The organism is Streptomyces sp. V3I8 (assembly GCF_030817535.1).
In the GTDB taxonomy this organism is placed as follows: Bacteria; Actinomycetota; Actinomycetes; order Streptomycetales; family Streptomycetaceae; genus Streptomyces.
Genome location: NZ_JAUSZL010000002.1, coordinates 849,763 through 1,311,135, shown reverse-complemented (window position 1 = coordinate 1,311,135; position 461,373 = coordinate 849,763). Strand labels below are relative to the sequence as shown.

The 461,373-nt window shown below is 72.2% G+C and carries 348 protein-coding genes, 1 tRNA gene and 9 pseudogenes (2 of these 358 cut by a window edge); 212 read left to right on the top strand and 146 right to left on the bottom strand.

Annotated features, from left to right (window positions below):
- On the top strand, window positions 1-114 hold the final stretch of the coding sequence (locus tag QFZ75_RS05865; protein WP_373465812.1) for a family 43 glycosylhydrolase. It extends 1,332 nt beyond the left edge of the window; 114 of the gene's 1,446 nt are visible here — the last part of the coding sequence; the start codon falls outside the window, past its left edge; the stop codon is at window positions 112-114.
- A gap of 66 nt (window positions 115-180) precedes the next feature.
- Here the strand turns inward: QFZ75_RS05865 and QFZ75_RS05860 are convergent, their stop codons facing one another.
- A complete protein-coding gene (locus QFZ75_RS05860) occupies window positions 181-1,086 on the bottom strand; it encodes a DMT family transporter (protein ID WP_307534425.1) in 906 nt (301 codons plus the stop codon).
- 68 nt (window positions 1,087-1,154) lie between these two features.
- Here QFZ75_RS05860 and QFZ75_RS05855 point away from each other — a divergent pair, with 68 nt between their 5' ends.
- Both QFZ75_RS05855 and QFZ75_RS05850 read left to right on the top strand, forming a co-directional pair.
- Window positions 1,155-2,009, top strand: a complete 855-nt coding sequence (locus tag QFZ75_RS05855) for a LysR family transcriptional regulator (RefSeq protein WP_307534423.1) — start codon at window positions 1,155-1,157, stop codon at window positions 2,007-2,009.
- A 253-nt stretch (window positions 2,010-2,262) separates the two neighbouring features.
- Window positions 2,263-4,668: a ricin-type beta-trefoil lectin domain protein gene (locus tag QFZ75_RS05850; RefSeq protein ID WP_373465811.1), complete on the top strand. Its 2,406-nt coding sequence runs from the start codon at window positions 2,263-2,265 to the stop codon at window positions 4,666-4,668.
- Window positions 4,669-4,762: 94 nt separating this feature from the next.
- On the opposite strand, the pseudogene QFZ75_RS05845 reads toward QFZ75_RS05850, so the two are convergent.
- Window positions 4,763-6,206 (bottom strand): annotated as a pseudogene (locus tag QFZ75_RS05845) (sensor histidine kinase).
- 840 nt (window positions 6,207-7,046) lie between these two features.
- On the opposite strand from QFZ75_RS05845, the gene QFZ75_RS05840 reads away from it, so the two are divergent.
- Window positions 7,047-7,190: a hypothetical protein gene (locus QFZ75_RS05840; RefSeq protein ID WP_307534422.1), complete on the top strand. Its 144-nt coding sequence runs from the start codon at window positions 7,047-7,049 to the stop codon at window positions 7,188-7,190.
- A gap of 205 nt (window positions 7,191-7,395) precedes the next feature.
- Here the strand turns inward: QFZ75_RS05840 and QFZ75_RS05835 are convergent, their stop codons facing one another.
- On the bottom strand, window positions 7,396-7,863 hold the full coding sequence (locus tag QFZ75_RS05835) for a hypothetical protein (RefSeq protein ID WP_307534420.1): 468 nt from the start codon (window positions 7,861-7,863) through the stop codon (window positions 7,396-7,398).
- A 198-nt stretch (window positions 7,864-8,061) separates the two neighbouring features.
- On the opposite strand from QFZ75_RS05835, the gene QFZ75_RS05830 reads away from it, so the two are divergent.
- The 3 genes from QFZ75_RS05830 to QFZ75_RS05820 all read left to right on the top strand — a co-directional run bounded on the left by QFZ75_RS05830 (window position 8,062) and on the right by QFZ75_RS05820 (window position 14,622).
- Window positions 8,062-12,846 (top strand): caspase family protein, encoded by a 4,785-nt coding sequence (locus tag QFZ75_RS05830; protein ID WP_307534419.1) that lies wholly within the window; start codon window positions 8,062-8,064, stop codon window positions 12,844-12,846.
- A 334-nt stretch (window positions 12,847-13,180) separates the two neighbouring features.
- Window positions 13,181-13,998, top strand: a protein-coding gene (locus QFZ75_RS05825) for an IS5 family transposase (protein ID WP_307534034.1) whose coding sequence is annotated in 2 segments (ribosomal slippage) — window positions 13,181-13,525 and window positions 13,528-13,998 — 816 coding nt in all. Because the reading frame shifts where the segments join, the coding sequence is not laid out codon by codon here.
- Window positions 13,999-14,025: 27 nt separating this feature from the next.
- Window positions 14,026-14,622, top strand: a complete 597-nt coding sequence (locus tag QFZ75_RS05820) for a hypothetical protein (protein ID WP_307534417.1) — start codon at window positions 14,026-14,028, stop codon at window positions 14,620-14,622.
- A 57-nt stretch (window positions 14,623-14,679) separates the two neighbouring features.
- On the opposite strand, the gene QFZ75_RS05815 is transcribed toward QFZ75_RS05820, so the two are convergent.
- Window positions 14,680-15,390, bottom strand: a complete 711-nt coding sequence (locus QFZ75_RS05815; protein ID WP_307534415.1) for a response regulator transcription factor — start codon at window positions 15,388-15,390, stop codon at window positions 14,680-14,682.
- A gap of 151 nt (window positions 15,391-15,541) precedes the next feature.
- Between QFZ75_RS05815 and QFZ75_RS05810 the strand changes: the two genes are divergently transcribed.
- The 9 genes from QFZ75_RS05810 (at window position 15,542) to QFZ75_RS05770 (ending at window position 24,546) form a co-directional block, all read left to right on the top strand.
- On the top strand, window positions 15,542-16,882 hold the full coding sequence (locus tag QFZ75_RS05810) for a ferredoxin reductase family protein (protein ID WP_307534413.1): 1,341 nt from the start codon (window positions 15,542-15,544) through the stop codon (window positions 16,880-16,882).
- Between the two features lie 10 nt (window positions 16,883-16,892).
- Window positions 16,893-17,591: an FMN-binding protein gene (locus QFZ75_RS05805; RefSeq protein WP_307534411.1), complete on the top strand. Its 699-nt coding sequence runs from the start codon at window positions 16,893-16,895 to the stop codon at window positions 17,589-17,591.
- Window positions 17,592-17,644: 53 nt separating this feature from the next.
- Window positions 17,645-18,391 carry an FAD:protein FMN transferase gene (locus QFZ75_RS05800; protein WP_307544223.1) on the top strand — a complete coding sequence of 249 codons (747 nt, stop codon included), beginning with the start codon at window positions 17,645-17,647 and terminating at the stop codon, window positions 18,389-18,391.
- A 348-nt stretch (window positions 18,392-18,739) separates the two neighbouring features.
- A complete protein-coding gene (locus QFZ75_RS05795) occupies window positions 18,740-19,390 on the top strand; it encodes a GntR family transcriptional regulator (RefSeq protein WP_307534409.1) in 651 nt (216 codons plus the stop codon).
- Window positions 19,391-19,480: 90 nt separating this feature from the next.
- The gene (locus QFZ75_RS05790) at window positions 19,481-20,230 is read left to right on the top strand and encodes a PIG-L deacetylase family protein (RefSeq protein ID WP_307534407.1); all 750 of its coding nucleotides are present in this window, start codon (window positions 19,481-19,483) and stop codon (window positions 20,228-20,230) included.
- A complete protein-coding gene (locus QFZ75_RS05785) occupies window positions 20,227-20,943 on the top strand; it encodes a 4-carboxy-4-hydroxy-2-oxoadipate aldolase/oxaloacetate decarboxylase (RefSeq protein ID WP_307534406.1) in 717 nt (238 codons plus the stop codon). Before QFZ75_RS05790 ends, QFZ75_RS05785 begins: the two co-directional genes overlap by 4 nt.
- Before the next feature lie 38 nt (window positions 20,944-20,981).
- Window positions 20,982-22,109 (top strand): 4-oxalomesaconate tautomerase, encoded by a 1,128-nt coding sequence (locus tag QFZ75_RS05780; protein ID WP_307544222.1) that lies wholly within the window; start codon window positions 20,982-20,984, stop codon window positions 22,107-22,109.
- A gap of 9 nt (window positions 22,110-22,118) precedes the next feature.
- Window positions 22,119-23,117: a catechol 2,3-dioxygenase gene (locus QFZ75_RS05775; RefSeq protein WP_307534404.1), complete on the top strand. Its 999-nt coding sequence runs from the start codon at window positions 22,119-22,121 to the stop codon at window positions 23,115-23,117.
- A 94-nt stretch (window positions 23,118-23,211) separates the two neighbouring features.
- Window positions 23,212-24,546, top strand: a complete 1,335-nt coding sequence (locus tag QFZ75_RS05770; protein WP_307534403.1) for an aromatic acid/H+ symport family MFS transporter — start codon at window positions 23,212-23,214, stop codon at window positions 24,544-24,546.
- A 57-nt stretch (window positions 24,547-24,603) separates the two neighbouring features.
- Here the strand turns inward: QFZ75_RS05770 and QFZ75_RS05765 are convergent, their stop codons facing one another.
- Window positions 24,604-25,677, bottom strand: a complete 1,074-nt coding sequence (locus tag QFZ75_RS05765) for a mechanosensitive ion channel family protein (RefSeq protein ID WP_307534401.1) — start codon at window positions 25,675-25,677, stop codon at window positions 24,604-24,606.
- 429 nt (window positions 25,678-26,106) lie between these two features.
- Window positions 26,107-27,159 carry a YbhN family protein gene (locus QFZ75_RS05760; protein WP_373465810.1) on the bottom strand — a complete coding sequence of 351 codons (1,053 nt, stop codon included), beginning with the start codon at window positions 27,157-27,159 and terminating at the stop codon, window positions 26,107-26,109.
- Between the two features lie 54 nt (window positions 27,160-27,213).
- On the opposite strand from QFZ75_RS05760, the gene QFZ75_RS05755 reads away from it, so the two are divergent.
- From QFZ75_RS05755 to QFZ75_RS05650, 22 genes are all read left to right on the top strand, one after another.
- Window positions 27,214-29,100, top strand: a complete 1,887-nt coding sequence (locus QFZ75_RS05755; protein WP_307544221.1) for an ABC transporter ATP-binding protein — start codon at window positions 27,214-27,216, stop codon at window positions 29,098-29,100.
- A gap of 787 nt (window positions 29,101-29,887) precedes the next feature.
- Window positions 29,888-31,366 (top strand): sugar transferase, encoded by a 1,479-nt coding sequence (locus QFZ75_RS05750; RefSeq protein ID WP_307534397.1) that lies wholly within the window; start codon window positions 29,888-29,890, stop codon window positions 31,364-31,366.
- Between the two features lie 73 nt (window positions 31,367-31,439).
- A complete protein-coding gene (locus QFZ75_RS05745) occupies window positions 31,440-32,759 on the top strand; it encodes a nucleotide sugar dehydrogenase (protein WP_307534395.1) in 1,320 nt (439 codons plus the stop codon).
- Between the two features lie 16 nt (window positions 32,760-32,775).
- Window positions 32,776-34,044, top strand: a complete 1,269-nt coding sequence (locus QFZ75_RS05740) for a glycosyltransferase family 4 protein (RefSeq protein ID WP_307534393.1) — start codon at window positions 32,776-32,778, stop codon at window positions 34,042-34,044.
- Window positions 34,041-35,408 (top strand): Wzz/FepE/Etk N-terminal domain-containing protein, encoded by a 1,368-nt coding sequence (locus QFZ75_RS05735; RefSeq protein WP_307534391.1) that lies wholly within the window; start codon window positions 34,041-34,043, stop codon window positions 35,406-35,408. The genes QFZ75_RS05740 and QFZ75_RS05735 overlap by 4 nt, the downstream gene beginning before the upstream one ends.
- Window positions 35,405-36,964: a Wzz/FepE/Etk N-terminal domain-containing protein gene (locus QFZ75_RS05730; protein WP_307534389.1), complete on the top strand. Its 1,560-nt coding sequence runs from the start codon at window positions 35,405-35,407 to the stop codon at window positions 36,962-36,964. The genes QFZ75_RS05735 and QFZ75_RS05730 overlap by 4 nt, the downstream gene beginning before the upstream one ends.
- 3 nt (window positions 36,965-36,967) lie before the next feature.
- Window positions 36,968-38,902, top strand: coding sequence for an asparagine synthase (glutamine-hydrolyzing) (gene asnB, locus QFZ75_RS05725; RefSeq protein WP_307534387.1), 1,935 nt, complete (start codon window positions 36,968-36,970; stop codon window positions 38,900-38,902).
- 66 nt (window positions 38,903-38,968) lie between these two features.
- Window positions 38,969-41,158 (top strand): bi-domain-containing oxidoreductase, encoded by a 2,190-nt coding sequence (locus QFZ75_RS05720; protein WP_307534384.1) that lies wholly within the window; start codon window positions 38,969-38,971, stop codon window positions 41,156-41,158.
- Window positions 41,155-43,137: an alginate lyase family protein gene (locus QFZ75_RS05715; protein WP_307534382.1), complete on the top strand. Its 1,983-nt coding sequence runs from the start codon at window positions 41,155-41,157 to the stop codon at window positions 43,135-43,137. The genes QFZ75_RS05720 and QFZ75_RS05715 overlap by 4 nt, the downstream gene beginning before the upstream one ends.
- 13 nt (window positions 43,138-43,150) lie before the next feature.
- Window positions 43,151-44,680: a right-handed parallel beta-helix repeat-containing protein gene (locus tag QFZ75_RS05710; protein ID WP_307534381.1), complete on the top strand. Its 1,530-nt coding sequence runs from the start codon at window positions 43,151-43,153 to the stop codon at window positions 44,678-44,680.
- Between the two features lies 1 nt (window position 44,681).
- On the top strand, window positions 44,682-46,034 hold the full coding sequence (locus QFZ75_RS05705) for an O-antigen ligase domain-containing protein (RefSeq protein WP_307544220.1): 1,353 nt from the start codon (window positions 44,682-44,684) through the stop codon (window positions 46,032-46,034).
- A gap of 15 nt (window positions 46,035-46,049) precedes the next feature.
- A complete protein-coding gene (locus QFZ75_RS05700; protein ID WP_307544219.1) occupies window positions 46,050-47,324 on the top strand; it encodes a glycosyltransferase in 1,275 nt (424 codons plus the stop codon).
- A complete protein-coding gene (locus QFZ75_RS05695; RefSeq protein ID WP_307534379.1) occupies window positions 47,321-48,565 on the top strand; it encodes a class I SAM-dependent methyltransferase in 1,245 nt (414 codons plus the stop codon). The genes QFZ75_RS05700 and QFZ75_RS05695 overlap by 4 nt, the downstream gene beginning before the upstream one ends.
- A gap of 13 nt (window positions 48,566-48,578) precedes the next feature.
- Window positions 48,579-49,388 carry a glucose-1-phosphate cytidylyltransferase gene (locus QFZ75_RS05690; RefSeq protein WP_307534377.1) on the top strand — a complete coding sequence of 270 codons (810 nt, stop codon included), beginning with the start codon at window positions 48,579-48,581 and terminating at the stop codon, window positions 49,386-49,388.
- Window positions 49,385-50,062, top strand: coding sequence for a PIG-L deacetylase family protein (locus QFZ75_RS05685; RefSeq protein ID WP_307534375.1), 678 nt, complete (start codon window positions 49,385-49,387; stop codon window positions 50,060-50,062). Before QFZ75_RS05690 ends, QFZ75_RS05685 begins: the two co-directional genes overlap by 4 nt.
- A gap of 3 nt (window positions 50,063-50,065) precedes the next feature.
- Entirely contained in the window at window positions 50,066-51,091 is a 1,026-nt protein-coding gene (locus tag QFZ75_RS05680; protein ID WP_307534373.1) for an NAD(P)-dependent oxidoreductase, read from the top strand.
- On the top strand, window positions 51,079-52,377 hold the full coding sequence (locus QFZ75_RS05675) for a DUF4910 domain-containing protein (protein ID WP_307534371.1): 1,299 nt from the start codon (window positions 51,079-51,081) through the stop codon (window positions 52,375-52,377). The genes QFZ75_RS05680 and QFZ75_RS05675 overlap by 13 nt, the downstream gene beginning before the upstream one ends.
- A gap of 5 nt (window positions 52,378-52,382) precedes the next feature.
- Window positions 52,383-53,669 (top strand): hypothetical protein, encoded by a 1,287-nt coding sequence (locus QFZ75_RS05670; protein ID WP_307544218.1) that lies wholly within the window; start codon window positions 52,383-52,385, stop codon window positions 53,667-53,669.
- Window positions 53,666-54,613: a glycosyltransferase family 2 protein gene (locus QFZ75_RS05665; RefSeq protein ID WP_307534370.1), complete on the top strand. Its 948-nt coding sequence runs from the start codon at window positions 53,666-53,668 to the stop codon at window positions 54,611-54,613. The genes QFZ75_RS05670 and QFZ75_RS05665 overlap by 4 nt, the downstream gene beginning before the upstream one ends.
- Window positions 54,610-55,902 (top strand): polysaccharide pyruvyl transferase family protein, encoded by a 1,293-nt coding sequence (locus tag QFZ75_RS05660; protein WP_307534369.1) that lies wholly within the window; start codon window positions 54,610-54,612, stop codon window positions 55,900-55,902. The genes QFZ75_RS05665 and QFZ75_RS05660 overlap by 4 nt, the downstream gene beginning before the upstream one ends.
- Window positions 55,899-56,450 (top strand): dTDP-4-dehydrorhamnose 3,5-epimerase, encoded by a 552-nt coding sequence (gene rfbC, locus QFZ75_RS05655; RefSeq protein WP_307534368.1) that lies wholly within the window; start codon window positions 55,899-55,901, stop codon window positions 56,448-56,450. The genes QFZ75_RS05660 and rfbC overlap by 4 nt, the downstream gene beginning before the upstream one ends.
- Before the next feature lie 7 nt (window positions 56,451-56,457).
- Complete coding sequence (locus tag QFZ75_RS05650) at window positions 56,458-57,783, top strand: glutamate-1-semialdehyde 2,1-aminomutase (RefSeq protein ID WP_307534366.1); 1,326 nt, start codon at window positions 56,458-56,460, stop codon at window positions 57,781-57,783.
- A gap of 7 nt (window positions 57,784-57,790) precedes the next feature.
- On the opposite strand, the gene QFZ75_RS05645 is transcribed toward QFZ75_RS05650, so the two are convergent.
- Complete coding sequence (locus QFZ75_RS05645; RefSeq protein ID WP_307534365.1) at window positions 57,791-58,465, bottom strand: phosphatase PAP2 family protein; 675 nt, start codon at window positions 58,463-58,465, stop codon at window positions 57,791-57,793.
- Between the two features lie 201 nt (window positions 58,466-58,666).
- A complete protein-coding gene (locus tag QFZ75_RS05640) occupies window positions 58,667-59,143 on the bottom strand; it encodes an ATP-binding protein (protein ID WP_307534363.1) in 477 nt (158 codons plus the stop codon).
- 166 nt (window positions 59,144-59,309) lie between these two features.
- Between QFZ75_RS05640 and QFZ75_RS05635 the strand changes: the two genes are divergently transcribed.
- The 5 genes and pseudogenes from QFZ75_RS05635 to QFZ75_RS05615 form a co-directional block, all read left to right on the top strand.
- Window positions 59,310-60,161, top strand: a complete 852-nt coding sequence (locus tag QFZ75_RS05635) for a helix-turn-helix transcriptional regulator (RefSeq protein ID WP_307534361.1) — start codon at window positions 59,310-59,312, stop codon at window positions 60,159-60,161.
- Complete coding sequence (locus QFZ75_RS05630; RefSeq protein ID WP_307534359.1) at window positions 60,158-60,343, top strand: DUF397 domain-containing protein; 186 nt, start codon at window positions 60,158-60,160, stop codon at window positions 60,341-60,343. The genes QFZ75_RS05635 and QFZ75_RS05630 overlap by 4 nt, the downstream gene beginning before the upstream one ends.
- 186 nt (window positions 60,344-60,529) lie before the next feature.
- Window positions 60,530-60,616: transfer RNA gene (locus QFZ75_RS05625), tRNA-Pro, on the top strand.
- A gap of 87 nt (window positions 60,617-60,703) precedes the next feature.
- Window positions 60,704-62,101: a hypothetical protein gene (locus QFZ75_RS05620; RefSeq protein WP_307534357.1), complete on the top strand. Its 1,398-nt coding sequence runs from the start codon at window positions 60,704-60,706 to the stop codon at window positions 62,099-62,101.
- Window positions 62,102-62,184: 83 nt separating this feature from the next.
- Window positions 62,185-62,487: pseudogene (locus tag QFZ75_RS05615) on the top strand (hypothetical protein); the annotation flags it as partial.
- Window positions 62,488-62,530: 43 nt separating this feature from the next.
- Here QFZ75_RS05615 and QFZ75_RS05610 read toward each other — a convergent pair.
- Complete coding sequence (locus QFZ75_RS05610) at window positions 62,531-63,142, bottom strand: TetR/AcrR family transcriptional regulator (protein WP_307534356.1); 612 nt, start codon at window positions 63,140-63,142, stop codon at window positions 62,531-62,533.
- Between the two features lie 121 nt (window positions 63,143-63,263).
- Here QFZ75_RS05610 and QFZ75_RS05605 point away from each other — a divergent pair, with 121 nt between their 5' ends.
- Both QFZ75_RS05605 and QFZ75_RS05600 read left to right on the top strand, forming a co-directional pair.
- On the top strand, window positions 63,264-64,262 hold the full coding sequence (locus QFZ75_RS05605; RefSeq protein ID WP_307534354.1) for a carbon-nitrogen hydrolase family protein: 999 nt from the start codon (window positions 63,264-63,266) through the stop codon (window positions 64,260-64,262).
- A complete protein-coding gene (locus QFZ75_RS05600) occupies window positions 64,259-65,644 on the top strand; it encodes an APC family permease (protein ID WP_307534353.1) in 1,386 nt (461 codons plus the stop codon). Before QFZ75_RS05605 ends, QFZ75_RS05600 begins: the two co-directional genes overlap by 4 nt.
- A 337-nt stretch (window positions 65,645-65,981) precedes the next feature.
- Here the strand turns inward: QFZ75_RS05600 and QFZ75_RS05590 are convergent, their stop codons facing one another.
- The 3 genes from QFZ75_RS05590 to QFZ75_RS05580 form a co-directional block, all read right to left on the bottom strand.
- A complete protein-coding gene (locus QFZ75_RS05590) occupies window positions 65,982-66,785 on the bottom strand; it encodes an SDR family oxidoreductase (RefSeq protein ID WP_307534350.1) in 804 nt (267 codons plus the stop codon).
- A 7-nt stretch (window positions 66,786-66,792) separates the two neighbouring features.
- The gene (locus QFZ75_RS05585; protein WP_307534349.1) at window positions 66,793-67,101 is read right to left on the bottom strand and encodes a hypothetical protein; all 309 of its coding nucleotides are present in this window, start codon (window positions 67,099-67,101) and stop codon (window positions 66,793-66,795) included.
- A 328-nt stretch (window positions 67,102-67,429) separates the two neighbouring features.
- Entirely contained in the window at window positions 67,430-68,182 is a 753-nt protein-coding gene (locus QFZ75_RS05580) for a FadR/GntR family transcriptional regulator (RefSeq protein WP_307534347.1), read from the bottom strand.
- Window positions 68,183-68,326: 144 nt separating this feature from the next.
- Here QFZ75_RS05580 and QFZ75_RS05575 point away from each other — a divergent pair, with 144 nt between their 5' ends.
- Together QFZ75_RS05575 and QFZ75_RS05570 are read left to right on the top strand one after the other, a co-directional pair.
- Window positions 68,327-70,063, top strand: a complete 1,737-nt coding sequence (locus QFZ75_RS05575) for an IlvD/Edd family dehydratase (RefSeq protein WP_307534345.1) — start codon at window positions 68,327-68,329, stop codon at window positions 70,061-70,063.
- A gap of 48 nt (window positions 70,064-70,111) precedes the next feature.
- Window positions 70,112-71,299 carry a fumarylacetoacetate hydrolase family protein gene (locus QFZ75_RS05570; RefSeq protein WP_307534344.1) on the top strand — a complete coding sequence of 396 codons (1,188 nt, stop codon included), beginning with the start codon at window positions 70,112-70,114 and terminating at the stop codon, window positions 71,297-71,299.
- Window positions 71,300-71,416: 117 nt separating this feature from the next.
- Here QFZ75_RS05570 and QFZ75_RS05565 read toward each other — a convergent pair whose 3' ends face one another.
- The 4 genes from QFZ75_RS05565 to QFZ75_RS05550 all read right to left on the bottom strand — a co-directional run bounded on the left by QFZ75_RS05565 (window position 71,417) and on the right by QFZ75_RS05550 (window position 77,073).
- Complete coding sequence (locus tag QFZ75_RS05565) at window positions 71,417-73,798, bottom strand: glycoside hydrolase family 3 N-terminal domain-containing protein (protein ID WP_307534342.1); 2,382 nt, start codon at window positions 73,796-73,798, stop codon at window positions 71,417-71,419.
- A gap of 167 nt (window positions 73,799-73,965) precedes the next feature.
- Entirely contained in the window at window positions 73,966-74,862 is an 897-nt protein-coding gene (locus QFZ75_RS05560) for a carbohydrate ABC transporter permease (protein WP_307534340.1), read from the bottom strand.
- A gap of 1 nt (window position 74,863) precedes the next feature.
- Entirely contained in the window at window positions 74,864-75,766 is a 903-nt protein-coding gene (locus QFZ75_RS05555; protein ID WP_307534338.1) for a carbohydrate ABC transporter permease, read from the bottom strand.
- Window positions 75,763-77,073 carry an extracellular solute-binding protein gene (locus QFZ75_RS05550; protein WP_307534335.1) on the bottom strand — a complete coding sequence of 437 codons (1,311 nt, stop codon included), beginning with the start codon at window positions 77,071-77,073 and terminating at the stop codon, window positions 75,763-75,765. The genes QFZ75_RS05555 and QFZ75_RS05550 overlap by 4 nt, the downstream gene beginning before the upstream one ends.
- Window positions 77,074-77,719: 646 nt before the next feature.
- Between QFZ75_RS05550 and QFZ75_RS05545 the strand changes: the two genes are divergently transcribed.
- The 6 genes from QFZ75_RS05545 (at window position 77,720) to QFZ75_RS05520 (ending at window position 86,156) form a co-directional block, all read left to right on the top strand.
- Window positions 77,720-78,748 (top strand): LacI family DNA-binding transcriptional regulator, encoded by a 1,029-nt coding sequence (locus QFZ75_RS05545; RefSeq protein WP_307534333.1) that lies wholly within the window; start codon window positions 77,720-77,722, stop codon window positions 78,746-78,748.
- 591 nt (window positions 78,749-79,339) lie between these two features.
- Window positions 79,340-80,449 carry a sugar ABC transporter substrate-binding protein gene (locus QFZ75_RS05540; RefSeq protein WP_307534331.1) on the top strand — a complete coding sequence of 370 codons (1,110 nt, stop codon included), beginning with the start codon at window positions 79,340-79,342 and terminating at the stop codon, window positions 80,447-80,449.
- A gap of 89 nt (window positions 80,450-80,538) precedes the next feature.
- The gene (locus tag QFZ75_RS05535; protein ID WP_307534330.1) at window positions 80,539-81,315 is read left to right on the top strand and encodes an ATP-binding cassette domain-containing protein; all 777 of its coding nucleotides are present in this window, start codon (window positions 80,539-80,541) and stop codon (window positions 81,313-81,315) included.
- Window positions 81,312-82,595, top strand: a complete 1,284-nt coding sequence (locus tag QFZ75_RS05530) for a sugar ABC transporter permease (protein ID WP_307534329.1) — start codon at window positions 81,312-81,314, stop codon at window positions 82,593-82,595. Before QFZ75_RS05535 ends, QFZ75_RS05530 begins: the two co-directional genes overlap by 4 nt.
- Window positions 82,596-82,608: 13 nt before the next feature.
- Entirely contained in the window at window positions 82,609-83,814 is a 1,206-nt protein-coding gene (locus QFZ75_RS05525; protein WP_307534328.1) for an ROK family protein, read from the top strand.
- Window positions 83,815-84,062: 248 nt separating this feature from the next.
- Window positions 84,063-86,156 carry an AAA family ATPase gene (locus tag QFZ75_RS05520; RefSeq protein ID WP_307534326.1) on the top strand — a complete coding sequence of 698 codons (2,094 nt, stop codon included), beginning with the start codon at window positions 84,063-84,065 and terminating at the stop codon, window positions 86,154-86,156.
- Between the two features lie 55 nt (window positions 86,157-86,211).
- On the opposite strand, the gene QFZ75_RS05515 is transcribed toward QFZ75_RS05520, so the two are convergent.
- From QFZ75_RS05515 to QFZ75_RS05490, 6 genes are all read right to left on the bottom strand, one after another.
- Window positions 86,212-87,216: a zinc-binding dehydrogenase gene (locus QFZ75_RS05515; protein WP_307534325.1), complete on the bottom strand. Its 1,005-nt coding sequence runs from the start codon at window positions 87,214-87,216 to the stop codon at window positions 86,212-86,214.
- An 83-nt stretch (window positions 87,217-87,299) separates the two neighbouring features.
- Window positions 87,300-88,430: a glycosyltransferase gene (locus QFZ75_RS05510; protein WP_307534323.1), complete on the bottom strand. Its 1,131-nt coding sequence runs from the start codon at window positions 88,428-88,430 to the stop codon at window positions 87,300-87,302.
- A gap of 207 nt (window positions 88,431-88,637) precedes the next feature.
- Window positions 88,638-88,973: a hypothetical protein gene (locus QFZ75_RS05505; protein WP_307534321.1), complete on the bottom strand. Its 336-nt coding sequence runs from the start codon at window positions 88,971-88,973 to the stop codon at window positions 88,638-88,640.
- Window positions 88,974-89,668: 695 nt separating this feature from the next.
- Window positions 89,669-89,950, bottom strand: coding sequence for a hypothetical protein (locus QFZ75_RS05500; protein WP_307534320.1), 282 nt, complete (start codon window positions 89,948-89,950; stop codon window positions 89,669-89,671).
- Window positions 89,951-90,199: 249 nt separating this feature from the next.
- Entirely contained in the window at window positions 90,200-90,655 is a 456-nt protein-coding gene (locus tag QFZ75_RS05495) for an SRPBCC family protein (RefSeq protein WP_307534319.1), read from the bottom strand.
- Window positions 90,656-90,741: 86 nt separating this feature from the next.
- Window positions 90,742-91,542, bottom strand: a complete 801-nt coding sequence (locus QFZ75_RS05490; RefSeq protein ID WP_307534318.1) for an SDR family NAD(P)-dependent oxidoreductase — start codon at window positions 91,540-91,542, stop codon at window positions 90,742-90,744.
- A 172-nt stretch (window positions 91,543-91,714) separates the two neighbouring features.
- Here QFZ75_RS05490 and QFZ75_RS05485 point away from each other — a divergent pair, with 172 nt between their 5' ends.
- Window positions 91,715-92,413, top strand: a complete 699-nt coding sequence (locus QFZ75_RS05485) for a TetR/AcrR family transcriptional regulator (protein WP_307534316.1) — start codon at window positions 91,715-91,717, stop codon at window positions 92,411-92,413.
- A 14-nt stretch (window positions 92,414-92,427) separates the two neighbouring features.
- Here QFZ75_RS05485 and QFZ75_RS05480 read toward each other — a convergent pair whose 3' ends face one another.
- Together QFZ75_RS05480 and QFZ75_RS05475 are read right to left on the bottom strand one after the other, a co-directional pair.
- The gene (locus tag QFZ75_RS05480; protein WP_307534314.1) at window positions 92,428-93,393 is read right to left on the bottom strand and encodes an alpha/beta hydrolase; all 966 of its coding nucleotides are present in this window, start codon (window positions 93,391-93,393) and stop codon (window positions 92,428-92,430) included.
- 127 nt (window positions 93,394-93,520) lie between these two features.
- Window positions 93,521-94,159 (bottom strand): helix-turn-helix domain-containing protein, encoded by a 639-nt coding sequence (locus tag QFZ75_RS05475; RefSeq protein WP_307534313.1) that lies wholly within the window; start codon window positions 94,157-94,159, stop codon window positions 93,521-93,523.
- Between the two features lie 135 nt (window positions 94,160-94,294).
- On the opposite strand from QFZ75_RS05475, the gene QFZ75_RS05470 reads away from it, so the two are divergent.
- Window positions 94,295-95,302, top strand: coding sequence for an NAD(P)/FAD-dependent oxidoreductase (locus QFZ75_RS05470; RefSeq protein WP_307534311.1), 1,008 nt, complete (start codon window positions 94,295-94,297; stop codon window positions 95,300-95,302).
- A gap of 100 nt (window positions 95,303-95,402) precedes the next feature.
- Here QFZ75_RS05470 and QFZ75_RS05465 read toward each other — a convergent pair whose 3' ends face one another.
- Window positions 95,403-95,807 (bottom strand): nuclear transport factor 2 family protein, encoded by a 405-nt coding sequence (locus QFZ75_RS05465; protein ID WP_307534309.1) that lies wholly within the window; start codon window positions 95,805-95,807, stop codon window positions 95,403-95,405.
- A gap of 200 nt (window positions 95,808-96,007) precedes the next feature.
- Between QFZ75_RS05465 and QFZ75_RS05460 the strand changes: the two genes are divergently transcribed.
- Window positions 96,008-97,540: an HD domain-containing phosphohydrolase gene (locus QFZ75_RS05460; protein ID WP_307534308.1), complete on the top strand. Its 1,533-nt coding sequence runs from the start codon at window positions 96,008-96,010 to the stop codon at window positions 97,538-97,540.
- Window positions 97,541-97,603: 63 nt separating this feature from the next.
- Here the strand turns inward: QFZ75_RS05460 and QFZ75_RS05455 are convergent, their stop codons facing one another.
- A complete protein-coding gene (locus QFZ75_RS05455) occupies window positions 97,604-98,179 on the bottom strand; it encodes a TerD family protein (RefSeq protein WP_373465809.1) in 576 nt (191 codons plus the stop codon).
- 76 nt (window positions 98,180-98,255) lie between these two features.
- On the bottom strand, window positions 98,256-100,490 hold the full coding sequence (locus tag QFZ75_RS05450; protein WP_307534306.1) for an MMPL family transporter: 2,235 nt from the start codon (window positions 100,488-100,490) through the stop codon (window positions 98,256-98,258).
- A 353-nt stretch (window positions 100,491-100,843) separates the two neighbouring features.
- On the opposite strand from QFZ75_RS05450, the gene fabD reads away from it, so the two are divergent.
- Together fabD and QFZ75_RS05440 are read left to right on the top strand one after the other, a co-directional pair.
- Window positions 100,844-108,319, top strand: coding sequence for an ACP S-malonyltransferase (gene fabD, locus QFZ75_RS05445; protein WP_307534304.1), 7,476 nt, complete (start codon window positions 100,844-100,846; stop codon window positions 108,317-108,319).
- Complete coding sequence (locus tag QFZ75_RS05440) at window positions 108,316-113,094, top strand: beta-ketoacyl synthase N-terminal-like domain-containing protein (protein WP_307534302.1); 4,779 nt, start codon at window positions 108,316-108,318, stop codon at window positions 113,092-113,094. Before fabD ends, QFZ75_RS05440 begins: the two co-directional genes overlap by 4 nt.
- Window positions 113,095-113,114: 20 nt before the next feature.
- On the opposite strand, the gene QFZ75_RS05435 is transcribed toward QFZ75_RS05440, so the two are convergent.
- Complete coding sequence (locus tag QFZ75_RS05435) at window positions 113,115-114,155, bottom strand: amidohydrolase family protein (protein WP_307534301.1); 1,041 nt, start codon at window positions 114,153-114,155, stop codon at window positions 113,115-113,117.
- Window positions 114,156-114,256: 101 nt separating this feature from the next.
- On the opposite strand from QFZ75_RS05435, the gene QFZ75_RS05430 reads away from it, so the two are divergent.
- Both QFZ75_RS05430 and QFZ75_RS05425 read left to right on the top strand, forming a co-directional pair.
- The gene (locus tag QFZ75_RS05430) at window positions 114,257-115,825 is read left to right on the top strand and encodes a bifunctional 3-(3-hydroxy-phenyl)propionate/3-hydroxycinnamic acid hydroxylase (protein ID WP_307534299.1); all 1,569 of its coding nucleotides are present in this window, start codon (window positions 114,257-114,259) and stop codon (window positions 115,823-115,825) included.
- A 41-nt stretch (window positions 115,826-115,866) separates the two neighbouring features.
- A complete protein-coding gene (locus QFZ75_RS05425) occupies window positions 115,867-117,678 on the top strand; it encodes a fatty acyl-AMP ligase (protein ID WP_307534298.1) in 1,812 nt (603 codons plus the stop codon).
- 48 nt (window positions 117,679-117,726) lie between these two features.
- On the opposite strand, the gene QFZ75_RS05420 is transcribed toward QFZ75_RS05425, so the two are convergent.
- Genes QFZ75_RS05420 through QFZ75_RS05410 form a run of 3 tightly spaced genes read right to left on the bottom strand, consistent with a single transcriptional unit; the run spans window position 117,727 to window position 120,228 of the window.
- Window positions 117,727-118,947 (bottom strand): beta-ketoacyl synthase, encoded by a 1,221-nt coding sequence (locus QFZ75_RS05420; protein ID WP_307534296.1) that lies wholly within the window; start codon window positions 118,945-118,947, stop codon window positions 117,727-117,729.
- The gene (locus QFZ75_RS05415; protein WP_307534294.1) at window positions 118,937-119,947 is read right to left on the bottom strand and encodes an acyl-ACP desaturase; all 1,011 of its coding nucleotides are present in this window, start codon (window positions 119,945-119,947) and stop codon (window positions 118,937-118,939) included. Before QFZ75_RS05415 ends, QFZ75_RS05420 begins: the two co-directional genes overlap by 11 nt.
- Window positions 119,944-120,228, bottom strand: a complete 285-nt coding sequence (locus QFZ75_RS05410) for an acyl carrier protein (RefSeq protein WP_307534292.1) — start codon at window positions 120,226-120,228, stop codon at window positions 119,944-119,946. Before QFZ75_RS05410 ends, QFZ75_RS05415 begins: the two co-directional genes overlap by 4 nt.
- A gap of 404 nt (window positions 120,229-120,632) precedes the next feature.
- Here QFZ75_RS05410 and QFZ75_RS05405 point away from each other — a divergent pair, with 404 nt between their 5' ends.
- On the top strand, window positions 120,633-121,409 hold the full coding sequence (locus QFZ75_RS05405; RefSeq protein ID WP_307534289.1) for a class I SAM-dependent methyltransferase: 777 nt from the start codon (window positions 120,633-120,635) through the stop codon (window positions 121,407-121,409).
- Between the two features lie 51 nt (window positions 121,410-121,460).
- Here the strand turns inward: QFZ75_RS05405 and QFZ75_RS05400 are convergent, their stop codons facing one another.
- The 8 genes from QFZ75_RS05400 to QFZ75_RS05365 form a co-directional block, all read right to left on the bottom strand.
- Window positions 121,461-122,258 carry an oxidoreductase gene (locus QFZ75_RS05400; RefSeq protein ID WP_307534287.1) on the bottom strand — a complete coding sequence of 266 codons (798 nt, stop codon included), beginning with the start codon at window positions 122,256-122,258 and terminating at the stop codon, window positions 121,461-121,463.
- Between the two features lie 113 nt (window positions 122,259-122,371).
- Window positions 122,372-122,851 (bottom strand): nuclear transport factor 2 family protein, encoded by a 480-nt coding sequence (locus QFZ75_RS05395; RefSeq protein ID WP_307534284.1) that lies wholly within the window; start codon window positions 122,849-122,851, stop codon window positions 122,372-122,374.
- An 85-nt stretch (window positions 122,852-122,936) separates the two neighbouring features.
- Window positions 122,937-124,154: a cytochrome P450 gene (locus QFZ75_RS05390; protein ID WP_307534280.1), complete on the bottom strand. Its 1,218-nt coding sequence runs from the start codon at window positions 124,152-124,154 to the stop codon at window positions 122,937-122,939.
- Window positions 124,155-124,231: 77 nt separating this feature from the next.
- Window positions 124,232-130,405, bottom strand: a complete 6,174-nt coding sequence (locus QFZ75_RS05385) for a type I polyketide synthase (RefSeq protein ID WP_373466026.1) — start codon at window positions 130,403-130,405, stop codon at window positions 124,232-124,234.
- 78 nt (window positions 130,406-130,483) lie between these two features.
- Window positions 130,484-136,243, bottom strand: coding sequence for a type I polyketide synthase (locus QFZ75_RS05380; protein ID WP_307534274.1), 5,760 nt, complete (start codon window positions 136,241-136,243; stop codon window positions 130,484-130,486).
- Window positions 136,240-141,003, bottom strand: a complete 4,764-nt coding sequence (locus QFZ75_RS05375) for an SDR family NAD(P)-dependent oxidoreductase (RefSeq protein WP_373466025.1) — start codon at window positions 141,001-141,003, stop codon at window positions 136,240-136,242. Before QFZ75_RS05375 ends, QFZ75_RS05380 begins: the two co-directional genes overlap by 4 nt.
- A gap of 50 nt (window positions 141,004-141,053) precedes the next feature.
- A complete protein-coding gene (locus QFZ75_RS05370; RefSeq protein WP_307534272.1) occupies window positions 141,054-153,038 on the bottom strand; it encodes an SDR family NAD(P)-dependent oxidoreductase in 11,985 nt (3,994 codons plus the stop codon).
- Between the two features lie 64 nt (window positions 153,039-153,102).
- Entirely contained in the window at window positions 153,103-160,938 is a 7,836-nt protein-coding gene (locus QFZ75_RS05365) for a type I polyketide synthase (RefSeq protein WP_307534270.1), read from the bottom strand.
- A 360-nt stretch (window positions 160,939-161,298) separates the two neighbouring features.
- On the opposite strand from QFZ75_RS05365, the gene QFZ75_RS05360 reads away from it, so the two are divergent.
- On the top strand, window positions 161,299-162,126 hold the full coding sequence (locus QFZ75_RS05360; protein ID WP_307534268.1) for a methyltransferase domain-containing protein: 828 nt from the start codon (window positions 161,299-161,301) through the stop codon (window positions 162,124-162,126).
- A gap of 34 nt (window positions 162,127-162,160) precedes the next feature.
- Here the strand turns inward: QFZ75_RS05360 and QFZ75_RS05355 are convergent, their stop codons facing one another.
- The 3 genes from QFZ75_RS05355 to QFZ75_RS05345 form a co-directional block, all read right to left on the bottom strand.
- A complete protein-coding gene (locus QFZ75_RS05355) occupies window positions 162,161-163,171 on the bottom strand; it encodes a LysR family transcriptional regulator (protein ID WP_307534267.1) in 1,011 nt (336 codons plus the stop codon).
- 79 nt (window positions 163,172-163,250) lie between these two features.
- The gene (locus QFZ75_RS05350) at window positions 163,251-163,907 is read right to left on the bottom strand and encodes a hypothetical protein (RefSeq protein WP_307534265.1); all 657 of its coding nucleotides are present in this window, start codon (window positions 163,905-163,907) and stop codon (window positions 163,251-163,253) included.
- Entirely contained in the window at window positions 163,904-164,746 is an 843-nt protein-coding gene (locus tag QFZ75_RS05345) for a TauD/TfdA family dioxygenase (RefSeq protein WP_307534263.1), read from the bottom strand. Before QFZ75_RS05345 ends, QFZ75_RS05350 begins: the two co-directional genes overlap by 4 nt.
- Before the next feature lie 483 nt (window positions 164,747-165,229).
- Here QFZ75_RS05345 and QFZ75_RS05340 point away from each other — a divergent pair, with 483 nt between their 5' ends.
- From QFZ75_RS05340 to QFZ75_RS05300, 9 genes are all read left to right on the top strand, one after another.
- The gene (locus QFZ75_RS05340; protein ID WP_307534262.1) at window positions 165,230-166,543 is read left to right on the top strand and encodes a TrpB-like pyridoxal phosphate-dependent enzyme; all 1,314 of its coding nucleotides are present in this window, start codon (window positions 165,230-165,232) and stop codon (window positions 166,541-166,543) included.
- Complete coding sequence (locus QFZ75_RS05335; protein ID WP_307534261.1) at window positions 166,524-167,585, top strand: beta-ribofuranosylaminobenzene 5'-phosphate synthase family protein; 1,062 nt, start codon at window positions 166,524-166,526, stop codon at window positions 167,583-167,585. The genes QFZ75_RS05340 and QFZ75_RS05335 overlap by 20 nt, the downstream gene beginning before the upstream one ends.
- Window positions 167,586-167,596: 11 nt before the next feature.
- A complete protein-coding gene (gene hemW, locus QFZ75_RS05330; RefSeq protein WP_307534260.1) occupies window positions 167,597-168,904 on the top strand; it encodes a radical SAM family heme chaperone HemW in 1,308 nt (435 codons plus the stop codon).
- Entirely contained in the window at window positions 168,901-169,938 is a 1,038-nt protein-coding gene (locus QFZ75_RS05325; protein WP_307534258.1) for a carbohydrate kinase family protein, read from the top strand. The genes hemW and QFZ75_RS05325 overlap by 4 nt, the downstream gene beginning before the upstream one ends.
- Window positions 169,939-170,047: 109 nt before the next feature.
- On the top strand, window positions 170,048-171,127 hold the full coding sequence (locus QFZ75_RS05320; RefSeq protein ID WP_307534256.1) for a hypothetical protein: 1,080 nt from the start codon (window positions 170,048-170,050) through the stop codon (window positions 171,125-171,127).
- The gene (locus tag QFZ75_RS05315) at window positions 171,124-172,092 is read left to right on the top strand and encodes an ABC transporter ATP-binding protein (protein WP_307534255.1); all 969 of its coding nucleotides are present in this window, start codon (window positions 171,124-171,126) and stop codon (window positions 172,090-172,092) included. The genes QFZ75_RS05320 and QFZ75_RS05315 overlap by 4 nt, the downstream gene beginning before the upstream one ends.
- Window positions 172,089-172,901 (top strand): ABC transporter permease, encoded by an 813-nt coding sequence (locus QFZ75_RS05310; RefSeq protein ID WP_307534254.1) that lies wholly within the window; start codon window positions 172,089-172,091, stop codon window positions 172,899-172,901. The genes QFZ75_RS05315 and QFZ75_RS05310 overlap by 4 nt, the downstream gene beginning before the upstream one ends.
- Window positions 172,867-173,703: an ABC transporter permease gene (locus QFZ75_RS05305; RefSeq protein ID WP_307534252.1), complete on the top strand. Its 837-nt coding sequence runs from the start codon at window positions 172,867-172,869 to the stop codon at window positions 173,701-173,703. The genes QFZ75_RS05310 and QFZ75_RS05305 overlap by 35 nt, the downstream gene beginning before the upstream one ends.
- A gap of 145 nt (window positions 173,704-173,848) precedes the next feature.
- Window positions 173,849-174,868 (top strand): beta-ketoacyl-ACP synthase 3, encoded by a 1,020-nt coding sequence (locus tag QFZ75_RS05300; RefSeq protein WP_307534250.1) that lies wholly within the window; start codon window positions 173,849-173,851, stop codon window positions 174,866-174,868.
- Window positions 174,869-175,019: 151 nt separating this feature from the next.
- Here the strand turns inward: QFZ75_RS05300 and QFZ75_RS05295 are convergent, their stop codons facing one another.
- Window positions 175,020-175,559, bottom strand: coding sequence for a hypothetical protein (locus QFZ75_RS05295; RefSeq protein ID WP_307534249.1), 540 nt, complete (start codon window positions 175,557-175,559; stop codon window positions 175,020-175,022).
- 760 nt (window positions 175,560-176,319) lie between these two features.
- On the opposite strand from QFZ75_RS05295, the gene QFZ75_RS05290 reads away from it, so the two are divergent.
- From QFZ75_RS05290 to QFZ75_RS05245, 10 genes are all read left to right on the top strand, one after another.
- A complete protein-coding gene (locus tag QFZ75_RS05290; RefSeq protein WP_307534248.1) occupies window positions 176,320-176,775 on the top strand; it encodes a helix-turn-helix domain-containing protein in 456 nt (151 codons plus the stop codon).
- A 66-nt stretch (window positions 176,776-176,841) separates the two neighbouring features.
- On the top strand, window positions 176,842-177,804 hold the full coding sequence (locus QFZ75_RS05285) for a zinc-binding dehydrogenase (protein WP_307534246.1): 963 nt from the start codon (window positions 176,842-176,844) through the stop codon (window positions 177,802-177,804).
- Between the two features lie 126 nt (window positions 177,805-177,930).
- Window positions 177,931-179,145 (top strand): cytochrome P450, encoded by a 1,215-nt coding sequence (locus QFZ75_RS05280; RefSeq protein WP_307534244.1) that lies wholly within the window; start codon window positions 177,931-177,933, stop codon window positions 179,143-179,145.
- Between the two features lie 53 nt (window positions 179,146-179,198).
- Window positions 179,199-180,908, top strand: coding sequence for an AMP-binding protein (locus QFZ75_RS05275; RefSeq protein WP_307534243.1), 1,710 nt, complete (start codon window positions 179,199-179,201; stop codon window positions 180,906-180,908).
- Window positions 180,905-181,765 carry a ferritin-like domain-containing protein gene (locus QFZ75_RS05270; RefSeq protein WP_307534242.1) on the top strand — a complete coding sequence of 287 codons (861 nt, stop codon included), beginning with the start codon at window positions 180,905-180,907 and terminating at the stop codon, window positions 181,763-181,765. The genes QFZ75_RS05275 and QFZ75_RS05270 overlap by 4 nt, the downstream gene beginning before the upstream one ends.
- Complete coding sequence (locus QFZ75_RS05265) at window positions 181,762-182,274, top strand: PaaI family thioesterase (RefSeq protein ID WP_307534240.1); 513 nt, start codon at window positions 181,762-181,764, stop codon at window positions 182,272-182,274. The genes QFZ75_RS05270 and QFZ75_RS05265 overlap by 4 nt, the downstream gene beginning before the upstream one ends.
- Window positions 182,275-182,276: 2 nt before the next feature.
- Entirely contained in the window at window positions 182,277-182,561 is a 285-nt protein-coding gene (locus QFZ75_RS05260; RefSeq protein ID WP_307534238.1) for an acyl carrier protein, read from the top strand.
- Window position 182,562: 1 nt separating this feature from the next.
- The gene (locus tag QFZ75_RS05255; protein WP_307534236.1) at window positions 182,563-183,489 is read left to right on the top strand and encodes a cyclopropane-fatty-acyl-phospholipid synthase family protein; all 927 of its coding nucleotides are present in this window, start codon (window positions 182,563-182,565) and stop codon (window positions 183,487-183,489) included.
- Entirely contained in the window at window positions 183,486-184,337 is an 852-nt protein-coding gene (locus QFZ75_RS05250; protein ID WP_307534234.1) for an acyl-ACP desaturase, read from the top strand. Before QFZ75_RS05255 ends, QFZ75_RS05250 begins: the two co-directional genes overlap by 4 nt.
- Complete coding sequence (locus tag QFZ75_RS05245; RefSeq protein WP_307534232.1) at window positions 184,334-185,167, top strand: hypothetical protein; 834 nt, start codon at window positions 184,334-184,336, stop codon at window positions 185,165-185,167. The genes QFZ75_RS05250 and QFZ75_RS05245 overlap by 4 nt, the downstream gene beginning before the upstream one ends.
- On the opposite strand, the gene QFZ75_RS05240 is transcribed toward QFZ75_RS05245, so the two are convergent.
- From QFZ75_RS05240 to QFZ75_RS05230, 3 genes are all read right to left on the bottom strand, one after another.
- Complete coding sequence (locus QFZ75_RS05240; RefSeq protein ID WP_307534230.1) at window positions 185,107-185,520, bottom strand: hypothetical protein; 414 nt, start codon at window positions 185,518-185,520, stop codon at window positions 185,107-185,109. The two genes, QFZ75_RS05245 and QFZ75_RS05240, sit on opposite strands and share 61 nt — an antisense overlap.
- On the bottom strand, window positions 185,517-185,960 hold the full coding sequence (locus QFZ75_RS05235) for a PaaI family thioesterase (RefSeq protein ID WP_307534229.1): 444 nt from the start codon (window positions 185,958-185,960) through the stop codon (window positions 185,517-185,519). Before QFZ75_RS05235 ends, QFZ75_RS05240 begins: the two co-directional genes overlap by 4 nt.
- A 313-nt stretch (window positions 185,961-186,273) precedes the next feature.
- Complete coding sequence (locus tag QFZ75_RS05230; protein WP_307534226.1) at window positions 186,274-186,747, bottom strand: helix-turn-helix domain-containing protein; 474 nt, start codon at window positions 186,745-186,747, stop codon at window positions 186,274-186,276.
- A 385-nt stretch (window positions 186,748-187,132) separates the two neighbouring features.
- Here QFZ75_RS05230 and QFZ75_RS05225 point away from each other — a divergent pair, with 385 nt between their 5' ends.
- The 7 genes from QFZ75_RS05225 (at window position 187,133) to QFZ75_RS05195 (ending at window position 194,046) form a co-directional block, all read left to right on the top strand.
- A complete protein-coding gene (locus QFZ75_RS05225; protein WP_307534225.1) occupies window positions 187,133-187,567 on the top strand; it encodes a LuxR C-terminal-related transcriptional regulator in 435 nt (144 codons plus the stop codon).
- A 122-nt stretch (window positions 187,568-187,689) separates the two neighbouring features.
- On the top strand, window positions 187,690-188,238 hold the full coding sequence (locus QFZ75_RS05220; protein ID WP_307534223.1) for a hypothetical protein: 549 nt from the start codon (window positions 187,690-187,692) through the stop codon (window positions 188,236-188,238).
- Window positions 188,235-189,494, top strand: coding sequence for an MAB_1171c family putative transporter (locus QFZ75_RS05215; RefSeq protein ID WP_307534222.1), 1,260 nt, complete (start codon window positions 188,235-188,237; stop codon window positions 189,492-189,494). Before QFZ75_RS05220 ends, QFZ75_RS05215 begins: the two co-directional genes overlap by 4 nt.
- 346 nt (window positions 189,495-189,840) lie before the next feature.
- On the top strand, window positions 189,841-190,521 hold the full coding sequence (locus QFZ75_RS05210; protein WP_307534221.1) for an FMN-binding negative transcriptional regulator: 681 nt from the start codon (window positions 189,841-189,843) through the stop codon (window positions 190,519-190,521).
- Complete coding sequence (solA, locus tag QFZ75_RS05205) at window positions 190,518-191,675, top strand: N-methyl-L-tryptophan oxidase (RefSeq protein WP_307534219.1); 1,158 nt, start codon at window positions 190,518-190,520, stop codon at window positions 191,673-191,675. Before QFZ75_RS05210 ends, solA begins: the two co-directional genes overlap by 4 nt.
- Entirely contained in the window at window positions 191,672-192,613 is a 942-nt protein-coding gene (gene nadC, locus QFZ75_RS05200; protein ID WP_307534217.1) for a carboxylating nicotinate-nucleotide diphosphorylase, read from the top strand. Before solA ends, nadC begins: the two co-directional genes overlap by 4 nt.
- An 80-nt stretch (window positions 192,614-192,693) precedes the next feature.
- Window positions 192,694-194,046, top strand: a complete 1,353-nt coding sequence (locus QFZ75_RS05195) for a lysine N(6)-hydroxylase/L-ornithine N(5)-oxygenase family protein (protein WP_307534214.1) — start codon at window positions 192,694-192,696, stop codon at window positions 194,044-194,046.
- 309 nt (window positions 194,047-194,355) lie between these two features.
- Here QFZ75_RS05195 and QFZ75_RS05190 read toward each other — a convergent pair whose 3' ends face one another.
- The 4 genes from QFZ75_RS05190 to QFZ75_RS05175 all read right to left on the bottom strand — a co-directional run bounded on the left by QFZ75_RS05190 (window position 194,356) and on the right by QFZ75_RS05175 (window position 206,658).
- Window positions 194,356-195,813 (bottom strand): MFS transporter, encoded by a 1,458-nt coding sequence (locus tag QFZ75_RS05190; RefSeq protein ID WP_307534213.1) that lies wholly within the window; start codon window positions 195,811-195,813, stop codon window positions 194,356-194,358.
- 311 nt (window positions 195,814-196,124) lie between these two features.
- Window positions 196,125-197,084, bottom strand: coding sequence for a hypothetical protein (locus QFZ75_RS05185; RefSeq protein ID WP_307534211.1), 960 nt, complete (start codon window positions 197,082-197,084; stop codon window positions 196,125-196,127).
- Between the two features lie 195 nt (window positions 197,085-197,279).
- The gene (locus QFZ75_RS05180) at window positions 197,280-204,863 is read right to left on the bottom strand and encodes an SDR family NAD(P)-dependent oxidoreductase (RefSeq protein WP_307534209.1); all 7,584 of its coding nucleotides are present in this window, start codon (window positions 204,861-204,863) and stop codon (window positions 197,280-197,282) included.
- A gap of 376 nt (window positions 204,864-205,239) precedes the next feature.
- Window positions 205,240-206,658 carry a cytochrome P450 gene (locus tag QFZ75_RS05175; RefSeq protein WP_307534207.1) on the bottom strand — a complete coding sequence of 473 codons (1,419 nt, stop codon included), beginning with the start codon at window positions 206,656-206,658 and terminating at the stop codon, window positions 205,240-205,242.
- Between the two features lie 759 nt (window positions 206,659-207,417).
- Between QFZ75_RS05175 and QFZ75_RS05170 the strand changes: the two genes are divergently transcribed.
- Both QFZ75_RS05170 and QFZ75_RS05165 read left to right on the top strand, forming a co-directional pair.
- Window positions 207,418-209,214 carry a BTAD domain-containing putative transcriptional regulator gene (locus QFZ75_RS05170; protein ID WP_307534205.1) on the top strand — a complete coding sequence of 599 codons (1,797 nt, stop codon included), beginning with the start codon at window positions 207,418-207,420 and terminating at the stop codon, window positions 209,212-209,214.
- Window positions 209,215-209,391: 177 nt separating this feature from the next.
- Window positions 209,392-210,465, top strand: coding sequence for an aromatic ring-hydroxylating dioxygenase subunit alpha (locus QFZ75_RS05165; RefSeq protein ID WP_307534204.1), 1,074 nt, complete (start codon window positions 209,392-209,394; stop codon window positions 210,463-210,465).
- Between the two features lie 202 nt (window positions 210,466-210,667).
- On the opposite strand, the gene thpR is transcribed toward QFZ75_RS05165, so the two are convergent.
- The 3 genes from thpR to QFZ75_RS05150 form a co-directional block, all read right to left on the bottom strand.
- Complete coding sequence (gene thpR / locus QFZ75_RS05160) at window positions 210,668-211,291, bottom strand: RNA 2',3'-cyclic phosphodiesterase (RefSeq protein ID WP_307534202.1); 624 nt, start codon at window positions 211,289-211,291, stop codon at window positions 210,668-210,670.
- A 565-nt stretch (window positions 211,292-211,856) separates the two neighbouring features.
- On the bottom strand, window positions 211,857-212,612 hold the full coding sequence (locus QFZ75_RS05155) for an MBL fold metallo-hydrolase (protein WP_307534200.1): 756 nt from the start codon (window positions 212,610-212,612) through the stop codon (window positions 211,857-211,859).
- Between the two features lie 45 nt (window positions 212,613-212,657).
- Complete coding sequence (locus QFZ75_RS05150; RefSeq protein ID WP_307534198.1) at window positions 212,658-213,461, bottom strand: alpha/beta fold hydrolase; 804 nt, start codon at window positions 213,459-213,461, stop codon at window positions 212,658-212,660.
- Between the two features lie 98 nt (window positions 213,462-213,559).
- Here QFZ75_RS05150 and QFZ75_RS05145 point away from each other — a divergent pair, with 98 nt between their 5' ends.
- Window positions 213,560-213,979: a MarR family winged helix-turn-helix transcriptional regulator gene (locus QFZ75_RS05145; RefSeq protein ID WP_307534197.1), complete on the top strand. Its 420-nt coding sequence runs from the start codon at window positions 213,560-213,562 to the stop codon at window positions 213,977-213,979.
- Between the two features lie 630 nt (window positions 213,980-214,609).
- Here QFZ75_RS05145 and QFZ75_RS05140 read toward each other — a convergent pair.
- Complete coding sequence (locus QFZ75_RS05140; protein ID WP_307534195.1) at window positions 214,610-215,029, bottom strand: helix-turn-helix domain-containing protein; 420 nt, start codon at window positions 215,027-215,029, stop codon at window positions 214,610-214,612.
- Window positions 215,030-215,116: 87 nt separating this feature from the next.
- On the opposite strand from QFZ75_RS05140, the gene QFZ75_RS05135 reads away from it, so the two are divergent.
- Window positions 215,117-215,941: an NAD(P)H-binding protein gene (locus QFZ75_RS05135; protein WP_307534193.1), complete on the top strand. Its 825-nt coding sequence runs from the start codon at window positions 215,117-215,119 to the stop codon at window positions 215,939-215,941.
- 183 nt (window positions 215,942-216,124) lie between these two features.
- Here the strand turns inward: QFZ75_RS05135 and QFZ75_RS05130 are convergent, their stop codons facing one another.
- Together QFZ75_RS05130 and QFZ75_RS05125 are read right to left on the bottom strand one after the other, a co-directional pair.
- On the bottom strand, window positions 216,125-216,550 hold the full coding sequence (locus QFZ75_RS05130; RefSeq protein ID WP_307534192.1) for a hypothetical protein: 426 nt from the start codon (window positions 216,548-216,550) through the stop codon (window positions 216,125-216,127).
- 195 nt (window positions 216,551-216,745) lie between these two features.
- The gene (locus tag QFZ75_RS05125) at window positions 216,746-217,057 is read right to left on the bottom strand and encodes a hypothetical protein (protein ID WP_307534191.1); all 312 of its coding nucleotides are present in this window, start codon (window positions 217,055-217,057) and stop codon (window positions 216,746-216,748) included.
- A 236-nt stretch (window positions 217,058-217,293) separates the two neighbouring features.
- On the opposite strand from QFZ75_RS05125, the gene QFZ75_RS05120 reads away from it, so the two are divergent.
- The 5 genes and pseudogenes from QFZ75_RS05120 to QFZ75_RS05100 all read left to right on the top strand — a co-directional run bounded on the left by QFZ75_RS05120 (window position 217,294) and on the right by QFZ75_RS05100 (window position 220,508).
- A complete protein-coding gene (locus tag QFZ75_RS05120) occupies window positions 217,294-218,130 on the top strand; it encodes an alpha/beta fold hydrolase (RefSeq protein WP_307534189.1) in 837 nt (278 codons plus the stop codon).
- Window positions 218,123-218,707 carry a TetR/AcrR family transcriptional regulator gene (locus QFZ75_RS05115; RefSeq protein WP_307534187.1) on the top strand — a complete coding sequence of 195 codons (585 nt, stop codon included), beginning with the start codon at window positions 218,123-218,125 and terminating at the stop codon, window positions 218,705-218,707. Before QFZ75_RS05120 ends, QFZ75_RS05115 begins: the two co-directional genes overlap by 8 nt.
- Before the next feature lies 1 nt (window position 218,708).
- Window positions 218,709-219,164 carry a hypothetical protein gene (locus QFZ75_RS05110; protein ID WP_307534186.1) on the top strand — a complete coding sequence of 152 codons (456 nt, stop codon included), beginning with the start codon at window positions 218,709-218,711 and terminating at the stop codon, window positions 219,162-219,164.
- Between the two features lie 100 nt (window positions 219,165-219,264).
- Window positions 219,265-219,531, top strand: a pseudogene (locus QFZ75_RS05105) (IS5/IS1182 family transposase); the annotation flags it as partial.
- Window positions 219,532-220,109: 578 nt separating this feature from the next.
- Window positions 220,110-220,508, top strand: coding sequence for a hypothetical protein (locus tag QFZ75_RS05100; RefSeq protein WP_307534184.1), 399 nt, complete (start codon window positions 220,110-220,112; stop codon window positions 220,506-220,508).
- Window positions 220,509-220,632: 124 nt separating this feature from the next.
- On the opposite strand, the pseudogene QFZ75_RS05095 reads toward QFZ75_RS05100, so the two are convergent.
- Window positions 220,633-220,768, bottom strand: a pseudogene (locus tag QFZ75_RS05095) (IS5/IS1182 family transposase); the annotation flags it as partial.
- A 558-nt stretch (window positions 220,769-221,326) separates the two neighbouring features.
- On the opposite strand from QFZ75_RS05095, the gene panD reads away from it, so the two are divergent.
- Both panD and QFZ75_RS05085 read left to right on the top strand, forming a co-directional pair.
- Window positions 221,327-221,752 (top strand): aspartate 1-decarboxylase, encoded by a 426-nt coding sequence (panD, locus tag QFZ75_RS05090; protein WP_307534183.1) that lies wholly within the window; start codon window positions 221,327-221,329, stop codon window positions 221,750-221,752.
- Window positions 221,753-221,783: 31 nt separating this feature from the next.
- Window positions 221,784-222,128 (top strand): GNAT family N-acetyltransferase, encoded by a 345-nt coding sequence (locus tag QFZ75_RS05085; protein ID WP_307534182.1) that lies wholly within the window; start codon window positions 221,784-221,786, stop codon window positions 222,126-222,128.
- 477 nt (window positions 222,129-222,605) lie between these two features.
- On the opposite strand, the gene gndA is transcribed toward QFZ75_RS05085, so the two are convergent.
- Window positions 222,606-224,045: an NADP-dependent phosphogluconate dehydrogenase gene (gndA, locus tag QFZ75_RS05080; protein ID WP_307534181.1), complete on the bottom strand. Its 1,440-nt coding sequence runs from the start codon at window positions 224,043-224,045 to the stop codon at window positions 222,606-222,608.
- 316 nt (window positions 224,046-224,361) lie between these two features.
- On the opposite strand from gndA, the gene QFZ75_RS05075 reads away from it, so the two are divergent.
- Window positions 224,362-225,567: a transglycosylase family protein gene (locus tag QFZ75_RS05075; protein ID WP_307534180.1), complete on the top strand. Its 1,206-nt coding sequence runs from the start codon at window positions 224,362-224,364 to the stop codon at window positions 225,565-225,567.
- 56 nt (window positions 225,568-225,623) lie between these two features.
- Here the strand turns inward: QFZ75_RS05075 and QFZ75_RS05070 are convergent, their stop codons facing one another.
- Complete coding sequence (locus tag QFZ75_RS05070) at window positions 225,624-227,036, bottom strand: DMT family transporter (RefSeq protein WP_307534179.1); 1,413 nt, start codon at window positions 227,034-227,036, stop codon at window positions 225,624-225,626.
- 239 nt (window positions 227,037-227,275) lie between these two features.
- Between QFZ75_RS05070 and QFZ75_RS05065 the strand changes: the two genes are divergently transcribed.
- The 5 genes from QFZ75_RS05065 to QFZ75_RS05045 all read left to right on the top strand — a co-directional run bounded on the left by QFZ75_RS05065 (window position 227,276) and on the right by QFZ75_RS05045 (window position 233,739).
- The gene (locus QFZ75_RS05065; RefSeq protein ID WP_307534177.1) at window positions 227,276-228,046 is read left to right on the top strand and encodes a (2Fe-2S)-binding protein; all 771 of its coding nucleotides are present in this window, start codon (window positions 227,276-227,278) and stop codon (window positions 228,044-228,046) included.
- Window positions 228,047-228,084: 38 nt separating this feature from the next.
- Complete coding sequence (gene glgA / locus QFZ75_RS05060; protein ID WP_307534176.1) at window positions 228,085-229,236, top strand: glycogen synthase; 1,152 nt, start codon at window positions 228,085-228,087, stop codon at window positions 229,234-229,236.
- Between the two features lie 51 nt (window positions 229,237-229,287).
- A complete protein-coding gene (gene glgC, locus QFZ75_RS05055) occupies window positions 229,288-230,508 on the top strand; it encodes a glucose-1-phosphate adenylyltransferase (protein WP_307534175.1) in 1,221 nt (406 codons plus the stop codon).
- A 191-nt stretch (window positions 230,509-230,699) separates the two neighbouring features.
- Window positions 230,700-232,025: a wax ester/triacylglycerol synthase family O-acyltransferase gene (locus tag QFZ75_RS05050; protein WP_307534174.1), complete on the top strand. Its 1,326-nt coding sequence runs from the start codon at window positions 230,700-230,702 to the stop codon at window positions 232,023-232,025.
- Between the two features lie 157 nt (window positions 232,026-232,182).
- Window positions 232,183-233,739, top strand: a complete 1,557-nt coding sequence (locus QFZ75_RS05045; protein ID WP_307534173.1) for an SDR family oxidoreductase — start codon at window positions 232,183-232,185, stop codon at window positions 233,737-233,739.
- Between the two features lie 81 nt (window positions 233,740-233,820).
- Here the strand turns inward: QFZ75_RS05045 and QFZ75_RS05040 are convergent.
- The 4 genes and pseudogenes from QFZ75_RS05040 to QFZ75_RS05025 form a co-directional block, all read right to left on the bottom strand.
- Window positions 233,821-234,576 (bottom strand): annotated as a pseudogene (locus tag QFZ75_RS05040) (SDR family oxidoreductase).
- Between the two features lie 61 nt (window positions 234,577-234,637).
- A complete protein-coding gene (locus QFZ75_RS05035; protein ID WP_307544217.1) occupies window positions 234,638-235,159 on the bottom strand; it encodes a hypothetical protein in 522 nt (173 codons plus the stop codon).
- A 108-nt stretch (window positions 235,160-235,267) separates the two neighbouring features.
- The gene (locus tag QFZ75_RS05030; protein WP_307534172.1) at window positions 235,268-235,900 is read right to left on the bottom strand and encodes an MBL fold metallo-hydrolase; all 633 of its coding nucleotides are present in this window, start codon (window positions 235,898-235,900) and stop codon (window positions 235,268-235,270) included.
- Window positions 235,897-236,985 carry an S-(hydroxymethyl)mycothiol dehydrogenase gene (locus tag QFZ75_RS05025; RefSeq protein WP_307534170.1) on the bottom strand — a complete coding sequence of 363 codons (1,089 nt, stop codon included), beginning with the start codon at window positions 236,983-236,985 and terminating at the stop codon, window positions 235,897-235,899. Before QFZ75_RS05025 ends, QFZ75_RS05030 begins: the two co-directional genes overlap by 4 nt.
- Before the next feature lie 403 nt (window positions 236,986-237,388).
- Here QFZ75_RS05025 and QFZ75_RS05020 point away from each other — a divergent pair, with 403 nt between their 5' ends.
- Both QFZ75_RS05020 and QFZ75_RS05015 read left to right on the top strand, forming a co-directional pair.
- A complete protein-coding gene (locus QFZ75_RS05020) occupies window positions 237,389-237,559 on the top strand; it encodes a hypothetical protein (RefSeq protein WP_307534169.1) in 171 nt (56 codons plus the stop codon).
- A gap of 109 nt (window positions 237,560-237,668) precedes the next feature.
- Window positions 237,669-238,154 carry a GNAT family N-acetyltransferase gene (locus QFZ75_RS05015; RefSeq protein WP_307534167.1) on the top strand — a complete coding sequence of 162 codons (486 nt, stop codon included), beginning with the start codon at window positions 237,669-237,671 and terminating at the stop codon, window positions 238,152-238,154.
- A 121-nt stretch (window positions 238,155-238,275) separates the two neighbouring features.
- Here QFZ75_RS05015 and QFZ75_RS05010 read toward each other — a convergent pair whose 3' ends face one another.
- The gene (locus tag QFZ75_RS05010) at window positions 238,276-239,682 is read right to left on the bottom strand and encodes an amidase (RefSeq protein ID WP_307534166.1); all 1,407 of its coding nucleotides are present in this window, start codon (window positions 239,680-239,682) and stop codon (window positions 238,276-238,278) included.
- 457 nt (window positions 239,683-240,139) lie between these two features.
- Here QFZ75_RS05010 and QFZ75_RS05005 point away from each other — a divergent pair, with 457 nt between their 5' ends.
- Window positions 240,140-240,487, top strand: coding sequence for a VOC family protein (locus QFZ75_RS05005; RefSeq protein ID WP_307534165.1), 348 nt, complete (start codon window positions 240,140-240,142; stop codon window positions 240,485-240,487).
- A gap of 124 nt (window positions 240,488-240,611) precedes the next feature.
- Window positions 240,612-241,802, top strand: coding sequence for a hypothetical protein (locus QFZ75_RS05000; protein ID WP_307534163.1), 1,191 nt, complete (start codon window positions 240,612-240,614; stop codon window positions 241,800-241,802).
- Between the two features lie 323 nt (window positions 241,803-242,125).
- Here QFZ75_RS05000 and QFZ75_RS04995 read toward each other — a convergent pair whose 3' ends face one another.
- Window positions 242,126-243,184, bottom strand: coding sequence for a LacI family DNA-binding transcriptional regulator (locus QFZ75_RS04995; RefSeq protein ID WP_307534161.1), 1,059 nt, complete (start codon window positions 243,182-243,184; stop codon window positions 242,126-242,128).
- Between the two features lie 238 nt (window positions 243,185-243,422).
- Here QFZ75_RS04995 and QFZ75_RS04990 point away from each other — a divergent pair, with 238 nt between their 5' ends.
- From QFZ75_RS04990 to QFZ75_RS04960, 7 genes are all read left to right on the top strand, one after another.
- The gene (locus QFZ75_RS04990) at window positions 243,423-244,712 is read left to right on the top strand and encodes an ABC transporter substrate-binding protein (RefSeq protein ID WP_307534160.1); all 1,290 of its coding nucleotides are present in this window, start codon (window positions 243,423-243,425) and stop codon (window positions 244,710-244,712) included.
- A 5-nt stretch (window positions 244,713-244,717) separates the two neighbouring features.
- Complete coding sequence (locus tag QFZ75_RS04985) at window positions 244,718-245,677, top strand: carbohydrate ABC transporter permease (protein ID WP_307534159.1); 960 nt, start codon at window positions 244,718-244,720, stop codon at window positions 245,675-245,677.
- Window positions 245,674-246,585, top strand: coding sequence for a carbohydrate ABC transporter permease (locus QFZ75_RS04980; RefSeq protein WP_373465808.1), 912 nt, complete (start codon window positions 245,674-245,676; stop codon window positions 246,583-246,585). Before QFZ75_RS04985 ends, QFZ75_RS04980 begins: the two co-directional genes overlap by 4 nt.
- Window positions 246,586-246,821: 236 nt before the next feature.
- Window positions 246,822-248,060: a cellulase family glycosylhydrolase gene (locus QFZ75_RS04975; RefSeq protein ID WP_307534158.1), complete on the top strand. Its 1,239-nt coding sequence runs from the start codon at window positions 246,822-246,824 to the stop codon at window positions 248,058-248,060.
- Window positions 248,061-248,095: 35 nt separating this feature from the next.
- Entirely contained in the window at window positions 248,096-250,132 is a 2,037-nt protein-coding gene (locus QFZ75_RS04970) for an endo-beta-N-acetylglucosaminidase (RefSeq protein WP_307534156.1), read from the top strand.
- Between the two features lie 67 nt (window positions 250,133-250,199).
- A complete protein-coding gene (locus QFZ75_RS04965) occupies window positions 250,200-253,238 on the top strand; it encodes a glycoside hydrolase family 38 C-terminal domain-containing protein (RefSeq protein WP_307534154.1) in 3,039 nt (1,012 codons plus the stop codon).
- Window positions 253,239-253,278: 40 nt separating this feature from the next.
- Window positions 253,279-253,569, top strand: coding sequence for a protease inhibitor I42 family protein (locus tag QFZ75_RS04960; RefSeq protein ID WP_307534153.1), 291 nt, complete (start codon window positions 253,279-253,281; stop codon window positions 253,567-253,569).
- Window positions 253,570-254,128: 559 nt separating this feature from the next.
- Here QFZ75_RS04960 and QFZ75_RS04955 read toward each other — a convergent pair.
- Complete coding sequence (locus tag QFZ75_RS04955; protein ID WP_307534151.1) at window positions 254,129-254,863, bottom strand: FadR/GntR family transcriptional regulator; 735 nt, start codon at window positions 254,861-254,863, stop codon at window positions 254,129-254,131.
- Window positions 254,864-255,041: 178 nt separating this feature from the next.
- Between QFZ75_RS04955 and QFZ75_RS04950 the strand changes: the two genes are divergently transcribed.
- The 9 genes from QFZ75_RS04950 to QFZ75_RS04910 all read left to right on the top strand — a co-directional run bounded on the left by QFZ75_RS04950 (window position 255,042) and on the right by QFZ75_RS04910 (window position 265,287).
- The gene (locus QFZ75_RS04950; protein WP_307534149.1) at window positions 255,042-256,124 is read left to right on the top strand and encodes a sugar ABC transporter substrate-binding protein; all 1,083 of its coding nucleotides are present in this window, start codon (window positions 255,042-255,044) and stop codon (window positions 256,122-256,124) included.
- The gene (locus QFZ75_RS04945; protein ID WP_307534147.1) at window positions 256,121-257,623 is read left to right on the top strand and encodes a sugar ABC transporter ATP-binding protein; all 1,503 of its coding nucleotides are present in this window, start codon (window positions 256,121-256,123) and stop codon (window positions 257,621-257,623) included. The genes QFZ75_RS04950 and QFZ75_RS04945 overlap by 4 nt, the downstream gene beginning before the upstream one ends.
- Entirely contained in the window at window positions 257,616-258,653 is a 1,038-nt protein-coding gene (locus QFZ75_RS04940; RefSeq protein ID WP_307534145.1) for an ABC transporter permease, read from the top strand. The genes QFZ75_RS04945 and QFZ75_RS04940 overlap by 8 nt, the downstream gene beginning before the upstream one ends.
- Window positions 258,654-258,770: 117 nt before the next feature.
- The gene (locus QFZ75_RS04935) at window positions 258,771-260,138 is read left to right on the top strand and encodes an L-fuconate dehydratase (RefSeq protein WP_307534143.1); all 1,368 of its coding nucleotides are present in this window, start codon (window positions 258,771-258,773) and stop codon (window positions 260,136-260,138) included.
- Complete coding sequence (locus QFZ75_RS04930) at window positions 260,135-260,890, top strand: SDR family NAD(P)-dependent oxidoreductase (protein WP_307534141.1); 756 nt, start codon at window positions 260,135-260,137, stop codon at window positions 260,888-260,890. The genes QFZ75_RS04935 and QFZ75_RS04930 overlap by 4 nt, the downstream gene beginning before the upstream one ends.
- A gap of 5 nt (window positions 260,891-260,895) precedes the next feature.
- Entirely contained in the window at window positions 260,896-261,972 is a 1,077-nt protein-coding gene (locus QFZ75_RS04925) for an aldo/keto reductase (RefSeq protein ID WP_307534139.1), read from the top strand.
- Window positions 261,969-262,283 (top strand): L-rhamnose mutarotase, encoded by a 315-nt coding sequence (locus QFZ75_RS04920; RefSeq protein ID WP_307534137.1) that lies wholly within the window; start codon window positions 261,969-261,971, stop codon window positions 262,281-262,283. Before QFZ75_RS04925 ends, QFZ75_RS04920 begins: the two co-directional genes overlap by 4 nt.
- Complete coding sequence (locus QFZ75_RS04915) at window positions 262,280-263,140, top strand: amidohydrolase (protein ID WP_307534135.1); 861 nt, start codon at window positions 262,280-262,282, stop codon at window positions 263,138-263,140. The genes QFZ75_RS04920 and QFZ75_RS04915 overlap by 4 nt, the downstream gene beginning before the upstream one ends.
- Before the next feature lie 65 nt (window positions 263,141-263,205).
- Entirely contained in the window at window positions 263,206-265,287 is a 2,082-nt protein-coding gene (locus QFZ75_RS04910; protein WP_307534133.1) for a SpoIIE family protein phosphatase, read from the top strand.
- Between the two features lie 59 nt (window positions 265,288-265,346).
- On the opposite strand, the gene QFZ75_RS04905 is transcribed toward QFZ75_RS04910, so the two are convergent.
- From QFZ75_RS04905 to QFZ75_RS04890, 5 genes and pseudogenes are all read right to left on the bottom strand, one after another.
- Complete coding sequence (locus tag QFZ75_RS04905) at window positions 265,347-265,835, bottom strand: hypothetical protein (RefSeq protein WP_373466087.1); 489 nt, start codon at window positions 265,833-265,835, stop codon at window positions 265,347-265,349.
- A gap of 90 nt (window positions 265,836-265,925) precedes the next feature.
- Window positions 265,926-266,024 (bottom strand): annotated as a pseudogene (locus QFZ75_RS41055) (zf-HC2 domain-containing protein); the annotation flags it as partial.
- A 178-nt stretch (window positions 266,025-266,202) separates the two neighbouring features.
- Window positions 266,203-266,718, bottom strand: coding sequence for a hypothetical protein (locus tag QFZ75_RS04900; protein WP_307534129.1), 516 nt, complete (start codon window positions 266,716-266,718; stop codon window positions 266,203-266,205).
- A gap of 135 nt (window positions 266,719-266,853) precedes the next feature.
- The gene (locus QFZ75_RS04895) at window positions 266,854-267,399 is read right to left on the bottom strand and encodes a sigma-70 family RNA polymerase sigma factor (RefSeq protein ID WP_307544215.1); all 546 of its coding nucleotides are present in this window, start codon (window positions 267,397-267,399) and stop codon (window positions 266,854-266,856) included.
- A 194-nt stretch (window positions 267,400-267,593) separates the two neighbouring features.
- Window positions 267,594-268,055 carry a universal stress protein gene (locus QFZ75_RS04890; protein ID WP_307534127.1) on the bottom strand — a complete coding sequence of 154 codons (462 nt, stop codon included), beginning with the start codon at window positions 268,053-268,055 and terminating at the stop codon, window positions 267,594-267,596.
- 166 nt (window positions 268,056-268,221) lie between these two features.
- Here QFZ75_RS04890 and QFZ75_RS04885 point away from each other — a divergent pair, with 166 nt between their 5' ends.
- Entirely contained in the window at window positions 268,222-269,088 is an 867-nt protein-coding gene (locus QFZ75_RS04885) for a polysaccharide deacetylase family protein (protein ID WP_307534125.1), read from the top strand.
- Window positions 269,089-269,161: 73 nt separating this feature from the next.
- Here the strand turns inward: QFZ75_RS04885 and QFZ75_RS04880 are convergent, their stop codons facing one another.
- Entirely contained in the window at window positions 269,162-269,824 is a 663-nt protein-coding gene (locus QFZ75_RS04880) for a class F sortase (RefSeq protein WP_307544214.1), read from the bottom strand.
- Between the two features lie 332 nt (window positions 269,825-270,156).
- Here QFZ75_RS04880 and QFZ75_RS04875 point away from each other — a divergent pair, with 332 nt between their 5' ends.
- Window positions 270,157-270,645, top strand: a complete 489-nt coding sequence (locus tag QFZ75_RS04875) for a hypothetical protein (RefSeq protein WP_307534123.1) — start codon at window positions 270,157-270,159, stop codon at window positions 270,643-270,645.
- 109 nt (window positions 270,646-270,754) lie between these two features.
- On the opposite strand, the gene QFZ75_RS04870 is transcribed toward QFZ75_RS04875, so the two are convergent.
- From QFZ75_RS04870 to QFZ75_RS04860, 3 genes are all read right to left on the bottom strand, one after another.
- Entirely contained in the window at window positions 270,755-271,294 is a 540-nt protein-coding gene (locus QFZ75_RS04870; RefSeq protein ID WP_307534121.1) for a hypothetical protein, read from the bottom strand.
- 246 nt (window positions 271,295-271,540) lie between these two features.
- The gene (locus QFZ75_RS04865; RefSeq protein ID WP_307534120.1) at window positions 271,541-272,305 is read right to left on the bottom strand and encodes a hypothetical protein; all 765 of its coding nucleotides are present in this window, start codon (window positions 272,303-272,305) and stop codon (window positions 271,541-271,543) included.
- A gap of 16 nt (window positions 272,306-272,321) precedes the next feature.
- Window positions 272,322-272,927, bottom strand: a complete 606-nt coding sequence (locus tag QFZ75_RS04860; RefSeq protein ID WP_307534118.1) for a hypothetical protein — start codon at window positions 272,925-272,927, stop codon at window positions 272,322-272,324.
- Window positions 272,928-273,226: 299 nt separating this feature from the next.
- Between QFZ75_RS04860 and QFZ75_RS04855 the strand changes: the two genes are divergently transcribed.
- From QFZ75_RS04855 to QFZ75_RS04845, 3 genes are all read left to right on the top strand, one after another.
- A complete protein-coding gene (locus tag QFZ75_RS04855) occupies window positions 273,227-274,189 on the top strand; it encodes an SCO0930 family lipoprotein (RefSeq protein ID WP_307534116.1) in 963 nt (320 codons plus the stop codon).
- Between the two features lie 314 nt (window positions 274,190-274,503).
- The gene (locus QFZ75_RS04850; protein ID WP_307534114.1) at window positions 274,504-275,316 is read left to right on the top strand and encodes an SAM-dependent methyltransferase; all 813 of its coding nucleotides are present in this window, start codon (window positions 274,504-274,506) and stop codon (window positions 275,314-275,316) included.
- Window positions 275,313-277,448 (top strand): bifunctional diguanylate cyclase/phosphodiesterase, encoded by a 2,136-nt coding sequence (locus QFZ75_RS04845; protein WP_307534112.1) that lies wholly within the window; start codon window positions 275,313-275,315, stop codon window positions 277,446-277,448. Before QFZ75_RS04850 ends, QFZ75_RS04845 begins: the two co-directional genes overlap by 4 nt.
- A gap of 227 nt (window positions 277,449-277,675) precedes the next feature.
- Here the strand turns inward: QFZ75_RS04845 and QFZ75_RS04840 are convergent, their stop codons facing one another.
- The gene (locus QFZ75_RS04840; RefSeq protein WP_307534110.1) at window positions 277,676-278,560 is read right to left on the bottom strand and encodes a LysR family transcriptional regulator; all 885 of its coding nucleotides are present in this window, start codon (window positions 278,558-278,560) and stop codon (window positions 277,676-277,678) included.
- Window positions 278,561-278,690: 130 nt separating this feature from the next.
- Here QFZ75_RS04840 and QFZ75_RS04835 point away from each other — a divergent pair, with 130 nt between their 5' ends.
- The 4 genes from QFZ75_RS04835 to QFZ75_RS04815 all read left to right on the top strand — a co-directional run bounded on the left by QFZ75_RS04835 (window position 278,691) and on the right by QFZ75_RS04815 (window position 284,224).
- On the top strand, window positions 278,691-279,362 hold the full coding sequence (locus tag QFZ75_RS04835; protein ID WP_307534108.1) for a succinate dehydrogenase: 672 nt from the start codon (window positions 278,691-278,693) through the stop codon (window positions 279,360-279,362).
- 1 nt (window position 279,363) lies between these two features.
- Window positions 279,364-281,361, top strand: coding sequence for a fumarate reductase/succinate dehydrogenase flavoprotein subunit (locus QFZ75_RS04830; protein WP_307534106.1), 1,998 nt, complete (start codon window positions 279,364-279,366; stop codon window positions 281,359-281,361).
- A complete protein-coding gene (locus tag QFZ75_RS04825) occupies window positions 281,358-282,107 on the top strand; it encodes a succinate dehydrogenase/fumarate reductase iron-sulfur subunit (protein WP_307534105.1) in 750 nt (249 codons plus the stop codon). Before QFZ75_RS04830 ends, QFZ75_RS04825 begins: the two co-directional genes overlap by 4 nt.
- 596 nt (window positions 282,108-282,703) lie before the next feature.
- The gene (locus tag QFZ75_RS04815; RefSeq protein ID WP_307534104.1) at window positions 282,704-284,224 is read left to right on the top strand and encodes an acyl-CoA synthetase; all 1,521 of its coding nucleotides are present in this window, start codon (window positions 282,704-282,706) and stop codon (window positions 284,222-284,224) included.
- Here QFZ75_RS04815 and QFZ75_RS04810 read toward each other — a convergent pair.
- Complete coding sequence (locus QFZ75_RS04810; RefSeq protein ID WP_307534103.1) at window positions 284,212-285,249, bottom strand: LLM class flavin-dependent oxidoreductase; 1,038 nt, start codon at window positions 285,247-285,249, stop codon at window positions 284,212-284,214. The genes QFZ75_RS04815 and QFZ75_RS04810 overlap by 13 nt on opposite strands.
- 86 nt (window positions 285,250-285,335) lie before the next feature.
- On the opposite strand from QFZ75_RS04810, the gene QFZ75_RS04805 reads away from it, so the two are divergent.
- Together QFZ75_RS04805 and QFZ75_RS04800 are read left to right on the top strand one after the other, a co-directional pair.
- Window positions 285,336-286,292 carry a TerC family protein gene (locus QFZ75_RS04805; RefSeq protein ID WP_307534102.1) on the top strand — a complete coding sequence of 319 codons (957 nt, stop codon included), beginning with the start codon at window positions 285,336-285,338 and terminating at the stop codon, window positions 286,290-286,292.
- A 10-nt stretch (window positions 286,293-286,302) separates the two neighbouring features.
- Window positions 286,303-286,791, top strand: a complete 489-nt coding sequence (locus QFZ75_RS04800; protein ID WP_307534100.1) for a haloacid dehalogenase-like hydrolase — start codon at window positions 286,303-286,305, stop codon at window positions 286,789-286,791.
- Between the two features lie 69 nt (window positions 286,792-286,860).
- Here the strand turns inward: QFZ75_RS04800 and QFZ75_RS04795 are convergent, their stop codons facing one another.
- The 5 genes from QFZ75_RS04795 to egtA form a co-directional block, all read right to left on the bottom strand.
- Window positions 286,861-287,076: a dodecin gene (locus tag QFZ75_RS04795; protein WP_307534098.1), complete on the bottom strand. Its 216-nt coding sequence runs from the start codon at window positions 287,074-287,076 to the stop codon at window positions 286,861-286,863.
- A 125-nt stretch (window positions 287,077-287,201) separates the two neighbouring features.
- Window positions 287,202-288,164 carry an L-histidine N(alpha)-methyltransferase gene (gene egtD, locus QFZ75_RS04790; RefSeq protein WP_307534097.1) on the bottom strand — a complete coding sequence of 321 codons (963 nt, stop codon included), beginning with the start codon at window positions 288,162-288,164 and terminating at the stop codon, window positions 287,202-287,204.
- Complete coding sequence (gene egtC / locus QFZ75_RS04785; protein WP_307534095.1) at window positions 288,161-288,952, bottom strand: ergothioneine biosynthesis protein EgtC; 792 nt, start codon at window positions 288,950-288,952, stop codon at window positions 288,161-288,163. Before egtC ends, egtD begins: the two co-directional genes overlap by 4 nt.
- The gene (gene egtB / locus QFZ75_RS04780) at window positions 288,952-290,292 is read right to left on the bottom strand and encodes an ergothioneine biosynthesis protein EgtB (protein ID WP_307534093.1); all 1,341 of its coding nucleotides are present in this window, start codon (window positions 290,290-290,292) and stop codon (window positions 288,952-288,954) included. Before egtB ends, egtC begins: the two co-directional genes overlap by 1 nt.
- Window positions 290,289-291,578, bottom strand: a complete 1,290-nt coding sequence (egtA, locus tag QFZ75_RS04775) for an ergothioneine biosynthesis glutamate--cysteine ligase EgtA (protein WP_307534091.1) — start codon at window positions 291,576-291,578, stop codon at window positions 290,289-290,291. The genes egtB and egtA overlap by 4 nt, the downstream gene beginning before the upstream one ends.
- A 257-nt stretch (window positions 291,579-291,835) precedes the next feature.
- On the opposite strand from egtA, the gene QFZ75_RS04770 reads away from it, so the two are divergent.
- A complete protein-coding gene (locus QFZ75_RS04770; protein ID WP_307534090.1) occupies window positions 291,836-292,672 on the top strand; it encodes a TIGR02452 family protein in 837 nt (278 codons plus the stop codon).
- On the opposite strand, the gene QFZ75_RS04765 is transcribed toward QFZ75_RS04770, so the two are convergent.
- The 5 genes from QFZ75_RS04765 to QFZ75_RS04745 all read right to left on the bottom strand — a co-directional run bounded on the left by QFZ75_RS04765 (window position 292,657) and on the right by QFZ75_RS04745 (window position 296,153).
- The gene (locus QFZ75_RS04765) at window positions 292,657-293,103 is read right to left on the bottom strand and encodes a type II toxin-antitoxin system PemK/MazF family toxin (RefSeq protein ID WP_307534088.1); all 447 of its coding nucleotides are present in this window, start codon (window positions 293,101-293,103) and stop codon (window positions 292,657-292,659) included. The two genes, QFZ75_RS04770 and QFZ75_RS04765, sit on opposite strands and share 16 nt — an antisense overlap.
- A 177-nt stretch (window positions 293,104-293,280) precedes the next feature.
- Entirely contained in the window at window positions 293,281-294,774 is a 1,494-nt protein-coding gene (locus QFZ75_RS04760) for a flotillin family protein (protein WP_307534086.1), read from the bottom strand.
- 144 nt (window positions 294,775-294,918) lie between these two features.
- Window positions 294,919-295,137 (bottom strand): hypothetical protein, encoded by a 219-nt coding sequence (locus tag QFZ75_RS04755; protein ID WP_307534084.1) that lies wholly within the window; start codon window positions 295,135-295,137, stop codon window positions 294,919-294,921.
- Between the two features lie 10 nt (window positions 295,138-295,147).
- Entirely contained in the window at window positions 295,148-295,474 is a 327-nt protein-coding gene (locus tag QFZ75_RS04750; protein WP_307534083.1) for a hypothetical protein, read from the bottom strand.
- 115 nt (window positions 295,475-295,589) lie between these two features.
- Complete coding sequence (locus QFZ75_RS04745; RefSeq protein ID WP_307534082.1) at window positions 295,590-296,153, bottom strand: NADPH-dependent FMN reductase; 564 nt, start codon at window positions 296,151-296,153, stop codon at window positions 295,590-295,592.
- A gap of 133 nt (window positions 296,154-296,286) precedes the next feature.
- Here QFZ75_RS04745 and QFZ75_RS04740 point away from each other — a divergent pair, with 133 nt between their 5' ends.
- Together QFZ75_RS04740 and QFZ75_RS04735 are read left to right on the top strand one after the other, a co-directional pair.
- Window positions 296,287-296,949 carry a TetR/AcrR family transcriptional regulator gene (locus QFZ75_RS04740; protein WP_307534080.1) on the top strand — a complete coding sequence of 221 codons (663 nt, stop codon included), beginning with the start codon at window positions 296,287-296,289 and terminating at the stop codon, window positions 296,947-296,949.
- 99 nt (window positions 296,950-297,048) lie between these two features.
- Window positions 297,049-298,095 carry a LacI family DNA-binding transcriptional regulator gene (locus QFZ75_RS04735; protein ID WP_307534079.1) on the top strand — a complete coding sequence of 349 codons (1,047 nt, stop codon included), beginning with the start codon at window positions 297,049-297,051 and terminating at the stop codon, window positions 298,093-298,095.
- A 149-nt stretch (window positions 298,096-298,244) separates the two neighbouring features.
- Here QFZ75_RS04735 and trxA read toward each other — a convergent pair whose 3' ends face one another.
- On the bottom strand, window positions 298,245-298,667 hold the full coding sequence (trxA, locus tag QFZ75_RS04730) for a thioredoxin (RefSeq protein WP_307534078.1): 423 nt from the start codon (window positions 298,665-298,667) through the stop codon (window positions 298,245-298,247).
- Window positions 298,668-298,741: 74 nt separating this feature from the next.
- Here trxA and QFZ75_RS04725 point away from each other — a divergent pair, with 74 nt between their 5' ends.
- Window positions 298,742-300,178 carry an NAD(P)/FAD-dependent oxidoreductase gene (locus tag QFZ75_RS04725; RefSeq protein WP_307534076.1) on the top strand — a complete coding sequence of 479 codons (1,437 nt, stop codon included), beginning with the start codon at window positions 298,742-298,744 and terminating at the stop codon, window positions 300,176-300,178.
- A 47-nt stretch (window positions 300,179-300,225) separates the two neighbouring features.
- Here the strand turns inward: QFZ75_RS04725 and QFZ75_RS04720 are convergent, their stop codons facing one another.
- On the bottom strand, window positions 300,226-300,867 hold the full coding sequence (locus QFZ75_RS04720) for a peptide deformylase (protein ID WP_307534074.1): 642 nt from the start codon (window positions 300,865-300,867) through the stop codon (window positions 300,226-300,228).
- 213 nt (window positions 300,868-301,080) lie between these two features.
- On the opposite strand from QFZ75_RS04720, the gene QFZ75_RS04715 reads away from it, so the two are divergent.
- The gene (locus tag QFZ75_RS04715; RefSeq protein WP_307534072.1) at window positions 301,081-302,610 is read left to right on the top strand and encodes a PepSY domain-containing protein; all 1,530 of its coding nucleotides are present in this window, start codon (window positions 301,081-301,083) and stop codon (window positions 302,608-302,610) included.
- A 165-nt stretch (window positions 302,611-302,775) separates the two neighbouring features.
- Here the strand turns inward: QFZ75_RS04715 and QFZ75_RS04710 are convergent, their stop codons facing one another.
- The gene (locus QFZ75_RS04710) at window positions 302,776-303,123 is read right to left on the bottom strand and encodes a tetratricopeptide repeat protein (RefSeq protein WP_307534071.1); all 348 of its coding nucleotides are present in this window, start codon (window positions 303,121-303,123) and stop codon (window positions 302,776-302,778) included.
- Between the two features lie 114 nt (window positions 303,124-303,237).
- Here QFZ75_RS04710 and QFZ75_RS04705 point away from each other — a divergent pair, with 114 nt between their 5' ends.
- From QFZ75_RS04705 to QFZ75_RS04685, 5 genes are all read left to right on the top strand, one after another.
- The gene (locus QFZ75_RS04705; protein WP_307534069.1) at window positions 303,238-304,203 is read left to right on the top strand and encodes a pirin family protein; all 966 of its coding nucleotides are present in this window, start codon (window positions 303,238-303,240) and stop codon (window positions 304,201-304,203) included.
- A gap of 616 nt (window positions 304,204-304,819) precedes the next feature.
- A complete protein-coding gene (locus tag QFZ75_RS04700) occupies window positions 304,820-311,107 on the top strand; it encodes a non-ribosomal peptide synthetase (protein WP_307534068.1) in 6,288 nt (2,095 codons plus the stop codon).
- Between the two features lie 58 nt (window positions 311,108-311,165).
- The gene (locus QFZ75_RS04695; protein ID WP_307534066.1) at window positions 311,166-318,449 is read left to right on the top strand and encodes a non-ribosomal peptide synthetase; all 7,284 of its coding nucleotides are present in this window, start codon (window positions 311,166-311,168) and stop codon (window positions 318,447-318,449) included.
- Window positions 318,446-319,675 carry a cytochrome P450 gene (locus QFZ75_RS04690; protein WP_307534064.1) on the top strand — a complete coding sequence of 410 codons (1,230 nt, stop codon included), beginning with the start codon at window positions 318,446-318,448 and terminating at the stop codon, window positions 319,673-319,675. The genes QFZ75_RS04695 and QFZ75_RS04690 overlap by 4 nt, the downstream gene beginning before the upstream one ends.
- Window positions 319,676-319,714: 39 nt before the next feature.
- Complete coding sequence (locus QFZ75_RS04685; RefSeq protein ID WP_307534062.1) at window positions 319,715-320,962, top strand: MFS transporter; 1,248 nt, start codon at window positions 319,715-319,717, stop codon at window positions 320,960-320,962.
- Between the two features lie 207 nt (window positions 320,963-321,169).
- Here the strand turns inward: QFZ75_RS04685 and QFZ75_RS04680 are convergent, their stop codons facing one another.
- From QFZ75_RS04680 to QFZ75_RS04670, 3 genes are all read right to left on the bottom strand, one after another.
- Window positions 321,170-324,085 carry a LuxR family transcriptional regulator gene (locus tag QFZ75_RS04680; RefSeq protein WP_307534060.1) on the bottom strand — a complete coding sequence of 972 codons (2,916 nt, stop codon included), beginning with the start codon at window positions 324,083-324,085 and terminating at the stop codon, window positions 321,170-321,172.
- 155 nt (window positions 324,086-324,240) lie between these two features.
- A complete protein-coding gene (locus tag QFZ75_RS04675; RefSeq protein WP_307534058.1) occupies window positions 324,241-324,438 on the bottom strand; it encodes a hypothetical protein in 198 nt (65 codons plus the stop codon).
- Window positions 324,439-324,530: 92 nt separating this feature from the next.
- Window positions 324,531-327,833: a type 2 lanthipeptide synthetase LanM family protein gene (locus QFZ75_RS04670; RefSeq protein ID WP_307534056.1), complete on the bottom strand. Its 3,303-nt coding sequence runs from the start codon at window positions 327,831-327,833 to the stop codon at window positions 324,531-324,533.
- Window positions 327,834-328,411: 578 nt separating this feature from the next.
- Here QFZ75_RS04670 and QFZ75_RS04665 point away from each other — a divergent pair.
- Together QFZ75_RS04665 and QFZ75_RS04660 are read left to right on the top strand one after the other, a co-directional pair.
- Complete coding sequence (locus QFZ75_RS04665) at window positions 328,412-329,023, top strand: response regulator transcription factor (RefSeq protein WP_307534054.1); 612 nt, start codon at window positions 328,412-328,414, stop codon at window positions 329,021-329,023.
- Window positions 329,020-329,670: a response regulator transcription factor gene (locus tag QFZ75_RS04660; RefSeq protein ID WP_307534052.1), complete on the top strand. Its 651-nt coding sequence runs from the start codon at window positions 329,020-329,022 to the stop codon at window positions 329,668-329,670. The genes QFZ75_RS04665 and QFZ75_RS04660 overlap by 4 nt, the downstream gene beginning before the upstream one ends.
- A 175-nt stretch (window positions 329,671-329,845) precedes the next feature.
- Here QFZ75_RS04660 and QFZ75_RS04655 read toward each other — a convergent pair whose 3' ends face one another.
- The 3 genes from QFZ75_RS04655 to QFZ75_RS04645 form a co-directional block, all read right to left on the bottom strand.
- On the bottom strand, window positions 329,846-330,586 hold the full coding sequence (locus tag QFZ75_RS04655; RefSeq protein WP_307534050.1) for a peptidase E: 741 nt from the start codon (window positions 330,584-330,586) through the stop codon (window positions 329,846-329,848).
- Between the two features lie 134 nt (window positions 330,587-330,720).
- The gene (locus tag QFZ75_RS04650; protein WP_307534048.1) at window positions 330,721-331,503 is read right to left on the bottom strand and encodes a 4'-phosphopantetheinyl transferase superfamily protein; all 783 of its coding nucleotides are present in this window, start codon (window positions 331,501-331,503) and stop codon (window positions 330,721-330,723) included.
- On the bottom strand, window positions 331,496-331,684 hold the full coding sequence (locus QFZ75_RS04645) for an MbtH family NRPS accessory protein (RefSeq protein WP_355909802.1): 189 nt from the start codon (window positions 331,682-331,684) through the stop codon (window positions 331,496-331,498). The genes QFZ75_RS04650 and QFZ75_RS04645 overlap by 8 nt, the downstream gene beginning before the upstream one ends.
- Window positions 331,685-332,008: 324 nt before the next feature.
- Between QFZ75_RS04645 and QFZ75_RS04640 the strand changes: the two genes are divergently transcribed.
- From QFZ75_RS04640 to QFZ75_RS04620, 5 genes are all read left to right on the top strand, one after another.
- On the top strand, window positions 332,009-334,333 hold the full coding sequence (locus QFZ75_RS04640) for a lantibiotic dehydratase (RefSeq protein WP_307534044.1): 2,325 nt from the start codon (window positions 332,009-332,011) through the stop codon (window positions 334,331-334,333).
- Window positions 334,333-335,820: an amino acid adenylation domain-containing protein gene (locus QFZ75_RS04635; protein ID WP_307534042.1), complete on the top strand. Its 1,488-nt coding sequence runs from the start codon at window positions 334,333-334,335 to the stop codon at window positions 335,818-335,820. Before QFZ75_RS04640 ends, QFZ75_RS04635 begins: the two co-directional genes overlap by 1 nt.
- On the top strand, window positions 335,817-336,926 hold the full coding sequence (locus QFZ75_RS04630) for a threonine/serine dehydratase (protein ID WP_307534040.1): 1,110 nt from the start codon (window positions 335,817-335,819) through the stop codon (window positions 336,924-336,926). Before QFZ75_RS04635 ends, QFZ75_RS04630 begins: the two co-directional genes overlap by 4 nt.
- A complete protein-coding gene (locus QFZ75_RS04625) occupies window positions 336,923-337,198 on the top strand; it encodes an acyl carrier protein (protein ID WP_307534039.1) in 276 nt (91 codons plus the stop codon). The genes QFZ75_RS04630 and QFZ75_RS04625 overlap by 4 nt, the downstream gene beginning before the upstream one ends.
- Before the next feature lie 63 nt (window positions 337,199-337,261).
- Entirely contained in the window at window positions 337,262-339,550 is a 2,289-nt protein-coding gene (locus tag QFZ75_RS04620) for a lantibiotic dehydratase (RefSeq protein WP_307534037.1), read from the top strand.
- Between the two features lie 141 nt (window positions 339,551-339,691).
- Here QFZ75_RS04620 and QFZ75_RS04615 read toward each other — a convergent pair.
- Together QFZ75_RS04615 and QFZ75_RS04610 are read right to left on the bottom strand one after the other, a co-directional pair.
- A protein-coding gene (locus QFZ75_RS04615; RefSeq protein WP_307534034.1) for an IS5 family transposase occupies window positions 339,692-340,509 on the bottom strand; the annotation gives its coding sequence in 2 pieces (ribosomal slippage) (window positions 339,692-340,162 and window positions 340,165-340,509; 816 coding nt in all).
- A gap of 73 nt (window positions 340,510-340,582) precedes the next feature.
- Window positions 340,583-341,401, bottom strand: coding sequence for an IS5 family transposase (locus QFZ75_RS04610; RefSeq protein WP_307534033.1), 819 nt, complete (start codon window positions 341,399-341,401; stop codon window positions 340,583-340,585).
- Between the two features lie 217 nt (window positions 341,402-341,618).
- Between QFZ75_RS04610 and QFZ75_RS04605 the strand changes: the two genes are divergently transcribed.
- Together QFZ75_RS04605 and QFZ75_RS04600 are read left to right on the top strand one after the other, a co-directional pair.
- Window positions 341,619-342,146 carry a hypothetical protein gene (locus QFZ75_RS04605; RefSeq protein WP_307534031.1) on the top strand — a complete coding sequence of 176 codons (528 nt, stop codon included), beginning with the start codon at window positions 341,619-341,621 and terminating at the stop codon, window positions 342,144-342,146.
- A gap of 219 nt (window positions 342,147-342,365) precedes the next feature.
- The gene (locus QFZ75_RS04600; RefSeq protein WP_307534029.1) at window positions 342,366-342,701 is read left to right on the top strand and encodes a hypothetical protein; all 336 of its coding nucleotides are present in this window, start codon (window positions 342,366-342,368) and stop codon (window positions 342,699-342,701) included.
- Between the two features lie 61 nt (window positions 342,702-342,762).
- Here the strand turns inward: QFZ75_RS04600 and QFZ75_RS04595 are convergent, their stop codons facing one another.
- Together QFZ75_RS04595 and QFZ75_RS04590 are read right to left on the bottom strand one after the other, a co-directional pair.
- A complete protein-coding gene (locus QFZ75_RS04595) occupies window positions 342,763-343,062 on the bottom strand; it encodes a hypothetical protein (protein ID WP_307534027.1) in 300 nt (99 codons plus the stop codon).
- A 500-nt stretch (window positions 343,063-343,562) separates the two neighbouring features.
- Entirely contained in the window at window positions 343,563-344,711 is a 1,149-nt protein-coding gene (locus QFZ75_RS04590; protein WP_307534025.1) for an NAD(P)/FAD-dependent oxidoreductase, read from the bottom strand.
- 173 nt (window positions 344,712-344,884) lie between these two features.
- On the opposite strand from QFZ75_RS04590, the gene QFZ75_RS04585 reads away from it, so the two are divergent.
- Window positions 344,885-345,463, top strand: coding sequence for a TetR/AcrR family transcriptional regulator (locus QFZ75_RS04585; protein ID WP_307534023.1), 579 nt, complete (start codon window positions 344,885-344,887; stop codon window positions 345,461-345,463).
- Between the two features lie 251 nt (window positions 345,464-345,714).
- On the opposite strand, the gene QFZ75_RS04580 is transcribed toward QFZ75_RS04585, so the two are convergent.
- Window positions 345,715-346,638, bottom strand: a complete 924-nt coding sequence (locus tag QFZ75_RS04580; RefSeq protein ID WP_307534021.1) for a Tn3 family transposase — start codon at window positions 346,636-346,638, stop codon at window positions 345,715-345,717.
- 306 nt (window positions 346,639-346,944) lie between these two features.
- On the opposite strand from QFZ75_RS04580, the gene QFZ75_RS04575 reads away from it, so the two are divergent.
- On the top strand, window positions 346,945-347,391 hold the full coding sequence (locus QFZ75_RS04575) for an Rrf2 family transcriptional regulator (RefSeq protein ID WP_307534019.1): 447 nt from the start codon (window positions 346,945-346,947) through the stop codon (window positions 347,389-347,391).
- Window positions 347,392-347,629: 238 nt separating this feature from the next.
- On the opposite strand, the gene QFZ75_RS04570 is transcribed toward QFZ75_RS04575, so the two are convergent.
- Window positions 347,630-348,466 (bottom strand): alpha/beta fold hydrolase, encoded by an 837-nt coding sequence (locus QFZ75_RS04570; RefSeq protein WP_307534017.1) that lies wholly within the window; start codon window positions 348,464-348,466, stop codon window positions 347,630-347,632.
- 161 nt (window positions 348,467-348,627) lie between these two features.
- Window positions 348,628-349,470, bottom strand: coding sequence for an alpha/beta fold hydrolase (locus QFZ75_RS04565; RefSeq protein ID WP_373466024.1), 843 nt, complete (start codon window positions 349,468-349,470; stop codon window positions 348,628-348,630).
- 572 nt (window positions 349,471-350,042) lie between these two features.
- Between QFZ75_RS04565 and QFZ75_RS04560 the strand changes: the two are divergent.
- The 6 genes and pseudogenes from QFZ75_RS04560 to QFZ75_RS04535 form a co-directional block, all read left to right on the top strand.
- A pseudogene (locus QFZ75_RS04560) lies at window positions 350,043-350,357 on the top strand (hypothetical protein); the annotation flags it as partial.
- Between the two features lie 476 nt (window positions 350,358-350,833).
- Window positions 350,834-352,747 carry a GMC family oxidoreductase gene (locus QFZ75_RS04555; RefSeq protein WP_307534016.1) on the top strand — a complete coding sequence of 638 codons (1,914 nt, stop codon included), beginning with the start codon at window positions 350,834-350,836 and terminating at the stop codon, window positions 352,745-352,747.
- Window positions 352,748-352,835: 88 nt separating this feature from the next.
- Window positions 352,836-353,978, top strand: a complete 1,143-nt coding sequence (locus tag QFZ75_RS04550) for a ferritin-like protein (protein ID WP_307534014.1) — start codon at window positions 352,836-352,838, stop codon at window positions 353,976-353,978.
- A 21-nt stretch (window positions 353,979-353,999) separates the two neighbouring features.
- Window positions 354,000-354,563 carry a hypothetical protein gene (locus tag QFZ75_RS04545; RefSeq protein WP_307534012.1) on the top strand — a complete coding sequence of 188 codons (564 nt, stop codon included), beginning with the start codon at window positions 354,000-354,002 and terminating at the stop codon, window positions 354,561-354,563.
- Window positions 354,563-355,480 (top strand): myo-inosose-2 dehydratase, encoded by a 918-nt coding sequence (gene iolE / locus QFZ75_RS04540; RefSeq protein WP_307534010.1) that lies wholly within the window; start codon window positions 354,563-354,565, stop codon window positions 355,478-355,480. Before QFZ75_RS04545 ends, iolE begins: the two co-directional genes overlap by 1 nt.
- The gene (locus QFZ75_RS04535; protein WP_307534008.1) at window positions 355,474-356,475 is read left to right on the top strand and encodes a sugar phosphate isomerase/epimerase; all 1,002 of its coding nucleotides are present in this window, start codon (window positions 355,474-355,476) and stop codon (window positions 356,473-356,475) included. Before iolE ends, QFZ75_RS04535 begins: the two co-directional genes overlap by 7 nt.
- A 215-nt stretch (window positions 356,476-356,690) precedes the next feature.
- Here QFZ75_RS04535 and QFZ75_RS04530 read toward each other — a convergent pair whose 3' ends face one another.
- The 6 genes from QFZ75_RS04530 to QFZ75_RS04505 all read right to left on the bottom strand — a co-directional run bounded on the left by QFZ75_RS04530 (window position 356,691) and on the right by QFZ75_RS04505 (window position 361,358).
- The gene (locus QFZ75_RS04530) at window positions 356,691-357,899 is read right to left on the bottom strand and encodes a DUF3500 domain-containing protein (protein WP_307534006.1); all 1,209 of its coding nucleotides are present in this window, start codon (window positions 357,897-357,899) and stop codon (window positions 356,691-356,693) included.
- A gap of 10 nt (window positions 357,900-357,909) precedes the next feature.
- Window positions 357,910-358,296, bottom strand: a complete 387-nt coding sequence (locus tag QFZ75_RS04525) for a RidA family protein (protein ID WP_307534005.1) — start codon at window positions 358,294-358,296, stop codon at window positions 357,910-357,912.
- A gap of 6 nt (window positions 358,297-358,302) precedes the next feature.
- Window positions 358,303-359,154 (bottom strand): fumarylacetoacetate hydrolase family protein, encoded by an 852-nt coding sequence (locus QFZ75_RS04520; RefSeq protein ID WP_307534003.1) that lies wholly within the window; start codon window positions 359,152-359,154, stop codon window positions 358,303-358,305.
- A complete protein-coding gene (locus tag QFZ75_RS04515; RefSeq protein ID WP_307534001.1) occupies window positions 359,151-359,621 on the bottom strand; it encodes a nuclear transport factor 2 family protein in 471 nt (156 codons plus the stop codon). Before QFZ75_RS04515 ends, QFZ75_RS04520 begins: the two co-directional genes overlap by 4 nt.
- Window positions 359,618-360,916, bottom strand: a complete 1,299-nt coding sequence (locus QFZ75_RS04510) for an FAD-dependent monooxygenase (protein ID WP_307533999.1) — start codon at window positions 360,914-360,916, stop codon at window positions 359,618-359,620. Before QFZ75_RS04510 ends, QFZ75_RS04515 begins: the two co-directional genes overlap by 4 nt.
- Window positions 360,917-361,019: 103 nt before the next feature.
- On the bottom strand, window positions 361,020-361,358 hold the full coding sequence (locus tag QFZ75_RS04505; protein WP_307533997.1) for a hypothetical protein: 339 nt from the start codon (window positions 361,356-361,358) through the stop codon (window positions 361,020-361,022).
- 203 nt (window positions 361,359-361,561) lie between these two features.
- Here QFZ75_RS04505 and QFZ75_RS04500 point away from each other — a divergent pair, with 203 nt between their 5' ends.
- The 5 genes from QFZ75_RS04500 (at window position 361,562) to QFZ75_RS04480 (ending at window position 367,853) form a co-directional block, all read left to right on the top strand.
- Entirely contained in the window at window positions 361,562-362,608 is a 1,047-nt protein-coding gene (locus QFZ75_RS04500; RefSeq protein ID WP_307533996.1) for an ABC transporter permease, read from the top strand.
- A gap of 74 nt (window positions 362,609-362,682) precedes the next feature.
- Window positions 362,683-363,846, top strand: coding sequence for a substrate-binding domain-containing protein (locus tag QFZ75_RS04495; protein ID WP_307533994.1), 1,164 nt, complete (start codon window positions 362,683-362,685; stop codon window positions 363,844-363,846).
- Entirely contained in the window at window positions 363,843-365,459 is a 1,617-nt protein-coding gene (locus tag QFZ75_RS04490; protein WP_307533992.1) for a sugar ABC transporter ATP-binding protein, read from the top strand. Before QFZ75_RS04495 ends, QFZ75_RS04490 begins: the two co-directional genes overlap by 4 nt.
- A complete protein-coding gene (locus QFZ75_RS04485) occupies window positions 365,456-366,502 on the top strand; it encodes an amidohydrolase family protein (protein ID WP_307533990.1) in 1,047 nt (348 codons plus the stop codon). Before QFZ75_RS04490 ends, QFZ75_RS04485 begins: the two co-directional genes overlap by 4 nt.
- A gap of 25 nt (window positions 366,503-366,527) precedes the next feature.
- A complete protein-coding gene (locus QFZ75_RS04480) occupies window positions 366,528-367,853 on the top strand; it encodes a DUF3500 domain-containing protein (RefSeq protein ID WP_307533989.1) in 1,326 nt (441 codons plus the stop codon).
- A 12-nt stretch (window positions 367,854-367,865) separates the two neighbouring features.
- On the opposite strand, the gene QFZ75_RS04475 is transcribed toward QFZ75_RS04480, so the two are convergent.
- On the bottom strand, window positions 367,866-368,525 hold the full coding sequence (locus QFZ75_RS04475) for a GntR family transcriptional regulator (RefSeq protein ID WP_307533987.1): 660 nt from the start codon (window positions 368,523-368,525) through the stop codon (window positions 367,866-367,868).
- A 38-nt stretch (window positions 368,526-368,563) separates the two neighbouring features.
- Between QFZ75_RS04475 and QFZ75_RS04470 the strand changes: the two genes are divergently transcribed.
- The 5 genes from QFZ75_RS04470 (at window position 368,564) to QFZ75_RS04450 (ending at window position 372,669) form a co-directional block, all read left to right on the top strand.
- Entirely contained in the window at window positions 368,564-369,331 is a 768-nt protein-coding gene (locus QFZ75_RS04470; protein ID WP_307533985.1) for a ribonuclease activity regulator RraA, read from the top strand.
- Window positions 369,328-370,071, top strand: coding sequence for a GntR family transcriptional regulator (locus tag QFZ75_RS04465; RefSeq protein WP_307533984.1), 744 nt, complete (start codon window positions 369,328-369,330; stop codon window positions 370,069-370,071). The genes QFZ75_RS04470 and QFZ75_RS04465 overlap by 4 nt, the downstream gene beginning before the upstream one ends.
- A gap of 2 nt (window positions 370,072-370,073) precedes the next feature.
- Window positions 370,074-370,859, top strand: a complete 786-nt coding sequence (locus QFZ75_RS04460) for a 2-oxo-hepta-3-ene-1,7-dioate hydratase (RefSeq protein WP_307533982.1) — start codon at window positions 370,074-370,076, stop codon at window positions 370,857-370,859.
- A complete protein-coding gene (locus QFZ75_RS04455) occupies window positions 370,844-371,650 on the top strand; it encodes an HpcH/HpaI aldolase/citrate lyase family protein (RefSeq protein WP_307533980.1) in 807 nt (268 codons plus the stop codon). Before QFZ75_RS04460 ends, QFZ75_RS04455 begins: the two co-directional genes overlap by 16 nt.
- A gap of 143 nt (window positions 371,651-371,793) precedes the next feature.
- Window positions 371,794-372,669, top strand: coding sequence for a DUF3592 domain-containing protein (locus QFZ75_RS04450; protein ID WP_307533978.1), 876 nt, complete (start codon window positions 371,794-371,796; stop codon window positions 372,667-372,669).
- Here the strand turns inward: QFZ75_RS04450 and QFZ75_RS04445 are convergent.
- From QFZ75_RS04445 to QFZ75_RS04430, 4 genes are read right to left on the bottom strand one after another with little or no spacing between them, the layout of a single operon-like run.
- Window positions 372,662-373,912, bottom strand: a complete 1,251-nt coding sequence (locus tag QFZ75_RS04445) for a CHAT domain-containing protein (protein WP_307533976.1) — start codon at window positions 373,910-373,912, stop codon at window positions 372,662-372,664. The two genes, QFZ75_RS04450 and QFZ75_RS04445, sit on opposite strands and share 8 nt — an antisense overlap.
- A gap of 17 nt (window positions 373,913-373,929) precedes the next feature.
- On the bottom strand, window positions 373,930-375,573 hold the full coding sequence (locus QFZ75_RS04440) for a hypothetical protein (RefSeq protein WP_307533973.1): 1,644 nt from the start codon (window positions 375,571-375,573) through the stop codon (window positions 373,930-373,932).
- A gap of 3 nt (window positions 375,574-375,576) precedes the next feature.
- Entirely contained in the window at window positions 375,577-376,791 is a 1,215-nt protein-coding gene (locus QFZ75_RS04435) for a hypothetical protein (RefSeq protein ID WP_307533971.1), read from the bottom strand.
- Window positions 376,788-378,152, bottom strand: a complete 1,365-nt coding sequence (locus QFZ75_RS04430; RefSeq protein WP_307533969.1) for a hypothetical protein — start codon at window positions 378,150-378,152, stop codon at window positions 376,788-376,790. The genes QFZ75_RS04435 and QFZ75_RS04430 overlap by 4 nt, the downstream gene beginning before the upstream one ends.
- A gap of 112 nt (window positions 378,153-378,264) precedes the next feature.
- Here QFZ75_RS04430 and QFZ75_RS04425 point away from each other — a divergent pair, with 112 nt between their 5' ends.
- From QFZ75_RS04425 to QFZ75_RS04400, 6 genes are all read left to right on the top strand, one after another.
- Window positions 378,265-378,690 (top strand): hypothetical protein, encoded by a 426-nt coding sequence (locus QFZ75_RS04425; RefSeq protein ID WP_307533967.1) that lies wholly within the window; start codon window positions 378,265-378,267, stop codon window positions 378,688-378,690.
- A 560-nt stretch (window positions 378,691-379,250) separates the two neighbouring features.
- Entirely contained in the window at window positions 379,251-379,880 is a 630-nt protein-coding gene (locus QFZ75_RS04420) for a hypothetical protein (protein ID WP_307544212.1), read from the top strand.
- A gap of 149 nt (window positions 379,881-380,029) precedes the next feature.
- A complete protein-coding gene (locus QFZ75_RS04415; RefSeq protein WP_307533965.1) occupies window positions 380,030-380,935 on the top strand; it encodes a universal stress protein in 906 nt (301 codons plus the stop codon).
- 29 nt (window positions 380,936-380,964) lie between these two features.
- The gene (locus QFZ75_RS04410; RefSeq protein ID WP_307533963.1) at window positions 380,965-381,987 is read left to right on the top strand and encodes a zinc-dependent alcohol dehydrogenase; all 1,023 of its coding nucleotides are present in this window, start codon (window positions 380,965-380,967) and stop codon (window positions 381,985-381,987) included.
- A 5-nt stretch (window positions 381,988-381,992) separates the two neighbouring features.
- Entirely contained in the window at window positions 381,993-382,871 is an 879-nt protein-coding gene (locus tag QFZ75_RS04405; RefSeq protein ID WP_307533961.1) for a universal stress protein, read from the top strand.
- A gap of 147 nt (window positions 382,872-383,018) precedes the next feature.
- Complete coding sequence (locus tag QFZ75_RS04400; RefSeq protein WP_307533959.1) at window positions 383,019-385,793, top strand: bifunctional GNAT family N-acetyltransferase/acetate--CoA ligase family protein; 2,775 nt, start codon at window positions 383,019-383,021, stop codon at window positions 385,791-385,793.
- A 254-nt stretch (window positions 385,794-386,047) separates the two neighbouring features.
- Here the strand turns inward: QFZ75_RS04400 and QFZ75_RS04395 are convergent, their stop codons facing one another.
- Window positions 386,048-386,905, bottom strand: coding sequence for a universal stress protein (locus QFZ75_RS04395; RefSeq protein WP_307533957.1), 858 nt, complete (start codon window positions 386,903-386,905; stop codon window positions 386,048-386,050).
- 238 nt (window positions 386,906-387,143) lie between these two features.
- On the opposite strand from QFZ75_RS04395, the gene QFZ75_RS04390 reads away from it, so the two are divergent.
- Window positions 387,144-387,272 carry a hypothetical protein gene (locus tag QFZ75_RS04390; RefSeq protein ID WP_307533955.1) on the top strand — a complete coding sequence of 43 codons (129 nt, stop codon included), beginning with the start codon at window positions 387,144-387,146 and terminating at the stop codon, window positions 387,270-387,272.
- Here the strand turns inward: QFZ75_RS04390 and QFZ75_RS04385 are convergent.
- Window positions 387,248-387,712, bottom strand: coding sequence for a cyclic nucleotide-binding domain-containing protein (locus tag QFZ75_RS04385; RefSeq protein WP_307533954.1), 465 nt, complete (start codon window positions 387,710-387,712; stop codon window positions 387,248-387,250). The two genes, QFZ75_RS04390 and QFZ75_RS04385, sit on opposite strands and share 25 nt — an antisense overlap.
- A gap of 274 nt (window positions 387,713-387,986) precedes the next feature.
- Between QFZ75_RS04385 and QFZ75_RS04380 the strand changes: the two genes are divergently transcribed.
- Window positions 387,987-388,895: a universal stress protein gene (locus QFZ75_RS04380; protein ID WP_307533952.1), complete on the top strand. Its 909-nt coding sequence runs from the start codon at window positions 387,987-387,989 to the stop codon at window positions 388,893-388,895.
- Between the two features lie 94 nt (window positions 388,896-388,989).
- Here QFZ75_RS04380 and QFZ75_RS04375 read toward each other — a convergent pair whose 3' ends face one another.
- Window positions 388,990-389,487 carry a pyridoxamine 5'-phosphate oxidase family protein gene (locus QFZ75_RS04375; RefSeq protein WP_307533950.1) on the bottom strand — a complete coding sequence of 166 codons (498 nt, stop codon included), beginning with the start codon at window positions 389,485-389,487 and terminating at the stop codon, window positions 388,990-388,992.
- A gap of 207 nt (window positions 389,488-389,694) precedes the next feature.
- The gene (gene ppdK / locus QFZ75_RS04370; RefSeq protein ID WP_307533949.1) at window positions 389,695-392,391 is read right to left on the bottom strand and encodes a pyruvate, phosphate dikinase; all 2,697 of its coding nucleotides are present in this window, start codon (window positions 392,389-392,391) and stop codon (window positions 389,695-389,697) included.
- A 299-nt stretch (window positions 392,392-392,690) separates the two neighbouring features.
- Between ppdK and QFZ75_RS04365 the strand changes: the two genes are divergently transcribed.
- Complete coding sequence (locus QFZ75_RS04365) at window positions 392,691-393,383, top strand: response regulator transcription factor (RefSeq protein ID WP_307533947.1); 693 nt, start codon at window positions 392,691-392,693, stop codon at window positions 393,381-393,383.
- Between the two features lie 191 nt (window positions 393,384-393,574).
- Window positions 393,575-395,296, top strand: a complete 1,722-nt coding sequence (locus QFZ75_RS04360) for a GAF domain-containing protein (protein ID WP_307533945.1) — start codon at window positions 393,575-393,577, stop codon at window positions 395,294-395,296.
- A gap of 437 nt (window positions 395,297-395,733) precedes the next feature.
- Here the strand turns inward: QFZ75_RS04360 and QFZ75_RS04355 are convergent, their stop codons facing one another.
- Window positions 395,734-396,729 (bottom strand): nitroreductase family protein, encoded by a 996-nt coding sequence (locus QFZ75_RS04355; protein ID WP_307533944.1) that lies wholly within the window; start codon window positions 396,727-396,729, stop codon window positions 395,734-395,736.
- A 632-nt stretch (window positions 396,730-397,361) separates the two neighbouring features.
- Between QFZ75_RS04355 and QFZ75_RS04350 the strand changes: the two genes are divergently transcribed.
- Window positions 397,362-398,270 carry a universal stress protein gene (locus tag QFZ75_RS04350; protein WP_307533942.1) on the top strand — a complete coding sequence of 303 codons (909 nt, stop codon included), beginning with the start codon at window positions 397,362-397,364 and terminating at the stop codon, window positions 398,268-398,270.
- Window positions 398,271-398,353: 83 nt separating this feature from the next.
- The gene (locus QFZ75_RS04345) at window positions 398,354-399,199 is read left to right on the top strand and encodes a universal stress protein (RefSeq protein ID WP_307533940.1); all 846 of its coding nucleotides are present in this window, start codon (window positions 398,354-398,356) and stop codon (window positions 399,197-399,199) included.
- Between the two features lie 152 nt (window positions 399,200-399,351).
- Here QFZ75_RS04345 and QFZ75_RS04340 read toward each other — a convergent pair.
- Window positions 399,352-399,999, bottom strand: a pseudogene (locus QFZ75_RS04340) (CBS domain-containing protein); the annotation flags it as partial.
- Window positions 400,000-400,176: 177 nt separating this feature from the next.
- Between QFZ75_RS04340 and QFZ75_RS04335 the strand changes: the two are divergent.
- On the top strand, window positions 400,177-402,561 hold the full coding sequence (locus tag QFZ75_RS04335) for a phosphoketolase (RefSeq protein WP_307533938.1): 2,385 nt from the start codon (window positions 400,177-400,179) through the stop codon (window positions 402,559-402,561).
- A gap of 303 nt (window positions 402,562-402,864) precedes the next feature.
- Here QFZ75_RS04335 and QFZ75_RS41050 read toward each other — a convergent pair whose 3' ends face one another.
- Together QFZ75_RS41050 and gap are read right to left on the bottom strand one after the other, a co-directional pair.
- Window positions 402,865-403,209, bottom strand: a complete 345-nt coding sequence (locus tag QFZ75_RS41050) for a universal stress protein (RefSeq protein WP_373465807.1) — start codon at window positions 403,207-403,209, stop codon at window positions 402,865-402,867.
- 494 nt (window positions 403,210-403,703) lie between these two features.
- On the bottom strand, window positions 403,704-404,732 hold the full coding sequence (gene gap / locus QFZ75_RS04330) for a type I glyceraldehyde-3-phosphate dehydrogenase (RefSeq protein WP_307533936.1): 1,029 nt from the start codon (window positions 404,730-404,732) through the stop codon (window positions 403,704-403,706).
- Between the two features lie 327 nt (window positions 404,733-405,059).
- On the opposite strand from gap, the gene adhE reads away from it, so the two are divergent.
- On the top strand, window positions 405,060-407,747 hold the full coding sequence (adhE, locus tag QFZ75_RS04325; protein ID WP_307533935.1) for a bifunctional acetaldehyde-CoA/alcohol dehydrogenase: 2,688 nt from the start codon (window positions 405,060-405,062) through the stop codon (window positions 407,745-407,747).
- Window positions 407,748-407,976: 229 nt separating this feature from the next.
- Here the strand turns inward: adhE and QFZ75_RS04320 are convergent, their stop codons facing one another.
- Window positions 407,977-408,987 (bottom strand): ABC transporter permease, encoded by a 1,011-nt coding sequence (locus QFZ75_RS04320; RefSeq protein ID WP_307533934.1) that lies wholly within the window; start codon window positions 408,985-408,987, stop codon window positions 407,977-407,979.
- Between the two features lie 235 nt (window positions 408,988-409,222).
- Between QFZ75_RS04320 and pflB the strand changes: the two genes are divergently transcribed.
- From pflB to QFZ75_RS04280, 8 genes are all read left to right on the top strand, one after another.
- A complete protein-coding gene (pflB, locus tag QFZ75_RS04315) occupies window positions 409,223-411,493 on the top strand; it encodes a formate C-acetyltransferase (protein WP_307533932.1) in 2,271 nt (756 codons plus the stop codon).
- Entirely contained in the window at window positions 411,490-412,221 is a 732-nt protein-coding gene (pflA, locus tag QFZ75_RS04310) for a pyruvate formate-lyase-activating protein (protein ID WP_307533929.1), read from the top strand. Before pflB ends, pflA begins: the two co-directional genes overlap by 4 nt.
- A 142-nt stretch (window positions 412,222-412,363) precedes the next feature.
- Window positions 412,364-412,888 carry a universal stress protein gene (locus QFZ75_RS04305; RefSeq protein ID WP_307533928.1) on the top strand — a complete coding sequence of 175 codons (525 nt, stop codon included), beginning with the start codon at window positions 412,364-412,366 and terminating at the stop codon, window positions 412,886-412,888.
- Entirely contained in the window at window positions 412,873-413,280 is a 408-nt protein-coding gene (locus QFZ75_RS04300) for a universal stress protein (RefSeq protein ID WP_307533927.1), read from the top strand. Before QFZ75_RS04305 ends, QFZ75_RS04300 begins: the two co-directional genes overlap by 16 nt.
- Before the next feature lie 145 nt (window positions 413,281-413,425).
- On the top strand, window positions 413,426-414,202 hold the full coding sequence (locus QFZ75_RS04295) for an HAD family phosphatase (RefSeq protein WP_307533926.1): 777 nt from the start codon (window positions 413,426-413,428) through the stop codon (window positions 414,200-414,202).
- Window positions 414,199-416,580, top strand: coding sequence for a glycoside hydrolase family 65 protein (locus QFZ75_RS04290; RefSeq protein WP_307533925.1), 2,382 nt, complete (start codon window positions 414,199-414,201; stop codon window positions 416,578-416,580). Before QFZ75_RS04295 ends, QFZ75_RS04290 begins: the two co-directional genes overlap by 4 nt.
- 360 nt (window positions 416,581-416,940) lie before the next feature.
- Window positions 416,941-417,684 (top strand): hypothetical protein, encoded by a 744-nt coding sequence (locus QFZ75_RS04285; protein WP_307533924.1) that lies wholly within the window; start codon window positions 416,941-416,943, stop codon window positions 417,682-417,684.
- A 185-nt stretch (window positions 417,685-417,869) separates the two neighbouring features.
- Window positions 417,870-418,487 carry a sigma-70 family RNA polymerase sigma factor gene (locus QFZ75_RS04280; protein ID WP_307533923.1) on the top strand — a complete coding sequence of 206 codons (618 nt, stop codon included), beginning with the start codon at window positions 417,870-417,872 and terminating at the stop codon, window positions 418,485-418,487.
- Between the two features lie 311 nt (window positions 418,488-418,798).
- On the opposite strand, the gene QFZ75_RS04275 is transcribed toward QFZ75_RS04280, so the two are convergent.
- The 8 genes from QFZ75_RS04275 to rhaI all read right to left on the bottom strand — a co-directional run bounded on the left by QFZ75_RS04275 (window position 418,799) and on the right by rhaI (window position 429,188).
- Complete coding sequence (locus tag QFZ75_RS04275) at window positions 418,799-419,719, bottom strand: squalene/phytoene synthase family protein (RefSeq protein WP_307533922.1); 921 nt, start codon at window positions 419,717-419,719, stop codon at window positions 418,799-418,801.
- A gap of 115 nt (window positions 419,720-419,834) precedes the next feature.
- On the bottom strand, window positions 419,835-420,755 hold the full coding sequence (locus QFZ75_RS04270) for a lytic polysaccharide monooxygenase (protein ID WP_307533921.1): 921 nt from the start codon (window positions 420,753-420,755) through the stop codon (window positions 419,835-419,837).
- 514 nt (window positions 420,756-421,269) lie between these two features.
- Window positions 421,270-421,917 carry an LUD domain-containing protein gene (locus QFZ75_RS04265; RefSeq protein WP_307533920.1) on the bottom strand — a complete coding sequence of 216 codons (648 nt, stop codon included), beginning with the start codon at window positions 421,915-421,917 and terminating at the stop codon, window positions 421,270-421,272.
- On the bottom strand, window positions 421,914-423,395 hold the full coding sequence (locus QFZ75_RS04260; RefSeq protein ID WP_307533919.1) for a LutB/LldF family L-lactate oxidation iron-sulfur protein: 1,482 nt from the start codon (window positions 423,393-423,395) through the stop codon (window positions 421,914-421,916). The genes QFZ75_RS04265 and QFZ75_RS04260 overlap by 4 nt, the downstream gene beginning before the upstream one ends.
- Complete coding sequence (locus QFZ75_RS04255; RefSeq protein ID WP_307533917.1) at window positions 423,392-424,144, bottom strand: (Fe-S)-binding protein; 753 nt, start codon at window positions 424,142-424,144, stop codon at window positions 423,392-423,394. Before QFZ75_RS04255 ends, QFZ75_RS04260 begins: the two co-directional genes overlap by 4 nt.
- Before the next feature lie 177 nt (window positions 424,145-424,321).
- The gene (locus tag QFZ75_RS04250) at window positions 424,322-425,755 is read right to left on the bottom strand and encodes a rhamnulokinase family protein (RefSeq protein ID WP_307533916.1); all 1,434 of its coding nucleotides are present in this window, start codon (window positions 425,753-425,755) and stop codon (window positions 424,322-424,324) included.
- A 23-nt stretch (window positions 425,756-425,778) separates the two neighbouring features.
- The gene (locus QFZ75_RS04245) at window positions 425,779-427,818 is read right to left on the bottom strand and encodes a bifunctional aldolase/short-chain dehydrogenase (RefSeq protein WP_307533915.1); all 2,040 of its coding nucleotides are present in this window, start codon (window positions 427,816-427,818) and stop codon (window positions 425,779-425,781) included.
- Between the two features lie 209 nt (window positions 427,819-428,027).
- On the bottom strand, window positions 428,028-429,188 hold the full coding sequence (rhaI, locus tag QFZ75_RS04240; protein WP_307533914.1) for an L-rhamnose isomerase: 1,161 nt from the start codon (window positions 429,186-429,188) through the stop codon (window positions 428,028-428,030).
- Between the two features lie 283 nt (window positions 429,189-429,471).
- On the opposite strand from rhaI, the gene QFZ75_RS04235 reads away from it, so the two are divergent.
- From QFZ75_RS04235 to QFZ75_RS04185, 11 genes and pseudogenes are all read left to right on the top strand, one after another.
- Window positions 429,472-430,989, top strand: coding sequence for a sugar ABC transporter ATP-binding protein (locus tag QFZ75_RS04235; protein ID WP_307533913.1), 1,518 nt, complete (start codon window positions 429,472-429,474; stop codon window positions 430,987-430,989).
- Window positions 430,986-432,026: an ABC transporter permease gene (locus QFZ75_RS04230; RefSeq protein WP_307533912.1), complete on the top strand. Its 1,041-nt coding sequence runs from the start codon at window positions 430,986-430,988 to the stop codon at window positions 432,024-432,026. Before QFZ75_RS04235 ends, QFZ75_RS04230 begins: the two co-directional genes overlap by 4 nt.
- Window positions 432,019-433,008 carry an ABC transporter permease gene (locus QFZ75_RS04225; protein WP_307533911.1) on the top strand — a complete coding sequence of 330 codons (990 nt, stop codon included), beginning with the start codon at window positions 432,019-432,021 and terminating at the stop codon, window positions 433,006-433,008. The genes QFZ75_RS04230 and QFZ75_RS04225 overlap by 8 nt, the downstream gene beginning before the upstream one ends.
- 95 nt (window positions 433,009-433,103) lie before the next feature.
- Window positions 433,104-434,189: a rhamnose ABC transporter substrate-binding protein gene (rhaS, locus tag QFZ75_RS04220; protein WP_307533910.1), complete on the top strand. Its 1,086-nt coding sequence runs from the start codon at window positions 433,104-433,106 to the stop codon at window positions 434,187-434,189.
- Window positions 434,190-434,265: 76 nt separating this feature from the next.
- Complete coding sequence (locus QFZ75_RS04215; RefSeq protein ID WP_307533909.1) at window positions 434,266-434,586, top strand: L-rhamnose mutarotase; 321 nt, start codon at window positions 434,266-434,268, stop codon at window positions 434,584-434,586.
- 59 nt (window positions 434,587-434,645) lie between these two features.
- Complete coding sequence (locus tag QFZ75_RS04210) at window positions 434,646-436,067, top strand: BNR repeat-containing protein (RefSeq protein ID WP_307533908.1); 1,422 nt, start codon at window positions 434,646-434,648, stop codon at window positions 436,065-436,067.
- Between the two features lie 79 nt (window positions 436,068-436,146).
- The gene (locus tag QFZ75_RS04205; RefSeq protein WP_307533907.1) at window positions 436,147-437,172 is read left to right on the top strand and encodes a LacI family DNA-binding transcriptional regulator; all 1,026 of its coding nucleotides are present in this window, start codon (window positions 436,147-436,149) and stop codon (window positions 437,170-437,172) included.
- 176 nt (window positions 437,173-437,348) lie between these two features.
- Complete coding sequence (locus QFZ75_RS04200; RefSeq protein ID WP_307533906.1) at window positions 437,349-438,650, top strand: alpha/beta fold hydrolase; 1,302 nt, start codon at window positions 437,349-437,351, stop codon at window positions 438,648-438,650.
- Window positions 438,651-438,771: 121 nt separating this feature from the next.
- Window positions 438,772-439,244 (top strand): annotated as a pseudogene (locus tag QFZ75_RS04195) (SDR family NAD(P)-dependent oxidoreductase); the annotation flags it as partial.
- Window positions 439,245-439,312: 68 nt separating this feature from the next.
- A complete protein-coding gene (locus tag QFZ75_RS04190) occupies window positions 439,313-440,197 on the top strand; it encodes a pentapeptide repeat-containing protein (RefSeq protein WP_307533905.1) in 885 nt (294 codons plus the stop codon).
- Window positions 440,198-440,294: 97 nt separating this feature from the next.
- Window positions 440,295-441,020, top strand: a complete 726-nt coding sequence (locus QFZ75_RS04185; protein ID WP_307533904.1) for a DUF2470 domain-containing protein — start codon at window positions 440,295-440,297, stop codon at window positions 441,018-441,020.
- 15 nt (window positions 441,021-441,035) lie between these two features.
- Here the strand turns inward: QFZ75_RS04185 and QFZ75_RS04180 are convergent, their stop codons facing one another.
- The 6 genes from QFZ75_RS04180 to QFZ75_RS04155 form a co-directional block, all read right to left on the bottom strand.
- On the bottom strand, window positions 441,036-442,283 hold the full coding sequence (locus tag QFZ75_RS04180) for an aromatic acid exporter family protein (protein ID WP_307533903.1): 1,248 nt from the start codon (window positions 442,281-442,283) through the stop codon (window positions 441,036-441,038).
- A gap of 94 nt (window positions 442,284-442,377) precedes the next feature.
- Window positions 442,378-442,770, bottom strand: a complete 393-nt coding sequence (locus tag QFZ75_RS04175) for a hypothetical protein (RefSeq protein WP_307533902.1) — start codon at window positions 442,768-442,770, stop codon at window positions 442,378-442,380.
- A 333-nt stretch (window positions 442,771-443,103) separates the two neighbouring features.
- Window positions 443,104-444,462 (bottom strand): GH1 family beta-glucosidase, encoded by a 1,359-nt coding sequence (locus QFZ75_RS04170; RefSeq protein ID WP_307533901.1) that lies wholly within the window; start codon window positions 444,460-444,462, stop codon window positions 443,104-443,106.
- A 47-nt stretch (window positions 444,463-444,509) separates the two neighbouring features.
- Window positions 444,510-445,370, bottom strand: a complete 861-nt coding sequence (locus QFZ75_RS04165; RefSeq protein ID WP_307544211.1) for a carbohydrate ABC transporter permease — start codon at window positions 445,368-445,370, stop codon at window positions 444,510-444,512.
- A 22-nt stretch (window positions 445,371-445,392) separates the two neighbouring features.
- On the bottom strand, window positions 445,393-446,382 hold the full coding sequence (locus tag QFZ75_RS04160; RefSeq protein WP_307533900.1) for a carbohydrate ABC transporter permease: 990 nt from the start codon (window positions 446,380-446,382) through the stop codon (window positions 445,393-445,395).
- Between the two features lie 7 nt (window positions 446,383-446,389).
- A complete protein-coding gene (locus QFZ75_RS04155; RefSeq protein ID WP_307533899.1) occupies window positions 446,390-447,706 on the bottom strand; it encodes a sugar ABC transporter substrate-binding protein in 1,317 nt (438 codons plus the stop codon).
- A gap of 167 nt (window positions 447,707-447,873) precedes the next feature.
- Here QFZ75_RS04155 and QFZ75_RS04150 point away from each other — a divergent pair, with 167 nt between their 5' ends.
- Together QFZ75_RS04150 and QFZ75_RS04145 are read left to right on the top strand one after the other, a co-directional pair.
- Window positions 447,874-449,238 (top strand): ROK family transcriptional regulator, encoded by a 1,365-nt coding sequence (locus QFZ75_RS04150; RefSeq protein WP_307533898.1) that lies wholly within the window; start codon window positions 447,874-447,876, stop codon window positions 449,236-449,238.
- A 99-nt stretch (window positions 449,239-449,337) separates the two neighbouring features.
- A complete protein-coding gene (locus tag QFZ75_RS04145; RefSeq protein ID WP_307533897.1) occupies window positions 449,338-449,664 on the top strand; it encodes a hypothetical protein in 327 nt (108 codons plus the stop codon).
- A gap of 68 nt (window positions 449,665-449,732) precedes the next feature.
- On the opposite strand, the gene QFZ75_RS04140 is transcribed toward QFZ75_RS04145, so the two are convergent.
- From QFZ75_RS04140 to QFZ75_RS04110, 7 genes are all read right to left on the bottom strand, one after another.
- Entirely contained in the window at window positions 449,733-450,695 is a 963-nt protein-coding gene (locus QFZ75_RS04140; protein ID WP_307533896.1) for an SDR family NAD(P)-dependent oxidoreductase, read from the bottom strand.
- A gap of 293 nt (window positions 450,696-450,988) precedes the next feature.
- Window positions 450,989-451,684, bottom strand: a complete 696-nt coding sequence (locus QFZ75_RS04135) for an HAD family hydrolase (protein WP_307533895.1) — start codon at window positions 451,682-451,684, stop codon at window positions 450,989-450,991.
- Between the two features lie 281 nt (window positions 451,685-451,965).
- Window positions 451,966-453,252: an RICIN domain-containing protein gene (locus tag QFZ75_RS04130; protein ID WP_307533894.1), complete on the bottom strand. Its 1,287-nt coding sequence runs from the start codon at window positions 453,250-453,252 to the stop codon at window positions 451,966-451,968.
- Between the two features lie 166 nt (window positions 453,253-453,418).
- A complete protein-coding gene (locus QFZ75_RS04125; RefSeq protein ID WP_307533893.1) occupies window positions 453,419-454,000 on the bottom strand; it encodes a VanZ family protein in 582 nt (193 codons plus the stop codon).
- A gap of 294 nt (window positions 454,001-454,294) precedes the next feature.
- Entirely contained in the window at window positions 454,295-454,945 is a 651-nt protein-coding gene (locus QFZ75_RS04120) for a DUF4230 domain-containing protein (RefSeq protein ID WP_307533892.1), read from the bottom strand.
- A gap of 248 nt (window positions 454,946-455,193) precedes the next feature.
- Complete coding sequence (locus QFZ75_RS04115) at window positions 455,194-455,574, bottom strand: anti-sigma factor antagonist (RefSeq protein WP_307533891.1); 381 nt, start codon at window positions 455,572-455,574, stop codon at window positions 455,194-455,196.
- 255 nt (window positions 455,575-455,829) lie between these two features.
- Window positions 455,830-456,780 carry an NADP-dependent oxidoreductase gene (locus QFZ75_RS04110; protein ID WP_307533890.1) on the bottom strand — a complete coding sequence of 317 codons (951 nt, stop codon included), beginning with the start codon at window positions 456,778-456,780 and terminating at the stop codon, window positions 455,830-455,832.
- Window positions 456,781-456,850: 70 nt separating this feature from the next.
- Here QFZ75_RS04110 and QFZ75_RS04105 point away from each other — a divergent pair, with 70 nt between their 5' ends.
- On the top strand, window positions 456,851-457,927 hold the full coding sequence (locus tag QFZ75_RS04105) for a GlxA family transcriptional regulator (protein WP_307533889.1): 1,077 nt from the start codon (window positions 456,851-456,853) through the stop codon (window positions 457,925-457,927).
- Window positions 457,928-457,980: 53 nt separating this feature from the next.
- Here the strand turns inward: QFZ75_RS04105 and QFZ75_RS04100 are convergent, their stop codons facing one another.
- Window positions 457,981-458,547, bottom strand: coding sequence for a TetR/AcrR family transcriptional regulator (locus QFZ75_RS04100; protein WP_307533888.1), 567 nt, complete (start codon window positions 458,545-458,547; stop codon window positions 457,981-457,983).
- Window positions 458,544-458,906, bottom strand: coding sequence for a DUF1304 domain-containing protein (locus tag QFZ75_RS04095; protein ID WP_307533887.1), 363 nt, complete (start codon window positions 458,904-458,906; stop codon window positions 458,544-458,546). Before QFZ75_RS04095 ends, QFZ75_RS04100 begins: the two co-directional genes overlap by 4 nt.
- 431 nt (window positions 458,907-459,337) lie before the next feature.
- Here QFZ75_RS04095 and QFZ75_RS04090 point away from each other — a divergent pair, with 431 nt between their 5' ends.
- The 3 genes in view from QFZ75_RS04090 to QFZ75_RS04080 are tightly spaced (each overlapping or abutting the next) and all read left to right on the top strand, a layout consistent with a single transcriptional unit that may run on beyond the window.
- Window positions 459,338-460,954, top strand: coding sequence for a sensor histidine kinase KdpD (locus tag QFZ75_RS04090; RefSeq protein ID WP_307533886.1), 1,617 nt, complete (start codon window positions 459,338-459,340; stop codon window positions 460,952-460,954).
- Complete coding sequence (locus QFZ75_RS04085) at window positions 460,951-461,361, top strand: roadblock/LC7 domain-containing protein (RefSeq protein ID WP_307533885.1); 411 nt, start codon at window positions 460,951-460,953, stop codon at window positions 461,359-461,361. Before QFZ75_RS04090 ends, QFZ75_RS04085 begins: the two co-directional genes overlap by 4 nt.
- Window positions 461,358-461,373, top strand: partial view of a DUF742 domain-containing protein gene (locus QFZ75_RS04080; protein WP_307533884.1) — the 5' portion only. 356 nt of this gene lie beyond the right edge of the window; 16 of the gene's 372 nt are visible here — the first part of the coding sequence; the start codon lies at window positions 461,358-461,360; its stop codon lies off the right edge, out of view. The genes QFZ75_RS04085 and QFZ75_RS04080 overlap by 4 nt, the downstream gene beginning before the upstream one ends.

Below are 461,373 nucleotides of genomic sequence, written 5' to 3'. Positions count from 1 at the left end.
TTCGAGGCGTACAACGCCGCGGGCAGCTATGTCCGGCACTACGACTACCTGCTCGTCACCCAGCCGGCCGACACGGCGGCGGCCAGGGCGGACGCCACGTTCTACGCCGAGTAGGCGACTTCGCGGCCGCCTCGGGCGTCCGGGTGCGGGCGACCGCCCGCACCCGGACGCCCGGTCCTTTCACCGGCGGGACGTGAGGACGCCGATCGCGTTCGCGGCGACCACGGCGCCGACGGCGGCCCACTCCGGCGGCCCGAGGTCCTGGCCGAGGACCACCCAGCCGACCAGGCCGGCCAGCACCGGGTTGACGCTCATGAGGAGGCCGAAGGCCGGGGCGGGCACGCGGCGCAGGGTGAACATGTCGGCCAGGTACGGCACCGCGGAGGCCAGGACGCCGGCGACGACGGCGTACCCGACAGCCGCCGGGGCCGGTGGGTTCCGCAGCACCAGGACGACGCCGACCGGCAGGAACATCAGCGCGGAGACGGCCGCGGCCGCCGCGGAGCCCTGCGCTCCCGGGACGCGCCGGCCCACCGTGCGGTTGAGCAGGATGTACGCGGCCCAGCAGGCGGCGGCCAGCAGACCGAGCCCCATGCCGAGGTAGTCCGCCGACGGCCGGGGGCGCATCAGCGTGACCACGCCCGCCGCGGCGACCAGCGCGCAGCAGGCGTCCACCCGCCGGCGCGCGGCGGACAGCGCGATCGCGAGCGGCCCGAGGAACTCCAGGGTCACCGCGAGGCCCAGCCCGATGCGGTCGACGGCGGTGTACAGGGACAGGTTCATCGTGCCGAACACCAGGGCGAGCAGCAGGACGGGCCCCCACTGGCGCCGGGTGAACGAGCGCGGCCGGGGCCTGGCGACCGCGAGCAGGACGACCGCGGCCACGTACTGGCGGACCGCGACGACGCCGAGCGGGCCCAGGACGGGGAAGGCCAGCGAACCGATCGCGGCGCCGGTCTGGTTGGACAGACCGCTGCCGACCAGGACGAGCAGACCCGGCAGCCGGCGACCGTCCGGCCCGGGTTCCGCAGGGGCCGGGGAAGTGTGCCGCGCGGGCGCCGTCGTGGGTGCGGGGGTTGCGTCCATGATGCGATGCTGCGCCCGCCCCCCGCATGCGCAAAATGCATTCGGTGGTCCATCTATACGCTTGGGTCATGGATCTGGAACTGCGGCAGCTGCGCTGTCTTGTCGCGATCGTCGACGAGGGTGGTTTCACCGACGCGGCCATCGCCCTCGGTATCTCCCAGGCGGGGGTGTCCCGCTCCCTGGCGTCCCTCGAACGCGCCCTCGGTGTACGGCTGTTGCGGCGGACCTCCCGCCAGGTGACCCCGACATCGACCGGACTGCGCGTGGTGGCGCACGCCCGGCGGGTGCTCGGCGAGGTGGAGGGCCTGGTGCGGGAGGCCGCCTCGGGACAGGCCTCCCTGCGCATCGGGTACGCCTGGGCGGCGCTGGGCCGCCACACCCTGGCCTTCCAGCGCGGGTGGGCCGAGAAGCATCCCGGGACGGAACTGGAGCTCGTGCGCGCCAACTCCGCCACCGCGGGGCTCGCGGAGGGCGTCTGCGAACTGGGCGTCGTACGAGGGGCGCTGGACGAGCGCCGCTTCGACTCGGCCATCGTCGGCCTGGAACGGCGGCTGTGCGCCCTGGCCGCCGACGACCCGCTGGCCCGGCGCCGGTCCGTACGGCTCGCCGACCTCGCCGGACGCACGCTGCTCGTCGACCGGCGGACCGGGACCACCACGACGGAGCTGTGGCCGCCCGACGCCAGGCCGGCCACGCGCGAGACGCACGACATCGACGACTGGCTGACCGCGATCTCCACCGGGCGGTGCGTGGGGATGACCGCCGAGTCGACCGCCCACCAGTACCCGCGGCCGGGGGTGGTGTACCGGCCCGTGCGGGACGCGGAGCCGATCGCCGTGCGGCTCGCCTGGTGGCGGGACGACCCGCATCCCGCCGCACCGGCCGTGATCGAGTCGCTCGCGGCGCTCTACCGGTCGGCGTGAGCCTTCGCCGCCTTTCGGGGCATGAGTGCAACCGCCTTGTATTCCTTGGCAGTTGAAGGTCTTTCGCCACAACGAGGACAGAGTGTGGACGGCTGCGGTGAAAGTCCCTACTGTGTCCGTCGCGACGCACGAGACCTCATGCGTCCCGTTCGCCACTCTCCGTATCCGGTGCGACGGCGCGTACCGGCAGCGGTGGATCTCTCCACTCGTCCATCTGCGTTCCCCGCGCTGCGGGGAGCGAACAGGAGGCTACGTGTATCCACGGCTGTTGTCCGAGCGGCTCGGCAGACGCCTGGCCGCAACACTCGTCACCTCGCTCCTGGCACTCGCACTGTCCGCCCCCACCGGCACGGCCGCACCGGCCGACCGGTCCGCCGAGGATCTTCCCCCGCAGGAACCGGGCGTCACGCTGCGTGTCTTCGACATGCAGGTACCGCTCGACAAGCTGTGCGACCTCAAGCCCGGGCAGACCCCGAACATCGACAAACTGATGCCGGTGATCGACTGGTCCGCCGACGCGGACTTCGGCCTCGGCGCCAACTTCGTCTCGCGGACCACCGCCAACCTGAACGTCTCCGCCGCCGGGACCCACACCTTCCGGCTCACCAGCGACGACGGCTCCCGGCTGTACATCGACGACCAACTCGTCATCAGCCACGACGGCCTGCACGGAGCCGACCCCAAGGACGGCGACGTCGTCCTGGCGGCCGGGTACCACTCGATCCGCATCGACCACTTCGAGAGGGACGGCGGGCAGCAGGTCACCCTGGCGTGGAAGCCCCCTTCCGCCGCCGCCTTCGCCGTGGTGCCCAACTCGGTGCTCAGCACGGACGCCGGCGTCGTCCGGGTCACGGCCCCCGGACGCAAGGAGTGCGAACTGGCCGGTGACTCACCGGGCGACGGGCTGCCGCTGACCGGAGTGCACCCGAACTACACCCTGACCGATCTGCGGCCCGCCGGGTTCGAACCGCAGGTCTCCGCCATGGACTGGCTCCCCGACGGCAGGCTCGCCGTAGCCACCTGGGGCGGCTCGGAGAACACGACCGGCGAGGTCTACCTCCTGGGCAATGTCACCGGAAGCACCGGACCGGACAGGGTGACGTACAAGAAGGTGGCCTCGGGGCTCAAGGAACCCATGGGCATCAAGTACGTGGACGGCAAGCTGTACGTGTCGCAGAAGCACGAGCTGACCGAGCTCGGCGACACCAACGGCGACGAGGTCACCGACACCTACCGGCGGGTCGCCACCTGGCCCTACGGCGGCAACTTCCACGAATTCGCCTTCGGCCTGCTGTACAAGGACGGGTTCTTCTACCTGAACCTGTCCGTGTCCATCAACTACGGCGGAGCGACGACGAATCCGCAGCCCGCCCGGAACCGCGGCACCACGATAAAGGTCAACAGGGCGACGGGGGCGGTCAGTTACGTCGCCGGTGGTCTGCGCACCCCCAACGGCATCGGGTGGGGCCCGGAGGGCGACATCTTCGTCACCGACAACCAGGGCGGCTGGCTGCCCTCCTCGAAGCTGGTCCAGGTCAAGCAGGACCGCTTCTTCAACCACTACACCAACCCCGTGGGCCCCTTCGACTCCCAGCGGGTGACCAAGCCGGTCCTGTGGCTCCCGCAGAACGAGATCGCCAACTCGCCCAGCACACCGCTCCAGCTGAACGACGGGCCCTTCGCCGGCCAGATGCTGTTCGGTGACGTGACCTACGGCGGCATCCAGCGCGGATACCTCGAGAAGGTCAACGGCGAGTACCAGGGGGCCGTGTTCCGCCTCACCCAGGGCCTGGAGGCCGGTGTCAACCGGATCAGCGTCGGCCCCGACGGCGCGCTCTACGCCGGCGGCCTCGGCGCGGACGGGAACTGGGGCCAGGAGGGCAAGCTCAAGTTCGGCCTGCAGAAACTGACACCGAACGGCACCAGCGCCTTCGACATCCGCGAGATGCGCGCCGTCCCCGGCGGCTTCGCCCTCGAGTACACCCAGCCCGTGTCCACCGACACCGCCGCCGGCCTGGCCGCGCGCTACAAGGTCAAGCAGTGGCGCTACGTACCCCGCGTCGACTACGGCGGTCCCAAGGTCGACGAAGAGACGCTCACCGTCCAGTCGGCCACCGTCTCCGGCGACCGCAGGACGGTCACCCTGGCCGTTCCCGGCCTCAAGCCCAACCGGGTCGTCCACGTCCGCTCGGCCCGCCCCTTCAGCTCGGCCGACGGCAAGCAGCTCTGGAGCACCGAGGCCTGGTACACCATGAACCAGCTCCCCGGCACGCCCTCGCGCACCGGAGAGGTGAAGGGCGTCAACGGCAAGTGCCTGGACGTGGACAACGCCGGCACGGCCGACGGGAGCAAGGTCCAGCTGTGGACCTGCAACAGCACCCCGGCCCAGGAGTGGTCCCTGCTCGGTGCCGGCGCCGTGCGGGCCCTGGGCAAGTGCCTGGACATCGACAACTCCGGGACCGCCGACGGCACGAAGGTCCAGCTGTGGACCTGCAACGGCACCGCGGCCCAGATCTGGCAGCCGCAGTCCGACGGCACCCTGCGCAACCCGCAGTCCGGCAAGTGCCTCGACGTGGTCGGCGGATCGGGCAACGACGGCACCGCCGCCCATCTGTGGTCCTGCCTCAACCAGCAGAGCCAGAGGTGGGTTCTTCCCTAGGAGTCCCACCAGGAGGTGACCGTCCCACAGCGCCGGAGGCCGCGAGGACGCCTGGCCTTCGGCGCGCCGGGACACCGGGGCACCGGCGACGCCGTCACAGGGACGCGCCGTGGTGCAGCACGATGGTCAGCGTGAAGGTCGTCGATCCCGGCCGGCTCCGTACCTCGATCTCGCCGCCGTGGGCCCGCACCAGCGAGCGGGCCACCGCCAGGCCCAGGCCGCTGCCGCCGCGGTCCCGGCTGCGGGCCTTGTCGATGCGGTAGAAGCGGTCGAAGACGCGCTCCTGGTCCGCGGCCGGGATACCGGGACCGGAGTCGGTGACCCGCACGACGGCCGCGCCGGACACGACGGACACCTCCACGCCGACCTCGGTGCCGGCGGGGGTGTGCACGGCGGCGTTGGTGAGGAGGTTGTCGAGGACCTGTCGGATACGCAGCACGTCGAGCCGCAGCCGCACCGGGCCCGGGCCCGCCCGCGACGGACAGCGGGTGGCCGGGACGGCTCGCCCGGAACGCGTCCGCCGCCTGCCGCACCAGCTCGGTCAGGTCCGCGTCCTCCAGCCGCAGCGGTGTCTCCACCTCGGCGGCGTCCAGGCGGGCGAGCAGCAGCAGGTCGTCGAGGAGCACCCCCATCCGGGCCGCCTCGGCACGCAGCCGGGCCAGGTGCCGCTCCCGCTCCCCGGGCTCGTTGGCCGCCGCGTACTGGAAGAGGTCCGCGTATCCGCGTACCGACATCAGGGGCGTACGCAGTTCGTGCGAGGCGTCCGCGACGAAGCGGCGCAGCCGCTGCTCGGCCTCCGTGCGGACGGCCAGCGAGTCGTCGATGTGCTCCAGCATCGTGTTGAACGCGGTGCGCAGCTCCTCGACCTCGGGGCCGCCGTCGCCGCGGTCGGCGCGGACCGGCAGCCGGGCCGAGTCCGTGAAGTCGTGCGAGGTGATGCCGCGGGCCGTGTGCGCCATGTCGCTGAGCGGCCGCAGACCCCGCCGCAGCACCGCGCGCCCGAACACCACGAGCCCGAGCAGCGCCAGGGCGAACGCGACGACCTGGACCGTGACCAGCTGGTCCATGGTCTTCTCGATGTCCTCCAGGGGCGCCGCGGTGACCAGGACCACGCCGTCGCCGATCTTGCAGGCGCGCAGCCGGTACGCGCCCTCGTCCTCGATACGCGTGGTGTGGGACATCTCCGTCGACCCCGCCCGGGCCAGCGACTCGGCGAAGGCGGTGAACTGGACGGTGTCCTTGGGCACGTCACTGGGCCTGCGCAGGACGGCGGTGTCGCCCGAGACGTCGTACACGGCGGTGAACCAGCCGTAGTACGGCCTGCGCTCCACCGTGCCGTGCGCCTGGGCGTCCTTGGACTGGGTGACCTGGACCAGCTTCATCTGGTTGTTGAGCTGGTGCTCCAGGTAGTCCCGCATGTACGCCGACAGCGCGGTGCCGACCCCGGCGAAGACGACCAGCGCGAGGACGCCGATGCCCAGCGCGAGCCGGGTGCCGAGCCGCAGCCTGCGGTACGTGCCGCGGAGCCGGCCGGTCACGCGCCGGCCTGCCGGACCACGTATCCGACGCCTTGCGCTTGCACGGAGCGGTCGAGGCACGTTCCGTCCCTGCCGCTCATGGCGAGGGGCGGATCATCGCTCACGACGAGAAGTCGTACTTTTTCCACGTGCCCATAGTGCTTCACCTCGCCGATCACATCATGGCCGAGGCCCCGCCGAGCCCGGATCGATAGCCACTTGAAAGTTCATCGACAGGTGAACGACAGGATCGGGAGGCACGCCCGCGGTGGTGTGTGAGTCGACCGGTGCCACGCTCGGCGGCCCGCCGCCGACCGGCGTCGTCGAGCGGCGACGGCAGCGCATTTTTCGGAAGTTGTTTGTTGTGTGCCCTTCCTCGAAAGCGAATAACGGTGCTTCCGCTACTCCTTGAGGCGGACAGCCGGACCGGACTTCCGGTCGATTCCCGATCGATCCGTCGTAGGCATGACACAGGTACGCGAGGAAAGGACAGCCGTGCGCCACCGGAGGAACACGATCGCAGTAGTCGTCACCGCGGCTCTCCTGCTGACAGGACTCGTCACGCGGACGGCTGCTGCCGTACCCGGACCCACAGCCTCATGGACGGCGGTGGTTGCGGTCGTCCATGCAGTTCCCACTGATCAAGTTGGGATCCAAAGGGGTGGCGGTGACAGAGGCGCAACGCTGTCTCAACAGCGCCTGAGCAATACGCGCCTTGCTGTGGACGGCAATTCCAGCCCGCTCACCGATGCCGCGACCGGGCGCTTCCAGGCATGTGAGGTCTGTTCGCCTGTCTGGGGCTGGCCGTGCCCGCCGCTGTCGCTGCGTCCACGACCGCGTCCGCCCTACCGCTCCCCGCAAATGCCGCGTCATCCGCGTTCCCGCCTCACGACGGCGCCCACCACGCGGACCGACACCTGCAGCTTCGGTCGTGTCTGCATCTACAAGGGCGACATCTGGGACGGGAGCCCCAACCACCCGAAGCCGTGCGGCTTCTACTACTAACGGGACGTACAACGTGCAGAACCTCGTCGGCGGCTACACCTTGCGGAACGGGATTGTGGATAAGCCTTACGCCGACGTACTCCGTGAGGCTGTACGCCTGACCTGCACCCCTGGTGACGTTCCACCGCGGAAACGGTGGAATGTCACGGACGTCGCATGGAGATCAGTACGGCCCGCTTTCGGCAGGGTGGGCATGTGGAGTGGTTCAGGTGAAGGCGCTCTCCGTAAACGAGACCCCTCCGCGCTCGCTGTGCGGGAGGGCAAGCCGCTGCGCGTACTGGGGAGCCCGCCGCAGGTACTGATGGAATCCTGTGGCTCGGAACGTGAGGTCGAAGGAGTGGCCTTCGACGTGCCAGCGCGGGCCGCCACGACTGTCCTGCGGGAGCGAGCGTCGAAGATGGTCGATGTCGAGACTCAAGGCCATTCCCTTGAAGTCGAGGCTGCCCTCGATGTCCCAAACGTCGTCGAACACAAGAGTGGACGGCGCGGCCCAGAAGCTGAAGTGTGTCTGAGGTGCGACCGGATGCACCCAACGGACGATGTAGTCGATGTCCAGGAACAGGCGGGGCAGCGAGTTCTCGGAGGCTCCCGGCTGCACGCAGAGTCCGTGGATGGTTCCGTCGTGCCATCCCATCGAGTCGAAGTCGGCATCGCTCCAGATGCTCTTCGTCACTCATGACGGCATCCAACCAGAACGCAAGGACGAGGGCGCGGCTCGCCGTCCTCGAGAGCGGTCGTGGGCTGGAACAGCGCCGGGGCAGCCGAGCAGATCAGGGTGGATCACGGCTCGGAACCCTGATGGACGGCGGTAGTGGTAGTGGCTTGTGCCGATCGGCTGATGGCTGAGCGGCAGTTTCCGTACCATGGGTCGGTGACGCGACGTCAGGCGCTACTCATCGGTGTACCGCAATGTGATGACGTGACATTCTCCCCTATCGCACAGGTGGTGAGAAACGATCTGGAGAAGATGCGGTCGGCGTTGACACCATCTTCCTACTCGGTTGATTCGATCGGTGCGGACACGTTGGATCCGAGTGGGAGCCGAATCCGGGCTGCGATCAGGAAGGCCTGTGCGGAAGCCGCGGAGGGCAGTGTGCTGCTCCTCTATTTCTCCGGACACGGCGTCAGCGCCGACGGTGTCGACTACCTCGTTCCCAGCGACGCCTTCCGCGAGGGCGGGGAGCTCGTCCTGGACAGTCTTGTGCCTGTGGTTCCGGATTTGAGCAACTGTCGCGCGAGACTCGTGGTGTTCTTCGTCGATGCGTGCCGGGACTCTCCTGCCGGCCTTCCCACGGAGGGAGGTGGAGGAGGAGTGCTGCACTATCCGGCGGAGGGCTCGCAAGTGATGGTGGCTGCCTGTGCTCCCGGCCAGGTCTGTCACTACGGTGAGGACGGCAGTGTATTCACGAGAACACTCGCCCGAGTACTCGACCGTCGTCACCCCGCCCGCACGCTGTCCGCGGTACTCAACGAGGTCACCAAGGAGATGCGTAGGACCACGGGGCGAGGGCAGAACAGCTCCCAGATCCCGAACGCCTACCCGATGACGATGTTCCGGGATGCTGCGGATCAGGTGATCTGCGAGGGTGACGAACTCGTCTCCGCGTGGCGCCGCGTCGCGGCGGACAACCGTCTCTGGGATCTCGCCTCCGGAGTCACGGACGAGATACGCGGCCACGTGACGGGGGTGGCGGAGGACTGCGCGCGCACTCATCTGGAGGTCTCCAACGAACTCCGGGAGCGGACGGGGATGACTGACCACTGGTTCGACCCGAACTACCCGGCGAGAACGATCGGCTTCACTGCGGAGATCTTGACCGAGGGCACGCCGATCGCGGCCGAAGAGGCGGCAGTGATGATCGCGGCTCCCTTCATGCGCGAGGCGGTTCTCGCGGAAGGAGTGCGAAAGGCTGCTGTCATCAGGCCAGGTGACTTCAAGCGTTGCTACGAGCGGGGCCATCGAACCGACCTCGAGCTCACCCACGAGATGTATCCCCAGGTGACCCGTCGGGCCGAGGGACTGACCCGACGAGGCGAGGCCGAAGCTGCCGAGACCCTCGTCATGTGGCTGGTCCATCGCTGGCTCGATGGTTTCACCGGTTTGTGGAAACTCCGGCAATCACAGGTGTGTGCCGATCGTGGGGCGAGTCTGATCCGCAGGACCGCGACCGATCTGAGCCAGGGCGAGTGCTGCCACCTGATGGAGACGTTGATCCGCGCGGTGGCCGCGGGACCGGTCGATGTGCGACTGGAGGAAAGGCTTGCCGCGCTGCCGGACGAATGGCGGGGGAGAACAGGAACGCTATGGCTTGCAGGGACCCTGGCGGCCGACCCACGCCGTCTGCCTGCAGTGATAGCCGATCACATAGGCACCGGTCTCGAACTGTCCCTCGCCTCGGTCAAGGACGCCGCCGACCTGCTGCGTGCGAAGAGACGCAAAGGGGATCTCGATCTGGCGCTGATCTGTACACATCCCGCGCAACAGGATGCCTTTCAGGCCGTGGCCGACGCCGGACAGCATGTCCTGAGTCGTCTGCAAGGACTCGGACGCCTGGGCCCGGTCGACGACACCCTGCCCTTCCGGATCACTCATGACGGAGTACGGCCCGATCGTCCGGGCCCGAACGGCACTGCCGTGTACGAGGTGCCCTTGACCCGGTTCCGGCTCTCCGAGGACAAGATCCGCGAACTGCTGATGGGTCGGCAGCTCTACGACGACCCCGCACTCGCGATCCGTGAGCTCTACCAGAACTCCCTGGACGCCTGCCGATACCGGGACACTCGTCTTGAAGGGCTACGGAGGAAAGGCCGACGTCCCGCGCCGTGGACGGGAGAGATCATCTTCCGGCAAGGACTGGACGGCGACCGAGAGTACATCGAATGCGAAGACAACGGCGTCGGGATGACCCGGGACGTGCTGGAGCATGTTTTTTCGCAGGCCGGGGAGCGGTTCGTCTACTCACAGGACTACCGCGCCGAGCACGCCGTCTGGCAGGAGCTCGACCCGCCGCTGCGTATGGTCTCCAACAGCCAGTTCGGCGTTGGAGTCTTCAGCTACTTCATGATTGCGGATGAGGTCCTTCTGTACACGCGCCCTGTGGACCAGCAAGGCATCCCCTCACCGGATGGATTCGCTGTCCGGATCGCCAGCAGCGGCAGCCTGATGCAGGTGACTCCATCTGAAGAAATGCTGCAGGGCGGCACCAGGATCAGGCTCTACCTCACTGGAGAAGAAGAGGCTGACAAGAAGATCTCCGTTCTGCAGACCCTTCGCCGACTGTTGTGGATCGCCGAGTACAGGGTCATTGCGACCGAACACGCCTCGGCACCGGAGAAGTGGCAACCCCAGCAGCTTCGGTATCAGGATGATTCGGCTGAATCGCTTGAGTTCGATCGCGACCTTTGGTGGGTTTCGGGTGAAGGTGGCCTGGCGGCAGACGGTTTACGTACCAATGAAGAGATTTACGGGTTGATTGTCAATCTGAGAGACGAGCATCGCCCTCAGTTCACTGTCGACCGAAAGAAAATTCGTACCTGGCACGAAGACTGGGTTTACGGGAAAATCGACGAATCTCTGCCCGCCTTGGATGACTGGCCGGGGCTGACACTGTCCTGGCTGTGGGAAGTCACGAATTCATCGGCGGAGGTGGCTGAACGTGTCTTCAAGCATCTTGTGGAAGTCGAAGCAGAGATACCGATCGGTGGTGGCTGGGGGCAAAGTGCGACCATTTCGCTTGCGGGGACCGGCTGTGTTCCGCAGGACAAGGAACTTTTCGACCCGAAGAGCAGAGGCTACTACCTTTACTCTCGGTGGTTCACGATCTGGCGGTCCGGAGCGTGGAAAGGAAGGTCCAGCGCCCAGTGGAACCTGCGTCGTATACCTCAGGCACTCTCGGTCGAAGGGTTTCCTGTGGCCGACCCTGTCGACGGGGCTCTTTTAGCCCGGCTCAATCATCACTATGGTGAGGACCGCCCCGTTCTGCTCGAGGAGATCCTCGAAGCAACCGCACATGAGAAGCAGAAGCTTTCGAGGCTTCTCCATCGACTGCGAAAATTTGCGATAACTGGTCTGGATCTACGCAATCTCCATCGTGGCCCTGCTGTCGACCTGACATTCAAGAAGGAGGACGCCGCGCTTGCCGGGGCACTGGCCGCCTGGTCTCCGCCTGGTCTTGCGCGTTCCGCCATTGTCGCCGGGAGCTTGGTTAAGGCGTCTGTGCAACTCGACCAGCCGCTGCGTGAGGTCGTGCGCAGAGCAGCCGCGATAGCGCCCCCCGGATGGGTCGGGCCGTGTGCCGAACTCGGCCAGCTTGGAGACCGCATATGCACGGTGGCCGAGGCGAGGCTTCTGTCCGTTCGGCTCATCTCCCTTCCTCCCTGGATATCGGGACCGCTGCAGCCCGCCCATATTGCCCACGCAGCCGGCGAACTCGGTAGAGAAATATCGCAGATTCTTGAAATGTGTGAGCGATTCGCCTCTCTGGGAGTGAGCGTGGCCGGACGCGAACGATATCCGGAGTCATTCAGTCAGGTGCAGGTGGAAGCGCTGCGACACCTGGAAGAGATCGGAGATATTCTGACACCCGTTCAGCTGATTCATATCGCTGGGCTGACCGGAAACAGTTATCAAGAAGTCAGGTCGGAACTCGGAGATTTGGAGGGGTGTGGCCTTCTTGAGTTGCCAGAGGCCGAGACCGCGGAAGATTTCTGTCCCGACGCGGAAACTGTCGGATTCATCGGCTATGCGCTGCAGATAATGGACCCTCGGACAGGTCGACAGAGGTTCCTGCGACGCCCGGCTTCATTGTCGGTGGCGGCTGCACTATCCGGGCGGTACATGCGGCGTGGTGTGACGAACCAAGTGGAGGATCTGGTTGCCTTCACGATTCCGGATGTGGAGATCACCGGACCGGACCTGGTTCACCTCGCGTCAATGATCATCGGATCGCTCGGAGAAGCCCGTAAGTGTTTCTCCAGGGTCTACCCCGAGGTCCGGCTCCCCGAGATCGACCAAAGCGCAGAGGAGCTCCAACCGTGGCTGCTTCAGGATTATCTGATCACCCCCTACTGGGCGGTGGAGCCCGTGGGATGGGCTCTCGGCGTCGGGCAGATCGTTGCCGGTGCACTCGACTTCGGTTGCACCGTCAGTGAGTTCCTTTGGAAAGTTGTTCCCTACCGAGAGCTGGGTGCGCCTCTTCCAGATCTTTCTAAGGAAGACGTCGAGGAACTGAGTGCATGGCACCCAGATCTTTATGATCACGAGTTGCTTGTAATTCCCCGTGAGACACCCGCTTCCCTCGTGGACGATGTCTACCTGACGGAAGTGGATGCCTTGAGACTGGTGCAAATCGCTGGTCGGCTCGGCATGTCCCTGCGGGAGGCCCATCAGCGGCTCACCCGGATGGCACTGCTCGGTCTGCGTCTCACCTACGCGTCTGACGCGGTCCCGGAGGGAATCGTGCACTGGTGCGACCTGCTGGCATTGACTGTCCATCTGGACGGACAACGGCCGGAAATCGGCGGCCGGGTGGACCCGGACCACTTTGCTAGAGCGGCCGAAGCGACGGGGAATCCAGCCTCACAGATTCTGGAACGGGTGCGGAGTTACGCTCGTCTGTTCTCCTTGAGTCTTCCGGAGGAGCCTCTAAATGGCTGACCACGACAGTGTCGCTTTCGCCGAAATAGAGGTTGCTCACCAAACGGACTTCGCGGTGCTGCGGGATGAAGGAGGGCTTACCGTTGCGGGACTGTGCCCTCGATGCGCCACCCGTACAGAGATGACGTTCGTGTACGGCAGCCCTCAGGGCACGAAAGGACCTCTCCGGCGGGCTCGGCCGACGCAGCCGACGAAGGTGACGATGTATTGCGAATGCGGTTACTGGCACGAGGGCAGGCCGCCTGAGTCGCCGGATACGGGATGCGGCGCTTACTGGCTCTAACAAAAGCTGCTGATCATGAGACTGTCGGTCTCTCTGCTCGTATGTCTGGGTATGGGAAACCGTCAGTCGCGGCCGTGGATCGTGTCGGACGAACTGTGGTCGTTGATCGAGCCGTTGCTACCGAACCCGGGCCCGAAGAAGGCTGAGGGCAGACCGCGGGTGCCGGACCGGCAGGCCCTGTCCGGGATCCTGTTCGTCCTGCACACCGGCATCCAGTGGGAGTACCTGCCCCAGGAGCTCGGCTTCGGCTCGGGGATGACCTGCTGGCGGCGCCTGGCGGCTTGGAACAAGGCCGGCGTCTGGGACCAGCTCCACCATCTGCTGCTGAACGAGCTGCGGTCGAAGAACCATCTGGACTGGGGCCGGGCGGTGATCGACTCCTCGCATGTCCGCGCGGCCCGACGGGGCCCAAAAGCGGTCCCAGCCCGGTCGACCGCGCACGTCCGGGCAGCAAGCACCACCTCATCGTCGACGGGCAGGGCATCCCGCTCGCGGTGTCGCTGACCGGCGGCAACCGCAACGACGTCACCCAACTCCTGCCCCTGCTCGACAAGATCCCCGCCGTCGCCGGGGTTGTCGGCCGGCCCCGCCACCGGCCCGACGCACTGCTCGCCGACCGTGGTTACGACCACGACAAGTACCGGCGCTTGCTGTGGCGGCGCGGGATCCGTCCCGTGATCGCGAAGCGGGGCGAGTCTCACGGCACCGGCCTGGGCGTCTTCCGCTACGTCGTCGAACGCACGATCGCCTGGCTTCACGGCTTCCGCCGCCTACGCATCCGCTGGGAACGACGCGACGACATCCACGAAGCATTCCTCGGCCTCGCCACCTGCCTGATCACCTACCGCCACGTCCGACGCCTTTGTTAGGACCTCTTACTGGTCTGTCGGCATCTGATGAGTATCGAACACAAGCGGTGGGCCCAGTACGCCCAGAAGTTACGGCTCGAGCAGTTGCCGACCGCGCGCAAGCAGGCGGAAGTCTGGCGGACCGGGCTGACCGGTATGACCACGCTGCTGGGCATCGTACTGGTGGTGAAGGGACATGAGACCATAGGTGATCTCGCGTCCTGGACGAGGGTGACTGTCGCTGTGTTGCTCGTCATGACGTTCGGAGGTCTCCTCACGGCGACGGTCCTCGCCGTCCGGGCGGCCGCCGGGACACCCGGCGCGGAAATACTCCTGACCGGCGAAGGGCTTCGAGAATGGACCAGGCACGAGGTCAAAATTGTCGCCCGACGGATCTGGTGCGCCGCTCTACTGACCTTTGTGGCGCTTTCGCTTCTTGTGGCCGCCCTCGGCTTCACCTGGTTCGGTCCGGTCTCACACCCTGAAAAACCGACGGTCCGGGTGGTCACCAGAGGTGACAGCATGTGCGGTGAACTCGTAGGAACCGCCGACGGCAACGTGGTCGTCAAGGGGGAGAGCTTGAAGGAGACGCCGATCAGCCGAATCGTCTCCATCGAGCCCGTGAAAAGTTGCAGCCGACCTTGAGGAGACATGGCAACGGAGCGCGCGTCGCCCTTCACCTGATGAGTGGGCTGTCGCCGGTCACGCGCCGGCCTGCCGGACCACGTACCCGACGCCCCGCACGGTGTGGATGAGCTGCGGCCCGTCGGTGCCGTCGCCGTCGGTGTCGCCGTCGAGTTTGCGGCGCAGGCGGCTGACGACCAGTTCCACCACGTTCGAGCGGCCGCCGAAGCCGTACTCCCAGACGTGGTCGAGGATCTGCGCCTTGGTCAGCACGGTCGGCGACTTGCGCATCAGGTAGCGCAGCACCTCGTACTCGGTGGGGGTGAGCGTCAGCAGGCGCTCGCCGCGGCGCACCTCGCGGGTGTCCTCGTCCATGGTCAGGTCCGCGACCGTGAGCACGGACCGCTGGAAGCCGGGTCCCACGCTGCGGCGCAGCACGGTCCGCAGCCGGGCCATCAGCTCCTCCACCGCGAACGGTTTGACGAGGTAGTCGTCGCCGCCCCTGGTGAGGCCCGCGACCCGGTCCGCCACTCCGTCGCGGGCGGTGAGGAACACCACCGGAACCATCGTCCCGGACAGGCGCAGGCGGTCGAGAACGGCGAAGCCGTCGAGTCCCGGCAGCATCAGGTCGAGCACCACGATGTCCGGACGGAACGCGGCGGCGCGGCGCAGCGCCTCCTCACCGCTGTTCGCGGTGACCGCCTCCCAGCCCTCGTAGCGGGCGACCGTCGCGACCAGGTCGGCGATGGGCGGATCGTCGTCCACGACGAGAAGTCGTACTTTTTCCACGTGCCCATAGTGCTTCACCCGGCGATCAGCGCCATGGCAAAGGGTCCGTCGAGTCCGGATCGATAATCACTTGAAAGTTCATCGACAGGAAAACGACAGGGTTGACGAGGCAGGCTCGGAGTCCCAGGACCCGATCGAGGAGTTGCCGTCCGTGACGACTGTCCAGACGACCTTTCCGCCGCCGGCCGCGGTGGTGCGCCCCAAGGTGGTGGCCCGCGCCGGGCTGTACGGGCTGCTGGCCCTGAACGTGGTCGTGGTGACCGTGTTCTTCGTCCAGGCCGGGTTCGCCTCGAACACCCTCATCGTGCTGGGCAGACTCGCCGGCCTGTACGGCGCGCTCCTGATGGCCTTCCAGCTCCTGCTGGTCGCCCGGCTGCCCTGGTTCGACCGCCGCATCGGCATGGACCGGCTGACCTCCTGGCACCGCTACGTCGGCTTCGGCCTGCTGTTCACGCTGCTCGGGCACGCCGTCTTCATCACCTTCGGCTACGCGCAGTCGTCCTCGATGGACCCGGTGAACCAGCTGGTGGACCTCGGTGAGACCGTCGAGGGCGTGTTCCGCGCGATCGTCGCGCTCGGCCTGATCCTCGTGATCGGCGGGGTCTCGGCCCGCTTCGCCCGCCGCCGGCTCGCGTACGAGACCTGGCACTTCATCCACCTGTACACGTACGTCGCGGTGGTGCTGGCGTTCACGCACCAGGTGGCGGCGGGCACGACGTTCACCTCTTCCCCCGCGGCCACGACGTACTGGTACGTGCTCTGGGGCGTGGCGCTCGGCGCGGTGCTGCTGGGCCGGCTCGTCCTCCCGCTGTGGCGCAACCTCCGCCACCGGCTGCGGGTCTGCGCCGTCGTGCCCGAGTCCGACGACGTCGTGTCCGTCCACATCACCGGACGCGACCTGGACCGGCTGCCGGCCCGCGCCGGCCAGTTCTTCCTGTGGCGCTTCCTCACCAGGGACCGGTGGTGGCAGGCCAACCCGTTCTCCCTGTCGGCCGCCCCCGACGGCCGGACCCTGCGGCTCACCGCCAAGGCGGCCGGCGACGGCACCGCGGCCCTGCGGCACCTGAAGGTGGGCACGCGGGTCTTCGCCGAGGGGCCCTACGGCGCCTTCACCGCGATGCACCGCACCCGCTCCGAGGCCGTGCTCATCGCGGGCGGCGTGGGCGTCACCCCCATCCGCGCCCTGCTGGAGGAACTGCACGGGCACGCGGTGGTCATCTACCGGGTGGGCTCGGACCGGGACGCGGTCCTCTACGAGGAGCTGCGGGAACTGGCCCTGGCCAAGGGCGCCGAACTGCACCTGGTCTCCGGGCCGGTCCGGCCCGACAAGCTGGCGCCGCACGAGCTCGCGCGGCTCGTGCCGGACATCGGCGACCGCGACGTGTTCCTGTGCGGGCCGCCGCCGATGATGAACGCGGTGCTGGGCAGCCTGCGCGAGCTGGGTGTGCCCAAGCCGCAGATCCACTTCGAGCGCTTCAGCCTGGCGGGATGAGAGAGACATCGTGAAGCGAGCAATACCTGTCCTGGTCCTGTCCGTCGCGGGCCTGGTCCCGGTGTGGCGCTACGCGCCCTCGGACGGCTCGACGACGACCACCGAGGCCTCGTCGCCCGCCTCGACGCCCTCCGCGTCCTCCTCCGGGGACGGCTCGTCCCAGGTGGTCAAGGGCACGACCGTGGACACCGAGAAGGGCCCCGTGCAGGTCGAGGTGACCTTCGACGGCGACGAGATCACCGCCGTGAAGCTGCTGCGGCAGCCGAACCACCCGCAGACCGAGGCGGCCGTGCCGAAGCTCGTCGCGGAGACCCTGGAGGCGCAGAGCGCCGACGTCGACACGGTGTCCGGCGCGACCCTCACCAGCGACGGCTACCGGGAGTCGTTGCAGGCCGCCATCGACGCGGCGGCCGAGGCCTCGTCGTCCGCCGCGTCCTCGTCCGCCGCCGCCTCGCAGGTGGTGGCGGGATCCACCGTGGACACCGAGAAGGGTGCCGTCCAGGTCGAGGTGACCTTCGAGGGCGACACGATCGGTTCCGTACGCATGCTGCGGCAGCCGAACCACCCGCAGACCGAGGCGGCCGTGCCGAAGCTCGTCGCGGAGACGCTCAAGGCGCAGAGCGCCGACATCGACGCGGTGTCGGGGGCCACGATCACGAGCGAGGGATACGTCGAGTCGCTGCAGGCCGCGCTCGACGCGAGGGGATGACGGCGATGGCGAGGACCGAGACCCGCACGGCCCCGGCCGCCGTGACCGGCGTGGTGCATCGGGTCGAGCACGTCATGGGGCTGCCCGTCTCCGTGCGGATCGAGGGCGAGGGCCGCGGCACGGATCCCGTGGACCCTGCGGAGGCCGCGGACCGGGTGTTCGCGTGGCTGCGTGAGGCCGACGCGCGGTTCAGCCCGTTCCTGGCCGACAGCGAGGTGTCGCGGTTCGGCCGGGGTGAGGTGGCCGCCGACGGGCTGAGCCCGGACCTGGCCGAGATCCTGGACCTGTGCGAGCGGTACCGGGCCGAGAGCGGGGGTGCGTTCCAGGTGCGGCTGCCCGGCCGGGGGCTCGATCCCTGTGCCGTGGTCAAGGGCTGGGCCGTCGAGCGCGCCGCGGAGCTGTTGCGGGCGGCGGGGGTGACCACGTTCTGCCTCAACGCGGGCGGTGACGTGGTCGCGGCGGGGCGGCCCTGGCGGGTGGGCGTACGGCACCCGGAGCGGGCCGACCGGGTGTGCGTGGTCGTGGAGGTCGCCGACGGGGCGGTGGCCACCTCCGGGCGGTACGAGCGCGGGGACCACATCTTCGACGGGCGTACGGGACGGGCGGCCACCGGGCTGCTCGGTCTCACCGTGGTGGCGGCGTCGCTGACCGAGGCCGACGCCGTCGCCACCACGGGGTTCGCGATGGGGGTGGAGGGCGTCGAGTGGGCCGCCGCGCGGGAGGGGTGCGAGGTGTTCGCCGTGGACGCCGGGCGCAGGGTGCTGCGCAGCCCCGGGTTCCCCGTGGCCCCGCGGACCTGAACCGGCCGGTCCGGGCGCGGCCTTTGGCGACGGCGCCGTGCGGGCAGGCGGCCGTCTTCGGTTCGGGCCCGGTGCCCGAGGAGGCCGGGATCCCGGCCGGGGACTCCGGGGACTCCGGGTCGAGGGGCCGGGGAGCGCCGCGACACCTGAGGGTGTCGCGGGTGCCCGGTCCGGCGGGGTGGGCGTGCCCCCGGTGCCGAGGGCGGCCACGGCCGGTCCGGCGGCCATCGCGGCACGGCCGGCGGGCAGCCGTACGGCGATGTCGGACCACACATGTCGAACAAAATTGTTGACAATCTTGTTCGTCTAGTTTTAGGTTCGACAGGCACTCACTCAGGGAGGGCACACATGCCGAAGGAAGCCCGTCCGAGCACCGGAGAACAGGCCAGACAGCATGCGCTCGCGCAGGTGCGGCAGGCGATCCTGCAAGGCGAGATGGCTCCGGCCCAACGGCTGGTGGAGAACGAGCTCGCCGAGCAGTTCGGTGTGACGCGGGCCAGCGTCCGGGCGGCTCTGATCGAGCTGGAGTCGGAAGGGCTGGTCGAACGGATCCGCAACCGCGGTTCGCGGGTCCGGGTGGTGACCGTGGAGGAAGCGGTCGCCATCACCGAGTGCCGCATGGTCCTGGAAGGGCTGTGCGCGGGCAAGGCGGCCGTCGAGGCCAGTGACGACCAGCTGGACCAGTTGGTCGCACTGGGCGAGGCGATGTCCAAGGCCGTCGCCGATGGTGAGCCGGTGACCTACTCCGACCTCAACCACGAACTGCACGGCCGGATCAGGCAGTTCTCCGGCCAGCAGGTGGCCGTGGGACTCCTGGAGCGGCTCAACGCGCAGCTGGTGCGCCACCGTTTCCAGCTGGCGCTGCGCCCCGGCCGGCCGCAGAAGTCCCTGAGCGAGCATCTGGCCATGATCGACGCGATCAGGGCCAGGGACCCGCAGGCGGCCGAAAGGGCCGTCCGCTCCCACCTCGCGGGTGTGATCGACGCGTTGCGCGAATGACGTCGGGTGACCGGCATCGGTGAGCGACGCGTCGGGCGCACGACGCCGCGGGGCGGGCCGACCGGCCTGTCCAGCAAGGAGATCGCAGGAATGACGCACGGCAACGCGCCCGACACCCCACGCTCGACGCTCGTCGTCACCGCCCACGCCGGGGACTTCGTGTGGCGGGCCGGGGGAGCCATCGCCCTCGCCGCCTCCCGCGGCGAGAAGGTCACCGTCGCGTGCCTGACCTACGGAGAGCGCGGCGAGTCCGCCAAGGCGTGGCGCGAGGGCAGAACACTCGATGAGATCAAGGCGATGCGCCGCGGCGAGGCCGAGGCGGCCGCCGCCGCGCTCGGCGCCGAGGTCGTCTTCTTCGACGCGGGCGACTACCCCCTGACCGTCACCCCGGAGCTGACCGACCGTCTGGTGGGCGTCTACCGGCGGACCCAGCCGGACGTCGTGCTCACCCACCCGCTCGACGACCCCTACAACGGCGACCACCCGGCGGCCGCGCGGATGGCCCTGGACGCGCGGGTCCTCGCGCAGGCCATCGGCTACCCGGCCGAGGGAGAGATCATCGGCGCCCCGCCGGTGTTCTTCTTCGAGCCGCACCAGCCGGAGATGTGCGGCTTCAGGCCGGAGGTCCTCCTCGACATCTCCGAGGTCTGGGAGACCAAGCGCAGGGCGATGGAGTGCCTCGCCGCCCAGCAGCACCTGTGGGACTACTACACGGACCTCGGCGTCCGCCGCGGTGTCCAGCTCAAGCGCAACGCCGGCCCCAACCTGGGACTGGCCCACACGACCATGGCCGAGGCGTACATGCGGCCCTATCCGCAGGTGACGGGAGAACTGGCATGAACAACGTGATCGTCACCGACCCGCCGAAGGCGGACGCCGCGGACGTCGAGGCGCTCGCCCGGTACGCAGTCGCCACCGTGCACGAGGCGATGGGCCGCACCGGCCTGCTCGGCACCCACCTGCGCCCCGTCCAGCAGGACACCCGGGTCGCGGGCACCGCGGTCACGGTGCTCTCCTGGCCCGGCGACAACCTCATGATCCACGCGGCCGTCGAGCAGTGCGGCGAGGGCGACATCCTGGTCGTCACGACCACCTCGCCCTCCACCGACGGCATGTTCGGCGAACTGTTCGCCACCGCGCTGCAGCGCCGCGGCGTACGCGGCCTGGTCATCGACGCGGGCATCCGGGACACCGTCGAACTGCGCGAGATGGGCTTCCCCGCCTGGTCCCGGGCGGTCAGCCCGCAGGGCACGGTCAAGGCGACCGGAGGCAGCGTCAACGTGCCGGTGGTCGTGGGCGGCCAGGTGATCCGGCCCGGCGACGTGATCCTCGCCGACGACGACGGCGTGGTGTGCGTGCCCCGCGAGCGCGCCCGGCGGACGGCCGAGGCCTCCGAGGCCCGCGAGACCAAGGAGGCCGGCGCCCGCGCCGCCTTCCAGGAGGGCCAGCTCGGCCTCGACCGCTACGGCCTGCGCGGCACCCTCGAACGGCTGGGCGTCACCTACACGTCGTACGCCGCGTACGAGCGCGAGCGGGACGGAGCGGGGTCGTGACCGGCTCCGGGAGGGCCCCCGCCGAAGAGGTGCGCTGCATGCTCATGCGGGGCGGCACCTCCAAGGGTGCCTACTTCCTCGCCGCCGACCTGCCCGCCGAACCCGCCCCGCGCGACGACCTGTTGCTGCGGATCATGGGCAGTCCCGACCCGCGCCAGATCGACGGCCTGGGCGGCGCGCACCCCCTGACGAGCAAGGTGGCGGTGGTCTCCGCGGCCGGCGGTCCCGAGGCGGACGTCGACTACCTGTTCCTCCAGGTGGGCGTCGACAGCGATGAGGTGAGTGACCGTCAGAACTGCGGGAACCTCCTCGCGGGAGTCGGGCCCTTCGCCGTCGAGCGCGGTCTCGTCGTGCCCGACGGCGACCGGACCTCCGTACGGATCCGCATGCTCAACACCGGAGACCTCGCGGTCGCGGACTTCCCCACGCCGGGCGGGCGCGTCGACTACCGCGGTCCTGCCGAGATCTCCGGCGTCCCGGGGTCCGCCGCACCGGTCGTCATCGAGTTCCCGCAGGGGGCCGGCCCGCTGCTGCCGACCGGCCGGGTCCGCGACCTCGTCGCGGACACCCCGGTGACCTGCGTGAACAACGGGATGCCGACCGTGCTGATCGCCGCGTCCTCGCTCGGCGTCACCGGTTACGAGGAGCCCGCCGCCCTGGAGGCGGACCGGGAGCTCGCCGAACGGCTCCGGGCGATCCGGCTGGAGGCCGGGAAACTGATGGGGCTCGGCGACGTGGCGGACACCACCGTGCCCAAACTCACCCTGCTCGCCCCGCCGTCGGACGGCGGCGCGGTCATGACCCGCACCTTCATACCGGTGCGCTGCCACACCGCGATCGGGGTCCTGGGCGCCGCGAGCGTCGCCGCCGGACTGCGGATCGAGGGCGGCGTCGGCGAGGGGGTGGCGAGCCCGCCGGCGCACGGGGACCGGTTGCGCATCGAGCACCCCACCGGCTTCCTCGACATCGAGACGGCCCTCGCGTACGAGACCCCGGACGCCCCGGACCCGGACGCCCCGGGCGCGCGTTCCCCGGGCACCCCGGCAGGCGTACGCGGCGCCGGTCTCCCGGTCGCCCGCCGCACCGCCGTCGTCCGTACCGCACGCAAGATCTTCGACGGCACGGTCTTCCCCCGGCCTGTCCGAGCCGCCGCACACCACTCCTGAGGAGGCCCCATGGCCCCGCCGCTCGGCGACATCGCCCACCTCGGGCACGTCGAACTGCTCACCCCCGACCTGGACGCCAGCGTCCGGTTCTTCACCGACTACCTAGGCCTCACCGAGAACGGCCGCTCGGCGGACGGCGGCTCCGTCTACCTGCGGACCTGGGACGACTACGAGCACCACAGCCTGGTCCTGACCGCGCACGAGACCCCGGGCATCCGCCGCACCGCCCTGCGCGCCTCCAGCGAGGAAGCCCTCCGGCGACGGGTGAAGGAGGCGGAGAGCGCCGGCCGCCCGGGCCGCTGGACCGAGGACGAGCCCGGTCTCGGCCCGCTGTACGTCACCACCGACCCCGACGGCCACGAGGTCGCCCTCTACTGGGAGAGCGAGTGGTACAGGGCGCCGGACGCGCTCAAGCCCGGCCTGAAGAACCAGCCGCAGGCCAAGCCCGGGCACGGGGTGGGCGTACGCCGTCTGGACCACGTCAACTTCCTCGCCGCGGACGTCGCGTCGAACGGCGGTTTCGTCCACGAGGTGCTCGGCGCCCGCCCGACCGAGCAGATCCGGCTCGACGACGGCAGGATCGCCGCCCAGTGGCTGACCTTCAGCAGCAAGTCGTACGACATCGTCTACACCGAGGACTGGAGCGGCTCCCGAGGGCGCCTGCACCACATCGCGTTCGCCACGGACACCCGCGAGGACATCCTGCGCGCCGCCGATCTCGCCCTCGACACCGGTGTGTTCATCGAGACCGGACCGCACAAGCACGCCATCCAGCAGACGTTCTTCCTGTACGTCTACGAGCCCGGCGGCAACCGGATCGAGCTGTGCAACCCGCTCACCCGCCTGGTGCTGGCCCCCGACTGGCCGCTGGTCACGTGGACCGAGGACGAGCGCAAGAAGGGCCAGGCCTGGGGCCTGAAGACCATCGAGTCCTTCCACACGCACGGCACCCCACCGGTTCCTGTGATTGTTGACAAAAACGTTGACAATAATCGGGCGGATTCCTAGCGTCGAGCGCATCACCGGGCCGCCGCTCACGCCGCGTGCGGCCCGCCTCCCGAATCCCCTCCAGGAACCCGACCCCTGGACGAGAGGAACAACGATGTCCCCCTCCTCTTCCTCCTCCGCCCTGTCCGCACGCGGCAGCAGAATGGCCGTACTGGCCCTGGGGCTGTGCTGGCTCGCCGTGCTCTTCGACGGCCTCGACATGTTCATCTACGGCTCCGTGCTGCCGCACATGCTGGCCGAGAAGGCCCTCGGCATCACCCCGGACCGGGCGGGCGACCTCGGCAGCTACGCCACGTTCGGCATGCTGGTCGGCGCGCTGACCGCGGGAACGGTCGCCGACCGCGTCGGCCGCAAGAAGCTGATGGTCGTCTGCGTCACGCTCTTCTCGCTGGCCTCCGCGCTGTGCGCCGTGTCGGGCAGCGTGGCGGTCTTCGGCCTGGGCCGCACCCTCGCCGGCGTCGGCCTCGGCGGACTGCTGCCCACCGCGATCAGCATGGTCTCCGACTACGCCCCGCGCGGGCGCGCCGCCCTCGTCATCGGCATGCTGATGACCGCCCACCACGCGGGCGGCATCCTCTCCGCCTACGTGGCCCTGTGGATCGTGGAACCGCTCGGCTGGCGCGCCGCGTTCTGGTGCTGCGTGGTCCCGCTGCTCTTCGTGCCGGTGCTCGCGAGGTTCATGCCCGAGTCGCTGAGCTTCCTCGTCGCCAAGGGCCGTACCGAGGAGGCCCGCGCGCTGGCCGGCCGCTTCGGGGTGGACGTGCCCGCCGCCACGGAGAAGAAGGCCGCGGGCGACCGCCGGCACGCCCTCGCCGGTCTGTTCCGCGGCGGCGAGTGGGCCCAGACCCTGCTGTACTGGCTGGCCTCCTTCGGCGGCCTGCTGCTCGTCTACGGCGTGGCCACCTGGCTGCCCACGCTCATGCGCGGCGAGGGCTACGAACTGGGCTCGGCCCTGACCTTCGTCGTCCTCTTCAACCTCGGCGGCATCGTGGGCATGCTGGTCGCCGGACGCGCCGCGGACCGCTTCGGCGCCCCGCGCATCTCCTCGCTCTGGTTCGCGCTGACCGCCGTGGGGGTCTTCCTGCTCAGTGTCCACATGCCGCTGGCGGCGACCTTCACGGTCGTCTTCCTCACCGGCGTGTTCCTCAACAGCGCCCAGGTCATGATCTACGCGACGGTCTCGATCCGCTCCACCCCCGACAGCCGCGCCACCGCGGTCGGCTGGACCTCGGGCATGGGCCGCTTCGGCGCCGTGTTCGGCCCCTGGCTCGGCGGCCAGCTGCTCGCCGCCGGGAACGGTGACTGGGGCTTCACGGCCTTCGCGATCGCCGGCCTGTCGTCCATGGTCTTCATCGGTGTCGCCGCCCTGCGCGGCTCGAAGCGGACGTCGCCGAGCGACACGCCCCAGGGGCTGGTCACCGCCCACTGAGCTACGGGGGGCCGCCCGCGCCGGGTGTCCGACGGCGCGGGCGGCCCCGGTGCCGTCCTACGGGAGGGACAGGGACCCGTCGCGCTGCGGCGGGATCGCCACGCCGTTCTGCTGGAGGGCGACGGTCCGCGCGGGGGAGGGGATCCGGATGCCCTCGACGCGGTAGCGCTTGTGCAGCCGCTTGACGAACTCGTGCTTGATCCGGTACTGGTCGCTGAACTCGCCGACGCCCAGGATCACGGTGAAGCCGATCCGGGAGTCCCCGAACGTGTGGAAACGGACGGCGGGTTCGTGCTCGGGCATCGCGCCCTCGGTCTCCGTCATGACCTCGGTCACCACCTCGGAGGTGACGCGCTCCACGTGCTCCAGGTCGCTGTCGTAACCGACGCCGACCTGCACCGTCAGGGTCATCTCCTGTTCCGGACGGCTGTAGTTGGTCATGTTGGTGCTGGAGAGCTGGGCGTTCGGGATGATGACGAGGTTGTTGGAGAGGTTGCGCACCACGGTGTTGCGCCAGTTGATGTCGACGACGTACCCCTCCTCCCCGCTGGTGAGGCGGATGTAGTCGCCGGGCTGGATCGTCTTCGAGGCGAGGATGTGGATGCCGGCGAAGAGGTTGGCGAGGGTGTCCTGGAGGGCCAGTGCGACCGCGAGACCACCGACGCCGAGCGCGGTGAGCAGCGGGGCTATGGAGATCCCCAGGGTCTGCAGGACGACCAGGCAGCCGAGGGCCAGGACGACGACCCGGGTGATGTTGACGAAGATCGAGGCCGATCCGGCGACACCGGAACGGGACTGGGTGACGGCCCGCACCAGACCGGCCAGCACCCGGGCGACGGTGATGGTGGCGGCGAGCATGACCAGGACCGTCAGGATCTGGTTGACGGTGTGGTTGACCTTGCCGGTCAGCGGCAGCGCCGCCGCCGCGGCGGCCACCCCGCCCGTGACCGCCGCGACCGGCACCAGCGCGCGCAGGGCGTCGACGAGGACGTCGTCACCGCTCCACCGGGTACGGGTGGCGTGCTTGCCCAGCCAGCGCAGGAGGAAGCGGAGCAGGACGGTCGCCACGAGCCCGGCGATCAGCCAGCCGCCCGCCACGATCCAGTCGTGCGCGGTGAGGTCTCGGTTCACCGACTGCCTCCCGTCGCGTCGCGGAGAGGGCGTACGCCCGTTGTGTGATGTGTCGTCACCTTGTAGCCACCTGGTGCTCGATGTGGGGATGTGCGGTCCCGCCGGCCGCGGCTGAGCGCCGACCGCGGGACTGGCTCATCTTGCTACATCCGCCGGGATGGTCCGGCGCCGAGCCGCTGAGGTCAGGCCACCTCCCCGCCGCACCGCCGCCGGCCCGGCCCCTCTCCCGGCCCGTTGCCGCCCGCTCCGGGCGGTACGGGAGGCAGGCCCGCCCCGCCGTCCGTTCCGGCGGACCGGCGGGAGGACCTGTCCGGGCCGGGTGGCAAGTTGGCCGGTATCGGCCTGTATGAGCCGAAACACGCTCGGGGAACGGTTGACGGGCCGCTGCCGCGGTGGTGCGCCCGGCGGCGTGCCGTCGCCGCGGGTGCGTCAGATCATCTTCAGGCGTACGAGCGCGCCCAGTGTCAGCGCGCCCGGCAGCAGCGGCAGCCACACCGTGATGACGCGGTACGTGAGCACCACCGCCGTCGCCGGCGCGGCCGGACCGCCCGCCGCCACCAGCGCCACGATCAGCGCCGCCTCCACCGAGCCGATCCCGCCCGGCGCCGGCACCAGCGCGACGGCGACCGTGGCCGCGAGGTAGGCGACGGCCATGTGCAGCGGCGGCACCGGCAGTCCCAGCGACCGGCCGACGGCGGCCAGCCCGGCCGCCTGGCAGAGCGGGAACGAGAACGAGCCGCCCCACAGCGCCAGTGCGCGGGCCGGCCGCGTGTGCACCGACCGCGCCTCGCCCAGCGCGGTCCGCAGGAACCCGGACACGACGGTACGCACCCGCCGTACGAGCAGCAGGACCGTCACCGCGGCGCACACCACGCCGCCGGCGGCGAGCAGCAGCGGGCCCACCGCTCCGTCCGGGAGGAGTCCGCCGGGCCGCAGCGCGTCGGGGAAGGCGATCAGCAGGGCCGCCAGCAGGCCGACCCGCGCGACGGACTCCGCCAGCAGGTAGAGGGCGAGGGCCGAGGACGAACGCGCCGGCGGGACCCCGCACACCGTCATGAAGCGCAGGTTGACCGCGCTCGCGCCCAGCCCCGTCGGCAGCAGGTGGTTGGCCGCGCCCGCCGCGAACTGGGTCGCCAGCAGACGGCGCCTGGGCAGCCGCTGGAGGAGGGCGCCCTGCCGGGTGACGGCGGCCGCCACCCAGGTCAGGCAGGTCGCGGCGGCCGCGGCCAGCAGCCAGGGCCACTTCGCGGAGGCGAGATGGCCGAAGCCCTCCGCGAGCACGGACCGCTGCCGTACCGCCACCACGGCCACGAGGACGAGCGGGAGCAGGCACAGGACCTGCCGGACCGCAGGGCGCCGGGACGGACTCCGCAGGGGCAGGCTTCGGGGGAGCTGTTCGATCGTCACATCCACAGAGCTTCGCCGCGCCGCACCGACGCGAGGTTGCGGACACGGGACGGGCGGCGGTTCGGTACGTGTCATCGGTGATCCCTTGACCTCAAGGAAGCTTGAGGTCCTACGGTCGTTCCCATGAGTATGGAGACGACAGCCTGGACGCAGTTGTACAGCGTCATGAACGCCCAGCGGGAGCGCCGTCCCTTCGCCCGCGCGACCCTCCGCCGTATCGCGGGCTTCGCCCGCCCGCACCGGCGCCGGATCGCGCAGTTCGTCGCACTGAGCGTGGCGACGGCGCTGCTCGCGGTGGCGACGCCGGTCCTCGCCGGACGTGTGGTGGACGCGATCGTGGCCGGCCACGACGAGAGGACGATCGTACGGCTCGCCCTGCTCATCGCGGTGATCGCCGTCGCCGAGGCGGCGCTCGGCCTGGTGGGCCGCTGGTTCTCCGCGACCCTGGGCGAGGGACTCATCCTCGACCTGCGGACAGCTGTGTTCGATCATGTGCAGCGCATGCCGGTCGCGTTCTTCACACGCACTCGTACGGGTGCGCTCGTCAGTCGTCTCAACAACGACGTGATCGGCGCCCAGCGCGCCTTCAGCAATACCCTGTCCGGAGTGGTGGGCAACGTCGTCACCCTGCTGCTCACCCTCGCCGTGATGCTCACCCTGTCCTGGCAGATCACGCTGCTCGCGCTCGTCCTGCTGCCGGTCTTCGTCGTTCCCGCGCGCCGGGTGGGCCGGCGGATGGCGAAGCTGCAGCGCGAGGCCGCCGACCTCAACGCCGCCATGGGCACACGGATGACCGAGCGCTTCTCCGCGCCCGGCGCCACCCTGATCAAACTCTTCGGCCGGCCCGGCGACGAATCGGCCGAGTTCGCCGAACGGGCCCGCCGCGTACGGGACATCGGGGTACGCACCGCGATGGCGCAGACCGTGTTCATCACGGCCCTCACCCTCGTGTCCGCGCTGGCGCTGGCGCTGGTCTACGGCCTCGGCGGCTGGTACGCCCTGCGCGGCAGCCTGGAGCCGGGCGCCGTCGTCTCGCTGGCCCTGCTGCTGACCCGCCTGTACGCGCCGCTCACCTCGCTGGCCGGCGCCCGCGTCGAGGTCATGAGCGCCCTGGTCAGCTTCGAGCGCGTCTTCGAGGTGCTCGACCTGAAACCGCTGATCGAGGAGCGGCCCGACGCCCGCGAGGTGCCCGACGGCCCGGTCGCGGTCGAGTTCACCGACGTGCGCTTCGCCTACCCGTCCGCCGACAAGGTCTCCCTGGCCTCCCTGGAGGAGGTCGCCGCGCTCGACACCCGGGCCGGCACCGAGGTCCTGCACGGCATCTCCTTCCGCGCCGAACCCGGGCAGACCGTCGCGCTCGTCGGCTCGTCCGGCGCCGGCAAGTCCACCGTCGCCGCACTGCTGCCCCGGCTGTACGACACCGATGAGGGCTCCGTACGCATCGGCGGTGTCGATGTCCGCGACCTGAGCGCCGGGTCGATGCGGGCGACCCTCGGCATGGTCACCCAGGACGGCCACCTCTTCCACGAGTCGGTCCGCGCCAACCTGCTGCTCGCCCGGCCGGACGCCCACGAGGACGAACTGTGGGACGTCCTGCGCCGGGCCCGCCTCGACGGCCTCGTCCGCTCCCTGCCCGACGGTCTCGACACGGTCGTCGGCGAGCGCGGCTACCGGCTCTCCGGCGGCGAGCGCCAGCGCATGACCATCGCCCGGCTGCTCCTCGCCCGCCAGCGCGTCGTCGTCCTCGACGAGGCCACCGCCCACCTGGACAACACCTCGGAGGCCGCCGTCCAGGCGGCCCTCGCCGAAGCCCTCGAGGGCCGGACCGCGGTCGTCATCGCCCACCGCCTGTCGACGGTACGGGCGGCCGACCTGATCCTGGTGGTCGAGGCGGGCCGCATCGTCGAACGCGGCACGCACGAACAGCTGTTGGCGGCGCAGGGCCGGTACGCGGAGCTGTACCGGACGCAGTTCGGCGCGGCGAGGGTCCCCGGCGCCGGCGAGGTGGCGGCCTAGACGGCACCCACAAGCGGAACATCAGTGTCCGTTTGTGCCGGTGAGCTCCTGAAAACCTTTCGTGTTCACCGACCACCCACTTGAAGCCAACATCGACGTCCGGGCCGGCGGCGCCCGCGGCGGCCTCGGCGGCCGGCCCGGGGCCACCGGACCCGTCCCGGCGGAGCGGGCGCCGGCGGTCCCGGTGCGGCTCCGCCGTCGTTCGGCCCGACGCCGGGCGGCGGGGCCGCACTTCGGCGACCAGCGCCTTTACGGCCCGGCACGCGGTCCGGTGCACGCGCACGCACCCAGGGCACCACGCGCGACGGCGGCCCCGGCCGCCGGCCGGGGCCGGGGCGCGCGGTCTCCGGCGGTTCCGCAGCGGCGCACGGGCCGCAAGACGCGCGTCTTTCGCCAAGACATCTTTATGTCTCAAAGGTTGACCGCATTTTGCACACATCCCCTCTACATACAGGTCCCGATGGTCTAGATTGACCGTGCTTCGGCTCAGCTGTTCGGACACATGGCGACAAATCATTATCCGGACCAGATGCTGCGCTCAGTCGGCGGCCGCTTTTCCGGCGTCCGCGGTGATCGATTCCGCTGTCGCCGGATGAGTTGTCCGAGTACCGCTGGAACAGGCGGACATGTCGTGCGCGGGAGGCGGGGGCCTCCTACGGGACGGAACAGCACGGCGGGGGGACGGGGGTCCTCCCGAGGGGAGGGACTGTGCGGGGGGCGGGGGCCTCCCGGGGGGAGGAACAGTGCTGGGCGAAAACGTCGAACCACTGGGAACCTGGGGGGTTCTGTGCAGCGGGGGGAACTAGTCGACCCTTTTCCGTCGGCGCGCGCACGTTTGGCCAACGGAACGATCAGCCGGGCCGCGATCGACTGGGAACAGCGTTACAGACGCACCGTGATCATCAGCGACACCGTGGCCACCGCCTTCGTGGTGGCGGCGATCGGCAACTTCTTCGGCGCCCGGGACGCGGCCAACTGGCACGAGAAATGGGTGATTCTCGCATTCGGCACCGAATTGCTGGTGCTGGGAGCGCTCGCGGTGAGCCATTCGTGGGCCCCGGCCGTACTCGGTCAGGGCGCCGAGGAATTCCGCCGGCTCGGCCGCTCGCTCTTCACGGCGGCCGTCGTCCTGGCACTCGGCGGAATAGCCCTGACCTCGCGCAACATCAAACTCTGGATCTTCGTCGCGATTCCCGCGATCGCCATCGTCACCATGATCGCGCGATATCTGCTGCGCCTGCGGCTGCACAAGCAGCGCAAGGACGGACGGTGCCTCAGACCGGTGCTCGCCGCCGGGAGCCCGGACACCGTGCGCGACCTGATCACCCGGGCCCGCAAGCTCCCGCACCTGGGCTGGCGGGTGGACGCGGTCTGCACGACGGACGGTCTCGGACCCGACGGCGACCACCTGGACGGGGTGCCGGTCGTCGGCCGGCTGGCGGACGTCGCGGGCCACGTCCGCCGCGACGGCTACCGCGTCGTCGCCGTCACACCGGACCCGCACTGGTCACCGGACCGGCTGCAGCGGCTGGCCTGGAACCTCGAGGGCAGCGATGCCGAGATGGTGGTGGCCCCCGTGCTGATGGAGGTGGCCGGCCCGCGACTGCACGTCGACGCGGTGCTCGGGATACCGCTGCTGCGCGTCAGCATGCCGACCTTCACCGGAGGCCGCCGGGCGGTCAAGGGGGTCGTCGACCGGATGGGCGCGGCGATCCTGCTGATGCTGTTCGCGCCGCTGATGGCGCTCGTCGGACTGCTCGTCCTGGCGGACAGCCGCGGCGGGGTGTTCTACCGTCAGCGCAGAGTCGGCAAGGACGGCCGCGAGTTCACCATCTACAAGTTCCGCACCATGGTCGCCGGGGCCGACCGGGCACGTGACGCGCTCGCCGACCGCAACGAGGGTGCCGGCCTGCTGTTCAAGCTCCGCCGGGACCCCCGGGTGACCCGGGTGGGAGCGGTGCTGCGCCGCTACTCCCTCGACGAGCTCCCGCAGCTCTTCAACGTACTGACCGGACCGATGTCGCTCGTCGGCCCGCGGCCTCCGCTGCCGGAGGAGTCCGCCGCGTACGGGCCGGACATCCGGCGGCGGCTGCTGGTCAAACCCGGCCTCACCGGCCTGTGGCAGATCAGCGGACGCAGCGACCTGCCGTGGGAGGAGGCGGTCCGCCTCGACCTGCGGTACGTGGAGGACTGGTCGCTCGCCCTGGACACGGTGATCTTGTGGAAGACGCTACGCGCGGTGCTCTACGGGCACGGGGCCTACTGATGTGGGGGGAGCGCCGCCCGTCCGGCGCACGGACCGCAGGCCGTCAGGGCCTGCCTGGGGGGAGGGACGGGTCATGAGAGTCAGCGTTTTCGGACTCGGCTACGTGGGCTGCGTGTCGGCCGCGTGCCTGGCCAGCATGGGGCACGAGGTCATCGGGGTGGACGTGAACCAGGTCAAGGTCGACCTGGTCAACGACGGCAAGGCCCCGGTGGTGGAGGAACGTATCGGCGAACTCATCGCCGACGTCGTACGGACCGGCGCCCTGAGAGCCACGGACGACGTCCGTGAGGCGATCATGGGCAGCGAGATCTCGCTGGTCTGCGTGGGCACGCCCTCGGAGGCCAACGGCAGCCTGTGCACCACCTACCTGGAGCGGGTCACCGAGCAGATCGGCGCCGCACTGGCCGAGCGGGGCGGGCGGCACACCGTCGTCTTCCGCTCCACCATGCTCCCGGGTACCTGTCTGAACCTGCTGGTACCGATCCTGGAGAAGTACGTCGGCGGCACCGCCGGGGTGGACCTCGGGGTCGCGGTCAACCCGGAGTTCCTGCGCGAGGGCACGAGCGTGCAGGACTTCTTCGACCCGCCCAAGACCGTCATCGGCGAACTCGACCGGGCGAGCGGCGACGCGGTGCAGGCGCTGTACGAGGGACTGTCCGGCGAGGTGTTCCGGGTGCCGGTGCCGACGGCCGAGGCGATCAAGTACGCGGACAACGCGTTCCACGGCCTCAAGATCGGCTTCGCGAACGAGCTGGGCGCGGTGTGCCAGGCACTCGGAGTCGACTCGCACCAGGTGATCGACGTGTTCCTGGCCGACCGCAAACTCAACATCAGCCCCGCCTACCTGCGGCCGGGCTTCGCCTTCGGCGGCTCCTGCCTGCCCAAGGACCTGCGCAGCCTGGTCCACGCGGCGCAGCGGGCCGACGTCTCGGTGCCCATCCTCGCCCACGTGCTGCCCTCCAACTCCGCCCATCTGCAACGCGCGGTGGAGCTGGTCGAACGCACCGGGAAGCGCCGGGTGGGGATGTTCGGGCTGTCCTTCAAACCCGGCACCGACGACCTCCGCGAGAGCCCGCTCGTCGAGCTGGCGGAGAGGCTGTTCGGCAAGGGGTACGACCTGAAGATCTACGACGCCAACGTGAGCCTGTCCCGGCTGCTCGGCGCGAACCGCGAATACATCGAGACCCGGCTGCCGCACCTCGCGCACCTGCTCGCGGACTCCGTCGAGGACGTGCTCGAGCACGCCGAGGTGTGCCTGGTGGGGACCAAGGACCCCGCCGTCCTGTCGGCGCTGCCCCACGGCGGCGCCGGGCCGCTGCTCATCGATCTCATCCACCTTCCCGACGCCGAGGCGCGCCGGACCGAACCGGGGTACGTGGGCCTTGCTTGGTAACAGATCGTCCGGTGACATGTCGCCCGACGACGCAGCCGGCGGCGGCCGGCCGGACCGGCGCGCGCTGGTCCTGGTGGAGAACCTGTCGGTGCCGTTCGACCGGCGGGTGTGGCAGGAGTGCACCACGCTGCGCGACGCGGGCTGGGAGGTGCACGTCATCTGCCCCCGGGGGAGCAAGCGGGACACGGAACCGGAGGCCGTGATCGACGGGGTGCGGATCCACCGCTACCCGTTGCGCGCGGCCACCGGAGGACCGGCCGGCTACCTGCGGGAGTACGGATCGGCGCTGTGGCACACCGTCCGGCTGGCCCGCAGGATCGGCCCGGTCGACGTGGTCCACGCCTGCAACCCGCCCGACCTGCTGTTCCTGCCGGCCCGGTGGCTCAAGCGGCGCGGCGCGCGGTTCGTCTTCGACCAGCACGACCTGGTGCCCGAGCTGTACCTGTCCCGCTTCGACCGCGGCGAGGACCTGCTCTACCGCGCCGTGTGCGCACTGGAACGGATGACCTACCGGGCCGCGGACGTCGTGCTCGCCACGAACGAGAGCTACCGGGACGTCGCGGTGCGCCGCGGCGGACAGCGGCCGCAGGACGTCTTCGTGGTGCGCAGCGCGCCGCAGACCGACCGGTTCCGGCCGGTGCCGCCCGAACCGGAGCTGAAGCGCGGCAAGCCTCATCTGCTGTGCTACCTCGGCGTCATGGGTCCCCAGGACGGCGTCGACTACGCCCTGCGGGCCCTTGCGAAGCTGCGCGACGAGCTCGGACGGACCGACTGGCACGCGGTGTTCATCGGCTCCGGCGACGCCTTCGACGCGATGGTGGAACTGTCCCGGCGGCTCGGGCTCTCGGACCAGGTCGAGTTCACCGGGCGCATCCCGGACGCCGACCTGGTGCGCCACCTGTCCACCGCGGACGTGTGCCTGTCGCCCGACCCGTGCAATCCGCTCAACGACGTGTCGACCATGAACAAGGTCCTGGAATACATGGCCATGGGCCGGCCGATCGTCTCGTTCGACCTCCGGGAGGCGCGGGTCTCCGCCGGTGACGCCGCCGTCTACGCGTCCGACGACGACGAGTCCGAGTTCGCCGAGCTCATCACGACGCTGCTGGACGATCCGCAGAAGCGGGCCCGCATGGGCAGGATCGGCCAGGAACGGATCAACGGGGAACTGTCCTGGCGGAACTCCCAGCGGTCGCTGCTCGCCGCCTACGCAGCTGCCTGCCGCGACCGCGCCCCGGCGCCGGCGGACGACCCCATACGCACAGGGAAGAGGCCGCACCGTTGAACGACGACACCATACGCCTGGTCACGATCGGGCGTATCCTCCGCCGGCGCCGGCGACTGCTCGCCCTTCTCACCGTGGTGGGCGCGCTGGTCGGCTTCGGCGCCTCGGTGCTGTTCCCGCCGCGGTACACGGCCTCGGCATCGGTCCTGCTGCCGGGGCAGTGGGAGGAGCGCGAACTGCTCACCCAGACGGAGATCGCGACCAGTTCGGTCGTGCTCGACCGCGCGGCCGCCGCGCTCGACTGGCCGGGTGTCGGCGGCGGTGAACTGAAGGACCGGGTGACCGCCGGAGCCACCGACGGCAACATCATCGAGATCTCGGGCACGGCCGACAGCCCGGAGCGCGCACAGCAGCTCTCCGACCGGATGGCCCAGCAGTTCGTCGCGTTCGCCGCGCGGATCGCGGGCGACAGCACCGACTCCGAAGAGGCCACGGGACCCGAGGCACTGCGGCAGAAGGTGGAGGAGACCAACCGCCGCATCTCCGATCTGGCCGAAGCGGCCGATCCGGGGCGGACCGTGGAGAGCGTGCAGGCCCGTACCGCGCTCGCGAACCTGCGTACCGCGCTGGAGGAGGCCATGGAGAAACTGGACCAGGCCGACCCGTCGAGCAATGTGGCCGGCATGGTCGTGATGGGACCGGCGGCCCGGCCGACCGGCGAGGCGCCGCCCACGAGAGTGCAACTCGTCGTCGGCGGGGCGCTGCTGTTCCTGCTGCTCACGGTCGTCGGCCATCTCGCCGCCGCCCGCGTGAACCGCCGGCTGCGCGCCGAACCGGAGATCGCCGCGGCGCTCGGCTCGGCGCTGCTGGGCACCGTCGACGTCCCCGGTGAACCGCCCGCGCACCGGCCCGGGAACCGTGGCGCGCGGGCCCGGATCCGCCGGCTCCTCGGCGTCGACACCCGCTGGGACGTACCGGCCCCGCAGACGTCCGGCGACGAGGCCGGCAGACGGATCCGCTACCGGCGGGTGTGCGCTCGCCTCCGGGACCGGCTGCCCGCCCCCCGGCGGCTGCTGGTCGTCGTACCGGACGGCGACGGGATCGCCCACCGCGCCGCCGGACAGCTGGTCACCGAGGCCGGAGGCGATCCGCTGCTGCGGATCGTGGAGGTCCCGGTGTCCCAGCCGATGGTGCCGGACCGCGGCACCGAGTCCGGCGCCCTGGTCGTGCTCAGCGCGGGCAGCTGGACCGCAGGCGAACTCACCGGCATCGCCGCGGCGTGCGCGGACGGCGGGCACGAGGTCGTCGGCGTCGTCGTCGCCGAGACGGTCCGGGAGCGCCCGGCGCGCTCCGCCGGCCGTCCCGCGGACGACGCCGCTCCGGCGCTCGCCGCGCGCGGCCGCACGACGGGAGGCCCGGCATGACGACGAGCACGACTCCACAGTCACCGGCCGCCACCCCGCTGCTGGACCTGCACGCGCTGGTGGTGGCGGTGCGCAGACGCCGCCGCCTCTGGTGCTCCCTGGCGGCACTGGGACTGCTGCTGGGCACGGCGGTCGCCGTCCTGCTGCCGCCGCCGCCGACCGCGACGGCCACCGTGCTGGTCGTCCACCAGGACGACCAGCCGAACGACACCGGGACGCTGATCCGTACCGACGTCGCCCTGCTGGGCACCACACGGATCGCCGACAAGGCCCTGCGGTCCCTCAAGTCCCCGGAGAAACCCGAGGACTTCATGAAGGACTACCGCGGCACCGGCCTGACCAACAACCTGCTGCAGATCGAGGTGACGGGCAAGGACGACGCGCAGGCGGTGGCCCGGGCCGGGGCACTGGCCGACGCCTTCGTCGCGGACCACGTGCGGCGGATGCGGGAAGCCGCGACGGCCGAGGCCAAGGCGCTGCTCGACCAGCGGGACCGTATGCGGGACGAGCTCACCGAGGTCAACGAGGCGATCGGCGACCGGTCGCCGGAGAGCGACCCGCAGTCGTCGGCGAGCATCGAGTCGCTCTTCGCCCGCCGGGCCCTGCTCAACTCACGCATCGCCGACTTCGACCAGCGCGCTGCGGACGCGCGCACCGGCACGCCCAAGGTCGTCGCCGGTACGCAGATCGTGGACACCCCGCGCGCGGTGCCGCAGTCCCTGACCGGGGCAGCCGCCACCAACGGCGCGATCGGGCTCGTCCTCGGGCTCGTCCTCGGGCTCACGCTGGCCGCGGTCGGCACGGTGGTGGCGGACCGGCCCGTACTGCGCCGGGAGATCGCGGCGAACCTGGGCGCCTCCGTCATCGCGGAGCTGCCCCGTACGTCCCGCCGGCCGTCCTGGCTGTGGCGGCGCCGCCGGACCCGTGTGGCACGCGAACGGCTCGTCGCGACCCTGACCCGCGCCGTGCGCGGCTCGGCGGAACCGGTCTCCCTGCTGGAACTGGGCTGCGCGCGCACCACCGGCGCGCTCGCCCTGGACATCGCCGGGGCGCTGGCGGCGGAGGGGCCGGTGACCGTCGTCGACGGTCTGCCCGGCTCCCGACTCGCCGGCCACCAGGATCCGGGGGACGTGAGCGTGGTCGGCACCGAGCACGCCGCGGCCGCGGCGCACCGGACCCGCCGGCTCGGCGTCGGCTCGGTGGCGCCCGGCACGGCGTGGACCGACCTGCACCACCTCGGCGGGCAGACCGTGCTGGTCGTACGGGCCGGGCACGGCAGCGCCGCGTGGCTGCACACCGTGGCGCGGCAGCTCGCGGACCGGCGCATCCCGGTGATCGGCGTGGTGCTGGTCGATCCCGATCCGCGCGACCGGACCGACGGCACGCTGTGGGACGGGCTGCACACCGCGCTGCGCGGCCATGAGGAGTGGGCGGCCCGGCGGAACGGTGAGGGTACCTCCCACGCCGCTCAGGCAGTGGGGGAGGGCCGGCCGCGCACGGAGCGGACGGCGGCACCGCCCGTACGGGTCCCGGACAGCGACCAGGAAGCCAGGTAGAACATGTGTGGCATCGCAGGCACGTACCGGTGGCCGGACGGGAAGGCCGTGACCGACCGGCTCACCGATGTCCTGGCCCACCGCGGCCCGGACGGGGCCGGCCGGTACAGCCACGGCGCCGGTGACGGCGAGGTGCACCTCGGGCACCGCCGGCTGTCCATCATCGACCTGTCCGAGACCGGCGCCCAGCCGATGGTCTCCGACGGCCTCGTCCTGACGTACAACGGCGAGCTGTACAACGCGCCCGAACTGCGGACCGAACTGGCGGCCGGCGGCGCGCGCTTCCGCGGCACCTCCGACACCGAGGTGCTCCTGGAGGCCTGGCGGCGCTGGGGCACCGACTGCCTGCCCCGGCTGCGCGGCATGTTCGCGTTCGCGGTCTTCGACGAGCGGACCGGTGAGCTGGTCCTCGCCCGGGACCAGCTCGGCATCAAGCCGCTGTTCCTGCTCCGGCGCGGCGAAGGCCTGATGTTCGCCTCCGAGCTCAAGGCGCTCGCCGCCGTGACCGGCGGAACGCTGGAGGTGGACCACGCGGCACTGGTGGCCTCGCTCCTCTACTACTGGGTGCCGGACTCGCGCTGCGCGTTCCGCGAGGCGGAGAAGCTGCCGCCGGGCAGCTGGCTGCGGTGCCGGCCCGACGGCCGGATCGAGCGCGGCCGGTACTGGAACCTCCGGGACGTCGCCGCCGAGGGCCAGGAGCGGGCCCGGGCCGGCGAGCGGCCGGACCTGGCCGCCGTCGTCGAGGAGTCGACCCGGCGGCACCTGCTCTCCGACGTCCCCGTGGCGACCTTCCTCTCCGGCGGCCTCGACTCCAGCTGGCTGACCGCGCTGGCGGCCCGCCACCGGCCCGGGATCTCCGCCTACACGATCGGGTTCCGCGCCGAGGACGCGAAGTTCGAGGCGATGCCGGACGACCTGCGCTACGCCCGGCAGGTGGCCGAGCGGTTCGGCGTCGACCTGCACGAGATCGAGATCGCCCCCAACGTGCTCGACCTGCTGCCGGAGATGACGTACCACCTGGACGAGCCGATCGGCGACCCCGCCGCGATCAACACCTTCCTGATCTGCCAAGCCGCCCGGGAGGCCGGGGTCAAGGTGATGCTCTCGGGGATGGGCGCCGACGAACTGTTCGCCGGGTACCGCAAGCACCTGGCCAACCTGCTGGCGCTGCGCTACCAGCGCGTCCCGGGGCCCCTGCGGCGCGGCCTGTCGGCGACCGTGGACCGGCTGCCGGTCGCCACGGCCCGCCGGGGGTACCGGTCGGTGCGCTTCGCGAAGCGGTTCCTCTCCTTCGCCGACCTGCCGGAGGAGACGGCGTTCCGGCGCAGCTACACCATGTACGACCAGGACGAGCTGCTCGCCCTGGTCAACCCGGACCTGGCCCCGGCGGTCGAGGACGTGCTGACCGAACACGCGGACACCTACCAGGACAACCACCTCGACGACTTCGTCAACCGCATGTGCCTGGCCGACGCCCGGATGTTCCTGCCGGGCCTGAACCTCGCCTACACCGACCGGTCGAGCATGGCGGCGTCGACCGAGGTGCGGGTGCCGTACGTGGACGTCGAGGTGGTCAGGGCGGCGTTCACCGTGCCCGGCAACCGCAAGATCGCCGGACGGCAGGGCAAGGCCGCCCTCAAGGAGGCGGCCACCTCGGTCCTGCCCCGGGAGATCGTGTACCGGCCCAAGGGCCTGTTCAGCGCCCCGCTGCGGGCCTGGATGAGCCGGGACCTGGCACCGCTGGTGCGCGAGGTGGTCAACGACGGCGTGCTCGTCAGCTCCGGGCTGCTGCGCCGCGACGCGCTGGCGCGGATGGTCGCCGAGGACGCCGCCGGCCGGCGGGACTTCTCCAAGCACCTGTGGCACGTGCTGACCCTCGAGCACTGGTACCGCGACGCGACCTCCGGCTCCGGGTCCGGCCGCGACCGAGCTGCCTGACGGCGCACCGGCACGACGCACAGGCACGACGTAGAGACACACGGCTCAGAGACAAGAGGACTTCGGGTGAAACAGGTAGTTCAGAACTACAAGAGCGGCGAACTGGCGGTGCTCGACGTGCCGGTGCCGGGCTGCAAGCCGGGCGGTGTGCTGGTCCGCAGCGCCTACTCGCTGATCTCCACCGGGACCGAGCTCATGAAGGTGTCCGAGGCCGGCATGTCGATGGTGGGCAAGGCCCGCTCCCGGCCGGACCAGGTCGCCAAGGTCATGCAGAGCGTGGCCACCAACGGGGTGCCCGCCACCTACCGCAAGGTGATGGGCAAGCTGGACTCCTACACCCCGCTGGGCTACTCGCTGTGCGGGGTGGTCGAGCAGGTCGGCGCCGGCGTCGACGACGTGAAGGCCGGCGACCTCGTGGCCTGCGCCGGCAACGAGCACGCGCTGCACGCCGAACTGAACTGGGTGCCGAAGAACCTCTACGCGCCGGTGCCGGACGGCCTCGCGCCGCGGCACGCCGCCTTCGGCACCGTCGGGTCGATCGCGATGCAGGGCGTGCGCCAGGGCGAGCCGCAACTCGGCGAGGTGGCGCTGGTCATCGGCCTCGGGCTGATCGGGCAGCTGGTGGCGCAGCTCCTCACCGCCTCGGGGGTCCGCGTCGTCGGCGCCGACCCCGATCCGGCGCGCTGCGAACTCGCCGTGAGCCTGGGCGCCGTGGCCTGCGGTGATCCCGCGTCCGCGGCCGTCGGGAGCGCCGTCGCCGAACTCACCGGCGGACACGGCGTGGACCAGGTGTACCTGGCCGCCGGCGGCGGCAGCAACCAGCCCGTCGAGCTGGCCGCCCAGCTGTGCCGGGACCGCGGCCGGGTCGTCGACATCGGCAAGTGCCGCCTGGACCTGCCGTGGAACGCGTACTACGAGAAGGAGCTCGACGTCCGGTTCTCCCGCAGCTACGGCCCCGGGCGCTACGACCCGGAGTACGAACTCGAGGGGCGGGACTACCCGATCGGCTACGTGCGCTGGACCGAGCGCCGCAACCTGGCGTGCTTCCTCGACCTCCTCGCCCGCGGCAGCGTCGACGTGGAGCCGCTGGTCTCGCACGTCGCCGACTTCGACGACGCCGTCGAGACGTACCGGCGCCTGAAGGACGGCGAACTGAAGGCCGTGGCCGTGCTGTTCCGCTACCCCGGTCCCGCCGCATCCCCGGCCGAGCCGGAGCCCCCGGTGGTGACCGTGCCCGCGGTGCGGCCCGGCGGCAGGGCGGCCGCCCCGGCCCGGTCCGCCACGGCGCCGGTGCGCCTGGCGTTCGTCGGCGCGGGGAACTACGCGACGTCGATGCTGCTGCCGCACCTGGCCCGGCGCGACGGCGTCGAACTGTCCACGGTCGTCACCACGACGGCGCTGTCCGCGGCCAACGCGAAGCGGAAGTTCGGCTTCGCCGGGGCGACCACCGATCTCGACGCCGTGCTCGGCGACCCTTCCGTCGACGCGGTGTTCGTCGTCACCCGCCACAGCTCGCACGCCGAACTGACCCGCAAGGCACTGCTGGCCGGCAAGACGGTGTTCGTGGAGAAGCCCCTGGCCCTCACCGAGGACGAACTGGCCGGTGTGCTCGCGGCGGTCGAGGAGTCCGGCAACGACCGGCTGCAGGTCGGCTTCAACCGCCGCTTCGCCCCGCTGCTGCAGGAGGCCAGGCAGCGGTTCGGCGCCCGGACCGGTCCGGCGAGCCTGCGCTACCTGGTCAACGCGGGCCGGCTGCAGCACGGCAGCTGGTACCTCCAGCAGGGCACCGAGGGCTCGCGGTTCGCCGGCGAGGGCGGGCACTTCATCGACACGGCGAGCTGGCTGCTCGGGGCCGACCCGGTGTCGGTGTACGCCGTCGCCCCGTCCGGCAACGAGGACCTGCAGATCGTGCTCGGCTACCCGGACGGGTCCACCGCCGCCATCAGTTACGTCACCACCGGCGCGCCCGGCTTCCCCAAGGAGACGCTGGACCTCGTCGCGGACGGCAAGGTGCTGCGGCTGGACGACTTCGTCCGCGCCTCGGTGTACGCCCGCAAGCGCTGGGTCAGCTCGCGGCTGCCCAAGGCCCGGGACAAGGGCCAGGCCGCCGAACTGGCGGCCTTCGTCAGGGCCGTACGGACCGGCGGGCCGATGCCGGTGCCGCTGGAGTCGCTGGTCGCCACCACGGCGGCCACCCTCGCCGTGCGGACGGGCCTGGCCGGCGGCGTGCCGGTGACGTTGGCGGGAGCCCGATGACGGTGAGCTCCGGCAGTGCGGGCTGGTACCTGAGGCGGCTGTCCCGGATGGGTCCGCGGGAGGTCGGCGGCCGGGCGGGCGACGCCGCGCGCAGGCGGCGGTGGCGGCGCTCCGCGCCGCCGGACTCCCCGCACGTGAGTGGTGCCCGTTTCACCGCGGTGCTGCCCGCCCGGGCGGTCGCCGCGGTGCCGCCGGACGCCGCGAAACGTCTCGTCGCCGAGGCGGACCGGCTGATGGACGGACACGCCGAGTTCTTCGGGGTGGCCCGCGACGACCTGGTGGACCCGGACTGGCGGTACGACCCGAAGACCGGGCGCCGGGCCCCGGGGGGCTACGCCTTCGACGTGCCGTACCGCGACGAGGACACGGCCGGGGACATCAAGCAGATCTGGGAGCCGTCCCGGCACCAGTACCTCACCGTGCTCGCCGCCGCCTACGCGGTCACCGGGGACGAGCGGTACGCCGAGCGGGTCGCCGCGCACCTGCGGTCGTGGTGGACGGCCAACCCGCCGCTGCGCGGCGTGCACTGGGTCAGCGGCATCGAGCTGGGCATCCGGCTGCTGTCCTGGGTCTGGATCCGCCGGCTGCTCGACGGCTGGCCGGGCGCGGCCGCACTGTTCGAGGACAACCCGGCGGCGCTGCACCAGATCTGGCACCACCAGCGCTGGCTCGCCGCCTTCCCCAGCCGGGGCTCCTCGGCGAACAACCACGCCGTCGCCGAAGCCGCCGGGCAGTTCGCGGCGGCCTGCGCGTTCGGCTGGTTCCCCTCCTCGCCGCGCTGGCGGGCCGATGCGCTGCACTCCCTCGAACGGCACCTGCGCGCCAACACCTTTCCCTCCGGCCTCAACCGCGAGCTGGCCACCGAGTACCACGGACTCGTCCTCGAACTCGGCCTGGCCGCGGTGGCCGAGGCGGACGCCGCGGACGTGCCGGTCCCCGCGCCGGTCCGGCTGGTGCTGCTGCGGATGACCGACGCGCTCGCGGCCGTCGTGGACAACCGGCTGCGGCCGCCGCGCCAGGGGGACGCGGACGACGGACACGGCCTGGTCGTGGACGGCGCGGGCACCGACCGCTGGGCCTCGCTGCTGGCCACCGGGGACGCGGTGTTCGGCCGGCTGGCCTGGTGGCCGGCCGTGACCGGCACCGATGTGCGCACCCCCCTGCTGGCCGCGCTCGTCCGGCCGTACGCGAAGGGCACGACGGCGCCGGCCGTGACCCGCCCGGCGAGCAGGCCGGCCCACTTCGCCGACGCGGGGCTGACCGTCCTGCGCGGCCCGGGGGAGATCTGGTGCCGCTGCGACGGAGGCCCGCACGGCTTCCTGTCCATCGCCGCGCACGCCCACGCCGACGCGCTGTCCGTGGAGGTCCGGCACGACGGGGTCGACGTGCTCGCCGACCCGGGGACGTACTGCTACCACGGGCAGCCCGCGTGGCGGCGGTACTTCCGGTCCACGCTCGGCCACAACACCCTGGAGCTGGACGGCGCCGACCAGTCCGTCTCCGGCGGCCCGTTCCTGTGGACCCGTCACGCCCGCAGTCGCGTCCTGGCAGCGGAGGACACCACCGGCGCCTCCACCGGGGGGACGGCCCGCTGGTACGCCGAGCACGACGGCTACCGCGGCTCCGTGCACCGCCGCCGGGTCGAGCTGACGGCCGCGAGCCGCGAGCTGCGCGTGATCGACGAGGTACGCGGCCCGCGCCGGGCCGCGCGCCTGGCCTTCCACCTCGGCCCGGCGGTCACCGCGGACCTGACGGGGAACCGGGCCGTGCTCACCTGGACCCGGGACGGCCGGGAGCGCTCCGCGGTGCTCGACCTGCCCGGGGAGCTGAACTGGCGGGCGCACCGCGGCGAGAGCGACCCGCCGCTGGGCTGGTACTCCGCCGGCTTCGGCCGCAAGGAACCCGCCACGACGCTCGTCGGCACCGGCTTCGCCGACGGCGCACGGCAGTTCACGACCGTACTCACGTTCAGCGACTAGGAAGGAAGGCCCCGTGGGGATCAGATGGCGCAAGCGGACGCTGCCGGCGGCGGCGCTGGCCCTGCTGGCGGCCGGCTGCGTGAGCACGCCCGGCGCCCCGGCGGAAAAGCCGGCCACCGCGCCGCCGTCCGTCTCCGCGGCCCCCGCCGCGGCCCGGGTGTGCGCCGAGCCCGCGGCCGGACCGGCGAAGGCACCGGCGGGCGCGGTGACGGTCGACCCCGGGGTCGTCGGCGACCTGGCCGCGAAGACCAAGGACCACCCCCCGAGGACCACGTTCTGGCTGCGGCCGGGCAAGCACCGGCTCGCACCGGACCGCTACGCCCAGGTCCTTCCGAAGAAGGGCAACCGCTACCTCGGCGCGCCGGGCGCGGTGCTCGACGGCCGCAGGACCAACCAGTACGCGTTCGGCGGCGGCGCCCGCGACGTCACCGTCAGCCACCTGACCGTGCAGAACTTCGTCGCGCCGCACGACGAGGGCGTGGTCAACCACGACTCGGCCGACGGGTGGGTGATCGAGCACGCGACGATCCGGCGCAACTCCGGCGCCGGACTGATGGCCGGTGCCCGCCAGCAGGTTCGCGCCAGCTGCCTGCGCGACAACGGCCAGTACGGCATGAACGCCTACAAGTCCGGCGGCCCGCTGCGCGACCTGGTCGTCGAGGGCAACGAGATCGTGGGCAACAACACCGGCGACTGGGAGCGGCGCCGGGAGGGCTGCGGCTGCACCGGCGGCATCAAGTTCTGGGCCGTCGACGGCGCCGACATCCGCGGCAACTGGGTGCACGACAACCGCGGAGCCGGGCTGTGGGCGGACACCAACAACAACGACTTCCGCATCGAGAACAACGTGATCGAGGCCAACGACGGTGCCGCGCTGATGTACGAGACCAGCTACAACGCGGTCATCCGGAAGAACACGATCCGGCGCAACAACTGGGTCGAGGGCCGCAAGTACGCCGACCGCGGCGACAACTTCCCGTTCGCGACCGTCTACCTGTCCGAGTCAGGCGGCGAACCACGGGTCCCGGCCCGCACGGACAAGATCGAGGTCTACCGGAACGTACTGGAGGACAACTGGTCCGGAATCACCCTGTGGGAGAACGCCGACCGGTTCTGCAACAGCCCGGCCAACACCTCCTCCGGCGACTGCACGCTGCTGGCGCGGGACACCGACCGCTGCGTGCGGCCGGCGATCGCCACCGCACCGCTCTACGCCGACTGCCGGTGGAAGACCCAGCGGGTGGACATCCACGACAACCGCTTCGTGCTGGACAAGTCCGTCGTCAAGTGCACGGTGAAGTGCGACCGCATGGCGGTGCTGGCCAACTACGGCACCTACCCGAAGTGGTCGCCGTACAAGGGCGAGCGGGTGGCCGAGGCGATCACCCTGGACCAGCACAACCGCTGGCACGACAACGTCTACCTCGGGCCGTGGCAGTTCGTCGCCCACGACCCCAGCCGGGTGCTCGACTTCGGGCAGTGGCAGGGCACGCCCTACCGGCAGGACAAGGGCAGCACCCTCGACCCACGGGCCGGTGGCTGACATGGACCAGGACCTGCGGCGCGGCGGACCGCCCGCCGGGCAGGACACGGCGGACACGCGGCCCGGCGCCGGACCGCTCCCCGCCGGCACACCGAGGACCGTCGGGATCGTCTGGGGCCTGCTGATCCTCAACACCCTCGGCTCCGCCGGGGCGAAGACCGTCATCCCGCTGCCCCGCTCCCTCATCCAGCTGGTCACCATGGGTGCGCTGGTCGCCGCGTTCACCCTGGCGCTCGCGCTCAACCTCCGGCTGCGCATCCGCCCCAGCGCCTTCGTGCTCCTGCTCACCCTGCTGCTGGTACCGAGCCTGATCTCCAGCCTGCAACTGGAGTCCGGGCTCGGCGCGCTGTTCCGCTGCGCGCGGCTGGCCCTCTTCATCGGCACGCTGTGGCTGCTCACCCGCTGGTGGGACGGCGGCCCGGCCTTCGTCCGGCACCACATCCGGATGTACTTCGCGGTGCTCGGATCGGTCGCCGCCGGCGCGGTCGTCTCACCGGGCGCGGCCATGCCCGAGCTCTACGGCGGACGGCTGGTCGGCGCGCTGTGGCCGCTCACCCCGCCGCAGATCGGACAGTACGCCGCGGTGATCATCGGGCTCACCGTGCTGCTCGTCCTGGGGCGCCGCACCGACCGGACCAGCGCGGCGGTCGTCATCGTGCCCTCCCTCGTGCTGCTGGCGCTGACCCATACCCGCACGGCCACGCTCGGCCTGCTCATCGGGCTGGTGCTGGCGATCGGCTCGCTCGTCCTGACCAGCGCCGCCGCCCGCCGGTTCTTCACCTGGGCGGTGCTCATCGCCGTGGTGGCCGCGGTGGGGTTCGCCTCCGCGCTGCGGACGTGGTTCCTGCGCGGACAGAGCCAGGAGAACCTCACCAGCCTCACCGGCCGGGCCAAGGTCTGGGACGCCCTGCTGGCGGCGCCCCGGTCCACCGGGGAGGAACTGTTCGGCATGGGCCTGGGCGACAAGTCGTTCGGCGGGCTGCCGATCGACAACAGCTGGCTGGCCGTCTACCAGGAGCAGGGCTGGATCGGCGTGACGCTCGTGGCGGCGGTCTTCGTCGTACTGGGCGGTGTCGCGCTGCTGCGGCCGCCGTCGCTGGCGAGGGCCTGCGCGATCTTCCTGATCAGCTACTGCGCGATCGCGTCCTACACCGAGGCCGGTCTCGGCGACGCCTCGCCGTACCTGCTGCACCTGGCCCTGGCCGCCTCGCTGCTGACGGCACCCGCTCCGGCCCCGCCCCTGCCGGCGCCGGTCGCGACGGCCCCCACGACAGCCTTCACGACAGTCCTCGCGAAGCCCCCGGCGACGTCCCGCACCCCCCGACGGCGTGTCCCGCGCTGGGCCCGGGACTAGGAGATGACCTCACGCATGCACGTCCTCGTGGTGCACAACCGCTACTCCTCGGCGCAGCCAAGCGGGGAGAACAAGGTCGTCGACCAGGAAGTGGAGCTGCTGCGCGCGGCCGGCCACCGGGTCGGCGTGTTCGAGCGGCGCAGCGACGACATCGCCGCCCGGTCCCTGCCGGGCAAGGCCGCGATACCGCTCCTCGTGCCGTGGAACCCGTCGGTGCGCAGGGAACTCGCCGCCCGGCTCCGTGCCGAACGCCCGGACGTGGTGCACGTCCACAACGTCTTCCCGCTCCTGTCGCCCGCGGTGCTGGCCGCCTGCGCCGACGCCGGCGTGCCCGCCGTCGCCACGCTGCACAACTACACCCAGGTCTGCCCGCCCGGCACGCTGCAGCGGGACGGCCGGCCGTGCACCGAGTGCGTCGGCTCGGCGCCGCTGCCCGCCGTCCGGCACGGCTGCTACCGCGACTCCCGGCTGGCGACGGTGCCGCTGGCGGTCAGCCTGTCGGTCAACCGGCGCCGGTGGTGGTCGGGCGTGGAGCGGTTCCTGTGCATCTCGGCGGCGCAGCGCGACGTCCTGGTGGCCTCCGGCATGCCCGCCGAGCGGCTGTCGGTGAAGCACAACTTCGTGCCGGAACCGGACGTCCGCCGCTCGGGCGACGGCGAGCACCTGCTCTACCTCGGCCGGCTCGCCGAGGCCAAGGGCGTACGGCTGCTCATGGCCGCGTGGGACGAGGTCGCGGCGGGCGGCGGTGCGGGCGTGCCGCTGATGATCGCCGGCACGGGGCCGCTGGAGCGGGAGGTGACCGCCTGGGCGGCGGGCCGGGACGACGTGCGGTACGTCGGCCTGCTGGACCCGGACGGGTGCCGGCAGGCCCTCGCGCGGTCGGTCGCCGTGGTGGCGCCCTCGACCTGGCTGGAGGCGTTCGGCCTGGTGGTCGTGGAGGCGATGGCGGCCGGGGTCCCGGCCGTCGCCGCCGGTCACGGCGCCTTCACCGAACTCGTCGAGGACGGGGTGAGCGGACTGCTGCACCGGCCGGGCGAGGCCGCCTCGCTCGCGTCCTGCCTGCGCCGGATCACGGCCGGGGCGGACCGCAACCGGGAGATGGGCCGGGCGGCCCGGCGCCGCTACGAACAGGGTTTCAGCCCGGACGTCGGGCTGGAGCGCCTGCTGGAGGAGTACCGCACCGCGATCGCGGGGCGGTCCGCCGTCGGGGACAGCCCGACGGCGACAGGAAACGCAAGCAGTGGCTCGCGGCGGGGGGCCCGCGCGGGCAGAGATGGGGGAAGCAGATGACAGGATGCCGACTCTGCGGTTCGGCGGCGCTGGTGAGCGTCGTCGACCTGGGAGCGACTCCGCCGTGCGAGAGCTTTCTCGCCGCGGACCAACTGGACCGGCCGGAGCCGGCGTACCCGCTGCACCTGCGGGTCTGCACCGACTGCTGGCTCGCGCAGATACCTCCGCTGATCACCCCGGAGGAGACGTTCAGCGAGTACGCGTACTTCTCGTCCTTCTCGACCTCCTGGGTGGAGCACGCGCGCACCTTCGTCGCCGACACCGTGCAGCGGCTGGGGCTCGACCCGAAGGAGAAGGAAGCCTTCGTGGTGGAGGTCGCGAGCAACGACGGCTACCTGCTGAAACACCTGGTGGACCGCGGGATCCGCTGCCTGGGCATCGAACCGTCGGTGAACGTCGGCGCCGCGGCGCGGGACGCGGGCGTGCCCACCCTCACGGAGTTCCTGTCCCCGGAGGTCGGCGCGGCCGTCCGCGCCGAGCACGGCCCGGCGGACCTGGTCGTGGCCAACAACGTGTACGCGCACATCCCCGACGTGGTCGGGTTCACCCAGGGGCTGCGCGCCCTGGTCGCCGACGACGGCTGGGTCTCCATCGAGGTGCAGCACCTGCTGACCCTGATCGAGGAGAACCAGTACGACACGATCTACCACGAGCACTTCCAGTACTACACGGTCGCGTCCGCGATCAGGGCCCTCGCGAGCGGTGGACTCACCCTCGTGGACGTCGAGTTGCTGCCCACGCACGGCGGCTCCATCCGGCTCCTGGCCCGGCCGGCCGAGGCGGCCCAGGAGCCGACACGGCGGGTGGCCGACGTACTGGCCCGCGAGAAGGCCGCCGGACTGCAGGAACTGTCCGGGTACACCGAGTTCTCCGCCCGGGTGGCCAAGGTGCGCCGGGACCTCCTCAAGTTCCTCATCGAGGCGGCCGAGCGCGGCGAGACGGTCGTCGGCTACGGCGCCCCGGGCAAGGGCAACACCCTGCTCAACCACTGCGGCATCCGGCCCGACCTGCTCCCGTACACGGTCGACCGCAACCCCTACAAGCACGGCAGGTTCACCCCGGGCACCCGCATCCCGGTCCTGGCGCCCGAACAGATCGCGCTCGACCGGCCGGACTACGTGCTGGTCCTGCCCTGGAACCTGCGGACCGAGCTGGTCGAGCAGCTGTCCTTCGTGCACGAGTGGGGTGGCCGCCTGGTCTTCCCCATCCCGGAACTCAGCGTGGTCGAGGCCACGTCGTGAAAGAGGTTGCAGCATGAAGGTCGTACTGTTCTGCGGCGGGTACGGACTGCGGATGCGCAGCGGGGCGTCCGACGACATCCCCAAGCCGATGGCGATGGTCGGTCCGCGCCCGCTGATCTGGCACGTCATGCGCTACTACGCGCACTTCGGGCACACGGAGTTCATCCTGTGCCTCGGATACGGGGCCCACCACATCAAGGACTTCTTCCTCAACTACGAGGAGACGACGTCCAACGACTTCGTACTGCGCGGCGGACGCACCGAGCTGCTGTCCACCGACATAGCCGACTGGACGATCACCTTCGCGCAGACCGGCATCGAGTCACCGATCGGGGAGCGGCTGCGCCGGGTGCGGCACCACCTGGACGGCGACGAGATGTTCCTCGCCAACTACGCCGACGTGCTCACCGACGCCCCGCTGCCCCGCATGATCGACCAGTTCGCCCGGCGCGACGCCGGCGCGTCGATGATGGTGGTGCCGCCGCAGTCCTCCTTCCACTGCGTGGACCTGGGCGAGGACGGCCTGGTGGGAGGCATCACCGCGGTGAGCGAACTGCCGCTGTGGGAGAACGGCGGCTACTTCGTGCTCCGCCAGGAGGTCTTCGACCACATCCCGGAGGGCGGGGACCTGGTCGCCGACGGATGCGGGCAACTGGCCAAGCAGGGACGGCTGGTGGCGTACCAGCACCGCGGCTTCTGGAAGCCGACCGACACCGTCAAGGAGAAGGCCGCGCTCGACGACGGCTACGCCCGGGGCGAGCGTCCCTGGGCCGTGTGGGAACGGGACGGCGTACGGGCGGACGCCGCCGTGGGGACCGCGTGATCCGGCTCGGCGCCGGGACCCTGGACCGGCTCGTCGCGGTGGGCGCGCACTGCGACGACATCGCCATCGGCGCCGGCGGCACGCTGCTGGCGATGTGCCAGGCCCGGCCCGGTCTGCGCGTCGACGCCCTCGTCCTCACCGGCGGCGGCAGCGAGCGGGAGCAGGAGGAACGGGCCGCGCTCGCCGCCTTCTGCCCGGGCGCCGACCTGCGGCTGACCGTGCTCAAACTGACGGACGGCCGGCTGCCCGCGCAGTGGGAGGAGGCCAAGACCGCGGTCGAGGAACTGCGCGGACGCACCGAACCGGACCTCGTCCTCGCCCCGCGCACCGACGACGCGCACCAGGACCACCGCGGCCTGGCGCAGCTGATGTCCACCGCGTTCCGCGACCACCTCGTACTCGGCTACGAGATCGTCAAGTGGGACGGCGACCTCGGCCGGATGGCGGCGTACCAGCCGCTGTCGCCGCGGACCGCCGAACACAAGGTACGGCTGCTGCAGGAGTACTACCCCTCGCAGCGGCACCGGCCCTGGTACGACCGGGAGGCCTTCCTCGGCCTCGCCCGGATCCGCGGCATCGAATGCCACGCGCGCTACGCCGAGGCGTTCGCCGTCACCAAACTCACGCTCGACCTGGGTCCTTCCGAACCGGGCACCTCCGAACTAGGGGAATGAACTGTGCGCGTACTGCTGACCGGGCACCAGGGCTATCTGGGCACCGTGATGGCTCCGGTCCTCGCGGCCGCCGGACACGAGGTCGTCGGCCTCGACGCCGGCCTGTTCGCCGACTGCGTGCTCGGCCCGCCGCCCGCGGACCCGCCGGGACACCGGGTGGACCTGCGGGACGTCACGGCCGAACACGTGGCCGGGGTGGACGCCGTGATCCACCTGGCCGCGCTGTCCAACGACCCGCTGGGATCGCTGGCGCCCGACCTCACCTACGACATCAACCACCACGCCTCCGTACGGCTGGCCCGCCTCGCCCGCGAGGCCGGGGTGCGACGCTTCCTGTACGCGTCCACCTGCTCGGTCTACGGCGCCGCCGGCGGTGGCGGCCTGGTGGCCGAGGACGCCCCGCTGCGCCCGGTGACCCCGTACGCGGAGTCCAAGGTGCGGGTGGAGGACGACCTGCACGCGCTCGCCGACGGCGACTTCAGCCCGGTGTACATGCGCAACGCCACGGCCTTCGGCTACTCGCCCCGGCTGCGCGCCGACATCGTGCTGAACAACCTGGTCGGTCACGCGCTGCTGTCCGGGGAGGTGCTCGTGCTCTCCGACGGCACCCCCTGGCGCCCGCTGGTGCACGCCGCCGACATCGCCCGGGCCTTCACGGCCGCGCTGGACGCGCCGCGCGAGGCGGTCCACGACCGGGCGTTCAACATCGGCAGCGAGACCAACAACGTCACGGTCGCCGAGATCGCCGAGCAGGTCGCCGAGTCGGTGTCCGGCGCGAAGGTGCGGATCACCGGCGAGAACGGCGCCGACCCGCGGTCCTACCGGGTGGACTTCGCCCGGTTCCGCGCCGCGATCCCCGGCTTCGACTGCGAGTGGACGGTGAAGCGGGGCGCGCTCGAACTCGCCGACGCCTACCGGGAGCACGGGCTGACCCGGGAGGACTTCGAGCAGCGCTTCACCCGCCTGGCCGTGCTGCGCGCGGCGTCCGAGGCCGGCACCGTCGACGACACCCTGCGGTGGCGCCGGTGACCGCGCGGCCGCAGGACGGTACCGGCGAGGAGATGCACGCGCTGGTGGAGCGGCTGTACCCGCTGTGCCGGAGCATCACGGGCGACGGGGTGCGCGCCACCCTGGAGATCGTCGGCGAGTACGTCCCGCTGCGGGTGCACGAGGTGCCGACCGGGACGCAGGTGCTCGACTGGACGGTGCCGCAGGAGTGGAACATCCGGGACGCGTACATCGCCGACGCGGCCGGCAACCGGGTCGTCGACTTCCGCGCGTCCAGCCTGCACGTGCTCGGCTACAGCCTGCCGGTGTCGGCGACCATGCCGCTGGCCGAGCTGCGCGCCCACCTGCACACCCTGCCGGACCAGCCGTCCCTGGTGCCCTACCGCACCAGTTACTACAAGCCGGACTGGGGATTCTGCCTGGCCCAGGAGACTCTGGACGCGCTGCCCGACGGCGAGTACGAGGTGCGCATCGACTCCACCCTGGCCGACGGCCACCTCACCTACGCCGAGCACGTGGTACCCGGGCAGGTCTCCGACGAGGTGATCGTCTCCTGTCACGTCTGCCACCCGTCGCTGGCCAACGACAACCTGGCCGGCATCGCGGTGGCGACGTTCCTGGCCCGGGAGCTGGCGCGGACGACGCCGTACTACACCTACCGGTTCATCTTCGCGCCCGGCACCGTCGGCGCGATCACCTGGCTCGCCCGCAACGCGGAACGCGTGGAGCAGGTCAGGCACGGGCTCGTGCTGGCGTGCGCCGGTGACACCGGCCAGTTGACGTACAAGCAGAGCAGGCGCGGCGACGCGGAGATCGACCGGGTGCTGCGGCATGTGCTGGCAGCCTCCGAACGCCCGCACAGCGTCAACGAGTTCACCCCGTACGGCTACGACGAGCGGCAGTACTGCTCACCCGGGTTCGACCTCGGCGTGGGCTCGCTCAGCCGGACCCCGTACGCCGGGTACCCCGAGTACCACACCTCGGCGGACAACCCGGACTTCGTCTCCCCGGAGGCGATGGCGGACACGCTCGCCGTCTGCCGCGAGGCGTTCGCCGTCCTCGACCGCAACCGGCGGTACGTCAACCTCAGTCCCTACGGCGAACCACAGCTGGGACGGCGGGGGCTGTACGACTCGCTCGGCGGGCGCAGCGACGCGAAGGAGGCCCAGCTGGCCATGCTCTGGGTGCTCAGCCTCTCCGACGGCGAGCACAGTCTGCTGGACGTCGCGCAGCGGTCCGGGCTGTCCTTCGACACCGTCGCCGTCGCCGCCGACGCCCTGCACGGCGCCGGACTGATCAAGGCATGACGCCGATGGCCACCGGGAGGGAGAAGGGGACGGCCTCGTCGGCCGCCAGGCGGGGCCTCGTGGGCCGGCTGTCCTGGGGACTGGCCGACCAGGCGGCCTCCAGCATGACCAACTTCGCGGTGGGCATCTACGTGGCGCGCTCGCTGGGGCTGGCCGCGTTCGGCGTGTTCAGCCTGGCCTGGCTGACCTACGGTGTGGTGCTCAACGTCGCCCGCGGGCTGGCCACCGATCCGCTCGTGGTGCGTTTCAGCGGTGTGCCGGACGCGTCCTGGCGCGCGGCGACGGCCCGGTCGTCCGGTGCCGCCCTCGGCGTCGGCACCGCCCTCGGCGCGGTGTGCCTGCTGGTCGGGCTCGGCCTCGGCGGCAGTGTGGGGCCCGCCTTCACCTGTCTCGGTGTCGTCCTGCCGGCGCTGCTGCTGCAGGACGCCTGGCGGTTCGCGTTCTTCGCCGCCGGCGCCGGGCGCAAGGCGTTCCTCAACGACCTGGTGTGGGGCGTCGCGCTCGTCCCGGCCATGGTGGTGGCGGCCCGCGTGGACACCGTGGCCGCCTTCGTGCTCGCCTGGGGCGCCTCCGCCGCGGTGGCCGCCGGGTACGGCTGGGTGCAGTCCGGTATCCGTCCCCGCATGACACAGGCCCGTGGCTGGCTGCGTGAGCAGAGCGACCTCGGCTACCGGTACCTGGTCGAGAACGTCAGCCTCAGCGGCGCGAGCCAGCTGCGGGCGTACGGCCTCGGCGCGATCGCCGGCGTCGGCGCGGTGGGCGCCGTCCGGGGCGCGGAACTCCTGCTCGGCCCGTTCCTCGCCCTGCTGATGGGTCTTTCGCTGGTCACCGTCGCGGAGGCGGCCCGGGTGCTGCGGCGGGCCCCGCACCGCCTGGGCAGGTTCTGCCTCTTCCTCGGCGGCGGACAGGCCGTCGCCGCGCTGCTCTGGGGCGCGGCGCTGCTGCTGGTGCCTGACCGGGCCGGCGAGTTCGTGCTCGGCGGCGTCTGGGGCTCCGCCTCGGAGCTCATCGTGCCGGCCACGCTCGGCGTCGCGGGCGCGGGCCTGGGCAGCGGTGCGGCGGCCGGGCTGCGCGCCCTCGCCGCGGCCCGGCGCAGCCTGCGCTGCCAGCTGTTCGCCTCCGCCTGCTACCTCGGCGGCGGGCTCGGCGGAGCCGCCGCGGCGGGCACGGTCGGCTCGGCCTGGGGCGTGGCCGCCGCGACCGTCTGCGGCTCCGCCGTGTGGTGGCTGCAGCTGCGGTCCGCCCTCCGTGAGCGCCACCCCCACCCCATCCCCGAAGTGAGGACCCCATGACCGCCCACCCCAGGCTGAGCATCGGCCTGCCCGTCTACAACGGCGAGGAGTACCTCGCCGAGTCGTTCGAGGCCCTGCTCGGCCAGACCTACGAGGACTTCGAGCTGGTCGTCTCCGACAACGCCTCGACCGACGGGACCCAGGAGATCTGCCGCACGTACGCGGCGAAGGACCCGCGCATCCGGTACATCCGGCTGCCTCGGAACATCGGCGCCGCGCCGAACCACAACTACGTGTTCACCGAGTGCCGTGGCGAGCTGTTCAAGTGGGCCTCGCACGACGACCTCTACGCCCGGGACCTGCTGCGGGCCTGCGTCGAGGCGCTGGACGAGCGGCCGGACGTGGTCCTCGCGCACAGCGGCCAGGCGGTCATCGACGGCGACGGCCGGGTGAAGGTCCCGTACGACTACGGCCTCGCCACCGACTCGCCGCACGCGCCGGAGCGCTTCCGCAGCCTGCTGTTCGAGCCCGGCGGCGACGACTTCTACGGGGTGATGCGGGCCGACATGCTGCGCCGGGTGAAGCCGCACGACAGCTACCACCACGCGGACCGCACGTTCGTTGCCGAGATCACCCTGCACGGACCCTTTTACCAGGTGCCGGAACTGCTGTACTTCCGCCGCGACCACCCCACCCGCGCCGAACGGGCGAACCCCTCCAAGCGCTCCCGGTGCGTCAACCTGGACCCGCGCCGGGCGGGCCCGCTGCACCCGACGCCCCGGCTGCTGGCCGAGTACGTCTGGGGCTTCGTCTCGGCGGTCCGGCGGGCACCGCTGTCCGCGGCCGACCGGCGCGCCTGCTACCGCCACCTCGCCGCGTGGGCGACCAGCCGGGTCCGGCCGGGCGCCGGCGAGCGGGTCGAGGACCGGGCCCCGGTCGACCCGGCCCGGCCCACCGTCTCCGTCGACGCCCTCGTCGCCGGCCGGGAGGGGAGGCGGACATGACGTCCGCGGACAAGGCCCCGGTGCGCGTCGGGCTGTTCGGCCTGCTCGGCTCCGGCAACCTCGGCAACGACGGATCGCTGGAGGCCGTGCTCGGCTACCTGCGCGCCGAGCACCCGGACGCGGCCGTGGACGCGCTGTGCGGCGGACCCGAGGTCGTCGCGGCCCGGTACCGGATTCCCGCCACAAGGCTGCACTGGTACCGCGGCGAGTACCGGACCGCCTCCCGGGCGGGCGCGATCGCGGGGAAGGGCCTGGGCAAACTCGTCGACGCCTTCCGCACCGCCGCCTGGGTGCGCCGGCACGACGTGGTGATCGTGCCCGGCATGGGCGTCCTGGAGGCCACCCTGCCGCTGCGGCCGTGGGGCTTCCCGTACGCGCTGTTCCTGCTCTGCGCGAGCGGCCGGCTGTTCGGCACCAAGGTCGCACTGGTCGGCGTCGGCGCCGCCCCGATCGGGGACCGGGCGACCCGGGCCCTGGTGCGCCGGTCGGCGCGGCTGGCCACCTACCGGTCGTACCGGGACGCCCAGTCCCGCGACGCGCTGCGGGACATGGGCGTGGACACCGCACGCGACGAGGTCTACCCGGACCTGGCGTTCGCCCTGCCGGCGCCGCGGGCGGATGTGCCGGAGGCGGGTGTGCCGGAGGCGGGTGTGCCGACGGGCCCGCCGCGCCCGGTCTGCGTCGGCGTCATGGACTTCCACGGCGGCAACGACGACCGTGCCCGGGCCGAGGAGATCCACCGGCGCTACCTCGACGGGACGACCCGGTTCGTCCGCGCGCTGGCCGAGGACGGCAGAACGGTCCGGCTGCTCACCGGCGACGACTGCGACGCCCCGGTGGCCGCCGCGATCCTCGACGCGGTGGACTCGCCGCTGGTCACCGCCGCCGGGGCGGCCTCCCTGGCCGACCTGATGAAGGAGACGGCGGCCGCCGACGCCGTGGTGGCCACGCGCTACCACAACCTGGTCTGCGCGTTGAAGGCCGGCACACCGACGCTCGCGCTCAGCTACGCGGCCAAGAGCGACGCGCTCATGGCCCGGATGGGCCTCGACGCGTACTGCCACCCGGCCCGCGAGGTCGACGCCGACCGGCTGCTCGAACAGTTCCGGTCACTGGAGAAGAAGTCGGCGCAGCTGCGGCGGACCCTCGCCGAGCGGAACGCGGACGTCACCCGCCAACTCGAGGACCAGTTCACGGCGTTGACCGCGGCCCTGTTCCCGACGACCGACCGAACCCGTGCCCACACTCCCACCCGCACCCGGGCCGACGCCGTACGGAAGGCACCATGAAAGCGACCGAAGTCCCGGCGATCGCCGGCGCGTACCTGTTCGAGCCGACGCCGTACGCCGACGAACGCGGCTTCTTCTGCCGCACCTTCGACGCCGACGTGGTCCGCTCGGTGGGCCTCGACCCGCACGCCTTCCTCCAGGACAGCCTGTCCCGCTCGGCCCGGGGGGTGCTGCGCGGCCTGCACCTGCGCTCCGGCGCCGGCGAGGCCAAGCTGGTGCGCTGCTCGTACGGCAGGATCTTCGACGTCGTCGTGGACCTGCGCCCGGACTCACCGACGTACCGCACCGTGGCCTCCTTCGAGCTGTCCGACGAGACGCAGAGGACGCTCTACATCCCGGCGGGGTGCGCGCACGGCTTCCAGGCGCTGACCGAGACCGCCGACACCTCCTACCGCATCGACCGCCCGCACGATCCGGCCGAGGACGTGACGATCGCCTTCGACGACCCGGAACTCGCCGTTCCCTGGCCGCTGCCGGTCACCTCGATGTCCCGGCGGGACCGGGAGGCGCCGAGCCTCGCGGTGGCCCTGAAGCAGAAGGAGAGCTGACGTCACCGTGGAACCCGAAGAGTTCGGCCTGCCCCGGTCGACGGCGGCCAACGAGCGGCTGCACGCCCTGGTCCCCGGGGGCGCGCACACCTACGCCAAGGGCGACGACCAGTACCCCGAGAACCTGGCACCGGTCATCAGCCACGGCCGCGGCGCCCATGTGTGGGACGTCGACGGCAACCGCTACATCGAGTACGGCTCCGGCCTGCGGTCGGTCAGCCTCGGCCACGCCCACCCGCGCGTGACCGAGGCGGTACGGCGCGAACTCGACCGCGGCAGCAACTTCGTCCGGCCCTCGATCGTGGAGGTGGAGGCCGCGGAACGCTTCCTGGCCACCGTGCCGACCGCCGAGATGGTGAAGTTCGCGAAGAACGGCTCCGACGCCACCACCGCCGCGGTACGCCTCGCGCGCGCCGCCACCGGCCGCCCCCTGGTGGCCCTCTGCGCCGACCACCCGTTCTTCTCCACCGACGACTGGTTCATCGGCACCACGCCGATGTCCGCGGGCATCCCGGCGACGACCACCGACCTCACCGTGTCCTTCCCGTACGGGGACCTGGCCGCCACGGAGGAGCTGCTCACCCGGCACCGGGGCGAGGTCGCCTGCCTGATCCTCGAACCCGCCACCCACACCGAGCCGCCGCCCGGATACCTGGCCGGCCTGCGCGAGGTGGCCGACCGGCACGGCTGCGTCCTGGTCTTCGACGAGATGATCACCGGTCTGCGCTGGTCCGAGGCGGGCGCCCAGGGCCTGTACGGCGTCGTCCCCGACCTCTCCACCTTCGGCAAGGCGCTGGGCAACGGGTTCGCCGTCTCCGCGCTGGCCGGGCGCCGCGAGCTGATGGAGCTGGGCGGCCTGCGCCACTCCGGCGACCGGGTGTTCCTGCTGTCCACCACGCACGGCGCGGAGACCCACTCCCTGGCGGCGGCGATGGCCGTGCAGGCCACCTACACCGAAGAGGGCATCACCGCGCGACTGCACACCCTCGGCGAGCGACTGGCCGCCGGGGTCCGCGACGCCGCGGCCGGCATGGGCGTCGGCGACCACCTCGTCGTCCGGGGCCGGGCCAGCAACCTGGTGTACGCCACCCTCGACGAGCAGGGCCGGCCGTCGCAGGAGTACCGCACCCTGTTCCTGCGCCGGCTCCTCGCGGGCGGGGTGCTCGCCCCGTCGTTCGTGGTGAGCAGCGCGCTCGACGACGCCGACATCGACCACACCGTCGACGTGGTGGCCCAGGCGTGCGCGGTGTACCGCAAGGCACTGGACGCGGGGGACCCCACGCCGTGGACGGGCGGCCGACCGGTGAAGCCGGTGTTCCGCCGCCAGGCCTGACGTGACATCAGTGCTGCCGGTGCCGGTGCCGGTCGGTGACGAGATCGACCAGCAGGGCCGCCACCGGCACCACCGCCAGCGCGGTGCACCAACCGCCGAGGACGTCGGTCGGGTAGTGCGCGCCCAGCGCGACCTGTGCCCAGCCCATGACGGCGCCGGCGGCCAGCGCCGCGGCCGACACGAGTGACATGCCGGCCGCCCTGCCGAGGCCGAGCCGACCGGTCACGAGGAGCGCCACGGCGACGGCGAGCGCGGTGAGGAAAGCGGTGTGCCCGCTCGGGTAGGACAGATTGTCGGGCCCGTGGATGGTGCGCCCCACCAGGGACTTGAGCAAGGTGGCCACCACCACGGTGCCCCCGGTCCCGACCACGACGAACACCGCGGCACGGGGCCGCCGCAACAGCAGACAGCCCGTCACGACGGCCACGACCAGGACGGCGGCCCCGACGGGTTCCCCGAGGAAGTCGACGCCGAGCGCGACGCCCCGCCAGGGCGACCGCACACTGTCGTCGGTCGGGTCCATGACCCACCGGTCCACCCGACCGGCCTGACTGTGACCGGCGTACAGCACCCCGGTCACGACGACGGCGAATGCGGCAAGAACCGCAACCACCCCGAGCCACACACGCGACGACGGGGGCAGCACCGAGGGCGCCGGCCGGGACTCAGTCTCTGCTGCCATCTTCGCCACCCTAGCCAACGATCGACCGCGGTGAACGGCCGTCGGGTGCCGGCGAGGGTCGGGCTGCTGCCACGTTCAGGCACGGACTTCGGCGCCGCGGCTGTTCGATCCGAGATTCCGGTAGGCCGTCGTGACGCACGGGACGGCGACTCGGTCCCGTGCGTCACCGGGACGCTGCTGGGACCCGCACCGGTTGACCCGCTACCCGGGCTGGTGGTCGACCCGCCCTGCCTGCCCCGAAGCGGGGGAGACCTCGGCCCATACGGTCTTGCCGCCGGGCGGATGCGATTCCGTGCCCCAGCGGTCGGCGAGGGCGGTGACGAGGATGAGGCCGCGTCCCGATTCGCTGTCGGGCGGTGTCTCGAAGTCCACGGACAGAGCGGGCAGTTGCTCACCGCGTGCGTCGGTGACCGCGATACGCACCGTGTCGGTGGTGGTGTCGACGGTGAGGCGGAGCCGGAAGTCGCGGCCCTGCACGCAGCCGTGGAGGGCCGCGTTGGCGGCCAGCTCGGCGGTGATCTGTTCCGCGCGGTCGGCCACGCCGGGTGACACCGGCCAGGCGCGGAGCTGTTCGACGGCGAGGAGCCGGGCGAGGCGGGCGCCGCGTCGGGTGGAGGAGAGCCGCTGCGTGAACGTGTGCACAGCGGCGCTGGCGAGGCGGGGGGTGGTGGCGTTCATGGGGTCACTGTGGCGGGCGTGCGGGGGCGGGTTCCAGGGGTGGGCTCCGTACGCTGCGTCAGCGTACGGACACTTTGGGTGGACAGTACGTCGAGGGTGCCGTCACTGTGGGTGAGTTGATCGCGGTGACGCCGCACCGTACGTACGCATCTGGAGGTGGCCGCGTATGCCGGACAGCAGTGACGTGACGGCTTGCGACGGAGAGCGCGAGCCGGATCCCTCCGACAGTCTGCGGACCTTCGGGGCGGTCGTCCAGGCCCTGCGCGAACACGCCGGGCTCAGCCGGGCGGAGTTCGGGGCGCGGGTGCGGTTCTCCAAGCACACCGTGGAGTCCGTGGAGTTGGGCAGACGGATGCCGGACGAATCGTTCGTGGAGCGGGCGGAGGAGGCACTGGGCGACACGGGCGCGTTGCGCAAGGCGGCCCGGCACCTGACGCGGGGCGAGGCGGGACTGGCGGCGTGGTTCCGGCGGTGGGCCCGGCTGGAAAAGGTGGCGGTGAGCCTGTGCACGTACGAGTGCCGGTTGGTGCCGGGACTGTTGCAGTCGGAGGGATATGCGCGGGCGGTGTTCGAGGGCACGATTCCCGTGGTCACGGACGAGGGCCTGGAGACTCTGCTTGCTGTCCGCATGGAGAGGCGGCGGATGCTGTACGAGCGGCCGACTGTGCCGTTCAGCTTCATCGTGGAGGAGCATGTGTTCCGTCGCCGGTTCGGCGACGCCGAACAGATGCGGGACATGCTCGATCAAGTGCTGGAGCGCAGTCGGCTGCGCAACGTGCGGCTGCAGGTCGTGCCGCTGGACAGCGAGTTGCACGCATGCCTGGACGGCCCGGTGCAGTTGCTCGAGACACCGGAGGGGCGGCGTCTCGCGTACTCCGAAGGCCAGCAGAACGGTCGGCTGATCGCCGACGTGAAAGAGGTGAGTCTGCTCCAGCAGCGCTATGACACACTGCGCTCGCAGGCCCTGACCCCCAAAGACTCGAGGGGTCTGCTGGAGCGACTGCGAGGAGAGCTATGAGTACGACGGAACTCGCCTGGTTCAAGTCCAGCCACAGCGGCAGCCAGGGCGACAGCTGCGTTGAAGTCGCCCTCACCGAACAAGCCATCCACGTACGGGACTCCAAGGACGCGACGCGGCCTCCCCTCGCGGTGGGGCGCGAAGGATGGACGCGGTTCGTGGCATTCGCGGCGGAGGGCTGAGGGTCCTCCCGGGCGATGCCCGACGACCTGATCGGCTACGAGGAGCCCACGCCCCTCCGCGGGCAGGCTCCTCCGGGCGTCCCGAGAGCCCCTGAGACACCGCTCCCAGCCGGATGCAGGACGGGACGGACACGGCAGTCTCGGCAACGCACCGGGAACGCGGCGACGCCCCGCGGACCGGAACAAGGAGAGGTACCCGAAGTGGCCCAACGGGGCACAGGGGCAAACCGGTTCGGGTCCGGGCGCGCGCAGGTTCGAATCCTGCCCTCTCCGCAGAGCACTCCTGAGCGGCGCCGCCCGATTCCGGCGCCGCTCCTTTTCGAGTTCGGGCCGGAAGACATCGGCCGCTAACATCCGCGTATGCCCCAGACTGTCGCGCAGTGTCCGCTGCGGAATGACCCACGTACCGCCACGGCTGCCGCCGGCGAGAGCATCTCCTTGCCCGAAGAGCACAAGAAGGTGCTGCTGGAAGAACTCGGGCCCGGTGAACTCGTCCGGTCCTTCTACCACGACGGGTGGGGCTACGCAGTGCTCACCGTGAACGGGCTCATCCTTCTCCGGAACCTCTGGGCGCCCAGGGCGACCCGTGTGCGCGGGCCCCTGTGGATCCTCCGGCCCGTGTACGGGGTGTCCGATTCCGTCGACGTCCTCGTCGAGGGAAAGCCGCACAAGCTGCATGGCTCGAAGATCGACCCGAAGGGGGACCTCCTGACGGCGGCGGGGTCTTTCCTGCCTCTGGGTTCCCCCTTGCGTCCCAGCGGTGGGACGCTGTTCGCCACATGGATACGCCGGCACCCCGTTCTGGTGACCACAGGCGTGGTCGCGGCACTCGTCGCCGGCCTGAACCCGGGCACCGGAGCGGATCCGGGATCCGACGGGCAGGAGACCACCGCCCAGCTCCGTACGGACCGCGCCCTGACGGTGCCCGACTTCGAGGGAACCACCCTCGCCGAGGCCGTCGCGAAGACCCGCACCCATGGATGGCTGCGGGTGTCGACGCTCGACGCCTCCTCCGCGCACCGGACGGTGGAGCCGTCCCGGCCCGGCTGGCGGGTCTGTTTCCAGGAGCCCTCCGGCCATGAGACGGTCCGTCCCTCCGTCGGCACCTTGAAGCTGTACGCGGTTCCGAAGGGGGAGGAGTGCCCGGCACAGCTGTACGGATCCCGTCGCGTCCTCATGCCGGACCTCGTCGGCGAACGGTTCGACGACGCCTCGCGCGCTCTGGACGATGCCGGTCTCGCCGACGCACTGCGATTCCACGCCCACACCGGCAAGGTCCTGGACGACGAGCCGGGCGACCTGGCGGATTGGGAAGTGTGCCGACAGCAGCCGGACCCCGACACCGAGGTCCACGACGGGACGCGGCCCAGCCTGTGGCTGATCGGCCCCGACGCCTCCTGCGCGAAGCCCAGTCCCGAACCGAAGCCGAAGCCGAAGCCGAAGCCGAAGCCCGCCCCGAAACCCAAGCCTGCCCCGAAGCCACGCCCGCAGCCTTCTTACGGCACGGCGTCGGGCGGTACCTCGGGAAGCGGCAGTACAGGAAGCGGCAGTGCGGGAAGCGGCGGCACGAGGAGCAGCACCGGTGGTGGAACGACCGGCGGTGGAACGACCGGCGGGGGCACCGGAAGTCAGGGAGGCGTCGGGTTCGGACAGTTCTGCTCTCCTGTGGGCGCCACCGCCACGACCGGCGACGGACGGCCCGCGAAGTGCTTCATGGGCAAGGACGGCCGGGCCCGCTGGGGCTACAACTCCGGGTGACGGACGGCGTCCCGACTGCGTGACGTTCTTGTCGGACGCCAGCCGTAGGCTGTTGCGGGAGAGCATGGGGAGACGCGGAAACGATGATCGGCTACCGCAAGGCGACCGTTCCGGTGTGGACGCCGGTGACCGGTGACGTCCGGGTGCCCGCAGTCGGCGGAGACGAGCCGATGACGGCCGGACGCCTGGCCGAACTGCGCGGTGTGCCGGCCGGCCTGGCCCACAAGCCGATCGCCACGCTCGAGGCGCACCCGCTGCCCGACGGGCTCGACCGCGGCCGGGGTATCCCGCTCGACGCCGTGAGCCCCCTGGCGCAGCACCTGTCGCAGCTCATCACGCAGCCGCCGCGGAACTCCTCCGCAGCGGCCGGGGCGACCGCGGCCGGCCACCGTCCGCCCGCCGAGCCTTCTCCGCCCGGGTGACGGGCGGTCAACCGCGCCTGTCGAAGGCCGGGTTGCCCGTCACGACGTGCGCGTGGTCGAGCAGGCGGTTCTCGATGTCCTGGGCGGTCGCGTCGCCGACCAGCAGGTCCATCGCGTAGCCGTCCTCCAGTGCCACGAAGGAGCGGCCCAGGGACCGGGCGTCGCCGGTCAGGGTGAACTCGCCGCTTTCCTCGCCGAGTTCGAGCACCTGGCGGTAGAGCTCGGCCTGCTGGTGCGCGAAGGTGCGCTGCCGGTCGGCGGCGACCTCGTTGCGCAGGGCCACCGGGAACAGTTCGAAGAGCAGCCGGGTGCTCTCCTCGCCCTCCCCGGGCCAGGGCACACCGCTGCGGACGCAGGCGCGCAGCCGCGCCACCGGACCCTCCACCGCTGCGATGGCCTCCTCGCGGCTGACGAAGTACGTCGCCGCGCTGCGCTCGAACACCGCGGCGAACAGTTCCTGGATGTCGGCGTAGTAGTAGAGCACCGAGGCGGGGGTGACGCCGGCGGCCTTCGCGACGTCCCGCAGCTTGGTGGCCGTGGCCCCGAGGTCCACCACGGTCCGGGCGGTCGCGTCGATCAGCTGGGCGCGGCGTTCCGCCTGGTTTCTGGGTCGGGCCATGAACGTCATGCTCGCACACGGCCGTACGGCGCCCGTATCTCAGCTGTGGCATTCCATTGACTCACCCCTATTCATTAACTAAATTTCGTTTAACTAATTCTCGAGTCAGACCTGGTGGCCCATGTCCCGCCCTCTTCCCCTCGTACTGGCCCAGGCGGCCCAACGCGCCGCCGATGACCTGGACGGCCTGGCCGCCGACGTGCGCAGGCGCACGGCGGGGCTCCCCGCCGCACCGCTGGTCGTATATCCCGAGCTGCATCTGGGCGGCCCGGTCGGCGGCGCCGTGCTCGCACCGGCCGAGCAGGCCGAGGCCCTCGCCGAGCCCCTGGACGGCCCGCGCGACCGGGCCCTCGCCGAACTCGCCGGCGACCTCGGTGTCTGGCTCGCCCCGGGCAGCGTCCACGAACGCGGAGCCGACGGACGCGTGTACAACACCGCCCCCGTCTACTCCCCGCGCGGCGAACGGGTCGCGACCTACCGGAAGATCTTCCCGTGGCGGCCCTACGAGACCGTCACCCCCGGCGCCGGGTTCACCGTCTTCGACCTCGACGGCGTCGGCCGCGTGGGACTGTCGATCTGCTACGACGCGTGGTTCCCGGAGACCACCCGCCACCTGGCCTGGATGGGTGCCGAGCTGGTACTGAACTTCGTGCTGACCTCCGGCAGCGACCGCGCCCAGGAAACCGTGCTGGCCCGCGCCAACGCCATCGTCAACCAGGTGTTCGTCGCCAGCGTCAACTGCGCCGCGCCCGTCGGCACCGGCCGCAGCCTGCTCGTGGACCCGCAGGGCACCGTACGGTCCGAGGCCGCGGCCGACAGCGACACCACCCTCACCGATGTGATCGACCTGGACGAGGTCGCCAACGTCCGCCGTCTCGGCACCGCCGCGCTCAACCGGCCGTGGCAGCAGTTCCGCCCCGACGACCAGCCCCTCGCCCTGCCGCTCTACCAGGGCCGTATCGACCCCGCCACCTGGGCCGGCGCCACCGGACCAGCACTCTTCCCCGGCGCTCCCACTGACCCCGATGACCCCAGTGGTCCCACTGACCCAAGCGGCTCCGGTGGCTCCAGCGGCCTCACCGAGACCCGCCGTACACTCGCGGAAGAGGGAACACCATGACGGATCAGCCCACCCGCATGCGCGGAGACCTCGGACTCGTGTCCGTGGTCGCCTTCGGTGTCGCCTACATGGCCCCCGCCGTCGTCACCTCGATCTTCGGCGTCATCGCCGCCGCCAGTCATGGCGCCGCGGCCACCGCCTACGTGATCGCCACCGGCGCCATGCTGCTGACGGGCCTCAGCTACGCCAAGATGGCCAGGGTCCACCCCAGCTCCGGCTCCGTGTACACCTACGCCCGCAAGGAGCTCGACTCCCGCATCGGCTTCCTGGCCGGATGGGCGATGCTGCTCGACTACCTCTTCCTGCCGATGGTCGCCTGGCTGCTCCAGGCCATCTACCTCCACGCCCAGTTCCCGGCCGTCCCGATGTGGGCCTGGCTGGTCATCAACGTGGTCCTCGCCACCGCCATCAACGTCGTCGGCCTCAAGGTCGCCGACCGGATCAACCGGGTGCTCCTGCTCGGCGTCATCGCCGTCCTCGTGGTGCTCGCGGTGCTCTGCCTCCACTACGGCCTCGGCCACGGCGGCGCCCCCGCGGCCGGCCACGCCTTCTGGAACAGCGCCACCAGCCTGTCCGCCGTCACCGCCGCCGCGGCCGTCGCCGCCTACGCCTTCCTCGGCTTCGACGCGGTGAGCACGCTCAGCGAAGAGGTGCGCGATCCGCGGCGCACCATCCCGCGCAGCATCGTGCTGACCGTGCTGACCGGCGGCACCGTCTTCATCGTGATCTCCTTCCTGATGCAGTGGGCCCACCCGGGCGGTTCCTTCCCCGACGAGGACTCCGCGGGATACCTGGTGTCCACCACCGTCGGCGGAGGGACATTCGCGGACGTCGCCAACATCGTCGGCATGCTCGGCGGCTTCGCCTCCTGCGTCGCCATCCAGGCCAGTACCAGCCGCCTGATGTTCGTCATGGGCCGCGACGGTGCCCTGCCGCGCCGGATCTTCGGACGCCTGCACCGCAAGCTGCTCACCCCGGTCACCAACGTGCTGGTCGTCGGCGCCGTCGGCCTGCTGGCCATGAACCTCTCCCTCGCCGACGCCACCTCCTTCATCAACTTCGGCGCGTTCCTCGGCTTCACCCTCGTCAACGTCTGCGTGATCGCCTACGCCGTGCGGCAGTGGCGCTCCGGGACCCGCCACTCCCCGGTGCGGTACGTTCTCCTGCCGGCCGTCGGCGCCGCGGTCGACGTCTACCTGATCACCCAGCTGGGTGGCACCGCCGTCGGGCTCGGCCTCGGCTGGCTGGTCATCGGCATCGTCTGGCTCGCGGTGATCACCAAGGGCTTCCGCCGCCCCGCCCCCGAGATGCGGATCGAGTCGGACGGCGAAGCCGGCTCCACGGAGCCGGAGGCCCCCGGCCCCCTCCTCCCGACAGCGTGAACCACGCCCGGCGCTCCCGGCCGCGGTCGGCAGCCGGGAGCGTCCTCGGTGTGAGCGCCCCGGCCTGCTCGCCGAGGACGCGTACGGGCAGCACAGACCTTCGCGACACCGCGGACGTCCGCGCAGGAGCCCCAGCCCGTCGGCGTGATCAGCAGCATCCCCTTCGCGTCGGGACGGGCCCGCAGTGCCCGCCGTACGTCGTCCGGCTCCGGCGGGTGCGTCAGGTGCCGCTCGGCGTCGGACTCCGGATGCACCCACACCGGCCCGACACCGTGACCGCCGCTACTGATGGGGTGCACGGACGTCCGGACCGGAACGGGCGGGACGACGGACCGGGTCAGTCACCGTCCCGGCGGGCCGCCGTGCGGATCGCCAACTCGGCCTCCGCCAGGCCGTCGGTCAGGGTTAGGTCCTTGAGCCCGGGTACGCACACCACCTCGCCGGTGTCCAGCGCGGCCAGCGACGCGTTGACGACCTCGCCCGCCGGCATGCCGCCGTCCTCGTGCACGGACTGGTCCCGTCCCGCGACGGGCTCGTCGCCGCGTGACCGGTGGAACTCGGTGGCGGTCAGTCCAGGGCACAACACCTGGATCCGCAGCGGTGTGCTGGCCAGTTCGGCGGCGAGTGTGCGGGTGAAGGTGACCACGTAGCCCTTGGTGCCGCCGTACACAGCGCGTTCGGGCAGCGGATGCGGTGGCAGCGCGCCCGCGAAGGCCAGCTGCGAGGCCACGTTGACCACGGTGCCGCGGCCGCGCTGCAGCATGGCCGGGACCGCGGCGCGGGTGAGCGCGGTGACGGCGACGACATTGACGGCGAGGACCTTCGTCATGAGTTCCGGTTCGAGTGCGGCGAACGGGCCGTAGCCGTTGATCCCCGCGTTGTTGAGGAGGAATCCGACGTCGTCGCCCGCCGCGCGCCGCGCCACCCGTGCCAGGTCGCCGGGATCGGACAGGTCGGCCACGAGGGTCTCCACCGTGGTGCCCGTCCCCTCGCGCAGCCGTTGCGCGAGGTCGTCGAGCCGCTCCGCCCTCCTGGCCACGAGGACGGTGTCCCAGCCCTGGGAGGCCAGCCGTCCGGCGTAGGCCGCGCCGATGCCGGAGGAGGCTCCTGTCACCAGGGCCGTGCCATGTGGTGTGCTCACCGGTATGTCACCTTTCACGTTTCACGCCGACGATCTGAAGGCCGTGATCGATGACAGGTATCCCGTGCGAAAGCCCTGAACATGCGTGCAGCCGTCTGAAGGTGGTCACCGGGACGCGGGTCGTCGCGGTGCCGTCGGCATCCGCCGGCAACGATCCGTCGTACGGAGTGGAGTAGGTGATCGGCGGCAGCCGGTCACAGGCGGGTGGTGAACCGGCCTTCGGGTGGCTTTCGCGGCCGGCCGCGGTCGACGGGTCCGACCGGCTCTCCGCGCAGTGGTTCCAGCTCGGCCGGACACCGACGTCCGCTCCCGGCATCTCGCAGACCTGCCGAGCCGTGACCGGTCCGGCGGAAGCACGCTCTCCTCCGCATCGGAGGCGCGGTGCGGGGTCGGCGTGAGCGCCCGCCCACCCACCTGCGCGGGGGCCAGGGCATGATCCATGCAGCAGAAGCCGGGGTCCCGGTCCCGCATCCGGCCGTCGGCCGTCCCGGGGTCGGCCGGCGCCCACATCGCGCCGCCCCGGTCCATGAGCGGAATCGATCCCCGGCGGAAGCGGGTTCTCGGGCCGACGAAGTCGCGCGTTGTCGGCACATCAAGTTCTGGCAGTGAGCAGACGCTCCGTGTACGGAACGCCACGTGGCAGGTCATATGGCGTCGCCGGGCAGGTCGGGCATTCCGGGTGACCGGGCGATCTCCCGTTCGGCGGCTTCGACGATGGCCAGCACGGCGGCCGCCGCGGCCGCGGGGTCGCGGGCCTCGACGGCCCGCACGACGGCGCGGTGACCCGGCAGCGACGCCTCCACCGCGCCGGGGGTCCGGGTGCTGACGACGAAGCTGTGTTCCAGCGCGATGTCGACAGCGCGGCCCAGTGAGCCGAGGAGCCGGTTGCCGCTGGCGTCGAGCAGGGCCCGGTGGAAGGCGATGTCGGCCTCGACGTAGCCGCCGCGGTCCGGCTCCGCCGCCGCGGCCTCCATGGCCGCCAGGGACGCGTACAGGACTCGTACGTCGTCGGGGCCGGCCCGGCCGGCGGCGAGCCGGGCCGCCTCGGGCTCGACGATCCGGCGCAGTTCACCCGTGTCGCGCAGCAGAGCCGCAGCGTCCTCGGTCTGTTTCCAGCGCAGTACGTCACGGTCCAGGTGGTTCCAGTGCTCCGGGGGCAGCACGCGTGTGCCGGTACGCGGACGTACGTGCAGCATCCCCTTGGCCACCAGTGCCTTGACCGCCTCCCGCAACAGCCCTCGGCTGACGCCGGTCCCGGCCGCGAGCTCCTCCTCGACCGGCAACGGGGACCCCGGCTCCCACGCGCCCCCCACGATGCGCCGCCCGAGCTCGTCGACCACGCGCTGGTGCATGGTCAGGAAGTGCGCCACGATCTCTGCCCGCCCCCTGGACGCCATTCATCCAATCATTTAATGATTGCGCTACAGGGTACGGCCCGCGGGTCCGTCGGGTCCGCGGGTCTGCGGGTCCGCAGGGCCTCACCCGAACCCGACAACGCCCCATCGCGAAGCGGACGACGCCAGAGCCACGGGAGTGACTGCATGACCGAGGGTCGCAGGACGAGCCGCCGCAGCCAGGAGTGGTTCGGGGCACGGGGCCGCAGCGGGATGGTGTACCGCTCCTGGATGCGCAACCAGGGATTCGGGCACGAGGTGTTCGACGGGCGTCCCGTCATCGGCATCGCGACCAGTGCCTCCGAACTCGCCCCGTGCAACGCCCATCTGACACACGTCGCCGAAGCCGTCAAGCGCGGCGTGTGGCAGGCGGGCGGTCTACCGCTCCAGTTCCCCACCATGGCCACCGGCGAGACCCTGATGCGGCCCACCGCCATGCTGTACCGCAACCTCATGGCCATGGAGGTCGAGGAGCTGATCCGGGCCAATCCGCTCGACGGCGTCGTGCTGCTGTCCGGCTGCGACAAGACGACCCCCGCCATGCTCATGGGCGCCGCCAGCGTCGACCTGCCCGCCGTCATGGTCACCGGCGGACCGATGCTCAACGGCAAGTACCGGGGCCAGGACGTGGGATCCGGCACCCATGTGTGGAAGTTCGAGGAGGACCTGAAGACCGGCCGGATGACCGAGGAGGAGTGCTTCTTCGCCGAAGGGTGCATGGCCCGTTCCCACGGGCACTGCATGACGATGGGGACCGCCTCGACGATGGCCTGCATGGCCGAGGCGCTCGGTATGCAGCTGCCGGGCTCGGCGGCCTGGCCCGCGGTCGACTCCCGGCGGATGGAGACCGCGCAGGCGGCGGGGCAGCGCATCGTCGCGATGGTGGAGGAGGAGCTGCGCCCCTCGCGGATCCTGACCCGCGAGGCGTTCGAGAACGCCATCCGGGTCAACGCGGCCATCGGCGGCTCCACGAACGCCCTCATCCATCTCACCGCCCTCGCCGGACGCGTCGGCGTCGAGTTGGACCTGAAGGACTTCGACGACCTGGTCCGCGCGGTGCCGACCCTGGTCAACCTGATGCCCAGCGGCACATACCTCATGGAGGACTTCTGCTACGCGGGCGGCCTGCCCGCCGTCCTGGCCGAGCTGCTCGGCGGCGACCTGCTGCACGGCGAACAGATCACGGTCACCGGACGCACCGTCGCCGAGAACACCGGGAATGCCGAACGCGTCGGCTCCGACGTCATCACCGGCCTCGCCGCCCCCTTCCAGCCGGCCGGTACCGGTATCGCCGTCCTGCGCGGCAACCTGTGCCCCGACGGCGCCGTGATCAAGCAGTCCGCCGCGTCACCGCACCTGCTCACCCACCGCGGCCCCGCGCTCGTCTTCGACTCGCCCGAGGCCTATCACGAGGTGGCCGACGACCCGGACCTCGACATCGACGAGAACACCGTCATCGTCATCCGCAACGCCGGCCCCAAGGGCTACCCCGGCATGCCCGAGGTCGCCAACGTCCCGCTGCCCGCCAAACTGCTGAAGGCCGGCGTCAAGGACATGGTGCGCATCTGCGACGGCCGGATGAGCGGCACCGGGTACGGGACGGTGGTCCTGCACGTGGCGCCCGAGGCCGCCGTCGGCGGACCCCTCGCCCTGGTGCGCGACGGGGACCCCGTCGTCCTCGACGTCCCGAACCGCGTCCTGCGCCTGGACGTGGACGACGCCGAGCTCACGCGACGCCGGCAGAGCTGGCGGGCACCCGCCGAGCGGCACACCGGCGGGTACACCTGGCTCTACACCGAGAACGTCGAACAGGCCGACCGGGGCGCCGACTTCGGTTTCCTGCGCGGAAGCCGTGGACACGAGGTGCCCCGCGACTCCCACTGAGCCCGCCCCGGGCGACCGCACCCCTTCGAATCCAGGAGAGCATCGATCGTGGAATCGGCAGCAGCGCGTCCCCGTCCGGTCCTCACCACCGGCTCCGTCCTGCCGGAGGACGCCGACCGGGCCGCCCTCGTCGCGCGCGTCCACGACCCGGAACACGACGGACCGTGTGTGGCCGCGGTCCGCGGCGAGCAGGTCGTCGACCTGACGGCCGTCGCACCCACCGTCTCCGACCTCATGGAACGCGACGACGCGGCGGCGGTCGTCCGCGAGGCCGACGGCGGACACGTCTGGCGCCTGGACGAACTGCTCGCGGCACCGGCCGGCCGCCATGACGTTCCGCATCTGCTCGCCCCCGTCGACCTACAGGTGATCAAGGCCGCGGGCGTCACCTTCGCCCGGAGTCTGCTGGAACGCGTCATCGAGGAGCGCACGGGCGGCGATCCGGCGCAGGCCGCGCAGGTGCGGGCCCGTGTCGTGCAGGTGGTGGGCGGCGCGCTCGACGGCATCCGCCCCGGATCGCCGGAGGCGGACAAGGCCAAGGAACTGCTCGTCTCCGAAGGACTGTGGTCGCAGTACCTGGAGGTCGGGATGGGGCCGGACCCGGAAGTGTTCACCAAGGCCCCGGTACTGTCCGCGGTCGGCACCGGCGCCGACGTCGGAGTGCTCGGCGCGTCGGTGTGGAACAACCCGGAGCCCGAGGCCGTCCTCGTCGTGGACTCGCGCGGCCGGGTGCGCGGCGCGACGCTCGGCAACGACGTCAACCTCCGCGACATCGAGGGACGCAGCGCCCTGCTGCTGTCCCGCGCGAAGGACAACAACGCCTCGTGCGCGATCGGCCCGTTCGTCCGCCTGCTCGACGGGGACTTCGACCTCGACACCGTACGCGGGATCGACATCGACCTGCGGATCGACGGCGCGGACGGCTACGTCCTGCACGGCAGCAGTTCCATGCGCGAGATCAGCCGCGACGTACTGGACCTGGTGGCCGCCACGCACGGTCCGCACCATCAACACCCGGACGGCTTCGTGTTGTTCACCGGAACGATGTTCGCCCCCACCGAGGACCGGCAGGCACCCGGCGCGGGCTTCACCCACGAGTACGGCGACGTCGTGCGGATCTCCAGCCCGCGACTCGGAGCTCTGGTCAACACCGTTGTCCCCAGCGAGCAGGCCGCGCCCTGGACGTCCGGCGTACGGGCACTGATGCGCAACCTCGCCCGGCGCGGCGTGCTGTGAGACGACGAGGACTCGTACGGCCGCCGGCGAACCCGGGGCACGGCGCCCGAAGCCGTGCCCTCGCGGCCCCGCGCGCGCAGCGCTGCCGCTGCTGCGACATGCGCCGCGCACCCCGGTTCAGGCTGGGGCGACCGGTTCCTGCCCGACCGTGGCGTGCAGGCGTCGCGTGTGATCCACCTGGCGCTCGGCTCCGACCAGCGTGACCCTGGCCGTGAGGCGCGGATCCGCGCTGGAGGCGGCCAGCCGCACCTCCAGCTCGCCCGGTTCGACGACACGCCGGCCGTCGCGTCCGGTGAAGGAGGCGAGGTCGGCCGGGACGGTGACACGGAGGAGCCGGGCCTCGCCCGGCTCCAGTGCGACCCGCGTGTAGCCGACGAGACGCTGCACCGGCTGGACGACGGAGGCGACCGGGTCGTGCAGATAGAGCTGGACGACCTCGGTCCCGGACCGCCCGCCCGTGTTGCGGACGGTGCAGGTGAGCGTGAACTCGCCGTCGGTCGGCACCTCCCGGACGTCCACGGTCAGGTCCGTCCAGTCGAACCGCGTGTAGGACAGGCCGTGGCCGAAGGCGAAGGCGGGGGTCGGGTCGATGGTGGACACCTCGCTGGCGTGGGCGAGCCGCGCCCCCAGGTACGTGGCCGGCTGGGAGCCCGGCCCGCGCGGCACGCCGACCGGCAGCCGTCCGGAGGGATTGGTACGGCCGCTGAGCACCCCGGCGATGGCGTGCGTGCCCTCCTCACCCGGGAAGAAGGACTGCACGATCGCGGCGGACTCCTCCACGGCGCGGCCGAGGGCGTACGGCCGTCCCGCGAGCAGCACGGTGACCACGGGTGTCTCCAGATCGAGCAGGGCGTCGAGCAGGTGCTGCTGCGCACCGGGCAGCACCAGTGCCGCGACGTCGCACCCCTCGCCGCTGGTGCCCCGCCCGAAGAGCCCGGCACGGTCTCCGAGCACCACCACGGCGATGTCGGCCTCGCGCGCCACCTGGACGGCCGCGTGGATGCCGGAGAGGTCTCCGTCGTCGACACCGGTGCCGCGGGCGACCGTGATCTCGGCGTCGGGGAACTCGGCGGCGAGGGTGTCGCGCAGCGTGGGCAGCTCGATGCCGAGGGGGGTGCCGGGGTGGCGGACGCCGATGTGCTGAGGGAAGGAGTAGCAGCCCAGTACGGCGACGGGCTCGTCGGCGTTGGGACCGAGCAGGGCGATGCGGCGCGGCCGCCCGAGCGGCAGGGTGCCGTCGTTGCTCAGCAGCACGACCGCTTCCTCGGCGACCGTCCGGGCCAGCGCGCGGTTCTCCGGACGGTCCAGGTCGATCCGGCCGCGCAGGGCGGCCGGGTCGTCCAGGTCCGCCCCGTCGAGCGCGGCCGGCACGGGGTTCCAGTCCGGGTCGAGCAGGCCGAGCGCCGCCTTCTGGGTGAGTGTCCGGCGCAGCGCGCGATCGACCAGCGCCTCCGGTACGCGGCCGTCGGCGACGGCCTCGGCCAGGGGCGCGCCGTACGTCTTGACGTTGGGCAGTTCGACGTCGACGCCCGCGCGCAGCGCCGTGCCGGCGGCACCGGCCCAGTCCGCCGCGACGCCGTGCAGGGTCTTCAGGAAGGCGATGGCGAAGTAGTCGGCGACGACGGTGCCGTCGAAGCCCCACGTGTCCCGCAGCAGCCCGGTGAGCAGCTCCTCGTCGGCCGCGGAGGGCATGCCGTCGGTGTCGGTGTAGGCGTTCATCACCGACCGGGCGCCGCTCTCACGGATCGCCATCTCGAAGGGGGGCAGCAGAACGTCGGCGCGTTCACGCGGGCCCACGGAGGAGGGGGCGAGGTTACGGCCGGCGCGCGAGGCCGAGTAGCCGGCGAAGTGCTTGAGGGTGGCGACGATCCCGGCGGACTCGAGGCCCTGCACGTAGGCCGTCCCGATGGTACCGACGAGGTACGGGTCCTCGCCGATGGTCTCCTCGACCCGGCCCCAGCGGGCGTCGCGCACGACGTCCAGGACGGGCGCGAGTCCCTGGTGGACGCCGACGGCACGCATGTCGCGGCCGATGGCGGCGGCCATGCGCCGCACCGTGTCCGGGTCGAAGGTGGCGCCCCAGGACAGCGGAACGGGGTAGGCCGTCGCCCCCCAGGCGGCGAAGCCGGCCAGACACTCGTCATGCGCGAGAGCGGGGATGCCGAACCGGTTGGTGGCGGCGATACGGGTCTGGGTGCGGGCCAGGGAGAGCGCCCCCAGGGCGGGGTCCACCGGGACCGTGCCGAAGGGCCGGGTCAGTTGGCCCAGCCCGGTGGGCAGGAGGGCGTCGAGATCGACGGGCTCCTCCATGTCGTGCTGATGGGGGGCCACCTCACCGCCCTGGTCGGAGGCGCCCACCCATACTCCGTACAGCTGGGCGGTCTTCTCCTGAAGGGTCATCGCGTCGATGAGGGCGTCGACTCTCGCGGTGACGGACACCGTGGGGTCGTTCCAGAGGGAGAGGTCGGGGGTGTTCTCTACGGTCACGTCGGGGTTCACTTTCCTCCCATGCCCGTCAGACCTTCGGTCAGGTGAGACGGGCGAACCAGGTGGACGAGCAGGACTCGAGGGCGGGGCGGACCGCGTCCGGGCTCCGGCATCGGCCCGGATCGGCCTCGCCCGGCCACCGGCCACGGCGTCGGCCCGGGCCACGGCCACGGCGTCGGTCAACGGCTGAATCCGGCGGTCAGACCGCTCAACAACTGGCGGCGGCCGAACGCGTACAGCACCAGGAGGGGCAGGGTCGTGAGGACGACGGCGGCGAGAACGGCCGGTACGTTGACCCCGTACTGGCCCTGGAAGGTCCACAGTGCGAGCGGCAGGGTCCGGCGGTCGGGACTCTGCGTGAGGATCAGCGGCAGCAGGAAGCCGTTCCAGATGGTCAGGGCGTTGAAGATGGTCACGGTGAGGACGGCCGGCCGGGTGAGCGGCGCCGCCAGCCGCCACAGTGTCGTCCATTCGGTGGCACCGTCGATCCGCATCGAGTCGAACAGCTCTTTGGGCACGTCGCGGATGAAGTTGGTGAGCACCAGTACGGACAGCGGGACGGCGAAGGCGATCGAGGGGAGGATCAGCGCCAGCAGGCTGTCGTACAGACGCAGTTTGATGATGATCAGGTAGACCGGGATCACCGTGGCCTGCAGCGGGATGGCCAGGCCCATGAGGAATAGCCCGTTCATCGCGCGAAGGACCCGCATGTGCCGTCCGCGGACGATCGCGTAGGCGGCCATGAAGGAGAACGCGACCGCCGGTATGACGGCGCCGGCGGTGACCACGACGCTGTTCACGAAGTAGCGGAGGAAGTCGGACTCGACGACCAGCCGGTAGTTCTCCAGTGTCGGATCGCCCGACGGCACCAGCGGGTTGCTCGCGTAGTAGCGGTTCTGGGCCTTGAAGCTGGTGATGAGGCTCCAGTACAGGGGCACGGCGACGACGAGGAGCCAGAGCCATCCGGCCAGGCCGCCGGCCCAGTTGCGTCGGCGGCTCGCCGGACGGGAGGGGCGGTGCCGCTCGCGCCGGGCGGCCTTCCGCGGTGGTCGCGGCTCGGTCCGCGTGGTGGTCACGTCAGGCCCCCTCGAGCTGGCTCGCGCCGGCGTCCCGGCCGCCGAGCCGGCGCAGCAGCAGGGCGAGGGCCAGACCCACCAGGACCAGGATGACCGCGATGGCGCTGGCCGGCCCCATCAGGCTGGCCCTGAATCCCCGCTTGTACATGTCCAGCGCGAGGACCCGGGTGGCGTCGCCGGGGCCGCCCTCGGTCAGGATGAAGATCAGGTCGAAGAAGGTCAGCGACCCGACCACCATCAGCGTGGACGAGGTGATGACGGTGTATTTGAGTTGGGGCAGCGTGATGCCGAAGAACTGCCGGATCCGTCCGGCCCCGTCCAACTGTGCTGCTTCGTAGAGGGACTTCGGGATCTGCTGGACACCGCCCTGGTAGATCAGGGAGTGGAACGGGATGAACTGCCAGGAGACGACGAAGACGACGAGTCCGAACGCGAGCCCGGGCCGCCCCAGCCAGTCCTGGCTGAGCACCTCGATCCTCAGCCCGGCACCGAGACCGAAGTTGGGGTCCAGCAGGGCCTTGTACGCGAGCGCGATCGCCGCGGAGCTGAGCATCAACGGGATGAAGTACACGACGCCCAGCACCGCACGGTAGCGCTGGCGGCCTGCCATGAACGTGCCGAGCAGAATGCTCAGCGGCGTCTGAACGGCCCAGGACACGGCCATCACCAGAAACGTCACCCGCAGGGCGTGCGGCAGCCCGGGATCGGTGAGAACCGCACGCCAGCTGGCCGTCCCCGACAGGTGGATCGCGCCGATCCCGTCCCATGTGGTGAAGCTCAGCGCGAAGACACCGACCAGCGGAATCACGGCGAAGCCGACGAAGACCACCAGCGCCGGCACCGCCAGCCACGGCAGGATGCTGCGCGGTGCGCGACGCGGCGGCCGGCCGGCGGGTGACCTCATGTGCCGGTGACCGCGTTCAGGTTGCTCGCGAACTGCTTGGGCGAGATGGACAGTTGGAACAACTTGACGATGTTGTCCAGCATGGCCGCGGCGGGCGTCGGAGTGAGGGCCTGGTCCCAGGACTGGCCGAACACCTTGGCCTTGGTGGCGATGTCGTAGGTGAACTGCAGGAAGTCGGCGCTCTTGGAGGCGGCCAGCAGCTTCTCGGTGCCCAGCCGGATCGGAACCGACCCGTTGTCGATCCACCTCTTCACCTCGGCGTCCTGGAGGACACCCGTGGCCAGGTAGTCCTTGGCGACCTTCTTCTGCTTGGCGCCGGCCTTCGAGGAGATGGACAGGTACTGAGCCGGGTTGCCGACGGTGTTGCCCGGATCGCCCTTGCCGCCCTCGACGGGCGGGAAGTTCATGTAGCCCAGCGCGCCGCTGGGGACGAAGTCCCCGCCCCTGGCCTGCTGGATGCCGTACGACCAGGCGCCGTGCAGCATCATCGCGGCCCTGCCGGTGTACAGCAGCGCCTGGTCGGCGTTGGAGTCGGCGGTGATCGAGGAGAAGCCCTTGATGAAGCCGTGGGCCCTGACCAGCTCCTGCACCTTGGTCAGCGCGGTGATGGCGTCCGGGTGGGACCAGGCGTTCTTCTCGCCCTCGATGACGGCCTGGAACAGCTCCGGACCACCGATGCGATCGAACAGGAACTCCAGCCACATCATGTTCGTCCACTGGGACTGGCCACCGAGCGAGAACGGCGCTATGCCCTTCGCGTTGAACTTGGGCACCAGCGCCATGATGTCGTCCCAGGACTTCGGCGGCCGCACGCCGACCTGCTCGAAGACCTTCCTGTTGTAGTAGAGGATGATCGGCTGCACGGTCTCGCACGGCATCGCGTAGATCTTGCCGTCGACGGTCGCCGCGGCGAACGAGGACGGCAGCAGCCGCTTCTTGACCTCGGGGTGCTCGCCGAACCACGAGGTGAGGTCCTCGACCTGGCCCGCCTTCACGTAGGTGCGCAGCGTCCCGCCGCCCCAGCCCCAGATGAGGGTGGGCGCCTTGCCGGCACCGATGGCGGTCTTGATCTTCGTCTTGTACGCGTCGTTCTGGAAGGTGAAGTCCTCGATCTGCTCCTTGGAGTGGGCCTTGTTGAAGGCTTCCACCGCGCCGGCTCTGACGCCTTCCTGCGGCTGACCGTTCAGGTACCAGTACGTGGTCCCGCTGCCGCTCTTGCCGGGGCCGGGCGAGCCGCAGGCCGCCAGCGCCGCCGAGGCCGGCACGCCGGCGGCCAGACCGAGGAGAGTACGTCGGGAGAGCGCCATGTTCTTCTCCGCACCCGAGAGCCATCGGCTTCTCGTGAGTCATGGTGAAAGGTTTTCGAAATCGCCTTCTCCGAACTCTGTCCGTGCAAATTAGGTTTCGGGCTGACGCTGTGTCAAGGCGTGTGCAAGTGCGTTGTCGGTCGGCAACAAACCGCTTAATCTCGGGAGAGGTTGATCCTTGGGGGATCTTTACCGGGATCTTTACCGGGATCGAAAACGTTTCGAAATGGCCCGGTCGATAACGTGAAGCGATGCGACGGCCGCGGCTGACATGCCGTCGGTGCAGGTCATGCCGCGCAGGCAGGGCCCGCTACCGCCCGTGCTCGGCCGGGCCGGTGTCCTCGCGGCCGGAACGGCGCCGGAGGGGGTGATCGCGCGGTTCGGCGGCAGCCGGGCCGGCAGCCGCCCGGAGCCCGTGACCGAAGGCGGCGACGGACGGACCGGGAGCCCGTGCGTGACAGCGCCCGCTCACCGGGCCGCGGGCGCGGGCATCCGATGGGTCGGGGACGGGGACCCCCTTGGCGCCCCCCCGGCGCCGCCCCGGACCGGCCCGGTGCCGGGTTACCGTACGGTTGACCGGCTCCACCCACGTGGCCGGCCTGACCGGCGGCGCACCGCACCGTGGACGTACGGCTGAGAGGAACCGATGCGACCGAACGCCAGGCGCACCACTTTGGCCGACATCGCCCAAGTGGCCGGGGTCTCCGTCGCGACCGTGTCCAAAGTGGTCAACGGCCGCGGTGACGTGGCGCCGCACACCCGCACCCGGGTGCAGGAACTGCTGCATGAGCACCACTACCTCGCGCCCGTGTTCCGCCACACCGGGGCCGTCGAGATCCCGAGCATCGAAGTGCAGTTCAAGGGCGGCCTCAAGACGTATGTGGCCGAGACCCTGGAAGGCATCATCGACTCCGCCGCCGAACTGGGGGCCTCGGTGGTGGTCAGCAAGGCGTCCAGTGCCCCGCACTGGGCCCGGGACCTGCTCTCCGCCGGGCGCCGCGCCGTCATCGCGGTCACCAGCGTGTACACCACGGCGCACCTGAACGAACTGGCCCGCTCCGGGCTGCCGTTGGTCGTGCTGGACCCCCTGCACCTGCCGGACAGCCGCGTCAACAGCGTCGGGGCGACCAACTTCGCCGGCGGCCTGGCCGCGACCCAGCACCTGCTCTCCCTGGGCCACCGCCGCGTCGCCTATCTCGGCGGACCGACCATGGCCGTATGCAACCAGGCCCGCATGCACGGCTACCGCGCCGCCATGGAGGCGGGCGGAGCTCAGGTACCCGACGCCTACGTCCGGCCCGGAGAATTCACCTACGAGACCGGGTTGCTCGGCGCCACGGCGCTGTTGGGCCTGCGGGAGCCGCCGACGGCGATCTTCGCCGGCAACGACGAGATCGCCGTCGGTGTCATCGAGACCGCCCGCGCCCGGGGCCTGCGCATCCCCGAAGACCTGAGCGTGGTGGGCTTCGACGACACGAGCCTCGCCCAGATGGCCTCACCGCCGCTGACCACCGTGCGCCAGCCGCTGCGGGAGATGGGCGGTGCCGCCCTGCGCACCGCCCTCCGACTGGCCAACGGCGAGAAGGTCGGGTCCCACCACATCGAACTCGCCACCGAACTCGTGGTACGCGCCTCGACGGCGCCGCCCCGCGACGGGACCCCGACGCGCAGGTGATCGCGGGCGAGGGGTCTTCGGACGGCACCGGAGAACCGGCCGGCGGCTCGCCGGGAGGCAGGTCCCGAAGCCCGCGGTGACCGGTCCGGCCGTGGGAGCGGGCATCGGCCCCGCTCCCCGGGCTCGTGCGTTCAGCGGATCGGTGTCCGTCTTCAGGATCCGTCTCCAGGCCCCGCTGCTCCTTCACCACGAACCGATCACTTGCTCCCGTTCAAGGACGCCCGTCCTGCGGACCGGCGTCCGGGTCCGGCGTTCTCCTTCCTCGGCGCCTTGATCTGGGCGGACTCCTCCGCCGTCGTCCCCGGGCGGCCGGCCCGCGTCGATCGGGTGCTGCTTCGACCGGTTCCTCGGCGTCTCGCGGGGCCGGTACCGAGAGTGCGGCAGCGTCACCTAATTGTTATGGCGGATGACAAATAGCGCTTCCCGCGGTCTGGGCACGGGGTCCGAAGCGCCGTAAGTTCCCGCTCACAACATTCAGCCGGGCGGATCGTCCGACACCCGGCATTTCCCCCGAGGGTGTGCTTCTCGGCTTCCTTCTCGTCACCTCGTACGTCCGGTCGTCCGGCCGTACCACCAGAAAGGACCCTGCCCATGCGCAAAGGACTCGTCCTCACCGCCGCCTCGATGGCACTGGCCGGCTCACTCACTGCCTGCGGCGGCTCCTCGTCGGACGACGGCGACTCCGGCTCCGACTCCGACTCCGGCTCCGGCGACAAGCCGAAGATCGGTGTGATCCTCCCGGACAGCAAGTCCTCGGCCCGCTGGGAGACCGCGGACCGCAAGTACCTCTCCGAGGCGTTCAAGGCGGCGGGCGTCGAGTTCGACATCCAGAACGCGCAGGGCGACAAGCAGGAGTTCCAGACCATCGCGGACCAGATGATCACCAGCGGTGTGAACGTCCTGGTGATCGTGAACCTGGACAGCGGCACGGGCAAGGCAGTTCTGGACAAGGCCAAGGGTCAGGGTGTCGCCACGATCGACTACGACCGGCTCACCCTCGGCGGCTCCGCCCAGTACTACGTGAGCTTCGACAACGTCGCGGTCGGCAAGCTGCAGGGCGAGGGCCTCAGCAAGTGCCTGACCGACAAGAAGGCCAAGAAGCCCATCGTCGCCACACTCAACGGCTCACCGACGGACAACAACGCCACTCTCCTCGCCGAGGGCTACAACGGCGTCCTCGGTCCGAAGTACACGTCGGGCGCCTACGTGAAGGGCCCGGACCAGTCCGTCCCGGACTGGGACGGCGCCCAGGCCGGCACCATCTTCGAGCAGATGCTCACCAGCGAGCCGAAGACCGGCGGCGTACTCGCCGCCAACGACAGTCTCGGCAACGCGGCCATCGCCGTCCTGCGCAAGCAGAAGCGCAACGGCGAGGTCCCGGTCACCGGCCAGGACGCGACGGTCCAGGCCCTGCAGAACATCCTCACCGGCGACCAGTGCATGACCGTCTACAAGGCGGTCAAGAAAGAGGCCGATGCCACGGCCGCGCTCGCCGTCTCCCTCGCCAGGGGCAAGAAGGGCGAGACGAACGCGACCGTCGAGGACCCCAAGGGCAAGCGCGAGGTGCCGTCCGTGCTGGAGACACCGCTGGCGATCTACAAGGAGAACGTCAAGGACGTCGTGGACGACGGCTACGTCACCAAGGAGAAGCTCTGCAAGGGCAGTTACGCCGCCCTGTGCGCCAAGGCAGGCATCGAGTAGCCCCGGCCGACCGGCCGGCCCGACCGTGGGCCGCGGGGTTTTCACCTCCCCGGGATCCGCGACCTCACGACCCCAAGGAGCCGTCTTCCATGACAGCGACCCCGATTCTCCGACTGCGCGGGATCGACAAGAGCTTCGGCGCCGTGCAGGTACTGCACGATGTGTCCTTCGACGTCCGTCCGGGGGAGGTGACCGCCCTCGTCGGGGACAACGGCGCAGGCAAGTCCACCCTGGTCAAGTGCATAGGCGGGATCCACCCGTTCGACGGCGGCGAGTACTGGTTCGACGGTGAGCAGGTCCAGGTGCACAGCCCGCGTGAGGCGGCGACCCTGGGCGTCGAGATCGTCTACCAGGACCTGGCGCTCTGCGACAACCTCGACATCGTGCAGAACATGTTCCTCGGCCGTGAGAAGCGCCGGGGGCTCGTCCTGGACGACACGACGATGGAGGAGATGGCCACCCGGACCCTCGAAGCGCTGTCGGTCCGCACCGTCAAGTCCATCCGCCAGCAGGTCTCCAGCCTCTCCGGCGGCCAGCGGCAGACCGTGGCCATCGCCAAGGCCGTGCTGTGGAACAGCAAGGTCGTCGTCCTGGACGAGCCGACCGCCGCGCTCGGTGTCGCACAGACGGCGCAGGTACTCGAACTGGTCCGGCGACTGGCCGACAACGGTCTCGCCGTGGTCCTGATCTCGCACAACATGAACGACGTCTTCGCGGTGTCCGACCGGATCGCCGCCCTCTACCTGGGCCGGATGGCCGCCCAGGTCAGCACGTCGGACGTGACGCACTCCCAGGTCGTCGAACTCATCACCTCGGGCCGCAGCGGGGACCTCGGCCTCGCCCACAGCAACGGAGTCACCGCATGACCGCCGCAGTCGCCCCCGAGAAGCCGGAACTGCCGCACGGTCCTGGTACGCCGAAGAAGAACGGAGCGGCCGGAGCCGCGAGTCTGCGCTCGGCCGCCCGGAACTACGTCGACCGGGTACGGGGCGGCGAGTTGGGCGCCCTCCCCGCCGTACTCGGCCTGATCGTCCTGTGCGTGTTCTTCGCCGCCCTGCGTCCGGTCTTCCTGTCCGAGCTGAACTTCGCCAACCTGCTGACCCAGGGCGCGGGCAGCATCGCCATCGCCATGGGCCTGGTCTTCGTCCTCCTCCTCGGCGAGATCGACCTGTCCGCGGGATACGCCAGCGGGGTCTGCGCCGCCGTCCTCGCCATCCTGCTCACCGACCACGGATGGCCCTGGTACGGCGCGGCCGGCGCGGCGATCCTCACCGGCACGGTCATCGGCCTGGTGCTCGGCCTGCTGGTGGCGAAGGTCGGCATTCCCTCGTTCGTGGTCACGCTGGCGGCCTTCCTGGGATTCCAGGGCATCGTGCTGATGCTGCTGAAGGAAGGCACCAACATCTCGATCCAGGACGAGACGATCCTGGCCGTCGCGAACAACAACCTCTCACCCGCGCTGGGCTGGGTACTGCTCGCCGTCGGTGTCGGGGGGTATGCGGCCGTCCAGCTCCGGCAGAGCCGGAACCGCCGGCGGCGGCACGGACTCGCCCCCGCTCCCCTCGCCCTGCTCGCGGTCAGGATCGGCGGCCTGGCCGTGCTCGGCGCGATCGCCGTCCACCTGCTCAACCAGGAGCGCAGCCGCAACATCATCGTCGACTCGCTCAAGGGCGTGCCGATCGTGGTGCCGGTCATAGGCGTCCTGCTCGTCGCCGGTACGTTCCTGCTCCAGCGCACCTCGTTCGGCCTGCACATCTACGCGGTGGGCGGTAACGCCGAGGCGGCCCGCCGGGCCGGCATCAACGTGGCGGCCATCCGGATCTCCGCGTTCGTCATCTGCTCCTCCCTGGCCGCGGTCGGAGGCATCATCGCCGCGTCCCGGGGCAACTCGGTCGACCCCAACACCGGTGGGAGCAACGTGCTGCTGCTGGCGGTCGGCGCCGCCGTGATCGGCGGGACGAGCCTGTTCGGCGGGCGGGGGCGGGTCGTCGACGCCGTGCTCGGCGGCATGGTGGTCGCGGTCATCCAGAACGGTATGGGACTGATGGGGTACAGCTCAGGGGTCAAGTACGCTGTCACGGGTTCGGTTCTGCTGGTGGCCGCAGGCGTGGATGCGCTGTCCCGTCGCCGGGCCGTACAACGATGACGTCTGGGGTTCCATGAAAGCCGGTCCCTCGCAGGAGGAGATCCGCCGGCACAATCTCGGCACCCTGCTCCGGCATGTGCACATCGGCGGATCCATGTCGCGGGCCGTCCTGGCCGAGCGCATGGGACTCAACCGCAGCACCATCCTGGGTCTGGTGAGCGAGCTGGGCTCGGCCGGCCTGGTCCGCGAGGAACTGCCCCGTGAGACCGGCCGGGCCGGCCGGCCGTCCCTGGTCGTACGGCCCGAGTCCGACCGCGCCTACGTCCTCGCCTTCGACGTGGGAGTGGACCGGCTGGCCGCCGCCCGCATCGGCCTGGGCGGGGCCTTCCTCGACCGCAGGGAGACCTCCGTGCTCCCCGGCGGTCGCGACGCCGGCAAGGTGGCCGAGGTCCTCGCCCGCTCCGCGCTGGACATGGTGGCCACGGCACGGCACGGCACCTACTGCGTGGGCGTGGCCGCCGCCGTCCGCGGAATGGTGCGCCGGCCCGACGGCCTCATCCGCGCCGCCCCCTACCTCGGCTGGGAGGACGAGGAATTCGGCGAGGAACTCATGCGCCGGCTGGACCTCGGCCTTCGCGTCCTGGTGGGTAACGAGGCCAGTCTCGGTGCGCTCGCGGAACACCTGCGCGGTGCCGGAACCGGCTGCCAGGACCTCGTGTACCTGCACGGCGACATCGGTATCGGCGGCGGTGTCATCACCGGCGGCCAACTGCTGAGCGGCGACTGCGGATACGGCGGCGAGATCGGGCACATGGTCATCAACCCGCGAAACGGCAGGCCCTGCGGCTGCGGGGCGCGCGGCTGCCTCGAAGCCGAGGCAGGGGAGCGCGCTCTGCTGGAGGCCGCGCGGCGCGACCCGGCGGCCACCGGCCGGGAAGCGGTACGCGCCGTCGTCGAAGCGGCCGACCGGGGCGACATCACCGCCCGCGCCGCCCTGCACGACGTCGGTGACTGGCTCGGCATCGGCGTCGCGAACCTGGTCAATGTGCTGAACCCGCGCACGGTCGTCTTCGGCGGGACGCTCCGCGAGGTGTTCCTCGCCTCGGCCGCCCAGATCCGCAGCCGTATCAACCGTCTCGCCCTCAAACCCTCCCGCGAGAGCCTGCGGCTGCGCGTGGGGGAACTCGGCGACGACGCGGTGCTCGTCGGAGCCGCCGAACTCGCCTTCTCCGAGATCCTGGTCGGCCCTCTGGAGACGCTGGCTCGCGCCGGTGCGTAGAGGACGCGGGCCGGATTCTCCCATCGGCCGCGGACGCGGAGAAGGCGCGACCACGAAGGGGCGACCGGCCGTTCCCCGCACACCCCCTCCCGACACCCCCTCCCGGACGACGAGGCACATGACGGGGCGACGGTCCGGCCACCAGGCGTTCGTCTAGGGTTGACCGGCGTCCGGGGACGCGCTGATCCATCCGACCGCCGGGGCTCACCACCGGTGTCGGGCAGGCTGGAAGAACGAAGAGGCAGGGCATGCACGCACCGCGACGCGGCACGATCGCCGACCGCGTCCACCGGACGAGGGATGCCGTGTTCGTCGGCAGGGAAGCCGAACTGGACCTGCTGCGCGACGCTCTCGCCGGGGTCCCGGGGGCGGCGTCCGTGCTGTACGTGCACGGCCCCGGGGGCATCGGCAAGACGGCGCTGCTGCGGCGGTACGCCCAGGAGGCGCGCGCCGTCGGCAGACCGGTCGTGCACGTCGACGGCCGCACCGTACCGGGTACACCGGAGGCGTTCGGGAGGGCGGCGGCCTGCGCGCGCGAGCCGGGGGCGCTGCTGCTGATCGACACCTTCGAGCGCTGCCAGGGCCTGGAGGACTGGCTGCGCGAGGAATTCCTGCTGGACCTGCCCGAGGACGCCGTCGTGGTCGTGGCGGGACGGCATGCGCCGGACGTGCGGTGGTCCGCCGACCCCGGCTGGGCGGAGCTGCTCGTCCCGGTGCCGCTCGGTGACCTGAACGACGTCGAGGCGCGGGTCCTTCTGGAGGAGAACGGTGTCGCCGCCGACCGGCACCGGCCGTTGCTCGCCTTCGCCGCGGGGCATCCGCTCGCGCTCGTGCTGGCCGCCCACGTCGCGCGGACCGAGAAAGGGCCGCCGCCCGTGCCGGGCGGCTGGGCCCCCGCTCCCGAGGTGATGGCGCGGCTGCTGCGGCAGATCCTGGGAACCGTGCCGTGCCCGCGGCACCGCCTCGCCCTCGAAGTGTGCGCCCAGGCCCACCTGACCACCGAGACGTTGCTGCGCGCCGTGGTGGGCGAGGACGCGCCCGAGCTGTTCGCCTGGCTCAGGGACCAGCCGTACATGGAGCACTGTGCCGGGGGACTGTTCCCGCACGACGTCGTACGGGAGGCGCTCGCGGCCGACCTGTGGTGGCGCGACCAGGAAGGGCACGACCAGCTCTACCGACGTGTCCACGCGCACCTGCTGGACCGGGTGGGCGCCGCCTCCGCCGACGGGCTCCTGCAGGCCGTGGGCGCTCTGCAGTTCCTCCACCGGTCGCAGGGGCACATGGCCGAGACCCACGGGTGGTACACCCCCGGTCTGGTCGAGGACCGTCCGTACCGTCCGTCGCTGGAGGCCGACGTCCTCGCCCTCGCCGAGCAGGGGGAGGGCGGCGACTCGGCCGCGGTGGTCCGGTACTGGCTGCGTGCCCGGCCGCAGGACTTCCGGGTGCAGCGCCTGAGGAGCCGGGCGGGTGCCGTGGCCTTCTCCGCCTGGCTGCGGCCCGCACCCTTCCAGGGCCGGGACGAGGACCCGGTCGCCGCCGCGGCCTGGCGGCACGTGGCGGCGCACGGCCCGCTCCGGCCGGGGGAGAGCATCGCCCTCGGCCGGTTCCACGTCCACCCGCAGCACTACCAGCGGCCCTCACCGGTGATGGACCTGATGCTCTGGCGGATGCTGGGCGAACTGCTGCGGGACTCGCGGCCGGCGTGGTCGTTCATCGTGCTGCGCGACGACGGGTTCTGGAACGCGCACATGGAGTTCTGCGACATGACGCCGCTGCCGCGGGCCGTCACCGTCGGCGGGGTCGCGTACCGGATCTTCGCCCACGACTGGCGTGGTACGCCACCCGGCGAGTGGCTGGCCGACAAGCAGGAGCAGATGCTCTCGGGGGCGGGTGGCAGCCCTGCCGGGGCCGGGCTCCCAGGTGATCCCGCAGGGACACCGCCCCACGGCGGAGGGGACGGGCGTGCCGCGCCGGGCACGCCCCGGCTGGGCCGGGCGGAGTTCGCCGCCGCGGTCCGCTCCGCCCTGCGGGACCTGCGCCGGCCCCGGGCACTGGAGGCCAACCCCCTGCGCGGCAGCCGTCTCGTGGCCGACCACGGCATGTCCCTGCGCGAGGTGCTCACCAACGCCGTCGACACCCTCGTCACCGACCGCGACGGCGACAGGAAGCACCGCGCGGCGACGGTGGCGTTCATCGAAGGGGCGCCCACCCAGGAAGCGGCCGCCAGACGGCTTCGGCTGCCGTACAGCACCTACCGGCGCCATCTGACGGCCGCGACCGCGCGCATCGAGGAGATCCTGTGGCGGTACGAGGAGGAGGGCCGCCCGTTGCCGCCGCCGTGACGGGCCGGTCGGCCCGCCCCCGGCACACCGGGGGCGGGCGGACGAGGAGGCGCGCTCAGTGCCGGGGCGCCGCCTCCGGGCGCAGGACGACCTTTCCCACGGTCGCCCTGGTCTCCAGAGCGTGGTGCGCCCCGGCCGCGTCGGCGAGCGGGAAGCACCGCACCACGGGACGCAGCCGGCCGGTCGCCGCCCAGGACAGGGCCGTCTCCTCCAGCCTGCGGATTCCTCCCGGCAGCGCGAAGAGGGACGGTCCCACCACCAGCTCGGAGGTGATGCGGTACTTCTCCAGTTCGTCCGCGTCGAACCGGGTGAAGTGCCCCTCGTCGGAGGCCCAGCCGAAAAAGAGGTGCCGACCGCCAGCGCCGAGCGACTCCGCGGCGGCCCGGCCGAGCCGGCCGCCCACCCCGTCGAGCACGACGGTGGAGGCGGCACCCCCCAGCTCCTCGGCCAGCCGCTCCCGCCAGCCGGGCCGGGCGTAGTCCACGGCGCCGTTCGCACCGTGCTCCAGCACCCGCGCGGTCTTGTGTCCCCCGCCTGCCAGACCCACGACCAGGGCGCCCGCCCGCCGCGCCTCCTGGACGAACAGCGTGCCCATCCCGCCGGCCGCCGCCGTGACCACGACGACGTCCTCGGCCGACAGGGCGGCCTGTTCCAGGACGCCCACCGCGGTGCGCCCCGTGCCGATCATGGCGACCGCGGCCGCGTCGTCGAGTCCGCCGGGGATGCGATGCAGTGCCTCCACCGGTGCCACGGCGAGGGAGGCGTATCCGCCGTTGCGCTCGTGCCCCAGATAGGCGACGACCCGCGCGCCGAGCCAGTCCTCCCCGACGCCGCCGCCGACCGCGTCGACCACCCCCGCGGCCTCCCGGCCCGGTGTCATCGGCAGCCGCGGCAGCGCCATTCCCCTCTCCCGCCCGGCGCGCAGGACGGTGTCCATGAGGTGGACGCCCGCGGCCGTGACAGCGAGGCGCACCTCGCCGGGGCCGGGCGGCGGAGCGTCCGTCTCCTCGTACACGAGGGTCTGCGGCGGTCCGAACTCGTACTGTCGTATCGCGTACATGCTTCCTTCTCCACTCCGTCGCCGGTCGGCGACGGAACCCGTGCTCGCCCGATGCCCGATGCCCGATGTGCGGGTCCGACGGTTCAGCCGAGGCGGGCGGTCAGCAGGGGCAGCACGTCCTCGGCCCGGGGCATCGCGCCGATGTCCGCGGCGGCCTTCCGGGCCGCGGCACGGTAGGACGGCTCCTCCAGTACGCGGACGACGGCCTCGCCGGCCTCCCCGGCTCCTCCGACGACCTCCGCGGCTCCCAGGGCGGCGGTCCGTTCGGCGTTCAGGGGCTTGTCCAGACCGAGGGGCCAGATCACCAGGGGGAGACCGGCGCCGAGTACCGAGAGCACGGTGCCGGCACCGCCGGAGCAGACGACCGCGTCCATCCCCTGGAGCAGGAGCCGCATGGGCACGAAGCCGGTGACGTGCACGCCGGCGCCCGCCACGGGCAGTGCTCCGTCCGCCGACGACGGCGGGAGGGCGACGACGACGTTCACCTCCCGCCCGGCGAGCGAGGTGACGATCTCCGTGAGCGCCTCCGGGTCGTCGACGATCGTGCCCAGGGTGACCAGCACCCGCGGCAGGTGCTCCCGGCCGGGGAACGCCGGTGCTTCCCAGCCGGCGCCGGACCCGGACCCGGACTCGGACTCGTGGGCCTCGGGGCGGACGGTGATCCGGTCGCGGGACGGCTTCCAGTCGTCGCGCTGGAGACAGTCGGGCCAGGGGTCGACCGACGCGAACGGCCGGGCCAGTGCGAGGCCACGGGCCGTGGCGCGGGCGGCGGCCGTCGCCCACATGGCCTCGGCCAGCGGCGCCTCCAGCGCGATGCCCACGCCGTGGGACGCCCACGGCACCCCCAGGTGTGCGGCGGCCAGGGGACCGAGGAAGTCCGCCGTCTCGGCGACGACCAGGTCGGGGCCGAAGTCGTGTGCCGCCGCCAGCGCCGCGTCGGCGCCCAGGTCGACGCGGATGCCGCCGAAGAACTCGCCTGCCGTGGCGGGGCTCATGTCCTCGGCGGCGTTCGTACCGGTCGTGCGGTGGAACTCATCCAGTGTCTCCTCCAGGGACGCCCCCGCGGGGAGGACCGGGGCGGGAGCGACGAGGTCGCCGAGGGACGCGTGGGTCAGGAACGCCGTGGTGTGACCGGCCTTGCGGGCGGCCCTCTCCAAGGGGAGCAGCGGAAGCAGGTGGCCGTAGGCCGGCGTGCCGGAGAACAGGATGCGCATGGAACGACTTTCAGCAGAGGAGTGGTGGGACGGGCCGGCGGGAGCGCCGTCTCAGCGCTCCGGACGGCGGCGCCCGTGCGGGTCGGGGCACCAGCCGTCCGGCCGTTCCCGGATCTTGACTCCATCGTGCCGGTCACGACTGCTCACGCGAGGCGGCCCGAAGCGCTCACATGTGCTCACTTCCGCCTGCCGAGGTGTCTCGTGCCCTCACACCTGTCGGCCGGCGCGCAGGCGCAGGTAGGCGGCCGTGAGGTAGGTGTGCGTCAGGGGGAGGACGAGGGCTGTGCAGAGAAGCGCTGCCGCCGCCACCGGGGCGAGTACTCCGGCCGCGTGGGCGACCTGGGTGTTGTGGGTGACGCCGGTCAGGACCGCCTCACGGACGGCCGCGCGCAGCGGCTCGGCGACCTGCCGCACCAGCAGCAGGACGGCGCCCGCGCAGCCGGCGCCGAGCAGGCAGGCGCCCGCGGCCCAGGGCCGGGCGGCACGGCGCCGCATGAGCGACCACGAGCGCCGCAGCGCGGCCCGGGGCGCGAGGCCGTCCACGGCGGCAGGCGGCCGGGGCCGGCAGGAAGCCCACGCGGAGCAGTACCGCGCCCGGGGCGAGCATCGGCGCGAGCCCGCCCAGGGTGTCGAACGGCCCACCCCCGCGGAAGGGATCGAGTCCGGTCGACGTGTCCACCGCGATGCCCACGCCCACCCGGACGACCCCGCTCGCCAGTACCGCCGAGAGCACGAGAGTGCCGCGGAGTACGTGGACGGCGACGACCCGCCCGAGCCGGGGCCGGATCCGCCGCCACAGGTGACGTGCTCCCCTCACCCTGCCTGCTCCTTGTGCGGTGGTGACACACACCGCGCAAGCCGTCTGCACTACCGCGCCGGCGAGACCGGCGACCAGCAGGACGGCAGGCAGCGCGCCGAGAGCCGGCAGCAGCACGGACTCGGGGTGGGCGGGGTCGGAGTCCTCGGACCGCCCGGCCGCGAGCATGTCGTTCCACGCCTGCGTGAAACGGGGCCAGGACAGTCCGAAACGAAAGCCGCCGCCGTCGCCAGCAGTCCGGCCACGGCGGCAAGCACCACGGTACAGAGGACGAGTACCGCCAAGGACCTGCCCTGCCCCCGTACGGCGCGGAGGCCCGCTCCCGCGTCCGTCCCCGCTCCCTCGTCCGTTTCCGTCCTGTTCGTGTGCGGTCGTCGGTGCGCAAGCCGTCTGACCCTGCCCGTCCAGGACGCAGCCGGTCTCAGCCCTTGAGCCGGTCCACCGCTTCCTTGGCCTCCAGCAGACCGGCACCGGTGGCCTCGCGGTACTTCTTGATCGCCGGGATGTCCTGCCCGGCCCGGACCAGGGCCGCCACCTCCGCCAGGGCGGGGTCGTCGTCCTCGATGCCTCCGTGCCTCAACAGGAGGTCGAGCTTGTGTTCCAGGCGGGCCATCCGCCGGTCGAGCCGGCGGGCCCGGCTCTCGATCGTCGCCATGGTCGTCAGTCCGACCAGGACGACGAGGAAACCTATGAGGGTGTACACGGCATCTTCCCTTTCTTCGAGGACCGCCGGAATGGGCCGCGCGTCACCACGGCACACGGGCGCGGCGGACCGGCCGACTCGTGGCGAGCCTACGGCGGGGCCACCGCGCCCGTGTGCCGGACACCGGGTAAGCGGATGGCCGACTCCTGCTCAACTCCGCTCACTTGCTGCTCGCGGCGGCCGAAGCGGGCCGGTAGGGGCACGCCGTCACACGCGTCCGCACGCCGGAGGCTCGTCCGCGGACCGAAATCAGCCGGTGACGGCGTCGCGCACCGGGGCGAAGCGCTGCCGAAGAGCGGACAGGCCGCTGCCGTACAGCTCCCTGACGAGAGCCTGGGCGCCGGCGGAGTCCGCCGCGTTCTCCATGGAGTCGGCCCACCATTCGACGAACGCCTCGCCGGTGTCGGTGACGGGTGTGACCCGCAGGGTCGAGACGCTGCGGCGTACCGGGAAGGGATGCTCGACCAGTTCGTAGGTGAAGGTGCGGGCGGTGTCGTCGAGGGCGGTCAGGCGCTCGGTCACCACGGTGGTGCCGTCCGCGAACCGCAGCCGTCGCAGGGAGCCGACCGTGGCCGGTCCGCCCTCCTCCAGGACGCTGGACTCGATGGCCGGATGCCAGACGTCGATGCCGTCGAAGGGGCGTACGGTCCGCCAGACGGCGTCCGCGCCGGCGGGGACGACGGCGCTGATGAAGGTATGTGTCATGAGAGTGCTCCTGGTGCGCGATGACGGTTCATGGGCAGGGGTGGGGCGGCGGGGGGCGAGAGAGACGGAGGGGCCCGCGCCGTGCGTCAGACGGTCACGTCGTCGATCAGCCGGCCGGTGAGCGCGGCCAGACGGCCGACGTACTCGGCGTCGAGGGCCCGGGGCTCCGAGACGGAGGCCTGCTCCTCGCTGTGGAAGTAGGCGCCGGTCACCGAGGCGAGACCGGGATGGTCCACGAGGCGGCGGGTGGCCGCGACGCCCTTCTCCAGCGGTTCCTGGGCGGGCAGGCCGGACGCCTCGGTCATCGTCGTCGCCATGAACGTCGCCGGGTGGACGGCGTTGACCGTGACGCCGGTTCCGGCCAGCCGTGCGGCGAGGTCGGCCGTGTGGCTGATCAGCGCCAGCTTGGAACGGCAGTATGCGTCGAACTGGGTGAAGTCCCGCTCGTGCTGCGGATCGTCGAAGTCGAACAACTGCTGCCCGACGGAGGCGACGTTGACGACACGGGCGGGCGCCGCCCGGCGCAGCAGGGGAAGCAGTTCGTGGGTGAGGAGGGCCGGGGCCAGATGGTTGACGGCCAGCCGCAGCTCGTAGCCGTCGGCCGACATCTCGCGGCTGGTGCTGCCGGCCTCGAAACCCACACCGGCGTTGTTCACCAGGACGTCGAGCCGGTTGTGGCGGGCGGTGACCTCCGCCGCGAGGCGCTTCACGGCGGCCAGTGAGGCGAAGTCGGCGGTGAAGATCTCCCCGCCGGTCGTCGCGGCGACCCGCGCCAGCCGCTCCGGGTTCCTGCCGTGCAGCAGCAGGCGGTGTCCGTCCGCGGCGAGGTCCTCGGCCAGCGCGCGGCCGAGCCCGTCGGAGGCTCCGGTGATCAGGACGGTTGCCATGTGAGTGCCTTTCGGAAAGGGGCGTGGCCACGTCGCGGCACACCCGTCGGGTGGGACGCAAACAAGTGTCAGCTTAAACCAACACCTGTTGAGCAGGGACGGTGGATACGATGGATCACGTCCACGCCGTCGCGGCCGGAACGGCCCGAGCGGCAGACGAGAGGAAAACCGCGTGGCGGCACAACGCCCTGACAGCAGCGCGGCCCACGACCGGGCCGAGCCCCCGGCCCGCAGCTGGACCCGCTCCGCCAGCCGGGGGGACCGTCGTCTGGAGGCGCTGCTCTCCGCCGCCGAGACGCTTCTCGCCGAAAGGCCCTTCACGGACATCTCCGTCGGTGAGCTGGCCACCAGGGCCGGCATCTCGCGGCCGACCTTCTACTTCTACTTCGACACCAAGCACTCCCTGCTGGCCGCACTGCTGGAACGTGTCATGCACGACAAACTGGAGATCGCCCTGCGCGGTTTCAGCACCCTGGAGCGGGACCCCACGCCCCAGCAGACCTTCGCCGGCAACTACACCGAGATCCTGGCCCTGTGGCGTGAGCACGCCGCCGTGATCCTGGCCGCGTCCGACGCCATGGCCTCGGACGCGGAACTGCGCGCGGTCTACACCGATCTGCTCGACCTGTTCGTCCGGCCCGCCACCACGTGGATCGAGCGGGAGCGCGCGAGCGGACGGGCCCCGGCCGGCGTCGACGCGGTCACGCTCGCCACCACGCTGGTGTGGATGAGCGAGCGCAACCTGTATGCGGCCCTCCTCGGCATGGAACCGCGCGTCGCCGACGAACAACGGGTGGCCGCCCTCGCCGAGGTGTGGATCCGCAGCGTCTTCGGCAGCCCTCCGCCGCTCGGCACACCCCCCGCCCACTGACCTGTTTCCCTCCCTCAGGACCGGACGGGCAGGGTCCGTCGCAGCCACTTCAGCCGGGCGTCCCGGGCGTCGCGGGACAGGGCGGCCGCGGGGACGAGGAAGTCGAACCCGTGGAAACCCCCGGGGAACACGTGCAGTTCGGCGTCGCCGCCGGCCGCCCAGATCCCGGAGGCGTAGGCGACCACCTCGTCCCGGAACGTCTCGGCGGAACCGGCCTCGAGGTACGTCGGCGGCAGCCCCGACAGGTCCTCGGCGCGGGCGGGCGCGGCGTACGGGGGCACGTCGGGGGTGCCTCGGCGTTCGCCGAGCACGTGTGTCCAGGCGGCCTCGTTGGTGGCGCGGTTCCAGCCGCCCAGTTCCGCGAGCTGGACGGCGGAGAAGGTGTCGCTGCGGTCGTCGAGCATCGGGCAGACCAGCATCTGTCCCACCGGGCGCAGCTCGGTCTGGTCCCGCAGGCGCAGGACCAGACCGGCGGCCAGGGCACCGCCTCCGCTGAACCCGACGACGAGGACGCGCTCGGGATCGATGCCCAGCTCCTCGGCGTGCGCGGTGATCCAGGTGATCCCGGTCCGGCAGTCGTCGAGCGCCCCGGGGTAGGGGTGTTCGGGAGCCAGCCGGTACTCGACGGAGACGACGGCCGCCCGCAGTTCCCGCGCCCACCGAAGGACGTGGTCCAGGTTCTGCCGGGCATGGCCCATGACCATGCCGCCCCCGTGGAGGTAGTAGAGGACGGGGAGCCGCCCCGCGGCCGCGGCGGGCCGGCACAGCAGCAGGGGCACGTCGGTGCCGCCGTCGGCCGGACGGGCGACGTGTTCCTGGACGGTGAAGGCACCGTCGCGGCGCAGCTCGTCCAGGGACGGCGTCAGCGCGGACGCCGCTCGGATGTTCTCGATGACCTCGTGGGTGAGGGTGATGCGCAGGGCGTCGAGGTCGACCGCTGCGGCGAGCTCCGGGTCGATGGGCGGCGGTGTGACGGGCATGGCTGTTCTCCGGGTTCGGGCGATGTGCTGCCGGGCAGCGGGATCATGCGCGGTTGCGCACGGCGCACCCAAGCCGTCTTGCCGACCCGGCAAGACGGCCTCGCCGCCACGCCTCCCGACCCGTTCGTCAGCCCGTCTCCGGGCCCCCGCCGTCGTCCGGCTGCCGGCCGGGCACCTCCTCCCACGACGTGACGACGCGCATCCGCTCGCCCTGGGAGCCGAAGAGGCTCAGGAACTCGACGGGCCGGTCACCGGCGTTGCCCAGCGCATGGGGCAACCGGGTGTCGAACTCCGTGGCCTGCCCGGCGGCCAGGACCACCTGCCGGGTGCCGGCGGTGACGCGCAGCCGCCCGTGCAGGACGTAGATCCAGCTGTAGCCCCGATGGGTGTGGAGCCCCTGCCCCGAGGCGGTCGTCGCCCCCGTCGGCAGCACGTGCTTGTGGGCGTGCGGACCACCGTGGTGACGTACCAGGGAGACGACCGTCTGGTCCTGCCCCGGTACGGCCACGGGACGCAGATGAACGCGCGGGTCGCCGGTCGGCGGCGCGCCGACGAGTTCGTCGAGCGGCAGGCCGTAGGCGGCCGCGAGCGGCAGCAGCAGATCGAGGGTGTACTTGCGCTGCCCGGACTCCAGCCGCGACAGCGTGCTCGGGGAGATGCCGCTGCGCTCGCTGATGTCGTCCAGTGTCGCGTGGCGCTGCCGCCGCAGTGTCCGCAGCCGCCCCCCGACCGTGCGCAGCACTTCCGCCAGCTCGTCGTGGTTCACACCCGCATCTTGCCAGGTCGGCAAGGTGCCTTGGACGCCGTCGGCGGGCGGCCGCAGGATCACCGCCGAGAGGGCAGAAGGCCGAGAGCGCAGAAGGCCGCGAGCCGAAAGAACCGAGAGACGAGGAACCCCCTCATGACACACCCCCACACCACCGAACGGCGGGCGGCCGACGGACACGGCGGCCCGGTCCACGACGTCGTCGTCATCGGCGGCGGCGCGGCCGGCCTGAACGCGGCGCTCACCCTCGGACGTGCCCGCCGCACCGTACTGCTCGTCGACGCCGGACAGCAGCGCAACGCCCCCGCGCACAGCATGCACAACTACCTCGGCCACGAAGGCGTCGATCCCGCCGCATTCCTCGCCCTCGCGCAGCAGGAGACCACCCGTTTCGGAACGCGCGTGATCGAGGCGTCGGTCGTCACCACGAGGCGTGCCGCGGACGGGAACTTCGAGGCCGCACTCGACGACGGCACCGTCGTGAGGGCGCGCCGCCTGCTCCTGGCCACCGGCCTGGTGGACGAACTCCCGGACGTACCGGGAGTGGCCGAGCGCTGGGCGCGCGAGGTGCTCCACTGTCCCTACTGCCACGGCTGGGAGGTGCGCGACCGGGCGATCGGAGTGCTGGCCACCGGCCCGGTCGGGGTGGAGCAGGCGCTGCTGTGGAGTCAGTGGAGCGACGACATCACCTTGTTCACGCACACCGGTCCCCGGCTCGACGAACCGGCGCGCGCACGTCTCGACGCGAGGGGCGTGCAGGTGGTGGAAGGACGGGTGTCCCACCTCGACGTCCGGGAGGACCGGCTGCGCGGTGTCGTGCTGGCCGACGGGCGGCAGCCGGCGGTGAGTCACCTGGTGGTCGCCCCGCGCTTCACCGCCCGGACCGGGGGACTGGCAGGCCTGGACCTGGAGACCGCGGAACTGCGGCTCTTCGGGCAGGTTGCGGGCCGTCACGTGGTGGCGAACCCGCAGGGAGTGACGAGCACGGCGGGCGTGTACGCGGCGGGCAACGTCACCAGCCTCACCGAGACCGTCATCGGCTCGGCGGCCGCCGGACTGAGGGCGGCCGCCGCCCTCAACCTGGATCTCGTCACCGAGGACACGCGGCGAGCCGTCGCCGCCGCGGCCCCGCCCGGCGTGTGACGCGGGTGCCCCGGCCGGTCCCGTGACCGCTGCCTCCCGCGGTGGCCGTCGGCCGCTGCCGCTGCCGCTGCCACTCACTGCCACTGCCGGGAAGGCCGGTTCACATGGCGGCGACCATGGTGTGGGTGTCGAAGACGGTCTCGAAGTGCACGGGGACGCCGTCCCGCAGCCGCCATACGTGCACGAAGCGCGCCCTCATCGGCTTTCCGGTCGCCAGGCTCGTACCGCTGTAATGGCCGAGCGCCGTGACGATGTCCCCGGCATCGACGATCTCCTCGGGGGCCACGGTGAAGTCCTGCCACTCGGTGACGAAACGGGAGAACACGTTCTCCAGGATCTCCTCACGTCCCCGGTAGGTGCCTCCGTAGTGGAGACTCGGCGGGACCACCCATTCGATCCGCTCGTCGAGCCCCGCGAGCAGTGAGGCGACGTCCCCCTGCGCGAGCGAGCCGTACAGCGTCTCCACCGTTGCGCTCCCCGAAGTGGCGTACTGGTGTGTGGTCATGTGGAACCTCCGTGCTGTGCTGTGTGTGCCGCCGGGGGCTGAACGCGGCCCCGGGCGCTGCGGCCGGGCTCGCGCCCCGCATGCGTAGATCCTCCGCGCGAACCTGCCCGCGGACATCGGCCGATCGACCTATACCGCTGACCGTGCCTGCCCCGAAGACGCGTTCCCCGGCGCCGAGGAGGGGCGGTTACGCTGTGGCGGTGGAAGAGGTCCGGTTGGCCGAAGTACTGGCGGCGCTGTCCCTGACGACCGACCTGGCCGCGGGCATGTCCTTCGAGAAAGGGCTGCGCACCTGCGTCGTCGCCACGGTGTTCGCCCGCGACGTCCTCGCCGCCGACCGGGAGACCTGCCGGGCGGTCTACGAGACGGCACTGCTGCGCTCGGTCGGCTGCACGTCGTACGCCCCCGAGCTCGCGGCGGTCTTCGGCGACGAGGTGGCGTTCCAGAGCGCGATGAAGTACCTCGATCCGGGCGACGAGGTGCCCCCGGCCGAACAGTTGGCCCGGACCGGAAGGTGGACGTACGAGGAGGGGCGGTGGCTGACGGACACGCTGGCCGAGGTGTTGCCCACGGTGGGTGTGGAGGCCATGCGCAACGGTTGTGAGGCCAGTCAGGCGCTGGGTTCGGGCCTGGGTCTGCGACCGCGGACCCTCACGGCGCTGAACGACGTGTACGAGCGGTGGGACGGCAAGGGCATCCCCCTAGGCATCGCGGGTGAGCGCCTCTCCTTCGCCGCTCGTGTGGTCCACGTCGCCGAACAGGCCGTCCTGGCACATGCGGCAGGGGGCGAAGCGGCTGCCGTCTCGGAGGTGGCCGGGCGGGCCGGCGGCCATCTCGATCCGGAACTGGCGCGGGCGTTCGCAGCCGACGCGGCCAGGGTGCTCGCCCCGCTCGGCGAGCCCGACGCGGTCATGTCGGTGGTGGCGTCCGAACCGCCGCCGTACATCACGGTGTCCCCCGAGAGGATCCCCGAACTGTGCGCGGTCCTCGGCAGGTTCGTGGACCTCAAGGGCAAGTGGCTGATCGGGCACAGCGAACACGTCGCGCGGCTGGCGGAGCGTGCCGGCCGGCTGGCCGGTCTCGCCGCCGACGAGGTGATCCGGCTGCGCTGCGCGGCTCTGCTGCACGACCTCGGGCGGGCCGGGATCTCCGCCGATGTGTGGGACCGCCCCGGGCCGCTGAGCACCGCTGAGACGGAACGGGTGAGGCTGCACACGTACTGGACCCAGCGGGTACTGGAGCGCGTGCCCGCTCTCGCTCCGCTGGCACCGATCGCGGCCGCGCACCACGAGCGCCTCGACGGCAGCGGATACCACCGCGGTGACCTGGGATCCCGTCCCCCTGTGGCGGCCCTTGTCCTCGCCGCCGCCGACGTGTTCGCCGCACTGACCGAACCGCGCGGGCACCGGGACGCCTTCACCGTCGACGAAGCCGTCGGACACCTGACGCGCGAGGCGGACTCGGGCGCCCTGGACCGCACCGCCTGCGACCTGGTGATCCGGGCGGCGGGCGGACCGCCGTCCCGGCCGCACCGCCCGGCCGGTCTCACGGCGCGGGAGGTCGAAGTGCTGCGACTGGCCGCCCGCGGGCTGACCAACCGGCAGATAGGCGCCGAACTGTCCATCTCCGGCCGCACCGTGGGCCATCACCTCGGGCACATCTACGACAAGACCGGGCGACGGACCCGGGCCGGGGTGGCCGTCTTCGCCATGGAACAGCGACTCCTGCCCTGAACGCCGATGCGCCTGGCGGACGTCGCGGCCGTCTCCCAGGCATCGGTATGACCGTGCGCGGCGCTACGGGGTGCTTCCCATCTCCGCGGTGAAGACCACGGGGTCGCTGTCGGAGCCCCGGACCATCTCCCGGAAGTCCCATGTGGCGGATGCGTTCCGGGTGAACTCCGCGACCGTGGTGGCGGTGGACGCGGAGACCTGTGCGAAGTCGTCCTTGAGGAGTTCTTCGTGCCCCTCGACGACGAGGACCCCGGCGTTGGACAGGTCGCCGAACGTCTTGTGGCCGCTGTTCTGATGGATCACCACGCCCACGACCACCCGTGCGAAGGAGGAGGCGAGACGATCGAACTCCAGGGTCATCGCCTCGACGTAGCCGAAGCCCTGGCCGGTCTGGCTGTGCCGGCTCATGTTGATGGTGCCGTCCGGTGAGCGGCTGTCGTAGTGGACGACGTACACCGGCTTTCCGTACGGGGCGTCCACCGAGTAGGTCGCGGCGATGATGTCGAGGTGGTGCGGTGGCCGGTCCCAGGGACTGGGGTCCCATTTGATCCGCACCTCGACTTTTCGCACACCTTGTTTGCCGCTGTTCACTGGATGGCTGCCTCTCGCATGGCACGTTGCGACGAATTGCTCCTGCATGGTCAAGTATGGCTCCGGGGCGCCCTCTTCACGCCTGCACGGAGACGGCCACCTTCGGGGCGTCCGCCGGCGGCGGTCAGCTCTCGGCGAGTCCGTAGCGCGCGTGCAGACGGGCCAGCACAGGGGGCGCCCACCAGTTGGTCCGGCCCGCCAGGTGCATGAGGGCGGGGGCCAGCAGGATACGGATCACGGTCACGTCCAGTACGACGGTGACGACCATGCCCACGCCGACGATCTTCAACGGGACGACGGGCGACGACGCCTGGCCGAGGAAGACGACGATGATCAGAGCGGCGGCCGAGGTGATGAGGGGAGCGGTACGCCGCACCGCGGCCTCGACGGCGGCGGAGTTGTCGCCCAGGACGAGATAGCTCTCCCGGAACGCGGAGAGCAGGAACACCTCGTAGTCCATGGAGAGCCCGAAGGCGATGGCGATCACCAGGATCGGCATCATGATGTCGGTGCTGCCGACGGGGGTGAACGGGCCGACCAGATCGCGCAGATGGCCGTCCTGGAAGATGAAGACCATCATGCCGAGGGCCGCGGACATGCTCAGCCCGGTCAGTGCGAGCGCCTTGAGCGGGATCAGGACGCTGCCGGTGAAGGCGAACAGCAGCACGAACATGGACACGGCCACCCACAGGACGGCGACCGGCAGCCGGTCGGCGAGCGCGGCCCTGGTGTCCTGGAGCAGGGCCACGCCGCCACCCATCAGCGCCGGTACGGGCGCGGACACCTCCCGTACGGCTTTCAGCGTGCGCAGGGCCTGCTCGCTGTCGGACCGGTCGCCGCTCAGCGTGATCCTCAGCCAGGCGTCGGACCCGTCGGTGAAGGTGCGCGCGGCGGACGGAACAGGGGCCTGCCGGCCGGCCGGCGTGTAGGTGCCGGTGGCGCCCTCGACCCGGCGTACTCCCGGGACGCGGGAGAGGGAGCGCGCGTACGCGTCGGTGCCGGACAGTGCCTGCCGTCCGTCCGCCGCGCCCGGGAGCACCGCCGCGATCTGTGGTTCGTACAACTGCGGGAAATCCGCGCGTACGCGGTCGGAAGCGGCCCTGACAGCCGTCCCGGCGGGCAGGGCGCGGTCGTCGGGGAAGCCGAAGGACACGTCCGGGAAGGGGGCGGCCAGGGTCACCAGGAAGACCGTCACCGCGACGGCCACCGACGCGGGGGCCCGCCGTACGAGACGGGCACTGGAGGACCAGATCAGGCCCGTGGCCCTACTGACCGGGCCTCCGACCGGACTTCCGACCGGAAGTCCGGCCGGGCCTTCGTCCTCGCGGTCACGGTCGCGGGACGCGGTTGCGGTGGTGCCCGCCCGACGGCCCAGCAGGGCGAGCGCGGCGGGAAGAACCACACAGGCGGCCAGCGCGGACAGCATCGTCACGGTGATGCCCCCGTAGGCCACGGTCCGCAGGAACATGGTCGGGAAGACCAGCAGCGCGGCCAGGGACAAGGAGACCGCCACCGCTGAGTACACAACGGTCCGGCCCGCCGTGGCCGTCGTCGTCCGCAGCGCCGCTGCCGGGTCCGCACCGCGGTCCAGCTCGCTCCGGAAGCGCGTCACCACGAACAGGCTGTAGTCGACGGCCAGTCCGAAGCCGAGGGCGCTGGCGATGTTGAGCGCGAAAACGCTGACGGGCGTGACCGTGGCCAGCAGGCCGAGCAGCGCCGAGGTCGTCGTCACGGACACCACGCCGACCAGGACGGGCAACAGCGCCGCGAGAAGGCTCCGGAAGACCACGATCAGCAGGAGCAGGACCAGCGGAGCGGTCAGCAACTCGGCGCGGATCAGATCACGTCTGCTGTGCGTCTGCAATGCGTCGAGGGTCGCGGAGGGTCCGGCGGCGGACACGGTGACGGGACCGTGTCGTCCGAGGACGGAAGGAAACAATTGTTCCACCGCTTCGCCGACAGCTTTCTCGTCACCTCTGAATTTCACGGCGATCACGGCGCTGCGGCCGTCGCCAGCACGCATGGCCGGGTTGCCGCCCCAGAACGAGGAGACGAAATGGACCGGCCCCGCCCGCCGTACGGCTCCTGTCAGTTCCCGGCCGGCCGCCACGACGGCCGGCGCGTCGACCGGTTGTCCCGCGTCCCGTGGCTCCACGAGCAGAAGTACGTCCGGATCGCCGGCCCGGAACTCCGTACCGAGGACGCGTTCCGCCCGGACCGAGGCGGCCGACGGCGGATACATACCGCCGGCCGTCAGCCGGTCCGACGTCATTGTCGCGACCAGTGCGCAGAGCAGGACGCACAGAGCGGCGACGGCCAGAATCGCATGAGCGCGAAAGCGGGAAAACGGTCCGAACATATTCTTCATGCTGAAGGTGCCAACCCCGGCGTCGCCTGCGGATCGCGGCCCGCGATGGAATGAGGGAGGAAGAGGGAAACGGCACGGTATCACCGGCGACGACAGGACCGTCGGAGGGAAAACGCAAGGCCGTTCTGAAATATCCTTTCTTGCGTCTCCTTTTTGCTATAGGAACTCTCACGGCGCGGGGCGACGGTGGAACCTCCGGTATCGGCCGTGTCCTGGGACGGGGGTCGCGCGTTGGTGGTCCGTGTCCACGTCCGACCCGATCATCGACCGCGACACAGGGGAGCCCGGAGCGTGCCGGCTTCACTCCCCGTCCACTCGATTCCCTTCATTCGGAGCAATCAGCAGTGATCGCGCTTGTGTTCCCCGGGCAGGGCTCCCAGCACCGCGGCATGGGAGGGGAACTCTTCACACAATTCCCGGACCTCACCGCCCAGGCCGACGACATCCTCGGGCAGTCCGTCGAGCGGCTGTGCCTGAGCGACCCCGACGGGAAACTCGGCGACACCCGCCACACCCAGCCCGCCCTGTACGTCGTCAACGCCCTCGCCCACCGGGACTGGTCGCAACGGCACGACGACCCGCCGGACTTCCTGGCCGGCCACAGTCTGGGGGAGTACAACGCCCTCGAAGCCGCCGGTGTCTTCGACTTCGCCACCGGCCTGCGGCTGGTGCGGCGACGCGCCGAACTGATGGCCCTCGCCACCGGCGGGGGCATGGCCGTGGTCATCGGTCTCGGCGCCGAAGAGCTCACCGACGTGCTGGCCCGCCGCGCAGGCGACGACCTCGACATCGCCAACCACAACACCCCCGACCAACTGGTGATCTCCGGACCGGTCGAGAGCATCGACCGTGTCCGCCCGCACCTGGTGGCAGCCGGCGCCCGCTGCCACACGCTGCCCGTGAGCGGCGCGTTCCACTCCCGGCACATGGCCGACGCGGCCGAGGCGTTCGCCGGCTTCGTCACCGGGTTCGCGCTGTCGCCGCCGCGGATTCCGGTGATCGCCAACACCACCGCCGCGCCGCACCGCCGGGACATCGGCGCCGAACTGGTCCGCCAGATCACCGCACCCGTGCGCTGGACGGACTCGGTGCGCCATCTGCTCGACGCGGGCGTGGACGACTTCCAGCAGGTCGGACCCGGTACGGCGGTCATCGCAATGGTCCGGGCCGTCCGAGCGGCGCGGCCGGTTCCCACCCCTGCCCCCGCCCCTGCCCCCGTTCCCGCCCCCGTTCCCGCCTCCGTCCCGGTCCCCGCACCACCGCCCCGGGACGACGAGACGTACGTACGGCTCCTCGAACGCGATCTGCTGCACGGCGTGCGGGAGATGCTGACGGCCACCGGCCGGCAGGACGGCGCGGTCACCCCGGCGGCCGAACTCACCGCGCTCGGCTTCGGTTCCGTACAGCTCATCGAGTTCTCCGGCCGGCTCAGTGACCATCTGGGAGCCGATGTGGCGCCGTCGGTGTTCTTCGAGCACCACACGGTGGAAGCGCTCGCCCGCCATCTGGCGTCGGCGCACCGGGACCGCATGCCGCACCTGTACCCGGCCGGCCGGCCGGCTCCGACCGCCGGCGAGGCCGACCCGGCGCCTGCGGCGCCCCGGACCGCCCCCGTCGTTCGGCCGGCCGAAAGGCCGCCGGCCGCGGTCACGCAGGTCACGCGTGTCACGCAGGCCACGGGCGCCGCGCAGACCGCGACGGTGACAGGTGAGCCGATCGCGGTGATCGGGATCAGCGGCGTCTTCCCGGGCGCCGACGATCTCCGCACGTTCTGGGCGAACCTGCTCGCCGGACACGACGCGGTCGGCGAGGTCCCCGCCGACCGCTGGGACTGGCGGGCGTCCGACGGCGGTCGCGAGACGTCCCGCGGACCGTCGGCACCCCACCGGTGGGGCGCCTTCCTCCGTGACGCCGCCGCCTTCGACTGCTCCTTCTTCGACATCTCCCCCGGGGAGGCGTTGCTGATGGACCCTCAGCAACGACTGTTCCTGCAGACCGTCTGGCACACCCTGGAAGACGCGGGCCACCGCCCGTCCGACCTGGCCGGCAGCCGCACCGGGGTCTTCGCCGCGGTCAGCGGCATGGACTACATCGAGGCGCTGACCACCGCCGGCACCCCGGTCGACGCCCGGACGGCCACCGGCCTCGCGCACTCGGTACTCGCCAACCGCGTCTCCTACCTGCTGGGACTGCGCGGTCCCAGCGAGCCGGTGGACACCGCCTGCTCGTCCTCCCTGGTCGCCGTGCACCGCGCCATCCGCAGCATCCGGCTCGGCGAGTGCGAGCAGGCCATCGCCGGAGGCGTCAACGTCCTCGCCGCGCCCAGCGGCTTCGTCTCCTTCGGCCAGGCGGGCATGCTCGCCCCGGACGGCCACTGCAAGACCTTCGACGCACGGGCCGACGGATACGTGCGCGGCGAAGGCGTCGCCGCCGTCCTGCTCAAGCCGCTCGCCCGCGCCGAGGCCGACGGCGACCACATCCACGCGGTCGTCCGGGGCAGCGCGGTCGGCCACGGCGGCCGGACCGCCTCCCTCACCGCTCCGGGCCCGGACCGCCAGGCCGACGTGATCGTCGAGGCCTGGCGGGAGGCCGGCCTCGATCCGTCCACCGCCGGCCTGATCGAGGCGCACGGCACCGGTACCGAACTCGGTGACCCGGTCGAGGTCGACGGACTGCGACAGGCCTTCCGGACGCTGTACGACGACTGGGGCCTGGCCGACCCGGACGAACCGCACTGCGGCATCGGCTCGGCGAAGACCTCCATCGGGCACCTGGAAGCCGCCGCGGGCATGGCCGGACTGGTCAAGGCGGTGCTCGCCGTGCGACACGGGCGCCGGCCCGCCCTGCGCGGCTTCACCGCCCCCAACCCGCACCTGCGGCTGACCGGTTCCCCCTTCCACCTGCTCGACCGGTCCCGCGCCTGGCCCCGCCCCGTCGGACCCGACGGCGACGAGCTGCCCCGCCGCGCCGGGATCAGCTCGTTCGGCTTCGGCGGCGTCAACGCCCACGTGGTGCTGGAGGAGTACCTTCCGGCGACCACGGCGCCCGAGCCGCGACCGGACGGCCGGGCGCACATCGTGCCGCTGTCCGCCCGCTCCGCCGAGCGGCTACGGGCGGCGGCCGGACAGCTCGCCGCCTACTTGCGTGCCACCCCGGCACCCGACGACGCCCCGGCGTACGCATCCCACGGCGCCCCGGCGCACGAACCGCCGTACACGCCGGACCTGCCGCACGTGGCGGCCACCCTGCAGACGGGGCGGGAAGCCATGCCGCACCGGCTGGCGGTCGTCGCGCACGACCTCACGGAGCTGCGGACCGCTCTGGAGGGCTTCTGCACCAACGAGGCCGACACCCCGGGCGTCCACACCGGAGTCGCCGTGGACGCCCTCGCCGACCTCGGAGCGGAGCCGCCGGGCGCCGCCTACCTCGCCGGGCTCACCGCTGACGGCCACCTCGACCGGCTCGCCCGACTGTGGACGTCGGGCGTCGACCTGGACTGGTCCGCGCTGCGCCCGGCAGGCACGTACCGCCGCGTGCCCCTGCCCGGCTACCCCTTCGAACGGCGCCGGTTCTGGCCCCGGCCGCAGGAGGGCGGCGTCCCCGCCCCGGCGGACACCGGCCGGAGTGCGGGCACCCCCCACCCGACCGCGCCCACCGGAGACGACATCGCCGAGGCGCTGCTGGACGAGTTCGCGCAGGTGCTGCGGTGGGACCGGTCCGAGATCCACCCGGACACCCCGTTCGAGCAACTCGGCCTGGACTCGGTCGCGGTGCTTCAACTGCGCCGACGCCTGGAGGACCGCTACGGGCCGCTGTCCACCACGGTCTTCTACACCTACAAAACCCTCCGCGACCTGGCGTCCTACCTCGCCCGACAGGCCACGGCCCCCGCTCCCGTCCTTGCCCCCGCCCCCGTCCCCGCATCCGTCCCCACCCCGGCTTCGGGACCTCGCGCCGATCTCTCCGAGGCGGCCGCGGAGGCCCCGGCGGACCGTGACATCGCCATCGTCGGCATCGGCGGCCGCTACCCCGGCGCCCGCACCGTGGCGGAGTTCTGGCGCGGCCTCCTCGACGGCGTGGACGCCGTGGGCGACATCCCCGTGGACCGTCCCGGCTACCGCCGCTACGCCGAACTCGCGCGACAACGGCACGGCGACGACTGGCCGCGCTGGGGCGGCTTCCTGGACGACGTCGACGCCTTCGACGCGACGTTCTTCCACATCGCGCCGGGGGAGGCCCGGTTCCTCGATCCGCAGCAGCGGCTCTTCATCGAGACGGCCTGGGAGTGCGTGGAGGACGCCGGTTACCCGCCCGCGGCCCTCGCCGCCCCCGGGGCCGGCGACCACCGGGCGCCGGTCGGCGTGTTCTGCGGCGTCACCTACAACAACTACCAGCTGTTCGGAGCCGAGGCGGTGGCCCGGGGCGAGTGGGTGGCGGTCGAGTCGCAGACGTTCTCCGTGGCGAACCGGGTGTCGTACCTGATGAACCTCGGCGGTCCCAGCCTCGCCGTCGACACCGCCTGCTCCTCGTCCCTGTACGCGGTGCACCTGGCCTGCGAGAGCATCCGGCGCGGCGAGTGCGACGCGGCGATCGCCGGAGGCGTCAACCTCTCCCTCCACCCGACGAAGTACATGATGCTCGACCAGGCCGGTTTCCTCGCGAGCGACGGCCGGTGCCGGGCGTTCGGCGCGGGCGGGGACGGCTACGTGCCGGCCGAGGCGGTCGGCGCCGTGCTGCTGAAGCCGCTGCGGCAGGCACTGCGCGACAACGACCATGTCTACGCGGTCGTCAAGGGTTCGGCGGTCAACAGCGACGGCCGGACCCTGGGCTACAGCGTGCCCAACCCGGTCGCCCAGACCGAACTGGTCCGGGCCTCGCTGCGGTCGGCGGGCGTCACCGCGGACACGGTCGGCTACGTCGAGGCCCACGGCACCGGCACCAGCCTCGGTGACCCCATCGAACTGCGGGCCCTCACCGACGCGTTCGCCCCTGCCGCCCGACCGGGCCAGTACTGCGCCATCGGATCGGTGAAGTCCAACATCGGGCATGCGGAAGCGGCGGCCGGAATCGTCCAACTCACTAAAACCGCCTTGCAGTTGAAGCACCGCACGCTGGTTCCCACCCTGCTGCACTCCGACCGCACCAATCCCGAGATCCCCTTCGGGGACACCCCGTTCCGGGTCCAGACCGAACGCGGTGACTGGGAGCCCCTGCGCGACGCCGACGGCACGCCGCTGCCGCTCCGGGCGGGCGTCAGCTCCTTCGGCGCGGGCGGCGTCAACGTCCATCTCGTACTGGAGGAGGCTCCCCGGCCGGCGCCTCGGCGTCCGCTCGGCCGCCGCCCCCGCGTCCTGGTGCTGTCCGCGGACGACCAGGCCGCACTGCGGCGGTACGCCGCACGACTGCGCACCTTCCTGACCGAGCGGACGTACGGGGAGACGCGCGGGTCCGGGGAGGACCTCGACGAAGCCGGCGCTCTGCTCGACCTGGCGTACACCCTGCAGTGCGGACGCGGCGTCCTGCCGCACCGGCTGGCGTTCGTCGCCGCCGACCGGAACGAGGCGGTCCGCGCACTGGACGCCTACCTGGGCGACGGCTCCCGGCCGGACGGCGCGGACCCGGACGGCGCGGACCCGGACCGCGCGGGCGACGCCCCGGTGGTGCACACGGGCGTCGCACGGCGCGGACCCCGGCCGAGGGCGGTCGCCGGTGAGCTGGCCGCGCTCGCGGAGCGCGGGAAGTGGGACGACATCGCCCGCGCGTGGGCGCGAGGCGCCTCCTGGGCCTGGCAGGAGATGTACCCGGCGGACGAGAGTCCCCGCCGGACGCCCGCCCCGCTGTATCCGTTCAGCCGGGAACGCCACTGGTTCGACGACGCCGCGGCGGACGTCCCGGAGACAGCCCCCGCCGGCGACCCGGACACCACCATGCTCGCCACGCTGGTGGCGCTCCCCGAGAGCGAGCGGCACTCCTTCCTCGTGGAACGGCTTCGCGCGGAGCTGGGCCGGCTGCTGCGCTACACCCCGGGCACCCTGCCCGACCCCGACCGCGGCTTCACCGAGCTCGGACTGGAGTCGGTCCTCGCCGTCCAGCTCGGTACCCGGATCGAGGAGGAACTCGGCGTACCGATGTACGCGACCGTCACGTTCGACCACCCGACCGTCACGGAGCTGGCGCGGTACCTGCTGGAGAGGATCGGCTCGGACACCCCGCGGTCCGCGGTGACGGCGGCACCGGCCGTGCCGCCGTCGTCCGCCGACCATCCGGTTCCGGAACCGCGGTTCGAGAAGGCGTTCTACGAGGGGATCTGGGAGGCGGCCCCGCCGTCCGGTCCGGTGGACGCCCGCGCCGTCTGGTCGACCGGAGCCGTGATCCTCGACACGGACGACGTACTCGCCCGGACGCTGACCCGGCGCCTGCGCGAGCGGGGCTCGGACGCCCCGGTGGTCCTGGTCCGGCCCGCGGCACGGTACGACCGCACGGGCGACGACGAGTACACCGTACGGCCGGGGGACGACAAGGACTGCGTCCGGCTGGTGGAGGACCTCGCCGCCCGGCCCGGCGGGATGCCCGGGGTGTTCGTCCACCGCTGGGCGAGCGGCGCGGGGACGGGCGCCGCGACACTCGACGAACGCCTGGACGCCGGTATCCGCTCGGTGCTCCCGCTGGCCCGTTGCCTCGTCGCCCTCCCCGGGCAGGTGCGTCTGCTGGTTCTCGACGAGTACGCCGAGGACGAGGGGCCACGGCCCCTGGTGGAGGCGTTCGGCGGATTCGCGCGCTGCGTACGGCTCGAGAGCCCGCGGCTGCTCTGCCAGGCCGTGGCCGTCGCCGGCGAAACGGCCGACGCCCCGCCCGGACCGGCGCGGGTGATCGAGGCGTGCGGCGTCGAACTCGGGCTCACGGATCCTCCCGCCGAGGTCCGCCACACCCCGGCCGGCCGCCTGACGCGGCGGACACGGCTGCTCGACCCGGCCGGCGGGGCGCCGCCGGCGGTCCGGCTCGTCCCGGACGGCACCTACCTGATCACCGGCGGTCTCGGGGCGCTGGGCCTCGTGTTCGCGCAGCACCTGGCCCGGAGCGCTCCCCGCTGCCGCCTGGTCCTCGCGAGCCGGTCGGTGCCCACCCGCGGGCAGCAGGAGGCGATCGACCGGATCACGGAACTCGGCGCCACCGTCGAACACGTCGTCGCGGACGTGGGCCGCGAGGACGACGTCAGCCGCCTGCTGGCAGGGGTACGCGGCCGGCACGGGCGCCTCCGGGGTGTCGTCCACGCGGCGGGTCACATCCAGGACGCGCTCATGGCCAACAAGTCCCCGCGGGACGTGGACGCGGTCCTCGCCGGGAAACTCGCCGGCGCCGTCCACCTGGACGCCCTCACCCGCGACGACGACCTGGACTTCTTCATGATGTTCTCGTCGCTCACCGCACTCACCGGCAACGCCGGGCAGAGCGACTACGGCTACGCCGGCGCGTTCCTCACCGCCTTCGCCCGGCACCGGGAGGCGCTGCGCGCCCGCGGCGAACGCACCGGCCGTGCCATCGCGCTGATCTGGCCGTACATGCGGGATGGCGGGATGCGCGTCGACGCGGCGACCGAGGGGTACCTGCTGCGCCGGCACGGTCTGGTCCCGGTGGACACGGACCTGGCCACCGAGGCGTTCGACCGCTCCCTGACCGACGGCGGACCGGAGTTCGGCGTGCTGCACGCCGATCTCGGCAGGCTCGCCCGGACGCTGCCGCTCCTGGCCGTCACCCGGCAGGACCACGCGGACGAGCTGCGGGACGCGCTGGCCGGTGAGTTGACGGAGCTGGGACTGTGACGGCCCGGCAGGAAGACCTGCTCCAGCGGTCCCTGACGGCCATCCGTTCCCTCCGCGCCGAGCTGGCGCGGGAGCGGTCGGCCCGGAACCAGCCGATCGCCGTGGTCGGCATGGGCTGCCGGCTGCCCGGCGGCGCCGACTCGCCGCAGGCACTGTGGGAACTGCTGGAACAGGGCCGTGACGCGATCACCGAGGCTCCCGCCGACCGATGGCCGGCAGCGCCCTACTACTGCGCCGACCCGCAGGCGCCGGGCCGGACGTACACCACCAGCGGCGGCTTCCTGACCGGGGACATCGACGCCTTCGACGCCGGTCTGTTCGGCATCTCCGCGCAGGAGGCGGCCCAGATGGACCCGCAGCACCGACTGCTGCTGGAGACCGGCTGGGAGGCGCTGGAGAGCGCCGGGCTCCTCGCCGAACGGCCGGATTCGCGAAGGGTCGGTGTCTTCGTCGGCATGTCGGGCTCCGACCACTCCCGGGTGCCGGTGCCGTCCGCGGCGGTCGGGCCGTTCACCGCCACCGGCGCCGCCCCGAGCGTCGCCGCCGGGCGGATCGCCCACACACTGGGCCTGCACGGACCGGCCCTCGTCGTCGACACCGCGTGTTCCTCGTCGCTGGTGGCCGTCCAGCTGGCCGTGCGGAGCCTGCGCCTGGGGGAGTGCGACGCCGCGCTGGCCGGCGGCGTCAATCTGCTGCTCGCGCCGGAACCGTACGTCGCCCTGTGCAAGATGGGTGCGTTGTCTCCCACCGGCCGGTGCCGGACCTTCGACACCTCCGCCGACGGCTACGTCCGGGCCGAGGGCTGCGGTCTGGTCGCGCTCATGCGGCTGTCCGACGCCCGCGCGGTGCGGGCCCCCGTGCTGGCGGTCGTGCGCGGCTGCGCCGTCAACCACGACGGCAGGGCGGGCGGAGTGACCGTGCCCAGCGAACGCGCGCAGCGGGAGCTGCTGCGCGAGGCACTGCGGGACGCCGGGATCGACCCGCACCAGGTGGGATATCTGGAGACGCACGGCACCGGGACGCCGCTCGGCGACCCGATCGAGGTGCGCGCCGCGGTCGACGTCCTCGGCCGGGGCCGGCCCGCGTCGCGCCCCCTGGTCCTCGGCGCGCTGAAGTCCGCCGTCGGGCACCTGGAACCGGCCGCCGGCGTGGCCGGCCTCATCAAGACCGTGCAGGTGCTGCGGCACGGCCGGATCCCGGGCAACCTCCACCTGAAGGAGCCCAACCCCCGGCTGGGCACGGACGGTTGCCCGGTGATCCTGCCCGACCGGTCACTGCCCTGGCCGGCCGGCGGACGCGGGCGGTTCGCGGGGGTGAGCTCCTTCGGGTTCAACGGCACCAACGCCCACGTCGTCCTGGAGGACGCCCCGCCGGTCATCCCCGAACACCCGGAAGCAGCCTCTCGGCCGGGGCACGGGGTCCACGTGCTGCCGCTGTCCGCCGCGGACCCCGGCGCCCTGCGGGACCTCGTGCACCGCCTCGCGGACTGGGTCGGCGCCCACCCCGACGCGGAACCCGCCGACATCGCCCACACCCTCGGGACGCGCCGCCGCCACCTTCCGTACCGGACCGCGCTGGTGACCACCTCCGGCGGCAGGGAACTCGGCGCCGAACTGCGCCGCATCGCGGACGGCCCCCTGCCGGACCGGCCCTGCCGCACGGGCCGGCACACGGCCCTGTTCCTCGACGCGGACCTCGTCCAGGCCGCGGAACACACCGCGCAGCTGTACGCCGACAGTCCCGGCTTCCGCGCCGCGCACGAGGAATGCGCGGCCCTGCTGCGTGCCACCGCGGCCGGACGGGCCGGCGAGGTACCGGATCCGCGTACACCGGCCGACCCGGCCGCGCTGTCCCGGCTCGGACCGCTCGCGGCCGACCTGACCCGCTTCACCCACCAGCTCGCGCTGTCCCGGCTGCTGACCGACCGCTGGGGTCTCGCCCCCGCCGCGGTGGGCGGCCGTGGTGTCGGTGCTCTGGCCGCCGCCTGCGTCGCCGGCATCATGGACGTACCGACCGCCGGTGCGTACCTCGCGGCCCGCCGCGGTACGGGTCCGGCGCCCGCGACCGCGCTGGCCGCGCCCCGACTGCGCTTCCTCACCGGTACCCGCGCCGGTACCGGTACCGGGCCGGAGGCGAACGGCGGATCACCGACCGACCCCGCCTTCTGGCTGTCGGCGGCGGACCGGCCGGACGCCCGCCAGGACGTACGCGCGCTGCTCGCCCCGCTGACGGACAGCGGTTACGGAACGTTCCTCACCGTCGGTCCGGCTCCGGCTCCGGCTCCGGCCCCGGACGCGGCCACGGACGGGTCCGAGCGGGTGCAGGACACCCTGTGGTGGACGATCACCCGTACGACTTCGGACGATCCCGCCGCCCACGGCAGCCGCGCACTGTGGCCCACGCTGCTCGACGGGCTCGCCTCGGCCTATCGCGCCGGAGCCGCTGTCAGTTGGGACGGGCTCCACGACGGTGCGGGCCGGGCCCGCCTGCCTCTGCCGACCTACCCGTTCCGGCGCACCCGGCACGCCCCGCCGGTGCCGCGCGCCGACGCCTTCCTGGCCGCAGCCGCGCATCGGCCGGACGCGGTCGCGCCCGCGTCCGGCGGTTCCCCCGTCGGTCCCGTCGTAGGTGCGCCGGTGCTCAGGCCGGTGCGGTCCCCCCTGCGGGGCCACCAGTTCGAGACGGTTCTCAGCCGGCGACTGCTGCCCGCGCTGGCCGACACGGGCGGGGTGCTGCATCTGGGCCACTACCACGACCTGCTGACGGACATCGCCGGTGAGCTGGGCGGGGCGCCCTCGTACGAGCTGCGCGAGGTGGGGTTCGAACAGGCGCTCAGGTTCGCCGCCGACGAGAGCCGTACGGTGCAGATCGTCATCGAGGGCGACGCGCGGGGCGATGGCTGGCGGTCCTTCGGCGTGCACAGTGTGGTCGACAAGGAGACCCGCTGGGTCAGGCATGCGCACGGCGAGTTCCGTACGTGTCCCTCCACTTCCTCCACTTCCTCGGTTTCCTCCGTTCCCGCCGTGTCCGGACCGGGTCTGTCCGAGGAGGGCCGCCGGACGATCCGTGAGCGCCTGCCGGTCCACACCTGGGGAGACACCTTCTACCGGGAGCTGCGCGCACGCGGGGTGGCGCTGGGCGGTTCCGTCATGTGTGTCGAGGAGGCCTGGTCGGGCGGCGGGGAAGTGCTGGCCCGGCTGCGCGCCACCGGTGCGGACGGCCCCGGTCACGGCGGCGCCCGGCCCGGCCCCGAACGCCTGCACCCGGGAGTGCTGGACGCCTGCGCCCAGCTGTACGTCCTGGCCGCGGGTGAACGGCTGCCCGCCGATGCCGCGTTCATCACCGCCTCGCTGGGCCGGTTCGGTCTCGACAACACCCCCGGTTCCGGTCCCGGGCCGTTGTGGGTCCATTTCCGGCTGGCCGGACCGGCGGACGAGTACGGCCTGGTGGGCGGCTACCGGCTCTTCGGCCCCGAGGGGCGCCTGCTCGCGGAGTGCCACGGAGCGGCGGTTCGCCTCCTGCCCTCCGGACTGGTCGGCCCGCACCTGCTCGGCCACCGGGGCACAGCCGGCGCGGCGGCGGGTGGCCGGACCCCCGAGGAAGGGCCCCAGCGGGCCGACCTCGTACGGCGGGTGCGGCGGGCCGCACCGGACCGGAAGCCGGAGATCCTCGTCGCCCACCTGACGGACGTGCTGAGCGGTCTGGTCGCCGTGGACGCCGAGGAGATGCGCGAGCGGTCGATCGCCGAACTCGGACTCGACTCCCTGGCGGCGCTGGCACTGCGCCAGCGGCTGTCCGCGGACCTCGGCGCCGACGTACCGCTGGACGTACTGGTGGACGGTCCCACGGTGGCCGAACTGGCGGTCCTGCTCGCCGGACTGCCCGCTTTCCGCTCCGTCCCCGGGGCCGGTACCCCGGCGGACGCCGGGGACCGGGAGCCCACCGGGCAACGGCATCGGACCGAGGTCTCCCGTGACCCGGCCCGCTGGCTGCGGCACCAGCGCCTCGGCCGAAACCCCCGGGTGCGGCTGTTCTGCCTGCCGTACGGCGGGCGCGGCGCGTCCGTCTTCCGCGCCTGGGCGACAGCGCTGCCGGAGGACATCGACGTCTGCCCGGTGCAGTTGCCGGGCCGGGAGGAGCGCTGGCGGGAGCGTCTGCTGGAGGACTGCGAGGAGGCCGTGGGCCTGCTCGCCGAGGCGCTGACTCCGTACACCGACCGGCCCTTCGCGTTCTACGGGCACAGCATGGGCGCCCTGCTCGCGTACCGGCTCGCCCACGAGTTCGGCACGGTCCGGGGCGGGCCGCTGCGGCACCTGTTCGTCGCGGCCTACACCTCGCCCTCCCTCGGACCCAACCCGGTGGCGGCACGGATCGCGGAGGCCTACCGGTCCCTCGGGCACTCCACCTGGCCGTCCGCCGCGGAGCTGCTCAAGACGTACGGGGAACGTCCGCGGCAGTTGAGGCGTGCCGTGCGGGAGAGTCTCGGCGCGGACGCCGGGGAGCAGTTGGCCGGTGTGCTGGAGCCGGTCGGCTGCGCCGATCTGCGCGTCGTCCACGGGGCCGTGCCGTGGACGACGGACGCGGGCCTCGACGCGCCGGTCACCGCGCTGCACGGCCGCCGCGACCCGCTGGTCGACGAGGAAGGGATGAGGGCGTGGCAGCAGGTGACCAAGGGCGCTTTCCGGCTGGAGACCTTCTCCGGGGACCACTACTTCTGCCATCCGGACCAGCAGCAGACCGCCGTGCTGTCCCTGCTCCGCGAGCTGCTGTCCTGATCCGCCCCCGGAAGCGGCCCTCAGCCGGTGCGGGGCTGCACCAGTCTGAACATGAGACGGGCGAGGGTGCGCTGCGCGCCCCGGCGCAGGTCCGTCCGGGGGGCCGGCACCCCCGCCCCGCCGAGACGGGGGAAGAGAGCCCCGGCGCTGGTCCGGTTGACCGCCGTCAGGGTGTCCGGACCGACGCCCGTGTCGAGGCCCGTGGCGAAGTACTGGCCGGCCGGCGCGGGGGCGAAGGGCCAGTCGCTGCCGAACAGGACGTGCCCGGGGCGGGCGAAGGCGAGCAGGGTGGGCAGGGCGGCGGGGCTGGAGGACAGGGCGGTGTCGAAGTAGAAGGCGCGGAAGTCGTCCAGGACGTCCAGCGGGCTGCGGCCGGTGTCGGCGGCGATCGCGACGGCCATGCGGTGGGAGGCGTACGGCACGAAGCCGCCCGCGTGGCCGAGGATGAACCGGATGCCCGGATGACGGCGGACGACGCCGTTCCGTACCAGCAGGTACGCGGCCCGTGTGGTGTCCAGGAGGAAGTCCGCGGCGAACGGCGGAATGTCCTGGACGGCCGGTGCGGGCAGGTCGGCCGGGTGGACCAGCACGACGGCGGCGCGGTCGTCCAGGGTCCGCCACAGGACGTCCTGGCCGTCCGCGCCGAGGTAGGTGCCCCGGTTGTTGGCGAGCAGCGTGACGCCGTCGGCGTCGAGCCGGTCCAGGGCCCGCGCGGCCTCGGCGGCGGAGGCGACGGCGTCGGGCATGGGCAGGGTGGCGAACCAGCCGAACCGGCCCGGGTGTTCGGCCGGGAGGGACGCGGAGAAGTCGTTGAGGCGGCGCGCCAGGGCGACGGCCTCGCCCGGATCGGTGAGGAAGCCGGTGCCGGGTGTGGAGAGGGACACGAAGGCGGTGGCCGTCCCCAGCAGATCCATGAACCGCAGCGCCGCCTCGGCACTCCAGTCGGGCAGGGCGCGGCCGCCCGCCCCGGTGATGCCCGACCTGGCGAGGAGGCCGCGGTAGAAGGGCGGGAGCAGATGCTGGTGGACGTCGATGCGGCGGATGGAGCCGGAGCCGGTCACGTGGCGGTCTCCTGGGTCGGGTTCGGCCGAGTCCGGCCGAAGGCGGGGAACGGACATGAGGGGAACGACATGACGGGTGGTGGGCAACGTTGCCACCGGCCATGAGGGCGACAGGGAGCCAGGACGCCGCGTACGACGTGGCCGTCATCGGGTACGGGCCGACGGGCGTGACGGCGGCGAACCTGCTGGGCGCGCGTGGCCTGAACGTCGTGGTGCTGGAGCGTGACGCCGAGGTCTACCCCCGCGCCCGCGCCATCTCCACCGACGAGGAGGTGATGCGGATCTGGCAGCGCGCCGGACTCGCCGAGCGGCTGAAGGAGGACATGCTCGCTGAGCGGCCGGTGGACTTCGTGGACGCGCGCGGCCGTGTCTTCATCCGCGCCTGCCCCACCCCGCGCGGGCACGGTCACGCGCCGCAGCTGTTCCTCTACCAGCCCGCGGTGGAACGGGTACTGCGCGAGGGAGCGGCCCGCTACCCCAACGTGACGGTGCTGCCGCGGCACGAGTGCCTGGGTGTGCGCCAGGACGCGGAAGGCGTCGACCTGACGGTGGCCGGCCCCGCCGGCGCCCCGGACCGGCTGCGCGCCTCGTACGTCATCGCGGCCGACGGCGGCGCCAGCCGCACCCGGACACAGCTCGGCGTGGGGTACGCGGGGCGCACGTACGAGGACCGCTGGGTGGTCGTCGACACGGAGATGCTCAGGCCGTGGCCGGACCACGACCGGCTGCGCTTCCGCTGCGACCCGGCCCGCCCGGCGGTCGACTGTCCGACACCGCTCGGACACCACCGCTGGGAGTTCCCCGTCCTGCCGGCCGACGACGAGGACCACCTGACGACCGAGGAGGCGATCCACGCGCTGGTGGCCCGCTACGGAATCGGCCCGGACAGCATCAGGAGCGTGCGGGCCACCGTCTACAGCCACCACGTCCGCTGCGCGGACCGCTTCCGGGCAGGACGCGTCTTCCTCGCGGGCGACGCGGCCCACGCCATGCCGCCGTGGATCGGCCAGGGCATGGCGGCCGGGGTGCGCGACGTCGGCAACCTCTGCTGGAAACTGGATTCCGTGCTGCGCGGCGAGCTGCCCGCGTCGGTCCTGGACAGCTACGAGGCCGAGCGCAGACCGCATGTCGTGGAGGTGACCAGGCGCGCGGTGTTCGTCGGCCGGATCATCACCGAACGCCGGCGCCCCCTCACCTGGCTGCGGGACAGCGTGCTTCCGCTCCTCAACCGCGTACCGGGTTTCACCCAGTGGCTGCAGGACTCCCACTGGATCCCCGTCGCCCGCTACGACACCGGACTCCAGGCCCGCCCCCGGACCCGCGCCTCCGGCTGCCAGGTCCCGCAGCCCCGGGTCACCGCGTCCGACGGGAGGCACGTACGGCTGGACGAGGTGCTCGGCGGCGGCTGGCTGCTGCTGCACGCGCGCACCGCCGCCACCCCGCAGCCCCGGTGGAACGTCCCGTCCCTCACCGTCGTGCCCGCCGGGTCCCGCCCGGCGGCGGACACCGTCGTCGACACCGACAACATCCTGCTGCCCTGGCTCGCCGCACACCGCGCGGCCACCGTCGCGCTGCGCCCCGACGCCTACGTGTACGCCGCCGCCTCCGCGGGCGCCGAACTCCCGCCGCCGCCGGCCGGATTCGCCCCGGCCCTCGTGCGGCTGCCCTGAAACGCCCTTTTCACCGACCGAGACAGAGGAGAACCCGGACCGTGTCGGCTTCACTCACCGAATCCTCCCAGGCCGTCGACGCAGTGCCGGCCTGGTCCGCCCTGCCGGCGCACCATCCCGTGGTGCGGCTGCGCGGCCTCGCGCACGACCGGTCCTCCGCCGTCGCCTACCGCTTCGTCGGCAGGCGGGGCGGAACCGTGGACGAGCCGCTCACCTGGACCTACGGCGAGCTGGACCGCCGGGTCCGCGCCGTCGCCGCCGAACTGCGGTCGCGGTGCGGGGCCGGGCGCCGGGTGGCCCTGGTGTACCCGCAGGGTCCGCAGTACGTCGTGGCCTTCCTCGCCTGTCTGTACGCGGGAGTCGTCGCCGTCCCCCTGTGCGAGGCCGACTCGGTGTGGGGCGCCGAGCGTCTTTCGGCGGTGCTGTCCGGTGGCGGCGTCGAAGCGGTGCTCACCGACGACGCGGGCGACCAGGACGTACGCCGCCTGCTGGCCGGCGACCCGCGGCTCGCCGCCCTCGACGTGGTCCGGACCGACCAGGTGCCCGGCGACCGGTGCGACGACCGGCTTCCCCCCGACCTGCGTCCGGAGGCGGTCGCGTATCTGCAGTACACCTCCGGGTCGACGTCCGCGCCCCGCGGCGTGCAGATCACGCACGGCAACATCGCCCGGGCCGTGGCCCAGTTGAGTACCGCCTCCCGGACCGGCCCGTCGAGCGTCGTCGTCAGCTGGCTGCCGCTCTACCACGATCTGGGGCTGATGGCCGGGGTGCTGGGACCCGTCGGGCTGGGGGCCTCCTGCGTCCTGATGGGGCCGGCCGACTTCATCCGCAGGCCCCTCACCTACCTCGGCGCGATCAGCCGGTGGCGCGGCACCATCACCACCGGGCCGTGCTTCAACCTCGACCTGTGCGTGGAGCGGGTGAAGGGAACCGCGCTGGACGACCTCGACCTGTCCAGCCTGACCACCCTGGGCAACGGCGGTGAACCGGTCCGGGCGTCGAGCCTGCGCCGCTTCACCGAGCACTTCGCGCGCTGCGGGTTCCGCCCCGAAGCGCACACCCCGTCCTACGGTCTCGCCGAGGCCACCCTCGTGGTCACCTATGTGCCCGTGGACGAGGCACCGCGCGTGCTCACCTGCGACCGGGAGGCCCTGGCCCGCGGACACGCGGTCGTCACGGACACGGACACCGCCGTGGGCACGGGTGCGGCGGCCGAGCGGGTCGTCGAACTGGTCAGCTGCGGAGTGCCCGTGGAGCAGCGGGTCTGTGTCACCGACCCGGCCGGGCAGGTCCTGCCCGACCACCGCGTCGGCGAGATCTGGACCTGCGGCGGCAACGTGAGCCCCGGCTACGCGGGAGACCCCACCGTCGGGACCTTCCACGACCGGCCCCAGGGGATGGGCGACGACGCGGACGGCGCCTGGCTGCGCACCGGGGACCTCGGCTTCCTGGCGGACGGTCAGCTGTACGTGACCGGCCGCGTCAAGGACGTCGTCATCATCAACGGCCGGAACCACTGGCCCACCGACCTGGAGGCCACCGTCTCGGCCGCCGCGCCGGCCTTCCGGCCGGGCCGGATCGCTGCCTTCCGGTTCGAGTCCGCCGGCCGTGAACGCCTGGTCGTGGTCGCCGAGGTGAACCTCAGGGCCGTACGCGAGCCGACGACGGGCGCGGACGCGGAGCGGGCGGTGCGCACGGCCCTGATGACCAGGCACGGTGTCGATTTGCACGAGCTGGTTGCCGTGCGGGCCGGAACCCTGCCCATGACCAGCAGCGGAAAGCTCCGGCGCACGGCATGCCGGGAGGCCTACGAAGCGCACCGGTTGGTCCGGGCGACCGCTCCCGGGCAGTGACGACACGTCAGGACCACGTCCGGGCACCCCGCAGGAAGGGGCCCGGTGTCACACCGTACTGAGGAGCAGCGCCGCGTTCTGTCCGCCGAAGCCGAAGGACGTGGACAGCGCGAGGTCGAAGCGGGCCGCACGGGGGCGGCCGGTGACCACGTCCAGTTCATGCCCTGGATCCTGCTCGGCGAGATTGGCCGTCGGGGGCACCTCCTGGCGCTCCAGCGCCAGCACGGTGAACGCCGCCTCGATGGCCCCGGCCGCCCCCAGCGCATGGCCGACGACGCTCTTGGACGCCGTCACCGCGGGCGGGGCCGCCGCGAAGACCCGCCGGAGCATCCTGGCCTCGGCGGCGTCCCCCAGCACAGTCGCCGTGCCGTGCGCGTTGACGTGTCCGACCTCCTCGGGTGCGCGTCCCGCGTCGGCCAGTGCCTGCCGCACCGCCTGCTCGGCGCCCCTCCCCTCGGGGTGCGGCGCCGTGGGGTGGTGGGCGTCGGCCGAGGCGCCGTAGCCGCACAGCAGGGCCCGCGGGCGTGCTCCCCGGGCCCGTGCGTGGTCGAGACGTTCGAGGACCAGTACGGCCGCTCCCTCCGCGAGGACGAAGCCGTCGCGGTCACGGTCGAAGGGCCGTGCGGCCCGTTCGGGCCGGTCCGTACGGGAGGACAGCGCACGCATCTGCCCGAAACAGGTGGCGGTCATGCGCGACCACGAGTCGCTGCCGCCCGCGAGGACGACGTCGCACATGCCGCCCAGCAGCATGCCCCGGGCCACACCCAGTGCCGTACCTCCCGACGCGCAGGCGCTGGAGACGGTGAAGTTCGGTCCCCGCGCCCCTACGTCGAGGGCGATCTCACCGGCCACCATGTTCGGCACACTGCGCGGCAGCGCGAGCGGTGAGACCGCCCTGGGGCGGCCCTCGCCCAGCCTGGTGAACTCCGCGACGTAGGTGCGCAGGCTGTTGGAGCCCACGCCGAGGACGACTCCGACGCGTTCCGGGGGACAGTCCCCGATGCCGAGCCGCGCGTCCGCCACCGCGCGGCGGGCGGCCACCAGGCCGAGATGCGCGAACCGGTCCAGGCGGCGGGTGAGCCGGGGGCCGAGCTCCGTCTGCGGCTCGAAGTCCCGCACATCGCAGGAGATGTCGACGGGCAGTCCCTCGAACTCCGGGTTCCGGGCGGCCAGCGACCTGCCCCGTACCAGCGTCTTCCAGTTCGTGTCCGGGGTGTCGCCGGCCGGTGTGATCAGGCCGAGGCCGGTGACGGCCACCTCACGACCCATGGGGTGCCCCCGCCTTGGTGTTGTTGCCCGGCAGGACACCGCGGTCCACGAGACTCCGGCGCCGGCCGCGCAGTTCCTGAAGGCGCCGGCCCTTGTCGGCGAGCGTCTCCAGATGCCGGCCGACGCGGTCGAGGGCCTCCTCCCCGCCGGGCCCCAGGCCGGAGCGCTCCATGAATCGCAGGCTGCGCAGCAACGGCATCAGCACGCGGTCGTGGTGCAGGGCCGCGTCGTAGATGCCCTCCGCCGCGATGCGCGCGGCCCGGCCGCCGAATCCGGGGATGCCGTGCCCGGGCATCCGGAAGTCGCAGACGACGTCCGCGAAGGCGCCGGCCATCCGGTCCGGAGCCAGGTCGAACGCGTCCGCGCAGACGGTCCGGTAGAAGATCATGTGCAGGTTCTCGTCGGCCGCGATACGGCTCATCAGCCGCGTCCCGTGCGGATCCCGGCAGGCCTGGCCCGCGTTGCGGTGGGCCACGCGGGTGGCCAGCTCCTGGACCGTGACGTAGGCCAGCGCGTGCGCGACGGTGGGCTGCCCGCTGTCGTAGCCGGTGCCCACATGTGCCATCCGCGCACGTTCCAGCTCCACCGGGTCCACGCCGCGTACCGCGTGCAGGTAGCCGCGCAGGGCGTCGGAGTGCCGCCCCTCCTCGGCGGTCCAGCGGTGCACCCAGCTTCCCCAGGCGCTGTCCCGTCCGAAACGCGAGGCGATCTCATGGTGGTAGCTGGGCAGGTTGTCCTCGGTGAGCAGATTCACCAGCAGCGCGTCCCGCACGGCCGGGGTCAGCGCCGACTGGCCGGGCTGCCACGGTTCGCCGTCCAGGGGTCCGTCGAAGTCGCGGGCGCCGCTCCACGGAATGTACTGGTGCGGAAACCACTCCTGGGCCTCCGCCAGATGCCGGTCGAACTCACGGGCGACGACCGGTTCGAGCTCCGTGAGCAGATCGACGCGACCGCGCACGTGCGTGACGGCGGTGCGCGCGGGGATGCGATCGGCGGTCATTCGGGGCTGTGACCCTGCGAGCCATTCACGGTGGAGCCTCCGACGGCGCGGGCCACCTGCGTGAGCGTGTCGGAGGCGGAGAGGTCGCCCATCCGGTCGTGCATGTCGACGCCGGTGCGCTCCTCCAGGATCACCGTCAGCTCCATCAGCCCCAGGGAGTCCAGGCCGAGTTCCCCGACGGTCGTGGTGGGGGTCAGCTCGTCCGCCGGAAGGCCGAAGTGCTCCTGCAGCAGAACCGCGACGTCCTGCACGTCGAACACCTGGTCCGTCTGTTCCGTCATCGCCCTGCTCCTGTCACGTCGAACTGTGGTTTCGCGCTCCCAACTACCACCGGCCCCGGGTGGTTACCGACGTCACTCATAAAGACCAGGTCCGCATACTCCGAACCGCGGAACGCCGCCGGATTCGGAATTCCCGGGGTCCCCGTCATGGGCAGGAAAACCGCCCCGGTGAACCGCTTCCGGTCCGTCGCCGGCCGGCAGCGCCGCTTCGGCGTGAAGCGGCTGTGCGCCGTCCTCACCTCTCGACCGCGGGCGTCCGGACGGCACCTGTGGAGTTTCCGGGATCGCCGCCGGAGGAGGGCCTTCGGGTGGTGTTCCGGCACTCTTTCCCGAGCCGCCCCAGCCGCGTCCGGAAACCTCTCCCGTACGGCGGTGCGGCCCCTTCCCCATGCCACACTGCGGCTATGACGCATATGGCGAACGGTATGCACGAGCCCGGCCGCAGCGACGACGCCGGACCGGCTCGGACCTCCTGGCCCCGGTACGGCGTGGACGCCCCGGGCTTCGTCTCGACCCTCGGTGCGGCCGCGGCGGCCTTCGGCCTGGCATCCGTGCGGTGGCGAAGGGGACGGGCGGTGACGGCGGCCGCGGGCGCGCTGCTGACCGCCGGCACCGGCATATACCTGCACACCACACTGCGCGGGAAATTAGCCATCTGGGAGAAGGAGCTGGACCGGGCCGGCCTCAAGGGCGACGAGGAGCTGCTGGACCTGGGCTGCGGGCGTGGCGCGGTACTGGTTGCGGCGGCGGAACGGCTGCCGGACGGGAAGGCCGTCGCCGTGGACCTGTGGGCGGGCAAGGACCAGAGCGGCAACCGCCCGGAGATCACTCTCGCCAACGCCGCCGCGGCCGGGGTGGCGGACCGGGTGGAGGTGCACACGGCCGACATGACCGCGTTGCCTTTCGCGGACGACTCCTTCGACGTGGTGACCAGCGCCCTGGCGATCCACAACATCGAGCCGCCCGAGCTGCAGTACCAGGCGCTGGACGAGGCGATGCGCGTGCTGAGGCCGGGCGGCCGCCTGATCGTCGCCGACTTCTGGTTCGCCGCTCGGAGGTACGTCGCCCACCTCGGCGGGGACAGCACCCTGCGCCCCCTGGGCCCGGGCTACTGGTACGGCAGTCCTTTGCTCGGCATCAATCTCGTCCAGGCGACCAAGAAGGACTCCCGGCGGACGTGAGCCGAGGAGGGCGAGCGGGCCGAGGCGCCGGGCGCCCCGGCCGCGGCGCCCTCAGGCGGTGGCGAGAGCGCCGCCGTCCACCACGTACTCGGCGCCGGTGATACGGGAGGCGCGCTCGGAGGCGAGGAAGGACACCAGATCGGCGACGTCCTCCGGCTCGCTGGTCCCCTTCATGGGGGCGCCCTCCATCTGGACCATCATGTGCACCACCGCGTCGCCGTCCTGCCCGGTGGCGCCCTGGATGCTGTCCGCGACCAGGCTCATGGCCGAGGTCCGCACCAGCCCGGGGAGCACGCTGTTGACGCGGATGCCGTGCGGGGCGACCTCGGCGGCCAGGCCCTTGGCGTAGTGGAGGAGCGCCGCCTTCGCCGCGCCGTAGTGCAGCAGGGCGCCGACCGGCCGCCGGGCGACCGTCGACGCCATCTCGATGATGACCCCGCTGCCCTGCCGGAGCATCGACGGCAGGACCGCCGCGTCCAGCCGTACCGCGGCGAGGTAGTTGCTCCTGAGGGCTTCCACCCAGTCCTCGTCGGGGATGGCGGCGTGACCGCCGAGGTGGGGCATGCCGCCGCTGCTGGCACCGCCGGCGTTGTTCACCAGGATGTCCACCCCGCCCAGGATGCCGAGGGCCGCGTCGGCGAGTTCGCGCACACCCTCCGGGGTGCTGGAGTCGGCGGTCACCAGGCGGACCGAGTCGGGGACGGGCGCCTCCTTGCGCGCGGAGGTCACCACGGTGGCCCCCTCGGCGACCAGCCTGCGGACGATGGCCAGGCCGATGCCGCGGGTGCCGCCCGTCACCAGCGCGCGCCTGCCTCGCTGGGGCGCCGCCGCGTCGTTCACGTGGGTCATGGTCTCTTCCCGTCTTCGCCGGTGTTCCCGTGGTTCCCGGTGATGTGCGCCGGTGTCCGTCGTGGTCCGCGGGGGAGCGCGGCGCCAGGGGCGCCGCGCTCCCCCGGGTGCGCTCAGTGCCGTCCCTGCTCCGGCCGGGCGGCCTTCGACTGCCGTTCCGCCGCGAGGTCCAGGATGTTCCGGTTCCCCTCGGTCCAGAGGATGGTCATCGCCAGCTCGTCGATGCGCCAGCCGGTGCCGGCGCGCACGAGGTGGAAGCGGTAGGTCCCGCCGATGCGCCACAGCGGGGAGCCCATGGGGTTGTCGAGGCGGTGCGTCGCCTGGAACGAAGCGGTGCAGTGCGCGGTGTCACCCTCGAACGCCACCAGGTGATTGGTCATCAGGTGGTGGGAGGCGTCGTAGCCGCCGAGCACCGCCTTCCAGGAGTCGACGAGTTCCCTCGCGGTCACCGTGGTCGGTGAGCCGCCGAGCAGACTGGTGTGGTCCAGCAGGACCTTGGGGGTGAACAGGGTGACGGCCCGGTCCCATTCGTGCCGGTCGCTGTGCCATCCCATGCGGTCACAGATCTCGACGACGGCGTTGCGATCGTCCATACGTGGTTCCTCACCTGTAAGGGCCGTTCAGGGCCGTGGGGCGGCCCTGAGGGTTCGGGCGGGTTCGGGGGCCGTTCCGGAGCGGCTACCAGGTGACGGGGAGGTCGTGCAGTCCCTCCAGCGTCATGCCGACCTTCATGGAGACCTCGTCCATCGGCACCGCGAGCCGCAGCGTGGGGATCCGCTCGAACAGGGTGCCGAAGAGGATCTCCAGCTCGGCCCGGGCCAGGTTCTCGCCCAGGCACCTGTGCGGTCCGTGGCCGAAGCCCAGGTGGCCCTGGGTGTCCCGGTGGATGTCGAAGGTGTCGGCGTCGTCGAAGACCGCCGCGTCGCGGTTGGCCGCGGCGGTGGACAGGATGACCCCGTCGCCCTCCTTGACGGTCCGGCCCGCCACCTCCACGTCGGCGGTCGCCACCCGCAGCGTCGTCAGGTCGGCGATGGACAGGAACCGCATCAGCTCCTCCACCGCACCGGGCAGCAGCTCCGGGTTCTCGCGTATCTCGGCGAGCTGGTCCGGGTGCTGGAGCAGGGTCAGGGTGCCCAGGCCGATCATGCTGGTGGTCGTCTCCTGACCGCCGATCAGAAGGGCGACCATGAGCTTCGACACCTCGGTCGAGGTCAGCTCGCCGGTGTTCAGCCGCTCCGTGACCAGCGTGCTCAGCAGGTCGTCGCCCAGGTTCTTCCGCTTGGCGTCCACCACCTGTACCAGGTAGTCGAGCAGCTCCCGGCCGGCCGCCACCGCCTGTTCCAGGTCCGGTGCCTGCATGATGCCCTGGGCGTGCACCTCGAACAGCTCGTGCTCCTCGTAGGAGATGCCGAGCATCCTGCAGATCACCCGCGACGGCAGCGGCCTGCCCAGCACCGCGATCAGGTCGACGGGAGGCTCCAGCCCGAGCAGTTCGCCGATCAGCTCGTCGGCCATCCGCTGGATCATCGGACGCAACCGCTCCACCTGTTTGGCGGTGAAGCGCGGCAGCAGCATGCGGCGGCGCGCCCGGTGGCGTTCCCCGTCCAGCCCGAACAGCTCCTGGGTGAACTCCGGGAAGTTCCTCTCCCGTTCGGCGAGGATCGGGAACGCGGGATTGTCGTGGTCGGAGGAGAACATCGCGGCGTCGGCGAACATCGCTCGCGCCTCCCGGTGCCGGGTCACCAGCCACGCGGTGCTGCCGTCGAAGAGCCGCACCTCGGCCAGCGGGCCCTGCCCGGCCAGTTCGGCGTACTCGGTCGGCGGGTGGTAGGGGCAGCTTCGCCTCATCGGGTACTCGTGCAGTCCGGGGCCGGTCACGGCCGGTTGTTCGGTCATGTCGGAGAACCTCTCTCGTCTCTTCTTCCGCTGTTGCCGTTGCTGTCGCCGTGGTGACGGTGGTGGGCGGGGCGGGGTCAGCCCGGTGGAGCGGCGGGCCGGGCCGTGAGCCAGTCGTGGACGGCCAGCGCGGCCGTGGCGGCGTCGTCCTCCACGATCGTGAAGTGATCGCCGGGCACCTCCCGGACGGCCATCGGGAACGCCGGTGTCCGTTTCCAGGCCTCGGCCGGCACCTCGGGCGCGCCCGGCACGGACGGCAGCGCGGAGGCTGCCTGGACCAGCAGGTGGGGTGCGCGGGTCGGAGCCGGGGCGAAGTCGGTGAACAGCCGCAGATAGGCGCCCATCGCGGTCCACCGCACATGGCCGATCCGGCCGAACGCCTCTTCGCGGTCGAACATGCCCCGGGTCAGCGCCGGCTGGATCAGCGGGAGTCGGCTGTCGGCGAAGTACGTGTCCAGCAGCACGACGCCGGCCGGGTGGTGGCCCGTCCGCTCCAGATGGACCGCCACCGCGTTGGCCAGCCAGCCCCCGGAGGAGTAGCCGACCAGGACGTACGGTTCTCCCGCCGCGTGCCGCAGCACCGTCCGGGCCTGTGACTCCACCATGGCGTCGAAGTCGGCGGGCAGCGGCTCGCCCTCGACGAAGCCCGGCACCTGGAGCGCCGACACTCCGCGGACACCTGTGAGCGCCGTGCCGAAGTGGGCGTACTGGAGCGGGCTCGACGAGGCCCCGACCGTCGGGAAGCAGAGCAGGGCGGGGCGTTCGGGGCCGCTCGCCAGCCGCACCGGCTTCCGGTCGGTGGCGTCCCCGGCCGTGAACGCCGGCCGCAGCCGGGAGGCGGCCGACAGGAACGCGTTGCCCTCGTGGATCCGGCCCTGGGCGACGGCCGCCCGGTACAGGACGTCGATCGTGTCCCGCGGCGGGGGCGCGTCGTCGGCCCCGGCGGCCGGGGCCTCGTCCAGCAGCTCGTCGAGCCGTTCGGCGAGCCCGGCCGGGGTGCGGCTGTCGAACACCACGGTGGAGGGCAGCCGCAGACCGGTCGCCCCGCCGAGGGCGTTGCGCAGCTCCACGGCGGTCAGCGAGTCGAATCCGGACTCCAGGAACGGTCCCGAGGCGTCCAGGGCCTCGGGACCGGTGTACCCCAGGACGCTCGCGGCGTGGGTGAGCACCAGACCGAGGAGTTCCGTGCGGCGCTCCTCGCCGTGCAGGTCGGCGAGCCGGGGCCGGCGCAGGGCCGGTACGGAGGCGGGAGCGGGCGGTGGCGCGGGTACGAGTCCGGCGAGCAGCGGTGGCAGGTCCGTGCGCTCCGCGGCGGCGCGGAGCGCGGTGGTGTCCGTCCGCAGCAGGACCACCGCGGGCTCGTCGCCGGACCGGGCCGCGTCGAACAGGTCCAGGGCATCCGCGGAGCGAAAGGCGCGCACCCCGTCGCGGGCGAGCCGGGCGAGACCGTCCGCGCCCAGGACGCCGGTCATGCCGCCCTCGTCCTCCGCCCACGGGCCCCAGGCCAGCGATACGGCCGGCAGTCCACGGGCGGTGCGGTACCGGGCGAGCGCGTCCAGGAAGGCGTTGGCCGCGGCGTAGTTGGCCTGGCCGCCGGCGCCGAGGACCCCGGCCGCGGAGGAGAACAGCACGAATCCGGCGAGGCCGGCGTCCTGGGTCAGCTCGTGCAGGTACCAGGCCGAATCCAGCTTGGCCCGCAGTACGGTGTCGGCCTGCTCCGGGGTGATGGACGTCAGCACGCCGTCGTCGGTCACCCCGGCCGCGTGCACGACCAGGGTCAGCGGATGCGCGGCGGGGAGGCCGGCGAGGAGTTCCGCCAGCGCCTGCCGGTCGCCCACGTCACAGGCGGCCACGGTGGCCTGCGCGCCCAGCTCGCGCAGTTCCGCGACCAGTTCGGCGCTGCCTTCGGCGGCGGGGCCGCGGCGGCTCACCAGAAGCAGACGGCGGGCGCCGTGCCGTTCTGCCAGCCGGCGGGCGACCTGCCGCCCGAGGCCGCCGGTGCCGCCGGTGATCAGCACGGTTCCCCGCGGGTCGAACGCGGGCTCCGGATCCGTGCGCAGGGCCGGTATCCGGGCGAGCCGGGGCACGAGGAGCCGACCGGCGCGGACCGCCGTCTGGGGTTCGCCGGTGGCGAGCGCGGCGGCCAGGACGTCCGCGGAGGCGTCGCGGCCGTCCAGATCGATGAGCGCGAACCGGTCCGGATGCTCCGTCTGCGCGGATCGGACCAGGCCCCACACCGCGGCGTGGGCCGGCCTCGGCACGTCGTCCGCCGCCTGCGCGGCCACCGCCCCCACGGTCACGAACACCAGCCGTGCCCCCACGGCTTGGGGCTCGCCGAGCCACCGCCGCATCGTGTCGAGCGTGGCGTGCACGGCCTGGTGAGCCGCCTCCACGACGGTCCCGCGGTGCGGGTCCACGAGGACGACGACCCTGTCCGGCACCGGCCCGTCGGCCGGGGCGCCGTCGGCCAGGAGGGCCTCCAGCGGGTCCGGGTGACGGCTCACCCGGTGGCCCTGGGACTCCAGAGCCGCGGTGAGGCCGGCGGGGATCGTGCCGACCAGCGCGCAGTGCCGGACCGGTGCCGTCGGGCGCCCGGCGGGTTCCGTCCAGTCGACCCGGAGGACGCCGTCGTGCCGGGCTCCTCGCGCCGCCCGGATCTGCTCGCGGGAGACGGGGCGCAGCGCCAGGCCGCGGACGGCGACGACCGGGCGGCCGTCCGGGTCCCAGGCGGTCACCGCCAGACTGCCGGGGCCGGCCGGGGCCAGCCGGACCCGCAGGGCCCGCGCCCCGGTGGCGTGCAGCGTCACGCCGCTCCAGGAGAACGGCACGACCGCCCCGTCCCCGCTCTCCATCGGCCCACCGGCACCGGCACCGGCACCGGCGCTGTGCAGCGCCGCGTCGAGCAGCGCCGGATGCAGCCCGAACCGGACGGGCCCGTCGATGTGCTCCTCGGGCAAGGACACCTCGGCGAACACCTCGGCGCCGTCCCGCCAGGCCCTGCGTACGCCCCGGAACACCGGCCCGTAGTCCAGGCCCACGGCGCCGAGCGCCTCGTAGAGACCGGTCACCGGGACGTCGACCGCGCCCGCGGGCGGCCATACCGCCGGTGCCTTCGGCTGCTCGTCGCCGGCGGCCCTCAGGAGCCCGGCGGCGTGCCGGGTCCAGGGGGCCGCCGCGGACGCGTCCTGCGGCCGCGAGTGAATGCTCACCGGCCGGCGCGCGGCGTCGTCCGGCGCGCCCACCATCACCCCGATCTGCACGGCACCGTCTTCTGGCAGCACCAGCGGCGCCTCCAGGGTGAGTTCCTCGAGGTCGGGCCGGTCCGTCTCGCGGCCCGCCGTCAGTGCCAGCTCCACCAGCGCCGCCCCCGGCAGGACGGGGGCGCCGAGCACGGTGTGGTCGGCGAGCCAGGGCAGTTCCGCCGTCGACAGCAGGCCGGTGAACAGGGTTCCTTCGCCCGTCGGCAGCTCCGCGGCGGCGCCCAGCACCGGGTGTGCCACGGCCCGCTGGCCGGCCGGACGGGGCTGTCCCGCCCGGTCCTCGGGGGTCGGGTCGAGCCAGAACCGGCGGCGCTGGAAGGGATAGGTGGGCAGGTCGACCAGGTGTGGTCCGGCGTCCGGCAGACACGCCCCCAGGTCCACCGGCACACCCCGCACGTACAGCCGGGAAACGGCCGTGACGAGCGTCTCCTCCTCCGGCCGTCCCGCCCGGACCGTCGCGGTCACCGTCCCGCCGTCGTCCTCGGGCAGGCAGCCGTCCACCATGGGGGTGAGCGCCGCGTCCGGTCCCACCTCCAGGAACGTGTCGACGCCGCTGGCCCGGAGGGTGCGGACGGCGTCGAGGAACCGCACCGTGTGCCGCGCGTGCCGCGTCCAGTGGTCCGGGGAGCGCAGCTCCTGTGCCGTGACCTCCCGCCCGGACAGGGTCGACACCACCGGGACACGCGGCGCCCGGAACTCCAGTCCTGCGGCGACCTCGCGGAACTCCGCCAGCATCCCGTCCATATGAGGGGAGTGGAACGCGTGGCTCACCCGCAGCCGCCGGGTCCTGCGCCCCCGCCCCGCCAGCTCGGCGGCGACCAGGAGGACCTCCTCCTCGTCACCACCGACCACCACCGCCGACGGCCCGTTGACCGCGGTGAGGGCGGCCCGGCCGTCCAGGTCCGCCAGGAGCGGCAGCACTTCCTCCTCGCTCGCCTGCACCGCCACCATCGCCCCGCGGGACGGCAGTTGCTGCATCAGCCGGCCGCGCTCGGTCACCAGCAGCGCGGCGTCCGGCAGCGACAGGACGCCGGCGACGTGGACAGCGGCCAGCTCGCCGATCGAGTGGCCGGCGACGAAGTCCGGCCGCACCCCCCACCGTTCCAGCAACCGGAACAGCGCCACCTCGAAAGCGAACAGCGCCGGCTGGGCGTACCCGGTCCGGTCCAGCAGCCCGTCCGGCCCGCAGCCGCCCAGCATGAGTTCCTTCAGCGGCCGGTCAAGGCGTGCGTCCACCTGCTCGGCGACCGTGTCCAGGGCGTCGGCGAACGCCGGGAACGCCGCGTAGAGAGCCTGTCCCATCTCCTGGCGCTGGCTGCCCTGGCCGGTGAAGACGAAGGCGAGCTTCGGCCGGCCGGCCACGCCCTGCACCAGACCGGGCGCGGTGCCCCCGTCGGCCAGTGCGGCCAGTGTCCGGCGCAGCGTGGCCCTGTCCCGGGCCGTCACCACGGCGCGGTGGCCGAGCGAGGGGCACCGGCTCAGCGAGCGGGCGGTGTCGGCGAGCGGGACGTCGGTCCGCCCGTCGAGGTGCGTCAGCAGGTCACGGGCGCGGGCGCGCAGCGCCTCGGCGCTCCTGGCGGACAGCGCCCACGGTGTCACGGCGCCCGTGTCGAGGACCTCCGCGGCGTCGGCGGGACGCCGCTCGGCAGCGGGAGCCTGTTCCAGGATGACGTGGGCGTTGGTGCCGCTCACGCCGAAGGAGGAGACCCCGGCGCGGCGCGGGCGGCCTTCGTCGGGCCATGCGCGTTCCTCGGTGAGCAGTCGTACGGCGCCGGCCGTCCAGTCCACGTGCGGGGTCGGTTCGTCGGCGTGCAGGGTGCGCGGCAGCACGCCGTGCCGCATCGCCATCACCATCTTGATCACCCCGGCGACGCCGGCGGCGGCCTGGGTGTGCGCGATGTTGGACTTCACCGAGCCTAGCCAGAGCGGGCGGTCCGCGGGCCGGTCCCGGCCGTACGTCGCGAGGAGGGCCTGCGCCTCGATCGGATCGCCGAGCCGGGTCCCGGTGCCGTGCGCCTCGACGGCGTCCACGTCGGACGGCGCCAGCCGGGCCCGGGTCAGCGCCTCACGGATCACCCGCTGCTGCGAGGGACCGTTCGGCGCGGTCAGCCCACTGCTGGCGCCGTCCTGGTTGACGGCGGAACCGCGGATCACCGCAAGCACCGGATGGCCTTCGCGCCGTGCGTCCGCCAGCCGCTCCAGCACCAGCATCCCGGCGCCCTCGCCCCAGCCGGTGCCGTCGGCCGCCGCGGCGAACGACTTGCACCGGCCGTCCGCCGCCAGGCCGCCCTGCCGGCTGAACTCCACGAACACCCCGGGCGTCGACATCACCGTCACCCCGCCCGCCAGTGCCAGCGAACTCTCGCCCGAGCGCAGCGAGTCGGCCGCCAGGTGGAGCGCGACCAGCGAGGACGAGCAGGCGGTGTCCACCGTCACCGCGGGTCCTTCGAGGCCGAAGGTGTAGGACAGCCTTCCGGACGCCACGCTGCCCGCGCTGCCGTTGCCGAGATAACCCTCCAGTTCCGCCGGCGGCTCCCGCAGCCGCCCCCCGTAGTCGCTGTACATCACCCCGACGAACACCCCGGTACGGCTGCCGCGCAGTGCCCCGGGGTCGAGGTGCGCCCGTTCGAAGCCCTCCCAGGCCAGCTCCAGCAGCAAACGCTGCTGCGGGTCCATCGCGAGTGCCTCGCGCGGGCTGATCCCGAAGAACTCGGGGTCGAAACCGGCGCAGTCGTCGAGGAAACCGCCCACCCCGGAGTGCGATGTGCCCGGCCGGCCGGTGCCGGTCCCCAGCAGCCGGCCGATGTCCCAGCCCCGGTCGGACGGCAGTGCGGACAGGGGGTCGCGGCCGTCGGTGACCAGCCGCCACAGCTTCTCCGGGCTGTCCGAACCGCCGGGGTACCGGCAGGCCATGCCGACCACGGCGATCGGTTCGCGCGCCCTCGCCTCCACCTCCTCCAGGCGCAGTCGCGTCTGCTGCCCCTCCGAGATCGCCCGCTTGAGGTACTCACGCAGCCTGGTCTCGTTCGTCATGGGTGCCGCTCCTTCCGCACGATCGGCCCGACGGGTTCACTTCGCATGCAGGAAGCGGTTGTCGACCAGGTCGAAGAGTTCGTCGTCGGTCGCGCTCTCCAGGCCCGGGTCCGGGGCGGGCCCCGGCCCGCCGGTCAGGTGGGCCAGCAGCTCCGTCAGCCGGGTCACCGCCTGATCGCGTACCTCGTCCCGCAGATCCGTGCCGCGCAGCTGGCCGGTGAGCCGGTCGAGTCCGGCGGTGACGGCCTCTTCGGCGCGCTCCTCGTCCCCGCCGAGCAGCGTGTCCAGCCGGCCGGCGACGGCACGCGGCGTGGGGTGGTCGAAGACGAGGGTGGTCGGCAGCCGCAGCCCGCAGGCGGCGGCGAGCCGGTTGCGCAGTTCCACCGCGGTCAGCGAGTCGAAGCCCATCTCCAGGAAGCCGCGGGTCTGCGGGACGTCGTCCGCCGACCGGTGTCCCAGCACCGCCGCCGCCGTGCCGCACACCAGATCCAGCAGGACCCGTGCGCGCTCGTGGCCGGAGAGACGGTCCAGACCGTCGAGCACGGCCGGTCCGGCGTCGCCCTGCGGCCCCGGCAGGGCTGTCGGGCGCGCACCGGGACCGGCCAGCGCCCGCAGCAGCGGCGGTACGACGCCTGAGGCGGCCTGGGCGCGAAGCGCCGCGGTGCCGACCCGCAGGGGTGCCAGGACCGCCGCCCCGTCCGCCAGTGCCGCGTCGAAGAGCGCCAGGCCCTCCTCCGACGTCAGTGGCCGCATCCCGGACCGGGCGATCCGCGCGAGGTCCGCCTCGCCCAGGTGACCGGTCATCGCGCTCTGCTGCTCCCAGAAGCCCCAGGCCAGCGAGAGCGCAGGCAGGCCGCTCGCCCGGCGGCGCTCCGCCAGCGCGTCCAGGGCCGCGTTCGCCGCGGCGTACGCGCCCTGTCCGGCCGTGCCGAGCAGCCCGGCCGCCGAGGAGAACAGCACGAACGCGGAGAGGTCCAGGTGCCGGGTCAGGGCGTCGAGGTGCTGCGCCGCGTCCGTCTTCGGACGCAGCACCCGCTCCAGCCGGTCGGAGGTGACCGAGGTCAGCACCGCGTCGTCCAGTACACCGGCGGTGTGCACCACCGCGGTCAGCGGGGCGTCCGCCGGGATCCGCGCCAGCTGCGTCGCCAGGGCGTCCCGGTCGCCGACGTCGCAGGCGGCCACCTCCACGTCGGCACCGAGCGCGGACAGCTCCGGCACCAGCTCGGCGGCGCCCGCGGCGGCCGGGCCCCGACGGCTCAGCAGCAGCAGGCGCCGGGCTCCGTGGACGGTGACCAGATGACGGGCGAGCAGGGTGCCGAGCATGCCGGTGCCGCCGGTGATCAGCACGGTGCCGTCGGCGAACGGCCGCCCCTCCCGCGCCCCTTCGGGCTCCGTCGGCCCGTCGGGGCGTGCGAGGCCGGGGTGCAGCACCGTGTCGGCGCGCACCGCGATCTGGGGTTCCCCGGTGGCCAGTGCCGCGGCCAGCCGGCCGGGGGAGAGCCGACCGGTGTCGGTGTCGACCAGGACGAACCGGCCGGGGTGCTCGGTCTGGGCGGTCCGGACCAGGCCCCAGAGCGCTGCCTGCGCGTCGTCCGGGACGTCGCCCGGCCGCGCCGCCACCGCGCCGTGGGTCAGCAGCACCAGCCTGGACGCGCCGAGCCGCTCGTCGGTGAGGTACGCCTGGAGCAGGCCCAGGGAGTGCTCCAGCGTCGTACGGACGGAAGGGGCGTCGGCGTCGGCGGCGGAGGGGGAGGCGGAGGGGGAGGCGGAGGGGGAGTACGCGGCGGCGACGGCGGCCGGGGTGCAGGACACCACCACCGTGGGGGGCACCGGGCCGCCGGAACGGATGCGGCCGCTCAGCGCGGCGAGGTCGTCGTACCGGGGTGTCCCGCCGTCCGCGCGCATGTCGTCGGGCCCGTCAAGGCCGGGCACCGGTCCCAGCAGGGCGTGCCCACCGGGTGCCGCCGGCCGCCCAGCGGGCGCGGGCGTCCACGCCAGCCGGAACAGTCCCCCGCCTGCCGTGCGGGCGGCGGAGAACTGCGCGGGGTCGACCGGACGAAGGGCCAGGGAGCCCACCGAGGCCACAGGACGCCCGGACGGGTCGGTGAGCGTGAGGGACACCGCGTCCGCCCCGGCGGGCGACAGCCGGACGCGCACCGCCGACGCCCCGGTCGTGTGCAGGCAGACATCGCTCCACGAGAACGGCAGCCGGACCGCGGTCCGGCCCGCCGGTCCGGCGCCGTCCTGCGGGCCGGTCAGCGCGACACTCTGCGCGGCCGCGTCCAGCAGAGCGGGATGCAGGCCGAACGACGCGGCGCCGGAGAGCGGTTCCCCCTCCAGCCGTACCTCGGCGAGGACCGTGTCCCCGAGCCGCCAGGCCGCCCGCAGCCCCTGGAAGGCCGGCCCGTACCCGTAGCCCCGGCCGGCCAGCCGGGCGTAGTGGTCGCCGAGGTCGACCGCGACCGCGCCGTCGGGCGGCCAGGCCCCGTCCTCCGGCACAGCCGCGGCCGGCTCGTCGTCGAGGACACCGGTCGCGTGCCGGATCCAGGGCTCGTCGTCCCCGGTCCGGGAGTGCACGCTGACGGCCCAGCCCTCGTCCCGGCTCTCCGCCACCACCTGGAAGGTCGTCCCGCCCTCCGCGGACAGAGCCAGCGGCGCCTGCACGGTCAGCTCCCGTACCCGCTCCGCGCCCAGCAGCCGGCCGGCGTGCGAGGCGAGTTCGAGGAAGGCCGTGCCGGGGAACAGCACCGTGTCGTGCACGGTGTGGTCGGCGAGCCACGGCTGAGCGCGGACCGACAGCCGTCCGCTCAGCACCAGACCGTTCCCGGTCGCGGTGGCGACGACCGCCCCGACCAGGGGATGGCCGCCCGGCGCGAGCCCGGTGGCCGCGACGTCCAGGTCCGCCCCGCCGTCGGCCAGCCAGTAGCCGCGACGCTGGAAGGCGTACGTCGGGAGGTCCAGCCGGCGGGCGCCCCGGCCCGCGAACAGCCGCTCCCAGTCCAGGCGGACACCGTGGGCGTACAGCCGGCCCGCCGCCCGCAGGAATCCCTCCATGCCGTTGTCGTCACGGCGCAGCGACCCGGTGACCAGGACACCGCCGGCCCCGGCGTCCTCCACGGTCTCCTGGACCGGCACCGTCAGCACCGGATGCGGGCCGATCTCCAGGAAGACGTCGTAGCCGCCGCCGGCCAGCTCTCGGGTGACCTCGGCGAACCGGACGGGCCGGCGGAGGTTGAGGTACCAGTACTCGGACCGGTGGTCGGCGGCGTCCAGCAGGGCCCCGGTGACCGTGGAGAGGAACGCCGTGCGCGGGGAGTCCGCCGTGATCCCGGAAAGCGCGCCGAGCAGTTCGTCGCGTACCTCCTCGACCTGCGCGGAGTGCGAGGCGTAGTCCACCGGGATCCGGCGTGTCCGCACCCCGTCCGCGGCGCACCGGTCGGTCAGCTCGGCCAGCGCGGCCACGTCGCCGGACACCACCACCGACAAAGGGCTGTTGACCGCGGCCACCGAGAGCCGCGCGCCCCAGGGCGCGACCAGGGTGGCGGCCTCGGTCTCGCCCAGCGCGACCGTGACCATCCCGCCCCCGCCGGCCAGCGCGCGCAGTGCCCGGCTGCGGACGGCCACCACCCGGGCCGCGTCGGGCAGCGAGAGGGCGCCCGCCACGCAGGCAGCGGCGATCTCGCCCTGGGAGTGGCCCACCACCACGTCCGGGGTGACGCCCACCGAACGCCACAGTGCGGCCAGGGACACCATCACCGCGAAGAGCGCGGGCTGGACCACGTCCACCCGCTCCAGCCAGCTCGCGTCGGTCCCGCGCAGCACGTCCAGCAGCGACCAGTCCACGTACGGTGCCAGCGCCGCCGCGCACTCCTCCATCGTCTCGCGGAAGAGCGGGGAGGTGTCCAGCAGACCGGTGGCCATGCCGGCGAACTGCGCGCCCTGGCCCGGGAAGACGAACACGATCCGGCGCCGGGCGGCGGTGTCCGCCTCCAGCGGGCCGGGCCCCGCCCCGGCCGTGACGACCGCCGGCGACTCCTCGCCCCGGGACAGTGCCTCCAGCGCCTCCACCAGCCGGGTCCGTCCGGAGCCGACCGCGACCGCCCTGAACGGGAGGGCGGACCGGGTGGTGACAAGGGAGTGGCCGATGTCCGCCGCGGTCGCCTCCGGGTGGGCAGCTGCGTAGGCGGCCAGCCGCGCCGCCTGGTCCCGCAGCGCCTGCGCGCTGGAGGCGGACACCACCCACGGCGTCGCGGACACCGGCGCCGCGGGCACCGCCGCGGCCGTGGCGGTGCCCGGACCGCCGCCGTCCGTGCTGTCCGTGTCGTCGGAGTCGTCCGCGCCGTCCGCGGCAGGCCGGCCGCCCGCGGTGCCGGCGCCGTCGGCGGGTGGCTCGTCCGCCGTGTCGGGAGCCTGTTCCAGGATGACGTGGGCGTTGGTGCCGCTCACGCCGAAGGAGGAGACCCCGGCGCGGCGCGGGCGGCCTTCGTCGGGCCATGCGCGTTCCTCGGTGAGCAGTCGTACGGCGCCGGCCGTCCAGTCCACGTGCGGGGTCGGTTCGTCGGCGTGCAGGGTGCGCGGCAGCACGCCGTGCCGCATCGCCATCACCATCTTGATCACCCCGGCGACCCCTGAGGCGGCCTGGGTGTGCGCGATGTTGGACTTCACCGAGCCCAGCCAGAGCGGGCGGTCCGCGGGCCGGTCCCGGCCGTACGCCGCCAGCAGCGCGCGGGCCTCGATCGGATCACCCAACGTGGTCCCGGTGCCGTGCGCCTCGACCGCGTCGACTTCGGCGGGCGAGAGCCGGGCGGCGGCCAGCGCCGCCTCGATCAGCCGCTCCTGCGACGGACCGTTGGGCGCGGTCAGGCCGTTGCCGGCACCACCGTGGTTGACGGCGGAACCGCGGATCACGGCCAGCACCGGATGGCCTTCGCGCCGTGCGTCCGCCAGCCGCTCCAGCACCAGGACGCCGGCGCCCTCGCCCCAGCCGGTGCCGTCGGCCGCCGCGGCGAACGACTTGCACCGGCCGTCCGCGGCCAGGCCGCGCTGCCGGCTGAACTCCACGAAGGCGCCGGGTGTCGCCATCACGGTCACCCCGCCCGCCAGTGCCAGCGAACTCTCCCCGGAACGCAGCGAGTTGACCGCCTGGTGCAGGGCGACCAGGGAGGAGGAGCAGGCGGTGTCCACGGTCACCGCGGGGCCGGTCAGACCAAGGACGTAGGAGGTCCGGCCGGCCGCCACCGCCGCGGTGCTCCCGGTGAGCCGGTACCCGGCCACCTCGTCGTCGGGACCCACCCGCGCCGGGAACGCGTACCCCTGGTGCGTCAGTCCGGCGAAGACCCCGGTCCGGCTGCCGCGCAGCGACAGCGGATCGATGCCGGCCCGCTCCAGCGCCTCCCAGGTCACCTCCAGCCACAGCCGCTGCTGCGGGTCCATCGCCAGGGCCTCGCGCGGGTTGATCCCGAAGAACTCGGCGTCGAACCCCGACGCGTCGTCGAGGAAGGCTCCGGTACGCACATAGCTCTTGCCGGGGCGGCCCGGCTCCGGGTCGTAGAGGTCCGCCGGGTCCCAGCCCCGGCCCTCGGGCAGGTCGCCGACGACATCGGCCCCGTCCGCGACCAGCCGCCACAGGTCCTCCGGGGACGCGACCTGTCCGGGGAAGCGGCACCCCATGCCGACGATCGCGACGGGTTCGTGGTCCCGCCGCTCGACGGCGTCGAGACGGGTCCGGGTCTGTTGCAGTTCGGAGGTGACGAGTTTCAGGTACTGGCGCAGTTTGTGCTCGACAGGGCTGGTCATGAGATTCCGAGCTCCTTGTTGACGATGTCGAACATCTCGTCGTCGGTCGCCAGCAACAGGGCGTCGCCGTCGGCTCCTTCGCCGGCCGGGCCGGGCCGGTCCCACTTCCACAGCAGGGTCCGCAGGCGGGCGACGACCCGGGCGCGTGCCTCGTCGCCCGGGGACAGCGCGTCGACCGCGCTCTCCAGCCCGTCCAGTCCTGCCAGGAGCGAGCCGTCGGCCGCGCCGTCGGGACGGACGGCCGTGTGCAGGTGCCGGGCGAGGGCGGCCGGGGTGGCGTGGTCGAAGACCACCGTGGTGGGCAGGGCGAGACCGGTGGCCTCGTTGAGGCGGTTGCGCAGCGTCAGGGAGGCCATCGAGTCGAACCCGAGGTCCCTGAACGCCGACGTGGCGCGGACGTCGTCCGCCGAGCGGTGCCCGAGCGCGTCGGCGGCGTGGGTGCGGACCAGGTCGAGCAGGATCTGGGACTGTTCGTCCACGGGCAGAGCCGCGAGCCGCTCCCGCAGGGCCCCGGCGCCCGTGGGCCCGGCCTCCGTGCGCAGGGCGCGCCGCGCCTCGGGCAGGGCGGCCAGGAGTGCGTGTGAGCGGGAGCCGCCGTAGGCGGGCGCGAACCGCTCCCAGTCGAAGGCGGCGAAGGCCGTCGTGGTCTCGTCGCGGTCGAGTGCCGCCTGAAGACCGGCGAGCGCGGTGTCCGGATCCATCGGCGGGACACCGCGGCGGCGCAGGAGTTCGCCCGCGTCGGCGGCCATGCCCGCGCCGGCCCACGGACCCCAGGCGATCGAGGTCGCGGCCTGTCCGCGGGCCCGGCGGGCGCCGGCCAGGGCGTCGAGGGAGGCGTTGGCCGCCGCGTACGCCGCCTGCCCGGAGTTGCCCCACAGCCCGGCGCCGGAGGAGAACAGCACGAAGGCGTCGGGGGAACGGCCGGGGGCCGACCCGTCGAAGACGGCGTCGAGGTTCCGGGCGCCCGCCAGTTTGCCGGAGAGCACCTCGGCGAAACCGGCGAGACCGTATTCGGACAGCGGTGTCTCCCCGTGGACGGTGCCCGCCGCGTGCACGACGGTGCCGACCGGGTGCTCCGGCGGCAGTGCCGCCACGACGCGGCGCAGGGCGTCCTGGTCGGCGAGGTCGCAGGCGGCGACGGTCACCTCGGCGCCCAGCCGGGTGAGCTGGTCCTTCAGCTCGGCGGCGCCGGGGGCGTCGGGCCCGCGGCGGCCGAGCAGCAGCAGGTGCGGCACGCCCTGGGCGGCCAGCCGGCGCGCCACCTGTGCGCCGAGTCCGCCCGTGCCGCCGGTGACGACGGCGGTGCCCGTGGGCTGCCAGACCCGCCGCACCGGTGTTCCGGCGAGCGGCGAGCGCACGAGACGGCAGCCGAGCACCCTGTCGGCCCGCACGGCCAGCTGGGTCTCGCCGTCCGGTGCGGCCAGGACCGCCAGGAGCCGGCCGAGCGCGTCCTCGTCGACCGTCTCCGGCAGGTCGGCCAGGCCGCCCCAGCGCTCCGGCCATTCGAGCGCGGCCACCCGGCCGAGCCCCCAGACGGCGGCTTGCGCCGGACGCCGCACCGGGTCGGGGCCGACGGTCACCGCGCCCTGGGTGAGACACCACAGCGGGGCACCGATCCCGGCATCACCCAGGGCCTGCCCCAGCACCACCGTCGTCGCCAGGCCCCGGTCCAGGCCACCTGACGGCCTCCCGGGCCGGCTCCCGTCCGGCAGCGGCCGTTCGTCCAGGGCCAACAGGGACACCACACCCGCGGGCGGCCGGTCGGCGGCGAGTCCGCGCAGCCGGCGGGCGAGGACCGCACGGTCCGTCCCGGTCGCCGCGTCGAGGGTGAGCAGGCGGACGTCGTCCGCCCCGGCCCGCCGGCCCGCCGTGAGCAGTCCGTGCGCCGCGGCGCCGGCCGCGTCGGACGTGACGATCAGCCAGCTGCCGGAGAGCCGGGAGGCGCCGGGCACGGTCAGGGGTGTCCACTCGACGCGGTACCGGTGCTCGTCCACCCGGGCCGCCGTCCGGTCGCCGCCGGCGGCCTCCAGCCAGTACCGGGTGCGCTGGAAGGGGTAGGTCGGCAGCGGCACGGGCCGGCCGCCGCCACCGGCCAGCACCTCCGCCCAGATCACCCCGGCGCCCGGCACGGCGCCCCGGACGTGCAGGTGTCCGAGCGCCGTGAGCAGCGCCTGCTCCTCGGGTTCGTCCCGGCGCAGGGCGGCCGCGAAGACACCGCCCGCGGCGCACTCCTGGGCCATCGCCGCGAGCACCGCGTCCGGGCCCAGTTCCAGGAACGCGGTGACGCCCTCGGCCTCCAGCGTCCGGACCGCGTCGAGGAACCGCACGGTCTCCCGGGCGTGCCGCACCCAGTACTCCGGCGTGCCCAGCGCCGCGGTGTCCACCAGGTCGCCGGTGAGCGCGGACACCACCGGGATCCGCAGGGCGCTGAAGGAGACGCCGCGCACCACGGCGGCGAACTCCTCGGCCATCGCGTCCATGTGGGGCGAGTGGAACGCATGGCCGACCCGCAGCCGCTTGGTGCGGCGGCCCAGCCCGGCGAAGTGCGCCACCACGTCCGCGACCGCGTCCTCGTCCCCGGCGACCACCACCGACGAGGGCCCGTTCACCGCCGCCAGAGAGGCACGCCCGGACCGCTTCGCCAGCAGTGGCGCCACCTCCTCCTCGGTCGCCTCCACCGAGCTCATCGCGCCGCCCCGCGGCAGTGACTGCATGAGCCGGCCCCGGGCCGCGACCAGCGTGGCGGCGTCCGCGAGCGACAGCCCGCCCGCCACGTGCGCCGCGGCGAGTTCGCCGACGGAGTGACCGGAGACCGCGTCGGGCCGTACGCCCCACGACTCCACCAGCCGGTGGAGCGCGACCTCGACGGCGAACAGCGCGGGCTGCGTCCAGGCCGTCTCGCCGAGCAGCCCTTCGGTCCCCGGGGCGCCCAGGACCACGTCCCGCAGCGGCCGGTCCAGATGCCGGTCCAGCTCGGCGCAGACCGCGTCGAAGGCCTCGGCGTACACCGGGTACCGCGCGTACAGCTCGCGTCCCATGCCGGTGCGCTGCGCGCCCTGTCCGGTGAACAGGAACGCCAGACGGCCCTCGCGGACCGTGCCCCGGGACCCCGCGGCGGGTGCCCCGCCCGCCGCGAGCCTGCCCAGTTCCCGGTCCAGTGCGGCCCGGTCGGCCGCGACGACCACCGCCCGGTGCTCGAACGCCGGCCGGGTGACGGCGAGCGAGTACGCCACGTCGGCGAGGCGGAGCCCGCGGTCGTCCGCGACGTGCCGGCGCAGCCGTTCGGCCTGGTCCCGCAGCGCGCCCTCGTCCCGGCCCGACAGCAGCCACGGCAGCGGGACGTCCCCGTTCCCGGCCCGCTGCTCCCCGAGGAATCCCGCCGGGAGCTCACCGGTCCCCTCGCGGGCGGGCTCCGGGGCCTCCTCCAGGACCACATGGGCGTTGGTGCCGCTGATGCCGAAGGACGACACCCCCGCGCGGCGCGGCCGACCCGGGTCCGGCCACGGCCGGCTGCGCGTCAGCAGCTCCACCGCCCCGGCCGACCAGTCCACCTCGGTCGACGGCTCGTCGACGTGCAGGGTCCGGGGGAGTACCCGGTGCCGCAGCGCCATCACCGTCTTGATGACGCCCGCGACACCCGCCGCCGCCTGGGTGTGCCCGATGTTCGACTTCACCGAGCCGAGCCAGAGCGGGCGCCGCCGGTCCCGCCCGGCCACCGCGAGGATCGCCTGCGCCTCGATCGGGTCGCCGAGCGGGGTGCCGGTGCCGTGTCCCTCGATCGCGTCGACGTCCGCGGCGCAGAGCCCCGCGTCGTCCAGTGCCTGCCGGATCACCCGTTGCTGCGCCGGGCCGTTCGGAGCCGTCAGACCGCTGCTCGCGCCGTCCTGGTTCACCGCACTGCCGCGCACCACGGCCAGGATCCGCCGCCCGTTGCGGCGTGCGTCCGACAGCCGTTCCAGGAGCAGCACGCCGGCTCCCTCGCTCCACCCGGCTCCGTCCGCCGCGTCGGCGAAGGACTTGCAGCGCCCGTCCGGGGCGAGCCCCCGCTGCCGGCTGAACTCCACGAACGTGGACGGTGTCGCCATCACCGTCACACCCGCGGCGAGCGCCAGCGAGCACTCGCCGCGTCGCAGCGCCTGGGCCGCCAGGTGCACGGCGACCAGCGACGACGAGCACGCCGTGTCCAGCGTCACGGCGGGGCCCTCCAGGCCCAGCGTGAACGAGACCCGGCCGGAGGCGACGCTGCCCGCGCTGCCCGTGCCCACGTACCCTTCGACCTCGTCGGTGACCAGACCGGGCCGTGAGCCGTAGTCGTGGTACATCACTCCGGCGAAGACCCCGGTCCGGCTGCCGCGCAGCGACAGCGGATCGATGCCGGCCCGTTCCACCGCCTCCCAGGACGTCTCCAGCAGCAGCCGCTGCTGCGGGTCCATGGCGAGGGCCTCGCGCGGCGAGACACCGAAGAAGCCCGCGTCGAACTCGGCGGCGTCGTACAGGAACCCGCCCTCGCGGGCGTACGAGGTGCCCGGCCGGTCCGGGTCGTCGGCGAACAGCGACGCCAGGTCCCAGCCGCGGTCGCCCGGGAAGGCCGACACGGCGTCCCGGCCGTCCACGACCAGTTCCCACAGCTCTTCGGGCGAACCGACGCCGGACGGGAACCGACAGCCCATCCCGACGATCGCCACCGGCTCGGTCGCCGCCCGCGCGACGTCGCGCAGCCGTTCGTTCTCCTTCAGCGCGGCCCGCAGTGCTTCGACCACCGCTTCGGACGATGTGGTCATGATCCTGATCCCTCTCCGTCGCGCATCGGTCAGGGCTTCTCCGCGCCGAAGGCCGTCCGGACGAGGTCGGCGACGTCCATGTCGTCGATCCCCCCGCCCGTGCCGTCCGCCGGTGCCTGCGCCTCCCCGTCCGCCGCGGCCAGCCCCAGCACCGTCGCCAGCAGGCCGGCCTGCCGGAACCGGGCCATCGGGATCGCGGCCAGGGCCGCCCGGAACTCCCGTTCCTCGGCCTCCGCCTCCGTCGGCTCCCGGGTCTGCGGGAAGAGCAGCTCACGCAGGTGCCGGGCGGTCCGCTCGGGGGTGTTGTGGTCGAAGACCAGCGTCGCCGGCAGCCGCAGCCCGGTGGCCCTGCCGAGCCGGGTGCGCAGCTCGATCGCGGTCAGCGAGTCGAATCCCATCTGGAGGAAGCCCCGGCTGCCCTGGACCGCCTCCGGGGAGGCGAGTCCCAGCACCGTGGCGGCCTTCCGCCGGACCAGTTCCAGGAACGCCCGGTCCCGCTCCTCGGCGGGGAGCGCCGCCACCTGGTCGGCGAAGTGCCCGCCGGACTCCTGGCCCGCTGCGCCGCTGCGCCGTGTGACCCGGACCAGCGCGCGCAGCACCGCGGGCACCAGCTCGGGTTCTCCTTCGGAGAGCAGGGGCGCCGGGTCCAGACGCATCGGCACCAGTACCGCGTCCGGGGCGCCGAGCGCCACGTCCAGCAGCTCCAGGCCCTCCCGGGTGGGCAGTTGTCCGACCCCGGACCGGACCATCCGCCGCAGACCGGTGTCGGACAGTCCGCCGGTGAGACCGCTGCGCTGTTCCCACATCCCCCATGCCAGCGACGTCCCCGGCAGGCCGTCGGCCCGTCGGCGGTGCGCCAGCGCGTCCAAGAACGTGTTGGCCGCGGCGTAGCCGCTCTGCCCGGCGCTGCCCAGTACACCGGCGGCCGAGGAGAACAGCACGAAAGCCGACAGGCCGGCGTCCCGGGTGAGCCGGTGCAGGTGCAGCGCGCCCTCGACCTTGGGCCGCAGCACCTCGTCGATCCGGTCCGAGGTCAGCGAGGTGAGCACGCCGTCGTCCAGCACGCCGGCGGCGTGGAACACCGCGGTCAGCGGCCGGTCCGCGGGGATCCGGGCGAGGAGCCCGGCCAGGTCCTCCCGGTCGGCGACGTCGCAGGCCGCCACCACCACCCGGGCACCCCGCGCGGCGAGGTCGGCGGTCAGCTCGGCGGCGCCCGCCGCGGCGGTACCGCTACGGCTGGTGAGCAGCAGCTCCGTCACGCCGTGCGCGGTCACCAGATGGCGGGCGACCAGCGCGCCGAGGCCGCCGGTCCCACCGGTGATCAGCACCGTGCCGCCGGGCGCGAACCGGGGCCCGGTGGCGGGAGGGGCGACCTCCGCCGTGACCCGGGCGAGCCGTGGCGCGCACACCACGCCCCGGCGGACGGTCAGCTGGGGCTCGCCGCAGGACAGCGCGGCCGGCAGCACCGCCGCCGATGTCACACCGGCGCTCGCGCTGTCCCCGGTGCCGTCCAGGGCGTCGACGTCCAGCAGACCGAAGCGGCCGGGGTGCTCCGACTGCGCCGAGCGGATCAGGCCCCACAGCGGGGCGTGCCGGAGGTCGTGCGGCACGTCGTCGCCGGCCGGCACGGCGCCCCGGGTGACGAGGACCAGCCGCGACGCGGCGAACCGCTCGTCGGCCAGCCACCGCTGGGCCAGTGCGAGCGCACGGTGCACGGCGGTCCGGGCCGCGTCGGCGAGGTCCGCCGCCTCGCCCGGATCCGCTGTCCGCGGATCCGCTGTTCCCGGGGCCTGCCCCGGGCCGTCCTCCGGGCAGGGCACCAGGACCACCGCGGGTGGCGCCGCCCCGGCGGCGACGGCGTCGGCCAGTGCGTCCAGGCTCTCGTACCCGTCGTACCGGATGCCGGACGCCTCCGCGGCGGCCCGCAGGCCGAGGCCGTCCCCGAGCACGGCCCAGCCGTCCGCCGCGGGTGTGCCGCCACCCGGCAGGGCGATGCGCTCGTCGGTGATCCGGAACAGGGAACGGCGCTGCCCGCCGCGGGCGCTCTCGATCCGGCCCGGCGCCACCGGCCGCACCATCAGCGAGCCGACCGAGAGCACCGGGGCGCCGGACGGGTCGGTCGCCGTCAGGGACACCGTGTCCGGGCCCGCGGGCGACAGCCGCACCCGCAGCTCCGCCGCGCCCGTGGTGTACAGGCAGACGTCCTTCCAGGCGTACGGCAGCAGCGGTTCGCCGGCGTGGGCCACCAGGCCGCCCAGGACGACCGCGTGCAGGGCGGCGTCGAAGAGCGCCGGGTGCACCCCGTAGTGCCGGGCCTGCCCGGCGTCCGGCAGAGCGACCTCGGCGTACAGGTCCCGGCCGTGCCGCCGCACCGAGCGCAGCCCCTGGAAGGCGGGACCGTAGCCGAGTCCGGCCGCGGCGAGCACCGCGTACCCGTCGTCCAGCGGCACGTCCTGCGTCTGCGCCGACGGCGGGGGGCCGGTGGGCGTGTCCGGCGCCGCCGCGCTGCGGACGGCGAGCACGCCGACGGCGTGCCGCAGCCAGGGCCCGTCGGTGTCCTCCGGCCGCGCGTGCACCTCCACGGCGCGGCGGCCGGCCCCGTCGGGTTCCTCGACCGTCACCCGCAGCTGGCTGCCGGTCTCCCGGTCGACGACCAGGGGCTCCAGCAGGGTGAGTTCCTCGACCGTGTCGCAGCCGGTCTCCGCGGCGGCGCGCAGCACCAGTTCGGCCAGTCCCGTGCCCGGGAAGAGCACCGTGTCCAGCACCGTGTGGTCGGCGAGCCACGGATGGGCGCGTGTCGACAGCCGTCCGGTGAGGACCGTGCCGGCCGGTCCGGGCAGCGGCACCACGGCGCCGAGCAGCGGGTGGGAGCTGCGTCCGAGGCCCGCCGCGGCGACGTCCGCCGGCCCGCCGGAGCGCCGCAGCCAGTACCGGTCGCCGCCGAACGGATAGGTCGGCAGCTCGGTCGGGCCGGGAGCGGCGCCCCGGACGGCGTCCGACCAGTCCACGGGGACGCCCGCCACGTACAGTTCGGCGGCCGAGGCGAGGAAGCGGGGCAGACCGCCGTCGTCGCGGCGCAGCGAACCCACCGTGACCGCGTGACCGGCCTCCGCGGCCTCCGCGGTCTCCTGGATCGCCACGGTCAGCACCGGGTGCGGGCTGGACTCGACGAAGACGTCGAAGCCCTCCGCCACGAGCAGCCGGGTCACCCGCTCCAGATGGACGGTCTGCCGGAGGTTGCGGTACCAGTACGCGGCGTCCAGCGCGGTGGCGTCCAGCTCCGTGCCGGTGACCGTGGAGTAGAAGGGGGTCCGCGCGGGGCGGGGAGCCACGGGGGCCAGCTCCCGCAGCAGTCGCTCGCGGACCTGTTCGACCTGCGGCGAGTGCGAGGCGTAGTCCACCGGGAGGGTCCGCGTGCGGACGCCCTCGGCCGCGCAGTGCGTCACCAGTTCCGTCAGCGCCGCCATCTCGCCGGAGACCACCGTGGACGAGACGCCGTTGACCGAGGCGACGGAGAGCCGCCCCGGCCACCGGGCCACCAGCGCGGAGGCGGCGTCCTCACCCAGGGCCACGGAGACCATGCCGCCCTGCCCGGAGAGCGCGGTCAGCGCCTGGCTGCGCAGCGCCACCGTGCGGGCCGCGTCGTCGAGGGTGAGCGCCCCGGCCACGTACGCGGCGGCGATCTCCCCCTGGCTGTGTCCCATCACCGCGTGCGGCCGGACCCCGAAGGAGTGCCACAGGGCGGCCAGCGACACCATGACCGAGAACAGCGCGGGCTGCACGACGTCCACCCGCTCCGGCGACGGCGCGTCGTCCGCGCCCCGCAGCAGCCCGGTCAGCGACCAGTCCACGTAGGGCGCCAGGGCGGCCTCGCACTCCGCGACGCGGGCGGCGAACACCTCGGAGGCGTCGAGCAGTTCCGCGGCCATCCCCACCCACTGCGAGCCCTGACCGGAGAAGACGAACACGGTCTTCCCGCGGCTGCGCGCCTCGCCCCGCACGACCCGGCCGCCGTCGTGCTCCTCCGTGCGGTCCGCGGCCAGCGCCGCCAGCCCGGCCAGCAGCTCCCGGCGTCCTTCGCCGATCACGACGGCGCGGTGGTCGAGGGCGGCGCGGGTGGTGGCCAGCGCCCGGCCGACGCCCGCGGGGTCGGCCCCGGACCCGTCGCCGAGCCGCTCCAGCAGCCGGCGGGCCTGGGCACGCAGCGCCTCCGGGGTCTTCCCGGAGAGCGGCCAGGGCAGGGCGCCCGCGGGGGCGGGCACCGCCGGCGCCGAGCCGTCCGGCGGTTCGGGGGCCGGGGCCTGCTCGATGATCACGTGGGCGTTGGTCCCGCTGATGCCGAAGGACGAGACAGCGGCCCGGCGCGGCCGGCCGGTCTCCGGCCACGGCTCGGCGGCGGTCAGCAGCGCCAGCCCGCTCCCGGACCACTCGACCTCCGGGGTGGGCCGGTCGACATGGAGCGTCCGGGGCAGCAGCCCGTGCCGCATGGCCGTCACCATCTTGATGACCCCGGCGACCCCGGCGGCGGCCTGGGTGTGCCCGATGTTCGACTTCACCGAGCCCAGCCGCAGCGGCCGGTCCTCGGGCCGCTCCCGCCCGTACGTCGCGGCCAGCGCCTGCGCCTCGATCGGGTCGCCCAGCCGGGTGCCGGTGCCGTGTGCCTCCACGGCGTCGACGTCACCGGCCGACAGCCGGGCGTCGGCCAGCGCCTGCCGGATCACCCGCTGCTGCGAGGGCCCGTTGGGCGCGGTCAGGCCGTTGCTCGCGCCGTCCGAGTTGATCGCGGAGCCCCGTACGACCGCCAGGACGGGGTGATCGTGGCGCCGGGCGTCCGACAGCCGTTCCAGCAGCAGCAGACCCACCCCCTCGCCCCAGCCGGTGCCGTCCGCCGCCGACGCGAACGCCTTGCAGCGGCCGTCCGGGGCCAGCCCACGCTGCCGGCTGAACTCCAGGAAGATGTCGGGGACCGCCATGACGGCGGCCCCGCCCGCCAGGGCGAGGGAACACTCCCCCCGCCGGAGCGCCTGTACCGCCGTGTGCAGCGCCACCAGCGAGGACGAGCAGGCGGTGTCGATGGTCAGCGCGGGGCCCTCGATCCCGAAGGCGTAGGCGATCCGGCCGGACATGACGCTCGACGTGCTGCCGGTCAGCAGGTAGCCGCCCAGATCCTCGGGGGCCTGCCGTGGATCGGAGGGGTAGCCCTGCGCGGCGGCTCCGACGAACACGCCCACCGGGCTGCCCTTCAGGGACGTCGGGTCGATCCCGGCCCGCTCCACCGCCTCCCAGGAGGTCTCCAGCAGCAGCCGCTGCTGGGGGTCCATGGCCAACGCCTCCCGGGGGCTGATACCGAACAGCCCGGCGTCGAACCGGGCGGCGTCGTCGAGGAACCCGCCCACCCGTACGTACGTCGTTCCCGGCCGGGTGGAGTCCGGGTCGTACAGGACCTCCGTGTCCCAGTCACGGTCGGCGGGGAACGGGGTGACCGAGTCGGCCTCGTCCACGACGAGCCGCCACAGGTCCTCCGGGGACGCGATGCCGCCGGGGTAGCGGCAGCTCATCGACACGATCGCGATCGGCTCGTCGGCCCCGGTGCCGGTCCCGGTCCCGGTCCCGGCGGCCGAGGCGGCGGTCGCGACGTCGGCCGTCCCGGCGCCGCGTGGCCCGGACCCGAGTCCGGCCCGCAGTTCGGCGTGCAGGTGCCGGGCGAGGGTGAGGGGCGCCGGATGGTCGAAGACCACGGTGGACGAGAGCGGGGTGCCGAGGGCGCCGCCCAGCCGGTTGCGCAGTTCGACAGCGGTCAGCGAGTCGAAGCCCAGCTCCTTGAAGGCGAGCCCCGGGGCGACCAGCGCGAGGTCGGTGTGGCCCAGCACCGTCGCGGCGTGGCTCCGCACCAGGTCGAGCAGGATCCGCTCCCGCTCCTCCTCGGACGCCGCGGCCAGCCGGTCCCGCAGCGCGGCGGCCGCGGCGGGCCTCGCCGCCTCGCGGCCGGCCCGCCGCTGCGGCTTCCCGGCGAGTCCGCGCAGCAGGTGCGCCACCTCGTCGGCCGCCGTCCGGCGCAGCACCGCGGTGTCCACCTTGGCCGGGATCAGGGCGGCCTCGGCCGACGCGAGGGCGGTGTCGAAGAGGTCCAGGGCCTCTTCGTCCGGGAGCGGCACCAGACCGGTGCGGCCGAGCCGGACCAGGTCCACCTCGCCCAGACCGCCGAGCATGCTGCCGGAGTCCTGCCACGGCCCCCAGGCCAGGGAGAGGGCGGGCAGTCCCGCGGCCCGGCGCCGATGCGCAAGAGAGTCCAGGACGGCGTTGGCCGCGGCGTAGTTGGCCTGCCCGGCGCCGCCGAGCACCCCGGCCGTCGAGGAGAACAGGACGAACGCGGCGAGGTCCGCGTCCCGGGTCAGCTCGTCGAGGAGCAGCGCTCCGTCGACCTTGGGGCGGAGCACGGTGTCGAACCGCCCGGGGGTGAGCGCCGCCAGGACGCCGTCGTCCAGCACCCCGGCCGTGTGGACGACGCCGGTCAGCGGCCGGTCCGCGGGGACCGCGTCCAGCAGTCGGCGGACCGCGCTCCGGTCGCGGACGTCGCAGGCCGCCACGGTGACCTCGGCGCCCCGCGCGGTGAGGTCGCTCACCAGGGTGTCGGCGCCGGGGGCGGTGGCGCCCCGGCGGCCGGTCAGCAGCAGGTGCCGTACCCCGTGCCGTTCCACCAGACGGCGGGCGACCGCCGAGCCGAGGGCGCCGGTCCCGCCGGTGATCAGCACCGTTCCCGCCGGGTCGAGCTCCGGCGCCACGGTGAGCACCACCTTGCCGATGTGCCGGGCCTGGCTGACGAACCGGAAGGCGTCGGCCGCGTGGCGGACGTCCCAGGTGGTCAGCGGCGGTGGCCGGAGCACTCCGCGCGCGAACAGGGCGAGTACCTCCGCCAGCATCGCCCGGATCGCGTCGGGGCCGGCTTCGACGAGGTCGAATGCCCGGTAGGACGCCCCGTCGTGGGCCGCCGCCACCGCCGCGGGGTCCCGGACGTCGGTCTTGCCCATCTCCAGGAACCGGCCCCCCGGAGCCAGCAGCCGCAGCGACGCGTCGACGAACGTGCCCGCGAGCGAGTCGAGGACGACGTCCACGCCCCGGCCTTTGCTGGTGCGCCGGAACTTCTCCTCGAACTCCAGCGTCCGCGACGACGCGATGTGCGCGTCGTCCAGACCCGCAGCCCGCAGCGCGTCCCACTTCGCGGGACCGGCGGTCGCGTACACCTCGGCACCCAGGTGCCGGGCCAGCTGCACGGCGGCCGTACCGACGCCGCCGGTTCCGGCGTGCACCAGCACCGATGTGCCGGGGCGCAGCTCCGCGAGGGAGGTGAGCGCGTAGTACGCGGTGAGGAAGACCGCGGGCACCGACGCCGCCTGGGTGAAGGACCAGCCGTCCGGGACGCCGGCGAGCAGTCGCCCGTCCGTCACCGCGAGCGGGCCGATCCCGCCGGGGATCAGGCCGAGGACCCGGTCGCCGGGCGCGAGCGCGGTCACCCCGGGGCCGGTCTCCACGATCACTCCGGCGCCCTCCACACCCAGGGGGGCGGCCTCGCCCGGGTACATGCCGAGGGCGGTGAGCGCGTCCCGGAAGTTCAGCCCGGCCGCCCGGACCGCCACCCGCACCTGGCCGTGGGCCAGTGGCGCGGAGGCCTCCGGGCAGGGCAGCAGGGCGAGGCCGTCGAGGGTGCCGTCGCCGCCGGCGGTCAGCCGCCAGGCCGGTGCGGCCGGTACGGGCAACGCGCGGTCCGGGCGCCGGCGGGCCACCCGGGGGACGCGGAGGGCGCCGTCGCGCACCGCCAGCTGCGGCTCGCCGGTGGCGACGGCCTCGGCCAGCAGGCCGTAGGCGTCGTCCCGGTCGTCCAGGTCGAGCAGCCCGAACCGGCCGGGGTGCTCGGACTGGGCGGTGCGCAGCAGTCCCCAGACGGCGCTGTGCGCCAGGTCGGGGACATCCTGGTGGGCCACCGCGACGGCCCGCCGCGTCACGAGGACCAGCCGCGACGCGGCGAACCGGTCGTCGGCCAGCCAGCGCTGGACCAGGTCGAGCGTCCGGTGGACGGTCGAACGCACCGTGTCGGCGCCGGCGTCGGCTGCGCCGCGGGAGCACGGCACCAGCACGGTGCCCGGGACCGGGCGCCCCGCCCGGTCCGCGCGTGCCAGGGCGTCCAGGTCCGGGTGGACACCGGCGGGCGCGGTGGCGGCCCACGGACCCGGCCGCGGCCCGCCGTCGCCGACGACCGCCCAGGCGGAGGCCGCGTCCGGGGCGGCGGACCCTGCCGGGTCCGCGGACGCGACGGCGCTCGCCGGCGGAGCGGTGAGGGGCTCCCAGGTCACCTGGAACATGCGGTCACGGACGGTGCCGGCGGCCGCCTCGACCCGGTCGCGGGAGGCCGGGCGCAGCACCAGCGCGTCGGCCGACAGCACGGGGCTGCCCGTCCCGTCCGCCGCCAGCACCGAGACCGTGTCCGGGCCGGCCGGCGCCAGCCGCGCCCGCAGCCCCGGGGCGCCGACCGCGTGCCGGGCGACCCCGCGCCAGACGAACGGCAGCAGGGCCCGGTCCCAGCCGGGGGTGACGACCCCCAGGGCGACCCCGTGCAGGACCGAGTCCAGCAGCGCCGGGTGCACCCCGAACTCCCCCGCTCCGGCGCTGTCCGGCAGCCCGGCCTCCACGAACAGCTCCCCGTCCCGCCGCCAGGCCGCCCGCAGCCCCCGGAACATCGACCCGTACGCCAGGCCGGTCTCCGCCATCAGCGGGTAGAGCCCGCTGACGTCCACCGGCTCCGCGCCCGGCGGAGGCCATACGGACAGGTCCCCGGCCGCGGGGAGGGCGGCGCGCGCGAGCACTCCGGTGGCGTGCGTGGTCCACGGCTCGTCGTCCGCCGCGCCGTCCGGCCGGGACCGCATGTCCAGCGACCGCCGCCCGGACCCGTCCTGGGCCCCCACCCGCACCTGGAGCGCGGCCGCGGCTCCGTCGGGCAGGACCAGCGGGGTGTGGAACGTCAGTTCCGCGACCTGCTCGTGGCCGGTCCGCTCGCCTGCGTGCAGGGCCAGTTCGAGGAAGGCGGTGCCGGGCAGCAGAGCCTGGCCGAACACCCGGTGGTCGCCGAGCCAGCCGTGCACACCGGTCGACAGCCGCCCGGTGAGGACCAATTCGTCGTCGGCGAGCGACACCACCGCGCCCAGCAGCGGGTGCCCGGCCGTGACCAGCCCCGCGGAGTGCACGGCGGCCGACGGCGGGACGTCCAGCCAGTGCCGGCGCGTCTGGAAGGCATAGGTGGGCAGCGCGGCCGGGCAGGCGCCCGGCGCGGCCCAGAACGACGTCCAGTCCACCGGCACGCCCCGGGTGCGCAGCCGGGCGAGCGCGGTGGTGACGGCGAGCTCCTCGTCCCGGCCCGCGCGCAGCGCCGGGACCAGCTCGGCGTCGGCCGCGGTGACGGTGTCCCGGCCCATGGCCGTCAGCACCCCGTCGGGGCCCAGCTCCAGGAAGGTACGCACGCCGTCGTCCGCCAGGGTGCGGACGGCGTCCGCGAACCGTACGGTGCCGCGGGCCTGCCGCACCCAGTATTCCGGATCGCCGATCTCCTCGGCCGTGACCTCCTCGCCGGTGAGGGCCGACACCACCGGGACGGCCGGAGGGTGGAAGGACAAGGCGGCCACCACGCGCCGGAACTCCGGCAGCACGGCGTCGACGAGCGGCGAGTGGAAGGCATGACTGACCGTCAGCTCCTTGGTCCTGCGGCCGGCCGCGGCGAAGTGCGCGGCGACCTCGCGGACCGCCTGCGCCTCTCCGGAGACCACGACCGAGGACGGGCCGTTCACCGCTGCCAGGTCCAGCCGGCCGGCGTGCTCCGCCAGCAGCGGCGCCACCTCCTCCTCGGTGGCCTGCACGGCGGCCATGGCACCGCCCTCCGGCAGCGCCTGCATCAGCCGGCCGCGTGCCGCCACCAGCGCCGCCGCGTCCGGCAGCGACAGCACACCGGCCACGTGCGCGGCGGCCACCTCGCCGACGGAGTGGCCGGTCACCCGGTCCGGGCGCAGTCCCCAATGGGCGAACAGCCGGAAGAGCGCGACCTCCAGCGCGAAGAGCGCGGGCTGGGTGTACCCGGTCCGGTCCAGCAGCCCCTCGGCGTCCGCTGCCGTCCCGAACACCACGTCGCGCAGCGGCCGGTCCAGATGCGGGTCGAGCGCCGCGCACACCGCGTCGAACGCCTCCGCGAACACGGGGGAGGAGGCGTGCAGGGCACGGCCCATGCCCACGCGCTGACTGCCTTGGCCGGTGAAGAGGAACGCGAGCCTGCCAGGGGGCGCCGTGCCGAGCACGACCCGCGGATCGGGGCGGCCCTCGGCGAGTGCCGCCAGTCCCCGCGTCAGCTCCCCGGCCAGCTCGCCGGGCCGGTCCGGGCCGCCCGCCACGACGACGGCGGCCGTGTGCGCGAACGCCGTCCGGGCGGTGGTGAGCGCGTGCCCGATCTCCGCGGCGCCGAGCGGGCCACGCTCGGCCAGCCAGGCCAGCAGGGCGCGCGCCTGGTCCCGCAGGGCCTTGTCGTCGCGGGCGGACAGCATCCACGGCACCGCCCGCAGCGGCGCGACGGGAGCGCCGGGACCGGCGTCGGCGGGTGGCGCCTGCTCCAGGACGACATGGGCGTTGGTGCCGCTGATGCCGAAGGACGACACCCCGGCGCGCCGGGGCCGGCCGGTGTCCGGCCAGTCGGTCGCCCGGGTCAGCAGCCGCAGACTCCCCGACTCCCAGTCGACGTGCGGCGTCGGCGCGTCGATGTGCAGGCTGGCCGGCAGCACCCCGTGCTGCATCGCCAGCACCGTCTTGATGACGCCTACGACGCCGGCCGCCGCCTGGGTGTGCCCGATGTTGGACTTCACCGAGCCCACCAGCAGCGGTTCGGCACGCTCCTGGCCGTAGGCGGCCAGCAGGGCCTGGGCTTCGATCGGGTCGCCGAGGGCGGTCGCGGTGCCGTGCGCCTCCACCGCGTCGACGTCGCCGGGGGCGAGCCGGGCGTCGGCCAGCGCCTGGCGGATCACCCTCTCCTGGGACGGGCCGTTCGGCGCGGCCAGGCCGTTGCTCGCACCGTCCTGGTTGGTCGCGCTGCCACGGACCACGGCCAGCACCCGGTGGCCGAGCCGCCGTGCGTCGGCCAGCCGCTCCAGCAGTACCACCCCGACGCCCTCGGAGAGGCCGGTGCCGTCCGCCGCGGCCGCGAAGGAACGGCACCGGCCGTCCGCGGACAGCCCGCGCTGCCGGCTGAAGCCCTGCAGCTGGGCGGGTGTGGTCATGAGGGTGACACCGCCGGCCAGCGCCAGCGAGCACTCGTCCCGGCGCAGCGCCTGGCAGGCCCCGTGCAGCGCCACCAGCGACGCCGAGCAGGCGGTGTCGTAGGTGACCGCGGGGCCCTCCAGACCGAGCGTGTACGAGATCCGGCCGGAGAGCACGCTCGCCGCACCCGCGGTGAGGAAGTACCCTTCGTGCTCGCCGAGTTCGGCCGGCCGGACCCGGGTCGCGTAGTCCTGGAACGCGGTTCCCAGGTAGACCCCGGTACGGCTGCCGTGCAGGGTCGTCGGGTCGATGCCGGCCCGCTCGACCGTCTCCCACGCGGTGTGCAGCAGCAGCCGCTGCTGCGGGTCCATGGCCACCGCCTCGCGCGGGCTGATCCCGAAGAACTCGGCGTCGAACCCGGCCACATCGGTGAGGAACCCGCCGTTGCGGGTGTACACGGTGCCGGGCTGGTCCGGGTCCGGGTCGAAGAGCGCGTCGAGGTCCCAGCCCCGGTCGGTCGGGAACCCGGCCACCGCGTCGCCGCCTGCCGCCAGGAGCTGCCAGAACTGCTCCGGGCCGTGGATGTCGCCCGGGAGGTGACAGCCCATGGCGACGATCGCGATCGGCTCGTGCCGGACAGCGGCCAGTTCCTCGTTCTCCCGCCGCAGCCGCTCCGTCTCCTTCATGGAGGTGCGCAGGGCGTCGACGATCCTGTCCGGCGAAGTGGCCATGATCCCTCACAGATCGGTTTCCAGGGGAAGGGGGAACGTTCCGGGTGCGGCTGCCGCGCCGCGGCTACTCCTCGCCGAGCATGAGCCGCACCAGGTCGTCGACGGGCATGTCGTTGATCTGCTGTTCCGCGTCGTGCGTTTGCCGGGCCCGCTCCCTCTCCCGTGCGCCGGCCGGGTCCGCGGGCCCGGCCCGCTCGCCGGCGTCCTGGGGGAAGGCCGTCTCCAGCAGGAAGTCCGTCAGCCTGGTCGGCGACGGATGGTCGAAGACCACGGTCACCGGCAGGCCCAGCCCGGTACGGTCCCGCAGGCGGTTGCGCAGCTCGACCGCGATCACCGAGTCGACGCCGAGTTCCTTGAACGGGGCACGGTCGCCGATCCGGCTCTCGTCGGCGTGGCCCAGGACGGCCGCCACCTGGGCGCGGACGAGCGCGGAGACCGCCTCCCGGCGCCTGGCCGGCTCCGCCCCGGCCAGTTCCCGCACCGTGGTCGCGGTGGTGGCCGCGTCCTCGGAGCGCGGGCGGGCGCCGCGCAGCAGTGCGCGCACCTCGGGCAGCTCGGCGAGGAGCCGGCTCGGTGTCGCCGCCGAGAAGCCCGGGAAGAACGTCTCCCAGTCGACGTCGGCGACGACCGGTGCGGGGCCGTCGGCGAGGCAGTGCCGCAGACTCTCGACCGCCTCGCCGGGCTCCAGGAGCCGGATGCCCTGCCGGGCCACCGCCTCGCCCAGGCCGTCGCGCGCCGTCATGCCGGCGCCCTCCCACGGCCCCCAGACCACGGAGCTCGCCGTCAGGCCCTGCGCCCTGCGGTACGCGGCCAGGCCGTCCAGGAAGGCGTTGGCCGCCGCGTACCCGGCGTGACCGGCGCTGCCCCACAGCGCCGACACCGAGGAGAACAGCACGAACGCCGCCAGCTCCCGGTCGCGGGTGAGGTCGTGCAGGTGCTGGGCGGCGTCGGCCTTCGCCCGCAGCACCCCGGCGAGGCCGTCCGGGGTGAGTGTGTCGAGCGGGACGCTCTCGATCACCCCGGCCGCGTGCACCACCGCGCCGACCGGACTGCCGTCCGCGTCCAGCGTCCGCAGCAGTCCGGCGAGTGCCTCCCGGTCGGCGACGTCGCAGGCGGCGACGGTGACCCGGACACCGAGCCCGGTCAGCTCGGCCTCCAGCTCGGCGGCGCCCGCCGCCCTCGGCCCGCCGCGGCTGACCAGCACCAGGTGCGCGGCCCCGTTCCCGGCCAGCCAGCGTGCCGCGTGCGCGCCGAGTGCTCCGGTACCGCCGGTGACGAGCACGGTGCCGGCGGGCGTCCACGGCCGCCCGCCGGAGGCGTCCGGCCGCGGCGCGCGCACCAGCCGGCAGGCGAACGTGCCCGAGGCGCGCAGCGCCAGCTGGTTCTCGCCGGCCGGGGCGGCCAGCGCGGCCGGCAGCCGGCCCAGGATCCGTGCGTCCGGCTGCGGAGGCAGATCGACAAGGCCGCCCCAGCGCTCGGGAAGCTCCACCGCGGCGACCCTGCCGAGCCCCCAGAGCTGCGACTGCGCGGGCGTGGTCACCGGGTCCCCGGCGTCGGCCGTCACCGCGCCCCGGGTCACGCACCACATCCGGGCGGTGAGTCCGGACTCGCCGAGTGCCTGGAGCAGGGTCAGGACGCGGGTGAGGTCCCCGGACGCGGAGGGGAGCACCGGTTCCGTCTCCGGCGCGGGCAGGACCAGCACACCGGCCGGCTCCGGCCCCTCGGCGGCCACCGACCGCAGGAGCCGGGCCAGTTCGCTCCGTCCGGTCCCCGGCGCCACCGTCAGCGGCACCACCTGCGCCCCGTTCCGGCCCAGTACGTCCGCGACCGACACCGGCAGCTGCCCGGGCCCGGCCTCCTCCGCGGCGACCACGATCCACCGGCCGTCCAGCACCGCGGCCGGCGTCCCGGACACGGGCTGCCAGGCGATCCGGTACCGCCGGTCGGCGGCGGCGTCCCCGGCGCGCTGCCGTCGGCGCCAGGCACCGAGCGCGGGCAGCAGAGCGTGCAGAGCGTCCGATCCGCCGCCGCCGACCTCGGCGACCAGCCCCGCGGCGTCACCCCGCTCCACCGCCTCCCAGAACCGTCGCTCCGGACCGTCGCCCCTGTCCCGCTCCGGCTCGGCGACGGGCGCCTGCGGCCAGAACCGGTGGCGCTGGAAGGCGTAGGTCGGCAGGTCGACACGGGCCGCGCCGGACCCGGCGAACACCGTCCGCCACTCCACCGGCGCCCCGAGGACGTACGCCTGCGCGAGCGAGGTCGTGAACCGTTCGGGGCCGCCGTCCCCGCGGCGCAGCGAACCCACGAACGCGCCCGAACCGCCGAAGGTCTCGATGGCGTCCAGCGCCCCCACGTTCAGCACCGGGTGCGGGCTCATCTCGATCAGGAGGGTGTGCCCCTTGGCCAGCACCGTCCCCATCGTCCGCTCGAAGTGGACCGGTTCCCGCAGGTTGCGGTACCAGTACGCGGCGTCCAACGCACGGGTGTCGAGGAGTTCCCCGGTCACCGTCGAGTAGAACGGGATGTCGCCGGCGCGGGGCTCGATCTCGCGCAGCGCTTCCAGCAGCCGTTCGCGGATCGCCTCGACCTGCGCGGAGTGCGCCGCGTAGCTCACCGGGATCCGCTTGGCCCGGACGCCCTCGGCGGCGCACTGCTCCAGCAGTTCCGTCAGCGCCCGCTGTTCGCCGGAGACCACCACCGACGACGGTCCGTTGATCACCGCGAGGTCCAGCCGCCCGTCCCAGCACGGCAGCCTGCGCACCCGTTCGGCCGGCAGCGACACGGACACCATGCCTCCCGGACCGGAGATCGCGGTCAGCGCCCGGCTGCGCAGCGCGACGATCCGCGCGGCGTCGGCCAGCGTCAGCCCGCCCGCCACACAGGCCGCGGCGATCTCGCCCTGGCTGTGCCCGAGCACCGCGGTGGGGCGCACGCCGTGCGCCTCCCAGAGCCGGGCGAGCGACACCATCACCGCGAACAGCGCCGGCTGCACGACGTCGACCCGCTCCAGCGCCGGCGCGCCCGGCGCGCCCCGCAGCACGTCCAGGAGCGACCAGTCCACGACCGGTGCGAGCGCCGTCGCACACTCCTCGATCCGCTCCCGGAACACCTCGGAGGTGTCCAGCAGCTCCTTCGCCATCCCGGCCCACTGGGCCCCCTGGCCGGGGAAGACGAACACGGTCTCGGTGCCGCCCACCGCGGTGCCCCGCACCACCCGCTCCGAGGGGGTGTCCCGCACCAGCGCCTCCAGCGCGGCGTGCAGCTGCGGCCCGTCGGCGCCGATCAGCACGGCGCGGTGCTCGAACGCGGCCCGCGTGGTGGCCAGCGAGAACCCGATGTCGGCGGCGGTGGCGCCGGCCCGTCCGGGGCCGCCGAGGTGGGCCCGCAGGCCGGCCGCCTGCGCGCGCAGGGCCTCGGAGGTCTTCGCCGACAGCGTCCACGGCAGCACCGCCCGGGCACCGCCGGTCCGCCGGCCCGGACCGGCGGACCGCGGCTCCCCGCTGCCGACGGGAGCCGGGTCGGCCGGGGCCTCTTCGAGGACGGCGTGCACATTGGTACCGCTGATCCCGAACGAGGAGACGCCCGCCCGGCGCACCCGGCCCTGCACCACCGGCCAGGGCACCGGCTCCCGCAGCAGCGCCACCGCGCCCGCGTTCCAGTCCACGTGCGGGGTCGGCTCGCCGATGTGCAGGCTCCGCGGCAGTACACCGTGGTGCAGCGCCATCACCGTCTTGATCACCGCGGCGACCCCGGCGGCGGCCTGGGTGTGCCCGATGTTCGACTTCACCGAGCCGAGCCGGAGCGGCCCGCGGTCCGCGCGGTCCTGTCCGTACGTCGCCACCAGCGCCTGCGCCTCGATCGGATCGCCGAGCCGGGTGCCGGTGCCGTGCGCCTCCACCGCGTCGACATCCTGGGGGGCGAGCCCGGCGTCGGCCAGCGCCTGCCGGATCACCCGCTCCTGCGACGGGCCGTTCGGCGCCGTCAGGCCGTTGCTCGCACCGTCCTGGTTGACGGCCGAGCCTCTCACCAGCGCCAGTACCCGGTGGCCGTGACGCCGGGCGTCCGACAGCCGCTCCAGCACCAGCACGCCCACGCCTTCGCTCCAGCCGGTGCCGTCGGCCGCCGCCGCGAACGGCTTGCAGCGGCCGTCGGGCGCCAGCCCCCGCTGCCGGGCGAACTCCACGAACATCCCCGGCGTCGCCATCACCGTCACACCGCCGGCCAGCGCCAGCGTGCACTCACCGCTCTGGAGCGACCGGCGCGCCAGATGCAGCGCGGTGAGCGAGGCCGAACAGGCGGTGTCCACGGTGACCGCCGGGCCTTCCAGACCGAGTGCGTACGCGACCCGGCCCGAGATGACGCTCGCGGTGTTCCCGGTCAGCGCGAACCCCTGGCCGCCCTCGGCCGGTTCGCCCAGCCGGGGCCCGTAGTCCTGGGCCGTCGCCCCCGCGAACACCCCGGTCCGGGAGCCCCGCAGGGACAGCGGATCGATCCCGGCCCGCTCCAGTGCCTCCCAGGAGGTCTCCAGCATCAGGCGCTGCTGCGGGTCCATGGCGAGTGCCTCGCGCGGGCTGATCCCGAAGAACGCGTTGTCGAAGGCGGTCGCGTCGTAGAGGAATCCGCCCTCCCGGGCGTACCGGACCGCCGGGTTCTCCGGATCGCGCAACTCGTCGGTGCTCCAGCCCCGGTCGGCCGGGAAGGCCGAGACGGCGTCCCTGCCCTCCGCGACCAGCTGCCACAGGTCCTCGGGCGAGCGCACGTCGCCCGGGTACCGGCAGCCCATGCCGACGATGGCGACCGGTTCGTCGGAACCCGCGGTCACCGCCACCGGGCTCGCGGCGGCCGGCCGGTCGCCCGACAGCTCGGCCCTGAGGAACTCCACCAGGTCACCGGGCGTGGGGTGGTTGTAGATCAGAGTGGGTGCCAGGTGCGCCAGCCCGGTCGCCTCGGCGATGCGGTCGCGGAACTCCACCGCGGTGAGCGAGTCGAAGCCCAGTTCCTTGAAGGTCCGGCCGCCGTCGACCGTGCGGGACGAGAGATGTCCGAGGACTGCCGCCGCACAGGCCCTGACCAGCTCCGGCACGGCGGCGGGCCGGACGGCGGCAGTGGTCGTGGTGGCGGGCTCCCGGGGCGGCGCGGTGCCGGCGTCGGCGTCGGGCGTGGCGTCGACAGGCGGTGCCCCGTCCGGCCGGGCCGTCGTGGTGAGCCACAGGGAGCGCCGCCGGAAGGCGTAGGTGGGCAGGTCGGTGCGCGCGCCGGCCCAGCCGATGAGCGGCTCCCAGTCCACCGGCGTGCCGCGCACGAACGCCTCGGCCAGCGCGGCGGTGACCGTACGGTCCTCCGGCTGCCCCGCGCGCAGCAGCGGCACGACCGCGGCCCCGGTCGGCGCACCCCCGTCGGCAAGGCTTTCGCGGGTCATGGCCGTCAGCCCGCCGGGACCGAGTTCCAGGTAGCTGGTGACACCGGCCGAGCGCAGCGCACGGACGCCGTCGTGGAAGCGCACGGAGCTGCGGATGTGCCGGGTCCAGTACTCCGGCGACCTCAGCTCGTCCGCGGTGGCCGGGCGTCCGGTGACATTGGAGACGACCGGGATCCGCGGGGCGTGGTACTCCAGTTCCGCGGCGAGCGCGCGGAACTCGTCCAGCACCGCGTCCATGTGCGGGGAGTGGAACGCGTGGCTCACCCTGAGCCGCTTGGTCCTGCGCCCACGGGCCGCGAACCGTGCGGCGACGTCCTCGACGCCGTCGAGGTCACCGGAGACGACGGTGGCCCGTGGTCCGTTGACCGCGGCCACCGAGACCTGCCGCACCAGGCCCCGGTCCGACAGCTCCGCGACGACCTCCGCCTCGCCGGCCTCCAGGGCGGCCATGGCGCCGCCCTGCGTGGCCTGCTGCATCAGCCGTCCACGGGCGGCGACCAGCGCGCAGGCGTCGTTCAGCGGGAGCACCCCCGCGACGTGGGCCGCGGCCAGTTCGCCGACGGAGTGGCCGAGCAGGTGATCGGGGTGCAGCCCGCACCGCTGGAGCAGCCGGGCCAGCGCGACCTCCAGCGCGAACAGCGTGGCCTGGGCGGCGTCCGTCCGGTCCAGCGCCGCAGCCCCGGGGCTGCCGGGCTCCGCGAAGAGCAGGTCCTTGACGGGCCAGGGCGTGAAGGTGTCCAGGCAGGCGCAGATCTCGTCGAGCGCCTCGGCGAACGCGGGTACCGCCGCGTGCAGTCGACGTCCCGTTCCGGGGCGTTGGCTGCCCTGACCGGTGAAGAGGAACGCCGTCCCGCCCGCGCCGCGTGCCGAGCCCCGTACCAGGTTCGCGGCGGGCACCCCGCGGGCCAGTGCGTCCAGGCCGCTCAGGAGCTCACCGCGGTCGTCGCCCAGGACCACTGCGCGTTCCTCGAACGCGGTGCGGTGCACGGCGAGCGAGCGGCCCACGGCCGCCGTGTCCGGCACAGGACGCGCGGTGACCCGTGCGGCGAGCCGCCGCGCCTGGGCGCGCAGCGCGTCCCGGGACCGGCCTGACACCACCCAGGGCAGCGGTGGGCGGGTCTCGGCGGACCGCTCGCGCGACGCTTCGCCGCTCACCTCGTGCGCCCTGCCGTCCCCGGTGGGTGCGAGACGGCGGTCGGAGAGCACCGCGTGGCAGTTGGTGCCGCCCATGCCGAAGGAGCTGACACCCGCGATGAACGGGCCGTCCGGGTCCGGCGGGCCGGTCAGCGCGAGCGGGACGCGCAGATTCCAGGCGTCGAAGGCTATCTCCGGACGGGGTGTCACGAAGTTGAGGCTGGGCGGGATCTTCCGATGGCTGACGGTCAGGGCCGTCTTGATGAGACCGGCGATCCCGGCGGCCGCCTCGAGGTGGCCGATGTTCGTCTTCACCGACCCCACCAGCAGCCGGGTGCCGGGCCGCCGGGCCGCGCCGAGCACCGCGCCGAGCGCGGCGGCCTCGATCGGGTCGCCCTTCTTCGTGCCGGTGCCGTGGAGTTCGACGTACTGCACGTCGGCGGGGTCGACGCCGGCGCTCCGGTAGGCGGTGCGCAGCACCTCCTCCTGGGCCCGTGCCGTCGGCACGGTGAGTCCTTCGCCGGCGCCGTCGTTGTTGACCGCGGTGGCTTCCACGACACAGTGGACGCGGTCGCCGTCGGCGACCGCGCGGGAGAGCGGCTTGAGCAGGACGAACCCGGCTCCCTCGCCCCGCACGTAGCCGTTGGCGCGGGCGTCGAAGGTGTGGCACCGGCCGTCCGGGGAGAGCCCGCCGAACGTCTCGGAGCGCCGGGTGCTCTCCGGCGCCAGCACGAGGTTCACCCCGCCCGCCAGCGCAAGCCCCACCTCGCCCCGGCGCAGGCTCTCGGCGGCCATGTGCACGGCGAGCAGGGACGACGCCTGCCCGGCGTCGAGCACCATGCTGGGCCCGCGCAGATCCAGGGCGTAGGAGACCCGGTTGGCGATGATGCTGCGGTGCAGGCCGGTCATGCTGTGCCGGGTGGCCGCCCCGAGACGGTGCTGAAGGGTGGCGTAGTCGTCCCACATGGCGCCCACGAAGACGCCGGTGTTCCGGGCCTGCGGATCGGCCGGCACGACACCGGCGTCCTCGAACGCCTCCCAGCACAGCTCCAGGGCGAGCCGCTGCTGCGGGTCCATGGCGGCGGCCTCGCGGGGCGAGATGTCGAAGAAGTCCGGGTCGAACCGGTCGACGTGGTCGAGGAAGCCGCCGGTGCCGAGACCACCGGTGCCGGAGGAGCCGCGGCGGCCCGGCGGAACCGCGGTGACCGCGCTGCGGCCGTTGCTGATCAGCTCCCAGTAGGCGGTGGGATCCGGGGCACCGGGGAAACGGCAGGCCAGGCCCACGACGGCGATCGGATCGGCGGGTGCGGAGGTGTCTTCGGGCACGAACGCCTGGCCGGAACGCATAGAACTCCCCACAACCGACGACGGGCCGATGTCACGTGATACGTCCCGGACCTGAATTACGGCCGTCCCCGACAGGGACCGGGTAATGCGACGTGAACCGCTCACGACTGCATTCGGGAAAACCCGGCGAGATCACCGAAGTCAGTAGACCCGGCGCGCTCGTGTGCTGTCCAATAACCTGGCACATGAGGTCGATAAACAAGGCTATGAGCCCGTGGAAAAAAGCCGGAACAATGGAAGCGGAAGGCCGTACCGGGCGGCGGAGGCCGCGTTGACAAATGAGTTCGACGGTTTGTAGTTTCCTGTCCGGCCGGGGGTGGAGCGGACGCGCCGGCAGTCGAACGGGAGAGGTGTCTCGAATTGACCGAGCAGTATGCGCCCACCGCGGCGGACGTGGGAACGATGTACGACCAGTCGACAGATCTCCTCTCCGAGGTGATGGGGGGAAACATTCATCTGGGCTACTGGCGTGACGACGAGGACGACGCCACCGTCGAGCAGGCCACCGACGCGCTCACCGACCTGGTCGGCACCCGGCTCGCGCTCTCGCCGGGCGACCGGGTCCTGGACATCGGCTGCGGCAGCGGCAAACCCGCCGTCCGGATCGCGCACACCTGGGGCGTGCACGTCACGGGCGTCACCATCAGCGCCCAGCAGGCGGAGACCGCCGCCGCCCGGCCGGAGGTCGGGACCGGTGCCCGCCAGGTGTCCTTCCTGCAAGGCGACGGCATGGCCCTGCCCTTCCCCGACGCGCACTTCGACCATGCGTACGCGATCGAGAGTCTCCTGCACATGTCCGACCGGGCCGCCGCCCTCGCCGAAGCGGCGCGCGTGTTACGTCCGGGTGGCATTCTGGTGACGGCCAACCCCTATCAGCAGGGCGAACTCGACGCCCGTGAGGCCGAGATGGTCGCGGACAACCGGAAGCTGTTCCAGATTCCGCCGATCGGGAATGCCGACGAATACGTCGCCCATATGCGCAGGGCCTCTTTCGAAGTCCTGGAGACACTGGACATCGGCGAGAACGTACGCCGCAGTCACACCGTCGCGGCGGATCTCATCCGCCGGGTGGACAGACCGAGCGACGGCGCGCTGAGCGAGGAACTCGACCGGGCGGCCGACATCATCGAACGTTTCGGTGAACTCCCGCAGATCGGCTACGGACTGATCGTCGCCCGGCGGTCCTGAACCACCCCGCCCTCCCGCCGCCCGAGGTCCCCGCTCAGGTCCAGCCGCGGCCGTGCTCGAGGAGCCGGCTGTGCGCGGTGGCCAGCTGCGGACGCGTCGCGGTGCCGTCACGGGTGGCGAGGTACGTCGTCGTGATCGGCGGTATCTCGGGTCTGAGCAGGGGCACCAGCGCGCCCCGGGCGATGCCGTCGGCACACAGGTACGTGGGCAGCACGGCGAGGCCGACCGAGGCCTCGACGGCGGCCAGTACGGCCCGGTGGTCGGGGACCACCGCAGGCGTCGCGGCCGCCCCGGTGTGGAAGACCGACCACCAGTAGTGGTCGACGAGCGGCAGGTACTCCGAGCAGGTCACCAGCCGCTGGCCACCCGGCAGAGGGGCGTCGCCCGGAGCCCGGTCCCGCGGGATCGCGCGCGCGACCCCGGGCGAGGCGACCAGGCAGCACTCCTCGTCGTAGAGGGGCAGCGCGCTGATGCCCTTGGCGCGGGGGCGCGTCCGGGCGACGACGATGTCGAGTTCGCCCTCGGCCAGCTGCGCGAGCAGTGTGTCGGACAGCTCCGAAGTGATGCGCAGACGCACCGGATCGCGGAGCATGTCGGCCAGCACCGGCAGGATCCGGTCGCTGATCAGATCGCTCGGGGCACCCAGCCGCAGCGGGCGGGCCGGGGCGCCGTCGGCCGAATAGCGCCGCACCACGAAGTCGAGGGCGTCGACCGGGCCTTCGGCGTCCCGGGCGAGCGAGTCGGCGGCCGAGGTGGGCCTGGACCCGGTGGCCTGGCGGATGAACAGCCGTGTCCCGAACCGCTCCTCCAGCATCCGGATCTGATGGGTCACGGCGGGCTGCGAGATGTGCAGCCGGCGGGACGCCCGGCCGAAGGAGCCCGTCCGGTAGACCTCAAGGAAGGTACGCAGCAGACCCGGGTTGAGCGGTTCCGTCTGCGGCCGGGCCGCCGGGACCTGCGGATCTCCACGGGACTCGGCCTGCGGGCGGGGCCGCGGGCGCGGTGTCGTACCGGTTCCCGGTGGTCGGGGGCGGGGGGAGGGCATCAGAGCAGGCTCCATGAGTACGGCCGGCGGACGTGGGGGGGGGAGAGAGAGGCGTGGAGCGGATCCCGGGCCGCGCGCCTCAGGGCTTCGGCAGATGCGGTACGAGTTCCTCGAAGGTGCGGCGCTGCCCCAGCGAGGTGTCCAGGAGCAGGCCGTTGTTGCTCAGCGCCAGTCGGCGGAAGGCCGCCACCCGGTGCTCGTACACGTCGAGTGCCAGCGGGTCGTCGCGTTCGGCGGCCCGGCTGCGCACCCGGGCACTGGCCACGTCCGCCGGCACGGTCGTGAACACCGAGAGGTCCGGCGCGGGGAAGCAGCCGATCAGCGGTTCCACCACGGCGCGTGCCCCGGCCGGCACTCCGTGCACGAGCAGCTCGCCCAGCGGCGTGAAGAGATAGCGGTCGACCACGACGACCCGGCCGGCCCGCAACGCGGGCAGGATGCGCGCCCGCACGGTCATCAGCCGGTCCCCGAGCACGGTGCAGCACATGGCGAGCGGGTCGACCTCGCCGGTCCGCACGGCGCCGAAGGGATCGGCGCTGTACTCCTTGAACCAGCGGCTCGCCTTCAGCTCACGGGAAGGCAGTTTGAAGCCGCGGACGGTGTGGCCGCGCGCCCGCAGGAAGGCCCGGGTCGTCCGGGTGGTGGTGGTCTTGCCGCTGCCGTCGACGCCGTCGAAAGCGATGAGCGTGCCGGGAAGTCCGTGAGGCCGGACCGGCAGCCGCCACTGCGGGATCACAGGGCCCGTCCGCTGTACCGGGCGGTCGTCCGGTGGACCAGGCGGCGCGTCCCGGCCGGCACGCCCTCGCCGCGGTGCAGGAGCGAGGGGTTGTCCCAGACCAGCAGGTCACCCGGGCGCCAGGCGTGCGCGTACTGCCACCGCGGCCGCACGGTGTGCGCGTACAACTCCTCGATCAGGTTCCGGCTCTCGGCCTCCGGCAGGCCCTCGATCCGGTCCAGGCACATCTCGTTGAGGTACAGGGCCGGCTCGCCGGTGACCGGGTGCGGGCGCACCAGCGGGTGCGTCACCGGCGGGAAGGCCACGCGCTCGGCGGCCGCCTCCGCCCGCGACACCCGCGAGGAGGCCTGCCGCAGCGTCGAGAAGTTCCGTCCGAAGTCGTGCACGGCGCGCAGTCCGGCGACACGCTCCCGGAGCGTCCGCGGCAGTTCGGCGAGCGGGCCGCGGGCGTCGTTGAACCGGGTGCGGCCGCCCTCCGCGGGCGCCACCACCCCGTACAGCAACGTGGCGTCGGTGGGCTCCGGCAGGAACGAGGCGTCGCTGTGCCAGTGCTCGGCGGGCCGCTTGTAGGCGCGGGGCGGCGACGACTCGAAAACCTCGGCGTAGGGACTGTCGGAGTGCCCGTGCGTGGGGTCCCAGGGGAGCGCCGGCCTGCCGAAGAGCGAGGTGACCCGTAACTGGGCCTCGACGGTGAGCCGTTGGCCGGAGAAGAGCAGCAGCCGGTGCCGGTGCAGGGCCCGGACGAGTTCCTCCGCGTGCGCCCCGGCCTCCGCGGTGTCGAGTGCGACGCCGAACACCTCGGCGCCGAACGAAGTGTTCAGGGGTTTGTACGTGAGCATCCGCAGGGCTCTCCTTGCCGCCGGTGTCGCTGTCGTGGCTACGGTGGGGGACCGGCCCATGAGCACCGTGACCGCAGGCCGGCGAGGCGGTGCGGAAGACGTGTGCGTATGCGGTGCACGAGGCGGAGTACGGCCCCTCGGCCAGTTGCGAGCCAAGGACATTACACCGCGGACGCCGCCGGATTTCAGGGACGCATCGATGGGACATTGGTCCTCTTGAGGGTGCTGGGGCGACCTGACACGCTGGCCCGGCACGAACGCACCGAAGCCGCGCCCTCCCACGGTTACCTGGTCCGACGGGCGCCACGCCCTCCCACGGAACGCCGTCCGAGGGGACTCTCGGTGACGGTCCCCGCGCAGTTCCGCAGCACCGGTTCCGCAGCCAGCGGAACCCGCGGGCGGACGGTGGACCGGTCCCGGTGTGCGCAGTGGCCGCTTCCCGGTGGCCCCACCCACCAGATCCGACAACCGACCTTCTTGGGAGTGACGGTGACCATCGCCGAGGAGCGTTCCACAGCCAACCGCTTCGTCCTGTCCGAGGACGAGGTGCCCCAACGCTGGTACAACCTCGTTGTCGACCTGCCGTACGACATCGACCCCCCTCTGCACTCCACGGAGGACCGGCCCGCGCTCACCGAGGACTACGACTGGCTCTGGCCCACCGAGTGCCTGAAGATCGAGTTCCTGCAGGGCCGGTACGCGACGGACCCGTGGATCGAGGTGCCCGATCCGGTGCTGCGCACCTACCGGCGCTACCGGCCCTCGACCCTGGTCCGGGCCAAAGGCCTGGAGGAGTACCTCGACACCCCGCATCAGATCTTCTACAAGCGTGAGGACCTCAACCCCGGAGGCAGCCACAAGTTCAACACCGCGCTGGCGCAGGCGTACTACGCCGCCCAGGACGGTGTCGAGACGCTCGTCACGGACACCGGCGCCGGCCAGTGGGGCACCGCCCTCGCCCTCGCCTGCGCCGCCTTCGGCATCAAGCTGAAGGTGTTCATGGTCCGCAAGAGCTTCGACGAGAAGCCCTACCGGCGCAACCTCATGCGGATGCTGGGCGCCGAGGTCGTCTCCTCGCCGAGCCGCACCACCAGGACCGGCCGCGGCGTGCTGGACAAGGACGCGGACAGCCCCGGCAGCCTCGGCATCGGCATGGCGGAGGCCATCGAGCTGGTCCGCCACGAGCCCTCGCACCGGCTGGCGCTCGGCTGCATGTCGTACTACGCGGCCATGCACCAGACCGTCATCGGCCTGGAGACCCAGGCACAGCTCGCGCAGGCCGGCGTCGGCGCCGACGTCCTGGTCGGCTGCGTCGGCGGCGGCAGCAACTTCACCGGCTTCGTCGCCCCGTTCGTCACGGGTGACGACCGGCCGCTGTGCATCGCCGCGGAACCCGCCTCGGTGCCCACTCTCACCACCGGCGAGTTCCGCTACGACTGGGCCGACTACGAGCGGCAGACCCCGCGCATCCCGATGTACACCCTCGGCAGCGACTTCGTGCCGCCGCCCATCCACTCCGGCGGTCTGCGCTACCACGGCAAGACCCCGATCCTCTCCAGCCTCGTCAAGCACGGCCTGATCACCCCGCGCTCCTTCGAGCAGCAGGAGGTCTTCGAGGCCGGTCGGCTGTTCCTGCGCACCGAGGGCGTGCTGCCCGCGCCGGAGAGCTCCCACGCCATCCTCGCCGCCATCGACGAGGCCAAGCAGGGCGGCAGGCCGCGCACCATCGTCATCTGCCTCAGCGGCCACGGCTACCTGGACCTTCAGGGGTACGCAGATGTCCTCGACCTCGGCTGACCCAGTCCCCCTCCTGCCCCGCCACCGGGCGGCGTCGGTCCCCGACGCGGTGGAGGTCCGGACGTCGTCCCGGGTGCATGTCACGCTCATCGACATGAACGGGGCGGCCGGCCGCCGCGACGGCGGCGTCGGCTTCGCGGTGGCCGACCCCGGACTGCGCCTCGTCCTGGCCCGCGGCGGACCGCCGCACCGGGACGAGGCCGCCGGGGCGGGGAACGAGCGGGCCGCCGCGGCGGTGCGGCACGCCGCCGCGGCCCTCGGTGTCCCGGCCCCGGCCCGGGTCCGGGTGCGCTCCACGGTCGCGGCCCACAGCGGCCTCGGCTCGGGCACCCAGCTGCGGCTCGCCGCGCTGCGCGGTCTGGCGGAGCTGGAGGGCCTGGACCTGGGCGACCGGGAACTGGCGGCGCTGTCGGGACGCGGCGGCACCTCCGGCATCGGCGTGCACGCCTTCACCCGCGGCGGCTTCCTCGTGGACGGCGGCCACCGCACCCGCGACAAGGAGGCGTTCGCGCCGAGCCGCTTCGCCGAGGGCCTGCCGGTCCCCCCGCTGCTGTACGCCAGGACCCCGCCCGCCCACTGGGGCGTGGTGCTGGCCATGCCGGAGGGTGTCCGGGGTCTGGAGGGCGTGGCCGAACGGGACTTCATGGCCGCGCACACCCCGGTGCCGCTGCCCGCCGTCGAGGCGGTCGCGCACACCGTGCTCATGGGGCTGCTGCCCGCCCTGGAGGAGGGCGACCTGGCCGCTTTCGGTGACGGTCTCACCCGGCTTCAGGACATCGGGTGGAAGCAGGCCCACTGGCAGCGGCCGGAGCTGCGCCGGTGGCGGCCGCTGGTCGGTCTGATGCGCGCCGAAGGCGCCGCCGGGGGCGGCCTGAGCTCGACCGGGCCGCTGGTGTACGCCGTCTACGACCGGACCCGGCACGGCGACGGGGAACTGACCGGGCGGATCCGCGCCGCCGCGGACCGGGCCGGACTGCCGCTGGCCTCACTGACCACCACGACCTTCGGCGGCCCCGCGGCCACCGTACTTCCCGAGGAGTGAGGGCGATCCCCATGGACCAGTCGGAGCTGGAGGAGATCGAGCGCGACTACGTGCGCTGGTATCCCGCCCGTATCACCGCGATGGACCCCGGGGCCGCGTGGGCGCGGCCCACGATGGGGCTGTACGCCCACATCCCCTACTGCGCCCACCGCTGTCACTTCTGCAAGTACAAGGTGAAGGTCGGCGACGACCTGCACGACGAGATGGACGTCTTCCTCGACGCCCTGGAGAACGAGATCCGCACCGTGCGGGAGCGCGGTCAGGTGGCCGGACGCCCACTGGACGTGGTCTTCATCGGCGGCGGTACGCCCTCGCTGCTGGCCACCCGTCAGCTCGACCGGCTGCTGACCGTCATCACCTCGTCGTTCGAGCTGACCGACGACTGCGAATTCAGCATGGAGTGGAGCCCCGCCTCGCTCAGCGCCGAGAAGCTCCGGCTGTTCCGCGCCGCCGGGGGCAGCCGGCTCAGCATCGGAGTGCAGTCCTTCAACGACGCCGTGCTCAAGGAGATCGGGCGCGACCACACCTCCGCCGAGGCCCGGGAGGCGCTGCGGCTGGCCCACGAGGCGGGCTTCGACAACATCAACCTCGACCTGATCTACCGGCTGCCCGGCCAGAACGTCGAGGACGTCCGCCGCTCCGTGCGCGACGCCCTCGCCTGCGACCCCGCGCACATCAGTTTCTACCCGCTGTGGATCCGCGAGCAGACCGTGCTCTGGTCCCGGCTCCAGAAGGGCGAACTGGAGATCCCCGGTGAGGACGTCGAGCAGGAGATGTTCGAGGCCGGCCGGGAGATCTTCGAGGAGAACGGCTACGAGCACTACAACGTCTTCGACTTCGTCCGCCGCACCACACCCCGCTGCCGGTACACCGAACTCCAGTGGGAGGACGGCGAATGGGTCGGGGTCGGCCCGAGCGCGGTGACCTACGTCGAGGGCCGGCACACCATCAACGCCTACTCGATCGGCGACTACATCGAGCAGGCCCGCACCACCGGCGCCGCCACCACGGCCGGCGCCGTCCTCGACCTGCCTGCGCGGATGCGCCGCACCATGATGTTCGGCCTGCGGATGAACCCCTTCGACACCGACCGCTTCCGCCGCCAGTACGGCGTGGACGTCGACACCGTCTTCGGGCCGGAGCTGACCGCGCTCACCGAGAACGGTCTCGTCGTCCGCGACGGCCGGCTGCTGCGGCTCAGCGCCGAGGGCGTCCGCAAGGTGAACAACATCGGCAAGCTCTTCTACACGGCACCGGACGACCGCCAGTCCCTGGGCCTGTCCCGGCGGGGTCTGCCCATCGTGGAAGTGGACCGGTGACCGCCGCACCGGGCCGTCGGCCCCGGGTCGTGGGCCTCGGCCTGGTGATGGCGGATGTCCGGGTGGTCTGCCCGGTCCCGCTCGTTCAGGAGCACGACCCCAGCGTCGCGGCGATGGACCTCCGGCTGGGCGGGGCCACCACCAACACACTGGCCGCGCTGCAGCGGCTCGGCGCCCGCACCGCCGTGGCGGGCGTGGTGGGCGACGACTGGATCGGCCGCTTCCTGCTCGACCAGCTGGACGTCCGCGGGGTCGGCCGGGAGCACGTGGTGACGGTGCCCGGATCCAGCCCCTCCTGCCTGGTCCTGGAGTCGCCGCCGACCCGGACGCTGCTGTGGCACCTGCCCGCACGGCTGGAGCGGGCGGCCGGGACGGCGCTGCGCCCGCTGCTGCCCCGGCTCGTGGAGGACGCGGACGCCGTCCACGTGAACGGCCGCTTCCTGCCGGTCGCCGCCGAACTGTGCGCCCTGGCCCGGGAACGCGGCATCACCGTCTCGCTCAACGCGGGCCGCGGTGACGTCTCCTCCGGCGTCTCCGCGCTGCTGGACCACGCCGACGTCCTGGTCGCGGCAGAGCACTGGGCCCTCGCCGAGACCGGCGCGAGGACCGGCCGGGAGGCGTGCGAGCGATTGTCCCGGCGGGCCTGCGGGCCTCCCCGGCTGGTCTCCGTGACCTGCGGCGAGCACGGCAGCTGGACCGCGGGCCCCGGGAGGCCGCAGGCCGTGCACACCCGGGCCCCGGACGTGCCGCCGGGGCTGCCCACCGCGGGAGCGGGGGACGCCTACCACGCGGGCTTCCTCGCCGCCGCCCTGGCGGGGGCCGCACCGCGACGATGCGCGCGGGCCGGAGCCGACGAGGCCGGCCGCCATCTGTCCGGGGCCGCGGCGGTCCCCGCCGCCCAGAACCCACCGGAAGACACCCTCCGGTGCCGTCCGAACGACAGGAAGGGGGTGCAGAACCATGAAGTTCGACATCAAGAAGGCCGGCACGTGCAACGGCGGCAAGGCGCTGTGACCGTGCGCGCCGAGACGTAACACCCCTTTCGGCGTGGCGGGCACATGTTGATGCCCGTCAAGGTGTCCGCCACACCGATTCGGCATGTCCCCGAAGGACCGACGCGCACGGACGACGAGGTTACGAGGATTGAGCAGACAGCACGCCATCGACGACCACTACTTCACGCCCGAGGACACCGCCGAGGCGGTCGACCTCGTCAACCGGACCCACCCCGACGGATGCCGGGGCGCCTTCGTCGTCGGCAGTCTCTCCGTCGGTCTCGGCCACGCCGAGTCCGACCTCGACATCGTCGCCGTGCACGACACCGCCCAGCTGGCCCGCCAGTATGTCGCCAACGGCCGCCGCCTCGACCTCACCACCGTGCCGCTCGCCGTCTGGGAGGCCCGGGCCGCGTCGATGGCGCGGTACGCCGTCACCCGGACCGACCGCTCCCAGGGAGACCTCGACCGCGCGGAGATGACCAGGATCGTCCGCTACGCGGTGGCCGGCCGGCTCCCCGTGGGACGCACCGGTGAGGACGCCCCGGCCGGACCCGACCGCGACGTGGTCGCCCAGGTCATGATCTACCGCAACGCCTTCGTGGTCGCCGGCCTGGCCGAGGACGCCGCGGGGGCCCTCGCCATCGGTGACCCGTACACGGCGCTGCTCGCCGCCCGCGGCGCGGTCGAGGCCGGCCTGGACGCACTGCTCTCCGCGGAACGCGACCTGTACATCGGGCCGAAGTTCCTGCTGCGCCGCGTCGCCCGGTCCCGGCTGCTCGGCCCGAACCTGCCGGCCGTCTGGGAACTGCTGCACGAGCCGGTGCCGCTCGACGGCCTGACCGGACACGCGGAGGCCGTCGTCCGGCGCCGGCTCGCTCTCGCCGTCGCCCTGGTCGGCGTGGCCACCACCCGCGGCTGGAACGGTACCGGGGACATCGCCGAACTCCGGCTGCCCGGGGGAGCCGGCACCGGCCCGACGCAGAGCCCGTACCACAGTCTGCTCCGCTTCACCGACGGCTTCGTGCTGGCCGGACCGAACACGGCCTACGACCTCACCGATCCCATGGCACACCTCTGGAGCCTGTGCACGGGCGCCGGAGCGGCCGATGTGCACGCGGAGTTCACCCGCGTCCTCGACGCCGACGTCCCCGAGGCGGAACTGGCCGGTGCGGTGGCCGCTCTCGCGGAGCTGGGCGTCGTCGAGTTGCCGCGGGACGCGCCGTGACCGCCGTCGAAGTCGTCGGCCTGGGCCGTGACTTCGTCTCCTCCGGCCGCCGGGTCACCGCCCTGGACCGGGTGGACCTCACCGTCGCCGAGGGCGAGATCGTGGCCCTGCTCGGGGAGAACGGTGCCGGCAAGACCACCCTGACCAAGATCCTCGCCACCCTGCTGCTGCCCAGCCGCGGCACCGCGCGGATCTTCGGCGTGGACGTCACCGAACGGCCTCAGGAGGTCCGCCGTCACCAGTCCGTCGTCTTCGGCGGCGAACGAGGCTTCTACCACCGGCTCTCCGCCCGCGAGAACCTCCGCTTCTTCGCCCTGCTCGACGGCGCCCCGCCGCGCGGCCTGCGGCAGCTGGTCGACCGGTCGCTGGAGCGCGCGGGCCTCGCGGACGCCGCGGGCCGCGCCGTCGAGACGTACTCCCGCGGCATGCGCCAGCGACTCCACCTCGCTGTCGGCTTCGCCACCCGGCCCCGCCTCATGCTGCTCGACGAACCCACCCTCGGGCTCGACCCGGTGGAGGCGGCCCGGCTGCGCGCGGAGATCTCCGCCCTGCGGGACCAGGGCGTCACCATCCTGCTGACCAGCCATCACCTGCTGGATGTCGAGGAACTGGCCGACCGCGTCGTCGCGCTGCACGGCGGCCGGGTCGTCGAGGACCTGCCGCTGGCCGACTTCACCCGGCGGGCCGGCTTCGCCGCCGTCATCACGGTCACCGGGCACGGCCCCCGGCCCGAGCCCCGCACCGGCCACGGGATCCGGATCCGCGACGAGGGCCCGGCGGGCGGCCCGGGGGAGGGAGAGGGCGCGGGCGGCTGGACGCTCGTGATCGAGATCGAGGAGTGGGGCATGGTGGCGCTGGGCGGGATCGGCGCCCTGCTCGACGGCTGCGAGGTGACCGGCTTCGACGTCGCGCCGGCCCGGCTGGAGGACTCCTTCCGGCGCCTGTACGAGAGTCCGCGCCGATGAGGGCCCCCGCGCCCGGCGTCCCGCCGACCGGTCCCGGGGCGCTGCGCACACACCTGGCGGTGTTGTGGGCCTCCGCCCGGATCCAGGCCGTCCTGACCCTGCACAGCCCCGCCGTGGTGATCCTCGCGGGGGTCCAGCCGGCCGCCCTGCTCCTGATCACCCTGCCCCGCGACCCCGGCGACCGCGACACCGCCACCCGGGTCCTCGTCTCGGTGCTTGTCACCTGCCTGTGGGGCGGGCTGGTGTGGATGGCCGGTGGCATCGTCCGCCGTGACCTCGTCCAGGGCACCATGACCCGCAGTGTGGTCGGCGTCCGCGACCCCCAGCTGGTCCTGGTGGGCAAGTGCGCCGGGGCGGTGCTCTTCACCTGCGGCGCGCTCGCGGTCGTCGGAACCGCCGTCCCACTGCTGTTCGGACTGCGGCTGCGGCTTCCGCCCCCGCTCCTGCTGCTGGTCGGCCTGGTGATGACGGTCGTCTCCGCGGTCGCCATGGGCATGTTGCTCAGCTGCGTGTTCGTGCTGACCCGGCACGGCGTGCACCTCGGCAACGCCCTGCTCTACCCGGTCTACATCCTCGGCGGCACCATCCTCCCGGGCGGGTCGATCCCCCCGGGGCTGCGCTGGATCGCCTGGCTCGTGCCGCTGCGCTGGGCGAAGGAGTACATGGTGGACGTCTCGTTCGGCCGACCCGCGGGCGCGTCGCTCGCGGCCATGGCCGTGCTGGCCGCCCTCCACTTCCTGGCCGGGGCCGTTCTGTTCGGGAAGGTGGTGGACCGTGCCAGACGCCGCGGCACCCTCGAGTTCACCTGAGACCTCCGACCCGGGCCCGTTCCCCGTCGCCCGCGAACTGCTCCGCTTCTCCTGGCGGCTGTACCTGGCCGAGGAGACCCCGCGGGTACTGCTGCTGTCCAAGCTCCCCAGGGCCGTTCTCCAGGCGGTGTTCTACACACTCCTCGTCGGACTCCGGCCCGCCGCCGGCCTGGACGTCGCAGCCGCGCGGGAGGCCGCGTTCACCGGAGTCTCCGCCTTCGTCATGTGTCTGTCCACCGTGGTCGGGGTGAGCGGGGTCCAGCCCCTGGACCGGGACGAACGCACCCTCGCTGCGCTGCTCGTCGGACGCGTGCCCGTGCTGCGGGTGCTGCTCGCCCGGTATCTGCCCTACGCCGCCGAGGGCCTGCTGCTCTCCCTCGGCACGGTCGTCCTGGCCGGTCCCGTCCTGACCGGTACGGCGACGGCGGCACAGTTGCTCGCCCGCACAGGGGTGTACACGGTCATGGCACTCACCACCCTGTGCGTGGGCGCCGCCGTCGGCGCGCTGGCACTGCTGGGCCGCTCCGAGCTGCTGTACGGCAACGCCGCGCTCTACCTCGTCCTGGTCCTCAGCGGCGCGGTGCCGGCGCCGGGCCTGCCCGGGTGGACCGGCACGGTGGCCGGGCTGCTGCCGCTCACCCACGGCATCGAGGCACTGCACCGCTCCCTGGACGGCGAACCCGTCGCCGGGCAGCTCCTCGCCGAACTCGGCGTCGGGGCGCTGTGGCTGGCGGCCGTCGTAGGGCTGGTCCGCCTGTGGGCGCTGAGAACCCGCAGAAACGGCCACGCGGACGGAGGCTGACAGATCCCACACCCATAATGGAATTCCGCCGCCCGTCGAATCAATGGGGCAAACGTCCTGGCCTTTCATTCATTGACATTTTTGGATCGCAGCCCTTTTGATGAGCAGGAAGCTGGATGCGACGGCTCGTACATGATGGCCCGTGATGGGACGGATGAAATCGATGACACAGAGAATTCGATCCTCGTCCAGCCGGTTCTCGAGGATCCTGGGGGTGGGCTCGTACCGCCCGGGAAATGTGGTCGGCAATGAGGAGATCTGCGCACTCATCGATTCCGACCCGGAATGGATCGAGAAGCGCTCCGGAATCAGGACCCGACATTTCGCCGACGCCGACGAGACCATACCCGTGATGGGGGCGCGAGCTGCGGAAAAGGCGCTGAGCGCGGCCGGTCTGACTCCCTCCGACGTCTCCTGCGTCATCCTCTGCACCATGTCCTACCTGTACCAGGCGCCACCCGCGGCGGCGGCCTGCGTCGCCGAACTGGGGGCGCGCGGTGCCGCGGCCTTCGACCTCGGCGCCGCCTGCGCCGGCTTCTCGCACAGCCTGGCGGTCGCCCGGGACCTGGTGGCCTGCGGGCAGTCGGAGCACGTACTGGTGGTGGGGGCGGAGCGGATGAGCGACATCGTCGACCCCCGCGACCGCTCGACGGCGTTCATCTTCGGCGACGGCGCGGGCGCCGCGGTGGTGGGGCCCGCCGACGAGCCGGGTATCGGGCCCGTGGTGTGGGGGACCGACACCGAGCACCTGGGCGCCATCCGGCAGAGCCGCTCCTTCGCCGAGGTGCGGGGCGACCCGCTGGCGCGCTGGCCGTTCCTGGAGATGGCCGGACCGGAGGTGTTCCGCTGGGCCATCGGGGCTGTCGCCGAGGTGTGCCGACAGGCCCTGGCCGCGTCCGGGGTGACGGTGCGGGACATCGAGGCGTTCGTGCCACACCAGGCCAATGTGCGGATCGTGGACGCGGCGGTGAAGGCGCTGCGGCTGCCCGCGTCGGTAGAGGTGGCGCGCACGGTCCGGGAGGACGGCAACGTCTCCGGCGCCTCCATTCCGCTCGCCCTGGACACGCTGGCCGCCGCCGGCCGCGTCCGGCCCGGGGCGCTCGTCCTGACCGCGGGCTTCGGCTCGGGCCTCAGCTACTCGGCGCAGGTCGTCGTCGCTCCCTGACCGAACCCTCGAAGACGCGACGGCCGTGGGCACGCAGGCACCTCCGGCGCGCTGCGACACGTGCCGGTGCTCAGCGACACCGAAGCCGTGGAGCCGGCCGGCCCCGGGCACCGTGTCGACGTACTCGGTGGCCCAGTTGCCGGCCGTGCGGTCATCTCCGGTGCCCGCCGCCGTGCTGCAACGAGCGTTCCAGCCGGTTCACCAGCTCGCTCATACCGGGCGGTACCGCAGCGGGCGGTGAGAGCGGGCCGCTCGCCAGCCGCAGCAGCCGGGTGGCGAAGTACTCCGCCGCGTACTCCTCGGGTCGGCTGTACTGGGTGCGCCCCAGCATGTGCTCGACGAGCGTGGGGTCGATGTCCGCGGGCAGCAGGGCGCTGCCCGCGGACATCTCGTCCGTCGCGCCGGATCCCGCCGGGCCGTGGTCCCACAGGAGATGGCCCAGTTCATGCATGATCACGTGAGTCTGGTGGACCGCTGTGGTGCAGGCCTCGTAGAAGACGTAGTCCGTGGTGGCGGTGGAGACCAGGAGCCCGGCGGGGCCGCTGGCGGGGAACGCCAGCGGGGCCAGTTGCACCGGGCGCCCCCGGCGCCCGGCGATCTGCTCGCAGAGGTACTCCAGGGAGAAGGAGACGGGCAGGTCGAGACTCTGTACCAGGTCGCCGCATTTCCTGCGGATCTGCCGGCGCTTCATCGCTTCCCGTTCCCCTCGCTGCGGTGGATGTCGCGGCTGCCCATGATGTGTCCGGCGCCCTCAGGAGGGAAGATCCGGTTCTCGGCCAGCGGATGACCGGATACCGTTCCCCCCTTCTCCGTCCTTCCCGTGACGTTGCCGGGGAACCGGGACGACGGGTTTCGGAACGTGCATTGAACCATTGGTCCGCCGGGTGAGCCCTGAACCGGGCGAAGGCGCGTTCGCCGGCGGGCGGCGCGGGCGGGCGCGGTCGCGGTGCCACCGCCGGCGGAGGCCGGGCAGTGATGACCGGAACGGTCATGCCGCGCCTCTTGTGCTTCTGGGATAGTACGGCTTGTCGGCTCGAACACGGTCGGGGTCCTTCGGTCGCCGGTGTGACGAGTGGGATCACCACGCCGGCGACGAAGGGCTCCGCGGTTTCACGTCGCAGGCGCGGGATGTGCGATGCCGGATGACCCCGGCGTGCATGTACACGGTCGCCCCGGCCGGACCCCTCGGGACGACGGCTGCAGGGGAGATCCTCCGACGTCTTGCCGTATATCCGGAAAGAATTCCCGACTCAGAAGACTGGATGGTATGCAGTAACCTGGTACCGGGAACGTTCGAGATCCTGCGTAACCACTTGTGGACGCTTTGTCGCAGTCATGGTCTCGTCAACCTGCATGGTGGCACCCCTCTGAGCTTCCACCTGATCGGCAGCTCGGAGATCAAGGAGTGGGGATAAATGAGGACAGACCCACCTGGATTGCTGGCTCGGCGGTTGAACCATCTGTTCGACACCGTCCATCCGCGCGGTCGCGGCCCCTTCAGCAACGAAGAGGTGGCCCGCGCCATCCGGGCCCAGGGCGGTGACATTTCGAAGCAGTACATCGCCTACCTCCGTAAAGGGGAACGCGGTAATCCGCGGGTGCAGCATGTTGAGGCTCTGGCGAAATTCTTTGGTGTACCGGTTGCCTATCTTCTCGACGACGATTCAGCGAGCCCGACCGAAAAGCGGCTGGAAGAACTGGCGGCCTGGCGCGACGCCGGCCTGACCGAGGAGGACCTGCGGTCCCTGGAGCGCGCCGGGGTCACCGGCGTGGCCATGCGCGCGGTGGGTCTCTCCCCGAAGGGACTGGAGTTCGCGAAGGTCCTTCTCGACCAGCTCCGGGAGATGGAGGGGCTGGAGCCCAAGCAGCCCGGCTACGACGGCGACAGCCCACGGCCCGCCGGCTGAGGCGGTACCGGTACCGGCCGCGGCAAGGAGCCCCCGCGTGGGGCGTGTGCACGGTGGGAGAGCGGAATGCGCGCCCTGCGATACGAGCGGTTCGGAGGCCCCGAGGTCCTGAGGGAAGCCGAGGTGCCGGACCCGGTGCCGGGACCGGACGAGACCCTGGTCCGGGTGGAGGCGGCCGGCGTCAACTTCGGTGACATCAAGCAGATCGCGGGCGAGCACACCGAAGGCCCCCACGCCCCCGAGGGCCCGCTGCCGCGGATCCCGGGAATGGAGGTGGCCGGCCGGACCGCGGACGGGCGCCGGGTCCTCGGCTACCTTCCGCAGGGCGGATACGCGGCCCGGGCGGTCGTCGCCGACCGCGACCTCGTGATGCTGCCCGACGAGGTGGATGCCGGCGCCGCCCTCGCCGTCCTCGTCCAGGGCCTGACCGCCTGGCACCTGCTGAGGTCCATCGCGCGGATCCGGCCCGGTGAGAGCGTCGTGGTGCACTCCGCCGCGGGCGGCACGGGCAGCCTCGCCGTCCAGCTGGCCCGGGAGTACGGAGCCGGCCGGGTCATCGCCACGGCGTCCCGCGACGACCGGCGCGCCGTCGCCCTCGGACTCGGCGCGGACGCCGCGGTCGACGGCGCAGCCGAGGGGTACCGCGAACGCGTCCTGGACGCCAACCGGGGACGTCCCGTCGACGTGGTCCTGGACGCCGTCGGCGGCCCCGTCCTCGACGCCGCCCTCGACGTCCTCGCCCCCCTGGGCCGGCTGGTGACGTACGGTGCCTCGGCACGGCGGCCGGCCGCTCCGGTCGACCCGGGCCGGCTCGCGCTGCGGAGCGTCGGTGTGGCCGGCTTCTGGCTCCTCCCGCTCCTCGCCGCGCACGGCGCCGGCGGCAAGGCGCTCACGGAACTCCTCGACCTCACGGCACGGGGCCGGCTGCGGCCGCTCGTCGGCGCGGAGTACGACCTCGGCCGGGCCCGCGACGCCCACGAAGCCCTCCTCGGCCGCCGCAACAAGGGCAAGCTGATCCTCCGCCCCTGAAAACCCGTCATCTCCACCGCCGGGGTCCGCACGGAACACCAGGCGCAGAGACCCTCGGCCAGGGGGGCCGGAGTGGGACCTGTGTCCTATTGATGCTCAACAAACCCCCTGACACGCTTTCCGACCATGGACGCAGTGAAGCCGGATATTCTCTACAACCCCCGCGATCCGAAAATGCGCAGCGATCCTTATCCGTTCTACGCACGGCTTCGCGAGACCGAACCGGTCCACCAGAGCCCTTTCGGGTTCTGGGTCGTCTCCGGATATGACGAAGCCGCAGCCCTCCTGCGGGACCCGCGGCTCACCAGCGAGTTCCACCGGGACGCCAAATGGGCGGAGCACCGCGGCGGCTGGGAGAGTCCCGTGGTGAGCGACACCCGACGCTGGATGCTCATGCTGGACGGCCGGGCCCACCGGCGCATCCGCAGCCTGGTCAACCCGGTGTTCAGCGCGGGCTCCATCCAGAAGATGCGCCCGCAGATCTCCGAGATCCTCACGAAGGTCCTGGACCACATGGGCGAGGGCGAGGGCATCGACCTCATCGACTCCCTCGCGCTGCCGCTGCCGGTCACGGTGATCTGCGGTCTCGTCGGCCTGCCCGTCGAGGACCGGGACCAGTGCCGCAAGTGGACCGAGGCGATCGGGCACGTCGTCGACCCGGCCCTGGACGAGGTCACCCAGAAGGCCATGAACCAGTCGGTGCTGGAGTTCCGCTCCTACATCGCCGAACACCTCGCCAAACGGCGCACCGACCCGCAGGACGACATCCTGACCCGGCTGATGCTCGCCGAGGTGGACGGCGAACGGCTCACCGACGACGAGATCATCGGCAATGTGCTGCTGCTCTTCAACGCCGGTCACGAGACGACCGTCAACCTCATCGGCAACGGCACGCTGGCTCTGCTGCGCCACCCGGAGCAGCTCCGGATCCTGCGGAACGACCCCGGCCTCATCGAGCAGGGCGTCGACGAGTTCGTCCGCTACGACGCCCCCGTCCAGCTCGTCGCCCGTATCACCACGTCGGACGTCGCCGTCGGCGGGAGGACCATCCCCTCCGGGTCGAAACTGATGATCCTGCTCGGCGCCGCCAACCGCGATCCGCGCCGGTACGACAACCCCGATTCCCTGGACGTGACGCGCACCGACATCAAGCCGCTCGCCTTCGGCGGGGGCCCGCACTACTGCATCGGCGCGCTCCTCGGGAAACTCGAAGGCCGCCTCGTCTTCCGTGAACTGCTGCGGCGCTACAAGAGCGTCTCCCTCACCACGGAGGACGTCGTGTGGCGCCCGCACGTCAACTTCCGCGGACTGAGTGAGCTGCGGGTCGACCTGGTCTCCTGACCCGGCCTGCCCTCCGGCCACGGACACGGCCCCCCACGAAAGGAACCCACCCCTTGCGCGGCTCCTTGCTGTCCGGCGACACCCTCACCGAGACCTTCCTCCAGCACACCCGCACCTCCCCCGACGCCGCCGCCGTCTTTCCCGGCAGCGAGGAGCGGATCACCGCGGCCGAGCTCGCCGAGACCTCCTTGCACTGCGCTCTGGGCCTGCGAGAGCACGGCGTCGGCCCCGGAGCCGTCGTCGGCCTGCTCGTTCCCACCGACGCACGATTCCTCAGCCTGTTCTTCGGGGTGCAGCGAACCGGCGCCGCGTGCAGTGTGCTGCCGCTGCCGGCCGGCTTCGGCGACGAGCAGGGCATCGCCCGCCGGCTGGCCGGCATCCTGCGCGTCGCCGGCATCCGCCACCTGGTCCTCGGCGCCTCCTTCGGGAACCTGGGCGCCCTGCTCACCGAACAGATCCCCGGGCTCGTCCTCATCGACCCCGGCGTGTCCGCCCCCGGCGGCGCCCGCCAACTGCCCGGCGTCGACCCGGACGCCCTGTCCGTGGTGCAGTTCACCTCCGGCTCCACCAGCGCGCCCAAGGGCGTGCAGCTCACCCAGAGCGCCATGGCGGCCGGGTTGCGGGCCTGTGTGGTCTCCGGGCACTTCAGCCCCGACGACGTCTTCATGCAGTGGGTGCCCACCTTCCACGACATGGGCCTGGTCGGACTCTTCTCGCACCTGCTCAACGGTGCCGACGTGCACGTGTTCACCCCGACCGCGTTCCTGCGCCGCCCGGCGCAGATCCTCAAGTACTTCGCCGAGCACCACGGCACGGTCATCACCGGCCCCAACTTCTCCTACGAGCAGTTCGTGGCCGCCGCCCCCCTCGAGTTCGTCAAGGAGCTGGACCTCTCCGCCTGGCGGCTGGCGTTCAACGGTGCCGAGCCGGTCAGCGCCGAGACCGTCGAACGCTTCAGCGCCCACCTGGCCCCCGCCGGACTGCGGGACACCGTCATGTATCCGGTGTACGGCATGGCCGAGGCCACCTTGGGCATCACCTTCCCCGAACCCGGCAGCCCGGTACGCGTCCTCTCCGTCGACCGGGCCGAGATGGCCGCCTCCGGCCGGGCGGTCCCGGTGGCCCGCGGCGACCGGGGCGCCAAGGACGTGGTGGCGGTCGGCCGCCCCGTGCACGGCATCGAGATGCGTCTGGTCGCGGAGGACGGCCGGGTGTGCGCGCCCGGTGAGTCGGGTGAGGTGCAGATCGCCGGCCGGGCCGTGACGACCGGCTACTACAACGCGCCCGAGGCCACCGCGGCCGCCTTCGACGGACGCTGGTTCCGCACCGGCGACGTCGGGTTCCAGGACAGCGGCGATCTCTTCGTGACCGGCCGCATCAAGGACATGGTCATCGTCCGCGGCCAGAACTACTACCCCGACGACATCGAGGCCGTGGCCCGGGAGGTGCCGGGGGTCTACCGCAAGCGCTGTGTGGCCTTCTCCGACGTCACCGACGACGGCCGTGAAGTGGTCCGCGTCGTGGTCGAGGCCGACCCGAAGAAGGCCGCCGCCGACCTGGACACGCAGATCGCCACCCGGATCGTCCAGGAGATGGACTTCACCGACGTCCTCGTGCACATGGTCAAACCACGCTCGATTCCCCGCACCACCAGCGGCAAGTGGCAGCGCACCCGCACCCGCGAACAACTGTCGGCGTCGGCCGGCACGGGGGCGGCCGGCACCCGGCCCGTCAGCCGAACCGAACCGGAGGAAACCACGTGACCACCCCTTTCAAGATCGAGACCGCACGGGACCCGGAAGCGGAGCCGCTGCACAGCTACGACGTCTTCCCCGCGTACCAGAACGCCTCGTGGGAGATGAGCGACATCCCGTGGGACGACTTCCGCCCCGACCTGGTGCGGCCGGAGTACATCGCCTTCGCGATGGGCGCCGTCATGGGCGAGTCCAACTCGATAGCCGCCCAGCACGGCTTCTTCAACGAGTTCGTCGACGACTACGACTTCTCGGCTTTCGTGTGCCTGTGGGGATACCAGGAGCTCCAGCACCACCTGGCGTTCAAGAAGTGGCTGCGGCTGGCCGGCAGCGACGTCGCCTACGAGCAGATCAACGCGATGCGGGCGCCGTACCCGCCCGGCATCACCCCGTCGGCGACCCTGGCCACCAACATAATCTCCGAGATCGCCACCAACCACATGTACAAGTGCGTGAGCCGGGTCGCGGAGGAGCCGGTCATCGCCAAGATCATGAAGCGCGCGAGCGGCGACGAGGCACGCCACGCGCGGGAGTTCATCCACTACACCGCCCGCCGGCTGGTCACCCACCCGCAGGAGCTGGCCTCGGTCCTGGAGACCTTCTACGTCTACATGGCCGACCCCGAGGGCCGCTACAACCACCCGGTCAGCAAGTTCAAGGGCAACCTCCCCGAACTCGACGGCCACGTCACCATCGACGAGGTCTTCCGCTACTTCGGCGAGGTGGACGACGGCACGGAATGGGCCCGGATCCACAAGCAGCTCTTCGACACGCTCGCCGAACTCACCGGCCGGCCGGTGGAGAAACTCCGCGACATCCGCCGCATCCTCGCCGACCTGCCGTCCGCCGGAGACGGGGCCCGATGAACGAGGAGACCGCTCCCGTCGTGCTGCCCTGGCTCGACGAGCCGCGGTTCGAGTGCTTCGGCTGCTCGCCCCGTAACAAGATCGGGCTGGCGCTGAAGATGTACCGCCTCGACGACGGCCGGCTCGGCACCGACATCACCTTCTCCGACGCGTACGCCTCCTACCCCGGGGTCGTCCACGGCGGCATCGTCAGCGTCCTGGTGGACGAGCTGATGGGTGACCTGATCGCCCTCAACCGCGGTCTGCTGGCCTTCTCGGTCACCCTGCGCACCAAGTTCCTGCAACCGCTGCGGACCGGTACCCCCTACCGGGCCGTCGCCCGCATCGTCCGGGAGAGCGGCGGCGTGGTGCACGCGGAGGCCGATGTCCTCGATACCGACGGCACCCCGCACGTGATGGCGAACTCGGCCTACCAGCCCATCAGTTCGGAACAGGCCGAGGGCCACATGGGGCTGGTCGGCGCGGACCGCGAACGCCTCGCACACTACTTCGATCACGCGATTGGATGACCATGCCGCAGCAGAACCACGCCCAGACCGTCTCTCTCCAGGACGCCACGGTCCTCGACGAGGTCCGCGCCCAGGCCGCCAAGGAGCTCGGCGTCGACGTCGCCGAGGTCTCCGAGACCACCGTCCTCAAGGAACTGCCCGGCGCGGACTCGGTACGCCTGCTGCGCGTCGTCGCGCAGATCGAGCGCGTCTACGACGTGGAGTTCGAGGACGAGGACATCTTCGCCGTGCGCACCCCCCGCGAACTCACCGACCTCGTCCTCGCCCAGGCACGCACGGAGGCTTGAGATGACCACCGACGCGCAGACGGAGGTCTGCCCGGTGCTCCACGCGGGACGGGACGACGATCTCTCGCTCCTGCCGAAGGACGCGGAGCTGGCGACCAACGAGCACTACGAGCTGCCCACGGAACTGTTCCGGGCGTTCCTCGACGAACGTGTCAAATACAGCTCGGCGCTCTACCGCACCCCGGGCGCCACCCTGGAGGAGGCGCAGACCGCCAAGCTCCACTTCGTCGCCGAGCGCCTCGGCCTCAAGGGCGGCGAGCGGCTGCTGGACATCGGCTGCGGCTGGGGCAGCCTCACCCTGTTCATGGCCCAGGAGTACGAGTGCGACGTCGTCGGGGTCACTCCCTCCGGCCCGCAGGCCGAGTACATCCGGGAGCAGGCGGACCGGCTGAAGGTGGCCGCCAGGGTCGACATCCGTGTCGGCTCCTACACGGACCTGGACGTCGAAGGACGCTACGACGCGGCGACGATGCTCGGTTCGATCATCCACATGCCCGACCGGGTGGCCGTGCTGCGCAAGGTGTACGACTCGCTGCGCCGCCAGGGCCGGCTCTACCTCTCCGAGAGCTGCTTCCGCAGCACCGAGGCGTACCGGGAGTTCGCGCTGCGGCCCGGCACCCGGCACGTCACCGAGACGATCTTCGGCTTCGCCGACATGGTTCCCTTTTCCCACCTCATCGAGTCGGCGGAGTCGGCCGGCTTCAGCCTGGAGCAGCTGGACGACCTCACCGCGCACTACCACCGCACCATCGAGGAGTGGCAGCGCCGGGCCGAGGCCAACCATGACCGGATCGAGGCCGTGGCGCCCGGCATGGCGGAGCGCCTCGTCCGCTATCTGAGCGTCGCCAACGCCGGCTGGGGCTACACCTCCAAGCACTACGCGCTGACGGCCGTCAAGTCCCGGCTCGGCCCGAAGGCGGCGGTATGACCGGGACGACCGTGCTGGACGACCTCCTGCCCGCCTTGGAGATGCACCAGCTCGTCGACCAGGCGGTGACCCGCGCGGGTGAACGGTCCTGGACGCTCGCCGAACTCGACTGGGACTCCCTGCGCCCGGAGCGGCTCACCGAGGTCGACCGGTCCGCCGTGCAGTTCATCACCTTCGTCGAGGACCACATTCCCGGCTACCTGTCGCACTTCCTGGAAGCGTTCCCGGTGGCCGAGGCCGAACAGGAGCTGGAGCGCTTCGGGTTCAACCGGGAGTACTTCCGGTTCCTGGTCGCCTGGGCGGGCGACGAGGAACGGCACGCCTCGGCCCTCGCCCGCTATCAGGTCGAGACCGGCATGGCGACCCGGGAGGGGCTGCTCGCCACCCTTGCCGAGGAGGGCCGCAAGAAGTTCGTGCTGCCCTACGAGCACCCGGTGCAGTCCTTCACCTACACCCTGATCCAGGAGAAGGCGACCCAGCTGTTCTACCAGCGCTTCCGCGAGACGGTCAGCGAGCCGTTCCTGAAGGACCTGCTCGGTCGGCTCGCCCGCGACGAGGCGCGGCACTTCGCCTTCTACAGCAACCTGGTGGGCGCCTACGTCACCAGGGACGGCGCCTCGTCCGTTCCCGGTCTCAAGGAGGTCATCGCCACCTTCCGGATGCCGCTCGCCGACACCATGAAGGGCTACTGGCGCTGGTCGCTCAAGGTCGCGGACGCCCAGGCCTACGACCACACCGAGGCGTACGACGCGGTGGTCCGGCTGGTACGGGGCTTCGTGGACACCCCGGGTGAGCCGAGTGTCGCGGATCTCGGCGCCTTTGTGCAGGACATCCGGCGCGTCAAGTGACCTCCGGCGGTGCCCGGATCCTGGTCGTCACCTGTGACTGGAGCGGGCGGGTGGCCCCCGAGACACTGCTCGGGGGTCTGGAGCGCGCCCACGCCGCGCGGCTGACCGGGCCCCGGCGCGCCGAGTGGGTGCGCACCCGGCTCACCGCCAAGGCCGCGGTGGGCTGGGCGACCGGGGACCGCGGCGCCCAGATCCTGCCCGGCTCCGACGGCGCGCCCCAGGTGGTGGATGCCCCCTCCGGCACCGCCGTCTCCCTCTCCCACTCGGGTGACCTCGCCGTCTGCGCGGTCACCCGCGCCGGGTCCGCGCCCGCGCTCGGGGTGGACGTCGAGCCGGTGGACGCCCGTAACGACGTCCTGCTGCCGCGGTTGCTCGGTCCGGGGGAGCCGCTCTGGACGGGACCGGGGCGGCTGCCGCGCCCGCTGCCGCCCGGCTTCGTCGCCACGGTCCTGGCGGCCTGTAAGGAGGCCGCGCTCAAGGCGTACCGCCGGCCCTCGCCGGCGCTGCGCCACTACCGGTTGGGCCGGGGCCCCGACGGCGGCCTGTGGGTCCGGGCCGACGGCTCCGCCCTCGGCGGGTTGCGGGTCCGGTGGAGCTGTCAGGCAGGCCGGGTGACCGCCGTGTGCGCCGCGGGTCACCACACACCTGTGCATGAGGTGGTCTCGGCGGACCGTGTCGTCGCCGCGTTCGGTGGCGGTCCTGACCGGGCCGCCGGCGCCCGGCGTTCCGGGGCCGGCGGGGAGTTCCGGCCCCGGAACGGCGGGCCGGGTCAGTGGCGGATGACGCCGGAGCACTCGCCGCGCAGCACCGTCTCACCGTTCTGGTTGTGAATCTCGATGGCCAACTCGACCCGGGTGCCCGACCTGGCCTCGCCCAGTGCGCTCACGGTCACCTCGGCGGTGATGGTGTCGCCCGCCCAGACCGGCTGCAGGAACTCCCAGACCATCCGGCGGGCGATGAAGTCGAGCTGGCCACCGATCTTCGTGGCGAGCGAGGCGGTGAGCAGTCCGTGTGCCATCGCCCGGCCCTCGTCGGGCAGGTGGTGCCGGCCGAGGTCCTCCGCCAGGTCGGCGAAGGCGGTGATGTCGGCGGTGGTGATCAGGCGCTGCTCGCGCATGACCTGGCCGACGGTGAGGGCGGGCGGCGTGGTGCGGCGGCCCGGGGACGGAGGCGTAGGGGTCATCGTCGTGCCTCGGGTCCGGCGGCCGACCCGTTCTGCCGAGCGGGGGCCTTGTCGCGGATCAGGCAGCTGCTCTTGCCCACGGCGTGCAGCCTGCCGTCCGGGCCGGTCGCCCGGCAGGTCGCCAGCCCCCGGCTGCGTCCCAGATGGACCACCTCGGCGTCGACCGTGATCAGGCCCGGGGCCTCCTGGATCGGACGCAGGAAGTCCACGTTGAGGTCGAGGGTGACGATGTCCTTGTCCCCGGGGACCAGGGCGAGGATCGCGCATCCGAGAGCGGAGTCGATGATCGTCGACAGGATACCGCCGGCGAGGAAGCCGAGGTGGTTGGTGAAATAAGTTTTCACCGGCATCGTGAACTGCACCACGCCGGGATCCGCTTTGACGACTCTGATGTCGAGGGCCTGCGCGACGGGTGGTGACACGATTTCCCCGGAGATCAATCCGCGAAGATAGGACAAGCCGGTCGCCTCGGCCTGAGTGGCGAAAAGTGGCCCCTGGTCCCGCCATTCGATCGTGGCAGTGTGCTTGTTGGGGTCATGGATCTCCGACAACTTCACTCCTCCAGCCGAGCTCTGGACATGAGAGTGTCAGTGTGGCAGTACTGCCGACCCACTGCAACTACTTCCCCGAGCATGCCGGTTGGGGAATCGACACGCAATGGGGTAGATGTCCCGGCAGGCGTATTTCGTCGACGTGCGATGTCTGCCCCGCCGTAATTCTGCGCCCGACTCCGGCAGTTCCGGAACTCTTCTGTCACCTTGCTGATTCGTTGACCGAAAGCTCGCGGGCCACCGCGGCCATGTCCGTTCCCGGACTGAGCCCCTCCATGGCGCGGAGCTGGTCGAGAAGGGTCTTGGCGAATTCCATCCCCTTCGGCGACAGTCCGACCGCGCGCATGGCGACGCCGGTGACGCCGGCCCGTTCCGGCGACTTCGGGTCGGATCCGGTCGGGCTCGTGGTGTGCCAGGCGTCCGGGCTCCGTCCGGTGAGAGCTGCGGGGTCCTCGTCGAAGAAGTACGAGACGGGTACCCCGAAAAATCTCGCGAGCGCATCGAGATGGTGGATCCGTGGATTACCCCGCTCGCCCTTCCGGAGGTATGCGATGTACTGCTTGGAGATGTCGCCACCCTGATCCCGTATGGCGCGGGCCACCTCCTCGTTGCTGAATGGACCGCGGTCGTGCGGATACATGGTCTCGAACAGGCAGTTCAGTCGCTGAGGTAACATTTCGGACCGATATGTAGGCATTTATCCCCACTCCTCTGGCTTCTGGGTGACAACTGGAGGCGCGTCAAGCCCCGTGGAGACCACACCGGTTGACGGAGTGGCGGTAGCTACGTAGTATTAATGGGGTGCTAATGCAGACCTCTTCGAGCATCTCGGACAGAGGTTACTGCGCACCGTCTGCACCCTCAACATTCATGCCCGCATTTGTCGTCAAGCGCATATGCGAATCCGCGGTCCGACCGGTTTTCTGGTCCATTTTTCAAGGAATCACGCACATGGCATCCGACGCTCATGCCTTCGCGCGCTGAATTTCCACACCGTGCGCTGTATCAGCTGAGTGTCTGTTTTCTCATGCCCATCTGAACCGGCACGGAGGAGGCGTCACATGGAAGCAGACCCCACCTTATCGGATTTAACTTGCCGAGAGACGGCCGTACTGCGGCTGTTGGCTCAAGGGTTACCCAACCGCTTGATCGCCCGTCGCCTGGAAATCTCGGAGAAGACCGTGAGGAATCACCTCAGCAGCGTCTATCTCAAGATCGGTGCGGCAGATCGGACGCAGGCCGCCCTGTTCGCCCAGCGCATGGGTCTCACCGAACCCCGCGATACGGAAAGATCCGCCACCCCCTCGCTCACGGCTCGTGAGGCAGGCGTTCTTCGACTGGTCGCACGGGGATTCACGAACCGGCTGATCGCCCGCCGCCTGGAGATCTCCGAAAAAACCGTGAAGAACCATCTCAGCGGCATCTACCTGAAGATAGGAGCCGCCGGCCGGACGCAGGCCGCCCTGTACGCCCAGAGCATGGACCTCGCCGTATAGAAGGCAACGCCCTCAGGTCTCTATCGTTCGTCCGCGGATCTCTGCACCGAACGGCATCCATATCCGCGGCTATCCCCGCCCGCTGACGAAGGCGCTGGACAGCGTGGTGGGGAAGGGAAGCGATGAAACGCAGGCAAATCCGAGAGAAATGCACCGACCTCATCCGGAGCCTCGACCTGACCGTTCCCTTCTCCCTGGACACGCTCTGCGCGCAGGTGGCCGAGCGCCGGCAGCGCCGGATCGCCATGGCGCCGCTGGCTTTCCCGCCCACCGGACCGGTCGGCCTCCTGGTCGCCACCGTCTCCGCCGACTACGTCTTCTACGAGGCGCACACCACGGCCACGCACCAGACCCACATCGCCGTGCACGAACTGGGCCACCTGCTGTGGGACCACGCCGCCCCGGACCCCGGGGGAGGGCACCTCGACCACGCCGCGGGCGGCTCGCTGGTACCGGACGACATCGATCCCGTGCTCATCGGCCACATGCTGGGGCGCACCCAGTACAGTGAGCCCGAGGAGTATGCCGCCGAATATTTCGCCACCGAGGTCCTGGGGATGCGGCGGGCGGGCGGCCCGCTCCTCGGCACAGCCGTGGTCCCTCCGGACGAGGGAGACTTCGCGGGCCGGCTCGGACGCTCGCTGCAGCACGGAGGTGACCACTGGAGGTGACCGCCTCCGTCGAGCACGTCTTCAACTACACGCACACCGTGTCCTGCGTCCTCACACTGAGTGCCTTCGGCTACAAGTGGTTCGACCTGCGACGCGACGCGAGCAACCTCGAACTCTGGGCCCTGTGCGGCACCCGGCTGTTCAACGGTGTCGCCTACCTGTTCCTGGTGCCGCTGGTGAACGTCTGGATCGGCGAGCTGACAGGCATACCCAACCTCGCCACCCTGCTCGGCCATTCCTGCATCGTCCTGGCCGCACTGTCGGCCCATGTGATGGTGCTCGGCTGGTTCCACTCACCCGCGGAATCCAGACGCCGCCTCCCGCGTGTGGTCGGGTTCTACCTGCTGGCCATCGCCACCATGGGCGTGCTCTTCTTCGCGGCGCCGCTGCCCGGCGCCCACCCGGTCGACTTCGAGGTGCATTTCGCCACCACGCCCACGGCCGCCGCCTACCTCATGGTCTTCCTGGTGACCTACGGCGTGAACCTCGCGAACACCGCGCGGTTCACCTGGCCCTCCTCGCGCGCCGTCGAACGGTCATGGCTGGCTCAGTCGCTACGGATGACCGCGGTCGGATCGGTTTTCGTCCTGGGCTTCATCCTGGGGAAGGCGATCGGGATCGTGGGGCGTTGGTGCGGCGTGACCGACTGGGACCGGGCCGCCGTGGTGTGGAGTCCGCTCGCCGCCAGCCTCGGCTCCCTGGTACTCGTCCTCGGGTACACCCTGCCGGGCTGGGGCACCTTTTTCGTCGTCCGCCGTGAACAGTTCCGCCTCTACGGCACGCTTCATCCGCTCTGGTCCGTCCTGTGCGAAGCCGCCCCGGGGGTGACCCTGTTCAGGCCGCTCTCGCCGCGCGTGGCCCGGTTCTGGGGCAACCTCCGGACCCGGCTGTATCGGATGATCATCGAGATCAGGGACGGACAGCGACTGCTGCGCCCCTACGTCTGCGACGACTGCGAGGAGCGGTTGCGGTGCTCGCTGCGGGAGGCGGGCCTGATGCGCGGAACCGCCGCGGACGATCCTTTGGTGGAGGCGGCCGTCATCGCCCTGGCGGTACGGCGCAAGAAAGAAGGCGTCCAGCCCTCCGGCGGCACGGCCGGCCGCGGGTCGCGTCAGCCGAGCAGCGAACTGGCGGACGAGCTGACCTGGCTCGGCCAGGTGGCCGAAGGATATGTACGGCTGACCGTGCCTCGGAACCGTCTTCCGGAACTGCACTCCTGTCCGTGCGCCGGGGAACCGGCCGTTCGCCCCACCTGAGACGGACCGCCGAGGGCGTGTCCGCGACGGCCCGGAAATGGCGTGAATTTGTCACCGGGCCCGGGCACCCTTTCGAGCCACCCGTACCTTTCGGAGGGCTTCCGGCGGGACGTCGGACGAGTTATGCGCCCATCGATCCGGGACGAATAGCCCAGTGGTCGCCCCTTGACGCGTGCCCCGGCCACCCACAAGCTCGTCAACAGCCGTGCTCGCCCCGGGAAGAGCGCCCTCACGGCGGAAGAAGTGCCCACGGTGCTTTCGTCCGGCCTCGTCGGGGACGGAATTCCCGCCACGGTGAACCGAGAGCCTGTCGCCGGTGCAGACCCCGACAAGGAGAATCGAAGACGTGTACGTTCCCGCGCATTATCGAGGAAGTCCCGCGGCCGCGGTGACTCTTGTCCGGGCCAGCCCGCTGGCCACGCTCCTTTCCAGCGCGGACCCCGTGCCGTACGCCACCCATCTCCCGGCCGTCATTCCCGAGGCGACCGCCGACGCCCTGCGTAGCGGCCCTGTGGACCTCAACGGGCACCGACTGGCCGGGCACATGAACCGGGCCAACCCGCACTGGCGGCACATCGCCGACGGAGAGACACCGGCGCTGCTGATCTTTCGCGGGCCGAACGGCTACGTCTCGCCCGAGGTGTACGACTATTCGCCTGCCGCACCCACCTGGAATTTCACAGCGGTTCATGTCCGGGGAACTCTGCGGCCCCTGCCCGCCGGCGAAGCCACGCGCACCGTCGTCCGTCGTACGGTGCAGGAGTTGGAGGGCCGTTTCGGCTTCGGCTGGGACATGACGGATTCCCTCGAATACTTCGACCGGATCATTTCCGCGGTCGGTGCCTTCGAAGTGGAAGTGGAGCAGGTGGACGGCATGTTCAAACTCAGCCAGGAACAGAGCGACGGCGTGCGGACCAAGGTGACCCGGCATTTCTCGGAATGCCCGCACACGGGGTACCGGGATCTGGCGCACGCGATGGAACAGTTCGGAAAGGCCGGCAACCAGAATGTGGGAGAGACGTTATGACGGCAGAGAAGTACGACGTCGCCGTGGTCGGGCTCGGTGCGCTGGGCAGCGCGGCCTGCCACTCGCTCGCCGCCGCCGGGCTGCGCGTACTGGGCGTCGAGCGGTACGGGCCGGTCCATGACCTCGGGGCCAGCCACGGTGAGTCGCGGGGCGTCTGGCAGGCGTACTTCATGGGCCCGCGCTATCTGCCGCTGCTGCAACGCGCTTACACCCTCTGGTCGGAGCTGGAGGAGCAGAGCGGTGAGCGCCTGTTCCACCGGACCGGCGGAATCTGCCTCGGTCCCGCCGACGGCGAACTGCTGCCGGCCGCCCGGGCCAGCGCCGAGCAGTTCGGCCTCGAGCACGAATACCTCGACGCGGACGAAATACACAAGCGGTTCCCGCAGTTCACGCCGGCCTCCGACTGCGCGGCGATCTACGACCCCGGCTCCGGCTACGTACAGCCTGAGCAGACCGTGCGGGTCCAGCTCCAGCTCGCCGAGAAGCACGGTGCCGACCTGCGGTACCACGAGTCCGTCGTGGAGATCGTGGAAGGTGCTCGCGGGGTCAGGCTCCGTACCGACCGCGGTGCCTACGACGCCGACCACGTCGTGGTCGCCTCCGGCTGCTGGGCTCCCGCCCTCCTGCCCGATCTGGCGCCGATACAGGTGCTGCGCAAGGTCATGCTCTGGTTCGAGCCCGGGGGCGGGGCACAGGACTTCCAGCCCGACCGCTTTCCGTACTGGATATGGGAGGGCGACGGCATGATCGGCTACGGGCACCCCGCCGCGAGCGGTTTGTACGGTGGGGTCAAGGCCGGCGTGCACAGCGGCGGCACCCCGACCGACCCGGACACGGTCGACCGCTTCGTGGCCCAGGGGGAGGTCGCCGAGATCCAGGAGTTCCTGCGCAACCGGATCCCGCGGCTGGGTGGCGGCCGGTACCGCAAGAGCGCCGTGTGCCTCTACGACAACACTCCCGACCTGGGGTTCCTCATCGGGCAAGCGTCCGGGAAGGGGAAGGTTCTGGTGGCCGGCGGCACCTCCGGCCACGCCTTCAAGTTCGCGCCGGCGATCGGGGAGGCCATCGCCGAACTGGTGCAGCACGGCCGGGCCACCTACGACATCTCGGCCTTCGACCCGGCCCGGTTCGCCAGCTCCAGCCCGCAGCGGTGAACGGCGCGCCGGTGGGCGGAGCGACGCAGGAGGCGGAGCGCGGAGCGGCGGTGGAACGGGCTGCGGCCCGGTGGTCGGCCGTGGACGGGGCGGCCGTGGGACGGGCCGTCGGATCCGCTCTCGCGGAGGACGAGGCCACCGAGGACATCACCACCCGGTGGAGCGTGCCGGAGAGGCTGCGGGCCCGGGCCGAGATCGTCACCCGGCAGCCGGGGGTGGTGGCGGGACTGTCGGTGGTCGAGGCGGTGTTCGCCCGCGTCGACCCCGAGGTGAGGGTGAGGGCGCACGTGGCGGACGGTGCCGCGGTGGCTCCCGGCGAGGTGCTGCTGAGCCTCCACGGCAGCGCGCGAAGCCTGATCACCGGCGAGCGCACGGCCCTGAACTTCCTGCAACGCCTCTGCGGCATCGCCACGTCGACCCGGCGGTACGTCGAGGAGGTGCGAGGCCTGCCCGTGCGCATACTCGACACCCGCAAGACCGCCCCGGGTCTGCGCGCCCTGGACAAGTACGCGGTGACGGCGGGAGGCGGGCACAACCATCGGCAGCACCTCTCGGCGATGGTGCTGCTCAAGGAGAACCACATCGCCGCGGCCGGCGGGGTGGGCGCCGCGGTCGCCGCCGTGCGTGAGGGGATGGCGGCGGCGGGCCGGGAGGTGCCCGTCGAGGTGGAGGTGGAGACGGTCGAGGAGGCCGAGGAGGCGCTTCGCTGCCACGCCTCCTGGATCATGCTGGACAACATGGCACCACGGCGGATGGAGCGGGTCGTCGCGGCACGGGCGGCGACCGCCGGTGCCGCCGACGTGCTGCTCGAGGCCTCCGGCACCATCTCCCTGGACCGGGTGCGGACCGTCGCCGAGACGGGCGTCGACCTCATCTCGGTCGGCGCGCTCACCCACAGCGCACCGGCCCTCGACGTCAGCATGCTGCTGACGACCTGAAGGGGGTCCTCATGGAGACGGCGGCACAGAGGCACGCGGCAGCACCCCGACGAGCGGCGGCACACGTGGAGGCACAGCGCATGGAGACCGAGATCCTCGACGTGCTGGGAGTGGGGTTCGGCCCGTCCGACCTCGCCCTGGCGATCGCCGTGCAGGAACACAACGAGGAGAGCGCCGGCCCTCCGGTCACCGCGCGGTTCCTGGAGCGCAAACCGGCCTTCGGCTGGCACCGCGGCATGCTCATCGAGGGTGCCACCATGCAGGTCGCCTTTCTCAAGGACCTCGCGACGCCGCGCAATCCGGTGAGCCGGTTCGGCTTCGTGCCCTATCTGCACGACCAGGGCCGGCTGATCGACTTCATCAACCACAAGTGTTTCTACCCGTCCCGGGTGGAGTTCCACGACTACCTCACCTGGTGCGCGCGCCGACTGGATCACCTGGTCGACTACGGCCACGAGGTGGTCACGGCCCGGCCGGTCACCGAGGGCGGGGTCATCACCCATGTCGAGGTCGTCGCCCGTGACCTCGCAGGCGGCACGCAGGTCGTGCACCGGGCACGCAACATCGTCGTCGCGCCCGGCCTGGCGCCCCGGATGCCGGACGGGTTGCCTCACGGCGCCAGGGTGCGGCACAGCTCGACCACCCTGGACGACCTGCGTGGCCTCGGCGCCGACGGCCCTCGGCGGTTCGTCGTGCTGGGCGCCGGACAGAGCGCCGCCGAGATCGTCGATCATCTGCACCGCAGCTATCCGGCGGCCGAGGTGCACGCGGTGTTCTCCCGGTTCGGCTACAGCCAGGCCGACGACAGCCCGTTCGCCAACCGGATCTTCGACCCGGCGACCGTGGACGCCTTCCACCAGGCTCCGCAGACCGTCCGGGACACGCTCCTCGACTACCACGCCAACACCAACTACTCGGTCGTCGACGTCGACCTCATAGAGGAGCTGTACAGGCGCACGTACGAGGAGCGCCTCACCGGCAGGGCACGGCTGCACTTCCACAACGTGTCGGTGGTGGACTCCGCGGCCGAGACCACCGACGGCGTCGACGTGACCGTCCGGCACCTGCCCACGGGGCGCGCCACCACGCTCCGGGCCCACCTGCTGATCTGCGCCACCGGCTACCGTCCGGCCGACCCGTTCGCTCTGCTCGGTCAGGTCGGCGCCGCCCTGCACCGGGACGAGGCGGGGCTGCCCCGGGTCGAACGCGACTACCGGGTCGCCGCCGACGCCCGCCTGGAGGCCGGGGTCTATCTGTGCGGGGCCACGGAGCACTCGCACGGCATCACCTCGTCGCTGCTGTCCAACACGGCCGTACGGGCCGGGGAGATCCTCGGCTCCGTGCTGGCCCGCAGGAACGGCGGTCACCGCCGGGTGAACGCCGACATGAGGGGGGTCGCGGAAGCGGGCCAGGTACCGATGGGCGCGGGGTAGCGCGCGCCGGGGCGGGAACCGTTTGGTCACGGCCCGCCGACCGGAAACCCTTCGCCGTACCGCCCTCCGGACGCGGCTGCCACCGGCCCACGGCGTCCGGGCCGGACCCGCCGGATCCGACACCTCACCTTTCGGACGCCACCGCACATCCGACCGCCATGACCGCCATGGCCGCCGACCCGGCGAGCCCGGACCCACCCGGGTCCGGGCCTCCGAAGGCCGCCCACGCCCCGAACGACGCCTCGGGCCCTTCATCCCGCAACGATCAGCTGTACGTGCCGGCGCCTCCCGGCGAGCGGGTCGAGCGGGTCATGGGTTCGGCCGGTTCCGGCTCGGTGCGCCGGCCGGCGGGACGGTCGGTTCGGCCTCGGCCGCGGCCTCGGGCGAGCGTTGGCGGGCCAGGACAAGGCTGGTCATCATCGTGATCGCCATCGCGGCGATGCCGACCAACGCCGCCGTGGTGTAGGCGCTGTCCTTCGGGAAGACATGGCCGGCGTCGGTGCCGGCCGCGAGGACCAGGCCGCCGATGGCACTGCCGAGCGAGTACCCGACGCTGCGCACGACGTAGTTGAAGCTCATGGCACTGGACGTCTCGCTCTTGGGCGTGAAGGCGAGGATGACGCCGGGCATGGCGGCCGAGAAGCTGCCGACACCGAAGCCCAGCACACCCATGGCCACGAACAGCTCGGCCAGGTTCGACCGGACCGCGGCGAAGAGGACGAACCCGCCACCGATGACGACGGCGCTGCCGGCCAGGAGCAGGGGGGCTTCGATCCGTCCGAGCATCCGGGGCGTGAGCTTGCCGGCGACGAACCCCAGCACGGAGAACGGGATGAGGACCAGCCCGGCGACGAAGGTGGTGAGCCCGTAGCCGTAGCCGGCGCTGTGCGGCGTCTGCGCGTACCGGGTGATGAGCGTGAGCAGGATGTACATGCCGATCGCACCGACGAACATGGCGACATTCGCTCCGGCGACCGCCGGGTGCCGTAGCGCCCGGAGATCGACCAGGGGTGCCTTGCCGCGCAGCCCGGAGACGGTCCAGACGCAGAGCAGGAGCACGGCGGCGAGGGCGAGGACCACCGCCACGGAGAGGTGATGGCTCCACAGGCTCCGCTGGCCGGCGAGGAACAGGACGAGGAACAGCCCACCCGCCAGGAGGAACGCGCCCGCTATGTCCACATGGGCGGAGCGGCCTTCGGGGGCCGCGGGAACGGAGCGCCAGGCGGCCAGGAAGGCGACGGTGGTGACGAACAGACCGAGGCCGTAGGCGGCGCGCACCCCGCCGAACTCGGCGAGCAGGCCGGCGAGGGGGTAGCCGACGCCGACCCCGATGATGGAGACCACCGAGACCAGGGCGATGGTGGCCGCGCTGCGTTCCTCGGGGAGATGGTCACGGGCCACGCCCATCATCAGCGCCGTCAGACCGAGCCCGACGCCTTGTGCGGCCCTGCCGACGAGCAGCCACGCGAACGGCAGCGGCAGCACGGTGAGCGCGCTGCCGGTGACGACGACCGCCAGCGTGACGAGGATCGTGGCCCGCCGGTGCGGGCCGGCTCCGAGCCGGCCCAGGACGGGTGTGGCGACCGCGCCGCTCAGCAGCGCGATGGTCAGCGTCCACTGCGCGCTGTCGAGCGAGACGTGGAACGTGGTCGCCACGCTGGTGATGAGGGGCGCCCCGAGGCTGGCGACCGCCGCCACGACCAGGGCGATGAACATCAGGGAGGGAACCAGCAGCCGCGTCTCGGAGTGCTCCCGGGTGGTGCTCATCGGCCGGTCCCGGCCGTGACATGGCCGGACGGACCGGGACGGACGCGGGTCCGTGGGGACACCGTCACCTGCCGGGGAGACGGGCGCGGCAGGAGCGTTAACGCGGGTGGGGTGGTCATGTGCAGGACCATAGGGCCCGGAGCGAGTCGCCCTCCAGTCCGGCAATCGGACTGATCTTGATAGCCTCAGGCTATCAACTGTGCAAGCGCGGCAGCTCGTTGCTCCGTAGCCGTTGCGGCTGTGAGGCACGTCACATGTGCGGCGCCGGGGCGAGGCGGAGACCTTCGCCCGGAGCGACCGCCGGGACTTCGTCAGGCGCCGTTGAGGAAGGGGAGTACGTCCGCGGCATCCGTTATGCCGGGTGGCGGGCCGTCGACCCGGGTGCCCGGGTGCGCGTTCTGGATGATCATCGGTGCGAGTGTGGGGGTGGTGTTGACTTCGATGAAGTGGTCGACACCGAAGTTCTCCTGAAGGTCCGTGATGGATTCGATGAGGTTCGCGGGTTTGGTCCAGATCGCGAGTGACGCGTTCCTGACCGTGTCGGATTCGACGATGGGCCGGCATTCGGTGGTGAAGTACAGAGGGGGCAGTACCGGCCGCACGGTTCGTTCCTTCTGCCGGAGGATCGCCCGGAGGGCCGCCGGCTTGAACAGGGGGGTGTGGATGGGGAGGAGGGCGGCGAGACGTCTGCAGGGGACCTTTCTGCGTTCCGCGTGACGCTCCAGCAGGTCCAGGTCGTCGAATCGGCCGCATACGACCGTCTGGGTCGGGGTGTTGATCATGCCGACATGGAGGCCGTCCTCCGAGATCTGCCGGCACATCGCCCGAGCGGTCCGCTGGTCGACGGCGAGGGCGAGCATGCCGCCCCGCAGTGAGATCCTCTTGGCTTCGAGGAAGCCCGTGATGAGGACGTCGATCGTTTCCGCCATGGACATGAGGTCCGTGATGACGCTCCCGACGTTGAAGCCTGCGCCGTGTCCGAGAAGGATGGACGGCCGGACGTCCAGATCCAGCGATGTGTATACGCAGTACGGGACGAGCGTTGCCGCCACCAGGTTGTGGACGTACTCCGTCTCCGGGCTCGGGGCCGGCCCGGGAGCTCCTTCGGTGAGTCTGCGTGTCACGGGCGGCTGGCCGAGTTCCGCGAGCTTCTCGTCGGTTGTCCCAAGGGCGGCGGCCACGCTCGCGTTCGTGTGGGCCAGCGTGCGCAGGATCCCCGGCGGATAGGGGTTGCTGAACGGTGGAAAAGCGAGGGCTGTCGTGAGCGGCATCTGTTCTCTCCCGGGATATCTGCCCGTTCGTAGCCACCAGGGGGAGGGGCTGCTCCCGTCGGACCGTCCGGAAAACGGATTCGGTGGTGCGGCGGACCGGATCCGTTGTCCGGACCACCGGCATGCGGTTCAGCTGTCGGCTTCGACGACCTGCCGGGTCGCGGCCGTTTCGGACGCGACCCGGCGCGGGGTCCGTCAGGGCCGGTTCTCGGGGCGCAGGTGGTGCAGGACGGTGGTGGCGATGCCGGTGAGAGGTGCGGTCATGACGTCGGGAGCGGGGATCGTGCAACCGGTGTGGCGGCGGATGTGCCCGATGAGTTCGGTGGTGGTGAGGGAGTCGGCGCCGAGCTGGTCGATGCGGCGGCCGACGTCGACGCGATCGGGTGTGGTGTGGAGTCCGGAGGCCAGCCAGGAGGTGAGGGCGTCGAGCAGTATCGGACGGGCTTCCTCCGCGGTGGCGGCGGCCCGCAGCCGCGGCAGGAGGCTGTCGTCGGCGCCGGCATCCGGCGTGTGGACCAGCACGGCGGTACGGGGTGCGGTGACAGCGGGGAGGAAGGCCATGAGTGCTTGCTCGCGACCCCGGGATTCGGCGACGACCGCGGTGACCGTGGTGTCCGGGTGCTGAAGCAGCATGTCGAAGCGGTCCAGTGCCTGGGACGAGGTCATGGGCAGGATGCCGTAGTCGCTCATCACCGAGGTGATCCCGGTGCGGAGCACGTATCCGACGTCGGAGATGGCGCCCAACTGCAGGACGGAGGCGGGCAGTCCGTCGTGCCTGCGCCGGCGCGCGATGTTCTCCAGGGCGAGGCTGGCGGCGCCGTACGAGGCCTGCCTCCTGTTGCCCAGCAGCGCGGCGAAGGACGAGTACATGGCGAAGAAGTCGAGGCCGCGCCGGCGGGTGTGGGAGTCGAGGAGGAGCGCTCCGGTGAGTTTGGGGTTCAGGACGGTGAGGTAGCGCTCGGCGGACAGGTCGGTGATCTCGTCGTCGTCGAGGACCATGGCAGCGTGGACCACCCCGGCGAGCCGGCGCCCGCCCGCGTCGAGATCGTGGAAGAGCTGCTCGACGGTGTGCGGGTCGGAGATGTCGACGGCGCGCGCGTCCACCTGGACGCCCTGGTCGTTCAAGCTGCCGACCAGGGCGGCGGCGTCCTGGTTGTCCGCGGTGCCACGTCGGCTGACGAGCGTGAGGTGACGCGCTCCCCGGCGGACCAGGTGCCGGGCGGTCTCGGCGCCGAAACCGTCGAGGCCGCCGGCGACCAGATAGGTTGCCGTGGGATCCAGCACCGGCGGCTCGGGGGCGCGATCGAGGGGGACACCGTCGTCGAGGACGACGACGGTCTTCCCGGCCCCCTGACCGGCCAGGAGGCCGTCCATGGCTTCGTGGATCCTGTCGGCGGGGTGGACGGTGTGGGGCAGCGGACGGCATTCGCCGCTGTCGATCACCTTCTGCAGGTCGTGCAGGCAGCGATCCACCGTGGGTGAGGTGTCCTCGAACCAGCCGACGACATCGATGGTGTGAACGGTGACTTCGCGGTCCGGTGACGGCATGTGCAGCGGCGCCGGTGACGGCGCGACGAGCGGTCCGACGTCGAAGAAATGGCCTCCTGGCGCCAGGAGGTCCAGCGCACGCCGGCGCAGGTCCGCCGTGGTGGAGCTGAGATTGAGTACGACGTCGACGCCACCCTGGGCGACGTGCCGGACCTCCTCGGCGAAGCCGGGAGCACTCGAGTCCACCACATGGTCGACCCCCGGAAGACGCAGCAGGGCGCGCAGAGCGGGCGTGGGGGCGCCGACGATGACGCGGCTCCCGGCGCGCCGGGCGAACTCCATGGCCGCCAGTCCTGTCCCGTCGGATCCACCCAGGATGAGGACGCTGTCGCCAGGCCCCGAACCGGCCAGGTGCCCCAGGACATGGTGCGTGGTCAGCTGGGCTATGAGCAGGGTTGCCGCCGCGGTGAAGGTGACCTGCTCGGGGAGTTTCACCACCCGGTCGGCGCGCAGGTTGATGTGCGAGGCCAGCCAGCCGCCGTGGGTGATCCCGGCGACCCGGTCCCCTGGGAGGATGTCGGTGACGTCGTCCCCGACGGCGGTCACGATCCCCGCGCCCTCGCAGCCGAGGTGGACGTCGCCCGGACGCGCGCCGCGGGGCGGGAGCAGGCGCCCCGTGGCGAAGAGGGCGTCACGGCCGTTGAGGGCCGCGGCCTGCACGCGGACGGTGATCTCGCCCGGCCCCGGGTCGGGGATGCTGCCGTCCTGCCAGACGAGCCTGTGGGGGGTGCCCGCTTCGCCGTGGACGGTCAGCGCGAAGTGCGCGGTGGCGCCGTGGGCGCGTGTCCGCCGGGTTTCCGGCAGCGACTGCACCCGCACGGCGAAGCGCCCATGAGGAGTGATCACGCACTCGTCTTCGGCGTCGGGGTGGGTGATCTCGTACGCGACGTGGCCGGCCGTCCGCCGTGCCGGCTCCGCGGTCCCGCCGACGGCACGGATCCTGCGGACGGTCAGCAGCGGCTGCTCGTTGGCCAGTGTGCGGGTGGCACCCCACAGGGCCGCGCCGGTATGGGTCATCGGGGCGTCCGGGCTGTCGGCGGTCGTGCACGCGACCAGCCACAGGGTGGGCTGAAGATCTCCGCCGGCCCGCGCACAGGCGGCTGCCAGGGCACTCAGCTGCGCGCAGGCACGGGCAGCACGCGCGGTGACCTGCTCAGCCGTCGCCTGCTCGGTGTCGTCGGCGATCAGGACGACGTCGACCGGCCCCGCGGCCGGCAGCAGAGCCGCCCAGTCCGTCTCCGGCCGGAGAGCCGGGAGCACCACCTCGCGTGCTCCTGTGGCGGTCAGGGCGGCTGCCACGAGGTCGCCCAGGCGGCCGGCGGAACTGCCCCCGCTCTCGGTGACCAGCAGGCACGGGGGAGTTGCGCCGTCCGCGTCCTGGTCCCGCGGCGTGCTGCCGGGTTGCGTACCCGTGGCGCGCACCGCCGCGATCACCGATCCCGGAACGCCCTCCCGGTCCGGTTGTGCGCTCAGGAACGCGCTGTCGGAAAACCCCGTCCGCTCCAGCACCGACGGCCACTGGTCGCGGGTCAGCGCCGCGCCGGCCGGCCGCAGATCGGTGTCGGAGGACTCCCAGAAGGAGTCGAGTATGCCGAACAACGTCGCGACGTAGGTGTTGCTGTGCATCTCAAGGGCGACGAGCTGACCGTTGTGATCCAGGAGTGTGGCGGCGTTGCGCAGCCCCTGAGCGATGTCGGCCGTCGTGTGCAGGGCGTTGCTCGCGATGACGAGATCGAAGGATCCCGCCGCGAACCCCTGCGCGGTGGGATCGGAGCTCAGGTCGAGGGCCTGGTACTCGAGGAAGTTGAAGGCGGCGAAGCGGGCCTCGGCGTTGGGGAAGAACGCGGAAGACACGTCGGTGTACACGTAGTGCGTGCGCTCGGGCGGCAGATGGGGCAGGACGCGAGCGGTGAAGCCCCCGGTGCCGGCGCCGATCTCCAGGATCCGCAGTGGCCGGTCGGCCGGCCAGTCGGCCAGGGCGGCGCGGAGGTACGCCACGGCGGTGTCGGACAGGTACGTGAGGCCTGGATCGTGGTTGTACACCTGCGCCGCGATCGGACCGGATGCGCCGAACAGCACCTCCAGCGCCTCCACCTCACCGGTGAGGACGCCGGGCAGGCTGCGCCCGACCCATGCGGCGGCCTGCCACATCACGACGAGCTCCGGAAACGTGTCGAGCCTGTCCTGCAGAAGCTCCTCGGGCACCGGTGTGCCGCTCTGGCACCAGCTCCCGTCGGCGCGGGCGGTCAGCAGCCCGTACCGGACCGCGATCGCCGACATCATCTCCACCAACGGGCACAGGCTCTCCCTGACGCCGGCACTCCTGAGGTCGTCGAGGCTGAAAATCCGCCCACCGGCCGGTCCGGCGGCCTCGATCGCACCTCGTGCCACCGCAGAGCCCAGGATGCTGTCCACCGCGGCCGCCATGTAGTGCGCGCTCAGCTGCCGGGCCCTTTCCAGGTGGCCGCCGTAGCCGTGGTCCCGGAACGCGTCGTCGAGCCGGGTGACGACCGGGCCGCAGTCGTCGATGACGCGTGAAGGCGCAGGGAGCGGGCAAGGGGTGCCGGGCAGAGCGGTCGTCCGCGGGCGGGCCCTGAGCACTTCGTTGTAGATCCGGGGCGCAGGAGAAGCGCTGTTCTCGATGCGCCGCGCGTATACGTCCCCCAGGTCGAGCAGGACTGTTCCGTCGGTGTCGCAGACGGTGATGTCACACATGAGCCCGGTCTCGACGACGGACGTCAGCCGCATGTACGCCATGACGGTGGCGGGCAGCGGGCCCCAGGCGCGGACGCTTCCCACCGCCACCGGCAGATGGGGGACGTAGGGCTGCGCGGAGCCGGAGACGGCGCAGGCGGACAGCGGCAGCATCGCCTGCAGGCAGCCGTCGAGGAGAACGACACGGGCCTGGTGCTCGGTGTCGGCGAACTGATGTGTACGGAGCCTCGCCAGCCCTTCGCTGTCCTTGACGGTCAGCGCCGCCAGTGAACGGAACGCCGGCCCGTAGTTGAGCGATACCGCGGCGCAGGCCCGGTAGTGGTCGGACATGTCCACGGGTTCGCTGATGCGGCGGGCGAGACCGGCCACGTCCACCGTGGCAGGCCTGGCCTCGGCCAGGCCGCGCCACCGCCCGTTCACGTGCTGGACGGGCTCGATGTCCTCACCGGTGTGCCCGGCGACGACGAAGGTCCCGTCGGGACGGACGGTGGTGGTGGTGCGTACCGGAGCCGATCCGGGGTCGCCGGGCAGGACCAGCGACCTGGCCAGGGATATGTCGAGCAGTTCCACGGGTCCGCCGTGCACCTCGCGGGCCGCCGACAGGGCCATGTCGAGAAAGGCCGTGCCAGGCATGACGACAGCGTCACCGATCCTGTGATCGGCGATCCAGGCCGCGCTCTGCTCCCGCCCCCACGTCGGGTCGGCCGCAAGCAGGCGCCGGCCCAGCAGCGGATGGGACGCGACCGGCTGCGGCGCCGGCGCGATCTCGTGGTCGGACCACCACGAGGGGTCTCCCAACTGGTAGCGCCGGCGTTGCCACGAGTAGGCCGGGACATCCACGACGCGACCGCCCCGGGGGAAGAACCGATCCCAGTCCAGCTGCGCCCCGGCCGCGACCGCGCGCAGCACGGTGCCGCTCAGCGCTGATGGGCCGGCGCTGATCCGGGTCAGCGTCGACGCCACCTCCACCGGCGCCTGCTCATCGACGGCGATGCGGCGCAGGTAGCCGCTGAGCGCCGGGTGAGGGCCGACCTCGATCAGGACGTCACAGCCGTGCTCCTCACCGATGAGCGACGCGACCGCCGCGCCGAACCGGACCGGTTCACGCACGTTGCGCCACCAGTAGTCGGCGTCCATCTCGTGGTCCGCGACCGCGCGGCCGGTGACGGTGGAGACCAGCGGGATCCCGCCCCGACCGGTCCCGAGCTCGCCGAGGCCGTCCAGCAGCGGTCCGCGGACAGCGTCCATGGCCGGGCTGTGGAAGGGGTAGTCCAGGCGCAGGAACCGGAAGGACACACTGTCCCGGACACAGCTGTCCTCGACGGCCTCCAGTGTCCGGCTGTCCCCGGCCAGGGTGACGTCATTGCCGGAGTTGACAGCCGCGATCACCACACGGTCGCTCGCCCCCGTCTCGTCGAGCAACCGCTGAGCCTGCGCGGGCGACAGCGCCAACGCCGCCATCCGCCCGGCCCCGAAGGTGGGCGCCTGCGCGAGGCTGCGGTGCGCGATCACGTGACATGCCCGGGGGCGGTCCAGGATTCCGGCGCAGTAGGCGGCCGCGACCTCGCCGACGCTGTGGCCGCAGACCCCGTGCGGTCGCACCCCCCGCTCGCGCAGCGACATGAACAATCCGGCCTGCAGGGCGAACAGCATCGGCTGCGCCACCTCTGTCAGCGCCCACCGCCCGGTGTCCGGCGTCGCCATCTCCGCCTCGACCGACCAGCCCAGCAGCGGTTCCAGTTCGCGGCTGACGGCCCGGACCTCGGCGGTGAAGGCAACGTCCTGCCCCAGCAACTCCGCGCCCATCCTCGGCCACTGGGTGCCGTTCCCGCTGAAGACGAACCCGACGCGTCCCCGGGCCATGCTGACGGCCGACGCCGCCTCGTCCGACGCGCCCTTCTCCACCGTCTCCCGCAGTGCTTGCGCCGCCGCCGCGCCGCTGGAGGCCAGCACGGCCGTGCACAGCTCACGGCGCTCGCGGCGCCGCACCGTGGTGAACCCGACATCGGTCAGGGCGCAATCGTCAACGCCTTCCAGACGGGAGGCCATCGCCAGCGCCGACTCCCGCAACGCCGCCTGCGTCCGGCCGGTGACCACCACCGGCACAGCCGCAGCCGGCCGCCTGTCCTCGGTCCCCTCGGCCCCGTCCCCGATGACGCCCGGGGCCGGCGGCGCATCCGGCAGCTCCACCACCACGTGCGCGTTCGCGCCGCCGATACCGAACGAGTTGACCCCGGCGATACGCCGCGTGCCGGCCCCACCGTCCAGCGGCCGCATCGCCGTCGTCGGGTCCAGCCCCAGCCCGCCGAAATCGATCGCCCGGTTCAGCGGTTGCGCGTGCAAGGTGGCGGGCACCCGCTGCTCGCGCAGCACCAGCATGGCCTTGAACAGCCCCGCCATGCCGGCCGCCGCCTCCAGGTGTCCCAGATTCGACTTCACCGATCCGATCGGCAACGGCTTCCCTCCGCGCCGCCGCCCCAGAACCCGCCCCAGAGCCTCGCACTCCGCCGGGTCGCCCGCCGCCGTCCCCGTCCCGTGAGCCTCCACGTACGACACCTGGTCGGCGCGCACACCGGCCTCGGCGTACGCACGCTCCAACATCGCCGCCTGCGCGTCCGCACCCGGCATGGACATCCCCAGGGTCCGCCCGTCGGCGTTGACCACCGAAGCCCTGATCACCGCGTGCACCCGGTCACCATCGGCCACCGCACGGCTCAACGTCTTCAGGAGCACCACCCCCGCGCCCTCCGACCGGACGAACCCATCGGCGTCCTGCGAGAACGAGTGACAACGCCCCGTCGGGGAGAGCATCGACGCCTGGCTGGAGATGACGTGCCCGCCCGGACCGAGCACCAGATTCACCCCGCCGGCCAGCGCAACCTCACAACGGCCCGAACGGACCGTCTCGGCCGCCAGATGCAGTGCCGTCAAGGACGACGAACACGCCGTGTCCACCGTGTGGGACGGCCCGTGGAAATCAAAGAGGTACGACAGGCGGTTCGCCGCGCTGAACGCCCCCGTACCGGTGGGGGCGAACGAATTCATCACCCCGGGACGTCGCATCAGCAGACCCCAGTAGTCCTGGACGGTCAGTCCCATCACAACCGCCACGTCCGAACCCGCCAGCAGCCGCGGATCCACACCCCCGTCGTCGAAGGCCTCCACCGCGCACTCCAGCAGCAACCGTTGCTGCGGATCGATCTGGCCGGCCTCCTTCGGCGAGATACCGAAGTACTCCGGGTCGAACCCCCACACGTCCCCGAAGATCCCGGCCGCCCCGGTGTACGCCTTCCCCGCCCGCACCCCACCGTCGCTTACGACGAAATCATCGGTACTGAACCGGTCGCCGGGTACCGACGTCACAAGATCCTGGCCGGTGGCCAGGGCATCCCACAACCCGCCCAGCGTGGTGATTCCTCCGGGGAGACGGAGCCCCACCCCGATCACCGCGACAGGCTCTGTCGACCTCTCGGCAGTCCCCGCACCACTTGTGCCGTCCCGTTCCTGACTCGCCATCACTGAGCCTGCCTTTCGCGTATTTTTTCCACACGTGTGACCGTTCGCGTTTCCGGGCGGGGGATCCTGCAGCTGTTCACGCGGCTGCCCGTGGTTCTCGGACACTCCTGTCGGCCCCAGGTGGGGACCAGCAGCTGATGAAGAGTGGAGACGATCCGACTTCGGCGGAACCCGATCCGCCGCGCGATGTCCTCGCGGGCCTTGTGGCGCGTCACATGGAAGGAGCGCGGCCGCGTTGCCGGAAACGGGTCGGTACTGCCCGGAAACCCTGGAGGCTTCCTCACTCCAGGGCGCGGGCCGGCTGCGTAATCGGATTTCCGGTTCCCCTGCTCGGCAGAACCTGCCTCGCCGTCCTCAAGGGATCCGTGCGCTCGCGCTACGAGGTGATTTCTGATGCGGTCCTGGCACTCAGGCGCATCTTGAGATCACGTGGTCCCATCGAGGTGGTGATATCCGGATGCTTCTGTCCGGGAGCGGGTTCCAGGCGCCAGCGGGAGGCGATGTCCGTAAGCGCCAGCACAGCCTCGATGACGGCGAACTGGTCGCCGATGCATTTGCGCGCACCGCCGCCGAAGGTGAGATAGGCGTTGTTGCGCGGCGCGGAATGCTGCATTTCAGCGTCCCAGCGATCGGGATTGAAGGCGTCGGGGTCCGGATAATAGCGTTCCAGACGGTGCAGAGCGTAAGGGCTGTACGCGATGGTCGTCCCGGCCGGGATGTCGTAGCCGCCCAGGCGGGTTTTCGCTGTGACGATCCTGGTCCATATCATCCCGGCCGGCGGGTACAGCCGCAGCGTCTCGGTGATGATCTGGTTGGCGATCTTCAGGTCGGGCAGCTGGTCGAGGGAGACCGGCCCGCCGTCCAGGACGCGATCGGTCTCCGCCCACAGCCGCTCCTGGACATCCGGATCGCAGGCGATGAGGTACAGCGCCCACGACAAGGCGTGCGCCGTCGTCTCCGAGCCCGCCACCAGGAAGGTCAGGACCTCGTTGCGCAGTTCGGCGCTGCTCAGACGCTCGCTCCGGCGGCTGTCGGCCGGATCGTCGGGGCTGCCCGGATCGCGGGCCGTCAGGAGCGCCGAGAGGAGATCTCCGTGGTCCGCCGTGTCCACCTGGGCCTTGGCGATGATGTCGGTCACGGTGTTGTGGAGTCCGGCCAGCGCCCGCTGATAGCGCCGGTTGCCGCGGGTCGGAATCCGGTTCAGCACCGCCGGCGTGAACGTCTGCCGGTACGTCGCGTGTTGCACCACGATGGCGTCGTCGACCAGCTGCCGCAGATCCTCCGGGGGCAGCGTCCCGCCGAGCATCGCCTGCAGCATGTTGTGCATCGTCAGGCTGAGCATCTCGGCCGGCATGTCCAGGACCTGACCATCACGCCACCGGCTGGTCAGCAGGGTCGTCCCCTCGGCCATGACCCGGGCGTAGCCGGAAAGCCGGCTGCGGTGGAACGCGGGCTGGACCAGCCGGCGCTCCCGTCGGTGCAGGGCGTGCGGGCAGGTCACCAGACCGTCGCCGAACACCTCCCTGGCCCTGTCGAACAGCAGACCGCCCTTGTCGTAGGTGCGGTCGTTGAGGAGTATCTGTGAGGTCAGCTCCGGGTCACAGACCATCACCGCCTTGAGCGGGCCGACGCTGACGCGGACCATGTCGCCGTGCGCGGGCAGCGAACGCAGGAATCCCCTCGGGTCACGGAGTGCCTTCACCGCATGACCCACGACCGGCAGGCCTCCAGGCGCTACGGGAACGGTCTCGCTGGGATCTGTGGTGGTCCTCTTACGTGCAAGCACGTTGCGCATGCGGTCCTTCCGGGTGCGTCAAGTGACATTCAAGGCCACGTCAAAAGAGGGCCGACAACGAACGAGCGAGTGTTGTATCGATGCAACACACGGGAGCGCCTTTTGCGACGGTCAGATTATCAGCGTGCTCATGACAAAAGCGTGATCCGGACGTGATCGCGGCGTGATCTGGCTGGTGGCAGGGTTTCTCGCATGATCGCGGGCGGGGTGCGGAAGATTTCCGATCTTCCGGCGTCCTCCGGTCCGGACGGCGGGCTGGACGCCGGCCGTCGTCCCGGGCGGCAGGCCGGTGGTTTTCAGTCGCGGCGTTTCCGGGCGGTGGTGGGCCCGGGTCCGGTCGTGGTGGTAGAGCGTGATCCCGTGCCGGGGTGGGTGGCGGACGCGGTCGGACGGACCGGGATGGTCGGCCTCGGTCCGAGCTGTGCGGTGGGCGCCGTGTTCGGGCGGGCGGGTGCCGTGAGCACGGGAAGTTGCCGGACGGCCCCCGGTGGCAATTGCTGACAAAGATCGCATACGGAAACCTAAACATGGTCCGGCCATTCCGAGCAGAAACCGCCGTAGGGGCTTGACGGCAACCGCCAAAATAATGATCGAATAGCGTCGTGCGTCCGGGAACCAAGACGCTTCACGTTTTCGTGTTGGCGAGGACTGTTACTCAGACGGGGGGCGGAAGTGCAATTCGCAATCCTTGGGTCAGTTACGGTGCGTTTCGCGAACGGCGATCCCCTGGCGATTATGAGGCCCCGTCAGCGGAGCATCTTGTGCATCCTTTTACTCAACAGTGGGCATCGCATTGGTAAAAAATATCTTGCCGACGCATTATGGGGCACCGACCTGCCCAGCGATCCAGGTGGCGCGCTTCGGAGCAACCTCTACGGCCTGCGCAAGGCGGCTCCGATCAAGGGGCGGCTGCAGACGGACCGTGACGGCTATCGCCTCGCGCTGCACGAGGGTGACGTGCTGGACCTGCATCGCTTCCAGAGCCTGGCCCAGCAGGCGCGGACGGCCCAGCTGTCGGGCGACGTCGACGGCGCCGCCCAGTTCTTCCAGCGTGCCCTGGACGTCTGGGGCGACCCGCCGCTGGCCGACATCCCGGCCATGCCGATCATGCAGCCGGTCATCTCGGAACTGCTCGAGCACCGCCACGCGGTCCAGGAGTCGCTGGTGGACGCACGGCTGGCCCTCGGCCAGCACCATGAACTGCTGCCGTTCCTGATGTCACTCACCACCGCGCAGCCACTGCGGGAGCGACGGTGGGAGCAGCTCATACTCGCCCTGTACCGGTGCGGCAGGCGGGCGGAGGCGCTGGACACGTTCACCCGGGCGCGCCGACTCCTTGCCGAGGACTACGGCATCGATCCCGGCGACCCGCTGCAACACCTCCAGCGGCTCATCCTGGCGGGCGACCCGATGCGGTCCCTGACCCTGCCCGTCCCGCCCCGGCGGGTCCATGCCGACGCCACGCGCGAGCCGCGCCCGCAGGGGCGCGAGGCCCCGCGGCCGCCGGTCGGCGTTCCCCACCAACTCCCCGCCGAGCCGCGGCACTTCATCGGGCGCGAGGCCGAGATCGGGGTGCTCACCGACGTGGCGAACGAGATGTCGCCGGTCGGCTCCTCCCCGGTGGTCTCCGTGGTGTGCGGCCCGCCGGGAATCGGCAAGACGGCCTTCGCACTCCATTTCGCCCACAAGATCGCTGAGCGCTTCCCGGACGGGCAACTGTACATAGACCTGGGTGCCTTCAGCCCGGCGACCGACTCGATGAGCGTTCAGCAAGCGATCCGGTCCGTTCTCACTTCGCTGACCCCGTTGCCGGAGCCGGAGGCGATGACACCGGCGGCCTACGCCAACCTGTACCGGACCACCCTCGCGCAGCGGCAGATACTCATCCTGATCGACAACGCGTACGACAGTGCGCAGGTGCAGCCCCTGATCCCGGCTGCCCCGCAATGCATGGTCGTCATCACCAGCCGCCGCAAGCTCACCGGCCTGGTGACCTCGCACGGCGCCCACCTGACCACCCTGGACGTACCCTCCCGGGCCGAGGCGAACGCCCTGCTCGCGAGCCGGCTGGCCGCCGGAGACCTCGACCCCGACCCCGCCACCCTCTCGGAGGTGACCGAAGCGTGCGCGCGGCTGCCACTGGCGCTGGTGACGGCGGCCACGCGAGCGGTGGCACGACCCGTGGTCCCACTGCGCCACCTGGCCGAGGAACTGCGGAGCGAGCGGAACCGGCTCAACGTGCTGTGCGGCGGCCGGGCCGCGGGTGACATCCGGGCGGCCTTCTCGTGGTCCTACAAGCGTCTGACGAGCGCCGAGGCGCGCATGTTCCGCGTTCTCGGCGCGCACCGGATACGTGACATCACCGCCGCCGACGCGGGCCGGCTGGCCGACGTGCCGACCCCGGCGGCGACGCAGGCCCTCACCGGGCTCGCCTGCGCGCATCTCATCCGGGAGTACGCCCCCAAGCGGTACCACTTCGACGACCTGGTGAGTACCTACGCCGCCGAGAAGGCGGGGGAGGAAGGGGACCGGCCACGGGACAGCACGGCACCGTAGCGGTGCCGGCGATCGAGTGCCCGTCCGCGGTCACCTACCCGCGCGCGACGACCGGGCGGGACGTCAGGGGCCGCCCGATGCCGGGCAGGGACGCCGCGCCGGGTCGGGCGGCGGCCGTACGCAGAGGGACGCGGTACGCAAAGGGATGCCGTACGCAGAGGGACGAGGAGGAAGACCTTGAACAGGAAATCGCCGGCCGGGCTCCGACACCGGGTGCGGCCGGGAGCCGTTCCGTCACGGACCGGCCTCGCCGGGGGAGAGGGGGACCGGGCGCCGCTGCCGTACCCGTCGGGATGGTTCTGTCTGGCGCTGTCCCGTGAGGTGCCGGCCGGCGCGGTGGTGACCCGGCGCTTCATGGGCCGCGATGTCGTCCTCTACCGCACCAGGAGTGGCGTCCTGCGAGTCGTGGATGCCCACTGCCCCCACCTGGGCGCCCATCTCGGCGCCGGAGGGGCGGTCGACGGCGAGCATTTGGTCTGCCCGTTCCACCGCTTCGCCTTCGACGTCGGGGGATCCTGCGTCGAGGTGCCGGGCGGAGCCCCGCCCCGGGCGACGCTGGCGCAGTTCACCGTGCGCGAGCGAGGCAGGATCATCTACGTGTGGCACGGCCATGACGCCGCACCGCCCGCCTGGGAGCCTGCGGAGATCCCTGATGACAGGTTCGCGCCTGTCGCCTCCTGGAGCACGCTCCTGGCCTCGCACCCACAGGAGGTCATGGAGAGCTTCGTCGACTACCGGCATCAGCCGATCGTGCACAACGTCTCCCTCCGCGAGGTGGTCCCGCCGGTGGATGAAGGGCCGTTGCTGCGCATATCGTTCAGCGCGGCCATCAAGCTGTCCGTCCGCCTGGCGACCATAACGGTGGAGCAGGGCGTGGTCCTGTCCGGTCTCGGCCTGGCGTCGGGAGAGGTGGCGCTGCACCAGGTCGGGGTGAGGCTGGGGGTACTGCTCATGGCGACCCCCGTCGGGCCGTGGCAGACGCACTTACGTGCAGTCGCCATGGCAGAGACCGCTTCGCGCGCGGATTCCCCCCGGCTCCGGAAGGCCGCCTCCCTGTCCTGGTCCGCGGTGACGGGGCAGGCGCTCGTGCGGACCGTGGCCCACCAGATGCGCCAGGACGCCATGATCTGGAACCGGAAGCGGTACGAGCCGAACCCCCGGCTCACCCCCGAGGAGGGCGCCATCGGCCACTACCGCCGTTGGGCGCGTCAGTTCTACCCGCCGAACACGCGGCCCACCGGGACGTCATGACCGCCGCTGACCCGGTACCGCCGCACATGACGCTGCGACGGAGCAGGTCGACGGCGGCCGTCGTGCGCGGCTGGTTGCCCGGAACGTAACCGCAGGAGCATGCGACGGCCCGATTCCCTGGCCGGCGGGGCGAGCGTCGGGCCGGGTTCAGGACGCGTGGGGCTGAGCGGGCAGCGTCGCGGGGCCCGAGCCGTCCCGGCGCTCATGCACAGCAGTCCGTGGCGGTTTCGGGCCGGGATGCCTTTGACTCCGTGGCGAAGCTCCATGCGTCGATGTCCTGATAGCGCCGCGGGCCTGGGTGGCCGCTCACCGTGCTGCCGACCAGGTGGAGGCGTTCGGTCTGCCAGGGGCGTCCGGTGAAGCCGTCGAGGCAGGCGGCCGCCGCAGTCACGGACGCGTTGTCGTAGCGGCGGGCGCGGGCCAGCGTGAGGTGGGGACGCAGCGGACGTTCGGCGAAGGCGACGTCGCAGTCCCTGACCCGCGCCCGTACCGCTTCGGCCAGCTCGTGCAGTTGGTCGAGATCGCCCTCGATGCCGCTCCACAGCACTCGCTCGTCGAAGTGACCGCCACCGCGGAGTGCCAGTTCGAGCGAGGGGCGGGCGGCGGCCAGGTCGGCGAGGGGGGAACGAAGCCGCCGGACGGCCTGTACCGGCAGCTCGCCGAGGAAGGCCAGGGTGATGTGCCAGTCCTCGATGCGGTTCCAGCGCAGGTCGGGACAGGCGGCGTAGGCCGGGCTCAGCGCGTGCGCCAGCTCGTTCTTCGCGTCGTCGGGCGGCGCGAGGGCGATGAACGCGTGCTGGGTGGCAGTGGGGGACGGTTCGGTCATGGATGTCTTCCTACCCCGTGCGTCCGGACGAGGTGAATTCTCCCGGCCGGACTCGTTCGGTAGGGGCTCGCCCTTGCAGGTCGGCGGAGACCGCCTGGTGACTTCAGGTGAAGGGCGGGTCTCGAAGCCGGCGCTTCACGATCGAGCGGCGCGACCGTGGTTGTCACGGCGGCCGGCCACGGGTACCGGGCCGCCGGACACCGTGGGGATCTGGCGTAGGTCCTGGAACCCGAGGTTGCCCAGCCTCTGACTCATCCGGTGTGAGGTGAGCGCGCTGCCGCCGTTGCGCGCCGCGGTCCAGTCGGCAACGGCCACAAGCAGCGGCTCGTGCGGTGCCGGGTCCCGCCTTGTCCAGTCCGTAGGCGGAATCCGCGGTGACCCAGGTGATGGGCGGCGCTGAGGCGAGGGCCCGCAGCGCCGTGCGCCGCCCCAGTCGTAACCGGCGGTCGTGACCGGCGGTGGAGCCACTCACTCAGCTCCGGGCGGCGCACGGACGTTGGCGATCATGGGCTGCTCCCGGCCGACAGGTCGGCCGGGAGCATGGGCAGGTGCTGCTCGTCGGGGCTCAGCGGACCTGTACGCGCTCGCCGGTGAGGACGATGCGGACCTCGATGTCGGGGGCGAGGCGGGCGACGGCGTCGGCGTAGTGGCGGGGGTCGGAGTCGGTCTTGGTCATCATCCGGTCGCCGAGGCGGCCGCTGTGGAAGGAGTAGTGGTGCGGGATCGCCAGGGTGGGGCGCAGCACCGCGGTCAGGCCGGCGGCTTGTTCGGCGTCCATGACGAACTGCCGCATGTCGGCCGGGCGGACGCACAGGCCGTTGGTCGGCAGGATGGTGAGGTCGACGGGGCCGATCCGGTCGGGGATGGTGTCGAGTTCGGGGACGCGAAGCGAGTCGCCGCCGAAGAAGACGGTGCGGCCTTCGGCCTGGAGGACGAAGGTCACCTCGTGGACGCCGTGCTCGCCGGGGGTCGCGGTTACCACCAGGGGGCCGACGGTCGTCGCCTCCCATGCCTCGATGGCACGGACGTCACGGAAGCCCTTGTCGCGGGCGATGGCTGCGACGGTGCCCGGGCCGATCAGCGGGACGGAGAGGTCGAAGCCGCCGTCGAGCAGGGCGTCGAGGTCGCAGTGGTCGTAGTGCTCGTGGCTGACGACGACGGCGTCGATCCGGCCGAGGCCGGCGACGGTCGTGGCGAGCTGTTCGCCCGGGTGGTAGGTGGCGGTCTCGGTGAACCAGGGGTCGGTGAGGATCCGGGTCTCGCCGATCTCGATCAGCTGGCAGGCGTGCCCGATCCGGGTCACGGCAAGGGGGGTGTTCATGGTTTCTCCTGCTTTTTTTGGGGGGTGGCCGGTTGTCCGGGTGGGTCAGGCGCCGAGATCGATGTCGAGGATGGCGCCGAGGAGTTCCTCGGGGGTCTCCACCTGCGGGAGGTGGCCGGTGCGGGGCAGCAGGGTGAAGGCGGCGTAGGGGATGGCGGCGGCGTAGGCGCGGCCGTAGTCGGGGGTGACGATGCCGTCGCTCTCGCCCCAGATGACGTGGACGGGCAGGTGGAGGTCGGCCAGCCGGTCGATGAGCGTCGGGTCGGACATCGTGGGGCCCGTGTAGCCGATCAGGGCCTGGAGGTCGGGGCTCGGTCCGGCCTGGCCGGCGGGCGGAACGGGTGCCTTGCGCGGGTCGTGGAAGGAGTGGGTGCTGATCTGCTGCGGTGTCATGCCGGCGAGGCTGGTGACGGGGTGGCCGTCCACCTCGATGCCGATGCCGTCGACGATGACGGCGCCGCTGACGCGCGGGCTCTCCTGCAGGGCGATCTCGGCGGCGAGCCAGCCGCCGAAGGAGTTGCCGACAACGGTGACGTCGGTGAGGTCCAGCTCCTCCAGCAGCGCGACGTATGCGCGGGCCAGCGCGGTGACGTCGGTGAGGCCGTCGGCCTTGGGGGTGCCGCCGAATCCGGGGTGGGTCGGCAGCAGCACCCGGGCGTGGGCGCGCTCGGTGAGCAGATCGGCGAAGCCGGTCATGGTGGGGATGCCGCCGCCGCCGTGCAGGAGCAGGAAGGGGCGGGTGCGGTCGCGGTCCTGGACGGTCACCTCGACCGGCCCGGTGGGGGACGCGACGGTGTAGCCGCAGGTGCGGGTGGGACGGAGGGAACCTGCGGGAACGGGGGCGCTCATCGTCTTCACATCTTCTCGGTTGGTCAGCTTCCTTATATAAGGAAGCTTAGATCAAGTCTCGTATCTAAGCAACCTTGGATTGGACGTAGACTTGGGCCATGCGCAAACCCTCCGAAGTCGGCCTGGCCGTCAAGCGTCTCCAGCACCGCCACCACCGCGCCGCCAGCCAGGCGCTGGCTCCGCTCGGCCTGTCGCTGGTCCAGTGGGACACCCTGCGGCACCTGCACGCCAAGCCCGACGCCTCGCTGCACGACCTGGCCGTGCTGACCTTCCAGACCGATCAGTCCTTCGGATCGCTGGCCACCCGCATGGCCGACCGCGGCCTGATCGAACGGGTACCGGGCCCCGGGCGTGCCGTCCGCCACCGGCTCACCGAGGAAGGCGCACGGCTGCTGGCCGAGGGCCGGACCGCGCTCGACGCCCTCACCGCGACCTCGTTCAGTGCCCTCACCCCCGACCAGCTCGACCAGCTCGGCACCCTCCTCGACATCGCCCTCGGCCTCAACCCCACCGACTGACTCCCACCACCCCGCGTTCCGTCACCTGGTGACCGGGCCCCACCCGGTGACCGGGCCGCTCACTCCCCGACCTGCCGCCCGCTCCCGGACGTCGGCCAAGTCCCCGGCCGGCCATCCTGCAGGTACGAGGGCGTCCTTTCGCCCGAGCGCGGGTGATCGGTGTTTCGAGCGGGATCCAAGGATGCGGCGCTTCCGTGATTGAGCCGGGCCGTGCATGCGCGGCTGACTGCGGGGCCCGGCCGCCCGGGACCGTCGGCGGCGCGGCGGCCGTGGCGTGGACCTGACCGAGGAGTTCGGCGACCACACCGCCCGGACCCGGATCCACAAACACCTCGGCAGAATCTCCGCGGACCGCGGTGATCACCGAGAGACCCTCGGCCACGCCCACCACGCCGCGGCGGACCCGGACGCCGCCCGCGCCGCCTGGACCAGGGCCCGGGTCCGGGCCCTGACCATCGCCGACGAGATCGGTCTCCCGGGCGGCGCCCCGCCGCGCACCGGGATCCTCCGCCACCCCGACCGGCCGCAGGGCGGGACCCCCACATCGCGGGACGACGCCCTCGCGTCGGCACCTGGAGGTGCGCCCCGCCGCCCCGCCGCCCCGCCGCGTCCCGGTGACGGCGCCCCGCGTCAGCGGATGTCGTGGTCGGGGTGGATCCGGTCGTACGACTGCCGTGCTTCGGCGATGTCGGCACGGTGCGCGAGGGACCAGTCGGCGAGCGCCTTGACCAGGTGCGTCAGGTCGGCTCCTGTCCCGGTCAGGCGGTAGTCGACCTGGGCCGGGACCGTCGGATAGACGGTGCGCAGCACGAGGCCGTCCCGTTCGAGCCTGCGGACGGTGAGGGTGAGCATGCGCTGGGAGATGCCCTCGACGGCGCGCTGCAGCTCCCGGAAGCGCCGTGGCCCGCCCGCGAGTTCGACGATCACCAGCACCGACCACTTGTCGCCGATGCGGTCCAGCACGTCACGTATGCCGCAGTCGGGGTGCTCTTCGAGGCCACAGGGGTCGAGAGCGGCGGGGGTGGTTACCGCGGTGTGCGTGAGTGACATCGAACTGCCTTCTTGTGGCCGGTGGGCGTGCGATCAAGGATCAAGCGTAGTGACCGACGAGAACCACGACGGAGGACTGTGATGGGCATGATCTTGGTGACGGGAACCAACGGGAACCTCGGCTCGGCCACCCTGGCGGCGCTGCGTGCCGGTGGCGTCGCCGCGACGGGCGGCAGCCGCACGCCGGGGCCGGGGACGAGACACCTCGACTTCGACGACCGCACGAGCCTCGACCTCGCCGGGGTGTCGACCCTGGTGCTGATCTCCGCCGGGTACGCGGAGGACGATCAGGTCGTCGGACGGCACGCGGCGGTCCTGGACGCCGCCGTGCGCGACGGTGTCGACCACGTCGTCTACACGAGCCTGACCACGGCCGGTGACCATCTCGGGTTCGCGCTGGCGCATCGGGCCACCGAGCGCCTGATCCGGGCGAGCGGACTTCACTGGACGATCCTGCGCAACGGCTTGTACGCCGAACTCTTCGGCGGCCTGCTGACATGGGCCGGCGAGGGGGTGGAGTCCGCCTTCGGGGACGGCGCCCTGGCGGCGGTCGCGCGGGAGGACCTCGCCGACGCCGCGGCTGCCGTCGCGGCGAACCCGGCCCGACACCGCGGCCGGGTCCATGAGTTGGTCGGCACGCCGATCACGGCGGGTCAGCTGGCTGACAGGCTGGGGGTTGCGCACCGCACCATCGGCCTGGGGGAGTACCGGCGCAGGCTCCTGGACGAGAGCCCGGGGCTGCTGCCGTTCCAGCCGCCCATGCTCGTGTCGATCGCCTCGGCCGTCCGGCACGGCTTCCTGGACGGCACCGCTCCCGATCTCGCCGATCTCCTCGGCCGCCCGGTCCGCGACCCACTGGCTTCGGCCGCCACGGCCGCGGCCGCCGCACGGCCGGAAGCAAGCCTCTGGTGACGCTCCCCGTGCCCGAACCCCCTGGGGGCGGCTGCGGTCACCGATGCGCGTGGCCGACGCGGCCTGGCTGGGTTCGACCCCGTGCGCGGGAACGGCACGGTCGCTGACCGCCCCGGCCGTTGCGAGCGGCGACCACGCCGGAAAGGCGATAGCCACCGCCAACGTCCCGGACCTCCCTCCCGCTCATCCGCTCATCCGCTCGTGGCGCTGCGGCAGCGGATCACGGCTCTGCGCGAGTGACGCGGCGCCGCCGAACCGGCCGTCCCCGCCCTGGAGCGGTACCCGCACACCGCGGAGCACACCCCGGCCGGCGTCCGGCGGGCCCACCGCCCGGGCACCGACGCCCGTCTGCACCCCATCTGGCACGGCACGCCCGGCATCGTCCTGGCGCTCGCCCGGGTGCGCCGGGCCACCGGCCGTGCCGACTTGATCGAGCCGGCGCCGGTCGGCGTCGCGGACATCATGGCGCGCGACGAAGCAGGACCCGCAGACTTCCTGGTGATGCACCCCACCGCGCAGGCCCTCCCGATGCGATCGGTCCGGTGACAGCCAAACCGCCTGGCTGTTTCTTCCCGAGAGCACCGAAAGACCGTCGTCCGCCATCACCATGGCCCACGGTTTCGGCGGCACCCGCCCTCACGGCATCGAGCGCACAGCCCGCCGCTTCGGCGAGGCCGGCTACGCGGTTCTCCTCCACGGCCATCGCGACTTCGGCGACAGCGGCGGCACACCGCGCCAGGACATCGACCCCTACCAGCAGATCGCGGACCGGCGAGGGGCCACCGACCGCCGTATCAAAGCCGTTTACGCCCAGGCCCCGCCGTCAGCGGTTACAAAACCGGACTGCGCCGCGTCCCGCCCCATGAGGTACGCGTCTTGGAAGAGCGCTTCCACCAGGGCGAACGCCATCAACTGGCCGGCAAGCCGCCCGTCCACGCACCCTTCGTCGACACCGACACGAGCCATGTCTGCCCGGCGGTACACCCACAGAAGGGCGCGGTCGACCTCTACCCGCACCGGGCACCGGGCACCGGACGACACGTGGACGAACGAGGTGGCCCTTCGGTCCAACCGCCGCGCCCGCGCCTGCGAATCCGGTCGGTGGATCTCCCGCATCGCCCCCACCCCCCCCGCTGATGCCCGTGGCCGAGGGCGACGACGTGACGACGATGCGGGCCCGGCCGGGCTGCGCGTCGGCTCGTTCCCCTGCCGCTCCACCCTGAACTGAGCTGGACCTTCCCCCTCGCCCTCACCTGACGCCCGGACAGAGTTGACACTCGCGGCTATCACGATTAGCTTCTAGCTAGTCGCATTAGCTTGTAGCTATTGCACTTAACGAGCAGGGAGATGTCATGACTGAGTTTGTCTCCGTCCCGGGCGGCACCATCGCTTATGAGGCCGCTGGGGAGGGCCCGCTGGTCGTCCTGGCCCACGGCATAGGGGACAGTCGTGCGGCGTACAGGTTCGTCGTGCCGCGTCTGGTGGCGGCGGGGTATCGAGTGGCCGCGGTCGACCTGCGGGGCTGTGGCGAGTCGAGCGCGCAATGGCCTTCCTACTCGCGCACCGACATCGCGGGCGATCTGCTCGCGGTGATCCGCCACATCGACGGCGGCCCGGCCGTCCTGGTCGGCCACTCGATCTCCGGCGGCGCCGCCACCATCGCGGCGGCCCAGGATTCCGCGCTGGTCAGGGGCATCATCGAGCTGGGCCCCTTCACTCGCGCGCAGTCGATCAAGCTCGGCGACTTCCGCTCGAAGAATTACCGCAAGGGTGCCTTCCGGCTGCTCGGCGCCGCCCTGTTCGGCAGCGTGGGACTGTGGTCCCGCTATCTCGACCACGCCTACCCGGGCCGCAAGCCGGCCGACTGGGCCGACCGGCTGGCCGGCATCCGGGCGATGCTGGGCGAGCCGGGCCGGATGGGGGCGTTGAAGAAGATGGGGCAGTCGGCGCCGACCGACGCCGGCGCCCAGTTGGGCAACGTAGGGTGCCCTGCCCTGATCGTGATGGGTTCGCTGGACCCCGACTGGGTCGATCCGCGCGCCGAGGGCGAGGCGATCGTGGCCGCGATGCCGGCCGGTGTCGGAGAGCTCGTGATGGTCGAGGGGGCCGGCCACTACCCGCACGACCAGTACCCCGAGGAGACGGTGTCCCTGGTGCTGGCCTTCCTGGAAGCACACGCCCGTGCCTAGGGCAGGTCTTGATACAAAAGCCGTCGTCGCGGCGGGAGCGGAGCTCGCCGACGAGGTCGGTCTGGCGGGCCTGACCATGGGTCTGCTGGCCAACAGACTCGGCGTACGGCCGCCGTCCCTGTACAAGCACGTCGCCTCCCTGCACGAACTGCGGCACGGCATCTCCGTCCAGGCCAAGCGCGAATTCGCCCATCAGCTGGCCCGGGAGTCCGTCGGCCGCTCCGGTCCGGACGCGGTCCGGGCGTTCGCCGACAGTTATCGCCACTGGGCCCTGAAGCATCCCGGCCGCTATGCCGCCACCGTCCCCGCTCCGGCGGCCGGTGACGAGGAGGACCGCCGCGTCAGCGAAGAGGCGTTGCAGATTCTGCTCGACGTCCTCGCCGGTTTCGGCCTGCCCGAGGCGCGCGTGGTCGACTCCGCGCGGGCCATGCGATCAGCGCTTCACGGGTTCGTCACCCTCGAGGGCACCGACGGCTTCCAGATGCCCCGTGACGTCACGCGCAGTTTCCACTTCCTCGTCGACACCCTGATCGCCGGCCTTGAGGCCGACCCTCCTGACCGCGCCTCCGAAGGATGACATGGCCGCCACCGATCCCTCCCCGTCCACCCCACAGGCATCAAGCACCGTGAGGACCAAGACGCAACGGCCGCCGGGGCACGACTACCTCCGAGGCGGCGTGCGCGTGGCCGCCGAGGTGACCGCTTGGGTGTGCACCCCCTGGGCCCTGTGGTCGTACTCCATCCCGCTGGCGATCGGCGCCGTCGTGCTGCTGATCGGGCTGCCCGCCGTCTTCAGCACCCCGGGCGACCGGCCCGGCGCAGAACCACCCGTCGCGGTGCCGGGCATCGTCACCATCCTGCTGGTCGTGCTCCATCTGGTGGCGGCGGCAGCGTCTGCGTGGGCACTGTGGGGGACGTGGATCGCCGCAACGGTGACCGTCCTGTGCCTGGTCGTGCCGTTCACCGAACTACCGCGCTGGCGAGCCCTGCTGAGCGCGACCCACGACCGAGCTGAGCGCCCAGCGCGCCGGTGACCGCGCAGACCTGCGCCCTGCGACGTTGTGGGCCGCTTGGCTACTTCCGGGCGTTCGCCGCGCGCCAAGCGCAGCCGCGACCGGCACGTAGATGATCGCCGCGATCCGCGATCACCTCCGGCGACGCGGAATCCGCGCCGTCATCCCCCAGCCGTCCGGCCAGGTCGGCCACCGGCTGTGGCGAGGCCGCGTCGGAGGTCGACCACCGTCCTCCGACGCCGAGGCGTACACGCAGCGCAACGCTGTCGAACGGTGCGTCAACCGACTCGAGCAAGGGTGCGGCCTGGCCGTACGAGCGGGCAAGCTCGCCGTCGCCTGCCAGACCGCACTCCACCTCGCCGCCGTCCTCATCCGGACAGCCGCTTGACCGCCGGAGCACCTTGCCCGCGAGGACGGCCACATGGACGACAACCATGCCTACGCCTACACCTACGTGGCCGGCACCCTCATCGGTGTCGCCGCGGCGCAGCCACTTCGGCAATGCGACGGATGGACCCCGAAGGCCGCGGCAATCTGCTCCAGCGTGACGCCGGGCTCATGGGCGCGTGCGACCCGCACGGCGTCCTCTTGGAACTCCTTGCTGCCGTCTCACCGTCCCCACGCCGCAGAGGTCCGCACAACGCGCACGGCACGAGTTCCGTAATTGAACCGTGCTTCCGGTCGGGGAGTCGATCAAAATTTTCCCATTTCCCTTTGCGCGTGTGCGTGCTGCGGGGAGAGGGGTAAGCGCGAGATATTCAAGATGGACATCTGTGGAAATATGGGTTAAATGGCCCTGGAGGTCCGGCTCGCGCATATCTGTACGGCGTTACGGTACATATGGAGCCATGAGGCTTCCTGTCGAAAGCCTATCAATCCCAGGTGGCGGTCAAGTTTGGCGTTGGCAGCCTCCGTGTCGGTGTGCTACAAACCTCAGGTCTGGCTGGTGGTCGATAAAGGAGTGATATGAGAAAGAACCGGATGAGCGCTGTGGTCATCGCGGCGGGTTTGATCGTGGGGACAGCCGCTATTGCACAGCCGGCCGTTGCTGCGACGCCGGACTGCTCAGGGTATGAATATGTTGCGACCCTTCATGTGAATGAGGGTAAAACGTCGATACCCTGGCAGTACGTCGTATCCCTGGAACAGGGCACGGTCGAAGTCTGCCTCGACGGCCCGGACGGCAGTGACTACGGCTTGACGCTGCAGCGCTTCGTTCCTGGCGGCACGCAGACCGTGGCCACCGCGGCGGCAGGAACATCTGACAAGACCCTTTCGTACGAAGGGCCGATCAGTGGCTACAGGATCCAGGTCAGCGCCGATATCGCGGGCTCTTACACTGTGGGCGTCAACGTTCCCGGCTGAGCAGCCGAGGTCCTGAAGTCGGAAGTGCCTTTTTCGAGACGGGAGGCCTGCTGTCCTGATTCAGGATGGCAGGCCTCCCGTCCGGGGTTTGTTTCTCGCTTTTCGGTGCAAGAAGTGAGCTCTTTCATCGTTGCCGCTCCAGGGTGAGACGGCTGCCGCGATTGACGTCATTCGATTCGGACTGCATCGTGCCTTGCGGAGGATGCGCCAGCGTTTGAGTGGGCAGGGCCGCGCTCGACCGTCACCCGGGCCCGAGACAGTGAACGACTCTGTCGGGGGTCTTGAGATTCCCGGGACAGCGGAATCGGCGGCTCAGGACACTTCGGACGGGCGCGTAGTCCTGGCCTCCCGAACTGATCGGTGCCCGTTCGTCCCCGGTCCGGTGCCGCAGCCTGCCAGCGGTATCTGGACGAGGGCAACCTCGAGCTCCTCGAGGGCGCGACCTTCGTCTTCCTCTCGGCGGACTCCCGCGGGTGACGCCGAGTCTGCCAGGGCGTAGGGAACAGGCCCGGCAGCGCATCTCGTCACCGGCACCCGAACGCGATGCCTACGGGCGCACCATCCGGACCGCCGGCCTGGACGCTCTCCACGCCGTCCTGGCCGTCACCCGCTTCGAACAAGCCGTCGGCGTCTACGCGGACGTCAACGACGAGGGGTTCACCACCTGTCCGACGCTCGGCTCGACCTTCATAGGTGTGGTCGGCGTGAGTCCTGGAAAACCTGGGGGAAGCTGTCCGAACGTCCGACGCGTTGTAAAGTGGGAAACGCCCTTGACCTGCAATAACGCAGGCAGGGAGCTTAGGTTCAGGAGTCCCTCCATGCTGCGCACCATGTTCAAGTCCAAAATCCACCGCGCCACCGTCACTCAGGCCGACCTGCACTACGTCGGATCCGTGACCATCGACGCCGACCTTCTCGATGCCGCCGACCTGCTGCCCGGCGAGCTGGTCCACATCGTCGACATCACCAACGGCGCCCGCCTCGAGACGTACGTCATCGAGGGGGAGCGCGGGTCCGGCGTCGTCGGTGTCAACGGGGCGGCGGCCCACCTCGTGCACCCCGGGGATCTGGTGATCATCATCAGTTACGCTCAGGTCTCCGACGCCGAGGCCCGTGCGCTGCGGCCGCGGGTCGTGCACGTGGACGGTGACAACCGGATCGTGACGCTCGGTACGGATCCGTCCGAGCCGGTTCCGGGTTCGGACCAGGAGCGCAGCCCGCGGTCCGTTCCGGCTCCGGCCTGATCACCTGCCCGCATCCCCGCGAGGAGAGCTCATGAGTGACATCACGATCCGTGACGACCGGGCGGGCGGCCGCCTGGAGGCGTACGCGGGTGACGAGGTGGCCGGCCGCATCGCGTACTTCGTGCTCGAAAGCCCCGGCCGGGCACTCGTCCCGGTCCACACGGTGGTCGAGCCCGCGCACGAGGGCAAGGGGATCGCGGGCTCGCTCGCCCGCGAGCTGTACGCGATCTCGGAGCGTGAAGGGGTGCCGGTCGCTCCGCTGTGCCCGTACGTCATCTCGTGGGCCGAGCGGCATCCGGACGTGGCGCCGGTGGCGGATCCCGCGCTGCTCGACGCGGCGAAGGCCTGGCTCGCCGCTCACCCCGACCGTTTCTGACCGGCCGGTCGCCGGGGCCGCCCCCCCCGGCGACCAGCCCGGGCAACGCGTGCCGGTCAGGGCTGATCGCACGCTTCCCGGTGTCTTCGACGGGGCCAGCTGGACCCCGTTCGTCCCGCGAGGGGGTGAGTGGAGGCGACGGGTCCGGGTAGGCGGGGGAGAAGTCCAGAGTCGATGATCCCTATGGCTGGAGGACAAGATGACGCATCCGTTCCCCGACCCCGTGCGACCGGACCCCACGCCCGGACCGGGCCCCGACCGCCCGCAGCCGTTCCCGGACCCCGTACCGGCGCCCGACCCGACGCCCGGCCCGTCCCCGAGCCCGGTGCCGCAGCCGCCCCCGAGGCCGGCTCCCGGCCCCGACCCGACCCCGGCCCCGGAACCCCAGCCGGGCCCCTTGGGCTAGGACGGTGGAAGAAGGCGGCGGGCCGGTGAGGACATGTCCTCACCGGCCCGCCGCCTTCTCGGCCTCGGCCCTCAGCCGGAGATCTCGGACCGGTCGCCGCCCCACAGGGTGTGGAACGACCCCTCCCGGTCGGTACGCCGGTACGTGTGCGCCCCGAAGAAGTCCCGCTGCCCCTGCGTGAGCGCCGCGGGCAGCCGCTCCGCACGCAGCGCGTCGTAGTACGCCAGCGCCGCCGCGAACCCGGGCGTCGGCACCCCCTGCCGCACGGCGGACACGAGCACCGCGCGCCAGTCGTCCTGCGCCGCCGCGATCTCCTGGGCGAACGTGTCGTCGGAGAGCAGGCTCGGCAGGTCCGCGCGTGCGTCGTAGGCGGACCGGATCCGGTCGAGGAACGCCGCCCGGATGATGCAGCCCCCGCGCCAGATCGAGGCGACCGCGCCCAGGTCGATGTTCCAGTCGTACTCGGCGCTGCCGGCCGAGACCTCGTGGAAGCCCTGCGTGTACGACACGATCTTCGACGCGTACAGCGCCTGTTCCACCTGGTCGGCGAAGGCCGCCGCCTCGGACTCGCCCAGCTTGCTCGCCGTCGGCCCGGCGAGCCCGCGGGACGCCTCGCGCAGCGCGCTGTGGCCCGACAGGGACCGGGCGAAGACCGCCTCGGCGATGCCCGACACCGGCACGCCCAGGTCCAGCGCGATCTGCACGGTCCAGCGGCCCGTGCCCTTCTGCTCGGCCTGGTCCTGGACCACGTCCACGAACGGCTTGCCCGTCGCCTCGTCCACGTGCGACAGGACCTCGGCGGTGATCTCGATCAGGTACGAGTCGAGCCGCCCGGTGTTCCAGGTGCGGAAGATGTCGGCGATCTGCGCGGGGGAGTAGCCGGCCACGTCACGCAGCAACTGGTACGCCTCGCCGATCAGCTGCATGTCGGCGTACTCGATGCCGTTGTGCACCATCTTGACGAAGTGTCCGGCGCCGTCGGGACCGACGTGCGTGACGCACGGCGCGCCGTCCTCGGCCTTCGCGGAGATCTTCTCCAGCATCGGGCCGAGGGACTCGAAGGACTCGGCCGGACCGCCGGGCATGATGCTCGGGCCGTTGAGCGCGCCCTCCTCACCGCCGGAGATGCCCGCGCCGACGAAGTGGATGCCCTGCTCGCGCAGCTCGCGCTCCCGGCGCCGGGTGTCCGCGAAGTGGGCGTTACCCCCGTCGATGATCATGTCGCCGGGCTCCAGGAGCGGGGCGAACTCCTGGATCACCGCGTCGGTCGGCTCACCGGCCTTCACCATGATCACCAGGCGGCGGGGCCGCTCGAGCGCGGCCACGAACTCCTTGGCCGTCTCCGTCGCGACGAACTCGCCCTCGCTGCCGAACTCCTCCACCAGCGCGTGCGTACGCGCCGCCGTCCGGTTGTGCAGAGCGACCGTGTATCCGTTCCGCGCGAAGTTACGGGCGAGATTGCGCCCCATCACCGCGAGTCCCGTGACGCCGATCTGCGCTGAGTTGCTCATACGGTTTGGCTCCTAAGATCCTGAATCGGTGTGCCGGTCCTGCCCGCCAGTATTGCCCGCCTGCCCATCCTGACGTGCCGGTTCGCCGGCCGCACATCCTGCCTTGCCGGTGATGTGTACGCAGAAGACGCGTCCCTGCCTCAGTGCGCGGGCGAACTCCGCCGTCACACCTGCCCCCGGCATACACGCCGACAGCGGGGAACGAAGGTGCATTCCTGGTCACTTGGCGGGATGAGGCGGCTGATTGCCCTCTTGTCATGGCCTGTTAACAGCGTTTACTTTTGCCGCTCCTGACGCTTGTCGAGGGGGCACCTTCATGGCCGTACGCCGCGGTCGGCACCGCCGGTATCAGCCCAGCAGGATCAATCGCGCGTCGCTCACGGTCACGGTGGGCGGTGCCGGAATGGCGATACCGCTCATCGGCACCGGCGTCGCGAACGCTGCCGACGTGGACACCTGGAACAAGGTCGCCGCCTGTGAGTCCACGAACAACTGGAGCATCAACACCGGCAACGGCTACTACGGAGGGCTCCAGTTCAGCCGGTCCACCTGGGAGGCCTACGGCGGCAGGGCGTACGCGGCCCGCGCCGACCTCGCGACCAAGGACCAGCAGATAGCCGTCGCCGAGAAGGTCCTGGAGGGCCAGGGCCCCGGCGCCTGGCCCCTCTGCTCCCAGCGGGCGGGGCTCACCCGCGGCGGCGACAGCCCCGACATCAGTCCCTCGGGCACCTCCGCCCGGACCACCAGGACGACCGGCGCCGGCAAGCACAAGGCCGACGTACAGCCGCAGACCACACCCCAGTCGCGAGCCGGGACCGCCGAGATGTACACGGTCGTCCACGGCGACACGCTCTCCGGCATCGCGGGGGCCCGTGAAGTGCCGGGCGGCTGGCGGAAGTTGTACGACACCAACCGCAGGACCGTCGGCGCCGACCCCGACCTGATCGTTCCCGGCCAGCGGCTGGACCTGCGCACCACGGCCGCGCCCGGCACCAGTGGCACCTCCACGTCGTCGTCCGGCAAGGCGGCGAAGAAGGAGAAGGCGGCACAGCGGGAGAAGGCGCCGAAGAAGGAGAAGGCCGAGGCGAAGCCGGCGAAGAAGACCCAGGCGGTCTCGCACGGCCTCACCGCACCGGTCGCCGCCGGCACCGGCACGCCGTACCACGCCGCAGGCTCCTCCTGGTCGAAGGGCTACCACACCGGCGTCGACTTCCCGGTGCCGACCGGCACGTCCGTCAAGTCGGTCGCGGCGGGCAGTGTGGTCACCGCGGGCTGGGGCGGTTCCTTCGGCTACGAGGTGGTGATCCGGCACGGCGACGGCCGCTACACCCAGTACGCCCACCTGTCCGCGATCTCCGTGAAGGCCGGGCAGGGCGTGGGGAGCGGGCAGCGCATCGGCCGCTCGGGCTCCACGGGCAACAGTTCGGGCCCGCATCTGCACTTCGAGGTGCGGACGGGGCCCGGGTTCGGCAGCGACGTGGATCCGGTCGCCTATCTGCGCGCGGGCGGCGTCAGGCTCTGACAGGGGCGCGCGCACCTGCCGCCGGTGTCCGGGAGGACGGCGCGGGCGCGCGCCGTTCAGGACTTCACGCAGGACCGCATCATCGGGGCCGGCCACAGGGGCAGGCACGGGATGCCGTAGTGGGCGGCTTCGGGCCATGACGTCTCGTCGTCCGGGGCGTCCGGGCCGTCCGGCGTGCCGCCGGACGGCGGGGGCCCGTTGGAGCCGGGCGGCGGGACGAGCGCCTGCCCCCGCCCGGAGGCGAGCATCCCGGTACTCCCCGTGAACGTTTCTTCCCGCGCGTGTCCGCGCGCGCCGGCCGCGGACGCGAAGAGCGCCTTCTCCCGCACCCCCGCTCCCGCGCTGACCCGCAGTGCCCCGGCGACGGCCTGTTCAGGGAGCACCGCGGCCTTCGCGAAGGAGGCCGACGTGGCTCCGGCGGGCGCGTGCGCCGCCCTGGAGGCCGGCAGGGCGCCCGCCGGGGCCTCGGACGGAACCGGCCGCGTACGCTCCGGCCCGCCGGGCAGGTCCGCGGTGCCGGGCAGGTCCGGCCCGCCGAGCGGATTCATGGTGTCGAGCAGATTTACGATGTCGAGCGGATCCGTGGTGCCGACCGGATCCGTGGTGCCGGGCCGCTCCGGGGCGCCGACCGGCTCCACGTCGCTGCCGAGCCGCTCCGTGGTGAGCAGGATCAGACCGCCCGTCGCGACGACCCCGCACGCCAGGGCGAGCATCGTGCCCGTCTGCCCGTGGCGGAAGGTCTCACCGAACATCGTCAGGCCCACCGCGGCGGCCACGATCGGGTTCACGACGGTCAGCGTGGCCAGCGGGGCCGCGAGACCGGCGCCCCGGTAGGAGGCCTGCGACAGCAGCATCCCGGCGGTCGCCAGGACACCGATCACGGCGAGGCTCGGCAGGTCGGCGAGCGTGACGCCTCCCGTCCAGTCCACCGCGACGGTCTTCGTGAACACCGAGGACATCCCGAAGGCGATACCCGCCGCCACGGCCAGCAGCACGCTGCGCACGGCCGGGTGCCGGTGCACCGCGCGGGCCGCCGTCATCAGCGCCAGCACCGAGCCGCCGGACACCAGACCCACCACGACACGCTGGGTGTTGCCCAGGGACTGCGCGTCGGCCGTGCCGACCAGTGCCAGCAGCCCGGCCAGGCCGACCGTCGCCATGATCGCACCGCGCCAGGCGGTCGCCCCGGCCCTGCGGCGGACGAAGACGGCCGCCATGGGCAGCGCGAACACGATGGTCAGCGCGCCGAGCGGCTGGACGAGACTGAGCGGCCCGTAGGCCAGCGCCACCACGTGCAGCAGACCGCCGAGGGCGTTGAGGCCGACCGCGGCCCACCAGGCGGCCTGGTGCATGGGGGCGTACGTACGGTCGGGCGTGGTCGCCGCGACCCGTTCCTGCACGATGGCCCCGCCGGCGTAGGTGACGGCGGAGACGAGGGAGAGCACCACGGACAGCAGGAGCGCGCTCATGTGTGGCTCCTCTGCGTGGGGTGGACCTGCTCCGGCGGGCGGAGCGTCCGGTGCGGCGAACGGTCGGCTTCCATGGTGATGACGATCCCTTGTGAAAGGTCCCGTGTCGTCGTCCCTGAGCAGTCATTGGGTCATACTGCCGATGGAGTACGTCTTGGGCCCTGTCCTCCCCAAGTCGGGTGACACGAGGTACAACCCGCCCCGCGCCGCCGTTATGCCCGCTTGGTCTACTGGTCCGCGTGAATCCGGATCCGGACCTCGGGCGGCTCGCCTCGCCCGGAGGTTTTCCCGAAGACGCCCTCGGGGGTTTCTTCGCCCTGCGCACGGGACGCCCGCCGCTGCCGACGCTCGCACAGGCCTATGCGGCCGCGCCGGCCTGCGCGGCACGGAGCGTTCCGGACGAGGCCGATCCGCTCGCCTTCCGCGTCCGCAAGGTCGTCGGGTCGCTGGGCGCGCCGGAGGTGCGCGTCGGGGTCTCGGTCGCCCAGCAGGGGCTCGCCGCCCGGCTGTGGTCGGTCGCGCTGGGCGCGGCCGTGCTCCACGGGCGGGTGCCGGACCTCGACCCCCGGCTGCTGCGCTGGGACGCGGACGGCGGCGCTCCCGACGACCTGTGGCTGTCCGAGGTGCGCGCACTGCCCGGTGACGCCGCGACGGTCCGCCGGCTCGTGCACCAGGGCCACCTGGAGCCCCTCGCGGCGGCGCTGCGGGCCCGGCACCCGGTGGCCGCGGGACTGCTGTGGGGCAACGCGGCCTCCGCGCTCGCCGGCGCCGCGCGACAGCTCGACCGCTGGGCCGTCGGCCACGGCCGGACCGACCTGGCCGAGCGTGCCCGCGACCTGACCGCCGAGCTCCTCGACCACCCCGACCTGCGGAACACCGGCACCCTGGACGGAACAACCTTCCGCCGGCGCAGTTGTTGTCTCTATTACCGGGTACCCGGTGGTGGAGTGTGCGGCGACTGCTGCTTCGAGCGGGCTCCACGGTCTTCCCCCACCGCCGCATCTGGGTGACCATGTGGGAATCGACCGCTGAGATCTGGGGGTTTTGGGTGCGAGTGGGACTGCTGACCCGGGAGTATCCGCCGGACGTCTACGGCGGTGCGGGGGTCCATGTCGAGTTCCTCGCCCGCGAGCTGAGGCCCCTCACCGACCTGGACGTGCACTGCTGGGGCGAGGGCGCCGCGGAGGGGGCCGTCCGGCACCGGCCCTGGGCCGGGCTCGACGGCGCCAACGACGCGTTGCGCACCTTCTCCGTGGACCTCTCCATGGCCGCCGCCCTGGAGGGCCGCGAGCTGGTCCACTCGCACACCTGGTACGCCAACCTCGCCGGCCACTTCGCGAAGCTCCTGCACGGCGTCCCGCACGTCATGACCGCGCACTCCCTGGAGCCGCTGCGCCCCTGGAAGGCCGAGCAGCTGGGCGGCGGCTACGCCCTCTCCAGCTGGGCCGAGCGCACCGCCATCGAGGCCGCCGACGGCGTGATCGCCGTCTCCGGGGCCATGCGCGAGGACATCCTCGGCTGCTACCCCGCCCTGGACCCGGCGAAGGTCCACATCGTGCACAACGGCATCGACACGGTCCTCTACCGGCCCGACCAGGGCACGGACGTCCTGGAGCGGATCGGCCTCGACACCTCCCGGCCGTACGTCCTGTTCGTGGGCCGCATCACCCGCCAGAAGGGCGTACCGCAGCTGATGCGCGCCGTGCGCGACATCGACCCGGCCGCCCAGGTCGTGCTGTGCGCGGGCGCGCCCGACACCCCCGAGATCGACCAGGAGTTCCGCGTCCTGTTCGAGGAGCTGAGCCGGGCCCGTGAGGGAGTGCACTGGATTCCGCAGATGCTGCCCCGCCCGGAGGTCATCCAGCTCCTCACCCACGCGGCCGTCTTCGTCTGCCCCTCGGTCTACGAGCCCCTCGGCATCGTCAACCTGGAGGCGATGGCCTGCGGGACCCCGGTGGTCGCCTCGCGGGTCGGCGGAATCCCCGAGGTCGTTGAGGACGGCGAAACCGGGGTACTGGTGACCATGGACGAGGACTTCGAGACAGGACTCGCGCAGGCGCTGGACTCGGTCCTCGGTGATGCCGGGGCCGCCCGGCGGATGGGCGAGGCCGGACGGCGGCGCGCGGTGGGGGAGTTCGGCTGGGACGCCGTCGCCCGGCGCACGGTCCGGCTCTACGAGGAGATCCTCAAACAGGCGTAGTCCGGTCTGCCCGTGGGCAGGCTCGGACCGATGAGGGTTAGGGGAGCGGCCATGCGTCGTGGTGGACCTTCGGTGCTCGGGATCGTGCTGGCGGGCGGGGAAGGCAAACGCCTGATGCCCCTCACCACGGACCGGGCGAAACCAGCGGTCACGTTCGGCGGTACGTACCGCCTGGTCGACTTCGTGCTGTCCAACCTCGTCAATGCCGACATCCTGCGCATCTGCGTCCTGACGCAGTACAAGTCGCACTCGCTCGACCGGCACGTCACGACGACCTGGCGGATGTCCAGCCTGCTGGGCAACTACGTGACGCCCGTCCCGGCCCAGCAGCGGCTCGGTCCGCGCTGGTACCTGGGCAGCGCGGACGCGATCCTGCAGTCCCTGAACCTCGTGTACGACGAGCAGCCGGAGTACGTGGCCGTGTTCGGCGCGGACCACGTCTACCGCATGGATCCGCGTCAGATGCTCAACCAGCACATCGACAGCGGCGCGGGCGTGACCGTGGCCGGCATCCGGGTGCCGAGATCCGAGTCCTCGTCCTTCGGCGTGATCACCCCGGGCACGGACGGGCAGACGGTGGAGGGGTTCCTGGAGAAGCCCGCGGACCCGCCCGGCCTGCAGGGCGACCCCGAGTGCGTCTTCGCCTCCATGGGCAACTACATCTTCACCACCAAGGCCCTCATCGAGGCCCTCCAGCGGGACGCCGAGGACGGGGACTCGGTGCACGACATGGGCGGCTCGATCCTGCCCCAGCTCACCGACCGCGGCGAGGCCGCGCTCTACGACTTCAGCGACAACCACGTGCCCGGCGAGACCACCCGCGACCAGGGCTACTGGCGGGACGTGGGCACCCTCGACGCGTACTACGACGCCCACATGGACCTGATCGCCGAGCGGCCCGCCTTCAACCTCTTCAACCGCAGCTGGCCCATCTACACCACCTCGGGCCAGCTCTCGCCGGCGCGGTTCAACGCGGGCGGCATCGCGAGCGAGTCGATCATCAGCGCGGGCTGCCTGATCCGCGGCCAGGTCACGCGCTCGGTCCTCTCCCCGGGTGTCGTCGTCGACCCCGGAGCCGTCGTCCAGGGGTCGATCCTCCACGACAACGTGCACATCGGCCGGGGCGCGGTCGTGCGCGGCGCGGTCCTGGACAAGAACGTGCAGGTGCCCCCGGGTGCGACCATCGGCGTCAACCCGGACCGCGACCAGGAGCTCTACACGGTCTCCCGGGCGGGCGTGATCGCCCTGGGCAAGGGCCAGCAGGTGCCCTAGCGTTCACGGAACGCGTCCCGGGGTGATGTCGCTCACCCCGGGACACCTCGTACGTCCCCGGGTCCCGCTCCTTTCGTCGAGAGCGGGACTTAACCCGTTGTTAACTGTGCGTAGCTTGATCGCGCTTGACCGTAATCGACCGACCGGGATTGACTGCTGGCTCACCCGTCGTCGACGCGAGAGCCGATCCGATGTCCTTTGACTCCGACCTTCTCGCACCGCTCGACCTGGCGTTCTGGAACATCGAGTCCCCCGAGCACCCCATGCACCTCGCGGCACTCGGGATCTTCGAGACCGGCTCGCCCGCCGCGGCCCGGCACGCGGCCGACCTGCTCGCGGCCCGCGCGGCCGGCGTACCCGGGCTGCGCATGCGCATCCGCGACAGCTGGCAGCCGTCCGCCTTCGGCGGCGCCGTCCGCGAGGCCGTGCCCGACTTCGAACCGCTCGACCACGTCCGCCTGCACGCCCCCGCCGCCGACTTCCACGCCGTCGCCGGCGCGATCATGCAGCGCCCCCTGGAGCGCGACAGGCCCCTGTGGGAGGCCCACGTCGTGCCCGGCGCGGAAGGCACCTCCTTCGCCGTGCTCTTCAAGTTCCACCACGCGCTGGCGGACGGACTGCGGGCCCTGACGCTCGCGGCGGCCGTCCTCGACCCCATGGACCTGCCCGCACCCCGCCCACGCCCCGAGGAGCCCGCGCGCGGCCTCCTCCCCGACGTGCGCAAGCTGCCCGGACACGTCCGCGGCACGTTCCGCGACCTGGGCCGGGCCCTCGACATCGGCGCCTGTGTCGCCCGCGCCACCTGGGACGTACGCTCCTGCGCCGCCCTGGTCTCCGAACCCACCGGCACCCGCCGCGTCACGGGCGTGGCCGTGGAGCTCGACGAGATCCACACCATCCGCAAGAGCGTGGGCGGCACCGTCAACGACGTCCTCATCGCCGTCGTCGCGGGCGCCCTGCGCCGCTGGCTGGACGAGCGGGGGGACAGCAGCGACGGGGTGTCGCCCCGGGCCCTGATCCCCGTCTCGCGGCGGCGCCCGCGCACCGCGCACCCGCAGGGCAACCGGCTCTCCGGCTACCTGATGCGGCTCCCCGTCGACGACCCCGACCCGCTCGCCCGGCTCGCCGCCGTCCGTACGGCCATGGACCGCAACAAGGACGCCGGACCCCACCGGGGCGCGGGGGCCGTCGCCCTGCTCGCCGACCACGTCCCGGCGCTCGGCCACCGGCTCGGCATGCCCGTCGTCGGCCGGGCGGCCCGGCTGCTCTTCGACATCCTGGTCACCAGCGTGCCGCTGCCCGGCCTCGGCATGAAGCTCGGCGGCTGCCCGCTGACCGAGGTGTACCCGCTCGCCCCGCTGGCCCGCGGCCAGGCCCTCGCGGTCGCGGTCTCGACGTTCCGCGGACGCGTCCACTACGGGCTCGTCGCCGACGCGGAGGCCGTCCCCGACCTCGACGTGCTGGCCGGGGCGCTGACCGCGGAGGTGGCGCACCTCACTGCCGCCTGCGCCTCCTGAACCGCCGGCCGCGGGCGCCGGGACCGTGTGCACGCCGCCCGCGGGCGGTCGGTGGCCGTCACGGGTTTGGAGCCTTCGCCCCGGGCTCCGTAAAATTGCGCCTTCGTAGGCGAGCGCGGTTCGAGCGCCGCGCGGAACCCGAGGAACGGCAACGACGATGACGGTGACAGAGGACAGCGTGGCGATCCCCGCCACGCGCACGGCACAGGCCCCGGACGGCTCGTACGGTCCCGGTGCCGACAGCGGCCACGGGTCCGACGGCGACCACGACCCCGGTGTCGACCACGGCCCCGGTATCGACCCGGAGCGGCTGGCCGTCTGCCTCGCCGTGCTCGACGAGCTCGAGAAGATCGACGTCGACCACCCCGACGCCGTCGCCGTGCGCCGCGCCACCGCGGGGATCTACCGCTCGGTCAAGCAGCGCCGCCGGCAGGAGCGCAGGGCCGCCAAGACCGCCCACGACAAGGCCGTCACCGAGGCCACGGCCACCGGCTCCGCCCAGCGCATCGACGACGAGACCGAGGGCGTCCTGCCGTCGTCCGTGACCGAGGCCGGCGCGATCGCGGGGGTGCTCCAGCGCCCGCGCTCCTGCTACACCTGCAAGACCCGGTACACCGAGGTCGACTTCTTCTACCACCAGCTCTGCCAGAAGTGCGCCGCCGAGAACCGGGCCCGCCGCGACGCGCGCACCGACCTCACCGGCAAGCGCGCGCTGCTCACCGGCGGCCGCGCCAAGATCGGCATGTACATCGCGCTCAGGCTGCTGCGCGACGGCGCGCACACCACGATCACCACGCGCTTCCCGAACGACGCCATCCGCCGCTTCAAGGCCATGCCCGACAGCGACGAGTGGATCGGCCGGCTGAAGATCGTCGGTCTCGACCTGCGCGACCCCGCCCAGGTCGTCGCGCTCGCCGACTCGGTCGCCGCCGCGGGCCCGCTCGACATCCTGATCAACAACGCCGCCCAGACGGTACGCCGCTCGCCGGGCGCCTACAGCGAGCTGCTCGCCGCCGAGTCGGGGCCGCTGCCCGCCGGCGAACTGCCGCCCGCCGAGGTCATCGGTACCTTCGGCTCCGGCGCCGTGTCCGCGCTCCCGGTCGCCGGGGGCGGGGCGCTGACCGCGCAGGACGTCACCGACCTGGCGCTCGTCTCCGGCTCCGCGTCGCTGGAGCGGATCGCCGCGGGCACCGCCATCGACGCGGGCGGGCTCGTGCCCGACCTGCACGACACCAACAGCTGGATCCAGGCGGTCGAGGAGGTCACGCCGGTCGAGCTGCTGGAGGTGCAGCTGTGCAACTCCACGGCGCCGTTCATCCTCATCAGCCGGTTGCGCGGGGCGATGGCCGCCGCCGAGGCCGGGCGGACGTACATCGTGAACGTGTCAGCCATGGAGGGGGTGTTCAACCGCGGCTACAAGGGCGCCGGTCACCCGCACACCAACATGGCCAAGGCCGCGCTCAACATGCTCACACGCACCAGTGCGCAGGAGATGTTCGAGAAGGACGGCATCCTGATGACCGCCGTCGACACCGGGTGGATCACCGACGAGCGGCCCCACCCGGACAAGATCCGGCTCGCCGACGCCGGGTTCCACGCGCCGCTCGACCTGATCGACGGGGCGGCCCGGGTGTACGACCCGATCGTGCGGGGGCAGCAGGGGGAGGACCTGTACGGGGTCTTCCTGAAGGATTACGCGCCCGGTAAGTGGTAGGCGGGCGGGGCAGGGGGCGAGGGGCGCCTCGTTCGCCGACTGCGGGCCGGCGGGGACCGGCCGCGCGGTTCCCCGCGCCCCTCATGGGGCTCTGTGCGCCGGCCGGACTCTCGTCCCGCCGTCCACCAGCAGGTCCGTGCCCGTGATCCACCGGGCCGCGTCCGAGGCCAGCCAGATGACGGCCCGGGCTATGTCCTCGGGCTCGCCGATGCGGCCGAGCGGGAGAGCGGCGGCCGCCTTCTGCGCCGGCTCCTAGACGAAGCGGGCCATCTCCGTGCGCACGAGGCCGGGGGAGACCGAGTTGACCCGGACCCCGGGGGCCAGTTCGCCCGCGAGCTGCCGGGTCAGATGGAGCAGGGCGGCCTTGCTCGTGCCGTAGGCGCCGAGATCGGGGCCGACGTGCGTCGCGCCCTCGGTGCAGATGTTCACGACCGAGCCGCCGTGCTCGCGCAGCCAGGCCCGCCACGCGTACTGCACCAGCCGCAGCGGCGCCTCGACGTTGACCGCGAACGCCTCGCGCCAGCGGTCCGGGTCGGCGTCCATCAGCGGGCCGTAGGGCTGGTTGGTCGCCGCGTTGTTCACCACCACGTCGATCCGGCCGTACGCGTCCATCGTCAGCTCGGTCAGCCGGCGCAGGTGGGCCGGGTCGGCGACGGTGCCCGCGAGCGCCACGGCGTCCAGCCCCGCGGCGGCCCGGCGCAGCCCGTCGGCGTCCCGCGCCGTGAGGCACACCCGCGCCCCCGCGGCCACGAACGCCTCGGCGACCGCCAGGCCGATCCCGCGCGAGGCCCCGGTGACGACGGCGGCCCTGCCCTCGAGTCCGTACGGCGACGTCATCCGCGTACCGTCTCATGGCGAACCGCCGGGCGACAGGTTCCGCAGGGCGGGGACCGGGGCGTCAGTCGACGGCTCCCAGGCGGGCGTGCCGGGACGAGACGAGTTCCAGCACCGTGCGCCAGTCCTCCAGCACCCCGGCCTCCAGGCCCGCGGTGCGGGCGGACTCGTCGGCCTGCCGCAGAAGCAACACGTCCTCGACGACCCGGTCGTCGTCCAGAGCCGGATCGTCCAGGGCTGGATCGTCCAGGGCCGGGTCGTGCGCCCGGCCGCCCCGGTCCTCCCCGTGCAGCCCGTGCAGGCGGACGAGGGAGGCGACCCGCTCGCCGAGCAGCGGGCCGACCGCACCGGCCGCGTGGCGGGCGCGACCCGCCGGGCCATCCGGCCGCAGCAGCTGCCCGACGACGTGCACCAGGCCCGCCACCTGCAGTTCTTTGTCCGCGGGGCGGCTGCGGCGCAGCAGCGCTGCGGTCTGCAGCGCGTGCTCGTGCAGATCGACCGGGGCGCCGCCGGGGCAGGCGCCGCCCCGGGACCCCCGGCAGGCGTGCAGCAGATCCATCAGCTCTTCGACACTGCGCAGTTCCATGCGCCAGTCCTCCCTGCGGGCGAGAAAGGCCGTCGTCTCGCGCCAGCAGATCATGACCAGATTTCGACCGGGCCAACGGGAACCGAACTGCGCCCCCCCCCGTCCCGCTCAGTGCCCCCGGTCGATCCACTCCTGGAGGTGCGGGGCCTCGGCGCCGATCGTCGTCGGGTCGCCGTGGCCGGTGCGGACCACCGTCCCGGCGGGCAGGCCGAGCAGGCGGGTCCTGATCGACTCCACGATCGTCGGGAAGTGCGAGAACGACCGGCCCGTCGCGCCCGGCCCGCCCTGGAACAGGGTGTCACCGGTGAAGACGGCGCCCAGCTCCGGCGCGTAGAGGCACACCGCCCCGGGCGCGTGCCCGGGAGTGTGCAGCACGGTCAGCTCCACGCCCGCCACGGAGAGCCGCTCGCCGTCGGACAGCTCGCCGTCCGGCAGGCGGTCCGGGTGCGTCTGCTTCCATAGCGGGAGGTCGTCCGGGTGGAGCAGGACCGGTGCCCCGGTGCGGGCCGCCAGCGCCGGGGCCGCGTCGATGTGGTCGTTGTGCGCGTGCGTGCAGATGATCGCGCGCAGCGTGCGGTCGCCGAGCGCCTCGGCGATGGCGTCGGCGTCGTGCGCCGCGTCGATGACCACGGCCTCCGTGTCGTCGCCGACGATCCATACGTTGTTGTCGACGTCCCAGGTGCCGCCGTCCAGGCTGAACGTGCCCGAGGTGACCAGGTGCTCGATGCGGGCGGTCGTCACAGCTCCACCACCGAACGCAGTACGTCGCCCTCGTGCATGCGGTCGAAGGCCTGCTCGACCTCGTTGAGGGCGATGGTCTCCGTCACGAACGCCGCCAGGTCCAGCCGGCCCTGCTGGTGCAGGTCGATCAGCATGGGGAAGTCACGCGAGGGCAGGCAGTCGCCGTACCAGGAGGACTTCAGGCTGCCGCCGCGGCCGAAGACGTCCAGCAGCGGCAGTTCGAGCTTCATCTCCGGGGTGGGGACACCGACCAGGACCACCGTGCCCGCCAGGTCGCGGGCGTAGAAGGCCTGCTTGTACGTCTCCGGGCGGCCGACCGCCTCGATGACGACGTCGGCGCCGAAACCGCCGGTCAGCTCGCGGATCGCCGCCACGGGGTCCGTCTCCTTGGAGTTGACGGTGTGGGTGGCGCCCATCGTGCGCGCCTTCTCGAGCTTGCGGTCGTCGATGTCGACGGCGATGATCTTCGCCGCGCCCGCGAGGTTCGCGCCGGCGATCGCCGCGTCGCCCACGCCGCCGCAGCCGATGACGGCCACCGAGTCGCCGCGGCCCACGCCGCCGGTGTTGATGGCCGCTCCGATGCCGGCCATCACGCCGCAGCCGAGCAGGCCCGCGACCGCCGGGGACACGGACGGGTCGACCTTGGTGCACTGGCCCGCCGCGACCAGGGTCTTCTCGGCGAAGGCGCCGATGCCCAGGGCGGGGGAGAGCTCGGTGCCGTCCTCCAGGGTCATCCTCTGCTTCGCGTTGTGCGTGTCGAAGCAGTACCAGGGGCGGCCGCGCAGACAGGCCCGGCACTGGCCGCAGACCGCACGCCAGTTGAGGACCACGAAGTCGCCGGGGGCCACGTCGGTGACGCCCTCGCCGACCGACTCGACGACGCCCGCCGCCTCGTGGCCGAGCAGGAACGGGTAGTCGTCGCTGATGCCGCCCTGCTTGTAGTGCAGATCGGTGTGGCAGACCCCGCAGGCCTGCACCTTCACCACGGCCTCGCCGGGTCCCGGGTCCGGGACGATGATCGTCCGGATCTGCACCGGCTCGTTCTTGCCGGGGGCGATGACACCGCGTACCTTCTGGGCGGCCATGTCGGACTCCTTCACATGGACAGTGCAACGCTGATCATGGTGGCACAGGGCCGGACGGGTGGATCCCCGCCTGTGGACAACCGGGTGGAACAGGGCGGAGAAGCGGCCGTACGGGGCTGTGCGGACACCGTACGACTTCAGACCGTTACACCTTGTTTTCAGCCCCATCGAGCAACGGCCCGCTCATTTGGTTACCCTGTACGGGACGGACAGCTCTTGCGGGTTCCACCCACACCCACGGTCCGTCCCGGGACATGCCGGTCACCACGGCCTGCTCTCATGAGAGTCGACCGGCGCCACCGCGTCCGCAGTGCCTGTACACAGACCCGAGCGGGCGTCGAGGGACCGACGGCAGAGTGGTCCCGCACGCCCCGAGGGTGACCCGACACATAAGGAGTGCGCGGTGACACCGGAGAAGACGAATCTCGAACAGGGCCCCAAGGAACGTACGAAGCTCGCAGGCCGGGCGGAGAAGCTCGGCAGCCTGGACGTGTGGGCCAGGTCCGCCCCCATCCGGCTGGCGGGCTACGAGGACGACCTCGCCGAGCCGCACATCCTGCCCAGCGTGGACTGAACCGCCTGTCCGGGCCCGCCGCAGCCGCCCCGCGGCGATCGGCGGACCCGGGCCGTGCCCGTACGGGCCGGGAGATCGCGGTCCGTACGGCCGTGGCAGACTCGTGCGCATGACGACGATCAGGGAAGCCTCGGCCGGCGACTGGCCGCGGATCTGGCCTTTCTGGCACCGCATCGTCGCCGCGGGCGAGACGTACACCTGGGACCCGGACACCTCGCAGGAGGATGCCCGCGCCCTGTGGATGGCGCCGGGCAAGCGCGTGTTCGTCGCCGAGGACGCCTCGGGTGCCGTGGCCGGCTCCGCCTACGTCGGTCCGAACTACGGCGGTCCCGCGAACGCCGTGGCCAACGCCGGTTTCATGGTCGATCCGGACCGCACCGGTCAGGGCATCGGCCGGTCCCTGGCCGAGCACATCCTGCGCACGGCCGAGGCCGACGGCTACCGGGCCATGGTCTTCAACGCGGTCGTGGAGACCAACCCGGCCGTGCGGCTCTGGACCTCCCTGGGCTTCGGGATCATCGGTACGATCCCCGACGCCTACGACCATCCGACGCACGGCAGGGTGGGCCTGCACGTCATGCACAGGGCACTCTGACACCGCCCCGTTCAGGAGCGCGGGGAACCGCGCGGCCGGCCCCCACGCACCCGCGGCCGGTCCACGACTCCTGTCGGCACCCGCGGCCGGTCCACGATCCCTCCTGGCATCCGCGGCCGGTCTACGCCCCCTCCTGCACGACGCCCAGCGGAGCCGTCCGCGTCCAGGGGCGCAGCTCCTCCAGCTGAGCCGCCAGCCCCAGCAGCACCGTCTCGCTCCCGGGTCGCCCCACCAGCTGGACCGCGCCCGGCAACCCGGACGGCAGCGTCCCGAACGGCACCACCATCGCCGGCCACCCCGTCAGGTTCCACGGCGGCGTGAACGGCGAGTAGTTGGTGTTGACCAGCAGGTTCGGCAGCCAGCCCCGCTTGTGCCACTGCGCCGCGGCCGGCCCCCGCCGGGCCAGCGCCGGAGTGAGCAGCACCTCGTGCTCCTCGAAGAAGGGCGCCAGCCGCTCCCGCAGCTGCTGCCGGCGCACACCGGTGCGTACCGAGTCGACGAACCGCCGCCCCACGCCCGCGTGCACCCGGGTCCGCCGCGTCAGCCGCCGCGGATCGAGCCCTTCCGCGTCCATCGCCGTCCCCGCGGTCCAGTGCGCCAGTGAGGTCGTCCCCAGCCACACCGGATACGGCGGGTCCGCACGCCGGACCCGGTGCCCCGCGCCGGCCAGCGCCCCGGCCGCCGTACGGGCCGTGTCCACGTAGGGCCGGGAGACGGTGACCCCGGGCAGCGGACTGCGCACGGAGACGGCGACCGAGAGGGCGCCGGGCTCCCCGGCGCGCACGGCGTCCGCATGTAGGGCGTCCGCGTGTACGGCATCCGTACGTACGGCGTCCGTGGCGGCCAGTACCGCGAGCATCAGGCGGGCGTCCTCGACCGTCGTCGCCAGTGGTCCGTTCTCGGACATGCCGAACCAGTCGCCGTGGCCGATGCCCGCCGGAACCGTGCCGTGTCCCGGTTTGAGGCCTATCAGGCCGCAGTTGGCGGCGGGTATCCGCAGCGAGCCCATGCCGTCGTTGCCCAGGGCCAGCGGCACCATGCCGGCGGCGACCGCGGCCGCGCTGCCCCCGGAGGAACCGCCCGCCGTGCGCGTGGTGTCCCACGGGTTGCGGGCCGTGCCGTGCACGCCGTCCGTGGTGCCGAAGACGCAGAGTTCGGGCACGTTGGTCAGACCGACGACGACGGCGCCCGCCGCGCGCAGCCGGGCCACCGTGACGTGGTCCTCGCCGGCCGGGGTGTCCGGGCTCGCCGCACTGCCGTTGCGGGTGGACTCGCCGCGTACGGCCAGGTTGTCCTTGACCGCCACCGGCACACCCGCGAGGGGGAGCCCGGCGAGGTCCGGGCGGGCCGCCACCTCGTCCGCCTCGGCGAGCGCGTCCGCCGTACGCAGCCGGCGGAAGGCGCCCACGCGCACGTCGAGCAGCTCGATCCGCGCGAGGTGCTCGGCCACCACCTCGCGGGGTGTGACCCGCTCCTCGCGTACGGCGGCGGCGATCTCGACGGCGGTCCGTCCGGCCCAGCTGGTCACGTCGGCTCCTCGGGGAACGTTGCTGTGTTCTGGCGTTCGAAGACGACTGTGCCCCGGTGAGGGCCGTCCAGTCGAGGTCCGTAGTGCCTGCGGATCCGCTGCGTCGCTCCCGGCCGAGGACATCGGCCCCGGTGGTCGCACCGGGCGGGGACCGCCTCGCGGGCGTGGCGACGCCGCGGGCCGGGCCGGCCGTCGTCGGCCCGGACGCCGACGGACAGGTCACGGTCGGCCTCGACGCCGCCCTCCTCGGACCAGGAAAACGCGGGTTCCGACACCGCAGCCGACCGCATCACCATCGCCCGGCACCCACGACTTCGTGTCCTGGCTCGTGAGGCGAGCACGTGCGGACCGTCATGAGACCTCGCGGCCGGCGCGTGTATCGAAAGTGCGTGCGGTGGCTGGTGCGGCGTAGTAATTCTGGAGAGCCGCAAAACACGTCTCTCGCTCGGAGTTGTCGATGGCCGTTCGCCGTGTCGTCCCCAATGTTCAGTCGGAGGCTGTGGAGGAGAGCCGGGAGTTCTACGGTCTGCTCGGATTCGAAGAGGTCATGAATCACGGCTGGATCATGACGCTCGCTTCCTCGTCGAGTCCGGGGGCGCAGGTCAGTTTCATGTCCGGCGACAAGACCGCGCCGGTCACGCCCGACATGAGTGTCGAGGTGGACGATGTGGACGCGGCTTATGCGGTCATGCGGGAGAGCGGTGCGGAGATCGTGCACCCCTTGCAGGACGAGAAGTGGGGAGTGCGCCGGTTCTTCGTCCGTGACCCCAATGGCCGGGTGGTCAACGTGCTGGGCCACCACTGACGGGCTGTCCGGAGCATGACGGCAACTGCCTGGTTCTCCGCCGGCATTCCGCAACTCGTAACGCGTCCGGTCCTGCATCCTGCGCGGTCTGGTGGGAAGCGGTCGGCGGGCGGAAACTTCGGGGATGAGCGAAGTGCGGATGGGTGAGGGGGGCGGGTCGGATCGCCGGGCCGCCACGGGGCCGGCCGGGCGGGAGCGTGGCGGGCAGGCCAGTGTCGACTGGGGCCGCTGGTTCCCCGAGCGGAAGAGCTACGACGAGTGGGCCCGGCAGCACGTCCAGGAGCTGCTTGACGAGGGCCGGATCGAGGAGCTGCGTTCGGCGGCCCGGACCGGTACGGTGCAGGCCCGCGCACGGCTGGCGGAGATCTATGCCGAGCAGGGCGGTATCGAGCAGCTTCGGGCACTCGCCGGCACCGGGAACAAGCGTCTGGAACGCCTGCTGTCCGACGTGCTGGCCGACACGACGGCCGGGCAGGACGGCCTTGAAGCGGCGGTCGCCGTGATGAAGGTGCGCCTGGAGATCCAGGAGAAGGACGCCCTCGACCAGCTGATCGAACTGCTCCGCGCGCAGGAGCGGACCGAGGAGGCCATCACCTTCCTCCAGGCACGCCTGGAGGAGAGCGATTACACCGAACGGCACCTGCTGGTCCATCTGCTCCTCGTCCAGGGCCGTGTGGAGGAAGTACGGACGATGGCCGACGACAGCAGCTGCCCCTACGCCCGCACTCTGGTCACGGGCGTCCTCGCCGAGCACGGCCGGATCGAGGAGTTGCGGGCACTCGGCGTTCATGGCTTCGTGCTGTCCCACGCGCTGGCCGGACAGGGACGCGTCGACGAGGCGATCGCCGTGATGCAGGAATGCGTCGAGGCCGACGAGCAGCACGCCCACGACTTCCTGATCAAACTCCTGGTGGAGCAGGGGCGCGCGGACCAGGCCCTGAGCGCCCTGGAGTCCAGGCGGCACAACCCGTACGAAAAGACCTCCACGGCCTCTCTCGACGTGGCGCGGCTCCTGGACGAACAGGGCCGCGCCGAGGATGCGATCAGAGTGCTGCGGACCCGAGGTCCCGCTCCACGACAACTCGCCGCACTGCTGGCCGCGCAGGGCCGTACCGACGAGGCCGTGCGGGTCTTCGACCACGCCATGGCCGACCCCGATCACCGGTTCGCCGTCGACGAACTGGCCGAGGCCCAGGCCGGCCTGCTCGTCGAGCACGGCCGGATCGATGAGCTGCGCACCCGCGCCGAAACAGGTCAACAGGCATACCGCGTGCGGTTGGCCGCGTATCTGGCGGAGGCCGGGCGAACCGGCTGAACGCGTGACCGGTGGGTGAACACCGGCGCGAGCACGACGGGCTCTGCGACGCCCTGGCCGCAGACCGGCTGGTCCTGGCCGCCGACCTCACCCGCTGGTTGTGGCCCGCCGACCTCACCCGCTGGTTGTGGCCCGCCGACCTCACCCGCTGGTTGTGGCCCGACGCGCACACCCGCTGGTTGTGGCCCGACGCGCACACCCCACCGCTGGACGTTCTGCGCCTGACACCGGGTGATGACGCCGCGAGTGTGACCGCCGTGCAGATGCGCGAGCTCGTCGAGCGGCCGACCGCTCCCGTCCCTCCCGGTTCAGGCCCTCCCGGTTCAGGCCCCGCAGGGCCCCGTGCTGTCGCGTTCGATCAGCGTCGGCACCGGCACCCCCACCGCCCGCGCGGGCCCCCCGTCCAGCAGCGCCGTCAGTTCCTGCGCCGCGGTCCGGCCGAACTCCACCGTGTCGCGGGACAGCGCCGACAGCCACGGCTTGACCATGCGGCACAGCGCCGAGTCCTCCCAGGCGACGACCGACACGTCACCCGGTACGGAGAAGCCCAGCTCCGTCGCGGCGGCGACCCCGGCGACGGCCATCACGTCGTTGTCGTAGACGAGCGCGGTCGGCGGCGAACCACCCGCCGGCACACCCCTCTCCAGGACGCGGCGCGTGACCGCCGCACCCTCCGCGTCGGAATAGTCCGTGGTCACCGAGCGGACCTCGGTCAGCCCGCGCCGGTCGGCCTCCGCGCGCAGCGTCCGGATCCGCCGCTCGGTGTGCGCGAGACCGGGCAGCCCCGCGATGTGCACGATCCGGCGGTGCCCCAGCTCGTACAGCCGGCCCACGACGGCCGCCATCGCGCCCGCGTCGTCCGCCCAGACCGTGGAGAGCCCCGGATGCCGCGCGTCCGGCGCACCGCCGATGACCACCGCCGGCAGGCCCAGCTCGTCGAGCAGGCCGGGGCGCGGATCGTCCGTGCGGGGGTCGACGGCCATCACCCCGTCGACCCGGTGCTCGGCCCACCAGCGCCGGTACACCGCGCACTCGTCGTCGACGTCCTCGACCACCTGGAAGAGCAGCCCGAGGTGACGCTCCGCCAGGACCTCCTGGACGCCCGAGATGAGCTGCAGGAAGAAGGAGTCCACGCCGAGGGTGTCCGCGGGCCTGGCCAGGACGAGACCGACCGTCGCCGCGCCCTCGCCGGACAGCTGCCGCGCGGCCGCACTGGGCCGCCACCCGAGCTGTTCGGCGACCCGGCGCACCCGGTCCCGGGTGATCTCGGAAACCCCGGGCCGGTCGTTGAGCGCGAAGGAGACCGCGCTCTCGGAGACCCCGGCGCGCTGCGCGATGTCCTTCATCGTCGGCCGGCGTGCGGGAGACCGCTTGGCTGGCAACTCGCCCCCTGTTTCGCTGATGTCCTGCTCAATGGTGCTCTGTACTAAAGCGCTTGAGCTTCGTCACTCTAAAGCGCATTAGTGATCTGTTGCAAGACGTCGATCAGACGGCTCTGACCTGCTCCTACGGTGAGCTAATGAATTTAGCGCAGCGGAATCCATTGACTTTCCCTCCGTGCGGGATGCAAGGTCTGCCCGTCACCCCTGACCCACACCGTCGCAAAGGAGCCCGGTCACTGTGCGCATCCCCCGCAGAGCACTCGCCGCCACCGTCGTCGCCCTGGTCCTGCCGCTCAGCGCCTGCGGCTCCGGGGGTGACGACGGCGGGTCCGCGGACGCCTCCGGCAAGGTCGAGGGCGACATCACCTTCCAGACCTGGAACCTGAGGGCCAACTTCAAGCCGTACTTCGAGGGCCTGGTCGCCGACTTCGAGAAGAAGTACCCGGGCACCCATGTGAAGTGGGTCGACCAGCCCGCCGAGGGCTACGCCGACAAGATCAGCGCGGACGCGGCCGGCGGCACCCTGCCCGACGTCGTGAACGTCTCGCCGGACCTCGTCGCCCCGCTCGCCAAGGCGGGCCTCGCGCTGGACCTCGACAAGGCCGCCGCGAAGTACGAGAAGGAGTACCTGCCGGATGCGTGGGCCAGCCACCAGATACCGGGCATGGAGGGCACGTACGCCTTCCCGTGGTACCTGAACACCGGCCCGCTGTTCTACAACAAGTCGCTGTTCGAGAAGGCGGGCCTGGACGCCTCGAAGCCCCCGAAGACGTACGACGAGCTCTTCGACAGCGCCCTCGAACTGGCGGACAAGAGCGACGGCAAGGTCGCGACCCTGGCGAACGTGCCCACCATCGAGGACTTCGGCCGCTACGGCGTCGAACTGATGAACAAGGAGGGCACGGGCTTCGCCTTCAACGATGCCAAGGGCGTGGAACTCCTCACCAGGTACAAGGAGTTGTTCGACGCCAAGGCCCTCGACCCGCAGGCGCTGACCGCGACCCCCGAGTCGTCCGGCAAGAAGTTCCTCACCGGGGCCGTCGCCATGAACCCGGGCAGCGCCCTGGACCTCGGAAACTTCAAGAAGCAGGCGCCGAACCTCTACAGGAACATCGGCATCACCGACCAGATCACCAGCACCGGCAAGGTCAACATGTACGTCATGGGTGTCATGGTGAACGCCCAGACCAAGAAGAAGCCCGCCGCGGTCGCCTTCGCGCACTTCGTGACCGACGCGCAGAACCAGATGTCGTTCGCCAAGAAGGTCGCCATCTTCCCGAGCACCGCCGGTTCCCTCGACGACCCGTACTTCACCGAGGAGGACGGCACGGACGAGACCCGGGTGCGGATCGCGGCAGCCAAGTCCCTGAAGAACGCGGCCAACTACACACCGGTGCTGTTCAGCGAGCAGATGAAGACCGAGCTGCGCAACTCCGTCGCCAAGGCGCTGCAGGGCAAGGTGAGCCCGAAGGAAGCACTCGACAACGCTGTCAAGGCGTGTGACCGCCTGCTCCAGCAGCAGGGCTGACCGACATGGCACGTTCTTCCGGCACCGCCGTCTCCGAGCGGGCTCCCGCCCGGACCGCTCCCCCCGGCTCCGCCCCTTCCGGGACCACGGCACGGGTACGCCGGCAACTGCCCACCAGCCCGTGGCTGTTCGCCGCGCCGGGACTGCTGGTCGTGGGAATCTTCATCCTCTACCCGTTCGTGTCGACGGTGGTCAACGCCTTCACGGACCGCCGGACCCTGGTCCCCGGCGAGTTCGTGGGCCTGGCCAACTTCCGGGAGCTGCTGCACGACGAGATGTTCTGGATCGGCCTGCGCAACAGCACGCTGTACGTCGTCGGGGTGGTCCCCGCGCTCGTCCTGCTGCCCCTGCTGCTCGCGCTCCTGGTCCAGAAGAACATCCCCGGCATCGCGTTCTTCCGGTCGGCCTTCTACACCCCGGTCGTCGCCTCCATCGTCGTGGTGGGCCTCATCTGGGTGTGGCTGCTCGACGAACGCGGCCTGGTGAACTCGCTGCTGGAGGCGGTCGGGGTCGGCAGGATCGGCTTCCTCAGCGACCAGTGGCTGCTCCTGCTGAGCGCCATGGCCGTCACGGTCTGGAAGGGCCTCGGCTACTACATGATCATTTACCTGGCGGCGCTCGCCAACGTGCCGCGCGAGCTGCACGAGGCGGCCGCCGTGGACGGCGCGGGCGCGGTCCGCCGCTTCCTCACGGTCACCGTGCCCGCCGTCCGCTCCACGATGGTGCTGGTCGGCGCGCTCTCCTCGGTCGCCGCCTTCAAGGTGTTCTCCGAGGTGTACCTGATGGCGGGACCGAACGGCGGCCCCGCGGGCGAGGACACCACACTCGTGATGCTCGTCCAGCGCACCGGCACCGGCCTCACCGGCCGGGTCGGCTACGCCTCCGCCATCTCCGTCGTCGTCTTCGTCGTCACCGTCGCGCTGATGCTGCTCGTGCTGCGCGCCGACCGGAAGGAGGACGCGTGAGCGTCGCCGAGAAGGTGCCCGGGGCACCGGCCTCCGTGGACGCGCCCCGCCGCCGCGGGCGCGTCACCGACGAGCACGGCAAGCGCGTCCGCGTGTGGGAACTCGCCCTGCGCTACCTGCTGTTGCTGGCCGTCCTGGCGCTGACCGTCGGGCCGTTCCTGTGGCAGCTCTCCACCTCGCTGAAGGGTCCTACTGAGGACATCTTCAGCTCGCCGCCCACGTTCCTGCCCGACGATCCGACCCTGCACAACTACGACCGGGTCGCCCGGACCATCCCCGTGTGGGACTACGCCCTCAACTCGCTGAAGGTCGCCGCCGCCAACGTCGTGACCAACTGCGTCGGCGCGGCACTCGCGGGCTACGCGCTGGCCCGGCTGCGCTACCGGGGCCGCAGGGCGGCCACGCTGGTGTTCATCCTCGCGATGCTGGTGCCCGTGGAGGGCATCATCATCGCCCAGTTCACGACCATGCGTGAGCTGGGCCTGAACAACACCCTCGTCGGGGTCGTCCTGCCCGGCTGCATCGGCGCGATGAACGTGCTCCTGATGCGCAACGCGTTCCTCAACCTGCCGTACGAGATCGAGGAGGCGGCCTTCGTCGACGGGGCGAACACCTGGCAGCGGTTCCTGCGGATCGCGCTGCCCTCGGTGAAGGGCACCCTCGCCGTCGTCGCGATCTTCGCCTTCATGGGTGCCTGGGACGACTTCCTGTGGCCGCTCATCGTGCTCAGCGACCCGGACAAGTTCACCCTGACCATCGGCCTCAACTACCTGCACGGCACCTTCGCCAACGACGAACGGCTGGTCGCCGCGGGCACGGTCATCGCGGTGGCGCCGCTGATCGCCCTCTTCGCCTGCCTTCAGCGGTACTTCTTCCGCGGGGTCGGCGAGGGGGCGGTGAAGGGGTGAGGCGCGCGGCCACGGGCCGCTTGCCCCGTTGACCACCTGCGGCTCGGCCGGCGGCCGGTTGCCGGGTGTGCGGGCCGGTGAGGGCTGGTCGCGCAGTTCCCCGCGCCCCTGAGTGGGCGACGGCCGGTCGCGCCCATGCGGCGGAGCCGCAGATGTCACAGCCCCGCGCCCCCGAGGAGCGACGGCAGGCAGCCCGCACAACCCCCACGTACGCACCACAGAACCAGGACTCCCGGATGTCTTCTGCCGTGCGCTTCGGCGTCAACTACACCCCCAGCGAAGGGTGGTTCCACCACTGGCTCGACTTCGACCTCGACTCCGTGCGCGCCGACCTCGACTCGATCGCGGCGCTCGGCCTGGACCACATACGGGTCTTCCCGATCTGGCCCTACTTCCAGCCGAACCGCTCGCTGATCCGCCCGCGCGCCGTGGAACAGCTCGTCGCCGTCGCGGACGCGGCCGCCGAGCGGGGTATGGACGTCAACGTGGACGGTCTGCAGGGTCACCTGTCGAGCTTCGACTTCCTCCCCGCCTGGACGCAGACCTGGCACCGGCGGAACCTCTTCACCGACCCACAGGTCGTGGAAGGACAGGCCGAGTACCTGCGGACCCTCGCGGCCGCCCTCGCCGACCGGCCCAACTTCATCGGCATGACCGTGGGCAACGAGGTCAACCAGTTCTCGGCGGGCCCCCACCCGGACCCCGACCGGACGGAGCCCGACCTGGTCGACGCCTGGCTGGAGCGGATGCTCACGGCCTGCGAGAAGGGCGCCCCCGGCAGGCTGCACCTGCACGCGGAGTACGACGCGGCCTGGTACCAGGACGACATGCCGTTCACCCCGGCGCAGGCCGCGCGGCGCGGCGCGGTCACGGCCGTGCACTCCTGGGTCTTCAACGGCACGGCCCAGCGGCACGGGCGCACCGGCGTCGCGACCGAGCACCACGCCGCCTACCTGATCGAACTGAGCAAGGCGTGGGCCGACGACCCGGCCCGCCCGGTCTGGCTCCAGGAGGTCGGTGCCCCGGCACCGCTGGTCCCCGCCGAGCACGCCGCCGCCTTCACCGAGGCGACCGTCGCCAACGCCCTGGACTGCGCGGACCTGTGGGGTGTCACCTGGTGGTGCTCCCACGACGTGTCCCGCGAGCTCGCCGACTTCCCCGAACTCGAGTACGGGCTCGGCCTGCTGACCAACGCGCGCCGGCCCAAGGACAGCGCCCGGGCACTGGCCCGCGCCGCCCGCTCGGCCCGCGAGCACCCGTCCGCGCCGAAGGTCCGTACGACGGCGCTCGTCGTGCCGGGCGACCCCGCCCGGCGCTCGCTCTGCGCCCCCGGCGGCCCGGTGTTCGAGGCGTTCTTCCGGCTCACCGCCGACGGCGCCCGACCGACCACCGTCCTCGCGTCCCGCGCGAACGACGCGGAGCACCTCGCCGCACGAGGCATCACCGAAGTCGTCACCCCCGACCAGGTTCCGTAACCCCACCAAGAACTCCCACAAGGAGATACTTGCTCGTGAACCCCACCAGACGCACCGTCCTGCTCGTCGCCGGCACCGGCGCCGCGGCCGCCGTGCTCCCGGCGTCACCCGCCACCGCCGGCGCGAAGGCCGCGGCACCGGCCGCCGAGGCCGCCGCCCCGCTCCAGCCGTACGCCTCCTACTGGTACCCGGACTCGTTCCCGTCGGGCTCACCGGGCGCGGGCATCACCTGGCGCAGCCTGAAGGCATGGAGCGCCGCCACCGACACCGACCTGGCCTTCAACAGTGCCTCCGTGCCGCTCGCCGAGCGGTTCACGCCGACGCCGGTGAACACGACGGCCCGCGCAGGCCAGGCCCGTGTCCAGTCGCTCGTCTCCTTCGGTCCCACCGCGAGCAACCCCTCGCAGGGGTCGGCCACCGCCGACCACTACGCGCTCACCCACTGGAGTTACGTCGACGAGCTGGTCTTCTGGGGCGGCTCCTCCGGAGAGGGCCTGGTCCTCGCGCCGAACGCGCCGATCGTGGACGCCGCCCACCGCCACGGCGTACCCGTCCTGGGCAACATATTCCTGCCGCCCGCCGCGTACGGCGGCCAACTGCAGTGGACGCGCGACCTGGTGCAGAAGGACGCGGCGGGGCACTACCCGCTGGCCGCACAGCTCGTCGCGGTCGCCGAGGCGTACGGCTTCGACGGCTGGTTCGTCAACGCCGAGACCGGCGGCGGGAACGCGGCGCTCGCCACCGACATGCTCGGCTTCCTCACCGAGCTGAGGACGCTGAGCAGGGCGAAGGGGCTGCGGGTCACCTGGTACGACTCCATGACCGTCGACGGCTCGGTGAGCTGGCAGGGCGCGCTCAACAACCAGAACAAGGTGTTCTTCCAGGCCGCCGACTCGATGTTCGTCGACTTCCGCTGGTCGGCGGGCAGCCTGGCCTCCTCCGGTACGGCCGCCCAGCAGCTCGGCCGCAGCCGCTACGAGCTGTGGGCGGGCGTCGACGTGGAGTCCAACGGTGACAACTCCTCGGTGAACTGGAACGCCATGGTGCCGAGCAGTTCGGCACACGTCGTCTCGGTGGGCTTCTACCGGCCCGAGTGGACCCGCAACCACCTGCCCGCCACCCGTACCCCCGGCGACTTCCACGCCGCCGACGACCGGTTCTGGAGCGGGCGCTCGCTCGATCCGGCCCGTCCCGACACCACCGACACCTGGCGGGCGCCCGCGGTCTTCGTCGCCGACCGGTCGACGGTCACCGGCCTGCCGTTCGCGAGCACGTTCAACACCGGACACGGACTGCGCTGGTACGAGGACGGCCAGGTCACGTCGACGGCCCCGTGGAACCACCTCGGGCTCCAGGACCGGCTGCCGTCCCGGCGCTGGGTGACCCGCACGACGGGGCAGCACCCGGCCGTCACCTTCGACTTCGCGGACGCCTGGCGCGGCGGCAGCAGCGTCCTCGTCGACGGCACCCTGACGGCGCCGACGACGCTGGACGTCTACGCGACCCGCCTGCCGACCGGCGAGGACACCGTCGTCGAGCTGACCCACCGCACCGACGCGGGCGACGTGTCCGTCGAGCTCGCCGTCGCCACCGCCGAGCCCCCGGGTCCGGGGCAGCCGTACGCGTACACGTACTTCCCGGTCACCGCCGGCGACGGCTGGGAGACCTCGGCCGTACGGCTGACCGGTCTCCCGGCCGGCGCCACGGTGCACGCCCTCGGGGTCCGGCTGACCGGCACCGGCGCCGTGAAGTGGCGCCTGGGTGGACTCGCCGTACGCGACCAGGCCGCCCAGAGCCCGGGCACGCCCGTGGACGCGCGCGTCACCGAGGCCTCCGGGGGCGACCTGCGCCTCGCCTGGCGCGCCGCGACCGGGGGCGGCGTACGCCACTACACGCTGCACCGGGTCCTGCCCGACGGCACCCGGCGCTTCCTCGGCGGAACCGCCCAGCGAGCCTTCTTCGTTGCAGGATTGGCACCGGAAGGAGGCGAGACGGCGGCACGGTTCGAACTGCGGGCCGTTGGGGAGCTTTACACCGCGTCGGACCCCGCGACCCTGACCCATACCTGGTGACCGCCGACCACCGGTAACCACCGGTACAGAGCAACGACCCGCACAACGGAGTTACGGAGCACCCCACATGCATGACGACCGCGGCCTGGTCGAAGCCCGCCTCAAGCGCGTGCTCGACGAGCGCATACGACCCGCCGTGTACCCCGAGTCCCTGCCGCTGGACGTGGCGGTGTGGAACGCGCCCGGCGAGCCGGTGCCCGTCGAGGAGGGGCTGGCGGCCACGCCGTCCCCGGTGGCGGTCGGCGACAGGTGGGGTGCTCCCTGGGGCACCAGCTGGTTCCGCGTCACCGGAACCGTGCCGAAGGAGTGGGCCGGGAAGACCGTCGAGGCGCTCCTCGACCTCGGCTTCGACGAGAACATGCCCGGCTTCCAGTGCGAGGGCCTCGTCTACCGGCCCGACGGGACGCCCGTGAAGGGCCTCAACCCGCGCAACCAGTGGGTGCGCATCGGCGCGCCCGTCGCGGGCGGCGAGGAGGTGTGCCTGCACATCGAGGCCGCCTCCAACCCCGTCATCCTCGACTACCACCCCTTCCTGCCCACGCAGCTGGGCGACAAGGAGACGGCCGGCAGCGAGCCGCAGTACAAGCTGGCGCGGATGGACCTCGCCGTCCTCGACGAGACGGTGTGGCAGCTCGTCATCGACCTGGAGGTGCTCGGCGAGCTGATGGCCGAGCTGCCGGTGGAGTCCGCCCGGCGCTGGGACATCCTGCGCGCGGTGGAGAAGGCGCTGGACGCCGTCGACCTGCAGGACGTGGGCGCCACGGCCGCCGCGGCCCGCTCCCGCCTGGAGGCGGTGCTGGCGGCCCCCGCCGTGCCCTCCGCCCACCGCATCAGCGCGGTCGGCCACGCGCACATCGACTCGGCGTGGCTGTGGCCGCTGCGCGAGACGGTGCGCAAGGTCGCCAGGACCACCTCGAACATGACCGCCCTCCTGGAGGACGAGCCGGACTTCGTGTTCGCCATGTCGCAGGCCCAGCAGTGGGCCTGGGTGAAGGAGCACCGGCCCGAGGTGTGGGCGAGGGTGAAGAAGGCCGTCGCCGACGGGCGGTTCGTGCCCGCGGGCGGCATGTGGGTCGAGTCGGACACCAACATGCCCGGCTCCGAGGCGATGGCCCGGCAGTTCGTGCACGGCAAGCGGTTCTTCATCGACGAGTTCGGCGTCGACAACGACGAGGCGTGGCTGCCCGACACCTTCGGCTTCGCCGCCGGACTGCCGCAGATCATCAAGGCGGCAGGGTCCAAGTGGCTGCTCACCCAGAAGATCTCGTGGTCGCAGACCAACACGTTCCCGCACCACACCTTCCAGTGGGAGGGCATCGACGGCACCCGGATCTTCACGCACTTCCCGCCCGTCGACACGTACAACTGCTCGATGAAGGGCAGCGAGATCGCCCACGCGGCGAAGAACTTCAAGGACAAGGGCGCTGCCCGGCACTCCCTCGCGCCGACCGGCTGGGGCGACGGAGGCGGCGGCACGACCCGCGAGATGGTCGCCAAGGCTGCCCGCCTGCGGGACCTCGAAGGCTCGGCGACCGTGGTGTGGGAGGCCCCGGGGACGTTCTTCGAGAAGGCGGAGGCCGAGTACCCGAACGCACCCGTGTGGGTCGGCGAGCTCTACCTGGAACTGCACCGCGCCACCCTCACCAGCCAGGCGAAGACCAAGCAGGGCAACCGCCGCAGCGAGCACCTGCTGCGCGAGGCCGAGCTGTGGTCGGCGACCGCCGCGGTCCGGGCCGGGTCCGCCTACCCGTACGAGGAGCTGGACCGGCTCTGGAAGACGGTCCTGCTGCACCAGTTCCACGACATCCTGCCCGGCTCGTCCATCGCCTGGGTGCACCGCGAGGCCCGCAGGACCTACGACAAGGTCGCCGAGGAGCTGACCGGCATCATCGACGCGGCCCAGCGGGCGCTGGCCGGCGAGGGCACGACCGCCCTCGCCTTCAACTCCGCGCCGCACACCCGCGACGGCGTTCCCGCCGGCGGGGCGCGGACCCCGGCCATCGGCGGCGAGTGCACGCTGGTGCCGCGCGCGGACGGCGGCTTCGTGCTGGAGAACGGCTGCCTGCGGATCGAGATCGACGCCCGCGGTCTCGTGGTCTCCGCGTTCGACCTCGCCGCGGACCGCGAGACCCTCGCACCGGGCGAGGCCGCCAACCTGCTGCAGATCCACCCCGACTTCCCCAACATGTGGGACGCCTGGGACGTCGACGAGTTCTACCGCAACACGGTCACCGACCTGGTCGACGCCGACGAGGTCGTCCCCGGTGAGGACGGCGTCTCGGTCAGGGTCGTACGGACCTTCGGGGCGTCGAAGGTCACGCAGGTGCTGTCGCTCGCGCCGGGCGAGTGGCGGCTCGACATCGACACCGAGGTCGACTGGCACGAGACGGAGAAGTTCCTGAAGATGGCCTTCCCGCTCGACGTGCACGCCGAGCGGTACGCGTCCGAGACGCAGTTCGGGCACTTCTTCCGGCCGACGCACACCAACACGTCCTGGGAGGCCGCCAAGTTCGAGGCCTGCAACCACCGGTTCGTCCACCTGGAGGAGCCCGGTTGGGGCGTCGCGGTCGTCAACGACTCGACGTACGGCCACGACGTGACGCGTGCGGTGCGCGACGACGGCGGTACGACCACCACGGTCCGGGTGTCGCTGCTGCGCGCCCCGCGCTTCCCCGACCCCGAGACCGACCAGGGGGTGCACCGCTTCCGGCACGCGCTGGTGCCCGGCGCCGCGATCGGCGACGCGGTGCGCGAGGGCTGGCGGATCAACCTGCCCGAGCGGAAGGTCCTCGGCGGGGCGTCCGAGGTCGCGCCGCTGGTCACCGTGGCCCAGGACGCGGTCGTGATCACCGCGCTGAAGCTCGCCGACGACGGCAGCGGCGACGTGGTCGTCCGCTTCCACGAGTCGAGGGGCGGCCGCAGCCGGGCCACCCTCACGGCGGGCTTCGACATCGACTCCGTCACGGTGACGGACCTGCTGGAACGTCCGCTGCCCGAGGCCGCGGCCCCGGAACGGGACGGCAACCGCCTGACCCTGAGGCTGCGCCCGTTCGAACTGGTCACGCTCCGGCTGGCCACGGCCCGGAAGCAGGCGGTACACCGGTAGGACCGAGATCCGGGAGGTCGGTCCCACGGCGGAAGTGCACGTGTCGCGAGGCGGCGGCGACGTCAGGGTGCGACTCGGCGACGACATGGTCGTGACGCTGCCCGAGAACGGCACCACCGGATACCGGTGGCCGGTCCGGCACGTCGAAGGGGACCTGGAGGTGGCGGACAGCACCGCCGTCCCGCCGCGGGAGACCGTGCCCGGCGCCGGCGGCACCCGGGTGCTGGGGGCGCGCCCCACCGAGGCCGGCGACGGGCGGCCGGAGCTGCACCTGAAGCGGCCCTGGGGTGACGACGTCGCCGAGCGGTACACCCTGCGGGTGACCGCGTGATGACGCGGGAGGGAGCCGCGCCCGGTCCTGCCGGGCGCGGCTCCCTCGCGTGCGGCGGGCCGGGCCGTGCTACCGGAGGCAGACCTCGTGGACCATGCCGTCCGACTCCTCACGGAGGGAGACCGGCTTCCCGGTCTGACGGGCCTGCGCGGCCGGCGTGGTGAGCGCGGTGGACGACCGGTCACCGGCGTTCCGGCCTCAGTCACCCCAGATCCGGAGGTTCGTTGCTGACAGGCAGGTGAAGTCCCCTCTTCGCGCAGGGTGCATGCCGAAGGCGCACCGGTCGGCGGCCGACGGCGGAAGCGGGGAAGGGGTGTGGGGTGCGCGGCACCGGGCACCCGTGGATCCGGCCACGGGTCGGCGGCGCGCCTGTGACAACCCTCCCGGTAACGGCACGGCTGTCGCATCTGTCAGCTGAGCACTGATGCCCAAGGCCGTGAATACCCCGGGGAGGCCGACCGCAAGGGGGAGACGGGCTTCCCCTCGCGCGGCGCCGGCCCGGCACGCCGGCGGTCGGCACGCCGGTGGTCGGTGGTACGAGTGGTGGTACGGGGCCCGGTCATGCCCCCAACTGGCTCCGGAGCCACTGCTCCACCTCACCCACGTGCGCCGCGGCGGCCGCCCGCGCCGCCTCCGGGTCGCGGGCCACGAGCGCACGGTGGATCGCCGCGTGCTCCCGCCGTGTCCGCTCGAACGCCCCCTCCTCCTGGTACCCGCGCCAGACCCGGGCGCGGAACGTCCGGGAGGACAGCCCGTCCAGGATGGCCGCCATCGTGTCGTTGCCCGCGGCGCCCACGATCACCCGGTGGAACGCCAGGTCGTGGGAGAGGATCTCCTCCGGGTCGTCCGTGGCGTTCATGGCCGTCAGGTGCTTCTCGACCTCGGCCAGCCGGTCCGCCGAGATCCGCGCGGCGGCCAGCGCCGTCGCCGTCGACTCCAGGATCCTGCGCACCTCCAGGAGCTCGACCAGACCCGGACCGCGGGAGAGGTCCGCGACCACCCCGAAGGTCTCCAGCAGGTCCCCGGCCTCCAGCTGCGTGACGTAGATGCCGGACCCGTGCCGGGCCTCCAGCACCCCCAGGACCGTGAGCGCCCGGATCGCCTCGCGCATCGAGCTGCGCGAGATGCCCAGCTGCGCCGCCAGGTCCCGCTCGGTGGGCAGTCGCGCGCCCGGCTCCAGCCGGCCCTCACCGATCATCGCCTTGATCCGGTCGATGGCGCGCTGTGTCACGGTCCCCTTCGGCGGAGCGGCCGTCTGCGCGGCGGCCGCCGCCTCGGGCAGGCTCTCGTCCACGCCGTGTCCTCCTGTCGCCGGGGCCGTCTCCGGGTGCGCCGCAGTCTAACCACTCAGGTGGTCCGACCACTACACGGTAAAACAGCGGAAAAACGCGGTCGAGGGGTGTTGTGGGAGCGAAGTGGTCTGATAAATATTCCTGGCACCTGCTCGATCACGCTCAATGAGGAGCCGATAGATGGCCGGCGGAACTGTGCGGTACCGGAACGGGCGAAGCACCTCACGGGCGGTACGGGCGGCGGCCGCGGCCTGCTGCGCCGCCCTCGCGCTCACGGCATGCGGCAGCACCGAGGACAGCGCCGCCCCCGGTGGTGACAAGGGCGACGGCAGCGGCAAGGTCGGGGTCGTCCTGCCCCTGCTGACCTCGCCGTTCTGGCAGTCCTACAACGACTACGTGCCGAAGGCGGCGAAGTCCGAGGGGGTGGACGCCCTCAAGACCGTCAACTCCAACAGTGACCCCTCGCAGCAGATCACCGACATCAACAACCAGCTCAACCAGGGCGTGAAGGGCCTCGTCGTGGCCCCCCTGGACAGCGCCGCGATCTCGGCCGGCCTCGACCAGGCCGAGCGCAAGGGCGTTCCCGTGGTCGCCGTCGACGTGGCGCCCGAGAAGGGCAAGGTCGCGATGGTCGTACGCGCCGACAACGTCGCGTACGGCGAGAAGGCCTGCGAGTACCTCGGCAAGCAGATCCCGTCGGGCAAGGTCGTGCAGATCATGGGCGACCTCGCCTCGGTCAACGGCCGCGACCGCTCCGAGGCCTTCCGCGCCTGCGTCAAGGAGAAGTTCCCGAAGCTGAAGGTGCTGGAGATCCCCGCCAAGTGGGAGTCCGACACCGCGGCCTCCAAGCTGGACACGCTCCTCAACGCCGACCCGGACCTCAAGGGCATCTACCTGCAGGCGGGCGGCGTCTACCTTGCGCCCACGCTGCAGACCCTCAAGTCCAAGGGGCTGCTGAAGAAGGCGGGCGAGAAGGGCCACATCTCGATCGTCTCGAACGACGGCATCCCGCAGGAGTTCGACGCCATCCGCAAGGGGCAGATCGACGCCACGGTCTCGCAGCCGGCCGACCTCTACGCCAAGTACGGCATGTACTACATCAAGGCGGCGATGGAGGGGAAGACCTTCGAGCCGGGGCCGACCGACCACGACTCGGAGATCGTCGAGCTGCCCGGCGGCATCCTCGAGGACCAGCTGCCCGCGCCGCTGGTGACCGAGGAGAACGTCGACGACCCCGGGCTGTGGGGCAACACGGTCGGATGAGTACTCCACTCGTCGATGCCCGGGGCATCGTCAAACGGTACGGCCCCACCGTCGCCCTGGCCGACGGACGACTCACCGTGCACGCGGGCGAGTCGCATGCCCTCGTCGGCCGCAACGGCGCGGGCAAGTCCACCCTCGTCACCGTCCTCACCGGCCTCCAGGCCCCCGACGAGGGCACGGTCCTCTTCGACGGCGGGCCCGCGCCCGCGCTCACCGACCGGGACGCCTGGCGGCGCAAGGTGGCCTGCGTCTACCAGAAGCCCACCGTCGTACCGGAGCTGACGGTCGCCGAGAACCTGTTCATCAACCGGCAGCCGCGGGGCCGCGGCGGCCTCATCAGCTGGCGCCGGCTGCGGACCGAGGCCGCCGAGGTCCTGGCGACCTGGGACGTCCGCGTCGACCCGCAGGCACGGACCGCCGACCTCAGGGTCGAGGACCGGCAGATGGTGGAGATCGCCCGGGCGCTGAGCTTCGGCGCGCGGTTCATCGTCCTCGACGAGCCGACCGCCCAGCTCGACAACCGCGAGATCGAGCGCCTCTTCACGCGGATGCGCGCGCTCCAGGAGTCCGGCGTCACCTTCCTGTTCATCTCGCACCACCTCCAGGAGGTGTACGAGGTGTGCCAGACCGTGACGGTCCTGCGGGACGCCCGCTGGATCACCACGGCGCCGGTGGCCGACCTGCCGCGCGCCGCCCTGGTCGAGGCCATGGCGGGGGAGTCGGTCGTCGCCGTGCGGAAGAGGGCCGCCCGCGGGGAGGTGGACGCCGCCGCGCCCGTCGTCCTCGAAGCGCGCGGACTCACCTCGGACGCGTACGGACGCGTCGACCTGACCGTGCGCGGCGGCGAGGTCGTCGGGCTCGCCGGGTCCAGCGCAAGCGGCAAGACCGAGCTCGCCGAGTCCTTCACGGGACTGCACACACCGACCGGCGGGACAGCCCGGCTGGAGGGCGGGCGACTGCCGTTCGGTGACGTCACCGCCGCCCTGCGGGCCGGTGTCGGCTGCGTACCGCGCGACCGGCACGGACAGGGCCTCGTCTTCGGCATGACCGTCGGCGACAACGCCACCCTCAGCGTCCTGGACCGCCTCGGCCGGTACGGGTTCGTCGGCACCGGCCGCAGACGCGGCGTCGCCGGCGAGCTGATCGAACGCCTCGACATCCACACCGAGGGGCCCGACCAGCCCGTGTCCGACCTCTCCGGCGGCAACGCGCAGAAGGTCGTCATGGCCAGGGCCCTCGCCTCCGACCCCCGGCTGCTGGTCCTGATCAACCCCACCGCCGGCGTCGACGTGAAGTCCAAGGAGTCCCTGCTGGCCCGGATGGACTCGGCCCGCGACGACGGCACCGCCGTCCTCGTCGTCTCCGACGAACTCGACGACCTGCGCCGCTGCGACCGCGTCCTGGTCCTCTTCCACGGCCGGGTCGTCGCCGAGCACGCGGCGGGCTGGCGCGACCACGAGCTGATCGCCTCCATAGAAGGAGTGGACCACGATGGCTGACACGAAGGCCCCGTCGGCCTCGGCCCCCAGCTCTCCGCGACCACTGCGCGGCAAGGCCGACGCCAGGGCCGTACTCCTGCGCAGGGCCCGCGAACTCGCCCTCGTACCGGCGCTGTTGCTGCTGCTCGTGCTCGGTGCGTTCGTCAACGACGCCTTTCTCACCGAGCAGAACCTGATCTCCGTGCTCGGCGCCTCGGCCGCCCTCGCGATGGTGGTCCTCGCCGAGTCGCTCGTGCTCATCACCGGCAGGTTCGACCTGTCCCTGGAGTCGGTCGTCGGCATCGCGCCCGCCGTCGGCGCGCTGTTGCTGCTGCCCGCCGCGCAGTCCGGTTGGGGCACCGAACTGCCCGCCGGTGTCGCCCTCCTCGCCATCCTCGTCGTGGGCGCGGTCATCGGCGGCTTCAACGGCTTCCTCGTGGTGAAGCTCAAGCTCAACGCGTTCATCGTGACGCTCGCGATGCTGATCGTCCTGCGCGGCCTGCTGGTCGGCGCGACCGAGGGCAAGACACTGTTCGGGATGCCCGACGCCTTCTACACGCTCGCCACCACCACCTTTCTCACCGTGCCCCTCTCGGTCTGGCTGGCGGCGGCGTCGTTCGGCGTGGCCGGCCTGGTCCTCAAGTACCACCGCTGGGGACGGGCCCTGTACGCGATCGGCGGCAACCCGGACGCGGCACGCGCGGCCGGGATCCGCGTCGAGCGCGTGATGCTCGGTGTGTTCGTCGTCGCGGGGACGCTGGCCGCGGTCGGCGGTCTGATGCAGACGGGGTACGTCGGCGCCATCAACGCCAACCAGGGCCAGAACATGATCTTCACGGTGTTCGCCGCCGCGGTCATCGGGGGGATCGGCCTCGACGGCGGCAAGGGCACGATGTTCGGCGCCCTGACGGGCGTCCTCCTGCTCGGTGTCGTGCAGAACCTGCTCACCCTCGCGCAGGTGCCGTCGTTCTGGATCCAGGCCATCTACGGAGGGATCATCCTGGTCGCCCTGATGATCGCCCGAGTGACGACCGGCCGTGCGCAGGACTAGGCCCCTCGGCGTGGTGTGCAGCCGCGGGTTCGTCGTGGCTGGTCGCGCCCACGCGGCGGAGCCGTACATGTCACAGCCCCGCGCCCCTTCGGGGGCGTCTGACCGAAAGGCACCTCTGTGTCCTCATCCGGCGCCCGTGTCATCGCGGTCGACACCTACGACATCCGGTTTCCCACCTCGCGGGAGCTCGACGGATCCGATGCGATGAACCCCGACCCCGACTACTCGGCCGCCTACGTCGTCCTGCGTACGGGCGGCGACGCAACGGAAGGCGGCCTGGAAGGGCACGGCTTCACCTTCACCATCGGGCGGGGCAACGAGGTCCAGGTCGCCGCGATCGAGGCGCTGCGCCCGCACATCCTGGGGCGGTCGGTCCAGGAGCTGTGCGCGGACCCGGGCTCACTGGCCCGCGACCTGACCGGCGACAGCCAACTGCGCTGGCTCGGGCCCGAGAAGGGCGTGATGCACATGGCGATCGGCGCCGTCGTCAACGCCGTCTGGGATCTCGCCGCCAAGCACGCCCGCACACCTCTGTGGCGGCTGCTCGCCGACGCCACCCCCGAATGGCTCGTCTCCCAGGTGGACTTCCGGTACATCGCGGACGTCCTCACCCCCGAGGACGCGCTCGGACTGCTGCGCCGCGGCGGAAAGGGCGCGGCGGACCGGTCCGCGCTGCTGGCGGAGCGGGGTTTCCCCGGCTACACCACCTCGCCCGGCTGGCTCGGCTACTCCGACGAGAAGCTCACCCGGCTGGCCCGCCAGGCCGTCGCCGACGGCTTCACCCAGATCAAGCTGAAGGTCGGCGCGGACCTCGCCGACGACGTACGGCGCTGCCGGGTGGCCCGGGCCGCCGTCGGACCGGACATCCGTATCGCCGTCGACGCCAACCAGCGGTGGAACGTCGACGAGGCCATCGAGTGGACCGGGGCGCTGGCGGAGTTCGACCCGTACTGGATCGAGGAGCCCACCAGCCCCGACGACGTCCTCGGCCATGCCGCCGTCCGCAAGGCCGTCGCGCCGGTCAAGGTCGCCACCGGTGAACACGTGCAGAACCGGATCGTCTTCAAGCAGCTGCTCCAGGCGGGCGCGATCGACGTCCTGCAGATCGACGCGGCCCGGGTCGGCGGCGTCAACGAGAACCTCGCGATCCTGCTCCTCGCGGCCAAGTTCGGTGTCCCCGTCTGCCCGCACGCCGGCGGCGTCGGTCTGTGCGAGCTCGTCCAGCACCTGTCGATGTTCGACTACGTGGCGCTGTCGGGGACGACGGAGAACCGGGTGATCGAGTACGTCGACCATCTGCACGAGCACTTCCTGGACCCGGTGGTGATCAGAAAGGGTCACTATCTGGCACCCACCGCACCGGGCTTCTCGGCGGCCATGCGGCCGGAGTCCGTCGCCGAGTTCACCTTCCCGGACGGCACGTTCTGGGCCGCCGATCTCGAACGGCAGAAGCAGCAGAAGCAGCAGAAGGAGCGGGCGGCATGAACGACTTCGCAGGACTCAAGGCCCTGGTGACCGGCGGCGCCTCCGGTATCGGACGGGCCACCGCGCTGCTCCTCGCCGCCCGGGGCGCCCGGGTCGCCGTCCTCGACCTGGACCCCGCGAGCGTGGCGCAGCCCCTGCTCGGGTACGAGGCGGACGTCACCGACGACGCGTCCGTGCGCCGGGCCGTCGCCGCCGCCGCGGCCGGCCTCGGCGGACTCGACGTACTGGTCAACAACGCGGGCATCGGCGCCCGAGGCACCGTCGAGGACAACGACGACGACGCCTGGCACCACGTCATGGACGTCAACGTCGTCGGCATGGTCCGTACGACCCGCGCCGCCCTGCCGCACCTGCGGAACTCCTCGCAGGCGGCGGTCGTGAACACCTGCTCCGTCGCGGCGACCGCGGGCCTGCCGCAGCGCGCCCTGTACTCCGCGTCCAAGGGTGCCGTCCTGTCGCTGACCCTCGCCATGGCCGCCGACCACGTCCGTGAGGGCATCCGCGTCAACTGCGTGAACCCCGGTACGGTCGACACCCCCTGGGTCGGCCGGCTGCTGGACGCCGCGCCCGACCCGGCCGCCGAGCGGGCCGCCCTGGAGGCCCGCCAGCCCACCGGCCGCCTCGTCCTGGCGGACGAGGTGGCGGGCGCCATCGCCTACCTGGCGAGCCCGCTGTCCGGCGCGACCACCGGCACGGCCCTCGCGGTCGACGGCGGGATGCAGGGGCTGCGGCTGCGTCCGGCGGGCCGGTGACCGGCATGGCGACGGACAGGAGGACCGGCACGGCGACCGGCGACGCGGCCGACGGGCGGACCCGTACGCTCGGCCGCGGTGGTGTCCGGGTCACCGCCCTGGCCCTCGGCGCGGCGGCCATCGGCAACCTCTACCGCGAGGTCTCCGAGGAGCAGGCGCACGAGACCGTGCGGGCCGCCTGGGACGCGGGCGTCCGCTACTTCGACACCGCGCCCCACTACGGCATCGGCCTCTCCGAGCGGCGCCTGGGCGCGGCCCTGCGCGAGCGCCCCCGGTCGGCGTACACCGTCTCGACCAAGGTGGGCCGCCGCCTGGAGCCCGCCGGCGCGGGCGGCGACGACCTGGCCAACGGGTTCGCGGTCCCCGCCACGCACCGCCGGGTCTGGGACTTCAGCGCCGACGGGGTACGCCGCACCCTCGACGCCAGCCTGGAGCGGCTCGGCCTGGACCGGGTGGACGTCGTCTACCTCCACGACCCGGACGACCACGGCGAGCAGGCGTTCCGCGAGGGGTATCCGGCCCTGGAGGAGCTGCGTGCGCAGGGGGTGGTGGGTGCGATCGGCGCGGGCATGAACCAGGCGGAGATGCTCACCCGTTTCGTACGGGACACGGACGTCGACGTGGTGCTCTGCGCCGGCCGCTACACGCTCCTCGACCAGCGGGCCCTCACCGACCTGCTGCCGGCCGCGCGGGAGCGGGGCACGTCCGTCGTCGTCGGCGGCGCCTTCAACTCCGGCCTGCTGGCCGACCCGAAGCCGGGAGCGACGTACGACTACGCTGCCGCGTCACCCGAGTTGCTGGACCGGGCGCTGGAGCTCCGGGCGGTGGCCGGCCGGCACGGCACCACCCTGCGGGCCGCCGCGCTGGCCTTCTGCGCCGCCCACCCGGCGGTCGCCTCCGTCCTCGTCGGAGCCCGGTCACCGCACGAGGCGCGGGACTGCGCGGCCCGGTTCACGGCACCGGTGCCGGCCGGCTTCTGGCAGGAGCTCCGGGAGAGGGGCCTCCTGCCCGCCGACGCCCCGGTGCCGGGCGGGAAACCACCCGTGGAGCCACCCGCGGACCCGTCCGAGGAGCTGTCATGAGAGTCGCCCTGCACACCAAGGTCCGCCTCGACCGCGTCGACGCGTACGAGGCCGCGCACCGCGAGGTGCCCGAGGCCCTCACGGACGCGATCCGTGCCGCCGGTGCCACGTCCTGGACGATCTGGCGCAGCGGCCCCGACCTCTTCCACCTCCTGGAGTGCGAGGACTACGCGCGGCTGCTCGCCGAACTGGAGAAGCTGCCCGTCAACATCGCCTGGCAGTCGCGGATGGCGCAGCTGCTGGACGTCGTGCACGACTACTCCGCCGGGGGCTCGCGGGCGGGGCTCCCGGTCGTGTGGGAACTGCCGTGACGAGCAGCCCCCGGCAGGGTGTCGTCGACGCCCACCACCACGTCTGGGACCTCTCCGTACGCGACCAGGACTGGATCTCGGGTCCCGCGCTGGCGCCCCTGAGACGGAACTTCACCCTCGGGGACCTGGCGCCGCAGGCCCGGGCCGCGGGAGTCACCCGTACCGTCCTCGTGCAGACGGTCACGGTGGCCGAGGAGACCCCGGAGTTCCTCGCGCTCGCCGGGAGCGGCGACCTGATCGGCGCCGTCGTCGGCTGGACCGACCTCACCCGTCCCGGCGTCGCGGACGAGCTGGCCCGCCTGCGCGAGCTGCCGGGAGGGCGGTATCTCAAGGGCATCCGGCACCAGGTCCAGGGCGAGCCGGACCCCGCGTGGCTGCTGCGCGCGGACGTGCACCGCGGACTCGCGGCGCTCGCCGGCGCGGGTCTGGTCCACGACCTGGTCGTCCTGCCGCACCAGCTCCCGGCCTGTGTGGAGTCGGCACGGAGCCACCCCGGGCTCACCTTCGTCCTCGACCACCTGGGCAAACCGCCCGTCGCCGCCGGGGACCCGGAGCCCTGGGCCGCCGCCGTCCGCGCCTTCGCCGCCCTGCCGAACACCGTCTGCAAGCTGTCCGGACTGGTCACGGAGGCGGATCCGCGCTCCTGGACGGTGGCGGACCTGGCGCCCTACGCGGACACGGTGCTGGAGGCCTTCGGGCCCGGCCGGCTGATGTTCGGCTCCGACTGGCCGGTGTGCACGCTCGTCGCCCCGTACGGGCAGGTCGTCGACATCGCCGGGCAGCTGACCGCGGGGCTCGGCGAGGGCGAGCGGCAGGAGGTCTTCGCGGGCACCGCGACCCGCGTCTACGGCCTCTGAACCGGTGCACGCGCCCGAGGGTCCTACGAGTCGAGGATTCGGGTAAACCCTGACAAGGTGGGCTCATGGTTGATCGGGGTGCGAACGCCCTGTCACTCCCGGACGACTGGCCCGCCCACCCGGATCCGATCCTGGCGCTCAACCGCATGGGCAGCTTCGACTGGGACCTGGACAACGGCGTCATGCGGATGGATGCGCTGGCGCACGAGATCTTCGACGTGCGCCCCGAGGAGTACACCGGCCGTCCGCAGGACCTGGCGCCCCGGGTGCCGCCGGACGAGGCCCACCGCCTGGACATGCATGTCTCCCGGTCCCTCAAGGACGGCAGCGAGAACTACGGGGCGTACTTCCGCGTCCGGCGCCGGGACGGCACCCTGCGCTGGACCCACACCCAGGGCTGCATCCAGCGCGACGGGACCGGCCGCCCGCGCCGTGTCATCGGCATCGTCCGCGACGCGACCCGGGAGCTGGGCGAGGCCCGGGAACGCCGCGAGCAGACCGCCCCGGACGACGAGGCCCGCCGCCGGCAGACGAACGTCGTACAGCTCACCACGGCGGCCCTCGCGCACGCCCGCACGGTCCGGGACGTCATCGACGTCCTGGAGAACAACCAGGGCGTCACCTCGCTGGGCGCGACCAGTCTCGTCATGGGCCTGGTCGAGGCCGGGCGCATCCGCCTGGTCGCGGAGGGCCCCAAGGGCAGCTTCGTGCCCGGCACCCTGGTCACCCACCTGGACGAGCAGTACCCGATGAGCGAGGTCGTGCGCACCCTCACGCCGCGCTACATCGAGTCGCCCGAGGAGTTCGCCGCGTCCTACCCGCTGCTGTGGCCGCACATCACCGGGCTCGGCATCACCTCGGCGGCCTATCTGCCGCTCATCGCCCAGGGCAGGCCCGTCGGCGCCATGGGGCTCCTGTACGGCGACCGGCACGGCTTCTCGGCCCAGGACCGCAACGTCCTCGTCGCCCTCGGCAGCAGCATCGGGCAGAGCCTGCGGCGCGCCATGTTCTACGAGCAGGAGAAGGACCTCGCCCAGGACCTCCAGCAGGCCATGCTGCCGCGCTCGATCCCGGACGTCCCGGGCGCCGACGTCGCCGTGCGCTACCGCTCCGGGTCCCTCGGCCGCGAGATCGGCGGCGACTGGTACGACGTGATCCCGCTGCCCGGCGGCAGGGTGGGCGCCGTCATCGGTGACGTCCAGGGGCACGACACGTACGCCGCCGCCGTCATGGGCCAGCTGCGCATCGTGCTGCGCGCCTACGCGGCGGAGGGCCACACCCCCGCGGCGGTGATGGCCCGCGCCTCCGTCTTCCTCCACGAACTCGACACCGAACGCTTCGCGACCTGCCTGTACGCGGAGATCGATCTGGCCACCGGAGTGGTCCAGGCGGTCCGGGCCGGGCACATCGACCCGCTGGTCCGCGACACGGACGGCAGCTGCCGGCGGCTCTCCGTCGAAGGGGGTCTGCCGCTCGGCCTGTCCGCCCTGTTCGGGCGCCTGGAGTACCCGGTCGGCACCTTCGAGCTCGACCCCGGCCAGACACTGCTGCTGTGCACCGACGGCCTGGTGGAGCAGCCGGGCATCGACCTCGACGAGGGCATGCGGATCCTGCGGGCGCTCGTCGCCACGGGGCCCGCCGACGTCCGCGACCTCGCCGACCGCCTCATCGACGTCGCGGAGGAACGCGGCGGCGAGGACGACGTGGCGCTGCTCCTGCTGCGCCGGATGAGCGTGGCCGCCCGGCGCTCCGAGGGGCGGCTGCGGCAGCACGTGGGGCCCGGCGACCCCGAGGCGCTCACCGGGGCCCGGCACATGGTCCGCGCGGCCGTACGGGCCTGGGGTGCGGGGGACCGCGCCGACGAGATCGAGCTGGTCGCCGACGAGCTGGTCACCAACGCCCTCCTGCACACGGAAGGCGCCGCGATCGTCACCCTGCGCGTCCTCACCGGGCCCGACCGCCGCCTGCGGGTCGAGGTCGAGGACGCGTCCAGCGCCCTGCCCCGGCGCCGGGAGGCGGGGGAGTCCGGCGTCTCCGGGCGGGGCCTCCTGCTGGTGGACCGGCTCGCGGACATGTGGGGCGTGGAGGCCAGGGGCGGCGGGAAGTGCGTGTGGTGCGAGTTCGTGGTGGCGGACCGGCCGAGGTGACGACAGCCTCCGGCGGGCCGCGGGACGTCCGGGTTCCCGGAGCGGTCCGGGAACCCAGGTCAGGGCTTGATCGTCACGAGCCGTTCGCCGTCCCCCGTGCGGACCTCGTACCGGACGATGTCGGAGGGGTGCATCGCCGCCGCGCCCCGCATGGCGTCGCGGGGCGGCGCGGCCTGCGCGGGCACGGTCCAGCTCAGGACCACCTGCTCCGAGCCGTCGGCGCCGACGGCGACCAGTCGGCACGTCTCGTCGGCGGAGGCGTTCTTGACCCTGGCGTCCACCTCGCTGCCGTAGGCCCGGTCGTGGGTGGTGACCTCGGCCCACACCCCCGTCCCCGGATCGGTCGCGGCGACCGTCCGCGCGGCGGGGGCGGCGTCCGCAACCGCCACCGCGTCCTCGTCCCCGGCGAGGACCGCGATCGCGGGCCCGCCGACGGCGAGGACCACGGAGGCGGCGATCGCGTACAGCCAACGCCTGCGCCCGCTCCTGCGGGCCGAGACGACATCCTCCAGGAGCCGGTCCAAAAGGCCCGGTCCGGCCTGTGTCATAGGGTTCACGGAGCGCGGCGTCGCCTGGGCGTACGCCCTCAACGTCCTTGTCGTGGCGGACAGTTCATGTATCTGAACCGCACACTGGGGACACTCCATGAGGTGGTCCTCGAAGCGGAATGCATCCGCCTCGTCCAGCACGCCTAGCGCGTATGCGCCGACGTCGCGGTGGCGTTCCAGCGACCTCATACCAAATCCTCATTGCCGTGCCGATGGGGGGTGTGTGCGGGGAGTAGCTGCTTGCCCACCGGTACGCAGGAGACCGCCGAATCACTCAAGCCCCGCCCGGAATGCAACCAGGAGATTCGGAGCGGCCGGGCCCGCGGATTGGTCGAGGTCCGAAAAAAACCGGTCGCGGGAGCCGGGCTCAGAACAGATGGATCGCCAGGTGCCCGAGCGGCAGCCCCAGCTGCCACGCCGGGGTCCAGACCTTCGGGCCGTCGTCCTCCCCGACGACGGGCCCGCCGCCCGGCACCGCGTCCAGGTCGGGCGCCAGCAGCTCGGTCTCCTCCAGCCAGCGCCAGGCCTCCGCCGCCAGGTCCAGGTCCGGTGCCGGGCCGCCCGCCTCGCGTGCCTCGTCCTCGAGTCCGGCCATGCGCTCGCGCACCCAGTCCTGCCACGGCTGGTCGTACGCCGTCAGCGACAGCCACGTCTCCAACTGCGTCACCACCCGGATGCCGGAGAGCTCGCCGCTCGTGTCCGACAGGAAGATGGTCAGCGCCAGGGCGTCACGCCCGGCACGGAACTCGAAGGACGTGGGCGGCATCAGGTCGCCGGTCCGCAACAGCTCGTCGGCGATGTACTCGGCGTACAACCAGGCCATGGGGACGGTGAGTTCACCACCGCCCGTGCCGTCCGTACTCTCTTGACCTCTGTGCAGCATCCCTTCCCGCCTTCCTCCGGTGCGTACGCGTCGCCCGTCCCCGGGCCCCAGTCGGGAACACGGATGAGGACAGCTGATTGCTCAACCATGATCCTCAGCAAGGCGCTTTACGGAGGCTTGACCCAGCCTCCGGTTTCACCGCAGGTCGGCCGCGTATCCCGGAAGAACCCGGCGCAGGGCGCGCAGCGCGTAGTACGCGCGAGATTTCACGGTACCGGGCGGAATGCCCAGGGCCGCCGCGGCCTCCGCCACGCTCGCCCCCCGGAAATACACCTGCACCAGGACTTCACGGTGTTCGGGAGTGAGAGTCTTCACAGCCTCCCGCACATCCAGTGTCGCCACGGAGCGTTCCGCGTGATCGGCCGCGACCCGCGCGCTCTCCAGCACGGCGTCCCCCACCTCGGCGGGCCGCGCCTGCCGGGCCCGCCGGGCGTCGATGGCGAGGCGTCGGCCCACGGTCAGCAGCCAGGGCCGTACGGAGTCGAAGTCGTCGGCGCGCAACGCCTCGGGATGCTGCCAGGCGCGTACGAACGTCTCCTGCACCAGATCCTCGGCGCGCTGGCGGTCCCCGTCGGAGAGCCTCAGCAGCAGGGCGAAGAGCGGTGCTCCGTGCTCCCGCTGCAAATCGGCCAGCTCGTGCTCGGCGGTCGTCCTGCTGGTCATGGTGATGGCGGCCGTCATGGCCGTATGCCAGCGCAGGGCGTCCCGCCGGGACAGGGCCACGACACGGCTCGTCGGCAGACGGTCGAACCCGTCGGCGAACGGTACGACGAACGGTCATCCGGGACGGAAGCCTCCGCCTCCGCATCCGGCCGGACCACGCGGGTCCGGCCCGCGGCACCGCCGTGACCGGTTCACGCCGGCCCGGCACCGCCCTACGGGACCACCGTCACCGGCCAGCGCCCGGCCTTCACCAGCCGGATGGCGACGGAGCCGACGATCCGGTGCCCCGCCTGCTCCGACGCGCCCACCACGACGGCGTCCGCCTTGAGCTGTTCGGCCGCCGTGACGAGGCCGTTGTAGGGGTCGCCGCGGAAGGTGTGGAACTCCCAGCGCACATCGAATATGCCCTTGACCTGCTCGGCGGCCGCCTGGATCTCCCGGACCAGCTCCTCGGCGATCTGGTCGGTGGTCTCGGCGACCGGTACCCCGAGCGCGGCACCCGCCGCCAGCACCGGCTGTACGTACACCAGGGTCAGCAGCGCCCGCTGCCGGCGGGCCAGCCCCGCGGCGTAGGAGGCGGCCCGCAGCGAGGACTCCGAGCCGTCCACACCGGCCATGATGACCTTGGGCCCGTCGGTGCCACGTTCGAACTGGTGGGAGTGCTGTTCCGTCACGGCCCGAGGCTATCGGAACCCGTCGGCCGGACTGCCGTCCGGGACCCGCCGGACCGCGGAGCACCGCCCGGCCCGCCGCCCGCCGGATGCTCCCAACGGGTGTTTTCGTACGTCCGCTCCGGTGGCGGTGTGCGCGGGTGCGCCACCACCGGGCGACTGATCACTCATGAATAAGGATCAGCTCTGCTCGCGGCGCCGGGCGCTGCTCGCCGGTGCCGCCGTCCTGGGAGCGGGAGCGGCGGGCGTGGCCGGCACGGTGCACGTGCTCACCGGCGACCCGGGCCCCCCGGCCCGCTCCTCCGCCCCCGCGCCCGCCCCCGCTCCCGCCGGGGCCCGGGCGAACCGGATGCCCCGCAAGCCCTCCGCCTACCGTCTGCAGCCCATCGCCGGATACGGACCGGCCCTCGGCAGACCCGCCCGCACCTCCGTACGGCACGAACCGTTCCTGCGGATGTCGGGACGGGGCCGCAGCATGGTGCTGTCCTTCGACGACGGCCCCGACCCCCGCTACACCCCGGACATCCTGCGGGTCCTCAAGGCCCACGACGTGCGCGCCATGTTCTTCGTGTGCGGCGAGATGGCCGCCGACAACAAGGACCTGCTGCGCCGGATGTCGGACGAGGGGCACGTCGTCGGCAACCACACATGGTCCCACCCGCTCCTGACCCGGCTGGGCAGGTCCGCGATCCGCTCCCAGATGGAGCGCACCAGCGACGTCGTCGAAGAGACGTACGGGGAGCGGCCCGGCTGGTTCCGCGCGCCGTACGGGGCCTGGAACCGGGCCGCGTTCCAGATCGGCGCCGAGCTCGGCATGGAACCGCTCGCCTGGACCGTCGACACCCTCGACTGGACGACGCCGGGTGCCCGCGCCATCGAGCGCCGGGTGGTCAGGGGGGCCGGCCCGGGTGTGGTGGTCCTCGGGCACGACGCGGGCGGCGACCGCTCGCAGAGCGTGCGGGCGCTGCGCGACTACCTGCCGCGGCTGCTGGACTCGGGGTACCACATCACCGTGCCCCGGCGGCGGTTCACCTGAGACAGGGGTGGGGGCCCGTGGAACTCCACGGGCCCCCACCCTCTCCCGGCGTACCCCGCCTTCCCGGCGTACCTCAGCGGACCTCGACGAGCCGGGCGAAGGCGACGACGTTCCCGTCGTAGCCGTTCTGCTTCGAGAAACCGCCGCCGCACGTGATGACCCGCAGTTCGGGCTGTCCGGTGTTGCCGTAGACGCGGTCCCCGGGGAAGTCGTTCTTCTCGAACACCTCGATGCCGTAGATCTCGAACACGGCGGTCCTCCCGTCCCTGCGTCCGACCTCCACGCGGTTCCCCTTCTTCAGGGCCCCGAGGCCGTAGAAGACGGCGGGCCCCTGCCGGTTGTCGACATGGCCCACGACGACGGCCGTGCCCTTCTCGCCGGGCGAGACCGCGCCGGAGAACCAGCCCGCCAGGTTCGGGTCCTCCGGCGGCGGCGCGTCCACCCAGCCGTCCATGTCGAGGCCCACCGGCACGGCGGGGGCGTCGACCTGGATCGCCGGGATCCTGACGCGGTCCACCACCGAGAACGACAGGGGGGCCGGAGCGCCCGGCCGGGACCGGCCCGCGACCGGGCTGTCCGCCGCCGCGGCCGTCGCGGGCTGCGGGGGCCCCACGTCGAACTCTCCCGAGCCGTTGCGGATGAGGGCGAGGCCGGTCAGCAGGACAAGAGCTATGACACCCCAGGGAGCCCGCTTCCTGGGGCGCTCCTCCTCTTCGGCCAGCTCGGACACGGACATTCGCACACCCCTCTCGACGCGGCCGTCGCCCCGTCCGTCGCGCATACGAGAACGCTAAGCGCAGCATGCGGACGGGGCGACGGGAGACGTGCGAACGGGTGGCGGGCGGGGTGGCCGTGCGCCATCCGAGTCTGCACCGGAACTAATTTCCTGACGGTCTGTGACCTGCGGCAATATCCGATTGTGTTCCCATCCTTCGGCGTGTCCCCTCACCGGTACGGACCATTCTCGAAATGCGGCCCTGTGCACGACAACTGAGTGTTCGTCTGGGAGGCGTTCTCTCGCCGATCGACCCGGGGACGTTCCCCGGGGCGCCTCCCGCGGAGGATCACATGCGTAGCACTCGTGCCCTGGCGGTCTCTGCGACAGCGGTCGCCGCCCTCGGACTCACCGCCCCCCAGGCCGCGGCCTGGGACACCTCGAGCAACATCGTCGCCATGCCCAGCGCCATCGCCCGGGGCGGCCAGCTGACCGTGACCGTCGACGGGTGCCCCGACGGCGGCTACATGACGTCCAACGCGTTCTCGCGGGCCTCTCTGTCGCCGATCAGGAACCACAGCGAGACGTCGAAGGGGACCACGACCGTCAACCGCTCGGCCACCCCGGGCGCGTACGACGTCACGGTCCACTGCAGCGGCAAGCCCGCGCTCACGAAGTCCGCCGCCTTCACCGTCATCGGCGGTGTCCGCGGTGGTCTGGGCGGCAGCAGCTCCGACGGCGCCACGCCGACCGACATGGCGATCGGCGGCGCGCTGGTCGGGCTCGCGCTCGTCGGCGGCGGGGTGTTCTGGATGCGCCGCCGCGCCGAGAGCAGGATCTGAGCCCCACCCCCTCGCGGGACGGGCCCCTCCACCGGAGACCGGACCGCACGCCGGACGGCCCTGCGCCCCGGACCCGCACGGGTCCCGGGGCGCAGGGCCGTCCGGTGCGTCAGCCGCCGTGTTCGCCGGCCCGCCTGCGCGACCAGCGGTACGCCGCGCCGACCGAGCCGGCGACGAGCGCCGCCCCCAGGCCGATCTCACCCGGGTCGAAGCCGCCGGCCGCGCCGCCGACGCCCGCCTTGACGCCCCGGTGGGCGGGCGGGTGCGTCGGATCGTCCGGACGGCCGCCGGCGATGGTGAGGTCCGTGTGGCCGGATTCGTGCCCGCACCGGAACGTCACGTCGTACACCGCGCCGGGCCGGGCCTCCCAGTCGACGGTGGCCGTGCCGGTGGACTGCCCCTTGTGGAGCGTCACCGTGTCGAAGACGCCGGAGGTGACCTCGGCGGTCTTCCTGCAGCCCTCGACCGACAGCGTGACGCGGCCGCCCGCGGCGATGGTCGACGGGGTGACGTCGAAACCGAACGAGGTGATGTCGTGGTCGGTGCCGCCGTCGCCGTCGCCGTCGCCCTCGGCGGCGGCGACGGGCATGACGAGGGCCAGGGCGGTCATGCCCAGCAGTGCGGCCGAGGCGACGCGTATCGCGCGCATGGTCAGTCCTCCGGTCCCCGAGGAGCGGACCGCGGACCTTTTCCGCTGCGCCGTCCATGCACCTCGATGACCGAAACGCTAGGAAGGTGCGGGTGACGGCGCGATCGCAGTAGCGCGAATGGGGCAACCGTGTGGGCCGAACCGGTTGTCCCGTTCCTGCGGACGGGGGACGGGCGCGGCGTGGCACCCGCCCCCCGTCCCGCTCCCCCCGGCCGGTTGCCGGCCCGGTCCGCCGGTGCGGGTCCGTCACCCGCCGGCTTTGGGGAAGTACGTGAGGAACGGTTCCGTGGTCGCCGTGATCCCGCGGCTGTAGGGAGCGTCGAAGTCCCAGATCAGGAAGAGCAGGAAGGCGATCAACGCGGCGAACAGGCCCGCCAGGACCACCTCCCGCAGGGTGCGGCGGATCTGCAGGGCGAAGATCATCCCGACGGTCACCACGGCCCCGATGATCAGACCGAACCACACCACGCCCGGCATGGTCGGCGCCGCCGAGTCGGCGCGGGCGGTGCGCGCGGTGTCCGCCGCGGTCACCTGGTCGAGGAGCGGCTGGTAGGCCTGGGCCTCGAAGTCCGTCCGCGGCTCGTAGTCGGTGACGTCGTGGCGGATACGGTCCAGCAGCTTCTCGCCCTGCCCGGTGACCCGGCCGCCGTCGGCCATGGTCTTCCACTCGACGGTGACGACGTGGTCGACGTACGCGTCCACGTCGGCCCGGATGCGGTCGCGCACATCGGGCGGGTAGACCCGGACCCGTTCGTGGATCTCGTGCAGCGCGTGCGCCTCCGTCTGGACGTGGTCCTCGGCGACGCCCCGCGCCTCCCAGACCCCGGCGATGGCGAGGCCCAGCACGATGGCGTACACCACGCCGATCATCATCGTCATGTACTCGATGACGTCCGGCGTCTCCGAGGGGTCGTCGTCCTCGGAGACCGTGCGGTGCCGCACGAAGGTGACGACGAGGACGACGACGGCGGCGGCCGCCATCGCCAGGGCGAGAACAAGCCATTCCGACAAGGGGTCCTCCAAAGGATCAGCGCGGGCGCAGCGCGGCGGCCGCGAGCACCGCCGGCGCGGTGATGAGCAGGGTGAGCGACACCAGGGACGGCCCGCCGCGGGGCGGGGCCCTGCGCGCCCTGATGCGGTACGGCGGATAACTCACCGGAGTCGCCGACGGACCGGGCCGCGCGCTGGGAGCCGGCGCCGGGGGCGGCGCGGGCGGCGCCGGCCGGGGCGCGGCGGGGACGGGCCGCGGCTTCGGCGGCGGGGCCGGCACGACGGCCGGCGGGGCGGGAGCGGGCCGCGCGGGCGGCGGCGGGGCCGGTGTGGGCGTCGGCCTGGGGGCCGGTTTCGGGGGCGGCGGGGGCTTCGGCGGGGGAGGGGGCTTCGGCGTCGGGCTCGGCGGGGGAGGGGTCGGGGACGGGCAGGGCGGTGTGGGCGTCGGGGGCGGGGTCGGGCAGGTGCCCGCCACCGCCACCGCATGGACCCCGCCCGCGCCGGTGGAGGCGTACGCGCACGCGTCGGCGGCCGCGGGGGCCGGTGCGCCGCCCGCGATCCAGGTCAGGGTCAGGAGCGCCAGCAGCCGTACGACGAGGGCGGATCGCAGCGGCGGAGCGGTGGTTCGCAGTGGTCCAGGCACGCTCGCGATCATCGGTGCCCGAGTGCCGTCGGATGGATGAATGTCGGTGTAATTGCCCCGAAGGAGGGACAACGGGGCTCGCACGGTTGCCGAACAGCCCCGGACGATCCTCCGTGCGGGGTCCCGGGGTCCCGGGGTCCCGGGGGCCCCTCGGGACCCGTCCTGAACAGCGCTCCCGGGCGTTACCGGAAAGAAATGTGTGCCCTCTTTGAACACTCACCGCGTCACCGCCCGTACCTAGGGCCATACGCGGTGCTGAGCAGCGCCGCAGACACCTAAGCAGACAGCGGGAGTTACCAATGAAGACCTCCTGGCGGAGCGCCTCACTCGTAGCGTCAGCTGCGGCAGTGCTGGTGCTGACGACGGCGTGCGGTCAGGAAAAGGCGGACACTTCGACCGGCACCCAGAACGTGGGCGCGGCGCCCGCGGCGGGTGGCTACGGCGCGGCGGCGAGCCCGAGCACCGGGACCGCCGCCGAAGGGCAGGGCACGGTGGCGCAGAGCGCCGGACAGCTTGCCGTGGCCGACACCGACAAGCTCGGTGAAGTGGTGACGGACAGCGCCGGCATGACGCTGTACCGCTTCGACAAGGACACGGCCGAACCGCCGAAGTCCGCCTGTGACGGCGACTGCGCCGAGGCCTGGCCCCCGGTCCCGGCCTCGGGCGCCGCCGCCCCGATCGGTATCGACAAGTCCCTGCTCGGCGAGGTCACCCGTACCGACGGTACGAAGCAGCTGACCATCGACGGCTGGCCGCAGTACCGGTTCGCGAAGGACACCAAGGCCGGTGACACCAAGGGCCAGGGTGTGGGCGGCACCTGGTACGCGTCCGCCCCCACCGGCAAGAAGGCGTCCGCGGCGGGCGGCGGCACGGCCGCCGCCGACCTGCCCGGTCTGTCGACCCGCGAGGACGCGGAGCTCGGTGAGGTCGTCGTCGACAAGAACGGCATGACGGTCTACCGCTTCGAGAAGGACACCCCGTGGCCGATGAAGTCGGCCTGCGTCGGCGCGTGCCTCGAGAAGTGGCCGGTCGTCGAGCCGGTGGACGCGACCGACACCAAGGGCATCGCCAACAAGAACGACGGCCGGCGCGGCTATGTCGTCCTGAACCGTCCGGACGGGCTCAAGCAGCAGAGCATCGACTGCTGGCCGCTCTACACCTTCGCGGGCGACAAGAAGCCCGGTGACATCAACGGTCAGGGCGTCGGCGGCACTTGGTACGCCATCTCCCCCGAGGGCAAGCCGCTCGGCAAGTCGAAGTAGTCACCCCGAAGCAGCCGCCCCGTACAGCTGGACGAGTACGGACAAGCGCCGTTTCGCCCCTTCCGTGCCGCACGGAGGGGGCGAAGCGGCTTTTTCACATCCGAACGGCCGCCGTCGCGCCCCCTCGTGACTCTGCGCGATTCCCGCCGATCTCTTTGGAACGCTTCGGGGCGATTTCGCTGGGCATCCCGTCCGGCACGTGCCGCGGGCAGCGGTCTTGAACGGACGGTCAATTTCCGTTTCCACTCGCTCCATTGCCGGGCGATCAGTAGCCTCTGCTCGAACACCGGATCGTCTACGCGTTGGAGAGACAGATGGAGCGTCCCGCCTGGGCCCCGCGTGGCATCGACATCTCGGTGCCCAGCGTGAGCCGCATCTACGACTACTACCTGGGCGGATCGCACAACTTCGAGATCGACAGGGAAGCCGCGCGCAGGGCCATGGAGTTCATGCCGGGGCTCCCCAAGATCATGCAGGCGAACCGGGCGTTCCTGCGCCGTGCCGTGCGCTTCGCGGCCGACGAGGGCATCACGCAGTTCCTGGACATCGGCTCGGGAATCCCCACCTTCGGCAACGTCCACGAGGTGGCCCAGAGCGCCCGTCCCGGCGCCCGCGTGGTCTACGTCGACCACGATCCGGTGGCCGTCGCGCACAGCGAGGCCGTCCTGGCCGGCAACGAGGACGCCGACGTCGTCGCCGGTGACCTCCGCAAGCCCGGGGACATCCTGGCGAATCCGCGGCTGCGGCGGCTGATCGACCTGAATCGGCCAGTCGCGCTGCTCCTCGTTGCCATACTTCACTTCGTGGAGGACGAGGACGACCCGTACGGGGCGGTGGCGGAACTGCGGGACGCGCTGGCGCCCGGCAGCCTGTTCGTCGTCACGCACGCCGCGTACGAGGGGATCCCGCTCTCCCAGGAGCGGGCCGGCGGCGCCGTCGACGTCTACAGGGACATCCGAAACCCGCTGATCATGCGTTCGCGCGACGACATCGCGCGGTTCTTCGAGGGGTACGACATGGTGGAACCCGGACTGGTGCCGATGCCGGACTGGCGGCCCGACCCGGCGTCCGAGGACGAGGATCCTTACTCCTTCTCGGGTTTCGCGGGCGTGGGGCGCACGGCATGAGCGCCGAGCCGGACGGGCCGGAGGACAGACTGCGCAGGTTCGCGACGATCTGGAGCCGGGCCGTCTTCCCGGTGACCGCCACGTCGCTGACCCGCCCCGAGTTCGAGCAGCGCCTCGTGCCGCTCGCCCGGCGGCTCAGCGAGGCGCTGCGGGCCAGGACGTTCGAGGCGGCCGAGGGACAGGCCGTCGGCGCTGCCCTCATCGGGGCGCACTGCACCGAGCCCGAGGCGCTCAGCGCCACGCTCGACTGCGTCGACGCCTACCTGGTGCTCTACTGCGGCGGGGACGGGCCGCGGGACGACCTGCGCGCCCGCTCGGCGCGGCTGCAGCACGCCATGGCCGCCGGATTCGCGCGGGCGCTGCGGGAGCGGACGCTGGCCGAGCAGGAGAACATCGCGCGCGCCGCCCTCCAGGCCCAGGGCATCGTCGCGGACGCCCTGCACGCCACCGAGGCGCGCTTCCGCGCGGTCTTCGAGGGTGCGGCCATAGGCATCGCCGTCGCCGATCTCGACGGCAACGTCCTGCAGGTGAACAACGCCCTGCTGCGTATGTTCGGCGGCACCGAGCAGTCGGTGCGCGGACGCAACGTCACCGACTGGACCCACCCCGAGGACGCCCCCCAGGTCTGGCGGCTCTACGAGGAACTGGTGAGCGGCGACCGCGAGCACTACCACGTCGAGAAGGCCTTCTACCGGCCCGACGGAACGGTGCTGTGGACCAACCTCACCGTCTCGCTGCTGCGCGACGCGGACGGGCGCCCGCAGTTCCAGCTCGCCCTCATGGAGGACACCACCGAGCGCAGGCTGCTCAATCTCCGGCTGCGGTACGAGGCGACGCACGACGCGCTCACCGGGCTGCCCAACCGCACCCTGTTCTTCGAGCGGCTCGACAAGGCCCTCGCGGCGGGCGACGGCATGCGCTTCGGCCTCTGCTACCTCGACCTCGACGGCTTCAAGACCATCAACGACAGCCTCGGGCACGCGGCGGGGGACCGGCTGCTCGTCGAGGTCGCCGACCGGCTGCAGTCCTGCGCGACCGCGCCCGGCGAGATGGTGGCCCGGCTCGGCGGCGACGAGTTCGTGGCCCTGACGACCGGGCCCGATACCGAGAGCGAGGTCGACGCGCTCGCCGACCGCATCATGAACGCCCTGGTGACCCCGGTGCGCATCGACGGCCGGGACCTGACGGTCCGCGGCAGCATCGGGATCGTCGAGGGCCCGGTGGGCGAGCGCGGGCCGGCGGAGGTGCTGCGCAGCGCCGACATCACGATGTACCGCGCCAAGTCGGCGGGCGGCAACCGGTACGAGCTGGCCGACGCCGAGGCCGACGCCCGTGCCATCACCCGGCACGGGCTCACCACGGCGCTGCCCGCCGCACTGGAGCGGGGCGAGTTCTTCATCGAGTACCAGCCGCTCGTCCACCTCGGCGACGGCAGTGTGCACGGTGCCGAGGCCCTGGTGCGCTGGCTGCACCCGCAGCACGGCGTGCTCGGCCCCGACCGGTTCATCCCGCTCGCCGAGCACACCGGCCTGATCGTGCCGCTGGGCCGGTGGGTCCTGGAGCAGTCGGTCCGTCAGGCCCGCGTCTGGCAGGAACGTCACTCCGGCGCGGGCCCGCTGCGCATCAACGTCAACCTCTCGCCGTGCCAGCTGACCCATCCCGGTCTGGTCTCCGACACGGTCGACATCCTGGAGCGCGCCGGTCTCGAACCGAACGCGCTCTGCCTGGAGGTCACCGAGTCGGCGCTGATCGGCGCCGACGACGACCTGCTCAAGCCGTTGCGGCGGCTCGCCGAGATGGGCGTCGACATCGCGCTCGACGACTTCGGCACGGGGTACTCGAACCTCGCCAACCTGCGGCGGCTGCCGGTGAGCATCCTCAAGCTCGACCGGTCCTTCACGCAGGGCATGCAGCAGTTTCCCGCCGATCCGGTCGACCTCAAGATCGTCGAGGGGATCGTGTCGCTCGCCCACAGCCTGGACCTCGCGGTCACGGTCGAGGGGGTGGAGACGGGGGCGCAGGCGGAGCAGCTGCGGATCCTCGGCTGCGACACGGCTCAGGGCTGGTACTACGCCCGCCCCGGGCCGCCGGACCGGCTCCACGACCTGGCCCTGGTGGACGCGACGGGCTGACCGCCCTTGCGCTCCGCTGGGCCGGGTCTGTCGGGTGCGGTGCGGTTCAGGGGTGCGGGTGCGTGGGGGCTGATCGCGCAGTTCCCCGCGCCCCTGGAAGACGGGCTTCGCCCTGATCTTTCGTCAGCAGGGGCGCGGGGAACTGCGCGGCCGGCCACAGCGGGCCCGCACCCCCGCGCGGCGCCATGCCACGACGGTGCTCCAGGGAGCGGCAGCCGAAGCGGAGCTCACCGTTCCAGCAGCATCCGCTGCAGCTCGCGGGCCGCCCGGGGCGGAGCCACGTCACTGCGGTGCGCCAGCGCGATGGTCCGGGCGAGACCGGGCCGGGCGAGCGGCGTCACCCGCAGGCCCCGCCCCGACCGGGTCGCCACCATCCGCGGCACCACGGCCACCCCGAGACCCGCCCGCACGAACCCCAGGACGGCGTCCATCTCCCCGCCCTCCACCGCGAAGTCCGGCTCGAACCCCGCGGAGCGGCACGCGGCGACGGTCAGCTCCCGCAGGTCGTACCCGTGCCGGAACATCACCAGCCGTTCCCCCTCCAGATCCGGGATGTCCACGGTCCGCCGGCCACGCCCCGGCGCCGGCGCCTCCGGCGAGGACACCACGACCAGGTCCTCCCGCAGCACCTCCACCGTGGTCAGCGCGGGCGACGGCGTCGGCAGCGGCAGGACCACGAGGGCCAGATCGAGCGCCCCGCGGGCCAGCTCCCGTACGAGGTCGTGGGAGCCCCCCTCCTCGATCAGCAGCCTGATCCCCGGGTACCGGTCGTGGAAGGCGCGCAGCACGTCCGGCAGCAGCCCCGTGCACAGACTCGGGGTCGCGCCCAGCCGGACCCGCCCGCTGCGCAGCTGGACCAGCTCCTGCACCTCGTACCGGGCGGTGTCCGCGTCCGCGAGGATGCGCCGGGCCAGTGGCAGCAGGGCCTCCCCGGCGTCGGTGAGCGTGATGTTCCCGCGCGCCCGCAGGAACAGGTCGGCCCCCAGCTCCCGCTCCAGCGCCTTGATCTGCTGGGAGAGCGACGGCTGGGCGACATGGACCAGATCGGCGGCCCGGGTGAAGTGCCGGGTCTCGGCGACCGCCACGAAGTACTGGAGCTGCTGGAACTGCATCCCGTCATCGTACGCCGATGATAGACAGTGCCTATGGAAACCAGCCGTACCATGTCTTGGACCGATCGGCCGGATCGGCCGTAATGTCGATCACATGGCTCTGGCAACGCGGACGGACCGAAAACCGTCCATGACGCGCACCATGTGGGACTCGTCCGTCGGCAAGAAGACCGTGATGGCCGTCAGCGGCCTGATCATGCTGGGGTACCTGGTCGTCCACATGCTGGGCAACCTCAAGATCTTCTTCGGCTCGGGCGACTTCAACCACTACGCGCACTGGCTGCGCACCCTCGGCGAGCCCTTCCTGCACCACGAGTGGGCGCTGTGGATCGTCCGCGTGGTCCTGGTCGTCGCCGTCGTCGCGCACGCCGTGTCCGCCTACCAGCTCAGCCGCCGCGACCTCCGGGCGCGCCCCACGAAGTACGTGCACAAGAAGCCCCGGGCCGGTTACGCGACGCGCACCATGCGCTGGGGCGGGATCATCCTCGGCCTGTTCATCGTCTGGCACATCCTGGACCTGACGACCGGCACCGTGCACCCGAACGGCTTCCAGTCCGGGCACCCGTACCAGAACGTCATCGACACCTTCTCCACCTGGTACGGCAACGTCGTCTACATCGTCGCGATGCTCGCGCTCGGCCTGCACGTCCGGCACGGCTTCTGGAGCGCGGCACAGACCCTCGGCGTGGGCAGCCGCACCCGCGACCGGGCCTTGAAGACCGTCGCCGACGTGCTCGCGCTGGTGCTGACGGCGGGCTTCATCGCCGTACCCGTAGGTGTGATGACCGGAGTGGTGAGCTGATATGACCCCTGAAACCGACACGACCTCTGGATCCGCCGCGTACGGGACGTTCGCCGAGTACACGACCGGTGAGCCGGTCGTCGACACCAAGGCCCCGCGGGGGCCGGTGAACGAGCGCTGGGACACCCGCCGCTTCGAGGCCAGACTGGTCAACCCCGCGAACCGCCGCAAACACACCGTGATCGTCGTCGGCACCGGGCTCGCGGGCGGCGCCGCCGGCGCCACGCTCGCCGAACAGGGCTACCACGTCGTGCAGTTCTGCTACCAGGACTCCCCGCGCCGGGCCCACTCCATCGCCGCCCAGGGCGGCATCAACGCCGCGAAGAACTACCGCAACGACGGCGACTCGGTGCACCGCCTGTTCTACGACACCGTCAAGGGCGGCGACTTCCGGGCGCGCGAGTCGAACGTCCACCGGCTCGCCCAGATCTCGGTGGAGATCATCGACCAGTGCGTCGCCCAGGGCGTGCCCTTCGCCCGCGAGTACGGCGGCCTCCTCGACACCCGTTCCTTCGGCGGCGTCCAGGTGTCCCGCACCTTCTACGCCCGCGGCCAGACGGGCCAGCAGCTCCTGCTCGGCGCCTACCAGGCCCTCAGCAGGCAGATCGCGGCCGGGAACATCGAGATGCACGCCCGCACCGAGATGCTCGACCTGATCGTGGTCGACGGACGGGCGCGCGGCATCGTGGCCCGCGACCTGGTCACCGGGAGGATCGGCACGTACTACGCGGACGCCGTGGTCCTCGCGAGCGGCGGGTACGGCAACGTCTTCTACCTGTCGACCAACGCCATGAACTCCAACGCCACCGCGATCTGGCGGGCCCACCGGCGCGGCGCGTACTTCGCCAACCCCTGCTTCACGCAGATCCACCCCACCTGCATCCCGCGCACCGGCGAGCACCAGTCCAAGCTGACCCTGATGAGCGAGTCGCTGCGCAACGACGGCCGGATCTGGGTCCCGAAGGCCAAGGGCGACGACCGCCCGGCGAACGAGATCCCCGAGGACGAGCGCGACTACTACCTGGAGCGCATCTACCCGGCCTTCGGCAACCTCGTCCCCCGTGACATCGCCTCCCGGGCCGCGAAGAACGTCTGCGACGAGGGCAGGGGAGTGGGCCCCGGCGGACAGGGCGTCTACCTCGACTTCGCGGACGCCATCCGGCGCATGGGCCGCAAGGCCGTCGAGGAGAAGTACGGCAACCTCTTCGACATGTACGCGCGGATCACCGCCGAGGACCCGTACACCGTGCCCATGCGGATCTACCCCGCCGTGCACTACACGATGGGCGGACTCTGGGTCGACTACGACCTCCAGACCACCGTCCCCGGCCTGTTCGCGATCGGCGAGGCCAACTTCTCCGACCACGGGGCGAACCGGCTCGGCGCCTCCGCGCTCATGCAGGGTCTCGCCGACGGCTACTTCGTCCTGCCGTCCACGATCAACGACTACCTCGCCCGCAACCCGCACCGCTCCGGCGACGAGGACGTGAACGACGAACACCCCGCCGTCCAGGAGGTGCTGGCCGACACCGAGGACCGGCTGCGGCTGCTCCTCGCCGTCGACGGCGACCGCACCCCCGACTCCTTCCACCGCGAACTCGGCGAGCTGATGTGGGAGTTCTGCGGCATGGCCCGTACGGACTCGGGGCTGCGCAAGGCCCTGGAGCGCATCCCGCAGATCCGCGAGGAGTTCTGGCGGCGCATCAAGGTCCCCGGCACCGGCGAGGAGTTCAACCAGTCGCTGGAGAAGGCCAACCGGATCGTCGACTACCTGGAGCTCGCCGAGCTGATGTGCCTCGACGCGCTGCACCGCGAGGAGTCCTGCGGCGGCCACTTCCGCGAGGAGTCCCAGACCCCGGACGGCGAGGCGGCCCGCCGCGACGAGGAGTTCTCCTACGCGGCCGCCTGGGAGTTCACCGACACCGGTGGCGCGCCCGTCCTGCACAAGGAAGACCTCGTCTTCGAGTACGTCCACCCCACCCAGCGGAGCTACGCATGAAGCTCACCCTGCGCGTCTGGCGGCAGCGGAACGCCGACGCCGACGGAGCCATGTCCACGTACGAAGTGGACGGCATCTCGGCCGACATGTCCTTCCTGGAGATGCTGGACACCCTCAACGAGGAGCTCATCCTCCGGGGGGACGACCCGGTCGCCTTCGACCACGACTGCCGCGAGGGCATCTGCGGCGCGTGCTCGCTCGTCATCAACGGCGACGCGCACGGGCCCGAGCGCACGACCACCTGCCAGCTGCACATGCGGTCCTTCCAGGACGGCGACACGATCGACATCGAGCCGTGGCGGGCGGCCGCCTTCCCGGTCGTCAAGGACCTGGTGGTCGACCGGACCGCCTTCGACCGGATCATCCAGGCCGGCGGGTACGTGACCGCGCCGACGGGGGCCGCGCCGGAGGCGCACGCCACGCCGGTGCCCAAGCCCGACGCGGACTTCGCGTTCGAGCACGCCGAGTGCATCGGGTGCGGGGCGTGCGTGGCGGCCTGCCCGAACGGGTCCGCGAGCCTGTTCACCTCGGCGAAGGTGAACCATCTGAACGTGCTGCCGCAGGGGGCGCCCGAGCGGGAGACGCGGGTGCTGGACATGGTGGCGCAGATGGACGAGGAGGGGTTCGGGGGATGCACGCTCGCGGGTGAGTGCGCGACCGCCTGCCCCAAGGGGATCCCGCTGATGTCCATCACCGGGATGAACAAGGAGTGGCTGCGGGCGACTCGCAAGGGGTCCAGGCGATAGGGCTCCGCCGACCGCGGAAACCGCCTCGGTCGTTGTCCGGCCGCCGGCCGGCGGGGGCCGGTCGCGCCGCTCCCCGCGCCCCTTACGGGGCCCTCACCTGGCTGCCTGGATCGGTGGCCGAAAAAACGTTCGCCGAGGGTGCGGACGGGCGGGACCGACGTGGTGCTCAACCCCGGTCCCGCCAAGCACCCCTGCCATTCGCCGAGCCCGCACCCGGTCTCTCTCCACGGGTTGCCCGGCGGTCAGCCGGGACCGGAAGAACAGGAGCGCACGGACCGTACGTCACGGTCCGCCGCGCCGCTCCGTCTCCTGGCTCGACATCCCGCTGCCGGCCGCCTTCCAGGCCGCCCTCGACGCGGGGGCGGCCGTCCAGCCGGTGCGCCTGCAGTACCGGTACGACGGGGGCGGGCTGAGCACCGCGCCCGCGTTCGTGGGCGACGACTCGCTGCTCGTCTCGGTGCGGCGGGTCGTGTCGGTCCCCGGTCCCGTGGCCGAGGCGCACGTCCGCCCGTGCCGCGCACCCCGCGGCCCACGCGCACACGCAAGCCGCTGCAGAGGCCTGACGTTCCGTCACCGCCCCGGGGTACCGTCCCCGCATGTACCCCGGAGCGTACGACCCCGCCAGGACGGCCGTCGTCACCGCGGACGGCGGCCGTGCCCTCACCTACGGCCAGTTGGAGGACCGCTCCCTGCGGCTCGCGGACCACCTGCGGTCCGCCGGACTGCGCGTGGGCGACCACCTGGCGCTCCTGTCCGACAACGACCCGCGCGTCCTGGAGGTCCTCTGGGCGGCTCTGCGCTCCGGCCTCTACCTGACCCTGGTCAACCACCACCTGACCGCCGACGAGGCCGCCTACATCGTCCGCGACTGCGGTGCGAAGGCGCTCGTCGTCTCGGGCCCGCTCGCCGGGCTGGGCCGCGGCGTGCGCGAACTGGCACCGGACACCGTGCTGCACCTGGACTTCGACGACGGCTCGTACGAGCGGGCCCTCGCCGACGCCTCGCCCGAGCCCCCGGACCACCAGCCCCGCGGCGCCGACATGCTCTACTCGTCCGGCACCACCGGTCTGCCCAAGGGCATCGCGCCGACGCTCCCCGAAGGAGACGTCCGCGAGGAGATGAGCATGTACCAACTGCTCTTCCAACCCATGTACGGCTTCGGTGAGGACTCCGTCTACCTCTGCCCGGCCCCGCTCTACCACGCGGCGCCCCTGCGCTTCGGCTTCGTGGTGACCGCGACGGGCGGCACGGTCGTCCTCATGGACTCCCTGGACTCCTTCGACCCGCGCCGGGCACTGGCGGCGGTCGAACGGCACCGGGTCACGCACAGCCAATGGGTGCCCACCATGTTCGTACGGATGCTGAAACTGCCGCAGGAGGTGCGCGAGGCGTACGACGTGTCGTCGCTGAAGGTCGCCATCCACGCCGCCGCGCCCTGCCCCGTCGAGGTCAAGCGGCGGATGATGGACTGGTGGGGGCCCGTCCTGTACGAGTACTACTCGGCGACGGAGGCCAACGGCATCACCTTCGTCGGCCCCGACGAGTGGCTGCGCAAGCCCGGGACGGTGGGCCGCGGCGGCTTCCTCGGCGAGCTGCGGATCTGCGGCGAGGACGGCGGGGAACTGCCCGTCGGCGAGACCGGGACCGTGTACTTCGAGCGCGACGAACTGCCCTTCCGCTACCACAACGACGAGGCCCGCACCCGGGAGGCGCAGCACCCCGCGCATCCGAACTGGACGACCACGGGCGACATCGGGCACGTCGACGAGGACGGCTACCTGTTCCTCACCGACCGCAGGGCGTTCACGATCATCTCCGGCGGTGTCAACATCTACCCGCAGGAGGTCGAGGACTGCCTCACCCTGCACCCGGAGGTCGCCGACGTCGCGGTCGTCGGCGTCCCGGACGCGGAGATGGGCGAGGCGGTCAAGGCGGTCGTCCAGCCGGCCCCCGGCGCGGTCCCCGGCCCCGCCCTCGAACGCGAACTCCTGGACTTCGTGCGCGCCCGCATCGCCCACTACAAGGCGCCCCGCAGCGTCGACTTCACGGACGCGCTGCCCCGCACGGCGACGGGCAAACTGGCCAAGTCCCGCCTCAGGAAAGCTTATTGGGCCTGAAGCGACGGGTACGGCGGCCGGGCCGCCCCGAGGTCCGCGACCCGCGCCAGCCGCCGGTACGAGTCGAGCAGCGCCTCCCGGTCGTACGTGCTGGTGGTGACCAGGAACTCGTCGGCGGCCGTCTCCCCGAGCACCGTCTCCAGCTCGTGGGCGACCTGGTCCTCGGTGCCCGCGATGTGGCCGGTGAGGCCCGACTCGTAGAAGCCGCGCTCCCTGTCCGTCATCGGCAGGGACCCGACGCGTTCGGCGGGCGGCAGCGGCGGGAACGTGCCGTGCGTGCGTGAGTGGGCCATCGACCAGGCCTCGGGGAGCAGCAGGCGGCGGGCCTCCTCGGAGGTGGCCGCGACCGCGACCGTGCCCGAGACGACGACGTACGGCTCCCGCGCCCACACCGACGGGCGGAACGTCTCGCGGTAGTGGTCGACGCCGCGCCGCATCTTCTCGCGGTTCCTGAGGTCGCCGATCACCATCGGCAGGCCGGCCCGGGCCGCGATCGTGGCGCCCTCGCCCATGGCGAGCACGAACGGCGGAACGGTCAGGCCCTCGGCGGGGCGGGCGTGCACACCGGTCGGGGACGTGCCGCGGAACCAGCCGAGCAGTTCGTCCAGCTGCGCCGCGAAGTCGTCCGCGACGTCCTTGTCCCGGCCCAGCGCCCTGCGGACGCCGTCGGTGAACCCCACCGAGCGGCCCAGGCCCATGTCGATGCGGCCGGGGAACAGGGACTCCAGGACGCCGAACTGCTCGGCCACCACCAGGGGCCGGTGGTTGGGCAGCATCACCCCGCCGGTGCCGACCCGGATCGTGCGCGTCGCGGCGGCGACCGCGGCGGCCAGTACGGTCGGCGCGGACCCGGCGACCCCCGGCACGCCGTGGTGCTCCGCGACCCAGAGCCGGTGGTAGCCGAGCCGCTCCAGGTCCCGCGCCAGCCGGACGGTGTCGCGCAGCGCCTCGGACGCCGTGTGCCCCTCCCGGATGCGGGAGCGGTCCAGGACGGAGAAGCGGGTCGACGCGATCACTGAGCTCACAGGGGGTTCAACAGCGCGGGAGCCCCAGGATTCCCGCCGGAAGTGGTTTTGTTCTGTCATCCGTGACACCGGCCTCCGGAGGAACCGTGGACGTCACCTTCGGCGTATGGACGCTGACCGTCGCCGTGCTCTGCGTGCTCGTCGCCGTGGACTTCCTCGTCGGACGCACCCCCCACGACGTCTCCCTCAAGGAGGCGGGCATCTGGAGCGGTGTCTGGATCGCGCTCGCGGTGGCGTTCGGCACCGGCCTGCTGGTCGTCTCCGGCGGCGGTCCGGCGGGCGAGTTCTTCGCCGGATACGTCACGGAGAAGTCCCTCAGCGTCGACAACCTCTTCGTCTTCGTGCTGATCATGGCGAAGTTCTCGGTGCCGTCCCCGTACCAGCAGCGGGTGCTGATGGTCGGCGTCCTGGTGGCGCTGGTGCTGCGCACCGTCTTCATCGCCGCCGGCGCCGCGATCATCTCCACGTTCTCCTGGGTCTTCTACCTCTTCGGGGCGTTCCTGATCTGGACCGCGTGGAAGCTGGTCCAGGACGCCCGCAAGGGGCACGGCGAGGACGAGTACGAGGAGAACAAACTGCTCAGGGCCGTCGAGCGGCGCTTCGGGGTGGCCGACCGCTACCACGGCACCAAGCTGTGGGTGGAACAGGGCGGCCGGCGCGTGATGACCCCGATGCTGGTGGTCATGCTGGCCATCGGCTCCACGGACGTCCTGTTCGCCCTGGACTCCATCCCGGCCATCTACGGCCTGACCGAGGAGCCGTACATCGTCTTCACCGCGAACGCCTTCGCGCTCATGGGCCTGCGGCAGCTGTACTTCCTGATCGGCGGCCTGCTCGAACGGCTCGTCCACCTCAGTTACGGCCTGTCGGTGATCCTCGGCTTCATCGGCGTCAAACTGGTGCTGCACGCCCTGCACGAGTCGGGGGTGCACGTCCCGGAGATCGGTATCCCGTTCTCGCTCGGCTTCATCGTCCTGGTGCTCGCGGTGACGACGTTCACCAGCCTGCGGGCCTCGAAGCGGCAGGGGGAAGGGGCGTCCTAGGGTGGAGGGCGTGACGAACAGCAGCAGGCCCCTCGCCGTCTTCGACCTCGACGGGACGCTCGCCGACTCCGCGCACCGGCAGCGGTTCCTGGAGCGCAGTCCGAAGGACTGGGACGCCTTCTTCGCGGCGGCGCCCCAGGACCCGCTGCTGGCCGAGGGCGCGGCACTGGCCCGGGAGTACGCCCGGGAGTGCGAGGTGCTCTACCTCACCGGGCGGCCCGAGCGCTGCAGGAAGGACACGGAGGCCTGGATCACGGACCGGGGCCTGCCCGGTGGCCGGGTCCGGATGCGCCGCGACGACGACCGCAGGCCCGCCCGCCGCACCAAGCTGGACAAGCTCCGCACGCTGGCCCGCGACCGCGAGGTCAGGGTGCTGGTGGACGACGACGAGCTGGTCTGCGACGACGCCGAGCGGGCCGGGTTCACCGTCGTACGGGCCCGCTGGGGCGCCGCGTCCGCCGCCCTGAAGGCGGCGCAGGAGCGGGAAGGCCGGACCTGAGCCGTACCGGTGGCCCCGCACCGGGTGCGGGGCCACCGGTCCGTACGTCCGGGTGGGACGGGGCGGTCGTCAGTCCGAGTCCTCCAGGCGGAAGCCGACCTTCAGGCCGACCTGGTAGTGCTGGACCTGCCCGTTCTCGATCTGCCCGCGGACCTGCGTGACCTCGAACCAGTCGAGGTTGCGCAGGGTCTGCGAGGCCCGGCTGATCCCGTTGCGGATCGCCTGGTCGATGCCCTCGTGCGAGGTCCCGACGATCTCGGTGACCCGGTAGGTGTGGTCGGACATGCGGGGTGCTCCTCTCCGCCGTGGCCCGTGTGCCACGGGTCGTTCCACGGTGCCCCACGGGGCGGGGGACCGCGAGATGTGGGCCCGGGGAACCCGGGTGCCGGCGGACTCGGGTCCGGCCCGGGTCACCGGGCCGTGCTGAGCGACAGCGCGAACCTCCCCCCGGCGTCCGTCCACCAGTGGGTGAGGCCGAGTCCGGTCGCGGCCAGCTCCGCGCGGACGCGCTCCTCGCGGAACTTCGCCGACACCTCGGTGCGCATCTCCTCGCCCTCGGCGAACTCGACGGCGATGTCGAGCGCCGGGATCTTCACGGTCAGCGCCGACCGGGCGCGCAGCCGCATCTCGATCCACTCCTCGGCGGCGTTCCAGCGGGCCACATGGTCGAACCCGTCGGGGTCGAAGTCCGCGCCGAGCTCACGGTTGACGACGCGCAGCACGTTCTTGTTGAACGCGGCCGTCACCCCCGCCGCGTCGTCGTAGGCCGCCACGAGCACCGACTCGTCCTTCACCAGGTCGGTGCCGAGGAGCAGGTGGTCGCCGGGCGACAGCAGCGACCGTACGGACGCCAGGAACGCGGCACGCTCGGCGGGCAGCAGATTGCCGACCGTGCCGCCCAGGAACGCGACGAGCCGCGGCCCGGGCGCGACGGGCAGCGTGAGACCGCCGGTGAAGTCGGCGATCAGCGCGTGCACGTCCAGCGAGGGGCGCTCGGCGGCGAGCGCCTCACCGGCCTGCGTGAGGGCGCTCCCGCTCACGTCCACCGGCACATAGGTGTGCAGGCCGGGCAGGGCGTCCAGCAGGTGCCGGGTCTTCTCGGACGAGCCGGAGCCCAGCTCGACCAGGGTGCGGGCGCCGGTCGCGGCGGCGATCTCCGGAGCGCGGGCGGCCAGGATCTCGCGCTCGGCGCGGGTGGGGTAGTACTCGGGCAGTGCGGTGATCTCCTCGAAGAGCTCGCTGCCGAGCGCGTCGTAGAACCACTTGGGCGGGAGCGTCTTCGGGGTGCGGGTCAGCCCGTGCAGGACGTCGGCGCGCAGCGCGGCCCCGGTGGCGTCCTCGGGCAGGGTGCGGGTGATCAGGAACGGACTCACGTACGGGACTCCTTGCCGGGCGCGGACGCCAGGTGTTCGTCGATGTCCTTGAGCGGGGTGAGCAGGACGTCCGTGCGGCTCGCGGCGAGCAACGTGCGGTCCGGCACCTCCTGCCAGTGCGGGTCGTCGTCGTAGGGCTCGGACGCGACGACGGTGCGCCGGCCGGGCTCGGTCAGGTACCAGAGCGTGTCGCCCCAGGCGGTGGCGGCGATCACCTCGCCGTTGGTGAGCAGGAGGTTGAGCCGGGAGCCGGGCGCCGCCGCCGCCACGTCGAGGACGGTGTCGGCCAGGGCCTGGCCCTCCTCGTCACCGCCGCGCAGCCGGTTCAGGACCAGCGCCCACACGAGCGCCGAGTCGCAGCGCGCCTCCATCGACAGCAGGTCCTCGGCGGGCAGTGTCCGGGCGAGCGGGGCCAGTGAGCGCGGCCAGCCGGCGATCGCGCCGTTGTGGCTGAACAGCCAGGTGCCCGCGGCGAACGGCGCCGCCGCGGCCTCCCCGTCCGCTCCCGCCAGGGTCGCGTCGCGCACCGCGGCGAGCAGCGCGCCGGAGCGCACCACCCGCGCGAGGTCGGCGAAGGACCGGTCGCCCCAGATGGGCCCGGTGCGCCGGTAGCGCCCGGGCACCGGATCGCCCTCGGCGTACCAGCCGACGCCGAAACCGTCGGCGTTGACGGTCCCGTACCGCTGGCGCCGGGGCGCCCAGGACTGGCGGTACAGGCTGTGCGCCGGGTCCACGAGGAGCCGCCCCAGCGGCTCCTCGGGACCCAGGTAAGCCAGGTGACGGCACATCAGGCGCTGTCCGCACTGGCGTCCCTGGCGGTACGGAACCCTGAGAAGATCTGCCGCCGGACCGGATAGTCCCAGTTGCGGAACGTGCCCCGGCAGGCCACCGCGTCCACGGCGAACGAGCCGCCGCGCAGCACCTTGTGCTCCGAGCCGAAGAACACCTCCGAGTACTCCCTGTACGGGAAGGCGCCGAAGCCCGGATAGGGGAGCAGCTCGCTGGACGTCCACTCCCACACGTCGCCGATCAACTGCCGTACGCCGAGCGGCGACTGGCCCTCCGGGTAACTGCCGGCCGGGGCCGGCCGCAGATGCCGCTGGCCGAGGTTGGCGTGCTCGGGCGTGGGATCGGCGTCGCCCCACGGGTAGCGGGTCGAGCGGCCGGTCTCCGGGTCGTGCCGGGCGGCCTTCTCCCACTCGGCCTCGCTGGGCAGGCGCCGTCCCGCCCAGCGCGCGTACGCGTCGGCCTCGTACCAGCTGACGTGCAGGACCGGCTCGTTCGGCGGGACGACCTCGGTGACGCCGAAGCGCCGCCGCAGCCACTGCCCGCCGTCGCGGCGCCAGAACAGCGGCGCCCCGATGGAGTGGGCCCGGATGTGGGACCAGCCCTCCGGCGCCCACCAGCGCGGGTCGCCGTAGCCGCCGTCCGCGATGAACGCCTGGTACGCCTCGTTCGTCACCGGGGTGGTGTCGATCCAGAACGGCGGTACCAGGCGTGCGTGGGCGGGCCGTTCGTTGTCGAGCGCCCACGGCTCGGTGGACGTGCCCATCGTGAACGGGCCGCCGGGCACCAGCACTTCGGCCGGTCCGGTGAACGCGTGCGCGGGCACCGGGTCCGGGGCCGTCAGGGCCACCGGCCCCGTGCGGAGCTGGTGGGTGATCAGCATGGTCTCGTCGTGCTGCTGCTCGTGCTGGGCGATCATGCCGAAGACGAAGCCGGACTCCGTCAGCGGTGTGCCCCGCAACGCCGTGCTCTCCAGGACGTCGAGGGCCCGGCCGCGCACCTCGGCGGCGTAGCCGCGGGCCTCCGCGGGCGGCAGCAGGGGCAGCGAGGGCCGCTCGGCGCGCGGGTGCTCGAACGCGTCGTACAGGCCGTCGATCTCGGGCCGCATCGCGTCACGGCCCGCGACCGCCCGCAGCAGCCACTGCTCCTCCTGGTTGCCGATGTGCGCGAGGTCCCACACCAGCGGGGACATCAACGGCGAGTGCTGCGCGGTCAGCTCGTGGTCCTCGACGCAGGAGGTCAGCAGGGCGGTGCGCTCGCGGGCCGTCAGCAGTGCCGCCAGCGCACGCTTTCTGAGCGTCTCCGGGTCGTCGAACGCGGTCCCGGTGGCGAGGTCGGTCATGGGCGGGCGTCCTTCCCGTGGAGCAGGGGTTCCGTGCCGTCGAGCAGGTCGTCGGCGGGGCAGCGGCCCCGGGCCACGTAGCGGTCGGTGAACTCCGCGACCGCCGCCCGTACCGCGGGGCTCGCGCCGAGCCGGGGCAGCGCGTCGGCGGCCGCCGCGAAACAGATGGCGGCCACTTCCCGCAGTTCGGGATCGGCGAGACCGGAGCGGGCCGCGGCCGTCCACAGCGGGTTGCGCGGGGCGGGCGACGGGCCGGCCCGTTCCGCGAGCGGTTTCACCGTCCGGTAGGCCGTCTCGGCGGCCTCCGGGTCGTCGAACAGCGCCGCCGTGACGGCGAGCGGCACGATCCAGCCGTCGTCGCCCGGCTGCGCGTCGATCATGCGCAGCTCCAGGTGCCCGCGCGGGCGCACCGGCGGGAACAGGGTCGTCTGGTGGTAGTCGAGGTCCTCCCGGCCGGGGGGTGTGTCTGACCGGGTCCACGCGCGGAAACTCAGGCCCTCCGGTACGTCCCAGGGCCCGCTGGGCGCCCGGACGCACATCACCGGCGCGTCCAGGACGTGCCGCGCCCAGGCGGCCCGCGGGTCGCCGTCGAGGGACGGGGCGGTCGTGCGGCCCTCGTCCATCGCGGCCCACAGGGACTGCCGGGTGGAGCGCCAGCCCGTGAGCTCGCCCCGGGCCATGGGGGAGTGGGCGAACGCGCCCACCAGGACGGCGCCCAGATGGTGGGCCAGCCACCAGCGCCGCCCGAGGCCGAGCGGACCCGGCTCCTCGTACCCGGCGTCCACGCAGACCTGGACGGAGGCCGAGGAACACATCATGGCGCGGCCCTCGGGGCCCGCGCGGTCGAGGCTGATCTCCATGGCGTCGTAACGAGGCTCGTGGAGGAAGCGGGTGGGTTCGTTCCACGGATCCTGGCCGAGACCGCTGAGGGCGAGATCCGCGTCGCGCAGGACCGCGCGTACGGCGTCGAGGTCGGCGGAGACGGACCCTGTGCACTCCATCAGGGAGGCGGCGGGTGCGGAGCTGAGCTCCAGCTGGCCGCCCGGTTCGACGGTGAGCGCCGAACTCAGGGGCAGGGCCCGCAGTGCGGCGAAGGCCGCTTCACGTCGTGCTGGTGGTACGGGGAGCCGCGGGTACCGCGGATCGTGGACGAGCCATTCGAGCTCCACACCGAGGAAGCGGGGCGGACCGGTCTTGAAGCAGATGCCACGGACCAGCGCCTCCACTTCGGCCTCGGTGACGGTGGAGCGGCGGGGCTCCGTACAGTCACTCACCGAATCGGACATGTCGGGATCCTCCTGAGATTCCATCCATGCCGTCGGCCCGGCAAGGATGGGCCGGGCCGACAGTCGCTCGTCCCACCCAAGACCTTTCTTCCGGTTCGCACAAGGGTGCGCATAAGCGCTTTCGTGGGTCGCGAAACCCTGTTGCGGCGCCCTACCAGCATCGCTCACCATGCGTTCATGAGCACGACGGGGGAGGCGCGGGGAGCGCCGGGAGAGACCGCGCGGGGCGCGGCCATGGCGCCTACAGGGGTGGCGCCATGAGCGCCCGGCTGCGCGGGATCGCCCGGCGGACGGAGGAGATCGTCGCGGCGGGTTCGTACCGCGCGCCCGACGGACGCGAGGTGCCGGTCGCCGCGGCGGTGGCCGCCGCGCGGGAAGGCACGCGGATGTACGGTCCGGAGCCCCTCGCGGGCTCCGGGGGCCTGTCGCGGCCCGCTCCCGCGGACACGTCCTTCGAGGTCACGGGCGAGAGCAGCCTGGAAGCGGCGCGCCGACTGACCGGCCCGGTCGCGGTCCTGAACTTCGCGTCGGCGCGCAACCCCGGCGGGGGATACCTGAACGGCGCGCAGGCCCAGGAGGAGGCCCTGTGCCGCGCCTCGGCGCTCTACACGTGCGTCCTCGGCGTCCGCGAGTTCTACGACCACCACCGGACGCACCGCGACCCCTTCTACACCGATCGGGTGATCCACTCACCGGCCGTCCCGGTCTTCCGCGACGACCGGGGCGCGTTCCTCGACGAGCCGTACACCGCCGGGTTCCTCACGGCCGCCGCGCCCAACGCCGGAGTGATCAAGCGCACAGCGCCGGAGCGCGCGCCCGAGCTGCCGCGCGCCCTGGCCTCCCGCGCCGAGCGGGTGCTGGAGACCGCCGCCGCGCACGGCTACCGCCGGCTGGTGCTCGGCGCCTGGGGCTGCGGGGTCTTCCGGAACGACCCCGCGCAGGTGGCGGGCGCGTTCCGCTCGCTGCTCGCCGACGGCGGCCGGTTCGCCGGCTCGTTCGAGCACGTCGTGTTCGGCGTCCTCGACCGTACGCAGGGAGCGGTGGTGCGGAGCGCCTTCGAGCGGGCGTTCGGGGCCGGTCAGCGCCAGCCGTAGCGCTCCCGGAGCCGGTGCACCACCAGGTTGAACCGCATCCGGTCCAGCGCGCACGCCTCGCGGCGCATCCCCCGCTCGTGCAGCCGCAGCACCCGGTCGACGCCGACCCACGAGTCGCGCCCCGACCGGTCCCACGGCCCGCTGCCGATCGGCACCCACGCGCGGTCGCCCGCGTGCGGCTTGCTGGACAGCTGCACGGCGAGGAACGTACCGGTGTCCTCCCGGGCGACCACGAGCAGCGGCCGGTCCTTGCCGCGGCCGTCGTTCTCCTCGTAGGGCACCCAGGTCCAGACGATCTCGCCGGGGTCGGGATCCCCGTCGTGCGCGGGCGAGTACTCGGTCCGCACGGCACCGACCCGCCGGGGATCGGCCTCGGTGGTGGCGGAGGACCCGAAGCGTCCGGGAACGTCTTGCTCGGCAGAAGCGGTCACGCGCACACGGTATCCCGCGCCCCTCCCGCACCCCTCCCTGGTCCGGGAGGGGTGCGGGAGGGGATGGGGCGGGGCTGCGCGCGACCGCCGCTTCTCAGGGACGCGGGGAACCGCGCGGCCGGCCCCCGCGGCCCGCACCCGGCGGCGGACCCGTACCCCGTACCCCTGATGCCGCCGCTACGAATCCCCCTCCACGGTCACCCGCTGCGGAGCGGCGCCTCCCGCGGGGAACCCGTTGACGGGGGAGGTCCCCTCCTTGCCGCCCTGCCCGCTCTGGTTCATGGACGCGAGCAACTGCCGCGCCAGCCCGAGCCCGGTGCCGCCCATGGTGAGTGCCTTGGTGAACATGTCCGACATGCCCTCGGCCCCGTTCAGCAGCACCATGTGCTCGACGTTCCCGAACGCCCCCGCCCCGGCCCTGACGATCTCCGGCCAGTTCTCCGCGAGCTGCTGCGCGACGACGGCCTCCTGGTTCTCGGCCAGGGCCGCCGCCCGCGCCGCGATGGCCTCCGCCTCGGCGAGCCCCTTCGCCCGCGTGGACTCCGCGGCCGCGAGCCCCTTGGCCTGCGCGGCGGCGGCCTCCGCCTCACCCGTGGCCCGGGTGGCCTGCGCGGCGGCGGCACCACGCGCCTTCGTGGCCTCCGCCTCGGCCCCGGCGGCCGTCTTGACCCGGGTCGCCTCGGCGGCGGCCGCCAGCTCCGTCTCCTTCGCCTTGGCCTGCGCGGCCGAGATCCGCACATCGCGTTCGGCCTCGGCCAGCGTCCGCTTCTCGTACGCCTTCGCGTCCGCCGGCTTGCGCACGTCCGCCTGGAGCTGCTGCTCGCGCCGGTGTGCCTCCAGCTCGGCGACGCGCGTCTCCTGGACCACGACCTCCTGGCGGGCCCCCGCGTCGGCGAGCGGCCCCGCCTGCCGCGACTTCGCCGCGGCGTGGTCGCGCTCCGCCTGGTACCCGGCCTGCAGGATCTCGCTGTCCCGGGTCGCCTCCGCCATCCGCCCGGCGGCCTGCTGCTCGGCCTCGGTGGCCAGCCGGTTGGCCTCGGCCTGCGCGATCCGGGCGTCCCGCTGGACGGCCGCCGCGTGCGGCATGGCCAGGTTCTTGATGTAGCCCGTCGGGTCCTCGATCTCGTGGATCTGCAGGGAGTCGACGATCAGTCCCAGCTTCTCCATCTCCGTGCCGCACGCGGCCCGCGTCTGGCCGGTGAGCTTGTCCCGGTCGCGGATCATGTCCTCGACGGTCAACCCGCCGACGATGGACCGCAGATGACCGGCGAACACGTTGTGCACCCGCTCCGACATCAGCTTCTGCTGGTCGAGGAAGCGGCGGCCCGCGTTGGCGATCGACACGAAGTCGTCGCCCACCTTGAAGATGACCACGCCCCGTACCTTGAGCGGAATGCCCTGGTGGGTCACGCAGTCCACGGACAGCTCGGTCTCGTTGAGGTCGAGCGAGAGTTTGCGCACCGCCTGGACACCCGGCATCACGAGCGTGCCGCGCCCGGTGACGATCCGGAAGCCCATGCCCTCCTCGATGCCTTCGGTGCGGTGGTTCGAACCGGAGATGATCAGTGCTTCGTTGGGCTCCGCGACCCGCCACATCAGCTTGAAGACCACAACGACGAAAATGAGCGCGAGGACAGCTGCCCCCGCCACGACGCCGACGATCATCGGCATACGCCCCCTGTGTGATGGTGCCCTGTCGGCACCGAACGAAGGGAGTGTGCGCCCGCGCGGACCCGTGGGTACAGAGGCCGAAGCGGCCTTGGGACATCCTTGACACGTACCACACGCTCACGTGGCCGGACGGTCCCGGCGGTGTCAACCGCCGTACGCGGGCGAGACATACACCGTGCGCGGCGGCAGGTACTCCACCACCATCACCACCGTGCCCGACTCGATACGGTCCTGCGCGGCGGCGGGGTACGCGAGGAAGTGCTCCGCGCCGCCACGCACCCGGACGATCACCTCGCCGACGAGCCCGGGTCCCACCGTGCCGGTGACCCGCCCCATGAGCCCCACCATCGACGCGTCGTCCATGACGCCAAGACTACGGGCCGGCGCCCGAACCACCGCCGACCCGACTCCCGTTGAACGCCCACCGGCAGCGGACCGCCGACGAACCCCGCGACGGACCCCACGGGGACGTGCACGCCGGGCCGCCCGGACGGGGCGCCTCCCGGGCGCGCCGGTCCGGCAGACAGGGGTCGGCCTCCTCGGCCTCGTGCCCGAGCGCGGTCGGCCGCTCCGCGAGGGCGACGATCCGTTCCCGTACGCCGGGGCGCAGCCGCGCGGACAGCGCGGTGAAGGGCGGTCCCGGTGCGAGCGTGATCCGCGGCCGCCCCGGTCGCCGGCCGGCCGGACCGGGCTGAGCCACGGCCTTCCGAGGGCACGGCGGCGGCGGGGCCCACCGGTGGGCGACCTGCCGGAAGGGGCCGGAGCGCACGGCTCCGGCCCCTTGCGCCCCGCACGGGTCGCGGAGCGCGTGGTGATCAGGCGGCGGCGGGCGCCGTCGCCCGGCCCTGCAGCTGGGTGATGACCTCGGTGAGCTTGTCGGCGATCTCGGTGTCGTCACCGGGGTGCGTCTCGGCGAAGCGGACGACCGACTCGGGGATGGAGAGCTTGATGTCCTCGATGACCGTGGCGCCGGCGATACCCGCGGCCTTGCGGGCCTCGTCCTGCGCCCAGACGCCGCCGTACTGGCCGTAGGCGGTGCCGACCACGGCGAGGGGCTTGCCGCTGAAGGCGCTCGCGCCGAACGGGCGGGACAGCCAGTCGATGGCGTTCTTCAGGACGGCCGGGATGGTGCCGTTGTACTCGGGGGAGAAGAGCAGCAGGGCGTCGGCCGAGGCCACGGCCTCGCGCAGCCGGGCGGCGGCGGCCGGGACGTCGCCCTCGACGTCGATGTCCTCGTTGTAGAAGGGGATCTCGGCCAGGCCCTCGAACAGGTCGACCTCGGTGCCCTCGGGCGCGAGCTTGACAGCGGCTTCGGCGAGCTGGCGGTTGTGCGAGCCGGCACGGAGGCTGCCGACGAGCGCGAGGATGCGAACAGACATGAGGAACTCCAAGAGGGGGGTGGAACACGAGGGTGAAACACTGCCGTTACGATCCGGACCGAGGTCCGTTTAAAGTTCTATCAGCGAAACGGACCGTGGTCCAGTTTTCTTCCCGCGGCGTTACGCTGTCTTCATGTCCGCCTCCCTGCCGTCCTTCCCGAAGTCCCAGGAGCCGACCGACGAGCCCGTCCTCCTGGAGCTCTCCACCGGGGCGGACGAGCCGTGCCTGCGCGCCGACGCCGCCCGCAACCGCGCCCGCCTGCTGGAGGCGGCCACACGCCTGGTCGCGGAGCACGGCGCGGCCGGCGTCACCATGGAGGCGGTGGCCGCCGCGGCCTCGGTCGGCAAGGGAACCGTCTTCCGTCGCTTCGGTGACCGCACCGGCCTGCTCATGGCCCTGCTGGACCACTCCGCCCAGCAGCTCCAGGCCGCCCTCCTGAGCGGTCCGCCACCGCTGGGCCCCGGCGCGCCACCGGTCGAGCGGCTCGGCGCGTTCGGCCGCGCCGTCCTGCGCCAGGCGGTCGACCACCTGGAACTGCAGCTGGCCGCCGAGCCGGAGCCGACCCGCCGCCACTCCTTCCCGCCCCAGCGCTTCCTCACCGGCCATGTCACCCTGCTGCTGCGCCAGGCGGTGCCCGACGCCGACGCGCCGCTGCTCGCCCAGGCGCTGATGGGCTACCTCGACCCCGCCCTGGTCCACTACCTGACCAAGGACTGCGGAATGCCGCTGGAGCGCCTGGAGTCGGGCTGGAACGACCTGGTCGAACGCCTCACCCGGACAGAACTGCCGCGGTAGGCAAGGGACTTGGGGCGCGCCCGGTGCGACCCGTGCGGGCCGCGCGTCCGGCGCCCGCGGCGCCCCCCGGCCCCGGGCCCGCCCCCGGCCTCTGCGAGGATGCCGTACGTCATGGTGCAGATACCCAGAACATCCGCCCCTCCGTCGCCCGCGCCGCACTCCGTGCCGACGAGTGCCGATGTGGCCCGCCTGGCAGGTGTGTCGCGCGCGACCGTCTCCTACGTCCTCAACAACACCAGCGCCGTACGGATCAGCGAACCCACCCGCCGCCGCGTCCACGAGGCGGCCGAGGAGCTCGGGTACGTGCCGCACGCGGCGGCCCGCAGTCTGCGCGCCGGGCACAGCCGCATGGTCCTGATGCCCGCCCCGGACGTGCCCGTCGGCCCGCTCTACAGCAGCTTCTTCAACGAACTCCAGTGGGCGCTCAGCCGGCTCGAGTACACCGTCGTGCAGTACGGCGGCCTCGGCCTCCAGGGCGACGAGGCGGCCCGTGCCTGGGCCGAACTGCGACCGGTCGCCGTACTGGTGCCCGGCGGCGGGCTCGGCCCGCGGGGCGTGTCCGTGCTCAAGCGCTCCGGCGCGCGGGCCGTCGTCACCTTCGGCCCCGAACGCGTCGAGGGCGCCCACGCGCTGCTCATGGACCACCACGGGGTCGGCCGGAGCGTCGGTACGCACCTGCTGGCCCGGGGGTACCGCCGTGTCGGCGTCGTGGTGCCCGAGGACCCGGGGCTCGAGATCTTCTCCAGGCCCCGCCTCGAAGGCGTACGGCAGGCGCTGGCCGGCACGGACGCGACGGTGACCGAACTGCCGCTCGCCTACGACGAGAAGGCCGCGGCCGACCTCGCGGGACGCTGGCGCTCCCTCGGTCTGGACGCCGTGTTCGCGTACAACGACGAGTTCGCGATGCTGCTGATGCGGGCCCTGCAGGACGAGGGTGTCGGGATACCGGACGAGACGGCCGTGGTGGGCGCCGACGACCTGATGCTGGGCCGGCTGCTGCGCCCGCGGCTGAGCACGGTCCACATCCGGCTGCCGTCGGGACGGGAACTGGCCGAACTGGTCGACCGCGCGGTGCGGGAGCCCGCGGCGGAGCCGGAGACGCACGAGGTGCTGGGGGCGGAGGTCGTCCACCGGGAGTCGAGCTGACGGCCCGGCAGGTCACCCTGCGGGCCGTCGCCTGCCCCGCGGCGCGGCAGGTTGCCCTGCGGGCCGCTGCCGGAGTGCCGTCCGCGGGTGCGTGGGGGCTGCCCGCGCAGTTCCCCGCGCCCCTTTGGGGGCGCTCGTGTGCGGCGCCGTTACCGCTGCTTGGCCTGCTCCTCCGCGACCGACTTGCGGACCTCGTCCATGTCCAGCTTCCGGGCCTGGCCGATGACGTCCTCCAGGGCGGCCTCGGGCAGCGCGCCCGGCTGGGCGAAGATCGCCACCTGGTCGCGGATGATCATCAGCGTCGGGATCGACTGGATGTCGAAGGCCGCCGCCAGTTCCGGCTGCGCCTCCGTGTCCACCTTGGCGAAGACCAGGTCGGAATTGGCCTGCGCCGCCTTCTCGTAGACCGGGGCGAACTGCCGGCACGGACCGCACCAGGACGCCCAGAAGTCGATCAGGACGAATTCGTTGTCCGTGACCGTCCGGTCGAAGTTCTCCTTGGTCAGCTCCACGGTGCTGCTCATGGCGTTCATTCCCTCTTCCCGGGATCGGTGCGTGGCCGTCGTGGACAACGGTGCCGATCGGCGGCCTATTCCGCGCACGTACCCGTGTGGCCATGACCCACACCAACGATCAGACTGGCCCCATGACGGAAACGAAAACCAATGAGTACGACGTCGTGGTGCTGGGGGCCGGACCGGTGGGGGAGAACGTCGCCGACCGCGCCCGCGCGGCCGGCCTCTCCGCCGCGATCGTGGAGAGCGAACTGGTCGGCGGCGAGTGCTCGTACTGGGCCTGCATGCCCAGCAAGGCCCTGCTGCGCCCGGTGATCGCCCGCGCGGACGCCCGCAAGGTGCCCGGCCTGCGCCAGGCCGTGCAGGGCCCCCTCGACGCGGCCGCGGTGCTCGCCCACCGCGACTACTACACCTCGAACTGGAAGGACGACGGCCAGGTCCGGTGGCTGGAGGGCGTCGGCGTCGACCTCTACCGGGGGCACGGCAGGCTCGACGGGCCCCGCCGGGTCACGGTCGAGAGCCCCGACGGGGAGCGGCACGTCCTGACGGCCCGGCACGCGGTGGCCGTCAGCACCGGGTCGCGCGCCGTACTGCCCGGCCTGCCGGGCATCGCCGACGTGAAGCCCTGGACCAGCCGCGAGGCGACCAGCGCACAGGCCGTCCCGGGCCGCCTCGTGGTCGTCGGCGGCGGGGTCGTCGGCGTGGAGATGGCCACCGCCTGGCAGGCCCTCGGCTCGCAGGTCACGGTTCTCGTCCGCGGCGAGGGCCTGCTGCCCCGCATGGAGCCCTTCGCCGGCGAACTGGTCGCCGAGGCGCTCACCGAGGCGGGCGCCGACGTGCGTACCGGTGTCTCGGTCGAGTCGCTGGCCCGGGAAGGCGCGACGGTCGTGGTCACCACCTCCACCGGAGACCGCATCGAGGCCGACGAGATCCTCTTCGCCACCGGACGCGCCCCGCGCACCGACGACGTGGGCCTCGAGACGGTCGGCCTCACCCCCGGTTCCTGGCTGGAGGTCGACGACAGCTGCCGGGTCACGGGCACCGACTGGCTGTACGGGGTCGGCGACGTCAACCACCGGGCCCTGCTCACCCACCAGGGCAAGTACCAGGCCCGGATCGCGGGCGCCGCCATCGCCGCCCGGGCGGCCGGTGTCCCGCTGCTGGAGACCGACCCGTGGGGAGCGCACTCCGCCACCGCCGACCACGCCGCCGTGCCGCAGGTCGTCTTCACCGACCCGGAGGCCGCCTCCGCGGGTCTCTCCCTCGCCGAGGCCGAGCAGGCGGGCCACCGGGTCAGGGCGGTCGACGTGGACCTCGCCACGGTCGCCGGCGCCGGCCTCTACGCCGACGGCTACCGCGGCCGGGCCCGGATGGTCGTCGACCTGGACACCGAGACCCTGCGCGGCGTCACGTTCGTCGGCCCCGGAGTCGGCGAGCTGATCCACTCCGCCACGATCGCGGTCGCCGGCGAGGTCCCGGTGAACCGGCTGTGGCACGCGGTCCCGTCCTACCCGACGGTCAGCGAGGTGTGGCTGAGGCTGCTGGAGGCGTACCGCGACGGCAAGTGACCCTTTCCGGGAAGCCCCAGAGGCTTGAGTGACCCCGTCCAAAAGCCCTAGAGGCTGAAGCCCAGTCCCTCCGCCGCCCGCGCCGGAGTGGGCTGGGCCCACCGCTCGGCCATCGCCTCGTTGGACGACAGCGAGCGCAGTTCCGCGCGGTCCAGGTAGAGCGTGCCGTCGAGGTGGTCCGTCTCGTGCTGGACGATCCGCGCCGGCCAGCCCGTGAACACCTCGTCCACCGGGTTCCCGTGCTCGTCCCGCGCCCGCAGCCGTACCTCGGCGGGCCGTGCCACCACCGCCTGCCAGCCCGGCACGCTCAGGCAGCCCTCGAAGAAAGCGGCACGCTGCGGGCCCACGGGCTCGTACACCGGATCGATCAGGACCCGGAAGGGCAGCGGCACCCGGCCGCGCACCTCACGGATCTCGTCCGGGACCGGCGCCGGATCCTCGATCACCGCGAGCCGCAGCGGGACGCCGACCTGGGGTGCGGCCAGGCCGACGCCCGGCGCCGCGCGCATCGTGTCGCGCAGGGCCGCCACGAAGCGGGCCAGCAGCGCCGCGTCCAGCTGGCCGTCGAACGGTTCGGCCGGCCGCCGCAGCACCGGGTCGCCGGCGGCGACGATCGGCAACGGGCCGGTACGGGAGAGGAGTTCCTCCACCCGGTCGCGCAGGGGCGGGGAATCACTGGAGGGTGCCATCGGGCCAGCATGCCAAGACGGTGCCGGACGGCGCGAGGCGGCTCCCTCGGCGTGCGACTGCCTTTCGCGCGGCACCGGCCGGCCACTCCCCGACGGCGCTGTGACCCACACCACACAGATCTCCGGGAACTCGAAGGCCCCGCCCGCCGACCACTTCACCGCAACGGCCGAGTACGGCCCCGTCGTCCCCTGCCCGACCGGAGAAGCCAGCCGATGTCCCTCGCATCCACGACCGAGACGGACGGGTCCCCGCAACCCGTCACCCCCGCCCCCGCTCCCGCTCCCGGACGCGGCGGCTGGGCACCGCTGCGCCCGCTGGTCCTGCGGCTGCACTTCTACGCCGGAGTGCTCGTCGCCCCGTTCCTGCTGGTCGCCGCCACCACCGGCTTCCTGTACGCGGCGTCGTTCCAGGCCGAGAAGATCCTCTATTCGCACGAGACGACCGTTCCCGCCGGCGACGAGAAGCTGCCGATCTCGGAGCAGGTCGCCGCCGCCCGCAAGGCCCACCCGGAGGGAACGGTCTCCGCCGTCCGTCCCTCGCCCCAGGACGACGAGACCACCAGGGTGATGCTGTCCGGCGTGGACGGCATCGCCGGGACCCACACCCTCGCCGTGTTCGTCGACCCGTACACCGCCGAGGTGCGCGGGGCGCTCGAACAGTACGGATCGACCGGCGCCCTGCCGCTGCGCACCTGGATCGACGAGTTCCACGCGAACCTGAAACTCGGTGACGACGGCCGCCTCTACAGCGAGCTGGCCGCCAGCTGGCTGTGGGTGATCGCGGGCGGCGGTCTGGTCCTCTGGTTCGGCCGCCGTCGTACGCAGCGCAGGGTACGCGGCACCAGCGGCCGCCGGCGCACCCTGGGCCTGCACGGCTCGGTCGGCGTCTGGGCCGCGGCCGGCTTCTTCTTCCTCTCCGCGACCGGCCTGACCTGGTCGACGTACGCCGGAGCCAACATCGACGAGCTGCGCACCTCGCTGCGCCAGGCGACCCCGGCGGTGTCGGCCGCCGCGGGCGGCGAGCACTCCGGCCACGGCTCCGGCTCCGGCTCCGCCGAGGGCGGCGTCGGACACGGCGTCGGCCTCGACAAGGTACTGGCGTCCGCGCGCGCGAAGGGCCTGGGCGACCCGGTGGAGATCGTGCCGCCCGCCGACGACTCGTCGGCCTACGTCGTCGCCCAGGTCCAGCGCAGCTGGCCCACCAAGCAGGACTCGGTCGCGGTCGACCCGGCCACCGGCGAGGTGACCGACACGGTGCGCTTCGCCGACTACCCGGTGCTGGCGAAGCTCACCCGCTGGGGCATCGACGCGCACACCGGCGTCCTCTTCGGCCTCGCCAACCAGCTCGTGCTGATGGCTCTCGCCCTCGGGCTGATCCTGCTCATCCTGTGGGGCTACCGCATGTGGTGGCAGCGGGGCCGCGCCTCGGCCTTCGGCCGTCCGATCCCGCGCGGCGCCTGGCAGCAGGTGCCCGCGCACGTCCTCGTCCCGCTGATGGCGGGCATCGCCGTCCTCGGGTACTTCGTGCCGCTCCTCGGCATCTCCCTGGCGGCCTTCGTCGCGGTGGACGTGGTCCTGGGCGAGATCGCCTACCGGCGCGGCAGGCGGACCTACGGGCCGGCCAAGCCGGCGGGGCCCACCGAGTCGGCCGGGCCCACCGAGTCGGCCGGGCCCACCGAGCCCGCCGGGCCCACCGAGCCCGCCGGGCCGGTAGGCGATTCCGCCGGGGAATCCGTGAAGTAGCACGCCGGAAGCCCGGCGGCGCGCAGGCCGCCGGGACACGGTCCCGGACCACCCCGCCCCTTCACCGCTGAACCCGGCACCGGGCGGGGTGGTGCCCGACGAGTACCGCGCTCGGCCTGCCGGCGGTCCGTGTCCCGACCGCCGGCACCGGCCCCCGCGGGTGTCCTACAGCGAGGCGAAGTCCCCCGCGAGGGCGGCGGCCAGGCGCAGGTGCGGCTCGGCCTCCTCGGCCCGGCCCTGCCGCTGGAGCGTGCGGCCGAGCATCAGGCGGGCGTAGTGCTCCACGGGGTCGCGCTCGACGAGTATGCGCAACTGCGCCTCCGCGCGGCCCAGTTGGGCCGAGTGGTAGTACGCGCGGGCCAGCAGCAGGCGGGGCCCCGTCTCCTGCGGCACCTCCTCGACCAGCGTGTCGAGGACGCGCGCCGAAGCGGCGTAGTCCTTGGCGTCGAAGAACATCCGGGCGCGCTCCCAGCGCTCCGCGGCCGTCCCGTGGTCGTAGTACGTCGTGTTCACGTCTGACCTCCTTCGGCAGGCAGAACCGGCCTTGGTTGTTGAATATTCCACAATTGGAGGCTGTGGGGACGGAGGGTATGACGGGCGCTGCCGGACGGGGCTAGGTTGTCCCGTATGAGCAATCTTGATCGCGAGGCCGTTCCCTCGCTGTGCGGCGGCCGGGGCTTCGTGGTGGCGGAACCGGTGCGTGAACTCCTCAGTCCCCGCCGGGTCAAGCTCGGCGAGTCCAGCGAGGTCCGGCGACTGCTGCCCAACCTCGGCCGGCGCATGGTGGGCGCCTGGTGCTTCGTCGATCACTACGGCCCCGACGACATCGCCGAAGAGCCCGGCATGCAGGTCCCGCCGCACCCGCACATCGGTCTGCAGACCGTCAGCTGGCTGCACGAGGGAGAGGTGCTGCACCGCGACTCCACGGGCAGCCTGCAGACGATCCGCCCCCGTGAGCTGGGGCTCATGACCTCCGGCCGGGCCATCAGCCACTCGGAGGAGAGCCCGAAGTCGTACGCCCGCTTCCTGCACGGCGCGCAGCTGTGGGTCGCCCTGCCCGACAGCGACCGGCACACCGAGCCGCGGTTCGAGCACCACAGCGGGCTGCCCGTCGTGACCGCTCCCGGCGTGCGGGCCACCGTCGTGCTGGGCGGTGTCGACGGGGCGGTCTCGCCCGGCACGACGTTCACGCCGATCGTCGGGGCCGACCTGGCGCTCGACCGCGGCGCCGACGTACGGCTGCCGCTGGAGCCGGACTTCGAGTACGCCGTACTGTCCATGTCCGGCGAGGCCCACGTGGACGGGGTGCCGCTGCTGCCCGGTTCGATGCTCTACCTGGGCTGCGGACGGGCCGAGCTGCCCCTTCGGGCCGAGTCCGACGCGGGGCTCATGCTGCTCGGCGGCGAGCCGTTCGACGAGGAACTGGTGATGTGGTGGAACTTCATCGGGCGGTCCGGTCAGGACATCGAACAGGCCCGTTCGGACTGGATGAACAGCTCGCGCTTCGGTGAGGTGAAGGGCTACGACGGGGACCGGCTCTCTGCGCCTGCCCTGCCGCCCGGGCCGCTGAAACCGCGGGGACGGGTGCGCTGACCAGTACGGATGCTGCGGTTGCTGTCATCAGGGTCACGGCCCTGGGGTGGTCCGGAGCGCGGCGGATACGGATGGTCGTGGGGCGAGCAACCATGCTCGCCCCACGGGCTTGGGGGGGCGTGCGGCGCTCCGCAGGTTCGGCAATCTGTAACCGGGTCTGGCAAACCGAATGCTGACCCAATGCTGAGCTGACCCAATGCTGACTCTGCTGACGTGTCATCAGATGGCGTGAGCACCCGGTCCCTCGAACGTGCTCAGGACTGCCTGGGCCCCTTCCGGCAGGCGTCGTGCGGTCACCGCCGACGGCGCGTGCGATGCGCGTGCGTCGAAGCACGGCCGGCGCAGGGCGCCGCCTGAGGGACCCGGCACCAGGTGCCCGAACGTTCGGACCCTCCGGTGACGTGACGGCAACCCCTGCCCACGCCCGAGAGCGCAGCCCCCGGAGACCGGCGCCGAGTCGGTCGCTTCTGCTGCCCACGTCGTGGCCGACCCGGTGAGGGGCCGCGCTGTACGGCCGACACGGCAGCCCGGTCTGCTCGCGCAACTGCGTCTTCTTCCCTATGGGCGTCCTCCGACCGGCGGCAGTCTGCTGGAAAACACGGCTTGGAGGCTCACAGTGACAGCAGGCCCGGCCCCCGAAGGGGCTCCGTACGACGTCGACACCCGCACGGCATCCTTCGCGCAGCGCCGGCTGTGGTTCCTGGACCAACTGGCCGGATCCTCCACCGGATCGATGCTCCCGCTGGTCCTGCGGCTGCGGGGCACTCTCGATGCGGACCGGCTCGAGCAGGCCCTGGCCGGGATCGTGACCCGGCACGAGGTGCTGCGTACCCGGTTCACGGCTGTCGACGGGGAACCGGTACCGGTGGTGGACGCTCCCGCCGGCTTCCGCCTGGAGCGCACCGAGGTGGCCGGCCCGGACGACCTGTTCGCCCGGTACCTCGGCCGCCCCGTCGACCTGTCCGTCCAGCACCCGGTCCGCGCCACGCTCGCCCGCGTGGCGTCCGACGAGCACCTGCTGCTGGTGGAGGTGCACCACATCGCCGTGGACGGCTGGTCATGGGGCGTGCTGCTGGGCGAACTGGCCGCCGGATACCGCGGCGAGCCGGTCGCCGCGCCCGCGGTGCGGTACGCCGACCTCGCCCGGGCCCAGAGCGAACGCCTGCGTGGCGAACGGCTGGAACGCCTGCTCGGCCACTGGCGTGAGCGGCTCACCGGCCTCACGCCGCTCGACCTGCCCACCGACCGGCCGCGGCCGCGCGTGTGGGACGGCTCCGGTGACGTCGTGCGCTTCGACCTGCCCGCCGATCTGGTCGCCGCCGTCGACACCCTGGCCAGGTCCCGGCGCGCCACCCGCTACATGCTCCTGCTCACCGCCTACCAGGCGCTCCTCGGTCACTGGTCGGGCCGACCCGACGTCGCCGTGTGCAGCACGCTCGCCGACCGGGCCCAGCGCGGTGCCGCGGCCCTGATCGGCCCGCTGGTCAACACGGTCGTCCTGCGCGCGGACCTGGCCGGCCGGCCCGGCTTCGCCGAACTGCTGGACCGGGTGCGGGACCGGACGCTGGCGGACCTCTCGCACGCCGAGGCGCCCTTCGATCTCGTGGTCAGCGCGCTCGGCGGCGCTCGCGACCTGTCCCGGCACCCACTGGCCCAGGCGTCGTTCACCCTCCTCAACTCCCCGATCCGCCCGGTGGTGATGCCCGGTCTGGAGGTGACGCTGGTCGAGCCGCCGCTGACCGGGACGCCGCTCGACGTCTTCCTCGACCTCACCCTGCGCACGGACGGCAGTATCGCCGCCGTCCTCCAGTACGCCACCGCTCTGTTCGACCCCGCCACCATGCACGCGTTCGCCCGTGCCTATGTCGCGCTGCTGCGCGCCGTCCTGGCGGACCCCGTCACCCCCGTGCAGGACCTGGCCCGCGCTCTGCCCACCGGCCCCGGCGCGCCCGCCCGCCCCCGCCCCGAGTGGCACCACGCTCCCGACCGGCCGGCCGGACCGGTGCCGCCGGTCGCCTTCGTCGGCGACCCGGGCGCCACCGCGCTGCGCTGCGGAGGCGACAGCGTCACCTACGCAGAACTGGACGCCATGACCGGCTCACTCGCCGCCGCGCTGCGAGCCGCCGGGGCCGGCTCCGGAAACCCGGTGGGAGTCCTGCTGCGCCGAGGTCTGTGGTCCGTCGCCGCCATCGAGGGAATCTGGCGGGCGGGCGGCGCTTACGTACCCATGGACCCCGAACTCCCGGCCGAACGCCTGAAGTTCATGGCGGAGGAGGCCGGCATCGGGTATGTGGTCACCGACCCGGCGACGGCGGGCACAGCCACCGCGCTCGCGCCGGTCACGGTCGACGTCACCACTCTCACCCCGGTCACGGACGGTCCCCGGCACCGGCCGCACCCGCGTGAACTGGCCCATGTCATCTTCACGTCGGGGTCCACCGGCCGGCCCAAGGCCGTCGGTGTCGAGCACGCCGCGCTCGCCTCGCACGTGGCCGCCACCCGCGAGCGGCTGGGCATCGACGCAGCCGACCGGGTGCTCGCCTTCGCCTCGTTCTCCTTCGACGCCTCGCTGGACCAGGTGCTGCCCGCCCTCACCTCCGGCGCCACTGTCGTGATGCGCCCCGACGAGCCCTGGCTGCCCACCCAGGTGCCGGAGATCGTCCAGCGGCACGCCCTGACCGTCGTCAACGTGCCCCCCACCTACTGGTCGGAACTGACGCTCTCCCTCGACCGGCGACTGGCCTCGGCCCTCGGCTCCCTGCGGCTGCTCGTCCTCGGCGGCGAGGCCGTCCCGCCCGACACCCTCGCCGCCTGGCGGGCCGCCGTTCCCTGGGTGCGCGTGTGCAACGCCTACGGGCCCACCGAGACGACGGTCACCGCCACCACCTACGACGCCGACGACCCGCCCGCCGCCACCGTGCCCATCGGCCGTCCCCTCGGCGGCCGGCGGGTGTACGTGGTCGACGCCGACGACGAGCCGGTGCCCGTCGGTGTCCTCGGCGAACTCCTCATCGGCGGCACGGAAGTGGCCCGCGGCTACCTGGGACGCCAGGCCCAGACCGCCGAACGCTTCGTACCCGACCCCTATGGACCGCCCGGCGGGCGTCTCTACCGCACCGGTGACCTCGTCCGCTGGACGCCGGGCGGAGAGCTGGAGTTCCTCGGCCGCCGCGACGACCAGGTCAAGATCCGCGGCTTCCGGATCGAACTCGGCGAAGTGGAGACCGTACTGCGGGCCTGCCCGCTGGTCGCCGCGGCCGCCGCCCGCCCCGACCGCGGCACCGGGCGCAGCCTCACCGGATACGTCGTCCCGGCCCCGGACGCGCCCCGCCCGCCGGACCGGGCGGACCTGCGCGCATGGTGCGCACGCTATCTGCCCCCCTACGCGGTTCCCTCCGAGTTCGTCGTCCTGGACGCCCTCCCGGTCGGTGTCTCCGGCAAACTCGACCGCTCCGCCCTGCCCGACCCAGGCCGTCCGGCTGCCGACTCCGCCTCGGCCGCGCCCCGCGACGAGACGGAGCGGATCGTCGCCGAGGTGTGGGCCGACGTGCTCGGGCTCGACCGGATCGGCATCGACGACAGCTTCTTCGACCTGGGCGGCCACTCCCTGCTGGCCACCATGGCGGTCTCCCGCATCGCCCAGCGCCTGGGCCGTGAGATCGAACTGCGCACCGTGTTCGAGAACCCCACCGTGCGGGCCTTCGCCCCGTGCGTGACCGCCGCCCGCGCGTCCGGCGCGAGCGGGGTGGTGCCGGTCGACCGTGGCCGGCCGCTGCCGCTGTCCTTCGCCCAGGAACGGCTGTGGTTCCTGGACCGCACCTCCGACCGCGGGGACTCCTACCTGCTGTGGTACTGCTGGCGGGCGCGCGGCGGCCTGGACCGCACCGCATGGCAGCAGGCCCTGGACGACCTGGTGGAACGGCACGAGGTGCTCCGCACCGCACTCGTCGAGTCCGACGGTCGCCCCGCGCAACGCATCTGCGAACCGGCGGGCGTCCCGCTCACCTGGGAGCGGGCACCCGAGGCCCAGGACGAGCGGACCCGCCTGGACTCGGTACGTCGCCGGGCCGTGGACCTCGCCACACGCCGCTTCGACCTCACCCGGCCGCCCCTGCTGCGGGCCGGTGTGTGGGAGCTGGCCGACGACGACCACGTCGTGCTCCTCGCCCTGCACCACGCCGTCACCGACGGCTGGTCCAAGGGCGTGCTGCTGGACGAACTCGCGCAGCACTACGAGGCCCGGCGCTCGGGCGGGCGGGCCCAGCTGCCACCGCTTGCCGTGCAGTACGGCGACTTCGCCGTCTGGCAGCGCGACCGCGCCGACAACGGCGCCCTGGAACCCCAGCTCGCCTACTGGGAGCGCACCCTGGAGGACGCACCCGCGCTGGAGTTGCCCACGGACCGGCCCCGGCCGTCCGTGTTCACCGGCCGGGGCGGCGCCGTGGAGGTCGACCTGCCCGCCGGTCTCGTCGACCGCGTGGACGCCTGCGCCCTCGAGCGCGGCGCGACCCGGTTCATGGTGCTGCTGGCCGCCGCCCAGGCGGTCCTGGCCCGCTGGTCGGGGCAGACCGACGTGTCCGTGGGCACGCCCGTCGCCGGACGCGGAAGGCTCGAACTGGAGCCCCTCGTCGGCTTCTTCGTCAACACCGTCGTGCTGCGCACGGACCTGTCCGGGCGGCCGACCTTCAGCGGGCTCGTGGACCGGGTACGGGACGTCGTCCTCGGCGCCTTCGACCGGCAGGAGGTGCCGTTCGAGCGGGTGGTGGAGCGGCTGCGCCCCGAACGCGACCTGTCCCGCAACCCCTTGTTCCAGGTCATGGTGGACGTCCAGGACGCCTCCACGGGCGTATCGGGCACTCCGTGGCCGGCCGCCGCCGACTTCCCGCTGCCCTGGGGTTCGGCCAAGTTCGACCTGACCGCCACCTTCGTCGTCCGGCCGGACCGGTTCGCCCTCAACGTCGAGTACGCCGCCGACCTGTTCGACCCGTCCACCGCCACCCGGTTCGCCCGGCACGTCGGGCGCCTGCTGGAGGCTCTTGTCACCGACCCGACGGCCCGCGTCGATGAGGCACCGCTGCTCTCGGCGGGGGAGCGGGAGGACCTGGTGGCGAGTGCCGGGCGGGACGCGGTGCCCGCGCCGGGGTTCCGGGTGCGGGGCCGGACGGACGCCCCGGCCGTCGTCTGCGAGGGCACGACCCTCGACTACGGCCGGCTGGACGCGCTGACCGGCGGGCTGGCCGGCGCCCTGGTCGACGCGGGCGTGATCCCGGGCGACGCCGTGGGAGTCTGCGTCGGCCGCGGGGTGTGGCCGGTCGCAGCGATGCTCGCCGTCTGGCGGGCCGGCGGCGTGTACGTCCCGCTCGACCCCCGGATCCCCGGGGAACGGCTCCGCCACATGCTCCGCGAGGCCGGAGTACGGCACGTGGTGTCCGACGCGCGCACCCGGGAGAAGGTCACCCCGCTCGGGGTCGTGGCGATCGACGTCGACCAGGTCGTGCCGGCCGCCGACGGTCCCCGGCACACCCCGCACCCCGACGACCTCGCCTACGTCATCTTCACCTCCGGCTCCACCGGCCGTCCCAAGGCCGTCGGAGTCGGACACCACGCCCTGGACGCCCATGTGGCCGCCGCCCGCGAGGCGTTCGCGCTGACCGCGGACGACCGGGTGCTCACCTTCGCCTCCACCTCGTTCGACGCGTCACTGGAGCAGATCCTGCCCGCGCTGAGCACCGGAGCGACGGTCGTCGTGCGCCCGGACGAGATCTGGGCGCCGGAGGAACTGGCCGCCCGGGTCGCCGCCGAGCGGGTGACCGTCATGGAACTCACCCCGTCCTACTGGGCGGAACTGGTCGCCCGCCTGGACGTGCTGGCGCCCCGGCTGGCGTCGCTGCGGCTGCTGGTGACGGGAGGGGAGGCACTGCCCGCCGACCCGTTGGAGCGGTGGTTCACGTACCTCCCCGCAGTGCCCGTGATCAACACCTACGGACCGACCGAGGCGGTGATCTCCGCGACCGCGCACACCGTCGACGCCGTCCCGGGGGGCCGGGTGCCCATCGGCAGAGCCCTGGGCAGCCGCCGTACCTACGTCGTCGACGACCTGGGCGAACTCGTCCCGGACGGCGTTCCCGGCGAACTCCTGCTGGGAGGCCCCGAGCTGGCCCGGGGATATCTGAGTCGTCCCGCACTGACCGCCGAGCGCTTCGTGCCCGACCCGTTCGGCGGACGAGGCAGCCGGCTCTACCGCACCGGTGACGTCGTACGCCGACTGCCCTGCGGCGACCTGGAGTTCCTCGGCCGCAACGACGACCAGGTCAAGATCCGCGGATTCCGAGTCGAACCAGGGGAGGCGGAGGCGGTGCTGCGCCGGCACCGCGGAGTGCGGGGCGCGGCCGTCGTGGTGCGCACCCTGCACGGCGAGGCCGCTCTCGTCGGCTACGCCGCGGGCGCCGGACTGTCGCAGGAGTCCCTCGAGAGGCACTGCCGGGAATACCTGCCGCACTACCTGGTCCCGTCGGCGTTCGTCGTCCTGGACAGTCTGCCGCTGACCGTGCAGGGAAAGCTGGACACCGCGGCCCTGCCCGAGCCCGTGACACGCGCACCGCACGCCTTCGTGGCACCGCGCACCCCTGCCGAGACGGTCGTCGCACAGATCTGGTGCGAGGTGCTCGACCTGCCCCGGGTCGGCGTCCACGACGACTTCTTCGCACTGGGCGGCCACTCCCTGCGCGCTGTGTCGGTCGCCTCCCGTCTGCGGACCGCCTTCGACTGCCCGTTGCAGGTCCGGGACCTGTTCGAGCACCCCACCGTCGAGCGGCTCGCCGCCGAGGTGGAGCGCCGACTGCTGGAGCTGATCTCGCAGCTGAGCGACGACGAGATCGACCTGTCCCTCACGGCCGACTTCTGAGCGCGCCGCCCGCCCCTCACCCACTTCCCCTCCTCAGATCCTGGATCGGAGTGCCCTCATGACCACATCCGACGTGCGTCCCGGCCCCCTCCCCGCGGGCGGCGGCCTGTCCCCGGCCGCCCGGCGCCTGCTGGAGCAGCGACTGCGCGGCCGGAGCGCCGTACGGGACGACGGACCGGTCCGGGTCCGCCCCCGCCCGGACCGGACCCCGCTGTCCGCCGCCCAGCAGCGCCTGTACTTCCTCGACCGGCTCGACCCGGGCGCACCCACCTATCTGCTGCCGGCGGCCTGGCGGTTCACCGGGCCGCTGGACGTGCCGGCCCTGCGCGCGGCCGTGGTGGACCTCGTCGCCCGGCACGAGCAGCTGCGCGTGATCTTCCCCGAGCACGAGGGCATTCCCCACCAGCAGGTACTGCCTGCCGACGGCGCGGCCCTGGACGTGATCGAGTTGACCGGTGAGGCCCACGACGCCGACGGGGACCGTGCACGGCGCCTGTCGGCCGCCGTGCACACCGCCGCCCTGCGGCCCTTCGACCTCGCCCACGAGCCCGCCTTCCGGGCCACCCTGGTCCGCGCCGCCGACGACGACCACGTGCTGGTCCTCGCCATGCACCACATCGTCTCCGACGGCTGGTCACTGGGCCTCGTCGTGCGTGACCTGACCGAGCTGTACCGGGCCCGCCGTGAGGGACGCATCGCACAGCTGCCCGAACTGCCCCTCGACTACAGCGACTACGCGATCTGGCAGTGCCGCGGCGACCAGTCCGCCGCCCTCGACCACTGGCGCACCCGGCTGGCCGGCCTCACGCCGCTGGACCTGCCCACGGACCGTCCCCGCCCCGACGCCCCCGGCAGCCGCGGCGCCGCCCACAGTGTCACCCTGCCGTCCGCGCTGACCGACGGGCTCGCCACGCTGGGCCGCCGTGCGGGCACGACCCCCTACATGACGGTGCTGGCCGCGTTCCAGGCCGCGCTGGCCTTCCACACCGGACAGCGCGACATCGCCGTCGGCACCGTGGTCGCCAACCGGGAGAGGGCCGAGACGGAGCAGCTCGTCGGCTTCTTCGTCAACACCCTCGTGCTGCGCGGCGACCTCTCCGACGACCCGACCCCGGCCGTGCTGCTCGCCCGCACCCGGGACCGGGTCCTGGAGGCGTTCCAGCACCAGTCGCTGCCCTTCGAACAGGTCGTCGACGCGCTGAGCCCGGAACGCGACCTCGCCCGCAACCCGCTCGTCCAGGTGCTCTGCACGCACACCGACGCCACACCGTCCCGCTTCGACCTGGGGCAGGCGAGCGGGGCGCCCTACCGGATCGACCTCACCACCGCCAAGTTCGATCTCACCCTCGATCTGCGCGACGGCGACGGGAGCACCGACCTGGTGTTCGTCTACCGGCCCGACCTGTTCGAGGAGACCTCGGTCGCCGCTCTCGCCCGGCACACCGTCACGCTGCTGGAGGCGTTCTGCGCCGCCCCCGACACCCCGCTCAGCACCGTCGACCCGCTCACCCCGGCCGAACGGGCCCACCTCCTCGGCCCGGACGGTCCGGCGAACACCGGCACCGACGCCACCCAGGCGCCGCGGACGGCTCCCGACCGCCTCGCCGAGCACATCAGGCGCACGCCTCACGCGGTCGCGGTGAGCGGCTCGGGACGCTCCCTGACGTACGCCCAGCTCGACGCCCGCGCCTGCGCCCTGGCCCGGCGACTGCGCGCCGCCGGCGTCACCCGCGGCTCCCTCGTCGGCGTGTGCCTCGACCGCACCCCCGACCTGGCCGCCGCACTCCTCGCCGTCTGGCGGGCCGGCGCCGCCTACCTCCCGCTCGACCCCTCCCACCCCCGGGCGCGCCGCGAGTTCACCGTCACCGACTCCGGCATCGACTGGATCGTCACCGACACCACCACCCGTCCCGCCGTCGAAGGGCTGCCCGCCCAGGTGGTCCTGCTCGACGCCGACGACACGCACACCCCGGCCGGGAGCAACGATCTCCGGCCGGCCCCCGACGACCTCGCCTACGTCATCTACACCTCCGGCTCCACCGGCCGGCCCAAGGGCGTCGAGATCACCCACGGCAACCTGGCCTGGCTGCTGGACGCCGCCGACCGGCACTTCGACTTCGGCTCCGCCGACGTGTGGACCCTGATGCACTCGCCGGCCTTCGACTTCTCGGTGTGGGAACTGTGGGCGCCGCTCACCGGCGGCGGGCGCGTCGTCGTGCTCGGCGCGGACGAGGTGCGCGACCCGGCGGCCGTGCACCGGGTGCTGCGCGAGGAGGGCGTCACCGTCCTCAACCAGACCCCGGCCGCCTTCAAGGGCCTGCGCGCGCACCTGGCGGACACCGGCGCCGGATTCTCGGACCTCGCCCTGCGCACCGTGGTCTTCGGCGGCGACGCCTTCGACGTACGCGACTACCGCGACTGGTTCAGGGACGAAGGACACCGCCCCGCGCTGGTGAACATGTACGGCATCACCGAGACCACCGTGCACGTCACCATTCGCACGATCACCGAGGAGGACGTCACCGGCGGCGTCCGCTCGCCCATCGGGCGTCCGCTCGCGGGCCAGCACGGCTACGTCCTCGACTCCTGGGGCCGGCTCGTGCCGCCCCGCAGCGTCGGCGAGCTGTACGTCTCCGGCGGCGGTGTGGCCCGCGGCTACCTGAACCGGCCCGAGCTGACCGCCGAACGCTTCCTCGACGACCCCTTCGGGGCACCCGGCGCCCGCATGTACCGCACCGGCGACCTGGTCCGGGTGGAGCCCGACGGCCAACTCGCCTACGTCGGCCGTGCCGACCACCAGGTGAAGATCCGCGGCTACCGTATCGAGCCCGGCGAGATCGAGACCGCGCTGCGCGCCCTGCCCGGCGTCGCCGACGTCGCCGTCGTGGCCCGCCGCGACGAGGGCACGGCCCGCCTGGTCGCACACGTCGTCACGCCCGAGGGCCGCCCCCTCGACCCGCCCGCCCTGCGCGAGGGACTGCGGCTGACCCTGCCCGACCACATGGTGCCCGCGTTGTTCGTCCGCCACGAGCGGCTGCCCCTGACCGCCAACGGCAAGGTGGACCGGGCGGCGCTGACCGCGGTCCGGCCCGCCTCGAACGGACCCCGGGCGCACGTGCCGCCCGAGGGGCCCCAGGAGCAGGCCCTCGCCGGTGTGTGGAGCCAGGTCCTGGGCATCGAGCACGTCGGCCGCGGCGACAACTTCTTCGACCTGGGCGGCGATTCCATCCTGGCCCTGCGCCTGGTGGGTCTCGGCCGCCTCGCCGGGCTCGGGTTCACCGTGGCCGACGTCTTCCGCGCCCGCACCCTGGCCGACCTGGCCACGCTCGTCACCGACGCCGGCGACGCCCCCGCCCCGGTCGCTCCCTTCTCCCAGCTCGACCCGGCCGACGCCGGCCGCCTGCCCGACGGACTCGCCGACGCCTACCCGCTCACCATGCTCCAGGCGGGCATGCTGCACGAGATGCTGGCCGACCCGCGGCGCGGCGCCTACCACAACGTCACCGACCTGAAGATCACCGTCCCCGAGGGCTTCGACCCAGACGCGTTCCAGGCCGCCGTGGACGCCGTGGTGGCCGGTCACCCGATCCTGCGCACGTCCGTCGACCTCGTCTCCTACCGGGAGCCCCTCCAACTCGTCCACCGCGGCGTCCGCCTGCCCGTCGGCTACACCGACCTGCGTCACCTGCCCCGCGAGGAGCAGCGGGCGCGGCTGCGCGCCTTCGTCGGCGAGGAGTTCGAGCGCCGCTTCGACCTCGCCACCGCCCCCCTGGTGCGTATCCATCTGCACCAGGTCACCGACCACGACCTGCGACTCGTCCTCACCGACTGCCATGTCGTCCTGGACGGGTGGAGCCTGACCTCGCTCGTCGCCGACCTGCTGGCCCTGCACCGGGAGGCCGTCGCCCACCGGACCGCCCCGCAGCCGCCGGCCGCACCGCCCTTCGCCGAGTACGTCGCCCTGGAGCGGGCCGCGCTCGCCAGCGAGGAGTCCCTGGACTACTGGCGCGACCGGCTCGCCGACCTGCGGCCCGTGACCTTCCGCAGGCGCACGACCGGCGCCGACACCGGACGGCCGCCGGTGCACGAGGTCCGCCGCTCCTACGCCCACCTCGCCGAACGCATCGGCAGGCTGGCCAAGGAGGCCGGCGTGCCCCGCCGTACCGTGCTCATCACGGCCTTCCACCACACCATGAGCCTGTTCGCGCAACGCGACGGCGGCGACGGCGGCGTCCTCGGCCACAGCATCGGCCTGGTCACCAACGGGCGTCCCGAGGTGCCCGGCGCGGACCGGATGCGCGGACTGTTCCTGAACACCGTGCCGTTCGGCGTGGCCCGCCCGCGCGGCAGCTGGCTGGCCTATCTGCGGGACGTCTTCACGGCCGAGCAGGAGATGCTGCCGCACCGCAGGGTCCCGCTGGTCCACATCGCCCGCCTGCGGCCCACCGAACCGAACCTGACCGACGCCGTCTTCAACTACGTCAACTTCCACCGGCTCTCGCACGACTCCTGGGACGACTCCCTGGAGATCGCGCGGACCATGTTCCCGCTGCTCATCAACGCGAGCGTCAACGCCTTCACCCTCGACGCCGACCCGGCGTTCGTCGCACCCGCCACCGCCGAGCAGCTCGCCGACGTGTACTGCGCCCAGCTGGAGGCCATGGTCACCGGCCCGCACACCCGGGTGGCCCGGCCCTCGCTCACCGGCGCGGCCCGCGCCACCGTCCTCGACGTCTGGGGCAGGGGCCCCGAAACTCCCTCCTCACCGCTGCTGTTCCACGAGCACATCGCCGCCCACGCCGCCCGTACCCCGCACGCGGTCGCCGTGGAACACCGCGGGCAGCAGCTGACATACGCCGAACTGCACCAGCAGGCCGAGCAGTTGGCGCGGCGGCTGCGGCGGCTGGGAGTGGGGCCGGAGACCGTGGTGGGCATCTGCGCCGAGCGCGGCCCCGACCTGGTGCGCGCCGCCGTCGGTGTGCTGCGCTCCGGCGGCGCCTTTTTGCCGCTCGACCCGCAACACCCCACCGAACGACTCGCGTTCATGGCCCAGGACAGCGGCATGCGGGTGCTGCTGACCCAGCGGGCGCTCGCCGGAACGGTGCCCTTCGACGGGCCGGTGATCCACCTGGACGCCCCCGCGGGACCCGCGGAAACCCGGGAAGCCACGGCAGCCGTGCCGGGCGCGGAACCCGACGCGGACACCCTCGCCTACATCATCTACACCTCGGGCTCGACCGGCACGCCCAAGGGCGTGGCCATCCCGCACCGCGGCCTGTCCAACATGCTCGAAGGACAGCGCGACCTGGTGCGGCCCACCACCGGCGACCGGGTGCTGCAGTTCGCCTCCTTCGGCTTCGACGCCTCCGTCCTGGAACTCACCTGGGCCCTCGCCAACGGTGGCCGGCTGGTCACCGCCCCCAAGGAGGAGCTGCGCCCGGGCCCCGACCTGGCCCGCACCCTGCGCGAGGCTCACGTCACCGGCGCCATGCTGCCGCCCAGCGCACTGGCGGTGCTCGACCGGGACGACTTCCCCGAGCTGCGGGTGCTGCAGGTCGCCGGCGAGGCCTGCCCGGCCGAACTCGCCGACGCGTGGTCGCGCGGCCGGCGCTTCCACAACGTCTACGGCCTCACCGAGACCTCCGTGTGGTCGGTCGCCGCGGAACTGACTCCCGGCCAGGGCACCCCGCCCATCGGCACCCCGATCCGCAACACCCGTATCCACGTCCTGGACGACGACCTCCAGCCGGTCCCGGTCGGCGTACCGGGCGAGATCCACCTCGGCGGGCAGGCCGTCGGCCGCGGCTACCTGGGCCGGCCCGCACTGACCGCCGCCACCTACGTCCCCGACCCGTACGGCGCACCCGGCGAGCGGCTGTGCCGCACCGGAGACCTCGGCACCCACCGGCCGGACGGGTCCGTGGAGTGGCTCGGCCGCCGCGACTCGCAGGTCAAGCTGCGGGGCTTCCGCATCGAGCTCGGCGAGATCGAGCACGCCCTCAGGCGCCTGGACGAGGTCCGCCAGGCCGTCGTCCTGCACCGCACCGACCTGCCCGGCGAAGCGGCACTCGTCGCCTACCTCGTCGTCCACGGCCCCGGGCGGCCCCGGCCCGGGGAACTGCGCCGCGCCCTGCGGGCCTCGCTGCCCGCGTACATGCTGCCCACCCGGTTCGTCTTCCTGGACGAGATGCCCGTCAACCGCAGTGGCAAGATCGACAAGCGGGCGCTGCCGCTGCCGTCGGCGGAACCCGATCGCAACGACACCGAGTACGTCGCCCCGTCCACCACCGCGGAGAAGGTCATCGCCGAGATCTGGCGCGAAGTCCTCGGCCTGTCCCGCATCGGCGTCCACGACGACTTCTTCCGCGTCGGCGGCAGCTCCCTGTCCACCGTCCGGGTCTCCCTGATGGCCACCGGACGGGGCCTGCCGGTGTCGGTCGGTGACCTGATCGAGCACCCGACGATCGCCCAGCTCGCCGCGCACGCCACCCGGACGGCCGGGGACGGGCTGCCCGCCGTCGTCACCTCCGAGGTACGGCTGCGCGAGGGCACGGGGGAGCCACTGTGGTGCGTGCACCCCACCGGGGGCAGCGCCGCCTGGTTCGTACCGCTCGCCCGAGCCCTGCCGCCCGGCCGGCCCGTACACGCCTTCCAGGCACGCGGACTGCTCGGCGGGGTCGACCCCGGCACCGTGCCCGGTATCGCCGCCAACTACGTCGCCGAGATCACCGACCGGGACGGCGCCGGCCCGCACGCCCTGCTCGGCTGGTCCATGGGCGCCAACATCGCCCTGGAGATGGCCACCCAGCTGCAGGGAGCGGGGCACCCGGTCGCACCGCTCGTCCTGATCGAGCCGTACCTGCCCAACACCGCCGCGCGGGCGCGGCTGGACGGCGTCACCAAGGACCTCCGCGAAGCCCTGCGCATGCGGGACCGCCTGCGCGACCTGCCGTCCTCCCCGCAGCGCGACCGGGCCACGGCCGAACTCACCGCCACCCTGCTGGGCGCCGGCATGAGTCCCGCCGAGGCGGCCCTGGTCGAGGACGCGCCGGTCGAGGTGTGGCACTCGCTGCTGGCCGCACTGGCCGCCTACGAGGTCCGCCCCTACCCCGGCCACGTGCACCTCGTGGTCGGGAGCGAGGCCGCCGGACTGCCCCGGGGCCGCACCATGCCGGGTCTCGACGTCGACTACGACACCTATGTCGCCCGCTGGCGAGAGGTGGCCGGCGGCGGGCTCACCCTGCACGTCAGCGACGGCGACCACATGTCGATGATGGCCGAGCCGAGGGTGGCCGGCATCGCCGGACTGCTCGCCGGCATCGAGGCGGGAGAAGACCGATGACCACCGCAGCCCCCGTCTTCACCGAGCGTTACCTGCTCTCCGCCGACATGGTCGCCGACCCCTACGACCACCTCGACGCCCTGCGCGCGCACGCCCCGGTCCACTGGAGCCCGATGCACCACGCCTGGCTCGTCACCGGCCACGACCAGGTGATGCGCTGCCTGCGCGACCCCGCGGTCTCCGCCGACCGGGTACGTCCCCTGATGGACGCCGTACCGCACGGCGCCCGCGAGGACGCCGAGCGGGCCTTCGGGATCCTGTCCCGCTGGATGGTCTTCAACGACCCCCCGCAGCACCGCAGGCTGCGCCAGGTGTTCCAGGAGGCGTTCGCCGCCCGCGCGGTGGCCCGCTACCGCACCTTCACCGAGAAGGCGACCCGCGCCGTCCTCGCCCGCAAGGCCGTCACCGGACGCACCGGCGACCTCATGGCCGATGTCGCCAAGCCCCTGCCCGCGCTGGTGTTCGCCCGCTGGCTCGGCATCCCACGCACCGACGCGCCCTCCTTCTGGTACTGGAACGCCCGCGTCGCCGACCTCGTCCTCGGCACCGCCCAGGAGGAGAGCGAGTACCGGGCCTCCCTGCAAGCGCTGGTGAGTCTGGAGGACTACCTCGGGGTGCTGGTCGCGCGGCGCCGTGCCGAACCCGGCGACGACCTGATCAGCCAGGTGCTGCGCGAGGGCCGCGTGGGCGATTCCGTCAGTGCGGAGGAGTTCGTCGGGATGCTCACCCAGATGGCGTTCGCCGGCGGGGAGACCACCAGCAACCTCATCGCGAACACCGTCCTCGCCCTGCACACCCGGCCCGACCAGCTGGCCGCCGTCCGCGCGGATCCCGAACTGGCGCAGGGCGCCGTGGAGGAGACCCTTCGCCTGGACGGCCCGTCCAAGATGTCGATCCGTACCGCCGCCCGAGATCTCGACCTCGACGGCCACACCCTGCGGGCCGGCGACCGGATCTTTCTCGTCACCGCAGCCGCCAACCGGGACCCGGTCCGCTTCCCCGACCCCGGACGGTTCGACGTGCGCCGCACCGGCGCGACCCACCTCGGCTTCGGCTTCGGCGCACACTTCTGCATCGGCGCCGCGCTGGCACGGCTCGTGGCCGTGTCCGCCGTACGGACGCTGGTCACGGACCATCCCGGCCTGACCCTGGCGGACCCCGGCGGGCAGACCTGGCAGCCCTCCCTGCTCAACCGCAGCCTCACCGCCCTGCCCGTCCGCTACTGACCGGACCGCCGAGAGCGTCCGTACGACGAAAGGCACACCATGGCCACCACCCTCGCCGGCGCCGGTCCCCGGTTGTGGGCACCCGCCCGGCAGCGGCCCTTCCGACTCCTGTGGCTGGGGCAGTCGCTGTCCCTGCTCGGCGACGGTTTCAGCGTCGTCGCCTTCTCCTGGATCACCCTCGAACTGACCGGCTCCACCCTCGCCCTCGGTTACGTCCTCGCCTTCCAGGCCGTACCCCGCGCGCTGCTCACCCTGGTGGGCGGCTCCCTCGGCGACTCCTGGTCCACCCGCACCCTGATGGTTGCCTCCAGCTGGACCCGGGCGGGGCTGATGGCGGGGGTCGGACTCGCCGGTCTGCACGGGCAGTTGACGGTGTGGATGCTGTGCGCGGCGGCTGCCGCCTTCGGCGCCGTCGACGCTTTCTTCCAGCCCGCCCGCGTCTCCATCCTGCCCTCCGTGGTGGACGAGGATCTGCTCACTCCGGCCAACGCGCTGCTGGGCACGGGCGCCCGCACGGCCGCCGTCGTCGGACCGGCCGTCGGCGGTGTGGTCATCGCCGTCACCCAGGCGCCGATCGCCTTCCTCGTCGACGCCGTCTGCTTCGCGCTGTGCGGCTGGTGCGTGGCGAGCATCCGCACCCGCCCCCGGGAGGCCCCTGCGCGGGCCGGCGCGGCGAAGGAACACACGTCCCTCGGCGCCCGCATCCGCGAGGGCGTCACCTACACCTTCCGCGACCCCCGGCTGCGGACGATCGTCGCCCTCGACACCGCCGTCAACTTCTGTTACGCCGGGCCGTTCACGGTCGGTTTCGCCACCCTCGCCGACCAGGTTCTGCGGGGCGGCCCGGCCACGCTCGGCGTGCTCAACGGATCCCTCGCGGGGGGCGCGATACTCGGTACGCTCGCCGGCGGCGCGCTCGGCGGCCGGCCCCGGGTGGGCCTGCTGGTGGCCGCTCTCGCGGGCTGGCTGGGCGCCGGGATGGCCGTGCTGGGCCTGGTGCACAGCACCGCGGCCGTCGTGGCGACCGTGCTCGCCATGGGCTTCGCCATCGGCTTCCAGGGAGTGTTCGGACTCAGCTGGATCCAGCGGAACATCCCGCAGGATGTGCTCAGCCGGGTCGTCTCCGTCGACATGGTCCTCGGCTACGCGGCCGCCCCGCTGTCGCTGATCCTGTGCGGCGCGCTGGCACGGATCGACACGTTCACCCTGTTCGCGGTGGTGGCCGCCATCCTCGCCGGGACGGGACTGGCGGTGCTCGGCTCCCGTGCGGTGCGCGAGATGCGCTAGGGCCTGTCCGGCGATTCCCGTCTGCCTGGCGACGCCGTGCACGCTCCCCCGGCCTCCGGCCGGGGGAGCCCCGGAGCACGCACCTGACGCCGCCGGGCCGCCCTCCGGTCGACGACGGGAATGGCCGGACGGGCCCTCGGCAGGTCGCGGGAGTCCCGCCCTTCGCCCGGAAGGGCGGCGGGACCTGCGCGATACGCCGCGACAGGCTCAGGAAGCCCGCAGGGCCGCCGACCGGGCGCACAGGTCCGCCCGGTTGGTGGCCCCCGTCTTGGCGATCAGACTCGCGATGTGCTTCTCCGCGGTGCGGGGGGAGATGAACAGCCGGTCGGCGATGTCCTTGTTGCCGAGCCGGTCCGCGAGCAGCCGGAACACGTCGAACTCCCGCACGGTCACACCCTGCGCGCGCAACTGGTCGGGAATGCCGTTGGTGCCGGTGCGGTGCTGGTGCACGGGAGCGCCGAGCCGGCGCAGCGCGGCCCGGCAGGCGCCGGCCACGGCCGCCGTGTCCCGCTCGTGGAAGTGGTGTTCGGCCCGCCGCAGCCAGCCCACCGGATCGCCCCAGCCGTCCTGATGTGCCGCGTCGGCGATCAGCCGCAGACCGAGGTGCTGGGCCAGCGGGTACGGTTCCGCCGTCGCCAGCGCCGACTCGACCGTCGCCGCCGCCCGCGCGCCCGCGCCCTCCCGGCCCAGCAGGACGGCGTCGGCGAGCAGCACGAACTGCCGGTTCCAGCGCATCCGGGCGACGGCGGTGGCGGTGATCTCGTCGTGCCGGGCCCGGTCCGCCTCCCCGGCGAGCACGTCCAGCAGCAGGACGAGGCCATGGGTGCCGCTGAGATGGTAGGTGGAGGGGTTGTCCGCCTCGAGCGCCAGCACCGCCCGCAGCTCGGCACGGGCCAGCTCGCGGTCCTCCTCCAGCAGCGCGCAGAAGACGCGGGCCAGTCCGAGGCCCAGCGGTTCCTCCTGCGAGCCGGCACCGTCCCACTCGGTGAACGCGGCGAGCGCCGCCTCCATCGCCGTACGGTCCCCGAGGTGTGCCTCCAGGACGGACTGCGCCATGAGGACGTACCGCACGGCGGGCGCCAGGCGCAGACGGCGTACCACGGCCAGGCATTCGGCGGCGGCCGAGCGGGCGGTCCCGTAGTCGCCGCGCAGCACCGCGTCCAGCACGAGGATGCCGTCCACGGTGTGCACGATGTTCACCGAGCCGAGCCGCAGCGCCTCCTCGCGCGCCGCCAGCAGGCCCGAGGTGTCGCCCTCGGCGAGCCAGGCGTTGCCGCCCATACGGGTGGCCGCGTACATGCGCTGCAGGGGCAGGCGGTGGCGTTCCGCCGTGGCCAGGGCCTGTTCGAGCATCGCCTGCGACTCCTGGGGGTCACGCTCGCGGGCCACGGTGGCGAGCAGCTCGCTGGCCTGGCAGGCGACGACAGGCAGTCCGTACCGCTCGGCGGTGTCGGCGGCCGAACGGGCCAGTTTCTCCGCGTGCTGGGTGCGGTCGGGCCCCGGGGTGTCGAGGGCCAGGTAGGCGGCGGTGACGTCGACGGCCGCGGCCGTCGCCTCGTCCGGCGCGCTCGCCAGCACCTCGCGGGCGCGGACGATCTGGCGGTTGCCGTCGTTCCACCGCCCCGCCGTGTGGGCCACCTTGGCCAGCCGGGTGTGCAGGGTGGCCAGCCGCTCGGGGCTCAGTCCGGAGCCGCTCAGCACATGCAGGTCCTCGGCCAGATCGAAGGCGCGGGCGAAGTCGCCGGCCTCCGCGAGGGCCGGCAGCAGGTTCTCCAGCACCGCGCCCCGCGCCTGCGGGTCGCCGGCGTCGACCAGCAGGCTCTCCGCGCGGCTGAGCAGTGTCACCGCGGAGCCGAGCGCGCCCTTCGCGAGGGCCCGGCCGCCGGCGTCCCCGAACAGCAGCCCGGCCTCGACGTGGTCCCCGGCCTCGCACCGCAGCCCGGCCGCGAGGGCGCACCAGTCGCCGTCGAGGCCGGGGTGCAGCTCCTCGACCGCTTCCGCGCCCCGCCGGGCCAGATCCGCTCGCCGGGTCGGTGTCATCTGCGTGAACAGTGCCTCCACGGTGAGGGAGTGCCGGAAGGAGTACCAGTCCGGAGCCGGTTCGTCGGGGATGACCAGCCGCGCGGCCACGCCCGCGTGCAGATGGCTGAGCAGGGCCCGGTCGTCGACGCCGGTCATCCGCTGCAGCACGGTGAGCGGGAAGCGCCGGCCGAGGACGGCGGCGGCCGACAGCAGGGTCAGGCCCTGCGCGCCCAGCCGGTCGATGCGGCGCAGGATGCCTCGGGCCAGCGTGGAGGAAACGTCACTTCGCAGATCTCCGACCGCTCGCCAGCCGTCCGGCCCCTGCACCAGGGTCCCGGCCCCGATCATGGACTGCAGCAGTTCCTCGATCAGGTACGGGCTGCCGGCGCTGTCCTCCCACAGCCGCTGCAGGACCGGCCCGGGCACCTCGCCCGAACCGTCGGTGCCGAGCTGGGCCGCGATCATGTCGTGCACCTGGGGCCGGGTCAGCGGAGGCAGGTCGACCAGAGCCGCGACGCCGCGGCGCCGGGCGGACTGCGCGAGGTCCAGCGCCTCGCTGAAATCCGTGCGCACGGTGGCCAGCAGGAGTACGGGTGAGTACTCCAGGTTGTCCACCAGGTACTCCAGGACCCCCAGCGTCTCCGGGTCGGCGTCGTGCAGGTCCTCCAGCAGGAGCAACTGGCCCTGCCCGCGTCCGGCGGCGATGAGCAGACGCAGCACCGCCTCGCCGAGGATGACCATGGAGCTGCTCTCACGTTCCCCGGTGTCCCAGTCGGGGATCAGCCGTCCGAGGACGGGGCGGTAGGGGCCGAGCACGAGGTCGTCCGTGGGTTCGCCGCCGCGGAACAGCGACATCAGCGCCTCGGTGAGGGGACGGAACGGCACGGCCGGACCGGTGGTGCTGCTGCGTCCGCGCAGTACGCGCATGCCGGCGCCCAGCGCCCGGCCCACGGCCTCCGCCGCGAGCCGCGACTTGCCGACGCCGGCTTCGCCGACCAGGAAGACGACACCGCCGCGTCCCTGCCTTGCTTCGGTCAAGGCACGTTCGAGCAGGACGATGTGAGAGTCCCGCCCGACCAGGGATGGCGCATGGGAACGCATGGATGCAGATGGTAGTAGGAATATCGGGATCTGTGGCAGGTCGCCCTCTCCGGACCGCTTCCGTCCCGGCCGGGACGGAAGCGGCCTGGGAAACACGGTGGCGCGGGTCCGGCGATCGGGCCCGCGCCGCACGCGGAGTCAGGACTGGCGCGAGGTCAGTTCGGTGCGGAGACCGAGGTGTCCAGGGTGCTCAGCGTGATGACGACGCCGCTGGTCAGTACCATCCCGGCCAGCACGCGGGCCCGGGCGCAGGCGCGGTTGCGGCCCCTGAGCGTGATGCCGCCCGCCGCGTCCTGCTCGTCGGCGGGGGTCTCGGTGACGTCGGCGGCGGTGGTGGCGAGGTGCTTGTCCATGACGGTGATCCCCTTTTGGTGTCCGCGTGCGGATGGGTACGGCGTGAGGGTGGAGAAGGGCGTGCAGCTGTCGAACACAGACGCGTGGTCGGTCAGTGGCCGGGGTGTCCCAGGAGCAGGACGGACGGCACGGTTTCGGGGTGGGCCAGGCGGAGCAGTCCGTAGCCGATGCCGGACAGCCCGGTCAGCAGCCCGGGGGAGGGAACGTGGTCGGGGGTGGCGCATCGGTGGCTCTGCGCCTCGACGAGGCCGAGCACCTGGCCGGTACGCAGGCTCAGTGCCTCGGCGGCCCTCGCGTCGCCCCGTCCGGCGAGGACGGTCAGCGCCTCCAGCGTGCCGAGTGCGCCCTGCCCGAGGCTCAGGTCCGGGCGCACCTCGGCGTCCGCAAGCCGGTCCGTCAGCCGGTCCGCCGGCCGGGGCAGACCCGGCGCCGGGGGAAGGTGGGCGGCGGCGGCCGCCACTCCGGCGAGGCCGCCGGCCCAGGACGTGTCGGCTCCCGTGCCCTCGAGGGCGGTGCGGAGCAGGGCATGAGCGGCGGCCAGGTGCTGGGCGGCACGTCCGGGCCGGCAGGCGGCGTACCGAAGCAGCGCCCACCCGATCCCCGCGGCACCGTCCGCGAACCCGGGGTCGCTCCCGATCCCCGCGGCACCGTCCGCGAACCCGGGGTCGCTCCAGAACTCCGCGGCACCGTTCGTGTCGCCGGTGGTCGGGCCGGACTCCGCGGGCGCGTTCGCGGACCGGGCGGGGCCGGGACCGCTGATCCTCGTGACCTCGCAGGCCGCGTCCGTCCCGGCGGTGCCGTGCGTGGACAGGGCGGGCCCGTCGGCGCCGCCGACCGCCGCCAGCAGCCGGTCCGCCACGGTGTCCGCCAGCCGCAGTGCCGCCGGGTCGCCGGTCGCCTCGTGTGCCGCGGCGGCGGCGGCCAGTGCCCCGGCCGTGCCGGTGGCGAGTCCCGGTCCGGGGCAGGCCGCGACGGCGTGACCGAGCGCGGTGAGCGCGTCCGGCAGACAGTCCGTCAGGTCCTCGCCGAGCAGGGCCGACAGCCGGATCAGGGCGTACACGATGCCGCCGAGCCCGTCGTAGGCACCCGGCCCGGCCGCCGCGCTCAGCTCGGGGTCGCAGGCCAGTGCCCTCAGCAGGGCGGGCAGCGGCCGGACCGCCTCGCGGGCCGGTCCGGCGTACCGGCCGGCCCCGGCCAGCGCGTCCGTGTGTGCCAGGAACAGCGCGACGCCGCAGTATCCCTGCGCGAGCCCGGCACCCATCGGCAGCACCGCCCAGTGCGGGCCGAAAACCCTTTCCAGGCCGAGCCAGTTGGTCCGCCCTGCGTCCCGTACCGCGCGGGCCGCGATCTCGTCGGCGATCCCGCACGCGGCGGAGAGGAGCCGGGACGCGTCGGGCGCGACGGCCGGCACCGGCGCCACCGCCAGCTCGGACCGGGGTCCGTCCAGCGCCGAACCGGTGCCCCGTGCCGCCAGCGTGGCCGAGATGATCCACTCCTGGTCGCGGCAGTCGACCTCGTCCATCCGGACGATCTTCTCCCGCACCGCCGCCAGACTCGCCACCGGCAGCACTTGCGACAGCCAGGTGCCGTCAACCGTCCGGACCCCCGTACCGGACGGTCGGTGCACGAAGAGGGGTACGTCCCCGCGCCACAGGTCCGCCGTCTCGTGCTCGATGAGCCGTCGGCGTACCTCGTCGTGCTCGGACTCGGTCCACAGGACGGCGAACACACTGTCCCGGGCGAGTGCGTCGCCGAGCAGGGAGGGGTGGACGGACTCCTCCAGCAGGGTCGAGTACAGGCGGGTGGAGCGGACGATGAGCCGGGCCGGGATGCCGCCGTGGGACGCCAGCGGGCCCTCGTCGCCGAGCAGTTCACCGGCGTGCGCGGCGATGGCCGTGTACGCGGTGCGGAAACCCTCCAGCAGGGCCGCACGGTGGTCGGCGCCCCGCAGGGGGTGGCCGGCGGGCAGTGGCTGGTTCTGCGCGGCCGGGCTGGGCAGCGGGGCGCGCACGGCCCGCATGGTGTCCTGTCCGCTGTCCTCCCAGCGCAGGCCCTCGCTCGGGAAGGTGCCGTCGGCGGACCGGCCGAGCGCCGAGATGTCGAGCGCTCCGTGCTCGCCGATCAGCAGGTGCGGCAGCAGACAGGTGCGGTGCACGGAGGCGTGCAGGGCGTCGGCGGCCGGGTCGGCGCCGGCGATCACGGGCTGCGGAAGGCCGGTGTGCAGCAGCGTCTCGGCGTCCACCAGGACGGGCTGGTCCCCACAGGCGATGACGTTCTCGTAGTGCATGTCGGCGCCGTCCACCGCGTAGAGGAGTGCCAGCAGCGCTCCCTGACGCCGGTAGAAGGCGTCGGTCTCGGTCACCGACCGGCACCAGCGGTGCTCCACGTACTCCAGCCAGCCGTACGTCGTCCGGCGCAGGCTCCGCGGGGTGCGCAGCGCCAGCCCCGGCACCCTGGCGTTGAGCCAGGTCACCAGGTCGTCGAGCAGGGCGTGCTGACCGAGCGGCCGCGGCTTGTACACCAGCCGGTCGCCGCTCGCGAAGTGCAGGACCGCCACGGACCGGTTGCCCTGGTGGGCGTCCCCGCGGCCGAGGTCGACCCGGGTGAGCGGCCCGGCGTCGCGACCGCCGAGGAGAGCGGCGGCCAGAGCATCCCGGTCGGCGTGGAAGCGCGCCACCAGTTCGGCCATCGCGTCCGTCGCGTCCAGGGCGGTCTGGCCGAGCATCCGGGCCAGCACGGGGTAGGCGGCGAACAGGTCCCCGAGGCCCCGGCGGGTGCCGGTGGCGGCGACGAAGGAGGCGAACCGCTCGTGCGGTCCGGCGCCGGTGAGACGCCGGGCGCGCCGGGCCGCGTCGAGCTCGTGGACCAGCGTCCGGGCGGCCTGCCGGACCAGCTGGTGGGTCAGCCGCCGCTCGAACGTGCCCTGCCAGACGGCCTGTTCGGCTCCCGCAACGGCGGGCAGCAGCTCGACGAGCCGGGCCGAGGCCGCAGCGACGACCGGGCGTACGACCGGTGCGAAGACATCGGGCCCCTCACCGTGCTCCGCCGACTCCGCCGACTCCGCCAGCTCCGCCGGGTCTTCGGCGTCCGCGTCCAGGACCGCTTCCACGTACGTCGCCCAGCAGGGTTTGGCCGTTCGGGCGGCCAGCCTCTCGGCGGGTTCCGCCGCCAGGGCCGCCGCCGTGGCGGCGTCCACCCCGAGGTGGGCCAGCCGCAGAGCGAAGCCCTCCGCGTCACCGGCGGCCCAGGGGGCCCGCACGGTGGCCGCGGAAGCGGCGGGCGCCGCCGGGAGTCCGGGGGCGGCAAGCCGTTCCGCGAGGGACAGCGCCGGAGCCCACCAGACGAGTGGCAGGCCGGCGCTCCGGGGAGTCGGGAGGCTGGCGGTCTCAGTCACAGGAAGAACTTCGCAGACCTCCTGCCGCCCCCACATGGGGAAGTGGCCCCCATATTCTGCGCGGCCCCCGCCCCACCGGTGGGAGCAGCGTGCCGCATACCCGCCCTTCCGGAGCCAGCCGCAGGTCGGAGCGGGCCACCCGCCTTCCCGGAACGGCCGGGAGAACCGCCGGGCCTACGTGTACGGAAGCCGGTACGGCCGGATGCACCGCCCCTGTCACAGGTCGCGCTCACCCTTCGCGGGCCGCGCCCGCCCTCTGTGGGGGGTGCGCCCGCTCTTCCTGCGGGGTGCACCCGGGCGCACCCCCATTCCCCCGGTGCGGGACCCCCGTGTCCGCCGGTCGTGCGGCCCTGCCCGTACGGCCCGGACACCGCGCGGCTCCCCTTACCGGCCGCCGGCCGCCGCGCGCCGCCCCCGGGAGGCGGTCGTACGGCGGCCGGGCCGCCCGCTCCGCGGGAAAGGTGGGGACCGGCTACCGATGTCCGTGACCGCCGCCGACGGCAAGGTGAGTCGCAGTACCCACCAAGACCGCCCGCAGCGCTCATGAACCGGGCGGACGACCTATCAAGGAGCAGCAGATGGGAGCACCCGTACCCGTCGGTGTGGTCGCACTCGACCCGGTGCTGGAGGCCGGCACCCGCAGTACCCTGCTCGCCTGTCCGGAGCTGACCGTGTGCGAGCCCGACGAAGCCCGGGTCGCCGTCCTGACCGTGGACCGGCTCGGCCCGGCCGAACTCGACATGGTGCGCACCATCCGGGCCCACCGGCAGCGCCCCGCCGTCGTCCTGGTGGCCGGCGCCCTCGCCTCCGGAGACGCCCTGCACGCCCTGGCCGCCGGTGCCCGCGGCCTGCTGCTGCGCCGTGAGGCCGACGCCTCCCGTCTGAACCACGCGGTGCTGGCCGCCGCCCGGGACGACTGCACACTCCCACCCGAACTGCTCGAGCAGTTCCTGGACCGTCCGGCGGCCGTCCGGCACGGCTCCGGCGGCTGGGCCGGCGGCACGCTGTCCGAACGGGAACGTTCGGTGCTGCAACTGGTCGCCGACGGGCACGAGACGGCGGAGATCGCCCAGCAGCTGGCTTATTCGCCGCGGACCGTGACCACCGTCGTCCACGACATCACCCAGCGGTTCCGGCTGCGCAACCGTGCCCACGCGGTCGCCTACGCGCTCCGGGCGGGTCTGCTGTGACGGCCACCCTGACAGAGGCGCCCCCTGCGCCGACCGCACAGGTCGCATCCATCGCACCCACCCCGCCCGCCGTCGTCCGCATCCCGCCCTCGCGCGGCGCCGACCGGGTCCGCGCCCTTGCCCGCCACGCGGGCCTCACCTGCGTGTCCGAGCACGGGGAAGCCGGACCCGGCAGCGTCACCGTGCTTGTCGCCGCAGACGCCCGACAGGCTCTGCGCGATGCGCGGGAGCCAGGACCGCTGCTGCTCGTGTGCGACACCGTCTGCCGTACGGGCCTGCTGCTGGCTCTGCACACCGGAGCGGTCGTCCTCAAGGCCGCGGACCTCACCGAGAGGACCCTCGCGGCGGCAGTACGCCGCGCCGTCCACCCGCATCCGAGCATCCCCTATCCGGAACTCTCCCACCTGCTGACCACGACTCCCGGCCCCGGCGGACCGGTACCGGCGGCCGGGCCGCCGACCCTGACCGCCCGCCAGACGTCGGTGCTGCGCCTGGTGGCCGAGGGCCACGCCAACGCGGACATCGCCCGCCTGCTGGACTGTTCCGAACACACCGTCAAGAACGTCATCTACGAGATCATGGCGCGTCTGCAGGCCCGCAACCGGGCCCACGCGGTCGCGCAGGCCGTACGCCACGGCCTGGTCTGACGCACCGAGGACGTCGCCGCGGGGGACGGGAACCACGGACACCGGGCCACAAGGGCCCGGACGGTCCACCCGTCACCCCGCGCGGTCATGTCTGTTCCCAGGGCGATGACGGCGAGCCGGACGGTGAACGCCGGGCGGACGGACAGCGGGAGCGTGAACCGGACGGGGGCGGACGTCAGAAGGCGGGCGTCGGCAGCAAGCGCGCTGCGACGCGTTCCTCCACGACCCGCTCGCCCTCCCGGCTCACCACGTAGGCGGCCTTGTCCGGGAGTTCCGCCACGACCTCGACCAGTTCGGTGCCCCGGTAGACCAGGCCCACCCCGTCGTCGGTGCAGTGGGCCGTCGCGAAGGTGCCGTCGGCGATCAGACGGTGGATCAGGGGGCGCCGGCCCGCGTCGGAGTCGTAGTGCACCCCGTTGCCGTACGGGAGCAGCCCCAACCCGTCGGTCACCGGTCGCAGTTCGGGACCGAAGGAGTCCGTGGCGCCGCCCTCGAACCAACAGATGGATCCCGCGCTCACCCCGGCCAGCACCACACCCGCCTGCCACGCGCGCCGCATCACCGCGTCGAGTCCATGCACTCGCCACACGGCGAGCAGGTTGGCCACCGAGCCGCCCATCACCCAGACGACGTCGTGGGCGAGGACCGTCCCCTCGACGTCGTCGACGTTCGGCATGGGGAACAGGTGCAGCGGCGTCAGGTCGAAGCCCGCGATCCGGGCCGCCTCGGACACCCGCGCCGTGACGTGCTCGGCGTCCCCCACCGCCGTACCGACGTGCAGGACGCGCGGTCGCCTGCCGTGCACGCCCGAGAGGTCGACCGCGTGGTGGACCAGGGCGTCGAAGAGCACCCGGGTACGCGCGCCAACGCGGTGCCCTCCGGAGGTGGCGAGGATGGTCGGTTCAGCGGCGCTCACGCCCGTGATCGTATCGCGGGCCCTGCGCGGGTGAAACGGGGAAGCCGTGAAAGCGGATCACCGGACGTTCCCCCGCGGGGGAACGTCCGGCAGCACGGCGGGGACCGGCCCCCGCCGTGCTGCCACAGGTGCGGTTACGGTGTCCGCAGGGCCACGGCCGCCGCGTACCCCGCCGGGACCAGGACGTCCCGCACGGTCCACTGCGGCGACGGAGCGACCGGCAGTGTCCCGGTGCCCACGTAGTCGAGCGCCGGATTGCGCACCAGTCCGGTACCCAGGCCCTTGAGGTAGGCCTCCTTGCGCACCCAGGCCCGGGTGAAGGCCGCCGGACGCTCGTGCGCGGGCAGCAGCGCGAGCTCCTGTGCCTCCGCCGCGTGCAGCGCGGACCGCGCATCGAGCGCCGCCTGCGCGGTGGCCAGCTCCTCCACGTCGACACCGACCGGCGCCGGGGCGAGCGCCACCAGCACCAGGCCACCGCTGTGCGACAGGGAGAAGTGCACCCCGGCCGTGCGCAGCGCCGGCCGGCCGTGCGGACCACCGCAGCCCGCGCACGGTTCACGCATCAGCGGCAGCGCCCCGGCACGGATGCCGAGCACGATGCTCAGCAGGCTGCGCAGCGCCGCGTGCGCGACCACGTAGGCGTCCCGGTCCCGGTCGTGCCGGAACGCGCGTGCCCGCGCCCGTTCCTCCGCGTCCAGCAGCTCCTGCGCGCGCCGCAGCGCCCGTTCGTCCTGTGCGCCGACCTGGGCCAGGTACAGCTCCAGCGGTCGCCGCAGGGTGCGCGGGCCCGGTGGATACGTCCGGTCGTGCAGTGCGGACAGGTTCAGTACGGCCGGGCACAGCCGTTCCGGCGGCGGCACTGCCGGCGGGCCGTGGGCCGGCAGCGTGAGGAGGCGGCCCGGGTGGCCCTCAGACATCTGCCCCGGCCAGCCGGCGGCGCAGACTGAGCGGCCGCATGTCCGTCCAGATCACGCCGATGTGGTCCAGGCACTCCTGCCGGCTGCCACGCAGGCCCTCCGGATACCAGCCGGCGGGCACCTCACGGTCCGCCCGCCAGATCGAGTACTGCTCCTCGTCGTTGCGCACCACGAGGTACACCTCGTCGGTGCCGGGGCGGGTTTTCTCGGCGCCGGCGTCGGCGTCGGCGGCGGAGTTGGGTTGCGTCACGGTGAACCTCCCGCAGGTGATGAGGCCGGCCACAGGTCAGGGGCCGACGCTGCCAGCGTGCCCGGGGGCGACGCCCGGGGTCAGGGACGAACGCGCCGCACCCGTGGCGCGCGTTGCTGCCGGTTCTTCTCTGGTGACCCGTGACCGCGGTGCGGGACCGTGCTGTCCGGCCGGGGCGCCCGGCAGCCCGGCGGCGGCACCCGTCCCGGCCGGGCAGCGGGACTCCCGCGCACCCCCTTCCGGAAGGAGCACGCGATGTCGGACGAGCAAGCACCTGTCCTGCTGCCGGGCGGAGGCTGGCGGTTGTGGGACCAGTTCGCGCTGCGCGGCCCCGGCTTCCCCGCCGACGGCGTGCTGCGCCTGGCTCCGCCCGGACTGGCCGAGGCCGCCGACAAGTTCGGCCCCGGCACGGACCTGTCCGGGCCCGAGTGGCAGGCCTTCACCGAGGAACTGTCCGCGGCCGCCGTGCACACCGCCCGCCACCTCCAGGAGGTGGCCGCCCAGCCCCGCTTCCAGGCGGCCCTCGCCTGGCAGAACCCCGCCGTCCTGCGGACCGGCATCGCGCCGTTCCTGCGCTGGACGCCGGGCGCGGACAGCCGCAGCAGCATGCCGCGCCAGCGCGAGGAACTGGTCGCGCACTACTGGCAGCGGTTCTGCGTGAAGAACGACACGATCGGCTTCTTCGGCCCCGTCGGCTGGGGCCGCTGGGATCTGTCCGAGCCGGCAGCCGTCGCGGTGGACGCCGGTGACGACTTCCTCGACACGCAGGAGGTGTACTTCTCCGCCTGGGCGATCGACGCCCTGGCGAAGGTGCTCGGCGAGGACCGGGAGCTGATGCGCTGGATCCCGCCGCGCCGGGTGTCCTTCGTGCGGTGCGTAGACGGCGAGGTACGGGTCCCCGGACGGCCCGTACAGCCGGCCGGCGCACGCCAACTCGCCGTGCTGGAGCGGTGCGACGGCATCCGGCACGCGGACGCCATAGCCGCCGAGCTGGGACTGGACGCCGATGAGGTGCTGCACACCGTCGGCGAGTTGCTCACCCGCCGCTGGGTGCACTGGCGGCTGGAGGTGCCCGCGGACACTTACCCCGACCGCGCGCTGCGCCGCATCCTGGAGCGCGTCCCCGACGAGACAGCACGAGAACGGGCGCTGGACAGGCTCTCCGTACTGGAACGTGGCCGGGACGCCGTACGTGCCGCCCGCTTCGACGCCGCCGCCCTGACCGCCGCGATCGGCGCCCTGGAAGCCGACTTCGCCGCGCTCACCGACAGCGAGGCCCAGCGCGCCAAGGGCGAACGCACCGCCCCCTGCCGGGGGCTGGTGTACTCCGACGCACGCCGGGCGGCCACGGCCACGGCAGGCGCCGGGCTGCTTGCCCACCTGGAGCCCCTGCAGCTGTGCCTGACGGCCGCCCGCTGGATGACGAACCGCTTCGCCGAGGACATCCGCGCCCGTCTGCATACCGTGTACGACCGCCTGAGCGCGGGCGGCGAAGCGGTGGACCTCGCCTCGATGTGGTTGCACACCCTGCCCTCCCCGCACCCCGAGGCGGGCGATCTGATCGATGCCGCCCAGGCCGAGCTGCGCGCCAAGTGGGCCCGCGTCCTTCGCCTTCCGCCGGGCGCGCGCCGGGTACGGCTGAGCACGGCCGAGCTGGCCGAACGGGTACGGCGGGAGTTCGACGAACCGGGCGACGGCTGGTCGCTGGCCCGGTACATCAGCCCCGACGTCCTGGTCGTCGCCGAGGACGACGCCGCCCTGGCCCGTGGCGACGTCCAACTCGTCCTCGGAGAGATGCACTGCGCGCTGAACACCATGGGCGCCTCGTTGTTCGTGCACCAGCACCCGGACCGCGGCGAACTGCTCGCCGAGACCACCCGCGACTTCCCCGGGCCGCGGCTGCTGCCCACGCTGCCGAAGGAGCTGCCGCTGAAGTGGTCCACGCGCAGCCGGCCCTCGCTCGACCGGCCCGAGGACCACTACGTGACCCTGGTCGACCAGACGGGTGACCCGCACCGTCCCCGCACGGTGCTGAGCGCCGACGTCCGGGTGGAGGAACGGGACGGCCGGCTGACCGCCGTGCTGCCCGGCGGCACCGCCCACGACCTTCTCGACGTGTACGCCAACACCCTCACCCAGCGTGTCATGGACCGTTTCACCCTCCGTCCGGAGGGCCGGCACACCCCGCGCATCACCATCGACCGCATGATCGTGGCCCGGGAGACCTGGCGACTGCCCGTCTCGGACGTGGACTTCGCCGACGAGAAGGCGGAGGCCGCCCGGTTCGTCCGGGCCCGGCACTGGCAGCGGCGGCACGAGTTGCCCCGGTTCGTGTTCGTCGTCTCACCGACTGAACCACGCCCCTTCTACGTCGACTTCGACAGCCCCGTGTACACGACGATCCTCGCCAAGGCGGCCCGCAGGCTCGCCCGCAAGGACCCCGGGGCACGGCTGAAGGTCAGCGAGATGCTGCCCACCCCCGAGCAGGCCTGGCTCACCGACGACGAGGGCCGCCGCTACACCTCCGAACTCCGCTTCGTGGCCGTCGACCAGACCGTCGCCGGCGTGGGGGAGGACTGATGCGTACGGTCGCCGACGACATCGCCGCGCACGCCGCCCGCGACCCGGAGCGGATCGCGCTGACCACACCGGCCGGTGAGGTGACGTACGCCCGGCTCGGCGCCCGCGTCGAGGAGATCACGCGGCTCCTGCGGGCCCACGGCGCCCGGCCGGAAACGGTGTGCGCCGTCGCCGTCGAGCACGGCACCGACGCGGTCGCGGCTATGGCGGCCGTCCTGCGCTGCGGCGCCGCCTTCCTCACCCTGGACGTGGGGCAGCCCCAGGACCGGCTGGCGGCCTTCGTCCGCAGTGCGGGTGCCCGCCTGCTGCTGACCACGTCCGCGCACGCCCCCCTCCTCGGCCTGGCCCTGCCCACCGTGCTGCTGGACCGGCCCGCACCCACGAACGCCCTACCACCGCCGTCGGTCGACCCCCGTGCTCTCGCCTACGTCAGCCACACCTCGGGCAGTACCGGGGAGCCCAGTGCCGTCCTGATCGAACACCACTCCCTCGACGTCTACCTGCGCGACACCGCCCGCGCGTTCGGCCTCGGAGCCGACACCGTGGCTCTGCAGACGGCGCCCCTGGGCTACGACGCCTCGATCCGCGACACCTTCGCGCCGCTGCTGGCCGGGGCGCGGCTGGTGATCGTGGACCGGGCCCGGCTGCTGCGGCCCGAGGAGTTCGCCCGTACCGTCCGCGAGCACCGGGTGACGGCGCTGCTCAGTGTGACCCCCTCCTTCCTGTCGCACCTGGCCGGGGCGCCGGGACTCGCCGATCCACTGGCGGGTGTGGTCCTGGCCGCCTCCAGCGGTGAGTCGCTGCGGCCGTTCCTCGCCGCCGGCGGACGCACGCTCGTGCCCGGCCGGCTCGTGAACCAGTACGGCCCGACCGAGTGCACGATGACCACCACCCGCCACGGCGTGCCGGCCGAACCGGACCCCTCCGGCGACCTCGTGGGCGTGCCCCGGGCCGGTACCGTCGTGCGGATTCTGGACGCGGCGCTGGAGCCGGTCGCCGACGGCACGGTGGGCGAGGTGTACATCGGGGGAGTGGGCCTGGCCCGCGGCTACGGCGGGCGCCCGGCCCGTACGGCCGAGTGTTTCGTTCCCGACCCCTTCGGTGCGCCCGGCGCCCGCCTCTACCGCACCGGCGACCTCGGCTGGTGGGGCGAGGGAGGACTGCACTACGCCGGCCGGACCGACCGCCAGGTCAAGATCCGCGGCTACCGTGTCGACCCGGCCGAGATCGAGGGCGTCCTGCTGTCCCACCCGGGGATCACGGGCGCCGTGGTGACCGCGCACACCGACGACCGGGGACGCGGGTACCTGCTTGCCCACGTCACCGGCGACCTGGCCGGGACCACGGACGCGGCCCTGCGCGGCCACCTCGCCCGGTCGCTGCCGCCCCACCTGATGCCACGCCGGTTCCAGCGCCTCGACACGCTGCCCACCACCCGCGGCGGCAAGGCGGACCGTCGCCGACTGGTCGCCGGGAGCAGCCGATGACCGCCACCGATCTGGGCCTCGGCACCGGTGCCGTGCGGTACGGCAACACCCACCGGCTCGACCCCCTCGACCTCGGCCCCGACAACCTCGGCCCCGCCGACCTGGAAGCGGCCGCCGCCCGTATCGCCCCGTACATCGTCCGTACCCCCCTGCTGCGCGGCCCGGTGACGGCGGCGCACGGTACGCGGCTCCTGCTGAAGGCCGAACACCTCCAGCTCGGCGGCTCGTTCAAGACCCGCGGCGCCGCCAACGCCGTCCTCGCCCTGGGTGCCGACCGGGTCGTCACCGGCTCGTCCGGGAACCACGGCATCGCTCTCGCCCGGCTCGCCCGCTCCCTGGGGATCCGGCTGACCGTCGTCGTCGCGGCCGGCGTGGCCCCCGCGAAGGCCGCCGCGATCCGGGCGTTCGGCGCCGAGATCGTCCGGGTGGGCGGCGGGGTGGCCGAGCGGGAGGAACGCGCCGGGGCCATCGCGGAGGAAACCGGGGCCGTCCTCGTCCCGTCCTCGGACCACCCCCTGGTGGTCGCCGGGCAGGGCACGGCCGGCAGCGAACTGCTCGCCGACGCCCCCGGCACCGAGACGGTCTACGTCCCCACCGGTGGGGGTGGGCTGCTCGCCGGCGTGTGCCTGGCCGCCACCGGCCGCGCCGTCCGGGTGGTCGGGGTCGAACCCGCCCTCACCCCGCGCTACGCCCGCTCCCTCGCCGTCGGCCGCCCGGTCCAGCTGCCCCCCGGCACCACCGTCGCGGACGGGCTGCGGGGCCAGCGTCCCGGACGAGTCCCCTACCCGATCATCCAGAACCGCGTCGACGACCTGATCGCCGTCGGCGACGACGAGATCCTCGCCGCCACCGCCCTGCTGCACCGGCACGGCGTCGACGCCGAACCCAGCGGCGCCGTGGCGCTGGCCGGAGCGCTGCGCGCCGACCGTCGGGAACAGGCCGTGGTCGTCGTCTCGGGCGGCAACACCCCCGCCCGCCTGCACGCCCTGCACCCCACCCGCCCCGACCCGCACACGGACCCGCACTGCCACCCGCGCCCCGACCGGCACACCGGCACACACAACGACCCGCTCACCGGCACACACACGAAGGAGCACACGTCATGACCTCGAACACCGCCACCGCCACCGCCACCGCCGCCACGTCCCTCACCACGGTCGACCTGCTCGTCGGCATCTTCCAGGACGTGCTCGGCCTGCCCGACCTCACCGAGGACACCGACTTCTACGAGGCGGGCGGCGACTCGCTGACCGCCTTCCAGATCACCGGCCGCCTCCAGGAGTCGCTCGGTGCGGACGTCCCGGTCTCCCTGGTCTTCGCCTACCCCACGCCGCTCGACCTGGCCGCGGTCGTCGACGCCGACTACGGCGCCGCCTGAACGTCCCACCGTTCCAGCACGGACAAGGACCGTCCACCCACGCTCGCCAAGGAGAGCCGTGCCATGACCGAAGACTTCGTGCCGTCCCTCGGCCGCTGGCGGCTGTGGGAGCAGTTCGCCCTGCGGGGGCCGGGCTTCCCCGCCGACGGGGTGTTGCGCCTGGCACCGGCCGGACTGGCGGAGGCCGCCGACAAGTTCGCCGCCGACGACGCTCTCGAGGGCGCCCGCTGGGCGGAGTTCGCCCGGCTCTTCGCGGACGCCGCCGTGGAGAGCGCGCACACCCTGCAGGACATCGCCCGCATGCCGTCCTTCCGGGAGGCGGTGGCCTGGCAGAACCGGCCGGTCCTCACCTCCGGCATCGCGCCGTTCCTGCGCTGGACGCCGGGCGTGGACAGCCGCAGCAGCATGCCGCGCCAGCGCGAGGAACTGGTCGCGCACTACTGGCAGCGGTTCTGCGTGAAGAACGACACGATCGGCTTCTTCGGCCCCGTCGGCTGGGGCCGCTGGGACGCCACGACACCGGGCGCCGCCGTCGACGCGGGTTCCGGACTGATCGCCGACTCCACCGTCTACTGGGCCAGTTGGGGCATCGACGCAGTGGCCAAGACGCTGGACGCCGACCCCGGTCTGCGTGAATGGACCGCACCCCGGCGGGTGCCGTTCGTCGCACTGGACGGGGACCGCGTCCGGGTGCCGGGCCGCCGCCCGGTGACCGTGTCCGCCGAGACGGCGGCCGTCCTCGCCCGCTGCGACGGCGTCCGGCCGGCCCGGCAGATCACCGCCGAACTCCCGGACACCGACGTACCCGCCGTCCTGGCCGACCTGGTTGCCCGCCGCTGGGTGGCGTGGCGGCTGGAGGTTCCCGCGGGCACCCACCCCGACCGGGCGTTGCGAGCCTGGCTCGACTCCGTCGGCGCGCCCGAACCGCGCAGGCGCGGGCTCGCCGCACTGGACCGGCTGGAGCGGGGCCGGGCGAAGGTGGCGGCGGCCCGTGACGTGGACGCCCTGGTCGAGGCGATGTCGGAGCTGGAACAGGACTTCACCGAGCTGACTGCCACGGCCGCCGTGCGGGAGAAGTCCGCGTCGACGGCCCCCTGCCGGGCGCTGGTGTACTCCGACACACGCCGGTCCGCCACCGCTCGCCTGGGGCCCGCCGTGCTCGACGCACTGCGCCCGCTGCGACTGCTGATGGACAGCGCCTCCTGGCTCACCTCACGACTGGCCGCGACGGTGACGGCCGAGGCGCGGCGCGAGTACGACCGTCTCGCCGCCGAGGGCGAGGTCGATCTGGCGTCCTTCTGGTTCGCGTGCCTGCCGGTGCTGCACGGCGCCGCCCGCACCACCGCCGCCGAGCTCCAACGGGAGTTCGCCGCACGCTGGCAGCGCATCCTGGCAGTCCCCCGGGACGCCCGCCGAGTGACGGTAGCGGCGGCGGACATCGAGGCACAGGTAGGGGAGGTGTTCGCCGGCGCGGGCGGCGGCTGGACGGCAGCCCGCTATCTGAGTCCGGACGTGATGATCGCCGCCGATGGAGCGGAGTCGGTGGCCCGCGGCGACTTCACCCTCGTCCTCGGCGAACTGCACCTCGCCGCCAACACGCTCGGCGCCTCCCTGTTCACCCACCAGCACCCGGACGCCGGCGAACTGCTCAGCCTCACCGCCCGCGACCACCCCGGTCCGCGCCTCATGCCCCTGATCCCGAAGGAGCACCGCTCGCGCCTGTCCGTCCGGGTCCGTCACGCACTCGTACGCCCCGAGGACCACCAGGTCGCCCTCGCCGACTTCACGGCGGACCCCGCCCGCCCCCGAGCCGTCCGCAGCGCCGACGCCACCGTCGAGGAGCGCGACGGCGACCTCCTCGTCCGGCTCCCGGACGGCTCCACCTTCCCGGCGGTGGACGTCTTCTCCCACGTTCTGACCACCTTGGCGATGGACCTCTTCCAACTGCTGCCGCAGGCGGACCACACCCCCCGGGTGACCCTCGACCGCATGGTGGTCGCCCGCGAGACCTGGCGGCTGCCCGCCACGGACGCGGAGTTCGCCGACGACAAGGACGAGGCCCGCCGCTTCGTCCGCGCCCGTCACTGGCGCACCCGACTCGACCTGCCGCGCCATGTGTTCGTCGTCCTCCCGACCGAGTCGCGGCCCTTCTACGTCGACTTCGACAGCCCCGTCTACGTCACGATCCTCGCGAAGGCGTTGCGCCGGCTGTCGCGCAGGGACCCGGACGGCACGTTCACCGTCACCGAGATGCTGCCCACGCCGGAACAGACCTGGCTGACCGACGACGAAGGGCGCCGGTACACGTCCGAGCTGCGATTCGTGGCCTTCGACACGGAGCAGAACACCTGAACCACACACCTGCCCCCGAGTGGTCCGGTCAGAAGCAGTGGTCAGGTGGCCGGCATCCGTACCGAGGCCAGGGCAGCAGGACAGGGAGCCGGCCCAGTGCCGGCTCCCCGGCCGACGCAACCGCCTGAGCTCTTAGAGGTCCTAACAAAGGCGTCGGACGTGGCGGTAGGTGATCAGGCAGGTGGCGAGGCCGAGGAATGCTTCGTGGATGTCGTCGCGTCGTTCCCAGCGGATGCGTAGGCGGCGGAAGCCGTGAAGCCAGGCGATCGTGCGTTCGACGACGTAGCGGAAGACGCCCAGGCCGGTGCCGTGAGACTCGCCCCGCTTCGCGATCACGGGACGGATCCCGCGCCGCCACAGCAAGCGCCGGTACTTGTCGTGGTCGTAACCACGGTCGGCGAGCAGTGCGTCGGGCCGGTGGCGGGGCCGGCCGACAACCCCGGCGACGGCGGGGATCTTGTCGAGCAGGGGCAGGAGTTGGGTGACGTCGTTGCGGTTGCCGCCGGTCAGCGACACCGCGAGCGGGATGCCCTGCCCGTCGACGATGAGGTGGTGCTTGCTGCCCGGACGTGCGCGGTCGACCGGGCTGGGACCGCTTTTGGGCCCCGTCGGGCCGCGCGGACATGCGAGGAGTCGATCACCGCCCGGCCCCAGTCCAGATGGTTCTTCGACCGCAGCTCGTTCAGCAGCAGATGGTGGAGCTGGTCCCAGACGCCGGCCTTGTTCCAAGCCGCCAGGCGCCGCCAGCAGGTCATCCCCGAGCCGAAGCCGAGCTCCTGGGGCAGGTACTCCCACTGGATGCCGGTGTGCAGGACGAACAGGATCCCGGACAGGGCCTGCCGGTCCGGCACCCGCGGTCTGCCCTCAGCCTTCTTCGGGCCCGGGTTCGGTAGCAACGGCTCGATCAACGACCACAGTTCGTCCGACACGATCCACGGCCGCGACTGACGGTTTCCCATACCCAGACATACGAGCAGAGAGACCGACAGTCTCATGATCAGCAGCTTTTGTTAGAGCCAGTTAGACGGTGTCCTATGTGGTGAGTCGGACGAGCCGTTTGTAGCAGCACAGGGCGGCGGCGAGGCCGAGAAAGCCCAGGTAGTTGCGGGGGTTTCGCTCGTAGCGGGGGCTGAGTCTGCGGTAGCCGGACAGCCAGCTCATGGTTCGCTCGATGACCCACCTGCGGCGCCCTAGCCTTTCGCTGGACTTGATGCCTTTGCGGGCGATCCGCACGCCGATGTGCTTTCCCGACAGCCATTTCCGCAGGTGAGGTATGTCGTAGGCCTTGTCCGCGTGGAGACGCTGGGGCTTGAAGTGGCGGCCGTTGTGGGGGTCGTGTCTCGTTTGGCGGCCCTCGACCATGGGCTTCAGTCCTTCGCTGTCGTGGACGTTCGCCGCGGAGATGCCGACGAGAAGGGGCAGTCCGTTCGCGTCCGACAGGATGTGCATCTTGGAGCCCGGCTTTGCCCGGTCCACGGGGCTTGGACCTGTGTGTTCGCCCCTTTTTTTAGCGCGTACGTGAGCGGTGTCCAGGACGACGCGGGTGACGTCGGTGAGGCCGGCGTCGTCGAGCTGGTGCAGCACGGCTTCGTGCAGGCGGCCCCACACACCGGCTCTGGACCAGATCAGGAACCGGCGGTGCGCGGTTGACTTCGATATGCCGAAGCAGGGCGGCAGTTGGCGCCAGGCGCAGCCGCTGACCAGCACGTAGATGATCGCCGCGAACAGCGTCTCATCAGGCGTGTCCTGCGTTCCGCCGCCCTGCGGCCGCACTCTCGACGGCGGGATCAACGGCTCCGCGATCTCCCACAGCCCATCCGGAACAATCCAACTCCACGTACCTCGCCCCATACACAGCACAACGAGCGATCGCCACATAGGACATCGTCTTAATCCACGAGAACGGGCTCTGATCCATTGCTTATGGTCTTACGCAGCGTGACGACTTCGGGCAAATGCATGGAGAGGGCGCCTGTGTTCGGCACGGTGTCGAGCGCTGGTGTCAAGGGGCGGCATCTGCCTGATCGGTTAGGTTCGATCCTCGGGTGGGTCCAAGAAGTACGGGGGGATGGCCTTGACGGTCCCGTGGGAGATAGTGATCTCGACTGCGGGCGGTGTTGCCGCCACGGTCGTAGGTGTCTTTGCAGGTGGCGTCGTCGGGCGCCGAGGCCAGAACGAGCAGTGGGTGAGGGACAACCGGACGGCCACGTATGCGACGTTCCTGCGGGAGTTCGTCGCAGTCGAGATCGAACTTCGTACGGCGTTTCTCGCGGACCGGCCTCACCGGCTCGACTGGGCACCGTGGAACGCGGCGCTGGTCGCGCTCAGCCTTGTTGCCACCCGAGAGGTGGCGGCAGCGGCTGCAGAGTTGACCAGCACTGTCGGCCATTTCGCGGAACTGGTCGTCCGTTCCCCGAAGACACGAGAGGAACTGCGGGAGGCGCAGGAGGCTCTTGCCGCAGGGCAGTTGCGCTTCGTGAACGCGGCCCGCGTCTCGTTGGACGGCTCCCAAGCGCCGCTCGACTGGCAGCTCGGAGGACCACCTGCCTGGGCGGAGACCGAACCGTACGCTCCCGATTCGGATGTAACCGCTTGATCCCACCGGCCGCGGGTAGCCAGGCGTCAACATGGGCGGCCGGGCCATGTTGACGCCCAGACACACCGGGCTGACCTGCCAGGGCTTGCTGTGCAGCTCCAAGCGTTCGGTGGAACAACGGTGACAACTATCGCGCTTCGGCTCAGTATCGGCGGGCCGCCGTACAGCGCTCTGACGACGGCCCGCTCCTGAGTCCGCACCACGGATGCGAGACCGAAGATGACCACGCCCTGGCCGTCCCGGCGCACCATCGGCCGTCCGCTCGCTCCGCGCGTCGCCGTACCCCGCGAGCCGGTCGACCCCGCCCGCATCGGCCGCCGCGTCGTACGGCGCCGGGCGAAGGGGATGGACGCCGGCGCCATCGCGGTGGCCCTCAAGGACACCCGCTTCGACGCCCGGCAGGCCTCCCGGAACGAGGACCTGGCCGACGACGAACGCGGCCTTCCCGGCACCCCGGCAGTCCTGCGGCATGCCCTGACCGATTTCGCCGAGCGCTACACAGAGCGCGGCCGTTCCCCCGCCCATGACCATCTGGACGCGCTCCGCCGCACCTAGGCCCCGGTGTCCTAGCTCAGACACCAGCCGCAAAGTAGGAGCCGGGGCCTGGTGATCGTGGTCATGCGCTCGCTGCCGCTACGGCCTGTTCGTCGTGCTCGCGCAGCATGCGCATGACGGTGGCGGGTGAGGGGTGTTGTCCCTTCTTTGTGCCCGTGGTGATGACGAGCCGCTTGGCGATGTCGCGCAGGCTCATCTCCTGGTCGCGCAGGTGGAGGGCCATGGACAGCATGTCGCCATCGGTGACGCCCGCACCGCCGATGGTTTTGCCGCGCTTGCGGGCGGACTCGTGGCCTTCGAGGGTGCGGTCGCGGATGTACTCACGCTCCATGCCCGACATGGCAGCCAGCACGGTGAACACGATGCCGGAAGGATCGTGCGAGCCCTTCTGTGCCTCCAGGGACTGCCGGGCGGTCGAGGCGCGGGCGTACCCGAGTCGGACGTGCCCGACCGGCTCGGCGCCGGCGCCCGCGGGCCGGGGTAGCTCGGTCCACGCCGAGCCGGCTTACGCACGGCGGGGGTCGGCACGTTCAGCGCCTTGGCGAGTTGGGGCACGAGCCGGAAGCGGGCGGTGTGGTACTGGATGGCCACTTCGCCCTTGCCGGTCCGGCACGGCGAGCCCGCCGGGACGGCACAGGTGGACATTGGGCAGGCGTGCGATTCCACGCGCTTGAAGTCATCGCTCACGGATCTGACTGCTTCATGAGGCTGTTTCAGACGTCCAGTCGTTTGCAACAACTCATGAAACATGACCGCCACGGGTGGACCGCCGCCCGGCATGGTGTTTCACGAGCGACCACCTATGGAACCCGGTCTCCTTCTCCGGCCCGGGAGCCTGCACAAGTGCACGCGGGTGATTGGTCAGTGGTGCTGGGTCATGTGGGCAAGGACCTGGGTAGCGCCGTCGGGGCTGAAGGCGTCGTCGATGGCCCCCGCTGCCCCTTCGGCGGCTTCGACGGAGCGCGGCAGCAGGATCTTCTCGTAGGCGGTGACGGCCTGGTCGATGGTGGCGTTGCCGACGAGGGCCTGGGCAAGGTCTGCGCCGTCGAGCATGGCGAGGTTGGCACCCATCCCGGAGAACGGGGACATGAGGTGGGCGGCGTCGCCCAGGAGGGTGAGGCCGGGCGTGTGCGTCCAGGTGTGTGGGACGGGTAGGGCGTACAGGGGGCGGTTGAGGTAACCGGTGTCGGTGTCGGTGATGAAGCCGAGCATGCGGTCGTTCCAGTTGGCGAAGCGGTCCAGGAGGGCGTCGCGCACGGCAGCGGTGTCGGTGAGGTCGAGCCCGGCCTGCTGGTGCCAGTCCTCGTCGGTTCGCATGGCGATGTAGACGCGGATGTGTCCGCCGCTGTTGCGCTGGGCGACGAAGCCCTGCTGGTTGTGGAGGGCCATCATGGTGCCGGCGGCAGTAAGTGCCGCGAGGCGGGGGTGACGGGTGTCGACGTCGTTGAAACCGGTCTCGACGAAGGTGACACCGGTGTAGAGGGGCGTCGCATCCGTCAGTAGGCGGCGGACCTTGGACCAGGCGCCGTCGGCGCCGATGACGAGGTCGGCGTCGGTGGTGGCGCCGTCGGTGAAGTGCAAGCGGTGGCCGCCATCGCCGATCGGCTCGACGCGGGTGAGCTTGTGGGCCCAGTGCACGGTGCCGGGCTTGAGGGAGTCCAGCAGGAGGTTGCGCAGTCGGCCGCGGTCGATCTCGGGGTTGCCCTCGGTCGTGTCGGCCTCGGGCGGGATGCCGTCGAACACAATCCGGCCGTCGGCACTGACCACCCGCATCTGCTGGCCCTCGGGGCGGGCCAGGGCGAGGAAGTCGTCCAGCAAGTCGGCCGCACGCAGGGCGTACTGACCGGTGTCGGGGTGCATGTCCAGGGTGCCGCCTTGGTCGCGGGCAGCGGGAGAAGCGCCGAGATCGTAGACCGTGACGGGGATGTCGTGCCGCTGGAGGATGCGGGCGCAGGTCAGTCCGCCGGGACCGGCTCCGATGATCGCGATACGGGGGGTGGTGGCATTCACAGTGACGCCTTCTCTCATGCTGATGCGCTTGAACTTGTCGAGGGGCAAGGACTATGCGCTGGCGGGTGCGGGCCAGGACATCGCCTCGCCAGCCGCGAACACAAAAACACACTCACTCAAAAAGTGCAACCAGTCAACTTTTTAAGTCGGAGTTTTTTCTCTATGATGCAAACATGACTGCAACCGTGGGGCGCCGCGAGCGCAAGAAGGCCGCCACCCGCCAGGCGCTGGCCGACACCGCCCTGAACCTGTTCCTCGAACGCGGCTACGACAACGTCACCATCCGCGACATCGCAGACGCCGTGGACGTGTCGACCACCACGCTGCTCAAGTACTTCCCTACCAAGGAAGCGCTCGTCTTCGACGAGGACACCGAGCAGGAGGCCGGCCTCGTCGCCGCCGTACGCGACCGGCCGGAAGGCCAGAGCATCCCCCAGGCGCTGTGCGCGCACATCAAGCGGGTACGGACCAGTGCTGACAACAGGGATGCACGGTTCGCCTCCTTCGTACACCTCGTCAACAACACGCCGGCCCTGAGCGAGTACGGGCACCGCATGTGGATGCGCCACCAGGACGCCCTCGCCCGTGCCATCGGCGAAGCCACCGGGAGCCGGCCCGACGACTACCGGTGCGCCGCCCTTGCCCACTTCGCTCTGGAGGCATCGGCCTTCGCCCACCGCACCGACGACCCCGAGCGCGCCGTGGATGCCGCCTTCGCCCTTCTCCAGAACGGCTGGGGCGCCGCCGTATAACGGATCACGCGGCGAAGGAGGTCAACGCCCCCGCACCGCCGGGGGCCACCCGCTCGGCGATGTCCGAAGTGGTGCGGGGCCGGGCACGACGACTGCCGGCTGAAGGTCGAGCCGGGTGCCCATCTCCAGGCGGAAGGTGCCGTACGGGTTGATGTTCGACCAGAACAACGCGGTCAGGCCGCGCCGGTCCTCATCCGAGAGCCTCGAAGCCCACGCCGGTTCGGCCAGGATCTACTGCACCAGCAGCGTGTTCACGTGGACGAGCGCGGACTGCAGCAGGTGCAGGCAAGCATCGAGGTCTCGGCGTGCTCCTTGTCCGGGCCGGTCAGGGCGCCCTCCTTGCCGTAGTGCAGCACGGTGTTCGCGCTGTTCCAGTTCTCCACGACCTGGAGCCCGCCGTGGATCTCGCGGCGCAGGCCGGGGCCGGCGAGGTAGTCGCAGGCGAAGACCCTGCGCACGGCGCGGCCGAGTTCTTCGAGGGCCTGGTAGGTGGGGTGCTTGGGGCCGCCGCGGGTGAAGCGTCGCAGCACCTGCTCGGCCTCCGCCGTCCTGAGCCGGAGTGCGGTGGCGTACTTGACCATCTGGTCGTACTGCTGCTCGATCAGCTCCCAGCGGATCGGCCGCGTCAGTGAGGCGCCGAGAGCGGGCCGGCCGGGCGGGCTGTCGTCGGGGCGGTACAGGCGGATGCTGCCGATGTTCTTCAGCCTCGGCAGCAGGCGGAAGTTGAGCAGCTCGGTGAAGGCGAACCCGACGACGCTCGCGCCGTGGGTGTCGACGTAGTCGGACTCGATCTCGGCGTCCGTGCAATGTCGCAGCAGCCCCTCGATCATCGCCGCGACCTCGGACGACGAACAGCTCTTGGGCTGGGAGCAGATACAGACGTTCTTGCGCTCGACGGGCCGGCAGATCATCACGCCGTTGCCGCCGTTGCCGCCGTAGCGGGCGTGGTACTCGGTCATGAAGTTCGAGGACCAGGACCCGAACTTCTTCGAGTCCGACGCGCACACCGTTCCCCGGCCCCACCACGCGGTGCCGCGGGCCGCAAAGGTGACATCGACCAGCTGCGTCACGGCGGCGCGGAGGTTGTCGAGGGTGATGAAGTGCCGACGCACGTGCCGCAGCGCGGCTTCGGTCTCGCCGTGCTCACCGGTCGCCACGACGGCACGGATGCTCATGTTCGTGCCCAAGGCGAAGAGAGCCAACAAGTTGGGCCGTGCCGGGCTCGCGTAGCGGGGCATGGCCACCCAGATGACCGGCCGCCGGCAAGGCGGCCGGTCCGTCCTCGACCGGAGGGGTCCGGCCCGGCCGACGGACGATGGCAACCTCGCGGTGGATGTCGTCCCGCCACAGCTCCGGCGCGGGCCGTCCTGGCGGGCCCGCGCACGGCCCACTTGCCGACGGTGCAGGGGGCGTGGAAGGCCGTGCCGTCCCCGAGCGGGTGCCTGTAGCCATGATGGTGACAAAAATGGCAAGATGGGGTAATGGCCCGCTCAACAAACACCCAGTTCGCCGTCGCCGTGCACGTACTGGTCATCCTGACAGTCACCGCTGACGGCCACGCCGTGAGTTCCGAGGAACTCTCCAAGAGCGCCAAGGTCAATCCGGTCTATGTACGCCGCGTGCTCGGACCGATGCGGAACGCAGGACTGGTCCGGTCCCGGTCCGGCGTGAACGGTGGATGGGAACTGGCGGTCGACCCTGCCCAGATCACGCTCGAACAGGTGTGGCTGGTGCTTCAGGGCGACGAACCCGTACTCGGACTGCACGGCCCCGATCCGTCGTGCGTCATGGGCCGCTCCGTCCAGAAGTCCCTGGCTTCGATCGACCGTACGGTCGCTCACGCTGTGGCGACGGCCCTCGGACACTTCACCGTGCAGGAAATCTCGCAAGGTGTCCCGGAGGCGGCGCAGCTCCTGGGGAGCGCCTGACCGCGATTCTCCGTGGCGGCCGGAACACTTCAGGCCCGCCGGGCTGAAGCCTGGCGGGCCTGAAGTGCGGAGCAGATCTTTCGCGCGGAGGCGGAGAGGCTCTTCTCGCCGAGGGATCCGGCCCGAGCCGTGCTGACGAGTGGGATGAGGGTGTCGGCGGCGGGGCCTGAGGAGGCGGGATACGAGGATGCGGTCGCGGATGACCAGCCGGACCCGGCCCACCAGGCAGAGGTGCGGATTACTGGGTGAGGAAGTTCAGCAGGATGTCGTTGACTTCGGTGGTGTGGGTGGTGAGCAGTCCGTGGGGGGCGCCGTCGATCTCGACGTACTGGGCGGTGGGTAGGGCCTTGGCGAAGCGGCGGCCGGTGGCGTCGATGGGGAGGGTGCGGTCGGCGGTGCCGTGGACGATCAGTGCCGGGACGTCGATCTTGGGGATGTCGGCGCGGAAGTCGGTGGGCCAGGCGAGGGGGGCGGCGGCCGAGGCGATGGCTCCGGAGCCGGCGGCGACGTTCCACGCATTGCGGACGGCGGCTTCGCTGACGCGGGTGCCGAGGTTCTCGTCGAGGTTGTAGAAGTCGTTGTAGAAGCCGTTGAAGAAGTCGTAGCGGTCCTTCTTCACCGCGTCGGAGACGCCCTGGAAGAAGGAGGCGGGCGCGGCACCGTCGGGGTTGTCGTCGGTGATCTCCAGGAACGGCTCCAGGGAGGCCAGGAACACCGCCTTGGCGACCCGGTCCGAGCCGTACGTGGCGAGATAGCGGGCCACTTCCCCGGTGCCCATGGAGAATCCGACCAGCACCGCCTCGCGCAGGTCCAGCGCCTCCAGTACGGCGTTCAGGTCCGCGGCGAAGGTGTCGTAGTCGTAACCCGTCGAGGGCTGGCTGGACTTGCCGAATCCCCGCCGGTCGTAGGTGACGACCCGGTAGCCGGCGTCCAGGAGGGCCGCCGTCTGCCCCTCCCAGGAGTTGCCGTCCAGCGGGTAACCGTGGATCAGCACCACGGGCTGCCCCGCCCCCTTGTCCTCGTAGTGCACCTCGATGTCGGTGCTGTTCTCCGTGCCGACCTTGATACGCCCCATGACGTCCAACCTCCACAGTGTGTTTTGTGCTCCGGCATCCAGAACTGGAACTGAACGACTGCTCCACTCACCCGTCAACCGTGCCCGCTCCGACGGACCCGCCGATCACCTCACCGACGGCCGGAGGCGGCGGGTCGTGATCGGCACGGATGTCCCAAGGGTTACTTGGAGGTGGTTCGGGCGGCTTGTTCGATGAGGCGGGTGACGGTGCCCGGGTGGGAGATGGCGACCGCGTGCGAGGAGTTGACCTCGATGGTGTGCGCGTGGGCGCGTGTGGCCATGAAGCGCTGTTCGGCCGGTGCGATCGCGTGGTCCTGGGTGGTGACCAGGTCCCACGACGGGATGGTCTTCCAGGCCGTCTCCGTTGCCTTCTCGTCGAAGACCGATGCGGCCAGCGGGCGCTGGGTGACGGCCATGAGGTCGGTGACCGACCGGGGTACGTCCGCGGCGAACGCGTCGTGGAACTTGTCCTTCTGGACGTAGAGATCGCTGCCGGTGCCCCCACCGGGCAGCGGATAGGGCACGGCGTCGAGGGCCGAAGGCAGTGTGGCGCCCGGGAACCTGTCACCGAGTTCCGCCAGGGTCTCGCCCTTGTCGGGGACGAACGCGGCGATGTAGACGAGTGCCTTGACCTGCGGGTTGCCGGCGGCGGCATCACTGATCACGGAACCGCCGTAGGAGTGGCCGACCAGGACGACCGGTCCCTTCACGCTCTTGAGGTAGCTCTCCAGGTAGTCCGAGTCGTCGGCCACCCCGCGCAGCGGGTTGGCGGGAGCCTCGACCGGATACCCTGCGTGCCGCAGACGCGTGATCACGCCGTTCCAGCTGGAGGAGTCCGCGAAGGCTCCATGCACCAGCACCACCGTGGGCTTCGCCGTCTGTGACGCAGGCTCGGCCTTGGCCGCGGACGCCGACGGCATGACCGTCCAGCTGAAGGCAGCCACCCCCGCGACGGCCGCGAGCGCGGAAACACGCCGGCGGGAGGGGCGCAGCACACTCTTCATCTTCGCCTTCATGTGCATCCATATCTCCTTGGAGAGTGCCATTTTGGAGGGTGTCATTCTTCGAGCGGCAGGTGCTGCCATCCCGTAGGTGCGGACCGGACAGTGCCTGACACGCCAGCGCCTGACATGTCGGCAAACGCCGTGCCGGCAAGAAGTCGGACGCGCCGGTCGGTTCCGAGGGCTCCCTGAGTCGCCGCTCTCACCTGCGCACATGCGGCGATCTCGCCTTTCTGCAACCGGCGCGGCTACATTAACACAAGCGTAGTCGAGATGGTTACGGATAGGGGCGACGTGGGGATGGTCGGCATGTGGTGGTCGGTACCACTGCTCTTCGGGCCCGCATGCCACCCGGCGATCGCACCAAGGTGAGAGGGCGGGAATGGGCAAGCGTCCGAGGGCGTGGGCGCCGGGCGGCCAATCCCTGAAAGCCACCTGCGGCAGAGCGTCTTGAACCACACCCGGCGCCCCTGGGCGGATGACGCCGGTCAGGTCGAGGTGAGGGCCACAATGCACAAGGTTCCCGTGCCGTTGGTGGAGGTGTTCGAAGCCTCAACTCATCGTCACCCGTGAGGGCGACCGCAGGCGCAAACTCCTTCCGCACCACCCACGCGTACGTCACCGCCGTGACCGGCCTGCTTGCCGACCGCGCGCCGGGCCTGCTCAGGACTCTGCGCGAGCACGAACCCCGGTTCGTCACCGATCCTGCCGGCGAGGTGCTGCGGATCTCGCCCGCGCTGCCCGGCTGTCCCCACGACCTGACCGCGGCCCGGTCCCCGGTCGAACGCGGCGCGGCCCGGCTGAAGTTCTGGCGGATCTTCCGCAGGCCACGCATCAGCCCCCAGCGCATGACCGTCAGCGCCAAGGCCGTCCTCACCCTGGAGAGGTAACGCTGAAAAGACTTCCCGATTACGCCCGTTCGGTGGATTCACCGTCAAGAACCGCTGTGATGGAGCGGAATGACAGCGGCATATGCAAGCCTCGTGCTGAAGGCCTTTCCGCAATCCCCGGTGGATCGGCGGGCGGCGTCAGACGTGGTCGATCGGAAAGCGGAGGGTGGTCCTCGTATGCGGCGTACGCGGACGGGCCAACAATGCGGTGAATGGCCGCAGTTGGCGGTGGGACCCACTGGAGATCACGGGAAGTCCTTAGCGGTTCATCGGTGGGCGCCGCGATGCCTGCTCGCCTTGGTTCTTCAGCTTGAACTCGGATTCCGAGCCGGTTCTCTTTTGCCAGCGGCAGCGGCAGTGGCGGGCCTTCGGCAGTCATTCGATCACCATCCGTCCTGACGGCTGGTGGGATCCGTCGCCGGGCTGTTCTGCCCGTAACCGGGGTGAGGTCACCCCAGACGCGAAAAGGGGTATCAATGACATCTTACGACGGTACAGACCAGACGATCTTCCCAGCCGGTGCCGCGACGCGGACCAGCGCCGCGGAGGCCGCGCAGGGCGAGTGGGACGCCGTTGTCGTCGGTGGCGGCATGGCAGGTTCCATCGTCGCCGAGCAGCTGAGCCAAGCAGGCCACAAGGTGCTGATTCTCGAAGCGGGCCCCGGCAAGGACCTGGACCTCGCCGAGTACGAGTCGTACCTGTCGCGGTTCTACGGCGCAGTCATCAAGGACAACCAGTCGCCGTACCCGTTCAACCCGAATGCCCGGATGCCCAGGAGCACCGACACCATGCCGGTGCATCCGGGCACGCCCCGAGACGACTTCTACCTCGTACAAGAGGACAAGTACTGCACGGACACCACTTTCACCCGGGTTCTCGGCGGCACCTCCATGCATTGGGAGGGGAAAGCGCTGCGCATGCTTCCCGAGGACTTCGACCTGCAGACCAAGTACGGCCAGGGCCTGAACTGGCCGCTCAGCTATGACGACCTGGAACCCTACTACCGGCAGGCCGAGGCCGAACTGGGCGTAGCCGCCGAAGTCGAGGACCAGGCATACCTGGGAATGCATTTCCCCAAGGGATACGTGTTCCCGATGCACCGCATGCCGCCGTCCTATCTCGACCAGACGGTCGCCCGAGGCGTGGACGGCATGCGGGTCAACCTGGCGGACGACGATTACACACTCCGGGTACGGAGCTTTCCGCAGGCCCGCAACGGCGTGCCGAACGCCGCGTACGACGGCGGCAAGGGCTTCGTCCCGGTCGGCGCGGTGAGCACGAGCCAGGTGGAGGAGGGCGAGCGCTGCCAGGGCAACACCAACTGCGTCCCGATCTGCCCCGTGCAGGCCAAATACCACGCGGGAAAGACGCTGGCCAAGGCGCTCCGCAAGGGCAACGTCAAGATCGTGACGCAGGCCGTCGCGTCCAAGGTCGAGATCGACGAGCAGAACCAACGGGTGACCGGGATCACCATCAAGAACTACCGGTCGCTCGACTCCGACAGTTACGAGACGTACACGGTGAAGGGCACCGTCTACGTTCTCTGCGCGCACGCCATCGAGAACGCCCGGCTCATGCTGGCCTCCGACATGCAGCGTATGAGCCGCAGCAAGCTGATCGGCCGCAACCTGATGGACCACGCCTACCTGCTGTCCTGGGGCCTGCTGCCCGAGCCGGCCGGCACGATGCGAGGCACCACCTGCACGAGCGGAATCACCGACCTGCGCGGCGGGCGATTCCGCGGAACCCAGGCCGGATTCGGCGTGGACATCCACAACGACGGCTGGGGGTGGGCAACCGGCTCGCCCTACACGGACCTGGTCGAACTCGTCGACAAACGGGGCCTGCGCGGGCCGGAGCTGCGCAGGACACTTGGGAACCAGATCTCCCGACAGCTTCTGCTGGCCTTCATGATCGACCTGCTGCCCGACAGGAGCAACACGGTCACTGTGGACGACCGGTACAAGGACGCCATCGGCAACCTGAAACCGGTCGTGTCGTTCAAGATCCCGCCCTACACCATGCGGGGCGCCGCGTTCGCCCGCAAGCTCGCGACCGACATCTTCGAGAAGCTCGGCGCCGAGGACAGGACCAAGTACGACAAGCAGAGCTACAGCGCCGTCGAGCACGACGGCCAGTGGTACAACATCGTGGGCGGCAACCACCTGGCGGGCACCCACATCATGGGAACCGACCCGGCGAACTCGGTGGTCGACCACACCCAGCAGTCGTGGGACCACGACAATCTCTACCTCGTCGGGCCCGGCAGCCTGCCCTCGATCGGGACTTCCAACATCAGCCTGACCATGGCGGCGCTCGCCTTCCGCAGTTCGACCCACATCGCCAGGTACCTGCGTGCCGCGAAGGCGCCGGCCACCGTCCGCAGCTAGACGGCCAACAGATCGGCGGGTCGAACGCGACACCTGCCACCGCCACCGCACTGACACCGCCACCGCCACCGCCCACGATTGGGGGAACATGTCCGTTTCAGAATCGGAGCCGTCCCAGGACTCCAAGATCCAGACCATCGAGGAGCTGCACGAGTACCTCTACAAGGGGCTCCAGTTGGAGCATGCGACGCTCCCGCCCTACCTGACCGCCCTCTACTCGCTGCAGCCTGGGAAGAACTCGGACGCCTGGCACGTCATCAGGGTCGTGGCCGTCGAGGAGATGCTGCACCTCACCCTGGTCGCGAACGTCATGAACGCCGTGGGCGGGACGCCTGACCTCACCAAGCCCGGCTTCGTGCCGAACTATCCGACGCGCCTGCCGTGTGGTCCGGACTACTTCAAGGTGCATCTCCGGCCGTTCTCGCGCGAGGCTCTCGACACGTTCCTGAAGATCGAGAAGCCCGCGCAGGCGGCCAGCGAGGAAGACAGGTTCGTACCGATGGACTGGGCGGCCCTCGGACTGACGTCCAGCGGCTCGGCGCCGCCACCGGACGAACTGGCGGAACTCGAGGAGTCCGGCACCGTCCTCGGCCTCGTCCCCGGAGAACCCACCCAGCGCTTCCTGAGCATCGGTGAGTTCTACGAGGAGATCATGCGGGGAATCAACCACCTGGAGGACCGGGCCCGTAAGGCAGGGACGACGATTTTCACCGGCGATCCCGCTCGCCAGGTGACCCCCGAGTACTTCTACTCGGGTGGCGGCGATGTGATCAAGGTGACGGGGCGGGACACCGCAGTCGCGGCGCTCACTCTCGTCGCGGAGCAGGGCGAAGGGCTGCACGGCGGCATCTTCGACAGCCAGGATGAAATCGCCCATTACTACAGGTTCCAGCAACTGGAGAAGGGGCGGTACTACCAGAAGGGCGATGTTCCGGGCGAGCCTTCCGGCCCGGATCTGCACGTCGACTGGAGTGCCGTCCATCCGGTGAAGCCGGACATCAAGCTGGCGGACCTCGCGGGAGACCCGGAAATCCTGGCGGCGGCCAAGGAGTTCAACCGGTCCTACGCCACCTTCCTCACCAGTGTCAATCTCGCCTACAACGGTCAGCCCGACCTGCTGCTCAAGGCGGTCTGGGAGATGTTCCGCATTCGCGACAGCATGAACCGCCTCGTCCGCAACCCGCTCACCGGGCATCCGGGGGCGAACGCCGGCCCGACATTCGAGCTCTAGACCGTCGAAGGAGGAGGCATCGTGACGCAAGGAACGACCACAGAAGAGAATCTGCGCGAATTCGTGAAGTTCTCTGCCACTGTGACCGGGTTCAGCGAGTTCGACCTGTGGGGAACCGGTCAGGCGGAGGCGTACTGCGAAACGGTCATGAATCAAGAAGGGCCGGATGCGATCCGGAATGCGATCTCTTCCGATTCCTCTGCCGTCCCCGCCGATCCAGTGGTGCAAAGCATCATCAAGCTCTGGTACGTCGGCGTCTGGTACGGCCCGGAACTGGCGGGGCGGGTGGACGTGGCGGCCTGGACGGCGCCCGGCCGGAGCGGTGCGAAGCCCGCCGTCCCGGATGACAGCCAGCCCGAGGAAAGCCGGCCCTGGCAGGCCGTGTCCGGACAGCACCAGGCCGGGGAAAACCGCGCGCACGCCGGAGACAGGCGCGAACCCCCGTTCGTCGTCTCCCCCGACGCCTACACCGAGGGGCTGTTGTGGCGGGCGATCGGTGCCCACCCGTCCGGCGCGAAGGCACCGGGCTACGGGTCGTGGGTCGATGCGCCCACATTCGAGAACTACCAGAAGAAGGAAGCGTAATGACCGGCACCGTCCCGAACCTGGGTCGCGACAAGGTATCTCTCGGCGTGACGCCGACCCTGTGGTGGAACGACGACTTTCCGCTGATCGACATCGGAATCCCGTTCGAGCAATGCGTGAGTGAGATGGCACTCGCGGGATTCCAGGGCTGCAGCATCGGACACAAGTACCCGGCCGACCCCGCGGTACTGAAGGAGGCGCTCGACCTGCGCGGCCTGAAGGTGTCCGAGCCCTGGGTGAGCACCTACTTCACCATCGGCGACAAAGACCGGACCGTCGAAAATTTCAAGAGGCAGCTGGAGTTCCTCAAGAAAGTGGGCGGCCAGGACATCGTGGTCGCAGAGTTCGGGCAGTCGTCGCACCTGCAGCCCATCCCTGTTTTCAAGCACCGCCCCCACTTCACCGAAAAGGATTGGGGTCTCCTCGCCGGCGGGCTCAACGAAATCGGAAAGCTGGCCGCGGACAGCGGGATGCGACTCTGCTACCACCATCACATGGGCACCGGTGTGCAGACGGCCGAGGACATCGACAGGTTGATGGCGGACACCGACCCGGACCACGTGCATCTGCTGTTCGACACCGGGCATCTCCGGCTCGCGGGCGACAACCCGCTCGAGACCGCAAAGAGGCACAAGCAGCGGATCAAGCACGTCCACCTCAAGAACGTCCGCCAGCCGGTGGCCGAGAAGGTGAAGAGCGACCACCTCTCCTTCCAGGAGGGAATCCTGCAGGGCGTCTTCACCGTGCCCGGAGACTCGGAAGGCGCGATCGACTTCGAGCCCATCCTCTCGACGCTGGGGGAAGCCGGCTACGAGGGATGGCTGGTCGTCGAGGCCGAACAGGACCCGGCGACGGCATGCCCGCTGAAGTACGCCAAGATGGCCCGCGCTTACCTCACCGGAGTCCTGGGATGGTAACGACCAGTGCGCGCGACATCTATCTCAGCTTCTTCATGTTCACCGTCGACCTGCACCCGGATGATCCCCGGTACACCGAGGTCGTCGTCAGGCACATGAGGGAGCTGCAGGACATCGGGTACACGGGCTTCGACATGCCCGTTCTCCCGAACGGCGCGGGCAACCCCCAAGCGGACGTGCCTCGCTACGAAAAGCTCAGGGCGGCTCTCGACGCAGCCGGTTTGGAGGACGTAGGTCTGACCACCAACGTGGCCACGACGCCGGCCTGCGATCCCACATCGCTGAACCCCGAGGAACGCGAGGCGGCCTTGGCCTACCTCAAGTCCCGGGTGGACATCACAGCGGCCCTGCGCGGCACCGTCATGGCGGGCCCCGTCCTGTTCCCCTACAACGTATTTCCCACCCTCAACGGCACACCGCTGTGGAGTGACGCGCTGCAGGACTGGCTGCGGCCCCGGTACGAAATCGCGCAGCCGGTCTTTGAGCGGCTCGGCGAACACGCGGCGGAGAAGGGCGTCCGGGTCGCCGTCGAACCCGTCGACCACTGGGAGACACCAGCCCCGAACATGGTGCGCGACGTGCTCGACTTCCTCGACGGCGTGCGCGGTCCGCACGTCGGCGTGTGCGTGGACAGCTCCCACGTCGTCCTCGGCAGCAGCGGCCCGGAGGCGTACCGCCGCGACATCCAGGATGCCGCCGAGCAGCGGCGCCTGCACTACGTGCAGGTGTCCCCGCCGGATCGCGGCGAGGTCGCGGACAGCTGGATCCCCTGGCGCACGTTCCTGGAGCCCGTCCTGCCCGTGTACGACGGACCGCTGCTCATCGAAGTCTTCAACGCCATCCCGGCGTTCCTCACTTCATTGCGGTTGACGAGGCGGAAGTTCTGGATCCCCATGGAGGACGAGCCGGTTCCGGGCGTGCCGAGCGCCTACGAGGTCGCCGAGGACGGGATCAAGGAACTGCGGTCGGAACTGGCCACGCTGCACGCGGCATGATCCGAGCTGCCCGCCGGTCAAGGCGCCGTGAACGTCGAGCCGAGGATCGTCGCAGGCACTTCGGTGGCGATAGTGAACAGCGCTGCTGTCGCGTACGTGACGGCCGTAGCACGCCGAGCCGAAGCTGTGCTTGCGCATGCCGGCGGCCTGGTCGTGCCTGATCGCCGGGCGGCCCATGACCGGCGGCCCGGCGATCGACCTGCCTCGCGGGTCGGTCAGTGCTTCACGTAGACCTCCGGGACGTACCACCCTCCGGTCTCGAGCGGGGCGTCCTCGGCCGACCGGTTCGACACCAGCCGGCGCCGCAGGTGCCGGCCGTCCGGGCCGTGCCGCGCGTAGTGGTCGAGCAACAGGTCGTGACCGAGGTCGTTGTTGAGGTCACGCCAGACCGCGTGGACATGCTGGCCCGCGGCGACCGCGTTGTCGGCCTCGACGAGCAGGTCACGCGTGGAGATCCGGTAGTAGTGGGCGGTGTTCGCCTCGGGCCCGCCTGCCCAGGCGAAACGGATGTCGCGCGGGTCGGCCGCGAGAACCTGCTCGCGGTACTGCCGGGACAACTCGTCGGGACCGGTCTCCACGTAATAGAGGAGGAGGTCGCGTACGGCATCGAGCTGACCACCGGTCAGGTCGGCGCCGCCGATACCGGACGGATCCGCCTTCACGAACCGCAGGCGTTCGCGGTCCTCGTCGGTCGTCTCGTAGCCGACGATCCCGAGATCGACCCAGTCGGGCCACTCCTCGGCGCCGACGCGGGGCACCTGACGGGTGACGAAGTCGGCGGGCGCGACCTCGTGGATGACCGCCTGCTCCTGGGCGTCCGGGGACAGCGAGCGCAGGATCGACAGCGCCCGGCGCTCGTTCTCGCCGAGCGCGTCCAGCACACCGGCGCCGACGGGCTGCGCGCCCATCGCGAGCGGCGTGACGGCGAGGTACCGCTGCGCGACGATCGTGTAGTTGAGGGAGAGGTGGTGGCCGGCGACCCGCCAGCCCCACGTGTCCTCGAAGCCGGGCCGCCCCCAGAAGCTGAACCAGTAGCCCTCGGGGTCGCGGAAGTCGCCGGCGAGGACGCCGAAGCCCCGTTCGATCGCCTCGAGTTCGCGCAGCATGTGCTCCGTGGCCGTCACGGAGAGCGCCTGGCTGTAGCCGCGCATGCTGAGACCGGCCTTGAGTAGGGAGTGCGCGACGACCTTCTGGTGCCGGTCGAGCGCGTGCAGCGGGATGCCGGCCCGATCGGGTTTGGGGATGAAGTCCCAGTCGAGACGGCCAGGAGCGTCCACGTCGGGCACGAGCGCCGCGGCCTTGAGCTCGGGGCGCAGCGAGTCGAGCAGCGCCCAGGTGGCGAAGAGCATCCGCTTGATGGTGACGGGTGCCTCGTAGGTCACGGGGCCGGACGGGGAGTTGCCGAAGCCGGGCAGGTGCTTCATGGTTCCTTCCTCAGTCGCTGAGCACCGCGAACAGGTCGCAGTGGACGACGGCGCCGCGCCCGAGCCGGGCCGCGATCGCCTGCCGGGCGGGGCGGTTGGCCGGATCGGGGAACATCGCCAGCCACTCACGGTTGAGTGCCTCGCGGTCGTCGGGGTCGGCGAGGTGGAACGTCATCTTGAGGATGTCGTCCGTTGTGCCGCCGAGCTCCGCCATCAGGGTGCGGATGTGGGCGAAGACGTGGGTGAACTGCTGGTCGGCGTCGGGCGCCATCTCGCCGGTCACCGGGTCGCGACCGGTGAGGGCGCCGGTCGCGACGAAGGGGCCGATCCGGCTGGCGACCGGGATCGGGTTGACGTGGCCGAACCCCGGCAGATCGATGCTGGTACGGGTGCTCATGACCGCTCAGCCCTCGGCGACGACGCGGTTCTCGATATGGCCGAGGCCCTCGATCTCCGCGCGGACGACGTCGCCGACCTTGAGGAACCTGCCCTGCGTCGCGCCGATACCCGCGGGCGTGCCGGTGGCGAGGAGGTCGCCGGGCATGAGGGTGAAGACCTGCGAGAGATAGGCGATCTGCTCGTAGATGTCGTGGACCATGTCGTTCGTGGGCCGGTCCTGGCGGACCTCGCCGTTGACGCTGAGGGTCATCCGCAGGTCGTGCGGGTCGGCGATCTCGTCGTCGGTGGTCAGCCACGGGCCGATCGGGCCGTGGGTGTCGAACGACTTGCCGAGCGTGAACGTCGGCGACTTCTTCTGCAGCCAGTCGCGGACCGACACGTCGTTGGTGACGAGGTACCCGGCGATGACCGAGCGGGCGTCCTCGACGGACACGTGCTTGCAGCGCCGGCCGATCACCACGCCGAGCTCGATCTCGTAGTCGAGGGCGTCGGAGAGGCCGGGCTTCACGATGCCGTCGTAGGGGCCGGCGACGCAGGAGACCTGCTTGTTGAACCACAGCTGGTTCTCCGGTACGGGGATGCCCGCGGCGCGCGCCTCCTCGGCGTGCTCCTTGTAGTTCATGCCGATGCCGAGGTACTTCTGCGGGTTGTCGATCGGGGCCTCGAGGACCACGTCGGCCAGCGCGTGCGAAAGGCCGCCGGCCGCGAGGATCTCGTGCCTCAGCGAGGGCAGCAGGGGCAGGATCGACCGTAGCGACGTGCCCCCGACGACATCGGAGATGTCGGTGACCCGGTCACCGTCGACACGGCCCAGCCGTGTCGGCCCCTCCGCGGTGTGGAAGCGTGCGATCTTCACTGCTGCTCCTCCTGAGCGATCGTGTCGAGGCCGGTCCTCTCCTCGGCGGTGGGGGCCCAGACGTGCTCGCCGTCCGGGGTCATCTGGAAGCTCACGAAGCGCCAGGCGCCGTCCTCGCAGCGCCGCAGCACCTGGATCACCTGGCCGGCGACCGTGCGCTCGGAGCCGTCCGGACTGCCGAGGCGGTTGGTCAGACGGCCCGTCATGACCGCGACGTCGCCGATCACACGGATGGTGAGTTCGCCCCGGGCGGCGCCCTTGTAGGGCGCGCGGGTGGCGATGTGCTCCAGGAGCTGGGCCTTCGTGTGGGTCAGGCCGGGCGCGTGAGTGTGGATCAGCGAGTCGTCGTACAGGTCACCCAGCGTGTGGAGATCGACCTCCAGCAGCGCCCGCTGACGGCTCTCCTCCACCTCGAGGATCGCTGCGCGCGTGGCCTCGTCGGCGAGGACCACCGGCGCGGCGGTCATGCCTTGGCTCCGTACACCTCGAGGTCGTCGGTGCGGTAGCCCGTCGCCTCGCCGGCCTCGAAGCCGGGACGGGGCGAACCGACCAGCGCGTGGTACCTGCTGAAGATCTCGTCGGCCTCCGCGAGCGGCAGAACCTCCTCGATGTCCGTGAAGGGGACGCCCCCGGTACGCTCGGCGACCATGCGGCGGACGACCTCGTAGCCCTCGCCGCGCATGTTCATCACGATCCGGTTGACGCCCTCGCGGCGGGCCGCGTCGTACGCGACGAAGGCCGCACGTGGGTCGTCCGGGGTCTCGGCGAGCTTTTCCACGATGACACGGGCGTCGAGCATCGCCTGGGTGATGCCGTTGCCGCCGCGGGGGTACATCGCGTGGGCGGCGTCGCCGAGCAGCACGACCCGGCCGTCGACCCAGTTGTCGAGCGGGTCGTGGCGGATCAGGGGGAAGAGGTAGACCTCGCGGGCCTCGCGCATCATCCGCCGGACGTCGAGGAAGGGCAGCTCGACGGTGTCGAAGAGCGGGATGACCTCGCTGATGTCGCCGACCTGGTTCCAGTCCTCGATGGTCTCCTCGCCGTTGGTCTCGGCGACCCAGTTGACCAGGGTCTTCCCGCTGCCCTCGAAGTCGTCGGCGATGGGATAGACGATCATCGAGGCGGTGTTGGGGTCGCCGATGTGCAGGATCGTGTGGCCGTTGCGGAAGGGTTCCATCACCGTGGTGCCGCGCCACATGGTGATGCCGGAGAAGTGCGGCTCGGAGAGCTCGGGGAACATCTGCTTGCGGATGGCGGACCTGATGCCGTCGGCGGCGACGACCGCCGCGTGGCGCACCTGCTCCGTGCGGCCGTCGGCGTGCCGGAGGCGGAGCGTCACGCCGGTCTCGTCCTGCGAGTAGCCGGTGACACCGGTGCCGAGGCGGATCGCGCCCGCGCCGAGCCGCTCGAGCGCCACCTTGTGGAACAGCATCTGGAGGGTGCCGCGGTGCACGAAGCGCTGCTCGTGCAGGTAACCCATGTGCACGCCGCACTTCTCGGCGTAGATCTCCTGGCCGAAGTGGTTGTAGAAGATCGAGTCCTGCGCGTCGACGGAGATCGCACGGAACTCCTCCAGCAGGCCGAGGTCGTCGATCTCGGCCGTGCCGACGGTCTTGATGTCGACGCCGACGCCGAGCGGCTTGAGCTCGGGCACGACCTCGTAGACGACCGGGCGCACACCCTTCTGGTGCATGCGGAGCGCGGTGAGCAGGCCGGCCGGCCCGGCGCCGACGATTGCGATGTCGAGGTCGGTGGTGGTCATTTCGTTGTCCTCGTCGTTTGAGGGGGATGGGCGGGTGATCAGGAGGCCGTAGCGAATCGTCGGCGCCGATCATCGGCGGCACGGAGCCCGGTCCCGGAGTGCTTCAGTCCCGGTCGAGCACGTCGAGCACGTCGAGCAGGTCGAGCCCGGCGTGCACCGCGGCAACGCCGGCGACGACTGCCCCGGTGCGGAGGTACTCGAGCGCCGAGGAGCCGCCGAAGCGGTGACCGAGCAGGGCCGGTGACGGCCTGCGAACTCCGGCTGCGCGTCGAGCGCCGCGTGGGCGGCGATGACGCGCCCGCCCCGTACGTCGGCCGGAAACACCGGATGTCCGGCCGGGGCGAACCGCGTCGGCCGGTTCGCCCCGAGGCGCCATGACCGGACTCCGCATGCGGGTCCCCTCGTGCCGGTACTCGGCGCCGCGGCCGGCTGCCTGGGCCATGGGTCCCTGCCTCTCCGAGTACGGGATATGGCATGCGCCACACGGTGATCCGAAACCGTAGACGAGATCATGTACGATTTCAAGCACGATTTTCGGTGACGGTAGGTCTTGTGTTGCGGGCGATTCTGTATATGGTTTCGTACACGATTTTGAAGTGTTCGGCACCACAGCCCGTACGTACCAGCCAGGGAGCGTCCGATCCCATGTCAGAGATGCCCACGGCCGCCGGGCCGACCACCGGCGTGACGTCGCCGCCCGCACCGGCCTCCGCCCCGGCCGCCCCGGTGAAGCGCAGCAGCGGCGGCGGGGTCCGGTTCGCCTCCCGCTTCGCCGTCATCGGCGTCTGGATCGCGCTCGCGGTCCTCTTCGCGGTTCTCCGTCCCGACACATTCATGACGTCGGGCAGCCTCAAGGTGATCTTCGGCAGTCAGAACCAGGCGGCGCTCGTCTTCCTGACCGCCGCCCTGCTCTGCACGATCGTCGTCGGCGAGTTCGTCGACATGTCGGTCGCCTCCAACTTCGGGCTCGCCGCCATCATGCTGACGGTCCTCCACGTCAACCACGGATGGAGCGTGGGGGCGGCGGTGTTCGCCTCGCTCGTCCTGTCCACCACGGTGGGCGCCGTGAACGGCTGGCTGGTGGTCAAGGTCGGCGTCAACACCATCGTGGTGACACTCGGCATGGGCACCTTCCTACTCGGGATCGCGCTGTGGGTCTCCGACCTGATGCCGGTCAGCGGCCTCCCCACGGATTTCAAGGACATCGCGCTCCAGCCGGTCGCCGGCCTTCCGGTCAGCTTCTTCTACGGGCTCACGCTCATGCTCGGATTCGCCTACGTCCTGCACTTCACGCCGCTGGGCCGCACCATGCGCTTCGTCGGTGAGAGCCGTGAGGTCAGCCGGCTCGCCGGTGTGCGCGTGACACGGGTCCGCATCGGGGCCTTCACGACCGCGGGCCTCGTCGCCGGCGTGGGAGGGGTGCTCTCCGCCGCGGCCACCGGCGGCTTCGACCCCAACGTGTCGCAGAGCTACCTGCTGCCGATCTTCGCGGCGACCTTCCTCGGCACGGCGATCCTGCAGCCGGGGCGGTTCAATCCGATCGGCACCCTCATCGCCGTCTTCTTCCTGGCGACCGGCGTGCTCGGGCTCCAGCTCCTGGGCGCGACCTCGTGGGTCACGAGCGTCTTCTACGGCGGCGTCCTCGTCGTCGCCGTCACCATCTCGACCGTGCTGCGCGGCCGTTCGCACTGATCACCTGCCGGTCGCTCTCCCGGATCGGCGACGCCCCGCCACCGCGACATTCTCAGCAAACAACGGAGTTCGCCATGAGACCCGCACGTCCCACCACCCGGCGGCGCGCCCGCACCTGGGCCGCAGCCGCGGGCATCGCCCTCCTCGCCGGTTCCCTCGCGGCCTGCGGCGGTGACTCGCAGGACACCGCGTCCGCCGGCGCCGACGGCTCGGCCTCCGCGGTCGGCGACAGATCGGCCACGGCGATGAAGCCGCTGGACGCCTACCCCGTCCCGACGGAGAAGCTCGGCAACGTCGACTCCGTCGCCGGAAAGACGATCTTCTACGTCCCGATCACCAAGCAGGCGCCGCAGTTCACCACCACCGAGAAGACCCTGGCCGCAGCGGCCGAGGCCGTGGGTCTGCGCCTCCAGGTCTGCGACGGCAAGGGGACGCCGACCGACATCGGCGGCTGCATCGGCCAGGCGACGGACGCCAAGGCCGCGGCCGTCATCGCGGACGCCATTCCGTACGCGCTGGCGGCCAACGGCTTCGACGCCGCGCAGAAGGCCGGCGTCCCGGTCGTCATCAGCAACCAGGCGCCCGACCCGTCCCACCCGGCCTCCAAGACGCTCACCTGGGTGCGGGTCCCCGGGAGCGAGCAGCAGATCCGCCTCTTCGACTGGATCGCCTCGGACTCCGGGGGCAAGGCCAACATCCTGGTCAACCAGAGCTCCGACGGCCCGTCGCCCGCCGGCTACGTCGCCGACGGCAAGGCGGCGCTGAAGAAGAGCTGCCCCGACTGCAAACTGACGATCAACAAGGTCACGTCCTCCAACTTCGCGCTCATCCCCTCCTCGACCAGCGCCGTGCTGCTCAAGGACCCGGCCATCACCTACGTCGACGCGCAGTTCGAGCAGTACCTGCAGCCGACCCAGGGCGGTGTCCAGCAGACGTCGCGTACGGACATCAAGGTCGTCACCGGCTCCGCCTCCCTCGGCGGCATGAAGGCCCTCAAGTCCGGTTCCCTGGCGGCCGTCACCGCCCAGGCCGCGGCCTTTCAGGGCTGGGTCGACACCGATGCGGCGCTGCGCCTGATCCTCGGCCGGCCGGTGCCGCAGTACGACATCCCGACCCGTCTGTTCACGAAGGACAACATCGGCGACATCAAGCTGACCGAGGAGGCCGAGCTCTCCGGCGAGTGGTTCGGCCCGGCCACCTTCGCCGACGATTTCAAGAAGCTGTGGGGCGTCGCGTGAGCGGGCTCCACGACCGGCCTCCGGCGGGACGGACCGGTCTCCCGCCGGCCCCCCGGCTCGTCGTCGAGGGGGTCACGATGACCTTCGGCAGCGCCACGGTCCTGCGCGACGTCGCCATGGATGTGCGTCCCGGAGAGATCCACGCACTCATCGGGCAGAACGGGTCGGGCAAGTCCACCCTCGCCAAGATCCTCACCGGTCTCCACCGCCCCGACGCAGGCAGTCGTGTCACGGTCGACGGCGTCGGCCTGCGGCTCCCGATCAGGCCCGACGAGTCCCGTGCCGCGGGGGTCGCGGTCGTGCACCAGAACCTCGGCCTGGTGCCGGACGCCACCGTGCTGGAGAACACCCGGCTCGGCCGGTTCAAGGGCTCGCGCTTCCTTCGCCGGATCGACTGGAAGGCCGAGGCCGCAGCGACGCAGGCCGTCTTCGAGCGACTCGGCCCGCGCAGCATTCCGCTCGGCACCAAGGTCGCGGATCTGCACGAGGACGAGAAGGCGGTCGTCGCGATCGCCCGCGCCGTGCAGGACCTCGAGGACGGCCGCGGAGTCATCGTCTTCGACGAGTCGACGCGTGCCCTCGGCCGTGAGTCGCTCGAGCGGTTCTACGCCCTGCTCGACCGCATCGTCGCGACCGGCACCTCGGCCCTGCTCATCACGCACCGTCTGGAGGAGGTCGTGGAGGCCGCCGACCGGGTCACCGTGCTCCGCGACGGCGAGATCGTCGTGGCCGGCCAGGATGTCGAGGGGATGACGAAATCCGACCTCGCCCACCTCATGCTCGGGCGCGAGGTCGAGGGCCTCGAGCACCGCACGGCGGCCGACGCCGCGAACGGCGCCGCCCCCGTCGTGGTCGACCACCTCACGGGACGCAACGTGCGCGAACTGTCCCTGCGTATCCGACCCGGTGAGGTCGTCGGCGTCACGGGCCTCGCCGGGTCGGGCCACGACGACGTCCCTTACCTGATCAGCGGCGTCGGCAAGGCGAAAGGCGGCACCGTGACCCTGCCCGCGGGGCAGGTCGCGCTCAAGGGCCTGTCGCCGGCCTCGGCGATCAGGAGCGGCATCGCGCTCGTCCCGGAGGGCCGTGAGTCTGCCGGTCTCGTCGGCGGGATGACCGTGACGGAGAACATCTCGTTCCCGCAGACCTGCACCGCGAGCGCCGCCGGCAAGGTGCGGCCGCTGCGGAGCGGAGCCGAGAAGCGGCTGGCGGCCGACTGGATCGAGCGCCTCGACGTGCGACCCCCGTGGCCGCACGCGGTGCTCGGGAACATGAGCGGGGGCAACCAGCAGAAGGTGCTCCTGGCCAAGTGGCTCGCGACCGACCCGGCGCTGCTGGTGCTCCACGAGCCCACCCAGGCCGTCGACGTGGGCGCGCGCAGGACCATCGTCGAGGCGGTCCGCGGGGCTGCTCGCGAGGGCCGCGCCGTTCTCGTCGCCAGCTCCGACGAGAACGAACTCGCGCTGCTGTGCGATCGCGTACTCGTCTTCGACGACGGTGTCGTCGGGCGTGAGCTCACGGGTGAGTTCACGCCGCACGACATCGTCCGGACCATCTACACCGACAGCTCGCGTACCAAGCTGCGCGAGCGCAGCCCGCAAGGAGCGTCATGACCGTCGTCGACATCAACATCCACCACCTGCCCGAGGACCTCTTCACCAACGAGAAGATCCTCAACGGCTTCCTCGACAGCGCCCCGCGCGGCTTCGGCGAGGTCGCCCGCGTGATCACCATGGAGGACGGCAAGAAGCAACTGGTCCTGGAGAAGCCGAAGGGCTACCCCAACCTCAACTACGTCGAGGGCGACTACTCGACCGAGGCGAAGCTGAAGGCGATGGACGACGCCGGCGTCGACTACGGCATCATGCGGGTCCCGGTCTGGCAGGAGTGGCTCGGCCTGGAGACCTGCAAGGCGGTCAACGACAACGCCGCCAAGATCGTCGCCGAGTCCGAGGGCCGCCTGTTCTCGACCGCCTGCGTCCCGCCGTGGGGAGGCAAGGAGAACATCTACGAGCTCGAACGCTGCCTCGGCAACGGCGCCGTGGGCGTCCAGCTCGCCTGCCACTACGGCCGGCTCTACCTCGACGACGAGGCGTTCAAGCCCTACCTCAAGGTGCTCAACGACAAGAAGGTCCCGGTCGTCGTCCACCACACGCCGCTCCCGGTGGAGTGGAAGTCGGTCGTCGACTACCAGAACTTCCGCCGCGAGTACGGCCGCATCATGGACCAGGGCATCGCGGTCGGCCGCGAGCTCTTCAGCGGCATGTTCGACGAGTTCCCCGACCTCAGGTTCATCCACACGATGCTCGGCGGCAACTGGTTCGCGGTCACCTCCCTGCTCACCCCGCGCGCCCCCAAGGCCGGCGAGGCGATGCAGCGCCTGTCGACGACCGGTGGCGACAAGATCAAGCACTACCTCGAGAACAACATCTTCTTCGACCTCACCCACCCGCACTCCTGGGGCCGGATCCAGGTCGAGGCGGCACTGCAGATCAACGGCGCCGACCACTACATGTTCGGCTCCTCGTTCCCCGTCTTCCGCTCCTGGATGAGCCAGGGCGTCGACTTCGTCAAGAACGAGCTCGCCATCAGCGACGCCGATCGCGAGGCCGTGCTCCACGGCAACGCGAAGAAGATGTTCGACCTCCCGATCTGACCCGCACCCGAGCAGAGCGAGACCGATGAGCGCCACATCCGATGAGGACATCGACGGCTTCTTCACGACCTCCCGCACGACGGGCCGCGAGGAGGCGGTCGAGCTCACCGACGAGAGTTATCGCACCTTCCTGCCCGGCCTCGACGACCCCGGGCTCACCGAGGTCCGCGGGATGACCTACGAGGAGTTCGCCCAGAACCGTTACCGGGCGCCCTTCCTGCGCGACCTCCTCGTCCACTGGGACGGCCTCTACCGTGAGCCGTTCGTCGGGATCACCTCCGACGGCGCGGTGCGCGAGGGGCTCTACGCGCTGCCGGGCACCGCACCGCCGGACACCGGGAGCGGGCCCTGCGAGGCTGCCGTTCGCTTCCTCGGGACGCTCACTCCCGGTGAGCTGGACGCGGTGCGCCACGACATCGACGCACCGCAGTGGCGGGCGTGGAGCAACCCCGAGTTCATGGTCTACCGCGTGGGACTGAGGATGGAGGTGCTCACCGACGACAAGACGTCGGCGATCCACGACATCCTCCGCGCGTCGCTGAGCTCCGACGGCTACGCCCAGGTCTCGGGTGCGATGGAGCTCAACGGCCACCTCGGCGAACTGGTCGGCCTGCCCACGGTCATGAACCGGCACAGCTACTGGTTCTCGGTCTTCGGCGACCCGTCGGCGGGCGCGCGGGGTGAGCCGTGGGGCTGGCAGCTTTTCGGCCACCACGTGGCCCTCAACTTCGTCTCCGTGGGGGGCCGGCACGTCATCGCGCCGGTCTTCCTCGGAGGCGAGCCCGCGCTCATGGACGACGAGGCCGGCGTCCACGGGCCGCTCTTCGTGACGCGAGAGCGGCTCGCCCTCGAACTGGCCGGTTCTCTCACGGCCACTCAGCGCGCCCGGGCCGTCGTCTTCGCGTCCGTACTCGACCCGGCGATGCCGGAGGGAAGACTGCATCCCGCCGACGAGCGGCACGTCGCGGGCGCGTTCCGTGACAACCGGGTGATCCCGTACGAGGGGATCCCGGCGGACGAGCTCGACGACGCCCAGCGCGACCTGCTCCGCCGCGTCGTCGCCGACTTCCTGCACCTGCTGGTCGAGGGACAGCGCGAGCTCGCGCTGGCGGAGTACGACGCGCACGCCGACGAAACGTGGTTCTCCTGGTACGGCGCGACGGACGGCTCGCAGCCGTTCTACTTCCGGGTGCACGGCCCGGTGCTGATCGCCGAGTTCGACGACCACGCCGGGGTGTGGCTGAGCAACAAACTGCCCGCGCGGTTCCACGCGCACACGACGCTCCGGCACCCCAACGGCAACGACTACGCCAAGGCGCTCATCGCCCGGTGGCGCGAGCGGGGCGAGTGATCCGTGCCCCCTTCAGAACCGCTGGTCGGGCAGGGTGGCCTCGTACTTCGTGACGGCCTCGATGGTGTTGATCTCGTGCTGCTTCGCGGCCGCCTCGACGGCCTCGGCCGACGCGCCCGCCTCGATGAGCTGGAGGATGCCCTCGTGCTCGGCGATGGCGGCCTGGGCGCGGCCGGGGGCGTACCAGAAGGCCGACCTGCGGACGATCTCGAGCCGGGCCCACTCGTTGTCGACCATGTCGACGAGGCGGCGGTCCGGGCAGCGGCACGCGAGCAGCCGGTGGAACTCCCGGTTGAGCCGGCCGAAGCGGGCCGGGTCGAAGGCGGCGAGCGCCTCCTTCATCTGGCGGTCCAGTGTGTGGGCCGCTGTCAGGTCGGCCTCGGTCAGGTGGGGCGCCGACAGCGCCGTCGCGTAGCCGCCGAGGCGCGCCACGATCTGCAGGCCCCGCTGCCACGCGTCGGTGTCGAACGTCGCCACCAGCGCGCCGACGTTGGGCACGATCTCCACCCAGCCCTCGGCCTGGAGCCGGCGCAGCGACTCACGCCACGGCACCGAGCTGATGCCGTGTTCGCGCACCAGCTGGTCGATGACCAGGCGGTGCCCGGGTCCGTAGGTGCCGTTCATGATCCGTTCCTTGAGGATCATGAATGCCTGCTCGGTCTTGCTCGCCATGAAGCAGATCCAACCACAATTCCGTACACGATATTGAAGTGAGCCCTCCCTTGGACACCACACCGGCCTCCTCCCTCCCCCCGGCGCTGCGGGCGAAACTCGCGTCGGTGCCCGTCGCCGGGCTCTCGGCCCAGCTGCGCCGCCAGGGCCTGGAGGGCGTGTTCATCGACGGCGTCCGTCCCCTGGTGGCGGGACAGAAGTTCGTCGGCACCGCCCGGACGCTGCGTTTCGTCCCCTTCCGCGAAGACCTCTTCACCAGCCACGGCGGCGGCTACAACGCACAGAAGCGCGCCTTCGACTCCGTGGAGGAGGGCGAGGTCCTCGTCATCGAGGCGCGCGGCGAGAAGGGATCGGCGACGCTCGGCGACATCCTCGCGATCCGCGCCCATGCCCGCGGCGCCGCGGCCGTCGTGACCGACGGCGGGGTGCGCGACGCCGAAACCGTCGCCACCGTGGGCATCCCCGTCTTCGCGGCGGGGCCGCACCCCGCCGTGCTCGGCCGCAAGCACGTCCCCTGGGACGCCGACCTCACCATTGCGTGCGGCGGTGCCACCGTGCAGCCCGGCGACATCCTCGTCGGCGACGCCGACGGGGTCGTCGTGATCCCGCCGGGGATCGCGGCGGAGATCGCCGACGCGGCCGTCGCCCAGGAGGAGGAGGACGGCTGGATCGCCCGGAAGGTCGCCGGGGGACACCCCGTCGAGGGACTCTTCCCGATGAACGCCGAATGGCGGGCGAGGTACGAGGCCGCACACTGCGCCCGGCCGGACACGGCGCCGTCGGACACGGCGCGGACCACCTCGTGACCCGGACCCGGCCGGCACCGGCCGCGAGCAAGTCGCGGGTCGCCTACGAGTGGATCCGCGAGCGGATCACGTCCGGGTCGTTCGGTCCCGGCTACCGCCTCGTCCTGACGACGCTCGCCGCCCAGCTCGGCATGAGCGTGGTGCCGGTCCGCGAGGCCGTCAGTCACCTCACGGCCGAAGGGCTGGTGACCTTCGAACCCAACGTCGGCGCGAGCGTCTCCATGGTCGACCCGGACCGCTACATCCACGCGATGGAGGTCATCACCGTGCTCGAGAGCGCGGCGACGGCGCTCTCGGCGCCCCACCTCACCCGGCGGGACCTGGCGCACGCCCGGGAACTCAACGCGGCGATGCGCGGCGGGCTCAGCGACTTCGACTTCCGGCGCTTCGGCGCGCTCAACCAGGAGTTCCACCACACCCTCTACTCCAGGTGCCCCAACCCCCGGCTCCTGGAGACGGTCGACGCGGAGTGGTCCCGGCTGGGCCACCTGCGCTACTCGATCTTCGGGTTCGTCCCCCACCGGCCCCGGGAGTCCGTGGGCGAGCACGACGACCTGCTCGACCTCATCGAGTTCGGCCTCATCGAGGGGGACGGGACGCCCGACCGGATCGAGCAGGCTGTGCGCCGGCACCGCACCGGCTCCCTCGACGCCTTCCGCGTCCACGGAACCCACGGAACCCACGGAACCCACGGCGCCCACGGCCCCCACCGAAACGACCGCGCCGCCCAAGGAGCCTGACGATGCTTCCCGAGCAGACCCTCGCCGACCTCGCCGCCGAGCTCGAGCGGGCACACGCCGACCGCACCGTGCTGCCGCGCATCACCGCCCGGTACCCCGAGGCGACGGTGGAGGACTCGTATGCCGTCCAAGGGCTCTGGCGTGACCGGCGGATCGCGGCCGGCCGCCGCCTCGTCGGCCGCAAGATCGGTCTGACGTCCAAGGCCATGCAGGCGGCGACGGGCATCTCCGAGCCGGACTACGGCGTGATGTTCGACGACACCGTCTGGGAGAACGGCGCTGTCGTGCCGTTCGACGAGTTCTCCAACGTCCGCATCGAGGTCGAGCTCGCCTTCCTGCTCAAGGCGCCGCTCAAGGGCCCCCGCTGCACCGTCTTCGACGTGCTCCGCGCGACGGAGTACGTCGTCCCGGCGCTGGAGATCCTCAACTCGCACCTGGAACTCGAGGGACGCACGATCGTCGACACCATCGCCGACAACGCCGCCTACGGCGGCCTGGTGCTCGGCGGCACCCCCGTGGCACCCGACGCGGTCGACCTGCGCTGGATCTCCGCGCTGCTCTACCGCAACGAGACGATCGAGGAGACCGGCGTCGCCGCCGGTGTGCTCAACCACCCTGCCACGGGCGTCGCGTGGCTCGCCGGCAAACTCCACCAGCACGGCACCGGCCTCCAGGCCGGTGAGCTGGTCCTCGCCGGATCCTTCACCCGGCCGATGTGGGTGTCGCGCGGCGACTCGGTGCTCTGCGACTACGGAACGATGGGAACGATCTCGTGCAGCTTCCGGTGAACCTCCCGGCGACCTTCCGCGCGGCGCTCGCCGCCTCCGACCGCCCCCTGATCGGCATGTGGGTGTGCAGCGGCAGCCCGCTCGTCGCCGAGATCTGCGCGGGCGGCGGCCTCGACTGGCTGCTGATCGACATGGAGCACGGGCCCAACCAGCTCGAGTCGGTGCTCGCGCAGCTCCAGGCGGTCGCCGCGTACCCGGTCAGCCCGCTCGTCCGTGCGCCGGGCCTGCTGCCGGTCCTGGTCAAGCAGATCCTCGACCTCGGCGCCCGGAACATCCTGATACCGATGATCGACACTCCGGAGCAGGCGGAGGCGGCCGTGCGGGCGGTGCGCTACCCGCCGCGCGGCAACCGCGGGGTCGGATCGGCTCTCGCGCGGTCGGCCCGGTGGAACCGCGTCGACGACTACCTGGCCCATGGGGACGAGCATGTCTCGCTCTTCGTCCAGATCGAGTCGACCGCCGGCGTCGGGAAGGCCGCCGAGATCGCCGCGGTCGACGGTGTCGACGGTGTCTTCGTCGGCCCGTCCGACCTCGCCGCGTCGATGGGCCTGATCGGCCGGCAGACCCACCCCGACGTGCTGGCCGCGGTCGGGCGCGCCTTCGAGGCCGTCCGCGGTGCGGGCAAGCCCGTCGGCGTCAACGCCTTCGACCCGGCCGTCGCGTCGGCCTATCTCGACCAGGGCGCATCGTTCGTCCTCGTCGGTGCCGACGTCGCCATGCTCGCCCGAGGCTCCGAAGCCCTGGCCGAGCGGTTCGTCGACACGTCCGGCCCGGGCCGCGCCGGCAGGTGAAGGAGCGCCCTCGTCCCTTTCCCCCCGGGCTCCGACCGTCCCCGAGGCCAGGGCCGTCCAGTCGGCCTGCCGGAAGGGAAGAGGCGGCTGGTCCGGCCCGAACCCGGGATCGGTAGGAGTCCATGCGGCGAGAGCCTCGCTGCATGGACCTGCAGAAGATGCTCGGGCTGTGGTGGACGGTGCCCGCTGGGCTGGCGTTGGTGGGTTACGCGTGTTCGCTGGCCGGGCTGACCCGGCCGCAGCGGGCGGTGTGGGTGACGGCCCGGGTCGTGGAGGTGCATCCGCCGGGACATGGTGAGCCGGGGGAGCACGGGATACCGGTGACGATCGTGTACCAGGACCCCGGCAGCGGACGGGAGTTCAGGCTGCGGCACGAGAACAAACGTGGCGACCGGGTGCAAGAGGCCTGGGTGGGGCGGGAGTTCCCGGTCCGGTTTCCGCGGCGGCGGCCGGAGCGGTTCTACCTCATGCTGGACAGCGAAGGGCGGACCTCCGGGGTCGGCGGGCCGAACTGCATGGTGATCCTGCTGGTGTCGGGACTGGTCGTCCAGTCGTTCTTCGCGTGGGGTTGGCAGTGGGGACTGATCTGCGTCGGTGGCCTGCTGCTCCTCGTCGCCGCGCTGAGCCGGGACAGCGAGTACGCCCGCGCCCGCGCCGCTCAACTGGCCGCGGGCATCACCGTCCGGGGTCGCGTGGTCGCCGTCACCAGGGACGTCCACTCCGACGGCGAAGGCGGCGAAAGCGTCAGCCACGCCTCCGTCGTCGCCTTCACCACCCACGAGGGCGTCGAGGTCACCGCGCTGTGCACACAGGGCATCCAGGACATCGCCACGTCCCTCGGCCGTGACATCCCCCTGCGTTACGCGCCCGCCGACCCGTCCCTCCTCACCGCCGACCCCGACCACGAACGCCATGAGCGCGCGTGGAACATCAGGTTCACCGCCACCCTGCTGGTCACCGGGATCGCCGCGATCGGAGTCGGCGGTTACTGCCTCCACCACCCCTGGCTTCTCACCTGACGATGCAGGTCAGAGCCGCCCAGAGGAGGGGCGAGTGCTCGATCCGGCCGTCGGCGCGCCACCGGTCGAGCTGCTGTCGCTGCCAGGCACCGAGACGGCGGACCGGGTCGGGATCCTCGTGGGCCGCGTCCACGGCGACCACGGCCTCCGTGAGCGGCCGTACAGACTCCGGCAGACCGGCCAGGCGGTGGAAGGCGAAGCTGGTGGGGAGCACCCAACGGGTGGCGGTGACCAGCTGGGCACCGTTGTGGATCATCGCCGTCGCCAGGCCGAAGGACTCGGCGAAGCGGAGATCGCCACCGCTCTCACAGGCGATCAGCGCGACGCGCGGCGGTGCGGGCCAGAGCTGAGCGCCCGGCACGCCGTCCGCGTGCAGCGGGAGCGTGCCCAGGAGAAGGTCCTTGGCGGACAAAGGGCGGTGGATGCGCACCGGTTCGGTCATCCCCGTGGTCTTTGGACCGCAGCACAGATGGAGGGTGACGTCCTCGCTCTGTCCGCCCTCGACGGGGGCGCCGCTGACGTGACCGACGTACATCAGGCGACGGGCACCCCCGCGCAGCGCCTCGCCCAGCCAGTCGCGGTCGAGGTCGGTGCGGCGGAAGGCCTCGGCGGGGGTGGCGGTGGACGGTACGACGACGCCCGCGTCGAGCCTCCGTCGTACGAGGGACAGCAGCGCCGGGTCCGAACCGGGCTGTCCCAGGACCGAGCCGAGCGGGGAGTCGGCGCGGAAGCCGGGGACGCGGGGGTCCAGGACGAGAATCACGGTGTCCGAGTCCGGGTGCGGGTCCCGCTCGGTCGGGGTGGTGCCTGCCCGTCGTAGCGACGCCGGTGCCGTGGTGACGATGTCCACGAGGTCGATCAGCCGCACGTCGCTGTCGTCACCGTCCACGGCGAGCAGCTCCCACGGGACCTGGGCGACCCGAGGTGACGGCTGGAGCCGCATCAGCGGACGGCCCAGGTGGGCGGACACCCGGCGGATCTGGTCGGTCAGGCCCGGCGGCCACAGCACCTCGGCCAGCATGCGGGAGAGGCCGCGCTCTTTCTCGTGCACGGCCAGCGCGCCGGACCCGAACGCGCGCCGCATGCCTTCCGTGCCGCCGCCCGGCAGTCCGGCGGCCAGCGCGCGGACGGCCTCGTCCACGTCCGGCCGCGGGGCGTACCCGGTGCCGAATCCCTGGACCCCACGAGTCCACGTCCAGGTCATGTGCAGATCACCGGCGTCGGCCAGGCGGACCTGGACCACCGGACGACTCGGGTCGGTCAGATCGCCGGCGGACAGAACGGCACCTCTTCCTCGCTCACGATCCGCCGGTGATAGCGGAACTCGGCTGCCTGGACGTACTCCTGGAGCGCGGTACGGCCGCCCGCCTGCGCCGACATCACGATCCTCGGCGGCGGTGCGACCCGCAGGCCGACGGAGGCGGCGGCCTCGGCCGCGATGCCGCCCAGCGCCAGGGGAACGTCGTCATCGGGGGCGTACGTCTTCATGGCGGCGTCCGGGAAGACCGCCGCCGCCCTGTCGGCGGCGGACGTACGGCTCAGCGCCAGGGAGGCACCCGCGCACCGGTGTTCCACCAGCTCGAAGATCAGCCCCTGGTCGTTGCTGCGGAGGGCCAGACGGAAGACCAATTGCATGGCCTCGTCGGCCAGTTGGAGCCACTGACTGCGGGCGTGGGCGGTGGCGAAGTCGTAACGGGCCGCTTCCAGCGTCAGAGCGGCGGGCAGGGCGAGGGAGAGCGCGTTTGCGAGCGAGGCGCGCTCATGGGCGCCGTGGTCGGTCCGGTCCAGGTTGTCCTCAAGGGTTCTCGCGAGCATCAGGTCCACCTGGGCGCACCGCTCGTACACCCCGCGCTCCTGGTACACGTCCCGCGCGCCCTGGGCGAGCCGCTTCATCTCGTCGATGTCGCCCCGCCCGTACGCGTGCCGGGCGCCCATCAGCATGGTGTCGGCGGCGGCGATCGCGGCACCGGCCTGCTGGAAGCGGGCCAGACCGGACGCCGTCAGAGCGGCCGCGCCGGCCGCGTCCCCGCGGTGTGCGGCAATGGCGGCACGGGCCTGTTCGCAGACCGCCAGGTCCTCGGCCTGGCCCTGCCGTTCGAAGATCTCGGCGGCCTGCGCGTACAACTCCTCCGCGCGATCGAGGTGGCCGGCCCGCAGTGCCGCGTACGCCCGGTGGGAGAGCACCTGTTGGAGCCCCGCGTGCTGGCCCAGCGTCAGGTGGACCTCTTCCGCGCGGGCGAAGTAGTCCTCCGCCTGCTCGAACCGCACGGTCGAGGCGCAGACGACCCCCAGACAGTCCAGCAGATACGGTTCGGTCTGCGGCGCGTCGGCCAGCAGCGCGGAGGCCAGTTCCTCGGCCGCGCCCCACGCGCTGCGGTCCATCAGCAGATGCACCCGGCTCAGGCCGATCTCGGCGGTGCGCAGCCCTTCGAGGTCGTCGAACTCCGACAACAGGGCCGCCGCCTCGTCCATCGCCTCCTGCGCCTCGTCGAGCTGTCCGGTCCTGCGCAGCAGTTCGACCCTGGCCAGCAGTGTCTTCAGCAGGACCTCCTGCCACAGCCGGCGGCCGTTCGGGCCCATCGGCACGGACGCGATGCCCCGCACCAGATCGAGGGACCGCCCGACGGACAGGGCCGCCCCGGGCAGATCCGTGGCCGTGAGCTGAACCGTCCCGATGTCGGACAGCAGATGCCCGCGCAGAAGTCGTACGTCGGGGGAGTCCTCGAACGACTCGGCCAGGGCGAGGAGTTCGCCGTAGACGGTCAGTGCCGCCCGGAGATCCGGGGTGAGCTGATGGCGTTCGGCGAGCGCGAAGCCGCTGTCGAAGGGCTCGCCGTAGCCGAGCCCCGCCGCCCGCTCCTCCTGTTCCGCTGCGTCTTCCGGGTCTTCCGGGTTTTCCGGCATGGGCTAGAAGTCCTCCTCCACGGCAGCGGCGGCCGCGATCTCCGCGAGGAACGGGTCCGGGTGTGCGGCCCCGCTGTCGTGCGGTGCCGCCGCGACGCCGAGCCGGTGCCGGGCCAGGGCTCGTACCGCCTCCCGTGCCGCACGGTCATCAGTACCCGGTCCCGGGTCGAACCCCGGCAGCAGGATGCCGACTTCTACGCTCGGTGCCGTCGAGGCCGGGATGTCCAGGTCCGCCCGGCCGGTCCACACGTCGTCCCGCCTGGCCAGCGGAACACGGTTCGGGTGGCCGCCGTCCACGTGGACCTCCGCCACGAGGTGCACCCCGCCCACGGGGGCCGCGACGTCGGCGACGACCTCCACCTCGATCCGCCGCGCGGCGCCAAGCGCGTACACACTCCAGGACACGGCGTCCTCGGCCGCGTCGACGAAGCCGGGAGGACAGCGGCACCAGTCGTTGGTCCCCGAGCCCCGGGCGATCACGCGGCGGGTCGCGGTGCGGGGACTACCTGCCGCGAGGGCGAACTCCTGCCGCCGTACGAAGATGTCGGCGAGATCGAGCGGTGTGGCGGTCGGCTCGTGGTCGTCCCGTTCCAGGGCCGAGCGGAGGCGCCGCAGTGCCTCCCCGTCCAGCCCGGCGTTGTCGGCCGCGTCGTCGATCAGCCTCAGGACGCGGTCCAGTCGGCGAGGCGGAGCCGCCGACTGCCGCCAGCGGATCAGCGGGCCGAGCGCGACCAGGTGCTCCTGCAGCAGTTCGCTTCCCTCCAGCTCCCCCGACTCGTCGAGGAGTTGCTGGCATTCGTACGTCAGCGCCGCCAACTCCAGCCCCAGCAGGTCCGGTTCGGGCGCGGGAATCCCGTCCAGGTGCGACGTCGGCCACCAGCGGGCCACCCAGTGGCCGAGGGCGAGGCGGGCAGCGGCCTCGGCGAGGGAGGACGGCCGCTCGGGCAGCGTCGGTTCGGCGGCCGGCGCTCCCGACGCGACGGCGTCGACAGCGGTGGCCACAGGCTCGCCGTAGACCGCCCACAGCCATTGCTGGGCCTGCCCCACGTCGTGGATCTCCGCTGCTGGAAAACCTGCCGGGCCGAGGACGGGCCAGGTCAGGACGGCGCCCGCGACCTCGAGAACGGCCCGGGTGAAGGTGGGACCGGCGGAGGGTCCCGCGATGCGTACGGTGCTGTCCTCGGCCCGCGTGACGGCACGGCGCCGTTCAGGCATCATGCGCTCCTCGGCTCGGCGGCGGGTTCGGCGGTCGCCGACAGGGTGCGCAGGGCCGCACGGACCCGTGCGCGGTGGTCCATCATCACCGAGCGGGCGACCCCGTCGAGCACGCCCCAGGCCGATGCCGCGTCGGGCAGTGCCGCGTCGCGGACGTCGCGCCCGTGCAGCCGTACCCACAGGCGCCGCATGTACGCGGCCCACGGGGTGCGCAGGTCCTGGGCGAGGGCCTCCAGCACACCACCGTCCGGGTCCGGGCGGGGGGAGACGGTCAGCCTGCGGGCTCGGAGGACCGAAGCCTCCCGCCGCCAGCGGCCGTTGACGATGCGGTGCGCCGCCGTCGACCCCGCCACGGAGGTTCCGGCCCCCAGCGGATCGAGGCCCACCGCGAGTCGGCCGCCGAGCACGACGGTGACGCGCAGGCTCTCGTCGTACAGGCCCAGCGGGGCGCAGCTGCGGTCGACCTCCCGCCGGACGAGCTCCGGCACGGCCGGCAATTGTTCACGGTGGGCCGACGCCTGGAGCACCGTGAAGAGCCGTTCGAAGAGTGTGCGGTCGAACGGCGCGGGGAGTGTGGCGGTCGAGGCGCTCCGGCCGACCTCGGGGCGCGGGGGTACGCGGTGCGCGGTCAGCCCGAGATGCGGGGGTACGTCGGCGCGGTCCCAGAGGTCGGCCGGGTGCGCCGCCGCCCACAGGGCTCGCCCGAGCAGACTGCCGTGCCCGGCCCGGACCATGGCGGCGAAGGCCGGCGTATCGGCGCCCGCCGCACCGCAGGCCTCGAGTACCTCGACCGCCAAGCCCGTACCGGCGGCGCCCGGTACCGTTTCGCGTCCCTCCCACGCCGCTGCCAGCTCGGCGTCGAGCCGGGCGCGCCGGGCGGCGTCCGCCAGATGCTCCTTCAGCGCTTCCACCGTCCGTCCGCCGGAAGCGTCCACGACGTCTTCGAGTACCGCCCTCGCCACCGCGTCCGCGCCGGGCCCCGGCGCTCCGTGCCCGGTCGCCAGCTCGAAGCACCGCTGGAAATACAGGTCCTGGGGATTGCCCGCCACGATCCCCAGTGCCCGGCGGGTCCTCTTCAGCAGGATGAACCACCGCGCCGTCGCTTCCAGAACCGCACCGGACTCCCGTATCAGCGCGTCGAGCCGCTGCGCCTCCCGCGCGTCGAGGAAGTCGGCGGCGAACTCCGGACGCAGCGCCGGCCGGACGATCAGCGGCAGCACGATCAGCTTGACCGTCCGGGTCAGCGGCGCGCCACCGGGCCCGCTCAGTGCCCGGGGACCCGGCCCGAGGCCGCGCCACGCCCTGTCGATGACCAGGGCGCGCGGACGGCGCTCGCCGGTCGACGGCCGGCTCGGGGACGACATGGGCAGAGCGTACGGCCTGGGAAACCGGCGGTCGAACCTGGGATCGGTAGGCGCTGCCCGCCTCCTAACGTCCACACCACCAGGAAGAACGGACCGGAAGGGCAGGTACAGCATGGGAATCTTCGGCAAGCGCGAGCGCCGCGAGGAGAAGGCCGCCAAGATCGCGGAGCAGGTGGCCGGCGGCAAGGGTTTCTACGGCCGTATGACGCGCGCGACGCTCGGCGCCGAGGACTACGCCCAACTCCAGCGGTCGATCGGCGCGTACAACTCCGGTGCCACCGTGCAGCGGCTGCTCGCCATGGGCGTACCGACGATCCCCGCCGCCGTCGTGTCGATCAGCGACACCGGCAAGCTGGTCAACTTCGACCCGGTCGTCGACCTGGTCCTGCGGCTGACCGGGGGCACCGCCGACCCGATCACGCTCCGGACCATCGTTTCGAAACTGCGCATCCCCCGCGCCGGTGACCAGGTACTGCTGATCGCGGACCCCGCGAACCCCGGCGGTTACCTCTACGCGGGAGACGGGGTGACGCCGTGACGACACCGGCGTACGAAGTGCCGCCGAACGCGGGCACAACCGGCGGCTCGACGTCTTCGGGGTTGCGGCGACCGCGAACTCGGTCTGCACCGGCGCTGGAACGACGGCGTCAGAAACGCCACCCGGCTCTGCCCTGAGATGGAGGAACAGGGCTCTCCCGGAGCCGAGTCGGCGTTCCGACGTCATCTGCGCCAGTACCGTACCGGGCGCGGACACGCACCTGATCCGGGGCCGAAGCCTCCGCCGGTCCGCGAGGCCACCTCATGGAGCATGACTCACCCCGAACACCTGCGGGACGAGGACGCCGGCAGGTTTCACCGGCTGCGTGAACGCGATCCCGAGCTGGACCGGCTCACTCCTGAGTCCCGTCGGTCCGGCGCCGGGCCGCCGCCGATCGCTGCGCCGAGCCCGGGGCCGGACGACGTCCGCCGACAGGCCTTCACGGCAGGGACGTTCAGCCCCACGGTTGCGGACCTTCGGCATCCGGCGTCCAGCGCCCCGTACCCCGAGAGTCATGGGTGTCAGACACCGACCGGAACAACCTCGAAGGGACCATCACCATGGCCGTGCACGAGCACCCGCACCGGAGTCCGCGATTCCACCTGCCGTCGCTGCGGGGGAACCGGACCACACCCGCATCCGGGGAAGAGGTGGCGACGCTCAGCGACACGCACACCGCACGTGCCTACGCCTTCGCCTCACTGCGTCTGCTGACCGGGTTCGTCTTCCTGTGGGCGTTCCTGGACAAGACCTTCGGCTTCGGTTACGCGACGCCGTCCGGCAAGGGCTGGGTCGACGGCGGCTCGCCCACCAAGGGCTTCCTCAGCAGCGTGGCCGTCGGCCCGATGGAGTCCACGTTCCACGACTGGGCCGGAGCCACCTGGGCCAACTGGCTCTTCATGCTCGGCCTGCTGGGCGTCGGAGTGGCCGTCATGGCCGGGGTCACGCTGCGGCTGGCGGCCGTGGCCGGGACCGCGCTGATGGCACTGATGTGGATCGCCGAATGGCCGCCGGCGAAGCACCTGTCCGACGGCACGCCGAGCATGTCGACGAACCCCTTCGCCGACTACCACGTGATCTACGCCGTGGCCCTGATCGTCCTCGCGGCGGCCGGCGCCGGCGCCACCTGGGGCCTGGGCAGGGTCTGGGCGCGGCTGCCGATCGTCCGCGACAACGCCTGGCTGCGGTGACCGCACGGAGACGCGGCGGGTCCGCCACGGGCCTGCCGCATCCGCCGCTCGCAGGGCCGTTCGGCCCCGGCCGGGGACCAGCGGCCCCTGCCTCACGAATCCCCCATGCCACGAAGCTGGAACCACACCACCACTCAGGAGGCACCATCATGGTCCGCACAGTCGTCGCAGGTCTGGACGGCTCGGCCGAGAGCCTGACCGCCGCCGAATGGGCGGCCCGCGAGGCGAAGCTGCGCGGTCTGCCGCTGAAGCTCGTCCACGTCTGGGAGCCCGTTCCCGAGCCCATCGCCCAGGCACCGCTCCTCGGCGCCGAGACGCAGCAGCACTGGACCGAGCGCGTTCCCCGCGAGGCGGCCGACGGCCTGCGACTGCGTCACCCCGGCGTGGACGTGAGCGTGGAACAGCTGGGCGGTTCGCCCCGTGAGGTGCTGGCGCGTGCGGCGAAGGACGCCGAACTGATGGTCCTCGGCTCCCGCGGTATGAGTGGCATCGGAGGGTTCCTGCTGGGCTCCGTCGGCCACGCTGTAGTCGCCCGGACCGACCGGCCCGTGGTCCTGGTCCGCGCCGGTGAGCAGGCCGCCGACGAGCATGTGATGGACCCGTCCGGCATCCCCTCCGCCGCGAGCCCCTTCCGCCCCGTGCTGCTCGGCCTCGACACCGACAGCCCGGACGACACGGTGATCGAGTTCGCCTTCGACGCGGCGACCCGGCGAGGGGCCGGCCTGCGGGTCGTCCACGGCTGGAACCCGCCGCCCTACTACGCGTACGGACTCTCGGCGGACCTCGGGCTCCACGAAGAGCTGTCCAGGCAACAGGTCGCCGCCCTCACCGAAGTGCTGCGCCCCTGGCGGCAGAAGTTCCCCGACGTCGAGGTCGTCGAACAGTCCCGCTACGGCAGCGCGGCCGGCCACCTGGTGAACGCGTCCCGCGAAGCCTCCCTGGTCGTCGTCGGGCGACGGATCCGGACGAACCCCTTCGGGGCGCACATCGGCCCCGTCACGCATGCCGTCCTGCACCACGCCACCGCGCCCGTCGTCGTCGTGGCGCACCACTGACACGTACGGCCGGAGAGGAGAAAGCGATCATGAAGGCAGCGGTCGTACGAGCTTTCGGTGAACCTCTGGTCATCGAGGAACGCCCCGATCCGGAGCCCGGCCCCGGACAGGTCCGTGTCCGGGTGGAGGCGTCCGGACTGTGCCACACCGACATCCACGCCGCGCACGGGGACTGGCCGGTCAGGCCGACCCTGCCGTTCGTCCCCGGCCACGAGGGCGTCGGCCTGGTGGAGGCCCTCGGCGACGGCGTCACCCACCTGTCCCTGGGCCAGCGGGTCGCCGTGCCCTGGCTGGGCAAGGCCTGCGGGCGGTGCGAGCACTGCCTCTCCGGCTGGGAGACGCTGTGCGAGCAGCAGATCAACACCGGGTACGGCTGCGACGGCGGCTACGCCGAGAAGATGCCGGCCTGGGCCGACTTCGCCCAGCCTGTACCCGAGGGCATCACCGCCCTGGAGGCCGCCCCGCTGACCTGCGCCGGCGTGACCACGTACAAGGCCCTGAAAGTCGCCGGCGTGCGCCCCGCCCAGCTGGTGGCGATATCCGGCATCGGCGGTCTGGGGCACATGGCGGTGCAGTACGCGAAGATCGCCGGTGCCACCGTGGCCGCGATCGACGTCACCGACGACAAGCTCGCCCTCGCCGCCGAACTCGGGGCCGACCTGGTCATCGACGCCCGTGAGCAGGACGTCGGCGCGGTACTCAAGAGCCACGGCGGCGCGCACGTGGCGCTCGCCCTCGCGGTGAACGAGACCGCGTTCGCCTCGGTCCACGCCGGACTGCGGCGCGGCGGGAAGCTCGTCATGGTCGCCCTGCCCGCGCACGGCACGATCCAGGTGCCGATCTTCGACACGGTCCTGGGCGGTACGTCGGTGCTCGGCTCCATCGTCGGCACACGGCAGGACTTGGCGGAGGTCTTCCAACTGCATGCGGCGGGCCGGACGAAAGTGATCTACGAGACCCGTCCGCTCGCCTCCGTCAACGAGTCGATCGACGCGGTACTGAACGGTCACATCAAGGCCCGGATCGTCTTCGACCTCGACGCAGGACGGTGAGAACGATGGACATGCCCCTGGTGGTCGGCGTCGACGGATCCGAGCCGAGCCTGCACGCCGTCGACTGGGCGGCCGACGAGGCCGCACTGCGCGGGGCGCCGCTGCGACTGGTGTTCGCGTCCCTGTGGGAGCGGTACGAAGGCGCCGCGCTTGCCCAGGGCCTCGGCAGGACGTCCGAGCAGCTCTTCGCCGACAGGATCGTCGAAGCGGCTGCCCAGCGGGTCAACCGCCGTCGGCCGGAGGTGAGGACCGAGACCGAGGTGCTGCGTGACGCGCCGGTACCGGCGCTGGTACGCGAGGCGCGCAACGCCTCCCTGGTGGTTCTCGGGTCACGTGGCCGCGGCGGCATCGCCGAACTGCTGCTCGGTTCGGTGAGTCTCGCGGTCGCCGCGCACGCCGACAGCCCGGTGATCGTCCTGCGGGGGCGTCACGACGGTGATGGCGGCATCGCGGCACACGGTCGCGTCCTGCTCGGCGTCGGCGAGGGGGAGCACAGCTCGGCGGCGGTGCGCTTCGCCTTCCAGGAGGCCGGGCGACGGGGCGCGGCCCTGGAGGCCGTACGGGCCTGGCGGTGTCCCGCGTACGAGACCACCGACCACCCCTTGATGGCCGGAGAACCGGCCCGCCTGCACGAACAGGGAGCCGTCGAGATGCTCGAGACGGCCATGACCGGGGCCGCCGCGGAGTACCCGGCCGTCAAGGTGCACGGACGTACGGCAGAGGGAACCGCTCGCAAGGTGCTGCTGGACGCCTCGGCATCCGCGGACCTGCTCGTCGTCGGAGCCCGGCGCGGGGGCGGGCACTTCGGGCTCCAACTCGGGCGTGTCGCCCATACGGTGCTGCACCACTCCGCCTGCCCCGTCGCCGTAGTACCCGGGGGATGAGGAACCCCGGTGCCGCGATGACGTGAATTCCGTCTCGAAGCCGGCCCTTGGGGCCGACCGGCCCTGATGCCACCCCGGACAGTCCCTGGGGCCACGGACCGGACCGCTGGATGCTCGAAGTGCCCAGAAGCCTTGAGGAGACCCGCGATGACGGACGACGTGCTCAGCCGCCCCACGGTCCACGCCCTGCTCGCGGACGGCACCACCGTGTGCATCCGCCCTGTGGTGCGGGGAGACCACGACCAGCTGCGGGGGCTCTACGAGGAGATGTCCCCGGACAACCTGCGGCTGCGGTTCTTCGGGGCGAGCCGGCGCTCCGCCGAGATGGCCGCCGGGCGCGCCTGTGCGCCGTCGAGGCCCGGTTACCGGGCGCTGCTGGCCGAGACGCAGGGCCGTGTCATCGGCCTGGCCGAGTACGACACCGCGGGCGGGGGCGACGCGGCCGAGATCTCCGTCGCCGTCGCCGACGGACTCCACCACCGGGGCATCGGCACCCTGCTCGTCGAGCACCTGGTCTCGGCCGCCCGCGCGGAGGGCATCGCCACGTTCACCGCCGACGCGCTCAGCGAGAACCACGAGGTGCTGCGGCTCTTCGCGGATCTCGGCCTGCGCACGGCCCGCCGTTTCGAGGGGCCGGAGGTGCGCTGCACGGTCGAACTGACCGAGGACGACGCCTATCTGACAGCCGTGGAGGCGCGCGGGCGGGCCGCCGACGTCGCGAGCCTCGAACCCCTCCTGCGGCCCGATGCCGTCGCGGTCGTGGGGGCGGGGCGCAAGGCCGGTTCCGTGGGGCGTGCCGTCCTGCACCACCTGCGCCAAGGCGGTTTCACCCGGAGGCTGTTCGCGGTGAACCCGGCGGCCACGTCGATTCTCGGCGTGCCGTCCTACCCGTCGATCAGTGCTCTGCCCGTGACCCCCGATCTGGCCGTCGTCGCGGTGCCGGCCGCCGCCGTCCCGGCCACCGCCGAGGAATGCGGCAAGGCCGGCGTACGGGCTCTGCTCGTCGTCTCCGCCGGTCTCGGCCGTGCCCAGGCCCGGGCGCTGACGGCGGCATGCCGTACGTACGGCATGCGGCTGGTCGGTCCCAACTGCCTCGGCGTCTCCAACACCGAAACGGACGTACGGCTCGATGCCACCTTCGCCGCCGGCCACCCGCGCCCCGGCACCGCGGGCGTGGCGGTGCAGTCCGGCGGTGTGGGCATCGCGCTCCTCGACGGGCTCTCCCGCCTCGGTATCGGTGTCTCCTCCTTCGCCTCCCTCGGTGACAAGTACGACGTCAGCGGCAACGACATGCTCCAGTGGTGGGAGAGCGACGGCCGCACCGACCTCGCTCTCCTGCACCTGGAGTCCTTCGGCAACCCGCGGTCCTTCTCCCGCACGGCGCGCCGGGTCACCCGGCGCATGCCCCTGCTCACCGTCGACGCCGGCCGCACCGACGCGGGCCGCCGCGCCGCCGCTTCCCACACGGCGGCCGCCGCCACCCGGACGATGACCCGGCAGGCACTCTTCACCCAGGCAGGCATCACTGCCACCCACTCGGTCGCCGAACTCCTCGAAGCCGCCGCTCTGATGCACTCCCAGCCGCTTCCGGCCGGGACCCGCGTCGCGATCGTCACCAACGCGGGCGGCGCGGGCGTCCTGGCGGCCGACGCCTGCGCGGAGGCGGGGCTCGCCCTGCCGCCGTTCACCCCGGAGACGGCCGGCGACCTGCTCGCCGTGCTGCCCGAGGGAGCCGCCGTGGGCAACCCCGTGGATGCCACCGCCGTCGTCACCGAGGAGCAGCTCAGGACGTGTGTGCAGCGGCTCACCCGCTCGCCGGGCGTCGACGCCGTCCTGCTGGCCCTGGTTCCCACGGCGGTGGCCGCAGCGACCGGCGACGACCTGATCCGGGCCCTGACCCGGCCACCGGCTCCGGCTCCGACTCCGGACCCGATCCCGAAACCGGTTCCGGCTCCGGACCCGATCCCGAACGGCGAGGCCGCAATCCCCGGACCATGGGCACGGCCGGTCGTGGCGGTGCGACTCGAACAGGACCTTCCGGTCAAGCTGCTGCCCACTCCCGGCGGCGGCACCGTCCCGTCCTACGCCGAACCCCAGGCGGCGGCACGGGCGCTGGCCCACGCCGCCCGTCGCGCGACGTGGCTGAGCAGGCCCGCCAGCACGATCCCGGACCTCGACGGCATCGACACGCAACGGGCCCACCGGGTCGCCGAGGACTTCCTCGCCGCGCACCCCGACGGCGGCTGGCTGGATCCGCGCACCTGCGCCGAACTCCTCGCCTGCTACGGCATTCCGCAACTGCGATGGGCCTGGGCCGAGACCGAGGACGACGCCGTGGCCGCCGCCGAGCGGCTGCGCGGCCCCGACGGCCGGGTCGTCATGAAGGCCCACTGGCCGGGCCTGCTGCACAAGAGCGAGCAGGGCGCCGTCCACCTCGACCTCCAGGGCGACTCCCAGGTACGCGCCGCCTTCCGCGACCTGGAGACGCGGTTCGCGGGACTGCTCACCGGCGTGGTCGTACAGCCGCTGGCCGCCCGCGGCACCGAGCTCTTCGCGGGCGTCGTCCAGGACGAGGTCTTCGGACCGCTGGTCCTGTTCGGCCTCGGAGGCACGGCCACCGAGGTGCTCGCCGACCACGCCGCCAGGCTCGCCCCGCTGACCGACCGCGACGTACACGACCTGATCACGGCTCCACGCTGTGCTCCGCTCCTCTTCGGAGCGCACGGCAGCAGGCCGGTCGACCTCGAAGGCCTCGAACAGGTGCTGCTGCGCCTGTCCCGCATGGCGGGCGACCTTCCCCAGCTCGCCGAGGCCGACTTCAACCCCGTCCTCGCGACACCGGGCGCGGTCTGCGTGCTCGACGCGCGGGTGCGCCTGCTGCCGCGCAGGTCCCAGGACCCGTACCTGCGCCGACTCCGCTGAGAAGGGAACCACCATGAAACACGACAGGATCGGTTCCCACGGCCGATCGATACCCGGCTGCCGCCGGGGCAGGTCGCCCCGGCTCGGGTGTGACGACGGAAAGCCGCTCCCGGCGTGGGTACGGCCGAGTGCGGCGGTTCGCCCACCGACCGTCGGGATCGAAAGCGGAAGGTCTCGCGAAACCGTCGGGGCGTCGTGGCCGTCACCGGCACCGCCCGGCCGCCGCGTCTGTCTTCCCGCGCCGGACCTCCGTGTCACTCCGGCACGACGGCCACCGGACATCCGGTGGACCGCAGCAGGGCGTCCACGGTGGTGGACGGACCGTTCGCGGCCGGGTGCCCGCGTCCGACCACCACGAGCTCGGTGTTGCCCGGGTTCCGGATCAGCGCCTCCGCCGGCGGGAACAGGACGACGTCCTCGAGGACCGGCACGGTCGGGTACTTCTCGCGCCACGGCCGCATCACGTCGGACAGCAGCTGCACCTCCTGGTCCTCCCACGTGGCGCGGTCCTTCTCCGGTACACGGAAGGGGAGTTCGGCGGCGGCCGGCGGAAGCGACCAGGCGTGGACCACGCGCAGCCGTGCTTCCCGCAGCCGAGCCGTGCCGAAGGCGAAATCGATCGCCCCGGCCGCAGGGTCGCGGGCGTCGACGCCGACGGTGATCCCGGCGGGCCGGTACGCCGGCCTCGCACGGCCGGGCCCGCCGGGCACGAACACGACCGGGCAGGCGGCGACCGCGGCGACCTCCCGGACGACAGGACCCGGGAGGGGGTCGGCGGCCCCGGACTCCTCCGCCAGGCCGACGACGATCGTCTCCACGTTCCGGACCAGCGAGCGCGGTTCCCATCCGGCCGTTGCTGCGAGGTGCGTGGTGTCGACTCTCAAGCGCGGGTAGGCGTCGGCAAGTTCGGCCGCCACATGATCCGCCACGTGATCCGTCACGGATGCCGGACGGCACACGTCGTGTCGGGGCGTGCCGCGGTCCACCGGCGGCGCGACATGGACGACCCGCAGCGGCAGCCCGCGCCGCAACGCCTCACACGCCGCCCATTCGGCGACACGCGTGCGCGCCGGCCGGTCGCCTGCGATGATCATCACACACTGCGTCGACATGTCGCCTCCGAGATCCGGGGGAGGTTTTCCCCACCCTGAGGACTCTGGGTCCTGATCTCCGGCATGCGCAGGGGCCGAACGGCCCTCTGTGGAGCCCTGGCGGCCCAGCCGGTGAGAGGTTTGCTGCAGTTCTCCGGCCTCATCCGACAGCGAGGAGGTGCGACCGATGCGGAAGGCCAGGCGCACAAGGGTCCCGGGACGGCGGTGGCGGGAAGATCCGCTGCGTCGGCACAGTGACGTGGCGGAAGCGTGGGTCGTCCTGGTCACCTGGGTTCTGGCGACGGTCGGCGCGATCGCCGCGGGAGCCGCCTCCGCCCTGGTGACCGAGGACGTGGTGGCGCGTCAGAGAAGGCTGCCGCTGCCGTAGGGGGCGTAGAGGTCCAGCAACCGGGTGCGGGCCGCGCGCAGGCGGTGGGCAAGGACGTCGCCGACCCACTGGGCGATCGTCATGCCGAACACCGGGTCGTTGCGGCACAGGGTGCGTACGGCCTCGGCGTCGAACTCGTAGGCGCGCACCGGAGTCGTCGCCTCGGCGCCCAGGTGCCAGGTGTGGGGTGCGAACAGCCAGGACCAGCCGATGAGTTGATTGTGTGTGAGCGACTCGATGACCGCTGCCCGCCGACCGGGCACCCGTGTGTCGAGGGCGACGGTGCCGGTGCGGACGATCCAGAACCGGTCGGCGTGCCCGCCCTCCTCGAAGAGCCGGGCACCCGGCTCGAACGACACCGGGCGGGCGAGGTTCATCAACCGCTGCCTGTGCTCGGCGGGGAGGGCCCGCAGCATGCTCGATGTGACGGGATCGTTCATGGCGTGCCTCCAGACGTGCGTACGTTCCTGACACTTCCAGCGTCTTCCCAGGCTCTGATCCGGACCATGGGCCACACGGCCCCAAGACCGGGCCGTACGGCACGAAGCCGTTCCGCCGGCCGCGCAGACGCGGCCCAGGAGTGTGCGGAACAGGAACAGAGTCGGGCCCAAAGGACCTCCGGAAGGGCCTGTACGGCCTCTACGCCGGGGAACCGGTCCTGCACGAAGCTCCGGTGAGCAGAGCATCCGGGCCCGCACCCAGGAGGTACGCACCATGCTTCGTCACGTCACCGCAGGAGTCGACGGTTCCGTCGAGAGCCTCACGACCGCACACTGGGCGGCAGGGGAAGCCGTGCGACGCGCACTCCCGCTGAGGCTGGTGCACGCGTGGAAGTGGCACCCCCGCCCGCCCGCCTCCGTCCCCGGGGACAGCAGCGAGCACGCATGGGCCCAGCAGACCTTGAACAAGGTGGTCGACAGCGTCCGCACCGCGTACCCGGAACTGCACGTCGACGCACGGCTGGTGTCCGACTCCCCGGTCGCGGCACTGCTCGCGTCGGCCGTGGAGACCGAGATGCTGGTGCTCGGCTCCCGTGGGCTCAGCGGCGTCGCGGGGTTCATCGTCGGCTCGGTCTCGCAGCGGGTCGTCGCCAGGTCCGTGCACCCCGTCGTACTCGTGCGGGCGGGCAGGAACCCGGCCGGCGAGCACCCCGCGGGGCCCGACCGCGGCTCTTCGCCGCAGACCGCCACGATTCCGTCCCGCCATGTCGTCCTGGGCCTGGACACCCGGCACCCCTGCGACGAACTGATCGAGTTCGCCTTCGAAGCCGCCCGGCACCAGGGCGGCGCGCTACGCGTGATCCACGCCTTCAGCATTCCCTCGGCCGACGGCGCCGACCTGCACGCGGCCACCGGGGCCGGGGCCGGGGTGCTTGCCGTCCAGGAACGCGACCTCGTCGCGGCACTGCGTCCGTGGTGCGCGAAGTATCCCGGGATCTCCGTGACCGAGACCGTCTCCGAAGGCCGGCCGGCCACCGCTCTGGTACGCGCGTCGTCCGGTGCCGCCCTCGTGGTCGTGGGCCGCAGGATCCGGGAGAGCCACCTCGGCACGCACATCGGCCCCGTGACCCACGCGGTGCTGCACCATGTCGGCTGCCCCGTCGCCGTGGTCCCGCATGCCTGACTCCGGTCGAGGCACGAGGACCGGGAATCCCGTGCCGCGGTCACACCGCCTGCCCTCCGGCGTGACCTGGAGAGGGCGGACACGGACGCCCGTCTCACTCGGCGGGCGGATCTTCGGGCCGGGGGCGTACGACGTCCCCGGCCCCGCCCGTCTCCGTGAGGCGCGTTCCGGTGACCAGGTCGGGGCGGATGACGACCGTGTGGTCCATGGTCCGGTGCAACCGGGGGCGGAGCAGTTTCTGGTAACGGGCGACTTCGTGCGGGTCGGTCACCGGACGGGCGTAGCCCGTGACCACCACGCTCCAGCCGAGATGTGTGTCCGGATCGATGGCGTCGGCCTCGTAGGCGACGACCACCCCCCGGCCGTCGGCCTGCTGAGCACGTGACGTCAGGGCCGCCCCGTCGTGGGTGCGGATGACGATGTTCCCGTCGTCCAGCACATGGGTGACCGGACGGACGGCCGGCAGAGCGTGCTGGGTGAAGACGATCCTTCCCAGCGACACGCTGCCCAGGAGCCGCAGAGCTTCGTCGCTGTCGAGCTCGACGCTCAGGCGGAGTTCGGAGGAACCCGGTTCGGCATTGTGGGAAAGCATGGGCGACCTTCGTACGGAATCGGTGTGCACGGTGGTGTGCGGGGTCAGATCGGTGGAGTGCTCTCCGCGCGCCGCACGCCAGGGCCGTTGGGGCCCCGTCCCCGTCCGACCGAACCCGGCCGGCACAGGCGTCCTCGTGGTCGGTGTCCGCACGAGCCCCGGCTCCGGGACCGACCCCCCGGTCCCGGAGCCGGGGCTCGTCGCCTCTCATCGGCTGTCGCTCGGCCCGGTCTCTGGCAGGGCGGCCCGCCCGGCCTCCAGGCGGGCCACCGGGATGCGGAACGGCGAGCAGGACACGTAGTCCAGTCCCGCTCCATGGAAGAAGCGCACGGATTCGGGATCGCCGCCGTGCTCACCGCAGACCCCGATCGTCAGGTCCGGCCGGGCCGCGCGGCCCTCGGCGACGGCGAGCGAGACCAGCCGTCCCACGCCCTCGCGGTCGATCGTCTCGAACGGGGAAGCGGCGAAGACGCCCTTGTCGAGATAGGCGGAGAAGAACGCGGCCTCGACATCGTCGCGGGAGAAACCCCAGGTGGTCTGGGTGAGGTCGTTCGTGCCGAAGGAGAAGAACTCCGCCTGCCCGGCGATCCGGCCGGCGGTGAGCGCGGCGCGGGGCAGCTCGATCATGGTGCCGACCGGGCAGGTCACCGCGACGCCGGACTCGGCCGAGACCTCGGCCAGTACCCGTTCCACCTCCTCGCGCTCGATGCGCAGTTCCTCGACCGCGCCGACCAGCGGCACCATGATCTCCGCTTCCGGCGCGCCTCCGGCCCGCCTGCGCTCGACGACCGCTTCGGCGATGGCCCGTACCTGCATGGCGACCAGGCCGGGCACCACCAGGCCCAGGCGTACGCCGCGCAGGCCGAGCATCGGGTTCTCCTCGTGCATCCGGTTCACGGCGTCGAGGAGTTCGGTGTCGTGCGGGTCCGGCAGATCGCCGTGCGCCTCGGCGGTGGCGATGCGTACGGCGAGTTCGGTCCGGTCGGGCAGGAACTCGTGCAGTGGCGGGTCGAGGAGGCGGATGGTGACCGGCAGGCCGTCCATCGCTTCGAGGATCCCGACGAAGTCCTCTCGCTGCAGGGGGAGCAGGGCGTCCAGGGCGCGTTCGCGCGTGTCGTCGTCATCGGCCAGGATCATCTGCTCGACCAGCTTGCGGCGCTCCCCGAGGAACATGTGCTCGGTGCGGCACAGGCCGACACCCTGGGCACCGAACCGCCGGGCCCGGGCGGCGTCCTCCGGCGTGTCGGCATTGGCCCGCACCTCCAACCGCCTTTTCCGGTCAGCCAGTTGCAGTGAACGTGCCACCGCGTCCACCACTTCGTCCGACTGCTCGGCGCAGGTGCCGGTCTCCAGGTACCGCATGACAGCGGAGTCCACCAGAGGTGCCTCGCCCGGGTACACGGCACCCGCGGAGCCGTCCACCGAGATGACCGTGCCCTCCTCGACGACGGTTCCGCCACGGGTGGTGAAACGCCGGGCTCCGGTGTCGACGGTGAGTTCCTCGGCGCCGCAGACGCAGACCTTGCCCATGCCGCGGGCGACGACCGCCGCATGGCTCGTCTTGCCGCCGCGGCTGGTGAGCACGGCCTGGGCGGCGACCATGCCCGGCAGATCGTCGGGGGTGGTCTCCTGGCGGACCAGGACGACCTTCTCCCCGGCCGCGGCACGCCGTACGGCCTCGGCGGAGTCGAAGACCGCCGCGCCCACCGCCGCACCCGGCGAGGCGGGAAGACCGTGGGCGAGCGGATCACCGGTCACCGTGGTGTCGAAGCGCGGGAACATCAGGCGGGCGAGCCCGTCCCCGCTCACCCGGGACAGGGCCTCGTCGGCGGTGATGAGTCCCTCGTCGACCAGTTCGGCGGCGATGGCGAAGGCGGCCCCGGCGGTGCGCTTGCCCACCCGGGTCTGCAGCATCCACAGTTTTCCGCGCTCGATGGTGAACTCGATGTCGCACAGGTCCCGGTAGTGGTTCTCCAGCGTCCGCATGTGCTCGCGCAGTTGCTGGTACGAGGCCGGGTCCAGCCGCTCCAGGCCGGCGAGGGGCACGGGGTTGCGGATGCCGGCGACGACGTCCTCGCCCTGCGCGTCGGACAGGTAGTCGCCGTACAGGCCGCTGCGTCCGGTGGCCGGGTCGCGGGTGAAGGCGACACCGCTGCCGGAGTCGGGACCGAGGTTGCCGAACACCATGCGCTGCACGGTGACCGCGGTGCCCAGATCGTCGGCGATGTGCTCCCGGCGCCGGTACAGGCGGGCCCGTTCGCCGTTCCACGAGCCGAAGACCGCGAGGACCGCCCGCCGCAGCTGCTCGGCGGGAGACTGCGGGAAGTCGTCCCCGGTCGCGTCGTGGATCAGGTCCTTGTACGTTTCCACGAGTCCGGCGAGGTCGCTCGCGTCCAGGTGCAGATCGTCCGGGGCCCCGCGTGTCTCCTTGAGCCGTGCCATGGCCCGCTCGAAGAGTTCCGCGTCGACCCCCATCACCGTGCTGCCGAACATCTGCACCAGCCTGCGGTACGAGTCCCAGGCGAAGCGCTCGTTCCCGGACGACTTGGCCAGACCCACCACGGAGGCGTCGTTGAGACCGATGTCGAGGACCGTCTCCATCATGCCGGGCATGGAGAAGCGGGCCCCGGAGCGCACGGACAGCAGCAGCGGGCCGTCCGGCTGCCCCAGCACCCGCCCGGCGGCGGCCTCGACGGCCGATAGGTGACGGGAGATCTCCCGGGACATGCCCTCGGGTTCGGTGCCGCTGGTCAGGAAGGCGCGGCAGGCCTCCGTGGTGACGACGAACCCCTGCGGTACCGGAAGGCCCAGCCTGGTCATCTCGGCCAGGTTCGCTCCCTTGCCGCCGAGCAGGTCGGCCATGTCACGGCGGCCCTTCGTGAAGTCGTACACGTAACGGCCCATGTCACTGCGCTCCTCGGCTCGGCACCCGGCTTGATGTGCTCGTGTCCCTCCAGCGTCGGACGGCCGCCGGCAGGAGGGCAGGTGCTGGACGTCCCCGTGGGTGGGCCGGTCGGCCCCCTCGGCACGGGCGAAGAAACGGGTCGCCCGGAAAGGGGTCGCCCGGAAATCGGGTCGCCCGGAAATCAGGGCCGACCGGCCCTGGCCGTTCGGCCCCGAGGAGGGAAGGATCCAGAAACACAAGAAGCCGGTACGCGCGCGGGTGCGGACATCGGCGTCCGGCGCACGACAGGGAGCATCCGATGGCGGACAGCGAACGATCCGGTTCCGACAGTTCGATCCGGGTCTTCCTGCTGGACGACCACGAGGTCGTACGGCGCGGGGTGCGTGATCTGCTGAACGACGAGCCGGACATCACCGTGGTCGGCGAGGCCGGCACCGTCGAGCAGGCACTGGTCCGCGTTCCGGCGCTGCGGCCCCAGGTGGCGGTCCTCGACATCCGTCTGTCCGACGGGGACGGCGTGACCGTCTGCCGGGAACTGCGCTCGCAGATGCCTGAGCTGGTCTGTCTGATGCTGACCTCGTTCGACGACGAGGAGGCCCTGCTCGACTCGATCATGGCGGGTGCGTCCGGCTACGTCCTCAAGCAGATCAGGGGGGCGGACCTGGTGTCGGCCGTCCGGACGGTGGCCGCGGGCCAGTCCCTGCTCGATCCGAGCGCCGCCGCCAAGCTGATGGCCCGGCTGCGCGAGGGGGACCGGCCGAAGGAGGAGCCGGACGCGCTGCCCGGCCTGACGGAACGGGAACGGGACATTCTCGCTCTGATCGGCAAGGGGCTGACCAACCGGCAGATCGGCCAGCAGCTCTTCCTCGCCGAGAAGACGGTGAAGAACCACATCTCGCGACTGCTCGCCAAGCTCGGTGTGGAGCGGCGCATCCAGGCCGCCGTCATCGCCACCCAGGCCGAGGACAGACTCAGGCACGAAGCACACTGAAGCCAACAGGTGCGGACCGTCAGAGCCTCGGCCGTCCCCGGGTCCACAGACCGCGACGGGCACGAGCGGTCCACAGTTCGGTGCGGAGGCCCAGGACTGGATCCGTATCCTCCACGGCGGTGGACCGATACCGTGGAAGGTGACCCGAGGGGCCGGTCGTCGGTGCGTCGAGGGGACCTGGAGGATCACCGGTGGAGAGCTCCGAAGAGCCCCGTCAGGCTCGCGTGCGACTGCCACAACTGAGGCTGGACGAGCTGCTGGAGGAGTTGCAGGCCAGGCTCGACGCGGCCCGCGGTACGCGCGACCGGGTGCACAGCCTGCTGGAGGCCGTGCTCTCCGTCGGCCGGGAGCTTGATCTGGAGCAGGCGCTGTACAGCATCGTGGAGGCCGCGGCCGTCCTGGTGGACGCGGAGTACGCCGCCCTCGGCGTGATCGGCCCCGACGGCAAGTGGCTGTCGGCCTTCCACACCATCGGGATCAGCGAGGAACAGATCGCCGGGATCGGCCACTATCCGGAGGGCCACGGCATCCTGGGCGAACTCATCCGCCACCCCGAGCCCTTGCGCCTGGTGAAGCTCTCCGAGCACCCCGCCTCGTACGGCTTCCCGCCCCATCATCCGCCGATGAATTCCTTCGTCGGTGTACCGATCCGGGTACGGGACCAGGTCTTCGGCAATCTCTACCTGACCGAGAAGCGGGACGGGGCGCAGTTCGACGAGGAGGACGAGTCGGTCCTGTCGACGCTGGCCGTGGCGGCCGGTGTGGCGATCGACAACGCCCGTCTGTACGAGGAGTCGCGGCTGCGTGAGCGCTGGCTGCAGGCGAGCGCGGAGATCACGCACTGTCTGATGTCCGGCAGTGACCGCGCCGAGGTCCTCGGCCTGATCGCGGAGCGGGCCAGAGAGATCACCGTGGCCGCCGTGGCCGTCGTCGCGGTCCCCATGGAGAACACCGACTCGCTCACGGTGGAGTTGGCCATCGGGGAGGGGGCGGAGGCACATGGCGGGCTCGTACTGCCGGTGGACGGCGGTCTGATCGGCCGGGCGTTCTCCGAGGCCGTCACGGTCGCCAGCCCCGACATCTCCGCCGAGGAATCGGCCGTCGGTACGCCGCGGTTCACCGGACTGGGTCCGGCGATCGCCGTCCCCATCGGAGCGGGCGAGGGCGTACGAGGGATCGTCCTGCTGGTACGCGAGTCGGGCCGGACGGCGTTCACCGAGAAGGAGACCGAGCCGCTGCGGGGCTTCGCCGCCCAGGCCGCCGTCGCGATGGAACTGGCCGAACGACGCCAGGACGCCGAGGAGATAGCGGTGCTCAAGGACCGTGACCGCATCGCGCGCGACCTCCATGACCTGGCCATTCAGCGCCTGTTCGCCACCGGTATGACCCTGCAGAGCGCCGGCCGCTTCATCGAGCACTCCGAGGCGTCGGAACGCGTGGTGCGGGCGGTGGACGACCTGGACGAGACCATCAAGATCATCAGGTCCACCATCTTCGGACTGCGGGCGCGTGACGGCGACGCGGACCCGGGCCTGAGGGCCCGGGTGGTGCGCATGGTCGGCAAGGCGGCGCCCGTGCTGGGCTTCACCCCCGGCCTGCGGATGGAGGGCCTCGTGGACACCCATGTTCCCGAGGAGACCGCCGAGCATGTGCTGGCCGTGCTCTCCGAGGCACTGACGAACGTCGCCCGGCATGCCTGCGCCGACCGGTGCACGGTGGTGCTGGAGACCGACGGCCGCGAGGTCCGCCTCACGGTCTCCGACAACGGTGTCGGAATCCCGCCGGAAGGCCGCCGCAGCGGCCTGCGCAACATGGCGGAACGGGCCGCGCAACTGGGCGGGGAACTGAAACTGGGCAGCCCGGACGAGGGAGGCACCGCCTTGGTCTGGCGGGCGCCGGTGAGGGAGCCGTAGGGCTCCGGCTGTTCCGGACCGGTGGGGCGGCAGCGGTTGAGGCCGAGCCGTGGTGTCACTCGTGCGCAATGACCGCGAAGGGGCGGCGCACGTGGTGCGTCACCGTGTGCGCGACCGGTCCGGTGCGCGGTCCGAGCCGCGCGGAGCGCATTCCGCGCCCGACGGCCAGGAGGCAGGAGGCAGGAGGAGTCGGTCGGAGGCGGTGGATCCCCTCCGGCGGGCCGGACGGCCCGTTGTGACTGCGGGACCTTGGACATCGGCACCTCGGTCCGCCATCCGCCGGGGTGCGGGGACCGGCGGGGATCCTCGACCTGGCCGTGGTCCGGCGCACAATGGAGCGACCGAACGATCAGCGGCCGGAAGCGGCCGGCCTTCGTCGAGGGTGTCGCGGCTTCAGAACGCCCCGCTCCGGACCTTCCCGGAGCGCACGGGAGTTTTCAGGGGAGAACAGGCCCGACGGGGCGGTCCAGGACTTCATGGGGGCCGCGCCGGGGAGAGGAGGGCCCCTCCGGGCCGTACCCCAGGCGAATCATCATCTGCGCGTTCCCGCGCGGTCCCTCCTCGGGCAACAGGCGGGCACGGAGGTCGGGCCATTCCAGTGCCTGATGCAGCAGGGAGGCCCGCACACCATGAGCCGTCGCCACCAGCAGAAGGCGCTCCAGAGCCTGCCCGGCGCGCAGCCAGTCCGTCCGGCGGTCGTGCGCGGTGGACAGCAGGGCGATCAGCGGCTGCCGCTCGAAGGGCCGGGCGGGCAACGCGTCCGGATGACGGCGGGCACCGAAGTCCCGCACGGGGATCTGTTCGCGGAAGTCCTGCGGGCCCAGCGTCCGCGCCGGCATACCCAGGGCCCGCCCGTCCGGTTCGTGCACCCAGCGGCGGCTCTCCGCGGCCCGGTCGGGATCGTTCGCGTTGCGCTGTTCCGCCAGCCTCGTGAGACGGAACAGCCGCTCGGTCTCCGCAGGGCCGGGAAGGGACAGGGTGGCTCCCTCGGCGTGGGCGGCTTCGGCGAGTTCGGCCAGGACGTCCGAGGGCACCGGTTGCCCGGAGAACGGCAGACGGCTGCTGTGCCGTCGCCACAGTGCTCCGTACAGGCGCGCGGCCGAAGGGCTGGTACGGACTGTGCCTCCCAGCCGCACGGTGGCGAGCAGGCCGGGCTCGGCAGGGTCCGGCAGCAGTCGTGCCACAGGCTCCCAGCCGAAGTGCGCCACGGCCACCCGCAGGTTGAGCAGCGCGCACCCCGCGGAGAGGTGGAGGGCACGCCCGGCCGGGTCCATGTGCCGCAGACCGTGTTCTGCCACGGCCCGCAGCCCCAGAGTGACGAGATCCGCGTCGAGCCGGAAACGCCATGGCTGTGTGTTGTGGATCGAGGGCGCGGCCACAGCTGCCGAGACCAGCGTCTCCAGGGTCGGGACGTCAAGCGTTGCGGAAGACATGGGATCCTCCTCCCCGCCTTGCGGCGACTGGTCGTCCGGACGTCCGGCGACCGGTTCAGCGTGGCGCGGACGGGAGTGGGGGGAGGAGAGGCCGAACGGCCCTGTGGGGGGTCCGGGAGGACCCGTGCCGTCCGGCGCGGCGCCGCGGACGGCGCTTCGTCTCGGGAACCGGTGACACCGCGAACGGCCGGCGGCCCGGCGGTCCGGCGGTTGCGGGCGGGAGGAGGGGAGGAGGGGATCGCGGTCCGAACGCGACATCGGGTGCGGCGCTCGGCCGACAGCGGTGAGATGCGCGTCTTCTCCGGCAGATACGGCTGCTTGCCGGTCTCCCGATGGGGAAGCCCGTCCCCGATCGGCGGCAGGGCGCGCGGCGAACGCACGGGGCGGGCGGTCGTCGCGGGGGCCGGCGCCGACCGGCCCGAGGTGACGGTGAGCACCGCGATGCCGTGGCGCGGGACCGCGGTGCCCACCCGCTTCGCGAGTCCGGTGCCCGGCGCGGCGGAGCACTCTCCGAAGGTGGGGCCGAACGTCCTCGGGAAAGGACTGGGCGGCCCCTGCTGCACGAAGCCGTTGCCGCGCCAGGCTGGGCCAGGGACGGGAACGAACAGACCTGGACGCGGGAGGTACGCATCATGCTTCGATACGTTGCCGCAGGGATCGACGGCTCGCCGGAGAGCCTCGCCGCCGCGCACTGGGCGGCGAGGGAGGCCGCTCGGCGCGGCACCGGACTGCGCCTGGTGCACGCCTGGGAGTGGCTCCCGCATTCGGCGCCCTACGTGCCTGCGGGCATGTCCCAGCGGCAGTGGGCGGAGGAGATCCTGGAGCGGGCGTCGAGCAGTGTCCGCGCCGCCCACCCGGAGCTGCGTGTCATCGACGACCTGGTGTCCGAACCGGCCCGCGACGCCCTGCGTACGGCGGCCGGGCAGGCGGAACCGCTGGTCCTCGGTTCCCGGGGGCTCGGCGGACTCGCGGGGTTCCTGCTCGGTTCCGTGAGCCGGCGCGTCGTCGCCGGGTCGCCGGGGCCCGTGGTGCTCGTACGGGCGGACGGAAGTTGCGCGAACGAGCATCTCCCTGTCCTGGACGGAGTGTCTCCGGACGAGATCTCCGCGCTTCCGTACCGGGACATCGTCCTCGGGATCGATGTCGGCAGCCCTTGCGACGAGCTGATCGAGTTCGCCTTCGGGACCGCCCTGCGCTGTGGGGCGCCCTTGCGTGCGATGCACTTCTTCCCCGCCCTGCCGGGGCAGGCGCGTGCCGACCGGCTCGGCGAGCAGCCCGGTCCCGAGCTGCTCGCTGAGAAGGAACACGCCCTGGTCGCGACGCTGCGTCCCTGGTGCGAGAAGTTCCCCGAGGTGGTCGTCACCGAGACGGTCGCCGAAGGACGTGCGGCCGGCGAGATGGTGCGGGCATCGGCCGGTGCCGCGCTCGTCGTCGTGGGGCGCCGACTGCGGGAAGGGCGTTTCGGGGCCCATGTCGGTTCGGTCGCGCACGCGGTTCTGCACCACGCGCGCTGCCCGGTCGCTGTCGTCCCGCATTCCTGAAACCGTTCCGCGCGTGAGTTCCCGGCGCGTCCATGCCCGCACAGCCGCCACCCGAAGATCAAATTTCATGAGGAGGCACAGCCATGACCACCCCGCACGTGACCGTCGGCGTGGACGGCTCGCTCGTCGCCGTACGGGCCCTGGACCGAGCGGCACAGGAGGCCGAACTGCGCGGCGCGACCCTGGACATCGTGTACGCCGTGGCGGACGCCGACGAGGCCGGACCGATTCTGGCGTCCGCCGTGACCCGGACGCGTGAGCGTCACCCCCGTCTGCCGGTCGTGGCGTCGGCGGCCGAGGGCGGCGCGGTACAGGCGCTGCTGCGCCACGGACGCGACGCGGCGCTCACCGTGGTCGGCGCCCGCGGCCTCGGTGCCTTCGCCGGGCTGGTCCTCGGGTCGGTGAGCCTGCGCATGGCGGCGTACTCGCACAGCCCGCTGCTCGTCGTGGGCGGTGACCGTCGGCCGCACGGCGGTGACGTACTGCTCGGACCGGAGGGCGACGCCGACGCCGACGTGGCCGCGTACGCCTTCGAAGAAGCGGTACGCCGAGGCGCGGGGCTGCGCGTTCTGCACGCCTGGGACCATCCCCATCTGCTGTCCGGGCAGGCGCCGCCGATACCGACGTGTCGGGTGACGGACGAACTCACCCGGCACGCCCGGACGGAGCAGGCGGTGCCGCGCTTCGCCGTGGCCGCCCTGCGGGAGAAGTACGCCGACGTCGAGGTGGAGACCCGCACGGTGCGCTCGGGGCCGGTGCACGCGTTGCTGGAGGCGACCCGCGAGGCCGCCGTCGTGGTCGTCGGCGCCCGCAGACGTCCCGGTCTGGCCGGTCCGCAACGGGGTCCGGTCACCCACGCGCTGCTGCACCGATCCCACTGCCCGGTGCTGTTCGTCCCCACGGAGCACGCCGGTACGACCGCCGGCTGAGCGATGCGGGGGGCTGCGGGTCTGTGTCCATGTCTGCGTGTCGATCTGACAGCGCCGGCCGGAGGCGACCGCGGGGCCGCGCCCTGGACGCGGCGGGCCCGCACGGCGCCGACGGTGCAGGGGGACAACGGAGAGCGCCGGAAGCCGGTGCCCGCGGCCGGTTCGCGTGTGTCGTCCACACAGTGGTCCATGTCGTCGCACACGTCGCACACGTCGACCGCTCCGTCCATTCCACGGCACAGGCGGACGATGACCGCGGCCAGGCTCCTCCGCTCGACCGTGCCGCTCAGCGAGACGCGGCCGTCGACGACACGGACGTGCACCGTTCCGGGCGCCATGCCCAGGGTCCGCGCGAGCACGTCCCGGTCGATCTCCTCGCGAACGGCCCGGTCCGGCCGCCGGAACACGCGCAGCGGATCGGCGCGGCTGACGACACCGATCAGCCGGCCCGCCTCGTCCACCACCGGCAGCCGCTCGACCTGTTCGCGTTCCATCACGCGGGCCGCCTCCGCCACGGTCCACCCGGGCCGTGCGGTGACGGCCGGCCTGCTCATCAGCCCCTCGGCCGTGGTCGCTCCGGCCTTCGCCCGGCCGGCGGGCCCCGGGCGCGGCAAGGGCGGCAGACCGGACGGATCCAGTTGCGACGCCTCCCTGCGCAGCAGATCCGCCTCGGAGACCACGCCCAACGGGCGGCCGTCGTCGTCCACCACCGGTACGGCTGTGATGCCGTACTCGACAAGTAGTCCGGCGATGTCCTTGAAGCCGGCGTCCCGCGGCGCGTGCATGGCCCGTGCCGTCATCAGGTCGCTCACCACGCGACGTCCCGCAGGCCGCCGGCGCTTCCTCCCGGCCGCACCGACAGGGCCTGGTCGCGTGCCGTTGGGGGCCGACCGGCCCTGTCGGCACCGCGACGCGTGGGCCGAGGGTGGTCATGAGTGCACACCGGCACGTGACCGCGACCCGGAAGGGACCCCATCATGCGCGACGTTCCACAGCAGGCGCCCACCCCGATCACGGACGACGAACTGCGCGCCCTGGACGCCCATTGGCGCGCCGCGAACTACCTGGCCGTCGGTCAGATCTATCTCATGTCCAACCCCCTGCTGACCGAACCGCTGCGTCCCGAGCACGTGAAGCCGCGGCTGCTCGGGCACTGGGGTACGTCCCCAGGTCTGAACCTGGTCCACACCCACCTCAACCGCGTCATCAAGGCCCGGGATCAGGACGCACTGTGCATCTGGGGGCCCGGACACGGCGGGCCCGCCGTGCTGGCCAACTCCTGGCTGGAGGGCACCTACTCGGAGACCTACCCGGACGTGAGCCGGGACGCCGAGGGCATGGCCAGGCTCTTCAGGCAATTCTCCTTCCCCGGCGGTGTACCCAGCCATGTCGCGCCGGAGACCCCCGGGTCGATCCACGAGGGCGGTGAGCTCGGCTACTCCCTCTCACACGCTTATGGAGCGGCCCTGGACAACCCGGATCTGCTGGTCGCCTGTGTGATCGGTGACGGCGAGGCGGAGACGGGGCCGCTGGCGGCCTCCTGGCACTCCACCAAGTTCCTCGATCCGGTGCATGACGGGGCGGTGCTGCCGATCCTGCACCTGAACGGCTACAAGATCGCCAATCCGGCGGTGCTGGCCCGGCTGCCCGAGTCCGAACTCGACTCGCTGCTGCGGGGCTACGGACACATACCGATCCACGTCACCGGGGACGACCCGATGACCGTGCACCGGGACATGGCCATTGCCATGGACCACGCCCTGGAGCGGATCGACCTCATCCAGCGCAGCGCACGCGAGGAGGGCATCACGCAGCGGGCCCACTGGCCGGTGATCGTACTGCGCACCCCCAAGGGCTGGACCGGTCCCGCCGAGGTCGACGGGGTGCAGGTGGAGGGCACCTGGCGGGCCCACCAGGTGCCGCTGTCCGCCGTCCGCGACAACCCCGAGCACCTGCGGCAACTGGAGACCTGGCTGCGCTCGTACCAGCCGGAAGAGCTCTTCGACGCGCAGGGCCGCCCACGTGAGCAGGTGCTGGCCTGCGTTCCCGAAGGCGCCCGGCGCCTCGGTGCCACACCGCACGCCAACGGCGGTCTGCTGCTGCGCGAACTGCCGCTGCCGGAGCTGGCGAAGTTCGCCGTCGCCGTCGACAAGCCCGGTGTGACGATGCACGAGCCGACCCGGGTCCTGGGCGACATGCTGGAGCACGTCATGCAGCACACCGGCGGGCGCCGCGACTTCCGGCTCGTCGGCCCCGACGAGACGGCCTCCAACCGGCTCCAGGCCGTCTTCGACGCCAGCGGCAAGGCATGGCAGGCCGACACGCTCCCTGTGGACGAGCACCTGGACCGCCACGGCCGGGTCATGGAGATCCTGTCCGAACACACCTGCCAGGGCTGGCTGGAGGGCTATCTGCTGACCGGCCGGCACGGGCTGTTCTCCTGCTACGAGGCCTTCGTGCACATCGTCGACTCGATGGTCAACCAGCACATCAAGTGGCTGCGCGTCACCCGCCGGCTGCCCTGGCGCGCCCCCATCGCCTCGCTCAACTACCTGCTCACCTCGCACGTGTGGCGTCAGGACCACAACGGCTTCTCCCACCAGGACCCCGGCTTCGTCGACCACGTCCTGAACAAGAGCCCGGAGGTGGTACGGGTCTACCTGCCGCCGGACGCCAACACGCTGCTGTCGGTCGCCGACCACGTGCTGCGCAGCCGCGACTACGTCAACGTCGTCGTGGCCGGCAAGCAGCCGTGCTTCGACTGGCTCAGCATGGAACAGGCGCGGGTGCACTGCGCCCGGGGCGCGGGCATCTGGGAGTGGGCCGGCACGGAGGACGGCACCGGCGAGCCCGACGTGGTGCTCGCCGCGGCCGGCGACGTGCCCACCCAGGAGGTGCTGGCCGCCGCGCAGTTGCTGCGCCGGCATCTGCCCGACCTGGTCGTCCGCATGGTCAACGTCGTCGACCTGGCGCGGCTGCTTCCCCAGGAGGAGCACCCCCACGGCATGCCCGGCTCGCAGTACGACGCGCTGTTCACCCGCGACAAGCCGGTCATCTTCGCCTACCACGGCTACCCGTGGCTGATCCACCGCCTCGCCTATCGCCGTACCGGCCACGCCAACCTGCACGTACGCGGCTACAAGGAGATCGGCACCACCACGACACCGTTCGACATGCTGGTGACCAACGACCTCGACCGGTACCGCCTGGTGATGGACGTCATCGACCGCGTGCCCGGTCTGGCCGTGAAGGCCGCCCCCGTACGGCAGCTGATGGAGGACACCCGGCTGCGCCACCACGACTGGATCCGCGAGCACGGCACCGACCTGCCGGAGGTCACGGACTGGGCCTGGAGCGGCTGAGGGCCGCCGCTTCGAACCTCCGCCCGTTCCGGGCCGGGGCGCCGCCGCGTCGACGCGGCGGCACCCCGCGGCCGTGACACCGTCCTCTGGGGGTCCGCCGGCCGGCTGCCCTCGCTGTGGGAGACGGGTACCCGGCGGCGGCCGTGCACGGAGCGACAACGGAGCGGGAGCGGAAGGTCGGTGCGCGGCGGAAAGCCCACGCGGCTAAAGCCCACGCGGCTGCCGGCTACCAACTGCACGGGCCGGCCGAGCGCGGTGGTTTGCGGCCGCGCCGTCGTGATCGGCCGTCGCTGCGACCGGCTGTCAGTCGTGCGGGACGACGGCGACCGGTGCGTGCGCGTGGTGCAGGACCGCGTGGGTCACCGGGCCGACGCGCGGACCCGGCGACGAGCGGCGGACGCCGCGGCCCACGACCGCCAACCGTGCGTCCCTGGACGCGTCAACACGACGGGGCCCGCCCCGCCGACCACGGCCTGGGGGTTGGGGGTATACATCCCCACCGGGAGACTTCTCCTGCCACGGCATGAGGATCCCGGTCAGCAGGTCCCGCGCCTGCTCCGAGCACGCGGGACGGGGCCAGGCCCGACCGTGCACCACGCGCAGGCCGCAGGTGTGGCGCGCGGCGGCGTCGAAGGCGTACCCGATCACGTAGCGCGATCGCGTAGTGGGCCTGCTTGCACAGGTCGAGTCCGAGGACGACGTCACGCTCCGTCGTACCGGCGCCCGTGGGCACTCGGGCGGCCTCGGCCCTTTCCTCGGCTCGTACGTGAACCACCGGCCGCTCGGCGCGGGCGAGTACGCCGGAGGCCACGGACCCGACGAGGAAGCCGCCGAGCCCGCCCAGTCCCTGCAGCCGGTGGTTCACGATGACCGGGTCGAAGCCCTGGGTGCCGTGCCCCCAGGTCGGCACCCACGACCCGGCCCCGGACCTGTGCGGTTTCCACGACCGGGCGGGGGCGACACCTCGAACACCGTCGTGCCACGCGATCGTCTGTCGGCATCGGCATCGGCATCGGCATCGGCATCGGCTCGGTATCGGCATCGGCATCGGCACACGAGGCGCCCGGGGCCGGGACGGATGTCCGGACTCCGGGCCGCCTGCCGTGCGGGTGCACAGCCCGTGTGGACGGCAGGAGCGGGACTCAGCTCTCGGGGAGCCGGGCCGCGACGTATTCGGTGAGGTCGAGCAGCCGGTTGGTGTAGCCCCACTCGTTGTCGTACCAGCCGAAGACCTTCACCAGGTTGCCGTGGACCAGGGTGAGCGGTGCGTCGAAGACGCAGGAGGCGGGGTCGCCGACGATGTCGCGGGAGACGATCGGGGCGTCGGAGACCCGCAGTATCCCCTTCAGCGGACCGTCGGCGGCCTCGCGGAAGGCGGTGTTGATCTCCTCGGCGGAGACGGCCCGGTCGAGCACCAGGGTCAGGTCGGTGAGGGAACCGTCCTCCACGGGGACGCGGACCGCCAGGCCGTCGAGGGTGCCGGCCAGTCCGGGAAGCACGAGCCCGACGGCGCGGGCGGCTCCCGTGCTGGTGGGGATGATGTTGACGGCCGCGGTACGGCCGCGGCGCGGGTCCTTGTGCGGCCCGTCGAGGACGACCTGGTCGTTGGTGTAGCCGTGGATCGTGGTCATCAGGCCCTTGTCGATCCCGAAGGACTCGTCGAGGACCTTGACCATCGGCGCGACGCAGTTGGTGGTGCACGAGGCGTTCGAGACCACATGGTCGCTGTCCGGGTCGTACGTGGCCTCGTTGACGCCCATCACGACGGTGGCGTCGACGTTCTTGCCGGGCACCGACAGCAGCACCTTGCGGGCGCCGCCCTTCAGGTGCAGTCCGGCGTCCTCGCGGGTGCGGAAGCGGCCGGTCGACTCGATGACCACGTCCACCCCCAGGTCGCCCCACGCCAGGGCGGCAGGATCGCGTTCGGCCGTCACCGCGATGCGGTGCCCGTCGACCGTGACGGACGTGTCGTCGTACTCGACGGTGCGGCGCAACCTGCCGTAGGTCGAGTCGAACTCCAGCAGATGCGCGAGGGCCGATGTCGAGGTGATGTCGTTGACCGCCACCACCTCGACGGTCGTACCGGTCCCGGTCTCCGCGCGCTCCAGGACACATCGCAGGTAGTTGCGTCCGATGCGTCCGAAGCCGTTGATTCCTACCCGCACGGTCATGTTCCTCGTCCTCCCGATCGGCGTCGTCCGGTGTGCGTCCTCAGCCTCACGGTCCGGGAGCGTGCCCGGCTTGGGCCGTACGGGAGTGAGAAGGAGGGACGTTCGGCCCGCTCCGGACGCCTGACCATCCGGTCGGCCCTGTCCGGGCCCGGTCGCCGCCCTCTCCGGGCCGGTCGGGGCACCGACAGGGACCTTCGGGCACTGGGACCGGACACACCGGCCGCGAGACGGTGTTCGACGGGAGCGACACCGAATCCTCACGGTGCAGATCCCGCCGCGAGCCGCCCGAACGCCGGCGGCGCACCCCGATCACGGAGGCGAACTTCCATGGCCCGTCAGGACGACCGCATCGGCAACGGTGGCTCGCAGGACTCCCGGGGAGGGCCCTCCGACACAGCGATCGCCGTGGAACGGCTGGTGACGAACGGGCTGAAGGCGCTTGCCGACTACGACTCGCTGACCCAGGAGCGGATCGATCACATCGTCAAGAAGGCCTCCGTGGCGGCCCTGGACCGGCACACGGACCTGGCCCTGCGGGCGGTGCGGGAGACCGGCCGCGGCGTCTTCGAGGACAAGGCCGCGAAGAACATGTTCGCCTGCGAGCACGTCACACACAGCATGGGCCGGATGAAGACCGTCGGAGTCATCGCGCGCGACGACATCGACGGCATCGTCGAGATGGCGGAGCCGGTCGGCGTGGTGTGCGCCGTCACCCCGGTCACGAACCCCACCTCCACGACGATCTTCAAGGCGCTGATCGCGCTGAAGACCCGTAACCCGATCGTCTTCGCCTTCCACCCCGCGGCACAGAGCTGCAGCGCCGAGGCGGCCCGCGTCGTGCGGGACGCGGCCGTCGCCGCGGGCGCGCCGGAGCACTGTGTGCAGTGGATCGAGGAGCCCTCCGTCCAGGCGACCGGGGCGCTGATGCACCACCCGGGGATCTCGCTGATCCTGGCGACCGGCGGCAACGGGATGGTGAAGGCCGCGTACTCGGCGGGCAAACCCGCCCTCGGCGTCGGCGCCGGCAACGTCCCGGCCTACGTCCACAGGAGCGCGAAACTGCGCCGGGCCGTCAACGACCTGGTGCTGTCCAAGTCCTTCGACAACGGCATGATCTGCGCCTCGGAGCAGGCGGTCATCCTGGACGACGAGATCTACGACGCGGCGCTCGCCGAGTTCCGCGCCCTGCACGCTTACGTTGCGAACCCGCAGGAGAAGCGGGAGCTGGAGGCGTACCTGTTCCCCGGGGGCGACGTGCACGGCGGCTGCGAGCCCAAGGTGAACGCGGCGGCCGTCGGGCAGAGCGCGCGGTGGATCGCGGAGCAGGCCGGGTTCACCGTGCCCGAAGGCACCTCGCTCATCCTCGTCGAGGCCGAACGGGTCGGCCCGGACGAGCCATTGACGAGGGAGAAGCTCTGCCCCGTGCTGACCGTGCTGCGCGCCGGATCGCAGGCGCAGGGCTTCGACCTGGCGGCCGACATGGTCGCCTTCCACGGCCAGGGGCACAGCTCCGTCATCCACACGGAGGACCCCGCGGTGGCCGAGGCCTACGGCGCCCGCATGAAGACCGTGCGTGTCATCGTCAACTCGCCCTCCTCGCAGGGAGCGATCGGCGGCGTCTACAACAGCCTGCTGCCGTCACTGACCCTGGGCTGCGGATCGTGGGGGAGCACCTCGGTCTCCGACAACGTCTCCGCCGCCCATCTGCTGAACATCAAGCGGGTGACCACCCGCCGCAACAACCTGCAGTGGTTCAAGGTCCCGCCGAAGATCTACTTCGAGCCCCAGGCCATCCGGTACCTGACCTCCATGCCGGACGTCCACCGCGTCACCGTGGTCACGGACGCGACGATGACCCGCCTCGGCTTCGTCGACCGGGTCACCCGCGTGCTCCAGCGCCGGGACGAACCGGTGACCCTGCAGATCATCGACACCGTGGAGCCCGAGCCCAGCATCGACTGCGTCCGGCGTGGCGCCGCGCTGATGCGCGACTTCCGCCCGGACACCATCATCGCGCTGGGCGGCGGCTCACCCATGGACGCGGCGAAGGTGATGTGGCTGCTGTACGAGCAGCAGGCCGTCGGCAACGAGATGGACTTCGCCGACATGCGCCAGAAGTTCTCCGACATCCGCAAGCGCGCCTTCCGCTTCCCGGTCCTCGGTGCGCTCGCCCGCCTGGTGTGCATCCCCACCACGTCCGGCACCGGCGCGGAGGTCACCCCGTTCGCGGTCATCTCCGACCCCGCGACCGGCAAGAAGTACCCCCTTGCCGACTACGCCCTCACCCCCAGCGTGGCCATCGTCGACCCGCTGCTCACCGCCGACCTACCGCCGTCGCTGGCCGCCGACAGCGGCTTCGACGCCCTCACGCACGCCGTCGAGTCCTACGTGTCCGTCTACGCGAACGACTTCACCGACGGCCCTGCCCTGCAGGCCGTCAGGCTCGTCTTCGAGCACATCGAGGCAGCCGTGAACGACCGCGCGGCCAGCCCCGAGGCGCAGGAGAAGATGCACAACGCCGGCACCATCGCCGGCATGGCCTTCGGCAACGCGTTCCTGGGCATCGTGCACGCCATGTCGCACACCCTGGGCGCCACCTTCCACATCGCCCACGGGCGCACCAACGCGGTACTGCTGCCGCACGTCATCCGCTACAACGGCACCGTGCCGGGCAAACTCACGGGCTGGCCGAAGTACGAGCACTACCGCGCCCCGGAACGCTTCCAGGACATCGCGCGCGTACTGGGCCTGCCCGCCGCCACACCCCAGCAGGGCGTGGAGTCCCTCGCCGCCGCCGTGGAACGGCTGCGTGACGCCGTCGGCATCGAACCGTCCTTCCAGGCCCTGGGCGTGGACGAGCGGACCTTCCTCGACGCGCTGCCGCAGCAGGCGATGAACGCCTACGAGGACCAGTGCGCGCCGGCCAACCCCCGCATGCCCATGCTCGACGACATGCAGCACCTCATGCGCGCGGCCTACTACGGCCGGGCGGACGCCTCCGCCGAAAGGGCCTGACCGGACGAGTCCGGCGTCCGCCGGGACCGCCGGGGGACCAGCAGCCCCGGCGGCCGGGCCCGGAGGACCCTGGCGGCGCGTACACCGGCTGCCGGAGAGCGGACGGAACCGACCGGCCGACAGCCCCGGAGGTGCCGTCGTGGTCACCGCGTTCGTGACCTCGTTCCTGATCCTGCGCGGGCGGACGGGCGTGCCGGCGCCGTCTTCGCGCAGGTACGGCGGCGAGGGCTCAGATCGTGGCCGTGCCTCCCAGGTCCTGGCGGTGGAAATCGATCAGCCCGAGCACCGTCAGGGCGACGGCGATCGCGGACAGAGCCAGGAGCGGGGCGACGGCCAGGTCCTCCGCGGGGAGCAGGGGCGTGTGCTGGAAAGGAGAGAGTCCGGTGACGCGCACCGGGACGTCGAGGAGCTCGCTGAGCACCCCGATGACCAGGCAGAAGGCCACGGCCGCCCAGGCGGCGGCGACCGCGCGCGGGACGAGCCCGAACAGCGCGGTCGTGAGCCCCACGAGCGGCCACAGCGCGGGTGCGTAGACCAGCGCGGCACCGAGGAGCCTGGGCACCTGTCCCAGGTCGTGGCCGGTGATCCCGTACGCGAGGCCGGCGCCCGGACCCCCCGCGGCGAGTACGAGCACGCTGCCGCCCGGCGCGACGATCAGATGGCCGGCGGCCCACCGGTGGCGCGGGAGGAGGGTGGCGAGCACGGGTTCGGCCAGGAGCGAGGTCTCCTCCCCGCGAAGGCGCAGGACGGACTGGACCGCGTAACCCGAGGCGATGAGGGCCGGCGTGAGCATCGAGCGGGCCAGGTAGGAATCGGTGCGGCCGACGTCGCCGTACGGGGCGATCGCGTCCCGCACCGCTTCGTTGTCGCCGACGAGATCCTCGATGTCGTCGGCGAGCCAGCCGTAGGCGGCCCCGGTGAGGAACACCCCCGCGCTCCAGCCGACGAGGCCGCCGCGCTGGAGCCGCAGCGCGAGCCCCAGCGGCCGGCCGAGACCGGGCGCCGCCGTCCGTGGGCCGGACCGGGGCGTCACCGGACCGGCGCCGATGTCACGCCGGTCGGAGAGCGCGTCGGCCACGGCGACGAGCGCGACCGCGGCGGCGACCGCGACGAGCAGGGGCCACCAGCGCTCACCGGCGAAGGGCCGGGCCTTCCGGACCCAGCCGATGGGGGAGAACCACGACAGCGTCCCGTCGCCGGTGTCCTCCACGGCCCGTAGCACGAAGGCGAGTCCCAGCACGGCGCCCGTGACGGCCCGGTGAGCCGCCGTTCGGGCGGAGAGCGCGAGGAAGGGACGAACGGCCCCGTGCCGCGGGAGTACCGGCCCCGTGCGCGGGGACCACATGGGGCCGGACGGCGCGCCGGGCGCCACCCGACGGCCCTGTCCGTGCCGTCGTCCGGGGACGAACATCGTGCATGAAGGTGCGTCCGCGAGATCCTCGCGGACGGCATGGCCAACGGACACGGAGGCAGTGATGACGTCGGTGGTCCCGACCGAGGTGACAGTATCCCCGGAATCCCCGGACGCCTGGCGCGGCTTCTCGGCCGGATGCTGGCGTGACCGTATGGACGTACGTGACTTCATCCAGGCCAACTACACGCCGTACGAAGGCGACCCGGCGTTCCTGGCCGGCCCGACCGAACGCACCCTGGCCGTCTGGCACAAGGTCAGCGCGCTGTTCCCGGAGGAGCGGCGCAAGGGCGTCCTGGACGTGGATCCGGGCACCCCGTCCACCATCACCTCGCACCGGCCGGGCTTCATCGACCGTGAACGCGAGCTGATCGTCGGCCTGCAGACCGACGCTCCGCTGAGGCGGGCGATCATGCCCAACGGTGGACTGCGCATGGTGCAGAGCAGCCTGAAGGCGTACGGCTACCAGGCCGACCCGTTCGTCACCCGTGTCTTCGGGACCTACCGCAAGACCCACAACGACGGTGTCTTCGACGCCTACACGCCCGAGATGCGGGCCGCCCGCAAGGCAGGAATCATCACCGGCCTGCCCGACGCCTACGGACGCGGCCGGATCATCGGGGACTACCGGCGGGTGGCGCTGTACGGCACGGCACGCCTGATCGAGGCCAAGAAGGCCGAGCGCGCCCTGCTGGACGACGCACCGTCCACCTCGGACGTCGTCCGGGACCGCGAGGAACTGGCGGAGCAGATCAGGGCGTTGGGTGAACTGGCGGAGATGGCCGCCACCTACGGCTGCGATGTGACCCGCCCGGCCGTCACCGCCCACGAGGCCGTGCAGTGGCTCTACCTCGGCTTCCTGGCCGCGGTGAAGGAGCAGAACGGCGCCGCGATGTCGCTCGGCCGCACCTCCACGTTCCTGGACGTCTTCCTCCGGCGGGACCTGGAGGACGGTCTGCTCGACGAGGTACGGGCCCAGGAGCTGATCGACGACTTCGTGATCAAGCTGCGGATCGTCCGGTTCCTGCGCACCCCGGAGTACGACGCGCTGTTCTCCGGCGACCCGACCTGGGTGACCGAGTCGATCGGCGGCATCGGTGTCGACGGACGGCCACTGGTCACCCGTACGTCCTTCCGTTTCCTGCAGACGCTGTACAACCTCGGACCGGCTCCGGAACCCAATCTCACCGTGCTCTGGTCGCCCCGCCTCCCCGCCGGATTCAAGGAGTTCTGCGCGCGGGTCTCGATCGACACCAGCGCCGTCCAGTACGAGTCCGACGAGCTGATGCGGCCGCACACCGGTGACGACACCGCGATCGCCTGCTGTGTGTCGGCGATGGCGGTCGGGCGGCAGATGCAGTTCTTCGGGGCGCGCGTCAACCTCGCCAAGGCGCTGCTGTACGCGATCAACGGCGGCCGGGACGAGGTGACAGGTGAGCAGGTCGCGCCCGAGGCTCCCGCGCTGACCGGCGAGTACCTGGAGTACAAGCAGTTGTCGGCGGCGTACGACCGGATGCTGGACTGGCTGGCGGGCGTCTACGTCAACACGCTGAACGTCATCCACTTCATGCACGACAAGTACGCCTACGAGCGCATCGAGATGGCCCTGCACGACCACCCGGTGCACCGCTTCATGGCCTGCGGCATCGCCGGCCTGTCCGTCGTCACCGACAGCCTGTCCGCCGTCAGGTATGGCCGGGTCAAGGTGATCCGCGACGCCACCGGGCTGGCCGTCGACTACGAGACCGAGGGGGACTGGCCGGCCTACGGCAACAACGACGACCGCGCCGACGCCATGGCCGTCGCACTGGTCGAGTCGTTCATGGCCAAGGTGCGCGAGCACCCCACCTATCGGAACGCCGAACATACCCAGTCGGTGCTGACCATCACCTCGAACGTCGTCTACGGCAAGCACACCGGCAACACCCCCGACGGCCGCCGCGCCGGCCGGCCCTTCGCGCCCGGCGCCAACCCCATGAACGGACGCGACCGGCACGGCGTGGCCGCCTCCGCACTGTCGGTGGCCAAACTGCCCTACGAGCAGGCCCGCGACGGCATCTCGCTGACTACGACGATCACGCCGGAAGGCCTGGGGCACGTGCCCGCCGAACGGGCCGGCCACCTGGTGGGCATCCTCGACGCCTACACGGCTTCCGGCGGCTTCCACATGAACGTCAACGTCCTGGACCGGGCGACCCTGGAGGACGCGATGGAGCACCCGGACAAGTACCCCGAGCTGACGATCCGGGTCTCCGGATACGCCGTCAACTTCGTCCGCCTGACCCGCGAGCAGCAGCTCGACGTGATCAGCCGTACCTTCCACGACGCCCGATGAGCATCACTGGCCGGATCCACTCCTGGGACCTGTCCACCGGTGTGGACGGTCCCGGGACCCGGTTCGTCCTCTTCACCAGCGGCTGCCCGCTGCGCTGCCTGTACTGCGCCAACCCCGACACCTGGCACATGCGGGACGGCCGGGAGGCCACCGTCGACGAGATGATGACAGAGATCGACAAGTACCGGGGATTCATCTCGACGGCCGGGGGAGGGGTGACGCTCACCGGCGGCGAGCCGTTGCTGCAACCCGCCTTCACGGGTGCGGTCCTGCGCCGCTGCAAGCAGGCCGGGCTGCACACCGCGCTCGACACCTCCGGGTTCCTCGGTGCCCGTGCCACGGACGAACTCCTCGCCGACACCGACCTGGTGCTCCTGGACATCAAGGCCTTCGAGGTGGGCACGTACCGGGAACTGACGGGCGGTGAACTCGCCCCCACGCTCAGCTTCGCCACGCGGCTGGACCGTCTCGGCATCCGTGTCTGGCTCCGGTACGTCCTTGTCCCCGGCTGGACCGACGAACCCGAAGCGGTCGACGGCCTCGCCCGCTTCGCCGCCGGCCTCGACAACGTCGACCGCGTGGACGTACTGCCGTTCCACCGGCTCGGCGCGGCGAAGTACGAAGCCCTGCGGATCCCCTTCCCGCTGAGTGGCACCCCCGTCCCGGACGCGGCACTGACCGAGCGGGTCCGTGGCCAGTTCCGGGAACACGGGCTGGCGGCCCACTGACGGCCCGCCGGTCGGCAGCGACACCTCGGCACCGGCTCACCCGTAGGGCCGGTCGGGCCCCTTCGGGGACCTGCGGCCCCTGCGTCACGGCCGTCCCGGCCGCGAGTCTGGAACCAGGTCCCCCTTCAAGGAGGTACATGTCATGACGCGCACCGTCACCGTAGGCCTCGACGGTTCCCCCGAGAGCCGGGCAGCCGTCGAATGGGCGGCCCGAGAGGCGAAACTGCGCGGGTGTTCGCTGAAGATCTTCAACGTCTGGGAGCCGGTCCCGCAGCCCATGGTCCAAGCCCCCGTGCCCGGCGCCGAGACGCACCAGCACTGGACCGAGCGCATTCCGCGGGATACGGCGGACGGCGTCCGGTCACGTCACCCCGGGGTCGAGGTCGTCGTGGAACAGGCTCCGGGCCAGGCCGCCGAGATACTGTCCGAAGTGGCGAAGGCGGCGGAGCTCCTGGTCCTCGGCTCCCGCGGCATCGCAGGAGGTGGCAAGCCACCGGTCCCCGCCTCGGGCACCGTCTGTCAGGACGGTGCCGAACGTCCCGGTCAAGGGCCGAACCGTCTCTCCCGCCCGACGGACACCGGTGCCACGGTGAAGTCGGTCCCCCTGCTCGTGAAGAGCTGTCCCGGACCGCGCGGAAGGCGGTGGCCACCATGGACCTGCCCCTGATCGTGGGCGCCCACGGATCGCAGGCCGGCCTGCGCGCAGCGGACCGGGCGGTGGACGAGGCCGCCACGGCCTGGCGCTGTCCCGCGTACGAGGGCATCGACCACCTGGACATGGCCGGCGAACCCGAGCGCCGTCACAGGGAACGGGCCGCGGCGACGCTCCACGCGGTCGTTCGCGACGGCATCGCGGACCACGCGGGGGTGCCGGTACCCAAGGCCACGGCCGAGGGGCCGGCCCGCAGGGTCCTCCTGCGGCGCTCGGCGGGGGCGGACATGATCGTCGTCGGCGTACGGCGCAGGAACGGCCACCTCGGTCTCCGGCTCGGGCCCGTGGGTCACATACTGCTCCACCACGCCGACTGCCCGGTGGCGATCGTGCCACGACAGGCGTGACCGTGGAAGCGCGCAGTGGACAAGGACCGGCTCTTCTCGCCTCCCACCCTCCAGGAGCATGTATGACCGCCACACTCCACAGCAACGAGCCCGGCCGCCCCGGCACCGAACCGGGCGCCGGCGGCGGACCAGGATCGGGACGGTCATGAACCCCTCGTCCGCCCGGGCCGGGAAGCCCCGGGACGCCCTCGCACCCGTTCTGCGGGACATCCGGGCCGTCGTCCTCGACACCGACGGGGTGATCACCGACTCCGCCCGGGTGCACGCCGCCGCCTGGAAGACGGCCTTCGACGCCTTCCTGCGCGCCCGTCCTCCCGAGGACCCCGGCCAACGGCGGCCCTTCGACGAACGGGACGACTACCTGCGGTACGTGGACGGCAAGTCCCGTCTCGACGGGGCGGCGGCCTTTCTGGTCTCACGCGGTCTCGATCCGTCCGCCGAGACGGTGCGGGAGGTGGCCGCCGACAAGGAGAGGCTGTACACCGACCGGCTCCGCGAGCACGGCATCGACGCCTACCCGGGGACCGTACGCCTGCTGCGCGCACTGCGCCGCAAGGGGACGCCCCTGGCCGCCGCGTCCGCGTCCCGCCACGCGGGCGAGCTCCTCACCCGCGCAGGAGTGCTCGACCTCTTCGACACCCTGGTCGACGGCGCGGAGGCGGCCCGGCTGGACCTGCCGGGCAAGCCGCATCCCGCCCTGTTCCTGGAAGCGGCCCGCCGGCTCGGGGTACCGGCCCGGCACACCGCCGTGGCCGAGGACGCCCTGGCGGGGGTGGAGGCGGGCCGCCGGGGCGGGTTCGCCCTGGTCGTCGGAGTGGACCGCACGGCCGGTCCGGGAACCCGGCAGGACCTTCTGCGGCACGGTGCCCACATCGTCGTCGGGGACCTCGGCGAGCTGATCGAGGCGGGGGCGGCACAGTGACGGACCGGACCTGGGAGTACGAGGGCTACGACCCCGCCGACGAGCGGCTCAGGGAGTCGTTGTGCACGCTGGGCAACGGCTACCTCGCCACCCGTGGGGCCCTGCCCGAGTGCGCGGCGGACGACGTGCACTATCCGGGTACGTACGCGGCCGGCTGCTACAACCGGCTCACGTCCGACGTGGCGGGACACCGGGTCGAGAACGAGGACATGGTCAACCTGCCGAACTGGCTGCCGCTCCGCTTCCGCCTGCGGAGCGAGAAGGGCCCCGGCCCCTGGTTCACCCCGGACACCGCGGCCCTGTTCGACCACAGCCAGGTCCTGCACCTCTCCTCCGGACTGCTGGAACGCCGGACGCGGTACGCCGCCGGCGACGGCCGCACCTTCGTGGTGCGCCAGCTGCGCCTCGTGCACATGGCCGACCCGCACACGGCCGCGTTGCGCACCGAGTTCACGGCGGACGGCTTCTCCGGCGACCTCGAGGTGGAGGCGGCACTCGACGGCGCCGTCACCAACGCGGGCGTGGCGCGCTACCAGGACCTCGACGGCCGCCACCTGACCCATGTGCAGACCGATACCGCCGGTCCGGACACGGTCTGGCTGCGCTGCCGTACCCGTACGTCGGACATCCGCATCGGCATGGCGGCCCGCCTCGTCGCGGACGCGCCCGTGTCGATCCGGCACACGTCCCTGAGCGCCACGCAGCGCACACTCCTGCACCTGTCTCCCGGCCGCACGGTGACCGTCGACAAGATCGTCGCCCTGCACACCTCGCGTGATCCGGCCATCAGCGACCCGTTGCGGGCCGCGATCGACCGGGTGGCGGGGGCGCCCGGGTTCGACGACCTGCTGGAGTCCCACATCACGGCCTGGGACCAGCTGTGGCGCCGGGCCGAACTGGACGTGCCCGGTGAGGCGGGCGCCATCCTGCGGCTGCACCTCTTCCACGTGCTGCAGACCCTCTCCCCGCACACCGCCGACCTGGACGTGGGCGTGCCGGCCCGGGGGCTGCACGGCGAGGCCTACCGGGGGCACATCTTCTGGGACGAACTGTTCGTCCTGCCGTACCTCAACCTGCACTTCCCCGAGGTGTCCCGCGCGTTGCTCCGGTACCGGCACCGGCGTCTCGAAGCGGCCTGCGCCGCTGCCCGCGCGGTCGGCCGCACGGGAGCGCTCTACCCCTGGCAGAGTGGCAGCGACGGCCGGGAGGAGACCCAGGAGCTGCACCTCAACCCCCGTTCCGGACGCTGGCTGCCCGACCACTCCCGGCTCCAGCACCACGTCGGATCGGCCGTGGCGTACAACGTGTGGCAGTACTGCGAGGCGAGCGGGGACGCCGAGTTCCTGCACACCAAGGGCGCCGAGATGCTCCTGCAGATCGCCCGCTTCTGGGCGGACTCGGCCACGTACGACGAGAACCTGGGGCGGCACCGCATCCTGGGCGTGGTCGGGCCCGACGAGTACCACGACGCCTATCCCGGCGCCGAGAAGCCAGGGCTCGACGACAACGCGTACACGAACGTCACCGCCGCCTGGGTCCTCACCCGCGCCCTCGAAGTGCTGGAGAACCTGCCGGAGCCGCGCCGACGGGAACTCGTCGAGCGGACGGCCCTGGACGGTGGCGAGATCGAACTGTGGGAGGACGTGTCCCGCACCCTTCACGTGCCCTTCCACGACGGCGTGATCAGCCAGTTCGAGGGGTACGGAACCCTCGACGAACTCGACTGGGACGGCTACCGCAAGCGGTACGGCGACATCCGCCGGCTGGACCGGATCCTGGAGGCGGAGGGCGACTCCGTCAACCGCTACCAGGCGTCGAAGCAGGCCGACGTCCTGATGCTCGGCTACCTCTTCTCCCCTTCCGAGCTGCAGGCACTCTTCAGCCGCCTGGGCCACCGGCTCGACGAGACCGTCTGGCGGCGCACGGTCGACCACTACCTGAGCCGTACGAGTCACGGCTCGACCCTCAGCGGTCTGGTCCACGGCTGGGTGCTGGCCCGGGACCGGCGCACCGAGGCGTGGACGTTCTGCCAGGAGGCGCTGCGGGGCGACATCGCCGACCTGCAGGGCGGCACCACGGGCGAGGGGATCCACCTGGGCGCCATGGCCGGCACCCTCGACCTCGTCCAGCGCGGGCTCACCGGGCTGGAGACCCGCCGAGGCGCACTGTGGCTCGACCCGGTGCCGCTGCCGGAACTGTCCTCCTACAGCTTCGCCCTGCGCTACCGGGGACACTGGGGTGTGCGGCTGCGTATGGAACGGGGCGGTCTGGACATCACGGTGCCCTCGTCCGACAGGCTGCCCATCGACGTGCGGCTCCCGGACCGCGCGGTCTCGGTGCAACCGGGGGAGACGTGCCGTCTGACACTGCCCGGCTGAGGGGCACGGCTCGCGGCTTCGAGGCCGTACCGTGCGGAGCGGACCGCGAAGCGGCTCCTCGCGGGCCGCTTCGGCGGACCGACTCCCGGGTTCGGTCCCGCATCGGTCTCACGGCGCCTGCCACCTGTCTTCCGGGCCAGACGCAACAACCGGCTCAGGCACGGCCGTTCGGGTGCGCTGAACCGAAGTCCCCGCTCTGGCGCACGCCTCTTGGGAGGTACGGCTGTTCTCGATGTCCCGGCCGCGCGGGCGGCCGGGTCGTGTGCCGTGGATCACAGGGCATGCTTTGAGGCGGGTGCCCCGGTCTTTTCCGTACCTTCCCGTGACGCGTGATCTCCGGACTGCGAGGATGAGGGCGCCATGACTGCAGGGCGGTGTTCTCGCGCGTTCAGGGCCGCTGTGTTCGCGGCCGTCTGCGTGCTGCTCGCCTCCCTGGGCCACGTCCTGATGTCGGGGACCGCGGTGCCCTGGTGGTCCATGGTCGCGGCGACGTCGGTCACCGGAGGTGCGGCCTGGCTGCTGGCGGGCCGGGAGCGCGGGCCGGTTCCGGTCGGCTCCGCCGTGGTCGCGGCGCAGACGGCACTGCACTCGTCGTTCTCGCTCGCCCAGGTGGTCGTGCAGCCGGAGTCGTCCGGCAGCGGTTCGCTCGTCCGGCGATGGATCGACGTACTGCTGTGCCGTTCGCACCCGGGCCAGGGCTCGGGTCCGGGTACGGGCTCGGAACACACCGTGATGCCGACGTCCATGGGCTCCATGGACCACGACATGGGGTCCATGCACTCCATGGACCCCATGGGAGCCGCGGATTCCCTCCACCACGGGACGGGCGGCCTCTCCTCGACCGGCATGCTCGCCGCTCACCTGCTGGCCGCTCTGCTGTGCGGTCTGTGGCTCGCGTACGGCGAGCGGGCCGCCTTCAGCATCCTGCGGACCCTCGCCGGCTGGGCCGTCGTCCCGTTGCGGCTGATCCTCCGGCTGCCCACGCCACCGCACCGGCCACGTCTGCGCGCCCGCCGCCGCCACGCGGGGCACGTGCTGCGGCAACTCCTCCTCACCCGCACGGTCACTTCTCGGGGACCGCCCGAAGGGACCGCTGTCGCCTGACGACAGCTGGTTTCCCGGGGCCGTCCATGGAGCCGTCCGCTCCCTGGACGGCCCCGGGCATCGGCCGCGTATGTCCGTACGCGGCCGTCCCTCCCTTCACCGGTCACGCCGCGCCGCCCCGCCACCACGCGCGGGCAGGCGCGGACGGCCGGTCTCCCTGGATTCCCGAGAAGGAGCAACACCAGGTGATCACCCCTGTCCCGTCCGCGGCACGCGAAGAGACGAGAGACGACTCGATCACGGCCTGGGCGCTCGCCGCCCGCGGCGGTGACCCCGACGCCTTCGACCTGTTCGTCCGCGCCCTGCATTCGGATGTCCGCCGCTACGTACGGTTCCTCGGCGCCGACCCGCAGAGCGCCGAGGACCTGGCCCAGGACACGTTTCTGCGCGCCCTGGGCAGCCTGCATCTGTTCGAAGGCCGTTCCTCGGGCCGGACCTGGCTGATGGCCATCGCGCGGCGCGCGGTGATCGACAGCATCCGCTACGCCACCTCGCGTCCACGCCTGACGGACGCGCACGACTGGCAGTCGGCCGCCGAGCGTTCACAGCCGCGCGGTCTGCCGGGCTTCGACGAAGGCGTCGCCCTCGTCGACCTGCTGGACGCGCTCCCGGACGAGCGCCGCGAAGCCTTCGTGCTCACCCAACTGGTGGGACTGCCGTACGCGGAGGCGGCCGGCGTCGGCGACTGCGCCATCGGAACGGTCCGTTCGCGCGTCGCGCGCGCCCGGAACGCGCTGATCGAAGCACTGGACGAAGCCGAGCGCTGCATACCGCCCGCCGTTGCCGCAGCCGCAGCCGCCTGACGGAGGTACTCGGCTGCCGCCCGGTTCGTTCTCCGGGCGGCAGCCGTCCACCCGGTTTCCGAACCGCGGGGGCGCCCGAGGCGATGGAGGACCCGGTGTGGCGTACGTCATCGTGGCGCCTCGGAACCCAACGCCACGCGGCCGACTCCTGGAGCGACACGGCGGCAACCGCCGTGTCCCGTAGGACGGTTCGACGCGACCAGGAAGGTCGAGCATGACCGATTCCCGACAGACCGCCCCGCTCGCGGACGGGACGGCGCCGAGGACCGCCGCGCCGTGGAGGAGGCCATCGACCACTCCGGAGGGCGCCGCTAGCCGACAGGTGCGCGTTCGGCGCTGCGGGACGGGGAGTGGTGGGCCAGGAGACGCAGGCAGCGCAGCGGGCGGTCCCTGACCGGGCGGCGGGTGATCGAGGCGCCCTTCGCCGTGACCGTGTCCAGGCGCTGGTGGTGCAGGTCCAGGACGAAGCGCATCAGGCGGCGGTGGTCGTCAAGGCAGTGGTCCAGCAGGACGTCCGCCTCCCGGAGCGTGGCGCGTGCGGTGGCGGCGGTGGCCGCGATCAGCGCGCGTACCCCGGGCAGGTCGCGGCCCCGTTCGAGGTCCTCGCGCGTGACCCCGTACCGGTCGAGGTCGCCGGCGGGCAGGTACAGGCGCCCCTCGCGCAGGTCCTCGTGCAGGTCGGTGAGGATGTCCGTCCGCTGGGCCGCGTCGGCGAACAGCCGGCAGCCCGCCGCGAACTCGGCGCTGCCGCCGCCCTGGTGGGCCAGCCCCGTGGTGATCATCAGGAACGGCCAGGTGAGCTGCTCCACGTACCGCTGGTAGTCGTCCTCGGTGGCGAACCCGGCGAAGTCGAGGTCGATCCGCGCCCCGTCCAGATACGACTCGACCCACCGGTGCGGCAGTTCGCGGTCGGCCGCGGTGTGCAGGAACGCCCGCAGCAGCGGATGCCCGGCGCTGCCCGAACCCAGGGCCGTACGCACCTGCGCGCTCCAGACGTCGTAGCGCCGGACGCGTTCCTCGACCGTGCCCCGGTCGCAGAGGTCGTCGGTGTACGACGCGAACGCGTACCCGGCGAGCGCGTGCGGCTGATGGGCCCCGGGCACCATCAGGCGCACCGCGAGATAGCCGGCGGGCTCCCGGCGGCGCATGAACCGCGCGGCCTTTCCGTAGTCGTCGCGCAGCGCCCCCTGGCTCACCCCGGCCGCTTCCAGGTTCCTTCGCCAGGTCCGCACGTTCCACTCCCTGAGACCGCCATGCTGCAGTGCCGGTCCCTACCACCGATCCGCACTGCCGGAGCGACGCAGGCTATCAGTGGAGGGATCTTCGACGGTCGGCAGGTCCGGCGTGTCAGCGCCGCCGGCGCAGGGTGTACGCGGCGCCCGCCGTGATCAGCAGGCCCGCCGCGCCGCCCGCGACGAGGGGCAGGGCCGGGGCCCGGTCGCCCTCGGTGGGGGAGGAGACCGTCTCGCCGGGCGCGCTGGTCAGGGTCCGGGTGGGCTCCACGGGCGTGCCCGTGACGCCGGCCGGGGACTTCGAGGGGGTGGGGGCCGCCGTGGACTTCGTCGCGGCGGGCTTCGTCGGCGACGCCGCGGGGGTGGCCGGCGCCGCGGACCCGGCGGACCCGGTGCTCTTCTTCGCCGCGGGGAAGACCACGTCCGAGCACGAGTAGTACGTGTCCGGTGTGCTCGTGTTCTGCCAGACCGTGTACAGCAGGTGGCGTCCGGTGCGGTCGGACGGCAGCGTGGCGCTGATCCGGTAGGCGCCGTTCACCAGCGCCGGGTCGGTGGCCGTCGCGAAGGGCCGGGAGGCCAGGTCGGACCAGGTGAGCGGCTTCGCCGGGTCGTAGCCGTCCTTCGTGAGGAACAGCTTGAAGGTGCCGGTGTGCGGGATCGTCGACCGGTAGGTGAGCGTCATGTCCGCCCCGGCCTTCAGCCGGGTCGAGGGCCAGTCGGTACGGGGCAGGTCGAGGCCCCGGTAGGCGGCGAGACCGGCGCTGCACAGCTTGCCGTCGGGCACGACCTGCCGGTCCCGGCCGTTCACGCCCGCCAGCCGCAGGTTGTCGAAGGCGGCGACACCGGAGGCGGCGGCGGCCCGGCAGGCCGCCGACCGTGCCAGTTGTCCGCCCGCGGGGGAGCAGGCCGCCGCCCGGCTGACCGGATCCGTCGGCGCCCCGTGCGCGGCGGCGAGTCCGGCGGCCCCCGTCACGAGCAGGAGCGGGGCCGCCCCGGCGAGAACGACGCGGGCTGCGGTGCGGGGTGCGGTCGTCATGGGCGGGGATCCTCCTGGCGCGGCGGGCGGGGGAAGCCCCGCTGCCCCTCAAGTACGGGAGAGGCGCGAAGGGCGTTCAACTCCCCCCGTACCTGACCACGGCCGGCCCGGCCTCCACGAACGAACAAACGAACGAACAGGGGGACAGCCGGCGCGGACTCCCGGAGGACGTCGCCCGCACGTACCTGGAGGACAAGGGCCTGCTGAAGTGACGACTCCGTGACGTCGGTGACCGTACCGGTGCGGTGGGCCGCCTTCCCGCGGCGGGCACCGCCTTCCGGGGCTTCCGGGGCTTCCGGGGCTTCCGGGGCGCGGCCGGCTTCCTGGCGGGCTTCAACGAACGCGGGCTTCGACGAACGCGGGCTTCGACGAACGCTGGGCCTGCGGCCTGGCCGGCCGCGGCACGACCGCACGCAAAGGCGCGGCATGACGCCACGGCGGGGCAGCGCCCCGAAGGGGCGCGGGGAACCGCGCGACCGGCCCCCGCGCCCTCCCCGCACGCCGACCGCGCCCGTCACTCCCCGCTCACCAGCACCACTTCGAGGGTGCGCGGACCGTGCACCCCCTCGACCCGGTCGAGTTCGATGTCGCTGGTGGCGGACGGGCCGGAGATCCAGGTCAGCGGGCGGAGCGGATCGAGGCGCTCCAGACCCCGGGGCACGGAGGACACGACCTGGTCGGGCACGCGTACGACACAGATGTGGTGGTCCGGGACCAGGGTGATCCGGCGGCGGCCCTGGTCCGGGCTCCCGTCCAGCACGATGGTGCCGGTCTCGGCGACGGCGACGGCGCACGCCGTGACCACACTGTCGACACGGTCCAGTTCGGCCGGGGTGTCCGCGGCGCTGTCGGGCACCTGGGTGACGTCGGTGGCCGCGAGCCACTCCGGGGGCAGGCCCGTCGGTACGGCGACCGACGCCGAACCTCGTTCGGCCAGCAGCCGGGCGATCGTCGCCGCCAGTTCGCCGGCCGTGCAGCGGTGCACGAGCGCCCGGTAGTCCGCCAGGTTCTCCGCCAGCAGATCCACCGTCCGCCCGGCGTCACGGGACCCGTGCTCGCGCAGGTACCCGCGCTCGAAGGCCTGCTCGTAGGGCGTGTCGTCCCGGGGCACATCGGCGATCGCGCGCCGCACCCGGGCCAGGATCAGGTCCCTGCTGCTCACTTCGCCGTGTCCTTTCCGCCGTGCGTGCGCTGCCACCAGTCGCGGAACGGCTCCGCGGGCACCACAGGCAGCGACCGGGTCTCGCTCCAGGCCCTGCCGGGTCCGGGCAGCGTCCGCGGATGGAAGCGGCGCGTCCGCGACGCGAGCCGCTGGCCGGTGCGCAGCGCGCCCGGATGACTGAACGCCCACCGCGCGGCGCGCATCGCCGCCCGCTCGGCGGCGTGCCCCTTGGCCGGCTTGACGACGACCCGGGCACCCTCGCGGGTCACGGGACCGCCCTGCACGACCCGTTCGCGCAGGTGCACCAGCACCTCCGGGATGTCGATCGCCACCGGGCACACGTCGTAGCAGGCGCCGCACAGCGACGACGCGTACGGCAGCGAGGCGTCGATCTCGCTTCCGGTGCCCCGCAGTTGGGGGCTGAGGATCGCGCCGATCGGGCCCGGGTAGACCGAGCCGTACGCGTGGCCGCCCGCCCGCTCGTACACCGGGCAGACGTTGAGGCACGCCGAACAGCGGATGCAGCGCAGCGCCTGCCGGCCCACCTCGTCGGCCAGCGTGTCGGTGCGCCCGTTGTCGATGAGGACCAGGTGGAAGTCCCGCGGACCGTCCTCGTCCGTGGTGCCCGTCCACGTCGAGGTGTACGGGTTCATGCGCTCGGCCGTCGAGGAGCGGGGGAGGGTCTGCAGGAAGACCTCCAGGTCCTGCCAGGTCGGCACGATCTTCTCGATGCCGACGACCGAGATCAGCGTCTCGGGCAGGGTCAGGCACATCCGGCCGTTGCCCTCGGACTCCACCACCACCAGGGTGCCCGTCTCGGCGACCATGAAGTTGGCGCCGGAGACGCCGACCTTGGCCCGCAGGAACTTCTCGCGCAGGTGCAGGCGCGCGGCGTCGGCCAGTTCGGCGGGCGTGTCGGTGAGGCCCTCGGGGGCCGGGCGGCCCCACTCGCCCATCTCCCGCGCGAAGATGTCGCGGATCTCGCCGCGGTTGCGGTGGATGGCCGGGACGAGGATGTGCGAGGGGCGGTCCTTGCCCAGCTGCACGATCAGCTCGGCGAGGTCGGTCTCGTAGGCGTCGATGCCCTCGGCCTCGAGCGCCTCGTTCAGGCCGATCTCCTGCGTGGCCATCGACTTGACCTTGACGACCTCGCTCTCGCCGGTCGCCTTCACCAGGCGCGTGACGATGCGGTTGGCCTCGTCCGCGTCGACGGCCCAGTGCACGGTGCCGCCCGCCGCCGTGACCGACTCCTCCAGCTGCACCAGGTAGGTGTCGAGGTTGCGGAGCGTGTGGTCCTTGATCTGCTTGCCGGCCTCGCGCAGCTCGGCCCAGTCGGAGAGTTCCGCGACCGCGGTCGCGCGCTTGGCGCGGATGGTGTGCGTCGCGTGGCGCAGGTTGCCGCGCAGGGTCGTGTCGCGGACGGCTTCGTGCGCGGCCTTCGGGAAGGCCGGCATACCGAGATACGTCCCGCCGCTCATACCGGCTCCTCTTCCGTGCTCGCCAGGATCTCCGCGATGTGCACCGGGCGCATGCCGGTCCGCAGCCGGGTCATGGTCCCGCCGATGTGCATGAGACAGGAGTTGTCGGCGGCGCACAGCACGTCGGCGCCGGTCGACTCCGCGTTGCGGACCTTGTCGGTACCCATGGCCGCCGACACGTCGGAGTTCTTGAGGGCGAAGGTGCCGCCGAAGCCGCAGCACTCGTCGGCGCCCGGCAGTTCCTTCAGCTCAAGTCCCTTGACGGACCGGAGCAGCCGGCCCGGGCGGTCGCCGAGGCCGAGGCTGCGCAGGCCGTGGCAGGTGGGGTGGTAGGTGACGGTGTGCGGGTAGTACGCGCCCACGTCGGTCACGCCCAGCACGTCCACCAGGAACTCGGTCAGCTCGTACGTCTTCGGCACGACCGGGGCCAAGGTGGTGGCGAGGCCGTCGCCGCGGCCCTCAGCACGGGCCCGCGCCCCCATCCGCGGGTACAGCTCACGGACCATCGCGCCGCACGATCCGGAGGGGGTCACGATGGCCTCGTACCCGCCGAACACCTCGGAGAAGTGCCGGGCCAGTGGTTCCGCCTCGTGCCGGTAGCCGGTGTTGTAGTGGGCCTGCCCGCAGCAGGTCTGCGCCATCGGGAAGTCGACGTCGACGCCCAGCCTGGTCAGCAGTCTCACCACGGCCCGGCCGGTGTCCGGATAGAGCGTGTCGTTGACACAGGTCAGGAACAGAGCGACACGCATCGCGGCTCCTCGGGGTTGTTCGTCGGATGGGTGCACGGTACGCGGCGCGGGGTCCTGCCGGAACGGGGTGCGTCGCCGGGTGGCGGTCCGTCGTGGCTGGTCGCGCCCCGCGGCGGAGCCGCAGATCGATACGGCTCCGCGTCCCTGAAGGGGCGCCGGTGCTTGGGCGGTCTCATGTCATCGGCTCAGACGGTTCTCCGCCGCCTGCCAGGCCGCGGTGCTGCCCTGGGGCTCGTAGCGGGTCAGGGGCTGGGTGCGGGCGAGCAGGGCGCGCATCTCGGCCCGGTCGCCGACCTGGCCCTGCGCCCGGGCCTGCACCAGGACGTTGCCCAGGGCCGCCGCCTCCGCCGGACCCGCCACCACGGGGAGCCCGCAGGCGTCGGCCGTGAGGCGGCACAGCAGGGCGTTGCGGGCCCCGCCGCCGACGATGTGGACGACGTCCACCGGATGGTCGGCCAGCTCCTGCGCCTCGAAGACCGCCTTGCGGTGGGCGAGGGCGAGCGAGTCGAGGATGCACCGGGTGATCTCGGCGGGCGACCCGGGCACGGGCTGCCCCGACGCGCGGCACGCGTCGGCGATCCGGGACGGCATCCGGCCGGGCGCCAGGAACACCGCGTCGCCCGCGTCCACGACGGACCGCAGCGCCGGCACCTCGGCCGCGGCGGACAGCAGGTCGCCCAGGTTTGGGTTGCCCCACTCCCGCAGGCACTCCTGGAGCAGCCACAGGCCCATGATGTTGCGCAGGTGGCGGACCGTGCCGTCCAGGCCCAGCTCGTTGGTGAAGTTCGCCGCGCGGCTCGCCTCGGTGAGGACGGGTGCCGCCAGCTCCAGGCCCGCCAGCGACCAGGTGCCGGTGCAGATGTACGCGAACCGCTCGCCCACCGCCGGAACGGCCGCCACCGCGGAGGCCGTGTCGTGGGAGCCGACCGTCGTCACCGGTACCGGACCCGTCAGCCCGGTCTCCTCCAGCACGTCCGGCCGCAGCAGACCGGCCGGGTCCCCGGGCCGGCGCAGCGGCGCGAACAGCTCCAGGTCGATACCGAGGCGGGCCGCGACGTCGTACGCCCAGTCGCCGGTGCGCGGGTCGATCAACTGGGTGGTGGAGGCGTTGGTCAGTTCCGTGCCGGCCTCGCCCGTCAGCCAGTACGTCAGCAGGTCCGGGATGAGCAGCAGGCGCTTCGCGTGCGCCAGCTGGGCGGAGGAGCCGGCCGCCACCAGCTGGTAGAGCGTGTTGAAGGGGGCGTACTGCAGTCCGGTGGCCGCGTACAGCTCGGCGGCGGGCACGGTGGCCCACACCTTCTCCGCGACACCCTGCGTGCGGGTGTCCCGGTAGTGCACCGGGTTGCCGAGCAGCGCCCCGTCGGCGTCGAGCAGGCCGTAGTCCACGGCCCAGCTGTCGATGCCGACCGAGTCGACGTGCCCGGCCGCGCGCAGCCCGTCCAGGACCCCCGCGTACAGCGCGAGGATGTCCCAGCGCAGGCCCTCGGGGGTGCGCACCGGCCGGTTCGGGAACCGGTGGGCCTCCGTCAGCTCCAGCGTGTCGGGGCCCACGCGGCCGACCATGACGCGTCCGCTGGACGCGCCGAGGTCGACCGCGGCGTACGACTTCACAGCCGATTCCCGGGCGAGGTCCGTCATCGGAGGAACGCGGCGGCGACGCCGGCGTCGACCGGGACGTGCAGACCGGTGGTGTGCGTGAGGTCGCCGCCCGTCAGCGCGAACACGGCGTTGGCGACGTGCTCCGGCAGGACCTCGCGCTTGAGGATGGTCCGCTGGGCGTAGAACTCGCCGAGCTTCTCCTCCTCGATGCCGTAGGTGGCCGCGCGCTGGGCGCCCCAGCCGCCGGCGAAGATCCCCGAGCCGCGGACGACGCCGTCGGGGTTCACGCCGTTGACCCGGATGCCGTGCTCGCCCAGCTCGGCGGCGAGGAGGCGGACCTGGTGGGCCTGGTCGGCCTTGGTCGCCGAGTAGGCGATGTTGTTCGGGCCCGCGAAGACCGCGTTCTTGGACGCGATGTAGATGACGTCTCCGCCCAGCCCCTGCGCGATCATCACCCGGGCCGCCTCGCGCGAGACGAGGAAGGAGCCGCGGGCCATGATGTCGTGCTGCAGGTCCCAGTCCTTCGCCGTAGTCTCGAGGAGCGGCTTGGAGATGGAGATGCCGGCGTTGTTCACGACCAGGTCGACACCGCCGAAGGCGAGGACCGCCGCCTTGAAGGCCTCGGCGATCTGCTCCTCGGAGGTCACGTCGACCGTGACGGCGACGGCCTTGTCGGGACCGCCGAGCGCGGTGGCGACCTCGGCCGCGTTCTCCCCGTTGAGGTCCGCGATCACGACACACGCGCCCTCGGCGACGAGCCGCTCGGCGATCGCCTTGCCGATACCGCTGCCCGCACCCGTGACGAGCGCGACCCGGGTGGCAAGCGGCTTGGGCTTCGGCATGCGCTGGAGCTTGGCCTCCTCGAGGGCCCAGTACTCGATGCGGAACTTCTCGGACTCCTCGATCGGCGCGTACGTCGAGACGGCCTCCGCGCCGCGCATCACGTTGATGGCGTTGACGTAGAACTCGCCGGCCACCCGCGCGGTCTGCTTGTCCTTGCCGAAGGAGAACATGCCGACACCCGGGATCAGCACGATCGCCGGGTCCGCGCCGCGCATGGCGGGGGAGTCGGCGTCGGCGTGCCGCCGGTAGTAGGCCGCGTACTCCTCTCGGTACGCGCCGTGCAGTTCCTTCAGCCGCGCGACCGCCTCGTCCAGCGGGGCGGTGGGCGGCAGGTCCAGGACGAGCGGCCTGACCTTCGTCCGCAGGAAGTGGTCCGGGCACGAGGTGCCGAGGGCGGCGAGGCGCGGGTGCTCGGTGCTCGCGAGGAAGTCGAGGACGACCTCGGAGTCGGTGAAGTGGCCCACCTGCGGGCGGTCCTGGGAGGCGAGCGAGCGGATCACCGGCGCGAGGGCGGCGGCCCGCTCCCGGCGTTCGGCGCCGCCGAGGGCCGCGTACCCGTCGAGGACGGGGCCGAAGGGCTCGGCCCTGCCGCGCTCGACGAGGAACTCCTCGGCGGTACGGATGATGTGCAGCGAGTTGCGCTCGCACTCCTCGGCGGTGTCGCCCCAGGCGGTGATGCCGTGCCCGCCGAGGACACAGCCGACGGCCTGCGGGTTGGCCTCCTTGACCGCGGCGATGTCCAGCCCCAGCTGGAAACCGGGCCGACGCCAGGGCACCCACACCACGCTGTCCCCGAAGCACTCGGCGGTCAGCTTCTCCCCGTCGGCGGCGCAGGCGAGCGCGATCCCGGAGTCGGGGTGCAGGTGGTCCACGTGTGCGGCGTCGACCAGCCCGTGCATGGCGGTGTCGATCGAGGGGGCGGCCCCGCCCTTGCCGTGCAGGCAGTAGTCGAACGCGGCGACCATCTCGTCCTCGCGCTCGACGCCCGGGTAGACGTCCCTCAGCGCCAGCAGCCGGTCGATCCGCAGCACGGCGAGCCCGGCCTCGGTGAGGGTCCCCAGGTCGCCACCGGACCCCTTGACCCACATCAGCTCGACGTCCCCGCCGGTCACGGGGTCGGTCCCGGTCCCCTTCGCGGACGTGTTCCCGCCCGCGTAGTTGGTGTTGCGGGGATCGGCGCCGAGCCGGTTGGACCGCCCCAGCAGAGCAGCGGCTTCAGGATGGGTTGCCATGTTCCAGTTCCTTAAGAAGAGAGGGGAGAGAGAAGAAAGGGGGCCTCAGGGCCCCGAGGGAGGCGCGGGGAACTGCGCGACCAGCCACCTGAGCCCCGCGGTCGGCCACCGGCCTCCAGCCCCACGGCGAGCGGACCGTCGCCACCGGGCCGCAGGACCACCGGTCCGCCGGCCCGACCCGGCGCACCCGCCGAGGTCGAGCGCAGCGACTACGCCCCCCACCCCGCCTGCTGCCCGCCCACCCGCTCCTCGGCGATCTTCTGAGCCCACCCGGACCGGTGGTACGCGGCGATCGGGTCGGGGTCGAGCCCCAGCTCGCCCCGGACCTCCGCCACCAGCGGCCGTACGTCCGTGTTGTAGGCGTCCATGATCACGGCGTTCGCGGCGAGCACGTCGCCGGAGCGCTGCGCGGCGGCGAGGGCGTCGCGGTCCACGAGCAGCGCCTTCGCCGTCGCCTCCTGCACGTTCATCACGGAGCGGATGATCGCCGGGATCTTCGCCTCGATGTTGTGGCACTGGTCGAGCATGAACGCCACGTCCGATGTGAACCCGCCGCCCCGGATGACCTCGTACATGATCCGGAACAGCTGGAAGGGGTCGGCGGCACCGACCATCAGGTCGTCGTCCGCGTAGAACCGCGAGTTGAAGTCGAACGCGCCGAGCTTCCCCTCCCGCAGCAGCGTGGCGACGATGAACTCGATGTTGGTGCCCGGCGCGTGGTGCCCGGTGTCGACGACGACCTGCGCCTTGGGGCCGAGCTTCAGGCAGTGGGCGTACGCGGTGCCCCAGTCCGGCACGTCGGTCGCGTAGAAGGCCGGCTCGAAGAACTTGTACTCCAGCAGCATCCGCTGGTCGTCACCGAGGCGCTCGTACACCTGGGCGAGACCCTCGGCGAGCCGGTCCTGGCGCTCGCGCAGGTCGTCCTGCCCCGGGTAGTTCGTGCCGTCCGCGAACCACAGCTTCAGGTCCTTCGAACCCGTCGCGTCCATGATGTCGATGCACTCGAACAGGTGGTCGACGGCCTTGCGGCGCACGGCGGCGTCCGGGTGGCAGATGCTGCCCAGCTTGTAGGCGTCGTCCTGGAAGGTGTTGGAGTTGATCGCGCCGAGGGTCAGGCCGCGCTCCTCGGCGTGCTTGGCCAGTGCCGCGTAGTCCTCGACCTTGTCCCAGGGGATGTGCATCGCCACGGTCGGCGCCGCGCCCGTGAACTCGTGCACCTTCGCCGCGTCGTCAAGTTTTTCGAAAGGATCGCGGGGCACGCCGGGCTGCGCGAACACCTTGAAGCGGGTTCCCGAGTTCCCGTACGCCCACGACGGCGTCTCTACTGCCTGGGTCTTGAGGGCGGCCTTCACCGCGGCGAGCTCGGTCACTTCGGGGCTCCTGTGACTTCCGTTGTGGCATCGGTTCCGAACGGCTTCTGAACGCCAGGGCTCTGAAACGATTCAGAAGGCAGAAGTTATGAGCCCCCCGAAAGGCTGTCAACCCCTCCGGCGCGTACACGTTGCCGTGACTCGGTTGTGACCTTTGGCTATCGAAAATTTCGGCCGGTACCCATTGACGTGACCTGGGCTACATGTCTAACGTCCCGGCAACCTAGTTGAAACCTTTCACGACGTCGTGAGGCCGCATCGCCCGCGTCGTTGAGGAGCCCTCATGACTGACCGGTCCGACGCGGGTCCGGCCCCCGTGCTGGCGCTCAAGGACATTTCGAAGTCCTTCGGCGCAGTACGCGCCCTGCGGGACGTGTCCCTGGAACTGTTCCCCGGCGAAGTGCACGCACTCGCCGGTGAGAACGGCGCGGGCAAGTCGACCCTCATCAAGACGCTCGCCGGCGTGCACCGACCGGACGCCGGTCAGGTGCTCCTGGACGGCGAGCCCACCGTCTTCCACGGTCCCGCCGACGCCCGCGACGCGGGCATCGCCGTGATCTATCAGGAGCCCACGCTCTTCCCAGACCTGTCGATCGCCGAGAACATCTTCATGGGCCGCCAGCCGCGGCGCGCGCTCGGCCGGATCGACCACAAGGCCACCCACGCCGCCACCCTCGCCCTCATGCAGCGGCTCGGCGTCGAGCTCGACCCCGACCGCCCGGCGCGCGGCCTGTCCATCGCGGACCAGCAGATCGTCGAGATCGCCAAGGCGCTCTCCTTCGACGCGCGCGTCCTGATCATGGACGAGCCGACCGCGGCCCTCACCGGCAGCGAGGTGTCCCGGCTCTTCGGAGTCGTCCGCACGCTGCGCGAACAGGGCTCGGCCGTGCTGTTCATCTCGCACCGCCTGGAGGAGATCTTCCAGATCTGCAAGCGGGTCACGACCCTGCGCGACGGCGCCCTGATCTCCAGCGAACCGATCGACGGCATGGCCGAGGAGGACCTCGTCCGCCGCATGGTCGGCCGCGACCTCGACGAGCTCTACCCCAAGCAGGACGTCCGGGCCGGCGAGGTCGCCCTGAGCGTGCGGCGGCTGACCCGCGAGGGTGTCTTCACCGACGTCTCCTTCGACGTCCGGCGCGGCGAGATCGTCGGCCTGGCCGGCCTCGTCGGCGCCGGACGCACGGAGGTTGCCCGGGCCGTCTTCGGCGTCGACCGCTGGGACGCCGGAGAGGTCGAGCTCGACGGGAAGAAGCTGACGAACGGCGCGCCCTCCACGGCCATGGCCGCGGGACTCGCCCTCGTCCCCGAGGACCGCCGCGCCCAGGGCCTGGTGATGGACATGTCCATCGAGCGCAACATCGGCCTCACCGGACTACGCAAGACCGTGAAAGCGGGACTGATGGACCGCGGCGCCGAACGCAGCCGCTCCCTCGACTGGGCCGTCAAGCTCCAGGTCAAGTACGCCCGGATCGCCGACACCGTCAACACCCTGTCCGGCGGCAACCAGCAGAAGGTCGTCCTCGCCAAGTGGCTGGCCACCGGCCCCAAGGTGCTGATCGTCGACGAGCCCACCCGCGGCATCGACGTCGGCACGAAGGCCGAGGTCCACCGGCTGCTCAGCCAGCTGGCCGCCGACGGGGTCGCCGTCCTGATGATCTCCTCCGACCTGCCCGAGATCCTCGGCATGGCCGACCGGGTCCTCGTCATGCACGAGGGCCGGCTCACCGCCGAGATCGCACGTACCGACGCCACCGAGGAAACCGTGATGGCCGCAGCCACCGGGAGGGCAGCCGCGTGACGGTCACCGCTCCCAACCCCGCCCCCGCCGCCGAGGTGTCCAAGTCCAGCGGCACCCGGCTGGTGGACCGCGTCTTCAAGATGCGTGAACTCGCCATCCTGCTGGTCTTCCTGGTGATGATCGTCATCACCCAGATCGGCAACAGCGACTTCCTGTCCGAGCAGGGCATCAAGGACCTCCTGCTGAACGCGACCATCCTCGTGCTGGTCGCCACCGGCCAGTCGCTGGTCGTCATCACCCGCAACGTGGACCTGTCGGTCGGCTCGACGCTCGGCATCAGCGCCTTCGCCGCCGGCACCTATCTGGAGGGCGGCGGCAACTCCGTCGTCGCGATCCTCCTCGCGGTCCTGCTCGGCGTCGGCTGCGGCCTGGTCAACGGACTGCTCGTCAGCCTGGGCCAGGTGCCCGCGCTCGTCGTCACCCTCGGCACGCTCTACATCATCCGCGGCATCGACTCCATCTGGGTCGGCTCCCGGCAGATCACGGCGGCGGGCCTGCCCGACGGCTTCATCGACTTCGGCGCCGGCGGCATCTCCGCCGTGCCGTACCTGGCCCTGATCGCGCTGGCGGTCCTGGTCGCGACGGCGTACTACCTCAAGCACTTCGGCAGCGGCCGCGAGCTCTACGCGCTCGGCTCCAACCCGGAGGCCGCCCGCCTCGCCGGCATCCCCGTACGCAAGCGGATCCTCGCCGCGTACACCTTCTGCGGAGCCCTCGCGGGTCTCGCGGGCGCCCTCTACCTCGCCCGGTTCGGCAACGTCGACTCCGGCACCGGCAACGGCTACGAACTCACCGTCGTCAGCGCGGTCGTCGTCGGCGGCGTCGTCTTCACCGGCGGCTCCGGCAGCGTCTACGGAGCGGCCCTCGGCGCACTGCTCCTGACCTCCATCAACAGTGTGCTGCCCGCCCTCGGTGTCAGCTCCGTCTGGGTGCTCGCCATCAACGGCATCCTGCTCATCCTCGCCATCGCGGTCGACCGGATCGTCGCCCTGCGGGTGGCGACCGCCCTGAAGAAGAGGAACGCCCGCCATGGCTGACTCCGCTCTCACGCGCGCCGTCCGCTGGGACACGGTGGTCGGCGCCCTCCTGATCGTCGTGCTGCTGCTCTCCTTCACCACCGTGGACGGCTTCGGCAACGCGCTCAACCTGTCGTTCCTCATCGGCAACACGCTGCCCATCGCGCTGATCGCGCTGCCGATGACGATGCTCGTGGTGTCCGGTGAGATCGACCTCTCGGTGGCCTCCACGGCCGGCCTGTCCGGCGCCGTGATGGGAGCCCTGTGGAACCAGGGCATGACCATCGAGACGATCATCCCGATCTGCCTGCTCCTCGGCGTGGTGTGCGGGCTGGTCAACGGACTGCTGGTGACCCGCCTGGGACTGCCGTCCCTGGCCGTCACCATCGGCACGCTCGCCGCCTACCGGGGCATCGCGCAGATCGTGCTCGGTTCCGACGCGGTGACCGACTTCCCCACCCAGTACCTGGACTTCGCGGCCGGACGCATCGGCGACACCTTCATCCCGTACGCGTTCCTCCCCTTCCTGGTCCTGCTCGCGATCGCCGTGGTCGCGCTGCACGCCACCCCGTTCGGGCGATCCCTGTTCGCGGTCGGCGCCAACGAGGAAGCCGCGCGGTTCGCCGGCATCCGCGTCAAGCGGCAGAAGCTGATCCTGTTCACCGTGACCGGACTCATGGCCTCGCTGACCGGCATCTTCTGGGCGCTGCACTACGCCAGCGCCCGCTACGACAACGCCACGGGGCTCGAACTCTCCGTCGTCGCGGCCGTCCTGCTCGGCGGCATCGACTTCGACGGCGGCAAGGGGACGCTCGGCGGAGCGATCGCGGGGGTCTTCCTGCTCGGCGCGCTGCAGAACGTGATGAGCCTCCAGGACGTCTCCGCCCAGTCGCAGATCGTCGTCACCGGTGTGCTGCTGGTTCTGTCCGTGCTCGGACCCCGCGTTGCACGGCAGGTCTCCGTCGCACGGGCGGGGCGCAGAGCGCAGAGCCCCGCCGGTTAAGCCGTTTGCCATCTGCGGGCCGTCTGTGGCTGGTCGCGCAGTTCCCCGCGCCCCTGAAGGGGCGCACCGTACTCATCCCAGTAAAGGACCCAGCCATGCGCAAGTCATCCCTCCGCCGAGCCTGTGCGGTTCTCGCCGCCACCACCTCTCTGGCCCTGGCGCTCACCGCCTGCGGCGGCGGAACCTCCAAGGACGACGTCAAGGACGAGGGCGGCTCCAACGCCTCGGCCGGCAAGGCCGACCCGAACGCGGCCACCAAGAAGGGCCTGACCGTCGGCTTCCTGCCGAAGCAGGTCAACAACCCGTACTTCACCTCCTCCGACAAGGGCGGCGAGAAGGCCCTCACCGAGCTGGGCTCGAAGTACAAGGAGGTCGGCACCAACAGCGGCACCGACACCGCGGGCCAGGTCTCCTACGTGAACACGCTCACCCAGCAGCAGGTCGACGCCATCGCCGTCTCCGCGCAGGACCCGGGCGCCCTGTGCACCTCGCTCAAGCAGGCCATGAAGAACGACATCAAGGTCGTCACCTACGACTCGGACACCAAGACCGACTGCCGCAACGCCTTCGTCTCGCAGGCCAGCGCCGAGGACCTGGGCCGCACCGAGGTGCAGCTGCTCGCCGAGCAGATCGACTACAAGGGCGAGATCGCGATCCTGTCCGCCGCGCAGACGGCGACGAACCAGAACACCTGGATCGACTTCATGAAGGACGAGCTCAAGGACCCGAAGTACAAGGACATCAAGCTCGTCAAGACCGCCTACGGCAACGACGACGCCCAGCAGTCCTTCCAGCAGACCCAGGGCCTGCTCCAGGAGTACCCGAACCTGAAGGGGATCATCTCCCCGACCACCGTCGGCATCAAGGCCGCCGCCCAGTACCTGTCGGGCTCCAAGTACAAGGGCAAGGTCAAGCTCACCGGCCTCGGCACCCCGAACGACATGCGCAAGTACGTGAAGAACGGCACCGTCGAGGGCTTCGAGCTGTGGGACCCGGCGAAGCTCGGCGAGCTGGCCGCCCGCACCTCCGTCGCGCTGGTCTCCGGCCAGATCACCGGCAAGGAGGGCGAGACCTTCAAGGCCGGCGACATGGGCGAGTACACCATCGGCAAGGACGGCGTGATCAACCTCGGCAAGCCGACCGTGTTCACCGCCAAGAACATCGACCAGTTCGACTTCTGACAGCCCGGCCGCCCGCGCGCCGCGGGCGGTCCGGCCGACGCAGGTCCACCCCCCACCGACTCCGGAGCGGTACTTCATGCAGCGCGTCTGTTTCCTGCTCAAGGTCCGCGCGGACCGGCTCGACGAGTACCGCGAGAGACATGCCGCCGTGTGGCCCGAGATGCAGGAGGCGCTCTCGGCCACCGGCTGGCACAACTACTCGCTCTTCCTCCGCGAGGACGGCCTGCTGGTCGGGTACCTGGAGACCGAGGACTTCGCCGCCGCGCAGGCGGGCATGGAGGCCACCGGGGTCAACGCCCGCTGGCAGGCCGAGATGGCGCCGTTCTTCGAATCGCTGGACGGCGCCCGTCCCGACGAGGCCATGAAACCGCTCACCGAGGTCTTCCACCTCGCCTGATCCACCGTGCTCTTCCCACGCTCGTCCTCCTCGTCCCCACACGCCAAGGAGCCCCGAACATGAAGAGACGCACCCTGCTCACGACCGCCCTGCTCGGCACCGTCGCGGCCCCGGCCCTCGCCGGTACCGCCAGGGCGGCCGCCCCCGGCCCCTCGGTCACCCGCGGGGCCACCACCACGCTCGACGGCCAGGCCATCTTCTTCGTCTCCTACGACGGCCTGGTCAACAACAACTCGTTCCAGAAGAATGGCCTGCTCACCCACAAGGGCCACCAGTACGCCGTCTGGTACACCGCGGACCGCAACGCCGTCGTCGGCCGCCGGGCACTCGGTGCGAGCACCTGGTCCACCGTGAAGGTCGGACACACCCTGCGCTACGACGACTCCCACAACGTCATCTCCATGGGCCTGTCCAAGACCGACGGCCGCCTCCACCTCACCATGGACTCCCACAGCGACGGCTTCACCTACGTGAAGTCGGTGGCCGGGCTCATGGACAATCCCGCGGGCCTGACCTGGACCGCGAGCCGGTTCGGCGCGCCGCAGTCCAGCCTCGACGGGCTCGCCCTCACCTCCCAGTTCACGTACCCGCAGTTCGTCTCCCTGCCCGACGGCAAGCTCCAGCTCAGCTACCGCACGGGGGTCTCGGGCAACGGCCGCCACGCCCTCGCCGAGTACAACGGCACGTCCTGGAGCGACCTCGGCGAGTGGAGCAGCTCGACCGGCACGTACACCAGCGCGCACGGCTCCAGCACCGTCCGCAACATGTACCTGCACGGCATCGACTACGACCGCAACGGCCGGCTGCACTCCTTCTTCACCTGGCGCGAGCAGAACGCCGCGGTGATGTGCAACGCCGGCGGCATCACCAACCACGACACGGGCTACGTCTACTCGGACGACCGCGGCCGCACCTGGCGCAACGACGCGGGCACGGTCGTCGGCACCACCGGGGGCTCCGACAAGGTCGCCGTCACCGACAGCGGCCTGGTGGTGGACGCCCTCGACCCGGACCACTCCCTGATGAACCAGGAGAGCCAGGCCACCGACTCCGCGGGCCGGCCGCACGCGATCATCAGCTACGTGCCGGGCCGCTTCGGCCAGTGCACCACGAACTACGTCAGCGACCGGACGGCGAACGGCCGCGCCTTCCACCTTCGCAAGGCCGCCACCGGTACCTGGCGCAAGACCGAGATACCGGTCGCCCTCAACTCCAGTCAGCGCACCCGACTGGTCCTCGACAAGTACGACAACGCGTACGCGATCCTGCCCTTCGGACGCATCGCCGCCGCGTCCGCCGCCTCCGGGCACACGGACTGGACGACCCTGTTCGACGGCAGCGGCCTGAACGCCTTCGGCGAGGTCCTCGTCGACGAGACGAGGATCGCCCAGGACGGCGTGCTGTCCGTCCTGTACCAGGTCAGGTCCACCGGTACGACACCGTCGGCGCTGCGCGTCATCGACTTCGGGCTGCCCGCATGACGCAGTCCGTTCCGGGTGGGCACGCGGGTAATGTGGCCGCGTGCCCACCACTGACCGTTCTCCCGGAGGTAACCGCCTGATGGCCCAGTCGGTGGGTATCAAGGACGTCGCCCGAGTCGCCGGAGTCTCCGTCGGCACGGTCTCGAACGTCATCAACCGCCCGGACACGGTGGCCTCCGAGACCCGCGCCCGCGTGCTCTCCGCCATCGACCGGCTCGGCTACGTCCGCAGCGAGTCGGCGCGGCAGCTGCGCGCCGGGCGCAGCCGGATCATGGGCCTGCTCGTCCTCGACATGGGCAACCCCTTCTTCGTGGACGTGGCACGCGGCGCCGAGCGGGCGGCCCGCGAGGCCGGCCTCGGCGTGATGGTCTGCAACAGCGCGCAGAGCGCCGGCGAGGAGGCCGACTACCTGTCGCTCTTCGCCGAACAGCGCGTACGGGGCGTCCTGTTGACCCCCGCCGACGCGACCGGCCGCAACATCGAGACGTTCCGCCGCCACGGCATCCCCTTCGTCCTCGTCGACCGGGTCGCCGAGGGCACCACCGAGTGCTCGGTGTCCGTCGACGACGTCGCGGGCGGCGCCCTCGCCGTGCGGCACCTCGTCGACGCGGGGCACCGCTCCATCGCGTACGTGAGCGGGCCGCCCGGACTCACCCAGGTCGCGGACCGCCGTACGGGCGCCCTGAACGCCCTCGACGAGGCGGGACTCGGCCCGCAGCACCTGCGCGAGCTGCCCACAGAGCGTCTCGACGTGGCCGCGGGCCGCGACGCGGGAGCCCGGCTCCTCGGCCTCGCGGACCGGCCGACCGCCGTCTTCTGCGCCAACGACCTGCTCGCCCTCGGCGTCCTGCAGGCGATGTTCGCGGCCGGCGTGAGCGTCCCGGACGACCTCGCGATCGTCGGCTACGACGACATCGAGTTCGCGGCCGCCGCGGCCGTCCCGCTGACCTCGGTGCGCCAGCCCGCCGTGACCATGGGCGCGCTCGCCTCGGAACTCCTCCTCGAGGAGACCGAGGCGGAGACGGCCCCCACCCCGCACCAGCACCGGCGCGTGGTGCTCCAGCCGGAACTGGTGGTCCGGCGCTCAAGTCTCCCGCCCCGCTGACCGGTTGGGCGGACCGGCCGGGCGGCGGTCCCTGCTGAGCGGTTGTTCAGTACGGTCACGGGCGGCAGTCTGATCGGCCGGTCAGTACGGTTTTCTTGATCCCCGGCCTCGGCCCGCCGGAGAACTTGTGCTGAACTGGTTCGCGATCAGGAATCCATCCGTCTCGGGAGCCCCTTTTGAGTGCCACTTACCGTCAGCCCGGTGTCGTCCTGCGTGACCGCCGGTTCACTGTGCCGCTCGACCACGACGCCCCCACGGGCGAGACGATCGAGCTGTACGCCCGTGAAGTGGTCGCGAGCGACCGGGTGGACCGGGACCTGCCCTGGCTGATCTACCTCCAGGGCGGCCCCGGCTTCGGCGCCAACCGCTTCGTCGGCAGACAGGCCTGGCTCGGCCGCGCCCTGGAGGACTACCGCGTCCTGCTCCTCGACCAGCGCGGCACCGGCAGTTCCACGCCCGCCAACCGGCAGACGCTCCCGCTGCGCGGCGGCCCCCGCGAACAGGCCGACTACCTGGCGCTGTTCCGCGCGGACTCCATCGTCCGCGACTGCGAGGCGATCCGCCCGGCGGTCACGGGCGGCGCCCCCTGGACCGTGCTCGGCCAGAGCTTCGGCGGCTTCTGCGCGACCCATTACCTCTCCACCGCGCCCGAGGGCCTCGACGCGGCCCTGATCACCGGCGGACTGCCCACCCTCGACGGCCACGCCGACGACGTCTACCGGGCCGCCTACCCGCGTATCGAGCGCAAGGTCGCCGCGCACTACGCGCGTTACCCCCAGGACGTCGAGCGGGCCCGGCGGATCGCCGAGTACGTCCTGCTCAACGAGCCCGTCCTGAACGGCGGTTACCGGCTCACCGTCGAGGCCTTCCAGTCCCTGGGCATCCTCCTCGGCGGCGGCGAGGGCAGCCACCGGCTGCACTACCTCCTGGAGAACGCCTTCGTCCGCACCGCACAGGGCCCGGCCCTCTCCGACGCCTTCCAGGAGGACGTCCAGTCCCTCCTGTCCTTCGCCGGACATCCCCTGTACGCGCTGGTCCACGAGGCCTGCTACGCCCAGGGCGAGCGTCCCACCGCCTGGTCCGCCGAGCGGGTGCGCGCCGACTTCCCCCAGTTCGACGCGGCCAAGACCCTCGCGGGCGACGGTCCGCTCCTGTTCACCGGCGAGTCCGTCCACCCCTGGACCTTCGACTGCGACCCGGCCCTGCGCCCGCTGCGCGAGACGGCCGACCTCCTCGCCGAACGCACCGACTGGCCCGTCCTCTACCACCCCGACCGCCTCGCCGCCAACGAGGTCCCCGTCGCCGCGGCCGTCTACCACGACGACATGTACGTCGACACCGCCCACGCCCTGCGGACGGCCCGCACGATCCGTGGTCTGCGCACCTACGTGACGGACGAGTTCGAACACGACGGCGTGCGGGCGGGCGGCCCCCGGGTCCTGGACCGCCTGCTGGCACTGGCGAGGGACGAGGCCTGAGCGCCCCGTGGGGGAGCCCTCCGGGGGTGCGGGGAACCGCGCGACCGGCCGCGACGGGCCCGCACCCGAAAACCACTCCTGGGCTGATCCCATGACACGATTCACCGGTTACGGAGTACTCGTCACGGCCGCGGTGGACTCCTTCGGGGGACTCGACGTCCTGGTCGACAACGCCTACGCGTGCCACACCGGCCCCGCGTCCTTCGACGAGCACGAGGACGGCCCCTGGTACGAGGACTTCGAGATCACGTTGCGCGGCGCCTGCCGCTGCGTGCGTGCCGCCCTGCCGCACCTGACGGCGGCCGGCGGGCGGGGCGCGATCGTCGGCATCGGCTCGGTCGACGCCGAGCGGCACTTCGGCTCCCACGCGTACAGCGCGGCGAAGGCCGCACCGGCGCCCGGGACGGCCGGGGCGGGTTCCTCGAACGCGCCGCCGCCCACTACCCGCCGGGGCGGGTGGGCGAGCCCGCCGACATCGCGTCCGCCGTCGCCTTCCTCGCCTCGGCGGACGCGTCCTGGATCACCGGGGTGACCCTCCCGGTCGACGGCGGCCTGCTGGTGAGCAACCTGGCGATGCTCTGCGACATGGCGTAGGCCGGGGCCGGCCGGCCCCGGACGGACCCCCCGGCCGGTACGGGCGCGCGCTGCGTAGGGTGGGAGGCATGCGAGACGAACCCGGCGGCGCCGCGCCCGCCCGCACCGAGCTGAAGGCGGACTGTGCCCGGTGCTTCGGGCTGTGCTGTGTCGCGCTGCCCTTCGCCGCCTCGGCGGACTTCGCGGTCGACAAGGCCGCCGGCAGCCCGTGCCGCAACCTCCGGACGGACTTCGGCTGCGGCATCCACACGGAACTGCGGCAGCGCGGCTTCAACGGCTGCACGGTCTACGACTGCTTCGGCGCCGGCCAGAAGGTCTCGCAGGTCACCTTCGGCGGCGAGGACTGGCGCTCGCGCCCCGGGGACGAGGCCCGTCTGATGTTCGACGTGTTCCGGACCGTACGCCATCTGCAGGAACTGCTCTGGTACCTCACCGAGGCGCTCGCCCTGCCCGCGGCCCTGCCGCTCCACCCCGAGCTGCGCCGCGCGCTCGACCGGACCGAGGCGCTCACCCGCCGACCCCCGGAGGAACTCGCCGAGCTGGACGTGGCGGCGGTCCGCCAGGACGTCAACGCCCTGCTGCTGCGCGCCGGCGAACTGTCCCGTGCCGGTCTCGCCCAGAGCGGGAACGAGAAGAACGGAAAAAAGGGGAAGAACGGCAAGAACGGCAAGAAGAAGGACCGCCGGGGTGCCGACCTGATGGGCGCCCGGCTCAGGGGCGCCGACCTGCGCGGCGCGAACCTGCGCGGCGCGTACCTCATCGCCGCCGACCTGACGGGCGCCGACCTGCGGGGCGCGGAGCTGATCGGCGCCGACCTGCGCGACGCCGATCTCACGGACGCCGACCTGACCGGCGCCCTCTTCCTCACCCAGCCGCAGCTCGACGCCGCCCGGGGCAGCGCGGGCACCCGGCTCCCGGAGTCGTTCACCCGCCCCGCCCACTGGACGGCGTGAACCGGGAACGGCAGAGGTGCCGTGACCGGCGCCGCCCGGTTGGCGTACACCCCGAACTTCGGTAGGTTAGGCAAGGCTTACCTAAGGGAGGTTCGGGATGGGTGACCGTCACAGCTGGACGGCCGCACCGGCCACGGCGCAACGTGCCAGGTCGGTACTTGCCGCGGCATGGTCCTGCGCGGTGACCGCGGAAGGCGGCCGGGAGGAGTTCATCGGCGTACACACCGTCGCGGGGGACGGCCGGGTGCTGCTGCACCTGCCGGACGACAGCACGCTCACCACGGCCGCGATCTGCGCGCCGCGCGGAGAGCCGTCCGCCGTCCTGGAGTTCGCCGACGTCTCGCCCGTCCCCGTGCGTCAGCGCATCCGCGCCCGCCTCTGGATGGCGGGCTGGTTCACGCCCGAGGACGAACACCTGACGTTCCGTCCGACCCGTGCCGTGCTGCGCGAGCCCGGCGGGGCGGTCGTCGTCGACCTCGACGAGTACGCCGCCGCCGAGCCCGACCCGCTGGTCCTCGCCGAGGCGCAGCTGCTGACCCATCTCGCGGACGCCCACCCGGACGCCGTCGAGCGGCTGACCCGCCTCGTCGAACCGGACAGCCTGCACGGCGCCGTACGGGTGCAGCCGCTCGCCGTGGACCGCCACGGGCTGACGCTGCGCATCGAGCGCGTCCGCGGCCACGGTGACGTACGCCTGCCCTTCCACCGCCCGGCGGACGACGTCGGACAGCTCACCGAGCGCATGCACGTCCTGCTCACCCAGGCCGGCCTGGCCGCCTGCCCGCGGACGTCGCGGCGCCAGCGCACGGAGAGCGAGGGCTGACGGGGCGGCGGAGCGTCACCTGCCGCGCCCCGCGGTGGCCCGCTTGTCACCCCGGGCGGAGCGCAGACGCCGGTTCAGGCGGTCCAGCCGGGGCATGCGCTCGCGCTGTTCGCGCGTGCAGCGGTCCAGTTCCTCCAGCAGCCGACGGGAGCGGTGCTCCATGTCGAGTTCGTCGAGGATCCGGGTGACCTCGGTGACCATGGCGCCGTACAACTGCCACTGGCGTGCGTCCCGCTGCACCTCCGCCAGCAGCAGCTGGGCCAGCTTCTCGCGGGTGGCCGTCGCGGCGGCCAGCTCCGAGGCGAGCCGCGACTCGGCCGACTCGGCGCTGCGGCTGACGTCGGTGGTGACCAGGACCGCGAAGCTGACCACGGCATCGCCGACCTCGGACAGCAGCTGCTCGAACGTCGCTCCGACGTGCGGCTCGAACAGCGGCTCGGGCTCGCGCTCCTTGGCGAGATCGGTCAGGGTGCGCGTGAGCACCCGCAGGACCACCGTGCAGATCTCCAGCGTGTCGAGGCCGGTACGCAGGACGACCCGGTGCAGCAGCCCTTCCCGTACACGCGGATTGAGCCGCAGGCTGTCCTCGGCCTGTTTGAGGGCCGCGTCCACGTCGACGATGTCGTGGTCGAGCCGGCGCGCCTCGTGCAGCCGTTCGGCGGCGACGGCCACCGGTGTGCGGCCGGCCGCCTCCTCGCCGACGCGCCGCATCAGCCGCCGCATCCGGCGGGCCAGGTCCTCGATGGACTCACCGGCGGCGCCGACCCACACCGGGGGAGCGAAGAGCAGATTGCAGCCGAGTCCGACCACGGCGCCGATCACCGTCTCCAGGATGCGGGCCCAGGCCGTGTCGCCGTGGCGGGTGACGCCGAGGACCAGCATGGCGCTGATCGCCACCTCGGGCACGAACTCGCTGACCCGCACCAGATGGCCGACGGCCAGCGAGGCCAGGATGAGCAGTCCGAGGCTCCACCAGGTCAGCCCCACCAGGGCGCTGAAACCGATGGCGACGAGGACCCCGGCGACCACGGAGTTCACCCGCCGTACCCCGGTGGTGAGGGTGGAGTAGAGGGTGACCTGGACGACGAGGAGCGCGGTCAGCGGAGCGGTGAGCGGCGCGGCTTCCGGGCTGAGGTGCAGGGCGACCACGTACGCCAGCGTGGCGGCCGCCGCCGATCGGACGGACTGGACGATCACGGGCTCCTGGCGCCACTTCGCCACCTGGGCGGCGCCGGCGGCCCACATCTCACGTACATCTTGCATCTTTGGCCACTTCCCGTTCGAGGGCTGCGCCGAACACATCCGGAGGATGCAGCTCCGCAGATGACCCGCCCGGTCGGTGGCTACCGGGCAGCGGTCACGCGTCGCCGTCCGGGCGGGGGTCCGTCTCCGGACCCGCGTTCGAGTCCGTGTCGGACAGGCGCAGGGCGAGGGCGCGCAGGAGTTCGGTGCTCTTGATCTCGGAGCGGCCCGTGTCGTGGATGTCGGCGAGTTCCGAGAACAGGAAGGCGAACGCGCCCACGAGGGAGATGGCCGCGGGCATCAGGGCGTCGACGACCGCTTGGCCGGCCTCGGCGGGAGTGGCGTCGCCGGGGACCTCGACCGACGGGAAGACCTCGGTGACGAGCCTGCCCAGCTGGGCCTCGCCGGCGTCTATGTCGACCGTGGTCTCCTCGTTGAGCCGGCGCACCATTTCCTGGGTCTCGGTCAGGACGCCGATCGCTCGGAGGATGATCTCGCTCTGTTCCATGCGTGGAGCTTAGGCGCTCGGCCCTTTCCCGGGCTCTGGGGCGGGGTCCGTGGGGGCCGGTCGCGCAGTTCCCCGCGCCCCCCGGGGGCGGAATCCGTGGCCTGGGCCCTCATGACGAGAGGCGGGATCGCGTCGGAGGAAAGGGCCGGGCGGGTTCTGGAGGCGGCCGGGGTCCCGGCAAGGCCCGTCCCCTGCCGGGCGCCCGGCGAGGGGCGTACAACAGCGGCGAGGAGCTCGTCCTCGACGACGGCAGCCGGTGCGTGGCTCCGGGACACGGTGGCCCCGGAGCTCCTCGCCGCCCTCGACGAGCTGGACCGGTCGGTCCGGTGAGGGTCAGGCGGCCTGCCGTCCGCTCCCGCCGTGTTCGCGGATGATCTCCGCGTAACGGCGCCCGCTGCCCTTCACCGTGCGCCGCTGCGTCCGGTAGTCGACGTGGACGAGGCCGAACCGCTTGTCGTAGCCGTACGCCCACTCGAAGTTGTCCAGCAGCGACCACGCGAAGTAGCCCGCGAGCGGCGCTCCCTTGCGGACCGCCGAGGCGCACGCCGCCAGGTGCTGTTCGAGGTACCGGGCGCGCTCGGGGTCGTCGACCGTGCCGTCCGGGCGTACGACGTCCGGATAGGCGGAGCCGTTCTCGGTGACGTACAGCCTGCGGGCGCCGTACTCGTCCGTCAGGCGCAGCAGCAGGCTCTCGATGCCGGCCGCGTCGACCTCCCAGTCCATGGCCGTGCGCGGTACGCCGTGACGGCGGACGTCGGCCGCGTACGGGGCCGGGCCCGTCGGGTCGTCCGCGACGGCCGACGGGAAGTAGTAGTTCAGTCCCAGCCAGTCCAGCGGCTGGGCCATGGTCGCCAGGTCCCCTGCCCGCTCCGGGAGTTCGACGCCGTACACCTCGCGCATGTCCGCCGGGAAGCCGCGGCCGTGGACCGGGTCGAGCCACCAGCGGTTGGTGTGCCCGTCCATGCGCCGGGCCGCCGCGATGTCCTCGGGGCGGTCGGTGGCGGCCACGACGGAGGACAGGTTGTTGACGATGCCGACCTGGGCGCCGGGGGCCGCGGCGCGGATCGCCTGGGTGGCGAGGCCGTGGCCGAGGAGCAGGTGGTAGGAGGCGCGGACCGCCGTCGGGAGGTCGGTCAGGCCCGGCGCCATCCGGCCCTCCAGATGGCCGATCCAGGCCGAGCACAGCGGCTCGTTGAGGGTCGTCCAGTGCTGGACGCGGTCGCCGAGGCGTTCGGCCACGACCGCCGCGTACGCCGCCAGGTGGTACGCGGTGTCGCGCTCGGACCAGCCGCCCCGGTCCTGGAGCACCTGCGGCAGGTCCCAGTGGTAGAGGGTGACCGACGGGGTGATGCCCGCCTCCAGCAGGCCGTCGACCAGCGCGTCGTAGAAGTCCAGCCCCTTGCCGTTGACCGGGCCGTCGCCGCCCGGCACGACCCGCGGCCAGGCGACCGACAGCCGGTAGGCGTTGGTGCCCAGCTCCTTCATCAGGCCGATGTCCTCGCGCCACCGGTGGTAGTGGTCGCAGGCCGTGTCCCCGTGGTCGTCGCCGTCGACCTTCCCCGGAGTGTGCGAGAACGTGTCCCAGATGGAGGGCGAACGGCCGTCCTCGGCCACCGCGCCCTCGATCTGGTACGCCGAGGTGGCCGTGCCCCACAGGAAGTCCTGGGGGAGAGCGGCGAGATCGATGGTCACAGAGGTCCTCTCGGAACGGGGGGAGTCGGGCGGTAGGCGGAGTGTGGTCACTTGACGGCCCCGGCGGTCAGTCCGGCGACCAGATAGCGCTGGAGCAGCAGGAACCCGGCGACCACGGGCACGCTCACCACGAGTGAGGCGGCCATGACCTGGTTCCAGTACACGTCGTTCTGGGTGGCGTAGCCCTGCAGGCCGACGGCGAGCGTACGGGTGGTGTCGTTGGTCATCACGGACGCGAACAGCACCTCGCCCCACGCCGTCATGAACGCGTACACCGCGACGGCGACGATCCCGGGGACCGCGGCGGGCACCACGACCCGGAAGAGCGCGCCGAGCGGCCCGCAGCCGTCCACCATCGCGGCCTCGTCGAGGTCGCGCGGCACCGACTCGAAGTACCCGATCAGCATCCAGATCGAGAACGGCAGCGAGAACGTCAGGTACGTGAGGATCAGGCCGAGCCGCGAGCCGAAGAGCGCGATGCCGGTGGCGTCGCCGATGTTCACGTAGATCAGGAACAGCGGGAGCAGGAAGAGGATCCCGGGGAACATCTGGGTGGACAGCACGGTCACGGTGAACAGGCGCTTGCCGCGGAAGCGGTAGCGGCTCACCCCGTACGCCGCGAAGATCGCGATCGCCACCGAGAGGACCGTCGCCGCGCCCGCCACGATCAGCGAGTTGACGAAGTACTTCGCCAGCGGGACCGTCGACCAGATGTCGATGTAGGGGCGGATCGTGAGCCCGCTGGGGATCCAGCGGAACTCGCCCGACACGTCCTCCAGCGGCTTGAGGGAGCTGGACAGCATCACGTACACCGGCAGCAGGACGAAACCGGTGAGCAGGGTGAGGAAGATCCGGCGCGACCAGACGAAGGAGCGCGGCGCGGCCATCGGCGAGCGCGGCGCCGTCATCGGGGTCCTGGGCATCGTGGTCCTAGGCATCGGCGGCCCTCCGTCCGCGTGAGGTCAGGACGAGGTAGACGCCCGTCACGACCAGCAGGAACAGCAGGAGCAGCACGGACATCGCCGAACCCGCCCCGAAGTTCCACGTCACGAACGACGACTGGTAGATGTGGATCGAGATCAGGTCGGCGGCTTCCGGCGCCGCCCTGCCGAACAGCACGTAGGGCGTGTTGAAGTCGTTGAACGTCCACAGGAAGAGCACCAGGACCAGCACCTGGTTGACCGGGCGCAGCGACGGCAGCGTGATGCGGCGCAGCTGCTGGAGCATCCCGGCGCCGTCGATGGACGCCGCCTCGTACAGCTCCCTGGGGATGTTCTGCAGGCCGGCCATCACGATGAGGAAGGCGAACGGCCAGCCCTTCCACACCGACACGACGAGCAGCGCGACGAAGCTGTTGTCGCCGATCAGCCAGAAGGACGGGCTGTCGGTGAGACCCAGCTGGTCGTGCAGCACGTGGTTCACCAGGCCGTTGTCCCGCTGGAACATGAAGGCCCAGGTGATGACGGCCGCGTACACCGGAAGCGCGTACGGGACGAGGAACACCGCCCGCAGGAAGCCCCGGCCGCGGAAGTTCTCCTGCATGTACACCGCGGCCGTCGTGCCGAGCAGCCAGCACAGGCCGACGGACAGCACGGTGAACGCGCAGGTGACGAAGAACGAGTGGAGCAGCGCCTTGCCGATGGGCGCGTCGAAATCCACGGACACGGTGTAGTTGTCGAACGCGGCCCAGGGCGCGGCGCCCCAGTCACGGATGTAGAACTGCGTGAGCTCCTTGAAGCTCATGACGATGCCGATGACCATCGGCACCAGGTGGACGAGGAGTTCGAGGAGCAGGGCGGGCAGCAGGAGCAGATACGGCAGGACGTTCCGGCGTACCCGCCCGGTGCGGCGGCGCGGGGTGGGCGCCGGCGCACCGGGCGGTGCTTCCTTACCGACCGCGGGCTGTGCGGTCACGGTCATCGAGCGCTCACTTCTTCGGCATCTGCTGCTGGGCCTCGTCGAGCTTCTCCTTGACGGAGGCCGTGGTCGCCGGCCGGCCGGCCGCCGCGTCCGCGAGGAGCTCCTTCACCGCCGTGCCGACCGCCGTCTCGAACTGCGACTCGTTCGGCACCTGGGGCAGCGGGGCCGCGCTCTTGGCGAGGGTGTCCCGGATGACCTTCAGGGCAGGTGTGTCGAACGCGGGGTCCTCCTGGGCCGCCTTGACCGGGGGGATGGACCCGTAGGTCTTGTTGAGCAGTTTCTGCTCGGCGTCGCTCGTCATGAACTTCACGAACTTCTGGGCGCCGCCGATGTTGTCGGTGTTCTTGAAGACGGCCATGTTGATGCCCGCCACCATGGAGTTGACGGCCGTGTCGGCGCCCGGCGTGCCGGACTGGACCGGCACCGGCGCGACGCCCCACTCGTCGTCGCTCATGCCGTGGGCCTTGAGCGTGGTGGCGGCGGTCTGCCACATCACCATCGCCGTCTTGTCCTTGGCGAAGTCCTGGAGGGACTGGTTCTGCGCGTACTCGGCGTTGCCGGGCGCGACGACCTTGTCCTTGCCCATCAGGTCGACGTACTGCTTGACCGCCGCCACCGCCCCGTCGGAGGTGAAGTCGGGCTTGCCGTCGGCGTCGAAGAAGTCGGCGCCGTGCTGCTTGGCGAGGACGAAGACGTGGTGGATGTTCTCCGACAGGTTCGAACCCTCGGCGCCCAGCGCCCACTTGCCGTCCTTGGAGATCTTCTTCCCGTCGGCGACCAGGTCATCCCAGGTCGCGGGCGGCCCGGAGATCCCCGCGTCCTCGAACATCTTCTTGTTGTAGTAGAGCGCGTACGCCATCGAGTACAGCGGCACCGCCGCCGGGTCGGAGCCGGTCGCGCCCGCCGAGCCGAGCGCCGACTCGACGAACCGGTCCTTGCCGCCGATCGTGGCGAAGTTCTTGGCGTCCCACGGCAGCAGGGCGCCCGTCGCCTGCAGCGAGGCGGACCAGGTGTTGCCGATGTTGAGGACGTCCGGGCCCTGGCCCGAGGTCGTCGCGGCGAGGATGCGGTTGAGGAGGTCCGACCAGGGGACCACCTCCAGCTTGACCTTGATGCCGGTCTGCTTCTCGAACTTCTTCAGCTCGGGCGTGAGGATCTTCTTGTCGGCCTCGATGCTCGCGCCCTGGTTGGAGGCCCAGTAGGTGAGCGTCTTCGGCGAGTCGTTGGACCCGCCGTCCGTCGACGAGCCACCACCGCAAGCGGTCGCGGCGGCCAGCAGTGAGACAGTGACCGCGCTCGCGGCAGCGGCTCGGGTTCTGCGCATGACGTCAGGCGTCCCTTCCTGAGGGAAAGCGGGAGGCATCGTGCGTTCACTTCCCGAACGACCCTCACGACTTAATTTAGAACGTGAGTTAAGACCCGTAAGAAAGTCGCGTCAAGGGTTGGCGCAGCGGTATCTTGCAGGTCGGGGGTCCGGCGGGAAGGAACCACATGGCGGGGCGGAACGGGCGCACAGTGCGTGACCTGCGACGGGGCAATCGCACAGCGGTGCTCAGGCGGCTCTACTTCGACGGGCCGATGAGCCGGTTCGAACTCGGTCCGGCCACCGGACTGAGTTCCGGCTCCATCAGCAACGTCGTCGCGGAGCTCGTCGCGGAGGGCCTGGTGGAGGAGGCGGGCAGCGTCGACTCCGACGGCGGCCGCCCCCGCACCCTGCTCCGGGTCGCGCCCGCCAGCGGTCACATGATCGGTGTGGACGTCGGCGAGACCCGCGTCCGCGTCGAGCTCTTCGACCTGGCCCTGACCGAACTCGCCCGCACCGACAGGGCGCTGGAGCACCAGGACTACGACGTCGGTGTCATCGTGGGCCACATCCGGGACGGCGTCGCGGAGGTCCTGGCCACGGCCGGCATCGCCGCCGAACAACTGCTCGGTGTCGGCATCGGCGTCCCCGGCATCGTGGAACGCACCGCGGCCGAGGGCGCCGTGGTGCACGGCCAGACCATCGGCTGGCCGTCCGTCCCGCTGGAGTCCCTGCTCCGCGCCGCCTGCGGACTGCCGGACTCCGTCCCGTACTTCACCGACAACGGCGCCAAGACCCTCGGCCAGGCCGAGATGTGGTTCGGCGCCGGACGCGGCGCGCGCAACGCGGTCGTGGTCCTCTTCGGCTCGGGCGTCGGCGCCAGCCTCGTCTCGGACGACGTGGAACTGGGCCGGGCCGTGGAGTGGGGCCATCTGACGGTACGGGTCAGGGGGCGCCGCTGCCGCTGCGGTGCGCTCGGCTGCCTGGAGGCGTACGCCGGGGCCGAGGCGCTGCTCGAACGCTGGGAGGAGGCGGGAGGACGGCCGCCCAAGGGCGTCGACGAGGAGACGGCGCTCACCGCCATGCTGGCGGCCGCCTATCCGGCGGGGGGCGCCGTCCCCGACGACGCACCCGCCGCGGTGCCGGGCGGTACGCCGACCGGTGCTCCCGGCGGCGGAACGGCCGCCGACCCGGTGGCGCTGGCCGTGCTGGAGGAGACGGCCGAGTACCTGGGCGCGGGCCTGTCCGACCTGATCAACCTCTTCCAGCCGGAACGCATCCTGATCGGCGGCTGGGCCGGGCTCCAGCTGGGCTCCCGCTTCCTGCCCGCCGTCCGCGCCCACGCCGTCTCGTACGCGCTGCGTCACCCCGCCGAGCGGGTCACCATCGAACTCGGAGCCCTCGGCCCCGACGCGGTCACGGTCGGCGCGGCGATCCTGCCGCTGGCCGACTTCTTCGCACGCGGCGGCCGGCGCGCGGGCACGGGGCCGGGGCCGGGGGACACCCCGCCGCCGGCCTGGCGCACGGCACTGGAGGAGCGGGCCCCGCACTGAGGAGCGCGGGGCGGGCGGAGGGGTTTGACGGGGCCTTCCGGCAGGTACCCGCACCCTTGCCGACGAGGCATTTCCGCCCGACGAGGAGGGGAGCGCACCGTGAGTGAGTACGGGACCAGGACGACGCCCGAGGAGAACGACGGACCCGTCCCCCGGGACCTGCCGGACCAGCAGGTCCAGGAGGGCGAGGACCCCTGGGACGTCGTCACACCGCCCGGCTTCGAGCAGGACGAGGGCTCGGGACAGGGCGAGGAGTCCGGCGGGAACGGGAAGGGGCCGGAGCCGGGTGCGCGGGCCCGCCCGGACAGTGGCGCGTCCGGCGCCCGCGTACCCGACACGGACGAGGCGGGCACGGGGCGGCAGGGCGACCCGGGCACGAGCACCGTCCACCCCGAGGACCCGGAACCGCAGGAGTCCCCCGCCTGAGCCGCCGGTCCGCCCGCCCGCCTCCGCGTCCGCCCGCCCGGCCGTCCGGGCGGGCGGACGCGGAGGGTCTAGGCGAAGGCGTCGACGCCGGTGAGTTCCGCGGACAGGGCCCACAGCCGGGCCGCCGACGCCGGGTCGACCGCGTACGCGCGCACGCCCACCCGCTCGCCGTCGGGCACGGCGACCTCGGCGATGTCGCAGTCCTCGCAGTAGACGCCGCCCATGCCGGACAGCCGCGGCGAGGTCGCCGCCCACACCTGGGTGGCCGCGCCCTGCTCCGGGGTCTTGAAGGCCTCGGGGACGAGCAGGGCGCCGTTCTCGTCGATCCAGCCGCGCTCCATCATCTCCTCCCGGGGCAGGTGCCGCTGGAGGGGTGTGAGGATGCCGCCGGGATGCACCGAGAAGGCCCGTACGCCGGAGTCCCTGCCCAGGACGTCGAGCTGGACGGCGAACAGCGCGTTGGCCGTCTTCGCCTGTCCGTAGGCCGCCCACTTGTCGTAGGCGTCGCGCTTCCAGTGCGGGTCGTCCCAGCGGATGTCCGAGGCGTGGTGGCCGGTCGAGGAGACGGAGACGACCCGCGCGCCGCCCGCGGCGAGCGCCGGCCAGAGCCGGTTGGCCAGCGCGAAGTGGCCCAGGTGGTTGATCGCGAACTGGGCCTCCCAGCCGGGGCCGACCCGGGTCTCGGGGCAGGCCATGACCGCGGCGCTGTCAATGAGGAGGTCGATGGTGCGGCCCGAGGCGAGGAACCGGTCGGCGAACGCCCGGACGCTGTCCAGGTCGCCGAGGTCCAGCTCGTCCACCTCGACGCCCTCGGCACCGGCGACCGCCTCCTCGGCGGCCGCGCGGCGCCGCGCGGGTACGACGACCCGGGCGCCCGCCCTGACGAGGGCGCGTGTCGTCTCCAGACCGAGCCCCGAGTAGCCGCCGGTGACGACGGCCAGCCGTCCCGTGAGGTCGATGCCGGCGAGTACGTCGTCCGCGGTGCTCCGGCGGCCGAAGCCCGAACCGATCTTGTGCTGTGCAGTGGTCATACGGCCGACGTTACGGATGGGAGCGCACTCGAAGTCAAGGCGGGCCGGTGCCGCGCCGAGGGAACGGGAAAGGCCCCGACCGGACGGGGGAATCGCGGTCGGGGCCGTCTGTGGGTGGCCACGGATGGCGGTCGCCTCTCGGCGGTGTGCTCCACAGGGCTTCAGCCGAACGATCTTCCCTGTGGGCGGAAGGTGAGGCCCGGGGACACTGTCCCATCCGCACCCACAGCTGATTTAACGGGAAACTACTGGCGAGTGTTCCCAGGTCGGGGAGGTGTGGACCGTGACGTACGTCACGGTCCGTCCGCGGCGGGGACGCCGGCCCGGCCCCCGGCCGCCAGCGGGCTGCCGGACAGGGACGCCAGGAGATGGGCCGGATCCCGGTAGACGGCGCTCGCCCCGGCCTCCTCCAGGTCTCCCCGCGGGATGCCGCCGCACAGCACCCCCACACAGCGGACCCCCGCCCGGGAGCCCGCGCGCATGTCCCAGACCGTGTCACCGACGAAGACCGAGTGCTCGGCGGCGGCCCCGACGAGCTCCAGGGCGTGCCGCACCGGTTCCGGCGCGGGCTTCCCCTCCTCGACGTCGTCGGAGCTCGCCGTCGCCCTGATGACGTCGTCGGCGTCGATGGCCCGGCGCAGCGCCGCCAGCTCCGGTCCGCCGGCGGAGGTGGCGAGCACGACGGCCCAGCCGTCGCGGTCCAGGCGCCGCAGCAGGTCTGCCGCCTCCGGCAGCGCGGGCAGCCGTTCGTAGTACGTGCCGTAGAGGGCCTTGTGGGCGGCGCTGATCGTGTCGTCCTGCGCCGGGTCCCGGTCCTCGCCCAGCAGGTGGGCGATCAGGTCGTCGGAGCCGAGGCCCACCGCCCGGTGGACGGCGTGCATCGACACCCTGTGCCCGGCCTGCCGGAACGCCTCCCACCAGGCCGTCACATGGAGGTGGTTGGTGTCGACGAGAGTGCCGTCCACGTCGAACACGGCCGCCCGCTCCATACGCTGTCCCTTCGTCGTGCTGTGTCGTGCTGTCCTTGATCCCCGGGTACCGCGCCGGCGGGCCGGTACGCGCGGGAGGGCCGCCCGATTCCGGATCTGTGCCTCCAGCGTGGTCCAGCCCGGCCCACTCCGCACGGCGGCCGGCGGGGCGCGTACGGGAGGAGCCCGGCCGGGTGGCCCCGGCCGGGCTCCTCGCAGCCGGCCCTCCGCGCCGACCGGCTGATCCTTGGTGCTGTGCTGTGCTGCTCAGGAGCGCTGTCCTGTCGGCCTTGCCGGCTCCGTCAGCCGACCGTCCACTTCTGGTTGGCCGCGCCCGTGCAGGTCCACAGCTGCAGCCGGGTGCCGTTGGCGGAGTTGTTGCCCGTCACGTCCAGGCACTTGTTCGCCTGGGGGTTCACGATGTCGCGGGCCCCGGTCACCGTCCACCGCTGGGCGGGCACGCCCGCACAGTCCCAGAGCTGGACGGGCGTGCCGTCCGCCGTGCCACCGCCGGCGGCGTCCAGGCACTTGCCCAGCGCCCGGATCGTGCCGTCCGCGCCCACGCTCCACTGCTGGGCCGCCGTGCCGTTGCAGTCGTAGAGCTGGACGGGCGTGCCGTTGGCGGGATTCGCCCCCGCCACGTCGACGCACTTGCCCGCGAGCCCCCTGAGGGCCGAGCCGCCTCCGGAGCTGTCGCCCGTCGTCACCTTCACCTCGTCCACGACGAGCTGCGAGGGGAAGGGGGTCGAGCCGTCCGGGTCGCCCGGCCAGTAACCGCCCACCGCGAGGTTGAGGATCAGGAAGAACGGCTTGTTGAACACCCACTGTTTGCCGCCCAGGTCGGCGGGGGTGCGCCGCTGGTAGACCGTGCCGTCCACGGACCAGGTGACCGCCTCGGGCGACCAGTCGACGGCGAAGGTGTGGAAGGCGTCGGCGAAGGCCTGGCCGCCGGGCAGCGAGTAGCCGGCGCCGATGCCGCCGGAGCCGGAGTACCCCGGGCCGTGCAGGGTGCCGTGCACGGTCCCGGGCTCGAAGCCGACGTTCTCCATGACGTCGATCTCGCCCGAGTTGGGCCAGCCGACCTGTCCGATGTCGTTGCCCAGCATCCAGAAGGCGGGCCACATGCCCTGCCCGCGCGGCACCTTGAGCCGGGCCTCGACCCGGCCGTAGGTGGTGGTGAACTTGCCGGAGGTGTTGAGCCGGGCCGAGGTGTACTCGCAACGCCCGTACCAGCACTGGTAGTTGTTTGGGTTCTCGCGGCGGGCCTCGATGACCAGGTGGCCCTGGCCGTCGAGCTTCGCGTTGTTGTTGCCGGCCGTGTAGTACTGCCGCTCGTGGTTGCTGACGTTGTCGCCGGTCTCGACCTGCCACTTCGAGGAGTTGACGGCCGAACCGGCGGGACCGTCGAAGGTGTCCTGGAACGTCACCGCCGCGGCGGCACCGGGTGCGGGGGCCGCTCGCGTGACGTCCGTCCGGACGGAATCCGCTCGGACGGAATCCGCCTGCGCGGGTCCGACCGCGGCGGATCCGACGAGTACGGCGGACAGGGCGGCGACGAGGCATCTGCGGAGCAGGCGTGGTGTGTCCACGACTCTCCCTTCCGTACGGCGGTCCCGTGGGGGAGGAGCCGACTGAGGTGGGGGGGTGCGCGCTTCGACTCTTGATTTAAGAAGTGAAGTAAGGGCGCGTCAAGACTCTGGTACAGACCAGCCGTTCACACCCCGGCGAACCCGTCGCCACCCCCCCCGGGCGGACTCAGGCCTCGGCCTTGCGGTCCCGTCGCCGTGGGTGCACCGCGCGGCTCATCCGCCGGCCGAGGAGCAGGTATCCGATCAGCGCGCCGGAGGTGTTGAGGATGACGTCGTCGATGTCGAAGGCGCGTCCGGTGATGAACATCCCCTGCACCACCTCGACCAGGAGCATCGCCGTGGCGGTCAGCAGGGTCACCCGCAGGATGCCGCGCGTCCCGGGCACCAGAAGGGGCAGCAGCACGCCGAAGGGGATGCCGAGGAGGATGTTGCCGCCGACCTGCTTGACCGCGTCCCGCAGCTCCGGCTGGTCCAGGTAGGCGCGCAGTGAGCGGCCCGGGTGGGTGTTGTTGTGCGTCAGTGCCTCGGAGGCCGGTGAGGGCTGGAGCGTGAGCTTGGCCAGGACGGCGGCGAAGGCCACCATGGCTGCGAGGGCGAGGAGCATGACGAGCAGGCGCACGACGAGGGGCGGCCGGCGCCGCTCGCGGGCCGCCTTCGAGGACGGCTCGCGGCGTGGCTTCGGGCCGGGTCCACGCGGCGCCTTCGAGGACGGGCGATCGGTCTTCCTGTCGCGGCGGAAGCGCGCCATGACGGCACGGGGGGACGCCTTCGTGGTGTTCGGGTCCGCCGCGGAGCGGAGACGAGAGGTGGTGCGGGGGGGTAGCGCTGCGCGGGTCATGGAACCCTCCAGTTTGGAACTGCTGTCCGGTGGAACCCGCTTACCCTTTGAACGCCCGAAGATGCGGCTTGGGAAGGGGACTTGGTGGTCCGGCGGCCTCGCGCCCCTGCGGCGTGCGTGCCCCCTCGACATCAGTGCCCCCTCGACGTGAGTGCGCCCGCGGGCAGCGCAGGGCTGCTCGCGGGCGCGGTCCTGTCCGGCGGCTCAGGTCCCGTAGGTCACGCGTACCTCCTTGAAGCCGAGCGAACCGAGCAGGCCCTTGAGCATGCCGGTGGTGTTCTCCTCCGCGCGGGCGGTCAGCTCGCTGTCCTTCGCGGCGTCGCCGATGTGCTTGGCGGCGAGGCGCTGGACGGCCCGCTCGTCGTTCGGGTTGTCCGAGAAGACGTCGCCGAGCCGGTCCAGGAGACCGCGCTGCTTGGAGACGGCGTACGAGTGGTCGGGGTCGAGCGCGGGCTTGCCCAGGGCGGCGTGGGGCAGCCTGAGCACGGCCGACGTGCGGTCCTTGTCGACCTTCACGTCCTCGTCCCGGATCTTTCCGAGGTCGACGTAGGAGTCGACGGTTCCCGCGCCCACGTACAGGGTGCGTTTGCCGCGGACCGCGTCCGGCAGGTACTTGGTGTCCTTCTCCAGATCCACCACCACCTGGAAGTTGCCCGAGGCGGCGTCGTAACGGCTGATGTCCTGGATGGACTCGAGGAGCGTTGGCCCCGTCCGGTCGTGGGTGTCCTCGCGGAACACGTCGCCCAGTCCGGGCAGCACGCTCCACCGCAGACCGGCGAAGAGCACCACCAGGACCAGGACGACGGCGGTCACGATCTTCGCCCATCCGGGCACGCGTTCAAGGGACGTCGTCATGTGGACCGTCCTCCTTCCTCCTTCCTTGTGCCCGCCAAATGCGGCGGCAGACAGCCGTGTTGGCCGATCGGCCGCAGGCGTGCGGATGCCGCGGCCGGACGGCCGCGGTGCGGGGCCGCGCGCGTGCCGCGGCCGCGGGAGCACGGCTCGAACGCGGCGGGACCGGCGTGGTCACGGGTCCGCGTGACTTCGGACCGTCGCCCGCGAAGACCGCCCCTTCGCGACGGCTTCCCCGCACGACGGCTTCCTCACCACAGCCCCGAGGCGGCTTCGGGGTGTCCCAGGGCCTCGTCCAGGCTCGACCGCGGCGGCATGAGGCCGGCGAGCTCGGTCACGCGCAGGATGCGCAGCGTCAGCGGGTGGGTGCAGATCAGATGGATCTGCCCGTCGTGGTCGAGGACCCGGCGGCGGGCACGGTACAGCAGACGCAGGCCCGAGCAGTCGAAGAACTCGACGGACCGCAGATCCAGGACGACCCGGGCACCCGGGCGGCCCGTCACCGCGTCCAGGACCGGGATGATGTCCAGCGCGGCGAGAATGTCGATCTCGCCGAGGAATTCCAGCACGGCGTGCCCGCGGTCCTGGTGGACGCGCAGATGCGGTGAGTACGGGCCGGAGTTGTCACGCACGACGACATCACCTCCATCAAGGTCACCGGGGACCAGGGTGACGTCGTGCCGCGAGCATAGAGCCGACCTTGGACGGCAGGAGGCCGCTCCACTGTCCCTCACCCTGCAAGTTACCCTCGTTAGAGTGAATTCCAGCATGTTCGGTTGACATATGTCTGCCCTTTAAGGGATGTGCCGTACTCCGGGTGCGTCCCGCACCGGGAACGCCGGATGCCCCGTGACATCACCATGGATGTCACGGGGCACCGAAGGGGTCTACCGCACCTGGAGCACCAGCTTCCCCACGGTCCGCCCGGTGTCCCCGGCCGCATGCGCCTTCGCCGCCTCGGCCAGCGGGAACACCTCCGCGACCGTGGCCCGCAGCCGCCCCGCGGCCACCAGTGCGGCGACCGCGCCCATCCCGGCCTGGTCGGCCTCCACCAGCATCTCCACCGCCCGCACCCCGAGCCCCCGCGCTTCCTTGGCGAGCTCCGGGGACCCGGACACCGAGAGCGACACCAGCAGCCCTCCGGGCCGCAGTGTCCGCAGCGAACGCGAACGGTAGTCGCCCCCGACCGTGTCCAGGACGACGTCGACGTCCCGCACGGCCTCGGCGAAGTCCGTCTCCCGGTAGTCCACCAGCTCGTCCGCCCCGAGGCCCCGCAGGAACTCGTGCTTGCCCGAGCTGGCCGTACCGATCACGTACGCCCCCCGCTCCTTGGCGATCTGCACGGCCAGGTGCCCCACCCCGCCGGCCGCGGCATGGATCAGCACCCGCTGCCCGGGCCGCAGGTCCGCCGTGTCGACCAGTGCCTGCCAGGCGGTCAGCGCGGCGAGCGGCACGGCGGCCGCCTGTGGGTGGTCGACCTCGGCCGGCTTGCGGACGAAGGCCCGCGCCGGCGCGGTGACGTATTCGGCGTGCGCCCCTGCGCCGAACGGGTAGGGCAGCATGCCGAAGACCTCGTCGCCGGGCCGGTGGACGGTGACGCCGAGACCGACGGCCTCGACGACGCCCGAGACGTCCCAGCCGAGGACAAACGGCGGCTTCTTCAGGAAGCCGCCGTTCGCCCGGTGCTTCCAGTCGGTCGGGTTCAGGCCCGCCGCGTGCACCCGGACCAGCACTTCGCTCGGCCCCGGCTTCGGGATCTCCAGCTCCACCTCCTTGAGGACCTCGGGTCCGCCGAGGACGTCCTGACTGATCGCGCGCATCGTGTTCGCAGTGCTCATGCGCACCAGCCTGCTCCGCTTCGGCGGCCGATGAAATGGCATGATTGCCATTGTCCGATAGGATCGTGCCATGCTGCAGACGTCCTGCGGGGAGAGCCCCGCCCGGACCGGGGCTCCCGGTCGCCGTGAGCGCCCTGCGTACGACGGGCCCGTGGAGCGGGTCGTCGTCCTCGCCCTCGACGGGGTCTACCCCTTCGAACTCGGCATCCCCAGCCGGGTGTTCGGCTCCGCCGAGGGCCGGTACGAGGTGCTGACCTGCTCGGTCGACGGGCGGCCGGTCCGCAGCAACTCCGACTTCTCGATCACCGTCGAGCACGGCCCCGAGGCACTGCGTACGGCCGACACCGTGGTCATCCCGCCCTTCGCGCTGACGAGCGTCGTCGACGACCTCCCCGGCCCGGTGGCCGACGCCCTGCGGGCCATCGGCCCGGACACCCGGATCGTCTCCATCTGTACGGGCGCCTTCGTGCTGGCGGCGGCCGGGATGCTGGCCGGCCGCCGGGCGACGACGCACTGGCAGCTGGCCGGGCTGTTCCGGCGGCTGTTCCCTGATGTGGAGCTCGACGCCGACGTGCTGTTCGTCGACGAGGGCTCGCTCCTCACCTCGGCCGGCGCCGCGTCCGGCGTGGACGTCTGCCTGCACCTCGTGCGCAAGGACCACGGCAGCGAACTGGCCAACCGGGTGGCACGGTCCTGCGTGGTGCCGCCCTGGCGGGACGGCGGCCAGGCGCAGTACATCGAGCAGCCCGTTCCCGAGCCCACGGCGGCGAGCACCGCGGCGACCAGGCAGTGGGCGCTGGAACGCCTCGGCGAACCGCTGACCCTGACCGCCCTGGCGGACCACGCGAGGATGAGCCCGCGCACCTTCGCCCGCCGCTTCAACGGCGAGGTCGGCATGAGTCCCGGCCGCTGGCTCATCCAGCAACGCGTGCTCAGGGCACGGCAGTTGCTCGAATCCAGCGACCTGTCGGTGGACCAGGTCGCCGGTGAGGTCGGCTTCGCCACGGGCACCTCCCTGCGGCAGCACCTGCACGCGGCGATCGGGGTGTCCCCGCAGGCGTACCGGCGTACGTTCCGGGCGGACGCGAAGACGCGTACCGGCGGGGGCCGGTCGCGGGCGGAGCGTACGGCGGGCGCCGTCGGCTGACCGGTGTGCCGGCACCCCGCGGCCGCCGTGACCGCCGCGGGGTGCCGGGCCCGCTACCGGGGTGCGTCCCAGGGCACCGCGTGCAGGGCGACGAGCAGGCGCCACACCTTGTGGGCGGTCTCCTCCGGTGTGCCCTCGACGAGCCCGTGCAGCCAGTCGGCGAGGACCCCGGCGAAGGCCGCGGCGACGGCGGAGGCGACGAGCGGGGCCTCGGGCGCGCCGACCAGCTCGCGTTCCGCGAGGCTGCGGGCGCGCAGGTCCCGGTGCAGGACGCGGCCGAGCGGACCGCCGCCGCCCGGGCTCAACAGGGCGCGGTACAGGGCGGCGTGCGGGGACAGGTCGGTGAAGAAGCCGAGCAGGGCGGCCGGCGCCGACCTGGGGTCGGGCCGGCCCCGCCACGCGTGCAGGGCGTCCACCGCGTCGCGTACGACATCGGCGCAGGCGTCGACCGCCAGCGCCTCCAGGTCGGCGTAGTGCAGGTAGAACGTGGCCCGGCCGACGCCGGCCGCGCGCGCCAGCGCCGCGACGCCGACCTCCGCGAGCGGCCGCCGGGCGCACGCGTCGAGGAGCGCCCGGCGCAGTGCGGCGCGGGTCCGCTCGGCCCGGGGGTCGGACGTCACCGGGCGACGAGGACGGCGGCGAGGGCGAGCGCGCCGGGCAGGGCCTGGGCGAGGAGAATGCGGCGGTTCGCGGTGAGCCCTCCGTACACACCGGCGACGACCACGCACACGAGGAAGAAGACCTGGGCCTGGAACCGCGTCGGGTCGTCGGCGGCCAGGCCCCAGACGAGGCCCGCCGCGAGGAAACCGTTGTAGAGCCCCTGGTTGGCCGCGAGCGGGGCGGTGGCCCGCGCCATCTCGGGGTCGAACCCGTGCAGTCCGTGCCCCGGCCTGCGCTGCCACAGGAACATCTCCAGGACCAGGATGTACACGTGCAGGGCGGCGACCAGACCGACCAGCACATCGGCGAACGTCTGCATGGGATGACTCCTTGAGGGGTGTGTGAGCACGACTATTTCCTGAACAGGTGTCCATCATACATGGACGCGCGTCCAGAAAGTGCGGCCCGAGCGCACCCGTCGCGACAGGGCGCGTGATCCGTGGTGCATGCATCTGCTTTGTCCGGTCCGTGTGCGGACAGGGTGCCGCATGAAAGGATTTGTCGACTTGTGAGCCTTGGCCGGAGCGTGCCGAGAGGTCCATGGGAACGGGTCGAGCGGGTTGATCCTTTGGAGATCAAACCCGATAAGGTTCCCCGGGGTGCGGCGAGTTGACGCGAGCGTAAACAGTCGTCGCTCGTTGCCCGCCCATGCCCGTCGCGGGGACGATCCCCACGTGACGGAGGCACCCTCCGAGCTCTTCCCCCGGAGCTCTCCCCCCCCGTTCGATCGTGTTGCTCCGAAGGATGCAGATGGAACTCGCCACTCCGCCGCCGGCGGCGCGGGCGCCGGTCCCCTGGTACGGCTGGTGGCTGCTGCCACTGGCCTTAGGGGCCGGCACCGTCGTCGCCGCGGTCGTCGGCTCCGACCAGGTCCGAATACCCGCGATCGTCTCCGGTGTCGTGGTCACGGCCGCGAGTGCCGTCACCGTACGACTCCTGATCCGCTCCCAGCACCAACTGCGCGGCAGCGCCGCCGAGTTCAGAAACGCCCAGGCCGAGCACTCCCAGCAGTGGCAGCAGCACGTCGCGGCCCTCGAGCGCAAGCACGCCGCCGAACGCTCGGCCTGTGACGCCCTGCTCGCCGAACAGGCCGGGGCCCACGAGACACGGACCGCCGAGCAGAACCGGGCCTGGCAGGAACGGCTGGACCGGCAGCTCGCCGCCGTCATCGAACTCGCCGACCGGCTGCTGCCCCGGGCGCTGGAGCGGCTGCGCGCCGGTGACTCCATCGACGACCTCCTGCCCGTCGTCGACAAGGACGCCGAGGCCGGAGCCGAACTGCAGACGGCGCTGCGCAAGGTGCTCAGGACCACGCTCCTGGGTGTGGAGCGGGAGTTCGACCGTTCCACCTCCGCCGAGCAGGCCGTCATCAGTATCGGCAGCCGTATCCACGTACTGACCAGCAAGCTGCGCGGCCGGCTGCACGAGATGCAGGGCGAGCACGGCAGACTGCCCTCCGTCGCCCGGGGCCTGATGGAGCTGGACCAGGAACTCGGCCCCGCCGACTCCCTCGCGGCGAGCATCGGCGTGCTCGGCGGGACCGACCGCCCGGGCCGCCAGTGGCAGGAGCCGCAGCGGCTGCTCAGCGTGGTGCGCGGCGGCATCGGCCGCATCAGGGACTTCGACCGCGTCCAGGTGCAGTACCTGCCCGAACTCGGCGTCGACGGCGGTCTGGTGGACCACCTCACGCTGATCTTCGCCCACCTGCTGGACAACGCGGCGCGCTACTCGCCGCCCACCGAGCCCGTGATCGTCTCGGGCAAGGAGGTTCCGAACGGCGTCGGCATCGAGATCCAGGACTCCGGCAAGGGCCTGAGCGAGGAGAAGAAGCAGGAGGCCCTGCAGTCGCTGGAGGGCGCTGCCCCCGGCCCCGGCCTCGGCGGGGTGTCCGAGGACGCCCACCTCGGCCTGCGGGTGGTGGGAGCGCTGGCCCGCCGGTACGGCATCAGGGTCACCTTCGCGGATTCGCCCTGGCTCGGCACGTCGGTGGTCGTCGTGGTGCCCCACAAGTACTTCAACCAGCTGCCCGCCGTCCAGGCCCAGGCCCCGGCCGTCCAGGCCCCGGCCGCGCCGGACACCGCGGTGGCCGGCCTCGAGGAGGGGACCGGGGACAGCACGCCCGGCGGTCTGCCCAGGCGCCGCAGACGAGCCGGGTCCGAGCGGACCAGGCCTTCGGTACGCGAGGACGAGTCCGTCGCCACCGCGTCGCACACGGTGCCGTCGGACGAGTCCTTCGCGGGCCTGGCCGCCTTCGCCACGGCCGGACGTGAGCCGTCCGCCGCCCGTGAGCCGTCCGCCGGCCGCGAGCCGAACCCCGGCGCCCAGTCCACAGAGCACCGCACTGAAGAGAGCGACCAGTCCTCATGACGCAACAGGGAACCGACGTGAGCTGGGCGCTCCGCGATCTCGTCGAGAGCATCCAGGAGATCCGCTTCGCCCTGGTGGCCTCCAGCGACGGCAAGGCCATCACGTCCTACGGCGCCGAGGATCCCGACGACGTGGACCGGTTCGCCGCCGTGGTGGCCGGACTGCAGGCACTGGCCCAGCCGGTGGCCGAGCAGTTCCCCAAGTACGCCGGGCAGCTGCGCCTCGCGATGATCGAGGTCGACGGCGGTCACCTCTTCGTGGTGCGCGCCGGCGTGGAGACGTACCTCGGCGTCCTGGCCAGGGAAGGGCTCGACCAGGGCCTCCTCGGCCACCAGATGAGGGACCTCGCCCGCAGGATGGGTGAACTCCTCGGCACCACTGCGCGTGTGGAGGAGCACTCTGGATGAGTGGTCCCAGTC

What these genes read in the sequence shown, in the direction of transcription:
- QFZ75_RS04920 (WP_307534137.1), top strand. Translation starts at nt 261,969, where the DNA reads ATGAGAGTCGCCCTGCACACCAAGGTCCGCCTCGACCGCGTCGACGCG.
- QFZ75_RS05670 (WP_307544218.1), top strand. Translation starts at nt 52,383, where the DNA reads ATGGCCACCGGGAGGGAGAAGGGGACGGCCTCGTCGGCCGCCAGGCGG.
- QFZ75_RS05480 (WP_307534314.1), bottom strand. Translation starts at nt 93,393, where the DNA reads ATGCCCGTCACACCGCCGCCCATCGACCCGGAGCTCGCCGCAGCGGTC.
- QFZ75_RS04905 (WP_373466087.1), bottom strand. Translation starts at nt 265,835, where the DNA reads ATGACACAGGCCGGACCGGGCCTTTTGGACCGGCTCCTGGAGGATGTC.
- QFZ75_RS04480 (WP_307533989.1), top strand. Translation starts at nt 366,528, where the DNA reads ATGAGCGCCACATCCGATGAGGACATCGACGGCTTCTTCACGACCTCC.
- QFZ75_RS05185 (WP_307534211.1), bottom strand. Translation starts at nt 197,084, where the DNA reads ATGCCGCTCACGACAGCCCTCGCTTTTCCACCGTTCAGCAACCCCTAT.
- QFZ75_RS04535 (WP_307534008.1), top strand. Translation starts at nt 355,474, where the DNA reads ATGGTAACGACCAGTGCGCGCGACATCTATCTCAGCTTCTTCATGTTC.
- ppdK (WP_307533949.1), bottom strand. Translation starts at nt 392,391, where the DNA reads ATGGGCCGTTACGTGTACGACTTCACGAAGGGCCGCCGTGACATGGCC.
- QFZ75_RS04815 (WP_307534104.1), top strand. Translation starts at nt 282,704, where the DNA reads ATGTACCCCGGAGCGTACGACCCCGCCAGGACGGCCGTCGTCACCGCG.
- QFZ75_RS04365 (WP_307533947.1), top strand. Translation starts at nt 392,691, where the DNA reads ATGGCGGACAGCGAACGATCCGGTTCCGACAGTTCGATCCGGGTCTTC.
- QFZ75_RS04950 (WP_307534149.1), top strand. Translation starts at nt 255,042, where the DNA reads ATGGCCGGCGGAACTGTGCGGTACCGGAACGGGCGAAGCACCTCACGG.
- QFZ75_RS05370 (WP_307534272.1), bottom strand. Translation starts at nt 153,038, where the DNA reads ATGGCCACTTCGCCGGACAGGATCGTCGACGCCCTGCGCACCTCCATG.
- QFZ75_RS04500 (WP_307533996.1), top strand. Translation starts at nt 361,562, where the DNA reads ATGTCAGAGATGCCCACGGCCGCCGGGCCGACCACCGGCGTGACGTCG.
- QFZ75_RS05495 (WP_307534319.1), bottom strand. Translation starts at nt 90,655, where the DNA reads ATGACACATACCTTCATCAGCGCCGTCGTCCCCGCCGGCGCGGACGCC.
- QFZ75_RS05605 (WP_307534354.1), top strand. Translation starts at nt 63,264, where the DNA reads ATGTCCCGCCCTCTTCCCCTCGTACTGGCCCAGGCGGCCCAACGCGCC.
- QFZ75_RS04715 (WP_307534072.1), top strand. Translation starts at nt 301,081, where the DNA reads ATGTCCCTCGCATCCACGACCGAGACGGACGGGTCCCCGCAACCCGTC.
- QFZ75_RS05120 (WP_307534189.1), top strand. Translation starts at nt 217,294, where the DNA reads ATGACTGAGTTTGTCTCCGTCCCGGGCGGCACCATCGCTTATGAGGCC.
- QFZ75_RS04685 (WP_307534062.1), top strand. Translation starts at nt 319,715, where the DNA reads ATGGCCACCACCCTCGCCGGCGCCGGTCCCCGGTTGTGGGCACCCGCC.
- QFZ75_RS04565 (WP_373466024.1), bottom strand. Translation starts at nt 349,470, where the DNA reads ATGAAGAGTGTGCTGCGCCCCTCCCGCCGGCGTGTTTCCGCGCTCGCG.
- QFZ75_RS04830 (WP_307534106.1), top strand. Translation starts at nt 279,364, where the DNA reads ATGACCCCTGAAACCGACACGACCTCTGGATCCGCCGCGTACGGGACG.
- QFZ75_RS05180 (WP_307534209.1), bottom strand. Translation starts at nt 204,863, where the DNA reads ATGGCGAGTCAGGAACGGGACGGCACAAGTGGTGCGGGGACTGCCGAG.
- panD (WP_307534183.1), top strand. Translation starts at nt 221,327, where the DNA reads ATGCTGCGCACCATGTTCAAGTCCAAAATCCACCGCGCCACCGTCACT.
- QFZ75_RS04625 (WP_307534039.1), top strand. Translation starts at nt 336,923, where the DNA reads ATGACCTCGAACACCGCCACCGCCACCGCCACCGCCGCCACGTCCCTC.
- egtA (WP_307534091.1), bottom strand. Translation starts at nt 291,578, where the DNA reads ATGTCCGATTCGGTGAGTGACTGTACGGAGCCCCGCCGCTCCACCGTC.
- QFZ75_RS04530 (WP_307534006.1), bottom strand. Translation starts at nt 357,899, where the DNA reads ATGAAGCACCTGCCCGGCTTCGGCAACTCCCCGTCCGGCCCCGTGACC.
- QFZ75_RS04930 (WP_307534141.1), top strand. Translation starts at nt 260,135, where the DNA reads ATGAACGACTTCGCAGGACTCAAGGCCCTGGTGACCGGCGGCGCCTCC.
- QFZ75_RS04085 (WP_307533885.1), top strand. Translation starts at nt 460,951, where the DNA reads ATGACGCAACAGGGAACCGACGTGAGCTGGGCGCTCCGCGATCTCGTC.
- QFZ75_RS05635 (WP_307534361.1), top strand. Translation starts at nt 59,310, where the DNA reads ATGCCGGACAGCAGTGACGTGACGGCTTGCGACGGAGAGCGCGAGCCG.
- QFZ75_RS04985 (WP_307534159.1), top strand. Translation starts at nt 244,718, where the DNA reads ATGGCACGTTCTTCCGGCACCGCCGTCTCCGAGCGGGCTCCCGCCCGG.
- QFZ75_RS05190 (WP_307534213.1), bottom strand. Translation starts at nt 195,813, where the DNA reads ATGAGCACCACCCGGGAGCACTCCGAGACGCGGCTGCTGGTTCCCTCC.
- QFZ75_RS05630 (WP_307534359.1), top strand. Translation starts at nt 60,158, where the DNA reads ATGAGTACGACGGAACTCGCCTGGTTCAAGTCCAGCCACAGCGGCAGC.
- asnB (WP_307534387.1), top strand. Translation starts at nt 36,968, where the DNA reads ATGTGTGGCATCGCAGGCACGTACCGGTGGCCGGACGGGAAGGCCGTG.
- QFZ75_RS05410 (WP_307534292.1), bottom strand. Translation starts at nt 120,228, where the DNA reads ATGACGGAACAGACGGACCAGGTGTTCGACGTGCAGGACGTCGCGGTT.
- QFZ75_RS04835 (WP_307534108.1), top strand. Translation starts at nt 278,691, where the DNA reads ATGACGCGCACCATGTGGGACTCGTCCGTCGGCAAGAAGACCGTGATG.
- QFZ75_RS04335 (WP_307533938.1), top strand. Translation starts at nt 400,177, where the DNA reads ATGCGCGACGTTCCACAGCAGGCGCCCACCCCGATCACGGACGACGAA.
- QFZ75_RS05730 (WP_307534389.1), top strand. Translation starts at nt 35,405, where the DNA reads ATGACGACGAGCACGACTCCACAGTCACCGGCCGCCACCCCGCTGCTG.
- QFZ75_RS05620 (WP_307534357.1), top strand. Translation starts at nt 60,704, where the DNA reads ATGCCCCAGACTGTCGCGCAGTGTCCGCTGCGGAATGACCCACGTACC.
- QFZ75_RS05255 (WP_307534236.1), top strand. Translation starts at nt 182,563, where the DNA reads ATGACCACCGACGCGCAGACGGAGGTCTGCCCGGTGCTCCACGCGGGA.
- QFZ75_RS04175 (WP_307533902.1), bottom strand. Translation starts at nt 442,770, where the DNA reads ATGGAACAGAGCGAGATCATCCTCCGAGCGATCGGCGTCCTGACCGAG.
- QFZ75_RS05285 (WP_307534246.1), top strand. Translation starts at nt 176,842, where the DNA reads ATGCGCGCCCTGCGATACGAGCGGTTCGGAGGCCCCGAGGTCCTGAGG.
- QFZ75_RS04650 (WP_307534048.1), bottom strand. Translation starts at nt 331,503, where the DNA reads ATGTCTGAGGGCCACCCGGGCCGCCTCCTCACGCTGCCGGCCCACGGC.
- QFZ75_RS04125 (WP_307533893.1), bottom strand. Translation starts at nt 454,000, where the DNA reads ATGGCGCGCTTCCGCCGCGACAGGAAGACCGATCGCCCGTCCTCGAAG.
- QFZ75_RS05420 (WP_307534296.1), bottom strand. Translation starts at nt 118,947, where the DNA reads ATGGGTCGTGAGGTGGCCGTCACCGGCCTCGGCCTGATCACACCGGCC.
- QFZ75_RS05580 (WP_307534347.1), bottom strand. Translation starts at nt 68,182, where the DNA reads ATGGCGTCCAGGGGGCGGGCAGAGATCGTGGCGCACTTCCTGACCATG.
- QFZ75_RS04140 (WP_307533896.1), bottom strand. Translation starts at nt 450,695, where the DNA reads ATGACCACTGCACAGCACAAGATCGGTTCGGGCTTCGGCCGCCGGAGC.
- QFZ75_RS05415 (WP_307534294.1), bottom strand. Translation starts at nt 119,947, where the DNA reads ATGACCGCCGATCGCATCCCCGCGCGCACCGCCGTCACGCACGTGCGC.
- QFZ75_RS04725 (WP_307534076.1), top strand. Translation starts at nt 298,742, where the DNA reads ATGACGGAAACGAAAACCAATGAGTACGACGTCGTGGTGCTGGGGGCC.
- QFZ75_RS05075 (WP_307534180.1), top strand. Translation starts at nt 224,362, where the DNA reads ATGGCCGTACGCCGCGGTCGGCACCGCCGGTATCAGCCCAGCAGGATC.
- QFZ75_RS05510 (WP_307534323.1), bottom strand. Translation starts at nt 88,430, where the DNA reads ATGCGCATCCTGTTCTCCGGCACGCCGGCCTACGGCCACCTGCTTCCG.
- QFZ75_RS05515 (WP_307534325.1), bottom strand. Translation starts at nt 87,216, where the DNA reads ATGTACGCGATACGACAGTACGAGTTCGGACCGCCGCAGACCCTCGTG.
- QFZ75_RS05700 (WP_307544219.1), top strand. Translation starts at nt 46,050, where the DNA reads ATGCACGTCCTCGTGGTGCACAACCGCTACTCCTCGGCGCAGCCAAGC.
- QFZ75_RS05400 (WP_307534287.1), bottom strand. Translation starts at nt 122,258, where the DNA reads ATGACCCACGTGAACGACGCGGCGGCGCCCCAGCGAGGCAGGCGCGCG.
- QFZ75_RS05335 (WP_307534261.1), top strand. Translation starts at nt 166,524, where the DNA reads ATGTCCTCGACCTCGGCTGACCCAGTCCCCCTCCTGCCCCGCCACCGG.
- QFZ75_RS04665 (WP_307534054.1), top strand. Translation starts at nt 328,412, where the DNA reads ATGGGAGCACCCGTACCCGTCGGTGTGGTCGCACTCGACCCGGTGCTG.
- QFZ75_RS04570 (WP_307534017.1), bottom strand. Translation starts at nt 348,466, where the DNA reads ATGGGGCGTATCAAGGTCGGCACGGAGAACAGCACCGACATCGAGGTG.
- QFZ75_RS05470 (WP_307534311.1), top strand. Translation starts at nt 94,295, where the DNA reads ATGACACACCCCCACACCACCGAACGGCGGGCGGCCGACGGACACGGC.
- QFZ75_RS04680 (WP_307534060.1), bottom strand. Translation starts at nt 324,085, where the DNA reads ATGCGTTCCCATGCGCCATCCCTGGTCGGGCGGGACTCTCACATCGTC.
- glgC (WP_307534175.1), top strand. Translation starts at nt 229,288, where the DNA reads ATGCGTCGTGGTGGACCTTCGGTGCTCGGGATCGTGCTGGCGGGCGGG.
- QFZ75_RS05130 (WP_307534192.1), bottom strand. Translation starts at nt 216,550, where the DNA reads ATGGTGATGGCGGACGACGGTCTTTCGGTGCTCTCGGGAAGAAACAGC.
- QFZ75_RS05715 (WP_307534382.1), top strand. Translation starts at nt 41,155, where the DNA reads ATGACGGTGAGCTCCGGCAGTGCGGGCTGGTACCTGAGGCGGCTGTCC.
- QFZ75_RS05150 (WP_307534198.1), bottom strand. Translation starts at nt 213,461, where the DNA reads ATGAGCGCCCCCGTTCCCGCAGGTTCCCTCCGTCCCACCCGCACCTGC.
- QFZ75_RS04435 (WP_307533971.1), bottom strand. Translation starts at nt 376,791, where the DNA reads ATGATGCCTGAACGGCGCCGTGCCGTCACGCGGGCCGAGGACAGCACC.
- QFZ75_RS05240 (WP_307534230.1), bottom strand. Translation starts at nt 185,520, where the DNA reads ATGACCCCTACGCCTCCGTCCCCGGGCCGCCGCACCACGCCGCCCGCC.
- QFZ75_RS04225 (WP_307533911.1), top strand. Translation starts at nt 432,019, where the DNA reads ATGGCTGACTCCGCTCTCACGCGCGCCGTCCGCTGGGACACGGTGGTC.
- QFZ75_RS05775 (WP_307534404.1), top strand. Translation starts at nt 22,119, where the DNA reads ATGGCCCCGCCGCTCGGCGACATCGCCCACCTCGGGCACGTCGAACTG.
- pflA (WP_307533929.1), top strand. Translation starts at nt 411,490, where the DNA reads ATGAGCATCACTGGCCGGATCCACTCCTGGGACCTGTCCACCGGTGTG.
- QFZ75_RS04875 (WP_307534123.1), top strand. Translation starts at nt 270,157, where the DNA reads ATGCGTAGCACTCGTGCCCTGGCGGTCTCTGCGACAGCGGTCGCCGCC.
- QFZ75_RS05085 (WP_307534182.1), top strand. Translation starts at nt 221,784, where the DNA reads ATGAGTGACATCACGATCCGTGACGACCGGGCGGGCGGCCGCCTGGAG.
- QFZ75_RS04255 (WP_307533917.1), bottom strand. Translation starts at nt 424,144, where the DNA reads ATGCGTGTCGCTCTGTTCCTGACCTGTGTCAACGACACGCTCTATCCG.
- QFZ75_RS05455 (WP_373465809.1), bottom strand. Translation starts at nt 98,179, where the DNA reads ATGCAGGAGCAATTCGTCGCAACGTGCCATGCGAGAGGCAGCCATCCA.
- QFZ75_RS05610 (WP_307534356.1), bottom strand. Translation starts at nt 63,142, where the DNA reads ATGGCCCGACCCAGAAACCAGGCGGAACGCCGCGCCCAGCTGATCGAC.
- QFZ75_RS05585 (WP_307534349.1), bottom strand. Translation starts at nt 67,101, where the DNA reads ATGCCGGGAGCGGACGTCGGTGTCCGGCCGAGCTGGAACCACTGCGCG.
- QFZ75_RS04285 (WP_307533924.1), top strand. Translation starts at nt 416,941, where the DNA reads ATGACTGCAGGGCGGTGTTCTCGCGCGTTCAGGGCCGCTGTGTTCGCG.
- QFZ75_RS04345 (WP_307533940.1), top strand. Translation starts at nt 398,354, where the DNA reads ATGACCACCCCGCACGTGACCGTCGGCGTGGACGGCTCGCTCGTCGCC.
- QFZ75_RS04410 (WP_307533963.1), top strand. Translation starts at nt 380,965, where the DNA reads ATGAAGGCAGCGGTCGTACGAGCTTTCGGTGAACCTCTGGTCATCGAG.
- QFZ75_RS04430 (WP_307533969.1), bottom strand. Translation starts at nt 378,152, where the DNA reads ATGTCGTCCCCGAGCCGGCCGTCGACCGGCGAGCGCCGTCCGCGCGCC.
- QFZ75_RS05045 (WP_307534173.1), top strand. Translation starts at nt 232,183, where the DNA reads ATGACGGTGACAGAGGACAGCGTGGCGATCCCCGCCACGCGCACGGCA.
- QFZ75_RS04150 (WP_307533898.1), top strand. Translation starts at nt 447,874, where the DNA reads ATGGCGGGGCGGAACGGGCGCACAGTGCGTGACCTGCGACGGGGCAAT.
- QFZ75_RS05490 (WP_307534318.1), bottom strand. Translation starts at nt 91,542, where the DNA reads ATGGCAACCGTCCTGATCACCGGAGCCTCCGACGGGCTCGGCCGCGCG.
- QFZ75_RS04770 (WP_307534090.1), top strand. Translation starts at nt 291,836, where the DNA reads ATGAGCGCCCGGCTGCGCGGGATCGCCCGGCGGACGGAGGAGATCGTC.
- QFZ75_RS04635 (WP_307534042.1), top strand. Translation starts at nt 334,333, where the DNA reads ATGCGTACGGTCGCCGACGACATCGCCGCGCACGCCGCCCGCGACCCG.
- QFZ75_RS04215 (WP_307533909.1), top strand. Translation starts at nt 434,266, where the DNA reads ATGCAGCGCGTCTGTTTCCTGCTCAAGGTCCGCGCGGACCGGCTCGAC.
- QFZ75_RS05645 (WP_307534365.1), bottom strand. Translation starts at nt 58,465, where the DNA reads ATGGCAGCAGAGACTGAGTCCCGGCCGGCGCCCTCGGTGCTGCCCCCG.
- QFZ75_RS04910 (WP_307534133.1), top strand. Translation starts at nt 263,206, where the DNA reads ATGGTTGATCGGGGTGCGAACGCCCTGTCACTCCCGGACGACTGGCCC.
- QFZ75_RS05220 (WP_307534223.1), top strand. Translation starts at nt 187,690, where the DNA reads ATGAAACGCAGGCAAATCCGAGAGAAATGCACCGACCTCATCCGGAGC.
- QFZ75_RS05310 (WP_307534254.1), top strand. Translation starts at nt 172,089, where the DNA reads ATGAGGGCCCCCGCGCCCGGCGTCCCGCCGACCGGTCCCGGGGCGCTG.
- QFZ75_RS04355 (WP_307533944.1), bottom strand. Translation starts at nt 396,729, where the DNA reads ATGTCTTCCGCAACGCTTGACGTCCCGACCCTGGAGACGCTGGTCTCG.
- QFZ75_RS05125 (WP_307534191.1), bottom strand. Translation starts at nt 217,057, where the DNA reads ATGCGGGAGATCCACCGACCGGATTCGCAGGCGCGGGCGCGGCGGTTG.
- QFZ75_RS04840 (WP_307534110.1), bottom strand. Translation starts at nt 278,560, where the DNA reads ATGCAGTTCCAGCAGCTCCAGTACTTCGTGGCGGTCGCCGAGACCCGG.
- QFZ75_RS04885 (WP_307534125.1), top strand. Translation starts at nt 268,222, where the DNA reads ATGAATAAGGATCAGCTCTGCTCGCGGCGCCGGGCGCTGCTCGCCGGT.
- QFZ75_RS05195 (WP_307534214.1), top strand. Translation starts at nt 192,694, where the DNA reads ATGGAGACCGAGATCCTCGACGTGCTGGGAGTGGGGTTCGGCCCGTCC.
- QFZ75_RS04605 (WP_307534031.1), top strand. Translation starts at nt 341,619, where the DNA reads ATGGCCTTGACGGTCCCGTGGGAGATAGTGATCTCGACTGCGGGCGGT.
- gap (WP_307533936.1), bottom strand. Translation starts at nt 404,732, where the DNA reads ATGACCGTGCGGGTAGGAATCAACGGCTTCGGACGCATCGGACGCAAC.
- QFZ75_RS05405 (WP_307534289.1), top strand. Translation starts at nt 120,633, where the DNA reads ATGACGCATATGGCGAACGGTATGCACGAGCCCGGCCGCAGCGACGAC.
- QFZ75_RS04375 (WP_307533950.1), bottom strand. Translation starts at nt 389,487, where the DNA reads ATGCTTTCCCACAATGCCGAACCGGGTTCCTCCGAACTCCGCCTGAGC.
- QFZ75_RS04695 (WP_307534066.1), top strand. Translation starts at nt 311,166, where the DNA reads ATGACCACATCCGACGTGCGTCCCGGCCCCCTCCCCGCGGGCGGCGGC.
- QFZ75_RS05395 (WP_307534284.1), bottom strand. Translation starts at nt 122,851, where the DNA reads ATGGACGATCGCAACGCCGTCGTCGAGATCTGTGACCGCATGGGATGG.
- QFZ75_RS04585 (WP_307534023.1), top strand. Translation starts at nt 344,885, where the DNA reads ATGACTGCAACCGTGGGGCGCCGCGAGCGCAAGAAGGCCGCCACCCGC.
- QFZ75_RS05755 (WP_307544221.1), top strand. Translation starts at nt 27,214, where the DNA reads ATGGAGACGACAGCCTGGACGCAGTTGTACAGCGTCATGAACGCCCAG.
- QFZ75_RS05365 (WP_307534270.1), bottom strand. Translation starts at nt 160,938, where the DNA reads ATGCGTTCCGGCCAGGCGTTCGTGCCCGAAGACACCTCCGCACCCGCC.
- QFZ75_RS05390 (WP_307534280.1), bottom strand. Translation starts at nt 124,154, where the DNA reads ATGACCGAACAACCGGCCGTGACCGGCCCCGGACTGCACGAGTACCCG.
- QFZ75_RS04440 (WP_307533973.1), bottom strand. Translation starts at nt 375,573, where the DNA reads ATGCCGGAAAACCCGGAAGACCCGGAAGACGCAGCGGAACAGGAGGAG.
- QFZ75_RS05740 (WP_307534393.1), top strand. Translation starts at nt 32,776, where the DNA reads ATGTCGCCCGACGACGCAGCCGGCGGCGGCCGGCCGGACCGGCGCGCG.
- QFZ75_RS05540 (WP_307534331.1), top strand. Translation starts at nt 79,340, where the DNA reads ATGCGCAAAGGACTCGTCCTCACCGCCGCCTCGATGGCACTGGCCGGC.
- QFZ75_RS05525 (WP_307534328.1), top strand. Translation starts at nt 82,609, where the DNA reads ATGAAAGCCGGTCCCTCGCAGGAGGAGATCCGCCGGCACAATCTCGGC.
- QFZ75_RS04620 (WP_307534037.1), top strand. Translation starts at nt 337,262, where the DNA reads ATGACCGAAGACTTCGTGCCGTCCCTCGGCCGCTGGCGGCTGTGGGAG.
- QFZ75_RS04740 (WP_307534080.1), top strand. Translation starts at nt 296,287, where the DNA reads ATGTCCGCCTCCCTGCCGTCCTTCCCGAAGTCCCAGGAGCCGACCGAC.
- QFZ75_RS04450 (WP_307533978.1), top strand. Translation starts at nt 371,794, where the DNA reads ATGGACCTGCAGAAGATGCTCGGGCTGTGGTGGACGGTGCCCGCTGGG.
- QFZ75_RS04580 (WP_307534021.1), bottom strand. Translation starts at nt 346,638, where the DNA reads ATGAGCATCCGTGCCGTCGTGGCGACCGGTGAGCACGGCGAGACCGAA.
- QFZ75_RS05695 (WP_307534379.1), top strand. Translation starts at nt 47,321, where the DNA reads ATGACAGGATGCCGACTCTGCGGTTCGGCGGCGCTGGTGAGCGTCGTC.
- QFZ75_RS05135 (WP_307534193.1), top strand. Translation starts at nt 215,117, where the DNA reads ATGATCTTGGTGACGGGAACCAACGGGAACCTCGGCTCGGCCACCCTG.
- QFZ75_RS05840 (WP_307534422.1), top strand. Translation starts at nt 7,047, where the DNA reads ATGCCGCGTCATCCGCGTTCCCGCCTCACGACGGCGCCCACCACGCGG.
- QFZ75_RS04600 (WP_307534029.1), top strand. Translation starts at nt 342,366, where the DNA reads ATGACCACGCCCTGGCCGTCCCGGCGCACCATCGGCCGTCCGCTCGCT.
- QFZ75_RS04945 (WP_307534147.1), top strand. Translation starts at nt 256,121, where the DNA reads ATGAGTACTCCACTCGTCGATGCCCGGGGCATCGTCAAACGGTACGGC.
- QFZ75_RS05260 (WP_307534238.1), top strand. Translation starts at nt 182,277, where the DNA reads ATGCCGCAGCAGAACCACGCCCAGACCGTCTCTCTCCAGGACGCCACG.
- QFZ75_RS04895 (WP_307544215.1), bottom strand. Translation starts at nt 267,399, where the DNA reads ATGACGGCCGCCATCACCATGACCAGCAGGACGACCGCCGAGCACGAG.
- QFZ75_RS05280 (WP_307534244.1), top strand. Translation starts at nt 177,931, where the DNA reads ATGGACGCAGTGAAGCCGGATATTCTCTACAACCCCCGCGATCCGAAA.
- QFZ75_RS05760 (WP_373465810.1), bottom strand. Translation starts at nt 27,159, where the DNA reads ATGACACGTACCGAACCGCCGCCCGTCCCGTGTCCGCAACCTCGCGTC.
- QFZ75_RS05050 (WP_307534174.1), top strand. Translation starts at nt 230,700, where the DNA reads ATGTCCTTTGACTCCGACCTTCTCGCACCGCTCGACCTGGCGTTCTGG.
- QFZ75_RS04505 (WP_307533997.1), bottom strand. Translation starts at nt 361,358, where the DNA reads ATGGCCCAGGCAGCCGGCCGCGGCGCCGAGTACCGGCACGAGGGGACC.
- QFZ75_RS05665 (WP_307534370.1), top strand. Translation starts at nt 53,666, where the DNA reads ATGACCGCCCACCCCAGGCTGAGCATCGGCCTGCCCGTCTACAACGGC.
- QFZ75_RS05705 (WP_307544220.1), top strand. Translation starts at nt 44,682, where the DNA reads ATGGACCAGGACCTGCGGCGCGGCGGACCGCCCGCCGGGCAGGACACG.
- QFZ75_RS04630 (WP_307534040.1), top strand. Translation starts at nt 335,817, where the DNA reads ATGACCGCCACCGATCTGGGCCTCGGCACCGGTGCCGTGCGGTACGGC.
- QFZ75_RS04235 (WP_307533913.1), top strand. Translation starts at nt 429,472, where the DNA reads ATGACTGACCGGTCCGACGCGGGTCCGGCCCCCGTGCTGGCGCTCAAG.
- QFZ75_RS04610 (WP_307534033.1), bottom strand. Translation starts at nt 341,401, where the DNA reads ATGGGGCGAGGTACGTGGAGTTGGATTGTTCCGGATGGGCTGTGGGAG.
- QFZ75_RS05230 (WP_307534226.1), bottom strand. Translation starts at nt 186,747, where the DNA reads ATGTTACCTCAGCGACTGAACTGCCTGTTCGAGACCATGTATCCGCAC.
- QFZ75_RS05545 (WP_307534333.1), top strand. Translation starts at nt 77,720, where the DNA reads ATGCGACCGAACGCCAGGCGCACCACTTTGGCCGACATCGCCCAAGTG.
- QFZ75_RS04850 (WP_307534114.1), top strand. Translation starts at nt 274,504, where the DNA reads ATGGAGCGTCCCGCCTGGGCCCCGCGTGGCATCGACATCTCGGTGCCC.
- QFZ75_RS04300 (WP_307533927.1), top strand. Translation starts at nt 412,873, where the DNA reads ATGGACCTGCCCCTGATCGTGGGCGCCCACGGATCGCAGGCCGGCCTG.
- QFZ75_RS04305 (WP_307533928.1), top strand. Translation starts at nt 412,364, where the DNA reads ATGACGCGCACCGTCACCGTAGGCCTCGACGGTTCCCCCGAGAGCCGG.
- QFZ75_RS05355 (WP_307534267.1), bottom strand. Translation starts at nt 163,171, where the DNA reads ATGCCCTCCCCCCGCCCCCGACCACCGGGAACCGGTACGACACCGCGC.
- QFZ75_RS04690 (WP_307534064.1), top strand. Translation starts at nt 318,446, where the DNA reads ATGACCACCGCAGCCCCCGTCTTCACCGAGCGTTACCTGCTCTCCGCC.
- QFZ75_RS04155 (WP_307533899.1), bottom strand. Translation starts at nt 447,706, where the DNA reads ATGCGCAGAACCCGAGCCGCTGCCGCGAGCGCGGTCACTGTCTCACTG.
- QFZ75_RS04795 (WP_307534098.1), bottom strand. Translation starts at nt 287,076, where the DNA reads ATGTCCGACCACACCTACCGGGTCACCGAGATCGTCGGGACCTCGCAC.
- QFZ75_RS05790 (WP_307534407.1), top strand. Translation starts at nt 19,481, where the DNA reads ATGACGCACGGCAACGCGCCCGACACCCCACGCTCGACGCTCGTCGTC.
- QFZ75_RS04380 (WP_307533952.1), top strand. Translation starts at nt 387,987, where the DNA reads ATGCTTCGTCACGTCACCGCAGGAGTCGACGGTTCCGTCGAGAGCCTC.
- egtB (WP_307534093.1), bottom strand. Translation starts at nt 290,292, where the DNA reads ATGACCGACCTCGCCACCGGGACCGCGTTCGACGACCCGGAGACGCTC.
- QFZ75_RS05860 (WP_307534425.1), bottom strand. Translation starts at nt 1,086, where the DNA reads ATGGACGCAACCCCCGCACCCACGACGGCGCCCGCGCGGCACACTTCC.
- QFZ75_RS05575 (WP_307534345.1), top strand. Translation starts at nt 68,327, where the DNA reads ATGACCGAGGGTCGCAGGACGAGCCGCCGCAGCCAGGAGTGGTTCGGG.
- QFZ75_RS04640 (WP_307534044.1), top strand. Translation starts at nt 332,009, where the DNA reads ATGTCGGACGAGCAAGCACCTGTCCTGCTGCCGGGCGGAGGCTGGCGG.
- QFZ75_RS04460 (WP_307533982.1), top strand. Translation starts at nt 370,074, where the DNA reads ATGCTTCCCGAGCAGACCCTCGCCGACCTCGCCGCCGAGCTCGAGCGG.
- QFZ75_RS05550 (WP_307534335.1), bottom strand. Translation starts at nt 77,073, where the DNA reads ATGGCGCTCTCCCGACGTACTCTCCTCGGTCTGGCCGCCGGCGTGCCG.
- QFZ75_RS05785 (WP_307534406.1), top strand. Translation starts at nt 20,227, where the DNA reads ATGAACAACGTGATCGTCACCGACCCGCCGAAGGCGGACGCCGCGGAC.
- QFZ75_RS04095 (WP_307533887.1), bottom strand. Translation starts at nt 458,906, where the DNA reads ATGCAGACGTTCGCCGATGTGCTGGTCGGTCTGGTCGCCGCCCTGCAC.
- QFZ75_RS05770 (WP_307534403.1), top strand. Translation starts at nt 23,212, where the DNA reads ATGTCCCCCTCCTCTTCCTCCTCCGCCCTGTCCGCACGCGGCAGCAGA.
- QFZ75_RS04760 (WP_307534086.1), bottom strand. Translation starts at nt 294,774, where the DNA reads ATGCCGATGATCGTCGGCGTCGTGGCGGGGGCAGCTGTCCTCGCGCTC.
- QFZ75_RS04395 (WP_307533957.1), bottom strand. Translation starts at nt 386,905, where the DNA reads ATGTCGACGCAGTGTGTGATGATCATCGCAGGCGACCGGCCGGCGCGC.
- QFZ75_RS05855 (WP_307534423.1), top strand. Translation starts at nt 1,155, where the DNA reads ATGGATCTGGAACTGCGGCAGCTGCGCTGTCTTGTCGCGATCGTCGAC.
- QFZ75_RS04965 (WP_307534154.1), top strand. Translation starts at nt 250,200, where the DNA reads ATGCATGACGACCGCGGCCTGGTCGAAGCCCGCCTCAAGCGCGTGCTC.
- QFZ75_RS04110 (WP_307533890.1), bottom strand. Translation starts at nt 456,780, where the DNA reads ATGAGCACTGCGAACACGATGCGCGCGATCAGTCAGGACGTCCTCGGC.
- QFZ75_RS05145 (WP_307534197.1), top strand. Translation starts at nt 213,560, where the DNA reads ATGCGCAAACCCTCCGAAGTCGGCCTGGCCGTCAAGCGTCTCCAGCAC.
- QFZ75_RS04180 (WP_307533903.1), bottom strand. Translation starts at nt 442,283, where the DNA reads ATGCAAGATGTACGTGAGATGTGGGCCGCCGGCGCCGCCCAGGTGGCG.
- QFZ75_RS05000 (WP_307534163.1), top strand. Translation starts at nt 240,612, where the DNA reads ATGAGCGAAGTGCGGATGGGTGAGGGGGGCGGGTCGGATCGCCGGGCC.
- QFZ75_RS05380 (WP_307534274.1), bottom strand. Translation starts at nt 136,243, where the DNA reads ATGACCAGCCCTGTCGAGCACAAACTGCGCCAGTACCTGAAACTCGTC.
- QFZ75_RS05820 (WP_307534417.1), top strand. Translation starts at nt 14,026, where the DNA reads ATGAGTATCGAACACAAGCGGTGGGCCCAGTACGCCCAGAAGTTACGG.
- QFZ75_RS04550 (WP_307534014.1), top strand. Translation starts at nt 352,836, where the DNA reads ATGTCCGTTTCAGAATCGGAGCCGTCCCAGGACTCCAAGATCCAGACC.
- QFZ75_RS05535 (WP_307534330.1), top strand. Translation starts at nt 80,539, where the DNA reads ATGACAGCGACCCCGATTCTCCGACTGCGCGGGATCGACAAGAGCTTC.
- QFZ75_RS04090 (WP_307533886.1), top strand. Translation starts at nt 459,338, where the DNA reads ATGGAACTCGCCACTCCGCCGCCGGCGGCGCGGGCGCCGGTCCCCTGG.
- QFZ75_RS04485 (WP_307533990.1), top strand. Translation starts at nt 365,456, where the DNA reads ATGACCGTCGTCGACATCAACATCCACCACCTGCCCGAGGACCTCTTC.
- QFZ75_RS05600 (WP_307534353.1), top strand. Translation starts at nt 64,259, where the DNA reads ATGACGGATCAGCCCACCCGCATGCGCGGAGACCTCGGACTCGTGTCC.
- QFZ75_RS04245 (WP_307533915.1), bottom strand. Translation starts at nt 427,818, where the DNA reads ATGGCAACCCATCCTGAAGCCGCTGCTCTGCTGGGGCGGTCCAACCGG.
- QFZ75_RS05175 (WP_307534207.1), bottom strand. Translation starts at nt 206,658, where the DNA reads ATGCGCAACGTGCTTGCACGTAAGAGGACCACCACAGATCCCAGCGAG.
- QFZ75_RS04735 (WP_307534079.1), top strand. Translation starts at nt 297,049, where the DNA reads ATGCCGTACGTCATGGTGCAGATACCCAGAACATCCGCCCCTCCGTCG.
- QFZ75_RS05345 (WP_307534263.1), bottom strand. Translation starts at nt 164,746, where the DNA reads ATGCTCACGTACAAACCCCTGAACACTTCGTTCGGCGCCGAGGTGTTC.
- solA (WP_307534219.1), top strand. Translation starts at nt 190,518, where the DNA reads ATGACGGCAGAGAAGTACGACGTCGCCGTGGTCGGGCTCGGTGCGCTG.
- QFZ75_RS04425 (WP_307533967.1), top strand. Translation starts at nt 378,265, where the DNA reads ATGGGAATCTTCGGCAAGCGCGAGCGCCGCGAGGAGAAGGCCGCCAAG.
- QFZ75_RS04745 (WP_307534082.1), bottom strand. Translation starts at nt 296,153, where the DNA reads ATGTCTGTTCGCATCCTCGCGCTCGTCGGCAGCCTCCGTGCCGGCTCG.
- QFZ75_RS04185 (WP_307533904.1), top strand. Translation starts at nt 440,295, where the DNA reads ATGGGTGACCGTCACAGCTGGACGGCCGCACCGGCCACGGCGCAACGT.
- QFZ75_RS04515 (WP_307534001.1), bottom strand. Translation starts at nt 359,621, where the DNA reads ATGACCGCCGCGCCGGTGGTCCTCGCCGACGAGGCCACGCGCGCAGCG.
- QFZ75_RS04925 (WP_307534139.1), top strand. Translation starts at nt 260,896, where the DNA reads ATGGCGACGGACAGGAGGACCGGCACGGCGACCGGCGACGCGGCCGAC.
- QFZ75_RS05780 (WP_307544222.1), top strand. Translation starts at nt 20,982, where the DNA reads ATGCTCATGCGGGGCGGCACCTCCAAGGGTGCCTACTTCCTCGCCGCC.
- hemW (WP_307534260.1), top strand. Translation starts at nt 167,597, where the DNA reads ATGGACCAGTCGGAGCTGGAGGAGATCGAGCGCGACTACGTGCGCTGG.
- QFZ75_RS04105 (WP_307533889.1), top strand. Translation starts at nt 456,851, where the DNA reads ATGCTGCAGACGTCCTGCGGGGAGAGCCCCGCCCGGACCGGGGCTCCC.
- QFZ75_RS04755 (WP_307534084.1), bottom strand. Translation starts at nt 295,137, where the DNA reads ATGGACGACGCGTCGATGGTGGGGCTCATGGGGCGGGTCACCGGCACG.
- QFZ75_RS04295 (WP_307533926.1), top strand. Translation starts at nt 413,426, where the DNA reads ATGAACCCCTCGTCCGCCCGGGCCGGGAAGCCCCGGGACGCCCTCGCA.
- QFZ75_RS04900 (WP_307534129.1), bottom strand. Translation starts at nt 266,718, where the DNA reads ATGCTGCACAGAGGTCAAGAGAGTACGGACGGCACGGGCGGTGGTGAA.
- QFZ75_RS05070 (WP_307534179.1), bottom strand. Translation starts at nt 227,036, where the DNA reads ATGAGCGCGCTCCTGCTGTCCGTGGTGCTCTCCCTCGTCTCCGCCGTC.
- QFZ75_RS04385 (WP_307533954.1), bottom strand. Translation starts at nt 387,712, where the DNA reads ATGAACGATCCCGTCACATCGAGCATGCTGCGGGCCCTCCCCGCCGAG.
- QFZ75_RS04870 (WP_307534121.1), bottom strand. Translation starts at nt 271,294, where the DNA reads ATGCGCGCGATACGCGTCGCCTCGGCCGCACTGCTGGGCATGACCGCC.
- QFZ75_RS04855 (WP_307534116.1), top strand. Translation starts at nt 273,227, where the DNA reads ATGAAGACCTCCTGGCGGAGCGCCTCACTCGTAGCGTCAGCTGCGGCA.
- QFZ75_RS04940 (WP_307534145.1), top strand. Translation starts at nt 257,616, where the DNA reads ATGGCTGACACGAAGGCCCCGTCGGCCTCGGCCCCCAGCTCTCCGCGA.
- QFZ75_RS05430 (WP_307534299.1), top strand. Translation starts at nt 114,257, where the DNA reads ATGAGGGCGACAGGGAGCCAGGACGCCGCGTACGACGTGGCCGTCATC.
- QFZ75_RS04880 (WP_307544214.1), bottom strand. Translation starts at nt 269,824, where the DNA reads ATGTCCGTGTCCGAGCTGGCCGAAGAGGAGGAGCGCCCCAGGAAGCGG.
- QFZ75_RS04400 (WP_307533959.1), top strand. Translation starts at nt 383,019, where the DNA reads ATGACGGACGACGTGCTCAGCCGCCCCACGGTCCACGCCCTGCTCGCG.
- gndA (WP_307534181.1), bottom strand. Translation starts at nt 224,045, where the DNA reads ATGAGCAACTCAGCGCAGATCGGCGTCACGGGACTCGCGGTGATGGGG.
- QFZ75_RS05520 (WP_307534326.1), top strand. Translation starts at nt 84,063, where the DNA reads ATGCACGCACCGCGACGCGGCACGATCGCCGACCGCGTCCACCGGACG.
- QFZ75_RS05745 (WP_307534395.1), top strand. Translation starts at nt 31,440, where the DNA reads ATGAGAGTCAGCGTTTTCGGACTCGGCTACGTGGGCTGCGTGTCGGCC.
- adhE (WP_307533935.1), top strand. Translation starts at nt 405,060, where the DNA reads ATGGCCCGTCAGGACGACCGCATCGGCAACGGTGGCTCGCAGGACTCC.
- QFZ75_RS04510 (WP_307533999.1), bottom strand. Translation starts at nt 360,916, where the DNA reads ATGACCACCACCGACCTCGACATCGCAATCGTCGGCGCCGGGCCGGCC.
- QFZ75_RS05140 (WP_307534195.1), bottom strand. Translation starts at nt 215,029, where the DNA reads ATGTCACTCACGCACACCGCGGTAACCACCCCCGCCGCTCTCGACCCC.
- QFZ75_RS04350 (WP_307533942.1), top strand. Translation starts at nt 397,362, where the DNA reads ATGCTTCGATACGTTGCCGCAGGGATCGACGGCTCGCCGGAGAGCCTC.
- rhaS (WP_307533910.1), top strand. Translation starts at nt 433,104, where the DNA reads ATGCGCAAGTCATCCCTCCGCCGAGCCTGTGCGGTTCTCGCCGCCACC.
- QFZ75_RS04190 (WP_307533905.1), top strand. Translation starts at nt 439,313, where the DNA reads ATGCGAGACGAACCCGGCGGCGCCGCGCCCGCCCGCACCGAGCTGAAG.
- QFZ75_RS04135 (WP_307533895.1), bottom strand. Translation starts at nt 451,684, where the DNA reads ATGGAGCGGGCGGCCGTGTTCGACGTGGACGGCACTCTCGTCGACACC.
- QFZ75_RS05530 (WP_307534329.1), top strand. Translation starts at nt 81,312, where the DNA reads ATGACCGCCGCAGTCGCCCCCGAGAAGCCGGAACTGCCGCACGGTCCT.
- QFZ75_RS05265 (WP_307534240.1), top strand. Translation starts at nt 181,762, where the DNA reads ATGAACGAGGAGACCGCTCCCGTCGTGCTGCCCTGGCTCGACGAGCCG.
- QFZ75_RS04495 (WP_307533994.1), top strand. Translation starts at nt 362,683, where the DNA reads ATGAGACCCGCACGTCCCACCACCCGGCGGCGCGCCCGCACCTGGGCC.
- QFZ75_RS05225 (WP_307534225.1), top strand. Translation starts at nt 187,133, where the DNA reads ATGGAAGCAGACCCCACCTTATCGGATTTAACTTGCCGAGAGACGGCC.
- QFZ75_RS05555 (WP_307534338.1), bottom strand. Translation starts at nt 75,766, where the DNA reads ATGAGGTCACCCGCCGGCCGGCCGCCGCGTCGCGCACCGCGCAGCATC.
- pflB (WP_307533932.1), top strand. Translation starts at nt 409,223, where the DNA reads ATGACGTCGGTGGTCCCGACCGAGGTGACAGTATCCCCGGAATCCCCG.
- QFZ75_RS04415 (WP_307533965.1), top strand. Translation starts at nt 380,030, where the DNA reads ATGGTCCGCACAGTCGTCGCAGGTCTGGACGGCTCGGCCGAGAGCCTG.
- QFZ75_RS05035 (WP_307544217.1), bottom strand. Translation starts at nt 235,159, where the DNA reads ATGGAACTGCGCAGTGTCGAAGAGCTGATGGATCTGCTGCACGCCTGC.
- QFZ75_RS04420 (WP_307544212.1), top strand. Translation starts at nt 379,251, where the DNA reads ATGGCCGTGCACGAGCACCCGCACCGGAGTCCGCGATTCCACCTGCCG.
- QFZ75_RS04675 (WP_307534058.1), bottom strand. Translation starts at nt 324,438, where the DNA reads ATGGACAAGCACCTCGCCACCACCGCCGCCGACGTCACCGAGACCCCC.
- thpR (WP_307534202.1), bottom strand. Translation starts at nt 211,291, where the DNA reads ATGACCGAACCGTCCCCCACTGCCACCCAGCACGCGTTCATCGCCCTC.
- QFZ75_RS05155 (WP_307534200.1), bottom strand. Translation starts at nt 212,612, where the DNA reads ATGAACACCCCCCTTGCCGTGACCCGGATCGGGCACGCCTGCCAGCTG.
- egtC (WP_307534095.1), bottom strand. Translation starts at nt 288,952, where the DNA reads ATGTGCCGTCACCTGGCTTACCTGGGTCCCGAGGAGCCGCTGGGGCGG.
- QFZ75_RS05300 (WP_307534250.1), top strand. Translation starts at nt 173,849, where the DNA reads ATGGGACGGATGAAATCGATGACACAGAGAATTCGATCCTCGTCCAGC.
- QFZ75_RS05690 (WP_307534377.1), top strand. Translation starts at nt 48,579, where the DNA reads ATGAAGGTCGTACTGTTCTGCGGCGGGTACGGACTGCGGATGCGCAGC.
- QFZ75_RS04825 (WP_307534105.1), top strand. Translation starts at nt 281,358, where the DNA reads ATGAAGCTCACCCTGCGCGTCTGGCGGCAGCGGAACGCCGACGCCGAC.
- QFZ75_RS05450 (WP_307534306.1), bottom strand. Translation starts at nt 100,490, where the DNA reads ATGTTCGGACCGTTTTCCCGCTTTCGCGCTCATGCGATTCTGGCCGTC.
- QFZ75_RS04165 (WP_307544211.1), bottom strand. Translation starts at nt 445,370, where the DNA reads ATGACGGCGCCGCGCTCGCCGATGGCCGCGCCGCGCTCCTTCGTCTGG.
- QFZ75_RS05025 (WP_307534170.1), bottom strand. Translation starts at nt 236,985, where the DNA reads ATGGCCGCCCAGAAGGTACGCGGTGTCATCGCCCCCGGCAAGAACGAG.
- QFZ75_RS05295 (WP_307534249.1), bottom strand. Translation starts at nt 175,559, where the DNA reads ATGAAGCGCCGGCAGATCCGCAGGAAATGCGGCGACCTGGTACAGAGT.
- iolE (WP_307534010.1), top strand. Translation starts at nt 354,563, where the DNA reads ATGACCGGCACCGTCCCGAACCTGGGTCGCGACAAGGTATCTCTCGGC.
- QFZ75_RS04845 (WP_307534112.1), top strand. Translation starts at nt 275,313, where the DNA reads ATGAGCGCCGAGCCGGACGGGCCGGAGGACAGACTGCGCAGGTTCGCG.
- QFZ75_RS04120 (WP_307533892.1), bottom strand. Translation starts at nt 454,945, where the DNA reads ATGACGACGTCCCTTGAACGCGTGCCCGGATGGGCGAAGATCGTGACC.
- QFZ75_RS05660 (WP_307534369.1), top strand. Translation starts at nt 54,610, where the DNA reads ATGACGTCCGCGGACAAGGCCCCGGTGCGCGTCGGGCTGTTCGGCCTG.
- QFZ75_RS04210 (WP_307533908.1), top strand. Translation starts at nt 434,646, where the DNA reads ATGAAGAGACGCACCCTGCTCACGACCGCCCTGCTCGGCACCGTCGCG.
- QFZ75_RS05015 (WP_307534167.1), top strand. Translation starts at nt 237,669, where the DNA reads ATGACGACGATCAGGGAAGCCTCGGCCGGCGACTGGCCGCGGATCTGG.
- QFZ75_RS05465 (WP_307534309.1), bottom strand. Translation starts at nt 95,807, where the DNA reads ATGACCACACACCAGTACGCCACTTCGGGGAGCGCAACGGTGGAGACG.
- QFZ75_RS04575 (WP_307534019.1), top strand. Translation starts at nt 346,945, where the DNA reads ATGGCCCGCTCAACAAACACCCAGTTCGCCGTCGCCGTGCACGTACTG.
- QFZ75_RS05100 (WP_307534184.1), top strand. Translation starts at nt 220,110, where the DNA reads ATGAGAAAGAACCGGATGAGCGCTGTGGTCATCGCGGCGGGTTTGATC.
- QFZ75_RS04260 (WP_307533919.1), bottom strand. Translation starts at nt 423,395, where the DNA reads ATGAGCGGCGGGACGTATCTCGGTATGCCGGCCTTCCCGAAGGCCGCG.
- QFZ75_RS04720 (WP_307534074.1), bottom strand. Translation starts at nt 300,867, where the DNA reads ATGGCACCCTCCAGTGATTCCCCGCCCCTGCGCGACCGGGTGGAGGAA.
- QFZ75_RS05110 (WP_307534186.1), top strand. Translation starts at nt 218,709, where the DNA reads ATGGCCGCCACCGATCCCTCCCCGTCCACCCCACAGGCATCAAGCACC.
- QFZ75_RS04525 (WP_307534005.1), bottom strand. Translation starts at nt 358,296, where the DNA reads ATGAGCACCCGTACCAGCATCGATCTGCCGGGGTTCGGCCACGTCAAC.
- rfbC (WP_307534368.1), top strand. Translation starts at nt 55,899, where the DNA reads ATGAAAGCGACCGAAGTCCCGGCGATCGCCGGCGCGTACCTGTTCGAG.
- QFZ75_RS04160 (WP_307533900.1), bottom strand. Translation starts at nt 446,382, where the DNA reads ATGACCGTGACCGCACAGCCCGCGGTCGGTAAGGAAGCACCGCCCGGT.
- QFZ75_RS04475 (WP_307533987.1), bottom strand. Translation starts at nt 368,525, where the DNA reads ATGGCGAGCAAGACCGAGCAGGCATTCATGATCCTCAAGGAACGGATC.
- QFZ75_RS04555 (WP_307534016.1), top strand. Translation starts at nt 350,834, where the DNA reads ATGACATCTTACGACGGTACAGACCAGACGATCTTCCCAGCCGGTGCC.
- QFZ75_RS04705 (WP_307534069.1), top strand. Translation starts at nt 303,238, where the DNA reads ATGAGCAATCTTGATCGCGAGGCCGTTCCCTCGCTGTGCGGCGGCCGG.
- QFZ75_RS04405 (WP_307533961.1), top strand. Translation starts at nt 381,993, where the DNA reads ATGGACATGCCCCTGGTGGTCGGCGTCGACGGATCCGAGCCGAGCCTG.
- QFZ75_RS05250 (WP_307534234.1), top strand. Translation starts at nt 183,486, where the DNA reads ATGACCGGGACGACCGTGCTGGACGACCTCCTGCCCGCCTTGGAGATG.
- QFZ75_RS05795 (WP_307534409.1), top strand. Translation starts at nt 18,740, where the DNA reads ATGCCGAAGGAAGCCCGTCCGAGCACCGGAGAACAGGCCAGACAGCAT.
- QFZ75_RS04205 (WP_307533907.1), top strand. Translation starts at nt 436,147, where the DNA reads ATGGCCCAGTCGGTGGGTATCAAGGACGTCGCCCGAGTCGCCGGAGTC.
- QFZ75_RS04270 (WP_307533921.1), bottom strand. Translation starts at nt 420,755, where the DNA reads ATGACGACCGCACCCCGCACCGCAGCCCGCGTCGTTCTCGCCGGGGCG.
- QFZ75_RS04975 (WP_307534158.1), top strand. Translation starts at nt 246,822, where the DNA reads ATGTCTTCTGCCGTGCGCTTCGGCGTCAACTACACCCCCAGCGAAGGG.
- QFZ75_RS05005 (WP_307534165.1), top strand. Translation starts at nt 240,140, where the DNA reads ATGGCCGTTCGCCGTGTCGTCCCCAATGTTCAGTCGGAGGCTGTGGAG.
- QFZ75_RS05640 (WP_307534363.1), bottom strand. Translation starts at nt 59,143, where the DNA reads ATGAACGCCACCACCCCCCGCCTCGCCAGCGCCGCTGTGCACACGTTC.